This window comes from Ensifer adhaerens (assembly GCF_020035535.1).
In the GTDB taxonomy this organism is placed as follows: Bacteria; Pseudomonadota; Alphaproteobacteria; order Rhizobiales; family Rhizobiaceae; genus Ensifer.
Window position 1 is genome coordinate 396056 of record NZ_CP083349.1, and the last position, 447667, is coordinate 843722.

At 62.1% G+C, this 447667-nt stretch carries 444 protein-coding genes, 4 tRNA genes, 1 pseudogene and 1 riboswitch (2 of these 450 cut by a window edge); of the genes and pseudogenes, 249 read left to right on the forward strand and 200 right to left on the reverse strand.

The annotated features are described in order from the left end of the window. Window positions 1-153: the 5' portion of a hypothetical protein gene (locus LAC81_RS01860; protein WP_223726480.1), read on the reverse strand. 96 nt of this gene lie to the left of the window's left edge; 153 of the gene's 249 nt are visible here — the first part of the coding sequence; it begins with the start codon at window positions 151-153; the stop codon falls past the left edge of the window. A 250-nt stretch (window positions 154-403) separates the two neighbouring features. On the opposite strand from LAC81_RS01860, the gene LAC81_RS01865 reads away from it, so the two are divergent. Then, a complete protein-coding gene (locus LAC81_RS01865) occupies window positions 404-643 on the forward strand; it encodes a hypothetical protein (protein ID WP_223726481.1) in 240 nt (79 codons plus the stop codon). Window positions 644-666: 23 nt separating this feature from the next. Here LAC81_RS01865 and LAC81_RS01870 read toward each other — a convergent pair whose 3' ends face one another. Together LAC81_RS01870 and LAC81_RS01875 are read right to left on the reverse strand one after the other, a co-directional pair. Further along, window positions 667-933: a hypothetical protein gene (locus LAC81_RS01870; RefSeq protein WP_223726482.1), complete on the reverse strand. Its 267-nt coding sequence runs from the start codon at window positions 931-933 to the stop codon at window positions 667-669. Between the two features lie 710 nt (window positions 934-1643). Beyond that, window positions 1644-2837, reverse strand: coding sequence for a tyrosine-type recombinase/integrase (locus tag LAC81_RS01875; protein ID WP_223726483.1), 1194 nt, complete (start codon window positions 2835-2837; stop codon window positions 1644-1646). Between the two features lie 197 nt (window positions 2838-3034). On the opposite strand from LAC81_RS01875, the gene LAC81_RS01880 reads away from it, so the two are divergent. The 7 genes from LAC81_RS01880 (at window position 3035) to LAC81_RS01910 (ending at window position 8582) form a co-directional block, all read left to right on the forward strand. Further along, a complete protein-coding gene (locus LAC81_RS01880; RefSeq protein ID WP_223726484.1) occupies window positions 3035-3238 on the forward strand; it encodes a helix-turn-helix domain-containing protein in 204 nt (67 codons plus the stop codon). Further along, on the forward strand, window positions 3235-3453 hold the full coding sequence (locus LAC81_RS01885; protein ID WP_223726485.1) for a hypothetical protein: 219 nt from the start codon (window positions 3235-3237) through the stop codon (window positions 3451-3453). The genes LAC81_RS01880 and LAC81_RS01885 overlap by 4 nt, the downstream gene beginning before the upstream one ends. Before the next feature lie 118 nt (window positions 3454-3571). Further along, the gene (locus LAC81_RS01890; RefSeq protein WP_223726486.1) at window positions 3572-3994 is read left to right on the forward strand and encodes a hypothetical protein; all 423 of its coding nucleotides are present in this window, start codon (window positions 3572-3574) and stop codon (window positions 3992-3994) included. Window positions 3995-4240: 246 nt separating this feature from the next. Further along, a complete protein-coding gene (locus LAC81_RS01895; protein ID WP_223726487.1) occupies window positions 4241-6505 on the forward strand; it encodes a bifunctional DNA primase/polymerase in 2265 nt (754 codons plus the stop codon). A gap of 231 nt (window positions 6506-6736) precedes the next feature. Beyond that, window positions 6737-7144: a hypothetical protein gene (locus LAC81_RS01900; protein WP_223726488.1), complete on the forward strand. Its 408-nt coding sequence runs from the start codon at window positions 6737-6739 to the stop codon at window positions 7142-7144. Beyond that, window positions 7141-7374 carry a hypothetical protein gene (locus tag LAC81_RS01905; protein ID WP_223726489.1) on the forward strand — a complete coding sequence of 78 codons (234 nt, stop codon included), beginning with the start codon at window positions 7141-7143 and terminating at the stop codon, window positions 7372-7374. Before LAC81_RS01900 ends, LAC81_RS01905 begins: the two co-directional genes overlap by 4 nt. Then, on the forward strand, window positions 7371-8582 hold the full coding sequence (locus LAC81_RS01910) for a hypothetical protein (protein WP_223726490.1): 1212 nt from the start codon (window positions 7371-7373) through the stop codon (window positions 8580-8582). Before LAC81_RS01905 ends, LAC81_RS01910 begins: the two co-directional genes overlap by 4 nt. A gap of 289 nt (window positions 8583-8871) precedes the next feature. On the opposite strand, the gene LAC81_RS01915 is transcribed toward LAC81_RS01910, so the two are convergent. The 3 genes from LAC81_RS01915 to LAC81_RS01925 form a co-directional block, all read right to left on the reverse strand. Continuing rightward, on the reverse strand, window positions 8872-9057 hold the full coding sequence (locus tag LAC81_RS01915) for a hypothetical protein (RefSeq protein ID WP_419196084.1): 186 nt from the start codon (window positions 9055-9057) through the stop codon (window positions 8872-8874). Between the two features lie 170 nt (window positions 9058-9227). Continuing rightward, window positions 9228-9548 (reverse strand): hypothetical protein, encoded by a 321-nt coding sequence (locus LAC81_RS01920; protein ID WP_223726492.1) that lies wholly within the window; start codon window positions 9546-9548, stop codon window positions 9228-9230. 18 nt (window positions 9549-9566) lie between these two features. Further along, the gene (locus LAC81_RS01925) at window positions 9567-9854 is read right to left on the reverse strand and encodes a hypothetical protein (protein ID WP_223726493.1); all 288 of its coding nucleotides are present in this window, start codon (window positions 9852-9854) and stop codon (window positions 9567-9569) included. Window positions 9855-10031: 177 nt separating this feature from the next. On the opposite strand from LAC81_RS01925, the gene LAC81_RS01930 reads away from it, so the two are divergent. The 16 genes from LAC81_RS01930 (at window position 10032) to LAC81_RS02005 (ending at window position 26344) form a co-directional block, all read left to right on the forward strand. Continuing rightward, window positions 10032-10559, forward strand: coding sequence for a terminase small subunit protein (locus LAC81_RS01930; protein ID WP_223726494.1), 528 nt, complete (start codon window positions 10032-10034; stop codon window positions 10557-10559). Continuing rightward, entirely contained in the window at window positions 10450-11880 is a 1431-nt protein-coding gene (locus tag LAC81_RS01935; RefSeq protein WP_223726495.1) for a terminase large subunit domain-containing protein, read from the forward strand. Before LAC81_RS01930 ends, LAC81_RS01935 begins: the two co-directional genes overlap by 110 nt. Further along, a complete protein-coding gene (locus LAC81_RS01940) occupies window positions 11880-13937 on the forward strand; it encodes a portal protein (RefSeq protein ID WP_223726496.1) in 2058 nt (685 codons plus the stop codon). Before LAC81_RS01935 ends, LAC81_RS01940 begins: the two co-directional genes overlap by 1 nt. After that, entirely contained in the window at window positions 13934-14173 is a 240-nt protein-coding gene (locus LAC81_RS01945; protein ID WP_223726497.1) for a hypothetical protein, read from the forward strand. The genes LAC81_RS01940 and LAC81_RS01945 overlap by 4 nt, the downstream gene beginning before the upstream one ends. Before the next feature lie 32 nt (window positions 14174-14205). Beyond that, the gene (locus LAC81_RS01950) at window positions 14206-15177 is read left to right on the forward strand and encodes a hypothetical protein (protein ID WP_223726498.1); all 972 of its coding nucleotides are present in this window, start codon (window positions 14206-14208) and stop codon (window positions 15175-15177) included. 27 nt (window positions 15178-15204) lie between these two features. After that, window positions 15205-16200 carry a DUF5309 domain-containing protein gene (locus LAC81_RS01955; RefSeq protein WP_223726499.1) on the forward strand — a complete coding sequence of 332 codons (996 nt, stop codon included), beginning with the start codon at window positions 15205-15207 and terminating at the stop codon, window positions 16198-16200. 72 nt (window positions 16201-16272) lie between these two features. Further along, complete coding sequence (locus LAC81_RS01960) at window positions 16273-16464, forward strand: hypothetical protein (protein WP_223726500.1); 192 nt, start codon at window positions 16273-16275, stop codon at window positions 16462-16464. Then, window positions 16461-16784 (forward strand): hypothetical protein, encoded by a 324-nt coding sequence (locus LAC81_RS01965; protein WP_223726501.1) that lies wholly within the window; start codon window positions 16461-16463, stop codon window positions 16782-16784. Before LAC81_RS01960 ends, LAC81_RS01965 begins: the two co-directional genes overlap by 4 nt. Then, a complete protein-coding gene (locus tag LAC81_RS01970; protein ID WP_223726502.1) occupies window positions 16781-16954 on the forward strand; it encodes a hypothetical protein in 174 nt (57 codons plus the stop codon). Before LAC81_RS01965 ends, LAC81_RS01970 begins: the two co-directional genes overlap by 4 nt. Further along, on the forward strand, window positions 16951-17553 hold the full coding sequence (locus LAC81_RS01975; protein WP_223726503.1) for a phage adaptor protein: 603 nt from the start codon (window positions 16951-16953) through the stop codon (window positions 17551-17553). The genes LAC81_RS01970 and LAC81_RS01975 overlap by 4 nt, the downstream gene beginning before the upstream one ends. After that, window positions 17550-18149: a hypothetical protein gene (locus LAC81_RS01980; RefSeq protein ID WP_223726504.1), complete on the forward strand. Its 600-nt coding sequence runs from the start codon at window positions 17550-17552 to the stop codon at window positions 18147-18149. Before LAC81_RS01975 ends, LAC81_RS01980 begins: the two co-directional genes overlap by 4 nt. Before the next feature lie 5 nt (window positions 18150-18154). Beyond that, a complete protein-coding gene (locus tag LAC81_RS01985) occupies window positions 18155-19765 on the forward strand; it encodes a hypothetical protein (protein WP_419195837.1) in 1611 nt (536 codons plus the stop codon). After that, window positions 19762-20208, forward strand: a complete 447-nt coding sequence (locus LAC81_RS01990; protein ID WP_223726506.1) for a GNAT family N-acetyltransferase — start codon at window positions 19762-19764, stop codon at window positions 20206-20208. The genes LAC81_RS01985 and LAC81_RS01990 overlap by 4 nt, the downstream gene beginning before the upstream one ends. A gap of 3 nt (window positions 20209-20211) precedes the next feature. Beyond that, window positions 20212-21798 (forward strand): tail fiber domain-containing protein, encoded by a 1587-nt coding sequence (locus LAC81_RS01995; RefSeq protein ID WP_223726507.1) that lies wholly within the window; start codon window positions 20212-20214, stop codon window positions 21796-21798. After that, window positions 21798-24326: a hypothetical protein gene (locus LAC81_RS02000; protein WP_223726508.1), complete on the forward strand. Its 2529-nt coding sequence runs from the start codon at window positions 21798-21800 to the stop codon at window positions 24324-24326. The genes LAC81_RS01995 and LAC81_RS02000 overlap by 1 nt, the downstream gene beginning before the upstream one ends. A gap of 2 nt (window positions 24327-24328) precedes the next feature. Next, complete coding sequence (locus LAC81_RS02005; protein WP_223726509.1) at window positions 24329-26344, forward strand: hypothetical protein; 2016 nt, start codon at window positions 24329-24331, stop codon at window positions 26342-26344. Window positions 26345-26563: 219 nt separating this feature from the next. On the opposite strand, the gene LAC81_RS02010 is transcribed toward LAC81_RS02005, so the two are convergent. Both LAC81_RS02010 and LAC81_RS02015 read right to left on the reverse strand, forming a co-directional pair. Beyond that, window positions 26564-27256: a hypothetical protein gene (locus tag LAC81_RS02010; protein ID WP_223726510.1), complete on the reverse strand. Its 693-nt coding sequence runs from the start codon at window positions 27254-27256 to the stop codon at window positions 26564-26566. After that, a complete protein-coding gene (locus LAC81_RS02015; protein WP_223726511.1) occupies window positions 27249-27392 on the reverse strand; it encodes a hypothetical protein in 144 nt (47 codons plus the stop codon). Before LAC81_RS02015 ends, LAC81_RS02010 begins: the two co-directional genes overlap by 8 nt. 94 nt (window positions 27393-27486) lie before the next feature. Between LAC81_RS02015 and LAC81_RS02020 the strand changes: the two genes are divergently transcribed. From LAC81_RS02020 to LAC81_RS02035, 4 genes are all read left to right on the forward strand, one after another. Continuing rightward, window positions 27487-28977 carry a gp53-like domain-containing protein gene (locus LAC81_RS02020; protein ID WP_223726512.1) on the forward strand — a complete coding sequence of 497 codons (1491 nt, stop codon included), beginning with the start codon at window positions 27487-27489 and terminating at the stop codon, window positions 28975-28977. A gap of 2 nt (window positions 28978-28979) precedes the next feature. Then, the gene (locus LAC81_RS02025) at window positions 28980-29459 is read left to right on the forward strand and encodes a hypothetical protein (protein WP_223726513.1); all 480 of its coding nucleotides are present in this window, start codon (window positions 28980-28982) and stop codon (window positions 29457-29459) included. 496 nt (window positions 29460-29955) lie between these two features. Further along, complete coding sequence (locus tag LAC81_RS02030) at window positions 29956-30678, forward strand: hypothetical protein (RefSeq protein ID WP_223726514.1); 723 nt, start codon at window positions 29956-29958, stop codon at window positions 30676-30678. Then, entirely contained in the window at window positions 30675-30857 is a 183-nt protein-coding gene (locus LAC81_RS02035; protein WP_223726515.1) for a hypothetical protein, read from the forward strand. The genes LAC81_RS02030 and LAC81_RS02035 overlap by 4 nt, the downstream gene beginning before the upstream one ends. Here the strand turns inward: LAC81_RS02035 and LAC81_RS02040 are convergent. Then, window positions 30848-32067 (reverse strand): IS3 family transposase gene (locus LAC81_RS02040; RefSeq protein ID WP_223726516.1). Its coding sequence is split into 2 segments (ribosomal slippage): window positions 30848-31734 and window positions 31734-32067, totalling 1221 coding nucleotides; the frame shifts between segments, so codons are not numbered across the junction. The genes LAC81_RS02035 and LAC81_RS02040 overlap by 10 nt on opposite strands. Window positions 32068-32206: 139 nt before the next feature. Here LAC81_RS02040 and LAC81_RS02045 point away from each other — a divergent pair. Genes LAC81_RS02045 through LAC81_RS02050 form a run of 3 tightly spaced genes read left to right on the forward strand, consistent with a single transcriptional unit; the run spans window position 32207 to window position 32869 of the window. Next, entirely contained in the window at window positions 32207-32464 is a 258-nt protein-coding gene (locus tag LAC81_RS02045; protein WP_223726517.1) for a hypothetical protein, read from the forward strand. Beyond that, window positions 32451-32585, forward strand: a complete 135-nt coding sequence (locus tag LAC81_RS38275) for a hypothetical protein (RefSeq protein ID WP_268906756.1) — start codon at window positions 32451-32453, stop codon at window positions 32583-32585. Before LAC81_RS02045 ends, LAC81_RS38275 begins: the two co-directional genes overlap by 14 nt. Continuing rightward, the gene (locus tag LAC81_RS02050) at window positions 32582-32869 is read left to right on the forward strand and encodes a hypothetical protein (protein ID WP_223726518.1); all 288 of its coding nucleotides are present in this window, start codon (window positions 32582-32584) and stop codon (window positions 32867-32869) included. Before LAC81_RS38275 ends, LAC81_RS02050 begins: the two co-directional genes overlap by 4 nt. Window positions 32870-32950: 81 nt before the next feature. On the opposite strand, the gene LAC81_RS02055 is transcribed toward LAC81_RS02050, so the two are convergent. The 5 genes from LAC81_RS02055 to LAC81_RS02075 all read right to left on the reverse strand — a co-directional run bounded on the left by LAC81_RS02055 (window position 32951) and on the right by LAC81_RS02075 (window position 35297). Further along, entirely contained in the window at window positions 32951-33625 is a 675-nt protein-coding gene (locus tag LAC81_RS02055) for a hypothetical protein (RefSeq protein ID WP_223726519.1), read from the reverse strand. A 165-nt stretch (window positions 33626-33790) separates the two neighbouring features. Continuing rightward, complete coding sequence (locus LAC81_RS02060; RefSeq protein WP_223726520.1) at window positions 33791-34216, reverse strand: hypothetical protein; 426 nt, start codon at window positions 34214-34216, stop codon at window positions 33791-33793. Beyond that, complete coding sequence (locus tag LAC81_RS02065; protein WP_223726521.1) at window positions 34213-34719, reverse strand: hypothetical protein; 507 nt, start codon at window positions 34717-34719, stop codon at window positions 34213-34215. The genes LAC81_RS02060 and LAC81_RS02065 overlap by 4 nt, the downstream gene beginning before the upstream one ends. Window positions 34720-34744: 25 nt before the next feature. Beyond that, window positions 34745-35107: a hypothetical protein gene (locus LAC81_RS02070; RefSeq protein ID WP_223726522.1), complete on the reverse strand. Its 363-nt coding sequence runs from the start codon at window positions 35105-35107 to the stop codon at window positions 34745-34747. Beyond that, entirely contained in the window at window positions 35073-35297 is a 225-nt protein-coding gene (locus LAC81_RS02075; protein WP_223726523.1) for a hypothetical protein, read from the reverse strand. The genes LAC81_RS02070 and LAC81_RS02075 overlap by 35 nt, the downstream gene beginning before the upstream one ends. 212 nt (window positions 35298-35509) lie before the next feature. Between LAC81_RS02075 and LAC81_RS02080 the strand changes: the two genes are divergently transcribed. Then, a complete protein-coding gene (locus tag LAC81_RS02080; protein WP_223726524.1) occupies window positions 35510-37480 on the forward strand; it encodes an ATP-binding protein in 1971 nt (656 codons plus the stop codon). A 43-nt stretch (window positions 37481-37523) separates the two neighbouring features. On the opposite strand, the gene LAC81_RS02085 is transcribed toward LAC81_RS02080, so the two are convergent. From LAC81_RS02085 to LAC81_RS02100, 4 genes are all read right to left on the reverse strand, one after another. Next, a complete protein-coding gene (locus LAC81_RS02085) occupies window positions 37524-37754 on the reverse strand; it encodes an ECs_2282 family putative zinc-binding protein (RefSeq protein ID WP_223726525.1) in 231 nt (76 codons plus the stop codon). An 81-nt stretch (window positions 37755-37835) separates the two neighbouring features. Further along, window positions 37836-38045, reverse strand: a complete 210-nt coding sequence (locus LAC81_RS02090) for a helix-turn-helix transcriptional regulator (RefSeq protein WP_223727876.1) — start codon at window positions 38043-38045, stop codon at window positions 37836-37838. A gap of 2 nt (window positions 38046-38047) precedes the next feature. Further along, window positions 38048-40042 carry a hypothetical protein gene (locus LAC81_RS02095; RefSeq protein ID WP_223726526.1) on the reverse strand — a complete coding sequence of 665 codons (1995 nt, stop codon included), beginning with the start codon at window positions 40040-40042 and terminating at the stop codon, window positions 38048-38050. A gap of 159 nt (window positions 40043-40201) precedes the next feature. Then, entirely contained in the window at window positions 40202-40558 is a 357-nt protein-coding gene (locus LAC81_RS02100) for a hypothetical protein (RefSeq protein ID WP_223726527.1), read from the reverse strand. Between the two features lie 329 nt (window positions 40559-40887). Here LAC81_RS02100 and LAC81_RS02110 point away from each other — a divergent pair, with 329 nt between their 5' ends. Further along, a complete protein-coding gene (locus LAC81_RS02110; RefSeq protein WP_223726529.1) occupies window positions 40888-41220 on the forward strand; it encodes a hypothetical protein in 333 nt (110 codons plus the stop codon). Window positions 41221-41580: 360 nt separating this feature from the next. Here the strand turns inward: LAC81_RS02110 and LAC81_RS02115 are convergent. Beyond that, window positions 41581-41654 (reverse strand) — tRNA-Gln (locus tag LAC81_RS02115). A 76-nt stretch (window positions 41655-41730) separates the two neighbouring features. Between LAC81_RS02115 and LAC81_RS02120 the strand changes: the two genes are divergently transcribed. From LAC81_RS02120 to LAC81_RS02135, 4 genes are read left to right on the forward strand one after another with little or no spacing between them, the layout of a single operon-like run. Then, window positions 41731-42060: a hypothetical protein gene (locus tag LAC81_RS02120; protein WP_223726530.1), complete on the forward strand. Its 330-nt coding sequence runs from the start codon at window positions 41731-41733 to the stop codon at window positions 42058-42060. Beyond that, window positions 42026-43615, forward strand: a complete 1590-nt coding sequence (locus LAC81_RS02125; RefSeq protein ID WP_223726531.1) for a Ppx/GppA phosphatase family protein — start codon at window positions 42026-42028, stop codon at window positions 43613-43615. The genes LAC81_RS02120 and LAC81_RS02125 overlap by 35 nt, the downstream gene beginning before the upstream one ends. Continuing rightward, window positions 43612-44349 (forward strand): RlmE family RNA methyltransferase, encoded by a 738-nt coding sequence (locus LAC81_RS02130; RefSeq protein WP_223726532.1) that lies wholly within the window; start codon window positions 43612-43614, stop codon window positions 44347-44349. The genes LAC81_RS02125 and LAC81_RS02130 overlap by 4 nt, the downstream gene beginning before the upstream one ends. Window position 44350: 1 nt before the next feature. Then, entirely contained in the window at window positions 44351-44731 is a 381-nt protein-coding gene (locus LAC81_RS02135) for a VOC family protein (RefSeq protein WP_223726533.1), read from the forward strand. A 51-nt stretch (window positions 44732-44782) separates the two neighbouring features. Here LAC81_RS02135 and LAC81_RS02140 read toward each other — a convergent pair whose 3' ends face one another. Continuing rightward, window positions 44783-46192 carry a DHA2 family efflux MFS transporter permease subunit gene (locus LAC81_RS02140; protein ID WP_223726534.1) on the reverse strand — a complete coding sequence of 470 codons (1410 nt, stop codon included), beginning with the start codon at window positions 46190-46192 and terminating at the stop codon, window positions 44783-44785. Between the two features lie 193 nt (window positions 46193-46385). On the opposite strand from LAC81_RS02140, the gene LAC81_RS02145 reads away from it, so the two are divergent. From LAC81_RS02145 to LAC81_RS02165, 5 genes are all read left to right on the forward strand, one after another. Further along, complete coding sequence (locus LAC81_RS02145) at window positions 46386-47375, forward strand: MBL fold metallo-hydrolase (protein ID WP_419195796.1); 990 nt, start codon at window positions 46386-46388, stop codon at window positions 47373-47375. A 215-nt stretch (window positions 47376-47590) separates the two neighbouring features. Then, window positions 47591-49093: an IMP dehydrogenase gene (gene guaB, locus LAC81_RS02150; RefSeq protein WP_223726536.1), complete on the forward strand. Its 1503-nt coding sequence runs from the start codon at window positions 47591-47593 to the stop codon at window positions 49091-49093. 149 nt (window positions 49094-49242) lie between these two features. Continuing rightward, window positions 49243-49659, forward strand: a complete 417-nt coding sequence (locus LAC81_RS02155; protein WP_223726537.1) for an MAPEG family protein — start codon at window positions 49243-49245, stop codon at window positions 49657-49659. A gap of 202 nt (window positions 49660-49861) precedes the next feature. Continuing rightward, window positions 49862-50890 carry an alcohol dehydrogenase AdhP gene (adhP, locus tag LAC81_RS02160; RefSeq protein WP_223726538.1) on the forward strand — a complete coding sequence of 343 codons (1029 nt, stop codon included), beginning with the start codon at window positions 49862-49864 and terminating at the stop codon, window positions 50888-50890. Between the two features lie 114 nt (window positions 50891-51004). Further along, on the forward strand, window positions 51005-51877 hold the full coding sequence (locus LAC81_RS02165; protein ID WP_223726539.1) for a dienelactone hydrolase family protein: 873 nt from the start codon (window positions 51005-51007) through the stop codon (window positions 51875-51877). 12 nt (window positions 51878-51889) lie between these two features. Here LAC81_RS02165 and LAC81_RS02170 read toward each other — a convergent pair whose 3' ends face one another. Beyond that, window positions 51890-52801: a hydrogen peroxide-inducible genes activator gene (locus tag LAC81_RS02170; protein ID WP_223726540.1), complete on the reverse strand. Its 912-nt coding sequence runs from the start codon at window positions 52799-52801 to the stop codon at window positions 51890-51892. A 196-nt stretch (window positions 52802-52997) separates the two neighbouring features. Between LAC81_RS02170 and katA the strand changes: the two genes are divergently transcribed. Further along, window positions 52998-54482: a catalase KatA gene (katA, locus tag LAC81_RS02175; RefSeq protein WP_223726541.1), complete on the forward strand. Its 1485-nt coding sequence runs from the start codon at window positions 52998-53000 to the stop codon at window positions 54480-54482. 82 nt (window positions 54483-54564) lie between these two features. Here katA and LAC81_RS02180 read toward each other — a convergent pair whose 3' ends face one another. Further along, window positions 54565-55515: a LysR substrate-binding domain-containing protein gene (locus tag LAC81_RS02180; protein WP_043618309.1), complete on the reverse strand. Its 951-nt coding sequence runs from the start codon at window positions 55513-55515 to the stop codon at window positions 54565-54567. Between the two features lie 207 nt (window positions 55516-55722). On the opposite strand from LAC81_RS02180, the gene LAC81_RS02185 reads away from it, so the two are divergent. Further along, window positions 55723-56019 carry a DUF1127 domain-containing protein gene (locus LAC81_RS02185; protein ID WP_223726542.1) on the forward strand — a complete coding sequence of 99 codons (297 nt, stop codon included), beginning with the start codon at window positions 55723-55725 and terminating at the stop codon, window positions 56017-56019. Between the two features lie 310 nt (window positions 56020-56329). Here LAC81_RS02185 and LAC81_RS02190 read toward each other — a convergent pair whose 3' ends face one another. From LAC81_RS02190 to LAC81_RS02215, 6 genes are all read right to left on the reverse strand, one after another. After that, entirely contained in the window at window positions 56330-57160 is an 831-nt protein-coding gene (locus LAC81_RS02190) for a DUF937 domain-containing protein (RefSeq protein WP_223726543.1), read from the reverse strand. Window positions 57161-57272: 112 nt separating this feature from the next. Beyond that, window positions 57273-58646 carry a glutamate--cysteine ligase gene (locus tag LAC81_RS02195; RefSeq protein WP_223726544.1) on the reverse strand — a complete coding sequence of 458 codons (1374 nt, stop codon included), beginning with the start codon at window positions 58644-58646 and terminating at the stop codon, window positions 57273-57275. A 245-nt stretch (window positions 58647-58891) separates the two neighbouring features. Then, window positions 58892-59629, reverse strand: coding sequence for a 16S rRNA (uracil(1498)-N(3))-methyltransferase (locus tag LAC81_RS02200; RefSeq protein WP_223726545.1), 738 nt, complete (start codon window positions 59627-59629; stop codon window positions 58892-58894). A gap of 11 nt (window positions 59630-59640) precedes the next feature. Beyond that, window positions 59641-61146: an inorganic phosphate transporter gene (locus LAC81_RS02205; protein WP_223726546.1), complete on the reverse strand. Its 1506-nt coding sequence runs from the start codon at window positions 61144-61146 to the stop codon at window positions 59641-59643. Between the two features lie 136 nt (window positions 61147-61282). Next, window positions 61283-61789 (reverse strand): NUDIX hydrolase, encoded by a 507-nt coding sequence (locus LAC81_RS02210; protein ID WP_223726547.1) that lies wholly within the window; start codon window positions 61787-61789, stop codon window positions 61283-61285. Window positions 61790-61995: 206 nt separating this feature from the next. Then, window positions 61996-62784 (reverse strand): FadR/GntR family transcriptional regulator, encoded by a 789-nt coding sequence (locus LAC81_RS02215; protein WP_223726548.1) that lies wholly within the window; start codon window positions 62782-62784, stop codon window positions 61996-61998. Between the two features lie 271 nt (window positions 62785-63055). Here LAC81_RS02215 and LAC81_RS02220 point away from each other — a divergent pair, with 271 nt between their 5' ends. Then, window positions 63056-64330, forward strand: a complete 1275-nt coding sequence (locus tag LAC81_RS02220) for a DUF3422 family protein (RefSeq protein ID WP_223726549.1) — start codon at window positions 63056-63058, stop codon at window positions 64328-64330. Window positions 64331-64463: 133 nt separating this feature from the next. On the opposite strand, the gene LAC81_RS02225 is transcribed toward LAC81_RS02220, so the two are convergent. After that, window positions 64464-65360, reverse strand: a complete 897-nt coding sequence (locus tag LAC81_RS02225) for a LysR family transcriptional regulator (protein ID WP_223726550.1) — start codon at window positions 65358-65360, stop codon at window positions 64464-64466. Window positions 65361-65465: 105 nt separating this feature from the next. Here LAC81_RS02225 and LAC81_RS02230 point away from each other — a divergent pair, with 105 nt between their 5' ends. From LAC81_RS02230 to glcF, 4 genes are all read left to right on the forward strand, one after another. After that, window positions 65466-66905, forward strand: coding sequence for an FAD-linked oxidase C-terminal domain-containing protein (locus LAC81_RS02230; protein WP_223726551.1), 1440 nt, complete (start codon window positions 65466-65468; stop codon window positions 66903-66905). Beyond that, window positions 66902-68113: a glycolate oxidase subunit GlcE gene (gene glcE, locus LAC81_RS02235; protein WP_223726552.1), complete on the forward strand. Its 1212-nt coding sequence runs from the start codon at window positions 66902-66904 to the stop codon at window positions 68111-68113. Before LAC81_RS02230 ends, glcE begins: the two co-directional genes overlap by 4 nt. A gap of 30 nt (window positions 68114-68143) precedes the next feature. Further along, window positions 68144-68524, forward strand: a complete 381-nt coding sequence (locus LAC81_RS02240; RefSeq protein WP_113536319.1) for a DUF4870 family protein — start codon at window positions 68144-68146, stop codon at window positions 68522-68524. Window positions 68525-68641: 117 nt separating this feature from the next. Next, the gene (gene glcF / locus LAC81_RS02245) at window positions 68642-69937 is read left to right on the forward strand and encodes a glycolate oxidase subunit GlcF (RefSeq protein ID WP_223726553.1); all 1296 of its coding nucleotides are present in this window, start codon (window positions 68642-68644) and stop codon (window positions 69935-69937) included. Between the two features lie 64 nt (window positions 69938-70001). Here glcF and LAC81_RS02250 read toward each other — a convergent pair whose 3' ends face one another. Together LAC81_RS02250 and LAC81_RS02255 are read right to left on the reverse strand one after the other, a co-directional pair. Further along, window positions 70002-70697 carry a L,D-transpeptidase gene (locus LAC81_RS02250; protein ID WP_113536317.1) on the reverse strand — a complete coding sequence of 232 codons (696 nt, stop codon included), beginning with the start codon at window positions 70695-70697 and terminating at the stop codon, window positions 70002-70004. 181 nt (window positions 70698-70878) lie between these two features. Continuing rightward, on the reverse strand, window positions 70879-71649 hold the full coding sequence (locus LAC81_RS02255) for a L,D-transpeptidase (protein WP_223726554.1): 771 nt from the start codon (window positions 71647-71649) through the stop codon (window positions 70879-70881). A 252-nt stretch (window positions 71650-71901) separates the two neighbouring features. Here LAC81_RS02255 and LAC81_RS02260 point away from each other — a divergent pair, with 252 nt between their 5' ends. Then, a complete protein-coding gene (locus LAC81_RS02260; RefSeq protein ID WP_223726555.1) occupies window positions 71902-72546 on the forward strand; it encodes a DNA-3-methyladenine glycosylase I in 645 nt (214 codons plus the stop codon). A 57-nt stretch (window positions 72547-72603) separates the two neighbouring features. Here the strand turns inward: LAC81_RS02260 and LAC81_RS02265 are convergent, their stop codons facing one another. Beyond that, window positions 72604-72990, reverse strand: a complete 387-nt coding sequence (locus tag LAC81_RS02265; RefSeq protein ID WP_223726556.1) for a DUF305 domain-containing protein — start codon at window positions 72988-72990, stop codon at window positions 72604-72606. A 109-nt stretch (window positions 72991-73099) separates the two neighbouring features. Further along, window positions 73100-73528, reverse strand: a complete 429-nt coding sequence (locus LAC81_RS02270; protein ID WP_224393484.1) for a hypothetical protein — start codon at window positions 73526-73528, stop codon at window positions 73100-73102. Window positions 73529-73954: 426 nt separating this feature from the next. Between LAC81_RS02270 and hisS the strand changes: the two genes are divergently transcribed. The 6 genes from hisS (at window position 73955) to LAC81_RS02300 (ending at window position 82498) form a co-directional block, all read left to right on the forward strand. Next, the gene (hisS, locus tag LAC81_RS02275; protein ID WP_223726558.1) at window positions 73955-75466 is read left to right on the forward strand and encodes a histidine--tRNA ligase; all 1512 of its coding nucleotides are present in this window, start codon (window positions 73955-73957) and stop codon (window positions 75464-75466) included. Window positions 75467-75471: 5 nt separating this feature from the next. Continuing rightward, window positions 75472-76614, forward strand: coding sequence for an ATP phosphoribosyltransferase regulatory subunit (locus LAC81_RS02280; RefSeq protein WP_223726559.1), 1143 nt, complete (start codon window positions 75472-75474; stop codon window positions 76612-76614). Continuing rightward, on the forward strand, window positions 76611-77306 hold the full coding sequence (gene hisG, locus LAC81_RS02285; protein ID WP_223726560.1) for an ATP phosphoribosyltransferase: 696 nt from the start codon (window positions 76611-76613) through the stop codon (window positions 77304-77306). Before LAC81_RS02280 ends, hisG begins: the two co-directional genes overlap by 4 nt. A gap of 157 nt (window positions 77307-77463) precedes the next feature. After that, window positions 77464-78171: a glutathione binding-like protein gene (locus tag LAC81_RS02290; protein WP_223726561.1), complete on the forward strand. Its 708-nt coding sequence runs from the start codon at window positions 77464-77466 to the stop codon at window positions 78169-78171. A gap of 89 nt (window positions 78172-78260) precedes the next feature. Further along, window positions 78261-79484 (forward strand): NAD(P)/FAD-dependent oxidoreductase, encoded by a 1224-nt coding sequence (locus LAC81_RS02295; RefSeq protein ID WP_223726562.1) that lies wholly within the window; start codon window positions 78261-78263, stop codon window positions 79482-79484. A 215-nt stretch (window positions 79485-79699) separates the two neighbouring features. Continuing rightward, window positions 79700-82498, forward strand: a complete 2799-nt coding sequence (locus LAC81_RS02300; protein ID WP_223726563.1) for an EAL domain-containing protein — start codon at window positions 79700-79702, stop codon at window positions 82496-82498. A 115-nt stretch (window positions 82499-82613) separates the two neighbouring features. Here the strand turns inward: LAC81_RS02300 and LAC81_RS02305 are convergent, their stop codons facing one another. Beyond that, a complete protein-coding gene (locus LAC81_RS02305; RefSeq protein WP_223726564.1) occupies window positions 82614-83063 on the reverse strand; it encodes a hypothetical protein in 450 nt (149 codons plus the stop codon). 58 nt (window positions 83064-83121) lie between these two features. Here LAC81_RS02305 and LAC81_RS02310 point away from each other — a divergent pair, with 58 nt between their 5' ends. Next, entirely contained in the window at window positions 83122-83436 is a 315-nt protein-coding gene (locus tag LAC81_RS02310; RefSeq protein WP_223726565.1) for a hypothetical protein, read from the forward strand. Between the two features lie 152 nt (window positions 83437-83588). On the opposite strand, the gene groL is transcribed toward LAC81_RS02310, so the two are convergent. Together groL and groES are read right to left on the reverse strand one after the other, a co-directional pair. Next, window positions 83589-85226, reverse strand: coding sequence for a chaperonin GroEL (gene groL / locus LAC81_RS02315; protein ID WP_223726566.1), 1638 nt, complete (start codon window positions 85224-85226; stop codon window positions 83589-83591). 61 nt (window positions 85227-85287) lie between these two features. Next, window positions 85288-85584, reverse strand: coding sequence for a co-chaperone GroES (gene groES / locus LAC81_RS02320; protein WP_004675403.1), 297 nt, complete (start codon window positions 85582-85584; stop codon window positions 85288-85290). A 432-nt stretch (window positions 85585-86016) separates the two neighbouring features. On the opposite strand from groES, the gene LAC81_RS02325 reads away from it, so the two are divergent. The 5 genes from LAC81_RS02325 to LAC81_RS02345 all read left to right on the forward strand — a co-directional run bounded on the left by LAC81_RS02325 (window position 86017) and on the right by LAC81_RS02345 (window position 92261). Then, window positions 86017-86865, forward strand: coding sequence for a TIGR01459 family HAD-type hydrolase (locus LAC81_RS02325; RefSeq protein WP_034800971.1), 849 nt, complete (start codon window positions 86017-86019; stop codon window positions 86863-86865). Window positions 86866-86878: 13 nt separating this feature from the next. Next, complete coding sequence (locus LAC81_RS02330; protein WP_223726567.1) at window positions 86879-87865, forward strand: bifunctional riboflavin kinase/FAD synthetase; 987 nt, start codon at window positions 86879-86881, stop codon at window positions 87863-87865. A 244-nt stretch (window positions 87866-88109) separates the two neighbouring features. Continuing rightward, complete coding sequence (ileS, locus tag LAC81_RS02335) at window positions 88110-91019, forward strand: isoleucine--tRNA ligase (protein WP_223726568.1); 2910 nt, start codon at window positions 88110-88112, stop codon at window positions 91017-91019. 127 nt (window positions 91020-91146) lie between these two features. Beyond that, the gene (locus LAC81_RS02340) at window positions 91147-91767 is read left to right on the forward strand and encodes a hypothetical protein (protein ID WP_223726569.1); all 621 of its coding nucleotides are present in this window, start codon (window positions 91147-91149) and stop codon (window positions 91765-91767) included. Between the two features lie 14 nt (window positions 91768-91781). Beyond that, on the forward strand, window positions 91782-92261 hold the full coding sequence (locus tag LAC81_RS02345) for a GNAT family N-acetyltransferase (protein WP_223726570.1): 480 nt from the start codon (window positions 91782-91784) through the stop codon (window positions 92259-92261). Between the two features lie 51 nt (window positions 92262-92312). Here the strand turns inward: LAC81_RS02345 and LAC81_RS02350 are convergent, their stop codons facing one another. After that, on the reverse strand, window positions 92313-92762 hold the full coding sequence (locus LAC81_RS02350) for a nucleoside deaminase (RefSeq protein WP_223726571.1): 450 nt from the start codon (window positions 92760-92762) through the stop codon (window positions 92313-92315). Window positions 92763-92835: 73 nt separating this feature from the next. On the opposite strand from LAC81_RS02350, the gene LAC81_RS02355 reads away from it, so the two are divergent. The 3 genes from LAC81_RS02355 (at window position 92836) to LAC81_RS02365 (ending at window position 96499) form a co-directional block, all read left to right on the forward strand. Then, a complete protein-coding gene (locus tag LAC81_RS02355; RefSeq protein WP_223726572.1) occupies window positions 92836-94905 on the forward strand; it encodes a pseudouridine synthase in 2070 nt (689 codons plus the stop codon). 6 nt (window positions 94906-94911) lie between these two features. Then, window positions 94912-95472 (forward strand): 16S rRNA (guanine(966)-N(2))-methyltransferase RsmD, encoded by a 561-nt coding sequence (gene rsmD / locus LAC81_RS02360; RefSeq protein ID WP_223726573.1) that lies wholly within the window; start codon window positions 94912-94914, stop codon window positions 95470-95472. Between the two features lie 145 nt (window positions 95473-95617). Continuing rightward, the gene (locus LAC81_RS02365; RefSeq protein WP_223726574.1) at window positions 95618-96499 is read left to right on the forward strand and encodes a patatin-like phospholipase family protein; all 882 of its coding nucleotides are present in this window, start codon (window positions 95618-95620) and stop codon (window positions 96497-96499) included. A gap of 42 nt (window positions 96500-96541) precedes the next feature. Here the strand turns inward: LAC81_RS02365 and LAC81_RS02370 are convergent, their stop codons facing one another. Beyond that, window positions 96542-98377 (reverse strand): monovalent cation:proton antiporter-2 (CPA2) family protein, encoded by a 1836-nt coding sequence (locus LAC81_RS02370; RefSeq protein ID WP_223726575.1) that lies wholly within the window; start codon window positions 98375-98377, stop codon window positions 96542-96544. A 148-nt stretch (window positions 98378-98525) separates the two neighbouring features. Between LAC81_RS02370 and LAC81_RS02375 the strand changes: the two genes are divergently transcribed. The 6 genes from LAC81_RS02375 (at window position 98526) to lpxK (ending at window position 104511) form a co-directional block, all read left to right on the forward strand. Next, the gene (locus LAC81_RS02375) at window positions 98526-99872 is read left to right on the forward strand and encodes a TldD/PmbA family protein (RefSeq protein ID WP_223727877.1); all 1347 of its coding nucleotides are present in this window, start codon (window positions 98526-98528) and stop codon (window positions 99870-99872) included. 151 nt (window positions 99873-100023) lie between these two features. Continuing rightward, window positions 100024-100839, forward strand: a complete 816-nt coding sequence (locus tag LAC81_RS02380; protein WP_223726576.1) for a 3'(2'),5'-bisphosphate nucleotidase CysQ — start codon at window positions 100024-100026, stop codon at window positions 100837-100839. Window positions 100840-100898: 59 nt separating this feature from the next. Continuing rightward, on the forward strand, window positions 100899-101135 hold the full coding sequence (locus tag LAC81_RS02385) for a DUF4170 domain-containing protein (RefSeq protein ID WP_223726577.1): 237 nt from the start codon (window positions 100899-100901) through the stop codon (window positions 101133-101135). A gap of 91 nt (window positions 101136-101226) precedes the next feature. Next, complete coding sequence (gene waaA, locus LAC81_RS02390; RefSeq protein ID WP_113536294.1) at window positions 101227-102540, forward strand: lipid IV(A) 3-deoxy-D-manno-octulosonic acid transferase; 1314 nt, start codon at window positions 101227-101229, stop codon at window positions 102538-102540. Window positions 102541-102565: 25 nt separating this feature from the next. Further along, a complete protein-coding gene (locus LAC81_RS02395) occupies window positions 102566-103270 on the forward strand; it encodes an HAD family hydrolase (RefSeq protein WP_223726578.1) in 705 nt (234 codons plus the stop codon). 200 nt (window positions 103271-103470) lie between these two features. Further along, a complete protein-coding gene (lpxK, locus tag LAC81_RS02400) occupies window positions 103471-104511 on the forward strand; it encodes a tetraacyldisaccharide 4'-kinase (protein ID WP_223727878.1) in 1041 nt (346 codons plus the stop codon). Between the two features lie 39 nt (window positions 104512-104550). On the opposite strand, the gene LAC81_RS02405 is transcribed toward lpxK, so the two are convergent. Then, on the reverse strand, window positions 104551-104784 hold the full coding sequence (locus LAC81_RS02405; protein ID WP_113536291.1) for a DUF2093 domain-containing protein: 234 nt from the start codon (window positions 104782-104784) through the stop codon (window positions 104551-104553). An 89-nt stretch (window positions 104785-104873) separates the two neighbouring features. Continuing rightward, window positions 104874-106682 (reverse strand): DNA mismatch repair endonuclease MutL, encoded by a 1809-nt coding sequence (gene mutL, locus LAC81_RS02410; protein ID WP_223726579.1) that lies wholly within the window; start codon window positions 106680-106682, stop codon window positions 104874-104876. Between the two features lie 378 nt (window positions 106683-107060). Between mutL and LAC81_RS38390 the strand changes: the two genes are divergently transcribed. Both LAC81_RS38390 and LAC81_RS02420 read left to right on the forward strand, forming a co-directional pair. Continuing rightward, window positions 107061-108785: a response regulator gene (locus LAC81_RS38390; protein ID WP_223726580.1), complete on the forward strand. Its 1725-nt coding sequence runs from the start codon at window positions 107061-107063 to the stop codon at window positions 108783-108785. A gap of 308 nt (window positions 108786-109093) precedes the next feature. Beyond that, window positions 109094-110401, forward strand: coding sequence for a putative bifunctional diguanylate cyclase/phosphodiesterase (locus LAC81_RS02420; RefSeq protein ID WP_223727879.1), 1308 nt, complete (start codon window positions 109094-109096; stop codon window positions 110399-110401). A 6-nt stretch (window positions 110402-110407) separates the two neighbouring features. Here LAC81_RS02420 and LAC81_RS02425 read toward each other — a convergent pair whose 3' ends face one another. Continuing rightward, complete coding sequence (locus tag LAC81_RS02425; protein WP_223726581.1) at window positions 110408-111346, reverse strand: LysR substrate-binding domain-containing protein; 939 nt, start codon at window positions 111344-111346, stop codon at window positions 110408-110410. Window positions 111347-111438: 92 nt separating this feature from the next. Here LAC81_RS02425 and LAC81_RS02430 point away from each other — a divergent pair, with 92 nt between their 5' ends. After that, entirely contained in the window at window positions 111439-112989 is a 1551-nt protein-coding gene (locus tag LAC81_RS02430) for a trimethylamine methyltransferase family protein (protein ID WP_223726582.1), read from the forward strand. 173 nt (window positions 112990-113162) lie between these two features. On the opposite strand, the gene LAC81_RS02435 is transcribed toward LAC81_RS02430, so the two are convergent. Beyond that, window positions 113163-113780, reverse strand: a complete 618-nt coding sequence (locus tag LAC81_RS02435) for a PRC-barrel domain-containing protein (protein WP_223726583.1) — start codon at window positions 113778-113780, stop codon at window positions 113163-113165. Window positions 113781-114143: 363 nt separating this feature from the next. On the opposite strand from LAC81_RS02435, the gene LAC81_RS02440 reads away from it, so the two are divergent. Next, a complete protein-coding gene (locus LAC81_RS02440) occupies window positions 114144-115247 on the forward strand; it encodes a hypothetical protein (RefSeq protein WP_223726584.1) in 1104 nt (367 codons plus the stop codon). A 63-nt stretch (window positions 115248-115310) separates the two neighbouring features. Here the strand turns inward: LAC81_RS02440 and LAC81_RS02445 are convergent, their stop codons facing one another. The 5 genes from LAC81_RS02445 to LAC81_RS02465 form a co-directional block, all read right to left on the reverse strand. After that, window positions 115311-117035, reverse strand: coding sequence for an IlvD/Edd family dehydratase (locus tag LAC81_RS02445; RefSeq protein WP_223726585.1), 1725 nt, complete (start codon window positions 117033-117035; stop codon window positions 115311-115313). 82 nt (window positions 117036-117117) lie between these two features. Further along, entirely contained in the window at window positions 117118-118002 is an 885-nt protein-coding gene (locus LAC81_RS02450; RefSeq protein ID WP_223726586.1) for an SMP-30/gluconolactonase/LRE family protein, read from the reverse strand. After that, the gene (locus LAC81_RS02455) at window positions 118002-118637 is read right to left on the reverse strand and encodes a 2-dehydro-3-deoxy-6-phosphogalactonate aldolase (RefSeq protein WP_223726587.1); all 636 of its coding nucleotides are present in this window, start codon (window positions 118635-118637) and stop codon (window positions 118002-118004) included. The genes LAC81_RS02450 and LAC81_RS02455 overlap by 1 nt, the downstream gene beginning before the upstream one ends. A 15-nt stretch (window positions 118638-118652) precedes the next feature. Continuing rightward, on the reverse strand, window positions 118653-119573 hold the full coding sequence (locus tag LAC81_RS02460; protein ID WP_223726588.1) for a 2-dehydro-3-deoxygalactonokinase: 921 nt from the start codon (window positions 119571-119573) through the stop codon (window positions 118653-118655). Beyond that, complete coding sequence (locus LAC81_RS02465) at window positions 119570-120340, reverse strand: SDR family NAD(P)-dependent oxidoreductase (RefSeq protein WP_223726589.1); 771 nt, start codon at window positions 120338-120340, stop codon at window positions 119570-119572. The genes LAC81_RS02460 and LAC81_RS02465 overlap by 4 nt, the downstream gene beginning before the upstream one ends. A 151-nt stretch (window positions 120341-120491) precedes the next feature. Here LAC81_RS02465 and LAC81_RS02470 point away from each other — a divergent pair, with 151 nt between their 5' ends. The 12 genes from LAC81_RS02470 to LAC81_RS02525 all read left to right on the forward strand — a co-directional run bounded on the left by LAC81_RS02470 (window position 120492) and on the right by LAC81_RS02525 (window position 132666). Next, window positions 120492-121307, forward strand: coding sequence for an IclR family transcriptional regulator (locus LAC81_RS02470; RefSeq protein WP_223726590.1), 816 nt, complete (start codon window positions 120492-120494; stop codon window positions 121305-121307). Between the two features lie 195 nt (window positions 121308-121502). Beyond that, entirely contained in the window at window positions 121503-122243 is a 741-nt protein-coding gene (locus tag LAC81_RS02475) for a LuxR family transcriptional regulator (RefSeq protein ID WP_113538057.1), read from the forward strand. A gap of 143 nt (window positions 122244-122386) precedes the next feature. Then, window positions 122387-123160, forward strand: a complete 774-nt coding sequence (locus LAC81_RS02480; RefSeq protein WP_419195797.1) for a LuxR family transcriptional regulator — start codon at window positions 122387-122389, stop codon at window positions 123158-123160. A 472-nt stretch (window positions 123161-123632) separates the two neighbouring features. After that, window positions 123633-124796, forward strand: coding sequence for an Mrp/NBP35 family ATP-binding protein (locus LAC81_RS02485; RefSeq protein WP_223726591.1), 1164 nt, complete (start codon window positions 123633-123635; stop codon window positions 124794-124796). Between the two features lie 525 nt (window positions 124797-125321). Then, window positions 125322-126299 (forward strand): magnesium transporter CorA family protein, encoded by a 978-nt coding sequence (locus LAC81_RS02490; RefSeq protein ID WP_223726592.1) that lies wholly within the window; start codon window positions 125322-125324, stop codon window positions 126297-126299. 16 nt (window positions 126300-126315) lie between these two features. Beyond that, complete coding sequence (locus LAC81_RS02495) at window positions 126316-128217, forward strand: potassium transporter Kup (protein ID WP_223726593.1); 1902 nt, start codon at window positions 126316-126318, stop codon at window positions 128215-128217. Window positions 128218-128514: 297 nt separating this feature from the next. After that, complete coding sequence (locus tag LAC81_RS02500; RefSeq protein ID WP_223726594.1) at window positions 128515-129690, forward strand: cell wall hydrolase; 1176 nt, start codon at window positions 128515-128517, stop codon at window positions 129688-129690. A gap of 301 nt (window positions 129691-129991) precedes the next feature. Further along, on the forward strand, window positions 129992-130351 hold the full coding sequence (locus LAC81_RS02505) for an AtpZ/AtpI family protein (protein ID WP_113538051.1): 360 nt from the start codon (window positions 129992-129994) through the stop codon (window positions 130349-130351). 60 nt (window positions 130352-130411) lie between these two features. Further along, window positions 130412-131164 carry a F0F1 ATP synthase subunit A gene (locus LAC81_RS02510; protein ID WP_113538050.1) on the forward strand — a complete coding sequence of 251 codons (753 nt, stop codon included), beginning with the start codon at window positions 130412-130414 and terminating at the stop codon, window positions 131162-131164. An 81-nt stretch (window positions 131165-131245) separates the two neighbouring features. Next, complete coding sequence (locus tag LAC81_RS02515; RefSeq protein ID WP_025426100.1) at window positions 131246-131473, forward strand: F0F1 ATP synthase subunit C; 228 nt, start codon at window positions 131246-131248, stop codon at window positions 131471-131473. 76 nt (window positions 131474-131549) lie between these two features. Then, complete coding sequence (locus LAC81_RS02520) at window positions 131550-132167, forward strand: F0F1 ATP synthase subunit B (RefSeq protein ID WP_113538049.1); 618 nt, start codon at window positions 131550-131552, stop codon at window positions 132165-132167. Window positions 132168-132180: 13 nt separating this feature from the next. After that, complete coding sequence (locus LAC81_RS02525) at window positions 132181-132666, forward strand: F0F1 ATP synthase subunit B (protein WP_113538048.1); 486 nt, start codon at window positions 132181-132183, stop codon at window positions 132664-132666. A gap of 310 nt (window positions 132667-132976) precedes the next feature. Here the strand turns inward: LAC81_RS02525 and LAC81_RS02530 are convergent, their stop codons facing one another. Together LAC81_RS02530 and LAC81_RS02535 are read right to left on the reverse strand one after the other, a co-directional pair. Continuing rightward, window positions 132977-133627 carry a ribonuclease HII gene (locus LAC81_RS02530; protein WP_223726595.1) on the reverse strand — a complete coding sequence of 217 codons (651 nt, stop codon included), beginning with the start codon at window positions 133625-133627 and terminating at the stop codon, window positions 132977-132979. 234 nt (window positions 133628-133861) lie between these two features. Continuing rightward, window positions 133862-135019, reverse strand: a complete 1158-nt coding sequence (locus LAC81_RS02535) for a PA0069 family radical SAM protein (protein ID WP_223726596.1) — start codon at window positions 135017-135019, stop codon at window positions 133862-133864. Between the two features lie 185 nt (window positions 135020-135204). Here LAC81_RS02535 and LAC81_RS02540 point away from each other — a divergent pair, with 185 nt between their 5' ends. Continuing rightward, window positions 135205-135735, forward strand: a complete 531-nt coding sequence (locus LAC81_RS02540) for a glycosyl transferase (RefSeq protein ID WP_223726597.1) — start codon at window positions 135205-135207, stop codon at window positions 135733-135735. Between the two features lie 292 nt (window positions 135736-136027). Here LAC81_RS02540 and moaB read toward each other — a convergent pair whose 3' ends face one another. The 4 genes from moaB to LAC81_RS02560 form a co-directional block, all read right to left on the reverse strand. Then, complete coding sequence (gene moaB / locus LAC81_RS02545; protein ID WP_223726598.1) at window positions 136028-136570, reverse strand: molybdenum cofactor biosynthesis protein B; 543 nt, start codon at window positions 136568-136570, stop codon at window positions 136028-136030. Window position 136571: 1 nt separating this feature from the next. After that, window positions 136572-137486 (reverse strand): 4-(cytidine 5'-diphospho)-2-C-methyl-D-erythritol kinase, encoded by a 915-nt coding sequence (locus tag LAC81_RS02550; RefSeq protein ID WP_113538043.1) that lies wholly within the window; start codon window positions 137484-137486, stop codon window positions 136572-136574. Window positions 137487-137493: 7 nt separating this feature from the next. Then, complete coding sequence (locus tag LAC81_RS02555) at window positions 137494-139329, reverse strand: tetratricopeptide repeat protein (RefSeq protein WP_223726599.1); 1836 nt, start codon at window positions 139327-139329, stop codon at window positions 137494-137496. A gap of 161 nt (window positions 139330-139490) precedes the next feature. Then, entirely contained in the window at window positions 139491-140507 is a 1017-nt protein-coding gene (locus tag LAC81_RS02560) for a polyprenyl synthetase family protein (RefSeq protein WP_113538041.1), read from the reverse strand. Between the two features lie 107 nt (window positions 140508-140614). Between LAC81_RS02560 and LAC81_RS02565 the strand changes: the two genes are divergently transcribed. From LAC81_RS02565 to LAC81_RS02590, 6 genes are all read left to right on the forward strand, one after another. Continuing rightward, window positions 140615-140836, forward strand: a complete 222-nt coding sequence (locus tag LAC81_RS02565; RefSeq protein WP_113538040.1) for a DUF2007 domain-containing protein — start codon at window positions 140615-140617, stop codon at window positions 140834-140836. Between the two features lie 40 nt (window positions 140837-140876). Continuing rightward, window positions 140877-141650, forward strand: coding sequence for a tRNA1(Val) (adenine(37)-N6)-methyltransferase (locus LAC81_RS02570; protein ID WP_223726600.1), 774 nt, complete (start codon window positions 140877-140879; stop codon window positions 141648-141650). Window positions 141651-141801: 151 nt separating this feature from the next. Then, window positions 141802-142668 (forward strand): S49 family peptidase, encoded by an 867-nt coding sequence (locus tag LAC81_RS02575; RefSeq protein WP_223726601.1) that lies wholly within the window; start codon window positions 141802-141804, stop codon window positions 142666-142668. Window positions 142669-142702: 34 nt separating this feature from the next. Then, a complete protein-coding gene (locus LAC81_RS02580; protein WP_223726602.1) occupies window positions 142703-142894 on the forward strand; it encodes a hypothetical protein in 192 nt (63 codons plus the stop codon). 125 nt (window positions 142895-143019) lie between these two features. Next, on the forward strand, window positions 143020-143976 hold the full coding sequence (locus LAC81_RS02585; RefSeq protein ID WP_113538037.1) for a glycine--tRNA ligase subunit alpha: 957 nt from the start codon (window positions 143020-143022) through the stop codon (window positions 143974-143976). After that, on the forward strand, window positions 143973-144536 hold the full coding sequence (locus LAC81_RS02590; protein WP_223726603.1) for an AAA family ATPase: 564 nt from the start codon (window positions 143973-143975) through the stop codon (window positions 144534-144536). Before LAC81_RS02585 ends, LAC81_RS02590 begins: the two co-directional genes overlap by 4 nt. Here LAC81_RS02590 and LAC81_RS02595 read toward each other — a convergent pair. Continuing rightward, window positions 144529-144726 (reverse strand): hypothetical protein, encoded by a 198-nt coding sequence (locus LAC81_RS02595; protein WP_113538035.1) that lies wholly within the window; start codon window positions 144724-144726, stop codon window positions 144529-144531. The genes LAC81_RS02590 and LAC81_RS02595 overlap by 8 nt on opposite strands. Before the next feature lie 247 nt (window positions 144727-144973). On the opposite strand from LAC81_RS02595, the gene LAC81_RS02600 reads away from it, so the two are divergent. From LAC81_RS02600 to LAC81_RS02625, 6 genes are all read left to right on the forward strand, one after another. After that, window positions 144974-145522 carry a LemA family protein gene (locus LAC81_RS02600; protein WP_058320413.1) on the forward strand — a complete coding sequence of 183 codons (549 nt, stop codon included), beginning with the start codon at window positions 144974-144976 and terminating at the stop codon, window positions 145520-145522. 79 nt (window positions 145523-145601) lie between these two features. After that, the gene (locus LAC81_RS02605; protein ID WP_223726604.1) at window positions 145602-146873 is read left to right on the forward strand and encodes a 3-phosphoshikimate 1-carboxyvinyltransferase; all 1272 of its coding nucleotides are present in this window, start codon (window positions 145602-145604) and stop codon (window positions 146871-146873) included. A 109-nt stretch (window positions 146874-146982) separates the two neighbouring features. Then, window positions 146983-148923: a DUF2207 domain-containing protein gene (locus LAC81_RS02610; RefSeq protein ID WP_223727880.1), complete on the forward strand. Its 1941-nt coding sequence runs from the start codon at window positions 146983-146985 to the stop codon at window positions 148921-148923. Window positions 148924-149034: 111 nt separating this feature from the next. Then, window positions 149035-151200: a glycine--tRNA ligase subunit beta gene (gene glyS / locus LAC81_RS02615; protein WP_223726605.1), complete on the forward strand. Its 2166-nt coding sequence runs from the start codon at window positions 149035-149037 to the stop codon at window positions 151198-151200. Window positions 151201-151306: 106 nt separating this feature from the next. After that, entirely contained in the window at window positions 151307-151687 is a 381-nt protein-coding gene (locus LAC81_RS02620) for a cupin domain-containing protein (protein ID WP_223726606.1), read from the forward strand. Window positions 151688-151752: 65 nt separating this feature from the next. Then, the gene (locus LAC81_RS02625) at window positions 151753-152253 is read left to right on the forward strand and encodes a DUF523 domain-containing protein (protein ID WP_223726607.1); all 501 of its coding nucleotides are present in this window, start codon (window positions 151753-151755) and stop codon (window positions 152251-152253) included. Window positions 152254-152372: 119 nt separating this feature from the next. On the opposite strand, the gene LAC81_RS02630 is transcribed toward LAC81_RS02625, so the two are convergent. From LAC81_RS02630 to LAC81_RS02650, 5 genes are all read right to left on the reverse strand, one after another. Then, complete coding sequence (locus LAC81_RS02630; protein WP_223726608.1) at window positions 152373-152906, reverse strand: plant virulence effector HPE1-like domain-containing protein; 534 nt, start codon at window positions 152904-152906, stop codon at window positions 152373-152375. A 107-nt stretch (window positions 152907-153013) separates the two neighbouring features. Then, the gene (purD, locus tag LAC81_RS02635; RefSeq protein ID WP_223726609.1) at window positions 153014-154285 is read right to left on the reverse strand and encodes a phosphoribosylamine--glycine ligase; all 1272 of its coding nucleotides are present in this window, start codon (window positions 154283-154285) and stop codon (window positions 153014-153016) included. Between the two features lie 107 nt (window positions 154286-154392). Further along, on the reverse strand, window positions 154393-156762 hold the full coding sequence (locus LAC81_RS02640; protein ID WP_223726610.1) for a putative bifunctional diguanylate cyclase/phosphodiesterase: 2370 nt from the start codon (window positions 156760-156762) through the stop codon (window positions 154393-154395). Further along, window positions 156759-157799, reverse strand: coding sequence for an ABC transporter substrate-binding protein (locus LAC81_RS02645; protein ID WP_223726611.1), 1041 nt, complete (start codon window positions 157797-157799; stop codon window positions 156759-156761). The genes LAC81_RS02640 and LAC81_RS02645 overlap by 4 nt, the downstream gene beginning before the upstream one ends. Before the next feature lie 187 nt (window positions 157800-157986). Further along, the gene (locus tag LAC81_RS02650; RefSeq protein ID WP_113538025.1) at window positions 157987-159183 is read right to left on the reverse strand and encodes an MFS transporter; all 1197 of its coding nucleotides are present in this window, start codon (window positions 159181-159183) and stop codon (window positions 157987-157989) included. A gap of 109 nt (window positions 159184-159292) precedes the next feature. On the opposite strand from LAC81_RS02650, the gene LAC81_RS02655 reads away from it, so the two are divergent. The 3 genes from LAC81_RS02655 to ubiA all read left to right on the forward strand — a co-directional run bounded on the left by LAC81_RS02655 (window position 159293) and on the right by ubiA (window position 162119). Next, window positions 159293-160108 carry an AraC family transcriptional regulator gene (locus LAC81_RS02655; protein ID WP_223726612.1) on the forward strand — a complete coding sequence of 272 codons (816 nt, stop codon included), beginning with the start codon at window positions 159293-159295 and terminating at the stop codon, window positions 160106-160108. Window positions 160109-160279: 171 nt separating this feature from the next. Further along, the gene (locus LAC81_RS02660; RefSeq protein WP_113538023.1) at window positions 160280-161086 is read left to right on the forward strand and encodes a MipA/OmpV family protein; all 807 of its coding nucleotides are present in this window, start codon (window positions 160280-160282) and stop codon (window positions 161084-161086) included. Between the two features lie 73 nt (window positions 161087-161159). Beyond that, complete coding sequence (ubiA, locus tag LAC81_RS02665; RefSeq protein ID WP_223726613.1) at window positions 161160-162119, forward strand: 4-hydroxybenzoate octaprenyltransferase; 960 nt, start codon at window positions 161160-161162, stop codon at window positions 162117-162119. A gap of 499 nt (window positions 162120-162618) precedes the next feature. On the opposite strand, the gene LAC81_RS02670 is transcribed toward ubiA, so the two are convergent. Beyond that, window positions 162619-163185, reverse strand: a complete 567-nt coding sequence (locus LAC81_RS02670) for a DUF6101 family protein (protein ID WP_057250756.1) — start codon at window positions 163183-163185, stop codon at window positions 162619-162621. A 336-nt stretch (window positions 163186-163521) separates the two neighbouring features. On the opposite strand from LAC81_RS02670, the gene LAC81_RS02675 reads away from it, so the two are divergent. Continuing rightward, window positions 163522-165996 carry a DUF1217 domain-containing protein gene (locus tag LAC81_RS02675; RefSeq protein ID WP_223726614.1) on the forward strand — a complete coding sequence of 825 codons (2475 nt, stop codon included), beginning with the start codon at window positions 163522-163524 and terminating at the stop codon, window positions 165994-165996. A gap of 67 nt (window positions 165997-166063) precedes the next feature. Here the strand turns inward: LAC81_RS02675 and LAC81_RS02680 are convergent, their stop codons facing one another. The 3 genes from LAC81_RS02680 to LAC81_RS02690 all read right to left on the reverse strand — a co-directional run bounded on the left by LAC81_RS02680 (window position 166064) and on the right by LAC81_RS02690 (window position 169289). Next, window positions 166064-167497, reverse strand: coding sequence for an FAD-binding oxidoreductase (locus tag LAC81_RS02680; protein WP_223726615.1), 1434 nt, complete (start codon window positions 167495-167497; stop codon window positions 166064-166066). 137 nt (window positions 167498-167634) lie between these two features. Next, entirely contained in the window at window positions 167635-168609 is a 975-nt protein-coding gene (locus LAC81_RS02685; protein WP_223726616.1) for an L-threonylcarbamoyladenylate synthase, read from the reverse strand. An 80-nt stretch (window positions 168610-168689) separates the two neighbouring features. After that, window positions 168690-169289 (reverse strand): DUF6656 family protein, encoded by a 600-nt coding sequence (locus LAC81_RS02690; protein ID WP_223726617.1) that lies wholly within the window; start codon window positions 169287-169289, stop codon window positions 168690-168692. Window positions 169290-169602: 313 nt separating this feature from the next. Next, a riboswitch (cobalamin riboswitch) is annotated at window positions 169603-169808 on the forward strand. A 103-nt stretch (window positions 169809-169911) separates the two neighbouring features. Here LAC81_RS02690 and LAC81_RS02695 point away from each other — a divergent pair. Together LAC81_RS02695 and LAC81_RS02700 are read left to right on the forward strand one after the other, a co-directional pair. Next, window positions 169912-171156: an aromatic ring-hydroxylating oxygenase subunit alpha gene (locus tag LAC81_RS02695; RefSeq protein WP_223726618.1), complete on the forward strand. Its 1245-nt coding sequence runs from the start codon at window positions 169912-169914 to the stop codon at window positions 171154-171156. A gap of 1 nt (window position 171157) precedes the next feature. Continuing rightward, a complete protein-coding gene (locus LAC81_RS02700; RefSeq protein ID WP_223726619.1) occupies window positions 171158-172252 on the forward strand; it encodes a hybrid-cluster NAD(P)-dependent oxidoreductase in 1095 nt (364 codons plus the stop codon). A gap of 4 nt (window positions 172253-172256) precedes the next feature. On the opposite strand, the gene LAC81_RS02705 is transcribed toward LAC81_RS02700, so the two are convergent. Both LAC81_RS02705 and LAC81_RS02710 read right to left on the reverse strand, forming a co-directional pair. After that, window positions 172257-173408, reverse strand: coding sequence for a glycoside hydrolase family 25 protein (locus tag LAC81_RS02705; RefSeq protein ID WP_223726620.1), 1152 nt, complete (start codon window positions 173406-173408; stop codon window positions 172257-172259). A 276-nt stretch (window positions 173409-173684) separates the two neighbouring features. Further along, the gene (locus LAC81_RS02710; RefSeq protein WP_223727882.1) at window positions 173685-173867 is read right to left on the reverse strand and encodes a hypothetical protein; all 183 of its coding nucleotides are present in this window, start codon (window positions 173865-173867) and stop codon (window positions 173685-173687) included. Between LAC81_RS02710 and LAC81_RS02715 the strand changes: the two genes are divergently transcribed. Beyond that, the gene (locus tag LAC81_RS02715) at window positions 173818-174270 is read left to right on the forward strand and encodes a BA14K family protein (protein ID WP_113538089.1); all 453 of its coding nucleotides are present in this window, start codon (window positions 173818-173820) and stop codon (window positions 174268-174270) included. The two genes, LAC81_RS02710 and LAC81_RS02715, sit on opposite strands and share 50 nt — an antisense overlap. Window positions 174271-174309: 39 nt before the next feature. Here the strand turns inward: LAC81_RS02715 and LAC81_RS02720 are convergent, their stop codons facing one another. Next, window positions 174310-175299, reverse strand: a complete 990-nt coding sequence (locus LAC81_RS02720) for a transporter (RefSeq protein ID WP_223726621.1) — start codon at window positions 175297-175299, stop codon at window positions 174310-174312. A gap of 283 nt (window positions 175300-175582) precedes the next feature. Between LAC81_RS02720 and LAC81_RS02725 the strand changes: the two genes are divergently transcribed. The 4 genes from LAC81_RS02725 to LAC81_RS02740 all read left to right on the forward strand — a co-directional run bounded on the left by LAC81_RS02725 (window position 175583) and on the right by LAC81_RS02740 (window position 183106). Then, complete coding sequence (locus tag LAC81_RS02725; RefSeq protein WP_223726622.1) at window positions 175583-177364, forward strand: acyl-CoA dehydrogenase; 1782 nt, start codon at window positions 175583-175585, stop codon at window positions 177362-177364. A gap of 11 nt (window positions 177365-177375) precedes the next feature. Beyond that, window positions 177376-178128, forward strand: coding sequence for a crotonase/enoyl-CoA hydratase family protein (locus LAC81_RS02730; protein WP_223726623.1), 753 nt, complete (start codon window positions 177376-177378; stop codon window positions 178126-178128). A gap of 384 nt (window positions 178129-178512) precedes the next feature. After that, entirely contained in the window at window positions 178513-180591 is a 2079-nt protein-coding gene (gene mcpU, locus LAC81_RS02735; protein WP_223727745.1) for a methyl-accepting chemotaxis protein McpU, read from the forward strand. Window positions 180592-180901: 310 nt separating this feature from the next. After that, on the forward strand, window positions 180902-183106 hold the full coding sequence (locus LAC81_RS02740) for a methyl-accepting chemotaxis protein (protein WP_223726624.1): 2205 nt from the start codon (window positions 180902-180904) through the stop codon (window positions 183104-183106). A gap of 115 nt (window positions 183107-183221) precedes the next feature. Here LAC81_RS02740 and LAC81_RS02745 read toward each other — a convergent pair whose 3' ends face one another. The 7 genes from LAC81_RS02745 to LAC81_RS02775 form a co-directional block, all read right to left on the reverse strand. Beyond that, a complete protein-coding gene (locus LAC81_RS02745; protein ID WP_223726625.1) occupies window positions 183222-184472 on the reverse strand; it encodes a class I SAM-dependent RNA methyltransferase in 1251 nt (416 codons plus the stop codon). Next, the gene (locus tag LAC81_RS02750; protein WP_223726626.1) at window positions 184469-185251 is read right to left on the reverse strand and encodes a TlyA family RNA methyltransferase; all 783 of its coding nucleotides are present in this window, start codon (window positions 185249-185251) and stop codon (window positions 184469-184471) included. Before LAC81_RS02750 ends, LAC81_RS02745 begins: the two co-directional genes overlap by 4 nt. A 143-nt stretch (window positions 185252-185394) precedes the next feature. Beyond that, window positions 185395-187308 carry a 1-deoxy-D-xylulose-5-phosphate synthase gene (gene dxs / locus LAC81_RS02755; protein ID WP_223727746.1) on the reverse strand — a complete coding sequence of 638 codons (1914 nt, stop codon included), beginning with the start codon at window positions 187306-187308 and terminating at the stop codon, window positions 185395-185397. Between the two features lie 244 nt (window positions 187309-187552). Then, window positions 187553-188476 carry a pirin family protein gene (locus LAC81_RS02760; RefSeq protein ID WP_113538008.1) on the reverse strand — a complete coding sequence of 308 codons (924 nt, stop codon included), beginning with the start codon at window positions 188474-188476 and terminating at the stop codon, window positions 187553-187555. A gap of 163 nt (window positions 188477-188639) precedes the next feature. Further along, on the reverse strand, window positions 188640-188891 hold the full coding sequence (locus LAC81_RS02765) for an exodeoxyribonuclease VII small subunit (protein WP_043619815.1): 252 nt from the start codon (window positions 188889-188891) through the stop codon (window positions 188640-188642). Window positions 188892-188893: 2 nt separating this feature from the next. Continuing rightward, the gene (locus LAC81_RS02770) at window positions 188894-189823 is read right to left on the reverse strand and encodes a histone deacetylase family protein (RefSeq protein ID WP_223726627.1); all 930 of its coding nucleotides are present in this window, start codon (window positions 189821-189823) and stop codon (window positions 188894-188896) included. A gap of 62 nt (window positions 189824-189885) precedes the next feature. Next, window positions 189886-190857 carry a zinc-dependent alcohol dehydrogenase family protein gene (locus LAC81_RS02775; protein WP_223726628.1) on the reverse strand — a complete coding sequence of 324 codons (972 nt, stop codon included), beginning with the start codon at window positions 190855-190857 and terminating at the stop codon, window positions 189886-189888. Between the two features lie 16 nt (window positions 190858-190873). On the opposite strand from LAC81_RS02775, the gene LAC81_RS02780 reads away from it, so the two are divergent. After that, window positions 190874-191275 (forward strand): acyl-CoA thioesterase, encoded by a 402-nt coding sequence (locus LAC81_RS02780; RefSeq protein WP_223726629.1) that lies wholly within the window; start codon window positions 190874-190876, stop codon window positions 191273-191275. 100 nt (window positions 191276-191375) lie between these two features. Here LAC81_RS02780 and LAC81_RS02785 read toward each other — a convergent pair whose 3' ends face one another. From LAC81_RS02785 to LAC81_RS02805, 5 genes are read right to left on the reverse strand one after another with little or no spacing between them, the layout of a single operon-like run. Beyond that, on the reverse strand, window positions 191376-192557 hold the full coding sequence (locus LAC81_RS02785; RefSeq protein WP_223727747.1) for a thiolase family protein: 1182 nt from the start codon (window positions 192555-192557) through the stop codon (window positions 191376-191378). Then, window positions 192535-194037, reverse strand: coding sequence for a class I adenylate-forming enzyme family protein (locus LAC81_RS02790; protein WP_223726630.1), 1503 nt, complete (start codon window positions 194035-194037; stop codon window positions 192535-192537). Before LAC81_RS02790 ends, LAC81_RS02785 begins: the two co-directional genes overlap by 23 nt. Before the next feature lie 4 nt (window positions 194038-194041). Further along, window positions 194042-194605, reverse strand: coding sequence for a biotin transporter BioY (locus LAC81_RS02795; RefSeq protein ID WP_223726631.1), 564 nt, complete (start codon window positions 194603-194605; stop codon window positions 194042-194044). 37 nt (window positions 194606-194642) lie between these two features. Beyond that, window positions 194643-195248, reverse strand: coding sequence for an energy-coupling factor transporter transmembrane component T family protein (locus tag LAC81_RS02800; RefSeq protein ID WP_223726632.1), 606 nt, complete (start codon window positions 195246-195248; stop codon window positions 194643-194645). Beyond that, window positions 195242-195922 (reverse strand): energy-coupling factor ABC transporter ATP-binding protein, encoded by a 681-nt coding sequence (locus tag LAC81_RS02805; protein ID WP_223726633.1) that lies wholly within the window; start codon window positions 195920-195922, stop codon window positions 195242-195244. Before LAC81_RS02805 ends, LAC81_RS02800 begins: the two co-directional genes overlap by 7 nt. 133 nt (window positions 195923-196055) lie before the next feature. Between LAC81_RS02805 and LAC81_RS02810 the strand changes: the two genes are divergently transcribed. Together LAC81_RS02810 and tldD are read left to right on the forward strand one after the other, a co-directional pair. Further along, window positions 196056-197255, forward strand: coding sequence for a winged helix-turn-helix domain-containing protein (locus LAC81_RS02810; RefSeq protein WP_223726634.1), 1200 nt, complete (start codon window positions 196056-196058; stop codon window positions 197253-197255). Between the two features lie 72 nt (window positions 197256-197327). Beyond that, the gene (gene tldD, locus LAC81_RS02815) at window positions 197328-198743 is read left to right on the forward strand and encodes a metalloprotease TldD (RefSeq protein WP_223726635.1); all 1416 of its coding nucleotides are present in this window, start codon (window positions 197328-197330) and stop codon (window positions 198741-198743) included. A 78-nt stretch (window positions 198744-198821) separates the two neighbouring features. On the opposite strand, the gene LAC81_RS02820 is transcribed toward tldD, so the two are convergent. Further along, on the reverse strand, window positions 198822-200099 hold the full coding sequence (locus LAC81_RS02820; protein WP_223726636.1) for a D-alanyl-D-alanine carboxypeptidase family protein: 1278 nt from the start codon (window positions 200097-200099) through the stop codon (window positions 198822-198824). Window positions 200100-200420: 321 nt separating this feature from the next. Here LAC81_RS02820 and LAC81_RS02825 point away from each other — a divergent pair, with 321 nt between their 5' ends. After that, the gene (locus LAC81_RS02825) at window positions 200421-201374 is read left to right on the forward strand and encodes a polysaccharide deacetylase family protein (protein WP_419195798.1); all 954 of its coding nucleotides are present in this window, start codon (window positions 200421-200423) and stop codon (window positions 201372-201374) included. A 19-nt stretch (window positions 201375-201393) separates the two neighbouring features. Here LAC81_RS02825 and pdxH read toward each other — a convergent pair whose 3' ends face one another. Next, a complete protein-coding gene (gene pdxH, locus LAC81_RS02830) occupies window positions 201394-202014 on the reverse strand; it encodes a pyridoxamine 5'-phosphate oxidase (protein WP_113537994.1) in 621 nt (206 codons plus the stop codon). 140 nt (window positions 202015-202154) lie between these two features. On the opposite strand from pdxH, the gene LAC81_RS02835 reads away from it, so the two are divergent. The 4 genes from LAC81_RS02835 (at window position 202155) to LAC81_RS02850 (ending at window position 205582) form a co-directional block, all read left to right on the forward strand. Next, window positions 202155-202607, forward strand: coding sequence for an RT0821/Lpp0805 family surface protein (locus tag LAC81_RS02835; RefSeq protein ID WP_223726638.1), 453 nt, complete (start codon window positions 202155-202157; stop codon window positions 202605-202607). Window positions 202608-202815: 208 nt separating this feature from the next. Next, on the forward strand, window positions 202816-203922 hold the full coding sequence (locus LAC81_RS02840) for a DnaJ C-terminal domain-containing protein (protein ID WP_223726639.1): 1107 nt from the start codon (window positions 202816-202818) through the stop codon (window positions 203920-203922). A gap of 209 nt (window positions 203923-204131) precedes the next feature. Continuing rightward, window positions 204132-204950: an enoyl-ACP reductase FabI gene (fabI, locus tag LAC81_RS02845; RefSeq protein WP_223726640.1), complete on the forward strand. Its 819-nt coding sequence runs from the start codon at window positions 204132-204134 to the stop codon at window positions 204948-204950. Between the two features lie 47 nt (window positions 204951-204997). Beyond that, a complete protein-coding gene (locus LAC81_RS02850; protein WP_223726641.1) occupies window positions 204998-205582 on the forward strand; it encodes a histidine phosphatase family protein in 585 nt (194 codons plus the stop codon). A 95-nt stretch (window positions 205583-205677) separates the two neighbouring features. On the opposite strand, the gene LAC81_RS02855 is transcribed toward LAC81_RS02850, so the two are convergent. Next, a complete protein-coding gene (locus LAC81_RS02855; protein ID WP_113538088.1) occupies window positions 205678-205938 on the reverse strand; it encodes a DUF1344 domain-containing protein in 261 nt (86 codons plus the stop codon). A gap of 295 nt (window positions 205939-206233) precedes the next feature. Between LAC81_RS02855 and LAC81_RS02860 the strand changes: the two genes are divergently transcribed. The 3 genes from LAC81_RS02860 (at window position 206234) to ribB (ending at window position 211763) form a co-directional block, all read left to right on the forward strand. After that, window positions 206234-209407, forward strand: coding sequence for an EAL domain-containing protein (locus LAC81_RS02860; protein WP_223726642.1), 3174 nt, complete (start codon window positions 206234-206236; stop codon window positions 209405-209407). A gap of 112 nt (window positions 209408-209519) precedes the next feature. After that, window positions 209520-210617, forward strand: coding sequence for a chorismate synthase (gene aroC / locus LAC81_RS02865; RefSeq protein ID WP_113537988.1), 1098 nt, complete (start codon window positions 209520-209522; stop codon window positions 210615-210617). A gap of 45 nt (window positions 210618-210662) precedes the next feature. Further along, window positions 210663-211763, forward strand: coding sequence for a 3,4-dihydroxy-2-butanone-4-phosphate synthase (gene ribB / locus LAC81_RS02870; RefSeq protein ID WP_223726643.1), 1101 nt, complete (start codon window positions 210663-210665; stop codon window positions 211761-211763). Window positions 211764-211873: 110 nt separating this feature from the next. Here ribB and LAC81_RS02875 read toward each other — a convergent pair whose 3' ends face one another. Then, the gene (locus LAC81_RS02875) at window positions 211874-212404 is read right to left on the reverse strand and encodes an invasion associated locus B family protein (protein ID WP_223727748.1); all 531 of its coding nucleotides are present in this window, start codon (window positions 212402-212404) and stop codon (window positions 211874-211876) included. Window positions 212405-212770: 366 nt separating this feature from the next. Here LAC81_RS02875 and coxB point away from each other — a divergent pair, with 366 nt between their 5' ends. From coxB to rnhA, 13 genes and pseudogenes are all read left to right on the forward strand, one after another. Further along, the gene (gene coxB / locus LAC81_RS02880) at window positions 212771-213652 is read left to right on the forward strand and encodes a cytochrome c oxidase subunit II (RefSeq protein WP_223726644.1); all 882 of its coding nucleotides are present in this window, start codon (window positions 212771-212773) and stop codon (window positions 213650-213652) included. 21 nt (window positions 213653-213673) lie between these two features. Beyond that, window positions 213674-215362 carry a cytochrome c oxidase subunit I gene (gene ctaD, locus LAC81_RS02885; protein ID WP_223726645.1) on the forward strand — a complete coding sequence of 563 codons (1689 nt, stop codon included), beginning with the start codon at window positions 213674-213676 and terminating at the stop codon, window positions 215360-215362. Between the two features lie 98 nt (window positions 215363-215460). Next, entirely contained in the window at window positions 215461-216417 is a 957-nt protein-coding gene (locus tag LAC81_RS02890; RefSeq protein ID WP_223726646.1) for a heme o synthase, read from the forward strand. Further along, entirely contained in the window at window positions 216417-216557 is a 141-nt protein-coding gene (locus LAC81_RS02895) for a hypothetical protein (protein WP_223726647.1), read from the forward strand. The genes LAC81_RS02890 and LAC81_RS02895 overlap by 1 nt, the downstream gene beginning before the upstream one ends. An 11-nt stretch (window positions 216558-216568) precedes the next feature. Then, a complete protein-coding gene (locus LAC81_RS02900; RefSeq protein WP_223726648.1) occupies window positions 216569-217162 on the forward strand; it encodes a cytochrome c oxidase assembly protein in 594 nt (197 codons plus the stop codon). A 64-nt stretch (window positions 217163-217226) separates the two neighbouring features. Beyond that, window positions 217227-218105 (forward strand): cytochrome c oxidase subunit 3, encoded by an 879-nt coding sequence (locus tag LAC81_RS02905; protein WP_113537981.1) that lies wholly within the window; start codon window positions 217227-217229, stop codon window positions 218103-218105. A gap of 125 nt (window positions 218106-218230) precedes the next feature. Continuing rightward, window positions 218231-218695 carry a L,D-transpeptidase family protein gene (locus LAC81_RS02910; protein ID WP_223727749.1) on the forward strand — a complete coding sequence of 155 codons (465 nt, stop codon included), beginning with the start codon at window positions 218231-218233 and terminating at the stop codon, window positions 218693-218695. Then, window positions 218692-219075: a DUF983 domain-containing protein gene (locus LAC81_RS02915; protein ID WP_223726649.1), complete on the forward strand. Its 384-nt coding sequence runs from the start codon at window positions 218692-218694 to the stop codon at window positions 219073-219075. The genes LAC81_RS02910 and LAC81_RS02915 overlap by 4 nt, the downstream gene beginning before the upstream one ends. Further along, window positions 219044-219808: an SURF1 family protein gene (locus LAC81_RS02920; protein ID WP_223726650.1), complete on the forward strand. Its 765-nt coding sequence runs from the start codon at window positions 219044-219046 to the stop codon at window positions 219806-219808. Before LAC81_RS02915 ends, LAC81_RS02920 begins: the two co-directional genes overlap by 32 nt. Before the next feature lie 55 nt (window positions 219809-219863). After that, a pseudogene (locus LAC81_RS02925) lies at window positions 219864-220229 on the forward strand (DUF1304 domain-containing protein). Window positions 220230-220232: 3 nt separating this feature from the next. Then, window positions 220233-221243 carry a 4-hydroxy-3-methylbut-2-enyl diphosphate reductase gene (gene ispH, locus LAC81_RS02930; RefSeq protein WP_223726651.1) on the forward strand — a complete coding sequence of 337 codons (1011 nt, stop codon included), beginning with the start codon at window positions 220233-220235 and terminating at the stop codon, window positions 221241-221243. Between the two features lie 39 nt (window positions 221244-221282). Next, a complete protein-coding gene (locus tag LAC81_RS02935; protein WP_223726652.1) occupies window positions 221283-222263 on the forward strand; it encodes a homoserine kinase in 981 nt (326 codons plus the stop codon). Beyond that, window positions 222260-222727 (forward strand): ribonuclease HI, encoded by a 468-nt coding sequence (gene rnhA / locus LAC81_RS02940; RefSeq protein WP_113537975.1) that lies wholly within the window; start codon window positions 222260-222262, stop codon window positions 222725-222727. Before LAC81_RS02935 ends, rnhA begins: the two co-directional genes overlap by 4 nt. A gap of 49 nt (window positions 222728-222776) precedes the next feature. Here the strand turns inward: rnhA and LAC81_RS02945 are convergent, their stop codons facing one another. Continuing rightward, window positions 222777-223262, reverse strand: a complete 486-nt coding sequence (locus tag LAC81_RS02945) for a peroxiredoxin (RefSeq protein WP_223726653.1) — start codon at window positions 223260-223262, stop codon at window positions 222777-222779. Between the two features lie 74 nt (window positions 223263-223336). After that, the gene (locus tag LAC81_RS02950) at window positions 223337-224152 is read right to left on the reverse strand and encodes a protein-disulfide reductase DsbD domain-containing protein (protein ID WP_223726654.1); all 816 of its coding nucleotides are present in this window, start codon (window positions 224150-224152) and stop codon (window positions 223337-223339) included. A gap of 196 nt (window positions 224153-224348) precedes the next feature. Between LAC81_RS02950 and LAC81_RS02955 the strand changes: the two genes are divergently transcribed. Beyond that, window positions 224349-224954 (forward strand): YqgE/AlgH family protein, encoded by a 606-nt coding sequence (locus LAC81_RS02955; RefSeq protein WP_223727750.1) that lies wholly within the window; start codon window positions 224349-224351, stop codon window positions 224952-224954. Window positions 224955-225055: 101 nt separating this feature from the next. On the opposite strand, the gene LAC81_RS02960 is transcribed toward LAC81_RS02955, so the two are convergent. From LAC81_RS02960 to thrC, 4 genes are all read right to left on the reverse strand, one after another. After that, window positions 225056-227965 (reverse strand): EAL domain-containing protein, encoded by a 2910-nt coding sequence (locus tag LAC81_RS02960; protein WP_223726655.1) that lies wholly within the window; start codon window positions 227963-227965, stop codon window positions 225056-225058. Then, window positions 227965-228576, reverse strand: coding sequence for a GNAT family N-acetyltransferase (locus LAC81_RS02965; RefSeq protein ID WP_223726656.1), 612 nt, complete (start codon window positions 228574-228576; stop codon window positions 227965-227967). The genes LAC81_RS02960 and LAC81_RS02965 overlap by 1 nt, the downstream gene beginning before the upstream one ends. A 298-nt stretch (window positions 228577-228874) precedes the next feature. Continuing rightward, window positions 228875-230176 (reverse strand): M16 family metallopeptidase, encoded by a 1302-nt coding sequence (locus LAC81_RS02970; protein ID WP_113537971.1) that lies wholly within the window; start codon window positions 230174-230176, stop codon window positions 228875-228877. A gap of 16 nt (window positions 230177-230192) precedes the next feature. Continuing rightward, a complete protein-coding gene (gene thrC / locus LAC81_RS02975) occupies window positions 230193-231593 on the reverse strand; it encodes a threonine synthase (RefSeq protein ID WP_223726657.1) in 1401 nt (466 codons plus the stop codon). 281 nt (window positions 231594-231874) lie between these two features. Here thrC and LAC81_RS02980 point away from each other — a divergent pair, with 281 nt between their 5' ends. After that, window positions 231875-232426, forward strand: coding sequence for a hypothetical protein (locus LAC81_RS02980; RefSeq protein WP_223727751.1), 552 nt, complete (start codon window positions 231875-231877; stop codon window positions 232424-232426). Window positions 232427-232496: 70 nt separating this feature from the next. Here LAC81_RS02980 and LAC81_RS02985 read toward each other — a convergent pair whose 3' ends face one another. Continuing rightward, window positions 232497-233603, reverse strand: coding sequence for an ABC transporter substrate-binding protein (locus LAC81_RS02985; protein WP_113537969.1), 1107 nt, complete (start codon window positions 233601-233603; stop codon window positions 232497-232499). A 230-nt stretch (window positions 233604-233833) separates the two neighbouring features. Next, window positions 233834-234529: an HAD family hydrolase gene (locus LAC81_RS02990; RefSeq protein ID WP_113537968.1), complete on the reverse strand. Its 696-nt coding sequence runs from the start codon at window positions 234527-234529 to the stop codon at window positions 233834-233836. Between the two features lie 178 nt (window positions 234530-234707). On the opposite strand from LAC81_RS02990, the gene LAC81_RS02995 reads away from it, so the two are divergent. Continuing rightward, a complete protein-coding gene (locus LAC81_RS02995) occupies window positions 234708-235376 on the forward strand; it encodes a GntR family transcriptional regulator (RefSeq protein WP_223726658.1) in 669 nt (222 codons plus the stop codon). A 68-nt stretch (window positions 235377-235444) separates the two neighbouring features. Here the strand turns inward: LAC81_RS02995 and LAC81_RS03000 are convergent, their stop codons facing one another. Further along, window positions 235445-236125: an ArsR/SmtB family transcription factor gene (locus LAC81_RS03000; protein ID WP_223726659.1), complete on the reverse strand. Its 681-nt coding sequence runs from the start codon at window positions 236123-236125 to the stop codon at window positions 235445-235447. A gap of 93 nt (window positions 236126-236218) precedes the next feature. Here LAC81_RS03000 and LAC81_RS03005 point away from each other — a divergent pair, with 93 nt between their 5' ends. The 4 genes from LAC81_RS03005 (at window position 236219) to LAC81_RS03020 (ending at window position 238805) form a co-directional block, all read left to right on the forward strand. Next, window positions 236219-236539 carry an NIPSNAP family protein gene (locus LAC81_RS03005; RefSeq protein ID WP_223726660.1) on the forward strand — a complete coding sequence of 107 codons (321 nt, stop codon included), beginning with the start codon at window positions 236219-236221 and terminating at the stop codon, window positions 236537-236539. A gap of 3 nt (window positions 236540-236542) precedes the next feature. Then, window positions 236543-236890: an antibiotic biosynthesis monooxygenase family protein gene (locus LAC81_RS03010; RefSeq protein WP_223726661.1), complete on the forward strand. Its 348-nt coding sequence runs from the start codon at window positions 236543-236545 to the stop codon at window positions 236888-236890. A 136-nt stretch (window positions 236891-237026) separates the two neighbouring features. After that, on the forward strand, window positions 237027-238157 hold the full coding sequence (locus LAC81_RS03015) for a site-specific DNA-methyltransferase (RefSeq protein ID WP_223726662.1): 1131 nt from the start codon (window positions 237027-237029) through the stop codon (window positions 238155-238157). Between the two features lie 246 nt (window positions 238158-238403). Then, window positions 238404-238805 carry a YkvA family protein gene (locus LAC81_RS03020; protein WP_223726663.1) on the forward strand — a complete coding sequence of 134 codons (402 nt, stop codon included), beginning with the start codon at window positions 238404-238406 and terminating at the stop codon, window positions 238803-238805. A 49-nt stretch (window positions 238806-238854) separates the two neighbouring features. Here the strand turns inward: LAC81_RS03020 and LAC81_RS03025 are convergent, their stop codons facing one another. The 3 genes from LAC81_RS03025 to mutY form a co-directional block, all read right to left on the reverse strand. Next, on the reverse strand, window positions 238855-239724 hold the full coding sequence (locus LAC81_RS03025) for a hypothetical protein (RefSeq protein ID WP_223726664.1): 870 nt from the start codon (window positions 239722-239724) through the stop codon (window positions 238855-238857). Between the two features lie 142 nt (window positions 239725-239866). Further along, window positions 239867-240484 (reverse strand): HAD family hydrolase, encoded by a 618-nt coding sequence (locus tag LAC81_RS03030; protein ID WP_223726665.1) that lies wholly within the window; start codon window positions 240482-240484, stop codon window positions 239867-239869. Window positions 240485-240567: 83 nt separating this feature from the next. After that, entirely contained in the window at window positions 240568-241656 is a 1089-nt protein-coding gene (mutY, locus tag LAC81_RS03035; RefSeq protein WP_419195799.1) for an A/G-specific adenine glycosylase, read from the reverse strand. Window positions 241657-241749: 93 nt separating this feature from the next. Between mutY and LAC81_RS03040 the strand changes: the two genes are divergently transcribed. The 3 genes from LAC81_RS03040 to LAC81_RS03050 all read left to right on the forward strand — a co-directional run bounded on the left by LAC81_RS03040 (window position 241750) and on the right by LAC81_RS03050 (window position 246762). Beyond that, a complete protein-coding gene (locus LAC81_RS03040; RefSeq protein ID WP_113537958.1) occupies window positions 241750-242256 on the forward strand; it encodes a DUF721 domain-containing protein in 507 nt (168 codons plus the stop codon). Window positions 242257-242370: 114 nt separating this feature from the next. Then, window positions 242371-243198, forward strand: coding sequence for a DsbA family protein (locus LAC81_RS03045; RefSeq protein WP_223726666.1), 828 nt, complete (start codon window positions 242371-242373; stop codon window positions 243196-243198). A gap of 102 nt (window positions 243199-243300) precedes the next feature. Beyond that, window positions 243301-246762, forward strand: a complete 3462-nt coding sequence (locus LAC81_RS03050; RefSeq protein ID WP_223726667.1) for a chromosome segregation SMC family protein — start codon at window positions 243301-243303, stop codon at window positions 246760-246762. A gap of 111 nt (window positions 246763-246873) precedes the next feature. Here the strand turns inward: LAC81_RS03050 and LAC81_RS03055 are convergent, their stop codons facing one another. After that, window positions 246874-247017, reverse strand: coding sequence for a hypothetical protein (locus LAC81_RS03055; RefSeq protein WP_223726668.1), 144 nt, complete (start codon window positions 247015-247017; stop codon window positions 246874-246876). 88 nt (window positions 247018-247105) lie between these two features. Next, entirely contained in the window at window positions 247106-248956 is a 1851-nt protein-coding gene (locus LAC81_RS03060) for a caspase family protein (RefSeq protein ID WP_223726669.1), read from the reverse strand. A gap of 317 nt (window positions 248957-249273) precedes the next feature. Between LAC81_RS03060 and ppdK the strand changes: the two genes are divergently transcribed. The 3 genes from ppdK (at window position 249274) to prfH (ending at window position 253555) form a co-directional block, all read left to right on the forward strand. After that, the gene (gene ppdK / locus LAC81_RS03065) at window positions 249274-251940 is read left to right on the forward strand and encodes a pyruvate, phosphate dikinase (protein ID WP_223726670.1); all 2667 of its coding nucleotides are present in this window, start codon (window positions 249274-249276) and stop codon (window positions 251938-251940) included. Window positions 251941-252297: 357 nt separating this feature from the next. Further along, window positions 252298-252948 carry an RtcB family protein gene (locus tag LAC81_RS03070; RefSeq protein WP_223726671.1) on the forward strand — a complete coding sequence of 217 codons (651 nt, stop codon included), beginning with the start codon at window positions 252298-252300 and terminating at the stop codon, window positions 252946-252948. Continuing rightward, on the forward strand, window positions 252941-253555 hold the full coding sequence (prfH, locus tag LAC81_RS03075) for a peptide chain release factor H (RefSeq protein ID WP_223726672.1): 615 nt from the start codon (window positions 252941-252943) through the stop codon (window positions 253553-253555). Before LAC81_RS03070 ends, prfH begins: the two co-directional genes overlap by 8 nt. A gap of 93 nt (window positions 253556-253648) precedes the next feature. On the opposite strand, the gene LAC81_RS03080 is transcribed toward prfH, so the two are convergent. Then, window positions 253649-253900, reverse strand: coding sequence for a hypothetical protein (locus LAC81_RS03080; RefSeq protein ID WP_113537951.1), 252 nt, complete (start codon window positions 253898-253900; stop codon window positions 253649-253651). A 289-nt stretch (window positions 253901-254189) separates the two neighbouring features. Continuing rightward, window positions 254190-254597, reverse strand: a complete 408-nt coding sequence (locus tag LAC81_RS03085; RefSeq protein WP_223726673.1) for a hypothetical protein — start codon at window positions 254595-254597, stop codon at window positions 254190-254192. 267 nt (window positions 254598-254864) lie between these two features. Between LAC81_RS03085 and LAC81_RS03090 the strand changes: the two genes are divergently transcribed. Then, the gene (locus LAC81_RS03090) at window positions 254865-255773 is read left to right on the forward strand and encodes a DUF1499 domain-containing protein (protein WP_223726674.1); all 909 of its coding nucleotides are present in this window, start codon (window positions 254865-254867) and stop codon (window positions 255771-255773) included. A gap of 18 nt (window positions 255774-255791) precedes the next feature. On the opposite strand, the gene LAC81_RS03095 is transcribed toward LAC81_RS03090, so the two are convergent. Genes LAC81_RS03095 through LAC81_RS03110 form a run of 4 tightly spaced genes read right to left on the reverse strand, consistent with a single transcriptional unit; the run spans window position 255792 to window position 258125 of the window. After that, window positions 255792-256436, reverse strand: coding sequence for a DUF4166 domain-containing protein (locus LAC81_RS03095; protein WP_223726675.1), 645 nt, complete (start codon window positions 256434-256436; stop codon window positions 255792-255794). Beyond that, window positions 256433-256885 carry a thiol-disulfide oxidoreductase DCC family protein gene (locus LAC81_RS03100; protein WP_223726676.1) on the reverse strand — a complete coding sequence of 151 codons (453 nt, stop codon included), beginning with the start codon at window positions 256883-256885 and terminating at the stop codon, window positions 256433-256435. Before LAC81_RS03100 ends, LAC81_RS03095 begins: the two co-directional genes overlap by 4 nt. 2 nt (window positions 256886-256887) lie before the next feature. Continuing rightward, a complete protein-coding gene (locus LAC81_RS03105) occupies window positions 256888-257811 on the reverse strand; it encodes an MBL fold metallo-hydrolase (RefSeq protein ID WP_223726677.1) in 924 nt (307 codons plus the stop codon). A gap of 17 nt (window positions 257812-257828) precedes the next feature. Beyond that, the gene (locus LAC81_RS03110) at window positions 257829-258125 is read right to left on the reverse strand and encodes a cupin domain-containing protein (RefSeq protein ID WP_113537945.1); all 297 of its coding nucleotides are present in this window, start codon (window positions 258123-258125) and stop codon (window positions 257829-257831) included. 213 nt (window positions 258126-258338) lie between these two features. Here LAC81_RS03110 and LAC81_RS03115 point away from each other — a divergent pair. Beyond that, window positions 258339-258413 (forward strand) — tRNA-Gln (locus LAC81_RS03115). Between the two features lie 132 nt (window positions 258414-258545). On the opposite strand, the gene LAC81_RS03120 is transcribed toward LAC81_RS03115, so the two are convergent. Next, window positions 258546-258905, reverse strand: coding sequence for a hypothetical protein (locus LAC81_RS03120; protein WP_223726678.1), 360 nt, complete (start codon window positions 258903-258905; stop codon window positions 258546-258548). Window positions 258906-259375: 470 nt separating this feature from the next. Between LAC81_RS03120 and LAC81_RS03125 the strand changes: the two genes are divergently transcribed. Beyond that, complete coding sequence (locus LAC81_RS03125; protein ID WP_113537944.1) at window positions 259376-259558, forward strand: YegP family protein; 183 nt, start codon at window positions 259376-259378, stop codon at window positions 259556-259558. 64 nt (window positions 259559-259622) lie between these two features. On the opposite strand, the gene LAC81_RS03130 is transcribed toward LAC81_RS03125, so the two are convergent. After that, complete coding sequence (locus tag LAC81_RS03130) at window positions 259623-260060, reverse strand: hypothetical protein (RefSeq protein WP_223726679.1); 438 nt, start codon at window positions 260058-260060, stop codon at window positions 259623-259625. A 320-nt stretch (window positions 260061-260380) separates the two neighbouring features. Between LAC81_RS03130 and LAC81_RS03135 the strand changes: the two genes are divergently transcribed. The 3 genes from LAC81_RS03135 (at window position 260381) to LAC81_RS03145 (ending at window position 262276) form a co-directional block, all read left to right on the forward strand. Beyond that, window positions 260381-260457: transfer RNA gene (locus LAC81_RS03135), tRNA-Pro, on the forward strand. A gap of 236 nt (window positions 260458-260693) precedes the next feature. Further along, window positions 260694-261644 (forward strand): acyltransferase family protein, encoded by a 951-nt coding sequence (locus tag LAC81_RS03140; RefSeq protein ID WP_223726680.1) that lies wholly within the window; start codon window positions 260694-260696, stop codon window positions 261642-261644. A gap of 218 nt (window positions 261645-261862) precedes the next feature. After that, complete coding sequence (locus LAC81_RS03145) at window positions 261863-262276, forward strand: hypothetical protein (protein WP_223727753.1); 414 nt, start codon at window positions 261863-261865, stop codon at window positions 262274-262276. Between the two features lie 75 nt (window positions 262277-262351). Here the strand turns inward: LAC81_RS03145 and LAC81_RS03150 are convergent, their stop codons facing one another. Then, window positions 262352-262531 carry a hypothetical protein gene (locus LAC81_RS03150; RefSeq protein WP_223726681.1) on the reverse strand — a complete coding sequence of 60 codons (180 nt, stop codon included), beginning with the start codon at window positions 262529-262531 and terminating at the stop codon, window positions 262352-262354. Window positions 262532-263066: 535 nt separating this feature from the next. On the opposite strand from LAC81_RS03150, the gene LAC81_RS03155 reads away from it, so the two are divergent. After that, complete coding sequence (locus LAC81_RS03155) at window positions 263067-263210, forward strand: hypothetical protein (RefSeq protein ID WP_223726682.1); 144 nt, start codon at window positions 263067-263069, stop codon at window positions 263208-263210. A 20-nt stretch (window positions 263211-263230) separates the two neighbouring features. Here the strand turns inward: LAC81_RS03155 and LAC81_RS03160 are convergent, their stop codons facing one another. From LAC81_RS03160 to LAC81_RS03180, 5 genes are all read right to left on the reverse strand, one after another. After that, window positions 263231-263425 (reverse strand): hypothetical protein, encoded by a 195-nt coding sequence (locus LAC81_RS03160; RefSeq protein ID WP_223726683.1) that lies wholly within the window; start codon window positions 263423-263425, stop codon window positions 263231-263233. A gap of 129 nt (window positions 263426-263554) precedes the next feature. Continuing rightward, complete coding sequence (gene cysN, locus LAC81_RS03165) at window positions 263555-265060, reverse strand: sulfate adenylyltransferase subunit CysN (protein WP_223726684.1); 1506 nt, start codon at window positions 265058-265060, stop codon at window positions 263555-263557. Beyond that, window positions 265060-266013 (reverse strand): sulfate adenylyltransferase subunit CysD, encoded by a 954-nt coding sequence (gene cysD, locus LAC81_RS03170; protein WP_223726685.1) that lies wholly within the window; start codon window positions 266011-266013, stop codon window positions 265060-265062. Before cysD ends, cysN begins: the two co-directional genes overlap by 1 nt. A 44-nt stretch (window positions 266014-266057) precedes the next feature. After that, complete coding sequence (locus LAC81_RS03175) at window positions 266058-266816, reverse strand: phosphoadenylyl-sulfate reductase (RefSeq protein ID WP_223726686.1); 759 nt, start codon at window positions 266814-266816, stop codon at window positions 266058-266060. A gap of 246 nt (window positions 266817-267062) precedes the next feature. After that, window positions 267063-268976: a HAMP domain-containing methyl-accepting chemotaxis protein gene (locus LAC81_RS03180; RefSeq protein ID WP_273700164.1), complete on the reverse strand. Its 1914-nt coding sequence runs from the start codon at window positions 268974-268976 to the stop codon at window positions 267063-267065. A 378-nt stretch (window positions 268977-269354) separates the two neighbouring features. Between LAC81_RS03180 and LAC81_RS03190 the strand changes: the two genes are divergently transcribed. Then, the gene (locus tag LAC81_RS03190) at window positions 269355-269744 is read left to right on the forward strand and encodes a DUF6152 family protein (protein ID WP_223726687.1); all 390 of its coding nucleotides are present in this window, start codon (window positions 269355-269357) and stop codon (window positions 269742-269744) included. After that, window positions 269741-270223, forward strand: a complete 483-nt coding sequence (locus LAC81_RS03195; protein WP_223726688.1) for a DUF2214 domain-containing protein — start codon at window positions 269741-269743, stop codon at window positions 270221-270223. Before LAC81_RS03190 ends, LAC81_RS03195 begins: the two co-directional genes overlap by 4 nt. A gap of 6 nt (window positions 270224-270229) precedes the next feature. Here the strand turns inward: LAC81_RS03195 and betA are convergent, their stop codons facing one another. From betA to betI (LAC81_RS03215), 4 genes are all read right to left on the reverse strand, one after another. Continuing rightward, on the reverse strand, window positions 270230-271879 hold the full coding sequence (gene betA, locus LAC81_RS03200) for a choline dehydrogenase (protein WP_223726689.1): 1650 nt from the start codon (window positions 271877-271879) through the stop codon (window positions 270230-270232). Between the two features lie 144 nt (window positions 271880-272023). Further along, a complete protein-coding gene (gene betB / locus LAC81_RS03205; RefSeq protein ID WP_113537933.1) occupies window positions 272024-273487 on the reverse strand; it encodes a betaine-aldehyde dehydrogenase in 1464 nt (487 codons plus the stop codon). A gap of 1 nt (window position 273488) precedes the next feature. Next, the gene (gene betC / locus LAC81_RS03210) at window positions 273489-275024 is read right to left on the reverse strand and encodes a choline-sulfatase (protein ID WP_223726690.1); all 1536 of its coding nucleotides are present in this window, start codon (window positions 275022-275024) and stop codon (window positions 273489-273491) included. Continuing rightward, the gene (betI, locus tag LAC81_RS03215; RefSeq protein WP_223726691.1) at window positions 275021-275623 is read right to left on the reverse strand and encodes a transcriptional regulator BetI; all 603 of its coding nucleotides are present in this window, start codon (window positions 275621-275623) and stop codon (window positions 275021-275023) included. Before betI (LAC81_RS03215) ends, betC begins: the two co-directional genes overlap by 4 nt. A 145-nt stretch (window positions 275624-275768) precedes the next feature. Here betI (LAC81_RS03215) and LAC81_RS03220 point away from each other — a divergent pair, with 145 nt between their 5' ends. Beyond that, window positions 275769-276317: an HdeD family acid-resistance protein gene (locus LAC81_RS03220; RefSeq protein ID WP_223726692.1), complete on the forward strand. Its 549-nt coding sequence runs from the start codon at window positions 275769-275771 to the stop codon at window positions 276315-276317. Between the two features lie 250 nt (window positions 276318-276567). Then, on the forward strand, window positions 276568-278364 hold the full coding sequence (locus tag LAC81_RS03225; protein WP_223726693.1) for a GGDEF domain-containing protein: 1797 nt from the start codon (window positions 276568-276570) through the stop codon (window positions 278362-278364). A 1-nt stretch (window position 278365) separates the two neighbouring features. Here the strand turns inward: LAC81_RS03225 and betI (LAC81_RS03230) are convergent, their stop codons facing one another. Continuing rightward, entirely contained in the window at window positions 278366-278956 is a 591-nt protein-coding gene (betI, locus tag LAC81_RS03230; protein ID WP_223726694.1) for a choline-responsive transcriptional repressor BetI, read from the reverse strand. A gap of 102 nt (window positions 278957-279058) precedes the next feature. On the opposite strand from betI (LAC81_RS03230), the gene choX reads away from it, so the two are divergent. From choX to LAC81_RS03245, 3 genes are read left to right on the forward strand one after another with little or no spacing between them, the layout of a single operon-like run. Next, window positions 279059-279994: a choline ABC transporter substrate-binding protein gene (gene choX / locus LAC81_RS03235; protein WP_419195800.1), complete on the forward strand. Its 936-nt coding sequence runs from the start codon at window positions 279059-279061 to the stop codon at window positions 279992-279994. Continuing rightward, on the forward strand, window positions 279991-280851 hold the full coding sequence (locus LAC81_RS03240; RefSeq protein WP_223726695.1) for an alpha/beta fold hydrolase: 861 nt from the start codon (window positions 279991-279993) through the stop codon (window positions 280849-280851). The genes choX and LAC81_RS03240 overlap by 4 nt, the downstream gene beginning before the upstream one ends. 32 nt (window positions 280852-280883) lie before the next feature. Beyond that, complete coding sequence (locus tag LAC81_RS03245) at window positions 280884-281882, forward strand: NAD(P)H-quinone oxidoreductase (protein ID WP_223726696.1); 999 nt, start codon at window positions 280884-280886, stop codon at window positions 281880-281882. A gap of 345 nt (window positions 281883-282227) precedes the next feature. On the opposite strand, the gene LAC81_RS03250 is transcribed toward LAC81_RS03245, so the two are convergent. Beyond that, window positions 282228-282965, reverse strand: a complete 738-nt coding sequence (locus tag LAC81_RS03250; protein ID WP_223726697.1) for a DUF3750 domain-containing protein — start codon at window positions 282963-282965, stop codon at window positions 282228-282230. Window positions 282966-283036: 71 nt separating this feature from the next. Between LAC81_RS03250 and LAC81_RS03255 the strand changes: the two genes are divergently transcribed. Further along, the gene (locus tag LAC81_RS03255) at window positions 283037-284044 is read left to right on the forward strand and encodes an asparaginase (RefSeq protein ID WP_223726698.1); all 1008 of its coding nucleotides are present in this window, start codon (window positions 283037-283039) and stop codon (window positions 284042-284044) included. 59 nt (window positions 284045-284103) lie between these two features. On the opposite strand, the gene LAC81_RS03260 is transcribed toward LAC81_RS03255, so the two are convergent. Next, entirely contained in the window at window positions 284104-284856 is a 753-nt protein-coding gene (locus LAC81_RS03260) for a DeoR/GlpR family DNA-binding transcription regulator (protein ID WP_223726699.1), read from the reverse strand. Window positions 284857-284948: 92 nt separating this feature from the next. On the opposite strand from LAC81_RS03260, the gene LAC81_RS03265 reads away from it, so the two are divergent. Beyond that, the gene (locus LAC81_RS03265) at window positions 284949-285320 is read left to right on the forward strand and encodes a DUF4406 domain-containing protein (RefSeq protein ID WP_223726700.1); all 372 of its coding nucleotides are present in this window, start codon (window positions 284949-284951) and stop codon (window positions 285318-285320) included. 118 nt (window positions 285321-285438) lie between these two features. Here LAC81_RS03265 and LAC81_RS03270 read toward each other — a convergent pair whose 3' ends face one another. Further along, the gene (locus LAC81_RS03270) at window positions 285439-285783 is read right to left on the reverse strand and encodes a DUF4198 domain-containing protein (protein ID WP_235693167.1); all 345 of its coding nucleotides are present in this window, start codon (window positions 285781-285783) and stop codon (window positions 285439-285441) included. A 17-nt stretch (window positions 285784-285800) separates the two neighbouring features. Then, a complete protein-coding gene (locus LAC81_RS03275; RefSeq protein WP_223726701.1) occupies window positions 285801-286169 on the reverse strand; it encodes a hypothetical protein in 369 nt (122 codons plus the stop codon). Window positions 286170-286400: 231 nt separating this feature from the next. Here LAC81_RS03275 and LAC81_RS03280 point away from each other — a divergent pair, with 231 nt between their 5' ends. After that, window positions 286401-287021, forward strand: a complete 621-nt coding sequence (locus LAC81_RS03280) for a glutathione S-transferase family protein (RefSeq protein ID WP_223726702.1) — start codon at window positions 286401-286403, stop codon at window positions 287019-287021. A 16-nt stretch (window positions 287022-287037) separates the two neighbouring features. Here LAC81_RS03280 and LAC81_RS03285 read toward each other — a convergent pair whose 3' ends face one another. Continuing rightward, on the reverse strand, window positions 287038-287961 hold the full coding sequence (locus tag LAC81_RS03285; RefSeq protein WP_223726703.1) for a bestrophin family protein: 924 nt from the start codon (window positions 287959-287961) through the stop codon (window positions 287038-287040). 170 nt (window positions 287962-288131) lie between these two features. Here LAC81_RS03285 and LAC81_RS03290 point away from each other — a divergent pair, with 170 nt between their 5' ends. Further along, on the forward strand, window positions 288132-288716 hold the full coding sequence (locus LAC81_RS03290) for a dihydrofolate reductase family protein (protein WP_223726704.1): 585 nt from the start codon (window positions 288132-288134) through the stop codon (window positions 288714-288716). A gap of 5 nt (window positions 288717-288721) precedes the next feature. Here LAC81_RS03290 and LAC81_RS03295 read toward each other — a convergent pair whose 3' ends face one another. After that, window positions 288722-289075 (reverse strand): MmcQ/YjbR family DNA-binding protein, encoded by a 354-nt coding sequence (locus tag LAC81_RS03295; protein ID WP_223726705.1) that lies wholly within the window; start codon window positions 289073-289075, stop codon window positions 288722-288724. A 30-nt stretch (window positions 289076-289105) separates the two neighbouring features. Further along, complete coding sequence (locus tag LAC81_RS03300) at window positions 289106-289315, reverse strand: hypothetical protein (protein ID WP_223726706.1); 210 nt, start codon at window positions 289313-289315, stop codon at window positions 289106-289108. An 89-nt stretch (window positions 289316-289404) separates the two neighbouring features. Between LAC81_RS03300 and LAC81_RS03305 the strand changes: the two genes are divergently transcribed. Further along, window positions 289405-290343 carry a LysR substrate-binding domain-containing protein gene (locus LAC81_RS03305; protein ID WP_223726707.1) on the forward strand — a complete coding sequence of 313 codons (939 nt, stop codon included), beginning with the start codon at window positions 289405-289407 and terminating at the stop codon, window positions 290341-290343. 24 nt (window positions 290344-290367) lie between these two features. Here the strand turns inward: LAC81_RS03305 and LAC81_RS03310 are convergent, their stop codons facing one another. Beyond that, window positions 290368-291030 carry a glutathione S-transferase family protein gene (locus LAC81_RS03310; RefSeq protein ID WP_223726708.1) on the reverse strand — a complete coding sequence of 221 codons (663 nt, stop codon included), beginning with the start codon at window positions 291028-291030 and terminating at the stop codon, window positions 290368-290370. 201 nt (window positions 291031-291231) lie between these two features. Here LAC81_RS03310 and LAC81_RS03315 point away from each other — a divergent pair, with 201 nt between their 5' ends. The 4 genes from LAC81_RS03315 (at window position 291232) to LAC81_RS03330 (ending at window position 296541) form a co-directional block, all read left to right on the forward strand. Beyond that, window positions 291232-291600, forward strand: coding sequence for a hypothetical protein (locus tag LAC81_RS03315; protein WP_223726709.1), 369 nt, complete (start codon window positions 291232-291234; stop codon window positions 291598-291600). Between the two features lie 131 nt (window positions 291601-291731). Continuing rightward, window positions 291732-293102: a PepSY-associated TM helix domain-containing protein gene (locus tag LAC81_RS03320; protein ID WP_223726710.1), complete on the forward strand. Its 1371-nt coding sequence runs from the start codon at window positions 291732-291734 to the stop codon at window positions 293100-293102. A 171-nt stretch (window positions 293103-293273) separates the two neighbouring features. Beyond that, window positions 293274-295607 carry an EAL domain-containing protein gene (locus LAC81_RS03325; protein WP_223726711.1) on the forward strand — a complete coding sequence of 778 codons (2334 nt, stop codon included), beginning with the start codon at window positions 293274-293276 and terminating at the stop codon, window positions 295605-295607. 145 nt (window positions 295608-295752) lie between these two features. After that, window positions 295753-296541 (forward strand): L,D-transpeptidase family protein, encoded by a 789-nt coding sequence (locus LAC81_RS03330; protein WP_113537911.1) that lies wholly within the window; start codon window positions 295753-295755, stop codon window positions 296539-296541. A 76-nt stretch (window positions 296542-296617) separates the two neighbouring features. On the opposite strand, the gene LAC81_RS03335 is transcribed toward LAC81_RS03330, so the two are convergent. After that, window positions 296618-297094 (reverse strand): MarR family winged helix-turn-helix transcriptional regulator, encoded by a 477-nt coding sequence (locus tag LAC81_RS03335; protein ID WP_113537910.1) that lies wholly within the window; start codon window positions 297092-297094, stop codon window positions 296618-296620. Between the two features lie 115 nt (window positions 297095-297209). On the opposite strand from LAC81_RS03335, the gene LAC81_RS03340 reads away from it, so the two are divergent. Further along, the gene (locus LAC81_RS03340; RefSeq protein WP_192447518.1) at window positions 297210-297632 is read left to right on the forward strand and encodes an organic hydroperoxide resistance protein; all 423 of its coding nucleotides are present in this window, start codon (window positions 297210-297212) and stop codon (window positions 297630-297632) included. A gap of 116 nt (window positions 297633-297748) precedes the next feature. Here the strand turns inward: LAC81_RS03340 and LAC81_RS03345 are convergent, their stop codons facing one another. Together LAC81_RS03345 and LAC81_RS03350 are read right to left on the reverse strand one after the other, a co-directional pair. Next, on the reverse strand, window positions 297749-297961 hold the full coding sequence (locus tag LAC81_RS03345; RefSeq protein WP_223726712.1) for an alkylphosphonate utilization protein: 213 nt from the start codon (window positions 297959-297961) through the stop codon (window positions 297749-297751). A 96-nt stretch (window positions 297962-298057) separates the two neighbouring features. Further along, window positions 298058-299620 carry a helicase HerA-like C-terminal domain-containing protein gene (locus LAC81_RS03350; RefSeq protein WP_223726713.1) on the reverse strand — a complete coding sequence of 521 codons (1563 nt, stop codon included), beginning with the start codon at window positions 299618-299620 and terminating at the stop codon, window positions 298058-298060. Window positions 299621-299870: 250 nt separating this feature from the next. Between LAC81_RS03350 and LAC81_RS03355 the strand changes: the two genes are divergently transcribed. Beyond that, complete coding sequence (locus tag LAC81_RS03355; protein WP_223726714.1) at window positions 299871-300263, forward strand: hypothetical protein; 393 nt, start codon at window positions 299871-299873, stop codon at window positions 300261-300263. Between the two features lie 85 nt (window positions 300264-300348). Here the strand turns inward: LAC81_RS03355 and LAC81_RS03360 are convergent, their stop codons facing one another. Both LAC81_RS03360 and wrbA read right to left on the reverse strand, forming a co-directional pair. Further along, window positions 300349-301551, reverse strand: coding sequence for a CynX/NimT family MFS transporter (locus LAC81_RS03360; RefSeq protein ID WP_223726715.1), 1203 nt, complete (start codon window positions 301549-301551; stop codon window positions 300349-300351). Next, window positions 301551-302183: an NAD(P)H:quinone oxidoreductase gene (wrbA, locus tag LAC81_RS03365; protein WP_223726716.1), complete on the reverse strand. Its 633-nt coding sequence runs from the start codon at window positions 302181-302183 to the stop codon at window positions 301551-301553. The genes LAC81_RS03360 and wrbA overlap by 1 nt, the downstream gene beginning before the upstream one ends. A 101-nt stretch (window positions 302184-302284) precedes the next feature. On the opposite strand from wrbA, the gene LAC81_RS03370 reads away from it, so the two are divergent. Next, a complete protein-coding gene (locus tag LAC81_RS03370) occupies window positions 302285-303196 on the forward strand; it encodes a LysR family transcriptional regulator (RefSeq protein WP_223726717.1) in 912 nt (303 codons plus the stop codon). Here LAC81_RS03370 and LAC81_RS03375 read toward each other — a convergent pair. From LAC81_RS03375 to LAC81_RS03385, 3 genes are all read right to left on the reverse strand, one after another. Continuing rightward, entirely contained in the window at window positions 303193-304353 is a 1161-nt protein-coding gene (locus LAC81_RS03375; protein WP_223726718.1) for an MFS transporter, read from the reverse strand. The two genes, LAC81_RS03370 and LAC81_RS03375, sit on opposite strands and share 4 nt — an antisense overlap. Before the next feature lie 144 nt (window positions 304354-304497). Beyond that, the gene (locus LAC81_RS03380) at window positions 304498-305334 is read right to left on the reverse strand and encodes an aldo/keto reductase (RefSeq protein WP_223726719.1); all 837 of its coding nucleotides are present in this window, start codon (window positions 305332-305334) and stop codon (window positions 304498-304500) included. Between the two features lie 103 nt (window positions 305335-305437). After that, complete coding sequence (locus tag LAC81_RS03385; RefSeq protein ID WP_223726720.1) at window positions 305438-306619, reverse strand: MFS transporter; 1182 nt, start codon at window positions 306617-306619, stop codon at window positions 305438-305440. A gap of 136 nt (window positions 306620-306755) precedes the next feature. Here LAC81_RS03385 and LAC81_RS03390 point away from each other — a divergent pair, with 136 nt between their 5' ends. After that, window positions 306756-307649, forward strand: coding sequence for a LysR family transcriptional regulator (locus LAC81_RS03390; protein ID WP_223726721.1), 894 nt, complete (start codon window positions 306756-306758; stop codon window positions 307647-307649). A gap of 20 nt (window positions 307650-307669) precedes the next feature. Here LAC81_RS03390 and tam read toward each other — a convergent pair whose 3' ends face one another. The 6 genes from tam to LAC81_RS03420 form a co-directional block, all read right to left on the reverse strand. Next, complete coding sequence (tam, locus tag LAC81_RS03395; protein ID WP_223726722.1) at window positions 307670-308440, reverse strand: trans-aconitate 2-methyltransferase; 771 nt, start codon at window positions 308438-308440, stop codon at window positions 307670-307672. Window positions 308441-308451: 11 nt separating this feature from the next. Next, window positions 308452-309114 (reverse strand): haloacid dehalogenase type II, encoded by a 663-nt coding sequence (locus LAC81_RS03400; RefSeq protein ID WP_223726723.1) that lies wholly within the window; start codon window positions 309112-309114, stop codon window positions 308452-308454. Window positions 309115-309293: 179 nt separating this feature from the next. Further along, window positions 309294-309854, reverse strand: a complete 561-nt coding sequence (locus tag LAC81_RS03405) for a phosphatase (RefSeq protein WP_113537899.1) — start codon at window positions 309852-309854, stop codon at window positions 309294-309296. 106 nt (window positions 309855-309960) lie between these two features. Next, on the reverse strand, window positions 309961-310644 hold the full coding sequence (locus tag LAC81_RS03410) for a YoaK family protein (protein ID WP_113537898.1): 684 nt from the start codon (window positions 310642-310644) through the stop codon (window positions 309961-309963). 108 nt (window positions 310645-310752) lie between these two features. Next, window positions 310753-311793: a zinc-dependent alcohol dehydrogenase family protein gene (locus LAC81_RS03415; protein WP_223726724.1), complete on the reverse strand. Its 1041-nt coding sequence runs from the start codon at window positions 311791-311793 to the stop codon at window positions 310753-310755. Continuing rightward, complete coding sequence (locus LAC81_RS03420; RefSeq protein WP_223726725.1) at window positions 311790-312323, reverse strand: GNAT family N-acetyltransferase; 534 nt, start codon at window positions 312321-312323, stop codon at window positions 311790-311792. The genes LAC81_RS03415 and LAC81_RS03420 overlap by 4 nt, the downstream gene beginning before the upstream one ends. A gap of 152 nt (window positions 312324-312475) precedes the next feature. Between LAC81_RS03420 and LAC81_RS03425 the strand changes: the two genes are divergently transcribed. Then, on the forward strand, window positions 312476-313357 hold the full coding sequence (locus LAC81_RS03425) for a branched-chain amino acid aminotransferase (RefSeq protein ID WP_113537895.1): 882 nt from the start codon (window positions 312476-312478) through the stop codon (window positions 313355-313357). Window positions 313358-313443: 86 nt separating this feature from the next. On the opposite strand, the gene LAC81_RS03430 is transcribed toward LAC81_RS03425, so the two are convergent. From LAC81_RS03430 to LAC81_RS03440, 3 genes are all read right to left on the reverse strand, one after another. After that, window positions 313444-313959 carry a hypothetical protein gene (locus tag LAC81_RS03430; RefSeq protein ID WP_223726726.1) on the reverse strand — a complete coding sequence of 172 codons (516 nt, stop codon included), beginning with the start codon at window positions 313957-313959 and terminating at the stop codon, window positions 313444-313446. Between the two features lie 219 nt (window positions 313960-314178). Then, window positions 314179-314766 (reverse strand): TetR/AcrR family transcriptional regulator, encoded by a 588-nt coding sequence (locus LAC81_RS03435; RefSeq protein WP_223726727.1) that lies wholly within the window; start codon window positions 314764-314766, stop codon window positions 314179-314181. A 158-nt stretch (window positions 314767-314924) separates the two neighbouring features. Beyond that, a complete protein-coding gene (locus tag LAC81_RS03440) occupies window positions 314925-315263 on the reverse strand; it encodes a hypothetical protein (protein WP_223726728.1) in 339 nt (112 codons plus the stop codon). 219 nt (window positions 315264-315482) lie between these two features. Between LAC81_RS03440 and LAC81_RS03445 the strand changes: the two genes are divergently transcribed. Further along, entirely contained in the window at window positions 315483-316085 is a 603-nt protein-coding gene (locus LAC81_RS03445; protein WP_104667710.1) for a superoxide dismutase, read from the forward strand. An 84-nt stretch (window positions 316086-316169) separates the two neighbouring features. Here LAC81_RS03445 and LAC81_RS03450 read toward each other — a convergent pair whose 3' ends face one another. Further along, window positions 316170-316865, reverse strand: a complete 696-nt coding sequence (locus tag LAC81_RS03450) for a helix-turn-helix transcriptional regulator (protein WP_223726729.1) — start codon at window positions 316863-316865, stop codon at window positions 316170-316172. A 131-nt stretch (window positions 316866-316996) separates the two neighbouring features. Here LAC81_RS03450 and LAC81_RS03455 point away from each other — a divergent pair, with 131 nt between their 5' ends. From LAC81_RS03455 to LAC81_RS03470, 4 genes are all read left to right on the forward strand, one after another. Then, entirely contained in the window at window positions 316997-317629 is a 633-nt protein-coding gene (locus tag LAC81_RS03455) for a LysE family translocator (RefSeq protein WP_223726730.1), read from the forward strand. 236 nt (window positions 317630-317865) lie between these two features. Continuing rightward, complete coding sequence (locus LAC81_RS03460) at window positions 317866-318312, forward strand: c-type cytochrome (RefSeq protein ID WP_223726731.1); 447 nt, start codon at window positions 317866-317868, stop codon at window positions 318310-318312. Between the two features lie 110 nt (window positions 318313-318422). Next, entirely contained in the window at window positions 318423-319337 is a 915-nt protein-coding gene (locus LAC81_RS03465) for a c-type cytochrome (RefSeq protein WP_113537888.1), read from the forward strand. Between the two features lie 159 nt (window positions 319338-319496). Further along, entirely contained in the window at window positions 319497-320171 is a 675-nt protein-coding gene (locus tag LAC81_RS03470; protein ID WP_113537887.1) for a nitroreductase family protein, read from the forward strand. Window positions 320172-320266: 95 nt separating this feature from the next. On the opposite strand, the gene LAC81_RS03475 is transcribed toward LAC81_RS03470, so the two are convergent. From LAC81_RS03475 to LAC81_RS03510, 8 genes are all read right to left on the reverse strand, one after another. Next, the gene (locus LAC81_RS03475) at window positions 320267-320854 is read right to left on the reverse strand and encodes a DJ-1/PfpI family protein (protein WP_223726732.1); all 588 of its coding nucleotides are present in this window, start codon (window positions 320852-320854) and stop codon (window positions 320267-320269) included. A gap of 10 nt (window positions 320855-320864) precedes the next feature. After that, window positions 320865-321368 carry a GNAT family N-acetyltransferase gene (locus LAC81_RS03480; RefSeq protein WP_223726733.1) on the reverse strand — a complete coding sequence of 168 codons (504 nt, stop codon included), beginning with the start codon at window positions 321366-321368 and terminating at the stop codon, window positions 320865-320867. A 228-nt stretch (window positions 321369-321596) separates the two neighbouring features. Further along, entirely contained in the window at window positions 321597-322010 is a 414-nt protein-coding gene (locus tag LAC81_RS03485; RefSeq protein WP_113537884.1) for a MerR family transcriptional regulator, read from the reverse strand. Between the two features lie 120 nt (window positions 322011-322130). Then, entirely contained in the window at window positions 322131-323006 is an 876-nt protein-coding gene (locus LAC81_RS03490) for an alpha/beta fold hydrolase (protein ID WP_223726734.1), read from the reverse strand. Window positions 323007-323244: 238 nt separating this feature from the next. Then, the gene (locus LAC81_RS03495; RefSeq protein WP_223726735.1) at window positions 323245-323712 is read right to left on the reverse strand and encodes a hypothetical protein; all 468 of its coding nucleotides are present in this window, start codon (window positions 323710-323712) and stop codon (window positions 323245-323247) included. A 104-nt stretch (window positions 323713-323816) separates the two neighbouring features. Next, complete coding sequence (locus LAC81_RS03500) at window positions 323817-326150, reverse strand: glucose/quinate/shikimate family membrane-bound PQQ-dependent dehydrogenase (protein ID WP_419195801.1); 2334 nt, start codon at window positions 326148-326150, stop codon at window positions 323817-323819. 436 nt (window positions 326151-326586) lie between these two features. Then, window positions 326587-328092, reverse strand: coding sequence for a protein adenylyltransferase SelO (locus LAC81_RS03505; RefSeq protein WP_223726736.1), 1506 nt, complete (start codon window positions 328090-328092; stop codon window positions 326587-326589). Window positions 328093-328265: 173 nt separating this feature from the next. Next, window positions 328266-329222, reverse strand: a complete 957-nt coding sequence (locus LAC81_RS03510) for a homocysteine S-methyltransferase family protein (RefSeq protein WP_223726737.1) — start codon at window positions 329220-329222, stop codon at window positions 328266-328268. A gap of 239 nt (window positions 329223-329461) precedes the next feature. On the opposite strand from LAC81_RS03510, the gene LAC81_RS03515 reads away from it, so the two are divergent. Continuing rightward, a complete protein-coding gene (locus LAC81_RS03515) occupies window positions 329462-330076 on the forward strand; it encodes a TetR/AcrR family transcriptional regulator (protein WP_223726738.1) in 615 nt (204 codons plus the stop codon). A gap of 56 nt (window positions 330077-330132) precedes the next feature. On the opposite strand, the gene LAC81_RS03520 is transcribed toward LAC81_RS03515, so the two are convergent. From LAC81_RS03520 to gstA, 5 genes are all read right to left on the reverse strand, one after another. Next, complete coding sequence (locus LAC81_RS03520; RefSeq protein WP_223726739.1) at window positions 330133-330651, reverse strand: DUF1697 domain-containing protein; 519 nt, start codon at window positions 330649-330651, stop codon at window positions 330133-330135. A gap of 128 nt (window positions 330652-330779) precedes the next feature. Beyond that, window positions 330780-332888 carry a S9 family peptidase gene (locus LAC81_RS03525; protein WP_223726740.1) on the reverse strand — a complete coding sequence of 703 codons (2109 nt, stop codon included), beginning with the start codon at window positions 332886-332888 and terminating at the stop codon, window positions 330780-330782. 149 nt (window positions 332889-333037) lie between these two features. Next, on the reverse strand, window positions 333038-333250 hold the full coding sequence (locus LAC81_RS03530) for a tautomerase family protein (RefSeq protein ID WP_223726741.1): 213 nt from the start codon (window positions 333248-333250) through the stop codon (window positions 333038-333040). 10 nt (window positions 333251-333260) lie between these two features. Beyond that, window positions 333261-333656: a nuclear transport factor 2 family protein gene (locus LAC81_RS03535; protein ID WP_223726742.1), complete on the reverse strand. Its 396-nt coding sequence runs from the start codon at window positions 333654-333656 to the stop codon at window positions 333261-333263. After that, entirely contained in the window at window positions 333653-334267 is a 615-nt protein-coding gene (gene gstA, locus LAC81_RS03540) for a glutathione transferase GstA (RefSeq protein WP_223726743.1), read from the reverse strand. The genes LAC81_RS03535 and gstA overlap by 4 nt, the downstream gene beginning before the upstream one ends. A 136-nt stretch (window positions 334268-334403) precedes the next feature. On the opposite strand from gstA, the gene LAC81_RS03545 reads away from it, so the two are divergent. Next, window positions 334404-334814 (forward strand): winged helix-turn-helix transcriptional regulator, encoded by a 411-nt coding sequence (locus LAC81_RS03545; RefSeq protein WP_223726744.1) that lies wholly within the window; start codon window positions 334404-334406, stop codon window positions 334812-334814. 3 nt (window positions 334815-334817) lie between these two features. On the opposite strand, the gene LAC81_RS03550 is transcribed toward LAC81_RS03545, so the two are convergent. Further along, window positions 334818-335738 (reverse strand): LysR family transcriptional regulator, encoded by a 921-nt coding sequence (locus LAC81_RS03550; protein ID WP_223726745.1) that lies wholly within the window; start codon window positions 335736-335738, stop codon window positions 334818-334820. A 148-nt stretch (window positions 335739-335886) separates the two neighbouring features. Between LAC81_RS03550 and LAC81_RS03555 the strand changes: the two genes are divergently transcribed. Both LAC81_RS03555 and LAC81_RS03560 read left to right on the forward strand, forming a co-directional pair. Beyond that, complete coding sequence (locus LAC81_RS03555) at window positions 335887-336159, forward strand: DUF2798 domain-containing protein (RefSeq protein ID WP_223726746.1); 273 nt, start codon at window positions 335887-335889, stop codon at window positions 336157-336159. 170 nt (window positions 336160-336329) lie between these two features. After that, window positions 336330-337088 carry a class I SAM-dependent methyltransferase gene (locus LAC81_RS03560; protein ID WP_223726747.1) on the forward strand — a complete coding sequence of 253 codons (759 nt, stop codon included), beginning with the start codon at window positions 336330-336332 and terminating at the stop codon, window positions 337086-337088. A gap of 54 nt (window positions 337089-337142) precedes the next feature. Here LAC81_RS03560 and LAC81_RS03565 read toward each other — a convergent pair whose 3' ends face one another. Both LAC81_RS03565 and LAC81_RS03570 read right to left on the reverse strand, forming a co-directional pair. Further along, on the reverse strand, window positions 337143-339302 hold the full coding sequence (locus LAC81_RS03565; RefSeq protein ID WP_223726748.1) for an inverse autotransporter beta domain-containing protein: 2160 nt from the start codon (window positions 339300-339302) through the stop codon (window positions 337143-337145). Window positions 339303-339523: 221 nt separating this feature from the next. Then, a complete protein-coding gene (locus LAC81_RS03570; RefSeq protein ID WP_223726749.1) occupies window positions 339524-340363 on the reverse strand; it encodes an SDR family oxidoreductase in 840 nt (279 codons plus the stop codon). Between the two features lie 132 nt (window positions 340364-340495). Here LAC81_RS03570 and LAC81_RS03575 point away from each other — a divergent pair, with 132 nt between their 5' ends. Further along, window positions 340496-340852 (forward strand): winged helix-turn-helix transcriptional regulator, encoded by a 357-nt coding sequence (locus LAC81_RS03575; RefSeq protein ID WP_113538073.1) that lies wholly within the window; start codon window positions 340496-340498, stop codon window positions 340850-340852. 60 nt (window positions 340853-340912) lie between these two features. Here LAC81_RS03575 and LAC81_RS03580 read toward each other — a convergent pair whose 3' ends face one another. After that, window positions 340913-341776: a VOC family protein gene (locus tag LAC81_RS03580; RefSeq protein ID WP_223726750.1), complete on the reverse strand. Its 864-nt coding sequence runs from the start codon at window positions 341774-341776 to the stop codon at window positions 340913-340915. Between the two features lie 304 nt (window positions 341777-342080). On the opposite strand from LAC81_RS03580, the gene LAC81_RS03585 reads away from it, so the two are divergent. After that, complete coding sequence (locus LAC81_RS03585; protein ID WP_223726751.1) at window positions 342081-342503, forward strand: universal stress protein; 423 nt, start codon at window positions 342081-342083, stop codon at window positions 342501-342503. Between the two features lie 62 nt (window positions 342504-342565). Continuing rightward, window positions 342566-342910, forward strand: a complete 345-nt coding sequence (locus LAC81_RS03590; protein ID WP_113537867.1) for a TraR/DksA family transcriptional regulator — start codon at window positions 342566-342568, stop codon at window positions 342908-342910. A gap of 46 nt (window positions 342911-342956) precedes the next feature. Here the strand turns inward: LAC81_RS03590 and LAC81_RS03595 are convergent, their stop codons facing one another. Then, the gene (locus LAC81_RS03595) at window positions 342957-343412 is read right to left on the reverse strand and encodes a GNAT family N-acetyltransferase (RefSeq protein WP_223726752.1); all 456 of its coding nucleotides are present in this window, start codon (window positions 343410-343412) and stop codon (window positions 342957-342959) included. 238 nt (window positions 343413-343650) lie between these two features. Between LAC81_RS03595 and trhA the strand changes: the two genes are divergently transcribed. Continuing rightward, the gene (gene trhA / locus LAC81_RS03600) at window positions 343651-344307 is read left to right on the forward strand and encodes a PAQR family membrane homeostasis protein TrhA (RefSeq protein WP_223726753.1); all 657 of its coding nucleotides are present in this window, start codon (window positions 343651-343653) and stop codon (window positions 344305-344307) included. 7 nt (window positions 344308-344314) lie between these two features. On the opposite strand, the gene LAC81_RS03605 is transcribed toward trhA, so the two are convergent. The 3 genes from LAC81_RS03605 to LAC81_RS03615 all read right to left on the reverse strand — a co-directional run bounded on the left by LAC81_RS03605 (window position 344315) and on the right by LAC81_RS03615 (window position 347046). Then, window positions 344315-344839, reverse strand: coding sequence for a hypothetical protein (locus LAC81_RS03605; RefSeq protein WP_223726754.1), 525 nt, complete (start codon window positions 344837-344839; stop codon window positions 344315-344317). Window positions 344840-344949: 110 nt separating this feature from the next. Continuing rightward, window positions 344950-345357: a peptide-methionine (R)-S-oxide reductase MsrB gene (gene msrB / locus LAC81_RS03610; RefSeq protein WP_223726755.1), complete on the reverse strand. Its 408-nt coding sequence runs from the start codon at window positions 345355-345357 to the stop codon at window positions 344950-344952. Between the two features lie 96 nt (window positions 345358-345453). Further along, window positions 345454-347046 carry an EAL domain-containing protein gene (locus LAC81_RS03615; RefSeq protein ID WP_223726756.1) on the reverse strand — a complete coding sequence of 531 codons (1593 nt, stop codon included), beginning with the start codon at window positions 347044-347046 and terminating at the stop codon, window positions 345454-345456. 461 nt (window positions 347047-347507) lie between these two features. Here LAC81_RS03615 and LAC81_RS03620 point away from each other — a divergent pair, with 461 nt between their 5' ends. The 8 genes from LAC81_RS03620 to mucR all read left to right on the forward strand — a co-directional run bounded on the left by LAC81_RS03620 (window position 347508) and on the right by mucR (window position 354274). Continuing rightward, window positions 347508-349868: a putative monovalent cation/H+ antiporter subunit A gene (locus tag LAC81_RS03620; RefSeq protein WP_223726757.1), complete on the forward strand. Its 2361-nt coding sequence runs from the start codon at window positions 347508-347510 to the stop codon at window positions 349866-349868. Next, a complete protein-coding gene (locus LAC81_RS03625) occupies window positions 349865-350284 on the forward strand; it encodes a Na(+)/H(+) antiporter subunit B (protein WP_223726758.1) in 420 nt (139 codons plus the stop codon). The genes LAC81_RS03620 and LAC81_RS03625 overlap by 4 nt, the downstream gene beginning before the upstream one ends. Next, entirely contained in the window at window positions 350284-350661 is a 378-nt protein-coding gene (locus tag LAC81_RS03630) for a Na+/H+ antiporter subunit C (RefSeq protein ID WP_223726759.1), read from the forward strand. Before LAC81_RS03625 ends, LAC81_RS03630 begins: the two co-directional genes overlap by 1 nt. A gap of 7 nt (window positions 350662-350668) precedes the next feature. Next, window positions 350669-352231: a Na+/H+ antiporter subunit D gene (locus LAC81_RS03635; protein ID WP_223726760.1), complete on the forward strand. Its 1563-nt coding sequence runs from the start codon at window positions 350669-350671 to the stop codon at window positions 352229-352231. Next, a complete protein-coding gene (locus LAC81_RS03640; protein ID WP_223726761.1) occupies window positions 352228-352704 on the forward strand; it encodes a Na+/H+ antiporter subunit E in 477 nt (158 codons plus the stop codon). Before LAC81_RS03635 ends, LAC81_RS03640 begins: the two co-directional genes overlap by 4 nt. Next, window positions 352701-353084, forward strand: coding sequence for a cation:proton antiporter (locus LAC81_RS03645; RefSeq protein WP_223726762.1), 384 nt, complete (start codon window positions 352701-352703; stop codon window positions 353082-353084). Before LAC81_RS03640 ends, LAC81_RS03645 begins: the two co-directional genes overlap by 4 nt. Continuing rightward, the gene (mnhG, locus tag LAC81_RS03650) at window positions 353081-353440 is read left to right on the forward strand and encodes a monovalent cation/H(+) antiporter subunit G (protein ID WP_223726763.1); all 360 of its coding nucleotides are present in this window, start codon (window positions 353081-353083) and stop codon (window positions 353438-353440) included. Before LAC81_RS03645 ends, mnhG begins: the two co-directional genes overlap by 4 nt. Window positions 353441-353842: 402 nt before the next feature. Then, window positions 353843-354274: an exopolysaccharide biosynthesis transcriptional regulator MucR gene (gene mucR, locus LAC81_RS03655; RefSeq protein ID WP_043620098.1), complete on the forward strand. Its 432-nt coding sequence runs from the start codon at window positions 353843-353845 to the stop codon at window positions 354272-354274. A 142-nt stretch (window positions 354275-354416) separates the two neighbouring features. Here the strand turns inward: mucR and LAC81_RS03660 are convergent, their stop codons facing one another. The 3 genes from LAC81_RS03660 to LAC81_RS03670 all read right to left on the reverse strand — a co-directional run bounded on the left by LAC81_RS03660 (window position 354417) and on the right by LAC81_RS03670 (window position 356380). Continuing rightward, window positions 354417-354839: a SufE family protein gene (locus LAC81_RS03660; RefSeq protein WP_113537856.1), complete on the reverse strand. Its 423-nt coding sequence runs from the start codon at window positions 354837-354839 to the stop codon at window positions 354417-354419. 184 nt (window positions 354840-355023) lie between these two features. Next, a complete protein-coding gene (locus tag LAC81_RS03665) occupies window positions 355024-355704 on the reverse strand; it encodes a hypothetical protein (protein WP_223726764.1) in 681 nt (226 codons plus the stop codon). 208 nt (window positions 355705-355912) lie between these two features. Next, window positions 355913-356380, reverse strand: coding sequence for a DUF5330 domain-containing protein (locus LAC81_RS03670; RefSeq protein ID WP_223726765.1), 468 nt, complete (start codon window positions 356378-356380; stop codon window positions 355913-355915). 642 nt (window positions 356381-357022) lie between these two features. On the opposite strand from LAC81_RS03670, the gene LAC81_RS03675 reads away from it, so the two are divergent. From LAC81_RS03675 to LAC81_RS03695, 5 genes are all read left to right on the forward strand, one after another. Next, on the forward strand, window positions 357023-358591 hold the full coding sequence (locus LAC81_RS03675; RefSeq protein WP_223727757.1) for a sensor histidine kinase: 1569 nt from the start codon (window positions 357023-357025) through the stop codon (window positions 358589-358591). Continuing rightward, on the forward strand, window positions 358563-359528 hold the full coding sequence (locus LAC81_RS03680) for a peptidoglycan-binding protein (RefSeq protein ID WP_223726766.1): 966 nt from the start codon (window positions 358563-358565) through the stop codon (window positions 359526-359528). Before LAC81_RS03675 ends, LAC81_RS03680 begins: the two co-directional genes overlap by 29 nt. Window positions 359529-359593: 65 nt before the next feature. Next, window positions 359594-359953 (forward strand): DUF1491 family protein, encoded by a 360-nt coding sequence (locus LAC81_RS03685; RefSeq protein ID WP_223726767.1) that lies wholly within the window; start codon window positions 359594-359596, stop codon window positions 359951-359953. Between the two features lie 65 nt (window positions 359954-360018). Further along, window positions 360019-360393, forward strand: coding sequence for a MerR family transcriptional regulator (locus LAC81_RS03690; RefSeq protein ID WP_223726768.1), 375 nt, complete (start codon window positions 360019-360021; stop codon window positions 360391-360393). Then, entirely contained in the window at window positions 360390-360848 is a 459-nt protein-coding gene (locus tag LAC81_RS03695; protein ID WP_223726769.1) for a hypothetical protein, read from the forward strand. The genes LAC81_RS03690 and LAC81_RS03695 overlap by 4 nt, the downstream gene beginning before the upstream one ends. 107 nt (window positions 360849-360955) lie before the next feature. Here LAC81_RS03695 and LAC81_RS03700 read toward each other — a convergent pair whose 3' ends face one another. Further along, on the reverse strand, window positions 360956-362029 hold the full coding sequence (locus LAC81_RS03700; protein ID WP_223726770.1) for a DUF2336 domain-containing protein: 1074 nt from the start codon (window positions 362027-362029) through the stop codon (window positions 360956-360958). Window positions 362030-362326: 297 nt separating this feature from the next. On the opposite strand from LAC81_RS03700, the gene LAC81_RS03705 reads away from it, so the two are divergent. The 3 genes from LAC81_RS03705 to LAC81_RS03715 all read left to right on the forward strand — a co-directional run bounded on the left by LAC81_RS03705 (window position 362327) and on the right by LAC81_RS03715 (window position 363959). After that, on the forward strand, window positions 362327-363031 hold the full coding sequence (locus LAC81_RS03705; protein WP_223726771.1) for an SH3 domain-containing protein: 705 nt from the start codon (window positions 362327-362329) through the stop codon (window positions 363029-363031). Window positions 363032-363183: 152 nt separating this feature from the next. Beyond that, entirely contained in the window at window positions 363184-363465 is a 282-nt protein-coding gene (locus LAC81_RS03710; protein WP_223726772.1) for a hypothetical protein, read from the forward strand. Window positions 363466-363788: 323 nt separating this feature from the next. Beyond that, window positions 363789-363959, forward strand: coding sequence for a hypothetical protein (locus tag LAC81_RS03715; protein WP_223726773.1), 171 nt, complete (start codon window positions 363789-363791; stop codon window positions 363957-363959). 161 nt (window positions 363960-364120) lie between these two features. On the opposite strand, the gene LAC81_RS03720 is transcribed toward LAC81_RS03715, so the two are convergent. The 3 genes from LAC81_RS03720 to LAC81_RS03730 all read right to left on the reverse strand — a co-directional run bounded on the left by LAC81_RS03720 (window position 364121) and on the right by LAC81_RS03730 (window position 367583). Then, window positions 364121-364666 (reverse strand): DUF1254 domain-containing protein, encoded by a 546-nt coding sequence (locus tag LAC81_RS03720; RefSeq protein ID WP_223726774.1) that lies wholly within the window; start codon window positions 364664-364666, stop codon window positions 364121-364123. Beyond that, window positions 364659-365246: a DUF1214 domain-containing protein gene (locus LAC81_RS03725; protein ID WP_223726775.1), complete on the reverse strand. Its 588-nt coding sequence runs from the start codon at window positions 365244-365246 to the stop codon at window positions 364659-364661. Before LAC81_RS03725 ends, LAC81_RS03720 begins: the two co-directional genes overlap by 8 nt. 135 nt (window positions 365247-365381) lie before the next feature. Next, window positions 365382-367583, reverse strand: a complete 2202-nt coding sequence (locus LAC81_RS03730; RefSeq protein ID WP_223726776.1) for a transglycosylase domain-containing protein — start codon at window positions 367581-367583, stop codon at window positions 365382-365384. A gap of 163 nt (window positions 367584-367746) precedes the next feature. On the opposite strand from LAC81_RS03730, the gene LAC81_RS03735 reads away from it, so the two are divergent. Beyond that, on the forward strand, window positions 367747-368214 hold the full coding sequence (locus LAC81_RS03735; RefSeq protein WP_223727758.1) for a YcgN family cysteine cluster protein: 468 nt from the start codon (window positions 367747-367749) through the stop codon (window positions 368212-368214). A gap of 82 nt (window positions 368215-368296) precedes the next feature. Here the strand turns inward: LAC81_RS03735 and LAC81_RS03740 are convergent, their stop codons facing one another. Together LAC81_RS03740 and LAC81_RS03745 are read right to left on the reverse strand one after the other, a co-directional pair. Then, window positions 368297-368635 carry an MmcQ/YjbR family DNA-binding protein gene (locus tag LAC81_RS03740; RefSeq protein ID WP_223727759.1) on the reverse strand — a complete coding sequence of 113 codons (339 nt, stop codon included), beginning with the start codon at window positions 368633-368635 and terminating at the stop codon, window positions 368297-368299. 225 nt (window positions 368636-368860) lie between these two features. Beyond that, on the reverse strand, window positions 368861-369001 hold the full coding sequence (locus LAC81_RS03745; RefSeq protein ID WP_223726777.1) for a hypothetical protein: 141 nt from the start codon (window positions 368999-369001) through the stop codon (window positions 368861-368863). A gap of 838 nt (window positions 369002-369839) precedes the next feature. Between LAC81_RS03745 and LAC81_RS03750 the strand changes: the two genes are divergently transcribed. From LAC81_RS03750 to LAC81_RS03805, 12 genes are all read left to right on the forward strand, one after another. Next, entirely contained in the window at window positions 369840-370094 is a 255-nt protein-coding gene (locus tag LAC81_RS03750) for a hypothetical protein (RefSeq protein WP_113537842.1), read from the forward strand. A gap of 141 nt (window positions 370095-370235) precedes the next feature. After that, window positions 370236-370907, forward strand: coding sequence for a two-component system response regulator FeuP (gene feuP, locus LAC81_RS03755; RefSeq protein WP_034789361.1), 672 nt, complete (start codon window positions 370236-370238; stop codon window positions 370905-370907). Next, window positions 370897-372282, forward strand: coding sequence for an ATP-binding protein (locus LAC81_RS03760; protein ID WP_223726778.1), 1386 nt, complete (start codon window positions 370897-370899; stop codon window positions 372280-372282). Before feuP ends, LAC81_RS03760 begins: the two co-directional genes overlap by 11 nt. Window positions 372283-372498: 216 nt before the next feature. Then, complete coding sequence (locus LAC81_RS03765; RefSeq protein ID WP_223726779.1) at window positions 372499-372921, forward strand: hypothetical protein; 423 nt, start codon at window positions 372499-372501, stop codon at window positions 372919-372921. 131 nt (window positions 372922-373052) lie between these two features. Further along, window positions 373053-374195 (forward strand): c-type cytochrome biogenesis protein CcmI, encoded by a 1143-nt coding sequence (gene ccmI / locus LAC81_RS03770; protein WP_223726780.1) that lies wholly within the window; start codon window positions 373053-373055, stop codon window positions 374193-374195. Beyond that, window positions 374192-374644, forward strand: a complete 453-nt coding sequence (ccmE, locus tag LAC81_RS03775) for a cytochrome c maturation protein CcmE (protein ID WP_113537838.1) — start codon at window positions 374192-374194, stop codon at window positions 374642-374644. Before ccmI ends, ccmE begins: the two co-directional genes overlap by 4 nt. Then, complete coding sequence (locus LAC81_RS03780) at window positions 374641-376629, forward strand: heme lyase CcmF/NrfE family subunit (protein WP_223726781.1); 1989 nt, start codon at window positions 374641-374643, stop codon at window positions 376627-376629. The genes ccmE and LAC81_RS03780 overlap by 4 nt, the downstream gene beginning before the upstream one ends. After that, the gene (locus LAC81_RS03785) at window positions 376626-377081 is read left to right on the forward strand and encodes a cytochrome c-type biogenesis protein (protein ID WP_223726782.1); all 456 of its coding nucleotides are present in this window, start codon (window positions 376626-376628) and stop codon (window positions 377079-377081) included. Before LAC81_RS03780 ends, LAC81_RS03785 begins: the two co-directional genes overlap by 4 nt. A 330-nt stretch (window positions 377082-377411) precedes the next feature. Beyond that, window positions 377412-378971, forward strand: coding sequence for a Do family serine endopeptidase (locus LAC81_RS03790; RefSeq protein ID WP_223726783.1), 1560 nt, complete (start codon window positions 377412-377414; stop codon window positions 378969-378971). Between the two features lie 190 nt (window positions 378972-379161). Beyond that, complete coding sequence (locus LAC81_RS03795) at window positions 379162-379860, forward strand: response regulator transcription factor (protein WP_113537834.1); 699 nt, start codon at window positions 379162-379164, stop codon at window positions 379858-379860. Continuing rightward, entirely contained in the window at window positions 379857-381263 is a 1407-nt protein-coding gene (locus LAC81_RS03800; RefSeq protein ID WP_223726785.1) for a sensor histidine kinase, read from the forward strand. The genes LAC81_RS03795 and LAC81_RS03800 overlap by 4 nt, the downstream gene beginning before the upstream one ends. Window positions 381264-381345: 82 nt before the next feature. Further along, the gene (locus LAC81_RS03805) at window positions 381346-384300 is read left to right on the forward strand and encodes a bifunctional [glutamine synthetase] adenylyltransferase/[glutamine synthetase]-adenylyl-L-tyrosine phosphorylase (RefSeq protein WP_223726786.1); all 2955 of its coding nucleotides are present in this window, start codon (window positions 381346-381348) and stop codon (window positions 384298-384300) included. 66 nt (window positions 384301-384366) lie between these two features. Here LAC81_RS03805 and LAC81_RS03810 read toward each other — a convergent pair whose 3' ends face one another. Together LAC81_RS03810 and pepN are read right to left on the reverse strand one after the other, a co-directional pair. Then, window positions 384367-386697, reverse strand: a complete 2331-nt coding sequence (locus tag LAC81_RS03810; RefSeq protein ID WP_223726787.1) for an ATP-binding protein — start codon at window positions 386695-386697, stop codon at window positions 384367-384369. A 285-nt stretch (window positions 386698-386982) separates the two neighbouring features. Continuing rightward, window positions 386983-389631, reverse strand: coding sequence for an aminopeptidase N (pepN, locus tag LAC81_RS03815; RefSeq protein ID WP_223726788.1), 2649 nt, complete (start codon window positions 389629-389631; stop codon window positions 386983-386985). A gap of 428 nt (window positions 389632-390059) precedes the next feature. Here pepN and LAC81_RS03820 point away from each other — a divergent pair, with 428 nt between their 5' ends. Next, window positions 390060-390998, forward strand: coding sequence for a DMT family transporter (locus LAC81_RS03820; protein WP_223726789.1), 939 nt, complete (start codon window positions 390060-390062; stop codon window positions 390996-390998). 43 nt (window positions 390999-391041) lie between these two features. Here the strand turns inward: LAC81_RS03820 and LAC81_RS03825 are convergent, their stop codons facing one another. The 5 genes from LAC81_RS03825 to LAC81_RS03845 all read right to left on the reverse strand — a co-directional run bounded on the left by LAC81_RS03825 (window position 391042) and on the right by LAC81_RS03845 (window position 395393). Beyond that, on the reverse strand, window positions 391042-392334 hold the full coding sequence (locus tag LAC81_RS03825; protein WP_223726790.1) for an MFS transporter: 1293 nt from the start codon (window positions 392332-392334) through the stop codon (window positions 391042-391044). 199 nt (window positions 392335-392533) lie between these two features. Further along, entirely contained in the window at window positions 392534-392689 is a 156-nt protein-coding gene (locus LAC81_RS03830) for a hypothetical protein (RefSeq protein ID WP_113538070.1), read from the reverse strand. A gap of 78 nt (window positions 392690-392767) precedes the next feature. Further along, window positions 392768-392944 (reverse strand): hypothetical protein, encoded by a 177-nt coding sequence (locus LAC81_RS03835; protein ID WP_113537827.1) that lies wholly within the window; start codon window positions 392942-392944, stop codon window positions 392768-392770. A 177-nt stretch (window positions 392945-393121) separates the two neighbouring features. After that, the gene (locus LAC81_RS03840; protein WP_223727760.1) at window positions 393122-394006 is read right to left on the reverse strand and encodes a uracil-DNA glycosylase; all 885 of its coding nucleotides are present in this window, start codon (window positions 394004-394006) and stop codon (window positions 393122-393124) included. Window positions 394007-394094: 88 nt separating this feature from the next. After that, complete coding sequence (locus LAC81_RS03845; RefSeq protein WP_223726791.1) at window positions 394095-395393, reverse strand: Hsp70 family protein; 1299 nt, start codon at window positions 395391-395393, stop codon at window positions 394095-394097. Window positions 395394-395855: 462 nt separating this feature from the next. Between LAC81_RS03845 and LAC81_RS03850 the strand changes: the two genes are divergently transcribed. Continuing rightward, window positions 395856-397517: an electron transfer flavoprotein-ubiquinone oxidoreductase gene (locus LAC81_RS03850; RefSeq protein ID WP_223726792.1), complete on the forward strand. Its 1662-nt coding sequence runs from the start codon at window positions 395856-395858 to the stop codon at window positions 397515-397517. Between the two features lie 84 nt (window positions 397518-397601). Here the strand turns inward: LAC81_RS03850 and LAC81_RS03855 are convergent, their stop codons facing one another. Next, on the reverse strand, window positions 397602-398507 hold the full coding sequence (locus LAC81_RS03855; RefSeq protein ID WP_223726793.1) for an alpha/beta fold hydrolase: 906 nt from the start codon (window positions 398505-398507) through the stop codon (window positions 397602-397604). 91 nt (window positions 398508-398598) lie between these two features. On the opposite strand from LAC81_RS03855, the gene LAC81_RS03860 reads away from it, so the two are divergent. From LAC81_RS03860 to LAC81_RS03870, 3 genes are all read left to right on the forward strand, one after another. After that, entirely contained in the window at window positions 398599-399171 is a 573-nt protein-coding gene (locus LAC81_RS03860; RefSeq protein ID WP_223726794.1) for a CGNR zinc finger domain-containing protein, read from the forward strand. 232 nt (window positions 399172-399403) lie between these two features. Further along, window positions 399404-400402 (forward strand): ABC transporter substrate-binding protein, encoded by a 999-nt coding sequence (locus tag LAC81_RS03865; protein ID WP_113541536.1) that lies wholly within the window; start codon window positions 399404-399406, stop codon window positions 400400-400402. A 110-nt stretch (window positions 400403-400512) separates the two neighbouring features. Beyond that, the gene (locus tag LAC81_RS03870; protein ID WP_113541535.1) at window positions 400513-401400 is read left to right on the forward strand and encodes an ABC transporter permease; all 888 of its coding nucleotides are present in this window, start codon (window positions 400513-400515) and stop codon (window positions 401398-401400) included. A gap of 73 nt (window positions 401401-401473) precedes the next feature. On the opposite strand, the gene LAC81_RS03875 is transcribed toward LAC81_RS03870, so the two are convergent. Continuing rightward, on the reverse strand, window positions 401474-402382 hold the full coding sequence (locus tag LAC81_RS03875) for a DMT family transporter (protein WP_223726795.1): 909 nt from the start codon (window positions 402380-402382) through the stop codon (window positions 401474-401476). A 152-nt stretch (window positions 402383-402534) separates the two neighbouring features. Here LAC81_RS03875 and LAC81_RS03880 point away from each other — a divergent pair, with 152 nt between their 5' ends. Then, entirely contained in the window at window positions 402535-403008 is a 474-nt protein-coding gene (locus LAC81_RS03880) for an Lrp/AsnC family transcriptional regulator (protein ID WP_113541533.1), read from the forward strand. A gap of 146 nt (window positions 403009-403154) precedes the next feature. Further along, window positions 403155-404120: a diacylglycerol/lipid kinase family protein gene (locus LAC81_RS03885; RefSeq protein ID WP_223726796.1), complete on the forward strand. Its 966-nt coding sequence runs from the start codon at window positions 403155-403157 to the stop codon at window positions 404118-404120. On the opposite strand, the gene LAC81_RS03890 is transcribed toward LAC81_RS03885, so the two are convergent. Beyond that, entirely contained in the window at window positions 404090-405583 is a 1494-nt protein-coding gene (locus LAC81_RS03890; RefSeq protein ID WP_223726797.1) for a glycosyltransferase family 39 protein, read from the reverse strand. The genes LAC81_RS03885 and LAC81_RS03890 overlap by 31 nt on opposite strands. Further along, complete coding sequence (locus LAC81_RS03895; protein WP_223726798.1) at window positions 405576-406553, reverse strand: glycosyltransferase family 2 protein; 978 nt, start codon at window positions 406551-406553, stop codon at window positions 405576-405578. The genes LAC81_RS03890 and LAC81_RS03895 overlap by 8 nt, the downstream gene beginning before the upstream one ends. 134 nt (window positions 406554-406687) lie before the next feature. Here LAC81_RS03895 and LAC81_RS03900 point away from each other — a divergent pair, with 134 nt between their 5' ends. Beyond that, window positions 406688-407641, forward strand: a complete 954-nt coding sequence (locus tag LAC81_RS03900; RefSeq protein WP_223726799.1) for a lysylphosphatidylglycerol synthase domain-containing protein — start codon at window positions 406688-406690, stop codon at window positions 407639-407641. Window positions 407642-407644: 3 nt separating this feature from the next. Here LAC81_RS03900 and LAC81_RS03905 read toward each other — a convergent pair whose 3' ends face one another. From LAC81_RS03905 to LAC81_RS03925, 5 genes are all read right to left on the reverse strand, one after another. Beyond that, window positions 407645-409147, reverse strand: coding sequence for an AMP nucleosidase (locus tag LAC81_RS03905; RefSeq protein ID WP_223726800.1), 1503 nt, complete (start codon window positions 409145-409147; stop codon window positions 407645-407647). An 85-nt stretch (window positions 409148-409232) separates the two neighbouring features. Then, window positions 409233-409553, reverse strand: coding sequence for a YnfA family protein (locus LAC81_RS03910; RefSeq protein WP_223726801.1), 321 nt, complete (start codon window positions 409551-409553; stop codon window positions 409233-409235). A 218-nt stretch (window positions 409554-409771) separates the two neighbouring features. Next, window positions 409772-409948 (reverse strand): hypothetical protein, encoded by a 177-nt coding sequence (locus LAC81_RS03915; protein ID WP_223726802.1) that lies wholly within the window; start codon window positions 409946-409948, stop codon window positions 409772-409774. A 76-nt stretch (window positions 409949-410024) separates the two neighbouring features. Next, window positions 410025-410198, reverse strand: coding sequence for a hypothetical protein (locus LAC81_RS03920; protein WP_034804185.1), 174 nt, complete (start codon window positions 410196-410198; stop codon window positions 410025-410027). A gap of 307 nt (window positions 410199-410505) precedes the next feature. Beyond that, on the reverse strand, window positions 410506-410847 hold the full coding sequence (locus LAC81_RS03925; protein WP_113541526.1) for a DUF2147 domain-containing protein: 342 nt from the start codon (window positions 410845-410847) through the stop codon (window positions 410506-410508). 594 nt (window positions 410848-411441) lie between these two features. On the opposite strand from LAC81_RS03925, the gene LAC81_RS03930 reads away from it, so the two are divergent. Beyond that, complete coding sequence (locus LAC81_RS03930; RefSeq protein WP_057252835.1) at window positions 411442-411708, forward strand: sel1 repeat family protein; 267 nt, start codon at window positions 411442-411444, stop codon at window positions 411706-411708. Between the two features lie 58 nt (window positions 411709-411766). Here LAC81_RS03930 and LAC81_RS03935 read toward each other — a convergent pair whose 3' ends face one another. The 3 genes from LAC81_RS03935 to LAC81_RS03945 all read right to left on the reverse strand — a co-directional run bounded on the left by LAC81_RS03935 (window position 411767) and on the right by LAC81_RS03945 (window position 413939). Then, window positions 411767-412882 (reverse strand): pyridoxal phosphate-dependent aminotransferase, encoded by a 1116-nt coding sequence (locus LAC81_RS03935; protein WP_223726803.1) that lies wholly within the window; start codon window positions 412880-412882, stop codon window positions 411767-411769. Window positions 412883-413008: 126 nt separating this feature from the next. Then, entirely contained in the window at window positions 413009-413386 is a 378-nt protein-coding gene (locus tag LAC81_RS03940; RefSeq protein WP_113541524.1) for a PilZ domain-containing protein, read from the reverse strand. A gap of 196 nt (window positions 413387-413582) precedes the next feature. Then, window positions 413583-413939 (reverse strand): hypothetical protein, encoded by a 357-nt coding sequence (locus tag LAC81_RS03945; protein ID WP_223726804.1) that lies wholly within the window; start codon window positions 413937-413939, stop codon window positions 413583-413585. 366 nt (window positions 413940-414305) lie between these two features. On the opposite strand from LAC81_RS03945, the gene LAC81_RS03950 reads away from it, so the two are divergent. From LAC81_RS03950 to LAC81_RS03970, 5 genes are all read left to right on the forward strand, one after another. After that, a complete protein-coding gene (locus LAC81_RS03950) occupies window positions 414306-416462 on the forward strand; it encodes a caspase family protein (RefSeq protein WP_223726805.1) in 2157 nt (718 codons plus the stop codon). 232 nt (window positions 416463-416694) lie between these two features. After that, window positions 416695-416784 (forward strand) — tRNA-Ser (locus tag LAC81_RS03955). A 904-nt stretch (window positions 416785-417688) separates the two neighbouring features. Then, window positions 417689-418717, forward strand: coding sequence for a porin (locus LAC81_RS03960; protein WP_223726806.1), 1029 nt, complete (start codon window positions 417689-417691; stop codon window positions 418715-418717). 174 nt (window positions 418718-418891) lie between these two features. Then, on the forward strand, window positions 418892-419824 hold the full coding sequence (locus tag LAC81_RS03965; RefSeq protein ID WP_223726807.1) for a tyrosine-type recombinase/integrase: 933 nt from the start codon (window positions 418892-418894) through the stop codon (window positions 419822-419824). A 135-nt stretch (window positions 419825-419959) separates the two neighbouring features. Continuing rightward, a complete protein-coding gene (locus LAC81_RS03970; RefSeq protein ID WP_223726808.1) occupies window positions 419960-421018 on the forward strand; it encodes a porin in 1059 nt (352 codons plus the stop codon). 174 nt (window positions 421019-421192) lie between these two features. Here LAC81_RS03970 and LAC81_RS03975 read toward each other — a convergent pair whose 3' ends face one another. The 3 genes from LAC81_RS03975 to LAC81_RS03985 all read right to left on the reverse strand — a co-directional run bounded on the left by LAC81_RS03975 (window position 421193) and on the right by LAC81_RS03985 (window position 424946). Further along, on the reverse strand, window positions 421193-422086 hold the full coding sequence (locus LAC81_RS03975; protein WP_223726809.1) for an alpha/beta fold hydrolase: 894 nt from the start codon (window positions 422084-422086) through the stop codon (window positions 421193-421195). Between the two features lie 169 nt (window positions 422087-422255). Continuing rightward, entirely contained in the window at window positions 422256-422765 is a 510-nt protein-coding gene (locus tag LAC81_RS03980; RefSeq protein WP_223726810.1) for a BA14K family protein, read from the reverse strand. Window positions 422766-422879: 114 nt separating this feature from the next. After that, window positions 422880-424946: a lytic transglycosylase domain-containing protein gene (locus LAC81_RS03985; protein WP_223726811.1), complete on the reverse strand. Its 2067-nt coding sequence runs from the start codon at window positions 424944-424946 to the stop codon at window positions 422880-422882. A gap of 291 nt (window positions 424947-425237) precedes the next feature. Between LAC81_RS03985 and dapA the strand changes: the two genes are divergently transcribed. Then, window positions 425238-426122, forward strand: a complete 885-nt coding sequence (gene dapA, locus LAC81_RS03990; RefSeq protein ID WP_223726812.1) for a 4-hydroxy-tetrahydrodipicolinate synthase — start codon at window positions 425238-425240, stop codon at window positions 426120-426122. Next, window positions 426122-426601, forward strand: a complete 480-nt coding sequence (smpB, locus tag LAC81_RS03995; protein ID WP_113541517.1) for an SsrA-binding protein SmpB — start codon at window positions 426122-426124, stop codon at window positions 426599-426601. Before dapA ends, smpB begins: the two co-directional genes overlap by 1 nt. 180 nt (window positions 426602-426781) lie before the next feature. Here smpB and LAC81_RS04000 read toward each other — a convergent pair whose 3' ends face one another. Beyond that, window positions 426782-427363, reverse strand: coding sequence for an NYN domain-containing protein (locus LAC81_RS04000; protein WP_223726813.1), 582 nt, complete (start codon window positions 427361-427363; stop codon window positions 426782-426784). A gap of 467 nt (window positions 427364-427830) precedes the next feature. Here LAC81_RS04000 and rpoZ point away from each other — a divergent pair, with 467 nt between their 5' ends. The 8 genes from rpoZ (at window position 427831) to era (ending at window position 434714) form a co-directional block, all read left to right on the forward strand. After that, entirely contained in the window at window positions 427831-428238 is a 408-nt protein-coding gene (rpoZ, locus tag LAC81_RS04005) for a DNA-directed RNA polymerase subunit omega (RefSeq protein ID WP_113541515.1), read from the forward strand. Between the two features lie 178 nt (window positions 428239-428416). After that, on the forward strand, window positions 428417-430642 hold the full coding sequence (locus tag LAC81_RS04010) for a RelA/SpoT family protein (RefSeq protein WP_223726814.1): 2226 nt from the start codon (window positions 428417-428419) through the stop codon (window positions 430640-430642). A gap of 203 nt (window positions 430643-430845) precedes the next feature. Beyond that, on the forward strand, window positions 430846-430995 hold the full coding sequence (locus LAC81_RS04015) for a DUF3563 family protein (protein ID WP_065377015.1): 150 nt from the start codon (window positions 430846-430848) through the stop codon (window positions 430993-430995). 189 nt (window positions 430996-431184) lie between these two features. After that, the gene (locus tag LAC81_RS04020) at window positions 431185-431739 is read left to right on the forward strand and encodes a DUF2062 domain-containing protein (RefSeq protein ID WP_223726815.1); all 555 of its coding nucleotides are present in this window, start codon (window positions 431185-431187) and stop codon (window positions 431737-431739) included. After that, window positions 431736-432155: a holo-ACP synthase gene (acpS, locus tag LAC81_RS04025; RefSeq protein WP_113541511.1), complete on the forward strand. Its 420-nt coding sequence runs from the start codon at window positions 431736-431738 to the stop codon at window positions 432153-432155. Before LAC81_RS04020 ends, acpS begins: the two co-directional genes overlap by 4 nt. Before the next feature lie 161 nt (window positions 432156-432316). Next, on the forward strand, window positions 432317-433060 hold the full coding sequence (gene lepB / locus LAC81_RS04030) for a signal peptidase I (RefSeq protein ID WP_113541539.1): 744 nt from the start codon (window positions 432317-432319) through the stop codon (window positions 433058-433060). Next, window positions 433060-433776 carry a ribonuclease III gene (rnc, locus tag LAC81_RS04035; RefSeq protein ID WP_113541510.1) on the forward strand — a complete coding sequence of 239 codons (717 nt, stop codon included), beginning with the start codon at window positions 433060-433062 and terminating at the stop codon, window positions 433774-433776. The genes lepB and rnc overlap by 1 nt, the downstream gene beginning before the upstream one ends. An 8-nt stretch (window positions 433777-433784) precedes the next feature. Next, entirely contained in the window at window positions 433785-434714 is a 930-nt protein-coding gene (gene era / locus LAC81_RS04040) for a GTPase Era (protein ID WP_057252807.1), read from the forward strand. A 178-nt stretch (window positions 434715-434892) separates the two neighbouring features. Here era and arsC read toward each other — a convergent pair whose 3' ends face one another. Beyond that, the gene (gene arsC / locus LAC81_RS04045; RefSeq protein ID WP_223726816.1) at window positions 434893-435321 is read right to left on the reverse strand and encodes an arsenate reductase (glutaredoxin); all 429 of its coding nucleotides are present in this window, start codon (window positions 435319-435321) and stop codon (window positions 434893-434895) included. 101 nt (window positions 435322-435422) lie between these two features. Beyond that, on the reverse strand, window positions 435423-436412 hold the full coding sequence (locus LAC81_RS04050; protein WP_223726817.1) for a glycerophosphodiester phosphodiesterase family protein: 990 nt from the start codon (window positions 436410-436412) through the stop codon (window positions 435423-435425). Between the two features lie 174 nt (window positions 436413-436586). Here LAC81_RS04050 and LAC81_RS04055 point away from each other — a divergent pair, with 174 nt between their 5' ends. The 4 genes from LAC81_RS04055 to LAC81_RS04070 all read left to right on the forward strand — a co-directional run bounded on the left by LAC81_RS04055 (window position 436587) and on the right by LAC81_RS04070 (window position 442273). Continuing rightward, window positions 436587-437585 carry a glutathione S-transferase family protein gene (locus tag LAC81_RS04055; RefSeq protein ID WP_223726818.1) on the forward strand — a complete coding sequence of 333 codons (999 nt, stop codon included), beginning with the start codon at window positions 436587-436589 and terminating at the stop codon, window positions 437583-437585. A 331-nt stretch (window positions 437586-437916) separates the two neighbouring features. Then, entirely contained in the window at window positions 437917-439224 is a 1308-nt protein-coding gene (locus LAC81_RS04060) for an SAM-dependent methyltransferase (RefSeq protein WP_223726819.1), read from the forward strand. Window positions 439225-439440: 216 nt separating this feature from the next. Beyond that, complete coding sequence (locus tag LAC81_RS04065) at window positions 439441-441747, forward strand: Tex family protein (RefSeq protein ID WP_223726820.1); 2307 nt, start codon at window positions 439441-439443, stop codon at window positions 441745-441747. Window positions 441748-441955: 208 nt separating this feature from the next. Beyond that, window positions 441956-442273, forward strand: coding sequence for a hypothetical protein (locus tag LAC81_RS04070; protein WP_113541504.1), 318 nt, complete (start codon window positions 441956-441958; stop codon window positions 442271-442273). Between the two features lie 49 nt (window positions 442274-442322). Here LAC81_RS04070 and rkpK read toward each other — a convergent pair whose 3' ends face one another. The 3 genes from rkpK to LAC81_RS04085 all read right to left on the reverse strand — a co-directional run bounded on the left by rkpK (window position 442323) and on the right by LAC81_RS04085 (window position 445153). Beyond that, a complete protein-coding gene (gene rkpK, locus LAC81_RS04075) occupies window positions 442323-443636 on the reverse strand; it encodes a UDP-glucose 6-dehydrogenase (RefSeq protein ID WP_223726821.1) in 1314 nt (437 codons plus the stop codon). 69 nt (window positions 443637-443705) lie between these two features. Then, window positions 443706-444749, reverse strand: coding sequence for an NAD-dependent epimerase (locus LAC81_RS04080; protein WP_223726822.1), 1044 nt, complete (start codon window positions 444747-444749; stop codon window positions 443706-443708). 71 nt (window positions 444750-444820) lie between these two features. Continuing rightward, complete coding sequence (locus tag LAC81_RS04085; protein ID WP_223726823.1) at window positions 444821-445153, reverse strand: ArsR/SmtB family transcription factor; 333 nt, start codon at window positions 445151-445153, stop codon at window positions 444821-444823. Between the two features lie 50 nt (window positions 445154-445203). Between LAC81_RS04085 and LAC81_RS04090 the strand changes: the two genes are divergently transcribed. Both LAC81_RS04090 and LAC81_RS04095 read left to right on the forward strand, forming a co-directional pair. Beyond that, window positions 445204-445686, forward strand: coding sequence for an SRPBCC domain-containing protein (locus tag LAC81_RS04090; RefSeq protein ID WP_113536786.1), 483 nt, complete (start codon window positions 445204-445206; stop codon window positions 445684-445686). Window positions 445687-445795: 109 nt separating this feature from the next. After that, a complete protein-coding gene (locus LAC81_RS04095) occupies window positions 445796-446155 on the forward strand; it encodes a hypothetical protein (protein ID WP_223726824.1) in 360 nt (119 codons plus the stop codon). Window positions 446156-446183: 28 nt separating this feature from the next. Here LAC81_RS04095 and LAC81_RS04100 read toward each other — a convergent pair whose 3' ends face one another. Further along, a complete protein-coding gene (locus LAC81_RS04100) occupies window positions 446184-446927 on the reverse strand; it encodes a L,D-transpeptidase (RefSeq protein WP_223726825.1) in 744 nt (247 codons plus the stop codon). A gap of 210 nt (window positions 446928-447137) precedes the next feature. Here LAC81_RS04100 and recO point away from each other — a divergent pair, with 210 nt between their 5' ends. Further along, window positions 447138-447667: the 5' portion of a DNA repair protein RecO gene (gene recO / locus LAC81_RS04105; RefSeq protein ID WP_223726826.1), read on the forward strand. It continues 217 nt past the right edge of the window; the window shows 530 of its 747 coding nt (coding positions 1-530); the start codon lies at window positions 447138-447140; the stop codon falls past the right edge of the window.

Consider the following 447667-nt stretch of genomic DNA (forward strand, 5'->3'; position numbering starts at 1 on the left):
TGCGTCGTCGAGGAACAGGACCTGCTGATCGGTTTCGTTCGCATTCGGCGTAATCCACCAGTGCCGATCCTCACAACAAAGGCCGGCTTCCGGGTTTTCCTGGATGTACTCGATCGCATATTCGGCGTCCGTCTTTCTGCCAGAATCGAACATGAGCCGTCCTCCGCCTGATCGCTTGGATGGGGCGAGATTATGCGCCTGTTGCCGGACTTTGGGCAGCCAGGATCTGTTGTCCGTACATGCGTGGGGTCAACCGCGGCCTTTCAATCTGGCCGGCCGGCGCACAGGTTTGCGCGCCTGAGTTGTCTTCCTGTTGCTGGTCTGCTGTATCATACATCGCGGACGCGGCGATTTGGTTGCCAGCCGGTGGATTAGTTGAGGTCTTCTCCTACGAGACCCCGTGATGGAGCGCAGCTCCTTGTCGGCCAGATACAGATTGGCGATCATCCTGGCCGTTCTAGTGCTTGTACCGGCGGTGTGGTGGCACCTCGAAAACAATGATCCCTGCACGACGGAAGGCTGCGTGTGGATCGTCGGTTTTGGGTTTTTGGCTGTCAGTGGGGTACTCGGTCTTGTCGCGCTGTATCACGTCCTCACAATCCTCGAAGGGCTCTGGACGTCCTTTCTCTACCGCGATGAATAGGCCTCGTCGCCGCTCCTCGGCCACTAGTGCCGGCTGTTCTCTGACGCAAGCTCCAAAAAACGTCCAACCGACCAGAGGTAGTTCACAATCTCCAGCTTCAGGGGATCGGGGTTGCCGTACTTCTCTTGAATCCGGTCGAGCGTCTCGATCGCGCTGTCCTGCTCGTCTGCATCCCCAATCACGTAGCTGTCGTGCCCCACGGCGGTGATGTCGCACCCGGATTCAATCACCTCGTCTACGAAGGTGGGAATTTCACTGGGCTCCATATGGCGGTGGATGTTTTCAGGCATATTAGGTCCTCCTTTGAGGCCGCTGGGCGCATAGTGCTGGTGTGAATGCGCGGCAGGGCCCATCTCGGGTGGACCCCAGAGCGTATGGGGCGTGCGCTCTGGGATCACTGGCGCCAATGACGGAAGGCTGTCCGATTCGGGGTTGGCGCTAAGTGAGGATGGCCGGTGAATTGGGCACGAGCAACGCCGCTAGGACCTTTGCGTGAACGCGCCAGACCTAAGTCCGGGTTTTCCAGTTTTCTGGTCCACGCAAGGAAATGGCCCCGCCGTCACCAGGGCCATGAAAGACTGTGCCGCTCAAAGGGTGGACGTCGCGGGATCGTTCGCAAGACGTCGTCCGCCGCGTCGATCAGGGGTTCCGTGATATCTTCAGGTGATAAATTCTCTCGCGTGTGAAGATGCTATCATCCGTCACGAGGGCTCCGCGCTGGCGGCTGCCTGCAATACCGGCCTGCTCGCGCACATCGCGGATAGCGTCGACGGGCCGCCTGTCTCAGGAAATCGTTGAAAATCAAGGGGAGCCAGTCGCAATATCACGCCACACTGCAGGGCTGAGATTGTCTCAGCCTGATCTGTTCATTCTTCAATTCTGCGAGATAGAACCGTTGGCTGGGGAACCTGGATTCGAACCAGGACTAACGGAGTCAGAGTCCGTCACGTAGCGTTGATTTAATGTCGTAATTTGGCTTCATGTTGCAGTCATGTTGCAGTTAGCTCAAAAGCGCAGACGCGGCGGCGTCCATCTCGACCCCGGCGCCAGCCCGTTTGAACAGGTGCGAATACGTGTCGAGAGTGATCTGAATCGAGCTGTGCCCCATTCGTTCTTGGACGACCTTGGCAGTCAGGCCGAGGCCACCGTCTGCAGGCGAGTTGATGCACCAAGACGCATAGAAGTGACGCAACGCATGAAGCCCAGTGTACTTGGCTGCCCTAATCGGATTGCCATCCTTGTCCTGCGTGCCGGTATCGACTGAGACTTCGGCCGCGATCTGGGGAGGGTGGTACCACCGCTTAACAATGTTCGCATGCCATTCGATGTTGCCGGAGCCGTTTGGGAACACAAGATCCGCGTCGCCGGCGGGGCAGTCCTTTTTCCAGTCCCTAAGTGTCTTCACAAGGTCGGCGACCAGCGGAATGGATCGTCGACCCTTCTTTGACTTAGGGCTGCCGATTTCCTGATGAGCATCAGCGCGCTGCCTTACGGTGAGCTCGGCGCGGTTCAGATCGAGGTCAGACCAGCGGAGGCCGCGCAATTCGGACGCCCTCATGCCGGTAAAGATGGCCGTCATGACGAACACGCGGTCACGGCCTACTGCCTTGCGCATGATGGCCCTGATTTCATCTGGCGTCGGAATGTCTATGCCGACTTCTGGCGGTTTCTCGTGCCGTGCCTGCGTTCCGCCTTTCGCCTTCTTGCCGCGGCCCATGTCCTTCACGGCATTGCGAACGACCAATCCGCGTTCCTGCGCATCTGAGAGAATCGAGCCGAGGCTTACGCGCACGTTGCGAAGCATCGCGTCAGAGCGGCCTTCCTTCCGAAGTTCATCTAGCCAGGCGCGGACGAACGGCACTGTGGCCTCGTTGAGGCGGCGACCACCGATGTAGGGGGAGATGTGTAAGTTGAGGTGCTGGCGATACTGGGAAAGGGTGGTGCGCTCATGGCCTGCCACTTCGCAGGAGGTCAGCCACAGCTTGCCGGCCTCGGCGATAGTGATGGTGTCGCGGTCGGCCACGTGGACTCGGTCCATCACTTCAACATGAGTACTGGACTCAAATCTCTTGGCGTCTTTTTTGAGGGGGAAGGACTTCTGGTGGCGTTTGCCGTTCTGGTCGAAGTAGTCGACGACCCATGCGGACTTCTCAACGCCCTTGGCCGTTGTCCATTTCCGTTCGCGAATTGACATGCTTGCTCCTGGTCGGGAGCACAAAATGCACGACTAACGGACTATTTGCAACACGTCGAAATGCATGGCGGCATCTTGACATAGTTGTAAAGCTATAGTATCATCAGAAATTGTCGATAAACGTGTACGAAAATCATAAACGCATGTCAACAAACTACCAGTTTTACAAATCGTGTCAACCCCAATGAGGAGAAAAAATGAAAGCCGCCAACGATAATTTAGCGTCCGACATCCTGAAGGGCGCAGAAGAGATTGCGGAGTTCCTCGGCGAGGAGGTGCGCGCCGTGTTCTACGCCGTCAGGAAGGGACGCCTGCCGCACTTCCGCGTTGGCCAGAATATTCGGGCGCGGAAGTCCACGCTGCTAGCCTGGATTGCGGAGCAGGAAAGGACTGCAGCATGAGTAGGTTTAAGATCAGAAACTTCGATCTAGCCGACCCCGAAGACCGGGTCACAGTTAGGGCCACGTTTGATCTCGAGTTCAGCGACGGAACAATTGCTCATCGCGTTACCCTTTCGGATGACGGCACGTACATCCACCTGCCGGGCATTGAGCCGTCACTCCGCGAAGAAATAATAGCCGCCGCGATGGAAGAGGCCGCTCGCCGCCAGCGGTAGCTTACATGCTGACGGGCGTGCCTTGACGCTAGCGAGCGCTTCACGGTTACTAAGCAGTCGATCATTTCATCCTAATCAACCCACGGCCGACCGGCGCCATCGCCGGCGAGGAGGATTTTTGCGCATTTCTACCGAAGTTAAAGGGCCATCGCTGGCCGACGTTTTGGCTTTCACGATCCTTGAAAAAGAAGAAGACGTGGCTCGTGTGGAGCGTGCCGCCCGACGTCGCTTACGCGGCGTGTCCGAATGGGAAGGGTGGAGAATCTTTTCGACCGAAACGCACGATGAAGGTGACGAGATCATGCGCCTGAACGTGTTTGTCGAGCCGACCGACCGCTCGAGTCCATCCGCCTTGCGGGTGTTCGAGTTCTATCTAGGGAGCGAGGGGCGTCATTCGGCTCGGTTCGCTGCCTTCATTCGCGCGGTGGGTATTATCGAGAAGATTGAGGATGACCGCGAATTGGTTGGTCGATACTTCGCCACACTGAACGACGGACGAACGGGCGCCGATTTTGGTCCGCTCACCAGGGCGATTGTTTAGTGGAGCCGGTCATCCAATCCATCACGGCGGTCGAAAGGCCGCCGACTTCAGGTGGCGCGAGAACCGTCGCACGTTTCACTGTCCCACTCGGCGATGTGCGCCTTTATGGGCTCCTTCTTCGCGAGTTCCCTGACGGGACCAGAAGGACGATCGCTCCAAACGTAGCCGGCCAGCACTGCGCATCATTCCAGCCAGCGACGGCAGCAAAGATCACAGCCGCAGCGACATTAGCACTTGGGGGCCAGCTTGCCGACAACCGCATCCGCCATTCAGCCTGAGCCAGGCACCCCCTCCATCGGGGACAACCTTTCCGTTGCGCTGGAATACATCGCAGCAGGGATTCATGTTTTCCCCTGCCGTGTCGCCGAGGAAACAGATCCACACACAGGCCGAGTGTACGAGCCCAAAAGCCCTTTGACATCAAATGGGTTATACGGCGCGACCACGAGCGAACGGATCGTGCGAGAATGGTGGAGGCGCAATCCAGAGGCATTGGTCGGCATTCCGACCGGCGAAAAAACAGGCTTCTTCGCGCTCGACGTGGACGTGAAGCAGGGCAAGAAGGGTGACGCCAATCTGGCGGATCTTGAGGCCGAGTACGAGCCGCTGCCGCAAACGGTTGTCGTGCGGACTGCAACGGGAGGAATGCACTTCCTTTTCAAACATGTTGACGGCCTAACCACGTCAACAGGAAGCCTTCCCGCGGACATCGATATACGAGCGCAGGGCGGCTATGTAATCGCCGCCGGCAGCACGCTCGCAGATGGAACGTTCTATGAGTTCCTGGGAAGCCAGAGCCCCAGTGGTTTCATGGCAGAGGTTGCGGAAGCCCCTAAATGGCTAGTCGATCTCGTCCGAACGCCCAAGCACACGCCGCGGTACGACCACACCCCCGCGAATGACAATGCACCTGCATGCGCTGCCGAAGTCCAAGAGTTGCTGAGCTTTATCTCGCCAGACATTGTCTACCAAGACTGGGTCAGCGTGCTGATGGCAGTTCATGGCGCACTGGGGAGCGATGGGCTCGCGATCGCCGACGCTTGGAGTGCTCGTGGCGCCAAATATAGGAAAGGGGACGTGGCCACGCGGTGGAAAGGCTTCACGGCTGGCAAAGGCGTCACCTTGAGCACGGTAGCGCAATTGGCTCGCGACGGGGGCGCAGATCTGTCTGCGATCGCTACGAAGCACCGCGGCGGCAGCGACCGTGCGGACTGGATCTCGCCGGAAAAGTCATCAGACGCGGCAACCAGATTAGCAGCAACGGCCAGGGCAAAAGCTGCCGCGCAGCCGGAGTCATCGAACGACAACGCGCCCATTCCTGCTGAACCTCGCGAGCTTTCAATTTTCGAGTGGACAGTCGATCGCTTCGTCGGCGAGGCGCCAAAGGTCGAATATCTCGTGGACGGTGTCATTCCCTTGGGCGTTCCCGGCATGGTTTCCGCGGCGGGTGATACCGGGAAAAGCTTCGCCTTGCTCGAGCTTCACCGTCGTGTGGCGTTTGGAAGCAGCATCTATGCGCCGCCAATTTTCGGGGGGAAGGTGGTCGGCGAGGGCGTGTCGGTCATGATCACCTCCGAAGATGACGCGAACGAGGTGCATCGCCGCATCGCCGCCCTAGACGATAAGGGCGAGCGCTTCAGCAGCGCCGGTAAGCGGATGATCGTCGTACCGTTGCCATCAGCGGGTGGCGCTAGAGCCTTTTGGAAAGAAGACCGCAAGCTCGGGCTGCTTGAGACGGATGAGTTTAAGAGGATCTGCGATCAGCTCCGCCGAATTCCCGACTTACGGCTCGTCACGTTTGATCCTCTCGCGTCATTCGCTCATCTACCATTGAACGAGGATCCCACCGCTGGACAGTTCGTGTGTTCGTCTCTGGCGCGGTTGGCTTCGGAAAGCAATGCCACGGTGCTCGTTGCTCACCACATGAGGAAATCAAAAGCCCCAATCGAAACGCTTGCTGACGCTCGTGAGGCAATCCGTGGCAGTACAGCTTTGGTCGACGGGCTCCGGCTTGCTTACGCAATGTGGCCGGCGGATGAGGCGAGGGCGAAGCGCACCTGCAAATCCCTAGGCATCGACTACCAGCCTAATCGGATCGTTCTCGGCGGGGTTGTGAAGGCGAACGGGGCCGCTCGACGCATTCTCAGCACTTATGCGCGGAGCGAGTCCGGATTGCTGGTCGACAAGACGTCTGGCCTTGGGTCAGCGGCTCCGCCGCAAGCCGACTTATTGGCAGCTCTCGTCATCGCCGTCGAAGCTGCTGCGGCTGCCGGCGCACCGTTCACGAAGACCGGTGCAAGTGGCCTTTATGACATGCGGGAGCGATTGCCAGACGAGCTTCGCGGGCTGTCCAAAGGGAAGCTCGACGCACTGGCGTCACAAGCTCTGGAACGCGGCGAGATCGTGCGGGCGGCGGCGAGGGGCGAAAAGACAGCAAAATGGCTCGACGTTCCCACCGGCATGTTTGCCATCGGCCTTGGGAATTTCGCAGCGGGAACGCCCCGTTCCTAAGCACCAATCCCGTTCCCAGGAATGGTTGGGAACGGGGCGTTCCCATGGGAATGGGAACGCTAAGTAGTTGAAAATAATAGATTTCCCATTCCCATTCCCGGCGTTCCCAAGATTTTTGGGAATGGCTTAAGCCATTGAAAATAAACGCATTCCCAGGTTCCCAGCATTTGCCCCTCTTACAGAGGGGTAGGCGTCTGGGAACGCCATACCCCGAGAAGTGAAGGAGTAGCGATGAACCTATTCGAGCATCACCTGACCAACATCCCCATCGTGGTCGGAGAGAGAGACACCGACCGCTATCTCCGAGCGTTCGCCGCAACAATCGATCGGCTCGATGCCGACGCTGATGGTGTCTGCGACGTGGACGCCGCGCTGGCGGCAGCGCGAGGCGCCATCCGTTTTATTGCAGACGATGCCTTTCGCCGCGGTTTCGAAACCTGTCACGAAAACGTGGTCGAGCCGCTGAGGTGCGGCACGATCTCCCGTGAAGACGCCCTCAAAGCCATGGCGAAGTTTGGCGAGCGGGTGCGCCAGACGATCGTTTCAACCTTCGAGGAGGAGAAGGATGTGCCGAACCAACTTACGGCTGACATCGACAGCATTGAGTTGCCCAGACCAGTCCTCAGGAGTCAGCAATGAACTGGTCCAGCAAGGATCTCCGGCTCACTGCGGCGCAGGCAAATTTCCTCGGTAGCGGCCGCAACAGTGTCCATCAGCGGGTCGATGACCGAACCCAGCTCATCTTGGAAGCAAGAAAGATGTTCGGGCCGTGGAAGCGGAACCCCGACATGACCTACAGCATGCCGCTTTCGCCAAAAGGGGAGGCCGCATTGTCGCGCTACCGAAATCGGAAAACGAGGGGGAAATGATGACCAAACGCACTACCGCCGAACATCGCGCCGAAGTCGAAGCTTGGCGCGCTACCGCCCCTGAACACGATCATGATCTCTTTTTCGAACAGCCCCGGATACCGGGGAAGCCCCGGAAGTCTAAAAAGCCGCGCCATAAGGGCCTTGCCAACCTCGGTGCTCTTTGGGCCATGCGCAACAGACCGGTCGGCGTGCTCGAGGACGGTGCAGCGCAACCATTGCCGGTCGTTTCATCTAACTGGCGCTTAACGCCGGCGAACGACAACAAGCGGCCTGATCCCGATGATGGCTTCGGCGGTACGGATCGCGCCGTCGAGTACACTCCATCGCTGCAGGCCATCAAGAAGTCTCTGGCCGAAATCGTTGTGAGGTATCGTCCGGAACCGATGATGCTCCCCGATGAATGGAATGAGGATCAACGAGCAGATCGGGAAGTTCACGCCATCCCGGTCGAGGGTGACTTCGAATACGGCATCCACCTCGACGAAAACGATAACCCGCATGAAGTCATCGTTCGCATCGGCAAGCTGCGTTTCAGTGATGGATCCCAGGTAGAGCAAGGTCACAAGCTTATTGCAGGGAAAGTCGTTAGGTCGCGCATTAAGATGCCAGTTGGCGCGATGCTCGGCACCAGGGAGAAGTCTGTGCGGGACAAGGGCTCCGCTCCAGATCCGTTGGAGGAGGCTCTCACGTTTGATTACTTCGCAGGGGAAAACGATCCTCCCGGCCTCTTCAAGAACGTGCAGTCTGCCCGTCCTGTGAAGAAAGTCGAACATCGCCGCCCTAAGGAGCCAGAGACTACGAAAGCGCAAGATCGGGAAACGCTGGCAAATGCCTACGCGAATACACCAGTATTGCCACCCATCAAGAAGTGCCCCGATGGCTTTCCTGCCGGTCCACGCAACCTGGCTCAACTATTCCCAGGCCTTGTCAAGGTCGCCACTGGCGACAGCGGCTTTCACGCATGGCAGGACGTTGTGTCGGAGCGTGCCGAAGTCGAAGAATGGAATGCCACTCTTCAGGGAATGAAGGACGATGACCTCAAAATATTGACAGAGGCCACGTCAGCAAAAAGTCTCGGCCAATTGGGCGAGGCGCGCGGCTATAGCGGTAAATACGCTATCGAAGCAGGTCGACGACTCCTCGTGGCGGCCAACGATAATTTCGAGCGAGCAATGGAAATCGCAAAAGAAGCGCGCAGAACCTGACTTTTTGACGGGGTTATGCCCCTTTTTACTATGAAGGGATACAATCCCGCGCCCGCCTTGTGCGGGCGTTTTTGTTTCGGCTCACTTTGCTGATGCTAGAGCCGACCCGAGGCCGCGTGCGAGCCTTGGGTAACTATCTGCCTGCGACGGCAGGAACGGGAGGAGATGCATTCCCCGTATCGTTTTCGCCGAGCGTCAATCAGCGCGAATGAAAAGTGCACCGACGAGCGCAAAGACCACGATGCATTGCAAAACAAACATTGGCCACTCGTCCGACATAGCGGCATCCCTACCGCCACTTCGGCGAACGTTGCGCATTGTGCAGAAGTTCCCTGGCTGTTGCGAACTGACCGAATAGGTGTCGCAGCCGCTTTTCCTCTTCGTGGCAGAGGCGGTGCCGTTTGCAGAAATCATGGACCGACCAGACCTTCGTGGCGGCGTCAGTTTCGAGCTTTTCGGCCTCTACGCGTTCCATCATTTTCCTCCCTGCATTCTTTATTAGGACATCCTACTAAAGGCTGATGCAGCGGGGAATAAACTGAGACGTAGCCACTTCGGGCTATTCAACCATCCCCTGGCGCGCCTCCTCTCGCGACAGGTGATCGTGCGGCTGCTCCCTTAACTGGTCGAGCAGCCGCTTTGCTTTCATGGAGTGTTCAACGCGATGATTGCGGTGATGGCTGAAACGCCAGAGAAGAACGCCCCTCCAGCGCTCACATAAGCGGCAATCCGATTCCTGCGGCCGACTTCCTTGTTGTAGCTGTTGAGCTCCTCGAAGTTGGGGAGCTTGGTGCCACCGAAGGAAATCTCCCCTCGGGGACCATCACTCATGACGATGGCATTCGGTACCCCCTGCGCGCCTTTCACCAAAGGCGCCTTCACCTGGACCGCCCACAACCAAGCAAAACTGGAAGCAAACCAGAGCGCCGCGGATATCCCAGCCGTGATGGCTGCAACAATCTCCATTATTCATTCCTTGTAGGATTACTTTTTCAGCAATAGCGCTTTCGCGAACGCCTCAATCGCGCCGTCGCGATCTGCCTTCATCATTTCGGCGGCTAAAGCGCCAAAGGTGCTTGGAGGGAAGAAAACAGTAACGTCAGTTACGCCACCACCTTTGGATTTCAGACTGAGGTGTGCGGATATACCCGCCTCATCTTTTCGATCGAGCGTCGGGCCTACGGCCGAAACGTGGACGCTTCGCTTCTCCTTGGAGAGTTTGTTGGATGTTTCACCGCCGCGCCATATTTCGGCCTTGAATAGTGTAGGCATTCACTTCCCCCCTTGGTTGAACCGCCGCAGAATCTGCGCGTGTACATCTGGCAAGACGCTAGGTCGATTTTCAACACCAAAATTGGTGGATCGCGACCCGGTAGGCGCTACCAGATTGCGGAAGCGCGTGCATGCGGCTCGGAGCTATCCTCAAACGGAAGACATAGGGCACACGCCATGGCCACAAAGACACGCAAACCCCGCGCCTCCCAGTGGGGAGAGCCGACGCGCGAAGCCATTCTTGAAAAACTCTCCATCGGCAAGAGCCTCCGCGAGATCTGCTCGGCCAAAGGCATGCCTTCCGAGGGGACAGTCAGGGGCTGGGCGGTCCAGGACGTGGCCTTCGCCACGCAATACGCGCGTGCGCGCGAAGTTGGGATGGAAGCCCTCGGCGATGAAATCCTGCAGATCGCTGACAGCCAGGAAGGCGACATCATCAAGACGGAAGACGGTCGCGAGATCGTCAACCACGACGCCATTCAGCGCGCAAAGCTGCGGGTCGACACTCGCAAGTGGCTGATGAGCAAGATCGCCCCGAAGAAATACGGTGACCGACTTGATCTCAACCACTCGGGCAGCATCGAAACAATGCCAGATGCCGCCGTTGAATCTCGGCTCGCTTTCCTCCTCGGAAAAGCTGGAGCTGCTTCAGTTGCTGGAGGAGAAGGAGAGGCGGAGCCGTCAAAACCGACTGGCGACGTATAAGCCATATCGGAAGCAGGTAGAATTTCACAAATCGGGCGCGGCCTATCGCGAGCGCCTGTTTATGGCGGGTAACCAGCTCGGCAAGACACTGGCCGGTGCGGCCGAAGCGGCGATGCACCTCACAGGGGAATATCCGGAGTGGTGGCAAGGATATCGGTTCTCCGGACCGATCGTGATGCTCGCCGGTTCCGAATCGTACGAACTGACGCGCGACGGTGTGCAGCGGCTCATGATCGGGCCGCCGATGAACCCCAAGGACTGGGGAACCGGCTACGTTCCGAAAAAGGCCATTGTCTCCACCACCAAGCGCTCAGGCGTATCTGGTGCGCTCGATAGCGTCTCGGTTCGCCATGTCTCTGGTGGCATCTCGACGCTTCTGTTCAAGGCATATGAGCAAGGCCGGTCGAAGTGGCAGGCCAACACCGTCAACTTCGTTTGGTTCGACGAAGAGCCGCCGCCAGACGTCTATTTCGAGGGCATCACACGAACCAACGCGACGGGCGGCCTGATCACGGTCACGTTCACGCCGCTGAAGGGGATGAGCGAAGTGGTCCGACGCTACACCAAGCCTGGAGATGATCCCGGCGCCGTAGACCGCAACGTCACGACGATGACGATCGACGACGCCGAGCACTACACCCCTGAAGAGCGGGCAAAAATCATCGCCAGCTATCCGGCGCACGAGCGCGAGGCACGCACGAAGGGTATCCCGGCACTTGGCTCCGGCCGTATCTTCCCGGTGACGGAAGAGAGCATCAAGGTCGCGCCTTTCGAGATCCCGAAGCACTGGGTGCAGATTGGCGGCCTCGATTTCGGATGGGATCACCCGTTCGCCGCCGTCGGCTGCGCATGGGACCGCGACGCCGACGTCTTCTATGTCACGAAGGCCTATCGAGCGAGGGAATCAACGCCGGTCATTCATGCGGCCGCATTGAAGCCGTGGGGAGCCTGGCTGCCGTGGTCGTGGCCTCACGATGGGTTGCAGCACGACAAGGGCAGCGGCGAGCAACTGGCGGTGCAGTACCGTAGCCAAGGGCTCACGATGCTGCCGGAGCGAGCCACCTTCGACGACGGAACGAACGGCGTTGAGGCTGGCGTCATGGACATGCTCGACCGGATGATGACCGGTCGATGGAAAGTGTTCTCGACATGCCCGGAGTGGTTCGAGGAATTCCTCCTCTACCACCGCAAGGATGGGCAGATCGTCAAGGAGATGGACGACCTGATTTCGGCGTCCCGTTACGCGCTGATGATGAAGCGCTTTGCCAAGGTGAAACCCTCGAACACCGCTTGGGCGTTCACTGATCGGAAGGTTGTTTGATGCCAGCATTGACGAATGGACAGGTCGCCTCGCAGGTGACGCAACTGGTGAAGGATTGCGAGAGCTTTCGCGACCAGCTCTCCTCCGCCCGCATCAAGGCGATGGAGTACTACGACGGCGAGATGAAGGACGTCCCGGCCGACCCGAACCGGTCGAAAGTCGTCTCGCGCGACGTTCGCGCCGCGATCAAGAAGGTTCTGCCCTCGATCATCCGCACCATCCTCGGCAACGACAAGGTCGTTGAATACGAGCCGGTGAACCAGGGCGACGAAGCCGGCGCCGAGCAGGCCACCGACTACATCAACTACATCGTCTTCCCGGAAAGCGACGGTTACGACGCGGTGCAGGACGCCGCACACGACGCGCTGAAGCTGCGCAACGGCGTCATTCGCTGGTGGTATGACAAGAAGCGCATCGTCGAGGTCTCGCGGCACACCGGCCTTGATGAGGCCGCCATGGTGCAGCTCGTCGCCAGTGACGATGTCGACGTGCTCGAGCAGTCGCAGTCGGTCGCGACCATCGACACGCCTGAAGGCCCGAAGAAAATCACCGTCTACGATCTGAAGATCCGACGTACGGTTGAGAAGGGCTGCACCAGGCTCGCCGCGGTACCGCTTGAGGAGTTCCTCATCCATCCCGACGCGATGTCGATCGACGACAGCCTATGCACCGGCATCAGCATGAAGATGCGCCGGTCCGACCTGGTCGCGATGGGTTACGATCGGGCCGTGATCGACGAGCTGCCGGCGACGACCAAGGACAACGAGAAGGAAACCGAGGAGTTCACGCGCCGTCGCGATGTTGTTGACGCCGACGACCAGGTGGCCAAGGCTGCCCAGGAGATCGACTACTACGAGCTCTATGTGAAGCTCGACGTTGACGACGACGGAATCGCCGAGTTGCGCCGCATGGTATTTGCGGGCGGTACCGCCGAGAAAAATCTCCTCGAAAACGAGGAATGGGACGAGGCGCCGTTCGCCGACCTGATCACCGAGCGCCGGCCGCACCAGCGCGAGGGCAATTCGATCACCGACGATGTGGCCGAACTCCAACGCGTCAAGACGGTGTTGCTTCGCCAGACGCTGGATAACATCTACTGGCAGAACAACCTGCAGCCTATCGTCCAGGAAGGCACGATCGAGAACCCTGAGGCGGTCCTCAATCCGAAGTTCGGCCAGCCGATCCGCGTGAGTCAGGGCACCGCGGTAGCCAATGCTGTCGACTACACGAAGGTCCCCTTCGTTGCAGCGCAGTCATTCGGAATGCTCGGCTACCTCGACCAGGAGGCGGCCGACCGCACAGGCATTTCGGAAGCATCGAGCGGCATGGCCCCGGATGCATTGCAGAACATGACTGCCAAAGCCTCAGCGATGATCGAGGCGGCAGGCATCGGCCAGACCGAGCTGATGGTTCGCACCTTTGCCCAGGGCTTGAAACGGGTATTCAAGGGACTGTTGCGCCTGGTCACCAAACATCAGGATCAGCCGCGCACGGTCCGCCTCCGCGGTCAGTGGGTAACCTTCGACCCTAGGCACTGGAACGCCGGCATGGATGCGACGGTGAACACCGGCCTCGGCGCCGGCACGCGCGAACGTGACATGATGATGGTGCAGATGATCCAGCAGTTGCAGGAGAAGCTGCTCGCATCGCTCGGGCCAGTCAACAACCCGTATGTGACGCCCGACAACCTCTACAACTCGATCGCGAAAACGGTCGAAGCGGCCGGCCTGAAGTCACCGGACCTCTATTTCACCAAGCCAGACCAGGAAGAGCTTCAGAAGCGCATGGCTGCCGATGCTGCCAAGCCTGATCCGGAAATGCAGAAGGCCCTGATGCAGGCCCAGGCGGACACGCAAAAGGCGCAGCTACAAGCCGAAACCGACCGGTTGAAGCTTGAGGCACAGACCCGCGTTGACATGGCGAAGATCGAAGCCGAGACCGAGCTCAAGCGCTACCAGATCGATCAGGAAATCGAGCTGAAGCGCCAGCAGTCCGTAGCTCAAGTGATGGTCGGTCAGCGCATCCCGCAAACCCAGATCGGGGGGCTACCAGGATGAAGCAGGACGAGAAGCGAGCCTCAGCTCGCGCCATGCTCGACAATCCGCTGTTTCATCTCGTCATGGGCGATCTGGAAGAGGCAGCAATCAACGGGTGCATCAACGCACCGGTTACCGACGATGAGACTCGCGCCGCCTATGCGGCCGAAGTGCGGGCCATCAGGAAATTCCGCGGCAAGCTCAAGTTCCTCGCCGAGGAACAAGCCACTGCTGACGGTAAAGGCGCCCCGGCATAGAGCTCGGGCCAAACCTTAGAGGCACTATAGACATGACAGACGCAGCCACCAACTCCCCGTTCGTTGGGGAGAGTGATAGCGGTCGCCCCGCACTCACCATCGACGACGCGGCAACCCTCGACTTCGCCGAGCCCCACGAGGCCAACGAGCAGGAAGAGGAAGAAGAGGCGCAGTCGACGAATGCGACGGATGAGGCCACCGAAGATCAGGGCCAAGAGACCGACGATGCCGCTGACCAGGGCGACGAGACTGCCGAGACCGAAGAGGGCGAGGCGTCCAACGAGACCCAGGACACCCTAGTCACCCTGAGAGGTGGCGAGCAGGTTCCTCTCGAGGAATTGAAGCTGGGATACATGCGGGATCGCGACTATCGCCACAAAACTCAGGAACTCGGCAATAAAGGTCGATCTCTTGAGACCATGACAACCCGCGTGACTAACACGGTCAAGGGAATCGCCGCCTATCTGGCAGAACGTTTGCCGGCTGAGCCGCCTCGTTCATTGGCGTATCAGAATCCCACCGAATACACTCGCCAGAAGGCGATGTACGACGACGGTTTGGCCAACATCAACCAGATCATTGAACTGGCGAACGACTCCACGGCAGTCGCCGGCGAGCTTCAATCGTCGACAACCGAAGAGACGCTTCAAGCTGAAAGCGAAAAGCTGGCTCAGGCGTTCCCGCAGACTACGAAGGACGAGGGCCGGAAGGCCTTCTTCGATCACGCGTTTACGGCCGCCCGCGATCTCGGGTTTTCCGACGAGGAACTGAAGGCCGTCACCGATCACCGACTATTCGGGCTGGCGTACTACGCTGAGATTGGCATGAAAGCGGAACAGGCGAAGCGCAAGGCGTTGACGAAGGTCACGGCTGCCCCGCCAGTTACGCCTAATCCTCGTTCGAATGGCGCCGCCAACCAGCAGGTTCGCCAAAACAGGGAGGCGATGCATCGGTTGTCGAAAACCGGGTCGATGAAGGACGCGATGTCCATCGACTTCGATTAAACACAGCAGCTTCGAAGGAATACGAATATGGCCGCATTGGCTAACACCTTCCAGACCACGAGCGCCAAGGGCAATCGTGAACAGCTTTCCGACGTGGTGTCCCGCATCACGCCGGAAGATACCCCGATCTACTCGCTGATCGAGAAGGGCACCACAAAGGGTGTGCATCCCGAATGGGAAACGGATGAGCTCGCCGCTCCGTCCGCGAACATCAAGACCGAAGGCGACGAGTACACGTTCGGTGCCATCACGCCGCCGGCTCGCCTTGGCAATTACACCCAGATCCTGCGCAAGGATTGGATCATTTCGGCGACCCAGGAAGCCGTCGAAAACGCGGGGAATGCGGAAAAGCGCAAGTATCAGAAGCTGAAAAAAGGCGTCGAGATCCGCAAGGACGTCGAGTTCGCCATCGTCGACACCAACGCATCGGTTGGTGGCGCTACCCGTGAATTCGGCTCGCTTAACACCTGGATCACCTCGAACGTCTCCCGCGGCGCCACCGGTGCCAACGGCGGCTTCAACTCTGGTACTGGCCTCACCGTCGCGCCGACCGACGGCACCCAGCGTGCGTTCACCAAGCCCATCTTGGATAGCATCATGCAGCAGGGCTATCAGAACGGCGCCAACTTCCGCCACGTCTCGGTTTCGCCCTACGTGAAATCGGTGTTCGTTACCTTCATGTCGGACAGCAACGTCGCCCCGTTCAGATATGCCGTTTCCAAGGGCGGTGAGCGCAATACCATCGTTGCGACGGCCGACTATTACGAAGGTCCGTTCGGCACGGTCATGATCCACCCGAACCGGGTGCAGGCGACCGGTGCCCAGCAGGCACGCAATGCCTTCTTCATCGATCCGGACATGTTGTCGTTCCTCTGGCTCCGCAAGATCCAGGAAGACAAGGAAGTCGCGAAGACCGGTGATGCCGACAAGGGTGTCCTTATCGGCGAAGGCACCCTCAAGGTCCACAACGAGAAGGGTCTCGGCGTTGCCGCCGACATCTTCGGCCTTACCGCCGCGAGCTAATCGTGTCGGTTCCATCATCATCTGCGAAAGGGCGGGCTTCGGCTCGCCTTTTTCATATCAGGGAAAGCGGAAATGGCAGATCAAACGCAGAGCGCGGCAAAAACGAAGGTTGCTCCGGTAAAGTTAATCTATGACGTTTGGCTCGAAGAAGACCTTCGAACTCCGAGCGGCACTGTGCTCGAGCTTCCGCTAGAGCGGGCGAGGGAGCTCATCGACGCCGGCAAGGCCGAGCGCGCCGATCCGCTTCCGGGCGAGTCCAGGTGATCATTCGTGATGGAGCGTGGACGCTCTACGATCACGACAAGATGACGGGCCGCGCGGTCTGGCATTTGTTCGACGGGGAGAAAGACGTTTTTCGCGTCGACTACCCCGTCGACAACCTCATCAGCGAAAACCAGGAAGTTCGCAACAGCGCCGAAAAGGCCTGGCGCGGTGACTGGCATCGGGTCGCCTCGATCCCGCTGAACATCGCCCACAACAGCGGCCTCGTGCAGGCCCACAGCGAGGGCGACGACCGCTATGTGAAGCGGTTCCTCAACAGTTCCGACAACCGCGCCTGGCGGACAAAGGACGGCCATCTGTGAGCGTCGAATACGACCGCATCAGATCCAAGGTGAAGGCCATCGAGGCGATCCGGCCCAGCACCGAGGAAAGCCCCGAAGGCCACCGGGAAGCGAACGAGCAGATTTCTCGTCTCATTGACCGCTCCCGCATGTTTGCCGACGCCGAGCGCGCACGGAAGGTTCCCTTATGAGCACCATTGCCGATTATGCCTCGTTGCTCGTCGATGCCGGCGAATACAGTGGCCGCAACGACGTCGCGCACCTCTTCCCGCGGTTCGTCGGTCTCGCAGAGCTGAAGCTCAACCGCTTTCTGCGCGTGGCTGAAATGGAGGTTGTGGCTCCTGTCACCGTCACGAACGGCGCCGGGACGTTACCAACTGACTTCCTCGAGGCGAGAGAGGTCAAGAACACCAACGGACTGCCGATCCGTGCCGTTTCCCTGCAGCAGCTCACGGAAAGCTACCTGGGGCGAGCCGGTATCCCGACCGGTTACGCCATCGTCGGCAGCACGATCAACGTCCGTCCCGTCGGCGACGGTGACCTGACCATCACCTATTACGGCAAGATCCCACCGCTGACGCCCGCGAACCCGGCGAACTGGCTGCTGGAAAAGGCGCCTGACGCGTACCTCTTCGCCCTCGTCGAAGAAATCGCGATCTGGGAACGCGACGCCGGCAAGGTGGGCGCAGCCTTGGAACTGAAGATGCAGGCCCTCTCCGGCCTCAAGATCGGCGATGAGCGCTCGCGCTGGGGCAATGCCCAAGTCGTCGTTGGAGGCCCGACCCCATGACTTTGCTTTCCGCCATCAACGAGGTTTGCGACGTCGTTTCGCTCGATCGGTTCGAAAGCGTCTATGGCTCGAACGATCCGAACGCCCAGACGATGGTTGCGCTTGCCCAGGAAGCCGGAGACGAGATTGCACGGCGCGCCGATTGGCAGCACATGCTGTCGACGCATACGGCCGCCGGCTCGCCCGAGAACCTGCCCGACGATTACCAGCGCATGACGCCCGGTGGCGCCGTGCGAACCGCCGCGGGCGACTTCTTCCGACCGATCACCAACAGTTCGCAATGGGCCGTCATCGCCGGCATTCCGTCGGCGCAGCCGTACTTCTTCGTTCGCGGTCAGCAGATCCTGTTTTCGCCGGCCGCTTCCGCCGTCGGCGCAGTGATCGACTATCTGTCGAAGAACTGGGTTCTGCATGATCCGGATGGCCCCCAGGCCACGTTGACCGCCGACGACGACACGACGCTCTTCCCGGAGCGCCTGCTCGTCAAGGGCGTCATCTGGCGCTGGAAGCGACAGAAGGGCCTTCCCTATGAGGATAACCTCGCCGAGTTCGAGGCCGACCTCGTGCAGGAAATCAACGCCGATCGAGGTGCCTGATGAAGATGGCAGTCCGACCCGCTCGCATCGGGCAGAGCAACCGAGGCAATGTCTCGATCGGGAAACAGCAGACCTCGCAGCCCATCACGTATCCGGCGCCGAAGCTCGGGCTGGTCACGACGACGGACATGGCGAGCCAGTCACCGGGCTCCGCTCTAGTGCTGCGCAATTTCCTGCCGACGCTCGTCGGTGCGAAGATCCGCGGTGGGTCCGTCAAGAAGGCGCTGGCTGCCGATGGCGGCGACATCAAGAGCGCGTTCAAATACAAATATGGCTCGGTGGAAAAGCTGTTCATGGCAACGGACAGCGCCATCTACGACATGACGGCGCCGGCAGCACCGCCGACCACGACCGCAGCGGCCGTCAGCGGCTTCTCGGGTGGTGATTGGTGCGCTTTCCAGCATACCAACGCCGGAACGTCCTATCTCGTCTGCTTCAACGGTGCCAACAACCGGCAGTTATACAACGGCGTCTCTTGGACGACGGCGCCGGCAATCACGTTCGTGGACGGCACGACAATGCCCCAGCTCAACTATGGCTGGCTCTTCAAGAATCGTCAGTTCTTCCTGAAAAACGCGACCCTCGACGCCTACTATCTGCCTGTGAACGCGATCGGCGGAGCCGCCGTCGTGTTCCCGCTCGGCGGGGTCATGAAAAAGGGCGGCTCGCTGTTGACGGGTTTCTCCTGGTCGCTGGAAAGCGGCGACGGTCTGTCAGATATGTGCGTTTTCGTCTCGACCGAGGGCGAGGTCGCCGTTTATGCCGGATCGGACCCGAGCGACGCGAACAACTTCGCTCTGAAGGGCGTCTATCAGATCGGCAAGCCGCTCGGAAAGAACGCGTGGATCCGCGCAGGCGGCGATATCCTGGTTGCGACGAGCGACGGGCTCACTCCGATTTCGCAGGTGTTCCAGCGCGATCGGCAGGCCCTAAGCCTGGTCTCGATCTCGCGACCGATCGAAGACGATTGGAAGAAAGCGGCGAACGCAACGGGCGGCGGCTGGACACTGACACAGTGGCCCGAGCAAAACCTCGTCTTCGTCTCGTTCCCGGAAAACACGGTCGTCACCGATACGACCTTCGTGCTCAACGTTCTGACGGGCCGGTGGACGAGCATCAGCAACTGGAAAGCGCTTTGCTATGCCACCCTTCAAGGCGGCCTCTTCTTCGGGGCGCTCGACGGCTACGTCTGGCAAGGCGACATCGGCGGTACCGACGATGGGCTGACTTTCAGCGCCACCTATCTGTCGCAGTTCTCGCCGGCCGGTCAGTTCGGGCAGCGCGCAACGGCCTCCCTGGCGCACATGTATTTCCGAGGGAAGTCGAAGCCGAAGGTCAGGCTTTTCGCTCGGGCCGATTTCGATCGATCGACGCCGACTTTTGCCGGTGTCACCGTTGGCAACACCAATTCGTCCGAGTGGGATGTCGGCCTCTGGGATGTGGCCGTTTGGGACGGCGTTTCCGAACTCATGCGTTATGACGACCGGCAGAATGTCCGAGCGACCGGCGACATGATCGCGGTCGGATGCGTCATCACCTCAGGCGGCACGGTGAAGCTCGACCTCGAAATTGACCTCGCCACGGTGCAGGTCTCAGCAGGCGAGGCCAGCGCATGATGTTGATCTGGGGCGGCGAAAGCGCGCCAGAGGTCAACCAGGCCGTCGCGTCCTTTGTTGCCAGCCAAATCCCCGGCTGTGAACGTGGGTGGGAGAATTTCACGACCTTGGGGCTCGTCGACGCCGATCGGCTCGTTGCCGGCGTCGTCTTTCACAACTATGCGCCCGAGGCCGGTGTCATCGAACTGTCGTCGGCATCGACCAGCCGGCGCTGGCTCACCCGGCCGATGCTGAAAGGCATGTTCGGCTACCCGTTCGAGCAGCTCGGCTGCCAAATGGTCGTTTTGCGGGTGTCAGAGCGCAACGCGGTCATGATCGAAATCGCCCAGCGCTTCGGCTTCACAGCTCACCGGATTCCCCGGCTTCGCGGTCGGGATGAGGCGGAAATCCTGTTCACTTTAACTGATGACGAATGGCGGACTCACCCCGTCAATCGGAGGTAACATATGGGCAAGTCCAAAGCACCGAAGGCGCCGGATCCGAAGGAGACCGCAGCCGCGCAGACGTCGACCAACATCGGCACAGCGATTGCGAACCAGACGCTCGGCAACGTCAACCAGGTAACGCCCGACGGCGCGCTGACCTATTCGCAGACCGGTACCAAGCAGTGGAAAGACCCGACCAACGGCGCGATGTACGATCTGCCGCAATACACGGCGACACAGACGCTGTCCGCCGGTCAGCAGGCGATCAAGGATCAGAGCGACAAGGCCGAGCTGAACCTCGCGACCTTGGCGTCCGGACAGTCGGCAAAGCTGAACGAGCTTCTTGGCAAGCCGGTGGACACGTCAGGCGCTCCGGCCGCTGGTGACCCTTCTAAGATCGGGCTGCCGCAGTATGCCGGCTATGGTGCGGGGCCGACATTGACGACTTCGCTGCCGAACGCTGGCAATGTTCAGTCTTCCATCGCAGGCGCCGGCAACATCCAGAGGGACGTTGCAAACGCGGGCCCCATCAAGACGTCGCTGGGTGATACAGGCAACATCACGAACACTTACGACTACAGTGCCGACACCTCGCGTTATGAGAACGCGCTGATGGAGCGGATGAACCCGCAGCTCGCACAGAGCCGGTCAGCGCTCGAAACGCAATTGGCGAACCAGGGCCTGCAGCCTGGCTCCGAAGCCTATAACCGCGCGATCGACGCCGCATCCAGGCAGGAGAATGACGCCCGCCTCGGGGCCATCCTCAACGCTGGTCAGGAGCAATCTCGCCTTGCCGGCCTCGCTCGCGATCAGGCGACGTTCCAGAACTCCGCGCAGCAGCAGAACTTTAATCAGGCGCTTGCGGCGGCCGGCCTCAACAACCAGGCGCAGGCGCAGCAGTACGGCCAGAACGCCAACAACATGCAGCAAGCGAACGCCGCGCAGGCCCAGCAGTTTTCGCAGAACGCGGCTCAGTTGGAGGCGAACAACGCGGCGCAGAATCAGAATTTTCAGCAGGGACTGGCATCGGCAGGCTTCGGCAACGACGCGAAACAGCAGATGTACCAGAACCAAAACACCACGACCGCGGCAAACAATGCGCTGAAGGATCAGACCTTTAACGCGCAGCAGGCCCAGCTTGCGGCGCAGAACAATGCCCGGTCGCAGTATCTCAACGAGCTCTACGCCCAGCGCAATCAGCCGATCAACGAGATTTCGAGCCTGCTTTCTGGCGCTCAGGTCAACAACCCGAACTTCGTGCCGACACAAGGGGTGAACATCCCGAATGTCGACTATGCCGGCCTGGTGCAGCAGGACTATGCCAACAAGGTCAACGCCTACAATGCGAAACAAGCTGGCATCGGTTCGATCCTCGGTGGCGTCGCCGGCCTTGCGTCCCTGTCGGACGAACGGGCGAAGAAGGACATCAAACAAGTCGGCGGTCTCTATGAGTACCGCTACAAGGGCGAGGGCAAGAATGCTCCGAAGCGCATCGGCGTCATGGCGCAGGAGGTCGAGAAGATTCGGCCTGAGGTGGTCATCAAGGGCGACGATGGTCTTCGCCGCGTAGATTACGGCGCCCTCTTTGCTGCAGGAAGGCAGAAGTGATGGCAGGATTTCTTTTCGGTGGCGATACCGGCGAAACTGCGCAGTCGCTCGCTCGCAAGCGCGATATCCAGGACATGCTGGCGCGCCAGATCATGGGCTCTCAGCCGAAGACGGCCCAAGAGGGCATCGGCGCTCTGTTGAGCGGCATCGGCGTGGGCATCAGCCGCTATCGTACCGACAAGGCGCAGCAGGCGGGCACCGACGCGGCCTCGAAGCTCTACAACTCGATCCTGGGCGCACCCGCACGATCGACGGCGAGCGCACCCAGCGTCACACCCGGCGCCATGGGCGGCAACATGCCGAAGGTCGACAGCAAGGGAAACATGCCCGTTTCCACGGTCGGCAACGACGAGATCCGCAGTGGCATCATCTCTTCGGCCAACGCCCTCGGCATCGATCCGGTCGACCTTGCGACGGCTATTTCTTATGAGACCGCCGGCACCTTCGACCCGACGAAGAAGGGACCGAAAACCCAATGGGGTCAGCACCAGGGGTTCCTTCAGTTCGGTGAGCCTCAGGCGAAAGAGCACGGCGTCGATTGGAACAATCCCGTCGGCTCGCAGCTCGGCGAGAATGGTGCCGTCGTCAGCTACCTGCGCAACGCTGGTGTGAAGCCAGGCATGGGCATGATGGACATCTACAGCGCCATCAATGCCGGCAGCGTTGGTCGCTATGGCGCCTCGGATGCCAACAACGGCGGCGCACCTGGTACGGTCGCGGACAAGGTCAACAACCAGATGGCCGGCCACCGTCAGAAGGCGCTTGCGCTGATCGGGCAGGGCGGCGCCACTGTCGGCGAGCCGATGGCGTACTATGACGATAAGGGCATGTCTGTCGAAAGCCGTCAGCCGGCGTTCTCTCCGGATGCACAGACGCGCCCGGCTGGAAACGCTCGAGCTACCGTGGATGCCACCGCACCGCGGAATGCTGCCGAGGCGGTGACGGCTATGGCTGGTGGCAACATGCCGGCGACGAGCCCGTTCGTGTCGCCGTTCGTCGATCCTCACATGCAGTCGACCGCAGCCGCCGGCCAGGCCGGGGCGTCTCTCTCTGACGAGGTCGCCGCTTTCGAGCAGACGCCCGAGTACGCCGCGCGCTTCCCGGGCCGAAAGGTCAGCCCTTCTTTCCCGGGCAAGGAAACCGACGACATGGCCGTTGCCGCGCTTCCGCAGCCGGTGAACGTGGGCGCAAATCCGGTCCCACCGAACTCCCAGCCTGTCGCCGACGGCCAGATCCCGGCGCAGTTCGCGGGCTCACAGCAGCTTGCCAGAGCCGAAGGCGGCATCATGAATGCGCTGAACACTGGAACCCCTGCGACGCCGCAGCAGATCGCTCAGGCAGTGGGGCAGCAGCCGGCGCAGGTTGCGCAGTCGGCCGGTGGCGTTGACCCCCGTCTCTACGAGATCCCGTCCAACGGTTTCGCGACCCCGGAGATGAAGGCTGTCGCGCGGACGATGCTTCAACAGCAGATGGGTGAGCAGGAAGCAGCGCGCGAAGAGGCGACCTGGCGTAGCCGGCAGGAGTATGAGCGCCAGGCGGCGCAGAATGATCCGCTCTACCGCATCAAGCTGCAGCAGGCCCAGAACGAGCTTGAGGGTGGCAAGAAGCAGCCGCTCATCAACGCCGGCAACGGAAATGTCTATGACCCCAACGACAAGACGTGGATCACGCCTCCCGGTTCCTCGGGGTCCGGTGGCGCGTTCCGCTTCGGTGGCAACTCAGTCGAGGCCCAGGCACTCAACGGTCTGATGGATAGCGGCGCACTGACGCCTTCCCAGGCGCAGCAGCTCGGCGCCGGAAAAACGATCAGCGGTCCAAATGGCGAACTGATCTTCCTCACGCCGCAGGGTGTGTTCGGTACCTCGTCGCAGGCGGGTGGAGCTATCCAGCCGATCACGCCGAACCAGACTGCCCCGCAGGGGAGCAATTCGCCGCAGGCGGTGCCGCAAACGACCCCCGAAGCTGTGCCCCAGGCCGTTCCGCAGGCAGCCGATCAGCATTCTCAGAGCCAGCCGGCCACGCTCGCGCCTGGTCAGATTGTGCGCGATGGAAACATCCAACTCACCGAGCCGAAAGTTCCTGAGGCTCAGAAGAACCGCGCTGCTTCCGTGGATCAGGCATACAAGGCGCTGAACACGGAATTGGATCGGTATTCGGAGCTTGTCGAGAAAACGGGCATCGAGGCGATGCCTGGGCAGAGCAAGGATCAGCTCAACTCGGTCCGCCAGGGCGTGATGCTCCAACTGAAGGAGCTGTTCAATCTCGGCGTTCTCAACGGCCCCGACCTCAGCCTGATGGAACGCATGATCTACGATCCCGTCATTGACCCCTTCAAGGAAGGCGGGGTCATGAACCTCCCGGATCAGCTTTTCACGTCGATCGCGGGCAATCCCGGCGCACGGGCGAAAAGCTCGGTCGACGAACTGAAGCGCATGATCGGGAACATCCGAAATTCGGTGACCGCTCCAAAAAACAATACGGGCGGCGACCAGAGCATTGATGACCTCGTCAAGAAATATGGGGGCTGAACGTGGCCACACTCGAACAACTTGGTAACGCGCTGCGCAATGCCGACCAAGCCGGCGATGTACAGGCGGCGACGCGCCTTGCCGCCGAAATCAAGCGAATGCGTGCGGAGGAAACGCCCACTGCCGGCGGTCGTCACCTGTCCTTTGAGGAGGGAGCTGCTCTCCTCGATCGAGAGGAGAGCGCGGCCAACGGAAGCGGCACCTTCGGGGCGGCAACGACGAGCTACATCAACGGGATTCCCATTGCGGGCCCGATACTACTCGACGGCACCCAGCGCGGCGCAGCGGCTCTATCGTCCGCGATCAACGGCAAGGGCTACGACGAGAACCTGAAGGAAGCCCAAGCGCTCACCAAGGCGGCCCAGGAGGCACACCCGAGGGTTTCGACCGCTGCCGGTATCACTGGCGCCGTCGCCGGGACACTGCCAATGGTGGCGGCCGCTCCGGCTGCCTTCGGTGGCGGCAGTGCAGGGCTGCTCACGCGGTCTGGCATGTCTATGCTTAGCGGCGGTGCTGTTGGCGGTACCGACGCCGCCGTTCGATCGGGTGGTGACGCCGGAGAGATATGGAACGGCATCAAGTGGGGTGGTGGCCTTGGTTTGGCTGGTCCTGCCGTGGGCAAGGCCGTCGGCTCCGGTGCGCGCAAGCTTATGGACCTCTACCGAACAGCGCAGGCAGCGCAGGCGGCCGGCACCAAGCTCGGTACCGTCAACCAGATCGCGAAGGCTATTGCCGGCGACGGTCTCGACGAGGCCGGTGTTCGCTTGCGCCTCGACCGGCTGGGGCCGGAAGGCATGATCGCCGATCTGGGCCCGAATACGCAGGGAAAGGCGGCAGCGTTGGCCGCGATGCCTGGCCGGGGGCAGGACGTCATGCGCTCCGCGCTCGAAGCTCGCCAGGCCGGCGCGAACGCCCGTATCGCCGAAGTCGTCGACGAGACCATGGGGCGCAACGTCATCCCCTCGTTCGTCGACGAGGGCATTCAGGCAAACCAGCGCGTCCTGGGGCCGGAATATCAGCGGCTGTTCCGGAACGTTCGTCCGCACGACTTCCTGCCGATCGCCGACGACCTCGATCGACAGATCCACACGCTACGCGGCGACGCGCAGCGCGCTTTGCGGCAGGTTCGGGGCATGCTCAACACCACTGGCACCGACCGTGTTTCGAATGATCCTCGCGTGGCTTTCCAGACCCGACAAGCAATCGACGGCATGCTCGGTACCGAAACTGACACGAAGGTAGTTGCGGCGCTGACGGAAGCACGTCAGATGATCGATGATTCCTTGACGCGGGCGGTGCCTCAGTTGAAGGAAGTTGACTCGGCCTATGCCGAGCTCGCCCGCCAACGAGAAGCCCTGACGCGCGGCCAGTCGGTGCTCGATCATGGCAGGACGGCACCACGGCCGGCAGAGCTCGAACGCGAAATTGCCGAGGGCGGGCTTCCTCAGGGTGAGCAGATCGGGCCATCGGCGGTGCCGTTCCGGCTTTCCCAAGGCGCCCGCGCCGAAGTCGATCGAATCCTCGGCAGCAACGCCAACGATATCGCCCGCCTCAACAAGTTGGTGAAGTCTGAGGGGGACTGGAACCGCGCGCGTCTCGCTCAACTGTTCGGACAGGAAAAGGCGGACCGACTGTTCGGAGCGCTCGACAACGAACTGACCTTTGCCCGTACCCGCCAGGCGGTCACCAGCAATTCGGAGACGGCACGGCGCCTACAGCACATCGCTGATCTCGGCGGAACGGGTGATCCGAACCTCGCGCGGAACGCTTATGCGGCTGGCGGAGCGGCTGGTGCCGTGCGCGCCGCCGGCATCCGTACCGCCGACAAGATTGCCAATGCGATCATGGGCGGCCGACGCGAGGCGGCGAACGCTTCGCTGGCCGAGGCGATGGTCAGTAATCGAGACGCATTGGTGGATGCTTTGGCTCAGGCGCAACGCCGCGGACAAAACACGAAGCTGGTCGAGGATCTGGCGAAATCAATCCTGCTTGGACCCGGAGCCACGGGGGCGAGATGAGGGATCAATCCAGATGATCAGGAGATACGCTGATACGGCGAACAGCATGCCAAATACGAAGCCTGGGTCAAACCCATCGCCGAAATGACTGCCGAGCACGTCCGTCCCCTTTCCGATCGCGTAAAGGATGAGGGCGGTCACTGCGATGCAGGCTATCTGGATAATCCGGATCATCGGTACACGATATACTAGAATCAGGAAAACTAAAGCCTCGCCCAGTCACCTGTCATCATCGGGATGGTTTTCTTTACCCTGGAGCCAGCCTTCAGTCCAAAAATGCATGTCGATCACGCGCATCATCGGAGCGTCGAACTCGACTGACGACGAAAGTCTCGCTCGGGCGAGCTCCAATGAGTTGCGGTTCGCCTCAACATAGTCGAGGATCTGCGAAATGGAGCGTCGCGCAAATCGTCCGCTGACGTCGGCCGACCGCAACCCCGCAACCAAAAATCGATCGTACGCTGGAACGCATCCGAGGGCCGCAAGCATGATCTTGCTCGAAAGCGTGTCGGTTACGGAGACGTCTTCTTCTAAACCTTCACGAGTGTACTGCTCCTCGATGGCATTCTTCGCGGTCAGAATAGCCTCGATGTCTCCCGGCTGCGGGCATACTGAGCGAAGCATCTGGGCGCTCTTTGTGCGAAGAAACGCGACAACCCCCAAGTGCACTGTGTAGTCGCACCCTTTCAGGAATGCCGAGCCCCGCATCATCCCCCAGCTTGCCAGAAAATAACCGAGTTGGAGTGCAAGTTGATCATCAGTGCACGTTGAATCGCCAAACATTCGGTAGCAGCGAGCCCAGGACCCAAGATTGCTATGTGGCCGAGCAGCGTCGGCCAAGCGCTTGGAGACATTTAAGGAAATGCGGGCGGCGGGATCGCTTCCATCGAGCATGATTGTTCGATCATTCATGATCAGAGTCGAACGGGATGTAACCGCCGCCGATAAGCCAGTCGTGAATGATGCGCTTTATTGCGTCTTCACGGCTTAGCCCGTGCTCGGCCATGAACATTTGAATGCCCCGTTCGGTCTCGTGATCGAATTCCATTACCCACCCCTGCTTGCAGCGGGGGCATGAAACCGAAATCGCGCAGAACTTGCAAGGCTCCCGCTTCGGGGGCCTTTTTCTATGGAGAATGCTCATGCCCAGAACAGGTGGCGTTTACAGCCCTCCCGCTGGCACCAAAGGCACGCCGAACACGACCATTCAGAGTGTGCCCTACAACACTTGGGTCGATGATCTGACGGCGGACGCCAACGCCGCTCGCCCGATCACGGCAGGCGGTACCGGTGCGACGTCGGCGAGCGGTGCCCGCACGGCGCTTGGCCTCGCAATCGGGTCTGACGTGCAGGCCTACGACGCCGGCTTGCAGTCGATTGCCGGCCTGACGACGGTTGCCGATCGAATGATTTACGCGACCGGCGTCGACGCCTACGCGACGACGGCTCTCACCCCGTTTGCTCGCACGCTGTTGGACGATGCCGACGCCGGTACGGTCCTGACCACTCTGGGTGTCTCCCCATACATTCAATTCCTGCTGAATGACGCCGACTCTGCGACGGCGCGTGCAACGTTGGGGGTGACGATCGGAACAAACGTGCAAGCCTATGACGCGGACCTTGCCGCTATCGCCGCTCTGATCAGCGCGGCGAACAAACTTCCCTATGCAACGGGCACCGGGACTTGGGCTCTGACGGATTTCACCGCATTCGCGCGCACTCTGCTTGACGATGCCGATGCCTCTACAGCTCTCACCACCCTCGGTGTATCGACGTATGGAAAGTCGCTGATCGACGACGCGGACGCAGCAGCAGCCCGCGCCACCCTCGGACTGGGCACGGCGGCAACACAGAACACCGGAACCTCCGGGGCCAACGTCCCGCTATTGAACGGTAACAACACTCATTCCGGTACGAACATTTTCACCGGCAGCGTTTCCGTTGATGCCGCCGGAGACAGGGCTTTTTACTATCGCAGCGCCGCAGGGGTGAACCGTACAGTTACTTACCATGACAACGCCGCGGAAGCCTTTGTAATCAGCCTGCGCGACACGTCTGGGGTAGGGATTCGCAGCCTCACGCTGTTTCAAGGTGGAAACATCCAGTGGGGCGGCAACACTGTCTGGCACGCTGGCAACGACGGCGCCGGCTCAGACAACGACGCAGGGAAGTTCGCCGGTCAGCTTCCGACCTACTACACTGATATCCCCTCTCGGCTTGGTTACACCCCGGTCCAGCAGGGCGGTGGTGCGGGGCAAGGGACCAACAAAGTCTATGTCGGGTGGTCGGCCTCGGGTCTGAAGGCGCAAGTCGATGTCACAGACTTGGGGAAAATCTGGACTGATTCTCTGGCTGGCGGTGCACCGTCCAGCGGATGGGTAAAGTTCCCGAGTGGCCTGATCCTGCAATCAGGCTCCACCGTCGTATCGACAAACGCTTCTGCTGACGGAAGCATCAGCTTCCCAAGCGCGTTTCCGACGGCATGCACATCGGTCGTGGGCGTCGGCGGTGACACTACCGTTCCGTCGACCGATTTGAAGATCGGCGCTCTTACGACAACCGCATTCAACTTCCGCGCCCCGGGAGCCGCAAGCACGCCCGTCCGCGTCAACTGGATCGCCTGGGGATACTGACCATGAAAATCTATGCACTATTCGACACCGCCGGCCGCGTCGCAGGCTTCTGGACCGACGACCTCTATCCGCCGAACGAAGACGGCGGCATCAACCCGGCGATTCCGGCCGACGTTGTCGAGATCAGCGCCGAGGCTCACGCTCGCTTGGTCGAGTTCCCGGACGCCTGGCGCTGGCAGAACGGGGCGCTGGTCGCCTACGAGGCGCCGCCGTTGACGCCAGAAGAGGCGAGGGCAGCGATGCGGCCCCTCACCGCCAGACAGTTCCGTCTGGGGCTGCTCAACGCCGGTATCGCGCCATCGGTCGTTACAGCGACAATCGGCGGCATGCCGGCCGGCCCTGACAAGGACAAGGCTCAGATCGAATGGGAATACGCGACCACCTTCAATCGAGCACACCCGCTGATCGCGACCGTTGGCGCCGCGCTCGGCCTCACTAATGATCAAATCGACGTCATGTGGCTGGCAGCGGCCAATCTCTGACGCTGGCGAGCTTGAAACCAACGAATATCTGGCCGTAGATGGCGCGTCTGTGAATTCGAACGCTCAGACGGAAGGCTCCGGATCATCCTCGTGGGATTCTGGGGCCTTTTTATATCGGGCGGCGCGAGCGTGGCGAGTCTGTCCTTCGACTACTTGGCCGCGCTTCGGATCTCTCTGGCGACGTCACTGTCTTCTCCGCAGCATTCAGTGGCAATGTCCAAACAGCGTTGCCGTTCCAGGGCAATAGCCTCAGCAACCATCTTCGTCGGGTCGCGTTGCCCGCGCGCAAGGTGACGGGCCGAAAGGCTCCACGCTGTTTCAGCAATCTCTTCTGGAATCATAATTCGCCTCAGTTGACACTCAACCGAACGTAGGCGCCCTCGCTTTCGTGAAACGTGTGCGTGATTCCAGATCGGTCGGCGTGCAACCTGAGCCACGACACACCAGCAAGGCCGCGAGCCTTACGCTGCCAACCCACCCACCACAGGAGACCACAATGGACCGCGCGAAATTCTTCGCGGCGGTGCGCTCGCCCTTGTCCATCAGTAAGAAAGCACAAGTGCAGGGCATCGACGCTATCCTCGACGAGGCCGCGCGCCGCGGCACGAGCTTGCCGCGCCTGGCCGCAATCCTGGCTGAGGTGCACCACGAAACCGACGGCGCCATGCAGCCTGTTTCGGAAAACCTCAATTACTCGGCCAAGCGGCTGACGGAAGTTTGGCCCAGCCGATTCCCGACACTTGCTGCGGCGCAGCCCTTCGCGAACAACCCGCGCAAGCTCGCCAACAGGGTCTACGGCGGCAGGCTGGGCAACACCGGCCCTGACGACGGCTGGCTGTACCGTGGACGCGGGCTGGCGCAGATCACTGGCAAGACGAACTACGTCAAGTTCGGCCTCGCCGGCGCTCCCGACAAGGCGAGCGAGGTGGCCACCGCCGTCCGCATTCTCTTCGACGGGATGACCGGCGGCATTTTCACCGGCCGCAAGCTGAAGGACTACGACTCCGCCGATGGCTACCGCTACGCGGCCTCGCGCGCGATCATCAACGGCGACGTGAAGGCAAACGGCGCGCGTATTGAGAAGTACGGTCGCGCCTTTGAGGCTGCGCTGCGCTCTGGTGGCTATGACGGCACCGCGCCTGCAGCACCCACCGCCACTGGCTTCTGGGCCGCGCTCGGTCGCTTCCTGCTGACGCTTCTCAAGGGAGGCAAGAAATGACCGTCTGGATTCGCATCGCCCTCTACATGATTGCCGGCTGGCTCTACGGCTCCGGCTACATCGGCGAGGAAGCCAAGGCGCTGATCACCGACGATCCGGCCGTTGCCGCATCGATCGAGGCTGGCATTGCTGCAGCTATCTGGAGTTGCCCCCAAAAGACCGGACGTGCTCAGGTTTGAGATTGCGAGCTGATGAACTCGCGGGGTGATTGATATCCTAATGCCTTATGCGGGTGAAGATCGTTGTAATGATCGAACCAGAAGGGCAGTTGTGCGATGACGGTTTCGGCATCCGGAGTTGGGTTTACCGAGACGTAATCGCGCTTGAATGTTTTGACAAAGGCCTCCGCCATCCCGTTCGACTGCGGGCTGCGCACCGGCGTCGAGCACGGCTCCATGCCGATGTCGCGGAGCAAGGATTTGGTGTCCTTGGCGATGAAGCAGGAGCCGTTGTCCGTGAGCCATTCGATAGGCTGCGGCAACATGTTGATGCGGCCAAAGCGGTTCTCGACAGCCGTGATCACGAGGTCCTGCACATCTTGGCTCTTGATGCCTTCCGTGGTGGCGATATGGGCGATTGCTTCCCGGTCGCAGCAATCGAGAGCGAAGGCCACTCGGACCTTCTCCTTGTTGTCGCAGCCGATCTCGAAGCCATCGGAGCACCATCTGGTGTTCGAGCGGGCGACGGCGACCTGGCCGTCATGAAGACGATCATCGACGGCTCCGGTATGTCGCACGAGCAGTAGATGATGCAGCTTCATGACCCGGTAGACGCGCTTGGCATTGGGCCATGACTTGCCCTGTTTTCGGGCATTCCTGCGTAGGATGGCATGGACCCGGCGATAGCCGTAGGTGGGCATGTCGGCGATGACGGCCTTGATATCTTCCACCAGCTCCCGATCCGGGAGTGGCGGGCGCCCTCTGGCTCTGGAAGGGGAACCTGTGGCACGGGCAGCGATATTCGACCGGGCGACACCCAAAGTCTCGCAGACGGTCTTCATTTCAAAAAGTCCTTCGGAAGAGAGAGCGAACGCAACATCTGTTTTTTTGGGCCGGTGGCGATTTCGAGGGCTTCCTTGAGGATTTCGCCTTCCATCGTCTTCTTGCCCAACAGGCGCTGCAACTCCTTCACCTGGGCCTGAAGCGCCCGGTATTCGGAAGCCGGAACGACCTCCTCCTCGGCGGCCGTCGCCGTCAGCGCCCCTTGAGACGCCAGCTTGCGCCATGCGAACAACTGGTTCGGCTGAATGCCGTGCCGCCGGGCAACGACGCTCACCGTCGCATCCGCCTCGTAGGTCTCTTGAATGATGGCCAGCTTCTCCGCCGTGCTCCAGCGCCGTCGCCGTTCCGGACCCGAAAGGACTTCCATCTTAAAGTTGCTACTAGTCATATTACCAACATTACTCCTACCCACTTAGTTAAGTGGGGGAGCATGTCCGGACCTTTCGGGGGCTAATTCACATTGCTGCAGCTATCGGCGCCATTCCGGTGGCGTGGTGGCAGTGGGCGCGCAAGGTGGGGCATCCGACGTGATCTTCGGCGCATTGTTCGCGGCAATCTGGTCCCGCATCACTGGCTGGCTGGCTCCGGTCGGCATGGCGCTCGCGATCGTCGCGGGTGCCTTTTTCTATGGACGCTCCAGCGGCAAGGCCGATGCCAAGGCGGAGCAGGCTAAGGCAAACGCGAAAGCCATAAAACAGGCGAGGGCCGTTGAAGATGAGATCAATGAAATGGGCGGCGCTGACATTGACGCTCGCCTTTCTAAGTGGCTGCGTGACGGCCGGTAGCTACTGCGACGTTGCGCGCCCTGTGCGGCCGTCCGTCGAAGACAAGATGACGGAAGGCACCAAGCGCCAGATCCTGGCCGAGAATGAGAAGCTGGTGAAGCTTTGCGGGGTGAAGCCGTGACCGGCGCCGAGATCATGGCCGCCGTCTCGTTCTTCATCGGCTTGCTAGGCTTTGTCGCCGGCATCTGGTGGCGGATCGAGGGGAAGTACAACAAGGTCACGGATGACCTTTCAGCCCACAAACTTCACGTCGCCGAAACGTACATCACCAAGCAGGGCATGCGGGAAGCCACGGAAAGCATCATGGAGGCGATCAGCGGCGTGAAGACTGCCGTCGATCACATGACGCTGCGCGTTGACCGCATTGTCGAGAATCAGGCAAAATCCAGAACTACACGCACCTAATCAAGGCCCTCTCCTTAACTGGGGAGGGCCTTTTTTTGTTTGTGCCTCTGCTGCCCGCCCATCGTTTCGAGAGACCACATCTCAGAGGCCTGAACTTTTGAGCCGCCATAAGGGCCTCTGGTCCGCTATTTCCTTAATGTCGAACCGTTCCCCTGTTTTAAACCAACGGATCAACGCGTCCACCCCGTTGGCGCAGACGTTGATGGTCTGATCGTGTTTTCGGATCCAATCCTTTTCCGTTCCATCACGAGTTATCGCTTCTGAAGGCTTGGTGAAAAATACAAACTGCTGACTAATGGCCTGCGACGTATAGGAGAAGAACTCCTGGTCGGTGGCATCGACCCAAATTCGATAGAAACGAGCAGCTCGTCTGAATTCAGGCAGTTCTCTTGCTATACCAACCTCGAGCGTCGCAGCCTCAACTTGAACCCACTTTTTTTCTGACTCTAGCGCTCGGATCAGATCTGAATTCAGAGGACTGCTTAGAAGGCCTTCGGCGCATAGGTTCTCGAACGATACTACCAATTCGCCAAACGCTTTGTTGCGATCGGCCGCAGTAATCGTGAGCCGCGCTGCTTCCGCCTGCTGTCGCGCGTAGTAGGCACCATATGCGGTAGCAATCCCGGCAAGAACTGTGGCGACAACCATCAAGCTTTCCATAACGAAGCGATGGTGTTCAGCCGGCTGAAAAACGGCACGTTTCTTCCAAGGCCAGCGGAGGGTTTCCCGCCACTGCTTTAAAGTCATATTACTCATTTGTTTCCCCAGCAGATCGGCTCACACTGAATCACCCGGAGACAAAGTCAATAGATCCGCCGAGGCTGGCCGCGGATATGGCTTACTTCGACCTTTTGCCGCCCCGGGCGAGCTTGGAGATGAGGGCGGTGGCAGGCGATATGGCACTAGGTTGAGTGACGAACGCTAACGATGGCTGCGGTTCAGTAGGGGACGGTGCTTTGCGATCAGGGCCCGCTCAATGTCCAGATAGGGGCGGACGGGACCAGCAACTGTGTCAACTTCGTCCGGTAAGTGCACGTACGCTGTGAGGTGGCCAAACTGACCCAGCTTTTGCAACCAAGCCTCTGCTTCCCATGCCGGTGTGCTGCCCTTATCAAACTGGAGCCGCTTGTTGATATCCTTGGCATAAGCCGCCAGGCGACCGCCGATCGGCTGTTTGCTTGTGCCGATCCGAATGATATCGCCAAGCGGTGACAGCCATGCATAGTTGACCTCAGTCCAGCGAATGGCGGGGGAATCTAGCAGCTCGACGGTGATGGAGCGACTATCGGCGCCTAGAGTCATTGTCGCTATGCGTTCGGAAGCGGCGCCGAAAAAGGGGGCGGTCATTGTGGAGCTATCCGCCAGAATGCCAGCTCCGCAGGAACGAGCCAGGCTCCGCCAGGTGCACGGCCCTCGGAGGCACTTGCCCCAATCGCCATATCAACAGCAAGGTCGAGCGAAGAGAAGGCATTGAACACATCCATCAGGTTTGGAAGTTCATACTTTGAATCCTGCTGCATGTAGCGATACTCGTAGCTGGCATGTTTTTCATCAAAATGACTAACCACAAACGCCAATTCTGGGCAGACTAAGCTCCGGCCAACGCAAAGCTCCGATAGCGCCGAGAGGCTATGGCGAACTTCGGGGGATCTCAAGGTTTTTGCATCAGTACCTTTATGAATAAGATAGGATTTCAGGTATATTTCCGCAGCAAAGCCGAGCAGCATATGCAGGCTTAACAAAAACGTCGTGTCATCTGGAGCCTGAAAACGCAACGGAGACGTTACGATTACGTAAGATGACTGAACGTAACCCTTGGCAGTTCCATAGGCTTTAAATGCTGGGCTCAAGATTAACCTCTGAATATCATGTTGATCAAAGAACGTCGTCTTTCCAAACTGGCTTCCGTACCATCTTCACTTTGACCAGTTTGCGGACGCGGAGCTTCCCAATGTCGTGGCCCCAGGGCAACTCGAAAATTGCTCTGAGGTAGTCTTTGTTTCCGCATTTCTCGCAACGGAAGTTCGGCGCGATCTCGTCAATCGCAACATCGCCGCAGAGCTCCAACAGGTCCCGGCATCTATAGCGGTGTGCAATCCGGCAATACATGCAGTCGATCTTGACGATCTGTCCGGTTTCCTCGGCTTTGGCAAGCGTGTGCATGCGCCGCTGGCGGGTTAGTCCATTCTGCTCCGGCATGGCGTCACGCGGTGGGTTGAGCGCCTTCTTTATCAGCACAGGAAGGCCGCCAGCCGCGGGTGAAGCCGAGGCTCATCGAGATCTCAGCTAGAGCCAGTTGTTCGCGAAGCTGTCGGCAGTCATCGAGCAAGGTCCGGATCGTGGCGACCGCATCGCCATCATGCCAGGCGAGGGCGGCCGCGAGTTCATCGAGTTCGGTGGTCTCTGACTGTTGCTGGGCGGCGGGCATGGCTTCTCCTTCTCCGCTTCGCGGAGTTGATACGTGTTCTGTCAGGATGGCGGCCGCAACGCCGTGAATGTTCTTATTATGTTCTGGTTTGGCGGGGTGTCAACATCCAGAACCGTGGGTGGCCGATGTTTCCCTGAAGCGTTCCTGTATACATGGTGAATTGGGATGGCCACCTAACGAGGCTATCGTTAATCTACCCGAGGTAGAAAAGTTTGGGTGGGGAAAACGTGCGCTTATCGTTAGCTAAAAAGTACCTGTCGATCGGCAAATTCCCGCAAGTCAATCTTCCGGATTTTACGTTGATCACGGGCCTCAACGGAAGTGGGAAAACCCACCTTTTGAGGGCGCTTGAGTCGGGGCACGTAGAGATTGAGGATGAAGGCAGTCCATATCAGCCTGGCGAGGTCCGGTTCTTCGATTGGGCATCGATTGTACCGCAATCAGCATCCACCAATCCGACGGACAACATTGATCTGATTGTCAGCGATTATCGAGCAGCAATCAACAATATACAGAATTTGGCGATAAGGCAGCCGTTCGGTGAAGCGGTCGAACGGTTTCCCAAGCTCAGAGATCGGTACGGTCAAAGTGCGGCAGACTACTTCCTTGCCGGACATGATGAGTTGGCCGAGTTGTTGGGGAATGAGGAGAATGCCCTTGAGGCTAGAAGCCTCATCGACGCCGATGCGGAGCCGGTTCACTGGCAGCAGTTGGACTACCTACCGCAAGAAATACGCCGTGGAATTCACTCTATTGCTGAGCGGTGCGGCAAGCCGTTTTTCGCCCTATCTGACGATGAGTTGCGAACGCTCGTAGTTACCGGGCTTCCCAGCCAGAGCGCCTTTCAGCAGTCCTTCTCCCGTCTCTTTACTCTGTACCGGGATCGCAAGTTCGAAAACAAGATGGGACAACTATACACGAAGGAAGGGTTAGACAAAGATCACCTTACAGACGAGCAATTCGAAGAATTGCATGGAATGCCTCCATGGATATTTGTAAATCATGCCCTGGAGGTGGCGAAACTTCCATTCAGAATTAAAGAACCAGACCATCTGAGCAATAAACCGTACGTTCCGCTTCTTGTCAGAACAGACACGGGAGTAGAGCAGCAGATCGAGACATTGAGCTCTGGCGAAAAAGTAATACTGTCATTTGCATTTTGTATTTATTTCTCGAGTGACAATCGACAGATAACTAATTATCCGAAAGTAATTTTGCTGGATGAAGTTGATGCAACATTGCACCCTTCAATGGCGAAATTATTATTGGACATAATCCAGAAAACGTTGGTCGAATCTTGTGGTGTGAAGGTTATAGCAACAACACATTCTCCTTCGACTGTGGCACTTTCTCCTGAAAGCTCGATATTTGTAATGCAGGGCAACGGCGGAGGGCTCGTCAAGCGAACAAAATCGGAAGCGCTAAATGCACTGACAGATGGCGTCCCCACGCTGGCGCTTTCGTTTGAGGGGCGGAGGCAAGTCTTTGTTGAAAGCGACATCGACGCTGAGATCTATAGTGCTCTGTATGACATTATGAACATGCGCAGTTATGGGCGTTCACTTGAGTTCGTCGGGGTAGGCAAGGACAAAGACGGCGGCTGCGATCGGGTAAAATCCTTGGTCAGCAGTTTAGTTTCAAACGGAAACAAGTCCGTTTTCGGGCTGTTGGACTGGGATGGTCAACGAGTTGCAGATGAGCGCATCCACGTGATGGCTGAAGCTAAGTGGCATTCACTCGAGAACTTGGTGTTTGATCCCTTGATCGTAGCGGCCGCTGTCTGCAGAGAATTCCCGGATCAATATCAATCAATAGGGTTAGCCACGCGGACGAACTGGCGGCAGTTTGCGACGTCTCCTCCCGATGTCCTTCAGACATGTGTTCGCGCGGTTACCTCGGCTGTGTTTGGCGATCTGCCAAGTGCTGCTATTGGTTGCTCGTATGCGGGAGGGTTCGTCCTAAGCGTCGATGAGAGGGCGAGATCAACGCGGGGCCACGATTGGCAAGGATTGGTGCTGGGTAGATATCCGATGCTGCTGCGCATCGCCAATTCGAACCAGGACCTAAAGGGCGCAGCTCTTCTCAGGCGCATAGTGATGGCGGTCGTAAGCGACTGCCCTGAGTTCCTTCCGGCCGAACTCGGATCTTCATTTGAGAAGCTTCTGTTGGCGCCCGCCCACTGAGGTGCCCAAAGCAGGATTGCGGGGCACGTGCCCCGCAATCCTCTCACTTAACCTTCCAGCCTTTGAGACCCTTGAACGCGCCCTTAAGCATTTTATCCACTTCAGCCTTCGCGTGCTTCATAGCGCGCTTCTTGATGTCGCCATAAGGTCCGAAGTCTGCACCGCATGATTTGCATTTGGCATGGTCGTCGTCGGTGTAGTCATCTGGCAATTCGATCTTTGTGGGACCGCATTTCGAGCAGGTGAAGGTGACGTCTATAGTGTCTTCTGCCATGTGCCATCTCCTGATTCGGTACAGGTATGTTCACATAATGTTCTTTGGTTGTCGATGATGACAACCGCAACCGCTTGTGGATCAGGTGCGATTTTTGGCTCGCCCCGCAATCCGCTCGTCAATCCATGCCAGCACCTCTGAGCGCACGAATGCCACGCGGCGTTCGCCGAGTTCGACCGCATCTGGAAATCGGCCGGCCACGCGGAGGCGGTTGACCATCGTGCGCGAGAGACTGGTCAGCGCGCAGATCTCTTTCATCGGAATCAGGATGGGGGTTGGTTTCCGGGTCATCTTCACGCCGCCATCCAAACTTCGTTCAAGATCCGCGCTGCCAATGCTGCCTTATCCTCCGGCAGGAAACGACCGTAGTGGCTGCGGATCATTTCGGGCGTGTCTTGGATGGCGTAACTCGCTTGCTCGTAGGAGCCGGTCTTCTTCAAGATGTGTGTTGCCAGGACGTCGCGCACGTTATGTGGCCCATGGGGCAGGAGACCCTTGATTGCTCCACGGCCTGTGTATGGGTTGTAGATGCCGTAGCGCTGAATGGTGAGACGCCAGACTTCGTAAAAGGACGAGCTATCGTATGTCGCGTCTTTGGTGTTCGACTTCGTCGTCTTGACGAAGAAAGTGCCCGGATCATCGACCTCGCTCAGGAGCGCTCCTCGGTGCCGGCTCACGTAGGCATCGATGTAGTGGTAGAGATCCAAGAGGTCTGGCAGGACCAGGCGGAATGGCTTCTGACCGAAAAACGATGAGCTTGCGTTTTTGAATGCGTTGGCAGGAATCAATACTTCCCAGCCGTTCTCTCGATCGCTCCACCGTAGCTCACCGCATTTCAGATCCTCGAGACGGCGCTCCGATGTGGGGAGCCGACCGCGGGGACATACAAGCAACTGTCGCAGATTTTTCTGACGAAGCCCGAGATGCAGGCCTAGCCGCAGCAAGAGGAACGACCGTACTGCTTCTGCCGCGGCTCGCGGGTGCCGTTTCTCATCGGGCATCCGAGCGAGGATCTCGTCGGTGATTTTTCGGTACTCCGAGAGCGGGCTATCGGTCTCAAGCACGCACATGATTGGCTCGAACGGATCCCGGTGGACCCGCGCGACTCGTTGGATTTCCTTCAATCGATTGGTGAGGTGGCGATAGAAATTGTCGCAGTAGCCATGCCAGTCGCTGGACGCAGCCGTGATTTCGGATTCTGAGACAAGCCCTGGGATCGGCCGGACGCGCGTGAGCAACTCCGGGTGCTGACGAAGCCAGCCTGTTTCCTTGCGCGTTAGGGCAAGCGCGACGGACAGCATGTTCACTTCCCACGTGGTGTAAAAGCCCCGGCGATGCTCGCGCCAGCGCAGGTACCAATCCCAGACGCCAGGAAAGGCGAGCAGGCCGAATGTCAGGCGCTCAAAGGGAATTCCGTAGCCCCGCACACCTTCGTTCGGCGATGCAGACAGCGCGCCGAACATCAAGCCGAGGTGTTCGATCTTCTGAGCGGCAGTTTCCTCGCCCCAAACGCCGTTTCGCTGAAAGCCGAGATCTGTGAGCGTGGTCGTCTTGAATCGGATAAGACCTTCCATCTCAGCGGCCAGGCTCGCGGGTGCATCAAGGCCGCCGGACAAAAGGTCAGGGTCGACGGTGTTCGGATCCTCGTCTTCGATGTCCCAAACCGGTGAAACTGAACGGCCGGTCAGGGCAGGGAACCGAATTGCATAGCGCTGCTTAATCGCCGCCGCTTGGAATCGGCGGTATTCGGTCGTGCCGCTGATAATGACCCGCCGCACCCATTCGATAATCTCCTCTCGTTTTTTGAATGGAAGGGAGTTGAAGTCGTCGGGTAGATGCCAGGCGAGCCGCCGGCGTTCGGCCTCCCCAATCCCAGCCCCCACATTGTGGCCCTTAGTCGCGCGCATCGCGTTCGGCAGCTTGCTTTTGAAGTAGCCGGCTGGAAGTCGATAGCGGCTTTCGATCCGTCCAAGAATCTCGAGGCTTTGGACGCTCCTCGGCGGTTTTTCTCCATTGAACCAAACAACAATCGTCTTGCGATTGAATGCCTCTCCGGGGCGAGTGATGGCTTTGTGCAGGTGCCAGCAGGTGTCGCCGTGGCGCCGCATATGAAGCTGAAGTGCCTCGGTGAAAGTTGCGGGGTCGTCCCAGTCATCGAAAAGAGGTTCGGGGAACTCGACGATGGGTCTCGGCTTCTGACCGCGTTTTCGCCTGGCCTCTGGGGATTCGGTCAGAGCCGCGGCATGCAATTGCGCGGCGGTGCGTGTGATCTTGTTTGTCGGCATCATTGTGTGGCGCGCTGACCAAGATGGAGCGCACGTTTTCCTTCGCTACGAATTGAGCGGCGGAACATACATAAACGGCGACCAGGTGCAACGGGAATTATCTGCTAAATAGTTGTAAACATTTATGTTTTACAAATTTGTCAAGGCATCGCTGATTAGCGATTAGTCGCGCTGCTTCTTTGACGCCTTCAATTGCCTGCGCGCATCACGAGCGCGATCCTCGATGAGCTTTAATTCAATATCCGTTGCCCAGTCGCTATCGAGCGCCCATGTCACCGCGACGTTTGTATGGATCGCATCCGTCTCTTCGCTGCACATCAATGCCCAGCCGCGGTCGCGCTCCTTTGCAGGCAGGAAGTGGCGGCTCACAATTCGGAAATGTCGAGAATCTCTGAAGAAGCTGAAGACGTCCCCAATGTTGGGACAAAAGCCGCCAAAGTAATCGGTGTCAGCATCGAGCAGTAGCTGGAGCTCGCCGTCTGGCTGGATTACGTAGATGCGTACCGCGACGGCATTCATTGTTGACGGTCACGGAGCTTGATCACGCCTTCGCCGCGTTCATCTTCAACAAAGATGACGCCGGCAGCGGACAGGGCGGCTTTCATGTCCTCAACCGTACGCGGCTTAAGTTCTTCGCCAGCCTCAAAGCGTGAGACGGTCCCTGGGGCCACCTTGGCCAGCGCAGCTAGATCCCTAACGCCCAGGTTAAGTGCGACGCGGGCCATCCTGCATTGTACTGGATTCATTTTTGATACACTGCTTCAATTTCGTGTTGACGTACCGAAAATGTTTCGATATTAGTACGTTGTATCGAAATCGAAGCCAAAAATCAACGAGGAGCCCAACACATGACCGCCAAAGCGAGATTAAGAGTAGTGCCTCCCATCGCAGTCGAACCCGATGAAGGCAGAAGATTAAGACGCCAGGCCGGTGAGGCCGGCTTAAGAGAGCAGGTGCAGGGCGCTGATAACGGCCGCCCGCACCACCCTTGGCGAAGCGAAATTTACGACATCCAAATGATGACGAAGATTGCCGTGACGCTCGTCGACGAGGTCTTCCGGAACATTGTAGCGATGGAAGATCTCCATGAGATCGCGCTCCGTGAACAGCTTGGGTTTGACGAACTCTGCTTTCAGGTGCACGCACTGCGGAACGCCTCGGAAGCTTTGCAGCCCAATTAACTTCTGCCCGCTGCTCGGGCATATCGCCCCAGGCGCCTTCGTGGCTGCCAACGCCTTTTATTCCCACCCCCGCGGGGTACGGTCCAGAACGGGCCGGGGACCGTAGCGCGCTCGTTGCTTGGACACGGCGAAGAGCGGACGGCCCTTTACAAGACACCAATGGCCGGCGCGATCACCACCTGCGCCCACACAAGCAGCGCGCCGGCCGGTAATTAATTCCATGTTGCAAATCATGTCGCAGGGATTCAACCGAACCCCAATGACATGCGTTGAAATCATTGGAAATCTCTTGCAACACGTTGCAACATGATTTCCGCAGAAGCCTTACGGCTAGTTCTTTGATTTTGCTGAAGAAATGGTTGGCTGGGGAACCTGGATTCGAACCAGGACTAACGGAGTCAGAGTCCGCTGGTCTACCGTTAACCTATTCCCCAAGGTCGCTGTCGGGCGCTGCCCGTTGCGTCGGTGTGGCGGGCTTATAAACAAAAGCGCGGCCAATGCAAATACCTTTTGGCAAAAAAATGCGATCTCGATGTGGCGGCCGGATTTTTGCACCGGTTTGCCGGCGCAGATGGTGTGTTTGGTGCCAGGTATCAGCCGCTGAGCGGTCGCGTTGACGTGCAATTGCCGGGGGCGCTGATCGTGATCGATGTCGTTGAGTCGGTCTCATCCGGCCTTAACCCTTGGCAGCACAGTCAAAAACAGTTTGGCGAATGGGGCTTGCGCTGGTACAGTCCCGCCAACGAAAAATCGAGAGAGCGCCTTGAGCGGCCTAACGGCTTGCGCGGCGCCATGGTTGAGACAAGTGAAAGACCCCGATCACGGCGAAAAGCCGTCTGAATCCGGGGCGTCGGCAGCAGGCCGCAGTGATGGATCGAAGCTCGGTCCGCGCAACGGCAAGGGCAAGCGGAAACGACGCAAGTCGTCTGCTTCGCCGTCTGCAATTGCCAGCCAGTCCGGCGCTGCCGGTACGGCAGGGCGTCCCGCAGGAGACAACGAGGCGGAACCGGCGCGCAAGCGCAAGCGGCGTCGTCGTTCGAAATCAGCAAAACAACAGGCCGCAGTTGCGTCCGCTCGGCAGGACGACCGCGAGCAGTTCGTTGAGCCCTCGCTCGGCGAGCGCAAGGGCCACAAGCGCAGCAAGAAGGCACGGCATCGCCGTGGGCTTCAGGGCCGGCCGCTGACGAGCGGCGAGCGCCAGCCGACGCAGCAAAGGGCTGGCGATGGCAATGGTAGCACGCGATCGGGATCTTCCGCCTCCAATGCACAGGCGGGTGCGCAGCATCGGCCAGGCCAGCGCGCCGAGCAGCCGCGTGCGCCCTATGTTGCAGCCGGCGAGCCGCCGGCGCCGCTCTATGCGGCGCTCGACCTCGGCACCAACAATTGCCGACTGCTGATTGCGCAGCCGACGCGGCCCGGCCAGTTCCGGGTGGTCGACGCCTTTTCGCGCATCGTTCGCCTGGGCGAAGGGCTGGGCGCCAGCGGCCGGTTGTCGGACGAGGCGATGGAGCGCGCGGTCGAAGCGTTGAAGATCTGCGCGTCGAAGCTCGGCGCCCGTACGATCCGCCGCAGTCGCCTGATCGCGACTGAAGCCGCGCGCGCTGCTGAAAACGGGGAAACCTTCCTTGAGCGGGTGGCGCGGGAAACCGGCCTTGATCTCGAGATCATCAACCGCGAGACGGAGGCACGGCTTGCCGTTTCCGGCTGCTCGTCGCTGGTAGACCGCGAGACGCGCTCGGTCGTTCTGTTCGATATCGGTGGCGGCTCGTCCGAGATCGCTGTGATCCGGATTGGCGATTCCCGGTCGAACCGGCTTGCCAATCACATCACCCACTGGACCTCGCTGCCGGTCGGCGTCGTCACGCTTTCGGAGCGCCATGGCGGCCAGCATGTGACGCCGGCAAGCTTCGAGGCGATGGTGCAGGAAGTGGAGGGCATGCTCGCCCGCTTCGACAGCCCACCGGTCGAGGCGCTGGCAAATGGCGCGTCCGGCAGCGGCTTCCACCTGATCGGCACCTCCGGCACGGTGACGACGCTCGCCGGCGTGCATCTCGACCTGCCGCGCTATGATCGCCGCCGTGTCGATGGGCTGTGGCTCACCGACGACGAGGTTTCTGCCATGCAGGCGCGCCTGCTCTCCTGGGATTTCAATGCGCGCGCCGCCAATCCCTGCATCGGCCCGGATCGCGCCGACCTGGTGCTGGCGGGCTGCGCGATCCTCGAGGCAATCCGCCGCCGCTGGCCGTCGACGCGCATGCGCGTTGCCGATCGCGGCCTGCGCGAGGGCCTGCTCACCGATATGATGGCGGACGACGGCGCCTGGCGCCGGTCGCGGCCGCGCCGCCACCAGCGCGGTTCCAATGCCTCCGGCAGCCACGAAGGAAACAAGCCATGACGAAACCCCCTGTTGGCGGCAACCGCAGCGGCCGCAAGCTTGGCCAGAAGGTCAAGAAGGGCAAGCTCAAGGCATCCTCCCGCCGCTGGCTGGAGCGCCATATCAACGATCCCTACGTGCAGCGCGCCCAGCTCGAGGGTTATCGCGCCCGCGCAGCGTTCAAGCTGCTGGAGATCGACGAAAAGCACAAAATTCTGAGCGGCGCCCGGCGCATCATCGACCTCGGTGCCGCGCCTGGCAGCTGGTCGCAGATCGCCGCCAAGGTCACCAATTCGACCGATCCCGATCCGCGCGTTGCGGCGATCGATTTCCTCGAAATGGATCCAATCCCGGGCGTACGTTTTCTGCAGATGGACTTCCTCGACCCTGAAGCACCGGAGAAGCTGAAGGAAGCGATCGGCGGTACGCCGGATCTCGTGATCTCGGATATGGCGGCGCCGACGACAGGCCACCGCCAGACCGACCACCTGCGCACCATGCACCTCTGTGAGGTCGCCGCCTATTTCGCCGTCGACGTGCTGGCCGAGGGCGGGCATTTCCTCGCGAAGACCTTCCAGGGCGGCACGGAGCGCGAGCTGCTCAATATGCTCAAGCAGAATTTCCGCCAGGTCATTCACGTGAAGCCGGCCTCGTCGCGTGCCGAATCGGTCGAAATGTTCCTGCTCGCCAAGGGCTTCAAGGGACGTCAGAAGGCCGGCAGCGAGACTGAGACCGAAGACGAGGCGGCCGAATAACATGCTGCTCTACGTGACCGTCGGCACCAACGATCTCGAACGTGCCGGCGCGTTCTATGATGCGGTGCTGCCTGCGCTCGGCTTCCACCGCCAGCGGCAGGACGAGACAGAGATCGGCTATGGCGTTGCTGGCGACCGCATCCGCTTCTGGGTGGTAACGCCTTTCAACCGCGAACCCGCCACCTCCGGAAATGGCGTGAGTATCGCTTTCACGGCCGAGACGCGCGCGGCCGTCGATGCCTTTCACGCGGCAGCCCTTGCCAAGGGCGGCACGGACGAGGGCGCGCCGGGACTGCGTCCCTTCCACGCGAACTTCTATGGCACCTGGGTGCGCGATCTCGACGGCAACAAGATCGCTGCCGTCTGCGAGCGCCCGGAGTAAATTCGCGCCGGTCTCGCGGCCCGAGGCAGCCACGCCTTTCCCTGAATTTCCTTACTTCCCCGCGGCCGTTTCGATTTCGCGCGCCGGCAGCCGGTGCCCCGAGACCGAAGCGCCGGCGTTCTTCGCCATGGTGAGGAACGGGATCGCCGCGATCAGGTTGGCGGCGGCGATAATCATGAAGGCGGTGTGGAAATCGTCGAGCTGCAGCGGACCGCCGCTGAGCTTGGTCTCGATTTCGAGGATCGCACCGGCAACGGCAACACCGAGCGCCAGGCTGATCTGCTGCAGCACAGCGCTCATCGACGTCGCCTTGCTGGCGTCCGCATCGTCGATATCGGCGAAGGAAAGCGCATTGACGCTGGTGAAGAAGAACGAGCGGGCGAAGCCTGCAATCAGCAGGATGGTGATCAGGACGAGATAGGGCGTCTCCGGCGTGAAGAAACCGTTGGCGAAGGTGGTGATCGCGGCGAGGATTGCGGCGAGGATCAGTGTCGTGCGGAAGCCGGCAAAGGCGAGCACGCGACGCGCATAAAACTTGGTGGTGATGGCCCCGACCGCGCCGATGAAGGTGATGAGTCCGGACTGGAACGGATTGAGCCCGAAGCCGACCTGCAGCATCAGGGGCATCAGGAAGGGCACGGCGCCGACCGAGATGCGAAAGATCGTGCCGCCGATCGAGGCAGCGCGAAACGCGCTGTCCTTGAAAAGATGGAGATCGAGAACCGGTGCCGGGTGACGGCGGGCATGGCGGATATAGAGCAGGGCCGCGACCACGCCGATCGCCACCGAGGCGATGCCGACGGCAGGCGGCAGGGCCGGCAGGCTGATCACCGACAGGCCGAAGACAATGCCGGATGCAGCAACGCCGCCAAGCACGAAACCGAGAGCATCGACCGGCGGCGGATCGCGCGTTTCCATTTCCGGCAGATAGATGCCGGAGAGGATGTAGCCGGCGATGCCGACAGGCACGTTGATCAGGAAAATCCAGTGCCAGGAGAAATAGGTGGTGATGAAGCCGCCGAGCGGCGGTCCGGCGAGCGGCCCGACAAGCGCCGGGATGGTGAGAAGCGCCATCGCCGAGACGAGTTCGCTGCGCGGCGTGCCGCGCACCAGCACCAGGCGGGCGACCGGCGTCATCATCGCCCCGCCCATGCCCTGCAGGAAGCGCGAGAAGACGAAGGCGACAAGGCTGTTGGAGATGGCGCAGAAGATGGAGCCGGCGATGAAGACGAGGATCGCGGCGCGAAAGATCTTCTTGGCGCCGAAGCGGTCCGCCATCCAGCCGCTCAAGGGAATGAAGATCGCCAGTGCCACCATATAGGCCGTCAGCGCCAGCTTGAGGGTAATCGGGCCGACGCCGATGTCGCGCGCGATGGCCGGCAGCGACGTGGCGATTACGGTCGAATCCATCTGCTCCATGAAGAGAGCGACGGCGAGGATCATCGGGACGATACGGTTCATGAAACGGCGCTTCGGAGTCGGTCTGCGATAAGCAGAAGCTAATAATGCCGGTGATGGCTTTTGTCGGGGCGAAACCGGTGATTGCGGATCAAAAGCCTGTGATCCCGGCTGGCCTTTGCTGTCAAGACGCTACTTCTGGCCCAGTTGTCCATGGGGCAACGGGATTCAACAGGGAACAAGGTGGGAATGGATGATGAGCGAGATGTCGATGAAGCGCAGGACCTTGATGGGGGCGGGAGCATTTGGCGTGCTGGCGGCGCCAACATTGATGGCGGGCGTTGCGGTGGCTGAGGAAAAGGCGGAAAAGACCGACATGAACGCAAGCCATCCCCCGATCCGATCTCTCAAAGTTGGCGCTTTCAAGGTCGTTGTCGTCAATGACGGCACCCGCGTCACCGAGAAACCGCACGAGATCTACGGCACCGACCAGCCGCAGCAGGCGGTGGCGGAGCTGTTGCAACAGAACTTTCTGCCGACGGAGGCGCTGGTCAACAGTTTCTCGCCGGTGCTCGTGGATACCGGAACGGATGTCGTGCTCTTCGATACCGGCATGGGCGAGGGCGGCCGGCAAGCCGGCATGGGTCGCCTCGTCGAAGGCATGCGCGCCGCCGGTTATGCGCCGGAGCAGGTCTCGGTGGTCGTGGTGACCCATATGCATGGCGATCACATCGGCCGCCTCCTGGAGGCCGGAAAGCCGTCTTTCGCCAATGCCCGCTACGTGATGGGCGAAGCCGAATACGCCTTCTGGAAGGATCCGGCGCGGGCCGGCACACCGGCGGAAAACGGCCACAAGGCCGTGCTCGAAAAGGTGGTGCCGCTGGCGGAAAAGACGACCTTCATCGGCGATGGCGCCGAGGTCGTCTCCGGTATCTCGGCGGTTGCCGCCTTCGGTCATTCGCCGGGTCACATGGTGTTCCGCCTCGATTCCGGCGGCAAGGGCATGATGCTGACGGCCGATACCGCCAACCACTACGTGTTGTCGCTGCAGCGCCCCGATTGGGAAGTGCGCTTCGACATGGACAAGGCGAAGGCGGCCGAGACGCGCCGCAGGGTCTTCGACATGATCGCCAGCGAGCGGCTGCCCTTCATCGGCTACCACATGCCGTTCCCCGCCGTCGGTTTCGTCGAGAAACAGGGCGAAGGCTATCGGTTCGTGCCCGTCAGCTATCAACTCGATATCTGATCGGCAACCAGCCGGTTCAGGGGGCGTATTGCGCGAGAATGCTGCTCTGCAACAATTATCGGCCGAAGGCGGGACATTTCCCGGCTTTGGCTATTTTCATCCTGACATATCCGTGTTACGAGCCCTCGCCAACTTCCAAGACACGCTTTGAAGTCGCCCGGTGGACAAATCGCAGCCCGTCCCCGGGGATTTTCGCTATTTGAAGGGAATTGGCCATGGCGCGCATCATCGAAACGGCAACTGGTCTGGAGGCTTTGACCTTCGACGACGTTCTGCTCCTGCCCGGACATTCCGAAGTCATGCCGGGTCAGACCAACATCGCGACCACCATTGCGCAGGACATCGATCTCAACTTGCCGATCCTGTCTTCGGCCATGGACACGGTGACCGAAGGGCGTCTCGCGATCGCCATGGCTCAGGCTGGCGGCATCGGCGTCATCCACCGTAACCTGACGCCGGCCGAACAGGCCGAAGAGGTCCGTCAGGTCAAGAAGTTCGAAAGCGGCATGGTCGTCAATCCGGTGACGATCGGCCCCGAAGCCAAGCTCGCCGACGCGCTGGGCCTGATGAAGCAGCACGGCATCTCCGGTATCCCGGTCGTCGAAAACGGCGGCAGCGGCGGCCAGAAGCAGGGCCGTCTCGTCGGCATCCTCACCAACCGCGACGTTCGCTTCGCCTCGGATCCGAACCAGAAGATCCACGAGCTGATGACCCGCGAGAACCTGGTCACGGTCAAGGAAAGCGTCGACCAGCAGGAAGCCAAGCGCCTGCTGCACAAGCACCGCATCGAGAAGCTCCTGGTCGTCGATGCCGACGGCCGTTGCGTCGGTCTCATCACCGTCAAGGACATCGAGAAGGCGCAGCTCAACCCGAACGCCTCGAAGGATGCGCAAGGCCGCCTTCGCGCCGCCGCCGCCATCTCGGTCGGCGATGACGGCTTTGAGCGTGCCGAGCGTCTGATCGATGCCGGCGTAGACCTGATCGTCGTCGATACCGCCCACGGCCATTCGCAGCGCGTGCTCGATGCCGTTGGTCGCGTCAAGAAACTCTCGAACTCGGTCCGCATCATGGCCGGCAACGTCGCCACCGGCGCCGGTACCAAGGCGCTGATCGATGCCGGTGCGGATGCGGTCAAGGTCGGCATCGGCCCGGGCTCGATCTGCACCACGCGCATTGTCGCCGGCGTCGGCGTGCCGCAGCTCGCCGCGATCATGGGCGCCGTCGAAGCTGCTCAGGCGGCCGGCATTCCCGTCATCGCCGACGGCGGCATCAAGTTCTCCGGCGACCTTGCCAAGGCGATCGCTGCCGGCGCTTCCGCCGTCATGATCGGCTCGCTGCTCGCCGGTACCGATGAAAGCCCGGGCGAAGTGTTCCTCTACCAGGGCCGCTCGTTCAAGGCCTATCGCGGCATGGGTTCCGTCGGCGCCATGGCCCGCGGCTCGGCTGACCGCTACTTCCAGGCGGAAGTGCGCGACACGCTGAAGCTGGTTCCCGAGGGCATCGAAGGCCAGGTTCCCTACAAGGGCCCGGTTGCAGGCGTGCTGCACCAGCTCGCCGGTGGCCTCAAGGCCTCCATGGGCTATGTCGGCGGCCCGACGATCAAGGAATACCAGGAGCGCGCCCAGTTCGTACGCATCTCCGGCGCCGGCCTTCGCGAAAGCCACGCCCATGACGTGACGATCACCCGCGAAAGCCCGAACTATCCCGGCGCGCACTGATCGTGATTGCATTCCAAAGGCGCCGCGTCATCGCGCGGCGCCCTTCGCTTTTCAAAGCAGGTGATTTTCAGCAAGTCTTAGAGAGTTGCAGCGACCCCGAAGCGTCATATAGGACGCGGCGCTGCAAGCATGTTTCAGGGAGTAGGCGTATGACGGGTTTTGAGATTTTCTGGCCGATCGTGGCCCATGTCTTCCTCGTCTTTTGCCTCTACGCACTGCTCTCCTTCCGCCGTGTGAGCCTCGTGCGCGCCGGCAAGGTGCATGCCGCCCAATTTCGCGAGAACCGCGATGAGCCGGGTGAAAGCCTGGTGGTGAAAAACAGCATCGCCAACCAGTTCGAGCTGCCGGTCCTGTTCTACGTCTGCTGCGTACTGCTCTACATCACCGAGGCCGACAACATCGTCTCGCTGGCTCTTGCCTGGCTCTTCGTCGTGCTGCGGTATGTGCACGCCTTCGTGCACGTCACCAGCAACCGCATCCGTTATCGCCGCCCGCTGTTCATGGGGGGCGTCGCGACGCTGTTTGCCATGTGGGTGTGGCTTGCCGTCTGGATGGCGATGAGCTGACCGCTGTCGGAGCGACCTTCCGCAGTTCATCCGAGAGCATAGCGCCCTGGTGCGTCGCTGACGTGGCTCAGATCTGAGACAGTTTGCGTCTCTGTTTTCACGCCTTGATGTGTATCAAGTACGCGCTGCGGCTTCCGCGTGTAGTCTGCTTGCCGTTGGCGTGACATCGCCGACCTAGGACGACAACGCATCGGAGGACGAGATGACCGCAACGATGAAAGCCGCCGTGGTTCGCGAGTTCGGCAAGCCGCTGGTAATCGAGCATGTGCCGATACCGGAGCCGGGCCCCGGCCAGGTGCTGATCAAATACGAGGCGACCGGCGTCTGCCACACGGACTTGCATGCCGCCAACGGCGATTGGCCGGTGAAGCCGAAGCCGCCCTTTATTCCCGGACACGAAGGCGTCGGCTATGTCGCCAAACTCGGCAGCGGTGTGACGCGGCTGAAGGAAGGCGACCGCGTCGGCGTGCCTTGGCTGCACACGGCCTGCGGCGGCTGCACGCCGTGCCGCACCGGCTGGGAAACACTTTGTGGAAGCCAGCAGAACACGGGCTATTCGGTCAACGGCACCTTTGCCCAATACGGCCTTGCCGACCCGGATTTCGTCGGGCGCCTGCCGGCAAAGCTTGAGTTCGGAGCGGCCGCACCGATCCTTTGCGCCGGCGTTACCGTCTACAAGGGCCTGAAGGAAACAGAGGTACGTCCCGGAGAATGGGCGCTGATCTCTGGCATCGGCGGCCTTGGCCACATGGCGGTGCAATATGCCAAGGCCATGGGCATGCATGTCGCCGCTGTCGATATCTTCCCGGACAAGCTGGAGCTTGCGCGAAAGCTCGGCGCCGACGTCGTCGTCGACGCGCGTGACAGGGACGCGGTCGAACAGGTCCAGAAGGCGACTGGCGGTGTGCACGGCGCGCTGGTGACGGCAGTTGCGCCCAAGGCGATGGAGCAGGCCTTCAACATGCTGCGCTCCAAGGGCACGATGGCGCTGGTCGGCTTGCCGCCCGGCCAGATGTGCCTGCCGATCTTTGATACCGTGCTGAAGCGCATCACCATCCGTGGATCGATCGTTGGCACGCGCCAGGATCTTGAGGAGTCGCTGGAGTTCGCCGGTGAAGGCAAGGTTGCCTCGCACTTCACCTGGGACAAGATCGAGAACATCAACGCGATCTTCAAGCGCATGGAGGAAGGCAAGATCGACGGCCGCATCGTGCTCGATCTCAACGGCTGACCGTCGTTCACGGCCAGTAACATAAGTTTGTCTGTTCGAGACCGCCCGCCGACCTATTCTGTCGCGGGCGGTTCTGTCTGCCGCCGCGGGACAATGGAACCGAAGGAGGCTGACATGCAGGAAACTAAGATCACGCAGGCGATGATCGACGCCTACGACGAATACACGCATCTGACCCTCGATCGCCGTCGCTTCATGGAAAAGCTCACGGGCCTGGCGGGCTCCGCTGCCGCCGCCGCTGCGATCGCGCCGCTGCTTGCCGCCAACGGTGCCAAGGCCGAGATCATTGCTGCCACCGATTCCCGCGTGATGGGGGAGGAAATCTCCTTCCCCGGCGCGGGTGGCGACATGAAGGGCTATCTCGTTCGCCCGGCAGAGATCAGCGGCAAGCTGCCGGCCGTCATCGTCATCCACGAGAACCGCGGGCTCAATCCGCACATTCGCGACGTGGCGCGGCGGGTGGCGCTCGAAGGTTTCCTCGCGCTCGCACCGGATTTCTTGTCGCCTTCGGGCGGAACGCCGACGGACGAGGACAAGGCACGCGAGATGATCGGTGCGCTGGATGCGGCAGCAACGACGGCGAATGCTGCGGCAACGGTCACCTTCCTTGAAGGGCATCAGTCGAACGGCAAGGTCGGTGCCATCGGCTTCTGCTGGGGCGGGGGCCTTGTCAATCGGCTGGCCGTCGGTTCCCCGGATCTGAAGGCCGGCGTGGCCTATTATGGAGCGCAGCCGCCGGCGGCCGATGTGCCGAAAATCAAGGCCGCCCTGCTGTTGCATTATGCCGGGCTCGACGAACGCATCAATGCCGGCATCGACGCCTACCAGAAGGCCCTCAAGGACAATGGCAAGGACGCAACCATCTACGTCTATGACGGCGTCAACCACGCCTTCAACAACGATACCTCGGCCGCGCGCTACGACAAGCCCGCTGCTGATCTTGCCTGGAGCCGGACGGTCGAATTCCTGAAGGCCAAGCTCGCCTGAGCGTGGTTCCGGTCAGGCGGCAGCCGCCTGCAGGATGTCGTCGGCGCAGCCGCTGATCGCCGCTGCGAGCGCTTCCATGTCGCGCTCGCGCGGGCTGCTGCGGCGCCAGACGAGGCCGATCTCGCGCGCAGGCTCTGGTGCGGCGAAGGGCACGATCCGGATCGAGTTGCGCGCCGCCTCGGTCGCAATCGCGATTTCGGGGATCAGCGTCATGCCCATGCCGTTGGCGACCATCTGCAGGAGCGTCGTCATCGAAGTGGCGCCGAACGAGACGAGGCGGCGCTTGCCGGCCGTGCTGCAGACGGCAAGTGCCTGGTCGCGAAGGCAATGCCCCTCTTCGAGCAGCAGCAGCTGTTCGACATCCACCTGGTCTTCGGTCAGCGGCGACATCAGGATGTTTCGCTCGTCGTCCGCCATCGCCATGAAAAAGCGATCGGAAAAGAGCGGTTTCGTCGAAAGCCCGTCGGTTTCGATCGGCAGGGCGGCAACGACGGCGTCGAGCAGGCCCTCGCCGAGATCGGCGACCAGTCGCGACGTCACCGACTCCTTCAATTCGATCTCGATCGCCGGATACACTCGGCGCAAGTGCGGCACCAGTCGCGGCACGAGATAGGGGGCAAGCGTCGGGATAACGCCGATGCGGATACGTCCTTCGAGTGTGCCGGAGCTGGCGCGGGCGCTCTGCTCCAGCATGTCCACTTCCGCGAGAATGGCGCGGGTGCGGGTCAGCACCTCTTCGCCTTTGCGGGTGAGGAAAACGCCGCTGCGGCTGCGCTCCACCAGCTTCACACCCAGGTGGTTCTCCATTTCCATGATCTGGGCGGAGAGCGCCGGCTGGCTGACGTGGACGAGTTCGGCGGCCTTGCCGAAGTGGCGAGCGGAGGCAAGCGCCTCGAAATAGCGCATCTGTCTGAGTGTAAGCATGATAGGAAAATCCTATCGAGTTTTAATTTATATGCAATTGGAGATTATCGATCGCCTGTGGGAAAACCGCGTTGCCAAAGCGTCCGGGCTTTGAGCGTCGCCCAAGTGGCGGCTGGCAGCCGCCCTGGCTGTCGTCGGGCAGGCGGTGAAACCCTGCGCGATCTCCCGGGCGCGAACCCTTTGACAGGAGGACGCGATGTCAGATCGACCCATATTGACGACGAGCGCCGGAGCGCCGGTACCGGACAACCAGAATTCGCTGACGGCCGGTCCGCGCGGCGGCGTCATGATGCAGGACTACCAGCTTATAGAGAAGCTGTCGCATCAAAACCGCGAGCGCATTCCCGAGCGCGCCGTGCATGCCAAGGGCTGGGGCGCCTATGGCACCCTGAAGATCACAGGCGATATCTCGAAATACACCAAGGCCAAGGTTCTGCAGCCGGGCGCTGAAACGCCGATGCTGGCGCGCTTCTCTACGGTTGCGGGTGAACTGGGTGCGGCCGACGCCGAACGCGACGTGCGCGGCTTTGCGCTGAAATTCTATACGCCCGAGGGCAATTGGGACCTCGTCGGCAACAACACGCCGATCTTCTTCATCCGCGATGCCTACAAGTTCCCGGACTTCATCCACACCCAGAAGCGCCATCCGAAGACGAACCTGCGCTCGGCAACCGCCATGTGGGATTTCTGGTCGCTGTCGCCGGAAAGCCTGCACCAGGTCACGATCCTGATGTCCGACCGCGGATGTCCGGTGTCGCCGCTGCACATGAACGGCTATGGTTCACACACCTTCTCGTTCTGGAACGACGCCGGTGAGCGCTATTGGGTGAAGTTCCACTTCAAGACCCAGCACGGCCACAAGTTCTACACCAATGCGGAGGCCGCGGACGTGATCGGCCGGACACGCGAAAGCTACCAGGAAGCGCTCTACGGCGCCGTTGAAGAGGGCTACTATCCGCGCTGGACGCTTCAGGTGCAGATCATGCCGGAACTCGATGCGGATAAGACCCCCTACAATCCCTTCGACGTCACCAAGGTCTGGCCGCATGCGGACTACCCGCCGATTGAGGTGGGCGTTCTGGAACTCAATCGCAATCCGGAGAACTACTTCGCCGAGGTCGAGAACGCCGCCTTCTCGCCGTCCAACATCGTGCCCGGCATCGGCTTCTCGCCGGACAAGATGCTGCAGGCCAGGCTCTTCTCCTATGCCGATGCCCACCGCTATCGCCTCGGCACCCACTACGAGCACATCCCGGTCAATCGGCCGAAATGCCCGGTGCGTCACTATCACCGCGATGGCCAGATGAACACGTTCGGCGGCATCCAGACCGGCAATCCGGACGCCTATTACGAACCAAACTCGTTCAACGGCCCGGTCGAGCAGCCGTCCGCGATGGAACCGCCACTGCGCATCAGCGGCGACATGGCCCGCTACGACCACCGCGAAGGCAACGACGACTACAGTCAGCCGCGCGCGCTGTTCAATCTGTTCGATGCCGGCGAGAAGGCGCGGCTGTTTGCAAACATCGCCGCTGCCATGGGCGGCGTGCCTGGTCTGATCGTTGAACGTCAGCTTGCACATTTCAAGCGCGTTCATCCGGACTATGAAGCCGGTGTCCGCGCAGCACTTCAAGCGGCACATGGCTACGAAGCGGAGACTGTCAGCACCGCTGCCGAATAGGCAGGGCGAGCGCTCGACCGAGCTCGGAAAAAGAAAAGCCACGTACCCTGTCGGTACGTGGCTTTTTTGGTTTCTGCCGGCTCTACCAGCCCGGCAGCATATGGCTTTGCCTGAGACGCGGATAGCGCGGGAAGCCCTTGATGTCGGCCTCGAGGTCGTCATTGGCGCTGATCGGCGTGATGTTGTCGAGGCAGGCGGTGATGTGATTGCTGATCGCATTCGAAAGCGAGGGCGAGAGGCCCGGACGCTTCATGATGCCGATCTGCACCGGCGCCAGCGCCGGGAAGCCGTCGGCGAGCGTCAGCACCTTCATGCCCGGTCGCAACGCCGATTCCGGCAAGACCGATACCGCCATGCCCGCGAGTACCGCCGCGGCGACGACCGTCGACGACCAGCTGGTGAACAGGATCTGGTACTCCCGCCCGGTCGCATCGAGCGCTGCACAGGCGGCCTGGCGCCAGAGACAGTCACGCCGGCCGACCGCGAGCGGGATCGGTGCGTTCTCGGGCAACGGGTGGTTGATCGAGCTCACCCAGCAAAGCGGCTCGGTCCGCACCACGTCCGACGCGCGCGCGCGCGGATTGTGCGTGACCAGCGCGATGTCGAGGTCGCCCTTCGCCATCTTCTCGGCGAGATCCACGGACGGCTCGCAGACGATGTAGAGCTCGACATTCGGATGCGTCTTGGCAAAACGCATGATGATCTCGGGCATGTAGCGGTCGGCGTAATCGTCGGGCGTGCCGATCCTGAGCGTTCCTTCGAGGCGGTTGTCGTCGAAGGAGGCAATCGCTTCGTTGTTGAGGCGGATCATCCGGCGGGCGAAATTCAGCAGCCGGTCGCCCTCGACGGTCAGCCGGTTGCCGCGGCCGTCTTTCATGAAGAGTGCTTTGCCGATGCGCTCCTCCAGGCGGCGCATTTGCATCGATACGGCGGATTGAGTCTTGAAGACCCGGTCGGCCGCCTTGGTGAAACTGCCCGTGTCGGCGATCGCGACAAAGGTCTGGAGCTGATCGATATCGAGCGGTGCGGACATGGCCGTGATGCATCCATAAGATTGTTTGATGAATATCATTAAAAACATTCGTTGGACTGATCAATAAGGATTTGCGATCAATCGGGGGCAAATTCATCGATCCCCCGCCGGCAATTTTGCCGGTGATTCCCAAATCTTTTGGCCCGCCCCTGCGTTTGACCTCCCCCGCAGGGGATGGGTCTCTTCGTGCCGAAAAAGGAGACCGTCATGCGCACGACACAGCACGTCCTCGATCTCGACCTCGTTGCAGGGAAGCAGTCCTATGCCCCCCGCACAGTCGGCGTCGTAGCCATGCTGACGTCCGTATGGCGCCAACTCAGAAACCGATACGCGATCAGCCGTCTGAACGACATGGATGACCGTCAGCTCCTGGACATGGGGCTGAAGCGAGAAGATGTGCGCGAGGCGATCACCTCGCCCTTCTTCGATAATCCGGCCAGTTACCTGACGCGCGCTTCGCGAAACCGTGCGAGCCTCTTCTACAAGGGGACCCGCCACGACTGATTGTCCCCCATGGCGCATCCCGCCGCTTAGGGTGTGTGCCAGTCGAGCATGATCCGTGAAAGCCTGCCGCCGCCGCGGGTCATGCTCAGAATTCCAGAGTTTCGGTGCTGCTGGCCGCATTGTCCGCGCGCTCAAACGTTCCCCGCAGGGTAGAGCCAATAACCCTGCCGCTTGGCCCGGTGCATGACCAAGACATGTGCCGGGCCTTTTTCTTTTCAGATGTGTCTTCGGCAACGGGCCCGAGCACTCTCCGACGCAGCCGCTTGCTGCGTCCAGCGGAAGCATGGAGGGTGTCGACGGGAAGGGCGTTTCAGCTCTTTGTGCCGGGACCGGTCTTGTAGAGGTCGAACAGCGCCTCGACGTTCTTCTGGTATTCCTTTTGCATCTCCAGCCCGGTGTCGAACATGCTGTTCATCACCTGGGAGAACTGGGCAAGCGCGGGATTGTCGGCTGCCGGCTTCTGCGCGCCGGCGGCGCCCGCCTGCATCATGTCCTGAAACGCCTTGACGAACGGGTTGTCGGCAAAGACGTCGGCTGTTTTCGGCTTCTCCTCCTTCTTCGGGGCCATGCCGAAGAAACCCTGCATCGCCTGGGTGAAGGGATTGTCGAAGGGGTTGGGTTGCGGCTCCGGCTTCTTGGCAAAGCCCGCCGCCTCCATCCACTGCCGCATGGCTGCCGCCATCGGGTTGTTGGCAAAGGCATCGCCTGCGGCGGCGAATTGCCCGGTCGTTTGCTTGAACAGCCCGCCCATCAGCGTGTCGGCCATGACCGGCAGCATCTGCTTGTAGATCTCCTGGCTGATGCCGGTGACCTGGGCGGCCTGGGCGGCGATCGCCCGCGACATTTCCTTCGAGCCGAACAACTGTCCGAGAACACCGTTGCCGTCGACCATGCCCTGCGGTGTGAAGGCCTGGCTCATGTCTTCGAAGTATTTGGCATAGTTGCCGCTACCGAGTGCCGTAAGCAGCGCGCCGAAATCATAGGGGTTGGCTGTGTTGCGCTTGAAGGCGGCCGAAAACGCGGGCAGCAATGCCGCCGTCGCCTTCGTCATCTGCTCCTGGGCGATGCCAAATTGTTGAGCCATCAGTTCGATGGCTTTGCCATTTTGCGCCTGCGCGAACATGTCAAAAAGCGGTGCCATGCCAGTTCCCCTTCGGCATCTTGAATCGCGCCGCTGCAAACGGCGCATATCCTTGCACTATAACGGGAAATCGGGGTCTGGAAACCGCTTTTTGAAACGTGCTTTGTAAGCCCTAGTACTGGTATTCGGCAAAGACCGGCTCGACCGAGCCATTCCAGCGGCCGTTGTAGAGCGCCAGCAGATCTTCGGCGAGTGTCGCCTTCTTGGCGAGCACTTCGTCGAGCGGTGCCAGGAACTGGCTTTCGTCGATACCGTCGCCGTTCAGCCGGTTGCGGCGCTTCAGGCCGCCACGCGAAATGGCGATCACCTCGCGGGCAATGTCGTAGAGGTTGCCGTTGCGGAACTTGGTCGCGAGCGCCTGCACGGGCACCGCGTCGCGCATGGCGGTCACTTCCTCGAGGGTCCAGTCGCGCGTCAGGGTCTCGGCGGCATCGAGCGCTTCGCGGTCGTAGAGCAGGCCGACCCAGAAGGCCGGCAGCGCGCAGATCCGCCGCCATGGGCCGCCGTCGGCGCCACGCATCTCAAGGAAGCGCTTGAGCCGGACGTCGGGGAACAGCGTCGAAAGATGGTTCGTCCAGTCACCCATGTTCGGCTGCCAGTCGGCGATCTCGCCCTTTAGCGCTCCGCCCATGAACTGGCGGAACGTGACGTGGGTACAGTCGTGATAGTGGCCGTCGCGCACGACGAAATACATCGGTACGTCCAGTGCCCATTCGACATAGTCGGCAAAGCCGAAATTCGGGCCGAAGGCGGACGGCAGCAGGCCGGCGCGCTGGTTGTCGGTATCACGCCAGATGTCGCCGCGCCAGGAAAGCAGCCCGTTCGGCTTGCCGTCGGTGAACGGCGAGCTGGCGAAGAGGGCGGTTGAGAGCGGCTGCAGCTTCAGGGAAACCTGCATCTTGCGGCGCATGTCCTCTTCCGAGGAGAAGTCGAGATTCACCTGGATCGTGCAGGTGCGATACATCATGTCGAGGCCCCTGGTGCCGACCTTGGGCATATAGCGGCTCATGATGCCATAACGCGATTTCGGCATGCGCGGCGTCTCGGCGAAGGTCCATTTCGGGCTGCCCCCGATGCCGAGGAAACGGATGCCGAGCGGCTCGGCGACTTCGCGCAGGACCGCGAGGTGCTGGTTCGATTCCTTGCAGGTCTGGTGCAGGTTTTCGAGAGGCGCGCCGGAAAGCTCGAACTGGCCACCCGGCTCCAGTGAGATCGCGCCGTTGCCCGACTGCTCGGCGAGGCCGATGATGTTGCCTTCGTCGATGATCGGTTCCCAGCCGCTCTTGGCGGCCATGCCGTTCAGAAGCGCCTGGATGCTGGCCTCGCCAAAATAGGGGACGGGGCTGTTGTCCGCCTTAAAGAAGGCGAACTTTTCGTGCTCCGTGCCGATCCGGAACCGCTCCTCCGGTTTCGAACCTTCTGCCAGGTAGGCGGTCAGGTCAGCAACAGAGGTTACCGGCGTCTGGTCGGTGGTATCTCGGGCCATGAGCGTCTTCTTTTGTTTGGGCGGCTCCCACTGGATAGCGGGAGTTGATGAAGGCTGCTTGAACCGTAATCAGGTGCGGTGCAAGTCAATTTCTTTCAAGATCTCATCAAAAAAAGTAGGACGATTGCTTGCGCTGGAGCAAGCTCGTTGGAACTGGGTATCGTCGACCCAACCATGCCTTGTTGTCAGAGGTCCGCCCTGTTCTAGAGGAACGAGCGGCAACCGGATTTCCCGGGAGCGACCGGCTATCGCCAGTCGCCGACAGTGGCCTGGATGACCGCCATGGCGGCGACGGCCGCGGTATCAGCCCTTAGAATCCGCGGCCCGAGCGGAATGGCGCTCACGAAATCGAGGCTGTGGAGCAGCGTCCGTTCGCCTTCCGAGAACCCGCCCTCCGGGCCGATCAACAGGGCGAGTTTCTTTTCCTTGATGCCGGAAAGGATCGGCAGCGGGTTCTGGCTGTCGCTGCCTTCGTCGCAAAAGATGATGCGCCGGTCGCTGGACCAGGTGGAAAGCACATCCTCAAGCCGACGCGGCTCTTCCACATCGGGAATACCCAGCACGCCGCATTGTTCAGCGGCCTCGATGACGTTGGCGCGGACCCGTTCGATGCTGCCGAGCTTGCCCTGCACGTGCTGGGTCATCACCGGCTGCAGCAGGCCTGCACCCATCTCGACGGCCTTCTGCACGAGATAGTCGAGCCGCCCGACCTTGAGCGGTGCAAAGAGATAGACGAGATCGCAGGGTTCCGGCTGTGGGCGGGTCTGCTCGACCGATGTCAGCACCAGACGCTTTTTGCTGGCGAAGGAAAGTTCGGTGCGCCATTCGCCATCGCGTCCGTTGAAGGTAAGGATCGAGGAGCCTTCCTCATAGCGCAGCACATTGACCAGGTAGTTGAACTGTTCCTTCGTCGCCTCCTGGCTGGAGCCGGCGTTAAGAGCGTGCTCGACGAACAGTCGCTGCATGCGAAAATTGGCGCGCATATCGGGTGCTTTCACATGAAAATGCTGGAAAGGATAAAGTAAAGGACGGCCGATAGCGCGGCCGAGGCGGGAACGGTGATGACCCAGGCGGCGACGATCGTGAGGAAATGCGACCGGCGCACGAGGCGGCGGCGCCGGACTTCGGCAAAATTGGTCTCCGCCGAATCCATGAAATCGGTCTGCCCTGTCCGCTGACGGACATATTGCAGACGCCGCTTGGAGTTGCGGATATACCATTCACGGAAGAAGCCGACGCCGAAGACGGCACCAACAGCCGTGTGCGTCGAACTGATCGGCAGTCCGAGCGCCGATGCCAGGAGCACCGTGACGGCGGTGGCAAGCGCCACGCAGAAGGCGCGCATCGGGTTGAGCTTGGTGATTTCCTGGCCGACGACGCGGATGAGCTTCGGGCCATAGAGAAGCAGGCCGATCGAAATGCCGAGGGCGCCGATTGCAAGCTCCCACAAGGGCGCCGGCGATTTCTCCGTCGTGATGACGCCGTCGAGCGCCGAGACGATCGCCGATAGCGGGCCGATCGCGTTCGAGACGTCGTTGGCGCCGTGGGCGAAGGACAGCAGCGCAGCGGCCACGATCAGCGGCAAGCGGAAGAGCTTGCGAAGGGACTGATTCCGGTTGTCGAGGCCTTCCGATTGGCGGAAGATCCAGGGCCTGGCCTGCAGGTAGACTGCCACCCCCGCAACGACGCCGGCGGCGAGGCCCACGGGCACCGTGATCGCCGCCACCTGCACCAGCGCGATCAGAGCAAGATAGGCGGTAAAACTCCCGGCGGTAACGCCGAGGATAACCGGCATCCATCTCCTGGCCGCGGCGATCTTGTCCTCGCGGTAAATGATGAATTCCTTGAGGAAGGCGAGGAAGATGGCGGCGATGGCGCCGCCGAGCAGCGGCGAGACCGACCAGCTGAGCGTGATGCCGGCGAGCGACCACCACTGCACGCTGGAAAAGCCGGCGGCGGCGATGCCTGCGCCGACGATGCCGCCGATGATGGAGTGCGTGGTCGAAACTGGTGCTCCGGAATAGGTGGCGATGTTGATCCAGGCGGCCGATGACGCAAGCGCGGCCATCATGATCCAGACGATCGCCTGCGGACCGAGCACGTCTTCGCCGTAGACGATGCCCGCTTCGATCGTCAGCGCCACTTGCCGCCCGGCCAGCATTGCGCCGGCGATCTCGAACACGGCGGCAATCGCAAGCGCGGTCGCCATCGACATCGCCTTGGCGCCGACGGCAGCGCCGACGTTGTTGGTCACGTCGTTCGCGCCGATGTTCATGGCCATGTAGCCGGCGATGGCAGCGGCAGCGATGATGATAGGCGCAGTCGCGGAACTCGTCACGAAGCTCGCGGCAAAGGCCATGCTCAGAAGCAGAAAGAGACCGGCGAGCGCCGGCGCCGCCAGGCTGCGGCGGACATGTCGCGACGCCTCTTCGGCAAGGCTGAGCTTGTCGAGATCTTTGTCGATCGTCTGTTTTGCGAGGCGTACGCGCGGCTGTGCCACTGCCTGGAACTCCATTGTCACCATGGCCACTAAGGCCACTGCAACATGCATTCAAGTGGATTTGATGGACATCGGTGCCGCGCGCGTCGGGAACTCGCGTTCAGGGGCATCGGATGGCCGGGGATGGCCCGAAAGACTAGCCGTTCGCAGCTTTCGGCATCGGCACAGAGAGCGTCGCCATGCGTTCGCCGAAGGCGAGAATGAGATCCTTCAGCGACGGCTCTGCGACCCGAGAAGCCGCTTCCTTGTAGTCGACCCATTCGAGCTGCCTGCGACCTTCCTCGGGGAAGTGCTTGCAGAGATCGTCGACTTCCAGTGCGTGAACCTGCACCTTGACCGAGATCTTCAGGCCATGGTCCATGCGCTTCTGGTAAAGATAGTAGCCGGCCGTCGCCTTCTGCACCCGCCCCTTGACGCCGGCCTCTTCGTAGGCCTCGCGCTCTGCCACCTCGTGGGCGCGCTTGCCCTGCATTGGCCATCCCTTGGGAATGACCCAGCGACCGGTGTCGCGGCTGGTGATCATCAGGATTTCGAGAGCCTTGGTCTTCTTGCGGATCCGATAGCAGAGCGCGGCGTATTGCATGCGCGCCGGGCGGCGCAACATCAACTGGACATCGGATGCGAGTCTGTTCAAGAAGTTCAAGGTCGTCTGCGCTCCTCTCGGCGAATCAGTGTTTTTGTTTTCTGTCAAAGCCAGTATGGCAGCGTCCTGTTACGTGTAAACGTCGCCGCCGGCGGGCAGCCGGATATGCAGCCAGCTTTCCTCTGCACTGTGGTCCATATACGACAGCATATGGTGTTTCCACGGCAGTTTATAAAGCGCCGGCAACTCGGCGTTGGTCCGATCCGTCAGCTCGCGCGATCGCGTTGCTGCAGACGCAGGCGGGCGATGCGGTTCCATTCGCCGGTGCGCTCCACCTCGCGGGTTGCAGCAGCGACAAAGTCGATATGGGACTGCGACGCGGCCTTTGCCTTTGCCGGGTCCCGCGCCATGATCGCGTCGTAGATCGCCTCGTGCTGACCAAGCAGCCGGTCGCGCGCGCCGGGCGCATCGAAGACTGAGTTGCGATGGAAGAAGATGCCCTGTTGGAGCAGCCGATAACAGGCGCGCAGCGTGTGCATCAGGATGATGTTGTGGGCGCTTTCGCCGATTGCCTGGTGCAGCTCGATATCGGCTTCGAGCTCCGCGTCGAAGTCGCCGGCGGCGTGTGCCGTTCGCATGCGTTCGATGATCCTGGTCAGGATGTCCCGGTCGAAATCGGTGGCGCGGCTGGCGGCCAGTTCCGCGGTCAGCCCTTCGAGCTCGCGTCGGTATTCGAGATAATCCTGCGTCGCCTTGTGATGACGGGCGATGAGATCGATCAGCGGCTTGGAAAAAATCTGCCCGACGACATCGGCGACGAAGGTGCCGCCACCGTGTCGGCTTTCGACGAGGCCACGCCCTTCCAGTTCCTTGAGCGCCTCGCGCAGGATTGGCCTCGATACGTCGAAGCGCTTGGAAAGCTCCCGTTCCCCAGGCAGCCGGTCGCCGTCGCGCAGTACGCCTTCGAGGATCAGCAGCTCGATCTGTTGCACGACTTCGTCCGCCGTCCGGCTGTGGCTGATGCGGGCGAAGAGGTCGATCTGGTCGTCAGTCACGTCTTGGTCTCCCGGATCACGATGATTTCCGGTCGCTTAGGCCAAAAAGATATCGTGATTCTGATAGGTTGGGGCGAAAAGGGGCGGCCAGTCGCGAAGGTTCCCTTGTCCCGCTGTGCCGCAATCTAGGCAGCTGACGCCAAGTGGTCAATTTCCTTGTCCACTTTGTGCAGCTGACAAAAATCAAACTGCGTCAATGCGTCCTTTTTCTTTTGCTCGTTCGATTGATAAGAAAGTCGTGATGAACGCGTGAGGGGGACAAGAGCGCTTCATGGCAAAGGGTAGTTTTGCATTTCCGGTGGCGCCGATGCGCGCCTTGGCCTTGGGCGAGGTTCACTCTCGCCCCTATGCGCTGGTGACCACGCCGCGGGTGATTTTCCAGCTCGCCTTCCTGACGGATGGCGGCTCGATCGTCGATCACGCCGTACTGTCGGAACTGTCGCGCGCACGGGGGATTGCGCCGCCGGGGCGCGACGCGAACCATCATGCGATGTCCTGGGGGCAGGGGACGTTGCGCTGGGAGCGTCACACCGAATTTTCGACCTATTTCTGGGATGCGCCGCCGCCGGAGCAGTTTGGCGGAGAGGTGCCGATCCATCCCTTCGGCGACGGCTTTTCGCCACCGGGTTCGCTGATCTCGGGCATCCGCCTGGAAATCCGGCCGGACACGCCTGAAACCCGGGATGCGATCAAGCTCCTCGATCCGACGAGCCTCTGCTACAGCGAAACCAAGAACGGCCAGGCCGTGATCGTCACCGACTTCCGCCAGAACGGTGATGGGCTGACCCAGATCCTGGTGATCGACCGCGGCATGACCGAGGCGGGCACCGGCGCGCTGGTCCAGCGCCTGCTCGATATCGAGACCTACCGCACACTGGCGATGCTGGGCCTGCCGCTCGCCCAGTCGCTGTCGCCGGAAATCCGCCGAACCGAAGATGGTCTGACCGGAATTACCCAGCGCATGAAGGAAAATGTGCGCGAGGAGGCCGACGACATGTTGGCCGAGATCACCCGGCTCGCCGCCGATCTCGAGGCCGGTGCCGCGCTCAGTCTCTATCGCTTCGGCGCCAGCCGCGCCTATTACGGCATCGTGCAGGAGCGCATTCGCACGCTCTCCGAGACACCGCTGCCCGGCTACGAGACCATAGGCACCTTTCTCGAACGACGCCTGGCGCCGGCCATGCGCACCTGTCAGTCGGTCGAGGAGCGCCAGGCCAACCTGTCGCGCAAGCTCGCCCGTGCCACCGCTCTTTTGCGAAGCTGGGTCGATGTCGAACTCGAACGGCAGAACAGCGCGCTGCTCAACTCGATGGACCGCCGCGCGAAGCTGCAGCTACGCCTGCAGCAGACCGTTGAAGGACTGTCGGTCGCCGCCATCTCCTACTACGTCGTCGGGTTGTTCGGCTACCTCGCCAAGGCCGTCAGCCACGAACTCCCGATCGATCCAGGCCTGCTGACCGGCCTTGCCGTTCCCGTCGCCGTTGCCGGCGTCTGGCTGATCGTGCGCCGCATCCGCCGACATCACGAGGAAGGGGATCACAAGTAAGCAATTCCAGCAAAAGTGCACAGCGGTTTTGCGTCCGGAATTGCGGGAAACAGGCAATTCCAGCAAAAGTGCGCAGCCGAATTGTGGGCGGGGGAACAAAGAAGCGGAGGGCTGCCGTGTGTCGTGGCGCCCTCTATTGCTCCCAGTAGGGGATCGGCCCGTAAAGCCCGGCGAGATAGTCGATGAAGAGCCGCACCTTGGCCGGCAGGAACTGGCGGCTCGGATAGACGGCCGAGAGCGTCAGCTGTTTGGAGCCCTCCCACTGCGGCAGCACCTGCATCAACTGGCCGCTGCGTAATTCCGGGCCGATATCCCAGGTGGAGCGGAGCGCGATGCCGGCGCCGGCGATGACGGCGGCGCGTACGATTTCCGAGGAGTTGGTGACCAGCGGCCCCTCCGGGTGCCATACCAGGGCACCTTCCGGCCCTTCGAGCTTCCAGTTGTCGTTGTTGTGCGCCGGCAGGCAGAGGTGGTTGGCAAGATCGCCGATCTCCTTCGGCGCGCCGTTGCGAGCGATATAGTCCGGCGAGGCGCAGAGCAGCCGTCGCACGGGAGCGAGTTTCCGTGCGACGAGCGATGAGTCCACCAGTTCGCCGATCCTGACCGCCATGTCGAAGCCATCGGCGACGATATCCGTGAATTCGTCCGTCAGCACGATGTGCAGCTTGAGGTCCGGATGATCCTTCATGAATTTCGTCAGGTGCGGCGCGATGTGCATCCGGCCGAAGGAGGTCGGCGCCGAGATCCGAAGCACGCCGAGCGCATGCGACGAGCGACCGGAGGCATAGGCCTCGGCCTCCTCGATGCCCGAGAGGATGCCGAGCACTCGGTCGTAGAAACCCTGGCCGGCTTCGGTCAGCGAGATCTGCCGTGTCGTGCGCTGCAGCAGCCGTGTGCCCAGCCGATCTTCGAGCCTCTTGATCCGTTTCGAGATGACCGCTGGGGAAAAGCCGAGCACCCGTCCGGCAGCCGACATGCTGCCTGTGGAAACGACCCGTGCAAAAATCTCAAGATCGCCTAAATTTGTCATCAATCGTTGCCATTGTTTCCAAAACGGAAAAGCTCATAGCATTTGCGAGGGTTGTCTCCTAGTGGTAAAGAAAATGAACCAATTGACATGCGGCCGGAGGCATTGATGGCGGAGACGATCGGTTTTCTGCAACCGAAACAGGCTGTTATCGCCCGACGTCGCGAGATTGTCGCCGACCTCGCCGACCTGTTGCCCGAGAACTGTTTGATCAGCGACGAGCGCGGGTTGAAGCCCTTCGAGACCGATGCCTTCATCGCCTATCGTCGCGTGCCGCTTGCGGTTGCCTTGCCGGAAACGACCGAGCAGGTCGCCGGCCTTCTCAAATATTGTAGCCGCTATGGCATCCCGGTCGTACCGCGCGGTGCCGGAACCTCACTTTCGGGTGGCGCCATCCCGCAGGAGGATGCAGTTGTCATCGGCCTTTCGAAGATGTCGCGCATTCTCGATGTCGATCTCTTCAATCGCACGGCAACCGTCCAGGCGGGGGTTACCAACCTCAACATCTCCGAAGCCGTTTCCGCCGACGGTTTCTTCTATGCGCCCGACCCGAGCTCGCAGCTTGCCTGCACGATCGGCGGCAATATCGGCATGAATTCCGGCGGCGCCCATTGTCTGAAATATGGCGTCACCACCAACAATCTGCTCGGCGTGAAGATGGTGCTGTTCGATGGCACCGTGATCGAGCTCGGCGGCAAGGGGCTGGATGCGGCGGGTTATGATCTGCTCGGCCTCGTCTGCGGCTCCGAGGGACAGCTCGGCATCGTGACCGAGGCGACGGTGCGGCTGATCGCCAAGCCGGAGGGCGCCCGCCCCGTGCTCTTTGGCTTCGCCTCATCGGAAGCGGCCGGCGCCTGCGTCGCCGACGTCATCGGCTCCGGCATCATCCCCGTCGCGATCGAGTTCATGGACAAGCCGGCGATCGAAATCTGCGAAGCCTTTGCCCATGCCGGCTATCCGCTCGACGTCGAAGCGCTACTTATCGTCGAGGTCGAAGGCTCTGAGCCGGAAATGGACGCGATGCTCGCCAGCATCGTCGCGGTTGCGCGCCGTCATGGGGTCGCGACCATCAAGGAATGCCAGTCGGCGATGGAAGCGGCCGCAATCTGGAAGGGGCGGAAGTCCGCCTTCGGGGCCACCGGTCGTATCGCCGATTACATCTGCATGGACGGTACGGTGCCGCTCAGCCAGCTCTCGCATGTGCTCGCCCGCACCGGCGAGATCGTCGCTGGCTATGGTCTGCGCGTCGCCAATGTCTTCCACGCCGGCGACGGCAACATGCATCCGTTGATCCTCTATAATATCAACGACCCGGAAGACGCGGCGCGCGCCGAGTCTGCCGGCAACGATATCCTCAAGCTCTGTGTCGATGCCGGCGGCTGCCTGACGGGCGAACATGGCGTTGGCATCGAAAAACGAGATCTCATGCTGCACCAGTACAACCAGGTCGACCTCGACCAGCAGATGGCGGCGCGGGCCGCGTTCGATCCGCAATGGATCCTCAATCCGTCCAAGGTCTTCCCGCTCGAAGGGCGCCCCGCCGCATGATCGTGCATTTTGAACCGGCAAGCGAAGAGGGGATTGCGACCGTCGTTCGCGCGATGGCGGCCGACAAGGCCTCGCTTGCAGTGATTGGCGGCAACACGCGCTCGGGTCTCGGCAATCCCGTGCGCGCCGACCGTGTGCTGTCGACGCGCCGCCTCTCCGGCATCGTCAGCTACAAGCCGGCCGAGATGACGATCACCGCGCTGTCCGGAACGCCGCTACGCGAGATCGAAGACGCACTGGGTGAGAACCGGCAGATGCTTGCCTTCGAACCGATGGACCATCGGCCGATCTTCGCCTCGTCCGGAGAGCCGACGATCGGTGGTGTCTTCGCCGCCAACGTGTCCGGTCCAAGGCGCTACGTTTCGGGTGCTGCCCGCGACAGCCTGCTCGGCGTTCGCTTCGTCAATGGTGGGGGCGAGGCGATCAAGGCCGGGGGGCGGGTGATGAAGAACGTCACGGGCCTCGATCTGGTCAAGCTTCTGGCCGGCTCGCACGGCACGCTCGGCATCCTCACCGAAGTCACCTTCCGCATCCTGCCGTTGCCGCCGGCGTCCGAGACCATTGTGGTCTCCGGGCTCAACGATGCCGAAGCCGCGGCGGTCATGGCCGAGGCGATGGCGCAGACCGTGGAGGTTTGCGGTGCCGCGCATCTGCCGGAGAGCGTGCGTGGACGGTTCCTGGACGGCGGGCTTCCGGATGGTGCGGCCACCGTGCTGCGGCTCGAAGGGCTTGAGGCATCCGTTGCGATCAGGGCTGAAAAGCTGATGAAGGCGGTCGGTCGCTTTGGCGCGGTGACAAGGCTCGATGCGTCGCAGACATCGACGCTCTGGACTGAGATCCGCGACGTCAAACCCTATGCCGACGGCAGCAAGAAGCCGCTCTGGCGCGTGTCCGTCGCCCCATCGCTTGGCCATCAGCTGGTGGCCGCACTTCGGCTGCAAACCGGCGTCGATGCCTTTTATGATTGGCAGGGCGGTCTCGTCTGGCTGCGCATGGAGGCAGACCCGGAAGCGGAACTCGTGCGCCGCTACATCAAGGTTCTCGGCGGCGGTCACGCGAGCCTCGTCAGGGCGGAAGACGCCTATCGTGCCTCCATTCCGTCGTTTGAACCACAACCCGTAGCCGTGGCACAATTGAGCGAGCGCGTTCGCGCGAAGTTCGACCCGCACCGGATCTTCAATCCGGGCCGCATGGCCGCGGTCTCCTGAGGTGCCGGCGATGGAACATGGGAGGAGTTGATGAGCGATAATGGTCCGCAGACGCCGTTTTCCCGGGAGACCGATCGCTGGCTGGAGCCGGGCAAGATCAACGTCCAGGTGATCTATGTCCTTTATCTCGTGGGCTTTGCGGTAGGGATCACCCCGATCATTGGCGTGGTGATGGCCTATCTCAACCGCGGCAAGGGGGCACCCTGGGTCGAGACGCACTATGTCTGGGCGATCCGGACCTTCTGGATCTCGCTGTTGTTCCTTTTGATATCGCTGTTGCTGACGGTGGTGCTGGTCGGCATCCTCGGCTTTATCGCCACCGCTGTCTGGATCGTCGTGCGCTGCGTCGTCGGCCTGCAGCGTGCCGCGCGCCAAGAGCCGATCACCAACCCCGAAGCCTGGATGGTGTGAGCCACGGCGCAAACCCTGAAACCGGATCCGGTTGAAGGTTGCTGAAATCAGAATGCTGCGGTGACCGAGCACGTCGCAAGGGCGCGGTGCCGCAGAACCGGATAGTGGAGTTCGCGTTTGCAGACCAATTTTACCCCCGCGCAGCTTGCCGACCCGCATGTGGCCGAATCCGAGGCCATCCTGCGCAAATGCGTACATTGTGGCTTCTGCACCGCGACCTGTCCGACCTATGTGACGCTTGGCGACGAGCTCGATAGTCCGCGCGGGCGCATCTACCTCATCAAGGACATGCTGGAAAACGGCAGGGCGGCCGACAAGGAAACGGTCACCCATATCGACCGCTGTCTCTCCTGTCTCGCCTGCACCACCACCTGCCCATCCGGTGTCGACTACATGCACCTCGTCGACCACGCGCGCGTCCACATCGAGAACACCTATCGCCGTCCGTTCCGGGACCGGCTGGCGCGCTCCGTGCTGGCGACCGTGCTGCCCTATCCCCAGCGCTTCCGCCTGTCGTTGAAGGCGGCGGGCCTTGCCCGGCCGTTCGCCGGCATCATGAAGCGCATGCCGTTGCTGAGGACCTTTGGCATCATGCTCGACCTGGCGCCGAGCGCCGTGCCGCAGCCATCCCCATCGGCAATTCCCGGCACCAACTCGCCCAAGGGCAAGCGCGTCGGTCGGGTCGCGCTCTTGTCGGGCTGCGCGCAACCGGTGCTGAAGCCGGAGATCAACGAGGCGACGATCAGGCTGTTGACGCGCTTTGGCGTCGAGGTCGTTGTTTCGGCCGGTGAAGGCTGTTGTGGCGCCCTGGTGCACCATATGGGGCGCGAGAACCAGGCACTCGATGCGGCGCGCCGCAACGTCGACGCCTGGCTCAAGGTCGCAGACGAAGGAGGGCTCGACGCCATCGTCATCACCGCATCAGGCTGCGGGACGACGATCAAGGACTACGGCCACATGCTGCGGCTTGATCCTCTCTATGCGGAAAAGGCGGCACGGGTCTCGGCTCTGGCCAAGGACATTACCGAGTATCTGTCGACCCTCGACCTGCCTGAGCAGGATGCGCGCGGCATGACGCTCGCCTATCATTCTGCCTGCTCGATGCAGCACGGCCAGAAGATCACTTTTGTGCCGAAGCAGCTTTTGAAGCGCGCCGGTTTCGTCGTTCGCGATCCGGCCGAAGGGCACCTCTGCTGCGGCTCGGCCGGCACCTACAACATCCTGCAGCCGGAAATCTCGGCGAAGCTCAAGGCGCGCAAGGTTAGGAATATCGAGGCGACGAAGCCGGACGCGATCGCAACCGGCAATATCGGCTGCATCACCCAGATCGCCAGTGGCACCAAGATCCCCATCCTTCATACGGTCGAACTGCTCGACTGGGCCTATGGCGGGGCAAAACCCCAGGGGCTCTGAGGCAAAAGAAAAGGCCGGCTCCGTGAGGAGCCGGCCTTCTCGGATGGGTTGTCCCGGATTGCTATCAGCCGCCAAAGATCTGGCGGAAGATGTCGACGCCGCGATCGTCGAAATAGGTGTCGCCCGGCTTGCTGCCGGGACCGATGACGATGACCTTGGTGCCGACATCGGCGCGATCGTAGAGATGCTCCACGTCTTCGTTCATCATGCGGATGCAGCCCGACGACATGTTCTGGCCGATGGTCCAGGGCTGATTGGTGCCATGGATGCGGAAGATCGTGTCGCGGCCGCCCTTGTAGAGATACATGGCGCGGGCGCCGAGCGGGTTGTCGATGCCGCCTTCCTGGGTGACCGGCAGAATGCGGCCCTTGGCAGCTTCGCGGCGGCGCATTTCCGCCGGTGGCGTCCAGGTCGGCCATTCGGCCTTGCGGCCGACCTTCACCACGCCCGACCAGCCGAAGCCGTCGCGGCCGACACCGATGCCGTAGCGCGTCGCGCGGTTCGGGCCATCGATGTAGTAAAGGTACTTGTTGTTGGTATCGACGATGATCGTGCCGGGGACTTCGTCGGTGCGGAAGCGAACCTTGGTGCGCCAGAATTGTTTTGCCGGCTTCTTCGGGGTGGCCACGAGTACAATGTCAGTCGACTTGACCTTGGTCCCGGTCGTTGGCGCCGGCGTAAAAGCCGAGGCGCTTGCGGCGGCAAGAATAGTACTGGCCGCGATGGCGATCGCGACCATTTTGCTGGCATGACGGTTCATATACGATTCCCTCTAAACCCTCGTTGCAGGCAAGCTATGCAAAATGCCGCGAAGTTCAAGCCTGCGATACAGCCGGCGCACCGCTGGACTTGTATCTGTTCATGTTGCTGTTGCCTGAAAATCACGCATAGGCAACGGCAACACGTGCGAGGGGGAGGAAATATTCTATGCGATGCTCCAATTATATGACGATAACCTTCGTGCCCAACTTCACGCGCTCGTAGAGGTCGACGACGTCTTCATTGCGCATGCGGATGCAGCCGGAAGAAACGGCATAGCCGATCGTCCAGGGCGCATTGGTGCCGTGGATGCGGTAGAGCGTCGAGCCGAGATACATGGCGCGTGCGCCAAGCGGATTTTCAGGGCCGCCGTCCATGCGTGCCGGCAGATAGTGTCCCTTGGCCGCCTCGCGGGAGATCATTTCCTGTGGCGGTGTCCAGCTCGGCCATTCCGCCTTGCGGGTGACCTTGTGCGCGCCCGCCCATTCGAAGCCCGGCTTGCCGACGCCGACGCCATAGCGCCGCGCCTCACCGTTGCCGGTGACCAGATAGAGAAAGCGGTTGTTCGTATCGATGACGATCGTGCCCGGCTTTTCCTTGCTCTCATAGGCAACCGTCTGCGGAAGATATTGCGGGTCGAATTTCGACTTGACCGGGCGCTGCGCGCGTGTGGCGTTCGCCGGCTGGATCAGCGGATTGATGGCGCGGCGCTTGGCCTGCGGCTGGCCAACCTGTCCCTGATAATACTGTTTTCGGGTGGCGGCCGGAATCTGCTGCCGATACATGACCTGCCGCGTGCGGGTTTGCTGCCCGCCGAGCTGCATCACCCAGGGGGCGGTGAGGTCGGGGCTGACCACAACAGGGGGGCGGTTTTGATACCGGTCCTGCGCCTCGGCTTGGCCGGCGACGAGGGTCAGGACGGAGGCGGCTATAAGAAGGGATTTTTTCAACATCGGACGGACTCGCTACCTTTCGCCGAAATTCATCAAGGGGGCGCAGACAGCCGAAGAACCGGACGCTCGAGCGGGGGTATGCGCCTTGGCAATGGCGCGATCGTGTCATCGGGGGGCCACCGAATGGTAAACGGCGCTTCATTAAAAGGCGAAGGCGCCGATAAAGCTTTGGGTAGGGTTATCCGCCGCTTTAGGAATCTGGTTTGCAAATGGTAAAGGCATGGAAATGACGAGTTTGGAGCGAGGAAAACGATGACGGCCAAGGGCATAGTGATCGGCGAGGACGGACTTCAGCGCTGCGCCTGGCAGGGCAACCTCGACGACTATCGACGCTACCACGACGAGGAATGGGGGCGTCCGGTCACCGACGATCGCCGCCTGTTCGAAAAGATCTGCCTCGAGGGTTTCCAGTCCGGCCTGTCATGGCTGACGATCCTGCGCAAGCGCGAGGCGTTCCGCGCCGCTTTTGCCGGCTTCGATTTCGACGCGGTCTCGATGTTCGACGAAACGGATATCGAGCGCTGCCTTGCCGATACCGGCATCGTGCGCCATCGTGGCAAGATCGTCTCGACCATCAACAATGCGCGTCGCGCACAGGAGTTGAGGCAGGAATTCGGCTCGCTCGCAGGCTACTTCTGGTCATACGAGCCGCAGGCAGCCGAGCGCCCGCAAGTGGTGACCTACGAGGCGATCGCAGCCAATCCGACGACGCCGACTTCGACCCGGATCTCCAAGGATCTGAAGAAGCGCGGTTGGACCTTTGTCGGCCCGACGACGATCTACGCCTTCATGCAGGCGATGGGGCTCGTCAACGATCACATCGAAGGCTGCCATTGCCGTGTGGTTGTCGAAGAGATGCGTGGCAAGCTCGCAAGACCGAGCGCTCGGGTGGCTTGAACAAAGTGTCCATTGTCGGTCTGGCGATGGGCGTTTCCCGGCAGCGGAGATTGCGGATCAGCCGCCGTTCTTCGCTAGCCACTCCTTCATCATCCTGATCTCGCCTTCCTGCGCCTTCATGATCTCTTCCGCCAGTTTGCGGATCGTTTCATCCTTGCCGTATTCAAGCTCGACCTTGGCCATGTCGATGGCGCCCTGGTGGTGAGCGATCATGCCGCGCACGAAGTCGATGTCCGCCTTGCCGGTATAGGCGATGTCCATGTCCTTGTGCATGCGGGCATTGGCTTCGGCAAAGGCCTTGCTTGCGGGTGATGCGTCGCCCGCCGGGCCCGGAGCTTCCGCGGAGCCGTGATGCATGGTGCCGTGGCTCATCTCTTCGGCCATTGCCGGAAAGCCGAGACAGGCGGCGAGCGCGAGGGTTGTCGTCAACGGTTTCAGCGACATGGCGCTTCTTCCTTCTGCAATGGGCAGCCCCCGAGGAGCGTTACCAAGGCGTAATCCTTCCGACTATTTCAATCTAGGGAATGGGTGCCAGCGGTTTCAAGTCTTGCGCTCAAGCGCAGAGCATCACGCGTTCGCGCGGAAAGGCGAAAATACCCTGCAGAACATCCACCCCATCAGGCGCGTTGAGCACGGATTGACCGACGCAGAAGAGCTGGGCCGCTTGCGACGTCGGCGCGCGCACCATGGCGGTGAAGCAGAACGACGATGACGAGGCGGTTGCCTGCTCGAGGATGTTGAGTACGGTCGGGCGATCCTTGCGGTCATAGGCGCGTACCAGGTCGATGACGCCGCAGGAGGGGGGTGAGGTGCCGAGCAGGGCGGCGGTCTGCTCGCCGAGCTGGAAGATGCCCGTCGCGAGATCGCAGCGCCAGGCTTCCATGAGGTAGGTTCCCTCGTCGAGCGACCGTATCCAGTTGTCATGTGCGGCCAGATGGCCGGGCCGGATGGCTCCGCAGCCAGGTGTCATGAATCTCAGCATGATACCCATTCCCTCTCTTCGCGTCGCGCTCGACACCTCTCCGCACATGGCCATCGGACCCGGGAAGTGGATCGCCGCGACATCTTTGCCGTTGGGATGTTTGCCCGATGCTGTCATGGCATCCGGAAATCATCGGTGCGCACGCGGAGACTGGAAGATAGCCGATCACCACCGTGTTCGGAACGTCGCCGACGGATCGAGCGATAAACTTTTAGTGATTAATTCCGTGTTAATGCGTCTTAGGGTTGAGGCGGCGAGTGGCGGCCAGATGACGTCGGGCGACTCGAGCTTGGCCCGAAGTCGAACGGCCTGGCAAATCGCCTCGCGATCGGCCCGGAGCACGCTTTGCGCGGTCCAAACCCTTGCCGCCCCTGCCTTGATCCGATAGGGAAAGCTCCAAACCCGCTGACAGTCCGGAATGCTCCCATGACCGAGAAACAGAAGAAACCGCAGAAGCTCAAGGCGCGCCTTCCGCGCGGCTTCGTCGATCGCTCCGCCGCCGATATCCGCGCGACCGATGAAATGATCGGCAAGATCCGGGCCGTCTACGAGCATTATGGTTTCGATCCGGTCGAAACGCCGCTTTTCGAATATACCGACGCGCTCGGCAAGTTCCTGCCCGACAGCGATCGGCCGAACGAAGGCGTCTTCTCGCTGACGGATGATGACGACCAGTGGATGTCGCTGCGCTACGACCTGACGGCGCCGCTGGCCCGCCACGTCGCCGAGAACTTCAACGAAATCCAGCTGCCGTTCCGCACCTACCGTGCCGGCTACGTCTTCCGCAACGAGAAGCCGGGCCCGGGTCGCTTCCGCCAGTTCATGCAGTTCGACGCCGATACGGTCGGTGCCGCCGGCGTCCAGGCGGACGCCGAAATGTGCATGATGATGGCCGACACCATGGAAGCGCTCGGCATTGCGCGCGGCGACTACGTGATCCGCGTCAACAACCGCAAGGTGCTCGATGGCGTCATGGAGGCGATCGGCCTTGGTGGTGACGACAAGGCCAATGCCCGCCTGACGGTGCTGCGCGCCATCGACAAGCTCGACAAGTTCGGCACCGAAGGCGTGCGGCTGCTTCTCGGCGAAGGCCGCAAGGATGAAAGCGGCGACTTCACCAAGGGCGCGGGCCTGAGCAGCGAGCAGATCGACAAGGTGCTCTTCTTCGTCGGCATCACGGACTATGCGACAAGCGCTGCCGATCTCGCAGCCCTCGTCGCTGGAACGGCCAAGGGTAGCGAAGGCGTCGAGGAACTGAATACCATCCGCAGCCTGGTCATGAGCGCCGGCTACGAGGCCGACCGCATCAAGATTGATCCTTCGGTCGTGCGCGGTCTCGAATACTACACTGGCCCGGTCTTCGAGGCCGAGTTGCAGTTTGCCGTCACCAACGAGAAGGGCGAGAAGGTTGTCTTCGGTTCGGTCGGCGGCGGCGGTCGTTACGATGGGCTGGTGTCGCGCTTCATGGGTCAGCCCGTGCCGGCGACCGGCTTCTCGATCGGCGTTTCGCGTCTGATGACGGCGCTCAAGAACCTCGGCAAGCTCGGCGCGTCCGAGGTGCTTGCCCCGGTCGTCGTCTGCGTCATGGACCGCGACATCGAGAGCATGGGGCACTACCAGCGCTTCGTGCAGCAGCTCCGCCATGCCGGCATCCGCGCCGAAATGTACCAGGGCAACAAGAAGAATTTTGGCGACCAGCTGAAATATGCCGACCGCCGTGGCTCGCCGCTGGCCATCATCCAGGGTGGCGACGAACGCGCTGCCGGCGTCGTCCAGATCAAGGATCTGATCGAGGGCAAGCGCCTGTCGGGTGAGATCGAGGACAATGCAGCCTGGCGCGAGGCGCGCGTGGCCCAGGTTTCCGTTCCGGCGGCCGAACTGGTCGAAAAGGTACGCGAGATGCTGGCGGCCCAGGCCGAGGATCGGGCAAGGGGCTGACGGTCATGGCCCTCATCAATCTGCCTGCTTTCGCCGACGACCTGCTTGCCGATTTTGAAAGCCTCGGCACGCTGCGCGTCGACACACCGGTGATCCAGCCGGCCGAACCTTTCCTCGCCATGGCCGGCGAGGATCTGCGTCGTCGCATCTTCATGACCGAGAGCGAGACCGGCGAAAGCCTGTGCCTGCGTCCGGAATTCACCATTCCCGTCTGCCTTCGCCATATCGAGGCGGTGACCGGCACGCCGAAGCGCTACGCCTATCTCGGCGAAGTCTTCCGCCAGCGCCGTGAAGGCGGAAACGAATTCTACCAGGCCGGCATCGAGGATCTCGGCGATACGGATATCGCTACCGCCGATGCACGCATCGTCGGTGACGCGATGCGCGTCGTTGCCAACCGCTTGCCGGGGCGACGGCTCAACGTGACGCTCGGCGACCAGGCGGTGTTCGAAGCCGTCGTCGGTGCCTGCGGCCTGCCGGCCGGCTGGCAGAAGCGGTTGATTCATGCCTTTGGTGACCAGAAGCACCTGCAGAAACTGCTGACGGAACTCGCGCATCCGCGGACGGTCGGCGTTTTCGGTCCCGAAGTGGTGCGCCTGTCGATGGACGGTCTGCTCGAAGACGAAGCCGGTCTCGTCGCCCATATCGGCGAAACGATGGAAGCGACCGGTTACTCCACCAATGCCAGCCGCTCGCCGCAGGACATCGCCCGGCGGCTGAAGGAGAAGATGGAGCTGGCGAACACGCGGCTCGATCGCAAGACGCTGGACCAGGTTGGTGCATTCCTGGCGCTCGACGTGCCGCTCGCCGATGCGCCGGCAGCGCTCTTTGCCTTCGCACAAAAATCCGGCCTCAAGCTCGATGAGGCGCTCGTCCGCTTCGATGCCCGTGTTGCAGCACTTTCCAAGGCGGGCGCCGACATCGGCGCGATCCGTTACCGCGCGGCTTTCGGCCGTCCGCTCGACTACTATACCGGTCTCGTCTTCGAAGTGGAGGTCGCCGGCATCCAGGCCGTTCTGGCCGGCGGGGGTCGCTTCGACCGGCTGCTGACGTTGCTCGGCGCCCGCGAACACATTCCCGCCGTCGGTTTCTCGCTCTGGCTCGACCGCATCGAAAAGGCGATTACCTCCCAGGGAGGCGTTCAATGACGATCACCATCGCGCTGCCGTCCAAGGGGCGGATGAAGGATGACGCCTCGGCGATCTTCGAACGCGCCGGCATGAAGATCGTTGCCGTCGGCAACGACCGCTCCTATCGCGGCCGGGTCGAAGGTTCGGACGATGTGGAGATCGCGTTCCTGTCCGCTTCCGAGATTTCCCGCGAGCTTGGCAATGGCTCGATCGATTTCGGCGTCACCGGCGAGGATCTGGTGCGCGAGGGGCTTGCCAATGCCGACGCCCGCGTCGAGTTCTGCGCCCGTCTCGGCTTCGGCCACGCCGATGTCGTCGTCGCCGTGCCGGAGATCTGGTACGACGTCGATACCATGGCCGATCTCGGCGACGTTGCCGCGGACTTCCGTGCCCGCCACGGCCGCCGCCTGGCGATCGCCACCAAATACTGGCGGCTGACGCAGAACCACTTCTCCGGTAGCCACGGCATCCAGCTCTACCGCATCGTCGAAAGCCTTGGTGCGACCGAAGGTGCGCCTGCGTCCGGCTCCGCCGACATCATCGTCGATATCACCTCCACCGGCTCGACGCTGAAGGCGAACCATCTGAAGATCCTGACGGACGGCGTGATCCTGCGTTCGGAAGCGTGCCTGGTGCGAGCGCGCAAGCCTGTTCACGATGGCGACCCCGTGGTGGCGCGGGTTGTCGCGGCAGTCCGCAGCGTGCTTTGACGCTGCGGCGGGCAGGGGAAGACCCACGACAATCCTGGCGTTCTCAGAGACCTGCAAAAAATAAAGTAGGTCCCTCAAAAAGTGAACCCTCCGCTCCTATGTAAGTCGTGCGGACGGCACTGTGCCGTTCCTCGCCCTTCCGTTCCAGGAGACATTCATGGCCGATCTTTCCGCCTTTCCGATCACCAAGCGCTGGCCGGCGAAAAACCCCGATATCATTCAGTTATATTCGCTGCCGACGCCGAATGGCGTGAAGGTCTCGATCGCGCTCGAAGAGTTGGGCCTGCCCTACGAGCCTCACCGGGTCGCCTTCGATGCCAACGAGCAGAAATCGCCGGAATTTCTCTCGCTCAATCCGAATGGCCGCATCCCGGCAATCATCGATCCCAACGGTCCGGAGGGAAAGCCGATCGGTCTCTTCGAGTCCGGCGCGATCCTGATCTATCTGGCGGAAAAGACTGGAAAGCTGCTGCCGGTGGACGCGGCCGGCCGCTATGAGACGATCTCCTGGGTGATGTTCCAGATGGGTGGCATCGGTCCGATGCTTGGTCAGTTCGGCCATTTCTTCAAGTTTGCGGCCGACAAGGTCGCCAACAATTCCTATCCCGTCGAGCGTTATCGTGACGAATCGAAGCGTCTTCTCGGCGTGCTCGAAGCGCGCCTTGAGGGGCGGCAATGGCTGATGGGCGACGAATACACGATTGCCGACATCGCAACGTACCCTTGGGTCGAAGGCGCTCGCAGGTTCTATGGCGGCGCCGACGTCCTGGATTACAAGGCCTTTCCAAACGTGATGGCCTGGGTCGAGCGCGGCCTGTCGCGGCCTGCGGCTCTAAAGGGCATGGAAGTGCCGCGCAAGGAATAGCAATCATGATGGCCCTGTGCCTGAGTTGACGAAGCTCGGGCGCAAGGCTAGGCCTTGCTGTACAGACGAATAAGAAGCAGGTGGGAAGCGTGACGGGAAGGCTTGTAGTTGTCGGTGGCGGTCAGGCCGCCTTTGCCCTGGTTGCCAAGCTGCGTGCGGTTAAGGACGAGCGACCGATCACCATTGTCGCCTCCGAAGCGAGCCTGCCCTATCAGCGCCCGCCGCTTTCCAAGAAATACCTGTTACGCGAGATGAGCCTGGACCGGTTGCTCTATCGGCCGGAGGCCTGGTACGGCGAGCACGATGTTGACGTTCGCCTTGAGACGACGGTAACCGGCCTCGATCGCCCCGGCAAGCGCGTGATGCTCAGCGACGGGACGTCGCTCGACTATGAAGTGCTGGCCTTTGCCACCGGCGCCACGCCGCGCCGGCTGCCTGCCGCGGTCGGTGGGGACCTCGAAGGTGTCTTCGTCGTGCGCGACTTCAGGGACGCGGATCGCCTTGCCGAGGAAATGAAGGTCGGCCGGCGCGCCCTTGTCGTCGGTGGTGGCTACATCGGCCTTGAGGCGGCGGCGGTCGCCCGAACCTGCGGGCTCGAGGTCACGGTCATCGAGATGGCAGACCGCATCCTGCAGCGCGTCGCCTCGTCGGCAACCTCCGGTCTCGTGCGCGAGATTCACCGGTCCCGCGGCGTCGATATCCGCGAAGGCACGGGCCTCAACCGCCTCGTCGGCGAAAATGGCCGGGTGACCGGAGCGGAGTTGTCCGACGGATCGATCTTGCCGGTCGACGTCGTCATCGTCGGTATCGGCGTCACCGCCAATGACCGCCTGGCGCATGATGCGGGGCTGGAAACAGCCGGGGGCATCGTCGTTGATGCGTTCGGGCGAACCGCCGACCCCGCGATTTTCGCCATGGGCGATTGTGCCGTACTTCCCTGGGAAGACCTGCGCATCCGGTTGGAATCGGTGCAGAACGCCGTTGATCAGGCCGAGGCCGTCGCGGCAATCCTCGCCGGCGGCGAACATCCCTATGAGCCGAAGCCCTGGTTCTGGTCCGATCAGTACGACGTCAAGCTGCAGATCGCCGGCTTCGGCCTCGGTCATGACGAAACGATCGTCAGGCCAGGCCAGCGCGAGGGTAGCGTGTCCGTCTGGTATTTCCGGCAGGGACGGCTTGTCGCGGTCGATGCGATCAATGACGCCAAGGCCTATGTCACGGGCAAGAAGCTGCTCGAATCCGGCATCAATCCAGACCGGGCCGTCATTGGCGATCCGCAGTCGGACCTCAAGGCACTGCTCTCCCAGCCCTGAGCGGCAGAACTACGCCTGGCGGCGCTTTCTGCGAGCTGCAACTTGCAGGCGTCGCGGTTTCAATCTTCGTTAACGACGAAACTATTGTTTTGTCTGGCATTTGCGCGCCGAAACCACGGTTTATCATTTCCTTAAATCACGTCACGCCAACACAGGTCGCTTAACTGGAGGCGAGAGGTCTCGTTTCTCAGCGGTTGTTGATTTAGGCGATTGCGATGTTCAAGGTTCTTACATGCCTCGTGGTGGAGCATAATCCGAAGCTGGTCGCGTTGGCGGCGCTCATATGCTTCCTGTCCAGTTACGGCGCGGTGACGCTCTTGCAGCGCGCCCGGGGATCGTCCGGCAAGGCACGGACGATCTGGGCTGTCGCTGCAGGCATTGCCAGCGGCTTTGGCATCTGGGCCACCCACTTCATCGCGATGCTCGCCTACGACCCTGGAGTCGTGCTTGGCTACCAGATGGACCTGACGGCCCTGTCGTTGGCGATTGCCATTGTCCTGACCACGACTGCGCTGCTGATCGCGACCTATGTGCGGGATCGGCTGGCCTGGATCGCCGGTGGTCTGGTCCTCGGCGCCGGCGTTGCCTGCATGCACTTTCTCGGCATGGCGGCCCTCGATGTTCCCGGCGACCTGCGTTGGGATGCGACGCTGGTTGCCGCGTCGATCGTTCTCGGCTCGCTGTTCGACATCGGTGCCCTGAGGACGATTGCCCTTGTGGCCAAGCCGCTGAAGGCGAAGATCATCGCGACGCTGCTGATGACGCTCGGGATCGTCGCGCTGCATTTCACCGCCATGGGCGCCGTGACGATCGAGGTCGGCCTCGTCATGCCGGTGTATGAAGGCATGATCCAGCCCCATCTGCTCGCCTTCGTCATTGCTGGAACCGCCTTCTTCCTTCTGTCCCTGGTACTGGTTGCCGCCGGTTTTGCCCATCACGCCGAACTCTCGGCCGCTGCGACCGAACGGGAGTTCACCCGCTTCGTCCGCAGCGTGAAGGACTACGCCATCTACATGCTCGACATCGATGGCCGCGTTGCGAGCTGGAATGCCGGCGCGCAGGCCAACAAGGGCTACACAGCCGAGGAGATTATCGGCAAGAACTTCGCCTGCTTCTATTCCGAAGACGATCAGCGTGACGGTCTGCCGCGCCGCGCCCTCGAGGCCGCCGTGGCGGAGGGCAAATATGAGAACGAGGGCTGGCGCTATCGCAAGGACCGGTCGCGGTTCTGGGCCCATGTGGTGATCGATCCGTTCCTTGACGAGGACGGTAAGCACGCCGGGTACATCAAGATCGTCAAGGACATTACCAAGGCGAAGGCCGATGCCGATCGTATCGCCGAGGTCAGCAATAACCTCGACGTCGCGCTCGAAAACATGTCGCAGGGCATCTGCCTGTTTGACAGCGACGACCGGCTGCTGTTGTCGAATCGGCGCTGCCGCGAGATCTTCGGCTTCTCCGAAACGCTTGCCGGCAAGGGGCTGACCTTCCGCGAGATCCTCGATATCGTCTTTGCGCGCAACTACACGGACCCGGTCATCGCACGGGCCAAGGCCGAGGAGCTCTACCGGAAGCATCGGGTCGAAATGGTCGGAAAGGGCGGAGGAGACGTGGTGGAGAAGCTGCCGAACGGCCGCTCGATCCTGACCATACATCGCACCCTTCCGGACGGCGGCTGGGTCAGCACCTATGAAGACATCACCGAGCGCCTCGATACGGAAGAGCAAATCACGTTCCTCGCGCGCCACGACAGCCTGACGGGTCTGCCGAACCGGCTGCAGTTCAACAGCTACCTCGAAGAGGAGCTGGATGCGGCGGCCTGGTTCAACCGCAAGGTTGCCGTCATTGGCGTCGACCTCAACAAGTTCAAGGAAGTCAATGACCTGCACGGCCATGCCGCCGGCGACTTCGTGCTGGTGACGATTGCCCAGCGCGTGAAGGGCCTGCTGCTGGAGGGCGAATTCGTGGCACGTCTCGGCGGCGACGAGTTCGCAGCCGTCAAGCGCTTCGAGGAACTGGCCGAGCTCAACGACTTCCTGCGCCGCATCGAAAAGAGCCTGCACGAAGAAATGCGCTTCGGCGATTTCGAACTGAAGTCCGGCGGCAGCATGGGGGTCGCCATCTACCCGCAGGATGCGGAGACGGCAGATACGCTGATCAACAATGCCGACCTCGCCATGTACCGGGCAAAGGCCGCGCTCAACCAGACCGTCTGCTTCTACGAAGTTTCGATGGATGAGGCCGCGCGTCAGCGGCGTGCGCTTGCCAATGATCTCTGGGATGCCGTCGACAAGAAGCAGCTTGCTCTGCACTACCAGGTGCAGAAGTCGGTGATGACCGGCGTCGTCATCGGCTACGAGGTGCTCTTACGCTGGCATCACCCCGAGCGCGGAATGGTGCCGCCGAACGAATTCATTCCGCTTGCGGAGGAATGCGGCGCGATCCTGCCGATCGGTGAATGGGTGCTGCGCGAGGCCTGCCGCGAGGCTGCGGGCTGGGAGAACAATCACAAGATTGCCGTGAACCTGTCGCCGGTCCAGCTCGCCAATGGTGATATCGTCAGCCTGGTGCAGGATGTACTTGCCGAAACCGGGCTCGACCCGAACCGGCTCGAGCTTGAGATTACGGAATCGACGATTATCGACGACAAGGAGCGCGCGCTGCTGACCCTGCGTCAGATCAAGGAGCTCGGTGTCACGATCGCGATCGACGATTTCGGCACCGGATATTCGTCGCTCGAAACGCTGCGGTCGTTCCCCTTCGACAAGATCAAGCTCGACAAGAGCTTCATGTGGGAAGTGGAGGGCAGCCCGCAGGCCAAGGCGATCGTTCGCGCCATCCTGGCGCTCGGACAGAGTTTGTCCGTGCCGGTTCTCGCCGAGGGCGTCGAGACGCAGAAGCAGCTCGACATCCTGCAGGCGGAGGGCTGTGATGAGGCGCAGGGCTATCTGCTCGGCCGTCCGGCTCCATTGCCGCTCCAGTCTAGCGGCGACGACAAGGCCGCTGCCGCCTGATCCGGGCGGCGGTCTTGGTTGCCAGGGTGCATCAACAGCGACCGTGGGTCACGCGCCCACCTCGCGTCAGGATTTCGGCTTTTTTGTCGGCGATCGCCGGTAGGCCAGGCTTGCGCTATTGGCGCAACGGCGTCGGGCCGGCGCCTTCCACCAGGAAGCGCGGGAAGAAGAAGACGCCTGTTATCGTGCCGGAATAGCGCTGTTCGAGACCCGAGGATTCACCGATGCAGAACAGGGGTTGTTTCTGTCCGGCTTCTTCCAGTGCGATCGTCGTCGAAAAGCAGAAGGACGAACAGCTCGTCGCGGCCTGCTCGAACAGTTCCAGCACGTGGTTACGGTCGGCTGGGTCATAGCAGCGCACGAAGTTGAGCAGGCCACACTCGCCATCGCGCAGGCCATGGATGGCGGCCGCCTTCTCGCCAAGCCGGAACAACCCCGTGGACAGGTCGCCCGACCAGCCCTCAGACGCGCAGAATTGCTGCAGGTATTCATGATGCGGGAGGTCGAGGTGCGGCTGTCCCGGGGAGTCGAGAGGAACGGAATTTGCTCTCGTGATCTTAAACACGGTCTACCCCCGCAGAGCTCCTGAACGTCGCTGACGTCTCAGGAAAACACGTCCCAATGTGCAAATCACGCTCACCAACGACCAATACAAAAGCGCACGCCACGTGCCGTGGGCGTTCCACCATTCGAAAGGTCGCGAGATAGTAATGAAGCTCTCTGACGAAGTGATTTCGCTGGAGAGGGCGGCTAAATTTGCGATTAAATACTTATATGCTTATCGTGATTTTCTCGAAGAGATTCCGGATACACGGTTAATACAAAAAAGCTTAAGCGATTGGCCGCCCGCCTTCATCCGCTACCCAGTCTCCCGTGAATCTGCGCTCACTTGGGGCGCTGTTATAGTTCGTTTTTTTTCGACTTCAACGGTTTTTTGAAGTCCGACTACAACCGGAGGATCTTTTCTGCAGGCAGTGCGGTCGGCCGGTTCTCATTCGACCAATGGTATTGATAAAAAACAAGAAAGGCGACCCGAGGGCCGCCTTTCCGATCCGGATGGATCAATGCTGCGATAAGGCTATTGCCTTAATCACATCATGTCCATGCCACCCATTCCGCCCATGCCGCCCGGCATTGCCGGAGCGTCCTTCTTCGGCAGTTCGGCGATCATGGCTTCCGTCGTGACGAGGAGGCCAGCAACCGAGGCTGCGTCCTGAAGGGCGGTGCGAACGACCTTGACCGGGTCGACGATACCCATGGCGATCATGTCGCCATATTCGCCGGTCTGGGCGTTGTAGCCGTAGTTGTCTTCGTTCTTGTCGAGGATCTTGCCGACAACGATCGAAGCTTCATCGCCAGCGTTCTCGGCGATCTGGCGGGCCGGAGCCTGCAGAGCGCGACGAACGATGTTGATGCCGGCTTCCTGGTCTTCGTTGGCGCCCTTGACCGAGATCTTGGAGGCCGAACGCAGGAGTGCCGTGCCGCCGCCCGGTACGATGCCTTCCTGAACAGCAGCGCGCGTCGCGTTGAGAGCGTCGTCGATGCGGTCCTTCTTTTCCTTCACTTCGACTTCCGTCGAGCCGCCGACGCGGATCACGGCAACGCCGCCAGCGAGCTTGGCAAGGCGTTCCTGCAGCTTTTCGCGGTCGTAGTCGGAGGTGGTGTCTTCGATCTGGGCCTTGATCTGGGCGACGCGGCCTTCGATGTCGGCCTTCTGGCCGGCGCCGTCGACGATCGTCGTGTTTTCCTTGGAGATCGAAACCTTCTTCGCACGGCCGAGCATGTCGAGCGTGACGTTTTCGAGCTTGATGCCGAGGTCTTCGGAGATCACGGTGCCGCCCGTCAGGATGGCGATGTCTTCGAGCATGGCCTTGCGGCGATCGCCGAAGCCCGGAGCCTTGACGGCAGCGATCTTCAGGCCGCCACGCAGCTTGTTGACGACGAGCGTTGCGAGAGCTTCGCCTTCTACGTCTTCAGCGATGATGAGGAGCGGCTTGCCGGTCTGAACGACAGCTTCGAGAACCGGGAGCATGGCCTGGAGGTTCGAGAGCTTCTTCTCGTGGAGGAGAACGAAGACGTCGTCGAGGTCAGCGACCATCTTTTCCGGGTTGGTGACGAAGTAGGGGCTGAGGTAGCCGCGGTCGAACTGCATGCCTTCGACGACTTCGAGTTCGGTTTCGGCGGTCTTGGCTTCTTCAACCGTGATGACGCCTTCGTTGCCGACCTTCTGCATTGCTTCAGCAATGTCGAGGCCGATCTGACGCTCGCCGTTGGCCGAGATCGTGCCGACCTGTGCGACTTCTTCCGAAGTGTTGATCTTCTTGGCCTTGGCCTGGAGATCCTTGACGACTTCGCTGACAGCGAGGTCGATGCCGCGCTTCAGGTCCATCGGGTTCATGCCGGCAGCAACGGCCTTGGCGCCTTCGCGAACGATCGCCTGGGCCAGAACGGTTGCAGTCGTGGTGCCGTCGCCGGCGATGTCGTTGGTCTTCGAAGCAACTTCGCGGACCATCTGGGCGCCCATGTTTTCGAACTTGTCTTCGAGTTCGATTTCCTTGGCGACCGATACGCCGTCCTTGGTGATGCGCGGAGCGCCAAAGGACTTGTCGATGATGACGTTACGACCCTTCGGGCCGAGCGTGACCTTTACGGCATCAGCGAGGATGTCGACGCCACGCAGCATCTTTTCGCGCGCGGTGCGGCCGAACTTGATTTCTTTTGCAGCCATTAGAGAACTCCCGGGCTCATTGCCCATTGGTTGTCATGAAAAAGGGTGGACGACGGCTGGATCAGCCGATGATGCCCATGATGTCGGCTTCCTTCATGATCAGAAGGTCTTCGCCGTTGATCTTGACTTCGGTGCCCGACCACTTGCCGAACAGAACGCGGTCGCCAGCCTTGACGTCGAGAGCGACAACCTTGCCGCTTTCGTCACGGGCGCCCGAACCGACGGCGACGATTTCGCCTTCCTGCGGCTTTTCCTTGGCGGTGTCCGGAATGATGATCCCGCCCTTGGTCTTCTCTTCAGACTCGACGCGGCGAACGACGACGCGGTCGTGCAGCGGGCGGAAGTTGGTGCTTGCCATTAGTCTAATCCCTCGATCAAATGACACTACGGATCGCAGATGGACCCGATGGATGGGTGTTAGCACTCTCTTTTGTCGAGTGCTAGCGATGCCGAGATAAGCTTGGGTATGGGGTGAGTCAAGGATCGTGCCCAGTTTTTTTGCTGACGGCCGTTGCCCTGGACAGGCGCACCAGGCGTGGGCACAGGCAGCCTAGCCCCATTCTTGGCGAAATGTGGGCGATCGCGTCGATGAGTGGCATAGGCGGGATTTTGACGGTTGATAACCACGACAAAGTGCTGCTGCGCGGCGGGCCGCATCTGCAGTGCATTTTTCCTGGTTCTCGACACCGCCGGAATCCTTGGGAGGGTGCGCCTTTTTCGGGAGACGAGACTTGTAATCTCCTGCCTTCCTTGCCATGCAAGCCGGAAACCGTGTTTGCAGGAAGCCAGGATGGCCGCAAGGATCAACAGTTTTCGCGAAATCGCCAAGCGCTACGATGTCGTTCTGTGTGACGTCTGGGGCGTTCTTCACAACGGCGTGCAGGCTTTCGCCTCCGCCTGTGAAGCATTGGCCGAGGCGCGCGCCGCCGGACTGACCGTCGTGCTGATCACCAATTCGCCGCGCCCGAGCCCGATGGTGAAGGTGCAGATCCGCAGTCTCGGCGTGCCCGACGAAGCCTATGACCGGATCGTCACCTCGGGCGATGTGACCCGGGCGCTGATCGCTGCTGCCGACAAGAAGATCTTCTTCATCGGCGCCGAGCGTGACCTGCCGCTACTCGAGGGGCTGGGGACGCAGATCGTTTCCTCGGAAGATGCCGAGACGGTCGTCTGCGCCGGCTTCTATGACGACGAGACCGAAACGCCGGAGCACTACCGCGCGACCCTGACGGGCCTTGCCAAGCGCAAGATCCCGTTCATCTGCGCCAACCCGGACCTCGTCGTCGAGCGTGGCCACAGGCTGATCCCCTGCGCCGGCGCGATCGCCAAGCTTTATGAAGAGTTGGGCGGCGAGGCGCGCATCGCCGGCAAGCCTTACATCGCCATCTATCGCGCAGCCTTGGGCGAGGCGAAGGCCGCGCGCGGAGCGATTGACCTGACCCGTGTCATCGCTGTTGGCGACGGCATGCCGACGGACGTCAAGGGTGCGCAGGATGCGGGGCTCGATCTGCTCTATATTAGTGCTGGCATCCACGCCCAGGAATATATGAACGAAAGCCGGACCGACGAGGCGAAGCTTGCCGCTTTCCTGAAGAAGGAGGGCGCATCGCCGAAATACTGGATGCCACGGCTCGCCTGACGGGAAGACGGAGATGACGGTTTTTCATCGCAACGAGACCCGTGACCCGCTTCCGGAGCACTTACGCGGCGGCGTCGTCGCGATCGGTAACTTCGACGGCGTGCACCGCGGCCACCAGTCGGTGCTCAATCGGGCGCTGGAAGAGGCGAAGGCGCGCGGCGTGCCGGCGCTTGTCCTCACCTTCGAGCCGCATCCGCGCACCGTCTTTCGTCCCGACACGCCGGTCTTCCGGTTGACGCCGGCGCCATTGAAGGCGCGGATCCTCGAGGGCATGGGCTTCGGTGCCGTCATCGAGTATCCGTTCGATCGCACTTTCTCGCAGCTTTCCGCGAGCGACTTCATCCACCGCATCCTGCTCGAATGGTTGCATGCCTCGCATGTGGTGACCGGCTTCGATTTCCACTTCGGCAAAGGTCGCGAAGGTGGCCCGGCCTTCCTGATGGCCGCCGGTGGCGATAATGGCTTCGGTGTGACGCTCGTCGATGCGTTCCGCGACGAGAATGCGTCGGTTATCTCTTCGAGCTACGTCCGCTCGTTGCTCGGCGAAGGCGATGTCTCGCAGGCGGCGGGCATGCTCGGCTACCACTACCTCGTCGAAGCGGAAGTCATCGGCGGCAAGAAGCTTGGTCGCGAACTCGGCTTTCCCACCGCCAACATGAGGCTCGCACCCGAGGTGGAACTCAGGCCCGGCATCTACGCCGTGCGCTTCCGCCGGGCCGACGGCTCGCTCTACGACGGTGTAGCAAGCTTCGGACGCCGCCCGACGGTCGATAACGACGGCGAGCCCTTGCTCGAAACCTTCGTTTTCGACTTCTCCGGCGATCTCTATGGCGAGATCTGTACCGTCACCTTCTTCGGTCATCTGCGCGACGAGCTGAAGTTCGACGGGCTCGATCCGCTTGTGGCGCAGATCCGTCAGGATGAGGCCGAGGCGCGGGCGCTGATCTCCGGCGTGTCGCCGCTGGGTGATATCGACCGCAAGCTCAACTTCGACCGATAAAAGATTTCGGCGTTGCTGCGGCGGCGGACCTTTTCAAAAGGCCGAAAACGCCTTAAACAACCGGCCACCATGACCCGGCACCGTCGATTGATCATCGATCAGCGAATTATTGGCCCGGCCTTCCGCGCGCTTTAGTCAGCCGGAAGGTCCGGGATTTCGGCGTTTCCGACGCCCCAGTCATCTCTCGATACCGAGCCCATTTCGTATGCGCGAACCTTCGCGCGAAGAAGCGATTGCAAAAACCATGACCGACACCGCTGAAAAGATCGACTACTCCTCGACCCTCTATCTGCCGCAGACGGAGTTTCCGATGCGCGCTGGCCTGCCGCAGAAGGAGCCGGAAACGGTGGCCCGCTGGCAGAAGATGGGCCTCTACAAGAAGCTGCGTGCCTCGGCCGCCGGCCGCGACAAGTTCGTGCTGCATGACGGCCCGCCCTATGCCAACGGCAACATCCATATCGGCCATGCGCTGAACAAGATCCTCAAGGACGTCGTCAACCGCTCGTTCCAGATGCGCGGTTTCGACGCCAACTATGTGCCCGGCTGGGACTGCCACGGTCTTCCGATCGAATGGAAGATCGAGGAGAAGTACCGCGAGAAGGGGCAGAACAAGGACGAGGTTCCGGTCAACGAGTTCCGCAGGGAATGCCGTGACTTTGCCGCCGGCTGGATCCAGATCCAGGCGGAAGAATTCAAGCGTCTCGGCATCGAGGGTGACTTCGACAATCCCTACACGACGATGAATTTCCACGCCGAAGCGCGTATCGCCGGCGAACTGATGAAGATCGCCAAGCTCGGGCAGCTCTACCGCGGCTCGAAGCCGGTCATGTGGTCTGTCGTCGAGCGCACCGCGCTTGCCGAGGCCGAAGTCGAATATGCCGACGTCGAGAGCGACATGATCTGGGTGAAGTTCCCGGTCACCGAAGGTCCTGATGATCTCGCCGGCACCTTCGTCGTGATCTGGACGACCACGCCCTGGACCATCCCCGGCAACCGCGCCATCGCCTTCTCTTCGCGCTATGCCTACGGCCTCTACGAGGTTGCTACTGCCGAGAACGACTTCGGTCCGCAGCCGGGCGAGAAGCTGATCTTCGCCAAGCGTCTGGCGGACGAGTCTGCGGCCAAGGCCAAACTCACCTTCAATTTCGTCCGCGACATCGAAGGTTCCGAACTGGCGGCCGTTACCTGCGCCCATCCGCTGCACGGTCTCGGCGGCGGTTATGCCTTCAAGGTGCCGTTGCTCGACGGCGACCATGTCACCGACGATGCAGGCACAGGCTTTGTGCACACCGCACCCAGCCACGGCCGCGAGGACTTTGATGCCTGGATGGACAATGCGCGTGCGCTTGAGGCCCGTGGCATCTCGTCGGCAATTCCGTTCACCGTCGACGATGCCGGCTACTTCACCGCCGACGCCCACGGCTTCGGCCCGGACGCTGAAGGTGGCGCCGGCCGCGTCCTCGACGACAAGGGCAAGAAGGGCGACGCCAACGATCGCGTCATCAAGGCGCTGATCGCCCGTCATGCGCTGTTTGCCCGCGGCCGCCTGAAGCACTCCTACCCGCACTCCTGGCGCTCGAAGAAGCCGGTGATCTTCCGCAACACGCCGCAATGGTTCGTCTACATGGACAAGGCCTTCGGCGACGGCACGACGTTGCGTTCGCGCGCGCTCTCGGCAATCGACGACACCCGCTTCGTTCCCGGCGCCGGCCAGAACCGCCTGCGCGCGATGATCGAGGGCCGTCCGGACTGGGTTCTCTCGCGCCAGCGTGCCTGGGGCGTGCCGATCGCCATCTTCGCCGATGACCAGGGCGAGATCCTCATCGACGAGGCCGTCAACGAGCGCATCCTTGAAGCCTTCGAAAAGGAAGGCGCCGACGCCTGGTTCGCCGAAGGCGCCAAGGAGCGTTTCCTCGGCACCGGCCACGACCATGCCAAGTGGCACCAGGTCATGGACATTCTCGACGTGTGGTTCGATAGCGGTTCGACACACACCTTCACGCTTGAGGACCGTCCGGACCTGAAGTGGCCGGCCGACGTCTACCTCGAAGGCTCGGACCAGCATCGCGGCTGGTTCCATTCCTCGCTGCTCGAGGCTTGCGCCACGCGCGGCCGCGCGCCCTACAACGCCGTTGTCACCCATGGCTTCACCATGGATGAGAAGGGCGAGAAGATGTCGAAGTCCAAGGGCAACACCGTCACCCCGCAGGAGGTGATGAAGGATGCCGGCGCCGACATCCTGCGCCTGTGGGTGATGACGACGGACTATTGGGAAGATCAACGCCTCGGCAAGACGATCATCCAGACCAACATCGACGCCTATCGCAAGCTGCGCAACACCGTCCGCTGGATGCTCGGCACGCTCGCCCACGACAAGGGCGAGGAGATCGCCTACGCCGAGATGCCGGAACTCGAAAAGCTGATGCTGCATCGCCTTGCCGAGCTCGATCAGCTCGTACGCGAGGGTTACGATGCGTTCGACTTCAAGAAGATCGCCCGTGCGTTGATCGATTTCTCGAACGTCGAGCTCTCGGCCTTCTACTTCGACGTTCGCAAGGACGCGCTCTACTGCGACGCGCCGTCGAGCCTGCGCCGCCGTGCAGCACTCGCCGTCATCCGCAAGCTCTTCGATTGCCTCGTGCTGTGGCTGGCGCCGATGCTGCCCTTCACCGCTGAAGAAGCCTGGCTGTCGCGCAAGCCCGATGCGGTCTCGGTGCATCTCGAACAGTTCCCGGCGATCCCTGCGGAATGGAAGAACGATGCTCTCGAAGCCAAGTGGGACAAGATCCGTGCGGTCCGCACGGTCGTCACCGGCGCGCTCGAGATCGAACGCAAGGACAAGCGTATCGGCTCGTCGCTGGAAGCGGCACCGGTTGTCCATGTCGCCGATCCGGAGCTCCTGAAGGCGCTGGAAGGTCAGGACTTCGCCGAGATCTGCATCACCTCGGGCATCGTGATCGAAGCCACGGAAGGTCCTGCGGATGCGTTTCGCCTTGCCGACGTGGCCAAGGTGAGCGTCGTGCCGAAGCTCGCCGAAGGCCAGAAATGCGCCCGTTCCTGGCGGATCACGACGGATGTCGGTTCCGACTCTGTCTACCCCGACGTGTCGGCTCGTGATGCCGTTGCCTTGCGCGAACTTGGTTTCAAGGCTTAACGCATTGTTACCGGATGAATTGCACTCGTTGCGTTCATCCGGTAAAACCTGCCCGAAATTTGGCGGATTTCTCCGCCATGGGCGCTTGAGTGGCCGCGCTGACCGGTGGCCGGCTGGAAGGAATCTCATGGAAATGACGCGAGAGTTGCGAGTGTTTGCCAGCGTGGCCGCTATTCTGACGAGCGGCCTGGTGCTTTCGGGCTGCATCGGCGGCCCGACCTACGGCACGGACAAGACGGCCGGCGAACAGCTCATGGACGACCTCGGCAGCGTCGCAAGCTTCGGCCCGCCGAAGCGTGATCCGGTCAAGTATCAGCCGCGCCCAGGTCTCGTTCTGCCGCCGTCGGCGCAGCAGACGGCGCTCGTCGAACCACAGAAGTCGCTTGCCAACCGCGAGTCGAACCCGGAATGGGTCGAGTCTCCGGAAGAGGTTCGCAGCCGTCTGCGTGAAGAGGCCGACGCGAACAAGAACAACCCGAACTACGTTTCCCCGCTCGCCAAGGCCAGCGCCAACGGCCGCCGGCTCTCGGCCAAGGAGCAGCAGGAAGCCTATCGGGCGGCCCGCAAGATCGAGATGGGCGCCTATTCCGACAAGCGCCGCTTCCTGAGCGATCCGCCGCTCGACTACCGCCGTCTGCCGGAGGGGACCGAGACCGATTTCGGTGAACCGGAGAAGGACAAGGAGCGCCGCCGCAAGAAGGAGGCGCAGATCAAGAACACCGGCTCCAAGTGGTATTGGCCCTTCTAAGCTGCGCATAAGCCATGACAATCAACATTCGCAACGCTCGCCCGGAAGACGCGGAAACCATCCTGCGCTTCATTACAGAACTTGCCGTCTACGAGAAGGAGCCCGACGCCGTCGAGGCGACGGTCGAGATGTTGCAGGCCTCGCTCTTCGGTCCGGGCGCGATAACTCGCGCCGTGATCTGCGAGAAGGACGGCAAGCCCGCGGGCTTCGCCATGTGGTTCTACAACTATTCGACCTGGCAGGCGCGCAAGGGTCTCTACCTTGAAGACCTCTACGTCACGCCCGATTGCCGCGGCTCCGGTGCCGGCAAGATGCTGCTGAAGCATCTCGCGAAGATTGCCGTCGAGGAAGGCTGCGGTCGCTTCGAATGGAGCGTGCTCGACTGGAACGAGCCTGCGATCCGGGTCTACGAATCGGTCGGTGCAGAACCGATGTCCGAATGGACGCGCTACCGGCTCGCCGGTGTGGCCCTCGAAAACTTCGCTGCCGACTGAGGCAATCTCAAAAGCGTCTGAAACGGGATCTCGTTGACGCGAGGACTTGTATCACCGCTTCCCGGTGAAGAAGCCCCTGAGGATGTCGGCGGCCTCCCGCTCGGCGAGGCCCGAATAGACGTCCGGCACGTGATGGCAGGTTGGCGAACCGAAGAAGCGCACACCGCTGTCCACACCGCCGCCCTTCGGATCATCCGCACCATAGTAGAGGCGGCGGATGCGGGCGAATGAAATCGCCGCCGCGCACATGGTGCAGGGTTCGAGGGTGACGTAGAGATCGGCACCCGTCAGCCGTTCATCCCCAAGGACAGCGGACGCCTCGCGGATGGCGACGATCTCGGCATGTGCGGTCACGTCGTTGAGTTCGCGGGTGCGATTGCCGGCGCGGGCGATGATCTGGCCATCGAAAACGACCACGGCGCCGATCGGCACTTCGCCGCGTTCTGCCGCTCTCCTGGCCTCCTCGAGGGCCGCATCCATGAAGCGTGTCGTCTCAGCCATCGCTCAAACAATAATTTCTCTTAACCCACGGGCCGCGACCTGATAGGACAGCCGCAAAAGGCAGGCAACACAAATGACATCCAAAGACAAGCCCACACGGCCTGGCGGCAAGTTCGCCGGCCGGGACAAGAAACCGCATTTCGCCGAAAACAAGGCTGGCGCGCCGAAAAAGGCTGCCGGTTCAAAGGCTGGCGGCCCCAAATCCTTCGGATCGAAGGCTTCCGGCCCCAAGGCTGGCGCTTCGCGCCCGGCAAAGGAGCGCCCGAGCGCGGCTGCTCCAGGTGCCGACGAGCCGCAGCGCATCTCCAAGATCCTGGCGCGCGCCGGCGTCGCCTCGCGTCGCGATGTCGAGCGCATGATCATGGAAGGTCGCGTCAAGCTCAACGGCGTCATCCTCGACACCCCGGTGGTCAACGCCACGCTTGCCGATGCGATCGAGGTCGATGGCCAGCCGATCCGCGGTATCGAGCGCACGCGCCTCTGGCTCTATCACAAGCCGGCCGGCCTGGTGACCACCAATGCCGATCCCGAGGGCCGCGCGACCGTATTCGAGAACCTGCCTGACGAATTGCCGCGCGTTCTTTCCATCGGCCGCCTCGACATCAACACCGAGGGCCTGCTGCTTCTGACCAACGACGGTGGTCTTGCGCGCGTGCTCGAGTTGCCCTCCACTGGCTGGCTGCGCCGCTACCGCGTGCGCGCCCATGGCGAGATCGATCAGGAAGCGCTTGACAAGCTGAAGGACGGCATCGCCGTCGACGGCGTGCTCTATGGCGCGATCGAGGCGACGCTCGACCGCGTCCAGGGCTCGAACGTCTGGATCACGATGGGGCTTCGCGAAGGCAAGAACCGCGAAATCAAGAACGTGCTCGGCGCGCTTGGTCTGGACGTGAACCGTCTGATCCGCATTTCCTACGGACCGTTCCAGCTCGGCGAACTGCCGGAAGGACATGTCCAGGAAATCCGCGGCCGCACGCTGCGCGATCAGCTTGGGCCGCGCCTGATCGAGGACGCCAAGGCAAACTTCGACGCACCGCTTTACAATGATCAGGCGGCAACCGTTGCCGGCGATGGGGCGGACGATGATGCCGGCGAGACGCGCCGGCCTGAACGTGCCAACCGCTGGGAAAAGCCCGAGGACAAGCGCGAGCGTGCTCTGTCGCGGCTCGACACCCGCCGCGACGATCGTCGCGATGGCGGCCGCAAGGAAGGCCCTCGCGGCAAGGGTGGCCCGCGCGAAGACCGCGACGCCAAGTTTGAGGATCGGCCGAAGCGCGCGCCGGCACAGCGCGCCCGCACCGCCAATGTCTGGATGGCACCGGGCGCCCGCCCGCTGGCCGAAAAGAAGCCGAAATCCGCCGAGGGCGATGCCATCGAGAAGCCCGCCCGTCGCGAGCGTCCGGACGGCGCGCCGAAGACCAAGCGCTATGGCCGTAGCAAGGACGGCTTCGCAACCAAGACGACAGGCAAGTTCGACCCGGACCGCAAGGGCGGTTCGCCCAGGGACTTTGATCGCCCGGCTTCGGCCGCGCCGGTCAAGCGTCGGGACGAAGAGGGCGAATGGATCAGCGCCAGCGAGCCTGCCCGTCGCGGCAAGGACGAGGGCCGTGACGGCGGTTTCGGCCGGCGCAAGGCGGGCGATGCGGGCGACCGCAGGTCGCGCGATCACGGTGACCGTCCTGCGCGCCGCGAAGGCGGTGACCGTCCGGCCCGTTCTGAAGGCGGACAGCGCAGCTACTCGGACAAGCCACGGTTCCCGCGCGCCGACGGCGATCGTCCTCAGCGTCGCGAAGGTGGTGACCGCCCACGCGGCGATCGGCCTGCGCGCGCCGAAGGTGGCCCGCGCAGCTATTCCGACAAGCCGAGAGCACCACGCGCCGACGGTGATCGTCCGCAGCGTCGCGAAGGCGGCGAACGTCCGTTCGGCGATCGTCCGCCACGCCGTGAGGGCGGTGACCGTCCGTTTGGCGACAAGCCTCGCGGCAAGTCCTTCGGTGGCAAGCCATCCGGCGGAAAATCCTTTGGCGAACGGTCTGGTGGTCCGCGCGGTGGCAAGCCTGGCGGTGGTAAACCCGGCGGCGGACGCCCCGGTGGCGGCGGACGTCCGGCCGGCGGCGGTAAGCCGCGCGGCAGAGGACACTAAGCGGCGGTGCGTATCGTCGGTGGAGAGTTTCGGGGTCGCAGCCTGGCGACCCCCAAGTCCAGCGATATCCGTCCGACCACGGACCGGACGCGTGAAAGCCTGTTCAACATCCTGAGCCATTCCTATCCGGAGGCACTCGACGGCACCCGAGTGCTCGACCTTTTTGCAGGCACCGGCGCCGTCGGCTTCGAGGCCCTCTCACGCGGGTGCCGGCAGGCACTCTTCGTTGAGCAGAGCGTCGAGGGCAGGGGACTACTGCAGACGAACATCGAGACGCTCGGCCTGCAGGGACGGGCCAAGGTCTTCCGCCGTGACGCCACCAGCCTCGGCGGCGTCGGAACGATGGAGCCGTTCCATCTCGTCTTCGCCGATCCGCCCTATGCAAGGGGTCTCGGCGAGAAGGCATTGGAATCGGCTGCTGTCGGCAACTGGCTCGTTCCCGATGCACTGGTGATCCTCGAAGAGCGGGCGGACGTTCAGCCGGCCCCGACCGCCGTGTTCGAAAGTCTCGACGTCCGGGTCTTCGGTGACACGCGCATGCATTTCTATCGGTTCCGCGGTGCCTGACGTCATATTTTCGATTTCCTTGCGACGATAGGCTGTCGCCGACCATGCAGGTTTCCTTATCCCGCGCCTGAAGGCGATCTTCTGCAGAATTTGTCCTTAAACCGATGCCGATTTGAGGAACTATGCCGAAGCGGAGGACATGCCGATGAAGCAGGATCTTTCGATGACGAACGGGGCGGTGCAGGCCTCCAGCCAACCGACCGTGGCGCTGGCGCTCGGTGGCGGTGGCGCACGCGGGCTCGCGCACATTCACGTCATCGAGGCGTTGGACGAACTGGGCATTCGCCCGGTGGCGATCGCCGGTTCTTCCATCGGCGCGATCATGGGCGCCGGCATGGCGGCCGGCATGCGTGGCGAAGAGATCAAGGCGCACACGCTTTCGACCGTCGGCCATCGCCGAGAGGTCCTCAATCGGCTCTGGCAGCTGCGGCCGTCGAGCCTTTCCGAAGCCATGGCGAACGGCTTTCGCTTCGGGCAATTCAATGTCGAGCGTGTCCTCAGGGCCTTTCTGCCGGAGGCTATTCCGCCGAAGTTCTCGGATCTCGGCATTCCGCTCAAAGTGGTTGCCACGGACTACTATGGCCAAACCGAACACATCTGTGAAAAGGGTGACCTGTGGCAGGCGCTCGCGGCCTCGGCCGCCCTGCCTGCGATTTTCATCCCGGTGAAGATAAGCGGGCGGGTGATGATCGATGGCGGCATCTACAATCCGATCCCCTTCGATCACCTGCGCGGGCTCGCGGATATCGTCATCGCTGTCGATGTCGTTGGCGGTCCGGATGGCGATGGCAAGACGATCCCGAGCCGCATCGACAGTCTTTTCGGCGCGAGCCAGTTGATGATGCAGTCGATCATCGCGATGAAGCTGAAGGAAGGCGCTCCCGATATCCTGTTGCGTCCCGATGTCGGTCGCTACCGGGTGATGGATTTCCTGCGGGCCAAGGACGTGCTGAGCGGAACAGTGGCGATCAAGGACCAGCTGAAACGGGCACTCGACGAACGAATGCGGGCGCCGAGGCTCAAGTAAGCCTCGACGACTGACAGGCCCGCACGGTCGGTGCAAGCGAGGCTATGCGTTCTCGCGCTCGTCCACAGGAAGTCCCGGCAGGATCCTTTCGCCCGTTTCCTGGGAGTGATCGACCTCGCGCTTCGGCTTGACCAGCGGTTCCGGACGCACTGGCCTTGAATGCAGCATGTCGCGACCGGCGGTGATGCCTTCCGCCTCCTGCAGCACGAGGCGTGCCTCGTCGCGCTTGCGGATATCGTCCATGATCGCGATTGCGTCGTCGTCACCGACCCCCAACGCCTCCAGCGACTTGCGGCCGAAGAGCAGGCCGGACTCGAAGGTCTCGCGCAACTCGTAATCGACCCCCTTGGCGCGCAGCTCGAGCGTATGCAGGCGGTCGTAGGAACGGGCGAAAATACGGGCGTTCGGATATTCCGATTGCACGAGGTCGACGATGTGGTCGGTCGTTTCCTTCTTCTGCGTGCAGACGGCGACGATCTTTGCCCGCTCGATGCCGGCGGCGCGCAACACGTCGAGCCGGTTGCCGTCGCCGAAATAGATGCGGAAACCGAAGGTCGCGGCCTGGCGCACGCGGGCGGCGGAATGGTCGATTATGGTCACGTCGCGGCCCCCGGCGAGCAGGATCTGCGCGGCAATCTGGCCGAAGCGGGAAAAGCCGATCATCAACACGTCGGCGCCCGCGCCTTCGAAATCTTCGTCGATCTCCTCGTCCAGCTCGTCCTGTTCGCGCATCAGCTTAGGTGCCAGCATCGAGGCGAGCGGCGTCAGTGCCATCGACAGCGTCACGATTGCGACCAGCAGCGAGGCGTCTCCGTCGGAGAAGACGCCAGCGGCGGCTGCCGCCGTGAACAGGACGAACCCGAATTCGCCGCCCTGTGGCAGAAGCAGGCTGATGCGCACCGCGTCGTTGTGCTGCGATCCGGTGAGCCGGCAGATCCAGTAGAGCACCAGGCTCTTCAGCGCCATCAGGAGCGGCACGGCAACGATGATCAGCTGGTATCGCTCGACAATGACGCCGAGTTCCAGCGACAGGCCGACGGCCATGAAGAACAGCGCCTGCAGGATACCGCGGAACGGCTCGATGTCCGCTTCAAGCTCATGGCGATACGAGGATTCCGCCAGGAGCACGCCGGCGAGGAAGGCGCCCATGGCCATGGAGAGGCCCGCGAGCTGCATCATGGTCGCGGCGCCCATGACGACGAGCAGGGCTGCGGCGATCATGACGTCGCGGGCGCCCGTACGACCGATGATTTGGAACAGAGGGTTCACGAGGTAGCGCCCGGCCGCAAAGAGGACGACGATCGCCGTGGTGGCGACCGCGAAATCCTCGAGTGGCGTCGTCGTATCCTCGGGCTTCTGAGCCGCCAGGAGCGGGATCAGCGCCAGCAACGGCACGATCGCCAGATCCTGCAACAGGAGAATGGAGAAGGATCGTTGCCCGTAGCGCGTATTGCGATCGTTGCCTTCGTCGAGAATCTGCATGGCAAAGGCGGTCGACGAGAGGGCGAGGCCGAAGCCGGCGATGATGCTGCCGCCTTGTCCGATTAGCCCGAGGGCATAGATGAGAGAAGAGAGCACGATGCCGGTCAGTACCACCTGTGCGGTGCCGAGACCGAATATATCGCGCCGCATCTGCCAGAGGCGCGACGGTTTGAGTTCGAGGCCGATGATGAACAACAGGAACACGACGCCGAGTTCCGAGACGTGCAGGATTTGCTCGCCCTCGGTGATGCTTTGAGCGACCGGACCGATGAGCACGCCGGCGGAGAGATAGCCGAGAATCGTGCCGAGGCCGAGCCGCTTGAAGATTGGTGCGGCCACCACTGCGCCGCCAAGCAGCATCAGTGCTTGAGAATAGATGATCGGTGTCGTTGCCATGCCTGCGGCTTTCACTATTGGGCACCCAGCCCCCGACGAGGAAGCTTTGGAGAGTGTTCATTTGCGGTGTACGGGGCGGGAATCAGGCCGATGCCCTTGATGCCTGCGTCACTGCACAATAAATGGGGCAGGAATGAAAGGCTACATCATGTCCGACACGATCGATTCTGCCGACCTCGAAAAACGCGCCTCCGAACTCGTGGACCTCGCCCGAAAGGCTGGCGCCGATGCGGCCGATGCCGTGGTGGTGCGCGGGCGCTCCCGCTCCGTCTCCGTACGCCTCGGCAAGGTCGAAGCGACGGAGGCCTCTGAAAGTGACGATTTCTCGCTTCGCGTTTTCGTCGGGCGGCGCGTCGCCAGTGTTTCGGCCAATCCGGGCTTCGATCTGAAGCTGCTTGCCGAACGCGCCGTCGCCATGGCCAAGGCCTCGCCGGAAGATCCCTTTGCCTCGCTCGCAGATGCGGATCGGCTGGCAAAGTCCTATCCGGATCTCGATCTTTTCGATCCGACCGAGGTTTCCACGGAATCGCTGACGGAAGCCGCCCTTGCCGCCGAAGAGGCAGCCCTTGCCGTCGCCGGCGTGACCAATTCCAGCGGCGCCGGCGCCTCGGCCGGCATGGGCGGTCTGGTGCTCGTCACCTCGCATGGCTTCTCCGGCTCCCACATGGCGACACGCTTCGGCTGCTCCGTCAGCGCGATTGCCGGCGAGGGCACGAAGATGGAGCGTGACTACGACTACGACAGTCGCCTCTATGTCGGCGATCTCAGACCTGCCGAGGAGATTGGTCGCCTTGCCGGCGAGCGTGCTGTGGCGCGCCTCAATCCGCGCCAGGTGTCGACGGCCAAGAACGTTACCGTCGTCTTCGATCCGCGCATGGCCCGCGGTTTCGTCGGCCATCTGGCCGGTGCGATCAACGGTGCGGCCGTTGCCCGCAAGACGAGTTTCCTGCGTGACCGGATGGGCAAGCAGGTGATGAAGGCCGGCCTGTCCGTGACCGATGATCCGCTGATCGTGCGCGGTTCCTCCTCGCGTCCCTTCGACGGCGAAGGCGTCAGCGGTTCGAAGCTCGCGATGGTCGAGGATGGGGTGCTGAACCACTGGTTCCTGTCGACATCCGCGGCCGCCGAGCTCGGCCTTCAGACCAACGGCCGCGGCGTGCGCGGCGGCCCGACGGTCAATCCGGCCTCGACCAATCTGGCACTCGAGCCGGGTTCCATCTCGCGAGAGGATCTGATCCGCGGTGTTGGTAACGGCTTCTACGTCACCGAGCTGATCGGTCAGGGGGTCAACATGGTGACCGGCGAATACAGCCGCGGCGCCTCGGGATTCTGGATCGAGAACGGTGAACTCACCTTTGCCGTCTCCGAAGTCACGATTGCGTCCAATCTCAAGGACATGTTCATGGCGCTGACACCGGCCGACGACATCGATCGCAAGTTCGGTGTCGCGGCGCCGACGCTCGCCATCGAGGGCATGACGCTCGCTGGTCTCTAGAGCAATCCCCGTCTGGGGTTGAGTCATTTCAAATGGCTGGATCAGCTCACCGTTTCGGTGAACTGATCTGAAGGCCGAAGGAAGAGAGGCGCAGCGACCTGCGCCGATCCCGCCCACGTGTTATAGGAGAGGCGGGCTGACGGGGTTTTGAATGTCTGACACAGCACCAACGGGCGCAGACTGGAAGCCGGATCTCGCGCTGATCCGCGCCGCTGCGGTCATCGCCGGCGAAACGGCACTCGGCTATTTTCGCAAGGCTCCCGATGTGCGCTGGAAGAACGAGGGCCGCTCGCCGGTCAGCGAAGCGGACCTGGCGGCCAACGATGTGCTGAAGACGCGGCTGCTTGCCGCGAAGCCCGATTACGGCTGGCTGTCGGAAGAGACCGACGACGACTCCAGCCGCCTGACCCGAGAAACGGTCTTCGTCGTCGATCCGATCGACGGCACTCGTGCCTTCATCGCCGGCAAGGAGCTTTGGTGTGTCAGCGTTGCCGTCGTCCACCGGGGTCAGCCCGTCGCAGGCGTCCTCTACGCTCCAGCGCTCGACGAACTCTTTGAGGCGGTCGCCGGCGGTAGCGCATTGAAAAACGGCGCCGTGATCTCAGTGCGTGAAGCAAAGCCCGGGGAAACGCTGCATCTGGCCGCCGCCGAAGATACGGTCGGCAAGCTACCGGCCGTGTATCGCAACACCGTCACGCGCGTGCCGCATGTGCCCTCGCTTGCCTATAGGCTGGCCATGGTGGCCGATGGGCGGATCGACGGCACCTTGGTGAAGAAGAATTCCCATGATTGGGATCTGGCTGCGGCGGATCTCATTCTCGCCCGGGCCAATGGCGCACTTGTCGATCTCGACGATCGGCCCCTGTCCTACAACCGCCCGACTGTCGTTCACGGGGTTCTCTGCGCGGCGGCGAAGCCGCTCTTGCCAGGTCTGATCGCCGCATCGCGGTCGATGGAGCCCCATTGACCTTTGGGGCTGAATGCCTCAAATCAACGCCCATACCCAAAAAGAAAAATGGAATTCCGATGGCTCACGAATCTGAGAAGAAACAACTTCTGCACCTCGTCTTTGGCGGTGAACTCACCACGCTGACGGACGTCCATTTCCGCGACCTGGACAAGCTCGATATCGTCGGCATCTACCCGGACTACGAAAGCGCTCTTGTTGCCTGGAAATCCAAGGCGCAGATGACCGTCGATAACGCGCACATGCGCTATTTCATCGTCCACATGCACCGTCTGCTCGATCCGGAAAACGGCTGATGCCGATGAGGTCGGGATGCGCGGCGCGTACCCGCATGCCAGTCGCCCCTAAGTTTCTCGCCGCTGAGACGGCTGGGGAAGGTGTCTCGTCATGAGCAGCTTTCGCGCGCGCCTGGCGCTCTCCAGCTATCGCTGGATCGGCTCGGCCATTTATCCCCTGGTTTGGTCCTACCTTGCCATTCGCGCGGCGAAGGGCAAGGAGGATCCGGCGCGCCGTCGAGAGCGCTACGGCCATGCCAGCGCACCGCGGCCGCAGGGCCCGCTCGTCTGGTTTCACGCGGCGAGCGTCGGCGAGACCAATGCGGTCATCCCGTTGATCAAGGAAATCCGCCGGCGTGGCATCAACGTTGTGCTGACGACCGGAACGACCACCTCGGCCCGTGTCGTCGCCCAGCGCCTGGGCACGGGCGTCATCCACCAATACGTGCCGCTTGATTTCAAGCCGGCGGTCAGCCGCTTCCTGAACTATTGGGAGCCGGATCTCGCAATCATCGCCGAGTCCGAAATCTGGCCGATGACGATCCTGGAGCTCGGCCGGCGCCATATTCCCCAGGTTCTGGTAAATGGCCGCCTGTCGGATCGCACCTTCGCACGCTGGAAGCGACGGCCGGGACTGGCCGATGCGCTGTTCGAGAACCTGGCGCTCGTCATAGCCCAGTCCGATGTCGATGCGGAGCGCTTCCGCACGCTTGGCGCGCTGCCGGTCATGGTCTCCGGCAACCTGAAGGTCGATACGGATGCCCCTCCGCATGATCCGCAGGCGCTCCGCGAGTACGGCCAGCAGATCGGCACGCGCAAGACCTGGGCGGCGATCTCGACTTTTGACGGCGAGGAAAACGCCGCCGGCGTCGTGCATCGTGCATTGAAGGAACGAACCGGCCTGCTGACGATCATCGTCCCGCGCCATCCCGAGCGCAGCGATGCGATCGAGGCGGCGCTCACGGCCAAGGGCCTGAAGGTTGCGCGCCGCACCCGGCGCGATCCGTTGACGCCGGATGTCGATATCTTCCTCGGCGACACCATCGGCGAAATGGGCCTCTATCTTCGCCTGACCGAAGTCGCCTTTGTCGGCCGCTCGCTTTTTGCCGAAGGTGGACAGAACCCGCTGGAACCGGCGATGCTCGGTTGCGCGATCCTGTCGGGCGGCAATGTCCAGAATTTTCGTGAGACCTATCAGACGCTCGCGAAGAACGGCAGCGCCAAGATCGTGCGCGACGTCGAGATGCTGGCCAAGGGCGTCAACTATCTGCTCGCCAACGACGATATGCGTCGCTCGATGATCGATGCCGGCCTTGAAACCGTGCAAGAGATGCGTGGTGCTCTGTCGGCGACGATGAAGGGGCTAGAGCCCTACATCAATCCGCTCATCGTCAAGGCGCGTCTCAACCCGCCGACCGACAACTGACAGAAGCAGGAGACGATCCCTCATCATGACCGCATCCAAAGCCATCGCCGGTATCCTGTTCGACAAGGATGGAACCCTGCTCGACTACGCAAAGAGCTGGGTGCCGGTGAACTATGAGCTGGCACGGATTGCGGCAAGGGACGATGAGGCGTTGGCCCGCACGCTGCTGAAAGCGGGGGGCATGGATGCCGATACCGGGCATGTGCTGCCCGACAGCCTGCTTGCTGCCGGCAACACGGTCGAGATTGCGACCGGTTTCGTTGACGCGGGTGCGCCCTTCACCGTGGCCGAACTGACGGCCCTGCTGGACGGTCTGTTCGCACGCTCGGCGGAATATGCGGTGCCGGTCACCGATCTCGGCACCTTCTTCGCCGGCCTGCATGCCAAAGGCTATCTCCTCGGGGTCGCCTCCAGCGACAACGAAAAATCGATCCGCGAAACCGCGAAGCGCTTCGGCTTCGACGGTTATCTCCATTATGTGGCGGGCTATGACAGCGGCTACGGCGTCAAGCCGGAACCGGGCATGGTGCTCGGCTTTTGTGCGGCGACGGGCCTGGAACCGCATCAGGTGGTCGTCGTTGGCGACAACAATCACGACATGCACATGGGCCGCAGTGCCGGCGTCGGCATGACGGTCGCGGTGCTGACCGGGACCGGTTCGCGCCAGTCGCTCGCCGCGGCCTCGGATCATTGCCTCGCCGACATTACCGAACTTGAGGCCGTCCTCTAGCCGAAAGCCAAGCGAAAGCGTGACGCGGTTGTCCGTGGCAGATCATCCTGGGTTCGGCTCAGACCGCTGCGATCGTATCCATAGCTTGCGTTTTTTCACATTCTGACGTTTTTTGGGCGATCCGCCGGCTTTGACGGCAGGAAAGACACGTGTCCTTCCGGAACGGCAGGACGACACCGGCTGGGGACTACGGAACGAAGATGGTATCGGAAGCGCCGCCATTCTGGTGGACCAAGGCGGATTGGCGGGCTCGTGCACTGTGGCCGTTCTCATGGCTATATGGGCGGATTGCCGGCATGCGCATGGACCGCGCCCAACGCGCCTCGGTTCCCGTACCGGTCATCTGCATCGGCAACTTCACAGTCGGCGGTGCCGGCAAGACGCCGACCGCGATTGCGCTCGCCCGTGTCATTCGTCAGAAGGGCCTGAAGCCCGGGTTCCTGAGCCGCGGCTACGGCGGCTCGCTCGACGTAACGACTGTCGTCGATCCGGAACATCATCGCGCCCGCGACGTCGGCGACGAGCCGCTGCTTCTGGCGCGTGAGGCGCTCACCGTCGTCTGTCGCCGCCGTGTTGATGGCGCCCGCCGGCTGGTGAAGGAAGGCGTCGATATCATCATTATGGATGACGGCTTCCAGAGCGCGCGGCTCGCCTTCGACTTTGCGCTTCTGGTGATCGACTCGCGCCGCGGCATCGGCAACGGCTATCTGGTGCCCGCAGGTCCGGTGCGCGCGCCGCTGCCCAACCAGCTTCGCCACGCCACGGCGCTGCTGAAGATCGGCGGCGGCACAGAGGCCGATGCTCTGATCCGCCGCGCTGCCCGCGCCGGCAAGCAGATCTACGAGGCCGATGTCGTCAGACACGACGACGGATCGCTAGATGGCGTTAAGGTGCTGGCCTGGGCCGGGATCGCCGATCCCGAGAAGTTCTACCGTACGGTGCGTGAGACCGGTGCCGTGGTCGAGGAAACCCGCAGTTTTCCGGATCACCATCATTTCTCCGACGACGAAATCGCCGACCTGCTCGATCGTGCCACGGCTCTGGGTTGCACGCTGGTTACTACCGCCAAGGACATGGTTCGGCTCGAGCCTGGCCATGGTCGGGCCGCTGAGTTGGCCGCGGCGAGCCGGGTGATCGAGATCGACGTGCGGTTCGATGATCCGATGGCACCGTCAAAAATCATCGAGACTGCGCTTGCCGCAGCGCGCGCCCGCAAGCTGCGCGAAGGCGCAGGCAAGTAAGGGCTTGGCAGTTCTGGGGTGAGACCTGCGGGTGTCGCCTTAGCGGCGCTGGTTCGGCAGTGCGCCGGCGCGCTTTTCCGCCTCGAGCGAGGCTTCCGCATCGACATAGGCCTCCTGCCGGGCGACGCTCCAGTAGCGCAACTCGTCGACGGGAATGGTCTTGCCGGTCATCGCGCAGATCACATGCGAGCCGGCGAGAATGATCTGAAAGTCGCCATCCAGGTAGCGGATCTTCGCTTCGCGCGACGTGCTTCCTTCAAACCGGTTCATCATGTTCGTAGCCTGTAACATCCCTGTGGTCTGTTCTCTGGTCTAGCTCGCCATCAGGCAAATTGCCAGCCGCATTTCGCGGCCGCGCCAGATCAGCTTCGGCCGAACAGCCGCTCAATATCGGAAAGCTTGAGCTCGATATAGGTCGGCCGCCCGTGGTTGCATTGGCCCGAGCCGGGCGTTGCCTCCATCTGCCGCAAAAGCGCGTTCATTTCTTCGGTGCGCATGCGCCGGCCGGAGCGGACCGATCCATGGCAGGCCATCGTCGCTGCAAGATATTCGAGCCGGCTCGTGAGGCCGTTTGCCGTGTCCCATTCGGCAAGCTCGTCGGCCAGCTGGCGCACAAGGCCGACGGCATCCATCTCGCCGAGCATCGCCGGTGTCTCGCGCACGGCAATCGCACCCGGTCCGAAGCGCTCGATGGCAAGGCCGAGGCGGGTGAACTCCGCCGCATGCGCCATCAGCCGGTCGCAGTCGTCTTCCGGCAGGTCGACGATCTCCGGGATCAGCAGCGACTGCGCGGCGACGGGGCGAGAATGCAGCGCCGTTCGCATCGCCTCGAACACCAGCCGTTCATGGGCGGCATGCTGGTCCACGATGACGAGGCCGTCATTCGTCTGGGCGACGATGTAGTTTTCATGGAGCTGCGCCCGCACCGCGCCGAGCGGGAAGGATTGCGGCGCCGGTGCCTCCGGCTGCGATACCGCTGCCTCGCGCTCGATCGGGACGGCCGTGCGTGCCGACGGCGCCGCAAAGGCGGCGAAGCTTGCCTGTGGCGTTTCGTTGAGGCCGCGCAGGATGGCGTCGAATTGCGCCGGGCGGGAAGGGGACGTCTCGGGTGTCCAGGGCTGCGGGCGATAGGATCCGGAGCGGAAGGCCTGCATCATGCCGCGTGCCCCGGTGGTCGCCGCGCGATCGCCGTCGCGCGTCAGTGCCTCGCGGATCGCGCCGATGATCAGCCCGCGAATGAGGCCAGGATCGCGGAAACGCACATCGGATTTCGCCGGATGAACGTTGACGTCGACCAGCGCCGGGTCGAGCGTGATTGATAGCACGGCGACCGGATAGCGGCCACTCGGGATCGTTTCGGAATAGGCGGCCCGGATCGCCGACAACAACAGCTTGTCCTGTACCGGGCGGCCATTGACGAAGACGTACTGCTGCAGCGAGTTGCCGCGATTGTAGGTCGGCACGCCGGCAAAGCCGGTGAGCCCGACATCTTCGCGCTCGGCATCGATCTCGATCGCATTGTCGCGGAAATCCTTGCCGAGCACCTGGGCCATGCGCGCCAGGCGGTCGTCGCCGGTCGCGGGAAATTCGAGCGTAGAGCGGTCGCTACCGGACAGCACGAAACGGACCGCCGGAAAGGCGATCGCCATACGGCGCACGATCTCGGAGATCGCAGCCGCTTCGGCCTTCTCGGTCTTCATGAATTTCAGCCGCGCTGGTGTTGCGAAGAAGAGGTCGCGTACCTCGACGACCGTGCCGGTATTGGCGGGCGATGGGCGCACTGGATCGGTCTTGCCGCCAGTGACGGCTATGACGGCACCTTCGCTTGCGCCGGCCGTGCGCGTCGTGATCGAGAGGCGGGCGACCGAACCGATCGAAGGCAGCGCCTCGCCACGGAAGCCGAGCGTGCGGATGTCGAACAGGCTGTCGTCGAGCTTCGACGTGCAGTGTCTGCGGACGGCCAGTTCGAGATCGTTGGGCGTCATGCCCGAGCCGTTGTCGGTCACCCGCAGCAGCGTCTTACCGCCGCCGGCGGTTGCGATTTCGATGCGTGTGGCGCCGGCGTCGAGTGCGTTCTCGATCAGCTCCTTGGCGGCGCTGGCGGGGCGTTCGATGACTTCGCCGGCGGCGATCTGGTTGATGAGGGTTTCTGAAAGCTGCTTGATGGCCATGTCCCATTTTCCCGGATTCGCTCGGGAAACGAAAGGGGCAATGACGTCTCGTCCCCGGCCTCAAATCCAGGCGGTCGTCGATCCGGAAAAATGAGCGGGGGGTTTAATTGCCCCTTAACACTCTGCTGCGATTTTCCACAACAACCTGAATGATCACGGGTTTTGTCTTTTGAGCATTGCGGCGTTGCTGGACGTCGTACTCCCTCCGCTCGAAGAGACGCCTGCCAAGGCCTTCCCAGCATGTCCCGAAATGAAACCGCCGCTGCAGCATCGCGTGTCCGACTGGCGCGTGAACGTCGCTGCAGCACTGTGAATGGCTGCATGTTTCCCAAGATCTGAGACGACTGAAGCATGCGGTAGGCGAGTGAGGACAGCGCAATGAGCGATGTGGCGTCGAACGGCGCGGACATCAACCGGATCATTCTGGAGTCGAGCTGCGACGCGCTCGGCATCGCTGTGCTTGTCTGCGGCCGGGACGACACCATTCTCTTTGCCAGCCGCACGATGCTGCAGTTTTTCCCGGTGCCGTCGGAAATGCTGATGCCCGGCACGCGCCTCAGGGATTTTCTCGGTGCCGTCTATGATACCGGCGTTCGCCCGGGCACCGTTCCCGAAAGCAGCCGTCGCCGCACCAATCGCGAGGACTGGATCGCCGAACACATGGCGCTGCATTGGCGCGAGCGCTACGAGAGCGTCGAACGCGCCGGGCGTACGCGCTGGGTTTCGATGCGCAAGCGCCGGCTGTCGAGCGGTATCGGCATCCTCTCGCTTAGCGACGTTTCCGACCAGAAGAAACGCGACGAGCAGCTTCAGACGGATCTGGAGCGCGTCGAACTGACCGAACAGATCCTCGACGCCCAGCCCAATCCGGTCTGCGTCAAGGATCGCAACCTCAACTATATCGCCGTCAACAAGGCCTTCTGTCTGATCCATGATCTGCAGCAGGATGCGATCCTCGGCCGTTCCGCCTGGGATCTGGTCGAAAGCGAGCTTGCCGAACGTTTCGAGCAATCGGACCGGATGGTGCTCGAAACCGGCAAACCATACTCGCAGGCAGAACACATCGTGCGCGCCGACGGCAGCGACCTCTGGGTGCTCGCGCGCAAATACCGCGTCGGCATGCCCGGTCGTCATTTCGTCGTGACCTGCATGAACGATGTGACCGATATCGCCGTCTTGCATCAGAGCAGCGATGAACCTCAGGCCGAGGTCGGCCTGCAAATCCGCGACTACAGCATCTTCGCCGCGGCGCAGAATTTCTACGACCCGTTCCGGGCGCTGAACGTCCAGCAGCTCGTGGAAGCGGGATCGATGATCGAGACCTTGCCCGCCCGCGGTCTTCGCGTTCTGGTCGCCACGGCCGACCGGGCGATGGAAGATCGGCTGGTCACGCGTCTGCGCGGTTCCGGGCTCGACGCCTGTGCCGTTCGTGATGCCGGTGAACTGCGAGCCTTCGGTCAAGCGGTCGAAGATGCCGGCATCAAGCTCGATGTCCTGCTGCTCGACCTGGCATTTTCAGAGAGGCAGCAGGTCGCTTCGACCTGGCGCCATTGCCCGATCCTGCCGCTGTCTCAGCAGCAGGACGGCGCTGCGGTGCTCGCGGAAGTGTTCCGCGCCTGCTCCGAGCGGACAGCGGCTTCCCCGATTCAGCAGCCGGATTGGTCTCTGTCGTTTGAAGGCGAGGGGATTGCGGCCCCGCCGCCGACGCCGCAGGTCGACGTGCTTGTGGCCGAAGACAATCAGATCAACCAGTTCGTGTTTACGCAGATCCTGGAGGGGCTCGGCGTTTCGCATCGGATCGCCGCCAACGGCCGCGAGGCCGTCGAGCTCTGGCACGAGCTGCAGCCGGCGCTGGTACTGATGGACGTCTCGATGCCGATCATGAACGGCTTCGATGCCACGGTCGCCATCAGGACGGCGGAAAACGCCAGGGGACAGAAAACGCCGATCATCGGGGTCACCGCGCAGGCGCTCGATATCGACCTGCAGCAGTGCAAGGCATCGGGTATGGACGACCATATCATGAAGCCCGTGAGCCCGGACATGATCGAGGCGGTGCTCAGGAAATTCATGCCGGCAAAGGCAATGCGAACGGCAGGTTGAAAGAAAGACGTGTCAACTCGCTAGAATTGGGGAGGCTAATGGCAGATCTAGGAGCAGAGCGATATCGGATTGTTAACCGCCGATTGCGATCGTCTGCACCGAATTGCCGTTAAAGTGTAGAGCCCAACCCGAATGCATTGCGCCCATCCCGTTGCTCATGTCCGGACCGTGTCGGAACGACATTGCCGGTTCGCGCCATGGCGTTGGGTTTTGCCTGCAACGGAGCGGCGCCCGCATTGTCGCGATCATGCTGGGGAGGCGCGGTTGTGACGGCTGTTGAGACCCCCTATCACCGCATCGGCCTCGATATGCCCGCCGTGACGGGCAACATCGATCTGTTGACCGGGCTCGGCAATTCCCGCTGCCTGCGCCAGACCGTGCTTGATCTCGCCCGGGAGCGTGCCAGCGATCCCGCGCCCTTCACAATCGGCCTTGCCAACATCGATGGCTTCAAGCCGATCAACGACCTGTTCGGGCCGGCGGCCGGCGACGAGATCCTCTGCCAGGTGGCCTATCGGCTGAAAGCCTGTGCGCCCGAGGGGGCGACGATCACCCGTTCGGATAGCGACGAGTTCGCCTTCGTCCTGCCTCTCGTCTTCGAGCGCAAGGGGGCGGAGAAGGTCGGGCAGATGCTGAAGGAGGTGCTGTCTGCGCCCTTCGATCTCGGCGACCGCCATGTGCGTCTGTCCGCGTCCTTCGGTTTCGCTGTCTATCCCTTCGCCGGGGAAGTGTTTGAAGATCTGCTGAAGAGCGCCGATACGGCGCTCTATCGCTCGAAGCGTCGCGGCCGCGGTCAGATCACCGTCTATTCGCAGGAAATCGCCCAGGAGATGAAGCGCGCGACGCAGCTCGAGCAGGCGCTGCGCAATGCCATCATCGCCAACGAAGTCGATGTGCATTTCCAGCCGATCGTCGATCTGCGCAACGACGCGGTCGTCGGTTTCGAAGCCCTGGCGCGCTGGTGCGATGCCGATCTCGGTTATGTCTCGCCGGCCGTCTTCGTGCCGCTGGCCGAAGAGCGCGGTTTCATCGAATCTCTGGCGGAAGTGCTGTTGCGCAAGGCGGCACATGCGGCGCTCTCCTGGCCGAAGGAGCTTTTCCTCTCCTTCAATCTCTCCTCGGCGCAGCTCATGGATCCGGCTACCAGCCACCGGCTGCTGTCGATCATCCATCAGATCGGTCTCGATCCGCGCCGGTTGGAGCTGGAGATCACCGAGACGGCTGTCATGGCCGATGCCGATATCGCCCAGAAGATCGTGTCGGAACTGCGCGCCGCAGGTGTTCGCGTTTCACTCGACGACTTCGGCACCGGGCAGTCGAGCTTGGGGCGGCTGCGCGATTTTTCCTTCGACAAGGTCAAGATCGATCGCGCCTTCGTATCGCGCATTTCGGCCGACCGTGCTTCCGAGCACATCATCAAGGCGATCGTCTCGATGTGCGAGGGTCTCGAACTGGAGGTGGTCGCCGAAGGCATCGAGGATTTCTCCGAGGCCCTGAAGCTGAAGGCCCTCGGCTGCGGCCTCGGGCAGGGCTATTTCTACGGAAAGCCGGCCGATGCCGTAGCGACGATGCGCTACCTTTCCGATCGCTATCGCGACGTCTCGGCCCAGGCCTGAGCCGGTCTATTCACCGGTCGCCGACAGCGCCACGCGGTCCCGCCGCCCTTCTTCCAGCAGCCAGTCGCGAACCCTTTTTGCCTGCGCGTTGAGCTCGCGCGACCGCGGCCAGACGACATAGAAGGCAAGGCCGGTCTTGAGCACATGGCCGGCGACCGGCACCAGGGCGCCGGAGCGGATCTGCGGGTTGATCAGGTGTTCCCAGCCGAGCGCCACGCCTTCGCCCGCAAGCACCGCCTGGATCACCAGGACATAATCGTTGATGGTCAGGCGGCGGGCCTGCTTCGGATAGGTGAGGCCGGCGCTCGCAAACCACTCGGTCCAGTCGCAGGCGCGCCGCACCGGCTCCTCGAGATGGATGAGATTGTGGCGCTGCAGATCGGCCGCAGTCTTCGGCAGTGCGTGCTCCTCGATATAGGCGGGCGTCGCGACGGCATTGACCACCTCCTCGGCAAGCAGGGCAGCGTGATAGCGTGGCCAGTGGCTGGGGTCGCCGCCGCGAATGCCGAGCGGGATCGGCTCCTCTTCGAGATCGAGATCGCGCACGGCCGTCTGGATGCGCAGATCGATCTCCGGCAGATCCTCGCGCAGGCGGTTGAGCCGTGGCAGCATCCACATCGAGGCAAAGGCGGTCGAGGCCGCAAGCGTCACGTTGGTCTCGCGGCCCTTGGCGCGGATATCCTCGGCCGACTTCTGGATGCGCGACAGGCCGACCGACACGTCGGCATGAAACTTCTCGCCCGCCTCCGTCAGTTCGACCGCCCGATGCACGCGGTGGAAGAGCGGCACGCCCAACTGTTCTTCCAGGCCGCGGATGGCGTAGGAGACCGCAGCCTGGGTCATGCCGAGCTCGTTTGCGGCGCGAGTGAAGTTCTGGTGACGGCCGGCCGCCTCGAAAACGATGAGGCTTGCGGCGGAGGGGAGCAGGCGGCGTAGGTTTTCCATAAACGATGCTTATCGCATGGATCGAATTTTTCCAGCGTTACAAAGGAATTTTTCGCCAATAGCATCATCTCAGGTGATGGGAGGATGCGTGAATGGATACGGCACTGGCAGCAGGCGAGACGGCACCGAGACGGACGCGGGGTTCAAGGCCGCAACGGCGCGAAGGTGCAGGCCGGAGCCTCGGCGTTCCCTACATCATCAGAAACATCCCGACCTACGACATTCTCGGCGAAGAAAGCCTGCTGCGGATCGAGGCGGTCGCCGATCGTATTCTTGCGGAAGTCGGCATCGAGTTCCGCGACGATCCTGAGGCGGTCGCCCATTGGAAGCGGGCCGGTGCCAGCATCGACGGCGTGCGCGTGACCTTCGAGCCCGGCATGCTCAAGGAAATCGTCGGCTCGGCGCCAAAGCAGTTCACCCAGCACGCCCGCAATCCCGCCCGCAATGTCGAGATCGGCGGCAACAACGTCGTCTTCTCGCCGGCTTATGGATCCCCCTTTGTCATGGATCTCGACAAGGGCCGACGTTACGGGACGATCGAGGACTTCCGCAACCTGATCAAGCTGGCGCAGTCGAGCCCGTGGCTGCACCATTCCGGCGGAACGATTTGCGAGCCGGTCGACGTGCCGGTCAACAAGCGCCATCTCGACATGGTTTACAGCCATATCAAATATTCCGACCGTGCCTTCATGGGCTCGATCACGGCGGAAGATCGCGCCGAAGATTCGATCGAGATGGCGCGCATTCTTTTCGGTCGCGATTTCGTCGACAGCAACTGCGTCATCCTCGGTAACGTCAACGTCAACTCGCCGCTGGTCTGGGATGGAACGATGACGAAGTCGTTGCGCGCCTATGCGCGGGCAAACCAGGCGGCGGTCATCGTGCCCTTCATTCTGGGCGGCGCCATGGGGCCGGTCACCAATGCCGGCGCCATCGCTCAGTCGTTTGCCGAGACGCTTGCCGGCTGTGCGCTGACCCAGCTCGAGCGCAAGGGCGCGCCGGTCATTTTCGGCAATTTCCTGTCGTCCATGTCGCTGCGCTCGGGATCACCGACCTTCGGCACGCCGGAACCTGCGATCGGCAGCATGGTCGTCGGCCAGCTTGCGCGCCGGCTCGGCCTGCCGCTGCGCTGCGCCGGCAATTTCTCCAATTCGAAGCTGCCGGACGCGCAGGCTATGCAGGAAGGCGCCATGTCGATGCTTTCGGCGGTGCATTGCGGCGCCAATTTCATCCTGCACTCGGCCGGCTTCGTCGATGGACTGTTGGCCATGTCCTACGAGAAGTTCGTCATGGACACGGACTTCTGCGGCGCGCTGCATTCCTATCTCGCCGGCGTCGTCGTCGACGATAACACGCTGGCAATGGACGCCTTCCTGCAGGTCGGTCCTGGCAGCCACTTTCTCGGTTGCGATCACACCATGCGCAACTACCAGACCGCCTTCTGGGATTCAGCGCTCTCCGATAACGAGCCGTTCGAAAAGTGGGTCGAAGAGGGTGAGACGGATATGGCAACGCGCGCCAACCGCGCCTGGAAGAAGACGCTTGCCGAATATGAAGCGCCGCCGCTGGATGTGGCGCTCGACGAGGCGCTGATCGATTATGTCACGCGCTGCAAGGAGACCATGGCGGATGCCTGGTACTGACGAAGCCGGCATGTTCGGTCGCCTGCAACATCCATGCCGGCATCTATAATGCCCTTCGTTGTGGAGTGCTCGCCCGAGCAAGGCCCTTCTGAACAGGGCCCTTTTTGAACAGGGAAAGAGCGGCGGTGGATACCGCCGCCCTCTTTAGGCGCACTGAAACAGCCTGATACTGATTACTGCTGCGGCTGAACCGGTGCCGTGCTGGTCGAGGAGGTCGTCGAGGTGTCGACCGGCTGGTTGGCGTTCTGCTCGGCGATCTTTTGCGACTTGGTCTTGAATTCTGGAGCCGCCTTCAGCGTGTCGGCGGTTTCCGTCGTCGTCAGCTTCAGCTTGTCCGTGTTGGGCTGTTCGGCGATCGCAATGCGATCGAAGGGAACTGCGACGTCCTTTTCACCGAGGCCCAGGAAACCACCGACGCCGATCACGGCCGCTTCAACGCCGCCATCCTTCTTCATGATCAGGTCGTTGATCTCGCCTATGCTTTCGTCACCGGCATTGTAAACGGTCTGGCCGATATAGGTGCTGGCAGCGATCTGATCGCTTGTCTGCTCGGTCAGATAGGTGGCGTCCGACTGGGCGACATCAGCAGGGGCTTCGCCAGCCGCCGGTGGCGTCGTGGTCTGAGCCTCGTTCGTCGGAGCTGCGGTGCCCGGAGCCGGCTGTGCCGGCTGCATGGTCTGCGTCTGATCGGGCTGCGGCTTCGTCGCATCCTGCGAGTAAGCGACCGGGGCGACAGCAAGACTCGCGAAAAGCGCGCCAGCCGCGACGGTTGTTACGAATTTCTTAGTCATGTCAAACTGCCTTTCCTTGACGTTTCCGATCAAGGTACGGGCCTGGCTGCTGTCGCCAGATCCACCGCACCGGTGATATGACGTCAACGCCCAAGCGCCGAAACGGTTCCGGAAAAAACAGTCAAAATCTCATTGGGTAAGGCTGCGGTTGCGTTCTTCCCTCATGTTTCTTGGAACTTCGCGAGAGGTTACCTGCAATTTTTCAGGGGAATTATTTCTATATTCTGCGCCTCTGTATTTTAGAGGTTTATAATGAGCTTCTATTCGTTGACGGATTCTTGATTGTTCTTACAGATACTTGAAGTGACACAGGATATAGAGCCGCGAAGCTGCTTCGTCCTGTCATCCTGGACGAGACCCGCTATGTTTCTGCCGCGTCGCTTTCTCTTTGTTTCCCTTCTGTCTGTGCTGGCGATGGCCGCTCTCGTTTCGATCGAGCGCAACCTTTTCGGCGCGCGCTATTTCTCCGAACGTGTGCCTCAGGTCCAACCCTATAACCTCTGGCATGGCTGGGTCGCCCTCAGCTTGTCGCTCGCCGCAGTTCAAGGTTTCACCCGCGATGTCTCCAGGTTTGGAGGGCCGGTTCTTCGGCTTGCCTCTAATCCCGAGCTGTGGATCTGCGTGGTGACATGGGCGTTTGCGACGTTCGTGGCATTGGTCTTCGCTATCGACCCGAACACCTTCAGTGTCCTGGCGCGTGAGGACGGCCTGGTCGAGTGGTCGTCCGCCCTCCTGATCTTTGCCGCCTGCGGGTTCCTTGCGATGGCAGCCATCGGGCAGTTTCGTGCAGCCCTCGCCGGGGCAGAGCGCCTCGCGTGGGTCGCCGCCTGCAGTGCGGCGGTTCTTAGTGCCGGCTTCTTCGTGATTGGGATGGAGGAGATATCCTGGATGCAGCGCGTCTTCGGCATCGTTACGCCGGAAGGGCTGTTGGCCGTCAACAAGCAGCAGGAATTGAACCTGCACAACATCGCAACCGGCTTCTCGGAACTGCTTTATTATACCGGCAGCTTCATGCTTCTGACGCTTGCCCCCTTCATTTGGCTCTATCTTCGCAAGGGCGTAAGCCTTGGCCGCCTCGGTGCCTTCGCCCCGAGCGTTCTGGTGCTGGTGGCAAGCGCGCCCATGGCCGCGTTCAACAGCGACAACTGGAGCATGTTGCCGACGCAGATGATGGTGATGATGACCGTCATCGTGCTGCTTGTAATTGCGGACATCGCATTGAGGGCAGGACACTGGCGCGAGTTCATCGTGCTGACAGTTGGCGCCGTTCTGATCGTCGCTATCCAGGAACTGTTCATCCTGCAGGCTTCGCTGCTCGTGCGGCTCTGGGATCCGACCGAGTACAAGGAGTTCTTCATTGCCTTGGGGCTTGCGATCTACGGCTTTCAGGCCTGGTCGCGTCTGCGTTCGCCTGTCACCGCATCTGCTGGCGCACGTCTCTTCAACTCGCACCCGCTTGCCGGATAAAAATACCCCGCCGGAGTGGCGGGGTATCTGAACACTTCGACTTGCCGCTGTGACGAATGGTCGTCAGTGGCTTTCGCGCAGAACCTCGCTGCCGCTGCCGCCGACGAGGAAATCCAGGTCCGCGCCCTTGTCGGCCTGCAGCACCGTATCCTGATAGAGCTTGTAGTAGCCGCGTGTCCATTTCTGCGGCGGTGCCTGCCAGGCGGCCATGCGTGTCTGAAACTCTTCTTCTGTGATCATCAGGTTGAGTTCGCCCTTCATCGCATCGAGGCGGATGCGGTCGCCGGTCTTGACGATCGCGAGTGGCCCTCCGGCATTCGATTCCGGGCTGACATGCAGGACCACGGTGCCGAAGGCAGTGCCCGACATGCGGGCGTCGGAAACGCGCACCATGTCGCGCACGCCCTTTTCGACCAGCCGGCGCGGGATCGGCATGTTGCCGACCTCGGCCATGCCCGGATAGCCCTTCGGTCCGCAGCCCTTGAGCACCAGAATGGTGTCCTCGGTCACCGGCAGGTCCGGATCGTCGATTTTCGCCTTCAGTTCCTCGATGGTCTCGAAGACATAGGCCGGACCTTCGTGAACCAGGAGATGCTCGCTTGCGGCCGACGGCTTGATGACGGCGCCGTTCGGGGCAAGGTTGCCCTTGAGCACGCGAATGCCGGCGGCAGCCCGCAGAGGATTGTCGAGCGGGCGGATGACGTCGTCGTTATAAACTTCGGCATCTTCCCAGTATTTGCTGATCGGCACGCCGAAGACCGTCGGCGCGTCGGCATGCAGCAGGTGCTGGATGCGGTTCATCACCGCCGGCAGGCCGCCGGCATAGGCGAGATCTTCGATCAGATACTTGCCCGACGGCATGCAGTTGACGATGCACGGCACCTGGCTGCCGACGCGGTCGAAATCCTCGAGACAGAGGTCGACGCCGGCGCGGCCGGCGATCGCCAGCATGTGAACGACGGCATTGGTCGAGCCGCCGACGGCGGCGTTGGCGATGATGCCGTTTTCGAAGTTCTTCTTGGTCAGCACCTTCGACAGGCGCAGGTCTTCATGCACCATCTCGACGATGCGTTTGCCGGTCATGTGCGACAGCGCCATGCGGCGTGCGTCGACGGCGGGCAGTGCCGCATTGGTCGGCAGCGACAGGCCCATGGCCTCGACGATCGACGCCATGGTGGTGGCGGTGCCCATGGTCATGCAGACGCCCGGTGAGCGCGACATGCCGCTTTCGGCCGCCATGAATTCCTGCATACTCATATCACCGGCACGCACGGCTTCGGAGAACTTCCAGACATCCGTGCCGGAGCCGATGTCCTTGCCCTTCCACTTGCCGTTCAGCATCGGGCCGGAGGAGACGACGATCGTCGGCAGATCGACGGAAGCAGCGCCCATCAGCTGGCCGGGCGTGGTCTTGTCGCAGCCGCCGAGCAGCACCACGCCGTCGATGCCGTAGGCGCGGATCGCCTCTTCGACGTCCATGGCGAGCAGATTGCGGAACAGCATCGCGGTCGGACGCATCTGCGTCTCACCGAGCGAGGACACCGGGAACTCGACCGGAAAGCCGCCGGCCTCCCAGACGCCACGCTTCACTCCCTCTGCCAGAATGCGAAGGTGGCTGTTGCAGGGCGTCAGTTCGGACCAGGTGTTGCAGATACCGATGATCGGGCGGCCGTCGAAAACGTGGTCTGGAAATCCCTGGTTCTTCATCCAGGAGCGATGGATAAACCCATCCTTGTCGGTGCCGCCGTACCAGTGACGGCTGCGCAGTTCTTTCTTCTTGTCGCTCATGCGAGCTTCCTCCTCACCATGCGATGAAACGCCTGGCTGAATTGTATGACTTTTTATTGACGCTTCGCCAAGCCGTTTCCGCTCAGAGACGGAAAGACGGTTCAAACCGGCCCTTGACGCTGATCCCGAGATCGAAGGTCTTGCCGGCATGCGGATCGGCCGCACGCGTTGCTTCGTCCATGTCCTGCCAGGCCGATGTCACCAGCATGCGGTCGGCCTTCGGTCCGATGAATGCCGTGCAGCTCGGCTGGCCCGTCGGCACGGCGTAACGCGCGATGCGCGCACCGTCAGGCCGGTAGACATCGACCGTGCTGCTGCCCCAGCGGGCGTTCCAGATCAGGCCGTCGGCATCGCACACCGAGCCGTCGATGCCGCCGGCTTCGCCGCTGCCGTCGACGAGCAGAGTGGGTTCGCCCGTCGGCAGGCCCGTCTCGGCATCGATTTCGACGCGCATCAGGTGGTTGATGTCGGTATCGACGAAATAGGCGATGGTTCCATCCGGCGAGAAGCAGATGCTGTTCGGAATGGTGACGCTGTCATAGAGCTTCGTCACCTTGGTGCCGGCGACGTGGTAGATTGCGCCGGAGCCCTTTTCGGCGCTGCGGCCCATGGTGCCGATCCACAGCGAACCGGAGGCATGGACACGGCCGTCGTTCGAACGATTGACGGGCTTGTCCTCGAGCGCGGTGAGCAGGCTGAAGGCACCCGTCTTCGTATCCCTGACAAAGAGGCCCTGGTCGGAAGCGATCAGTTGCCGGGCCGGATCGATGACGGCGAGCACGCTGCCGAGGAAGGGCAGGGCGTGCACGGTCTTGCGGCCGGTCTCAAGATGCAGTTCGTGCAGTTCCTGGCCCTTGATATTGAACCACCAGGCAGTGCCGGTGGCCGGGTCGTAGGTCGGGCCTTCGCCGAGGATCGACGTCGCTTCGCAAAGGATGCTGCCGGAAAAAGGAGTGGTATCGCTCATCAGCGTGCTCCGTAGACGGCGTCATAGGCCTTGATGGTTGCGACGGCGCGTTCGCGGACTTCGGCGGCGCTCATGCCGGGCTTGTAGAGGCTCGAGCCGAGACCGAAGCTGCGGATGCCGGCCTGGGCGTAGTCGCCGAAGTTCGCGTCTGAAACGCCGCCGACCGCAGCGATCTCAAGCTCTGGCGGCAGGATCGCGCGGATCGCGGTGATGCCCGATGGCCCGAGCACGCTTGCCGGGAAGAACTTGAGGCCGGTGGCGCCGGCTGCCGCGGCCGAAAGCGCCTCGGTCGGCGTGAGCACTCCGGGCATGGTGACCATGCCCTTCTGTGCTGCGAGCGAGATGACCGCCGGTTCGACATTCGGGCTCACCATCAAGCGACCGCCGACATCGGCCAGTTGCTCCACCTGCGCCGTCGTCAGCACCGTGCCGGCGCCGATCAGGCATCCCTCGGGTGCCATCTTCACGGCGGTCTCGATCGAGCGGAACGGATCGGGAGAGTTCAGCGGGATCTCGATTGCAGTAAAGCCAGTCTCGATCAGCGCGCCGACGACGCCTTCGGTCTCCTCGGGCTTGAGGCCACGCAGGATCGCGACCAGCGGATATTTCATCGACGGAAAGGGAATGCGGGTCATGTGCTTGTCTTTCGTTCAGAGGGGCCAGATCGCCTGGGCGGCGGTCGAGAGGCCGGCGCGGACCGCCGTGTCGGCGTCGACGACCTGAAGCGGGCAATCGAGGCTTGCGAGCGCGGCTTGATAAAGCGTGCCGAGGGAACCGGAGGCGACGAGGCAGATGCTGTCGATCGTCTTGGCCGAAGCCAGCGCGCCGGCGATCTCAAGGCCGATCAAGGTGCCCGAGAGCAACGCCTTGGCGTCGGTCGCACTGGCGCCGTGCAGCAATTGCCCGGCGCGCGCGCCGAAGAGCAGGCTGGTTCCCAAGGCGGGATTGGTGCGTGCCTCGGCCACTGCCGCCGCAAAGGCGGGATGTTCGCCGGAAAACGCATGTGCGTCCGCGATCGAGTGGCTGAGGATCGAATGCTTCGAGATCACGTCGAACAGTTCGCCGGTCATGAAGGTGGAGAAGCCACTGACGGCGCCGTCTTCGAGGCGAACCCACTTGCTGTGCGTTCCCGGCATGCAGACGAGGTGCCGGCCGCGACCGAGTTCGCCTGCTGCGCCGAGCAGTTGTGTTTCTTCGCCGCGCATCACGTCCGGGTGCCGCCGGTCGCGCTGTGCGAGACCCGGCAGGATGCGAATGTCACGGTCGAGGTCCGGGACGGCCACGGCATGGGAGGCGATGGCCGCGAGTGCCGCCGGGGTATCGAGATAACCGGCCTCGACCCAGCCTTGCTTGGCGCCGGCCATGCCACAGATGATCGCCGGCAGATGGCTGGGCGCGTCGACGGCGTCGAGGTGCTTTTCCAGGATCGTATGAAAACCGGTTTTGCTGGCGGTCGTCATGCCTTCGCCGCTGCGGCGTTCGGCAAGCACGGAGCCGTCCTCGCCGATGATCCACAGCCGAAAGCTCGTCGTTCCCCAGTCCACTGCGGCATAATAGGCTGCCGTCATCAAAGTGCGCCTCCATCGATGATCATTGTTTGCGCGGTCATGCCTGCGGAGCAGTCCGACGCGAGGTAAAGGCAGGGCCCGACGAGATCGTCGGCAGTCAGGCTGCGTTTCAGGCACTGCCTTTCCTGCATCTTGGCGATTGCATCGTCGCTGAGCCAGAGCCGTTTCTGCCGTTCGGTGACGATCATGCCGGGCAGGATCGCGTTGACGCGGATATTGTCGGGACCGAGCCTACCGGCGAGCGACTTGGTCAGGCCGACGATGCCGGCCTTCGCCGTGGCATAGGCCGGTATCTCGCCCATATTCAGCAGGAAGGCGATCGAGGAGAAATTGATAATCGAGCCGCTGCCCGCTTGCCGCATGTGCGGCGCGACCGCCTGGCTCATGAAGAACAGGTGTCTGAGATTGACTGCCTGGCTCTCGTCCCAGGTTTCTTCGCTCACGACCTCCAATGCCTGGCGATCGTCGCGCGCCGCATTGTTGACAAGCACATGGATCGCACCGAGCGCTGCGGCCGCCGTTTCCGCAGCGTTCCGCACCACGTCGATGTCGCGCAGGTCGCCGGGAATGAAATGCGGCTTGTAGCCGGTTTGATCGTCAAGCCGCTCGCAGAGATCGGCGCCCGCCCGCTCGTCGATATCGACGAAGGCGACCCGCGCGCCCTGGCGCACGAAGCCTTCGACCAGGGCGGCGCCGATCCCCGAGCCGCCGCCTGTAATCAGCACGCCGCGGCCGGTGAGATCGTGAAATTGTACCTTGGGCGCCGGCATGTCCCGCATTCCCTCGTGAAAGCCGTTTCAGGATGTAATTTGTTCCATTATTTGGAACTTGATTTTAATATGTGGAATTATCGGGTCGAAGCGGCTATCTTGTCAAGATCAGGCGCGACGGCGAAAGCCACTTGAAGACAAGCGAACGGCGATGACGAGCGAGATGATAGCGACGGACGAGGGGCGCGGCGAGGCCGGCACGGGCACGCTCGGCAAGGCAATCGCCGTGTTGGAAGCCGTGGTCACCGCAGATGGACCGCAGCGCTTTACAGATATTCTTGCCCGGTCCGGTCAACCGCGGGGCACGTTGCATCGCCTGCTTAGCCACCTTGTCGAAGAGGGCTTGTTGATCCAGCGTCGCGATCTTTCCTACGAGCCCGGCCTTCGGCTGCTGACGCTTGCCTATCGCTCCTGGTCTGCCAATCGCTTTCGTGACGTTGCCGAACCGCACCTGCAGCGTCTGCACGAATTGACCGGTGAGACCGTGCATCTCGGTATCCTGCGCGAAACGGAGATCGTCTATGTCGACAAGGTCGAGAGCCGCCAGACGGTGCGCATGAGCTCGCAGATCGGCAAGGCGTCGCCGGCCTATTGCACCGGCATCGGCAAGGCGGCGTTATCGCTGCTTGCGCCGCCGGAGCTGGAGCATGTGCTGGCCAGAACCGCGTTTCACCCTTTCACCCGGCACACGCATCGTTCGGCGGCGACCCTGCGCGCGGAAGTCGAAGAGATCAGTCGCGATGGTCATGCCTTCGATCGCGAAGAGCATGAAGCGGAAATCCGTTGCGTGGCTGCACCCATTGCTATCCCCGGTAGCGAGCTTGCGGCCGGAATCTCGGTGACGGGGCCGGCCTACAGGGTCAGCATGGAGCAATTGGTGGCCTGGGCAGCGCCTGTGCGTGAGGCGGCTCGGGCGATCGCCGAGGAGGCCGCGATCCGGCTCGGCCCCGGGCGCGGTGGACCTTGAATTCACTTTACGGTAAATTAGAAACATCGACTGGACGTGACGCGTCAAGCTCGATAGTTTTTAATATATCAGACTCAGGTTCGTGGATGGTCTTAGTCTGGTTTGGTTTTGGTATTTGCAGAATTTTTGGCGTAATCTTCATGCGGCGTCAGCGGCCGGCCCTTCTGCGGTGCCGGATGTGGAGAAGGGCGGAAGATGATCGATTTCAGTGCGAATTTGTCGTCGTTGAAGCTTCCTGATGGGCGGAGCATCAGGGGGCCGATCTGTTGCGAAGAAGACTTTCGGCGAGTAATCGCCCAGGTGGCGGATGCTTACGGTTTCCGCGGCTTTCTGGTGCTTGCTGTTCCGGACACGGGTTGCAATAGCCTGTCGGCCAACGCGCTCGTGACCAATTACCCGACCGCGTTCCTGCAGGGGTATGACAGCGCCGGCCTGATCAATGGCAGTCCGGTGATCCAGCGCCTGCGCCGCAGCACCATTCCCTTCACCTATGACGCGCATCAGCTGGCGCGTCGCCGGTCGGATGGCAAGGGCGATGCGGCCATTTGCGTCTTTGAGCAGGCAAACATGCCGCGCGGCCTCTATCTGCCGGTGCATGATGCAAGCGGTCACCGCGCAGCCATCGCCTTTGGTGGCGATCGCCCGGTCGTCTCCAACGACGAGCTGCAGGAGCTCAATCTGTGGGCCGGGCTGCTTTATAGCAAGTACATGGAAGTCCGCGAGCGTGACCGGCGTGGGGCGGGCAGCCTTTCGCGCCGCGAGGTGGAGTGCCTGCGTTGGGCGGCTGCCGGTAAGACCACCAGCGAGATGGCGAAAATCCTCACGTTGTCCGAATATACGGTCAACCACTACCTCAACCGCGCGACACGCAAGCTGGACTCTGTCAATCGGGTTCAGACGGTCGCCAAGGCCGTGCGTGCCGGTCTCATCAATTGATGACCGGTGCCGGCCGCGCCTGAAGAGGGCAGCCCTGCCTGTGCTTCGCGATGGAAATACACAGACTTTTGGGCCGAGTGGGCCGGGAATCTCGATCATCTGTTGGCATTGGCAGGCCGCTCGGTCTATTTGATACTTAATGAATGCCATGGAACGCGCGAATGCAGGATACGATGACGGCCGGGATGACTGACGCAGATCTGCCCCGGGGCGGCGATTTCGCGTCCGAAATCGCAAAGCTTGAGACCCAGTTCGATATCATCCGCTATATGCGGCGGATTACGCAGGTCTTCGGTTTCAAGACCTTTCTGATCTGCTCGATCCCTTCGATCGACGTGGAGCGTCTGGCCGCGAGCACCGTCATCTCCAACATGCCGGCCGAACTGCTGAACAAGTATGACAGCCTTTCGATGCTGCGCTTCAGCACCGGTGTGCGCCGCCTGCGCGAGACGACGACACCGTTCCAGGTAACGCTCGAAGCCTGGGAAGATGAGGGCGGCAAGCCGGATACGGCCGCAGAATACATCGCGATGCTGCGCGAAAACGGCATCTTCCAGGCAAGCTACTTCCCCGTTCATGATGCCGAGGGCGGCCGCGGCGCGGTCATCCTCATGGGCCCGCTGGTCGAGTTGCCGATGACGGTGACCATGGAACTGCAGATGATTGCAATCCATGTCTACAATCGTCTCGCCGAAATCGGTTCGGTATGGAAGAGCAGTGGCGCAACGCTTTCGGAGCGCGAGATCCAGTGCCTGAGCTGGACGGCGGCCGGAAAGACCAGTGCCGAAATCGCCGGCATCCTCGGGCTCTCCGAACACACGGTCAATCACTACCTAAACCACGTGACCAAGAAGCTCGACGCCGTGAACCGCACGCAGGCGGTCGTAAAGGCGATGAAGAAGGGCTACATCAGTTAGCCCTCACGGCCTCGAAGGGCCGTAACCTCCTTCCTGCACGCGCCTCTGTCTGCGCTGTGATTGCGAAGCCTGTCGCGCTAGTCGCGCCCGCGCTCCCTCCGGACCGAAATCGCCACTGCCGAGCCGATTTGCTCCATGATTGGACGATTTGCAGACGGCTGCTCAGAAACTGGGCAGATGCTCCCGTGCAATTCTACACCCAGAAATCGACTATCAGGTTGAAAATAATTGATATTCTGACAGAACTTGAATCTGGCACGCATCCTGCATTTCAAGTGACATGTCCAGAGGGGACTAAAATAAGGACAGCGCCCACGAAGGTCGCGACCAAAAGGGCCACTGCCCGCTTCACGGTGATCCCGGATGTACGGACACCGAAGCGGGTGGTGGCCCTTCCTTTTTCCGATATGTCGCATTGGCGAAGCGCCCCGCCTCGACTATCTAAGGGATAACAAAAGAATGAGAGGGCGCGATGCCGGAAGTCACGAAAGAAGTGGTCCTTGAGAAGCTGCGTACGGTGCGTGGCCCGGGCATGGAAGGCAACATCGTCGATCTCGGGCTTGTGTCTGATGTCTTCATCTCCGATGGCAAGGCGTATTTCTCGATTACGGTGCCGGCGGACCGCGCCAAGGAGCTGGAACCGATGCGGGCCGCAGCCGAGCGCGTCGTGCGGGATATCCCGGGCATCACGGCCGCCATGGTTGCGCTGACCGCCGACCGCAAAGCGGCGCCTGCAGGCGCCCCGGTGCAACGTCCACAGCCGTCAGCAGCGCCGCATGCCGGCCATTCCCATGCGCCGCGTCCCGCCGGTGGACCGCCCGCCAAGGCCGGGATTCCGGGTGTCGGCGCCATCATCGCCGTCGCTTCCGGCAAGGGCGGCGTTGGCAAGTCAACGACCTCGGTCAATCTGGCGCTTGCGCTGAAGGCCAACGGCCTGAAGGTCGGCCTGCTCGATGCCGATATTTACGGCCCCTCGATGCCGCGCCTTCTGAAGATTTCCGGACGGCCGCAACAGATCGAAGGGCGCCTCATCCGCCCGATGGAAAATTACGGCCTCAAGGTCATGTCCATGGGCTTCCTCGTCGATGAGGAAGTGGCGATGATCTGGCGCGGACCGATGATCCAGTCGGCCCTGCTGCAGATGCTGCGCGAAGTCGCCTGGGGCGATCTCGATGTTCTGGTCGTCGATATGCCGCCCGGCACCGGCGACGCCCAGCTCACCATGGCCCAGCAAGTGCCGCTTGCCGGCGCCGTCATCGTCTCAACGCCGCAGGATCTGGCGCTGATCGATGCCCGCAAGGGCCTTGCCATGTTCCGCAAGGTGGAGGTCCCGGTTCTCGGTATTGTCGAGAACATGAGCTACTTCATCGCGCCCGACACCGGCAAACGCTACGATATCTTCGGCCACGGCGGTGCCCGCAAGGAGGCTGAGCGCATTGGTGTTCCGTTCCTCGGCGAAGTGCCGCTGACCATGGGCATTCGCGAGACGTCGGACGCCGGCACGCCGCTGGTTGCATCCGACCCGACCGGCGAGGTCGCGCGTGTCTATCGCGATATCGCGACAAAGGTCTGGGAGCAGGTATCGGCCACGCAGCAGGACAAGAGCCGCGCCGCGCCGACCATCGTCTTCGAATGATGGTCTCCGGGGCGTAATTCTCCCCGAGCGGGACGTGCGGCAAATCAAGGTGCTACGGCGAATTTGCGCGTCTGGCATGACGCGACGCGGGGGCACCGAATCGTTTTGCCCTTGATTCGATTTTGCTTTAAGCAAACATGCGGTAGGGTGGAGCCGGCATGGCGGCACTCGCCCGCGTGCCGGATTGCAAGGGGGCATTGATTTTGCGTTTGCGTTGCGCCATATGCCTTGCCGCACTTGCGAAGGCGCCCAACTTGACGCCCTCTCGCCGGAGATTTTGGCCTCCCGCGATGACTGAGTTGAAGACTTTGTCCTGACTGGCGGAACGTTCGATCCGATGGATCTCTATTGTGGGTATTTTGTGGCGCACGACCTTTCGCCTTCGCTGTTTGGCACACGGCATAGTTCCTTAAGTCGCGATCGATTTAGGGGCAAAATTGTGCAGCAACTTCACGTGTCACAGCGGCCATTGCGCGACTTGGCAGACGCACAGCGCTGCAAGCTTCGTTTGACGAGGACGGTCGCATGATCACCGGCTATTGCGCCGATGGGACTGCCGTCGTTCTGACGCCGGCCGAACCGCCCGAGAACCTGCGTCGCGACATCATCTGGCTGGATCTGGTCGAGCCCAGCAAGGCGGAAGACCTGATGATGGAGAAGCTTCTCGGCATTTCCATCCCGACACGCGACGATCTGAAGGACATTGAACCTTCGAGCCGCCTTTATGTCGAAGAGAATGCCGTGTTCATGACGGCGTCGTTGGTGTTTCGTTCGGATACGGAAATGCCTGGCCTTACGGATGTCGGCTTCATCCTCTCCGGTGGCCGGCTCGTGACCATTCGCTATGCCGAGCCTCGGTCCTTCACCCTTTTCAGGACATCCATGCATCGCTTCCCGGGCGGTTGCCGCGACGGTGCAGTCGTGCTCACCCGGCTGCTGGAAACGATCGCCGACCGGACTGCCGAAATTCTCGAGCAGGCGGTCACGAAGATCGACGATCTGTCGATCGACGTCTTCAGCGACAAGGCGGCAGGCAAGCGCCGGCCGCCGCACTATCTCGAAGCGCGACTGCGCGACGTCGCCGGTCACCACCGCCTGGTCGCCAAGACGCGTGACAGTCTTGCATCGCTGTCGCGCCTGCTGACCTTCGTCTATACCGTTCCCGTTGTGCAGGAAGACAAGGACACGCGCGAGCTCTGCCGCTCGATCTCGCGCGATATCCAGTCGCTGTCCGAACATGCAAGTTTCATTTCCGGCAACATCACCTTCCTGCTCGATGCGTCGCTGGGCCTCATCAATGTCGAACAGAACGCTATCATCAAGATTTTCTCGATCGCGTCGGTCGTCCTGTTGCCGCCGACCCTGATCGCCTCGGTCTATGGCATGAACTTCCGCGTCATGCCCGAACTGGAATGGTACTTCGGTTATCCCTGGGCGCTTGCGGCTATGGTGATTTCGGCTGTCATCCCCTTTTTCTTTTTCCGCTGGAAAGGCTGGCTTTGAACGCCAGTAGGTTTGCATGACCCAATCGCATGCCCCTTCCACCCATGAGCCGAAGGATCTGCGCCGTCTGCTGGTCCTCGGGCTCGGTTCGATCGGTGTCGTCTATGGCGATATCGGCACCAGCCCGCTCTATGCCTTTCGCGAAGCGTTGCGCCCGGTTTCCCATGACGGCGTGACCGACGCGGAAATCATCGGCCTGATCTCGCTGATGATCTGGACGCTGACGATCATCGTCACGATCAAGTACGTTTTGTTCCTGCTGCGTGCCGACAACCAGGGCGAGGGCGGAACACTGTCGCTGCTCGCCCTTCTGATGAAGTCGGCCAACGGGCACGCATCGATCCTCTTCTTCATGGGGATTGCCGGTGCTGCGCTCTTCATCGGCGACGCGATGATTACTCCGGCCCTTTCCGTTCTTTCGGCCGTCGAAGGTTTGAAGCTGGTGACGCCAGCGCTATCGGAATATGTGGTGCCGATCGCCGTGGTGATCCTGCTCATGCTCTTTGCGGTGCAGTCGAAGGGGACGGCGGCAGTCTCGAATTTCTTCGGTCCGATCACGCTTGTCTGGTTCCTGGTGATGGGCGGCATCGGTCTCGTCCACATCTCCGACGACCTCTCGATCTTCAAGGCGTTCAATCCGCTCTATGCCGTGAGCTTCATGCTCAGCGAAGGCTATGTCGGCATCATCGTGCTTGGCGCCGTGTTCCTGACGGTGACGGGGGCTGAAGCGCTCTACGCCGACCTCGGGCATTTCGGGCGCCGCCCGATCCAGTGGGCCTGGTTTCTGATCGTCTTCCCGGCGTTGACCCTCAACTATCTCGGCCAGGGCGCCTTCGTGTTGAAGAACCCGGAAGCCATGTCCGACCCATTCTTCCTGATGTTCCCGAAATGGGCACTGCTGCCCGTCGTCATCCTGGCGACTGCGGCTACCATCATTGCCAGCCAGGCGGTGATAACCGGGGCTTTCTCACTGACGCGACAGGCGATCCACCTCGGCTTCCTGCCGCGCATGGCGATCTTCCATACGTCTGAAACTCACACCGGCCAGATCTACCTGCCGAACGTCAATACGCTTCTGATGTTCGGCGTCATGGCGCTCGTCTTCGTCTTCGGGTCGTCGGAATCGCTTGCTACCGCCTACGGCATCTCTGTCACCGGTGCGATGGTGGTGACGACGGTGCTTTCCTTCGAGTTCCTGCGCACGCGTTGGAACTGGTCGGGAATCTGGGCGGCGGCCGTACTGCTGCCGCTGTTTGCGCTGGAATTCATCTTCCTCGGCGCCAACATGCTGAAGATCCACGACGGTGGCTACGTGCCGGTGCTGATCGCCGCCACCTTCATCATCATCATGTGGACCTGGCGGCGCGGAACTGAAATCCTGCACGCCAAGACGCGCCACATCGACATTCCGTTGGCGAGCTTCATCAAGTCGATCGAACGCAAGAGCGAGCATGCGCCCGTGGCTGTGCCCGGCACGGCCGTGTTTCTGACCAGCGATCCAGAGTCTACTCCGGCGGCGCTGCTCCACAACATCAAGCACAACCACGTGCTGCACAATCAGAACTTTATTCTGACGATCCGCACCGCCAACACGCCGAAGGTGCCGAAATCCGAGCGGGTAAGCATGCAGCCGCTCTCGGACCGCTTCACGCTGCTCGAGATGCGCTTTGGCTTCATGGAAACCCAGAACGTCTCGCAGGCGCTCGGTCTCTTCCGCAAGTCAGGGCTGAAGTTCGACATCATGTCGACCTCCTTCTATCTCGGTCGCCGCAAGCTGGTGCCCGACGCCGAATCCGGCATGCCGCACTGGCAGGACCGGCTCTTCATCGCGCTCGCCAATGCCGCGATCGACCCGTCCGATTACTTCCGCCTGCCGACCAACCGGGTCGTCGAGCTCGGTTCGCACGTCATTATCTGATCGTCTTGCCCCTCTGTCCGGTGTGCCGGGTAGGGTCCTCGCGTCCGCGAAGAGAAATACGGAGCCGTTCCCGGCCGGGAACGGCTCCGTTTGCTTGTAATGCCCCTGCCGTTCAGCGCCATCGCATTAACCAAACATCAAGGTTAATGCTTCATTTTCAAAGCTCGAACGAAGCGGCTCCGGCGGGGTGTCCGGCCGCCTCATTGTCTTAGCTTCCCGTGCGGAATCTCCGACGCTGGCCTCCGGCCGGCGCGGGCGAAGCCGTGCCGTTCGTCAAGCGTTGCGTGGAGTCGGTTGATGCGTAAGAGTCGGAACCTGCGTCAAAAGTCTCGCCTGAACGTGTCTGCGTGGATGGCGCCTGCAATCATCGGCCTCGCGCTCTATCTCGGCTTCCCCTCAGTTGCGGCCTATGCGGACCTGGCGACCTTTCTCTCCGGCATCAATCGCGGCGGCGAACGCTGGCGCATGTATATGACGCCGTCGCCGGCAGGCTCGATCCACGAAGTCGAGATGGTTTTTGCCGATCCGATCACGACGGGTGGGCTTGATGGCGGCGCCGGCATCAACATGCCCGACGGCAGCCGCGTCGCACTCACCTCGGAGACCAAGCACTCCGGTACGCCCGACGAAGAGCGTGTCAATCGCCGCGCCAAGAAGGGGCGCATCGTCGCTGTCACGCCGGTGACGCCGCCGAAGGATTTCACCGCCGGCTCCATCCTGCAGCGCACGAGCTCTTTGACGGAGCCGCGCTTCGAGGAGGGCGAGAAGATGGTCTTCGCCAAATCGCGCATCAAGGGCAAGGAGATCGAGATCGCCACGGCCTTCTATAGAAAGAAGCCGCCAAAGGTGGATCCAGGCGTTTCGCCGATGCTGGCCAAGCTCGTGACGAACAACAAGCCCGACATTCTTGCGACTGCTTACGTCCGGCCCGAGCCGGACTATGCGCGTGAATCGCCCTTCGATTCGATCCTGCGCGAAGACGAGAATGCCGGTCGCTTCATTCCCGAGATCGCACCGGACGATCATGCCTGGGCAGCAACCGTGTTGCCGCCGGCCGTTTTCAGCAAGGAAGAACAGACCTGCCTTGCCGAAGGCATCTACTTTGAAGCGCGCAGCGAGTCGCTCAAGGGCCAAGCGGCGGTGGCGCAGGTGATTCTCAATCGCGTCCGCAATCCGACCTATCCGAAAACCATTTGCGGCGTCGTCTATCAGAACAAGACCTGGCGCAATCGCTGCCAGTTTTCCTTTGCCTGCGACATGATCCGCGACCTGATCTATTCCCGCTCGCATTGGAAGACGGCCAAGGACGTGGCTATGGCGGTCACGGCGGGCAAGATCTGGCTGCCGGAAGTGGGGTCTGCCACCCATTACCATGCCACCTACGTCAATCCGCCGTGGGCGAAGACGATGAAGCGGGTCGGCAAGATCGGCATGCACATCTTCTACCGCACCTATGGTGGCGGCTGGAGCTGATCGGCATCTGACGCGATTTCGCCGTCTTTGGCTTTCGGGCGTGGGGCGGAGATTCCTGCAGGCCGAGCGCGCGATTCCCGCATCCAACCTTGCAGAGGATCGCGTGATATGCGCCTAACCAATTGAATTACCGTGATAATATTGTCCACGGCGAAGCGGCCTGCATGCCTTGACTATGCGGGTGCCTAAAACTATGTTGCGCGCGACTTCAAATGGGGCCGAAACGTGGCTTGAACGCTGGCCTATTGTATGACCGAAATCGCGGTCCAAGACCCGATGAGGACGGCAAGGGAGTAGCCACGTGGCGGAGAAACCTGAAGAAAGTCTGGAAGCGCGGCTGAAGCAGCTCGGCGAGAAGATTGAGGCCAAGAAGCCTCATGCGCCTGATGCAGTGGAGGCCCGTGCCGCCGAAAGCCGCAAGGGCTATGCGGCGGCGATGAAGCTCTCGAGCGAATTCATCGCCGCGATCGTTGTCGGGGCGTTTCTGGGCTATCTTTTGGACCACTTTGCGGGTACAGGGCCGTGGGGCATGATCGTCTTCCTGCTTCTTGGCTTCTGCGCTGGCGTGCTGAATGTGCTGCGCTCGGCCGGTATGGTGGCGACACCGGAAGCCGGAAGAGGCGGCCCTAGGAATGACAAGAAGGACGGAGACGCCCGCTGAGGCGTTGCCCCGAAGAAAACGGTTTCCGCTCTTGGGCGGGCAGAACGAAAGAGAAGCGCGGTGTCAAACGATCCGACCCACCAGTTCCTGGTCAACAAGATTGTCCCGATCGAGATTGGCGGACTTGACTTTTCCTTCACCAATGCGTCGCTGTTCATGGTTGCGACCGTCGGTGCCGCTGCAGGCTTCCTTTATCTGACGACGTCGCAGCGCGGTCTGATCCCGACCCGCATGCAGTCGGTTTCGGAAATGTCCTACGAATTCATCGCCTCGATGCTGCGCGAAGGCGCCGGCAGCGGCGGCATGAAGTTCTTCCCGATGGTGTTCTCGCTGTTCATGTTCATCCTGACGGCGAACCTGCTCGGCATGATGCCCTACTTCTTCACGGTGACCAGCCAGATCATCGTCACCTTCGCGCTGGCGCTCTTCGTTATCGGCACCGTTATTCTCTATGGTTTCTACAAGCACGGTTTCGGCTTCCTGAAGCTTTTCGTGCCGCATGGCGTACCCGGCGTGCTTCTACCGCTCGTCGTCGCGATCGAAATCATCTCGTTCCTTTCCCGCCCCATCAGCCTTTCGGTCCGCCTTTTCGCCAACATGCTGGCCGGCCACATCACGCTGAAGGTTTTCGCAGGCTTCGTCACCTCGCTCAGCGCCCTCGGCGCGCTCGGCATCGGTGGCGCCATCCTGCCGCTCATCATGACCGTTGCCATTACCGGTCTTGAATTCCTCGTCTGCTTCCTCCAGGCCTATGTCTTCGCGGTACTGACCTGCATGTACCTCAACGACGCTGTCCATCCCGGAAGCCACTAAGGAATACAGTCGCTTGCTTCCGGCCGGCCCTCCGTCGGAAGCGCAATCCTAAGCCGCAACACCATTCGAAGGAGTTCAATCATGGAAGCGGAAGCAGCAAAGTACATCGGCGCAGGTCTGGCTTGCCTCGGCATGGCCGGCACGGCTCTCGGCCTCGGCAACATCTTCGGCAGCTACCTCTCTGGCGCTCTGCGCAACCCGTCGGCTGCTGACGGCCAGTTCGGCCGCCTCGTATTCGGCTTCGCCGTTACGGAAGCTCTGGGCATCTTCTCGCTGCTCGTAGCCCTGCTCCTCCTCTTCGCCGTCTAATACCGGCTGGAGTTTCGGCCGCGGCCCGTCAAAAGGCCGCGGCCGCGCATATTCTTGAGTGCACCTGGAGGTGAGCATGTTTGTGACCGCGGCGTATGCCCAGCAGTCAACCACCACTGAAGGCGCCGAAGCACACGATGCCGCTGCGGCCGGTGAGGTGCACACCGAAACGGGTGTGGCCCACGAAGGCGAGGCTGGTTCCGGCGTGTTCCCGCCCTTCGATTCGACTCATTTCGCATCGCAGCTGCTCTGGCTCGCGATCACGTTCGGCCTCTTCTATCTTCTGATGTCGAAGGTCATCATTCCGCGGATCGGCGGAATTCTCGAAACCCGTCACGATCGGATCGCTCAGGATCTCGACGAAGCGTCCCGCCTCAAGGGCGAAGCAGACGCCGCCATCGCTTCCTACGAGCAGGACCTGGCAACGGCCAAGTCCAAGGGTCACAAGATTGCTGACGACGCTCGCGAATCGGCAAAGGCCAAGGCCAATGCAGACCGCACGGCCGTCGAAGCCGATCTCGCCAAGAAGATTTCGGCCGCGGAAGACCGCATCGCCGACATCAAGGCAAAGGCACTGGCCGACGTCGGCGCCATCGCCGAGGAAACCGCGACCGCTGTCGTTCAGCAGTTGATCGGTGGAACCGTCACCAAGGCCGAGATCACCGCTGCCGTCAAGGCATCGGCTGGCAACTGAGGAGCACTGAACCATGCATCTTGATGCAACTTTCTATGCCTTCGTTGGCCTGATCCTGTTCTTCGTCCTGATCGCCTATCTCAAGGTTCCGGGCATGATCGGCAAGGCGCTCGACGCCCGCGCCGAAAAGATCGGTAACGAGCTGACCGAAGCAAAGCGCCTGCGCGAAGAAGCGCAGAGCCTGGTCGCCGAGTACCAGCGCAAGCGTAAGGATGCCGAGGCGGAAGCTGCCGGTATCGTCGCTGCCGCTCAGCGCGAAGCCGAAATGCTGACGGCGGAAGCCAAGCAGAAGACCGAGGAATACGTTGCGCGTCGCACGGCTCTCTCGGAGCAGAAGATCAAGCAGGCTGAAAGCGACGCGATCAACGCCGTCCGTTCCGCTGCTGTCGATCTGGCGATTGCCGCTGCCGAGAAGGTCGTTGCCGCCAAGGCGGACGCCGGTGCACAGAGTGACCTGTTCAAGAAGGCGCTTGGCGAAGTCAAGGCACGCCTGAACTAAGCCGCCAGGACATTCCCGATTGAAAGAGCCCCGCCTTGTGCGGGGCTTTTTGTTTGTACCATGCGCCGAGTGACGCCTTTCCAAGCGTGTGGTGGTCGAGCCCGGGTGGGCCTATGCCGGCAGTCGCGCTGCTGCCTGCCCGAGACACAGCCGGACGGCCGGGATGTCGTCGGCGCTTCCAGCCCGGTATCGTGTCCGATGGCGCGACTGTTGGCCGCGTAGGCGCGGTGAAGGTGCGTCGAGGTCAGCCATCCGCGCGTTTCGGAACCGGGCGCGTCGGGTTGATCGTCTATTGAGGATGGGGCAGGCGCTAGTCGTCTTGCCGCAACGGCCGGAAGCTCATGCGGTGAAGAGCGCAGGGGCCTTGGGCTTCAATGGCGCGGCGATGGGTCACGGTCGCATAGCCGGCATGGAGCGCGAAGCCGTAACCGGGATGGGCGAGATCGGCGCGGGCCATCATGCGATCCCGGGTAACCTTGGCGACAATCGAAGCAGCGGCGATCGACAACGACCGCGCGTCACCTTTCACGACAGCTTTGGCGTGGCATGAAAGCCCGGGCGGCACGTCACGGCCGTCGACGAGCACGAAGCGGGCGGACGAGGTGAGGCCCGCCACCGCGCGCCGCATCGCTTCCAGACTTGCCTTGCGGATGTCGGTGGCATCTATCGTGCCGGCGGAAGCTGAGGCGATCGATACCTCCGATGTCGCGAGAATTGCTTCGAACAGCCTCTCGCGTGCCTGGGCGCTGAGCTTCTTGCTGTCATCGAGGCCTTCGGGAATGGCGTCGGGATCCAGGATGACTGCGGCTGCTACGACCGGCCCTGCGAGCGGGCCGCGGCCAGCTTCATCGGCGCCGGCGACAGGCCAGAAACCGTCCCCCTTCGCCGAGAGTTCAAAACTGAAATCGGGTGCTTCGATGATATCGGGAAAAAGGGGAGAATCGGACGACCTGCGAGACATAAGTCTAATTCGCATGATCGACCGATTCTCTTCAAGCCCCCAGGTCCGAGTGCGGCGGCGGACGGGGGGATGGCCGATGCCCCAGGCGGGGGCAGGGCATCGGAACTGTTTTGTGACCTCTGGGCGCCGGTTGCTTGAGGGAATGTGGTGGCGGTATCCCATCTCCCGGCATCGTCAGCGCGCAGCATCGGTCACGAACCCGGAATGGCCCTGCGCAGGCCACCCGGAAAATCGTCAAAGAAGCGAGAGTTGCACCCCCGTTCCCAGCGGCGGCACGAAGAGGTCGTCGCGAAGCTGCCGGCGTGTCGGGTTGAAGCCAAGGCGCTTGGTGGCGAGATCGAAGCGGCGGCCGATCTGCCACGCATAGGGACCGGCGCCTTTCATGCGCTTGCCGAATTCGGCGTCATAGTCCTTGCCGCCCCGCATGGAGCGGATGAGTGACATGACATGGCGATAACGGTCCGGATAGTTGCGCAGCAGCCAGTCGCGAAACAGCGGGCTAACTTCCAGCGGCAGCCGCAAGAGAACATAACTCGCTTCGGTCGCTCCAGCCGTCCTGGCCGCTTCGAGCACCCGCTCGATCTCATGGTCGTTGAGCGCGGGGATGATGGGCGAGACGAGAACGCCGGCGGGAATGCCCGCCTCGGCGAGGGCGCGAACCGCCTCCAGGCGCTTCGGAGGAGTCGCCGCGCGCGGCTCCATCGTTCGTGCCAGTTTGCGATCGAGCGTCGTGACCGAGATGCCGACCCGGACCAGTCCCTTCTCGGCCATCGGCGCAAGAATGTCGATGTCACGGGTCACCATCGCCGATTTCGTGACGATCATGACCGGATGGTTGGCCTCGCTGAGTACTTCCAGGATCTGGCGCATGATGCGCCATTCCTTTTCGATCGGCTGATAGGGATCCGTGTTGGTACCAATGGCGATTGGCCTGACCTTGTAATCCGGCCGCGCCAGTTCGCGCTCCAGGAGCCGAGCAGCATCCGGCTTGGCAAAGAGCTTGGCTTCGAAATCAAGGCCCGCCGAGAGGCCCATGAAGGCATGCGTCGGACGGGCGAAGCAATAGATGCAGCCGTGCTCGCATCCGCGATAGGGGTTGATCGAACGATCGAAGGAGATATCGGGAGAATCGTTCCGGGTGATCACCGACCGCGGCTTCTCGACCTGCACTTCGGTCTTGAACGGTGGCAGGTCCTCCAGGCTCTCCCAGCCGTCGTCGAAGCTTTCCCGCGCCTGTGGCTCGAAGCGGCCGGACATGTTGAGTCCGGCACCGCGCCCGCGGCGACGGTCAATGTCGATCCGCAATCCGGTTGCGCTCATCATCGCGTCGGCGACATCTGCCGTATTGGCGGGTGCGAGCGCACCCTGCCTGATCTGAGACAGCTCGGTCATTGGAATCTCCCCGGAATCAGATTTCTGATCCCGTTTTGTTCTGACTATTTTCCTATCGCGAAAACGAGAACAATTCAAGAACAAAAAGCAGGAGGTTTTCGTATGGATCCAAGATGCCTCCCAGCAGACCGCCGACGCCGGTCTGCGGATGTAGCAATTGTGACGGTGATGCGGTAGGACGGGCTATGCTGACGATCATAATGGAAACACAGGACAACGAAGCCGAACTGGTGCAGACGCTTTCGGTGCTCGTTGCCGGCGCCGTGGAGGGTCTCGTCAGCGATGTGATCATCCTAGACCATGGCTCCAGGGACGGTTCGTCGCGCGTGGCCGAGGCCGCCGGTTGCCGCTTTTGCCTCGATTGGGATCTCGGCGATGTCGTGCGCTCGGCACGCGGTGAATGGCTGATGTTGCTTGAGCCCGGCGCGCGCCCGATCGGTCGCTGGATTGACGAACTTGCCGAATACGTCTCGCTGAACAGGACGCCCGCGCGGTTCTCCGATTCCCGGATGCATCGCAAGCCGTTTTTCAGCCGTATGGTCCGGCGAAAGAAGCCGCTGGAAGCGGGTTTCCTGATGAACAAGAACGATGCCCTGGCGGCGGCGGCGGGCAACCGTTGCCTCGGCGACATGACGAACGTCCGGGCCGTTCGCAAGCTCCCTACCGAGCTCGTTCCGGCCTGGGTTGCCATCGAAGGCAGACCGGCGCGCCCTTGACCTCCACGCACTAAAAAGGTGCCAGTCCAGGGGACGGCACCTCAAGGTGTCTCTCAAATGACCTTGTCTGATAAAGTTCTTGCCGGGCAGCATTCTGGCTGCACGTCGTATCCCCTTGTTCTCCCCGCCCGGGGATATTGGCGGGGAGGCGTTTTTGCAGCCCGAAGAGAAACGTGCGGCGTCCGATCTTCGCTGGCTGGTAATCGGACGCTAACGAGGCAAAAAATGGCTGTCAGTTACAAAGGTAACAGACGCACCCGAAGAGCGATGGTTGCGCGTGGCGGGTTCCGGCTCAGCCGCGTTTCAGGTGCTCGTCGAGTCGGGGCATGATCTCGACGAAATTGCAGGGCATGTGCCGGTAGTCGAGCTGCTGCTTCAAGATGCCGTCCCAGGCGTCCCGGCAGGCCCCTGGCGATCCCGGCAGAACGAAGATGAAGGTGGCGTTGGCGACCCCGCCGGTCGCGCGCGACTGGATGGTCGAGGTGCCGATCTTTTCGTAGGAAATCCGGTGGAACACTTCGGAGAAGCCGTCCATGCGTTTTTCGAACAGCGGCTCCAGCGCCTCCGGCGTCACATCCCGGCCGGTGAAACCCGTGCCGCCGGTCGTGATCACCACGTCGATCGTCGGCTCCAGCGTCCAGGCCTTTACCTGGTCGTAAATCTTGGCCCGATCGTCCGGCACGATCGCGCGGGCTTCGAGGCGATGACCGGCGTCACGCACGCGCGCTTCCAGCGTGTCGCCCGATTTATCGTCAGCGAGTGTGCGCGTATCTGAAACGGTCAGAACAGCAATTCCGATGGGAATGAAGGGACGTTTTTGGTCGATGCCGGCCATTCTATTTGCCTCTTCCTGTCGTGTTGCAGGCGAGAACGTACCAGCCGGGTTGCGCCTCCGAAAGAGTGCGCGCTGTCGCAGCCGCATGCGCACCGTTGTCGAAAATGCCGAAGCAGGTTGCGCCTGAGCCTGACATCCGCACCAGCGTCGCGCCTGCTTCCGTCAGCACTTGGCAGACATCGCTTACCACCGGCTGCAACTGCTGCGCCGGCGGCTGCAGATCGTTGCGCATTGCCGCCATGGCCGCCAGCCATGCGTCGATCGTTCCAAGGTTCTGCGGCAGAACGAGCGGTGGATTGGTCTTGTTTGAAAGCGTCCGGAAGACCACAGGCGTCGAAACGGCAACGAGCGGATTGACGAGCACGAGGGACAGGGATGGAAGGTGGGCGAGCGGCGTGATCTCCTCGCCGATGCCCTTCGCCACGAGGGGCATGCCGGCAAGACACATCGGCACGTCGGCGCCCAGCGCCAATGCCATCTCGTCGAGGCGAGAAGGTTCGATCGTGGCGCCCCAAAGTTCGAGAAGCCCGAGCAGCGTGGCCGCCGCGTCCGCAGATCCGCCACCGATACCGGAGGCGAGGGGCAAGTTCTTTTCGAGATGCAGGTGAACAGTGCCGGCGGCGGCGGGATCGCGCGCGCGCAGTTCCGCACGCAGGAGGTCCCGCGCCTTTAGCACCAGATTGCCGCCCTCAGCGCTGGCATCCATGGGCAGTTCGGCAGCAAAAGGCCCCGAAACGGTGAAGAGATCGGCGTTTGCCGATGCAAGGCCGATGCGGTCGCCGCGATCGGCAAAGGTGACGAGGCTTTCGAGAAGATGATGGCCGTCGGCACGCTGGCCGACGACATGGAGCGCCAAGTTGATCTTTGCGGGCGCCGCGCGCGTCAGCGTGAAGCCAGCAATGCCGTCCTCGGTCATGGATCGATCAGGACTTCTTGTCCGGCGCCGGTGCTTCCGGGGTCACTTTCTTCGGCGCGGTTTCCTTGGCATCGGCAGAGGCCGGAACCTCCTCCTTCAGCGGCGGCAGGCCGTTTTCGATCTTCGCCTTGATCTTCGGGATCTCGGCCTCCTCGGGCTTCAGCTCAAGCGTCTGCGTCCACTGGAACACGGCTTCGAGCTTGCGGCCGACGCGCCAGTAGGCGTCGCCGAGGTGATCGTTGATGGTCGGGTCGCCAGCCATCAGTTCAGCCGCCTTTTCCAGTTCCACCACCGCATCGTCGAAGCGGTTCATGCGGAAATAGGCCCAGCCGAGCGAATCGACGATGTAGCCGTCGTCCGGCTTCAGTTCGACCGCCTTGCGGATCATCTCGAGGCCTTCGTCGAGATTGATGTTCATGTCGACCCAGGAATAGCCGAGATAGTTCAGAACCTGTGGCTGGTCCGGATTGAGCTCCAACGCCTTGCGGAAGTTCGGTTCGGCCTTGTCCCAGAGCTTCTGGCGCTCATAGGCGATACCGCGCTGGAAGAAGACGGTCCAGTCGGTACGCTTCGGCACCGACCCGATCTGTTCGACAGCCTTGTCGTAGAGCGTTCCCATCTCCTTGTAGTCCTTGGCATCGGAAAGCACGCTGCCATAGGCGAGATAGTTGCGGATGTTCTTCGGGTCGACGTCGATCAGCGCCTTCAGGTGCTGCTTCGCTTCGTCGACCTTGCCGATGCTGGCGAGGCTCAGGCCGAGCTGCAGCTCCGAAACGCGCCGCATCGGCGAGTTTTCCGGGATAGCCTTGTAGAGTTCGATTGCCTCGTTCGGCTTCTTCAGGTTCTCGGCGATCCCGCCGAGCATCACCAGGATGTCGGCGCTGTCGGGGTCGAGCCGGCGCGCGGTCTGCAGATAGAGCGAAACGATATCTTCGGCGCCGTCGCGGTTGAGGGCAGCGCCAATCGAGAAGAGCACGGCTGCAGCACCCTGGCTGGCGTTCTTGACCTGCTGTTCCTGCGGAACACCATTCTCGATATCGGTCCTCAGCGCCTGCAGCGGCGTGTAGTTGTTGACCATGTTCTCGCCGACGGCGACGGTGTCGAGCGCCTTCTGCTTGTTGCCTTCGCGTGCCTCGAACCGGGCGAGCGCTTCGACCGCACGCATGAAGGTATCGGGCGCAGCGCTTCCGCCTTCGCGATCGAGAATGGCGTCGTTGAGCCTGGTCCGGGCTGTCTGCTTGTCGCCGGCGGCAACTGCGATCGCGCCTGCATGATAATTCTTGAACACGCGGAACCAGTCGGGACCTTGGAGGCCGTTGATCTCTGCCAGCGCTTCCTTCGGCTTGCCCTGACCGAACTTCGACCAGGCGGAAAGCAGTCCGTTCATCAGCCGGTCGAGATCGTTCGGACCCTGGTAGTTCAGGAGCTTCTGCGCATTGCGATACTCGCGCTTGCGGATCGCTTCGATCGCGCGGATCACGGTGGTGATGCGCTCGACGGCCGGGTCGGACTTGAGCTGCTCGGCAACCTGCGCGCCCTCGTCGAACTGGCCAGCCATCAGCAGCGTGATCATCAGCCGCTGCTTGACGTCGTTGTTGTTCGGTTCGAACTGCAGTGCGATCCGGTAGAGCTGGGTGGCCGATGCGAAGTCGCGGTCCGTATCGGCGGTGCGAGCTGCAAGGAAGGCGCCGGCGAAGGTGTTCACCGACTTGATGTCGAAGGGTTCGCTTTCCTCGACGGGGGCGGCCTTGTCTTCCGCGAAGGCCTGGTGGCTGCCGCTGACTGCGGCGAGAGCCAACAGTGCTGCGCCGCTGAGGAGGCGGAGGATCGTCATTTGCCGCATGTCAAACCTTTCGTGCCGATTGCTCGGCCAATCGCACCACTGAGGGTTGTTTTCGGAGTCAGCCACGTATAGCCCAGCACAACTCTTGAGGAACAGAATGGCTTTTTTGGCGCAACGCGGCAAGAAATTCCTGTTGTTTGTCTCGGCTCTGCCGAAGTCCGTCAGCTTACCCGATCGATGCAGAAGTCGATGACTTCGGTGAGCGCCGATTTCCAGGGTGACGCCGGCAGCGGTGCCAGCGCATCGCGGGCAATCGTGCCGTAGTGCTGGGCGCGGGCGATGGTATCGCTGAGGCCCCCATAGCGCTTGATCAGCCCGAGCGCCTTGTCGAGATTCGCATCGCTGCTGTCGCCGCCTTCGATCGCCTCGCGCCAGAAGGCCCGATCTTCGGCCGTTCCGCGGCGGTAGGACAGGATGACCGGAAGCGTGATTTTTCCTTCGCGGAAGTCATCGCCGACGTTCTTGCCGAGGTCGCTCGACGAGCCACCATAGTCGAGCACATCGTCGACGAGCTGGAAGGCGAGGCCGAGGTTCATGCCATAGGATTTCAGCGCGTTGCGGTCGGACTTGCTGGTCTGGGCGACGATCGGTCCGACTTCGGCAGCTGCGGCAAACAGGGCGGCGGTCTTCGCACGGATGACCTGGAGATAATCGTCCTCGGTCGTTTCCATGTTCTTGGCGACGGAAAGCTGCAGAACTTCGCCTTCGGCAATGACGGAAGCGGCGGTCGACAGCACGTCGAGCGCGTCGAGCGAACCGACATCGACCATCATGCGGAAGGCCTGGCCGAGGAGGAAGTCGCCGACCAGAACGCTCGCCTGGTTGCCCCAGATCGTGCGTGCGGTGGACTTGCCGCGGCGAAGGTCGCTTTCGTCGACGACATCGTCGTGAAGCAGCGTCGCCGTGTGCATGAATTCGACGCTGGTTGCGAGCTTGACATGGGCGTCGCCCTCGTAGCCGAACATCGCTGCGGAAGCGAGCGTCAGCATTGGGCGCAGCCGCTTGCCGCCGGAAGAAATCAGGTGGTTGGCGACCTCGGGAATCATCTGAACGTCGGAGCCGGCCTTCGACAGGATGAGCTGGTTGACGCGCTCCATGTCCGGCGCTGTCAGGTCGACGAGCGGCTTAACGGACGCCTGTTTGTTTTTGCTGTCTTCCAGCGGTATCACTACGCCCACACCGGGACTCCTGTTTTCATTGTCGCTTTCGACAATAGGAAGGGGTGCCACGTGCGGCAAGAGGCGAATTGTCCCGCTTGCTGAAATAGGACAGGAAAAACCGCCGGATGAAGGAATTGATCCGTACCAACGATGCCGTCGTGCTCTCCTTTGCCGAGAGCCTGATGAAGGACGCCGGTATTGCAAGCCTCATCGCCGATCAGGGGATGAGCATTCTGGAGGGCTCGCTCGGCCTGCTGCCCCGCCGTTTTCTGGTCGCGGACGAGGACGCGGATGCCGCGCGGCGAATTCTGATCGACGCCGGGCTCGAGGCGGAGTTGCGGCCGTGAGGGTGCCATGCAATCCGGTGATGCCGCAGGTGCGCGTATAATGGCTTCTGCCGCAACTGAAACCGTCGATGCCTTCCATCGCGGCAAGTTCCATGTCGTCCAGCCGTTGGGGCAGGGGCACCGCTCCGGTATGGACGCAATGATCCTGGCATCGCTCGTTTCCTCGGATCGCCCCTGCCGGGTCGCCGATCTCGGCGCCGGGGCAGGCGCCGCCGGCATGGCCGTCGCGTCTCGGGTGGAGGGTGCGGAAGTGGTGCTGGTAGAGCGCTCGCCTGTCATGGCGGAATACGCCCGCCGCAGCCTGGAACTCGCCGAAAACGCACGCTTTGCGTCGCGGGTCTCGGTGCTGGAGGCGGACGTATCGCTTGCCGGCAAGGCGCGTGTCTCGGCCGGCCTGGCGGATGACAGTTTCGATCACGTGATCATGAACCCGCCCTTCAACGATGCATCCGACCGCAAGACGCCGGACAGCCTCAAGGCCGAGGCCCATGCGATGAGCGACGGGCTCTTCGAGGTCTGGGTGAAGACGGCGGGCGCAATCATGAAGCCGGGTGGACAGTTGTCGCTGATCGCCCGGCCGGAGTCGATCGCCGAGATCATCGCCGCCTGCGGCCGTCGTTTCGGCGGCATCGAGATCACCGCGCTTCATCCGCGCGTCGGCGAAAATGCCGTGCGCATTCTGGTGACGGCGATCAAGCAGAGCCGCAAGCGGCTGGTCTTCCGCGCGCCGCTCGTCATGCACGAGGAGGGGCATCGCTTCGCCGATCATGTCGACGATCTCAACAACGGTCGCGCCGCGTACCACCGCCGATGATTTACCGTATGCGGCATTGCGTTTGTCGCGGCAGTGCATACATGCCATGGATGGGCCAATACATTTGGCATCGGAGCGGCATTCAGGAAGAATGTTGCGCGGTTTTTCGCCCGCATCCCGCTCTAACGTGACCCAGTAGGCAGGAGTTGAAATGAAGGCGTTCCTGAGACGGTTGTTGCCGAGGCGATTTCGCAAGGAAGGCGTGACGATCCCCGTTGTCCGGCTTCACGGTGCGATCATGGCCGGCGGTGGGCAATTCCGACCCGCGCTCAACCTGGCAACGGCGGCACCGCTTCTGGAAAAGGCCTTCGCAATCAAGGAAGCGCCCGCTGTCGCAATCTCGGTCAATTCGCCCGGCGGCTCCCCGGTGCAGTCGCGCCTGATCTATCAGCGCATCCGCGACCTCGCCCAGGAGAAAAAGAAGCGTGTGCTGATCTTCGTCGAGGACGTTGCAGCGTCTGGCGGCTACATGATCGCGCTTGCCGGCGATGAGATCATCGCTGATCCGACGTCGATCGTCGGCTCAATCGGCGTCGTCTCCGGCGGCTTCGGCTTTCCAGAACTGCTGAAGAAGATCGGCGTCGAACGACGCGTCTATACGGCGGGTGAAAACAAGGTGATGCTCGATCCGTTCCAGCCGGAAAAGGAAAACGACATCGCCTTTCTGAAGAACCTCCAGCTCGATATCCACGATACCTTCATCCAGATGGTGAAGGCGCGTCGCGGACAGTTGCTCGCCGACGATCCGGATATCTTCTCCGGCCTTTTCTGGACCGGCCGGCGTGGGCTGGAGCTCGGCGTCATCGATGGTCTCGGCGATCTGCGCGGCGAGGTGAAGAAGCGCTATGGCGACAAGGCGCGGCTCGAACTCATCCAGCCGGTGCGCAGCCTTTTCGGCCGCCGGCAGACCGGCGCGGCCGTTGCGGGCGCCATTGTCGAGCCCCTGGCTGCGTCGGCCGCAGCAGGTCTTGCCGAAGCAATCGAGGAAAGGGCATTGTGGGCGCGGTTCGGGCTTTGAGCCCTGACCTGCGTGAGATGTCCTTGGAGGAACAATGCCGCAACTCATCCTGCTCCTGATTGCAGGTTTCGTCTTCTGGCTCGGCTATCGCAAGTTCGTGGCCGATGCGCAGAAACTGACACGCCAGCGCGAACAGAGCCGCCGCGAAGAGCGGACCGGGGCGCAGGGCACGCTGGTCCAGGATCCGGAAACCGGTGAGTACAGGCTGAAACGCGACGACGAGTAGCGGGATCAATGAGGGTGGAGGCTCCGGCGCGTCTAATTGGCAGGCCGGCGCTGTAGTTGCTTGACCCCTGTCATCAGGCGTGGCACCTGTCCGGCACATTTTTAGAAGAAATCCGGACGCGATCCATGACCACTCTGCCTGATCATATGAACCCGAAGCGCTCGTTTCAGGCTCTGATCCTGACACTGCACAACTACTGGGCCGACAAGGGTTGCGCCGTGCTGCAGCCCTACGACATGGAAGTGGGCGCCGGGACCTTCCATCCGGCAACGACCCTGCGCGCGCTCGGGCCCCGTCCGTGGCGCGCCGCCTATGTTCAGCCGTCGCGCCGCCCGACCGATGGCCGCTACGGCGAAAACCCGAACCGCCTGCAGCACTACTACCAGTACCAGGTGCTGCTTAAGCCGAACCCGTCCAACCTGCAGGAGCTCTATCTCGGCTCGCTGGAGGCGATCGGCCTCGACCCGCTGCTGCACGACATCCGTTTTGTCGAGGACGACTGGGAAAGCCCGACGCTCGGCGCCTGGGGTCTCGGCTGGGAGTGCTGGTGCGACGGCATGGAAGTGTCGCAGTTCACCTATTTCCAGCAGGTTTGCGGCATCGAGTGCTCGCCGGTTTCCGGTGAGCTGACCTACGGTCTCGAGCGTCTCGCCATGTATGTGCAGGGCGTCGACAACGTCTATGACCTGAACTTCAACGGCCGCGAAGGCGCCGAGAAGATCAGCTATGGCGACGTCTTCCTGCAGGCGGAACAGGAATATTCGCGCTACAATTTCGAATATGCCAACACCGCCATGCTGCATCAGCATTTCATTGATGCCGAAGCCGAGTGCCAGGCGCTGCTCGCCGCCGGCGCCCCGGGCGATCACAGCAACAACCACCTGCATAAATGTGTCTTTCCGGCCTATGACCAGTGCATCAAGGCGAGCCACGTGTTCAACCTGCTCGATGCCCGTGGCGTCATCTCCGTTACCGAGCGCCAGAGCTACATCCTGCGGGTGCGCACGCTGGCCAAGGCCTGCGGCGAAGCCTTCCTCTTGACCGACGCCGGCGGCGCGAACTTCAACCGGGACGCCGCTTGACCCAGGAGCCTGCCGGCCTCGTCGTTCACATCAACGGCTGGCCGGGAACCGGTAAGCTCACGATCGCGCGCCATCTGGCTGAAAGGCTGGGCGCGCGCCTCGCCGACAACCACACGCTGATCAATCCCGCCGAGGCGCTGTTTTCGCGTGGCACGCCCCTCTATCGTTCGCTGCGTGCGGCCATCCGCGAAAGTGTGTTCGAACACATCGCCAAGGCGCCGGCCGAGCAATCCTTCGTCTTTACCGATGCGCTGTCGGATGATGCCGCCGATAACCGCGCCTTCGAAGACTATGCTGCACTCGCGCAAAGACGGGGCGCGCGCTTCGTCGCGGTCGTCATCGATTGCGGTCTTGAGGAAAACTTGAAGCGGCTAACGCGGGCGGGCAGAGCCAAGCAGCACAAGTTGACCGATCCCGAGGTGCTCCTCGGATTGCGGCGTGCTCACAGGCTGCTGCGGGGCAAAGGCGACCAGTTGGTCGAGATCGACGTGACGGTGCTCGGCGCCGACGAAGCGGCGGAAGCGATCGCGGCTGCGATCGCCGGTCCCGTTGTCAGATGACCCGAGCTGCGTTGACGTCGTTCTTGCAGAACGGCTTCAAGGTGGGGTAGGCGCCGGTATAGACTTGGCCGGAATAGGTCTGCAAGGCGCGGCGAACACCGGTCGGCCGTTCGGCTGAGGCGACGCTCGCATAGGCAACGAAGAGCGCCGTAAAGGCGGTCACGTTGATGAGGGTTGCGAGCGTTTTCATGGACTTCACTTCGGTTTCGGGTTGTTCGTTGGGGGGACTATCGCCCATCGACCGCCCGGTCGCCGTTACCATTGGAACAGGAATCGAGATGTATCGGCGTGAGGACGCATTGCTGCGGTGAACAGTGTGTTCACACTGCGAATGGCAATTGGGGAGGAGTGCGTTTCTCGGCCCGAATGCTGCAGAAAGCGCTATGAAGCTGAGACGCGGATGTTAATCTCTGCGCGAATTCTTTGGAGGGTGCCCTATGATCGGTCTGGCAATTGCCGTCGTCGTGATCCTGTATCTGGTTTTCGTCTATAACGGTCTCGTCAAGGCGCGGCAGATCGCCGAGGAGGCGTGGTCGGGCATCGATGTGCAGTTGAAGCGCCGTGCCGATCTCATTCCCAACCTGATCGAGACGGTGAAGGGCTATGCCGCACACGAGAAATCGACGCTGGAAGAGGTGATTGCCATGCGCAACCGCGCCCAGGCGGTGCCATCCGGCGACGTCGAGGGGCGGGCCCAGGCCGAGGGTGCGCTTTCCCAGGCGCTCGGCAAGCTGTTCGCGCTGGCGGAAGCCTATCCGGACCTGAAGGCCAACGAAAACTTTGCCGAGCTGCAGCGTTCGCTGGAGACGATCGAGGGCGAGATCCAGATGTCGCGCCGTTACTACAACGGTGCGGCCCGCGACCTCAACGTCAAGGTCGAGAGCTTCCCGTCCAACCTGATCGCCAACGCCTTCCGCTTCGTCAAAGCCGGCTATTTCGAGATCACCAACGAAGCCGACCGCGCGGTGCCGCAGGTCAAGTTCTGACCATATTCAATCGATCGCCAAACACATTCCGGCCGCGGGCTCCCATCGCGGCTCAATTCGCATCAAGAGACCCCATTCGATGACCACCGACAGCATGAAGAAACTGACCATCCTGCCGACCGACCATCCGCTCCGCGGCCATGTGCGCCCGCCGGGTTCGAAGTCGATCACCAACCGCGCGCTTTTGCTTGCCGGCCTTGCGAAGGGCACGAGCCGGCTGACAGGCGCGCTGAAGAGCGACGACACGCGTTACATGGCGGATGCGCTGAGGGCGATGGGTGTCGAGGTGAGCGAGCCGGATGAAACCACCTTTGTCGTAACAAGCACGGGCGAACTTCTCCCGCCGGCCGCACCGCTGTTCCTCGGCAATGCCGGAACTGCTACGCGTTTCCTGACCGCCGCTGCGGCGCTCGTTGATGGCACCGTCGTCGTCGACGGTGACCAGCACATGCGCAAGCGCCCGATCAAGCCGCTGGTCGAAGCGCTCGGCGCTCTCGGCGTCGAGGTCACCTCCGAAACCGGCTGCCCGCCGGTGACCGTCAAGGGCACCGGTGGCTTTCCGGCCGGGCGCGTCGTCATCGATGCCGGCCTCTCCAGCCAGTACGTTTCTGCCCTGCTGATGGCGGCACCGGGCGCCAAGGGGCCGGTCAGCATCGAGCTTGCCGGCGACGAGATCGGCGCGCGCGGCTATATCGACCTGACGGTCGCCGCCATGCGCGCCTTCGGCGCCGAAGTTGAGCAGGTGAGCCCGTCCGTCTGGCAGGTCGCGCCGACCGGCTACAAGGCGGCCGACTACGTTATCGAGCCGGACGCTTCGGCCGCCACTTATCTCTGGGCGGCGGAAGTGTTGACCGGTGGCGCCATCGATCTCGGCGTCCCGGCGACGGCCTTTTCGCAACCGGATGCGCGCGCCCATGCGGTGATTTCAAGCTTCCCGAACCTGCCCGCCGTCATCGACGGTTCGCAGATGCAGGACGCGATCCCGACGATCGCGGTACTTGCCGCCTTCAACAACACGCCGGTGCGCTTCGTCGGCCTCGCAAACCTTCGCGTCAAGGAATGCGACCGTGTGCGCGCGCTGTCGCTCGGCCTGACGGCGATCCGGCCCGGCCTGGCGCACGAGGAGGGTGACGATCTGATTGTCTCCTCCGATCCCACGCTCACCGGCCAGACCTTGCCCGCCTCGATCGATACCTTCGCTGACCACCGTATCGCCATGAGCTTCGCGCTTGCCGGCCTGAAGATCCACGGCATCACGATCGAGGACCCCGGCTGCGTCGCGAAAACCTACCCGACCTATTGGGACGCGCTCGCTTCGCTGGGCGTCGATTTCACTGGCGACCGGCCTTGATACCGGGCGGGATGCGGGTCCGTGTCTGCGGTTTCTGCGCGCATCCCGTTCTCAGCCATAAGAACCGATCCCGTGTCTTGAACCTCAACCGGAAGAAAGCTTGATCCGCATGGTCCGTTTCGCTGCCGCATTTGCCGTTCTGGTGTTTTTGCTGGCATCGGCGGGCGTCGGTCGGGCGGAGGAGGTCTTCTCCGCCTATCGCTCCGTCATCGATGTCGCCAAGGACGGCACGATGACAGTGACCGAGACGATCACGGCGACGGTTGAGGGTAACAAGATCCGTCGCGGTATCTATCGCGACCTGCCGTTGACTTTCACCGATGCCAAGGGCAAGCGCAGCAAGGTCGATTTCAAGCTGCTCTCTGTCGAGCGCGACGGTGAGGAGGAGCCCTACCGCACCGAGACAATCAACGGCGGCATCCGTATCTACACCGGTTCGGCCGAGGTCTTTCTGGAGCGGGGCGAGCATACCTTCCAGTTCACCTATGAAACCGGCCGGCAGATCCGCTTCTTCGACGATCACGACGAACTCTACTGGAACGTCACCGGCACTGAGTGGGACTTCCCGATCGACGAGGCGAGCGCGACCGTGACGCTGCCGGAGGGTGTGCGGGCCGAAGCGCTCGACTACTTCACGGGCGGCTATGGCGCGACCGGCAAGGACGCGCGTGCATCCAGGGATGGTAGCGAGATCTTCTTTGCCACCACCCGCCGTCTCGAACCGCGCGAAGGGCTGACGATCGCGATCAAGATGCCGAAGCGCAGCATCGACAGGCCCACCTCCAGCCAGGAAAATGCCTGGTGGCTGCACGACCATCTGGCGCTCGTCATCGCCGGCGCCGGCCTGGCCGTCGTCCTTCTCTACTATAGCCAGGCCTGGCTCAGGGTCGGACGTGATCCGAACCGCGGCGTCATGGTGCCGCGCTGGGATCCGCCGGAAGGCATCTCGCCGGCGCTGGTCAACTATATCGACAACAGGGGCTTTTCCGGCGAGGGCTGGACGGCGCTGTCGGCGGCCGCACTCAATCTTGCGGTCAAGGGCCATGTCGTTCTCGAAGACCTGAAGAACGCCATCGTCATTGCCGCCACCGGCAAGAAAGCCGACGAAAAACTGCCGACCGGCGAGGCGGCCGTGATGAAGGCGGTCAATGCGGCGGGTGGCAAGCTCACCATCGACCGTGCCCATGGCACCCGGGTGCAGGCGACCGGAGCGGATTTTCGTAACGCCATGGAACGCGAGCATCGCGGCAAATATTATCTGTCGAACACCGGCTATGTGGTTGCCGGCGTCATCCTGTCGGTGTTGGCGGTCGCAGCCGTATTCTTCTTCGGCGACCTCAGCGAGGACAGCCTGCCGCTGGTGATCGTTCCCGTTTTCATCGCCTTCTTCGTATCGATCCTCGCCGTCTCCTTCGGCAAGTCGCTTCGGCGCGAAAAGAGCCTGATGAGCCGGATCATGTCGATCGTGGTGGTCGCCTTCATCGGCTTCGTCGCGTTCACGATCTTTTCGGCGATCCTGGCCGCCGTCTTCTATTCCGCGGCTGAGACCGACGAATTGCCGTTGCTGTTCGTCATTGGCGCCATTGTCCTCGTGAATGTGCTGTTCTTCTTCCTGATGGGCGCACCGACGCCACTTGGCACGCGGATGATGGACGGCATCGACGGGCTCAGGCAATACATGACGCTCGCCGAAAAGGACCGGATGAACATGCAAGGGGCGCCCGAGATGTCACCCCGGCATTTTGAGACGCTGCTCCCCTATGCCGTGGCGCTCGGCGTCGAAAAGCCCTGGACCGAGACTTTCGATCGCTGGTTGCTTGCCGCCGCGGCAGGCGCTGCTGCGGCCGCGGCCTATCAGCCGAGCTGGTATCACGGCGACAATTTCGGCTCGAGCACTTTCGGCGACCGCATCGGCGGCTTTGCTGGCTCGATGGCGGACACGATGACGTCGTCCCTGCCGCCTCCACCCAAGTCGTCATCGTCAGGCTTTTCGTCCGGTGGCGGCTTTTCCGGCGGCGGCGGCGGTGGTGGTGGTGGCGGCGGCTGGTAAGCGCCGGCGTATGCGCGCTGAGACAGCCAAATTCATCGACGGGCTTGGTGACATTCTTGCCAGAGATTGCTAAGTCCGCCGCAACCGTCCGGAACAGAAAAAGTCACGCCTATGCCCGATCTTCTTATCGAACTCCGCTCCGAGGAAATTCCTGCCCGCCTGCAGCGCAAGGCGGCCGGCGACCTCAAGAAGCTGCTGACCGATGCCCTGGTCGAAGCGGGCCTGACCTATGAGGGTGCGCGCGAATACTGGACGCCGCGCCGGTTGACGCTCGATATCCGTGGCCTCAACGCCCGCTCGGCCGATATCCGCGAAGAGCGCAAGGGCCCGCGCACCGACGCCAACGAAAAGGCGATCGAAGGCTTTCTGCGCGGCGCCGGCCTCTCCTCGATCAGCGAGGCGCATGTCCACAGCGACCCGAAGAAGGGCGATTTCTACGTCGCCCACATCGTCAAGCCGGGTCGTGCCGCCGAAGAGATCATCGCCGAGGCGATGCCGGGCATCATTCGCAATTTCCCCTGGCCGAAGCCGATGCGCTCCGGCGTCGCCTCGGCAAAGCCCGGTGCGCTTCGCTGGGTCCGCCCGCTGCAGTCGATCGTCTGCACCTTCGGTTCGGAAACCGAGGAAACCCACGTAATCGCGTTTGAGGTCGACGGTATCGTCGCCTCGAACGTCACCTATGGTCACCGCTTCCACGCGCCGGAAGCAATCACCGTTCGCCGCTTTGCCGACTACGCCGAGAAGCTGGAAAAGGCGAAGGTCGTTCTCGACGGCGAGCGCCGCAAGGAAATGATCCTTGCCGATGCGCGCAACGTGGCCTTCGCCAATGGCCTGGAGCTCGTCGAAGACGAAGGTCTGCTCGAAGAGGTCTCGGGCCTCGTCGAATGGCCGCAGGTGCTGATGGGCAGCTTCGAGGAGGCCTATCTCGAAATCCCCTCGGAAATCATCCGGCTGACCATCAAGACCAACCAGAAGTGCTTCGTCACCCGCGCGCCGGGTGCCGAAACGCTCTCCAACAAGTTTATCCTCGTTTCGAACATCGAGGCCAAGGACGGCGGCAAGGAGATCGTGCACGGCAACGGCAAGGTCGTGCGCGCTCGCCTTTCGGATGCGGCGCATTTCTGGCATCGCGACCAGGGCAACCTGCCGGATCTCGAAACGCTGGAAGCGTCCGCGAAGAAGTTCAGCCTGGATCTCAAGAAACCGCTCGACCAACGCATGGCCAAGCTCGACGCCCTGAACGTTACCTTCCACGCCAAGCTCGGCACCCAGGGCGAACGCGTCGCCCGCATCCGGGCGCTGGCCGCTGAACTCGCCAAGGTCACCGGCGCCGACCAGAGGCTCGTCGATCGCGCCGTTGTGCTCGCGAAGGCGGACCTGCGCACCGAAGCGGTTGGTGAATTCCCCGAGCTTCAGGGCATCATGGGCCACAAATACGCGCTGCTTCAGGGCGAAGAGCAGTCGGTCGCCGATGCGCTCGAGGATCACTACAAACCGCAAGGTCCGTCCGACCGCGTGCCGACCGAACCGGTCGCAGTGACGGTCGCGCTTGCCGACAAGCTCGACACGCTCGTCGGCTTCTGGGCGATCGACGAAAAGCCGACCGGCTCCAAGGATCCCTATGCGCTGCGCCGCGCGGCACTCGGCGTCATCCGTCTGATCCTGGAAGGCAAGGCGCGTCTGGCGTTGCTGCCGGCTTTTGAAACGGCACTCGTCGCGCTTCGTGCGCAGAAGCCGGCGCTTGCGGATGATGTTTCCGCCGATCTGCTCTCCTTCTTCCACGATCGCCTCAAGGTCTACCTGCGAGATCTCGGCGCCCGTCATGACCTGATCGACGCCGTGCTGACGTCGGATTCGGACGACCTGCTGATGATCGCCCGCCGCGTCGAGGCACTCACGGCCTTCATCACCGACGAAGAGGGCAGGAACCTGCTCGCCGGCACCAAGCGCGCGACGCAGATCCTGGCGGCCGAGGAAAAGAAGGGCACGACCGTCGCCGACGCCGTCGACGCCGGCCTCTTCCGTCTCGATGCCGAAAAGGCGCTGCACCAGGCCGTCGAAGCCGGCTCCGGCGAAGCGCGCGCGGCGATCGCCAAGGAGGATTTCCGCTCCGCAATGGAAGCGTTGGCAAAGCTGCGCCAGCCCGTCGACCAGTTCTTCAACGACGTACTGGTCAATGACGACGATGCGGCGATCCGCGGTAACCGCCTGGCACTGCTCGGCCTCATCCGCTCGGCCACCGGCACGGTCGCGGACTTCTCGAAGATCGCCGGCTAAAGCGGAGGGGCGGCCGCCCGTTCGCGGTCGTGGTCGCACAAACGTTCAAGCAGGTCGCCGCTGAGCGCCCTATATCCTGTCTCCATCAAGCAGATGGAGACAGCCGATGGATATTGCGCAGAAGACCTACAAGCCGATCAATTTCGCCGAAAAGCTCGCGCTCTTCAACGATCGGTGGCAACCGCGCGTCATTGCCGAACTCAATGACTACCAGTTCAAGATCGTGCGCATCGAGGGCGACTTCATCTGGCACGATCACAAGGATACCGACGAGGCCTTCATCGTCCTTGAGGGCACATTGCGCATCGACTTTCGCGATGGCGCGGTGACGCTTGGGCCGGGCGAGATGTACGTCGTGCCGAAGGGCGTAGAGCACAAGCCCTATGCCGAGCGCGAGGTGAAGATGCTGCTGATCGAGCCGCGCGGCACGCTCAACACCGGTCATGAGGGCGGGGAGCGTACAGCCGAGAGCGACCGCTGGATCTGACGCGTCCGCCTGCTGGTGCTTGGATCGCGCTTGATGGATGAGGGAACCTCGGAGTAGAGGAAGATATGTCCGAAAAGATCCTCGTCAGCGCCTGCCTCATGGGCCATGCCGTCCGCTATGACGGTCAGTCGAAGCCGCTCGTTCATCCAGCGATCGACCGCTGGCGGGCCGAAGGCCGCCTTGTGACCATCTGTCCGGAAATGTCGGCCGGCATGCCGGTGCCGCGCCCGCCGGCCGAAATCGCCGCCGGTGCCGTGGGCAAAGACGTTCTGGCAGGTAGCGCAAGGGTGGTGGAGATCAACGGTCGCGACGTCACCGAAAGTTTCGTGCGGGCCGCCGAAAATGCGCTTTCGCTGGCGAAGGAAACCGGCTGTCGCTTCGCGCTGCTGATTGATGGCAGCCCGTCCTGCGGATCCGGCTTCGTCTATGACGGCAGCTTTTCCGGCGCGCGCCATCCGGGCGAGGGCGTAACCGCAGCCTTGCTCGCCGGCAATGGCATCGAAGTCTATTCGGACAGGGAAATCGACGCGCTTGTCGCGCGGATCGAAGAATTGGAAGACCCCTAAAAGAAGATTGCGCCCCTGCTTCTCTCAGGGGCGCAATCTCTCGCTCTTGCAGCGATACGCCCGTCAGCCTTGCAAGCAGGGGACGGCTGAGCGGGGCAGGGAACTTTCCCGATAGAAGATCAGTCTAGCCGAAGTTCGAGGGAGGACGGATCAAAATGCCGTGAGGCGATGTCGGCGTCTGGTGTGGAGGCGGCCGGGCCTGCCATGGAAGCGCCGATCGGCGTGACGGCGGCGGTCTTTGCCGTCCGGTCGATAGCGATCAGCTTTGCGTCGTCGGCTACCGCGTTCTGGTCGTTCGCATTCGTCGAGACGATGACCGTCGGGGAGGCATCGCCCTCGGCGGCGGCAGCCTTGACGATCTCCTGCGAAGGCTTGCTGACGAAGACGACCGGCGAGCCACCGAGCCAGGCTTCGGTGCGCACCATCTTCATCTCGCCGTTGATCTTCTTGAGCTCGATCGTTTCGTCGCCCGTCGCAATCGTGGGTACGACATAGGTCACCTTCTTCTTCGACTGCAGCGGCGGGCATGCGGCGCAAGAGACCGTGGCGACACTGGCATTGTCGGTCGTGCCGGAAGCGATCGCCTCGATCGACGATGCCGCTGCGTTGCCGGCGGCAAGCCCGAGGACGGTGGTGATCAGCAACAGGCGCATACGCTTTCTCCCGCAATTGTTAGCGGTGAGAATATGCGCGCTCCCTTACTTTCCCGTCAGGAGAATTGGTAAAAATAGAATGATCCGGGGATGAGTTGCGCTCCGGATCACGCTTTCTCGCGGGCAACCGCGCGCCAGCCGATATCGTGGCGGTAGAAGCCGTTTTCCCAGGAAACCGCCGAGACCGCCGCATAGGCCCCGTCCTTCGCCGCGCCGGCGCTTTCACCCGTCGCGGTGATGTTGAGCACGCGGCCGCCGGTTGCGACCAGGGCGCCGTCCTTCATCGCTGTGCCGGCATGGAACACCTTGGTGGTAGCCGAGGCCGCAGGAAGGGCATCGATCGGGGTGTTCTTCGTGTAGCTGCCCGGATAACCCTTGGAGGCCATGACCACGGTGAGTGCCGTTTCGTCGCGCCATTCCGCAGTCATGCCGGCGAGCGTACCGGTCGCGGCGGCATAAAGCAGCGGCAGCAAGTCGCTCTTCATCCGCATCATCAGCACCTGGCATTCCGGGTCGCCGAAGCGGACATTGTATTCGATGAGTTCGGGTCCCTTGGCGGTGATCATCAGACCGGCAAAGAAGACGCCGGAGAAGGGGTGGCCGCTTTCCGCCATACCGCGCATCGTCGGCTCGATGATTTCCTTCATCGTCCGATCGATCATTTCGGTGGTCATGACCGGGGCTGGAGAGTAGGCGCCCATGCCGCCGGTGTTCGGTCCGGTATCGCCGTCGCCAACGCGCTTGTGATCTTGGGCAGAGGCGAGCGCCAGCGCCGTCTTGCCGTCGCAGAGACAGAAGAAGCTTGCTTCCTCGCCATCGAGATAGGCTTCCACCACCACTTCGGCGCCGGCGGAACCAAAGGCGCCGGCAAAACAATCGTCGACGGCAGCGAGCGCCTCGTCGAGCGCCATGGCGACGGTCACACCCTTGCCGGCAGCCAGACCATCGGCCTTGATGACGATCGGCGCACCCTGTTTGCGCACATAGGCCTTCGCCGTCTCGGCATCGGTGAAGCGGCCATAGGCGCCGGTCGGGATGTCGTAGCGGGCGCAGAGATCCTTGGTGAAGCCCTTGGAACCTTCAAGCTGGGCGGCGGCGGCAGACGGGCCGAAGACGGCGATGCCGGCTGCGCGCAGCACGTCGGCGAGACCGGCGACCAGCGGACCCTCAGGTCCGACGACGACGAAATCGATCGCTTCCTTACGGCAGAAGGCGGCGACGGCCGCATGGTCCTCGGTGTCGAGGGCGACGATGACAGCTTCTTCGGCGATCCCGGGATTGCCCGGTGCCGCATAGAGCTTCGTCAGTTTGGGAGACTGCGCAATCTTCCATGCAAGGGCATGCTCGCGCCCACCCGATCCGATCAGAAGAACCTTCATTGCAGCCCCCGATATCCTGAAATTGCTGCGCTGCGGTTAAGACGGCAGGGCGGCAAGGTCAAGGGAAAAGCGGGAGCGGGGCGGCGATTCCCGGCAGTTGCTGCCGTTCAGGCGATTGCCTGCCGGCTTTGGAGTTCGTCCCGCCCATCGTCGCGCGCGTATCGAGCGGTGCGCGTGAGCGCCCAGATTGCGAGGTCTTCGATCGGCAGCGGCTTGCTGATGAGATAGCCCTGGAACAGGTCGCAGCCGGCAGCAGTCAGCATGGAGAGCTTCTCCGGCGTGTCGATGCCTTCGCCGACGACCGCAACGTCCTTGGCGTGGCAAAGGGCGATCAGGGCCCTGAGCACGGGCAGCGACTGCGATGCGGTAAGGTTCGACACCAGCGCCCGGTCTAGTTTGATGGTGTCTGCCGTGTATTCGATGATCTGCTGCACGGAGGTGTAGCCTGCGCCGAAATCGTCGATCGAAAGGCGGAACCCCCTCTGCCGCAGGGCATCGATGTTGCGGCGAAGCTGATCGCTGAACTTCACGGCGAAGGTCTCGGTCAGTTCGATTTCGATTGAGCTCGCCTCGAGGCCATGCCGCTCCAGGCACTCGGCAAAATGGTCGGCGATCGCCTTGGAATGCAGTTCGGCCGAGGAGATGTTGATCGCCAGCACCGTTTCCGGACCGAAGAGCGCTTTGAGCTGCCCGCAATCGGACATCGCCTTGTTGATCACCCACCAGTCGATCTTGGTGAAAAGGCCGGAGCTTTCTGCGATCGGTACGAATTCGTCCGGGGTAACGTTGCCGAGGACCGGCGAGTACCAACGCAAGAGCGCCTCGCAGCCGGTGACGCGGCCTTCGGTGTCGACCATCGGCATGTAGACGAGGTGGAACTGCTCGTCCGGATCGAGCGAGCGCAGCTCGTCCTGGATCTGGCGCAGCCGCGTGCGCTTGTCGTGGAGCGCGCGCGAGAAACGGGCGGAACGGTTCTTGCCGCTGGTCTTTGCCTGATACATCGCGGCATCGGCGTTGGAAATCAGCTCGGCAAGGTTGGTGGCATCGTCAGGGCAGATCGCCGCGCCGATGCTTGCCGTCACCGGATAGCGCTTGTCGGACACCTCGAAACCGTCTTCGAACAGCCCCAGAATGGCGGCGGAGATTTCACGGACCGTTCCGTCGCCGGGTCGAGACCGCACGAACACAGCGAATTCGTCGCCGGAGAGGCGTGCCAGGATGGCCGGCTTCTGGCCGCGCCGCTCGGTGATCGCGTCGACACGCTCGCCAATGCGAACGGCCAGCGTCTTCAGCAGTTCGTCGCCGATCTCGTGTCCGTGCTTGTCGTTGACGAATTTGAAGTTGTCGATGTCGATGAACAGCAGGCTGCACTTCTCGCCGGCGGCGATCGCCTCGCGCACGGCGCCGGCGGCAAGCGCGTTGAAATGGCCGCGGTTGCTGATTCCGGTCAAGGTGTCGGTCCAGGAACTGCGTTGCACGAGTTTCAACGACTGCACCGATTGCCGATGCAGTTCGCGGATATTTTCCGTGAGGCGCCCGATCTCGCCCTTTTCCTCCATGTCGCGGATCTCGTCGCGCGCGCCAACCATCACCGCCATCACATTGGCGTCGAGCGCGGCGATCGGGTCGGTGATGAAGCGGCGGATCAGCACGATGATCAGCCAGATCGAGAACAGGCTCATGGCGACGGCGCCGAGCGCCAGCAGGAACTTCTGCCGGGCCATGAGTGCATCGAAATGCTCGCTCGAAACCGTGAGCGTCGCATAGAGCGAGGGCCCGAGATGGACACTCGCCGAAAGATCATCGGTGATCGCCAGCGGCCAGGGCTGCAACATGATGTCGGAGCCGTATTCCTTCTTCAGGGCCTGCTGCATGTCGAGGAAGCGGTCCGGCTGGATTGCGACCTGTACGAGCAGGGCGCTCGACTTCTTGCTCGGCAGCGGCCGGGTAAAGGCCACCGGATCGAGGAAGAAGGAATAGACGATGCGTGGTCTCTGCCCGGCTTCGTAGAGATAGGTCCAGTCGACGAGCTTGTCTTCGCGGATCAGGCGGCGCGCAAGGTTGAGCTGGGCCCCGTCGATCTGGGCGAAGGGGTCCCAGCTGTTCTCGAAATAATAGTCCGTCTTCAGATCGGAATTCAGCAGCGCCAGCGAGACGTAACCTGTCGGGTCATCGAGAAGCGATTTCAGGCTTTCCTGCAACCTGACACCGAGGGCATTGGCGCGGTAGTCCTCATCCGTTTCGGACACATACTGGCGCAGCGAATTGCCGTTCAGGAGCGCATTGAGGAAACCCTTGCTGCGGCCGATTTCGTTCTGGAAGACGGCGGCGGCATGTTCGAGACGTTGCGACAGCTTGGCGTGCTCGAGCGCGCGAATGGAGCGACTCTGTGTGACGTGGACCGAGACTGCTGCCAGCAAGTAGCCAGCGAGAACGACGGGAAAGATCAGGATGAGCGCGCGTTTGCCGAGGTTCACTGGAAGTTCGCCAATGTGCTGATGATGCGCCGGCGCAATTGCACCGACTCTGTGGACAGTTCCTGTTGATACTGGCTCTTGGCCAGGATGTCGGGTGAGGGGTAGATCGCGGGGTCGGTGCGGACGTCTTCCGGCAGGAGCTGATAGGCTGCCCGGCTTGCCGTCGGCATGTTGAGCGCCAGCGCGTTGGCGGCAGCACTGCCGGGCGAGCCGAGATAGTCGAGGAGCGCCAGCGCCCGGTCCTTGTTCGGGGAATTCGCGACGACGGACATGCAGTCGAGCCAGGAAAGGGTGCCTTCCTTGGGAACGGCGTAGCGCCAGGCGCCGGGTGTGCCGGCCTTGTCGTTCAGCACGTGCTGATCGCCGCTATAGCCGAGCGCCATGTAGATGTCCTTGCTGACCGTCGGGTTCTGGATCGCGCTGATGATGTATTCGTAGGTAAGCACCGAAGGCGCCTGCTCTTTCATCAGGCTAAAGGCGGCCTTCAGCGTCGCGCTGTCGTTGGTGTTGATCGACTGGCCGAGAAGCATCAGAGGTGCGACGAAGGCTTCGTTGTGGTCGTCGTACATGGCGACATGCTTGGCGAGCGCCGCGTCTGGACGCATGAGATCCTGCCAGGAGGTCGGCGTCGTCGATACGACGTCCGACCGGTAGAGAATGCCCATCGTGCCCCAGAGATAGGGCAAGCCTCGGTTTGAGCAGCGGTTGCGCCAGGTTTCGTCATAGTCCCGGAGCGAGGCGACGTTGGTCTCGTCGAGCTTTTCGAGCACGCCCTTTCGGCCGAAGAGGGCAGCGCTGTTTTCGCCGGTTACCACCAGGTCGACGCGGCTGTTCGGATCGGCCAGCACCTCATCGCGGGTGTCGCCGCTGTCGTAATAGACCTGGTGCACCGCGACGCCTGTTATTGACGTCCAGCGCTCGAGGATCTTCTGGTCGATGTAGGATTCCCAGATCAGCAGGTTCAGGGTTTCGGCCTTTACCGCCGTCGCAAGAAGCAACGTCGCCAGAAAGGCCGGAATCGCCGTTCGCCCCTGCATTGTATACCCCTGCCCAAGCCCGTCGGACGACCGTAGCGCGCAAAAATTGATGAATGATTACGTAGGGCTGCGACGAGTAGTAGGGGTCTCGCGTGCTGCTTGCGGCGCAAACGAAAACCGGGCGCCGCATGACGGCGCCCGGTGAAAAATAAAGTGATAACGGAAAGCGATTTCGGGGCGACGAGCCTTATCTCGCGGGGATCTTCGGTAGCAGGATCGTGAGGATGCCGAGCAGCGGAAGATAGGAGCAGATGGTGTAGACGAATTCGATGCCCTGCCGGTCGGCGAAGATGCCGAGCACGGCCGCGCCCATGCCGCCGAAGCCGAAGGCGAAGCCGAAGAAGACACCGGCGATCAGCCCCACGCGCCCAGGCACCAGCTCCTGGGCAAAGACGACGATCGCCGAGAAGGCAGAAGAGAAGATCAGGCCGATGATGACGGAGAGAACCCCAGTCCAGAACAGGTTCGCATAGGGCAGCAGCAAGGCGAAGGGGATGACGCCGAGGATCGAGAACCAGATGACGAAGCGGGCGCCGTAGCGATCGCCGATCGGGCCGCCGAGGAAGGTTCCGGCCGCCGCCGCGCCGAGGAACAGGAACAGCATCAGCTGAGCCTGCTGTACGTCGATACCGAACTTCTCGATGACGAAGAAGGTGAAGTAGCTGGAGATGCTCGCCATGTAGACGTTCTTCGTGGCTGTCAGCAGCACAAGCACGGCAACCGCCCACATCACCCGACCCTTCGGCAGGGGGAGGGCACGGCTCGGTGCCGCCCGGCTCATCGTCGTGCGGCGGTGGCGGACATACCAGGTGCTGACCCAGGAAAGCACGAAGAAGCCGATGATCGCGACGATCGAGAACCAGCTGAGGCTTCCCTGACCGAAAGGAATGACGATGAAGGCGGCAAGCAGCGGCCCCATGGCGCTGCCGGCATTGCCGCCCACCTGGAACAGCGACTGCGCCAGGCCGTGGCGACCGCCGGAGGCGAGGCGGGCGATGCGGGAGGATTCCGGATGGAAAATGGCCGAACCGACACCGATCAGGCTCGCTGCGACCAGGAGCACCCAGAAATCATGCGCATTCGCGAGCAGGATCAGGCCGCTGCAGGTGGAAAGCATGGCGAGCGGCAGGGAATAGGGCAGCGCCCAGCGGTCGGTGATGATGCCGACGGCCGGCTGCAGCATCGACGCCGTCAGCTGGAAGGTAAAGGTCAGGAGGCCGATCTGCACGAAGTCGAGCGAATAGTTCGCCTTGAGCAGCGGGTAGAGCGCCGTCAGCAGCGACTGCATGATGTCGTTCAGCATATGGCAGAAGCTGACGGCCAGGATGACGGAGAAAGCCGTCTTCTCCGGGGAGATCCCGGAAGTTGAAGTCACGGTAGACATGGGTGATTCCTTGCCGTCTCGAAGGTTGTATGCGGCGTGGGCTATCTGTACTGAGGTTGCGGTTGGCCTGCTTTTGTGATCTGGTCGATTTCTTTCGTGAGTGGGCCAAATGCCGATCCGCCGATTTCCCTTGCCGCAGCTTCCCGATGACGACCACTTCCGGAACCTCGACTGGGTCGAGACGGGAAATGCCCCGGTGTTGGCGCTTGGGCGAGACTACAGCGCCGGCCTCCTGGTTCCTTTTCACAGCCATACGCGCACGCAGCTCTGGTGGGCACGCGGCGGCGTGGTGCTGATGCGCACCGAACGCGGGCGGTGGATGGTTCCGCCCGGCCACGCCTTGTTGATCCCGGCCGGTATGGAGCACTCGGCCGAAATGATCAGCGACGTGCGCATGCATTCGATCTATTTCGCGCCGGACCTTTTGCGCGCCGAGCGGCCGATGGTCATGGAAATCAACCCGCTTGCCGGCAGCCTCGTCGATGCGCTCGTCAGCGTCGAGAACGAGGCGATGTCGGAGCGGCGCGAACAACTGGTCACGGATCTCTTGCTCGAGGAAATCGGACGGTTGCGGGAGCGCCCGCTCGGCCTGCCTTTCCCGCGCGACGAGAGGCTTGCGGCCCTCTGCCGGCAGTTCCTGCAGGCGCCGTCGGCAGCCTCAAGCATCGATCAGTGGGCAGATCGGATGGGCCTCAGCCGGCGATCGTTCACCCGGTTCTTTCGCAAGGAGACGGGCGTCAGCTTCGTCACCTGGCGGCAGCAGGCCTGCATTTTCGCGTCGCTGCCGCTCCTGGCCGATGGCGAGCCGATCACCAATGTCGCGCTCGACGCCGGCTATGAGAATGTGGCGGCCTTCACCACCATGTTTCGCCGCATGCTCGGCAGCCCGCCGAGCGTCTATCTCAAGACCTATCTCGGCCAGTGATCCACGTCGGCCGGACGGGTATGGCAAAAGAATGTTGAATTGACCTGGTTAACGGAATCGTAGGAACAAGCCGCAATAAGTCGCCCGGTGCCGTTCCAGTCCATCTCCCTCCCTCGGCCTGCCGGCACGGTCAAACTTCGCCCCGGCGAATGATTCTTCCGGAGTTGTTTCTTGCGTATCCGTTATCTCGCTTTCCTTTCTGGAACCCTTTTGTTGTCGGCGAATGCCGCCTCTGCCGGTGACGGCCAATATTTCTGGTCCGGTGACTGGTATCTGAAGGTCGGCGCCACCGGCTTTTATGGACCGAAATACGAAGGCGCCTCCAAGCGCATGTTCCAGGCAGCCCCCCTGATCTCCCTTGGAAAGGCCGGCAGCACCGTCCGCTTTTCCTCGCGTAACGACAACATGTCCTATGCGTTGGTCGACCAGGGAAGCTTCCGTGCCGGTCTCGTCGGCAAGCTGATCTTCGAGCGCGACTCCGGCACTTCCCGCGACCTCAAGGGTCTGGATCCGGTCAAGTTCGGCGGTGAAGTCGGCGGTTTCGCTGAAGTCTACCCGACGGACTGGCTGCGCGTTCGCGCCGAAGTGCGCCAGGGCATTCGCAGCCACCATGGTGTCGTTGCCGACGTCGCGGCTGACGCTTTCACCGATGTCAGCAGCAACGTCCGCATTTCCGGCGGCCCGCGTCTGAGCGCGGCCACGAGCGGCTACTATTCGGCCTATTATGGCGTCAATGATCGCGAATCGGCAGCATCCGGGCTCAACACCTACAGCCCCCATGGCGGCGTCGGTTCCGCCGGCGTCGGTGCTGCGATCACTTGGCAGGCAACCGAAAAGCTCGAGACGAGCGCCTATGCCGAGTACCGGCGCCTGCTTGGTCCTGCTGCCGATTCCAGCCTCGTTCAGGAGCGCGGCAGTCGCAATCAGGTCCTCGTCGGCCTGTCGGCAACCTACCGCTTCGACTTCACTCTTCCCTGATCGGGTGCTTGGTCCCAAGGTCTGCGGCGATCTCGCCGCTTGACCGGCCGGATGCGTGGCGTCAAACAGGGACATGAACACGATCTCTGCCGATTCCGGCCGCGTCCAGGACGCACCGTCGAACAACTGGGTCTATCGCGTGCTGCCGCGTGCGCTCTGGCCCTATGCGCAGCTTGCCCGTTGGGATCGCCCTATCGGCTGGCAATTGCTGCTGTTGCCCTGCCTCTGGTCCGTGGCCCTGGCCGCGGGCGCAGCCGCTGGCACCGATCAGTTCTCGTTCGGTCGCTTCCTGTTTCATTGCTTCCTGTTCACCGCCGGCGCGATCGCCATGCGCGGTGCCGGCTGCACCTACAACGACATCGTCGACCATGACATCGACATGGAAGTTGCCCGCACCCGCTCGCGGCCGCTGCCATCGGGACGCGTCTCGCGGCTCCAGGCCAAGGTGTTCATGGTGCTGCAGGCGCTCGTCGGTCTCCTTGTGCTGCTGCAGTTCAACACCTTCTCGATCGTGCTCGGCATCCTGTCGCTGGCGATCGTGGCGATCTATCCCTTCGCCAAGCGGTTTACCGACTGGCCGCAATTCTTCCTTGGCCTTGCCTTCTCCTGGGGTGCACTGATGGGCTGGGCGGCCGAGTTCGGCACGCTGTCGCTGGCCGCCGTGTTGCTCTACGGCGCGGCGATTGCCTGGACGATTGGTTATGACACGATCTACGCCTATCAGGACCGGGAAGACGACGAGTTGATCGGCGTGCGCTCGACGGCGCGTCGGTTCGGGGAAAACCCGCGGCCGTGGCTGATCGGCCTCTATGGCATCGCGACGCTGCTATTGCTTCTGTCCTTCGCGGCTGCCGGTGCCGGCGCCGTTGCCTATATCGGACTTTTGATCGCGGCAGCGATGCTGACCTACCAGATTCTGGTCCTGAATATCCACGACCCGGCGCAGTGCCTGGCGCTGTTCAAGTTCAATGGGGTGGTCGGCCTGATCATCTTTGTCGGCCTGGTGCTGGCGTTTCTCGTTCGCCTGATGTGAAAAATCCTCCGTCGCGGCGGAGGATCTCGTCTTCACGCATTCGGTCCGTCCCGCTCCGGCATGTTTCCTTAGATCCTAGCCGATTTAAGGGTAAAAACATGCGGCCATGAAGGTACTACAGCGACCTTTGCACGTCTGATAAGACGCGCGGCGCTGTAGTGGCGGGGCGGGAAAGTCTCAGGCCCAGCTGATGTCGCGGGCGGCCTTGCGCTTCTTCGCTTCGTGACGCGCACGGAAGCTGGACAGAATGACGGCAACGGCGGCGGCGATATGCTTGCGCATCGGGTTTCTCCTTCTTTCGTGTTCTGGGCTATGAACGCGATATGGCACGAAGAAGGCGGCCGAGCTGTTTCCGTGGGAACATCGCAAACGATCCCGGAAAATCTGTGCGGTGGCTTGTCGGCCGCAGCGCCCCCAAAGAGCCGGCGGACGGAGATCGAACGACAACAGCCGGCCGCAGGGAACGGCCGGCTGTTGCGCTGGAGGTACTGCTGCGGAATTAGCTGCGGGCGATGATCTCGCGCCCGTCGATCTTCATGTGAACGCCAAGCGTGCCGGTGGAGCGGCGCACGAGGAAGCGCGGCCGGCGCTCTGCGAAGAAGGAGTGGCGGCGCCGCGGCTTGACCGGCGCGGTGCGCACGTCGCCGAGATGCTCTTCGAGCGGCCGTGCGACACCGTCGGCTTCGACCATCAGCATCGGAATGCGATAGGCCTCCGCCCAGGCGCGCCAGTCGGCGGCGATGTCGGACAGGTCGTGTGCGACGAGCAGCGGAACGCAGAGGTCCGGGTCGTCGTGATGAAGTTCCAGCGTCACTGTAACGTCTCCGTCGCCGTGATCGATCGCGCGAGCCGCGACCCCTTTGAATGCCCGCGCCGGCAATGCGATCGAAAGCGGCAGGCCGCTCGATGGTAGCACCTTGCGCAGAACTGCGCCACGCTCGTCCAGGCTGATCGTGACATTACCCGTGTGACCGCGCAAAGCGTAGCTTGCCTGCTGTGGAAAGCGCTTCGGATCAAGACGGAGCGTGTTTTCGACCCATGCGGGTTGAGAGAGTGTGTTGCGCATTTCAATCGCCCTTGTTTTTCCTTGAGAGCCGGTTTCCGGTCTTCTCGTCGGGACTTTTTCGTCCTCTATGGGCTGGAGAATAGGCGCCCCCCTTTCCGAACGGCTTAAGAATCGCGGTTAAGAAAACTTTGCGTTTTTCGATGGTTAGCAAAAGCCGACCGCTCAGGGTTTCCGTTTCGTCAACGGCTTCGGCGGTGTTGTTCCGATCGGGCGCAACAGGCGGCGTGCCGGCCGCCGGCGAAAAGCCACACACAAGCCAGTGCTGCAATCATGACGCGTCAGAATTCTGTTTCGGGGTTGGATCGGCCGCCCCATGGGTAACCGACGGGGCCAGGCATGGTATCGACCTATCTCGACTACAGTCGCATCACACGTGATTTGCGCAGCAGCCTCAATCGCGTTGCCCAGCAGCCGCAGATCGCGCGCGAAGCCGAGTACTATCGGGAAAACATCGGCAGCGTGAAATCCGTCGACGAGTTCCTCGACGACTACCGGCTCTACTCCTACGCGATGAAGGCGCATGGCCTGGAGGACATGACCTATGCCAAGGCCTTCATGCGCAAGGTCCTGGAGAGCGACCTCAAGGACGACAACAGTTTTGCCAACCGTCTCACGGATGAACGCTACCGCAATTTCGCGCAGGCCTTCAATTTCAGTTCCGCCACTGCGGTGGCCCAAACCAACGCACAGCAGGACGCGCTGATCGGCCTCTACAACGACCGCATCACGAATCTCGATACAGTCATGCGGCAGGAGATGGCCTATTTTGGCGCGGCCATGGATCTGGTGACTGACGTCGACCAGTTTCTGGGCAACGAAAAGCTGCGCTCCTTTGCCTTCACCGTGTTTGGACTGGACCCGAAGACCTTTTCGTACACAGAAGTTCGCAATGCATTGACCAGCGATCCCGCGACCTTGACCGCCAACCAGACGGCAGCCAAGACGCGGTTGACCGAAGCGAGCAAGCAACTGACGGACCTCGGCGCACGCGACACGGCGCTGGCCCAGATCACCAGCCTGACAGCCCAACTGGCTGCCGCACCCGATGCCGACAAGCCTGCCATCCAGACGAAGATCGATGAGCAAAACGCGATCGTCAGCGACCTCGATGCGCGGCTGCCGCCGCGCGACCAGGCGCCGGCGCTAAAGGCGCAGTTGTCGCTGGAGGTGAACACGCTTGCCAGGCAGATCAGCGGTCTCGATGTCTATATCCAGCTCGCCTCGACGTTCAATTTCAATGCCGACGGCAGCGTGCCGGCCGGCGAGAAGGCGATCAGCGACGAAAAGAAGACGCTGCTCAACGAGGCCTATGTCTTCCAGCGGCCTGGCGCCACGCCTTCGGGCGGCACACGGCTGACCGGTGCTGGCGCGTTGCTCAACAAGGAATATTACGAGCAGAAGATCGGCAGCATTACCAAGGTGTCGGACCTGATTGCCGACAATCGCCTGCTCAACTACGTCATCACCGCTTTCGGCTTGCCGTCTGCGACGACGATGCCATCCACGGTCGAAAACATCCTCACCAGCGACATCAACGACCCGGAGAGCTACGTCAACAAATATGGCGGCGAATACAACGCCGCCTACAAGAGGATGCTCGCCGCCTTCAACTTCCAGACTGACGGTACGCTGCAAGCGGGCAAGACCGCGCAGGATGCGGCCCAGATGAAGACGACATCCGACGAGTACATGGTGCGCTATAACGACAAGAGCGATGCCGAGGACGAAGCTCTGGTCAAGCGCTTCAAGCTGCTGATCGGTACGTTGAAATCGGTCGACGATCTGCTTGCCAACAATGACATGAAGAAATTCATGCTGCGCGCTTTCGGCCTCGAAAATGAGGATCTGAGCACGCGAACGCTGAAGCGGATTCTGACCAGCGATCTCAATGACCCCAAGAGCTATGCCAATACCCTGCGCGATGAGCGCTACGTCAAGCTCGTAAAAGCGTTCAACTTCAATCCGGACGGCACGCTCGGCGCACCAAAGCTGGCGCAGAGCGAAGCCGACATCATGAACACGGCCAAGGCCTACGTGATTGCCAAGTCGCGTTTCGGCACGGATGAAGAAAAGAAGGTCGCCAAGGAGAAGGCGCAGGAGGAAGCCAAGTACTACACCGCCGAGATCGAAAAGGTGGAGACGCTCGACGCCTTCCTCGCCAACCGGCGTCTGGTCGATTTCGTTCTCGTCGGCGCCGGCATCGATCCGGAAACAGTCAAGACCGAATACCTCAAGGACATGTTCACGTCCAATCTCGACGATCCCAAGAGCTTCATCAATACCGATCCGAACGGGCTGAGGTATCGCGAAATCGTTGCCTCCTTCAATTTCGACCAGGAGGGGAAGATCATCAGGGGCGAGGCGGGCCAGATCCAGACCCGGCGCGGACTTGTCACCACAGTCGACCTCTATCTCAATCAGTCGCTTGAGGAGACGGAAGGCGCTGACAACGGCGGCGTCCGTCTTGCGCTCTATTTCAAGCGCAAGGCTCCTGAGATCAACACCGCTTACGACATCCTGGCCGAGACCGCCCTGTTCCAGGTTATCAAGACGGCCTACAGCATGCCGGAGGGTCTGCAGAACGCCAAGATCGAGGCGCAGGCCGCTTATATCGAGCGTGTCGTCGACATCAAGGATCTGCAGGACCCTGAAAAGCTCGAGAAGCTTCTGCAGCGGTTCACGGCGCTTTATGACGTCGAAAACAACACGGACGTATCACCGGGGTTGGCCATTCTCAGCGGTAGCGGTGGAGGCGGTGTCAGCGCCGAGACGCTCCTGTCCCTTTCACAGCTGCGCGCGGGCGGACGCTGACGCTACTCAACCCGAACGTATGAGTCGCTGCGGAAGGGCGCGGGCCTGCGGCTGAGGCGCGCCCGCTTCACCGGTCTGCGCGCAGCACCTTGTCCGGATTCATGACGCCTGCAGGATCAAACGCGTGTTTGATCCGTTGCATCAGTTCGATCTCGATCGGCGGACGGACCTCGGCAAGCTCGTCGCGCTTCAACTGGCCGATGCCGTGTTCGGCCGAGATCGAGCCGTTATATTTCAGAACGATGCCGTGGACGATGGCGTTGATCTCGCGCCAGCGGTCGAGGAAGGCCTGCTTGTCGGCGCCGACCGGCTGCGAGATGTTGTAGTGGATGTTTCCGTCGCCCATGTGGCCGAAGGAGCAGATGCGCGCTCCCGGGATCGCCTTCATGACAGCGGCGTCCGCTTCCTTCATGAAGGTGGGAATGCTGGAAACGGGCACCGAAACATCGTGCTTGATCGAGCCGCCCTCGGGCTTCTGCGCTGGTGACATGCTTTCGCGCATATGCCACAGCGCCTTCGCCTGCGCCTCATTTGCAGCAATCACGGCGTTTTCGACGAGACCGGCGGCAAGGCCCTGTTCTAGAAGATCGTTGACCATGCGCTCGGCGCTTTCGGCCGAATCCGCGGTCGAGATGTCGATCAGCACATACCAGGGATGGACGGTTTCCATCGGGTCGCGAACGCCGGGAATGTGTTTCGTGGTGAATTCCACGCCGAGGCGCGGCATCAGCTCGAAACCGGTCAGCGCCGGACCGCAAAGACTGGAGGCCTTTTCGAAGAGGGCGAGCGCGTGCTCGACGCTGCCCACGCCGGCGAAGGCGACCCGATGCCCGAGCGGCTTCGGGAACAGCTTGAGCACCGCGCCGGTGATGACGCCGAGCGTGCCCTCCGCGCCAATGAAGAGGTCGCGCAGGTCGTAGCCGGTATTGTCCTTCTTCAACCGGCGCAGACCATCCCAGATCTCGCCGGTTGGCAGCACGACTTCGAGGCCGAGGCAAAGCTGGCGCATGTTGCCGTAGGCGAGCACGGCGGTGCCGCCGGCATTGGTGGAGAGATTGCCGCCGATCCGGGCGGAGCCTTCCGATCCGAGCGACAGCGGGAACAGGCGATTGTGATCGTCCGCCGCCTTCTGGATATCTGCAAGAATGCAGCCGGCATCCGCAACGATCACGTTGCCGACCGGATCGATGTCGCGGATCCGGTTCAGCCGTTCGAGCGAAAGCACGATGTCCGCCTTGCCGTCCCGCGGGATCTGCCCGGCGACGTGGCCGGTATTGCCGCCCTGCGGCACGATCGCCGTGCGGGTCGCGCTGGCGAGTTTCATGATGCGTGAGACCTCGTCGATCGAGCCGGGACGCAGTACCATCGGCGTCGTGCCGCGATAAAGCCCCCGGGATTCGACGAGATAGCGCGCCTTGTCCGCTTCCGCGGTAAGGGCATTGGCGCTGCCGACGATCTCGACGAAGGAGGCGATGAGTTCGGGAGAGGGAAGCGTCGTCATGGGTCAGCCTTCGCATTGCGCTTGCGCGCGCTATCGGATCGGTCGATCTGAAGACGCGATCCTCGGTTCGTATCGCCTGCGATCATAACCGCAATCGCAGCCGCTCGCTGAGGGTGGGTGCGGAACCGCACGCGATCTTACCCTCGTGGTGCCGCCGCCCGCTGCAGCCGGTCGATGATGGCTTCTCCCAATCCTTCCGAAGGGATGGGGCCGAAGGCGATCGTTGCAGCGCCGCTGGCGTCGGCCCGCTTCATATAGTCGAAGAGATTGGCGGCCGCTTCGCGCAGGTTTCCGGTCGGGCTCAGATCGAGAACGACAGCCGCCTGTTCCTCGCCGAGGACCCGGCCGCCGCCGAAACGGATCAGGGCCTCGCCCGCCCGCACATCGGTGGCTTCGAGCCTGACGGCTGCACCCGGCGCATAATGCGAGGCCAGCATCCCCGGCGCCTCGATCGTCGCACCCGCGGTTTCCGCCCTGATCACCGGACGATCGAGCAGGCGTTCGATCTCGGCGGCATCGAGGCCACCCGGCCGGAGTAGCCGGATCTCGTCGCCATCGACCTTGATGATCGTCGACTCGAGCCCGATTTGCGCCGGACCGGCATCGAGGATCAGTTTCAGCTTTTGTCCGAGATCGGCATCGACATGGGCGGCACTGGTTGGGCTGATCTTGCCCGAGGTATTGGCGCTCGGTGCCGCCAGAGGTCGTCCGAAACGGGCGATCACCCGGCGCGAAAACCCGTCGGGCATGCGAATGCCAAGTGTGTCCAGGCCGGCCGAGGCGAGGGCATGCACTGTACTCTCGGGTCGCTGCGGCAGGATCAGCGTCAGGGGGCCGGGCCAGAACGCTTTCGCCAGGCGTCGGGACAGGGGATCGAAGCGCACATGGGTCTCGGCCATCGCCACGTCGGAAACATGCGAGATCAGCGGATTGAAGCGCGGCCGGCCCTTCATCTCGTAGATGCGGCTGATCGCATCGGGATTGGTGGCGTCGGCGGCAAGGCCGTAGACGGTTTCGGTCGGGATGGCGACCGGTTCGCCCTCGGCGAGAACGGCGCAGGCGCGATCGATCGCGCGGTCCGGTTCCTTATCCGTGTCGATGATCTCTGCCATGCCGGTTCCTTTCCGACGCTTCCTTAACGGACGCGCCGGGAAAACAGAACGATTTTCTTTGCAGGGAGCGGGCTGCTTGCTCAGAGGCTGCGGATGATACGGCGTAGCGCGTCGTCACGGGCACCCAGCATCAGCACGTTCTTGAGAGCGACCTTTGGGTCGTCGGTGCGGAAGAGAAGCCCGTTGTCGCGGACGTTGCGATTGATGACCATCTGTCCGTCTTCGGCGTTCGGCTCGATCGCGACCGCGAAGTACATGCGGGAATAGCCGGCCTGGATGCGGTCGAAGAAATGCGTCTCGTCACCAAGGTCGCTGAAAAAATTGGCGAAATAGAACGACCAGGTGATGTCCTTGGAAGGTGTGACCGCCGTCCGAGCGGCCGTCACATGGCAATAGCCGAGGTGCGGCTTGCCAACGAGCGTACGGTGGAAGATCAACTTCGGAAACTGGATCGAGGCATGAAAGCCGTTGATCCGCTTGTGCGTCGTGTCGCCGGCGGTCGAAAGCTTCTTGCCGGTTCGGTCAGCGACTTCCTCATAGCTCAGGTAGCGTCGCTCGGTCGGCATCCATTGCCGGCGGTTGATCCGGCCGGTGCGCAGAAACTCGGTGTGAACTGCCGTCTTCGACGTGACCGCCGGCGGCTTCTCTGCCGCTGCGTCGTAATATCTAAGCTTTGCCATGATCGTCAGCGCGCCATCTGCCTGCCGGACATCCTCGTCCGCCGGCAAGCCTAGTGGCTTATGGTTAACGAAGCATTTCCTTTCGCTAGCGGAACATGCCTGTGCCCAGTCACGGAAATGTCGCAAACGGGCGAAGCTTTTCCGTGCCTGCGCCATGCCGGCCGCAAAAGATGGCATATGCCCAATTTTTGATCTATCTATATGTTTATAAAGTGAAAAATTTGCGTATTTGGTTTCGGAAGGCAGTTTTGATGGTGTCGTCATTCTGGAATTGGATGTCGCTATCCGGCGTCTGCCGAGGCGCCTTCCGCGCTTACATATCCTCACTCAAGGTGTCGTCTTCCAAAAGGGAAGGCGGAGAATTGGGAAGCCGGTCAAATCCCGGCGCTGCCCCCGCAACGGTGGTGGAGCGAAAGTCTCGGCAAAAGGCCACTGGACGGTTCCGTCCGGGAAGGCGCCGGGCTGGTCCGCAAGGACGGCTCCTGAGCCCGGAAACCAGCCTTGACGCACATAACCGTAACGGGTTGCGGCGGGCAGCCGGATCGGAGCCGAGAACGTGTGGGCGTATGCCCGTGCGGGTTCCTGTCCTGCCTCTCCGAAACATGGCGCATGAGGACAGGACATGGATACCAAGACCGATATGCTTCGCAAGCTGAAGGGCCGGCGTGACGGCTACAGCCTCGATCGGGCCTTCTACACCGACCCCGACTACTACCGGCAGGACCTGGAAAACATCTGGTACAAGGACTGGCTGTTCATCGGCCATGACTGCGAAATTCCGCGGGCTGGCAACTATTTCACCGTCCAGGTCGGCGACTATCCGGTTGTTGTTACCCGCGATCGCCAGGGCACGATCCGCGCGCTGCACAATTCGTGCCGGCATCGCGGTTCCCGCGTCTGCACGCAAGCAAAGGGCTCTTCGGCAAAGCTCGTCTGTCCCTATCACCAGTGGACCTACGAACTCGACGGCTCGCTGCTCTTCGCACGCCAGATGGGCGAGGATTTCGACAAGGCGGCCCACAGCCTGAAGCCGATCCATTGCGAAACGGTCGGCGGCTACATCTTCATCAACCTGTCGGAGACGCCGGCAGATTTTGCGGCCTTCCGTGAGCTGGCCACGCCCTATCTCGCGCCGCACCGGCTGGGAGAGACCAAAGTCGCCTTCGAAAGCACGATCATCGAAAAGGGCAACTGGAAGCTCGTCTGGGAAAACAATCGCGAGTGCTATCATTGCGCCGCCAATCATCCGGAGCTCTGCCGCACCTATCCAGAGGCGCCGACTGCTACCGGGGTACAGGGCGCCAAGGATGATCCGGTGATTGCCGCCCATTGGGCGAAGTGCGAGGCCGAAGGCCTGCCGAGCGAATTCCGGATGTCTCCGACCGGCCAGTTCCGCGCCGCGCGCATGCCGCTGGTCGACAATGCCGAAAGCTACACCATGTCGGGTGCGGCTGCCGTCAAAAGGGCGCTGTCGGCCGATGTCAGGCAGAAGCAGATCGGCACGCTTCTGATGTTCCATTACCCCACGACCTGGAACCATGTGCTTTCCGACCATGCCATCACCTTCCGTGTTCTGCCACTCGGGCCGGAACTCACCCAGGTGACGACCAAGTGGCTGGTCAACAAGGACGCGGTCGAGGGCGTCGACTACACGCTCGATGACCTGACCCATGTCTGGACCGAGACCAACGACCAGGACCGCCAGATCGTCGAAGAAAACGCCTTCGGCATCCGCTCGCCGGCCTATGAGCCTGGCCCCTATTCGCCGGACCATGAAGGCGGCGTGATGCAGTTCGTCGAATGGTACTGCAAGTTCATGGAGCAGCGCCTTGCAGGCGATGCGGCTCCGCTTTCAAAGGTCGCCTGACATGCAGATGGCATCCTCCTTCCACCATTTCGACGAGCTGCATGTCTGGATCGACCGGCAGCAGATGCTCGAATGCACCTCGGCGGTCGTCGAAACCGCAGATGTCATGACCTTCACCTTCCGCGCCGAAAAGCCGGCCTGGTTTCGCTACCTGCCCGGCCAGTTCGTCACCCTCGAACTGCCGGTCGCCGACGAACCGGTCATGCGCACCTATACGCTGTCGTCGACGCCATCGAGGCCGCTGTCGATTGCCGTCACCGTCAAGGCGCAGGCCGACAGCATCGGCACGCGCTGGATGTTCGACCATCTGAAGCCCGGCATGAAACTGAGAGCCTTCGGCCCGCTCGGCGATTTCAGCTTCGTCCGCCACTCCGGTGACAAGTACCTGTTCATCTCGGCGGGGTCCGGCATCACGCCGATGATGTCGATGACGCGATGGATGGCGGACTGCGTGCCGGAGACGGACGTCACCTTCATCTCCTGCGCGCGCCGGCCGGACGACCTCCTGTTCCGTTCCGAGCTTGAGGTGCTGGCGACGCAGATGTCCGGGTTGAGCCTCGGCTTCATCGTCGAGGGCCACGAGGCGCGCCACGGCTGGCACGGCCTGCGCGGCCGCATCGACGGCGCCAAGCTGCCGCTGCTTGCCCCTGATTTCATGGAGCGCACTGTCTTCTGCTGCGGTCCGGAACCGTTCATGCGCGGTGTGCGCGAGATGCTGAAGGCGGCCGGCTTCGACATGGCCCGCTATCACGAGGAGAGCTTCCAGCCGGCGGCAGCGCCTGCTGCGGAGGAGATCGCCGTCCGCGCCGGCGTGGCGGGCGACAGCGAGGCCGCTGCCGCCAAGGTCGCCTTCACCATGAGCGGCAAGGAGGTCGAGGCGAAGCCAGGTCAGACGATCCTGCAGACGGCGCGTGCCAATGGTGTGCGGATCGGTGCTGCCTGCGAGGGCGGCATCTGCGGCACTTGCCGGGTGATGAAGGTCGCGGGTGACGTCGAGATGAACCACAATGGCGGTATTCTCGATGACGAGATCGACGAGGGTTACATCCTCGCCTGCTGCTCGCGGCCCTTGGGAGATGTCCAGATCGAAGCTTGAAGGATCAGGGCGTGTTGCAGGGCGGCGGCTGGACGGTCGTGGGCCCCGCGCCGCCGGTAACGGCCGATGGCTTGGAGCATCCGCCCTGTGCGGCGTCATCGGCAGCGACGGCTACCTGCATGGCGCGTTCGTGGCGAGCGAAGTCGATGGAGCCGGTCACCAGCATGTCGACGCCGCTGCCGGCCCCGCTTGTGGCACCGGCACGGCTAATGAGCAGCGGCTCGCTAAACGTTGCGGTCGCTCGTGCGACTACGTGCGTGCCCGCTCCTTGCTCGGCTCGGGCGATAAGGGTGAGCGGTAACGGCTTTTCAGCCAGCAATGCGCCCTGAGCCCAGATCGCCTTTAGCGCCAGCGGCGACATCGCCGCGACATTCACGTCGATGTCGTCGAGCGTTCCGGGCACGCGGTAGGGACAGCGCCGCTTGCCGCAGTTGATGCCGGACGAGAACTGCCACAGCGCGTAGCTGTCCCAATTGCCCATGGGGAAGACCTGGCGGATATCCGGCTTGTAGCGGGCGTACCAAAGCGGCAGGCGCGACAGCAGCCGGTATTTGGCACGGTGCGCGGCGATGTATTTGGCGGTGATGTGATTGGTGTAGAGGATCGGGTAGCGCCCCGTCCGGGTTTTGATATGGCCGGCGAAGATGGCGGCATCCTCGAGCGACATGTATTTTTCCGGATCGATGCCTTCGAGGTCGAGCACCATCAGTTCGTCGGCGCGCGGATCGGCGTAGTCGAGGAAATGGTTCGCCTGGTCCACGGGATTGCCGGGACGGGCGAGATGGTAGGCACCCCAAAGCAGCCCGTGCGTGCGGGCGATCATGCGCCGGGTCTGGTAGAGTTCGCGGCTGACGGCGTATTTGCGCCACATGGTCTTGCAGTGGTTGAAGGTGTCGCCGTTGTGATCGCCGGTGCAGGAGAAGCTTTCGGGCAGGCCATCGGAGGCCTTGGCGATGAAGCCGGAGATGCGCTTGTCGGCAAGCATCGTTTCCCAATCGATGCTGTTCATCTCATAGGCGTCGACGATGATGGCGTTGGACTTGGTCTTCCAGGGCTCCAGTTCACCGGCGCGTACGATCGTCGCCGCGAATGCCAGACCCAGGAAGGTCGCGAGGCGCAGAATCATCCCTGTGGTGGAGATATACCGCTTTGCCATTCTCTGAGATTGCCGACAGTATCGTTAATGCATCGTAAATCCCAGCCCCCGACCGGGACTGTGCTGGAGCGGCGCGTGAATGTATACCGACCTCCGGCTGCATATGAGCAATGTCTTTCATAATTTGGTATGTCGCCACGGTGCCGTGACTACCCACATGCGGATGAACGAATTCATGGAAGCGGGCACTTGCACGCGTCTGTCGCTATGCGGCCGCACCAGCCGCGATGCCTGAAGATGGAACAAAACCGGTGGCTTATGCGTTTCTGGTCGGTTTCAGGTTTCCCGGCTGAGGGTCATCCCCGGTTCTGCAGCGACCCGGGTGAAATCATGCAGAGGCTGAAGTTCCCGTGGTTGCGCGATTTTTTTTTCGCAGCCTGCGGAGCGTGGATAGGTTATGGAGGTTTTGATGAAGGCTTTGCTGAAGACCGGGAAGAGCCGGTGGTTTTCTTCGATCATTGCCGCGGCAGTCCTGATGACATCCGCGGCCCCGTCACAGGCGTTCATGCCGACGCCGCCGCGCGTCGAACAGCAGAATGACGCGACGAATGTTCAGTATCGCCGGCCGGGCTATGAACGCCGCGGCAATTATTATTATTACAACGGCTATCGCGGTTATCGCTACGAGCGCCCTGGATATCGTTACTACAATGGTTGGTGGTATCCGATGGCTGCCTTCGGTGCCGGTGTGATCATCGGTGGGGCGATCGCCCAGCCGCCCCGTTACACGCGTCCCGCGCCCGGTTACGGCAATCGCCATGTGCAGTGGTGCTATGACCGCTACCGCTCCTACAGGGCCTACGACAATACCTATCAGCCCTACGGCGGCCCGCGCCGCCAGTGCTACTCGCCCTATAGCTGAAGGTAGGGCAGGGCCGGGGCTTCCGGCCCAATCTTAAGCTCAGAGAATCCCGATCCGCCGCAGGATCCACCAGGCAAAGGCCATGGAAAGCGCGATGAACAGCGCCGCATAGAGCGTGCCGGTGCCATCGGAGAAGGGGAGCGCCCCGGTGTTCATGCCGAAGAACCCGGTAACGAGCGTTGGCGGCAGCAGGAAGGCGGTCATCAGCGACAGGATGTAGAGGTGGCGGTTGGTCTCCGAGGAGATCTTGCTGTCGATTTCTTCGTGCAGCAGTCGCGCCCGTTCCTGTAGCGCGAAGACGTCGCGGTCGACCGTCTCGAGCCGGTCGGAAAGCCGCTCCGCAACGTCGATGAATCCGGGCGGAACCTCGTCGTCATCCGAGGCGGCGGCCCGCCTCAGCAGCGCGAGGATCGTGCGCAGATGCCGGTGAAGCCGCACCACCGTGCGGCGGAGCGGCGCAAGCCCCGGCTGCTGGCGATGTCCGGCCTCGCCATAAACATGATCCTCGATGACGTTCAGTTCTTCGGTCAATTCCAGGACCAGCGAGATCAGCGTGCGCTGGAACTCGATCACGATCATCTCGAAGAGGTCGATCGGCCTTGCGCACTTGGTGCTCTTTTCCACCGCCGCCTTGACGCGGTCGATGCTGCGCAGCGGATGCAGGCGCGTGGTGATGATGATCCGGTCACTGACGGCGAAATGCAGCCAGCCGATCGTCTTGGTCACCGCGTCGAAGGTGCGCTCGAAGTCGACGAGCGTGCCGTGTACGATATCGTCCGAAACCGTGATCGCTGCCTGCGTGTCGTGGCTGGTCAGCGTGGTGACCGCGAGCGGCGGCAGGTTGCTGATCCGCTCGATCAGGGCAGGCGTGCGTGCGTCGGAGAGCGCCAGATGAACCCAGACCCATCCTTCGCCCCTAAGCAGGCTGTCGATAGAGGCGTCGGTGGCGATGCGCTGGCAGCGGCTCTCGCCCGGCAGGAAACGATAGGCCCAGACGATACCGGGTATTTCGGGGGAAATCAGGTTCATCGGTACGCCTTGGCAAGGGCCTGCCACATGGTTCCTCAAACTGCTGCCGGTGTGAGGGAAAGAACATGCGGCCGTTCAACGTGCTGCGGCGGCCTCAGGGCACTCCATAAGGACGCGCGGCGCCGTATGCCTTGGCTTCTATGCGCCGTTGATGACAGTTTTGTTACGCGGCGCGACGTCGCGACGGAGCGCGGCAATTGACGTTGACGTTTACGTAAAAATCAATAGTGTTCGGCGCAACGAGGATGCACCCTGCGCAACCTGGCTATCTGGGAGGATCACCATGTACAAGGCACCCGTCGACGAGATCGCGTTTACGCTGAAACACGTGGCAGGCATGGGCGAGGCACTGCAGTCCGGCGCGCTCGGCGACCTTGGCGAAGATCTGGTCGATGCCATCCTGTCGGAAGCGGGCCGGTTCGCGACGGAGGAGGTTGCTCCCCTCGGCGATATCGGCGACCGGCAAGGCTCGCGTCTGGTTGAAGGCAAGGTCGAAACGCCGGACGGCTGGCGTGATCTCTATCACAACTGGATCGCCGGCGGCTGGAACGGGCTGACCGCACCAGAAAATTTCGGCGGCCAGAATCTGCCGCACATGCTGCACGTCGCCGCCATGGAGATGTGGAACGCCGGCTCCATGGCCTTCGCGCTTGGGCCGACGCTCACCATGGGCGCGATCGAGGCGCTGGAGAAACACGGCTCCGATGAGCTCAAGGCCACCTACCTGCCGAAGATGGTCTCGGGCGAATGGACCGGCACCATGAACCTGACCGAGCCGCATGCCGGCTCCGATCTCGGCGTCTTGAAAACCCGCGCCGAGCGCAGGGACGACGGCACCTACCGCATCTTCGGCCAGAAGATCTTCATCACCTGGGGCGAGCACGACTTCACCGACAACATCGTCCACCTCGTGCTGGCGCGGCTTCCTGACGCGCCTGCAGGTACCAGGGGCATCTCGCTCTTCCTGGTGCCGAAATTCCTGGTCAACACGGATGGTTCGCTCGGCGAGCGCAACGATCTCTTCTGCCATTCGCTCGAACACAAGCTCGGCATTCATGGCTCGCCGACCTGCACGATGATTTACGGCGACGGCAAGTTCGGCGCCGAGAAGGGCGCGATCGGCTATTTGATCGGCGAGGAAAACCGTGGCCTTGCCTGCATGTTCACGATGATGAACAACGCTCGCCTTGCCGTCGGCATGCAGGGCGTTGCCATCGCCGACGCTGCCACGCAAAAGGCGATCGCCTTCGCCAAGGAACGCACCCAGGGCAAGGCACCCGGCTGGACCGGTCAGGGCATGAGCCCGATCATCGAGCACCCCGACGTCGCCCGCATGCTTCTGACGATGAAGGCGCTGACGCAAGGATCGCGCGCGATTTCCTACGCCTGCGCCCACGCCGTCGACATGGGGCACGCGGCCGAAGGCGAGAAGGCAAAGTTCTGGCAGGAACGTTCCAGCCTGCTGACCCCGATCGCCAAATCCTTCTCGACCGATGCCGGCGTCGATGTGGCCTCGCTGGGCATCCAGGTCCACGGCGGCATGGGCTTCATCGAGGAAACGGGTGCAGCCCGCTACCTGCGCGATGCCCGTATCGCCCCGATCTACGAGGGCACCAACGGCATCCAGGCGATCGACCTCGTCACCCGCAAGCTGCCGCTGTCTGACGGCCTCCACGTGCGCGGTTTCATCGGCGAACTGCGCGAAATCGCGTCGGCCGTGCGCGCCTCGAACCGCAACGGCTTCGGCGAGACGGCTGCGCGCCTCGATGCGGCGCTGGACGATCTCTCGGCCGCGACCGAGTGGCTGATCGCGGCAGTTGCCGGCGGCCAGCTAGCTGAAGCGCTGGCAGGTGCCACCGCCTATCAGCGCCTCTTCGGACTGGCGCTGACCGGCGCCTATCTGGCCAAGGGTGGTCTGGCTGAAGTGGCCGACGGCAAGGAAGACCAGCGCATCGCGCTTTCCCGCTTCACCGCGGAAAACCTGCTGGCGGAGACTGCGGCGCTTAAGGATCGTGTCGTCAACGGCGCCAATAGCCTCGCCCTCGCGCGCTCTGTTCTGGCTTGAGAGGAGCTATCATGACCGATCACGTGCTCGTCGAGCGGCCGGAAGCCCACCCCGGCGTCCAGGTAATCCGCTTCAACCGGCCGGAAAAGAAAAACGCCATCACCCGCGACATGTACGCGAAGATGACCAATGCACTGACGGTCGCTTCAAGCGACCCGGCCGTGCGCGCCACTGCCTTCCTCGGAACCGATGGCTGCTTTTCCGCCGGCAATGACATGGCCGATTTCCTTGCCTTCGCCATGGGCGGCGCCATGGGCATGGAAGTCATCGCGTTCCTGAAGGCGCTTGCGACCGCCACCAAGCCGGTCGTGTCGGGCGTCGATGGTCTGGCGATCGGCATCGGGACCACCATTCACCTCCATTGCGACCTGACGATCTCGTCCGATCGCTCGCTGTTCAAGACCCCCTTCGTCGATCTGGCATTGGTGCCGGAAGCGGCTTCGAGCCTGATCGCGCCGCGCATCATGGGCCACCAGCGAGCATTCGCGCTGCTTGCCGCCGGCGAACCGCTGACCGCCCGCGAGGCGCTGGATGCCGGGCTGATCTGGAAGATCGTGGCGCAGGATGCGGTGCAGGAAGAAACCCTGGCGCTTGCCGGTCGTCTCGCCAAGAAGCCGCCGGAGGCGCTTCGCATCGCCCGCGATCTCGTTCGCGGTGACCGCGGCGACGTGCTGGCGCGGATCGACGAGGAAGCGAAACACTTTGCCGCGCAGTTGAAGAGTGCCGAAGCGCGGGCTGCCTTCGAGGCTTTCATGCGCCGCTAGGCAGTCTGCAGGCCTTGTGAGCGAAAGATAAACGGGTGCCGCTGCGCACCCGTTCTTGCGTTCGGGGCGGCGTTCTACCCACCGCAACGTAAAGATCGCGTTGCCGCTGGCATCGCGAACTTGCATAGACCAATTTTAATTTGTTCTTAAATAGCGATCGCTAGCGTGCGGCGCGATAGGCCAATCCTCTTTTCGGATGGCCCCGGCCGCATGAAGCATGGCTGGCCTCGCCTTCTGGCATGTTCAACGTTTTCCCGTCAGCGTTATCGCTCCGTCCTTCCGGCGGACGAAGGATGCTGCGCGAAAATCATCGAGAGCTCATGTCCGGCGGTAGGTAGCGCCGGCATCCATTGGGAGCCCATCTTGTCCAAGCGATCGAACCTCATGACGCGGATTCTCGTTGCCGCGTCCTGTGTTGTCGTCGGCGCCTTTGCCGGCTTTTCCGTTTACATCGACACGCTGCAGCGTAGCACCACGACCAAGGCCGTCGAGGAGAACATTGCCTCCTCCGGCACGCAGGCAGCGCAGAGTGTCGCAAAGTGGCTGAACGGCCGCGTCACGCTGACGGCGATGGTGGCCGATGCCACCGGCAGCGTCGCGGACGACGGCGCCATCCAGCCGATCCTGAAGAACGACGTACTGACCAGCGAATTCATGTCGACCTATGTCGGCAACGAAAGCGGCAAGTTCATCACCTGGCCGGACAACCCGATGCCGGCCGGCTACGATCCGCGCCAGCGGCCCTGGTACCAGCAGGCCGTGAAGGCCGACGCACGCGTGCTGACCGAACCCTATGTCGACGCTTCCACGGGCGCGCTGATCATCAGCGCCGCTGTTCCGGTCAAGCGTGACGGCAAGCTCTATGGCGTTGCCGCCAGCGACTTCTCGCTCGACACGCTGGTCTCGATGATCAAGGGCGTCGATGTCGGCGGCGAAGGCTTTGCCTTCCTCGCCAGCAAGGACGGCCAGATCCTCGTCCATCCGGACGCCAAGCTCGTTACCAAGTCGCTCGCCGATGCCTTTCCGATCGACACGCCGTCGATCGGATCCGGTATCATGAACACCGAGCTCGACGGCAAGCCGATGCTGGTGAGCTTCGTTCCGGTCCAGGGCCTGCCGTCGGTCGAGTGGTATGTCGGCTTCGTCATCGACGCCGATGCCGCCTATTCCGCCATCGACCAGTTCCGCATTGCCGCCACCATTGCCACGATCCTTGCGGTCGGCGTCATGCTCGTCTTCCTCGCGACGTTCCTCAATCGCCTCGTCATCCGTCCGGTGACGGACATGACCGGCGCGATGGAAAAGCTCGCCGCCGGCAACCACAACGTAGAGATCCCCGGCGAAGAACGCCGCGACCAGATCGGCTCGATGGCTGCCGCCGTTGCCGTCTTCAAGGCGAATGCCGTCGAGCGCGCCCGCCTCGAAAGCGAAGCGGATGCGAACCGCTCGCTGTCGGAGCGCGAGCGTCTGGAGCGCCAGGCCCGCGATGCGCGGGATGCCGCCGAAGTGCAGCAGGCCGTCGATGGCCTGGCGACCGGCCTCGGTCGTCTGGCTGAAGGCGATCTCGCCTACCGCATCGACAATCCCTTCGCCGATCGCCTCGATCGTCTGCGCGCCGACTTCAACAATTCGGTCGCCAAGCTCCACGACACACTCTGCGCTGTCGGGGCCAACGCCCGCGGCATCGATGCCGGCGCGACCGAAATCCGCTCGGCGGCCGACGATCTCGCCCGCCGCACGGAGCAGCAGGCAGCCTCCGTCGAAGAAACCGCCGCAGCGCTCGAAGAGATCACCACGACGGTCAAGGACTCCGCTCGTCGGGCCGAGGAAGTCGGTGCGCTCGTCGCCCGTACCCGTGCGGGTGCGGAAAAGTCCGGCGAAGTGGTCGCCAACGCCGTCGAGGCGATGCATGCGATCGAAAAGTCCTCGGGCGAGATCTCCAACATCATCGGCGTCATCGACGACATCGCCTTCCAGACGAACCTGCTGGCGCTGAACGCTGGCGTCGAGGCGGCACGCGCCGGTGAGGCCGGCAAGGGCTTTGCCGTCGTCGCCCAGGAAGTGCGCGAGCTTGCGCAGCGCTCGGCGAATGCCGCCAAGGAGATCAAGGCGCTGATCACCACCTCGGGCAACCAGGTGCGTAACGGCGTGACCCTGGTCGGCGATACCGGCAAGGCGCTGCAGACGATCGTCGCCGAAGTGCAGGAGATCAACAAACACGTGAGCGCGATCGTGACGGCGACGCGCGAACAGTCGACCGGGCTTCAGGAGATCAACACGGCCGTCAACACCATGGATCAGGGCACGCAGCAGAATGCGGCGATGGTCGAGGAACAGACGGCGGCGAGCCATGGCCTCGCGTCCGAGGCCGCCTCGCTCAACGCGCTGCTCGCCCAGTTCAATCTTGGCGATACGCAGAGCGTATACGCGACGGCGACCAACCATCGCCGCCGGGCAGCATAGTCTTTGCCGCTATTCGACACGCAAAAGGCCCGGGAGACCGGGCCTTTTCTTTGCGCGTTGCATCGGGAATTTCGGTTTTCACTGCAGGATCGCTAACCATCACGTTGTTTCTTAAGCTTTGATAAAGCGGTCGCGCATACCGTTTCTTCGCCGCGAAATGACTTCGCCCCGCACGTCGCCCCCAGGCATTCATCATCGCGATGTGTTCCAGACACCTGTCCCAATGCTCAGCGTGACGGCGAACCCGCCACGCGATCGATGATTTGGCCGCGCACGACCGGAACGGCGGAGACGCGAGGGGAGACATACGGTGATCCTAAAGACTGCAACCGCAAGAAACATGTTCGCCATCGTGATGACCGGCCTGCTGACCTGCATGGTCACTGCCGCCGTCGTCTTCTGGCTGTCCTACCAGCAATTGCGGGAGCGCAGCATCGCCGAGATGACCAATGCCGCTTCCGCCAGCGCCCGCAGCGTCGAGACGAAATTCGCCGAAGGAAAGACACTCGCGAACAACATCCGCTCGGCGCTCTACGCGGTGATGGGCACCGGTGCGCCGTCGCGTGCCGAGATCGAAACCTTGATGAAACGTTGGATCGTCGATAATCCGCTTGCGGTCGGCATGAGCACCGGCTGGGAGCCGAACGCCTTCGACGGCAAGGATGCCGAGTTCGTCGGCAAACCCGGCCATGATGCGACCGGCCGCTTCGTTCCCTATATCGCCCGTTCCGGCGACAAGGTGATCCACGAGGCGCTCGCCGATTACGACAAGCCCGGCCCCGGCGACTACTACCAGATCCCGAAGAAGACCGGCCTCGACATGGTCACCGAGCCCTATGTCTATCCGATCAACGGCAAGGACGTGCTGATGACTTCGATCATGGTGCCGCTGAAGAAGGATGGTGCCTTCATCGGTGTCGTCGGTGTCGACATGGCGCTCGGTGAACTCTCCACCGAACTCGGCAAGCTGAAGCCCTTCGGCACCGGCTTCGTGTCGCTGCTCAGCAAGGATGGCAGCATCATCAGTCACCCCGATGCCGACGTGCTCGGCAAGGTGCTGAAGGACACGCCCCTGCAAGGGGAGGGCTGGGGACAGTTGCTCGCCAACACCGGACACGCTTTCGCCCTGAAACACACCGATGGCAGCGATCATCTCGCGGTCGCCGTGCCCGTCAACCTGCTGCCGGACACTGTCTGGTACGTCGTCGTCTCGGTTCCAGAAGCGACGGTGTTTGCCGGCCTCTCGCAGCTCGCAATGATTTCGATCGCCGTCATCGCGTTTGCCGCCGCGATCATGATCATTGTCGGCTGGACGCTTGCAAGCCGCTTCCGCAAGCGTGTTGCCAATGTCATCGGAGTTACCGGCCAGATCGCCGCCGGCGAGACCGATGTCGACCTGTCCGAGGCCGAACGCAAGGACGAGATCGGTGATCTCGCCCGGTCGCTGCGGGTTCTGCGCGACGCCACCATTGCCAAGATGCAGCTCGAAAGCGAAGCGGATGCGAACCGCTCGCTGTCGGAACGCGAGCGCCTGGAGCGCGAGGCGCAGAAGGCGCGTGACGCGGCCGAGATCCAGCAGGCCGTCGATGGCCTGGCGACCGGCCTCGGTCGTCTGGCTGAAGGCGATCTCGCCTACCGCATCGACAATCCCTTCGCCGATCGCCTCGATCGTCTGCGCGCCGACTTCAACAATTCGGTCACCAAGCTCCACGACACACTCTGCGCTGTCGGGGCCAACGCCCGCGGCATCGATGCCGGCGCGACCGAAATCCGCTCGGCGGCCGACGATCTCGCCCGCCGCACCGAGCAGCAGGCAGCCTCCGTCGAAGAAACCGCCGCAGCACTCGAAGAGATCACCACGACCGTCAAGGACTCCGCTCGTCGGGCCGAGGAAGTCGGTGCGCTCGTCGCCCGTACCCGTGCGGGTGCGGAAAAGTCCGGCGAAGTGGTCGCCAACGCTGTTGACGCGATGCATGCCATCGAGAAGTCCTCGGGCGAAATCTCCAACATCATCGGTGTCATCGACGACATCGCCTTCCAGACGAACCTGCTGGCGCTGAATGCCGGCGTCGAGGCGGCACGCGCCGGCGAGGCCGGCAAGGGCTTTGCCGTCGTCGCCCAGGAAGTGCGCGAGCTTGCGCAGCGCTCGGCGAATGCCGCCAAGGAAATCAAGGCGCTGATCACCACCTCGGGCAACCAGGTCCGCAACGGTGTGACGCTCGTTGGCGACACCGGCAAGGCGCTAGAGACGATCGTCGCCGAAGTGCAGGAGATCAACAAACACGTGAGCGCGATCGTGACGGCGACGCGCGAACAGTCGACCGGGCTTCAGGAGATCAACACGGCCGTCAACACCATGGATCAGGGCACGCAGCAGAACGCGGCGATGGTCGAGGAACAGACGGCGGCGAGCCATGGCCTCGCGTCCGAGGCCGCCTCGCTCAACGCGCTGCTCGCCCAGTTCAATCTTGGTGACGTTCGGATGGTCGGTGGTGGCCGTCGTCGTGCGGCTTGAGTGCGAGCGGGTCGAGAGAACGCTGTAACAACAAGGCGGTAAGCCGCTGTCGTGAATCAGTATGGCAAGTGCTTGAAACCTGAGATGATAAAGGCCCGGGAAACCGGGCCTTTTCTCATTTTTCCAGCGTCGCCACTGCCTCGACATGGGCGGACCAGAGGAACTGGTCGATCGGCGTCACCGAGGTGATGCGATAACCGGCGGCGGTCAGGATCGAAAGGTCGCGGGCCAGCGTCACCGGATTGCAGGAGACGGCGACGATCTTCTTGACGCCGGAGCGGGCGATCTCGTGACACTGCGCTTCTGCGCCGGCGCGCGGCGGATCGAAGACGATGGCGTCGAAGACTTTCAGTTCCTGCGCCATGACCGGGCGGCGGAAGAGGTCGCGCTTTTCGACCGTTACGGGCTTGAGGCCCTGCGTGTTGCGGGCGGCGAAATCGAGCGCCTTCAGCGCCTTGTCTTCGCCTTCGACCGCATGCACCCGTGCCTTGCGAGCAATACGCAGCGCGAAGGTGCCGTTACCGGCAAAGAGGTCCGCGACGCGCTTTGCCTTGCCGAGATGCTCGAGCACGAGATCGACCATGGCCTCTTCGGCCTCGGCGGTTGCCTGGGTGAAGCTGCCCGGCGGCGGCGAGACCGCAACGCCACCAAAATCGATGACGGGCTTTGCCGGCTCTACGATGATTTCGCCGTTGAGGCTGACGCGGGCAATGCCGCGTTCGCCAAGCACCGCTTCGACGGTGCGGCGGCGCTCGCGGTCGTCAAGTTTCTTGATGCCATCGACGGCGAGGTCGAGGCCGGCGAGAGTTTCGAGAACGCTGATACGAAACGGCTCGGCATTGACGGCTATGGCACTGGCGATCTTGGCGATGGTTGCGAGCTTCGAGACGATACCCGGGCTCGCGACCGGACATTCCGAAATCGCGACGATATGGTGGCTCTCCGCCTGGTTGAAGCCGAGAAGCAGTTCCTTCTCGGTTTTTCGCGCCGTGAAGACCGCGCGCCGGCGTTGGCCGGGCTCGGCTGTGACGAGCGGCGCCACCTCCGGCTTCAGCCCCTTCGACTTCAGGGCAGCGATCACCAGATCGCGCTTGAAGCCGTGATAGAGCGTGTCCGACGCGTGCTGCAGGGTACAGCCGCCGCAGGTGCCGTTGACACCGTCAGGGCCGAAATGACGACAGAGCGGCTCGACGCGCTCAGGGGAGGCTTCCCGCAAGGAGATCAGGGTGCCATGCGACTTGTTGACAGCCAGAGCCACGCTCTCGCCGGGCAGTGTAAACGGCGCATAGATCGGGCCTTCTTCGCCCTCGGCAATGCCGTCCCCCTGGGCGCCGAGGCGAGCGATCGTGACCGTCTCTGTGCTCATTGCTCTTCCTCGGGCTTCTTGCCCGCAAGCAGATATTCGACGTTGCCGTCGCCGCCGGCAATCGGCGAGGGGATGAGGCCAAGGCTCTGCCAGCCCATATCTTCGACGAGCCAGCGCTCGAGTTCGGCGGCGACATCAGGTGCGCTGTCGGGATCCTTGAGCAGTCCCGCCTTGCTGATCGCGTCGCGTCCGGCTTCGAACTGAGGCTTCACCAGCAGGATGCAGTGCGAGCCGGGAAGCGCCATGTCGAGCGCCGGCGGCAAAGCGAGTTTCAGCGAGATGAAGGAGACGTCGGAAACGATGAAGGTGATCTCGCGATCGTCGATGTCTTCTTCAGTCATCGCGCGAGCATTGAGGCCCTCGATGCTGGTGACGCGTTCGTCGCCCTCTATGCGCGGATGGATCTGGCCGTGGCCGACATCGATCGCGACCACGTGCTCGGCTCCGCGCTTCAACAGCACCTCGGTGAAGCCGCCGGTCGAGGCGCCGATATCGAGGCAGCTTTCGCCTGCGGGGTCGAGCCCGAAATGATCGAGCGCCGCGACCAGCTTCAGCGCCGCGCGCGACACATAGTCCTGCGCCGGGTCATCGATGGTGATCGTGACGCTCTCGGCAAACATCGACGCTGCCTTGGTGACGGTGCGGCCATCGACTTTGACGGTGCCGCGCTGGATGGCGTCACGCGCGCGCGCACGACTGGCGACCAGTCCGCTGTTCAGCAGCAGCTGATCGAGACGGACCCTGTTCTTGTGTTCTTCGTTCTGGCGTTCTTCTGACATGTGTTTCTCATGGCGACTCGCCGCCGTATTGGCAAGCCCCGGCGGCCGCAGCCATGGAGCCCTTTCTGCAAATCCATCTGGAAAAGCAAAAAACCCCGGTGATGGAGCCGGGGTTTCTTCTTTCGAGCAGTGCGCGTACAGCCTTAGCCTGCGGCGCCGATGCCGATATCCTGTTTCTGGCCGAGCGCCTTGAAAACGGTCGAGACGATGCCGGCGCGGTCGAGGCCGGCGGCGGCATACATCGCTTCGGGCTTGGCTTGTTCCATCCAGATATCCGGCATGACCATGGGGCGCACCTTGAGACCGCCATCGAGCAGGCCGTCTTCGGCGAGGAACTGCAGAACGTGGCTGGCAAAGCCGCCGACGGCGCCTTCCTCGATGGTGATCAGCACTTCGTGGTTGCGGGCGAGCTGGCGGATGAGATCATGGTCCAGCGGTTTGGCAAAGCGGGCATCGGCGACCGTGGTCGAAAGACCGGCGGCATCGAGATCTTCTGCAGCCAGCAGACAGTCGGCGAGGCGGGTGCCGAAGGAAAGCAGCGCCACCTTCGACCCCTGCTTGACGACGCGACCCTTGCCGATCTCGAGGATCTGACCGCGCTCGGGCATTTCGACGCCCACGCCTTCGCCGCGTGGATAGCGGAACGAGATCGGGCCGGCATCGTAGGCAGCGGCCGTGCGCACCATGTGCTTCAGTTCCGCCTCGTCGGCGGCGGCCATCACCACGAAGCCTGGAAGAGTCGCGAGATAGGTCGTGTCGAAGGAGCCCGCATGAGTCGGGCCGTCGGCACCGACGAAACCGGCGCGGTCGATCGGGAAGCGCACCGGCAGGCCCTGGATCGCCACGTCGTGCACGACCTGGTCGTAACCGCGCTGCAGGAAGGTGGAATAGAGCGCTGCGAACGGCTTGTAGCCTTCGGCGGCAAGGCCGGCGGCAAAGGTCACGGCGTGCTGTTCGGCAATGCCGACATCAAAGCAGCGCGACGGATGGACCTTGGCAAACTTGTCGAGCCCGGTGCCCGAGGGCATGGCGGCGGTGACAGCGACGATCTTGTCGTCGAAGCCGGCTTCCTGCGTCAGCGCATCGGCAAAGACCGAGGTATAGGCCGGCGCATTCGGCTTGGCTTTTGCCTGGGCGCCGGTGATGACGTCGAACTTGTTGACGCCGTGGTACTTGTCGGCGGCAGCTTCCGCCGGCGGATAGCCCTTGCCCTTCTGCGTGACCACATGGATCAGCACCGGCCCCTTGGCGTTGTCGCGCACGTTGCGTAGCACCGGGAGCAGATGGTCGAACGAATGCCCGTCGATCGGGCCGATATGGTAGAAGCCCATCTCCTCGAACAGTGTGCCGCCGGTGACGTAGCCGCGGGCATGCTCGACCGCACGGGTGATTGCCCGGTCCACGGTTTTGCCGAGATAGGCGGTCAGCTTCTTGCCGACTTCGCGGATACCCATATAGGTGCGGCCGGAGGCAAGGCGCGCGAGATAGGCGCTCATGGCGCCAGTCGGCGGCGCGATCGACATGTCGTTGTCGTTGAGGATGACGATCAGCCGCGCATCGAGCGCGCCGGCATTGTTCAGTGCCTCATAGGCCATGCCGGCCGAAAGCGCACCGTCGCCGATGACGGCAATGACGTTGCGGTTCTTGCCGTCGAGGTCGGCGGCGACCGCCATGCCGAGGCCGGCGGAAATCGATGTCGAGGAGTGCGCGGCACCGAAGGGATCGTATTCGCTCTCGGCGCGGCGGGTGAAGCCCGAGAGGCCGCCTTCCTGGCGCAGCGTCCGGATGCGATCGCGGCGGCCGGTCAGGATCTTGTGCGGATAGCACTGGTGGCCGACGTCGAAGATCAGCCGATCATGCGGTGTGTTGAAGACCTTGTGGATGGCGATCGTCAGCTCGACGACGCCAAGGCCCGCGCCAAGGTGCCCGCCGGTGCGCGATACCGCGTCGATCATTTCTGCCCGGACTTCTCCGGCAAGCTGCGGCAAATCCTTGTCGTCGACCTTCTTCAGATCGTCGGGAAAGGTCACCTTGTCGAGCAAGGGAGTAGCCGGCATCGGATTGGTTGGCAGTTGTGTCACGCTGCATGCCTCATGCGCGCCGTGGGATCAGGCGCGCGATAGTTGGTGGTACCGTCGAAGCGGCTCTTTAGACGCAATCGTTGCTGAATGCAAAATTAGGCGTTCCTGCGTCGTCAACCAAGAGACTAGCGCATGATTCTGTGAATCGAAATCGATTCAAGCGTCATGAGGCAATGTTGCGCGGTTTTCCGCACCCAGCCTGTGCCACTTCAGGTCGCAGTCAGCCCTCGGGCAGCGGAACAAATTCCTCTTCGTCTCCGGGCACGATGTCGAAGCGGCCGGTGCGCCACTCTTCCTTGGCTTTCTCGATACGCTCTTTCGAAGACGAAACGAAATTCCACCAGATGTGGCGGGAAGACCCGAGTGCGGCCCCGCCAAAGAGCATGACGTGACAGCCCTGAGGTCCTGCCGTCACCGTGATCTCGTCGCCCGGACGGAAGACAAGCAGCTGGTTGTCGGCAAAATGGTCGCCGGCGATGATCGCCTCACCGGAGAGGATGTAGAGCGCACGCTCTTCCCATTGCGCGGCGAAAGGCGCGCTCTTGCCCGGCGCAATGTTGAGGTCGACATAGATCGTGTCGGTGAAAACCGAGACCGGCGACTTAGCGCCTTCGAAACTGCCGATCACCACCCGCGCCTTGATGCCGTCGTCGCTCATATGCGGCAGCATCTGCTCTTCGGTATGGCTGAAGATCGGGTCGATTTCTTCCTTGTGGTCGGGCAACGCCAGCCACGTTTGCAGGCCCGAGATCGAGCGCGCATGTCCGCGCTGGTTCTCCGGCGAGCGCTCTGAATGCACGATGCCGCGTCCGGCGGTCATCAGGTTCACGTCGCCGGGGCGGATGACCATTTCCGTACCAAGGCTGTCGCGATGCTTGATCTCGCCGTCGAAGAGATAGGTGACGGTCGAAAGGCCGATATGCGGATGCGGACGCACGTCGATCGCCTCACCGGCCCGCAAGAGTGCCGGCCCCATCCGGTCGAAGAAGATAAAGGGGCCAACAAGGCGGCGTTTTGCGGAGGGCAGGGCACGGCGCACCTGCAGCCCGCCGATATCGCTGGTGCGCGGAACGATCAGATGTTCGATGGCGTCGCAGGCGGGCTTGTCGCCGGCAAGCGGATCGGGGCCTGGGAAGAAGGACATGCGCGTGCTCCCGTTTTTTGCTGTCGCATCAAGTACTAACGCCTATGACGTCAGGCGGGTAGGGGCGAAGCAAGGACGCAGTGTTTCCGCGCAGCGATCAATCCGATCTTGGCAATTCCGGGAGAAGCGTGAAGCGTTTTCGTCCGGAATTGCGATGAAACGATCAATCGGCGTCGAGCGGTTCCACGCCCTGCGGCTTGCCGGCGCGGTCAAGGCGGATCTTTTCGATGCGGTCCTCGGCGGCCTTCAGCAGTGCCTCGCAATGCTTCTTCAGAGCTTCGCCGCGCTCGTAGATCTCGATCGACTTGTCGAGGGCGACGTCACCGCGCTCCAGCGCCGAAACGATCCGCTCCAGTTCCTCTACGGCCTGCTCGAAGGAGAGGGCGGAAACGTCCGGTTGCGTGGTGGTGTTCATGGTTACCCTCTTATCAGTCTCAAGATGTGCAGACCGGCCGATTCGGCCAGGCCCTGAAGGTCATAGCCGCCTTCGAGCAGGCTGACCATGCGGTTGCCGGCGCTACGATCGGCGATCTCGTGCAGGCGTCCGGTCGCCCAGTCGAAATCCTCGGCGACGAGGTTGATCTGCGCCAGCGGGTCGCGGTGATGCGCATCGAAGCCGGCGGAGATCAGGATGAAGTCCGGCCGGAAATTGGTGAGCGCCGAAAGCACGCGGCTGCGGAACGCCTCGCGAAAATGCTCACTGCCCATGTTCGGCGACAGTGGCGCGTTGACGATGTTGCCCTTGATGCCCGTCTCGTCCTTGGCGCCGGTGCCGGGATAGAGCGGCATCTGGTGCGTCGAGCAGAAAAGCACCGATGGATCGTTCCAGAAGATGTCCTGCGTACCGTTGCCGTGGTGCACGTCCCAGTCGACGATCGCGACGCGCTCGGCCCCATGGACCTTCTGGGCATATCGGGCGGCGATCGCCACCGTGTTGAAAAGACAGAAGCCCATCGCCCTGTTCTTTTCGGCGTGGTGTCCCGGCGGCCGCGCAGCAACGAAGGCGTTGTCGGTCTCGCCGGTAAAGACTGCATCGACGGCCGCAACCGCGCCGCCTATGCCCGTCAACGCGGCTTCCAGGCTCAACGGGCTTGCATAGGTATCCGCCTCTAAATGATTGAGGCCTTCCTCCGGAATGGCGCGTTTGACCTCACGCAAGTGTTCTTCCGGGTGTGCGAGCATCACGAGATCTTCGCTCGCCTTCTTCGCCTCGATCCGCTTGAGATCGGCGAAGTTCGGATGTTCGAGCGCGAGGTTCAGCGCCTTCAGCCGGTCCGGCCGTTCAGGATGCCCCTCCGGAACCTCGTGTTCCAGAAAGACCGGATTTTCATAGAGGAACGTGGTCATGCCCGGAACCTAGTGCGCCCACCCCGCAAGGTCCATGGTGGCGCAGCCGAAAGACAGATTTTTCAACAGCGCGGATCGATGAGCAGCTTGCCGTCGCGGCCCGGATCCGCCTGATGCGCAAGCGCCGCGTCGAGCCGGCTCAGCGGATAGATCTCAGCGATGCGGCTGGAAAAAAGGCCGGTTCGCAGACCTTCGAAACTTTTCGCAAAGGCCGCTTCTATCGCTGGCCGCCCGGCCGAATGCACCCAGGTCCGCAGCCACAGGAAGGAAAAGCGGATATCCGGCCGCGCCTGGATCGCCGCCTGCGGCACCGGAACGCCGCTCAGCGCCCCATACTGGATGAAAGCGCCGCCCGGTTCGAGCGCGCGTCGGATGAGATCGCCGGCGAAGGCACCGCCAACTGCGTCGATGATTGCGTCGAGGCGAAGCTGCGGCACGTGGCTCTCGTCGCCAAGTATGATGTGGCCGGGAACCTCGGTTGCCAGCCGCTCGGCGCTGCGCTGGCTGCGGACGATGCCGGTGGCATCGGCTCCTTCGCCGGCGAGCAGCTTCATCAGCATGCCGCCGATCGCCGATCCGGCCGCCGTGACGCCGATGCGGCGACCATCGAGCGAACCGAAATGCGCACGCAGCGCCTCGGTCAGTTGCAGCGCGGTCAGCGGATTGACGTAGCAGGTCGCCGCATCGGTCTCGCTGATGTCCTCGGGCAGGGCGAAACACCATTCGGCCGGCCTGATCAGATACTCCTGCCACAGGCCGCTGGCGCCGATCGGGATCACCCGGTCGCCGACTTTTAGCGTCGTGACGCCGGTGCCTATGCGCGTCACCGTACCGAAGCCCTCGAAACCCGGCACGAAGGGCAAAGTTGTGCGGGCGCTATAGGCGCCGGTCACCGGGATCAGATCGGACGGGTTGATGGCGGCGAGCGACAGCGCCACTTCGACTTCGCCGGGTCCAGGCGCTGCGCGGTTCGCGTCGACAAGCGCAATCACTTGCCGGGGATCGCCGAACTGGCTAACGAGGGTGGAGCGCATCGTCAGGGAGCCTCGCATGGACGGCAGGGAGCTGGAGAACGTCACGGAAATCCGCATTCCGTTTCGCGATATAGACATGCACGGCCACATGCACAATGCCGCTTATTATGCCCATGCCGAGGCCGCGCTCTCCAGTCTGTGGCGCCATCGCCCCCATGTGGTCAACGAACCGAGTTATCTCGTTCGCCGCTCTGGCTGCGTCTATCACCGCGGCTTGCGCTATGACGAGCCCGCGCGTTTTACGGTCAACGTTGCGAAGGTCGGTGGCAGCTCGATCAGCTTTGCCGTGAAGGTCGAAGCGCGGGGGCAGTTGGCGGCAGAAGTCGAGGTCGTCTGGGTGGCGGTCGATCCTCAACGGCACACACCGCTACCGCTGCCGACGGCAACGCGCGAATGGCTGGCGGCCTACGCCGTTTAACCAAAGCAATTCCAGGAAAAGTGCGAAGCGGTTTTCCGTCCGGAATTGCGGACTGAGAGACCAATTCGAGGAAAAGTGCGAAGCGTTTTCGTGGGCGTTCTTAAGCCGCGCGAAACAAGGCGACGATGCCCATGCCGCCGCCGACGCCCATCATTGCCAACCCTTCCGCGCCCTTCGGCGATGTCTGCATCTGCGAGAAGAGCCGGACGGTGAGGATCGCCCCCGAGGCGCCATAGGGATGGCCGAGCGCGATAGCGCCACCGTCGAGATTGACCCTCTCCGCCGGGATATCGAGCTGTTCGAGGCTTCCGAGCACCTGGGAGGCGAAGGCCTCGTTGAATTCGATAAAATTGGTCTTTGCCGGATCGAGCGCGGGTTGTCGCGCTTTCAGCTTCTGCATCGCCGGAACAGGGCCGAGCCCGAGCAGGTTGGGATCGACGCCCGCCGTCGCCGCATCGACGAATTCGAGCGCGAAGGGAACGCCAAGTCGGCGCGCTTCGGCAAGGCTCGTGACCAGTACCATAGCCGCGCCGTCGTTGATCGGGCAGGCATTACCGGCGGTCACCGTCCCACCCTCGACGAAGACCGGCTTCAGCCGCTGCAGGGTTTCTATCGAAGCATTGGCGCGCGGGCACTCGTCGTTCGATACCGAGCCTGCCGCCGTTTCGATCGCCACGATTTCGCGGGTGAAACGGCCGGCAAGGGCCGCCTCGACCGCGCGTCGATGGCTTTGTAGCGCAAAGACGTCTTGCCGTTCGCGGGAGATCCCGCAGGCGGCCGCGACGTTTTCGGCGGCCACACCCATGTCCGGATCGCCGATCTCGTCCGGCGCCATGCGCGCCCGTTTGACCGGTGCCAGTTCGCCGCCGCGCTCCAGCGGCGGCCTCAGGCGGATATGCGCGCGGCTGGCGCTCTCGGTGCCGCCGGCCAGATAGAAGCGGCCGGCACCCGCCTGGATCATTCGCGCGGCAAGCGTGATCGCCTCCAGCCCGGATCCGCACTGGCGATCAACGGTGACGCCCGGTGTCGAGACCGGCAGGCCCGCCTCAAGGGCGGCGAGCCGCGCAAGATTTCCGGCGCTGTTGGCGGCATTTCCAAGGATGACATCGTCGATGTCGGTCGCTTTCAGACCGGTATCGCGGAGAATGCGGGCGATCAACGGTGCTGCCAGCCGCGACGGCTCGATATCGCGAAGCGCGCCGTTGACGCGGCCGATCGGCGTCCGGAGCGCGGCGATGATCACCGGTATGCGTGCGGGGTCAGTCGATGAGTTCGAGAGCATCGTTTCCATCCGCGATCCACTGTCTGAGCGTGCCCGCCGCCACCTTGCCCGACTGCGTCATCGGCATATTCCGGCAAAGCCAGAAGCGACGGGGATGCTTGTAGCGCGGCAGATGGGCGGCGAGATGACGGTCAAGCGCTTCTTTATCAAATATACGGCCCTCCGGCTCGATGACGGCGACGAGTTCGCTGCCGAGATCCGGGTGATCGAGCCCGAGGACAAGCGCTGCGTGAACGCCGGCATCAGCGACGAGCACTACTTCCACCTCCTGCGGGTAGATGTTGTTGCCGCCCGATAGCACCATGCCGCCGGCGCGGCCGAGAAGGTGCAATGTCCCGTCTTCATCGAGGAAGCCGAGATCACCGACGGTTGCAAGCGACCCAAGGCGGCGAAAGCCGGCTCCGTCGGCGTCGCCGACATAACCGTCGGAGATGAGGGCGCTGTCGACGAAGATCGTACCCGTCTCGCCCGTTGGCGTTGCGCTCCCTTTGTTGCTGCGGATGCTGAGCGTGACGCCGGGAAAGGCGCGGCCGACGGCGGTAGCCGAAGCGGTGTCGCTCTCGGTCGCAACGCTGATGAAGCCGAGCTCCGAGGCGCCGTAGTATTCGATGATATTTGCTTTCGGAAAAGCAAGCACGGCGCTGGCACGATCACTCGCCGTCAGCTTGGCACCGGCGACCGTGATCTGGGTGACCGATGCCTGTGACCTGTCCGTCGCTGCCACGCAGAGCCGCCGCAGCATTGTCGGCACCAGCACCAGACGCTGGACTTTTTCCGTCTCGATGATGGAAACCGCCCATGTCGCTTCGAAATGCGCGGCCCCGATGAACTGAGCACCGGCGACAAGGGTTTCGGCAAGCGCATAGAGTGTCAGCCCGTGCGCGAGCGGACCGGGGGCAAAGGTCAGGGTATTGCGGTCGATGCCGAAGAAGTGCTCGCCGATCGCCAGACTCCTTCGCCACGAGCCGCGATCGCGGACGATCGCTTTGGGCGTTCCTGTCGTGCCCGAGGTGAACACGATCAGAAAGGGCTCGCTGTCTTTGCCGACCGCGAGCGGCTCTCGTTCCTTGCCATTGGTCTCGCGGAAGGTTCGCGTCTTGCCGCTTGCCGGGGCAAGGAGCGACAAGGCGGCGCCATCGGCGACGATGATGAGATCGGGAGACAGGCGATCGCGCATGGCTTGGCGCGCCGCTTCCGGCAGATGCGGGTCGATCAGTGCGACGCAGTTGCCGCCGCTGGTGGCGGCGAGAAAGGCGGCTGCGAAGAGCGGGTGATTGCCGGCCTCCAGCACAATCAGGCGGGTGCGGTCGCCCAGCACGCTACGGCGTTCGGCAATCCCAACCAGATCGTCGAAAGCTTCGGCAAGTGCGCCGGCGATGCAAGCGAGTTCGCCGAAAGTGAAAACCCGGCCCTCGATTTGGAAGGCCGGGGCATGCGGACGGTCTTCCGCGTGGCGATTGATCGCGGCGGCAAACGGCATCGGCTCAGGTGCGAACCGGCAGCAGCGGATAGCCGGCGTAGACGGCACGCGCGGCGAGCGTCGCGATTGCAGCCTTCAAGAGGTCGCCCGGGATGAAAGCGAGCGAGCCGGTGGCAACCGCCAGCAGCGGCGTGCCGGTGACGACCGAGACCCAGGGCACGCCGATCGCATAGAGCACGGCGATGCCGCCGAGGACGGACGCCAGGAAGAAGCCGATGAACTGGCGCGTTTCGGCCTGGCCTTCGCGCACGGTGCGCTCGGCGATGAGACCGGTAACGAAAGCGGCGACAACCCAGCCGACGATGAAGCCGCCGGAAGGGCCGGCGATGACCGCAAGGCCGCCGCGGCCGCCCGAAAGTACCGGCAGGCCGATCGCGACCAGAAGCAGGAACAGCAGGAAGGCAAGCGCCCCACGCTTGGCGCCGAGAATGCAGCCGGCGAGCATCACGCCCATGGACTGCGCGGTGGTCGGTACCGGAATGAAGCCGAGCGTGATCGGCGGGATGAGGCCGAGCACGACAACGATCGCTGCGAAGAGGGCGATGAGGACGAGGTCTCTGGTGTTCATGCGGATCCGGTTCCCTTATTTATTAGTAGGCGCGAATTTATTGGCGGCGAAATCCGCGCGCGTCAATCGCTGCGGCAATCGTATCGGCGTCCTTGAGCGTCAGGATGATCAGCGGCCCGATGATCGTCAACGGTCTGACGGGCAGCCCGCGGGCGCGATGGGCCTCGCGAATCGCCTCGTAGCGCGCAAAGATATCCGGGACGAAGCGCAGCACGAGCCCGAGCGCCAGGCTGACGTCGGCCGCCCGCACCAGGCCGAGGCGCTCGAGCGGTGTCAGCAGGATGGTGACCTCATCCATGAAGGCGCTGATCGTCGTCGTCGCCGTCACTGCGGCTGCAAACAACACCAGCGCCATCAGCCGCAATGTCAAAGTCGCGACCTCGGCAAAGGAGAGATAAAAAAGATTGACCGCTGCCAAAAAGAAGATCGTCAGGAACACGAAGCCGACACGCTTGATCGCGTCCTTCGGCGACAGCCCGACGGACAGATAGAGGCCGGCGGCGATGATGAAGGCGATCGTCTGAAGGGCGAGCGACGAGCTGAGGAAGAGGCCGATGCTCAGCACCAGCAGCGCGACAAGTTTCGCCCGCACGGGCAGCCGGTGCAGCAGGCTGTTGCCCTCGATATGCAGGCTCGTCAGCATCCGGCGATCTCGTGATAGTGACGGATGGTCTCGCCTGGATCGCCGTCAGCGGCAAGTCGGCCTTCGTGGAAAAGCAGCAGCCGGTCGACATTTTCGACCAGCCCGAGATCATGGGTGATCACCACCGTATCTTCCGGCAGTCCATCGATCGCGGCGGCGACACGGCGGCGGTTCCTGAGGTCGAGCTGGTTCGTCGGCTCGTCTAGGATCAGGATCTTCGGATCGGTGACGACGACGCTCGCCATGGCGACGAGTTGCGTTTCGCCGCCCGAAAGCTCGTGCACGCGCCGACGCGCCAGGTGCTCGATGCCGAAGCGTGACAGTGCGCCTTGCATTCGGCGGTCGATCTCTTCGCGGGAGAGCCCGCGGTTCTTCAATCCGAAGGCGATGTCCTCGGCGACGATGGGCATGATCAGCTGGTGCTGTGGATTTTGGAAGATGAAGCCGGCTTCAGAAAGTACGGCACGATCATCCGCGACCGTATCGAGCCCATTGACCCTGACGTTGCCGGAGGAAGGCTTGACCAGGCCGTTGATCAGCCGGGCAAAAGTGGTCTTGCCGGAACCGTTGAGCCCGATGATGCCGATGCGCTTTTCGGTAAGTGTGAGCGTCAGGGGCTGCAATGCCACCCGCTCGCCGAAGCGGACCGCGCAATCGGTAAAGCGGATGTCCATCCCGTTCCTCGCTGTCTCCGGCTCGCGCCTTTTTCGGGTTGCTCTATAGGCCAAGTCCGCCAACAAGGGCAATGCGGGTGATCCTCCGGATCCCGCGTTTGAATTATGGGAATAAAAGCCTATTCTTGTTGCCATGACGATTCGCCTTTCCAACAGCGACGCCCGTCGCATCTTCCTCGCCAAGCAGGGCCTTTCCGGCGCGCCGAACCGTGCGCTCGGCAAGGAGGGCCTGTTGAAGCTCATCCACGGCATCGGCTTTGTGCAGGTGGACAGCATCGCCACCGTCGAACGCGCCCATCATCAAATCCTGTTTGCCCGCAACCAGACCTATCGTCGGGAGCATTTGACGGCGTTGCTGGAAGACGATCGCGATCTGTTCGAACATTGGACGCACGACGCTTCGATCATTCCGAGCAGTTTCTTCCGCTACTGGAAGCATCGCTTCAAATGGGAAGGCGAGACGATCGTCGAGCGCTGGCAGAAATGGCGCGGCGAAGGTTTTGAGAAGGGCTGCGACGACACCTATGCACGGATCGCCGAGGGTGGCCCGGTGCTGGCCCGCGATCTGAAGGAAGTCGAGCACGAATCCGGCGGCTGGTGGAACTGGCATCCCTCCAAGACCGCGCTCGAAGTGCTCTGGCGCACGGGAAAGCTTGCGATCGCGAGGCGCGAGAATTTCCAGAAGGTCTATGACCTGACTGAGCGGGTGATCCCGCCGCATCACCAGGACGGCGACGTCAGCCACCAGGAATTCATCGACTGGGCCTGCCGCAGCGCGCTTGAGCGCCTGGGTTTTGCCACCCACGGCGAGATCGCCGCCTTCTGGGATCTCGTCTCCCCGGATGAAGCGAAGACCTGGGTCGCCGAGCATCGCGATGAACTCGTTGAGGTGCAGATCGAGGCGATCGACGGCGGACGCCCGCGCGCCGCCTTCGCTTTCACCGGTTTTCCAGAAACGCTGGGCGATATTCCCGAACCCCCCGGTCGTGTTCGGGTGCTCAGCCCCTTCGACCCGCTGCTGCGCGATCGCAACCGCGCGGAAAGGCTCTTCGGCTTCTTCTATCGCATCGAGATCTTCGTGCCCGAAGCCAAACGCGAATATGGCTACTACGTTTTCCCGCTTATCGAGGGCGATCGGCTCATCGGCCGCATCGACATGAAGGCGGACCGCAAGCGGGGCAGCCTTGATGTCCGTAAGCTCTGGCTCGAAACGGGCGTCCGCGCCTCGGCGGGGCGCCTGGAGCGCATCGATGCGGAGCTTGAGCGGGTCGCCCGGTTCGCCGGCGTCGAGCGGGTCGAACGCCTCGAAGGCTGGAACACGTCATTCACATGATATTTTCCTTGGCTTGAACCCGCGGCCTTCCTAAATGGAGGCAATAGATATCTCGATGCGGGAGCGCAGCACATGAACACCGATCTGATGAGCCTCTTCGATGCCGATGAGGCAACGATCCGCAAGGTTCTCTCGGAAACGCTCGCCGGTGCCGACGACGGCGAACTGTTCCTCGAACATGCCCAGGCGGAGGTGCTGTCCTTCGACAATGGCCGTCTCAAGGGCGGCAGCTTCAACACCGACCAGGGCTTCGGTCTTCGCGCCGTTGCCGGCGAGGCGGTCGGCTATGCCCATTCCGGCGAGCTTTCGCTGTCTGCGCTGCGCCGGGCCTCCGACGCCGTGGCACAGGTGACGCGCGGCTATGCCGGCTCCTATGCCGCCGCGCCGCAGCGCACCAACAAGAAGCTCTACGGCGATGAGAACCCGATCGGCGAACCGAGCTTCGAGGCGAAGGTTGCCCTGTTGCAGGAGATCGACGCCTATCTGCGCGCCAAGGACCCGAAGGTCCGCCAGGTCACCGCGTCGATCGCCGCCAGCTGGCAGGTCGTCGATATCCTGCGCGCCGACGGCCATCGTGTGCACGACGTCAGGCCGATGACGCGCATCAACATCTCGGTCGTAACCGGCGATGGCGATCGCCAGGAAAGCGGCTCATTCGGCACCGGCGGGCGCCGTGGTTTCGGCGATTTCGTCACCGAGGAGAACTGGAAGATGGGCGCCGACGAGGCGCTGCGCCAGGCACTGGTCAATCTCGAAGCGATAGATGCGCCGGCCGGTACCATGGACGTGGTGCTCGCCTCCGGCTGGCCGGGCGTCATGCTGCATGAAGCGGTCGGCCATGGCCTCGAAGGTGACTTCAACCGCAAGAAGACTTCGGCCTTTGCCGGCCTTTTGGGCGAGCAGGTCGCTGCCAAGGGCGTCACCGTCGTCGACGACGGCACCATCGAGGCGCGCCGCGGTTCGATCTCGATCGACGACGAGGGCACGCCGTCGGGCTACAACGTGCTGATTGAGGACGGCAAGCTCGTCGGCTACATGCAGGACCGACAGAACGCCCGATTGATGGGCATGCAGCCCACCGGCAACGGCCGTCGCCAGGGCTACGCCCATGTGCCGATGCCGCGCATGACCAACACCTACATGCTCTCGGGCGACAGGACGCCGGACGAAATCATCGCCTCGGTGAAAAAGGGCATCTATGCCGTTTCCTTCGGCGGTGGCCAGGTGGACATCACCTCCGGCAAGTTCGTGTTCGGCTGCACCGAGGCCTATCTGATCGAAAACGGCAAGATCGGCGCGCCGGTCAAGGGCGCCATGCTGATCGGTAATGGCCCGGATGCGATGAAGCGGGTGACCATGGTCGGCAACGACACCAAGCTCGACACCGGCATCGGCAATTGCGGCAAGGCCGGCCAGTGGGTGCCGGTTGGCGTCGGCCAGCCGCACCTGCGTATGGACCAGGTCACGGTCGGCGGCACGCAGGCGTAGCTTCGAGCGGGCTTGGCTTCAGAAACAGCCGACAGTTCCGCCGCCTTGGGCGGAACTGTCTAAATCGCGCCGCCGCCGTCAGCCGCGCGACGGCAGCATCATGCAATCATAGGAACGCTGCTTGAGCGCATCGCAGGCGGCCGCTGCTGCGTCCCGGCTCGAAAAGCCGACGAAGCGGGCGCGGTACACCGCATTGGCGCCCTTGCCGACAGCTTCCGTGTAGGGTGTGGCCCCTGCGAGCGGCGCACCGGCTTCCGAACGTGCCTGGGCGAGCAGCATGCGCGCGGCCTCCGCTGACGGTGCCGCTGAAATCTGGATCTGCCAGCCGCCGGTCGTAGCCGGAACCGCGGCCGTCGTTTCGATCTCGGCAACCTCGGTCGGGCGTTCCGCAGGGATGGCGGTCGTGGCGGTGGCCGCAATCAGGGCAGCAACGGAATCCTGCTTCGCCCTCTGCGGCGCGGTGTAGGGCATCGGAACGTCCGATGTGCTGGCCGCTGCAACCTCGACCGGCGCTTCAACCACTTTGCCACCGCGCGCCGACGCCACGAGCTGCCTGCCGCCCTTGGCCGCCTTGCCGACATGGCGATCGAGAAGTGCGGCCATCTTGGCATCGCGGCTGCGCGCCGTCTTGCCGCCGAGCACGACGCCGACCACCCGGCGATTGCCATCCTTGACGGCGCTGACGAGATTGAAGCCGGAGGCGTTCGTATAGCCGGTCTTGATGCCGTCCATGCCCTCGTAGCGATACATCAGATTGTTGTGGCCACGGACCTTGCGGCCGCGGAAATTGAAGCTCTCGGTCGCAAAGAGCTGATACTCGCGCGGGAAGTCGCGCATCAGCGCGACAGCGAGCGTCGACATTTCGCGCGCCGTCGTCACCTGCTTGCTCGCCGGCAGGCCCGAGGCATTGATGAACATGGTCTTGCTCATGCCGAGTTGACGCGCCTTGGCTGTCATCATTCGGGCGAAATTCGCTTCCGAGCCTCCGAGCTTTTCTGCCATGGCTGCCGCCGCGTCGTTGCCCGAGCGCACGATCATCCCCATCACCGCTTCGCGGACCGTGATCGTCATGCCCGACTTGAGGCCGAGGCGCATTGGCGGTTTTGCTGCCGCCGCCTTCGACACCTTGATCTTGCTGTCCCAGGAGAGTTCGCCGCGCTTGAGTGCCTCGAAGGCCATATAGATGGTCATCATCTTGGTCAGTGAAGCCGGGTGATTGAGGACGTCAGGGTTTTCTGCCGAGAGAACCTTGCCGGTGCGTGCGTCGAGAACCAGGGAGGCGGTTCCGGCGATGGCGGTTGCAGACCCAAGGGCGAGAGCAAAGGTCGCCAGCAGGAGGCAGCGCAAGGTTTTCATGTTGGTCCCCGTCAAAGAGCGCCTTTGGACAGGCGCGATGCTGTTTCGTTTTGTGACAAGATCCGTGGCTTTGCTGCAACTTTACGGCGGAATGTAACATTTCTACGCTGTTTTCCGGGTTGTGGTAAATGGCTGATGAACATCCTTCCGTTCAACAAGGTTTAACGCCCTCGCCGTTAACCTTCCAGCCTCTACGCCCGGATGGGAGCGTACGAGGCAGCTTGGGGACCGAACATCAGGAACACGATCAGAACAGTTGTTCGCCGCGCCGCGATCGCCGGCGGTCTGGAGGTTGCCGGAGGGCTGAGTCGCGCCGGGCTGATGGCTGGCGCACGCGGGCAGGGTGCGATCTTCACGCTGCACCATGTCCGGCCGAAACTGGGCCGCGCCTTCGATCCGAATGCCCATCTGGAGATCACGCCGGAATTCCTCGATGCGGCCTTGGCCACACTGACGCATGATGGCTACCGCTTCGTCGCGCTCGACCAGTTGCCGGCGGCCCTGGAGGCGGGAGGCGCACCGATCGCCTGTTTCACTCTCGATGACGGCTATCGGAACAATCTGGAACACGCTCTGCCGGTGTTCGTACGCCATCACGCGCCCTTCACTGTCTTCGTCACCGGCGGGTTCGTTGATCGCACTCACACGCTCTGGTGGGAAACGCTCGCCGACATACTGGCGACGAACGAGGCGCTGCGCTTCGACTTCGGCCGCGGCGCCGAGACGCTGCCGACGCAGGCGGCTGCGGAAAAGCAGGTCGCCTTTAGTCGCGTCGCGGCCTTCATTCATGGCCGCGATGAAGCGGCGGCGATTGCTTCACTCAATGCTGCAGCGATCGCGCATGGTGTCGATCCGCTGGCGATCACCGAGCGATTGACTTTGGATCAGGCAGGGTTGCGGCAGTTGATCGAAAGCCCGCTGGCAGGCCTCGGCGCGCACACGATCAGCCATCGTTCTGTTGCGCGCCTCAGCGGCGAAGACGCAAGGAGAGAGATCTCCCAGTCGGCGGAGCGCGTTGAGGCGATTGCCGGCCGCCGGCCGACGACCTTCGCCTATCCCTATGGCGATGCACCCGCGGTGTCGGCGCGCGATCATCGCATCGTCGCCGATCTCGGTTTTGCCCTCGCGGTCACCACCCAGCCCGGCACGCTTGTGGAACGAGCACGCTCCCGCCTTCATGCGCTGCCACGCATCTCTCTGAACGGCCATTTCCAGCAGGCACGTTACGTGTCGGCACTGGCCTCGGGCGTCCCTTTCCGGCTGACGAAGGGATAGGGCGCCGAGGCCTAGCGCCTCAGGGGTACATGCGCACCTTTTCCCATCCGCCTTCAGGTGTCGCCCGACGGAACTCCATCCGGTCATGCAGCCGGAACGGACGGTCGTGCCAGAACTCGATCGAGGTCGGGAGGATACGGAAACCCGACCAGTGGCTCGGACGCGGGATCTCGCCGAGTGCGTGGCGGGCCGTGTACTCGGCGACGGCCTTTTCGAGAGCGAATCGGCCCTCGAGTGGGCGCGACTGCTTCGAGGCCCAGGCACCGATGCGGCTGCCGCGCGGGCGGCTCTTGAAATACTCGTCCGCCTCTTCGTCGGTTACGATCTCGACCGGTCCGCGCACACGCACCTGCCGCCGGAGCGATTTCCAGTGGAAGCACATCGCCGCCTTGCGGGCGCCAAGGATTTCCTGGCCCTTCTGGCTTTCGAAATTCGTGTAGAAAACGAAGCCGCGTTCGTCGAAGCCCTTGAGCAGCACCATGCGGACATTCGGCAGTCCGTCGCTGTCGACCGTGGCAAGTGCAACGGCATTAGGGTCGTTGATCTCGCTGCCTTCCGCGTCCTTCAGCCATGCGCCAAACAGGGAAAAGGGCTCATTTGATTCGGTGAAGTCACCGCTTGTTAACTCATTCGCCGCCATTATTGCGTTCCAATGCCGTGATGTCTGGCGCGGAAATACTTCGGGATGAACCCGACCGGTGTTTCCGCATCGAAAATGTCGGAGCCTGTATGTTGACCACTCGAGCAACGTGCGGCTCCAGCGAGTCTGACAGGATTGCCGTGCAAGACATAGCAAAGTGGATCGACGCCAAGAAGGGGTTTTCCTTCGCCTTGCTGCGTAGCGCGGCAATTTGCCTGCCGGTCCTGGCGCTTTCCGGCTGCATGGGCGCGAGTCTCGATCTCTTTGGCAGTGGTGTCGACCGCACCGTCTCGACCGGCACCGTTCCTCTCGCCAAAACCTCCGATGGTCTCTCCGATGCGGTCATGGTCCGCAATGCCGTAACTTCGGCCGAACTCGGCAGCGGCTCGATCAATCCGATCCCCTGGGCCAACGCGACTTCGGGCAGTGCCGGTGTCATCAGCAGCATTCAGGAAGACCGTGCGAGCGGCATGCTCTGCCGCCGGTTCACCACGACACGCCATTCCTACGAGGGCATTGCAAAGTTCGATGGCAACACCTGCCAGGGCGGAGATGGCGCCTGGTATCTGACCAGCTTCGGCCCGCGCGCCTGAAGCGGGGTTTGGAAATCGGCGATTAACCACAAATCCCTAAAAGTGCGCGTGATCGCCCGCAGATCTCATTCCGGCGCCGCGCGCACGGTCGCGGCTAACCACTATTTAGCAAGTTCTTTGGATCATCGGTGCTCAGTGGACGGGCGACAATGACGCCTTCAATCGGGGCATAAGGCGGGCGTCAGGGAGAGGCCGCCGATCAGAGAAGATGGTAGAAGCCATGCGTGATCCCTATGCGATCCTCGGTGTCCGGCGCAATGCCGGGCTGGACGAAATCAAGGCGGCCTGGCGTTCGCTGGCAAAGGCCGTGCATCCTGACCACAACCAGGACGACCCGACCGCCGCTGAGCGCTTTGCCGAGGCGGGCAAGGCCTACGAGCTTCTGCGCGATCCGAAGCTTAGAAGCCGCTACGACTATGCGCGCCGCGAGGCCGAGCTTCGTCGCATGGAGGCGATGAAGGCGAAGATGCGCGGCAATGCGCAAGAGGAGGCGCCTGTCGATGCGGAGACGGCCGAAGACGCCATCTCGCAGATATTTGGCGCCGAGGCGCGTGCCAGGTCGGCCCGGCCATCGCCGAAGCCGGCGTCGAACCCATCGCCCAAGCCCGCGCCGAAACCGGCAGCCGCAAAGGAACCGGAACGGCCGGCTCAAGCTGCCGACGCAAAGCCGGAACCTGTGGCCGAAGCACAGCAGGAAGCTACCGCCAGGACGGAAACGCCGCTGATGCAGCGCGCCGCGGCGCCCGCAGCCGAACTCGTGGCAGCCATCGTCCGGCGCATCCGGGGTCGCGCGGCAAAAACTGCAGAGAAGGTGCCTGATCTTGCCGTCGATCTCACTGTCAGCATCGAGGATCTGATCAATCGCCAGCGCTTGACGATCGAGCTTCCGGATGGCGAGAGTCTGAAGGTTCAAGTTCCACCGGGTGCCGTCGACGGACAGACCATTCGCCTTGCGGAACAGGGCTATCGCGTCACCGGCATGAGCCGCGGCGATGTCGTCGTCACGCTCCGGGTCGATCAGGGCGGCGCCTTCCGCACCCGCGGCCTCGATCTGTTGACGACCCTGCCGATTGATCTGCAGGGCGCTGTCCTCGGCTGCGAAGAGCGCCTCGAAACGCCGGTGGGCCCGGTCAACGTCGTCGTGCCGGCCTGGTCCGGATCCGACAAGGTCATCCGCCTCACCGGCCAGGGCCTGCCTGGAACCTACGGTACCCACGGCGATCTCCTGGTGGAGTTGCGGCTGGTCCTGAAAGACGCGCCGGATGAGAAAGTGACCGATCTGATGAAGTCGCAGCGCGACGGACTCTATCTGTGACGGTCTATTTGTGACAGTTCGCTGACACTTTGAACCAATATTACGGGGACTAACAGTTCCTGATCTCAGGCGCGCTTGAACCACCCCTGCCACTATGCCATAGGCAATTCTCGACAATCTGCCGCACCCGTTCCGGTGGGGTGTCTATGACATTTGTGAACTTTGGCACCGGCGCCGGCCGTTGCTGGAAATAGTATTGGGGACTTACCATGGCTCAGGCATCCGGTCTGATGAAGGGCAAGCGCGGCGTCATCATGGGCGTTGCAAACAACCGTTCCATCGCATGGGGCATTGCCAAGGCCATCCACGCGCAGGGTGGTGAAGTCGCGTTGACCTATCAGGGCGATGCGCTGAAGAAGCGCGTCGAGCCGCTGCTCGCCGAAATCGACGGCTTCATGGCCGGCCATTGCGACGTCAGCGACGAAGCCAGCATTGATGCCGTCTTCGATACGCTCGAAAAGCACTGGGGCAAGATCGACTTCGTCGTGCACGCCATCGGTTTCTCCGACAAGGACGAACTTACCGGCCGCTACGTCGATACTTCTCCCGACAACTTCGCCAAGACGATGCAGATCTCGGTCTACTCGTTCACCTCGGTTGCCCGTCGCGCTGAAAAGCTGATGACCGATGGTGGCTCGATGCTGACCCTGACCTACTACGGCGCCGAAAAGGTCATGCCGAACTACAACGTCATGGGTGTCGCCAAGGCTGCGCTCGAAGCCAGCGTGAAGTACCTCGCGGTCGACCTCGGCCCGAAGAACATCCGCGTCAATGCGATTTCCGCCGGCCCGATCAAGACGCTCGCTGCCTCCGGCATCGGCGACTTCCGCTATATCCTCAAGTGGAACGAGTACAACGCACCGCTGCGCCGTACCGTGACGATCGAGGAAGTCGGCGACGTCGGCCTCTACATGCTCTCGGACCTGTCGCGTTCGGTAACCGGTGAAGTCCACCACGCCGACAGCGGCTACCATGTCGTCGGCATGAAGGCTGTGGACGCGCCCGATATCTCCGTCATCAAGGACTGATCGAACCTCCGCTACCGGTTCGACGGCCTGCTGCCCGGAGGCATGTTGTGCTGATCTATGTGATCCGTCACGGACAGACCGACTGGAATGCCGAAAGCCGGCTCCAGGGGCAGAAGGACATCCCGCTCAATGATTTCGGTCGCCAGCAGGCGACCGGCAACGGTGTTGCGCTCGCCGGCATTCTCGGCGCCGACGCCGCACATTTCGATTTCGTCGCAAGCCCGCTTGGCCGCACGCGCGAGACCATGGAGCGCTTGCGGCTGGCGATGGGGCTCGAACCCACCGCCTACCGGACCGACGAACGGCTGAAGGAGGTTTCCTTCGGCGACTGGGAAGGACACACGCTTCCCGAGCTCAAACGCTCGGCGCCGCAAAGGATCGCCGAACGGCGCGCGGTGAAATGGGACTTTATCCCGCCGGGACCTGATGCCGAGAGTTACGAGATCCTGTCCTGGCGTGTTGCAGCCTGGCTGAAGGACGTAGCGAAGCCGACCGTCTGCGTCAGCCACGGCGGCGTCATCCGATCGCTATTCAAGCTGTTTGGAGAGATGGAGGCTGAGGAGGCGGCGTCTGCGGCGATCCCGCAGGATCGCCTTCTGCGCATTTCAGGCCGCACTATCGGCTGGATCTGACGGCCGAAAATAAAACCCGCCCCAAAGCAATGCCAGGAAAAGTTTGAAACGCCTTTCTGTTCGGCATTGCGCAATCCGAAGGGCGGACCGCTTATTTACTGTACGATTTCGAGGTCGTTGATGACCCGCTTGCCATCGACTTCGGTGTAGAAGACCAGAACCTTCACGCCCGCCTTCAAGCCTTCGAAGTTGAATTCTTCGGGTGCCTGGTAGCTCTTGCCGTCATCGAGCTGGAGGCTGAGGCGTTCGGTGTCGACACCCGTAATGGTAGCTTCCACGTCGGCGCTTTCCGCAAGAGCGGACAATGGCGAAAGCAAGCCGGCGGTGGCCATGAGCGCGGCAATGACAAAACGCATCTTTCTTGCCCTCTTCAACGATTCTGCGAACATTCTTGTCATCACCCTTGGCCCCCGATTGTGGCAAAAATTGCCTTGTAACTTGGCTTTTGGCCGTCAGGCCCCGGTTTTTTGGTGACCTGTCCGACGCCGAAAGACTGGACGGCGACATCGTTTTTTTCAAGCGGGGGTACGCCGAAGTGCGGGACGCGGAATGGCGATTTCCCCATGAATCATAGTGTTTTCCAAGGATTTGTGACGAAAGCCAATCTTAAGACTCGCTCGCTACCTTTGGTTGGGGATCGAGGGGAAAAGATTGAAGATCATCGACGTTCTGCGCCAGCGCATTCGGGCGGCAGCCAGATTTGCGAAACCGTCGCTCATACCAGCGGCGATCGCCGGCCTCGTCGTGTTTGCCGGCGGCTATATCTATGAGCGGCAGAATCTCGAAAACTTCCAGAACGACCTCCGGATCGACGTCGAGAACGAACTGAACCTCATCGCCAATCGGTTGCAATCGGAGGTCAATACCAACATTGCGGCGCTGAACGGATTCGCCAACAGTATCGGCGTGCACCCGGCGATGACGGCTGACGATTTTACCGTCATGGCAACGAAGCTTCTTCTGCAGAACCCACAGATGGTTCGCGCTTCGGCGGCGCCTGCCGGCGTGGTATGGATCGCCTTTCCGCGTGAAAGCCAGCAATGGTTCGTTGGCACCGATTTCAACAGGTTCGGCGCGACGAGGCACGCCATCGAGCGTGCATCGTCGACGGTGAGGCCGGTGATGATCGGCCCCATTCGCCTGCCGAGTGGCCGCAACGGCTTCGAGCTTTTCCTGCCGGTCTTCTCCAAGATCCAGGGGCGGATGGAGCGCTGGGGCTACGTCGAGGCCATCATTGACGAGAATGCGCTTTACCGCGCCGCGCGCCTTTTGGAGGCAGGCACTGAAGCGCCGGAACTGACGAAGGATCATCGCCACGTCGACGTCCACCTCGCGATCAGGGACATCTCCGAAGAGGAGCGGATCCAGGATGCGTTCTTCGGCGAGGACGCGCTCTTTCGCAAGGCGCCGGTGACACGCCGGCTGGATCTGGCGGGCGGCGCATGGGAACTCGCGGCCATGCCGGTTGGCGGCTGGGAACAGCTGCCCGCAAACATCGAGAGCATTCGCCTCGCGATCGCCGCCGCTGTCGCCATCGTGGTGATCCCGATCCTTTTGACCGGCGGGCTCTTCAACGAGCGACAGCGCAATATTGCCAAGCTGAAAGCGCGGGAAGGGGAGGTGATGACGCTGTCTCACCGGCTGAACCTCGCGCTCGACGCATCCAAGATCGGCATCTGGGAGATCGACGTCGAAACGCAGCAGCGCTCGTGGGACGATCGCATGTTCCACCTGCATGGGCTCGAGGCCCACCTGGAGGAACCGACCTACGAAGAGTGGCGTGCGACCGTTCATCCCGATGACATAGGCATCGCCGCCAACGCGCTGTTCCGCAGCCTGGACGATGGACTGGAGTACCGCTCGCAATATCGGGTCGTCCTGCCAGGCGGCGCCGTGCGCCACATCCGCAACGTAGGATCCAGCCATCGCGGCGCCGACGGTCGCGCAAAGGTGACCGGCATCAGCTGGGATGTCACCGACGATGTCATGAAGACCGAGCGACTGACAGCGGCCAAGGCACAAGTCGACCAGCAGAACCTCGAGCTTGAGCAGGCGCTGAAGGGTCTTTACGAGCGTGAGCAGGATCTGGAGTTGCTCTCGCGCCGCCTCGATCTGGCGCTCGATTCCTACCGCTGTGGCATGTGGGAGGCGAATCTCGACAGCGGACTGACCTATTGGGACGACCGCATGCACCAACTCTACGGCCTCATCTACACCGATGGGACCACCAACGAGGAGACGTGGCTCACAGCACTTCATCCCGATGATCGGACGCCGGCGCTGGACGCTGTCAACCGTGCCATTGCCGCGGACGAGACTTATGTTCACCAGGCGCGTGTGGTTCTGCCCGCCGGCGGCGTCCGCCACATCCGCTCTGTCGGCAAGCTGCACGTGGCGCCGGATGGTGCCCGCAAGTTCGTCGGCATGGCGCTCGATGTCACCGAAGACGTGCTCATGACCGAGCAGTTGCGGGCGGCCAAAGCCATGGCGGACGCGAAGAACGCCGAACTGGAACAGGCGCGGGTGCGAATCGAACACAACGCCCTGCACGATCCCCTCACCGGTCTCGGAAACCGCCGCATGCTTGACAAGGCGTTGGAGCGGCTGGCGAGGGCCGGCGATCACGAGGATATCGCCATCCTCCACATCGATCTCGACCGTTTCAAGCAGATCAATGACACGCTCGGCCACGCAGCCGGTGACGCCATGCTGATCCACGCCTCCGAAATCCTCCGGGCAAATACGTCGCCGGGCGATATCATCGCCCGCATCGGCGGCGACGAGTTCGTGGTCGCCGTCACCGGTGCACCGGGCGAGGGGGCGCTGGCGGCGCGCTGTGACCGGATCATCGCCGCTATGCGACAGCCGGTCGATTACAACGGCTTTCCCTGCCGCTTCGGGGTCAGCATCGGCGTTGCCGTCGGGCGTGGCGCAGAGATCGACGCGCGCAAGTTGCTTATCAATGCCGATATCGCGCTCTATCGCGCCAAGGAGGCAGGCCGTAATCGCTATCAGTTCTTCACCCAGGTGCTGCAGGCCGAAGTGGTGACCGCCAAACGGATCGCCGACGAGATTCTCGAGGGTATTGAGAGGGACGAGTTCGAGCCCTGGTATCAGCCGCAATTCGATGCCACGACGCTTGCGCTCTGCGGGGTGGAGGCGCTGGTGCGCTGGAACCACCCGCGTGAGGGCGTCCTCACGCCGGATCGCTTTCTCGGTATCGCAGAGGAGTTGAATGTTACGGCCGCACTCGATCGCCTCGTGCTCGAGAAGTCGCTGATCGACCACATGCGCTGGGCTGCCGCTGGCCTAAGGGTCCCCAAGATCTCGGTCAATGTTTCGGCGAAACGGCTTCAAGACGACGACCTGCTGTCCTCGCTCGAAGGCTTGAGCATCGCGCCCGGCCAGATCTGTTTCGAATTGGTGGAGTCGATCTTCCTCGACGAGAGCGACGATATCGTCGCCACCAACATCGAGGGCATCAAGAAGCTCGGCATCGATATAGAACTCGACGATTTCGGCACCGGCCATACCTCGATCGTCAGCCTGCTGAAGATCAAGCCGAAGCGGCTGAAGATCGACCGTCAGCTCGTCGTTCCGGTGCTGAGCGCCCGGCGCGAGCAGGCACTGGTGCGCTCGATCATCGAGATCGCCCGCTCGCTGAACATCGAGACCGTGGCCGAAGGCGTCGAGACGATGGCGCATGCGGAGATGCTCGGCATCCTTGGCTGCGACGTCCTGCAGGGCTATGCCTTCTCCCGGCCGTTGAGCGCGGAAAAGTTTCTCGCCTTTGCGACCGATCGCGGCCTGCGCCTGGCATCGTGACGAAGCGACGGCGGCAGGCGCAAAAGTCTTTCCCCGTCCCCGGCTTTCCACTAAGAGAGGGCATCCGCGTACGAAACGTACGACATTGCTTGCTTAAGGTTCGGTAGCCTTCATGTCGCATAACACTTTCGGTCATCTCTTCCGTGTCACCACCTGGGGCGAAAGCCACGGGCCGGCGCTTGGCTGCGTGGTGGACGGTTGCCCGCCCGGCCTTCGCTTCACTCTTGCCGAACTCCAGGCCTGGCTCGACAAGCGCAAGCCCGGACAGTCGCGTTTCGTGACGCAGCGCCGCGAGGACGATCTCGTCAAGGTCCTTTCGGGCGTGATGTTCGACGAGGATGGCGAGACGATGATCTCGACCGGCACGCCGATCTCCATGCTAATCGAGAACACCGACCAGCGCTCGAAGGACTATTCCGAGATCGCCAAGCGTTACCGCCCGGGCCACGCCGATTACACTTACGATCTGAAATACGGCATTCGCGACTATCGCGGCGGCGGACGTTCGTCGGCGCGCGAGACTGCCGCGCGCGTTGCCGCTGGCGGCATTGCCCGCAAGGTCGTTCCGGGCCTCGTGGTGCGCGGCGCGCTGGTCCAGATCGGCAAGCACAAGATCAACCGGGCCAACTGGGATTGGGCCGAGGTCAACAACAATCCCTTCTTCGCTCCGGATCCGGAGATCGTGCCGGTGTGGGAAGAATATCTCGACGGCATCCGCAAGGCAGGCTCTTCGGTCGGCGCGGTGGTCGAAGTGGTCGCCGAGGGCGTGCCCGCCGGCATCGGCGCGCCGATCTATGCCAAGCTCGATCAGGACATCGCCTCCAACCTGATGTCGATCAACGCCGTCAAGGGCGTCGAGATCGGCAACGGCTTCGGCGCGGCCGAGATCACCGGCGAGGAAAATGCCGACGAGATGCGCATCGGCGCCGACGGCAAGCCAGTCTTCCTCTCCAATCACGCTGGCGGTATTCTCGGTGGCATCGCCACCGGCGAGCCGGTGATCGCGCGTTTCGCCATCAAGCCGACCTCGTCGATCCTCACCGAGCGCCGCTCGGTCGACAGCGACGGAAACGAAGTCGATGTCCGCACCAAGGGCCGCCACGACCCCTGTGTCGGCATCCGCGCGGTGCCGATCGGCGAAGCGATGCTTGCCTGCACCATCGCCGATCACTACCTGCGTGACCGCGGCCAGACCGGCCGTCTCAAGTAATTTGGGCCCGAGCAATTCGGCCTAGCGCAAATCGGGAAGAGCACTATGTCCTATGATCAGAAGCGTGTCGTCGACGCCATCCGCGCCTTCGAAGCCGGCGAAATCGTCGTCGTAACCGATGACGACGGCCGCGAGAACGAAGGCGACCTGATCGTCGCCGCGGTGCATTGCACGCCGGAAAAGATGGCCTTCATCGTGCGCCATACCTCGGGCATCGTCTGTACGCCGATGCCGCGCGAGGAGGCAAAACGCCTCAACCTCAACGCCATGGTCGCGGAAAACGATTCCGCCCATACGACGGCCTTTACCGTCTCGGTCGATTTCAAGCACGGCACGACGACGGGCATCTCCGCCGACGACCGCACGCTGACGGTGCGCAACCTCGCCAATCCCAATGTCGGGCCGACGGACTTCGTCCGCCCGGGCCACATTTTCCCGCTGGTCGCGCGCGAAGGCGGCGTTCTCATGCGCTCCGGTCACACGGAAGCCGCCGTCGACCTCTGCAAGCTTGCAAGCCTGCCGCCGATCGGGGTGATCTGCGAACTCGTCAACGACGACGGCACTGTCATGCGTGGGCCCCAGGTGGCAAGCTTTGCCGAGATCCACGGCCTGAAGCAGGTTTCGGTCGCCGATCTCATCGCCTATCGCCAACGCAAGGAAACGCTGATCGAACACGGCGGCTCCTTCGATATCGAAACGCCCTATGGTCCGGCCAAGGGACATTCCTATTCGCTGCCCTGGGATCCGATGCAGCACCTCGCCGTCGTCTTCGGCGATATTCGCGACGGCGTCGATATTCCGGTTCGTTTGCATCTCGAGAACGTCGGTGCCGATGTGTTCGGCAAGGACTGCCAGATCGATCGCATCATGAAGCGCATCGCCGAAGAGGGCAGGGGGGTCATCGTCTACCTGCGCGAAGGATCAGTCGGTGTCGGCGTGTCGCAGACCGCCCGCAAGGGCAAGCACGAACGCGAAGCGCATGACGAGGCGCAGGCCCGCGAGAACGAGTGGCTGGAAATCGGCCTCGGCGCGCAGATCCTGAAAGACCTCGGGATCAGTTCGATTCGCCTGCTGGCTTCGCGCGAGCGGCACTATGTCGGCCTTGAAGGTTTCGGCATCAAGATCGCCGGAACCGATCTCATCTGAGAACACGAAGCCCGGAACGTCGATCCGGGCTTTCCTTTTCCGGGTTGGTACCGGGCCATTAAAAAAGCCGCGCTTTGGGCGCGGCTTTTTTAATGGAAATCGCAGTCCGGTCAGGGCAACGCGTCGTAGCCTTCGCCGAAGCCCTTGAGGTCGACGGGGATGCCGATGCCTTCTTCCGGCGACTGGAAGACGATGAAGGTCGCCGTCGCGCCGGAGCGGAAGGTCTTCAGCAGCTCGTCCTCGAGCACGACCTCGGCGTAGCAACCGTCGGAGAAGCAGCGCACGAAATAGGCGCGGCCGATATCCTTGCCGTCGACGTTGAGGCCGAGGCCGTTCGGCAGCAGAACGCCGAGCGGGGCGAGCACGCGCAGGATCTTCGCCTTGCGATCCGCCGTCTTCAGCACGACGACCGAGAGGCCGACTTCCGGCCGATCTTCGGCGATGACGTTCTGCATCAGCGCGCACTGGTCGCTGGATGCGCCCGCCGGCTGATCGCAAACGATCGACCATGCGCCGTGATTTGACTTGACCGTGCCGGGTGTTCCGGCGGGTTGCTGGGCCAGGCTCTGAACGGGGAGAGCGAGAACGGCAAGGCCGAAGGCGGCGTAGGCCGACAGTCGCGAAAAGAGGGGCAGGCCCATGTAAACCTCAAAACGTCGAATCATCAGGGCTATTCTTGAAGCGCGTGGGAATAAATGAAAAGCCCTGCGGGGCACATTCCAGCGTCATATGGCGGAAATTGGGCGCGTTAAACACCCTATCCTGTGTGTTGCCGGGCGAGCCGCATGCAATCACGCCGCTGGAGGCGAAGAAGACGTCATATAAGTCGATTCGCGACGGCTTCTAAGGGGTGCCTGTGTGAAAAGATGCGTTTGTGCAAAAATGCCGCATGGGGTTGATTGGTCAGATGTTGCGGCATCGGACAAACTGTGGTTTGAAGCGCAGCAGTATCGCAGGGATTCTGCGTTCCGGTTTGATCCTGATCAAGCGCATTGGGGAGACACATTGTGAAAAACAAGGCTTATGCAGTTCTGGCAGCGCTTGCCTGTCTGCTTTTTGCTTCGAGCGCCTTTGCTGACAAGCCTGTCGAATGGCAGACGAACTTTCAGCAGGCTGCTACGGGCATCATGGAAGAAATCACGTGGTTTGAACATTATACCCTGTGGTTCATCATTCCGATCACCCTCTTCGTTCTCCTCCTGCTGGTCATCGTCGTGGTCAAGTTCCGCGAGAGCGCCAACCCGGTTCCCTCCAAGACCAGCCACAACACCGCGATCGAAGTCGTCTGGACCGTCGGTCCGGTTGTCGTGCTTCTGTTCCTCGCTATTCCGTCCTTCCAGCTTCTGACCGCGCAGCTCACGCCGCCGGCCAATCCGGACCTGACGCTCAAGGCGACCGGCAACCAGTGGTACTGGTCCTATGAGTATGAAGTCGGCGAAAGCCCGCTCTCCTTCGACAGCCTGCTGATGAAGGAAGAAGATCGCGCCGCCCTCGGCAAGGAAGACAAGAAGGAATACCCGCGCCTGCTCGCCGTCGACAACGAAGTTGTCATTCCGGTCGGCAAGACGGTCCGTGTCCTCGTCACCGCCGCCGACGTGATCCATGCCTTCGCAATGCCTGCCTTCGGCGTGAAGATCGATGCCGTTCCCGGCCGCCTCAACGAAACCTGGTTCAAGGCTGACCGTGAGGGTCTCTACTACGGCCAGTGTTCCGAGCTCTGCGGCAAGGATCACGCCTACATGCCGATCGCCATCCGCGTGGTTTCGCAGGAAAAATACGACACCTGGCTCGCAGCCGCCGCTACCAACCTCGGCAATGCGAACAAGGCGCTCATGGCGTCCATCGATGCGGCCAAGACCGTCGATGTCGCCGCTAACGCCGCACAGTAATTCGGAAGGGGAGCTCGACCCATGGCTGGAACAGCCGTTCATCAAGATCAACGCCATGATCACTCCGATCATGGCCACGCAGACCACGCGCACAAGCCTCTGAGCTTCTTCCAGCGCTGGTTCCTGTCGACCAACCACAAGGACATCGGCACGCTGTACCTGATCTTCGCGATTTTCGCGGGCATCATCGGCGGCACGCTTTCGGTGTTCATGCGCGCCGAACTGCAGGAACCTGGCATCCAGATCTTCCACGGTCTGGCGCAGATGGTCTACGGTTTCGAAGGTGATGCTGCCATCGACGGCGGCAAGCACATGTTCAACGTGTTTACGACCGCTCACGCGCTCATCATGATCTTCTTCATGGTGATGCCGGCGCTGATCGGCGGCTTCGCCAACTGGATGGTGCCGATCATGATCGGCGCGCCGGACATGGCGTTCCCGCGCATGAACAACATCTCCTTCTGGCTGATCATTCCGGCATTCCTGCTGGTTCTGCTTTCGATGTTCGTGGAGGGACCGGCCGGCGCCTATGGTGCAGGCGGGGGGTGGACGATTTATCCGCCATTCTCGACAGCGGGCATGCCCGGGCCGGCCATGGACTTCGTGATCCTCGGCCTGCACATCGCCGGCGCATCCTCGATCCTCGGTGCGATCAACTTCATCACCACGATCCTGAACATGCGCGCTCCGGGCATGACGCTGCACAAGATGCCGCTCTTTGCCTGGTCGGTTCTGATCACCGCCTTCCTGCTCCTGCTCTCGCTGCCGGTTCTGGCAGGCGGCATCACCATGCTGCTCACCGACCGCAACTTCGGCACGGCCTTCTTTGCGCCTGAAGGCGGCGGCGACCCGATCCTGTTCCAGCACCTGTTCTGGTTCTTCGGTCACCCGGAAGTGTACATCCTGATTCTGCCGGGCTTCGGCATCGTCAGCCACATCGTTTCCACCTTCTCGCGCAAGCCGATCTTCGGCTACCTCGGCATGGCCTACGCCATGGTCGCGATCGGCGCCGTCGGCTTCATCGTGTGGGCACACCACATGTACACCGTCGGCATGTCGCTCGACACGCAGCGCTACTTCGTCTTCGCGACGATGGTCATCGCTGTTCCGACCGGCGTTAAGATCTTCTCGTGGATCGCGACGATGTGGGGTGGTTCGATCCGCTTCACGACCCCGATGGTCTGGGCGATCGGCTTCATCTTCCTGTTCACCGTCGGTGGCGTCACGGGCGTTCAGCTCGCAAACGCCGGCCTCGACCGCTCGCTGCACGACACCTACTACGTGGTTGCTCACTTCCACTACGTTCTGTCGCTCGGCGCCGTGTTCGCCATCTTCGCGGCCTGGTACTACTGGTTCCCGAAGATGACCGGCTACATGTACTCCGAGTTCGTCGGCAAGCTGCACTTCTGGGTCATGTTCATCGGCGTGAACTTGATCTTCTTCCCGCAGCACTTCCTCGGCCTCGCCGGCATGCCGCGCCGCTACATCGACTATCCGGATGCCTATGCCGGCTGGAACATGGTTTCGTCCTACGGCTCCTACATCGCAGCCGTCGGTGTGCTGATCTTCCTCTTCGGCGTCTTCGAAGCCTTCGCCAAGAAGCGCGTCGCTGGCGACAACCCGTGGGGCGAGGGCGCGAACACTCTGGAATGGCAGCTGTCTTCGCCGCCGCCGTTCCACCAGTGGGAACAGCTCCCGCGCATCAAGTGACGGGCAACGAACAGAAGCCGCCGGTTCCGGCGGCTTCACCCCGCCGGGAAACCGGCGACACACGGCCATCGCGGCCGGGACTAAAGCAGGGACAGGACATGACGGTCATCGACAATCACGAAGCAGTCGGCATGGAAGGCGTAGCACGCCTGTCCGAGGCCTCTGCGCGCGATTATTTCGAGCTTCTGAAGCCGCGTGTCATGTCACTCGTCGTCTTTACGGCGCTCGCCGGGCTGGTGCTTGCGCCGGGCCATATCAATCCCTTCATCGGTTTCATCGCCATTCTCTGCATTGCCGTCGGCGCAGGTGCGTCCGGCGCGCTGAACATGTGGTATGACGCCGATATCGATGCGGTCATGAGCCGTACCGCCAAGCGCCCGATCCCCGCCGGCAAGATCCTGCCGCAGGAAGCGCTGGCTTTCGGGCTGACGCTGTCGGCCTTTTCCGTGATCATCCTCGGGCTCGCCGTCAATTGGCTCGCAGCCGGGTTGCTCGCCTTCACCATCTTCTTCTACGTGGTCATCTACACGATGTGGCTGAAGCGCTCGACGCCGCAGAACATCGTCATCGGCGGTGCCGCCGGTGCTTTCCCGCCGATGATCGGCTGGGCCTGCGTCACCGGCGCCGTATCGATCGAGAGCATCGTTCTCTTCCTGATCACCTTCCTGTGGACACCGGCTCATTTCTGGGCGCTTGCCCTCTTCAAGATGGGCGATTACGGCGCCGTCGGCGTGCCGATGATGCCGAACGTCTGCGGCCAGGCGACCACCAAGAAGCAGATCGTCATCTATGCCGTGCTGACTGCGCTCATCGGTATCTGTCCCACCTTGCTCGGTTTCGCGAGCATCGGGTACGGCGCCGTCGCAACGGGTCTCGGTCTGGGCTTCATCTGGTACTCGATCGGCGTGCTGCGCATGCCGGAGGCAGATGAGCGCATGCTGCCGGCCAAGAAGCTGTTTGCCTTCTCGATCATGTATCTGTTCGTGATCTTTTCCGCCCTGATGGCGGATCACCTGATCGTCAATATCTGGCTGAATGCCGGGAGTATTGCCTGATGGAAACCATCAAGCTCACTGAAGCCCAGAAGAAGTCGCGCCGCGGTCGCAATATTGCGCTCGGCTTCGTCCTCGCAGGGCTCGTCGTCCTGTTCTACATCGTCACGCTGATCAAGTTCGGCAACGGCATGGTCAACTGAGGCGGGATGGCATGACGAATTCACCGGAAACCACGCCCAAACAGCGCTCGAACCGCGTCGTCGTCGGCACTTGCCTTGCCTTCGTCGCTGGCATGGTCGGCATGGCCTATGCGGCCGTACCGCTCTACGACATGTTTTGCCGCGTTACCGGCTACAACGGTACGACGCAGCGCGTCGAGCAGGCTTCGGACGTGATCCTGGACGAGAAGGTGAAGGTCACCTTTGACGCGAACACCTCGGGTGGCCTGCCCTGGGAGTTCAAGCCGGTCCAGCGCGATATCGATATCCGCATCGGCGAAACCGTGCAGGTGATGTACCGGGCGAAGAACCTGTCGTCGAAGCCGACGACGGGCCAGGCGACCTTCAACGTCACGCCGATGCAGGCCGGTGCCTACTTCAACAAGGTACAGTGCTTCTGCTTCACCGAGACGACGCTGCAGCCGGGAGAGGAGATGGAGATGCCGGTGGTATTCTTCGTCGATCCGGACATCGTCAAGGCGGTGGAGACCAAGGACATCAAGACGTTGACGCTTTCCTACACCTTCTACCCGCGCGAACCGTCGAAACCGGTGGCGCAGGTGAAGACGGAAGAGAACAAACTTTGACTGGAGGTCCTTTTCGGCTATGCCGGAAAGGCGACAAGAGAGAGACATATCGGGGATTACTGACATGGCCGGTGCGCATCAGAAGAATCACGACTACCACATCATCGACCCGAGCCCCTGGCCGTTGCTTGCCTCGATCGGCGCCTTCGTCATGGCGTTCGGCGGCATTTGCTACATGCGCTACCTCGCGGGCAGCTCGCTGAAGATCTTCGGCCTCGAGCTTGCCAACGTCTGGATTCTGCTCGCCGGTCTCATCATCGTTCTCTACACCATGTTCGGCTGGTGGTCGGACACGGTGAAGGAAGCGCACGAGGGGCACCATACCCGCGTCGTGTCGCTGCACCTGCGCTACGGCATGATCATGTTCATCGCTTCGGAAGTGATGTTCTTCGTGGCCTGGTTCTGGGCCTTCTTCGATGCGAGCCTGTTCCCGGGCGAAGCCATCCAGGCAACACGCGCCACCTTCACCGGCGGCGTCTGGCCGCCGAAGGGCATCGAAGTGCTCGATCCGTGGCACCTGCCGCTCTACAACACCGTCATTCTGCTGCTCTCGGGCACGACGGTCACCTGGGCACACCACGCGCTGCTGCACAACGACCGCAAGGGCCTGATCTCTGGCCTGTCGCTGACGGTCGCTCTCGGCGTGCTGTTCTCCTTCGTCCAGGGCTACGAATATGCCCACGCTCCGTTCGCCTTCAAGGACTCGATCTACGGCGCGACCTTCTTCATGGCGACCGGTTTCCACGGCTTCCACGTTCTGGTCGGCACGATCTTCCTTCTCGTCTGCCTCGTCCGTGCGCTCCGTGGCGACTTCACGCCGAAGCAGCACTTCGGTTTCGAAGCAGCGGCCTGGTACTGGCACTTCGTTGACGTCGTCTGGCTGTTCCTCTTCTTCTCCATCTACATCTGGGGTAGCTGGGGTGCGCCGATCGCTCACGGCTAATTTCGTGAGCCTGTAAGTCTTCGAACAAGGCGGTTGCAGCCATGCAGCCGCCTTGTTCTTTTGGTGGTCTGCACGAAGGAAACACGCCGGGGAGGCGCGCAGTGCGGGTTGCATCGATCGCAGGCATGGCGGTTCTGGTCGGATGCGTTTCGGCCGCGGCGGCCGATGTTGTCGACAGGGTCGTAGTTCACAAGGAAAGGCGGCTGTTGCAGCTCTTCCAAGGTGCGCAGATGATCCGTGAATACACGGTGGCGCTTGGCGGCAACCCCGTTGGCCACAAGCGGCAGGAGGGCGACGAGAGGACGCCGGAAGGGCTCTATTCCCTCGACTGGCGCAATCCCGGCAGCGGCTACTACAAGTCCATCCACGTCTCCTATCCGGCGCCGGTCGATGTCTCTGCCGCTGCTGCAAGCGGTGTCGATCCGGGCGGCATGATCATGATCCATGGCCAGCCCAATTATTTCGGTTGGCTGGCGTTTTTGACGCAGCGCTTCGATTGGACGAACGGTTGCATTGCCGTTACCAATGCCGAAATGGAAGAAATCTGGGCAATGGTTCCCAACAACACGCCAATCGAGATCAAACCGTGAGCGAAGACAAGGCACATTTCCCGCCGGTGGACCCGGTGATGACAGGGATCAAGGGACTTTGCCCGCGCTGCGGCCAGGGCAAGGTGTTCGACGGTTTCCTCAAGGTGAAGCCGACCTGCGCGAGCTGTGACCTGGACTATCGCTTTGCCGATTCCGGCGACGGCCCGGTGGTGTTCGTGATCCTGATCGTCGGCTTCGTCGTCGTCGGTGCGGCGCTGTGGGCGGAGGTCAATTTCAACCCACCGCTCTGGCTGCATTTCATCTTGTGGATCCCGCTTGCGGTCATCCTCAGCCTTGGGCTGACACGGATGCTCAAGGGCGTTCTGATCAATCTGCAGTACCGCAACAATGCGCGCCCGGGCGAGATCGACCGTGGCTGAGATCGAAGTCAAGAAGCGCAGCCTTCTCGGACGCCTCGGCGCTTTCCTTTTGCTCGCCGTTGTCTTCGCCATCCTTGTTTCGCTCGGCACCTGGCAGATGCAGCGGCTGCATTGGAAGGAAGGCCTGCTGACCGCAATTCAGGAGCATCGGTCGGCGCCACCGGTGCCACTTGCCGACATCGAGAAGATGCTCGCCGAGGGCGGTGACATCGACTACCGCACCGTCACGGTGACCGGCAGGTTCGACCACACCAAGGAGCGGCATTTCTTCGCGACGTTCAATGGCCGCACCGGCTATTACGTCTTCACGCCGCTCCGGTTGGAGGACGACCGCTTTCTCTTCGTCAATCGCGGTTTCGTGCCATTCGAGCAGAAGGATGCGTCGACCCGTCTTGCCGGTGAGCTTCCCGCCTTCGTCGGTGTCGTCGGCCTTGCACGGCCCAAGCTCACCGAAAAACCGTCGTCGCTCGTTCCGGATAATGATCTCGCCAAGAACATCTTCTACTGGAAGGACCTCGACACGATGGCATCATCTGTCGGCCTCCCCGCCGATAAGGTCGTGCCGCTGTTCGTCGATGCCGATGCCACGCCCAATCCCGGCGGCCTGCCGATTGGCGGTGTCACCCAGTTCGACCTGCCCAACAACCACCTGCAATATGCCCTGACCTGGTATGGTCTTGCGGCGGCACTGGTGCTGGTCAGCGGTCTTTACGCGCTGCGTCGCGGGCGATAGCCCAGGCGGGGGCACCGTGCTAACCCTGCTGGTAGCATGACAGCGGGGAACAGGGATGGCGATCTTCGCAAACGTTCTGATTGGCTTGACGGGGTTGCTGCATGTCGGCTTCCTCGTGCTCGAGATGTTCTTGTGGACCGGGCCCCAGGGGATGCCGTCTTCCGCATGACGCCGGAGCAGGCGGAGGCAACACGGGTGCTGGCGGCAAACCAGGGGGCTCTATAACGGCTTCCTTGCCGCTGGCCTGTTCTGGTCCCTGATCCAGTCGGAACCGTCCTTTGCCGTCGAGCTGAAGGTGTTCTTCCTTGTGTGCGTGGTCGTTGCCGCTATATATGGCGCGTGGTCGGTCAAGCTGCGCATCCTGTTCATCCAGGGCGGCCCGGCGATCGCAGCGCTTGTTTTCCTTCTAGTGGCATCCTGATCCATGACATCATCAGCGGCAGAAAAATCCCCGATCACCATTCGCCTCTGCGGTCCGCGCGGTTTCTGCGCCGGCGTCGACAGGGCCATCCAGATCGTCGTCCTGGCGTTGAAGGAGTTCGGCGCCCCGGTTTATGTCCGTCACGAGATCGTGCACAACCGCTATGTCGTCGAGGGCCTCGAGGCCAAGGGCGCGATCTTCGTCGAGGAACTCGACGAGATCCCGCCGGAGCACCGCAAGCAGCCGGTCGTCTTCTCGGCCCACGGCGTGCCGAAATCGGTGCCCGCGGATGCCGATGCCCGTAATCTCTTTTATCTCGACGCCACCTGCCCGCTGGTCTCCAAGGTCCACAAGCAGGCAATGCGCCACAACCGCCTCGGTCGGCACGTCGTGCTGATCGGCCATGCCGGCCACCCGGAAGTGATCGGCACCATGGGACAGTTGCCCGAAGGCGCCGTGTCGCTGGTCGAAACGGTCGAGGATGCCGATGTGTACCAGCCGCCGGATCCGGACAATCTCGGTTTCGTCACCCAGACGACGCTCTCTGTCGATGACACCGCCGGCGTCATCAAGCGGCTGCACGAGCGCTTCCCGAACCTGACGGCACCCGCTGCCGATTCGATCTGTTACGCCACCACAAACCGCCAGGAAGCGGTGAAGCAGGCAGCGCCCGGCTGTGACCTGTTCCTCGTCGTCGGTGCGCCCAACTCGTCCAATTCCAAGCGTTTGGTCGAAGTGGCGCTCCGAGCCGGCGCGAAGAAATCGGTGCTGGTACAGCGTGCGTCGGAAATCGACTGGGACGAGATGGGCGAAATCGCAACGGTGGGCCTGTCGGCCGGCGCCTCGGCGCCTGAGGTGATCGTCAACGAGATCATCGAGGCCTTCCGCGAGCGTTACGATGCAAAGGTCGAACTTGCCGATACCGTCGAGGAAAACGAAAACTTCCTCGTCAATCGCGAGATCCGCCATGTGCCGCTGACCGCCGCCGACATGGCCTTCGTCAACGGCGAATAACCATATTCCTTGCCCGCATATTCTTGAGAGTGGAAAACCTTGGCAGTTTACACCGATATCACGGAAGACGATCTCTCCCGTTTTCTCACCGCCTATGACGTCGGCCAGCTGACCTCCTACAAGGGGATCGCCGAGGGCGTGGAGAACTCCAACTTCCTGCTGCACACGACCAAGGGCGCCTACATTCTCACGCTTTACGAAAAGCGGGTGAACGCCGGCGACCTGCCGTTCTTCCTGGGCTTGATGCATCACCTTGCCGAGCGAGGGCTGTCCTGCCCGCTGCCGCTGCCGCGTGCTGATGGCGAACTGCTTGGCGAGCTTTCCGGCCGCCCGGCCGCCGTCATCTCCTTCCTTGAGGGCATGTGGCTGCGCAAGCCCGAGGCAAAACACTGCCATGAGGTTGGCAGGGCGCTTGCCGCCATGCATCTCGCCGGTGAAGGCTTCGCGCTGAAGCGCGCCAACGCGCTCTCGGTCGGTGGCTGGCGGCCCCTCTGGGTCAATTCCGAGGCGCGCGCGGACGAGGTGCAGTCGGGTCTCAAGGACGAGATCTCGGCGGAACTCGAGCATCTGGAGCGCCATTGGCCGAAATCCCTGCCTGACGGAGTGATCCACGCCGATCTTTTCCCGGACAACGTCTTCTTCCTCGGCGACAAGTTGTCCGGCCTGATCGACTTCTATTTCGCCTGCAACGACTATCTTGCCTATGACGTCGCCGTCTGCCTGAACTCCTGGTGCTTCGAAAAGAACGGCTCCTACAACATCACCAAGGGCATGGCGATGCTTTCGGGCTATGAGAGCGTGCGCCGGCTTACGCCGGCCGAGGTCGATGCGTTGCCGCTGCTCTGCCGCGGTTCGGCGCTGCGCTTCTTCCTGACGCGGCTCTACGATTGGCTGATGACGCCTGCCGGCGCGCTCGTGGTCAAGAAGGATCCGCTCGAATATCTGACGAAGATCCGCTTCCACCGCGCCATCGCTTCGAGCGCGGAATACGGCCTGAGACGCGAAGAGGGCCGGGCATGAAACATGTCGATATCTTTACCGACGGCGCCTGCTCCGGCAATCCGGGGCCGGGCGGCTGGGGCGCCGTGCTGCGTTACGGTGAGGTGGAAAAGGAACTCTCGGGCGGCGAGGCGGAAACGACCAACAACCGCATGGAGCTTCTGGCAGCGATCTCGGCGCTCGACGCCCTGAAGAGCGCCTGCGAGGTCGACCTGCATACCGACAGCAAATATGTTATGGACGGCATCTCCAAGTGGATCCATGGCTGGAAGAAGAACGGCTGGAAAACCGCGGACAAGAAGCCGGTGAAGAACGGCGAGCTCTGGCAGCGGCTGGACGAAGCCAACCGCCGCCACAAGGTGACGTGGCATTGGGTCAAGGGCCATGCCGGCCATCCGGAAAACGAGCGCGCCGACGAGCTCGCCCGCAAGGGTATGGAGCCCTACAAGAAGGGGCGCCGTTCGGACTCTCTTCTCGTGAAGTAAAAAAACGGGCCGGTTGAGGCCCGTTTTTCGTTTGCGGCTACTTCTGCGCTCAGATCTGCTCGAGCATGGCGGCAGCGCCCGAAACGGTCGCCTGTCCGGGGCTTTCTTCGAGATTGAGCGATTTCACGACGCCATCTTCCACCAGCATCGAATAGCGCTTCGAGCGGACGCCGAGCGTGCCGGCCGACAGGTCGATGTCCATACCGAGCGCCTTGGTGAAGGCGGCGTTCCAGTCCGACAGGAAATGGATCTTGCCCATGCCGCCGGACGCGGTCGCCCAGGCGCCCATCACATGCAGGTCGTTGACCGAGACGACGGCGATATCGTCGATGCCGCGGGCGAGGATCGCGTCGCGGTTTTCGAGGTAGCCGGGCAGATGGTTGAGCGAGCAGGTGGGCGTAAAGGCGCCGGGAACGGCAAAGAGCACGACGCGCTTGCCCGAAAAGAGCTGATCGGTCGTGACTTCCACCGGACCGTCGGCGGTTTTTTCCTTAAAGGTTGCGGCTGGCAGTTTGTCTCCGACGGCAATGGTCACGGCACTCTCCTTGCGTTGCTTGCGTCCTTGCTTCTCCGCACGCGTCGGAGAACTCGGCGGACTATAGATGTGGCCTAATCAAAGGCAAGGGTCGTCTCCATGCTGCGGCCCTTGGCGCGTATTGTGACAACGATCGGTTTGCCCTTGAGTTCCCTGTCCTTGCCGGAAAGGCGGACAGGAACGGCAGCGCTGAGGCTCGCCTCGCCCTCGACCGCGATCTCGGGCTTGCCGAAGGAAACCCCGGTGGGGCCGGCCAAAAACAGCTCCGGATGGTCCGCGCCACCCGGCAGATGCACAGAGAGGCGCAGCAGGGTTCTTTCGGCATCATAGTGGCTCGCCGTGACGGCAAAGTCCTTGGAAGGCGCTTCCGGCAATAGAGCGACGGCGTCTTCGATGCGCGCGCTGTCGAGCGGATTGTCGAAGTCGCCCTCTTTCAGCGCCAGCGTCAGTTCGCCCTGAACCGGGATGCAGATGTCCTCGCAGATGCCGAGAAACACGGAGGCGCGAAGCGTGACGTCGCCCGTGCCTTGGACCCGCTTCAGTGTCAGCGGGAAAGCGACCGGCTTGTCGTAGCCGACATAGCGCACCACGCCATCGTCGAACGTCTTGGGCACCGGGAACCCGACCTTTTCGAGCACCACGCCGCTTGCCGGGTCGATCGTCACTTGCGGGGGAATGCCGCTTGCGCCCGGTTCACGCCAGTAGGTCTTCCAGCCGGCATTGAGCTTGACTTCGAGCGTTGCGGGGATCGTGCCATCCTGCCTGGGCTGCGCCGCGACGAGGCGGATCATGCCGCCGGGGGAGGTGACCCACTCGCTGGTGGCGGCCTCTGCGGCGGGGCCAAGAAAAAATCCGGCGACGAGGCTTGCCGCGCCAATCAACTGGGCCATGTTGTGGTGTGTGGGGCACTGGGTCATGCCGGAAGCAATATCGCTTTTGCCGGTGAGGCTCCAGACGCTCCAAAGAGAGCAACGATCATAATCACTTGATCGGACACGGCGAAGTGAACGTCGTGCGTGCAATATTTCCAGGCCGCGACGCAGAGGCGCTTTTCATTTCGCGGCGAATTGATAGGCTGTTCCCATGATGTCGACTCCGATGGCGCAAAAGAGACGGGAGCGAGGTTTCCTTGACGGTCAGTTCCTGATCGCCATGCCGGGAATGTTTGATGCCAATTTCGCCCGCACGGTCATCTTCATCTGCGCCCACTCGGGCGATGGCGCGATGGGCTTCGTGCTCAACCGGCCTCAGCAACTGACCTTTCCCGACGTGCTGCTTCACCTTGATATTCTTGATGAGGACGAGGCGATCCGGCTCCCGCAGATGACGCGGGATTTCCAGATTCAGGCCGGCGGTCCGGTCGAGACGGGCCGCGGCTTCGTGCTGCATTCCGACGACTACCTGAGCGATTCCAGCATCCCTGTCAGCGACGACATCTGCCTGACGGCAACGCTCGACATCGTCCGCGCCATATCGCGCGGCGAGGGGCCGGTGAGGGCGACCATGATGCTCGGCTACGCCGGCTGGGGCCCAGGCCAGCTCGAAGCGGAAATCACCCAGAACGGCTGGCTCACATGCCCGGCACGTGAGGAACTGATCTTCGACAAGGCGCTGGACGATAAGTACGACCGGGCCTTGGCGCTGATGGGCGTATCGGCCGCGATGCTGTCCGTGGATGCGGGCCACGCCTGATTGCCGGATTAGCCACCGGCTCTCATTCATGCTGAAACAAAAAAGCCCGTCGAGCGGTCGCCGACGGGCTCTGGTCGCTGCGCGGCGGCGTTAAGCCGCGTTTACGCCCGCTTCATCAGGGGAAAGCGCTCCTTCAGCAGCCGCTGGATCGATTCCGAGCCAATCGGGGGGCCGAAGAGGAAGCTCTGGCCGTAGTCGCAGCCCATCTGCGAGAGCTGGATCGCGTCGTCCTCGGATTCGATACCTTCGGCCACCACCTGCATATCGAGTTCGCGCGCCATGGTGATGACCGAGCGCAGCAGGATGCCGCGCTTGTCGCTCGGGTCGCGCACCAGCGCCTTGTCGATCTTGATCGTGTCGAAGGGGAAGCGGGTGAGGTAAGACAGCGACGAATGGCCCGTGCCGAAGTCGTCGAGTGCCAGCTTCAGACCGGCTTCCTTCAGCTTTTCGAGAACGAGGCGTGCCTGCTCGGGATTTTCCATCACGAGCGATTCCGTCAGTTCCATCTTCACCTTGCCCGGATCGCAGCGGTTCTTGGTGAGGATCGCGCGAACGTCGTCATAGAGCTCGTTGTTGAGCAACTGCGCGCTCGACAAATTGATCGAGACGAAGATCGGCAGGTCGCCGGACTGCAGCTGCCATTCCGTCAGGTCGCTCGTCGCCTTGTCGAAGGCGAACATGCCGAGTTGGTTGATGAGGTCGGAATTCTCGGCGATCGGAATGAACTCGGTCGGCGAGATGTTGCCGCGTTTCGGATGGTCCCAGCGCATCAGCGCCTCGAAGCCGGCGATCTCCGCGTCGTTCAACCGCACGATCGGCTGATAGACCAGCGAAAGCTCCTTGCGCTCGATCGCCTTTTTGAGATCGGCTTCAAGCTGAAGCCTGTCCGATCCGGAGGTGCGGAAGGCAGGGCGGAACGGTTCGACACGGTTGCCGCCTTCCTTCTTCGCCCGGAACATGGCGAGTTCGGCGTCGTCGAGCAGGCCGGCGGCGCTTTGCTCCTGATCGAGCCAGGAGACGAGACCGATCGATGCCGTCAGGTTGATTTCGCGATTGCCATAGTTGAGTGGCACCATGATCGCCTTGCTCACCGCGTCGGCGAAATCCGCGACCTTGGCGGGGTCACGCTCGGACATCAGGATCAGGCCGAACTGGTCGCCGCCGAGGCGGGCAAGCGTGTCCTGTGGGCGCAGCAGTCGGCGCAGTCGCCGCGTGAGCGCGATGAGGATGTTGTCGCCGGCGGCAATGCCCAGGAGATCGTTAACCTGTTTGTAACGGTCGATGTCGATTGCGAGCACCGTCGGGCGCGCCGAATTGCTGCCGTCGGCCATCAGCAGGATTGCCTGCAACCGATCGAGAAACACCTGCCGATTGGGAAGGCCGGTCAGATTGTCGAGCAGTGCATTGTGCAACAGCCGCTCGACGGAATTGCGCTGCTCGGTGATGTCGATAATGGTGCCGACGCAGCGGATGATTTCGCCGTTGGCACCGAGCACCGGCCGGGCGCGAATGGAAAGCCAGTGATAATGGCCATCTTCGGCGCGTACGCGGAACTCATGGTTGAGTTTGCCGCGGCGGCGCTCCAGAAGCACGTCGAGCGTCGCCCGGAAGCGGTCGCGATCATCAGGATGCAGGCGCGGCAACCAGTTGCGCAAGGGTCCGTGCATGCTGCCGAGCGACAGGCCGAGCTGGGTCGATATATCCGGCATGGTCACCACCCGGTCGCGGGCGACGTCCCAGTCCCAGACGGTATCGCCGGAGCCGGTGAGCGCGAGCGACTGGCGCTCGAGATCCGAGAACAGGCCCTGCTGGTAACCGCTGCCGGCAACCGCATGCTGCATGACGGTGAAGCCGATCAAGAGCACGATGAGCACGAGACCGCCGCCGAGCGCCGGCTGCACGATGTCGTTGGCAAGCTGGCCGGTGACGGTCAACCATGCGCCGAAGAGCCAGACGAGGATGAGCAGCCAGGCAGGCACTAGCAGGATCGCCCGGTCGTATCGGTTGAAGCCGAGATAGGCGATCAGCACGATGCCGACCGTTCCTGTCAGCGCAAAGGAGAGTCGGGCGATACCGGACGCAATCGCGGGATCATAGACGGCGACGCCGAAGAGCAGGCCGAGTCCCAGGATCCAGGCGAGCGTTGCGTATCCGAGATGCTGATGCCAGCGGTTGAGATTGAGATAGGTGAACAGGAAGATCACCAGGCCCGCCGCCAGGAAGACCTCGGTGCCCGCTCGCCATATTCGCTCGTCTCCGGCCGTCACGCTGATGAGCTTCGACAGGAAGCCGAAATCGACGCAGATATAGGCGAGGACCGCCCAGGCGAGCGCCGCCGTCGCCGGCAGCATCGAGGTTCCCTTGACGACGAAGAGGATGGTCAGGAACACCGCAAGCAGACCGGCAATGCCGAGCACGATGCCGCGATAGAGCGTGAAGGCGTTGACCGTGTCCTTGTAGGAGTCCGGTTCCCACAGGTAGATCTGCGGCAGTTCGGGTGTCGCGAGTTCAGCGACAAAGGTGATGATGACGCCCGGCGCCAACGTGATGCGGAAGACGTCCGCTTCGTCGCTCGGCTCGCGGCTGAGCGCGAAACCTTCGCTGGGCGTGATCGAAAGGATGCGCTTGGAGCCGAGGTCCGGCCAGAACAGCTTGGAATTCACCAGCCGGAAATGCGGTGCGACGATCACGCGGTCGAGCGGTTCGGCCGAAACGTTGGCAAGCGCGAACACCGCCCAGTCGCCCTGGTGGTCCTCGCTGCTGGAGCGTACTTCGATGCGGCGCACGATGCCGTCGGTTCCGGGCGCGGTCGAGACCTGGAAGGCTTCGTTGCGGCCGCTGTAGATTTCGGTGGTTGCCGTCAGGTCGAGCGCGGTGTCCTCGCGCGAGATCTTCACCGGCTCCAGAGCCTGGGCCGCACCGCCGAGCGCGCAGAAAAACGTTGTGAGCGTAATCAGAAACGCTGCCAGCTTCGAGGCTGACCAGGCGAAGGGCGAGCGGGCTAGGGGCATCAAAGGGGCATATTCCTGTTCGGTAGGGCATCGTCGGACAGGAGAGAAAAGAGCACGTGGTCGCGCCACTGGCCATTAATTCTCAAGTACTGTCTTAAGTAGCCTTCACGCGCAAAACCGGCCTTTTCAAGGAGCCGGATGCTTCTTGAGTTGTCCGGAATACAGGCTGCTTCAATACGGTGCAACTCAAGGGTCGAAAAGATGTAGGGAATAGCGAGTCTCAGGGCCGCATGCATGTGGCCCTTGCCGGCGTGGCGCGCGCCCATCCAGTAGCCGATCATGCAGTTTTGCCCGGCGCCGCGGCGGATGTGGCCGATCGTAAGTCCCCCGAGCAGCATCTCGTCTGGCTTGTGGAAAAGAAAGAGCGGCACCGCTTGCCCTGAGGAGTATTCCTGCTCGTTGCGGATGACCCGGCTGCGATAGGCGCTCTCGGTCATCTCGTCAGTGCGCCAGGTTGGTTCCCACGGTTCCAGGAAGGCGCGGCTCTCGCTTCGGAGCTGATACCATTGGCGATAGTCGGCATAGCGGGGGAGCCGCAGCAGATAATTCTGGTCGGCGATTTCGATCGTCTCCGGCTGCCGCGACAGGAACCGAAAAACCGATCGTGTCATAGCTGCCTCCGAGGCCGTCCAGTTTGCGTGCGGGGACCTTTTATCATCCGCCCGGCAGCGCGCCTTTGCGCTGTCACAAACCGAAACCTTGCACAACTTTGCGCGCAAATCGAATCCGATTTTGCGAAAAGACGCAAAGACTTCACCATTCGAGCACGACGTTTGCGCCAGCGACGCGTTCGCCGGCCCAAGGCTAATCCAGGCTTGGGCTCGGATGGTCTCTGCCAGGAATTGCACAGTCCCCAAAAGGCACGATCATTTCACGGTTTCAATGAAACAATGAAATGATCGAAGCCGGTTAGCTGGCGACGGCGTGCTGAACGGCGGTCTTGCCGGTCAATGACGACAGGATATCGTTCATGGGAGCAAGCTGCTCCAGCGGGCCGATGGCCGAAAGGGTCGGCGTCGTATCGAAGAACAGCCGGCCGGCAAGGTCGGTCAATCGCTCGATGGTGATGCCGGAGAGGCGCTCCATCAGTTCTTCGTTCGGGATCGGACGCCCATAGAGCATCATCTGGCGGGCGATTTGACCTGCGCGGGCGGCCGGGCTTTCCTGCCCCATCAGCAACTGTGCACGAATCTGGGCGCGCGCCCGTTCGATTTCCTGCTGCTCGATGTTCATCGAGGACTTGCGCAGTTCGTCGACGATGACGGGCATCAGTTCCGGCAGGTTCTCGCCGCCGGTTGCCGCATGCACGCCGAAGATGCCGGTGTCGGAAAAGCCCCAATGGAAGGCATAGACCGAATAACAGAGGCCACGGTGTTCGCGCACTTCCTGGAAGAGGCGGGAAGACATGCCGCCGCCGAGGATGTTGGCGAGGATTTGCGAGCAGTAGAAGTCGCGGGCGTGATAGGCCTTGCCCTCGAAGCCGAGCAGCACCTGGGCGTCCATCAGGTCGCGCGTTTCGCGGCTCTCGCCGCCCGTATAGCGCGCTGCCTCGAGCACCGGGGTTGCGATCGGCGTACGCGGAAGCGACGAGAAGCGCTCCTCCACCTGGCGCACGAAGGCGTCGTGTTCGACGGCGCCGGCTGCGACCACGAACATGCGGTCGGTGGTGTAATTGCGGCCGAGATACTGGCGGATCTGGTCGGCAGAGAACGACATGACCGTATCCGGCGTACCGAGGATCGGCCGGCCGACGGTCTGGTTGCGATAGGCGGTCTCGGCGAAACGGTCGAAGACGACGTCATCCGGCGTGTCGTCGGCAGCGCCGATCTCCTGCAGGATCACGTGCTTCTCGCGCCGCAGTTCCTCATCGTCGAAGCTGGATTCGGTAAGAATGTCAGCGAGAATATCGACTGCCAGCGGCACGTGATCCTTGAGGACACGGGCATAGTAGGACGTCGTCTCGGTCGAGGTCGCAGCGTTGACTTCGCCGCCGACATTTTCGATTTCTTCGGCAATCTGGCGGGCGGTGCGCCGCGCGGTGCCCTTGAAAGCCATGTGCTCAAGCAGGTGGGCAATGCCATGTTCGCCCAGGGTTTCATTGCGCGAACCGGATTTGATCCACACCCCGAGCGCCACGCTTTCGAGATGCGGCATCTGCTCGGTTACCACCGTCAACCCGGAAGGGAGCCGGGTGCACTCAACTTTCATCATACGTTTCTTCTCGTTCTTACCCCCGGAGACGGGTGCGCTCGCCGATAAAGGTCTCGACGCTCTTCAGGTCCGGATCCAGGATATCGAAACGCTCCTCCCTGTTCATGAGGTCAGCAAGCCACGTCGGAAGCGCCGGGTCAATACCACTTGCCGATTTTACAGCGTCCGGGAATTTCGCCGGATGGGCGGTGGCGAGCGTCACCATGGGAGCAGACGGCTTCTCGTGCTTGGCGGCGACGAAGACGCCGACGGCGCTGTGCGGATCAAGCAGATAGCCGGTTTTTTCCAGCGTCTTGGCGATCGTCCTGGCAACGTCCTTCTCCGAGGCGCGACCGGAGCGGAACTCCTTGCGGATGGCCTTCAGAGCCTTTTCGCGGATGGTGAAGGAACCGGACTGCTTGAGGCCGTCCATCGCCGAGCGCACTTCGCCCGGATCACGGTCGTTCGCCTCGAACAGGAGCCGCTCGAAGTTCGACGAAATCTGGATGTCCATCGACGGTGCGGTCGTCGCCTTGACGTCTCGCATCTCGTAGCGACCCGTCTTCAGCGTGCGGGCGAGAATGTCGTTCTCGTTGGTAGCGATCACCAGCTTGTCGATCGGCAGGCCCATGCGCTTGGCGACGTAGCCGGCGAAGATGTCGCCGAAATTGCCGGTCGGGACCGTGAAGGAGATCTTGCGGTCCGGTCCGCCGAGCGCGACTGCCGTGGTGAAGTAGTAGACGATCTGGGCCATGATGCGCGCCCAGTTGATCGAGTTGACGCCCGAAAGCTTGACGCGGTCGCGGAAGGCTGCATCGTTGAACATGCCTTTGACCAGGTTCTGACAGTCGTCGAAGTTGCCCTTGACGGCGATGGCATGAACGTTGGATGCGTTCGATGTCGTCATCTGCCGCTGCTGCACCGGCGAAACCTTGCCGTGCGGGAAGAGGATGAAGATGTCGGTACGTTCACGGCCGGCAAAAGCGTCGATGGCCGCACCGCCGGTGTCGCCCGAAGTCGCGCCGACGATGGTGGCGCGCTCGCCACGCTCGGCCAGAACATAGTCCATCAACCGTGCAAGCAATTGCATCGCCACATCCTTGAAGGCGAGCGTCGAGCCATGGAAGAGTTCCATGACGAAGGCGTTCGGACCCGTCTGCACGAGCGGTGCGACGGCCGGGTGGCGGAAGGTGGCGTAGGCCTCATCGACCATTTCGCGGAACTTGGCCGCCGGAATCTCGCCATTGATGAAGGGCTCGAGCACCGTGAACGCGATTTCCTGGTAGGACTTGCCGCGCAAGCCCCGGATTTCCTTCTTGGAAAACTTCGGCCATTCCTTGGGGAGATAAAGACCGCCATCGCGCGCAAGACCGGCAAGCAGCGCGTCGCAGAAGCCGAGAGGAGCGGCTTCGCCGCGCGTCGAGATATACTTCACCATGGTTGTCCTTCGTCCCACCTCAAGGATGGCCGCGACCCTGGGAAACGCCGCCGCGGCATGCCCGTCTTATTGCGTCAGTCCTTGACAAAGTCTGCATCTATTCTTGTCACCAACGCAATTTCCGGCCGTAAATCAGGCTTCGGAAAATTCGGTAGGGACACGCCGACCCAATCGATTTTTCAGTTTGTCGCTGCTATAGACGATGCCCGAAGGCCATGAAAGGTCTTCCGGCCGAGATTTCGGTCAAGGAGTTTCAACCGGTCCAGCAGAGGTTGTTCAACGTGTTTGGCAAAGTATCCCGGCCTGTTCTCGCAATATCTTTTCTCGCGGTCCTCGCCGGCTGTAACAAGACGCAATCCGGCGGAGCGATCGAGGCGGGCGGCAGCGCCACCGCTCCGACGCCAGCCGTCGTCCAGGCCGCGTGCCCGCAGGTCGTCCTGCGTGATGGCACGTCGGTGTTCACCAGCTACGCTAAGGGTGCCAAGAACGACCCGACGAAGGTCGTTTACCAGGCCTCACTCGCCGACACCACGCGCCAGTGCGTGCAGAGCGAGGGCGCATTGTCGATAACCGTCGTGGTGCAGGGACGCGTGGTCAGCGGTCCGGCCGGCGGCCCCGGCAAGATCACCATGCCGATCCGTGTCGCTGCCACCGACGACGACAAGACGCTCTACTCCGAACTGACGCAGCAGGCGGTGGAAATCCCGTCCACCGGCTCGGCGCAATTCGTCTTCACCAAGGCGAACGTGGCGCTGCCGGCTGGCGCCGGGTCCAACGTCACCGTCTATGTCGGCTTCGACGAGGGCCCGCCGGCCAAGGGCAAGAAGAAGTAGGCTGCGGCGCATACCGCACAAAAAAACGCCGGGGCTTGCCCCGGCGTTTTCATTTCCATCCTGCGCTGGCTTACTCGGCCGGAACGCTCTTGCCGCCTTCCCACTTGTAGAGCGAGAACGCCTGCGAGGTCAGGTCGCCGGCTTCGCCGTAGGTCAGCTTGCCGAGCACGGTGTCGATTGCTTCGCCGGACTTGATCGCGGTGGCAACCGCAGTCGCGTCTTCGGCAGAACCGGCTTTCTCGATGCCGGCCTTCAGCACCTGCACGGCGGCATAGGCGTTGAGGGTGAAGGCTTCGGCCGGGATGTTCTTCGCCTTCAGCGCTTCGACGGCCGGAGCCGACGCCGGGTTGCGGGTCGCGTCGCTGGCGTTGGTGTAGATCGTGCCGGTAGCAGCTTCGCCGCCGATCGCCCAGAACTCGGTGTTCGACAGGCCGTCGCCGCCGAAGATCTGTGCCTTCACGCCCTGGTCGTGCATCTGGCGTGCGAGCAGGCCGCCTTCCGGATGGTAGCCGCCGAAGTAGACGACGTCGACGTTCTCGGACTTGAGGCGCGTAACGATGGCGCTGAAGTCCTTGTCGCCCGGGTTCAGACCTTCATAGACGACTTCCGTGATGCCGCCTGCATTGATCGCCTTCTTGAAGCCGTCAGCAAGTCCCTTGCCGTAGGGTGCCTTGTCGTGCAGGACGGCGACCTTCTTGTCCTTGAGGTTCTTGACCACGTAGGCAGCGGCGACTTCGGCCTGCTGGTCGTCGCGGCCGCATGTGCGCAGCACGTTCCAGAGGCCACGGGTCGTGAGGTCAGGCGTCGTTGCCGTCGGCGTTACCATCAGGATGCCGTTTTCGGCGAGAATGTCGGAAGCCGCCATCGAGGTGCCCGAAAGCACCGGGCCGACGACATAGCGGATGCCTTCGCCGGCTGCCTGGTTGGCAACCGAAACGGCCTGCTTCGGGTCGCCGGCGTCGTCGAGCAGCTTCAGAACGATCTTTTCGCCGTTGATGCCGCCAGCCTTGTTGATCTCTTCAGCGGCCGTTTCCGCGCCGTTTTTCACCTGCTCGCCATAGGCCGCGACCGGGCCGGTGAGCGGCGTGATGACGCCAACGGTGATATCGGCGAAGGCGAGCGGGCCGAAGGCGACGCTGGCGGCCAGGGTCAGGCCAGTCAACATTGAAAGACGCATAGTGTTTCCTCCTAGAAATAGCCCTGATGGGGCTTGCTTGATATGGCCCTCGTGCGCGGCTTTTTCGAAAACCGGGGAGATTTTCTAAGGGACACGGCGCCACTTCAATGTGTCATCGTGTCCCTCGGCGTCTAATCGGACGCCTGCCGTGGTGGCCGAAGGCTTTTTTCTCACTCCGGCCGGAAGGCAGGGGCGAAAGGGGTGGGGCCGGATGGGACCGTTGAGCGGCGTCAGGCCGTCAACGATTCCGACCATTCCGAAAGCGCTGAAATCACGCCCGGCAACGCCGTCATGCGCGAGATCACGGTTTCGGCGCCGGCTTCCGTCAGCTTGTCGGCATGCGACGGGAAGGTGTGGGAGCCGCCGGTGAAGCCGACGACGCGCATGCCCGCGGCGCGCGCGCCATGGATGCCATGCACCGAGTCTTCGATAACGAGTACCCGCGATGGGTCCACGCCCATCTGCTTGGCGCCATGCAGGAAGATGTCCGGCTTCGGCTTGACGCGATCGGGGCCGAGGTCGCGCGCCGAGTAGATGCGCGGGCCGAAATGGTCCTTGATGCCGACCTTGCCGAGCATCATCGCCAGGCGCGCCGAGGTGGAGTTGGAGCAGATGCAATGGGGCAGCGTCAGCTGCAGCAGCATCGGCTTGACGCCGTCGATGATCTTGACATCGCGTTCCAGGCGCTGGTCGAGGATGGTGTCGACCTTGCCGATCAGCGATGCGGAAAGCGGAATGCTCGCCTCCCTCTCGATCTCGAGCAGCGTGTTGTGCCAGGTCATGCCGGCAAAGCGCTCGGCCATTTCTTCGACGCTGATCGGGTAACCCGCTTCGGTCAGCAGTGCCGCTTCGACTTCCGAGGCGATGATTTCGGAATCGACGAGAACGCCGTCGCAATCAAAAATGATGAGATCGATACCGGTCATTTGGAACAGTTCCCTGGGAGGAGAAGGCGCCGCAGGCGGGGGAGAATGGCTCGCGCGGCGCGGGGCTTCGTACGGCAGAGCTTTATACGATGGCAGCCGAAAGCTCAACCTTTGGAAATCATCGAAACCGCTGCTGCGCTTGCTCGACAGTATTGTTTCGCGGCTCTATCTGTAGGCGATGGAAAAGCAACAGGACGACACACTTGCAAGTCGCATCAGCAGGGCACTCGCCGAGAGGATTATCTCCGGCATATTGATGCCCGGCGAGCGCTTGCGGCAGGATCACATCGCCGAGGAATTCGGTGCGAGCCACGTCCCCGTTCGCGAAGCCTTTCGGCGGCTGGAGGCCCAGGGGCTTGCCGTCAGCGAACCGCGCCGTGGCGTCCGTGTCGCGTCCTTCGATCTCAAGGAGGTGAGGGAGGTCGCGGAGATGCGCGCCGTTCTCGAGGTGCTGGCGCTTCGCCATGCGATCCCGCATCTGACGCCGGCGATCCTCGACCGGGCGGAGACCGCCACCATGGCGGCAGACACTTCGCGCGACGTGCGCTCCTGGGAAGCGGCAAACCGCACCTTCCACCGTCTGATCCTGCAGCCCTGCGGCATGCCGCGGCTGCTTGCCGCCATCGACGATCTGCATGCCGCAAGCGCCCGTTTTCTCTTCTCCGCCTGGCGCACGAGCTGGGAAGCGCGCACCGACCATGACCATCGCGCAATTCTTGCGGCTCTGCGCGAAGGCCGTGGCGACGAGGCTGCAAAGATCCTCGAGCGGCATGTGGGCTGGATCGGCAAGACGCCGGTGAGAACAGCCGCCGGCGAAACGCGCGAGGCGTTTTCGATCGTCGGCTAGAGCAAATGCGGGAAAGATGCGTCGCGGTTTTCCGTGCGGATTTGCGCCGATTGAGGCACATCGCTTGGCTATTGCGGAAACAGTTCGGAGAAGGCCTTCTCACCGCTGGAGGTAAAGCGGATGGCGCGGCTGTCGGCCTCCCGCTTCGCCCAACCCTTGTCGATGAAGAGCGTCAGCAGCGCCTCACCGAGCGAGCCGGCGAGGTGCGTCCGTCGCTCGCTCCAGTCGAGGCAGGTGCGGCAGATCGGGCGACGCGATTTCTTCAGTGCCGAATAGTCGATGCCCAGCGCCTCGATCCGAACTTGGCCGGCCGGGGTTAGTGCTAGGTCGTCGCCGTTGATCTCGATCTGCTTTTCGGCGATCAGGCTGTCATACATGCGCACGCCATAGTCGCCGGCAAGATGGTTGTAGCAGACGCGCGCCTTCCGGAGCGCCGGATCTTTAGGGCCCGGGCGGTGACGGTTCATGCCGCGGCTGGCGGCAAAGCCCATCAGGTTCTCGAGCATCAGGCCGACTTCGTCCTCTGCGAGTTGAAAATAGCGATGCCGACCCTGCTTGCGCTGTGTCAGCAGGCCGCCGGCCTCAAGCTTGGCAAGGTGGGAACTGGCGGTCTGAAGCGTTATCCCGGCATGGGTGGCAAGCTCGGTTGCCGTAAGCGCGCGACCGCCCATCAGCACCGTCAGCATGTTGGCACGGGCTGGATCGCCGATCAGCGATCCGATGAGGGCGATGTCGGGGCCTTCCTTCATACTTCGATCGTAGTCGAAGCATTCCCGTCGGACAAGCAGGCATAGTCATCCCATCAAAAGCCGGGCGCCGTGCCGGGCCACAAGGAGACGACGATGATCACCTGCTTCATCCGCTACGAAATCGATCCCTTCAAAAGAGAAGAGTTCGCCGCCTATTCTCGCAATTGGGGCGAGGCGATCCCGCGCTGCGGTGCCGATCTCATCGGCTATTTCGGACCGCACGAGGGTTCGGCGACGACGGCTTATGGAGTCTACAACATCGAGAATCTCACGGCCTACGAGGCCTATCGCGCCCGGCTTGCTGCCGATCCGCTCGGCCGCGAGAATTATGCCTTCGCCCGCCGCGAACGGTTTATCCTGAGGGAGGACCGGATTTTCCTGAAGAACGTGTCCGCCCCCGTTGGAGGTAAGTGAAACATGATTGCCGTCATCTTCGAAGTCCTACCCGCCGAGGGCCGGCGCGACACCTATCTCGGCATCGCCGCCGATCTGCGCCCGCTGCTCGACGACATCGATGGTTTCATCTCGATCGAGCGGTTCCAGAGTCTCTCCAATCCCGACAAGGTCCTGTCCCTATCCTTCTGGCGCGACGAGGCGGCAGTGAAGGCCTGGCGCAACGGTAGCGAACACCGTGCCGCCCAGGATGCGGGACGCCATGGCGTCTTTGCCGACTATCGGCTGCGCATCGCCTCCGTCATTCGTGATTACGGGCTGAACGAGCGCCACGAAGCGCCGGCCGACAGCCGCGCCTTTCACGACGCCTAGTGAATCTCTGAGATCAGATATCGCTAACATAGCGTGACTACGCACTTTTTCGGAACGGCCTTCAGGCTTTGGTAACCATCTTCGGTAACCATAAGCTCCATGATCCGTTCCGAGTAAGCGTATTTGCGAGTTGTCCATGTCTTCAGTTGTTTCGCTTGCCGAAGTCTCCCGTTCCTCCCGTCCGCTGGGCTGGCTCGACAGCATCATCAAGGGTGACTGCGTTGCGGCGCTCAATGCGCTTCCCGACAATTCGGTCGACGTCGTTTTCGCCGACCCGCCCTACAACCTCCAGCTCGGCGGAATGCTGACGCGTCCCGATCAGTCGGTGGTCGATGCCGTCGACGACGAATGGGACCAGTTCGCCTCCTTCGAGGCCTACGATGCCTTCACCCGCGCCTGGCTGCTCGCCTGCCGCCGTGTGCTGAAGCCGACCGGCACCCTCTGGGTCATCGGCTCCTACCACAACATCTTCCGCGTCGGCGCCATCCTGCAGGACCTGCATTTCTGGATCCTCAACGACATCATCTGGCGCAAGACCAACCCGATGCCGAACTTCAAGGGCCGCCGTTTCCAGAACGCCCATGAAACGCTGATCTGGGCGACGCCGAACGCCAATGCCAAGGGCTACACCTTCAACTACGATGCGATGAAGGCCGCCAACGACGACGTGCAGATGCGCTCCGACTGGCTGTTCCCGATCTGCTCCGGACACGAGCGCCTCAAGGGCGACGACGGTAAGAAGGTGCACCCGACGCAGAAGCCGGAAGCGCTTCTCGCCCGCATCATGATGGCATCGACCAAGCCGGGCGACGTCATCCTCGATCCGTTCTTCGGCTCCGGCACCACCGGTGCCGTTGCCAAGCGCCTCGGCCGGCACTTCGTCGGTATCGAGCGCGAACAGGACTATATCGACGCGGCATCGGCGCGCATCGACGCTGTCGAGCCGCTTGGCAAGGCGATGCTTTCCGTCATGACCGGAAAGAAGGCCGAGCCGCGCGTCGCCTTCAACACCTTGATCGAGAGCGGGCTGATCAAGCCCGGCACGGTTCTGACGGACGCCAAGCGCCGTTACAGCGCAATCGTCAGGGCCGACGGCACGGTCGCTTCCGGCGGCGAGGCCGGTTCAATTCATCGCCTGGGCGCCAAGGTCCAGGGGCTTGATGCATGCAACGGATGGACATTCTGGCATTTCGAAGAAGGGAACACCCTGAAGCCCATCGACGAACTCAGAACCGTCATTCGAAATGATCTGGCAAAACTGAACTGATCAACCAGTTCCGCCAGATCCTTCGAAAAGCGCTCTAACCGGTTTTTGTACCTTCAGTCCCGGAAGGAGAGCTCTAAATGCCCGGAATCCTCGACGTGAGGGTTCCGGGCATTTGTATGTTGTCGGTCTTCTTGCCGGAACGGCTGACAAGGAGAGGCAAAGAAGCGGCACCTGATTGCCAATTCTTGCGTCGGGAAATAGGGTTCGACGTAACCAGTCTTCACCCGAACAAGGGTTGCCATCCGCATGACCTCGCCCGGTCGACTCCAGCGCGCCAAGCAATGGGCACGTCAAATCAAACGCGACGTCGTCGCACTCTGGTTCGCCGCACGAGATCCTCGAACGCCGATTTCGGCGAAATTTGTTGCAGGCGCGGTGGCGGCCTACGCGCTGTCGCCGGTGGACTTGATCCCCGACTTCATTCCGATACTCGGCTACCTTGATGATCTGATCCTCGTTCCGCTCGGCATCCTTCTGGCGGTGCGTCTCGTGCCGCCGGCGCTCATGGATGAATTCCGGCAACGGGCGACGGCACAGGAGGGGCGCCCCTCCAGCCGAGGCGGCTTTGTTGCGATCCTGAGTATCTGGTTTGTGGTCGCAGCCGTTGCGGCCTGGGTGGCCTGGGGCTACCTCTCGGCCAAGCAATGAAGAGGCTTCGCGGCGATCGGTGCCGCCGCGAAGCGTTGGCACAGTGCCTTTAGAGGTCCGACGCTCCCTGTGGGCGCAAATGGTAGAGAACACGGGCACCCTTGTCTTCGAAGCCGCACGCTGCGAGCGCCGGCACAAGCGGTCCCAGTTCGTCGGGCTCCGCCTCGATCGTGACGATCCCGATCCGCGGATGCGTGACACGGATGCGCTCCAGCAATGCGGCAATGAGCGCGGTCAAGCCCTTCGTGGTTGCCTGATGCCGGGTAATCACGAGCATCATCTCATCGCCGCCGGCAAAGGCGAAGGCTTCGCCTGTAATGCATCCCTGTTCTTCCAGTACCTGAGTCAGCCCGTGACCTTCGCGTTGAGCAAGCTCCTCGGTAACCGTGGTCGTGTCCCAGGTCGTGGTGCAGCTCTCCTCGCTGCAACGCGTGACCTTGGCTTTGGTGAAGAAATCAGCGTATCGGCCTAGAACCTCGTCAGCCAGTGGTGTGCGGATGGCCGATGTTCCGGCGAGCGGAAAATCTGAGGTGACTGGCCAAGCTTCACGCGGCGCCTGCCATACCCTGAACAGTTCTCGATGCGCGACGGCTCCGGTTTCTCCGGCAAGCTGTTCATGGAATTCGCCTATGCGCGAAGGCCACACAACCCCGTCGGGGCGGACCTCCTTGGCAGCGGCGTGCAGCAGCCGGGAGAGCACATGGATGTCGTCTTGGTCGGCGTGGAACGTGACGGCCGCGCCTGGCAGTGAGGTCGTCTCGTCCGTGTCGCGTTCGCGATAAAAGCCAGCCCAGCCGACGATTCGTTCGTCCTTGCGAGCGACAACGGTCCGGCTCTCGGAAAGGTGTTCCCTGAACTCGTCCAGAGTCACCTCTTCGCGATATCCCGCATCGGTGGTCGCGTAGATTTCCGCGACCATGGCGTCCTTGGCCTCACCGTCCCGTATCACACACAATTCTAAACTATCCATACATCACTCCCTCGGATCACAATCTCAGGTAGTGATGATGAATCGTGGCGAAAATCGTGCTGTCGGGGGCGGCCAAGAGCGAAATTTCGGCCTACGGATGGACGCCGTAGGCGGCGAGGTCGGACTTCAATTTTTCCGGGTCGACGAAGTGCACCGCATGCCAGCCGGCCATCCGCGCAGCCTCGACATTGGGCATGCTGTCGTCGATGAAGAGCGTCGCCGACGGGGTCAGGCCGAAGTTACGCGTATGGGTTTGGTAGATGGCGATATCGGGCTTGATGAGCTTGACGTCGCCCGAAACGGTCACCCCGCGCGGCAGCGTCAGGAAGGGATAGAGCACCTGCGCTTCGCGGAAGGTGTCGGAGGCGAAGTTCGTCAGCATCGTCACGTCGCGCCCTTCGGCGATCAGCCGTTCCAGCAGCGCAACCGTTTCGACATAGGCGTGCGGCACCATCTCCTGCCAATGCTTGCGGAAGGCACGAATCTGCACCTCGCGCTCGGGAAAATCCTTGATCAGCAGCGCTTCGGCTTCTTCCCAGGAGCGGCCGCGGTCCTGCTCGATGTTCCAGTCATGGGTGCAGACATTGGCGAAGAACCATTCGCGCTCGGCCTCGTCCGGGATGATGCGGCTATAGGGCAGGTTGGGGTCATAGTGGATCAGCACCTTACCGATGTCGAAGACGATGTGGCGGATGTCGATGCTGCTCATGGACGTATTCCTTGCTTGGTCTTTTAGATCAGGAGTTGGGCCGGATGCGGGCGGAAAACCGCGCTTTCTTTTCTCATGCCGCTCTAGCGCTCGGTCTTGAAGGCATGCGGGATCGCCTGGGCGATTGCCTTCTTCATGACGGTTGGCAGCGCCTGGGCCTTCAGCGAGTGAACCGGTTCCCACCAGCCGTTGCCCTCCGTTCCGGCGCGCGCGACTTTGGCGCGATAGACCGAGAGACGCAACTCAAAATGCGTGAAGACGTGGCTGATGGTGCCGCAGTCTTCCCAGGAGGCGGCAAAGGGTTGGGAGGCGAGCGTGGTGTCGCCATCCTGTCGCGATGTCCAGTCGGTTCCGGGCACTTCTGTCATGCCGCCAAGCAGGCCGGTTTCGATCCTTTTTCGCAGATAGACGGCATTGTCGGCATCGATCGCGACGAAGGCGGCGCCGCGCCGAAGTGGCTTGTCTTTCTTCTGCGCCTTGCGCGGAAAGGTTTCGGGATCGGCAACGACCAGCGCGCGACAGTGCGCGCGGAAAGGACAGAGCGAGCAGGCAGGCCGCTTCGGCGTGCAGATCGTCGCGCCGAGGTCCATCATCGCCTGGGCGAAATCTCCTGGACGATCGTCAGGCGTGAGGATGGCGACACGCGCCCGCATCTCGGGCTTCGCTGCGGGCAGGGGCGTTTCGATCGCATAGAGGCGCGAGATCACCCGCTCGACATTGCCGTCAAGCACGGCACTATTGCGGTTGAAGGCGATCGCTGCGATCGCAGCCGCGGTGTAGTCGCCGATGCCGGGAAGGGATTTCAACCCGTCTTCCGTGTCGGGAAACCGACCCCCGTGATCCCTGGCGATAACCTCGGCACATTTCTTCAGGTTGCGGGCGCGGGCATAGTAGCCGAGCCCGGCCCAGGCCTTCATCACGTCCTCATTGTCCGCGCGCGCCAGGTCCTCGACGGTCGGCCACAGTGACAGGAACTTCACGAAATAGGCCTTGACCGCTTGCACCGTCGTCTGCTGCAGCATGACCTCAGACAGCCAGACGTGGTAGGGATCGGCAACGATACCTTGGCTGGCCATAGGTGGAGAGACACGCCAGGGCAGGTCGCGGTGGTGCCTGTCGTACCATTCCAAAAGCAGGGGAGCGGCGTCGGCCGCCGGGATTGTATCGTGCATGATTTGCCGGGAGTTCTGTTTCCGGCCTATACTTGGCGAAGCGGAGCCGCGGCATCAAGGCTCAATCGACGTTGCATACAGAAAGTCGCATTCGTGAGTGAGCAGAAGCCCCGCAAGGGTGTCGTCCAGATCAGTGAGGTCGCCAACGGCCTGATCGACCCGGTGCTCGCCAAGCGGGCTGGCATCAACACCATGTTGCTCGGCTCGTGGGACGAAATCGCCGGCGAAGACTTCTCCGATTGCACGCGGCCCGAGAAGATCGCCTGGCCGCGACGTGTCTCGGAAATCGCAGGGGAGGGTGGCTACCAGCCGGGCGTGCTGACCGTCGCGTGCGAAGGCGCGCGTGCGCTTTTCCTGACCCATGCTCAGGGAGAACTCATCCAGCGCATCAACGGCTTCTTCGGCTTCTATGCCATCGGGCAACTGCGTATCGTCCAGAAACCCGTCTCGGTACAGCCGAAACACCGCGGCAAGCCGAAGCAGCTTTCGGGCGAGCCCGCGCGTCGGCTGGAGGCGATGGTGGAGGGTATCGAGAGCGAAGAACTGAAGGCAGCTTTACGCCGCCTCGGGACGGCCGTTCTGGCGCCGCGTCGGCGATAGGGCCATCAGCCGGTCACAATTCTTTGAATTCTGTTGACGCCCGGCCACTTGCCGCCCTGCGCGCGGCAAGATATCGAATCCGCACCACAATTCCCTCCGAACACGGGTCAAATCATGTCCGCTTCCGCAATGAACCTTACGAAACGCCTGCTCAGCGGTGCCGCCATCGCAACCGTCGCCCTGGTGCTTGCTGCCTGCAGCGACGAAAAGAAGGAAACGGCATCGACCGCGCCGACCCAGGCGAGCGAGACGGCGGCAAAGCCCGCGACTGACGCCATCACTACGGCATCGACGTCCGCGACGCCGGCGAACACCGAGGCGAAGCCGGCCACAGGCACTGAAGTCGCTCAGGCGACGACCGCTCCCGTGAAGGTCGAGCTCCCGTCGTCGGAAGGTTCCGTCGATGCGGCCAAGCTCATGGAGCCGGGCGCCCTGCCGGAAATGGCGCTGGGCGAAGCCAATGCGCCGGTGACGATCGTCGAATACATGTCGATGACCTGCCCGCACTGCGCGGCCTTCCACAACAACACCTTCGAAGCGATCAAGACCAAGTACATCGACAGCGGCAAGGTTCGCTTCATCGTGCGCGAATTCCCGTTCGACCCGCGCGCGGCGGCCGCCTTCATGCTGGCGCGCTGCGCCCCGGAGGGCCAGTACTTCCCGATGATCTCCATGCTCTTCAAGCAGCAGCAGCAGTGGGCCGCAGCCCAAAACGGCCGCGACGCCTTGCTGCAGATGTCCAAACTCGCCGGTTTTACACAGGAGAGCTTCGAGGCCTGCTTGACGAACCAAAAACTTCTGGATGATGTGAACGCTGTGATGCAGCGGGGCGCAAAGGATTTCGGCGTACAGTCGACGCCGACCTTCTTCGTTAATGGTGAACACTATTCGGGGGACATGTCGGTTGACGTTATGTCGGCCCTCATCGACAGCAAGCTCTGATCCTTCGCTTTTCCTGAAAACGGGCGACGGCAGCAGCCGTGTGCCCGTTTTTTTCGTTCTGCCGTGCGGTAGAGGGGGGAATCTCACCCCAGTGTCCGCCGCATGAAGTTTAACAAGCTTCGCCTGCTGGGCTTCAAATCCTTCGTCGAACCGACCGAGTTCATCATCGAGCGCGGCCTGACCGGCGTCGTCGGGCCGAACGGCTGCGGCAAGTCGAACCTCGTCGAAGCGCTGCGCTGGGTGATGGGGGAGAACTCCTACAAGAACATGCGCGCTTCCGGCATGGACGACGTGATCTTTTCCGGATCCGGCAACCGTCCGGCGCGCAACACGGCCGAAGTCGGCCTCTATCTCGACAACAGCGATCGCACCGCACCGGCCGCCTTCAACGATAGCGACGAAATCCAGGTGACGCGCCGCATCGAGCGCGAGCAGGGCTCCGTCTATCGCATCAACGGCAAGGAGGCGCGCGCCAAGGATGTGCAGCTACTCTTTGCCGATGCCTCGACCGGCGCGCGTTCGCCGTCGATGGTCGGGCAGGGGCGCATCGGCGAACTGATTGCTGCTAAGCCACAGGCCCGCCGCCAACTCTTGGAAGAGGCGGCCGGCATCTCCGGCCTGCATTCGCGTCGGCATGAAGCCGAATTGCGCCTCAGGGCAGCCGAGACCAATCTCGAGCGGCTCGACGACGTAACCTCGCAGCTCGAAAGCCAGATCGAGAGCCTTAAGCGCCAGTCGCGTCAGGCCAACCGCTTCAAGATGCTTTCGGCCGATATCCGCAAGCACGAGGCGATCCTCTTCCATATCCGCTGGGTGCAGGCCAAGGAGGCGGAAGCCGAGGCGACCAGTCAGCTCAACCAGATCACAGTGCTTGTCGCCGAAAAGGCGCAGGTGCAGATGCAGGCGGCGAAGGATCAGGCGATTGCCAGCCTGAAGCTGCCGGAATTGCGCGAGAATGAAGCGCGGTTCGCTGCGGCACTTCAGCGCCTGCAGATTGCCCGTTCGCAGCTCGAAGAGGACGCCGGCCGTATCCTCAGGCGGCGCGATGAATTGCAACGCCGTCTGGCACAGCTTGCCGAAGATATCGCGCGCGAACAGCGCCTCGTCGTCGACAATGCCGGCATCCTGTCGCGGCTCGACGAAGAAGAAGCTGAACTCAGCGACATGCTGGCCGAGGCAGACGACCGTGCGACGGAAGCACGCGAGCGGCTGGAGGAGGCGAACGAAAAGCTTGCCGGCAACGAAGCGCTTCTGGCTCGATTGACCGCCGAACGCGCCGAGGCGCAGGCCGGGCGCAACCAGCTGGAGCGGACGCTGCGCGACCTTTCCGAGCGACAGGCGCGCCTCGCCCGGCAACTGGCCGATCAGTCGCGCGATCTCGATGAGCTCGACCGGCAGATGTCAGCACTTCCCGACCCGCATGAAAAGCAGGGCCAGGTCGAGGTCGCCGAGGCTGCGCTGGAAGAAGCCGAAGCCAACGTGCTGGCGATCGAGGAGGCACTGGCCGAGGCGCGGCGCGCGGAGGTCGAGGCGCGTCCACCCGTCGACCGGGCACGCGCCACCCTCAACGGCATCGAGACCGAGGCGCGCACGATCCGGCGTATGCTGGAAGCGGTGGCCGGCGGCGCCTATCCCGCCGTCGTAGAGGACATGAAGGTCGACCGCGGCTTCGAGACGGCACTCGGCGCAGCACTTGGCGACGATCTCGACTCGCCGCTCGAACCGGCGGCGCCTGCCCATTGGCGTGCGCCGGGAGACCACGTCGGCGACGCCGACCTGCCGGAAGGCGTGAGCCCGCTGATCGCTCATGTGAAGGCGCCGGATGCGCTGACCCGCGCGCTGAAGCAGATCGGCATCGTCGCAAGCGAGGCGGACGCGGAACGGCTGCTGCCGCTGCTAAAGCCCGGCCAGAGCCTCGTTACCAAGCAAGGTTCCGTCTGGCGCTGGGACGGCCACGTGACCGGCTCCGAGGCGCCGAGTGCTGCGGCCTTACGTCTGGCGCAGAAAAACCGGTTGGCGGAACTCGACGCCGAGGCTGATGGTGCCGCAGAGGCGCTGCGACGCGCTGAGGCTGAACTCGCTGTTGCCGGCACGCGCATCCGCGCCGAGGACGAGCGGCTGCGGCTATCGCGCGACGCGCAGCGCATGATCTCGCGGCAACTCGGCGAAGCCCGCGACGCGCTTGCGGCTGCCGAGCGTGCCTCCGGTGATCTTGCCCGCAGGCGCGCGGTACTTGCGGAAACCCGCAGCCAGATCGAGGCGCAGGTCGAGGACGTGGCCGAGCAGATCGAAACGGCCAATGGTGCGCTGGCGGATGCGCCCGATCTCTCGGAACTGGAGATGAAGTTGCGCACGCAGACGGCCGATGTCGCTGCCGATCGTGCCGCCGTTGCCGAAGCGCGCGCCGCTCATGACGGTCTGGCGCGCGAGAACGAGGTCCGCCAACGGCGCATCACCGCGATTGGCGCGGAAAGGCAGACCTGGAAGGCACGTGCGAACAGCGCCGAAGAACACATCGCGACGCTGCGAGATCGTGAGGCGGAAGCCCGCGACGAAGTGGAAGAACTGATCGATGCGCCTGATGAGTTCGAGGACAAGCGTCGCGCATTGATGAACGAGTTGCAGAAGGCGGAAGCAGCCCGGCGCGAGGCGGCCGACCTTCTCGCCGAGGCGGAAGATCACCAGCGCGAGGCGGACCGTCTGGCGGCAACCGCGCTCTCTGAGCTTGCCGAATCGCGCGAGAAGCGCGGCCGCGCCGAAGAGCGGCTGGTCTCTGCCCGCGAACGCCGCGTCGAGATCGAAGCGCGCATTCACGAAGCGCTCTCCTGTGCGCCGCACGAGGTGATGCGGCTGACCGGGCTTGCCGTCGACGAGGCGCTGCCGGACATGCGCAATATCGAGCGGGAGCTCGAACGGCTGAAGATCGAGCGCGAACGCCTCGGCGCCGTCAACCTGCGTGCAGAAGAGGAGCAGAAGGAGCTTTCCGATAAGCTCGCTCTCATTCTCCGCGAGCGCGACGACGTCATCGAGGCGATCCGCAAGCTCAGAAGTGCCATCCAGAACCTGAACCGCGAGGGCCGCGAGCGCCTGATCGCTGCCTTCGACGTCGTCAACGTGCAATTCCAGCGGCTGTTCACCCACCTCTTTGGCGGCGGCACGGCCGAACTGCAACTGATCGAGAGCGACGATCCGCTGGAAGCGGGTCTCGAAATTCTCGCCCGCCCGCCCGGCAAGAAGCCGCAGACGATGACGCTGCTTTCCGGCGGCGAGCAGGCGCTGACGGCGATGGCACTGATCTTCGCGGTGTTCCTCACCAATCCGGCCCCGATCTGCGTGCTCGACGAAGTGGACGCGCCGCTCGACGACCACAATGTCGAGCGCTACTGCAACCTGATGGACGAGATGGCGGCTTCGACCGAAACCCGCTTCATCATCATCACCCACAACCCGATCACCATGGCTCGCATGAACCGACTGTTCGGTGTGACCATGGCTGAACAGGGGGTATCACAGCTGGTGTCCGTCGACCTGCAGACGGCGGAGCGGCTGAGAGAAGTGGTCTGATCGTTCGCCGACCCGACCGCGGTCAGTGTCGGAGTGCTATTCGAACGCTGCGATGAAAACCTGTTGCACGCAGCATGCCTTCGCGTCGGCCGCAGCGATCGGCATGGGCCCTCAGCGGCACCTTGTTGGCGCGATAGGTGGCGAGAGGATCGCGGCATCGGCCTTCTTCGGCGCGTGGCCGAACCATTTGCTGTGGGTCATGAGCGTGCCGGTCGCCCAGCGCCAGCCATCGGCGCCGCCGCTCGGGTTGGACAATCCAAGCCAGTTACTCCGCGCCTCTGAGACTGAAGCGGAATGCCATGAGGGGACATTCTCAAATGCTGCGCGAGGCGGTGTGGCCCCGTCACTCGAATTCGAGAATGAGACCGCCCGTTCCGTCGGTTGATCCCATGTCGTCCCAGGTGTCGACATAGAGGGATTTGGTATCGGCCTTGCCGTTGCGATGGGCGTAATACATACCGATGTCGTCGCCCTTCTTGTTTTCGTTCGGCATGTCCTGGAACCATTTCGTGTAGGTCATGGGTGCGCCGTTGTCCCAGTGCCAGCCGCCTTTCGGCTCTTTGCCCTGCGGATCCTGGGTCAGGCCAATCCAGGGGCCCATCTTGTAGCTGACATTCCCGGAGGGATCGTACCCGGTTTCAAAGAAACTCGGATCGGCGTTGAAAAGCGATGCGACGAACGCATTCTCCTCCGGAGAGGAAATCGCGGCGAGGTGGGCGCCACAACCGCCGGCGATCCCGCGCGCATAGACGGCCAAAATCGTACCCGTGCGAACGGCGACATAGAGGTGCCCGCCGAACACGCCATAGACGGTATCGAAGTGGCGCAGACAGGTCAGCGCCCGCAGGACGGTTTGGTCGGTCTCCAGCCCTTCGAGGTTGGCAACGTCGTAGCGTCGCGCTTTCGTCGCGCTGTAGACGCCTTCAGCACGCGCGTTGACCTTTATGCCGAGGGCTGCTGCTGTGTTCTCGGTAATGAAGCCGCTCGCCGGCTGCTGGTTGGTGCTTTGGAAGCGCTTGATCGCGTCCCTGGTCTGTCCACCGAAGACGCCATCGGCAGCGCCCGCTTCAAATCCCCGCGAGGCAAGCGCCAGCTGGACATTTCGCCGCTTCTCTTTGTCCGGCAAGAGCTGCGCTTCGACGGATTGCGGCAGATGTGCCTCGTTGCGCACGGCAGCCGGCTCGATCTGGGCCAGCGCCTGCCGCCCAAGATCGGCATACTCGCCGGTGCGGTGCTTTTCGACGAAGAAGTGCCAGATGCGCGCCGTTCCGATCTTCAGAGCCTTCTTGAAGTCCTTTTCAGCTTCGAGCGCTTCGGGGTCGATAGCCGGTACCGCCAGTGCCGGTTGGACCGCCACGGCCTGCGGCATCGCCGCCTGCAACCCCGGGGTCTGTGGCGCTGCCGTTTCCGAACCGAAATAGAACTCCAGCGACAGCGACGACAGGATCTGCGGCTGCTGCTTGCCCTGCGTTTCCTTGCGCACGTCGCGAACGACCCGCTTGAAAGCGGTGCCGACCTCAAGGCCAGCGCCGGAAAGATTGGCGATCAGCGCGCGGGTAAACGGCGAATGTCCGTCGGTTCCGTCGGCTGCCACTTGGCCGGGTGCGGCCGCAAAGGCGACGAGCGTGCCGGCGCCTTGGGTCTCGATCGGTGCCAGGCCTCTGGTTGCGCCACCGCGGGTGGCACCTTCGACTTCGGTGTTCAGCCGATTGGCGAGAGGGTTGTTGCGGCAGGCATCCAGGAAGACCATCGATATCCGGGCGCGCTTCTCCAGCGCGTTGATGATCTCCGACAGGGCTATGGTTTCGGCGGGAACGTCGAACTCACTCTCGAGCTTCGCGTCCGTGCCGATGAGAAAGTTTTCTCCGTGCAGCTGCATGCCGTGTCCGGCATAGTAGAACAGGGCGACATCATCGGGCCCGATCTTGCGGGAAAAGTTTGAAAGCGCGCCAGCAAGTCCCCTGCGATCTGCGTCGAGCACAAGATCGGTTTCAAATCCTTGTCCCTTGAGGAAGATTCCGAATGCTTCAGCGTCGCGAGCGGCATTGGGAAGCGTTCCCGCCGCGACGTAGTTCGTCATGCCGACGACGAGCGCAAGTCGTTTGCCATTCTCCTCGGCGAAGCCATGCCCGACCACGAGCAGGAGCATAAGAACCGAGAGGATCCAGGATCTCAGTTTCGCAAGCCATTGCATGACCTACCCTCCAAGCCCTCGGGACTGAAACGGATGCCATGACGGGATATTCTTGGATGCGCCCCATCGCGTGCATTTATATTAGAATTTTATAATTGAACGGGCAATGTTGGCCGCGGGCTTCAGGCGGGCCTTTCTGGTGCGATAAAGGCCCGCGAAGCCCATATTGTCCGGGCTCAGGCTCCCAAACGTGCCAATATGTTGCAATGTTACAGAAAATGATGCGGTGCAGCATAAATCTTCGCCGGGTGCATTTTCAGCCCGATACATATACTGTAAATCGTCATAAAACACTGTTTCTGGGTGGAGAGCAGGGCATGACGAAATGGGTTTACACCTTCGGTGGGGGCAAGGCCGAGGGACGTGCAGGTGACCGTGAGCGGTTGGGAGGCAAGGGCGCCAATCTTGCCGAAATGTGCAACCTCGGCTTGCCGGTGCCGCCCGGCCTGACGATCGTCACCGATGCCTGTAATAGCTTCTTCGACAATGACAGGCAGATGCCGGACGGCCTGCGCGACCAGGTGCGCGAGGGGATCAGCCGGATGGAAGAGGTGACCGGGCGCGTCTTCGGCGATATGACCCATCCCTTGCTGCTCTCGGTTCGATCCGGCGCCCGCGCCTCGATGCCGGGCATGATGGATACGGTTCTGAACCTCGGCCTCAACGACCAGTCGGTGCATGCGCTCGGCCATGATGCCGGCGACGCGCGCTTTGCCTGGGACAGCTACCGCCGCTTCATCCAGATGTACGGCGATGTGGTCATGGGCGTTGACCACGATGTCTTCGAGGAAATTCTGGAAGACGAAAAGGCGCGGCTTGGCCACGAGCAGGACACGGAGCTTTCCGCGGTCGAGTGGCAGCATGTCATCACCCGTTATAAGGAAGCGATCGAGGAGGCGCTCGGCGAACCCTTCCCGCAGGATCCGGAAGTGCAGCTTTGGGGGGCGATCGGCGCTGTGTTCTCGAGCTGGATGAATCCCCGCGCGATTACCTACCGCCACCTGCATGCTATCCCTGCTGCCTGGGGCACGGCGGTCAACGTTCAGGCGATGGTCTTCGGCAATCTCGGCAATTCGTCGGCGACCGGCGTCGCCTTCACCCGCAATCCCTCGACCGGCGAGAACGAGCTTTACGGCGAGTTCCTGGTCAACGCCCAGGGCGAAGACGTCGTTGCCGGCATCCGCACGCCGCAGAACATCACTGAAGTGGCACGCATCGCCTCCGGCTCCGACAAGCCGTCGCTTGAAAAGCTGATGCCCGAGGCTTTCGCCGAGTTCCGCTCGATCTGCGATACGCTGGAGCGGCACTATCGCGATATGCAGGATCTGGAATTCACCATCGAGCGCGGCACGCTCTGGATGCTACAGACCCGCTCGGGCAAGCGCACCGCCAAGGCGGCACTGAAGATCGCCGTCGACATGGCGGAAGAGGGGCTGATCTCCGAGCAGGAGGCCGTCGCCCGTATCGATCCCGCCTCGCTCGATCAGTTGCTACACCCGACGATCGATCCGCATGCGCGCCGCGACATCATTGGCTCCGGCCTGCCGGCTTCGCCGGGTGCGGCCACCGGCGAAATCGTCTTCACCTCCGAAGAGGCGGTGCAAGCCGACAAGGAAGGCCGCAAGGTCATCCTGGTGCGCGTCGAGACCAGCCCGGAAGACATCCACGGCATGCATGCGGCCGAAGGTATCCTGACGACCCGCGGCGGCATGACCAGCCACGCGGCTGTCGTTGCCCGCGGCATGGGCACCCCTTGCGTTTCGGGTGCCGGCAGCATCCGCGTGGATCTGCGCAACGAACTGCTGACCGCCGGCGGCGTGACGCTGCGAAAGGGCGACATCATCACCATCGACGGGTCGTCCGGCCAGGTGCTGAAGGGCTCGATCGCCATGCTGCAGCCGGAGCTCTCCGGTGACTTCGGCAAGATTATGGCCTGGGCGGATGCAACCCGCCGCATGACGGTCAGGACGAACGCCGAGACCCCGGCGGACGCGCGTGCCGCGCGTTCCTTCGGCGCCGAGGGCATCGGCCTCTGCCGCACCGAGCACATGTTCTTCGAGGACGACCGCATCAACGTCATGCGCGAGATGATTCTTGCCGACGACGAGGCCGGCCGCCGTCTGGCGCTCGCCAAGCTGCTGCCGATGCAGCGCTCGGATTTCGCCGAATTGTTCTCGATTATGCACGGGCTGCCGGTGACGATCCGCCTGCTCGACCCGCCGCTGCACGAGTTCCTGCCGAAGACCGACGAGGAGATCGCCGATGTCGCCGGCGCGCTCTCGCTCGACCCGTCGGAACTGCGCCAGCGCGTCGACGAATTGCACGAGTTCAACCCGATGCTCGGTCATCGTGGCTGCCGTCTGGCGATTTCCTATCCCGAGATCGCCGAGATGCAGGCACGCGCCATCTTCGAAGCCGCCGTCGAGGCTGCCCGCGAAACCGGTGCGGCCGTCGTTCCCGAAATCATGGTGCCGCTCGTAGGCCTTCGGGCAGAGCTCGATTACGTCAAGGAGCGTATCGACATGGTGGCCAAGGACGTGATTGGCGAGGCCGGTATCGGCATCGACTATCTCGTCGGCACGATGATCGAGTTGCCGCGCGCGGCTCTGCGCGCCGGCGTGATCGCCGAAGCGGCCGACTTCTTCTCCTTCGGCACCAACGACCTGACGCAGACGACCTTCGGCATCTCGCGTGACGACGCCTCGCAGTTCCTGGCGACCTACCAGCAGAAGGGCATCATCGAGCAGGACCCCTTCGTCTCGCTCGATTTCGATGGCGTCGGCGAGCTGATCCAGATCGCCGCCGAGCGCGGAAGGCGGACAAAAAACGGTCTCAAGCTCGGCATATGCGGCGAGCATGGCGGCGACCCGGCCTCGATCCGCTTCTGCGAGGACGCCGGCCTCGATTACGTCTCCTGCTCGCCTTTCCGTGTGCCGATCGCCCGGCTTGCCGCGGCCCAGGCGGCGATAAACGGCAAGGGCTAAGGTCTCGCGCCCGCGTGTTGCAGTGATGCAACGCGTGGGCGATGATAGCTCGACGCACTGCATTCCTGGTTGCGAGCGGAGAGCGGATGGTGCATCAGCATCTCGTTCGCGCCGTATCGGCGCGGGCGATCGTTGGCCATGCATGCATGGCGGTTTGTTCAGAACGGGAGCGGAAAATGACGCAGTGCGTTTCCACACGCCCCTTGGGGCTTCGCGGCTGATCAGTGTTGATGCGCTGAGAGAGCCCGTCCTGCCGGCTACGCTGAAAATCTAAAGTGTTGCAGCGACCTGAGCGCGATTGAAAGACGCGCGGAGCTGTGGTGTGCCGGCTGTTTGACCCTGTTCTGGATTATTTTCATGGGCAATCATTCTTCCGGGGACGTCGTCCCAGAAGACGATGATGGTGCGCGCAAGGCGGCCGTCACGCATTACTTCACTGCCGGCAGCTGGATCGAAGGCGCGGCAGTTCAACAACTGGAGGAGATCGCTGGTCTCCCCGGTATGATCTCTGTTGCCGGCTTTCCGGATCTGCATCCGGGCAAGTATGGCCCCGTCGGCATGGTCGCGCTCTCGCAGCGGCTCTACCCGCAACTGATCGGCAGCGACATCGGCTGTGGCATGTCGTTCTTCGAACTCTCGTTGCCGCTGCGCAAGTTCGGGGTGGAGAAGGCGGCCGAGCAATTGCGCGGGTTGGAACAGATCGATCTCGGCGATATGACGGCCCGCCTTGCGGAGTACGATCTTTCGCCCGACATGCGCTCGCATACTCTCGGCACGATCGGTGGCGGCAATCATTTCTGCGAGCTGCAGGCCGTGGACGAAATGTTCGAGAGCGAGGCGGAGGGCGTCGCCGACAGGCAGAAGCTCTACCTGCTGGTACATTCCGGCTCGCGTTCGCTCGGCGCAGAGCTTTTCGGTCAGACGCTCGGCGGAGATGAACATCTGCGAGACGGCTTGGTTGCCGGCTCGGATGCAACCGTCGAATGGCTCGCCAGGAGCGGTGAATGAGGTAACGCTCTTTCTGACCTCCGGCAACGGCCCGGTGGAATGCCGCGTCGCCGTTGCCGCGCTGATCGACATTTTGCGCAAGGAGGCCAAGGCCAACGGTTGCGGCTTTGACCTGGTCCTTGGCGGGCAACCGGACGCGTTCGGTCCAAAATCCGCGATCGTCACGATGGCGGGCAATCGATCCGAAGAGGTGGCAAAAGCCCATTGCGGGACGATCCGGTTTGTCTTCAAGAGCCCGGTCAGACGGGGGCATCAGCGGCAAAACTGGTTTGTTGGTGTCCGGCAAGTGGACCTTTCCGGTTCAGGCGTCGTTCCGACGATTGCACCGGGGGACTTACGCTTCGAAACCCTCAGGGCCGGCGGTCCCGGTGGCCAACACCAGAACACAACCGACAGCGCGGTGCGGGCGACCCATATACCCACGGGCCACACGGTGGTCTGCCGGGAAGAGCGGTCGCAGCACCGCAACAAGGCAACTGCAATCCGCAGGCTTCAGGCCATCCTGGACCTCATTGCCGCCGGGCACGAGCAGCAGGAAAAGGCAGCCCTGTTCATGGCGAGCAAGGAGCTGGAGCGAGGGAACGCGGCAAAGACCTTCCGTCTTTAGCTTTCCTTGGCGACCCGGGTATTTGCGCCCGGGTCGCGTTGATACGCCGGTTGCCGAGTCGTGACACCACCGGCCGCCTCGGTTGGACGACCGTCAGCGCATGATGACGACGGGGCGGTCCCAGCCCCACATCATCATGTCGTTCTGGTAGCGGAAGGCGCGCGATTCAGCGCGCCGGTCGAGCTCGATGCGTTGCAGGCAGGTGGCAAAGGCGTCGGTGCCGCGGCGGAAGCCGTAGGAAGCGCAGGTGTTGCCATCGGCGACGCGCCGTTCCTCAGGCGTCATCGTCTGGCACGCCGTCAGCAGCAGCGCGGCTGCGACTAGGATGGTCAATCGGGTCGTCATGGTCTTCGTGCCTCCAGAGAGCCGGCGCGCGCCGTCTGCGGATTCATTTCTCGAATCGCAATTAATATAGGGAGTTGCGCCGGAAATCGAAGCGGACCGCGCCAATTCCGTGGCAGGCGCGTGGTCGCGCGCAGGCGATGCCAGACGATTATCTGAAGTCGTCCTGAAAACTGATTTTCGGGAGCGTTGCTAAGCAATCAGCGCGCCCGCACGGACGCGAAGCTGCGGAAGAACAGTCGCCGAACCGTCTCGGAGTGTCGACGGATAGGTCTTGTCGATGGAAGTCAGCTTACGCTGCGGCCGGCCTGTCGCGATCGATGCGCTCGAGCACGCCGACGAAGGACCCGGCGAAGCGCTCGAGATCCCGCGTGTCATCGCCCGGGTGCTCGATGCGGATGGTCGCGCCCTTCTCATCGAGACAGGCAAACAGGATTGATGGCTCGCTGTCCTGCTCGCCAAGCCTTAGCACAGCGATGCTCAGGCAATCCTCGATCAGTTCCGAGGCAGGCAAGGCAAAAAGAAACTCGCCGCCGGCGCTGTCGGCAACGGTGCGGACAAAGCCGGTGAAATCTTCCTTGTTTCCGGAAAAGCCATCGAGGGAGAGTTCGAGCTCGAGGAGCCCCATTGGAATGCCGCCGTCGCCCGGGGGAAGGGGGGTAGGGGTGGCATTGACCACGGCTGCCTGCGATGCGCCCATGTCGGTTCTCCGTCGATCGCCGTGCACCCTTGCATGAAGCCGTGCGCGGCCGTTGCCTCCGATTGAAACTCCGCGAGCCGGTCGATTCCTGGGCGCGCGGGCACATTCCCATGTGTTGATAGGTGGTTAACGAGAATGGCGATTTTGCGGCGAAGCCTCCGGCGTGGCCTGTGACCGGGCGGCAGACTGGCGCATTGCCTGTTTCCACGGCACGGGGCATGGTCTAAGAATGCGGTCTGTTTCGCGGCAGGGGATTGATTCAACTACATGATGGTCCGGTACGAGCGCCCATATTCCTATGCCGCCCACTGGGCGCGTCGCTTCGCCCGTATTTCCTTCTTGCTGTTCGCGCTCTCGCTGCTGGCGCACCGCTTCGGACCGCTGACGACACCGCACTTCCTGGCTCTTGTCGGTCTGTCGGGCATTTTCGCGCTGCTTGGCGTATTGCTTGCCGTCGTCGGGCTTGCGCGGCTCTGGCAGGTCGCTGCAATCGGTGGCCTCGCGTCCGCTGCGGCGCTTGTCTATGCGGCGCCGGCGCTCGGTTTCATTGGCTTCGGCGCCGTGCAGTATTTCACGCGCCCGGCGATCTACGATGTCAGCACCGATACGGTGACGCCGCCGCCCTGGCTCAAGGTGCCGCAGGCCGAGCAGAGCTGGCTGAAACGCAAGGATGCCGTGACGCCTGAGGACCGGGAAGCGCAGATCCTTGCCTATCCGGGGCTCACCGGCCGACGCTACGATGGCGCGCTCGACCGCGTTTACCAGGGTGTGCGCACCGTCATCGAACAGAATCGCGTCGGCATCACCGAAGAGCTTGGCGTCGAAAACGCCCGCGCCGATCTCGAAGATCTGGCCGTTCGGCCGAATGCCGGGGCAGACACGACCACCGAGCCGGAAAACGTGCCCGTGCCCGCGGCCCGGCCGGAACTGTCGCTCGAAGGGGCAATCGCGGGACGTCGCGCCAGCGACGTCGTTCTCCAGGGCGAGTGGCGCACGCTGATTGCCGGCTTCCGTTTCGATGTGTTGATCCGGCTGCGCGAAGAGGCCGAGACGACCTTCGTCGATTTGCGCGTCGCGTCCCGCTACGGGCCGCATGACCTCGGCATGGGCGCCGCCTTCGCCGACCAGTTCCTGCGGTCGCTCGATGCCGAGCTGCTCGGTATCGCCGGCGATTGATCGGTACGCCAGAAGGCGTCAGTCGTCTATGAGCGCACCGCGACCATCAAAATCATTGGCGGTTTCGGCTTCCGGCGCGGCGGTGTGCGACGACGTCGGCTCGTCCGCTGGTCGCAGCCAGCCGCGATAGCGCACGATCATGCCGGTCAACGGGCTTTCGACCTCCACATGGAAATGAAACAGACCATCTCGATCCTCCTCGAATGTGCGGCCGCCCGGCGCAAGCACCAGGGGAAGAGGAAGACCGAGGAAGGACCATGCGCGAACCGACAGATACAGCCGGTTTTCTGTGGGCTCCAAAGCGCACAAGATGCGAAACGGTCCGAACTCCTCCGCCAGCCACTGTTCGTTCGGTCTCTCTATCCTGTGCTGCGCGCTGCGCAGGACCTTCGCGCCGAAGCGCCGGGTCCAGACCTCCCGGCCATTCCGGCATGCGAAGTGGATTTCGACCGGCACATCTGGAGATGCGCCAGGAAAGCCGAGGACGGAGGCGACAAGGCGAGCCCATACCGATCCGCCCCGCTCGACGACTGCGCGCCCGCGAAAGATGGCATGCCCCTCTGACTTTTCATGCAGGACGCGGATCGAGCCGGGCAGGCGATCCCAGTCACGCCCGAGGATCTGCCGATAGAGGCTCTTCTGCTGGTTGCATTGCGCCTTCATGCGATGAAGCGCCCGCGCTCGTCCGGCGTCGGCACCATGCAGGTCTGGCGCCGTCCGGCGATGCGATAGCGGTTTCTCGCTACGAGATCATAAAGTGGGTCGCGAAGGATAGCAGGCAGGATACGGCAGAGGTTCACGAGCGACCATGGCAGGCCCAGCCGCGCCAGCGTCCGGATCGATCCGTCGGATTTGAAGCGGGCGACATCGTCCTCGATCAGCATATTGCTTTCGAAGCTGACGGCGTCGAGCCCGTAGTGCCGATAGAGCGCCTGGCCAATCGGCGACTGTGCCGTGAGATAGCGATATTGCGCCCGCCGGTCATGGCGAAGCAGGAAACGCACCCAGCCGGAACAGAAGATGCATTCGCCGTCGAAGACCACCACGGGCTTGTCGTCGGCAAAGGCGTGCACCGAGGCATCGTTGCGATAGCTGTAGGCGCCGCGCCGCATGGTCAGCCGGCTCCGCCGGGCGTCAGCCGGTAGGCGCCGAGCAGAGAGGGCGGCCCCTCGGTCTCGACGCGTCCCTGCTCGATCAGGTCTTCGAGATGGGCAAGCACCGAGAGCGCGGCCGCTCCATGCAGCCGGACGTCGGTGGTGGCATAGATGACCTTGACCATATCGGGGATCCGGCTGTCGCCGGCGCGGATGCGTTCAACCACGGCGCGCTCGCGCATCTTGCGGTGAGCGCGCAGTCCCCGAAGGAAGGACAACGGCTCGGTTACCGGCCCGCCGTGGCCCGGCAGATAGAGATGGTCGTCGCGGGTGAGCAGCTTTTCGAGCGAGGCCATGTAATCCGCCATGGCACCATCCGGCGGCGCGACGATCGTCGTCGCCCAGGCCATGACGTGATCGGCGGAAAAGAGGATGCCGGTGCCGTCGAGCGCGAAGGCCATGTGGTTGGCCGTATGGCCGGGCGTGGTCAGCCCCGTCAGGCTCCAGCCATCGCCCTCGATGCGCCCGCCGTCCGCAAGCACGAGATCGGGGGCGAACTCCATGTCCGAACTCTCGGCGAAGGGATTGGTCTCGCCCGCATGCAAGGGGCGGGCAGAGCGGTGTGGCCCTTCGCCAACGATCAGCGCCCCGGTCGCAGCCTTCAGCCGGCGCGCAAGCGGCGAGTGGTCGCGATGGGTATGGCTGACGGCGATGTGAGTGACCTGGCGACCGGCAAGGGCGCCCATCAGCGCCTGAAAATGCGCCTCGTCGTCCGGCCCCGGATCAATCACGACAACGGAACGCTTTCCGACGATATAGCTGTTGGTACCATGGAAGGTGAAGGGACCCGGATTGTTGACGGTGATGCGCTGCACATCGTCCGCGACCGTCACGGCCTCGCCATGGGCCGGCTTGAATTCGAGATCGAAGTCTGGCCCCTGCATACGTCTCTTCCTGGCCTTCACTTGTACTCGATCTCGATGAACGACATCGGCTCGCTGCCGGCATTGACGACGTTGTGTGCCACGCCGGCCTCGCGGCGATAGGCAGCACCCTTGGCGATATCGACCCGCCGGCTGCCGCCTTCCTCCTCGAGCAGGAACTGGCAATCCGTCATCGGCACGACGACATAGCCGAGACCATGCACATGGTGCCCGGTATCGGCGCCGGGCTCGAAATCCCAGCGGGTGACCCTGACGACGGCGTCATCGACGAGCACGCTCGGAACGGCAGGGGGACGGGCGCGAAACTGGCTCATGAGGTTCTCCATTTGCCGGGACAATAGGAGGTGCTGTCAGGGAAGGGAAGGGCGCATGCGCTGGCCCCCTTCGAGGAGCCGGAGCGCCTTTTACACAAGGCATCAACAAATCCGCCGAAATTTCAACTTGGTGCCAACTTAATCATTGTGACGGGCGGCGAGCTTTGGTAATCAGGCGCTCGATTTGGCGGACATCTTTTCCGTCAGTTCTGTTGGGGCGTCGCCAAGCGGTAAGGCACCGGTTTTTGGTACCGGCATTCCCAGGTTCGAATCCTGGCGCCCCAGCCATCTATTTCAAGTCGATAACTTCAATCACCTACATGAAGGCTCGCGCTTCATGTAGGTGCGCTCGGTCTTTTTTGCTCAATGGTTCGCCTCTGCGGCCACAAGACGGCAGAGATCGGAGACATCTACGAGTCCCTACCACCGGCTGTGCGATGACTTGCTATCGCTGTTTTCGCGAGAAAAGCGGTCTTCTCTTTGCATCCAAATCCGCGATTTGAAGGTGATCGGCGTGGAAGCGGGAGGTGAAATGCTCAAGCCACCGGGAATGCCGGGCTGATTGTTACTCTTGCCTCCCCCTACCTGGCCGTGCGTGCCTCCCCCGCCGGATTTGGCAATCGCGCGGGAACTGAGGCTTGTACCAAGCAGTAGGGTTATGGTGGGAGGCGTTACCGCGGCGAAACGCCCAGCCTTCATGAGAAAATTGCGGCGAGCTTCAGCTTCTGATGTCAGTCCTTCGGGAATTTGTTCTAATTCTTTTGTGTTATTTCTAGACATGATCCACCTAATAATAATTAAGTTAAAACAACATGGTTATGTTAACAGCATTTTTAAGGGATGCAATTGGTGGAACTATTTCTGTAATACTTAGATATTTCGCGAGGAGGGTTTTGTGGAAGGATATGATTGTGATGCGGCGCCGATATAGATCGGTTCACGTCGCGTCTGTTTGTGGATGATGCCGAGCTTCCTGGTATCCCACAGGGTGACCGCTGAGATCATTCCTTCCGCAGTCAACGGAGACCCTGCGTGCTGAGCGCCGAGCCGGCCGGTGGTTGGCCACGTGAGAACAGGCGGCATCCAATCGGAACAGGGGTGAAGCGTCGAGCCTGTCGAGGCCTGCTTTCAATCACTCGATCCGAAACGGCCGATCCCGGCCGTGGGCCGGGCTTCTACTTGCACTCTTGTCAAGTCACTCTGCAACTGACACGCTAACTGCGTTGATTCCTACTTGTATGAGGGAGAAGATGGCTCACAAATTCGAAATCTACAAAGACAAGGCTGGTGAATACCGGGTGCGCTTCAAGTACAACAGCGAAGTGATGTTCTCGACCGAGGGCTACAAGACCAAGGCCAGCGCGCAGAACGCCATCGACTCGATCAAGAAGAACGGTCCCGAAGCACCCGTCGAAGACAACAGCAGCAGCTGAGTTCGACACAATCTCCTAGAAAAAACCCGCCGATTTTCACCGGCGGGTTTTTGTTTCTTGAGGTTTAACCTGCGGTCACTGCCGGCTTGGTCTGGGCCGGGGCGCCCAGGAACTCTTCGCACCAGCTCGGGCCTTCCGCGCGTTTGTGGTCGCCGGCGATGCGGATCGAGCGGATGACATAGTCGGACGAGACGGTGAGCTGAACGGAGCAGCTCAGATATTCCGTGCGGGCCGAGGCGATGCGCTTGCCGCGCTTGCCGTCCTTGGTGGTTTCGTATTGGGCCGGGACCTTGCGGGTCTTGTAGCCGCCCTTCCAGCTATAGACAGTGGAGCTGCCGCTTTCGACGTCGGAGATCGGCGGACCGTATTGGGCGAAGAAGCCGCCGGCCGGTTGGCCGAGCCAACGCGCTTCGACCGCGTTTCTGGAGATCCCCGTTCCGGTCGTGGTGCAGCCGGCGAGCACGAGCGCGAGGCCCGCCACCGTCATCATGCGGAAGTTCATGTTTCTGTCCCTTTGGCTCTCGTTCTGAAATAGGCGTGGCGCGGAAGCCCGTATCCCCTGGTTTTCCGCGCTTTCCGTTGTGCCTCTAGCGCCAAACCAATAGAAAGGAAATCCACGCCGCACCCTCGATTTGAGGAAAATATGAAGCGTTGCAGAAAGTCCCTATCGGGCGCGCTTCCAGACGCCAGCGGCTCCCGCCAAACGGCAATCTCCGCACGAGTTTTCCACCGTCACAAATTTTTTGAAAAAAAGGCGCAAGGTTTTTCGAGATAGGCGCTTGTGAAATCAAAATGCCTGTTCTATAGAGGCGCCGCTGGTCACGGAGTGTAGCGCAGTCTGGTAGCGCACCACGTTCGGGACGTGGGGGTCGCAAGTTCGAATCTTGCCACTCCGACCAGCCGAAAAGCCCGGAAATCCGGGCTTTTTTCGTTTTGGCGGCATGTTCCGTTGTCGCCATGGCATCGACGGCGACGAAGATTTCCCACTGTTTTCGACCAGTTCGACATGCAACCTGCAAGATAAGATGCCGTTGCGCCGCGGTGAACTTTCGATGCGTGAACGCTGACGGCAGATGCTGGCAGCCACTTGCATTTTTCTATAGGGTTGTTGGGACAGCGCGTGGGGGCGTAATCCTTGCACTACAATCCAGCTCTTGATGGATTGCGGGCGGTGGCGGTTTTCACCGTTGTCGCGTTCCATTGCCGTTTTCCGTTTGCTCTAGGCGGGATGATCGGGGTCGATGTCTTTTTCGTTCTCAGCGGTTATCTGATCACCACGATCCTCCGCAGCGGCATCGGGTTGCCGGAATTCTACTGGCGCCGGGCGACCCGCCTGTATCCGCCGCTGTTGCTGATGCTGGCTGCCTATGCAGCTTTCGCACCCTTGGTGTTCCCGACGGTCAATCCAGTCTTCGACGTCCTGCTGGCAGGGCTTTATCTGTCCGATTACACGATGGCCTTCTGGTATCAGCCATTGAGTATCGGTCACACCTGGTCGCTTGCCGTCGAGGAACATTTCTATCTCGTTTGGCCTCTGGTCATTCTGGCAACTCGACGGCTTCCTGTGCGGCCGCTGATGTGGTTGCTGGCGGTTGGATTTGTCGTCGCGACGACCTGGCGAATCGTGGATGCCCATGTGTGGCAAGATTGGCATCGCACTTATTTTCGGTTCGATACGCGCATGAGCGGCCTGATCCTTGGCGCGCTGATCGCCGTCATGCCATGGCGGCTGCAAGGGGAGCGCGTTCTGCTGATAGGACGGATATCGATTTACATGCTGCTTGTGGCGCTGTTGTTCTTCCGGTTCCGCAACATCTGGTTCATCGGCTGGGGCGGCATCGCCGTCGATTTGGCGGCCGCGGGCTTGGCCTTATCGTTGGTCTCGGGCGAGACGGCGATTTCTCGCTTCCTCTCAAGAGAAGGGCCGCGCTATCTCGCCTGCTGTCCTATTCGATATATCTCTGGCACTACCCCATTGCCCTGGCGCTCCGGGACCAATTGGATCCCTTCACCACATCAATCGTGGTGGGTGGGCTGGCGACACTCATCGCCGCGGTCTCGTACAGGTACATCGAGAAGCCTCTGAAGGACCTACGAGACCGCAGGCGAGCCGCCTGATCCCCTCAAGAGGGGGCACTGGGGGGCAGCCGTGGTCCTCTTCACGTTCGATGCTCTGTCATTCGTCGCCTCCTATGAGCCGTTGGTCGAATAGCCGTGCATTCGCGCCCGGGTGGCCTGTCTGCGTGCACGCGAAGGTTCTAGGTTCCCGCCACAGTCCATCAACGATTGGGAACGGGAATGTCGATCAAGCACCTATCCATTGCCGCCGTTCTGCTAATGACCGGCCACTCCGTGGCGGCGGCGCAGAACTGCGAGAAGAACTTCAAGGCGTCGGGCGTTCCGCTGGTAACGCCGGTCTATTACAAGACCTGGCAGGAGTTTCCGAAGCTGAAGCCCGAGGCCGCCTTGCAGCGGATGGCGCGGGGGGTCGCGGCGGAAGGGTTTTCCGGAATCGAGATCAACAAGTCGCTCGGAACCATCGAGGCCTATCAGGATACCGCCGGCTCCGGACGGCTGCAGACGTTGCGCGTCGTTGCCCGCAAGCGTGGTTCAGGCACGCGGGTTGATGCGATGTTCGATATTCAGGTGGGGCAGGTGGCCACCAAACAGGTGGTGCAGGAGGGGCTCTGCAACATCATCCGTTCCGCAGTCGAGTAGGGACCGGGCGGGCGCGACGTCCAGGTAGAGGCAAGAGAGCGTTTCCATCATCGATGGCAACGCTCCATCCGCCTGTCAGCGCTGCCTCTCGAGCGTCGTGAGAGCCGACTGGGCAGCTGCCTGGGCCTGCAGCATCGATGTAAAGTTGCCCTGGGCGGGATAGGTGACACCGCGAAACTTGATGACGAAGCACCATTTGCCGTTGACGCGCTTCTCGACCTTCACGGTGGTTTCCGGTTGCTTGTCCGTGCTCACCTTCTCGTCTCCCTGATTCGGCGCATCGTTGCGCGAAAGTCGTCCAGATACGCCGGAGTGGTTGCTTCTGTCCATCGGTACCGCCGATGCGGGAGAGAAGGATCGCATTTGGGAGGAGGGCGACGGGGCCTGCCTTGCCGGGTGATGTTCCGTTGATGTCCACGGTCAGGCGGACTGTCCCACAGCGTCCAGAAACGGTGAAACAGCCCTATCGATCCTCATGATCGACGCGCCAACTTACGAATGCGGAGGCGGATGAAAAGGTGCGATCTGTGCGATTTCGGGTCAAGGTGAAGCGATTGCCAGTTCTGTCCCGTTTTGGAACGATGACGCGAGGTGAAGAGCTTTCCGAAGGGAAGCGGATTGGCCGCGGATGCACGGCGGTCCTCGCATCGCCGACGGCGACGCAGCATCATCAACGCGCCACGGCTTTATTGTTCACTTCGAAACGCCGTGTTCACCGAACGATGCCTTATCAAGGTGAACAATGGGGGCGATATTGCATTCAACACTTGTTCTTACCCGAGAGCCGAAGATGTTGAAGGAACCGATACTCACCTTTCGCGAGATTGCCATATGGACCTCCATACTCGGCAGCGTCGTCGGCTATCAGCTTTGGCAGCACGCCGAACCCGCTCCGCTGACGATGGTCCTTCCGGCAATCGAACAGCAGCTTTGACGATGAATGCCGGGAGGAGGTCACTCCTCCGGCATGCCGTTGCGCCGGGCCGCCTGCAGCAATTCGATTTCGCCGGCGACCGGGCCGAACTGGTTCTCCAATCGCTCGGCTTCCTCCGCATCGAGGCGATACTTCCTGGCAAATGCCTCGATCGATACGGTGCGTCCGTGAAAGCCGTGCTGTCTCGCGCCTTCTTCCTGATGTTCCGTTTTCATGACGCTTCTCCCTTGCGGCTGGGAGATAGGGCGACAGAATTCTTTGCAAAGGCCAAACTCCACCGCGTCGTTTCAACAACGAAAAAGGGGCCTGATCGGGCCCCTTCTTTTGTCTGCGGCGATTATCGTTCAGCCGTCGATATCGTCGATGATCTCGATCGCCCTGCCGGCGCTCACGCGTCGGACCTCGGCTTCCTCGCGACGGCCCGCAAAGAGTTCGGTCGCCATCAGCTGGTCGGCAAGGTCGGCCGGCAGTGAGAGGATAACGCGGGCGTCTTCCGTATGGATGCCGCCGAGTGCCGAACGCTTCGCCGTGATCATGCCGCCGGCCACCGTGTTGTTGGTGTCCGGATCGATCAGGATGAAAGCACCGGTGGTGCGGTTCTGCTCGTAGGTGTCGAAGATCGCCTGCTCATCGAATGCGAGATGCACCTTGCCGATCGCGTTCATCGGCAGCTGATCGGCATGGTTCCACTTACCGGTCTTGAGGTCCAGCTGGTTGGCCGGCTGCACCTGAACGCGTTGGCGGCGGCTGCCGCTCTTCAGCCAGTAGCGCTTGCCGGGCTGGATGCCTTCCGGCTGCAGTGCGACGAGTTGGGCGTCGAAGGAGAGGCCGGTCAACGGCTGGCTGTCGATCGCCACGATCATGTCGCCACGCGAGACGTCCACCTGGCGGTCGAGCACCAGCGTGATCGCGTCACCGGCAACGGCCGCATTGCGCACCAGGTCGAAGGTGACGATCTTGGTGACGTTGGCCACCATGCCGGAGGGCAGGATGACGACGCTGTCGCCCGGCTTCACCGAGCCGCCGGCAACCGTGCCCTGATAGCCGCGGAAGCTTTCGCCCGGACGCGAGACGCGCTGTACCGGCAGGCGGAAGCCGACGGTCTGGGCCGAACGGGTGGTTGCCAGTTCCAGCACCTCGATCAGCGTCGGGCCGTCATACCAGGGCATGGAGGCGCGGCCGTCATAGACGACATTCTCGCCCTTCAGAGCGGAGACGGGAATAGAGGTGACCTGGCGCACGCCGAGCGACAACGCCAGTTCCCGGAACTCGTGGTTGATCTCTTCGAAGCGGGCGCGATCGTAGTCGGTCAGGTCGATCTTGTTGACCGCCAGCACGAACTGCTTGATGCCCATCAGCGTTGCGATCGTCGCATGCCGGCGGGTCTGTTCGAGCAGGCCGACGCGGGCGTCGACGAGCAGCACGGCGAGGTCGGCGGTCGAGGCGCCCGTTGCCATGTTGCGGGTATATTGCTCGTGGCCGGGCGTGTCGGCGACTATGAAGGACCGCTTGTCGGTCGAGAAATAGCGATAGGCGACATCAATGGTGATGCCCTGTTCGCGCTCGGCCTGCAGGCCGTCGAGGAGCAGCGCGAAGTCGGGCAGGCCTAGATCGTTCTGCTTGCCGTTGGAATCGCGCTGCAGCGTCGCGGCCTGGTCTTCCTTGACCGCCTTGGTATCCCAGAGCAGGCGGCCGATCAGCGTCGACTTGCCGTCGTCGACCGAGCCGCAGGTGATCAGGCGAAGCGGGCGGCTGTCGCGCGTGGCGCGCGCCGGCTCCTGTGTCGGAAAGGCCAGAACCTCGCCGGCAGCAACGTGCTCAACGGCATTCGCGGTTGCGGGAGCAGTCATCAGAAATATCCTTCGCGCTTCTTCTTTTCCATCGAGCCGGATTGGTCACGGTCGATGGCGCGGCCCTGGCGTTCGGAAACGGTCGCGGTTTCGAGTTCGGAGATGATGTCGTCGAGCGTCGTGGCGTTCGAGCGGATGGCGCCCGTCAGCGGGAAGCAGCCGAGCGTGCGGAAGCGGATCACTTCCTCGCGCTTGGTCTCGCCCGGCAAGAGTTCGAGACGCGGATCTTCGGCGAGGATCATCATGCCGTCGCGTTCGACGATCGGGCGTTTCTCGGCGAAGTAGAGTGGCACGATCGGAATCTCTTCAGCCTGGATGTAGCGCCAGATGTCGACCTCGGTCCAGTTCGACAGCGGGAAGGCGCGCACGCTTTCGCCCTTGCGGATCATGCCGTTGTAGACGTTCCAGAGTTCCGGACGCTGGTTGCGCGGGTCCCAGCGGTGGTCGGGCGTACGGAAGGAATAAATGCGCTCCTTGGCGCGGCTCGCCTCTTCATCGCGCCGCGCGCCACCGAAGGCAGCATCGAACTGGCCGGCGTCGAGCGCCTGGCGCAACGCCTCAGTCTTCATGATGTCCGTATAGAGCGCCGAACCGTGGGTGAACGGCGTGACGTTTTCGGCAGCCCCACGCGGGTTGACGTGCTCGATCAGGTCGAGGTCGTAGCGCTCAACGATCTCGTTGCGGAACGTGATCATCTCGGCGAACTTCCAGCCGGTATTGACGTGCAGCAGCGGAAAGGGAACGCGGCCGGGATAGAAGGCCTTGCGCGCCAGGTGCAGCAGAACGGAGGAATCCTTGCCGATCGAATAGAGCATGACAGGGCGCTCGAACTCGGCGGCCACTTCGCGGAAGATGTGGATCGCCTCGTTTTCCAGCGCCTTCAGGTGCGGGTCGAGCGGCGGTTTGGCGCTCTGCGGGTTGTGCAGTTCCGTTTCCGGATGGATATGGGGCATTTCAGTCTCCGGGAGGATTTGTCTTAAAGACGAGCGCGCCAGCCTCAGGCGGCGCTGCTCGGATTCGGGATGGTGGAACTCGCAGCGGCTTCTGGCACGTGCAGGCCACATTCGCGCTTCTCGTCGTTTTCCCACCACCAGCGGCCGGCGCGTTCCGGCTCGCCGGGCTTGATCGCACGGGTGCAGGGCTCGCAGCCGATCGACGGATAGCCACGGGCATGCAGCGGGTTGACCGGAACGGCATGGGCGTCGACGTAAGCGCGGATGGTCTCGATGTCCCAATCCGCCAGCGGATTGACCTTGATGAGGCCACGTTCGGCATCGGCTTCCGCGAAGGGCGTCGATGCGCGATTGCCCGACTGGCCGCGACGCAGGCCGGTGACCCAGAAGGTTGCCCCTTCGAGTGCGCGCGCAAGCGGCTTCAGCTTGCGCACGTCACAACAGGCATGCCGGGCTTCGACGCTCTCATAGAAGCCATTGAGACCGTAGCGCGCCGCATAGGCGTCGATATCGGCCTGTTCCGGATGGTAGCGCTTGATCAGAATCCCGTAGGTTTCCTCGGTCTTGTCGATCAGGGCGACCGTCTCGTTGAACAGGCGCCCGGTTTCCAGTGTCGCGACTGCGATGGACAGCTTGTTCCCGCCGATCGCCGCGGTGATCACCTGATCCTCGATGCCGAGCGAGGTCGTGAAGACGGCCTGCCCTTCAAGGCTCGCGACAAGCGCCAGCCGGCCGGCGAGATCCAGGCCTTCGAGGGTCTCGTTCAGTGCCTTGGCGGTGGTTTCGAGGGATGACGTGGTCATGGCTGCGTCCTGTTCCAACTTGGTCGGAATATCGCAGCCCAATGCGACAATGGACAGAAATAGCGGTTTCTAATGCTCTTTGTTTGGAGCAAATCTGCCTCTCAGAATGAAAGGCAGCGAAAAACCGAATATAGACCAGTAAATTACTAGATTTTATACTTTAATTGCTGTCGGAAACATCGTTCAATAGGAAAAGGCGCGAACCAGGCGGTACGCGCCCTCGCTACGGGTGGGCCAAGCCGGCCGTCAGAATTCCGCCCAGCCGTCCTCCTGTGGCTGCGCCGCGCCGCGATAGGCGCTGGCGAGCTTGCGGCTCAAGGCGCGGGCGGGCGAAGGGGCGGCAGTCTCTTTGCTCGCGCTTGCCACGAGGTGGGCTGCGGCCGGGCGGCCGCCACCGGTCTTGAAGCGCATCAGGAGATCGTTGAGCGCGCCAGCCTCGCGAGCGAGGCTATGGCTTGCTGCGGTCGATTGCTCCACCATTGCCGCGTTCTGCTGCGTACCCTGGTCGATCGCGTTCACCGCGGTGTTGATCTGCTGGATGCCGACGGCCTGTTCGCGTGCGCTTTCGACGATCGCGGTCACGTGGCTGCTGATCTCCTGGACCTCGGTGATGATGCTTTCGAGTGCCGTGCCCGTTTCGCGCACCAGCGTGACGCCGGACTTCACCTGTTGCCCGGAGGTTGCGATCAGCACCTTGATTTCCTTGGCGGCCTGCGCCGAGCGCTGCGCGAGCTCACGCACCTCCTGGGCGACGACGGCGAAGCCCTTGCCGGCTTCGCCGGCCCGTGCCGCCTCGACGCCGGCGTTCAGCGCCAGGAGGTTTGTCTGGAAGGCGATATCGTCGATGACACCAATGATACTGGAGATCTCCCGCGATGAGGCTTCGATGCCGCTCATGGCGGTGACGGCATTGCCGACGATCTCGCCGGACTTCTCCGCAGCATCGCGGGTGCGGGTCACAAGCATGCCTGCTTCCGCCGCACGCCGGCTGGCATCCGCCACGGTGGTCGCGATCTGGTCGAGCGCCGCCGCCGTTTCCTCGACCGATGCGGCCTGCTGCTCCGTGCGCTTGGAAAGGTCGCCGGCGGCCGCGCGGATTTCGCTGGCGCCGGCATTGATGCTGCGGGCGTTGTCGCCGACCGAGCGCAGCGCATCTTCGAGATTGGCAACGGAGCTGTTGAAATTGGTGCGCAGCGCGTCGAGCCGTTCGGCAAGCGGCCTTTCGATCCGGAAGGTGAGGTCGCCTTCGGCCAGCCGGTCGAGGCCGTGGCCGAGTGCATTGACCGCCGTCCGAATCTCGGCTTCTTCCTTGGCCTTCTGTGCCTCGCGTTGCTCACGCTCACGTTCTGAAAGTGTACGGCCAGCCTCTGCCTCCTGCTCCAGCCGCTGGCGTTCCAGCCCATTGTCGCGGAAGACCGCGACGGCACCGGCCATCTGACCGATTTCATCCCGGCGGTTCTCTCCGAAGATCTCGGCCTTGAGATTGCCGATAGCGAGTTGCCGCATGGCCTCGCGCAGTTTCGCCAGTGGCCGAAGGAGGCCTGCGATGACAAACCACACAGTTGCCGCCAAGGTCGTCAGAGCGAAACCGGCTACGACGGTCTGCCAGAGCGTCAGGCTGTCCTTCTCTGCCTTGGCCGCTTCAAGCTCGCCGTTGGCTTCGGAAAGCTGCAGCTTGATCAGTTCGCTGATCGGCGCGGCGAGGGGGTCGACGGAGGCGTAGAGTTTGGTGTCGACGAAACGCTCAAGCTCCGGCCTGTCCTCGCGCTCCATGATCTGGACGAGGTTGCGAATGGAGGTATCGCTCGCCACGCGCGCCTTGTCGAAAACCTCGGTGAGTTTCTTTTCGTCAGGCGTGAGCCGCGTTGCCTCATAGGTGCGCCATCGCGTGTCGATGGTCGAAAGGGCGGCGTTGATCGCTTGGCGCCCTGCTGCCCAGCCAAGCGCGCCGCTTCGCACCTTGTGGGTCGTATCGACGATCTCGACCGCATACATGTCCGAGACGGTTTTCAGGTGATCGACCGGCAGCAGCCGGTCGGCGACGATCGATTCGGTGCGTTTGGAGATCGATGTCATCGCATTGAAGGCCATGACGATCGTGACCAGCATGGCGACGGCAAGCAGGGACAAACACACGAGCAGGCGTGCCTTGATTGTCATGAATAACGCTCCGCGGTTACCCGCAAGGCAAATCATCCTCGGGCGGCGACCGCGGGCGCACCGCAAGGACGTCGGGAAGCGAGCTCGCCTTGGCAGGGGAGTGATGACGATGTTGGGATGGAGCACGCGACATCTCGCGGCGAAACTGCCGTCATGGCGTTCGCCCAGCGTTCACTCCGTCTCATATAGACATAACAACCGGAGATTAAGAATGGCTAAATTTTAAGCTGTTGATTAGTGTTCGCGCAACCCTTGGTCATCGCAACTCTAAGCGGCGGTTGGTTGCATGCTCAAGAAGTCTTGAAGATCTTGTGCTTTCGCAAACCGTTCTTCCGGTTCAAGCTCCCGGTTCTCCGAAACAGGCGAAGGAGCAGGCACATGTTGAAGGCCATTTCGCGCCGTGGCATTGCAGCGGGTATCCTGACCGGACTTCTGGTCATTGGCGCCTATGCCCATCACGGCTGGTCCTGGGCCGAAGCCGACCAGATCGAGCTCAAGGGCACCATCCGCGAAATATCGATGGCACCGCCGCACCCGACCTTGCAGGTGGAATCGGTCGCGGATGGCATGTGGCATGTCGAGCTCGGCAATCCCCGGCAGACGGAGCGTTCAGGCTTTGTCGAGGGAACGGCCAAGGTCGGTGACGCCGTCGTCGTTCTCGGCAACCGCTCGCTCGACCCGGGCGAAAAGCGAATGAAGGCCGTGCGCATCACCCTCGCCGGCAAGACCTATGACATCTACCCGGAACGGATCCGGACTAGAGGATGAGCGCAGCCGATCTTGTCGAATGGATCGCCGGCTGGCCGGTGGGGGTGGCGCTCAGGCGCTCGGCGCTTCTCTATCTCGTCGTCAATGCAGCCCACATCCTGGCGATTGGCCTGCTGATCGGCGCCATCTTGCCGCTGGACCTCAGACTGATCGGCCTCGTTGGTCAAACGCCCATTGCGGTGCTCGGCCCGTTTCTCGCCCTCGCGGCGGTCATCGGTCTTGTGCTGGCTGTTCTGACCGGCATCTGCCTCTTCAGCGTCCGGCCGTCCGCCTATCTCGCCAATCCGGCGTTCCTGACCAAGCTCGCTTTGCTGGCGCTCGGCACTTTGAACGCACTTACTGTCCGCGTGAGTCCTGGCTGGTCAGCCGCTCTTGCCGGAGGCGCAATCGCCCCGCGCCTGCGCGTGCAGGCACTAGGCTCCCTGATCCTTTGGCCAAGTGCGTTGCTCGCCGGTCGTTGGGTCGGTTTCGTCGGATAGTCGCGCTTACCGGTCGCTGACCTGCCAGCGCGGGTTGATCCACGGTTCCTGGTTGGAACGCGCCAGCGGCTGCTTGCCGAGAATGTGGTCGGCCGCCTTTTCGCCAGTCATGATCGAGGGGCTGTTCAGGTTGCCGTAGGTCACGTGCGGGAAGATCGAGCTATCGGCGACACGAAGCCCGTCGACGCCGATGACGCGGGTCTCCGGATCGACGACCGCCATCGGATCGTCCTTGGCGCCCATCCGGCAAGTGCCACAGGGGTGGTAGGCGCTTTCCAGATGCTCGCGCAGGAAGGCGTCGATCTCGTCGTCCGACTGGACTTTCTCGCCCGGCTGGATCTCCGGACCACGATAGTGATCGAAGGCCTTCTGGCCGAAGATCTCGCGGGTGAGGCGCACGCAGTGGCGGAACTTCTCCCAGTCCTCCGGGTGGCTCATGTAGTTGAAGCGGATGACCGGGTCGGCCATCGGGTCGGAAGAGCGCAGCGTGACGTTGCCGCGCGACTTCGAGAGGTTGTAACCGACATGCACCTGGAAGCCATGCGTATTGGCGGCCGCCTTGCCGTCATAGCTGATCGCCACCGGCAGGAAGTGGTACTGGATATCCGGCTGCTTGACGCCGGGGGCCGAGCGCAGGAAGGCGCAGGCCTCGAACTGGTTGGAGATGCCGAGGCCCTTCTTGAAGAACAGCCACTGCGCCCCGGCGACGCCCTGCCAGAACCATGGCAGCCAGGAATAGAGCGACACGGGCTTGGTCGAAATCTGCTGGAAATAGAACTCCATATGGTCCTGCAGGTTCGCCCCGACGCCGGGTCGGTCGACCTTCACCTCGATGCCCATGTCCTTCAGGTGCTCGGCCGGGCCGATACCCGAGAGCATCAGCAGTTTCGGCGAATTGAACGAGGATGCCGAGACGACCACCTCGCGGTTCGCCTTGACGATCTCGATCTTGCCGCCGCGCTCGATTTCGACCCCTGTCGCCCGGCCGTTTTCGATGATGATCCGACGGGCGAAGCAACGCACGAGCGACACGTTCTGCCGCTTCATCGCCGGCTTCAGATAGGCGTTCGCCGCCGACCAGCGCCGGCCCTGCCAGACGGTCTGTTCCATCAGCCCGAAGCCTTCCTGCTTCGAGCCGTTATAGTCGTCGGTGAGTTCGAAACCGGCCTGCTGGCCGGCCTCGATGAAGGCATGGAACAACGGGTTGTGCACCGGGCCGCGCTTGACGTGCAGCGGCCCATCTGTGCCGCGCCAGCCGGCTTCGCCGCCGTGCGAATGTTCCATGCGCTTGAAATAGGGCAGCACGTCCGCATAGGCCCAGCCGCGCGCGCCGAGCTCTTCCCAGCGATTGAAATCCTCCGCATGGCCGCGCACATAGACGAGACCGTTGATCGAGGACGAGCCGCCGATCACTTTGCCGCGCGGCGCGGTGATGCGCCGGTTGTTGAGGTTCGGCTCGGGCTCGGAGAGATAGCCCCAGTTGTAGCGCTTCATGCTCATCGGCCAGGCAAGCGCTGCCGGCATCTGGATAAACGGACCGGCATCCGTTCCGCCATATTCCAGTACCAGGACGGTATTCTTGCCGTCTTCGGAGAGGCGGTAGGCGAGCGCCGAACCGGCAGAGCCGGAGCCGATGATGATGTAATCTGCCTGCATAAGCGTGGTCTTTCTTGTAATCGTTGCCCCTCGGCATGCCCCTCATCCGCGCGGTGAGGCGGGTGCGCCCCTCATCCGCCTGCCGGCACCTTGTCCCCGCTTGCGGGGAGAGGGTTAGGGTGAGGGGCGGCCTTAGCCTCAATCTCAATAGGGCGCCTGCACCGGCCCCATGCCGACATAGACGGTCTTCAGCTCGCTGTAGTGGTTGAGCGCCGCCACCGAATTCTCGCGGCCGAAGCCTGACTGTTTCGAACCGCCGAAGGGGATTTCCACCGGGCAGAGATTGTAGGTGTTGATCCAGAGCGTGCCGGCTTCGAGCTGGTCGACCACGCGGTGCGCGCGGGTGATGTCGGCGGTGAAGACGCCGGCCGAAAGGCCGAATTCGGTGGCATTGGCGCGGGCGACCACCTCGGCCTCGTCGTCGAAGTCGAGCACGCACATCACGGGCCCGAAGATTTCCTCGCGCGCGATCGTCATGCCGTCAGTGACGTCGGCAAAGACCGTCGGCTGGATGTAGGTGCCTTCGCTGTTGACCGCATTCGGGATGCCGCCGCCGGTCACGAGCCGTGCGCCTTCGGCCTTGCCCTTCTCGATATAGGAGAAGACCTTGTCGCGCTGCGGCGCCGAGACCATCGGGCCGAGCTGCGTCGCCTCGTCCATGGGATCACCGATGACGATCGCTTCAGTGCGGGTTTTCAGCCGTGTGAGGAACTGTTCCTTGATGCCCTTCTGCACGAAGACGCGGGTGCCGTTCGAGCAGACCTGGCCGGTCGAATAGAAATTGCCGAGCATGGCGCCGCCGATGGCGCTTTCAAGGTCGGCATCGTCAAAGACGATCAGCGGCGACTTGCCGCCGAGTTCCATGGTGACGTGCTTGAGTTCGGCGGCGGCCGCTCCCGCCACCTTCTTGCCGGTCGGCACCGAGCCGGTCAGCGACACCTTGGCGACGTCAGGATGGTTGACCAGCAGCGGGCCCGTCGACCGATCGCCCTGGATGACGTTGTAGAGGCCCTTCGGCAGGCCTGCCTCCACAAGGATCTCGGCGATCTTCAGGGCGCCGAGCGGCGTGTTTTCCGACGGCTTGAAAACCATGGCGTTGCCGGCGGCAAGGGCCGGCGCGCCTTTCCAGCAGGCGATCTGCTGAGGATAATTCCAGGCGCCGATGCCGACGCAGACGCCGAGCGGCACCCGCTTGGTATAGGCGAAGTCGCCGCCGAGCGGGATGTAGTCGCCGTTGAGCGCGGTGGCGATGACGCCGCCGAAGAACTCGAAACTGTCGGCGCCCGAGGTCGGGTCGGCAACGATCGTCTCCTGGATCGGCTTGCCGGTGTCGAGCGTTTCGAGTTCGGAGAGCTCGCGGTTGCGCTCGCGCATGATCTCGGCGGCGCGCTTCAGGATGCGGCCGCGGGCCGTCGGGCTCATCGCCGCCCATTCCGGCTGGGCGCGCTTGGCCGCGGCGATCGCCTTTTCGACGATCGCAGGGGTTGCCGCGTGCAGCCGCGCGATGACTTCGCCCGTTGCCGGATAGATGCTCTCGATGACGGTGCCGCCGATGTCCTCGACATATTCGCCGTCGATGAAGTGCGAGGCTTGTGGTTGGGCTTTCATCTCATTCTCCTCGCGGATAGCGTTTGGATTCCTCGAGATTGTCGAGGTTCATATGGTTGCGCATGTAGCGCTCGGATGCCTTTTGCAGCGGCTGGTGATCCCAGGGGTAGTAGGCGCCGTTTCGCAGCGCCTCGTAGACCACCCAGCGCCGGGCCTGGCTTTCGCGTACAGCCGCATCGAAGGCGTCCATGTCCCAGTGGGCGGCGCACATGTCGCGAAACGCCTGCAAGGTTGCCGCCTGCACCGGCGTTTCCGGATTGGCCGCGAGGTTTTTCAGTTCCAGCGGGTCGGCTTCGAGATCGTAGAGCTGATCCGGGTCGAGCGCGCAGTGGATGTATTTCCACTTGCCTTCGCGAATGGCGACGAGCGGCGCGTAGGAGGCTTCCGCCGCATATTCCATCAGCACCGGCTCTGAGCGCTCCTCGCCGTTGATCATGGGCACGAGGTTGATGCCGTCGGTCCAGGGCTTGACCTCGTCCATGGAAATGCCGGCGAGGTCTGCAAGCGTCGGCGTCACGTCGAGGTTTGAGGTCGGCGCCAGGTGCAGGCCGGGCGCGACGCCGGGTCCGGCGACCATCAGTGGCACCCGGGCTGAACCTTCGAAGAAGTTCATCTTGAACCACAGGCCGCGCTCGCCGAGCATGTCGCCATGATCCGAGCAGAAGAAGATCAGTGTGTCGTCGAGCATGCGGGTGCGGGTCAGCGTGTCCACGAGTTCGCCGACTTTTTCGTCGAGGTAGGAAATGTTGGCGAAATAGGCCCGGCGCGAGCGACGGATATTGTCTTCCGTCAGGTCGAAATTGCCGTAGTCGCAGGAATGCATGATGCGCTTCGAATGCGGATCCTGTTGATCCTCCGGCAGCATGCCGACCTCGGGCAGCAAGTGTTCGCAGTTCTCGTAGAGGTCCCAGAACTTCTTGCGCGCCACATAGGGGTCGTGCGGATGGGTGAACGAGACCGTCAGGCACCAGGGGCGGCGCTCGGCGTCATCGTTTTCACGCGACAGCTGGTAGAGCTTCTGGTTGGCGAGGAAGGCAACCTCGTCGTCATATTCCATCTGGTTGGTGATCTCGGCAACGCCGGCGCCGGTGACCGAACCGAGATTGTGATACCACCAGTCGATGCGCTCGCCGGGCTTGCGATAGTCCGGCGTCCAGCCGAAATCGGCCGGGTAGATATCGGTCGTCAGGCGATCCTCGAAGCCGTGCAGTTGGTCCGGGCCAACGAAGTGCATCTTGCCCGACAGCGCCGTGTAGTAGCCGGCGCGGCGCAGGTGATGCGCATAGGTCGGGATCGAGGACTGGTACTCGGCGGCATTGTCGTAGACGCGGGTGCGGCTCGGCAATTGCCCGGCCATGAACGAGGCGCGGGCAGGGGCGCAGAGCGGCGACGAGGTGTAATTGTTGCGGAACCGGGCCGAGCGGGCGGCGAGCGCCTTCAGGTTCGGTGCATGCAGGAACGCGGCCGGTCCGTCCGGAAAGAACTTTCCGTTCAACTGGTCGACCATGATGATCAGGATGTTCGGTCTTGCGGTCATGCGGCCGTTCCCCGGTATTTGAGCCGATCGATGTGCGAGGTGACGTAGTCTTCCGTGAGTGCGATCGAGGCTTCGATGCTGATGGGCGCGGAGCGCAGACTCTGGCGGATATAAAGCCCGTCGATCATCGCAGCAGCGCCTTCGGCAATGCGTTCCGCGTCATCGTCGGCACAAAGAGCCTTGAGGCTTGCCATGAGATTGGAGCGCAAGCGCCGGGCATAGACCACGAGCAGCCGCCGCACCTCTTCCGACCGCTGCGCCTCCGAATAGAAGGCGAGCCATGCGGCAATCGTATCGGGAGCGAACTGGCTTGCCTGGAAGGAGACGCGGATGAGTGCGCTCAGCCTTTCGTGCGGGCTGACGACTGCGCGAAGCGCTGTCACCGTGTCGTTGCGCAATTGCCTTAGAAGGCTGCGGATCGTCTCGATCAGCAATTGTTCCTTGCTGCCGAAATAGTGGTGGGCAAGGGCAGGGGAGACGCCGGCCTGGCGGGCGATCTCGGACATGGTGACGGTCAGCGTGCCCTGGTCGCCGATCACGCGCAACGCTGCGTCCACCAGCGCCTTGCGGCGCACCGGCTCCATCCCGACCTTCGGCATCCGTCTCTCCCTTGACGGTGGTCAGTTTATTTTTGATTGACTCATCAATCAATAAAAATCTTCGGTGTTTTTGCTTTCCTTTTTCGAAGAAATCCGGCTCAATCCTCCGGTAGCGATCCTGAGTCTCGAAAGACTGGAGGTTGAAATGACCCATGCATTCGATCATGGCGACAAGACTGCTATTGCCGGCAAATGGGGATGGTTCGTAGCACTCGGCGTGCTGTTGATCATGTGCGGTGGTCTTGCCTTCGGCAATCTGCTGATGGCGACCGTCGCCTCGGTCTACTATGTCGGGATCATCATGCTGGTCGGCGGGCTCTTCAACCTCGCCCATGCCTTCCAGGTCAAGGGCTGGGACAGCGTGCTCTACTGGGGGCTGAGCGGCGCCTGCTATACGATCGCCGGTCTCTTTGCCTTCATCAATCCCGTGCTCGCCTCGTCCTTCCTCACCTTCGTGATGGCGATCGCGCTAATCGTCGCCGGCTGCTTCCGCATCTGGGTGGGGCTGAAGCTCCGGCCCGTGCAGGGCTGGGGATGGGTGGCCCTCGGCGGACTGGTCACGCTTGTGGCCGGCCTCATTATCGCCGCCGGCTGGCCAGTCAACAGCCTCTGGATCCTCGGCCTGTTCCTCGCCGTCGACCTCGTGATGCAGGGCCTGTCGCTGATCGCCTTTGGCGTGCTGGCAAAGGGGTGATCTGCCCTCGATCCGTAGAGTTGCGAGCGCAGTGACGGTCGGTGCGCAAGTGCCGGCCTCAGCGCTGTGGCTCGTCTCAGCGATTGCTCATGAAACCACTGATTTCATTAGAGCGTTTGCAGCCGACTGGCACAGTTGCGGTTGTCACATAGCTTTCATCAAAGCTTCATAATGGGGAAAGACTTCCTTGACGGTTGGCGGCCATGTTGCGGGCGTCTGATCGTCCGTTCCCACATTTCTGGAGCCCGGCATGTCCGCCGCCCCCGCCGAAATTCTCTCGCTGCGCCGGTTCGGCGACGACCAGATCGTCACGCTTGCGAAGCTCGTGATCGAGAGCGCCTTCCAGCCGATCGCGGAAGCCGCGACCGGTACCGTCTTCGGTTACGAATCCTTGATGCGCGGCTTCCACAAGCTCGGCTTCGCCTCGCCGCTGGAATTGCTCGACAAGGCCGAAGAAGCCGGACAGCTGCTGGCACTGGAGCACATGATCAACAGCCGCGCCGTCGCCGGTTTCGCGACGCTGCCCGATCATTCCGCACGCACGCTGTTCCTCAATTTCGACTCGCGCCTCGTCGGTGGCGAGGGGGATATCGTTGAGCGCCTCGTCAACCACCTGAAGCGCGCCAACATCGCCCCGTCGTCGCTCTGCTTCGAGCTTTCCGAGCGCTTCGACGGCGGCAAGATGCCGGATTTCTCGGCGCTGGTGCGCGACCTCCGGCTCGCCGGCTTCAAGCTGGCAATCGATGATTTCGGCGCCGGTTTCAACGGGCTGAAGCTGCTTTGCGACCAACCGGTCGATTATGTGAAGATCGACAGGCACTTCATCTCGGGCATCGAGGCCGACGCCCGCAAGCGTCACCTCGTGCGCCACACGGTCAACACCGCCCATGTGCTTGGCACGCGTGTCATTGCCGAAGGCGTCGAGACGGAAGCGGAGTTTCTCACCTGCCGTGACCTCGGCTGTGATCTCGTGCAGGGATACTACGTCGCCCGGCCGACGACCCATCTCAGCGAGCTTCTTCCCGCCTATCCGCATCTCGATCAAAGTGTCAGCGGCAGACGCACCTCCTCTTCGCTTGACGGTATCCTGATCCGCAAGCAGATCGAGCAGCTGCCGACGGTGCGTGAGAGTGACGAGCTCGATTCCGTCTTCGATCTCTTCCGGCGAAATCCGCGCCAGGGCTTCTTTCCCGTCTTGAACGCCAATGGCGAACCGCGCGGCATCCTGCATGAGTATCACGTCAAGGAACTGATCTATCACCCCTTCGGCCGCGATCTCCTGAAGAACAGGATCTACCAGCGGCGGATCTCGCATTTTGCCAGCCCGGCACCGATCGCCGACCTCGACACGCCGGCGGACGAGATGCTGAAGATTTTCGCCGGCATGGACGGAAGCGATTGCCTGATCCTGACGGAGAACATGCGTTACGCCGGCACGCTTTCGGCTTCGTCGCTCCTCAAGATCATCAACGAAAAACAGTTGAAGATGGCACAGGAGCAGAACCCACTGACGGGTCTGCCCGGCAACCGCGCCATCCGCGACTATGTCCAGGACGCGATCCTCGATGGTGACCAGGCGCGCTACTTCTGCTATTGCGACTTCGACGATTTCAAACCCTTCAACGACACCTACGGCTTCCAGAAGGGCGATCTTGCGATCACGCTCTTTGCAGCACTCCTGCGCCGCCATTTCATCGGCGAGGAGAAATTCCTCGGCCATGTCGGCGGCGACGACTTCTTCGTCGGCGTCAGTGGCTGCTCGGTGGAGGAACTCGAGGCGGTTCTGAACCGTCTGCTCGACGATTTCCGCTCCGATGTCTGCCAACTCTATTCGCCGGAACACCAGGCGGACGGCCGCATCAGTGGCCATGGCCGCGACGGCGCGCCGAAGGAATTCCCGTTGATGCGCTGCTCGATTGCCGTCCTGGGTCTGCCCGAAGGCTTCGTCTTTTCCGACGCCCAGGCCGTCAGCGCCCGCATCGCCGAAATCAAATCCCGGGCCAAGGCGAGCGATACCGGGCTTGTGATGGATGCACTCGGCGGCTGAGCTACAGCGAATGTGGTTCAGGCAGGCGGTGAGCCAGATAGTCGTGCATCTGTGCGAGCGCCATGTCCCGCGTCAACCCGCCCGACTGCAATCCGAGCCGCAACCATAGCCCATCGATAAGCGACGTGATGCCCAGTGCCGCTGCCTCGCATTCACCGGCCGGCAGAAGGTGCGACAGAGCGGAGAGTAGGTTCGATCGCATCCGGGCGTGGATGACCTTCTGGATTCGGGCAAGCTGGGGCTCGCGCGGCACTTCGGCGCAAAGCGAAAGCCACGCGTGGCAGACCGAGGGCTGGAAGAAGCGTTCTTCGAAATTCGCCTCGATGATTGCATCCAGGCGCTCGCGCGGCGTGCGTGCCCGATTGAGCCGCTCGACCACGGCTTCTTTTAGCGCCGCATTTGCCTCGCGCATCGCATGCTCGAAAAGCTCCTGCTTGTTGGCGAAATAGTGCAGCACGATGCCTTTGGACGCGCCGGCATGGGTCGCCACCTTCTCGAGTGTCGCGCCGGCCATCCCCTCCCTTTGCAGCACTTCGAAGGCTGCCCGGCGCAACTCGCGCCGCCGGATTTCACTTATTCTCGTCAGTCGCATGGCCGCCTCCAAACGATTCCCACATTGACAATCTTTCCGGAAAGATCAAATGTTGACCCGTGGGACAATATTTAGTCTGCTTGGACAAGATGGGAGAAAGCGATGCCGAATATGAGACTGCTGATGTCCACCGCCGCGCTTGTCGCCGCCGCGAGCCCAGCCCTTGCTGGCGACCCGGACTCCTGTCGGCAGGTAAGGCTGGCTGAGCCCGGATGGAACGACCTGGCGTTCACGACGGGCGTAGGACTGACGGTGTTGAAGGCGCTCGGCTACGAGCCGGAGAGCAAGCTGCTCGGCATAGACGTGATCTACACCAGCCTTCGAAGCCAGGACCTCGACGTCTTCCTCGGCTATTGGGACCCGGCGATGGTCTCTTACTACAAGCCCTACAAGGACGATGGGTCGGTCGAAACGGTGCGAACCAACTTGACTGGCGCAAAGTATACATTCGCCGTGCCCGACTATGTCTGGGATGCCGGTGTGAAGGATTTCTCCGATCTCAAGACCTTTGCCGACAGGTTCGAAAAGAAGATGTACGGCATCGAGCCCGGTTCCAACCAGTTGATGCTTGATGCGGTCAAGGATCCAAGCCTCGGTCTCGATGGCTGGGAGGTGGTCGAATCGAGCGAGCAGGGGATGTTGGCGGAGGTGACTCGCCGGGCGCGGGACAAGTCCTTCATTGTGTTTCAGGGCTGGGCTCCGCATCCCATGAACACGGCGCTCTCGATAAAGTATCTGACCGGCGGCGACAAATTCTATGGGCCGGATTTCGGCGCGGCGACCGTCTCGACGCAGGTTCGCAAGGGCTATCTGCAGGAATGCACGAACGTCGCCAAGCTTCTCAACAATCTGACGTTCGATATCGACTTCGAGAACCGCGGCATGGGTTACTTGATGAATGATGGGCTGGCACCGGAGGAAGCCGGTGCTAAGGCGATCAAGGAAGAGCCGCAGCGTTTGGACGCCTGGCTCGCTGGTGTCACGACTTTTGATGGACAGCCGGGGTTGGCCGCGGTCAAGGCCGCGCTTGGACTGTGACCGCCATCGGCGAGCAGCAATGGACGACGTTGAAGCGGCGGATCGAGCTGCCCGGCGGACGCCAATTCGCCTATGTCGATCGCGGCGAGGGCCCGGCGCTGCTGCTCCTGCATGGATATTCCGATAGCAGTCGCAGCTTCTCGCTGATCGCTCCATTCCTTGCCGGTTACCGCCTGATCATTCCGGATCTTGCCGGGCACGGCGGCTCGAGAGCCGGCCCGGGATTGACGGTTGCTGATCTTGCCGGGGACATCGATTGTCTGGCCGCCAGACTCGGTCTGCGTGACATTGCGATCGTCGGCCACTCCATGGGAGCGATGATCGCCATAGCGCTCGCCGCCCGGCGCCCGGATCTGATCGGGGCGCTCGGTTTGCTATCCGGCAGCCTGCAGCCCAGTCTCGGGGAGGGTAACCCGACTGCGCGGGCGATCCGCGCGCTCAAGGACCCGCTACGTCCGGACCATCCGTTCTTCGATACCTGGCACGCCTGCAGCCGGCCGGTCGACGCCGCATTTCTCGCCCAGCTGCGCCGCGAGGCTGCGGAAATCCCAATCCGGGTCTGGCACGCCATCCTCGACGACCTTGCCGCCATCGACCTTAATTCCGATGCGCGACAACTGCGGGTACCGGTGCTGGCCATTTCAGGCAGTGAGGATCCGCTTTTCGATGCGGGACACCGCCAGCAGCTTGCCGCAATGTTGGCTTCCATCCGTTCGATCACGCTGGAAGGGCATGGCCACAATCCGCACTGGGAGAGCCCCGGGCTCGTGGCCGAACATGTTCTCTCCTTCCTGTCGGCCGCGTTCGGTCCTCCCGGTTCGACAGAAACCCTTTCCGCGGCGCATCACCAGCGCTAGATGTGGCGCATCAGCCAGCGCGAGGTAATGCCATGTCCCTTCCATCGGAAATGAATTTCGTCGACCTTCCGACCCCGGGCGGGCCGGAAAACATGATCCTGAAGAAAGGACCGTTGCCGGAGGTGAAGCCAGGCGACATCCTCGTTCGGGTAGAGGCGGCCGGTATCAATCGCCCTGACGTCCTGCAGCGCAAGGGCGATTATCCGCCGCCGCCGGGCGCAAGTCCGATCCTCGGCCTCGAAGTCGCGGGCGAGGTCGTGGCGCTGGGCGCGGGTGCCAAGGGCTTTCAGGTCGGCGACAAGGTCTGTGCGCTCGCCAATGGCGGCGGTTATGCGGAATATGCGGCAGTCCCCGCCACCCAAGCGCTCGCCTGGCCGAAGGGCTACGACGCGGTGAAGGCGGCGGCCTTGCCCGAAACCTTCTTCACCGTCTGGGCCAATGTCTTCGACATGGCGGGCCTCAAGGCGGGTGAGACAATCCTCATCCATGGCGGCTCGAGCGGTATCGGCACGACGGCGATCCAGCTTGCCAAGGCCTTGGGCGCCGAGGTCCTCGTCACGGCCGGCAGTGCCGAGAAATGTCGGGCTTGCGAGGCGCTCGGTGCAAGGCGCGCGATCAACTATCGCGACGAGGACTTCAAGACGGTCGTTCTCGAAGAGACCGGCGGGCGCGGCGTCGACGTCATTCTCGACATGGTCGGCGGGCGTTACTTCGATCGCAACATCGCATCGCTTGCCAAGGACGGCCGCTTGTCGATCATCGCCTTCCTCGGCGGCGCCAAGGTCGAGGCGGCGAACATCGCGCCGATCCTGACGAAACGGCTGCATGTCATGGGCTCGGCCCTTCGTCCGCGCACGGCGGCGGAAAAGCAGGCGATCCGTGATGGCCTTGTCGAAAAGGTCTGGCCGTTGCTGGAAACAGGCAAGGTCGCGCCGGTCATTCATTCCGTCCTTCCCTTCAGCGCAGTGGCCGACGGTCACCGGCTGATGGAAGAGGGCGACCATATCGGCAAGATCATCATGTCCATGTGATCGGCAAGATCATCATGCCTATGTGAACTGCGGCACGACGATGGAATGCGATCTTCGACCATCGTCGGTCTTGTAATCGGTGACGGATCGCTTACCTTGACGTCATCAGCAACGAATAGAAAGGAAGGTGGTCCAATGTCTAATGAGATTTCGGTCTTGGTGAAGGGCATGGAAGAGGTGAACGTGTCGAGGCAGCCCTCGGCGTGATTCCCGCCTTCCTTCGGGTCTGAAAGCCCGGGCCATTCACACGGCCAGAACTCATGGAAGGGTCGCCTCGGGCGGCCCTTTTCCATTTTCAGTGTTTCACGCCAGAACCTTCGTACTCAAATGTTGGAACTGTGCAGATCATACCCCGAAGCGCCCGAGTGCCGGGATCTTGATCCCGGGCCTGGCAAAATCGAAACCGGCGACGAGCCCGAAGAAATGCAGTTCGAGGCCGCTGCGCACGCCCGCCGAGATGCCGGCCAGGCCATAAAGCGTCGCGTGCATGTCGCGGCCGTCGGCGTCGATCTGGAACAGCCTGCCCTCTGCCAGATAGTCGCGGCCGACGGCGTCTGGCGGTAGCACTGCGCCGAGTTCCGGCACGGAGCGCAGCACATGGGCGACAAAGGTGTTGGAGTTCGGGCCCGGCCAGATCCGGTAGCCGCCGGGCGAAGCATAGGGATAGCTGGCGATCGCGGCTTCGATCCTCGGGATCAGCCGGCTGGCTTCGGCGCCCTTGACTGAGACGACCAGCCTCGGTTCGTTGGAGTACCAGCGGGCGTCGGCGGGATAGCCGTTCCGGCGGATCGGCTTGCCCCATCCAACCTTGTCGTAGCGATCGTAGGAGGGAGCGCCCTCATCCTTGGTTACGATCCAGGCGTGGCTGGCGACTGCGCCCTTCATGCCGCCGGTTGTCGCGGAGAACACGTAAATCGCTGCTTCCGCGCTTTCGCTCGCCTTTGGCAGGAGGCCGGCCGAAGACCAGTCCGCATCGCGCCAGCTCTGGGGCCGGTCCTGCATATACCACCAGCCGGCCGAGGCCAGCGCCGGCAACAGGTAAATGACAAGAAAGGCGGCGGCGAGCCTGCGGACGAATTTCATGAAAACTCCGTTTCCTGTTGCTGGAATCCTGCTAAATGCACGGAGCAATTTCGGAAATTTGAGGGCAAGGCATGTCGAATCCCGTTCTCGTCGAAGTCACCCGTGGAAACCTGGTCGAAAGCCGTCATCGCGGCTTCGTGATCGCCGTCGACGGCGACGGCAAAACCGTCTTCTCGCTGGGCGAAACGGACAGCGCCGTCTTCCCGCGTTCGGCCTGCAAGGCGATGCAGGCGCTGCCGCTGATGGAAAGCGGTGCGGCGGATGCCTACGGTTTCGGCAACAGGGAACTGGCGCTGGCCTGTTCGTCCCATTCCGGCGAGTCGGAGCATGTGGAGCTTGCCGCCAAGATGCTTGCCGCTGCCGGCCGCGATGTTTCGGCGCTGGAATGCGGCGCCCATTGGTCGTCCGACCAGAAGACGCTGATCGCCCAGGCTCGCAGCCTCGACGCTCCGACGGCGCTTCATAACAATTGCTCCGGCAAGCATTCCGGCTTCATCTGCGCCTGCTGCCACTCCGGCACCGAAGTGAAGGGCTATGTCGGCTACGATCATCCGCTGCAGCGGGAGATCCGCGGCACGATGGAAAGCCTGACGGGTGCGATCCTCGCCAAGGACAATTGCGGCGTCGACGGTTGCTCGATCCCGACCTATGCCGTGCCGCTGAAGGGCCTCGCACATGGTTTCGCGAAGATGGCGACCGGCGCCGGTCTTGAGCCCGAGCGCGCTCGCGCATCGAAGCGGCTGATCGAAGCCTGCATGGCCGAACCCTTCTTCGTCGCCGGCACCAAGCGCGCCTGCACACGGCTCATGAAGACGGCGCCCGGCCGCATCTTCGCCAAGACCGGTGCCGAGGGCGTCTTCTGTGCCGCCATTCCGGAAAAGGGCATCGCGATCGCGCTGAAGTGCGAGGACGGCGCGACGCGCGCCGCCGAAGCCATGGTCATCGCAACGCTTGCCCGCTTCTTCCGTGACGAGCCGGATCTGCACACCGCCCTGATGGCACAGGCAAACCACTCCATGCGCAATTGGAACGGCATCCACGTCGGCGACGTCAGAGTGACGGAAGCTTTCGCCGCCTGACTGGCCGAAGACCCGGCCGCGGTGTGCGAATGAAGCGGCCGACAGCGCCCGCACAGGCATCAGGCAGTGATGATTGTGATGTTTGTGTTTTGATACGGCGCGAGCATCTCGTCGCCGATCTCCTCCGGTACGATGAAGCCGCTGAGGTCGGAGATATCGGCCACGCGGTGCGGCGAGACCGCACCGAATTTCTCAGACGTAGCAAGCACATAGATGTCGGCCGCCTGTTTCAGGATCGCGCGCTTGACCGCCGCCTCCTCATAGTCTCCGGTCGATGCGCCGTGCGCCGGGTGAATGGCGGTGACGCCAAGGAAGAACAGATCGACGCGGATGCCGGCGATTGCGGCCAGGGCAGCAGCCCCCGTCGCAACCATCGAATGCTTGTAGAGACGGCCACCGATCAGGATCACCTCGGCCTCGTGCCGCTCGAGTTCGGCGGCAATCGTCGGGCTGTGGGTGACAACCGTCAGCCGCGTCTGGCGTGGCAGCGCCCGTGCGACTTCCGCGTTGCTCGTGCCCCCGTCGAGAAAGATCGTCTGGCCCGCCTCGATCATTGATGCGGCCTTTCGCCCAAGCCGGCGTTTGACATCGCCGGCGATCGCCTGCCGCGCGGCAAAGTCCGGTAGCGGCGGCACCAGCGGCAGCGCGCCGCCATGCACGCGCTTCAGCAAACCTTCCGCCGCCATTTCGCGCAGATCGCGTCGGATCGTGTCCTCAGACAGGTCCAGTTCGTCCGCCAGGCGCTTGGCGACGATCTCGCCGTCGCGCGACAGCCGTGCCGAAATCAAAGCCCGTCTCTGTGTTGTCAGCATCAATGCCTCCTTGACTCTTCACGATATTGCACGAATTATCATGAATATTCCAGAATGATCTGGATATTTCGTGTAAAAATGTGGAGAAAAACATGCTGATTTTGATCGCAGGACCCTATCGCTCGGGAACCGGAGACGATCCGGCGAAAATGGCTGCCAACCTCAAGCGACTGGAGGCGCCGTCTCATGCGCTGTTCCGGGCGGGCCATGTGCCCATGATCGGCGAATGGGTGGCGCTGCCGGTCTGGAATGCGGCGGGTGGCGAACGGGTCGGCGACGACCTCTATGAGGAAATCTTCCACCCGGTGGCCGGACGACTGCTGGCGCTCTGCGACGCGGTGCTGCGCCTGCCGGGCGACAGCAAGGGCGCCGACAACGACGTGCGCATCGCCCGCGAGCGCGGCATTCCCGTCTACTACAGTCTGGAAGACGTACCTGGTTGCGGTGAGGCGCTCGTTGCCTGATCGCGAACGGCCCGGCAGGGATACCTGCCGGGCCTCATCAATAGGTCGGGCGCCGCCGTTCGTGCCCAACGGTCGTCATCGCGGGATCCCGAGGGGCGCCACGCGATGACGAGTTGGGCTATTCGTGCACGTGCGGTTCGGCGATGAAGGTCAACGTCGCCGTCAGCCCCTTCTTGTCGGCGGCGACATTGCCTTCGAGCGGGATCGCGTGGCTTACGGCGAGAATGTTGACGCCGGCATTGCGCAGCATCACCTCGGCCTCGCCATTCGCGTTCGTCTTTTCGGAGACGAGTTCAGGCAATCCGGCATAGTCGAGGGTGATTTGCTTGCCTTCGAGCGGCTTGCCTTCAAGCAGGAGGCGGACGCGAAATTTTTCGCCCGGTTTCAGGCCGACAGGGTTGTCGAGCGGAACGATCTGCAAGGGCTGAGCTGGGAAGGCTGGTAGGTCACCATGCGCGTGCACCAGCGCAATGCTGTATTTTACCGAATGGCTCGCCTGCTTGGCGCCGGCACTTCATTCTTCGGTTTATTCACCCATTTGCCGTCAGCCCCTTCGCTCCAGAAGCCGTTGTCGAATTCGAGCGCGACGAGGGCCGGTTCGCCGTCGAGTTTCAGCGAGGCGTGGTTGTCCGCTGGCACGATCGTCACCGGCAGCATCTTGCCGTCCTCGCCAATCGCCGAGACGGATTTTACCTTGGCCGGGTCATAGGCTTCGTCCGCTGGACCATGACCGCAGATCACCGCAAGCGTTCCCCAGCGTTCGCCGATCCATGCGCCGTGGGAAAGGGCGGGTGTGGCGGCGGCAGAAAACAGGCCGGCGGCGATGAGGGTTGAAAAGAGCGTCTTCATAAGCAACTCCAATAATGTTATAACGTAACGACAGCGTTGTATTGAAATCCGTTCGGGCTTGTCAATCGGGGTCACATCCTTTCTTCTGCGGCCGATCTTCGTTAGTCACTAAAAGGCAGGACGTCCGCAGTTCGCCTTACGCAGTCCGCTTCAGTGCATCAGAGTTGAAGGCAGGGTCGGGTCTGCCGGCATCACGTCATCCGATCCGCATGACCGCAGAGGAGAGTTCAAGTGTTGAAATTGTTCTATGCACCGGGCACCTGCTCATTGGCCTCGCATATTGCGCTGGAGGAGGCGGGCGCGGACTACGAGGCGCGCCGCGTCGATTTCTCGACGGCCGAACAGACCACGCCGGATTATCTCGCGGTCAACCCGAAGGGCCGGGTTCCGGCACTCCTGACCGATCGGGGCGTCATCACCGAAACGCCGGCGATCCTCACCTATATTGCTGAGACGCATCCGGCGGCGAACCTGGCACCGAGGGGCGATGCCTTTGCCTTTGCGCAGGTGCAGTCGTTCATGAACTATCTCTGCTCGACGGTGCATGTCGCCCATGCCCATGCGCGTCGCGGTGCGCGCTGGGCCGACGATCCGGCAGCGCACGAGGCCATGAAGGCCAAGGTTGCCTCCAACATGGCAGCCTGCTTCGAACTGATCGAAGGCAAGATGTTCGAAGGCCCGTTCGTGCTGGGAGAGACCTATTCGGTCGCCGATCCCTATCTCTTCACCATCGCCGGCTGGCTCGAGCCAGATGGGGTTGACCCGGCTCGTTTCCCGAAGATCCTGGATCACCGTAACCGCATGACCGCGCGTCCGGCCGTCGCCCGGGTATTGGCGGTGCTCAAGGCCTGAGCCTCGCCATTCCGAGCTACATCAGGATGTAGTCCTTCGGCTGCGGCAGCGGCGGAAGGTCCGTTTCGCCGAGCGCTTCGCGCAGGTTGATCTCGATCGTTTCGGCAAGCGCCATGATCGGCAGGTCGTTCGGCAATACGCCGAACGGCTCCTCCAGCTCGTCTCCGAGTGCATCGAGGCCGAAGAAGGTGTAGGCGACCAGCGCGGTAACGAAGGGCGTCGCCCATCCGAGCGCATCGGCAAATCCGAAGGGCAGCAGGAAGCAAAAGAGATAGGCGGTGCGGTGCAGGAGCAGCGTGTAGCCGAAGGGTACCGGCGTGTTGCGGATGCGCTCGCAGGCCGCAAGCATCGCCGACATCCTGCCGACCGTGCCGTCCAGTTGTGCCCACTGAAAGTCGCTGATCGTGCCGGCAGCTCGCAAGCCCGCGAGGTCACGTCCCATCTCACGCAAAAGGTAGTCCGGCGCGTTGCGGCTCGCCTTGTAGCCCGGAACGAGATCGTCGGGCAGTCTTGCGAGCGCTTTGGCGGCGTGATTGCCCGGCCGCAAGTGACCAACCAGGGTGTGAGCGAAGCCGATCGCAATGTTGAGGAGCCGGTGTCGCGCCGCGTCCCCCGATGCTGTCGCGTCGACCAGGACCAGTGTCTGGCGTGCGAGATCGCGCGAGGTGAAGATCAGTTGCCCCCAATCTTTCCGCGCCTCCCACCAGCGGTCGTAGCAGGCGTTGTTTCGGAAGCCGAGAAACACAGAGAGCGCGATCCCGAGCAGGGCGAAGGGGCCGCTGTTGACACTCGGGACGATGCCGGGATCGGCGCGGTGCGCCCAGACGACAAAGGCGGAAAGGCCGAAGACGAACAGGACCTGCGGAAAGATCCGCTGGATGACCGATCCCCTGAGGATGAAGAACAGTTTCAGAAGGCTGGGGCGGTCGCGAACAATCATGGAAGAGCACCTGTGCGGCTATCGTTTCCACCGGTATAGGCGCCGGCTCTGAAATGGAAGGCCGCTCATCGGATGCTGCCAGCTGTCGGAGAGAGATTTTTGCCGCTGGTGTCGGCTCGGTTGCCGCGCGCACGTCCTTGTTGCGTCACGCCAACAGGGAGACAACGACGATGCGCAAGGTGGTTGCCGGCATGCAGATGTCCATCGATGGGATGATCGACGAACCGGATGGCTACACGGATTGGGTCGATTCCTGGTCGGACACCTTCGACCTCTTGCCAGAGATCGATGCCTGTGTCCTCGGAAGCGGCATGTATACGGGCTACGAACAATATTGGAGTGCGATCAAACGCGATCCTCATGCGCCGCTGGAGTTCACCGGCAAGGCACCGACGCAGGAGGAGATCGAATACGCGGATTTTGCCCTCCGCACGCCGCATTATGTTCTCACGAAGATCCGCGCCGATGTGCAATGGGCCAACGCCAGCATTGTTCGCGAAGTTGAAGGGATAGAGCGGTTAAGGCGCCAGCCGGGCCGATCCATCTATGTCGTCGGCGGCGCCAGGACGGTGTCGAGCTTGATGGACCACGGCCTGATCGACGAATTGCGTCTTACCATCCATCCCCTGGTGGTCGGCCAAGGCAAGGCGCTGTTCGATACCGTCAGCCAGCGCCACTACGTCCATCTTGAGGATGTGAAGAGGATGGATGACGGCAGGGTCTGCCTGATCTACAAGGTCGGCGATCGGAGCTGAAGCGTTCACCGGGCGAATTTCGCCGCAAGCCGCTTCGGCGCTTTCTGACGCCATGCGGCAACCAGCCGCCCGGTCAAGCTCCTGTCGTCGATCGTAGAAAGCCTGACCAGCATCGCCGGCCAGCCTTTGTAGTGATCCGTTTCGAAATAGAGCTGCGGATCGAGTTCCAGCAGCATTTCCTTTTCTTCGAGCGAGCACATGACGACGAGCGTCTCGCCATCCTTCATGCGCGCGAAGCTCTTGTCTTTCACCAGCAGCGCCGGCGCGCCGTAGGAGGTGCCGATCGAAACCTCCGGCAGGCCGGCGGCTTCCGCCAGCTTGACGACCCGTGTGAAGTTGCGGTGGAGGCCCTCGCTCATACCGTCAGCATATCACGCGGACATTGCGCGTCACCGGCCCCCGGCCTGCAGGCAATCTTGCGTGCAGTCGGCGGCGCGCGGCCAGGGCCAGCCGGGAAACGGCAGGTCTCCAAGTGCACGCTCGTCCATGCGCTCGAGATCCGGGTGCTGCAGTGGGTCGCGGGCCCAGGCCAGCGGCGCATCCTGCTTCCGGCGTTCAGAAGTGGCGTATGCGGTCAATGTCGAGAAAAGCTTCAACATGGCGGACCATCCTTTCGATGCTTGGATGCTCTGCCTCTCGGACGTCATTTTCAATTGAGAATGGCACCGAACGGGTTTAGGAAAACTATATGAGAGATCTGAACTCCGTCCATCTGAATGGGCTGCGCGCCGTCGAAGCGGCTGGCCGCCTGGGTTCCTTGGCGGCAGCCGCTGAGGAACTCGGCGTGACTTCCGGTGCGGTGAGCCAGCAGATTGCCAAGGCGGAATCCCAGCTTGGCCGTATCCTTTTCGAGCGCACGCCGCGCGGTCTCGTGCCGACCGACTTTGGCCAGCGCTTCCTGGCGCGCCTCAGCAACGCCTTTCAGGAACTGGCGGAGGCCGTGGCCTCGGCACGGCGACGCGACGAGTCGGTGCTGACGATCTCGGTCGCGCCGGTCTTTGCCGCCCGCTGGCTGGTCTACCGGCTGAACCGTTTCGCCGAGCGGCATCCCGACATTCGCCTGCGCATCGACGCCACGACCAAACTCGTCAATCTCGACACGTCCGATGTCGATGTCGGCATCCGTGTGGGCTCGGGTGAGTGGCCGGGCGCGAGGTCCGAACTGCTGTTGCAGCAGGAGATCTTTCCCGTCTGTTCACCGGCCATGGCGCAGAACTTGCGAGTGCCCGCAGATATTCTAAAGCTCCCTGCCGTCATCGACGGTCACTCGATGTTCAGCTGGGAAGTGTGGCTTCGCGAGGTCGGCCTCGCCGGCGCCGAAATGAACGTGCGCCACACCTTCAACGAGGCGTCGCTGGTGCTCGATGCGGCAATTTCGGGGCAGGGGGTCATGCTCGCCTGGCAGACGCTTGCGGGCTTTGCGCTCACCCAGGGCAGTCTGGTCGTGCCCTTCGGTATCCGGGTCGCCACCGGCTACGGCCACTACTTTGTCAGTTCGCCATCGCGGCGGGAAAGCAAGGCCGCAGCCGCCTTCAAGCGCTGGGTTCGTGACGAGGTGGAGGAGGGCATGCGTTTGCTTGATATCAGGGCGCCGCGCGTTCACTTCGACGCGGCGACCATGAGCTGATCTTCAGAAGCCCCTCCGGGCGGCTCAATCCGCCGACTCTTTCAGCCGCTCTTCCATCATCGCCCTGAAGGCCGGGCGGGCTTGGCAGCGGGCAAGCCAGGCCGAAACGCGCGGGTGTTTCTCGAAGATCTGCTTCTGGCTCATGGCGTAGCGGAAGACTTCCGCAAGGTTGAGGTCGGCGACGGTGAAGCGATCGCCGACGAGGTAGTCGTGTCCTTCGAGGTGCTTCTCCAGGCGGGCAAACACCTTGTCGAGGGACTTGGCGCAGGTGGCGATCGTCGCCCGGCCTTCGTCTGTTTCCTCGGCGCCGTAGTCGTAGGTCAGGATGATCTGCACCGCATGCGGCTCGACCTCGGTCGCCGCCCACATCGTCCAGTTGCCCATCAGCCCCTCTTCGGCGATGTTGGCGGGCGCGAGCGGGCCGCCGTACTTGCGGGCGAGATAGAGATTGTTGGCAAGCGATTCCGTCAGCACGACGCCGTCGTCTTCGATCGCCGGGATCAGCCCCATCGGGTTGACGGCGAGGAAGGCCGGCGACTTGGTGTTGATCGGTGCGTCTGCGGCAAGCGGATCGGCAACCCGGCGCGCCTGGATGACCGGAACGGCTGTGAAGGGGATGCCGAGCTCCCGCGCCATCCAGTAATTGCGCGATGCGCGCGAGCGATAGACCCCATAGATCGTCAGCATGTCGAACTCCTCCCGTCGTTGCCGTGGCCTGTCTTACGGCAAGCGCGCAGGAGGACGGAAGCTGGCGCGGCTGATATCACGCATGAAATCTTTTGATGCGCCATGCGGCTCATTGTCGGCTTGTCTTTCCAGCCGTTGGTCTTTAGCTGTCGCAGTCGATTTTTGGGGGCATTTTTGGCACGACGATATCTGGGAGATCGGTTGACGAACTTGGCGGCGCGTATGCTTTGTGCGCTCGTTCTCGTCATATCGGCTCTGGTCCAGCAGCCGGCGGTCGCCATGCCGGTCGCAACGGCCGCGGCCGCCTATGCGCTTCCCGATGGCACCTTTGCCGATCTCTGCCTCACCGGCCACGATGATGCCGACGGAAAGGGCAGCACGAAAGGACATGGATGCCAGTCCTGCTGCCTCGTCGCGCCCGCCGATCTGCCGGCGCCCTTTCCGATCGCGGCACCCGTGCGATCACTCGCCTGGGGCACGCCGATCCCTGCGAACGAACTTCTGCTTGTCCGCGTGGTCCTTCGCGGCGGCACGGGACCACGGGCGCCACCATCGGGTTTCTCCGCCTGACATCCGCTTGAGGAGCGGCTTACGGCCTCCCAGGCGTCGACGCAACTGTTCGACGTCGCCGGCCGTGAGCCGCGACCGACCCGCCCATCGTGAGGCAAAGCCGCGAAATGCGGTTTTCCCTGGAGAAACCCATGACAACCGCATCCTTTACCGGCGCCACAGCGCAGCCGGTGGCCGCCGAGCGCGGCATCTCCCTCTATCGCGCCATCTGGCGCTGGCACTTCTTTGCCGGTCTGCTCGTTATCCCTTTCATGATCAGCCTGGCTGTGACCGGCGGCCTCTATCTCTTCAATGACGAGATCGACGATACCGTTTTTGCCTATCGCAACATCGTGCCTGTCGGTCCCGATCGGATGCTGCCCTCGGCCATCGTCGCTACAGCCGTCGAGTCGGTGCCCGGCAGCGCCGCGGTCTCCTATCGCACGCCCGCAGGTGTCGATCGCTCGGCGCGCGTCACGGTCGGCATCGGCAAGGCCCGCATGCTGGTCTTCGTCGATCCCTATACCGGCGCAATCCTCGATCAGATTGCGCCGACCGAAGAGTTCAATCAGGTGGTCGAGGACCTGCACAGCCTCGACTATTTCGGCAAGTCGGTCGAAACGATCATCGAGATCGTTGCGGGTTTTGCGATCCTGCTGGTTTTCACCGGCATCTATCTCTGGTGGCCACGCCAGCAGACCGGCGGCGTGCTGACCGTACGCGGTACGCCTTCGCGCCGCGTGTTCTGGCGCGACCTCCATGCCGTGACCGGCATCGTCGCCGGTCTGCTCATCGTCTTCCTGGCCTTCTCCGGTTTGCTGTGGTCCGGCTACTGGGGCGCCACCGTCAACGCCAAGCTGACGTCCATGGGGCTCGGCTATCCGGCGGTGCTTTGGGACGATGTTCCGACTTCGACTAAGGTCTCGACCGGCGTCCTGCCCAAAGCCAACTGGCTGATGGAGAACGCGCCGGTCCCGACTTCGAGCAGCAGCGCCGCCGAGCCTGTCGGCATCGACCGCGCAGTGGCGATCGCCGATGACGCCGGCATGCTGCCCGGCTATGAGCTGGCGCTTCCGGCCGACGAGAGCGGTGTCTATACGGCCGCGATCTTTCCGGCCGAACTCGCACGTGAGCGCACGATCCACATCGACCAATATTCCGGCAAGCCGCTCGTCGATGTTGCCTTCGGCAACTATCCGGCACTCGGAAAGGCGATCGAATGGAGCATCAACGTGCACAAGGGGCAGGAGTGGGGACGCCCCAACCAACTGCTGATGCTCGCGGCTTGCCTGTCCATCGTGCTCGTCTCCCTTTCCGCCATCGTCATGTGGTGGAAGCGTCGCCCGGCGGGGCGCATTGGAGTGCCGCCGATGCCGCCAAGGCGCAGCGTCTATGCGGGATTGTGGATCATGGCCATTCTCTCTGGACTGGCCTTTCCGCTGACGGGCCTCGCCATCCTCGTCATGGTGGTGGCCGACCAATTGCTGATGCTCCTTCCGGCAGCACGCCGGCGCCTGTCCTGAACATGCCTGGGGGTGGCATTGTCCACCCTTCGTTCAACTCTGCTGACTTCGAGATTGCAACCTCTACACGATTTTTCTACAAGTTATTTAGGAAGAGCTAACTCTTGCTCGTCTAACGTGAAGTGGGGAAAGATCGACCAGCGACGTGACGATAAACGTCGGGAGGCCTCTTTGGCGAAGAACACGTCCCGCAATCCGCGATATGCTGCCCTGAATGCCGGCGGCAACGAGGATACACGTCGCCTGATCGATGCCAGCCACCGGCTAGCGGAAGAAGTTGCGCGCATCTTTCCCGCCGAGCCCGACATCGCCGACCGCCACTACTGGTTGGAAACGATGATCAACCACGTGCCCGACTACATCTATGCCAAAGATGTCGAGGGGCGGTTCCTCATTGCCAACCAGGTGACTGTTGCCGACAACGGGCTCGAGGCGCTGAAGGACATCGTCGGCAAGACCGATTTCGATCTCCATCCGCCGCAGATGGCACAGGTGATCGCCGAGATCGAACGTCGAGTCATCGAAACCGGGGAGCCGATTTTCGGCATCGAAGAGCGGGCAATCGTCAGCAAGGGCCGCGACCGCTGGCTGATGACCTCCAAGGTGCCGCTGCGCAACAAGCTCGGCAAGATCGTCGGCATCGTTGGCGTGTCGCGTGATATCTCCGACCGCAAGGCCGCCGAACGTCTGCTCGAAGGGCAGGCTCGCCTCTTGGAAATGATCGCAAACAGTCGGCCGCTCGACGAGTTCTTCCGCGACATGATCCTTTTGATCGAGGCCCTGATGCCCGGCATCAAGGGGTCGGTGCTGTTGCTGTCGGCCGATGGCCGCTACCTTTTCCACGGCGCGGCGCCGAGCCTCGACGAGAGCTATTGTGCGACGATCCATGGCGTCGAGATCGGCCCGCGCATGGGTTCCTGCGGCACGGCCGCCTGGCGCGGCGAGCAGGTAATTGTCTCGGATATTCTCGCCGATCCTCTCTGGGACGACTATCGCGAACTCGTTCGTCCCTATGGTTTCCGCTCCTGCTGGTCGACCCCGGTCCATTCGCGCGACCGCAAGGTGCTTGGCACCTTTGCGCTCTATTCCGGCTCGGTCAGCGTTCCCGACGATGGCCAGAAGGAACTGATTGCGATGGCAACGCATCTGGCCGGTATCGCCATCGAGCGCAAGCAGGCGGAGGACCGCATCAGCTTCATGGCGCATCACGATGCGCTGACGGGCCTGCCCAACCGCGCGCTGTTCGAGGAGCAGGTCGCCGAGGCACTCGAGGCCCTGCGCGGTACCGTTCAATGGGCGGTGCTCGCCTTCCTCGATCTCGACAATTTCAAGCTGGTCAACGACACGCTGGGTCATGCGGCCGGCGATGAACTGTTGAAGATCACCGCGTCGCGCATGCGCTCGTCGGTGCGCAAGTCGGATATGGTCGTGCGCGTCGGCGGCGACGAGTTCATCCTGCTTTTGAATGGCCTTCCCTGCGAGCGGGACGTCGTGCTGGCAAGACTTGAGGATATTCGCCGCGCCATCGCCGCGCCGATGCAGATCGAGGGCCGGAGCCTGCAGGTCACCTGCAGCATGGGGGTCGCCTGTTTTCCCAATCAGGGCAAGACCGTCGGCGAACTGCTCGCCAATGCCGACATGGCGATGTACCGGGCCAAGGAGCTCGGCCGCAACAATTTGCAGGTCTTCACCGAGGAGATGGCTGCCAAGGCGCACGAGAAGCTGCGGCAGCAGGAGGAGTTGCGTGAGGCGCTGGCGCATGAGGAGTTCTTCCTGCAGTTCCAGCCGCAGATGAACCTTGCGAACGGCCGCGTTTTTGCTGCAGAAGCGCTGCTGCGCTGGCGGCACCCGGAGCGGGGCACGGTCTCGCCGGCCGAGTTCATTCCGCTTGCCGAAGAAACCGGGCTGATCGTGCCGATCGGCGACTGGGTGTTGCGGGCGGCCTGCCGCCAGGCCAAGGGCTGGCAGGATGCCGGCCTGCCGCCGCTGATCGTCAGCGTCAACGTTTCGGCGCGTCAGTTCCGCGAACGCAACTGGGCCGGCCATGTGGCGGCAATCCTGGCTGAAACCGGGCTTGAGCCCTGTTGCCTCGAACTGGAGCTCACGGAAAGCCTGATCATGCAGGACGTGCCCGGCGCAATCGCCACCATGCACGAGCTGCAGGCGATCGGTGTGCATCTGGCAATCGACGATTTCGGTACCGGCTATTCGAGCCTCAGCGCCCTGAAGCGCTTTCCCGTGCGCCGCCTGAAGATCGACCGTTCCTTCGTCGCCGACATTCCTGTCGATCTCGACGACAACGCGATCACCGCGGCGATCATCTCGCTTGCCCAGAATCTAGGTCTGCGTGTCATCGCAGAAGGTGTGGAAAACCAGGCGCAGGTCGAGTTTCTTCGCCAGAGCGGTTGCGACGAGATTCAGGGCTACTTCTTCAGTCGGCCGCTCTCCGCGTCCGATTTCGAAACGCTGATGCGCCAGCCGCGCTTCAACGCCCACAGCGTTTGAGTTCTCTCCGATTCACGCCACGACGCAAGCTTCGGTCCAGCCGGAAATGCAAGCATCGCCCCATTCCGAGGGGCTGGCGCGTAGTATTTCGTTAAGCAATTTCATGCAGCACTCCTCAGGCCGCACTCAAGCCCTTCAGAGTTCGATGTCCTCTTCAGTCCTCTTTTCTCGCCGTCAGTTTCTGCGCTCGTCCGGATTGGCAGTTGCCTCCGCCGGCCTTGCGGGCTGCACCTCCTCGATGAACACGGATGTCTTCCGCTACGAGACTGCGCCGGTGTTCCGCAATCCCGCGATCGAAGGGCGCTTTACCGATCCGCGCGCCGGCGGCATCTATGAGGGGCAGGATGGCCCGGGACCGGTTCCGACCGGGCTTCCGCCGCAGGGCCTCTATGTCTCGGACATCTATGCCTCCATAAGCGATGGCGGCTATCAGGTGCCGGAAGTGCCTTTCCGACAGATCGACGCCCGGTTCTATCGCCAGGAGGTCAGCGATCCCTTTGGCGAGCAGCCGGGAACGATCGTCGTCGATACCGGCGACCGCTACCTCTACCTGATCCAGCCGGGCGGCCGGGCGTTGCGCTACGGCGTCGGCCTCGGCCGCGAGGGTTTCGCCTGGTCGGGCCGCGGTGTCATCCAGTGGAAGCAGAAGTGGCCGCGTTGGACCCCGCCGGACAGCATGGTCGCCCGCCAGCCGCATCTGAAGCCCTATTCGGCCAAGAACGGTGGCATGGCCCCGGGCCTCAACAACCCTTTGGGTTCACGTGCGCTCTACATCTTCCAGAATGGTCAGGACACGCTCTACCGCGTCCACGGAACGCCCGAATGGAAGTCGATCGGCAAGGCCGTCTCGTCCGGTTGCGTGCGCATGCTGAACCAGGATGTCATGGATCTCTATGATCGTGTACGCGGCAAAGCGCCGATCCTCGTCATCTGACATCCGCGGTGCGTCGTGTTGAGCGCACTCCGCCATCTCATGAGGTGGCCGCCTCCGCAATTTCGGGAGGCGGCAGTCAGTCCGCGCCGTGGCCGGCATTGAGCTGCCGCGTCAAGTGATGCAGCGTTTCCCGGATTTCACCGGCTTCTTCCAGGCTGCAGCCTGACGCCTTGCCGATATCCATCAGAATGCCGAAAGCCTCGCTCTTGAGGTCGCGGCCCTTCTCCGTGAGGCGAACGATCACCTGTCGTTCGTCGCTCGGATCGCGCTGCCGTGCGACAAAACCGGCTGCTTCCAGGCGTTTCAGAAGCGGCGACAGCGTTCCGGAATCGAGCCCGATCTCCTCGCCGATGCGCTTTACCGTCATCTCGTCCTGTTGCCAGAGTGCGAGCAGCACGAGATATTGGGGATAGGTAAGCCCGAAACGATCGAGCAGCGGCTTGTAGGCACGGTTGAAGGCATGTGCCGCCGAATAGACGGCAAAGCAGAGCTGCTTGCCGAGCGCTAGCGCCTCCTCCGGGATTGTCTCGCTATGTGTCGCCTTGTTTGCCATGGTCGCATTTTCGCAAAAACACGTCCAAAACGCAATTTGCAAAATTGATTTGCGCGCAATTGAATTTTGCGATATCTAATTCGCATCCACTCGGAACCGCAAAGGAGACCCGCCAATGCCCATTCTCTATCGCACCACTGCATCCGCAACCGGTGGCCGTGCCGGCCAGGCCAAGAGCGCAGATGGCGTTCTCGACATTACCCTCACCGTTCCGAAGGAACTCGGCGGCGACGGCGCCCGCGGCACCAATCCGGAGCAGCTGTTTGCCGCCGGCTACTCAGCCTGTTTCCTCGGCGCCCTGAAGTTCGTTGCCGGCAAGGAAAAGGTAAAGCTTCCGGAAGACACGACGGTGACGGGAACGGTCGGCATCGGCCCGCGTGAGGACGGTACCGGTTTCGGGATTGACGCCGCACTCGAGATTTCGTCGCCGGGCGTCGACAAGGCGGTGCTCGAAGACCTCGTCCAGAAGGCACACATCGTTTGCCCCTATAGCCACGCGACCAAGGGCAACATCGACGTCAAGCTGACGGTTGCCTGATATCTGGCCTGCAATCCAAAACAAAAACCCGGCGGGTTCTTCCGCCGGGTTTTTGCGTTCTCAGGGACTATAATGCTCGTCCAGCCACAGCGCAGCAGGCCGGCGGCAGGGGAGAGCTATGCCTTCTTCAAAAATTCAGTACGCAGCACCAGGCCTTTGATCTTCTCCACCCGGCACTCCACTTCGTCGGGATTGTCGGTGAGGCAAATGCCCTTTACCATCGTGCCACGCTTCAGCGTCGTCGAGGTGCCCTTGACCTTCAGGTCCTTGATCAGGGTTACGTTGTCGCCGTCCTGGAGGATGGCGCCGTTCGAATCTTTAACGTCCATGCGTATGTTCCTTTCAAAATAACGACGCGCCCCGATCGAGATCAGGGCGCGGGCAAGAATATCGGCCTCGAGCTATGCGCGCGGGCGCGGCCATGTTCAGCGCCGGCTGAGGCTGCCGAGGATGCCACGCACCAGTGCGCGGCCGACCTGGGTTGCGACGGTGCGGGCGACCGATTTCATCGCCGCTTCGACGACCGTCTCGCGCTGGTAGCCGGAGCTGCGCGGGCGAGCCTGTTTCCCTGCCGGCGCGGCATCATCGTCGTCGCCGAAGCCCGGAAGCGTCCAACGGCTGCCGCCGGCATTGGCTTCGGTTGTCTGCTGCTCGGCCTGGGCTTGCGCATCGGCGGTCTTCTTGGCGCGTGCGGCCAGGATCTCATAGGCCGACTCGCGGTCGAAATCCTCGTCGTAAAGGTCGCGAACGGGGCTGACGTCCATCACCTTCTGGCGCTCGGCCTCGGTCAGAGGGCCGACGCGTGACTGCGGTGGGCGCACCAGCGTGCGTTCGACCATCGACGGCGCACCCTTGCCTTCAAGCGTCGAGACCAGCGCTTCGCCGGTACCGAGATTGGTGATGACGGTGGCGCAGTCGAATTCCGGGTTCGGGCGGAAGGTGTCGGCGGCGGTCTTGACCGCCTTCTGGTCGCGCGGCGTATAGGCGCGCAGCGCATGCTGCACGCGATTGCCGAGCTGACCGAGAACCGTGTCCGGGACGTCGAGCGGGTTCTGCGTGACGAAATAGACACCGACGCCCTTGGAGCGGATCAGGCGCACGACCTGTTCCACGCGTTCGATCAGCGCCTTCGGCGCGTCGTTGAAGAGCAGGTGCGCCTCGTCGAAGAAGAAGACGAGCTTCGGCTTGTCCGGATCGCCCACTTCCGGCAGTTCCTCGAACAGCTCCGAAAGCAGCCAGAGCAGGAAGGTCGCGTAGAGCCGCGGGTTCATCATCAGCTTGTCGGCCGCCAGCACCGAGATCGCGCCGCGTCCGTCATTGGTGGTGCGCATGATATCGCTGATTTTCAGCGCCGGCTCGCCGAAGAAATGCTCGGCGCCCTGCTGTTCGAGGATCAGGAGTTCGCGCTGGATCGAGCCGACCGACGCCTTGGAAATGAAGCCGAACTGGTTGGAAAGCGCGCTGGCATTGTCGCCCATGTAGTTGAGCAGCGCCTGCAAGTCCTTGAGGTCGAGCAGCGGCAGGCCGCCCTGATCGGCGATCTTGAAGGCGATGTTGAGCACGCCTTCCTGCGCGTCGGTGGCGTTCATAAGCCGCGAGAGGAGCAGGGGGCCCATTTCCGACATGGTGGTGCGGACCCGATGGCCCTTCTCGCCGTAAAGATCCCAGAAGATGACCGGGAATTCCTGAAACTCGTAAGGGTTCGTCGGCAGGCCGATCTGTTCTGCACGCTTCAGGATGAAATCCTTGGCTTCGCCGATCGCGCCGATGCCGGAGAGATCGCCCTTCACGTCGGCGCAAAAGACCGGGACGCCGGCGTTGGAAAAGCCCTCGGCAAGGATCTGCAGCGTGATCGTCTTGCCGGTGCCGGTGGCGCCGGTGACCAGGCCGTGGCGGTTGCCGAATTTGAGCTCCAGATATTCGCCCTTGTTGATCGAATCATCAGGCTTGCGGCTGGTGCCGATAAAGAGCTTGCCTTCTTCCAACATGTGGGCTTCATCTCCGTTTTATCAATGAAAGCGGGCGGTTCGCGTCTTTCGGCAAAGGCCCGTCATCGAAATGTGGCTGGCTCTATGTTATAGGTGGTGCGGTTGCGCCCGGCAACAAGCCTGTGCCCGCCTGCAACCGGAATGCAGCCGGCTTCGCGGCCCCTGATCAGCATCGTGGATGGCTTGTCATTCCCGATCTGATCATTTACCTTGACGTCAACGTCAAAAATAGAATGAGGGAGTTTGGTCCATGAATGAATTGGTCACGCGCGTCGCGGAGAATATCGGCATCGATCCGGCAACGGCCGAAAAGGCTGTTGGCATGATTCTCGGCTTTCTGCAGCGCGAAGCCGCTGACGGCCCGGTTGCACAGATGATTGAAGCGATCCCGGGCGCGTCTGAGTTGATCGCTCAGTACAATGGCGAAGGCACGGGCGGCGGCGGTCTGCTCGGCGGCTTGATGTCGGCGATCGGCGGCGGCGGCGTCATGGCGCTCGGCCAGCAGCTGATGAGCCAGGGCCTCGGCATGGGTGAAATCACCGGGCTCGCCAAGGAAACGATTGCCTTTGCCAAGGAAAAGGCCGGCGACGACATCGTCGACGAAGTGGTCGCCTCGGTTCCGGGTCTCAGCCAGTTCGTCTGATCCGCACATAGGTTTTCCGTAGTGCCGAACCCACCGGTTTGCCGCCGGTGGGTTTTTCTTTGCGCTCCGCCTCTGCAGGCGGCCATCACCTCCGCTGCATTTTGGTTCGCAGCGCCCGTTCGAGCGTCGGCGCAAGCACGATGCAGAGGAGGGCGCTGCCGCCGATGAAGGCTGCCCCCGAAGTCCAGCCGTAGAGCTCGATCGCCGTTCCGACTGCGACCGGCCCGATGAGCTGCCCCAGATTGCTGCCCTGCATCAGCAGACCCATCGCCATCGGCGCAAGCGCCGGGCGCGGCGAAAGAATCGGCACCGATGAAATCAGCGTCGCCGGAATGAGGCCGCCGATCGCGGAAAACAGGATGCAAAGCCAAAGGACCAAATGTCCGCCAGACTGGCTCAGGAAGATCCACAGGCCGAACACGCCCGTCAGCAAGGCGGCGCTCGCGACCAGCCGGCCTCGGGCAAATCCTCGGGTGAGAAGATGACCGGCGGCCAGATTGCCGATGACGTTCACCAGCGTGATGACGGCGCTCAGGAGGCCAACGGTACCAAGCGAGACGTGCAGGCGCTCGATCAACAGGATCGGCAGAAAACTCGAAAGCGTAAAGCTCATCAGACTGTAGAGCGAAAACAGCACGAAAAGCAGCATCGGGCCGCGGCTCGTGAGCGTCTCGGCCGCATCGCTACGGAAAGTGGTGTCGCCGCCGGGTGTTGCCGGAGATGGTGACACCGCCAGGAAGACTAAAGCGAGGCTCGCCAGCGTGAGCAAGCCATTGCTCCACCAGATCGCTTGCCAATCGGCAAAGACCGGACCGGTCAGCATGGCGATTGCCATGCCCGCGGGCATGAAGCAGCTCCAGAGTGCAAAGACGAGGTCGCGTCGATCCGTTGTCACCAGGCGCATGAGAATAGCCGGGCCGGCAACGACGACCAGCAGGAAGCCGAAACCTTCGACGATGCGTGACAGAAGAAGCAGCGCGAACGCCGGGCTGGCTGCTCCCGCGAAGGAGGCGAGCGCCAGCAGGGCCATGCCGATTGCGAGCAGACGCCGGTCCCCGGCTGCCGCGACGAAGGCACCCGCCGCCATGCCGCCGATGACGCCGACGACGGCGAAGACTGAGGTGATCCAGCCGAGGGCGGAGAGATCGAGACCGAGGTCGGACTGCAGCATGGGTCCGGCAATCAGCCCCTTGCCGACCTGCATGGCTGCGACCACGCCGGCGGTGACAACCGTCATCACACCCGGCCAATCGGTTCTTTCTCGAAGGAAGGTTGCGGCCGTGGCCATCAGGCGATCTCCCCCACGCGCGCACGTCCGGCGACCAGCGCCGCTGCGAGTTCTGCGACGTGGCGTCCCTGGAAGCGCGCGCCTTCCAGCTCGTTGGCGCTCGGTCGTCGGTCACCACCATTGCCGTCGTCGGCGAGGGTCGAGGCGCCATAGGGCGATCCGCCGGTGATTTCGTCCATGCGCATCTGACCCTTGAAGCTGTAGGGCAGGCCAGCGATCACCATGCCGAGATGGAGAAGCACAGTATGGGTGGCAAGGATCGTCGATTCCTGGCCGCCATGCTGGCTTCCCGTCGAGGTGAAGACGCTGCCGATACGGCCGACCAAGGCGTCCCGCGCCCAGATACCGCCTGCCTGATCGAGGAAGTTTTTCATCTGCGCCGCCATGTTGCCGAAGCGTGTCGGCGTGCCGATGACGATCGCGTCATAGTCCGGCAGCTCCGCGACGGTCGCAATCGATGCATGCTGGTCGCGCTTGTACCCCGCCTTGATGGCTACGGCCTCCGGCACGATTTCGGGAACCCGCTTCAGCGCGACCGTGGCGCTGGCGGCGCGCGCGCCCTCGGCAACGGCCGTCGCCATCGTCTCGATATGACCATAGGATGAGTAGTAGAGGACGAGTATCTTGACCATCGGTTTGCCTCCTGCTGAGCACTTGCTGTTCGGAGGATGGGGGCTTTCCTTGATCTGGTGAAGTGAGATAAAATTCATCAAATTGATCTATGGAATCGATCATGCTGGATGCCCTGACGCTCGATCAGATGCGGACCTTCGTTACCGTCGCCGAAAGTGGGAGTTTCCGCGCGGGCGCTGCCCGCCTTTCTCGGGTGCAATCGGCGGTCAGTCATGCCATCGCCAATCTGGAGAGCGAACTTGGCGTTGCGCTCTTCGACCGCTCGGGCCATCGGCCGGTGCTGACGCCGGAAGGGCAAGCGCTGCTTGCCAATGCCCGCGACATCTTGCTCAGGGTAGACGCCATGCGGGCCCGAGCACGCGGACTTGGCGAGGGGATCGAGCTCGAGCTTTCATTGATCGTCGACACGCTTTTCCCGATCGAGACCATCGGGCTGGCCCTGAATGAGATGCGGACGATCTACCCCACTGTTTCGATCCGGCTTGCGGTTTCGCCGCTCGGCGGGCCGCTGGATGGTCTCGTCGAACGCCGCTTCACCCTTGGCATCATGGTCGGCGAAGACTTCCGCGATCCGGCGATCGCCCGTCAGGCACTCGCGACGGTTCAGCTCGTTGCGGTCGTCGCGGCGCAACATCCCCTGGGGCTGAGCGCCCGCGATGGCGTACTCGAAAACGCCGAGCTCGCCGACCACCTGCAGATCGTGCAGTCCGATCCATCGCAGCGAACGGCAGGACGGGATTTCGGCGTACTCTCGCCGCAGACCTGCCGCGTCAGCAGTCAGGACACCAAACATGCGATGATCCGGGCAGGCCTCGGCTGGGGCCGGTTGCCGCTCTGGCAGGTACAGCGGGATCTCGATGAAGGCCGCCTCGTGCGTATGCCGACGGCAGCCCTTGGCCGTAACAGCCAGATCGGCGCCGAGTGCTATCTCACTCACCGGATCGACGAGCCGCTCGGACCTGCTGCGCGGGTTTTCGGGGAGGCGCTTGCCCGGCTCTGTGCCGCGGGCTAGCGCCGACCGGCAATCACGAAGGTTAGGGTGAAGATCACGAGCACCGCGCCGACGCCGATCGGACCGGCGACCGGATCGACAAAGTTCATCAGTGCGCCGGTGGCGCCGGAACCGGCAGCACTGCCGGCCGCATAGGCGAGCGAGAAGGCGGCGCTGCCGGCAACCAGCATGCTGCCGCGATATTCTTCACCGAGCATGGTGAGCGCCGCCGTATAGAGCGCGAAGCTTGCCGCACCGATGAAGGCGAAGCTGAGTAGCAGGGCGATATCGGAGGACAGGAACGGCACGAGCAGATAGCCGGTGGCGGCGACGGCGGCGGCCGAAATCGCCACCCGGCGGCGCGGCAACCGGTCGAGCAGCACGCCGATAAAGGGCTGGGCAAGGGCTGTGGGTATTGCCAGCGCCGTAACGCTAAGGGCGGCAAAGGCCTGGCTGTGACCGGTCTTGACGAAGTAGACCGGCATGGCCGAGATCGCCGCGATATCGGCAAAGCCGAACATCAGCACCATGAGGATCAGCATCGGCGCCTTCGTGAAGAAGGCGAAGAGGTCACGCGTCGAGGAAGGCTCTGGTCGCGTGCGCGCGCCCATGGTCAAAAGGCCGGTGAGAAACGCGACGAGCGCGATGTAGATCGCAAGCAGCGCAAAGCCGAGACCGCCGCTGGTGCCGAGCAACGGGATCGCCAGCGGGCCGGCGGCAAAGCCGCCACACATGCCGGCGCCGTAAAGCCCGGAAACACGACCGCGCAGCCGGTCCGGACAGGCCGTATTCAGCCAGGCTTCGCCGAGCATGAAGACCATGCTGACGAAAAAGCCAAGGGCGAAGCGCGCAATAAACCAGATGGCGAGCTCTGAGGTATAGGCAAGCGTCGCAAGACAGATAGAGCAGCCGCAGAGACTGGCGATGATCAGCCTGTCGGCGGAGGCGAGCCGGGTCAGCCGGCCGAGAACCAGGGTCGCCACACCGAGACCGGCGGCAAAGCCCATGGCATTGAGGCCGATCATGCCGGCAGAAACACCGCGGCTTTCAAGCGAAAGTGAGATCAGTGGATAGGTGAGCCCCTGCGCCACCGAGAAGGCGGTGACGCCCAGAACGACGGCGATGATCGCCGGCCAGTCGGGCGCGAAATCGCTTGGCTGTGCCTCATGCAACGACATCTCCCCCTCCCTCTGATCGGTGTCCTTGAGGCGATGTCCATAGCCTATCCGCCGCCGGCGGGGAATTGGCCGGCGGCGAAATGACGGAGCGGGATTAGGAAAAGCGTGTGCGGTTTTCCGCCCGCATCGCGCCCCAACCTAAGATCAAGCGGCCTTGTCCCAGGCGGGAGCAAGGCCTTCCGGGTTGACGATGCGGCCATCCGCGCGGGCAAGGGCGTGGATCTCGGCCATTTCGCCGTCGCCGAGCGCGAAGTCGAAGATCGCGAAGTTTTCTTTCAGGCGATCGACCGTCGCGGTCTTCGAAAGCGTGATCACGTCCTTCTGCTGCACCAGCCAGCGAAGCGCAACTTGCGCGGCCGTCTTGCCGTGGCGGGCGCCGATCTCCTTCAAGAGCGGATCGTTCGGCACTTTGCCGTTCGCCATTGCGTAGTAGGCGGTGATCGACATGCCATGCTTGCGCGCCGTTCCAAGCACCTTTGTCTGGTCGAGATAGGGGTGGTACTCGACCTGATTGGTGGCGATTGGCGCATCGCTCAGCTTCACCGCCTCTTCCATCTGCGCCGTGTTGAAGTTGCTGACGCCGATATGGCGAACCTTGCCGGCCCTGTGCACTTCGTTGAGGGCGCCGATGCGCTCGGCCATCGGCACGTCGCTGCCGCCCGGCCAATGCAGGAGAAGCAGATCGACATGGTCTGTCTTCAGCTTTTTCAGGCTCTCGTCGACCGAGGCGAGGAAGTCGCGATGCGCATATTTGTCGACCCAGACCTTGGTGGTGAGGAAGATGTCGGCGCGCGAGACGCCGGAATTGTGGATCGCTTCGCCGACCTCGGCCTCGTTGCCGTAGATCTGTGCGGTATCGATATGGTGGAAGCCGAGTTTGAGCGCTTCCGGCAGCACCCGCAGCACGTCTGCGCCTGGCATGCGGAAGGTGCCGAAACCGAGCGCCGGAATGTTGGCGCCGTTGGAATTGACGGAATGCATGATGTGTAACTCCTTGTGCATGACCTGCTGAACGTGACGAGCGCCCGGCCATGGGGCCGGGCGAAAAAGGAACGATCTATAGGTGGTCCTCAGGGACAGCGGTTCAAGCCGGTTGGTAGGCCGCGCCGGCCCGCCGATCAAGTGCGCCGCTCAGAACTGTAAGCAGCAGGGCGGCAGCGACGAGCAGGGCGCCGATAACGGGCGTCATGCCGAGGCCGAGCGGCGAGGCGACGATCACGCCGCCGAGCCAGGCGCCGACGGCAATGCCGAGGTTGAAGGCCGCGATGTTGAGCGCCGAGGCGACATCGACGGCGCCCGGACGGTGCTGTTTGGCAAGCTGCACGACATAGAGTTGCAGGCCAGGGACATTGGCGAAAGACAGGAAGCCCAACGCCGCAAGTGTCGCCAGCGTCAGCACTGGCGAGGGAGCGGTGAAGGTGAAAAGGACCAGCACGGCTGCCTGCGCCAGGAACAGGCCGATCAGCGCCTTTACCGGGTCGCGGTTGGCGATCTTGCCGCCGGCAATGTTACCGATGGCAATGGCGATGCCATAGAGCACCAGGATCAGACTGACGGCGCCTTCCGAAAAGCCGGTGATGTCCTGCAGGATCGGCGCCAGGAAGGTGAAGGCGACGAAGGTGCCGCCGTAACCGAGCGCGGTCATGGCAAAGACGATCAGCAGGCGGCCGGAACCGAGCACGCGGACCTGATCGATGAGCTTGGCCGGCGGCGCCTTGGAGAGCGTGTTCGGCAGCAGGGCAACGATCGCGGCGAGCGCGACGACGCCGAGACCGGTCACGGCCCAGAAGGTGGCACGCCAGCCGAAGGTCTGGCCGATCCAGGTGCCGAGCGGCACGCCGGTAACGATCGCGACAGTGAGGCCCATGAACATCATGGCGATCGCGGAGGCGCGGCGGTCTTCCGGAACGAGGTCGGCGGCGATGGTAGAGCCGACCGAGAAGAACACGCCATGGGCAAAGGCGGAAATGACACGGGCGACGAGCAGCGGTTCATAGCTTGGCGAGAGTGCCGCGGCAGCATTGCCGACGATGAACAGCGCCATCAGGCCGATCAGGAGCGGCTTGCGCTCGATCCGGCCGGTGAGGGCAGTCAGCACCGGCGCGCCAAAGGTGACGCCGAGCGCATAGACGCTGACGATCAGGCCGGCGAGCGGCAGGGTAACGTTGAGGTCGGTAGCGACCGTCGGCAACAGGCCGACGATCACGAATTCCGTTGTTCCGATCGCATAGGCCGCGATCGTCAGGGCGAGGATGGCAATGGGCACGACGAGACCTTTCCCACCCGGCTGGGAGGGCCGGGCGTGGTTGTTGTTGAAGTCGGGCGGAATATGAGCCTTTGCACTCCGCGTGATAATACGCATAATCGGACAAGTGACTGTGAATTGGCTTCAAAGGTGAAAGATGGATAACCGGGCGGGTGAGATGGAGGTCTTCGTTGCGGTTTCGGAGACGCGCAGTTTCTCAGCGGCCGCGCGGCGGCTGACGCTTTCGCCTTCGGCCGTCAGCAAGCTGGTGACACGTATCGAGGATCGGCTCGGCACCCGTCTTCTCGTGCGCTCGACCCGGACCCTGCAACTGACGCCGGAGGGGGAGGTCTACCTCCAGCGGGCGCAACGGATATTGTCGGACATCGCCGAGACCGAACAACTGGTCGCCGCCGGTGGCCGCATGACGCCACGCGGGCTGTTGCGGGTGAATGCGGCGGTCGGCTTCGGTGAGCGCTACATCATGCCGCTCGCGCCGGAATTTCTGGCTCGCTATCCCGAGGTGCAGCTCGATCTGACGCTGACCGACAGCATGATCGACGTCGTTGGCGAGCGCGCAGACGTGGCGATCCGCACCGGACCGTTGCGTGATTCATCCTTGAAGGCGCGCAAGCTCATGGACAGCCGGCCGGTGGTGATCGCATCGCCCGACTATCTGGAAAAACATGGGATCCCGCAAACGCCTGACGATCTCGACGGCCACAATTGCATCCGCTTCAACTTCCGCCGCAGCGTCGACGAATGGGCGTTCCGCATGCCCGGGCAGCCGGCCGCGGAACTCCGCTCGGTCTTCGGCAACATGCAAGTATCGAGCGGTTCGATCGTCCGCCAGCTTTGTCTTGCCGGCATGGGCATTGGCCGCATCGGCCGTTTCCACGTTGAGCCGGATTTCGAAGCCGGCAAGCTCGTGCCGTTGCTGGAAGACTATCAATCGGGCGAGATCGAGACGGTTTATGCCGTCTACGCCGGCCATGAGCATCTCGCCGCCCGTATCCGTGCCTTCATCGATTTTCTGGTCGATCGCATGTAACGGCGACAGGCCCGGATGCGCTACGCCTTCACCGCGACGATGAAAATTCGGGGAAAATGCAACAGCACCTTGCCGTCGCTCATGGCAGGATAGGCAGCGCGGATCCGGTTCGTATAGGCGGCAACAAAGGCGTCGCGCCGGTCTTCCGGCACAGCGTCGAGATAGGGGCGCAGGCCCGTACCTTTCACCCATTCGACGATCGCTTCGGCATTGGCCAGCCGATGGTGGTAGATCGTGTGCCAGACCTCGATGCTCGCCGCCTGCGGCGCCAGACACTCGACATAGGTCGCCGGCCCCGGCATCGGATTGCGGCGGATGGTCTTGCCGGCAAAGACCTCGGCAAAGGCAAGGCTGCGGGCGGTTTCCTCCATCAGCAGATGGCTCGGCTCGGCGAGATTGTCCGGCATCTGCACCGCGAGCGTGCCGCCCGATGCAAGGGCGTCCATCAGCCTTTCGAAGATTGCGAGGTGGTTCGGAAGCCATTGGAAGACCGCGTTGCCGTAAAACAGCGATGCGCCGGAGGGTGGGATCCAGCTTGCAAGATCCGCCCGTTCGAAGGTGATGCCGGGCAGCCGCTTGGCCGCCGCAACGAGCATGTTCTCGTCGCTGTCGAGGCCGGACAGCGTCGCTTCGGGAAAACGGTCGCGGATGAGTTCGGTGGAATTGCCGGGCCCGCAGCCGAGGTCGAAGGCGAGTCCCTCGGGCAGCTCAGGCACTTGGGCGAGAAGATCTCTGGCTGGTCGGGTGCGTTCGTCTTCGAACTTCAGATATTGCGCAGGCGACCAGACCATGGGGAAATCCTTCAGATGCCGAATTGCAGGCTTTCGAGAGAGGGCAGGATCAGCGCCGGCCCGTGATCGCGATACTCGTCCGGCATGTCCGCCCGGTTGATCCAGACGGTGCGGAAGCCGAACTTCGTCGCCCCGGCAATGTCCCAGCGGTTCGACGACTGGAACGAGACTGCGTGCGGGTAGAGCCGGTAGCTGGTGGTGACGAGATCGTAGACGGCGGGCGCCGTCTTGAATGCCTTCACCGCGTCGACCGAAAAGACGTCGTCGATGACGATGTCGAGCGCGGCATTGCGCACCGCGGATGCGAGCATCGCCGGCGAGCCGTTGGAAAGGATGGCGATCCGCGCGCCGCGCTCCTTCAGCCCCTTCAGGACCGCCGGCACCTCCGGATAGCAGTCGAGCGTCCAGTAGGCGTCGAGCAGGCGCTTGCGAAGTTTCGGGTCGGCGGAGGGAAAACGCGCGAACGCATAGTCGAGCGACTGTTCAGTCAGTTGCCAGAAGTCCTGGTAGCTGCCCATCAGCGAGCGCACCCAGGAATATTCGAGCTGCTTGGCGCGCCAGAGTTCGGAGAAAGCTTGCCCGTCCGGACCGATCTCCTGCGCGTGGCGTCTGACGGCCGCATGCACGTCGAAGAGCGTGCCGTAGGCGTCAAACACATAGGCCGCGTGGGACATCTTTTCCTCCCGTCTTTTGTCTTCGGCGCTGGGATGACACGGCGATAGGGCCACGTCAAAGCCTATCCGAAAACAAAGGCTTACAGCATCATGCCCGATCGGGCAGCCAACTGTCACCGTTCTTTCGTGGGATCATGTCAAATATTTGTGCGATGCACAACGGCTGCGGATTTCTTGCTTCAACCTTTGGCCGGTTTCCAGACTTTTGCCGGAAAGCGCAGCGCCTGCTTGGCAAGCTTGCCTTTGAGGCCGAGCGCCGTGTCGCAGAGGTTGACCACGTGACGGTTCGGTTTGGCTTCCGGTCGCAGCGCATGCAGTGCGGCGGCGGCGTCTTCCGGCGGCATGTAGCGCGCGAGGATGCCGAGCGTCAGCGCCGTCGCGCGGCCGATGCCCCGAAGGCAATGGATGAGCAGATGGGCGTCTTCGGGCAGACCGTCGACAAAAGCGAAGGCAGCGTCGATCGCCTCCGGGCGCGCCGCATCCGGTTCGTCCGGATCGGTGGTGTCGCCGAAAAAGAGTTCCAGATGCCTTTCCGGCGGCAGTTCGATCATCGAAAGCAGCCGGCTGCCGGGCGCGCGGACGGAGATCAGATGCGTCGGCGCCCAGAGCGCGCGATTGTGCCGCGCTTCGGTCTGCGAGCTGACAATGGCCCGTATCGGCCAGCCGGCCGGGTGTGCCGGATTGGCGTTGAGAACGGGATGGTAGAGTTCATCCCCGGTAACGGCTGCCGCAAGCGCCATGGCAGGACCTCGCTCGTGATTCTTTCATGCGGATTTTGCCCTGAAACCGGCCGAGGCTTAAGAGCAAAATCATGGGATAGGCGAAAAGCGGCCATCGGGCGGGGCGTCAACCCGAATGGATATAGCGCCGCGACCAGCGGGACGGCACGAGAACGGTGGCAAGCGCGAGCCCGGTGCTGAGCGCAAAGGACGCCCAGAGCGCGACCGCGCCGAAGTGGCGCTGCAACAGTGCGCCGGCGACAGCGCCCGAGAACATGCCGAGCCAGGGCACGATCTGCACCAGCCACTGGCGGTTCCTGTTGCCGAGCAGAAAGCGGCCGAGGCCACGCCCGAAGCGGGAAAGCGCGCCGGTCACGTAGGTAAGCCCGATCGGCAGGCCCTCGATATGTTCGACTGCGGCATTCACCAGACCCATGGCAAGCACGACGCCGTAGAAATAGAAGGGCTTCGGCATCCAGCTGCCGAAGCCGGCGCAGAGCATCAGCACGAAGCTGACGGATGAGAGAACGCCGACGACGCCGATGCGTGCGGCCGCGATCACGCCGAGCGCGTTGCCGATGATGAAGGCACCGAGCGCGCCGACGAGCAGCAGGGCGCCGGTGACATCGCCATCGCCAAGCGCGATTGCCGCCCGCGTCGTGTTTCCGCTCATGAAGGAGACGAAGTCGCCGATGCTCAAGAGCCCGATCGCGTCGGTCATGCCGGCGAGAAACGAGATCGTTGCGGCAATGGCGAGCGCCGTGCCGGTCCGCTGCCGCTTGATCAATCTTCGCCGTCTCGCAATGGTCATCTGCCTTGCCCCCGATTGGGGACAAGGCTAGCGCATCCGGACGGTGAGTCGGAATGGGCGCTCGTCATATTGCCTGCCGGATGTGGCGTTTCCGGCTTGCCGTGGCCATCAGAAGCGCGTGATGACGCTGATGCCGAGATCGGTGGCGCGGTCCATGGTGGTCAGCGCAGGGATGGCCTCGGCAAGCGAGATTTCCCGGCCGATCAGCTGCTGCGGCTTCAGCTTGCCGTCGGCGATCATCGCCAGCATGGCGTCGTAGCGCCAGGCCTGCATGCCGTGGCTGCCGTAGATCTCGAGTTCGTGGCCGATCACCTGCGCCATCGGGATCTGCGGTGTCGCCTGGTCGCCGAGCATCAGCCCGACCTGGACGTGGCGACCGCGCCGGCGCAGGTTCTTGATCGAGTTGAAGCAGGTCACAGGATTGCCGAGCGCATCGATCGAGACATGTGCGCCGCCACCGGTGATATCCTTCACCGCCGCCGCCACGTCCTCAACCTCGCGGCTATTGATCGCCGCAACCGCGCCGATCTTCCTGGCGAAGGCGAGCTTGTCTTCGGCGATGTCGATCGCGATCGGCTGGGCGCCGAATGCCGCCGCGATCATGATCGCCGAAAGGCCGACACCGCCGCAGCCATGCACCGCCACCCATTCGCCGCCCTTGACCTTGGCCTGGTCGGCGACGGCGCGGAACGAGGTGGCGAAACGGCAGCCGAGGCTCGCAGCCGTGGTGAAGTCCATGCTTTCGGGCAGATGCACGAGGTTCTGGTCGGCGAAATCGAGCGCGACATATTCGGCAAACGAGCCCCAATGGGTAAAGCCCGGCTGGAACTGCGCCTCGCAGACCTGCTGGTTGCCCGAGCGGCACTCCCCACAGCGACCGCAGCCGGAAACGAAGGGCACGGTGACGCGGTCGCCGACCTTGTAGCGCATCACGCCGCGACCGGCCGCGGTGACCACGCCCGCCAGCTCATGACCGGGCACATGCGGCAGGCGGATGTCGGCGTCATGGCCCATCCATCCATGCCAGTCGGAACGGCAAAGCCCGGTCGCCTCGACCTTGACGACGACGCCGTTTTCGGTCGGGGTCGGGTCGGGAAGGGGCCGGATTTCCGGCGTCTTCTCGAACGCGTCGTAATACATGGCTTTCATCGCGGCGCTCCTTGCAATGTCTGAATGGGGGCGGCGCGACCATCGATGTGCCGCGCCATAAGAATTTCGTCGATTTCGTCCTCTCCGTCGAGGAGCCCGCCCGGAACACGTCCGATTTCATGGAACCCCTCGCGTTCGTAGAAGCGGATTGCGGTTCCGTTGTCGGCGCGGGCGACAAGCTCCAGCATCCGGATACCGTCCGAACGCGCATGTCCGGTAAGACGGGCGAGAAGCTGGCGCGCCACGCCGGACCCGCGTGCCTTGCGGCGAACGTAGACCATGATGATGGTGGCCCGGTGCGCCATCCGGCTGGCGCGCTGCCGCATCAAGCCCATGATGCCGACGGGCTCCTCGCCGTCGAGAGCGACGAAGACGGCGTTGGCAGCAAGCCGTGCCTGCCATTCGGCAACAGAAAGCCGCGCCCAGTCCGCTTCGGTCGAGGCGAAGGCCTGTGGCTCGCGATGGAGTGCCTCCAGCCGTATGCGGCGGAAGATTTCCACGTCGTCCTGATCGAGATGCCTGATCCGCACGGATGTCCCTTTCCTTTGCGCAAAAGACTAAGCGAGAGGCCGTTCCGGTGCCAGAATGGCCGCCATGACATTTTTTGATAGACCCATTCACCCCGATGCTGTTTTTTCGGGGTATGCGGAAAGACTGGAATAAAAACCTCAAGGAGACGCCGATGGCCGTCGATACATCCCCCCGCTCAGTGACCTGGACTTATGTCGATGGCGAATGGCTCTCGGGCAACCCGCCGCTGATCGGACCGACTTCGCACGCGATGTGGCTGGGCTCGACGGTATTCGACGGTGCCCGCGTCTTTGATGGCGTCGCCCCTGACCTCGATCTGCATTGCCAGCGCGTCAACCGTTCGGCGACGGCGCTTGGCCTGAAGCCGACCATGACAGCCGAAGAGATCGAAGCGCTGACGTGGGAAGGCGCAAAGAAGTTCGACGGCAAGACGGCACTTTATGTAAAGCCGATGTACTGGGCCGAGCACGGCGCCGCCGGTGTCGTCGCCATCGATCCGGAATCGACCCGTTTCGCGCTTTGCCTGTTCGAAGCACCCATGGGCAACGGCCATGGCGGTTCGTCGCTGACGCTCTCGCCGTTCCGCCGGCCGACGCTGGAATCGATGCCGACCGATGCGAAGGCCGGCTGCCTCTACCCGAACAATGCACGCATCCTGACGGAGGCGCGTTCGCGCGGATTCGACAATGCGCTCGTGCGCGACATGCTCGGCAACATCGCCGAGACAGGCTCTTCCAACGTCTTCCTGGTCAAGGACGGTGTCGTCTACACGCCGGCTGCCAACCGCACCTTCCTTGCCGGCATCACCCGCTTCCGCGTCATGACGTTGCTGAGGGAAGCAGGTTTCGAAGTGGTCGAGGCGACGTTGACCATGGCCGATTTCGAAGCGGCCGACGAGATTTTCACCTCCGGCAATTACTCCAAGGTGCTGCCGGTGACGCGTCTGGAGAGCCGTGACCTGCAGGCCGGTCCGGTCGCCGCCAAGGCGCGCGATCTTTACATGGATTGGGCGCACGCGGCGCGCGACGTCTGAGAAACAGAGCCACCGAGTGCGACGTTCCTGCGCTCGGATAGTGCGCCTTGAAGTACGACCACGGTCCGGTCGCTCCCCTCCCGCGATCAGCGGGAGAGGGATATGCGCGCCGTCGCTGCAGCGCGCCTGTGGATCAGATAGGCCTGGACTGAGATGCCCGACAGGAAGATCACCAGCCAGACGAGCAACGTTGTCTGCACGATCGGTGATTCCGGGCCATTTGCGAGCGGCTGCGAGACCGGCAGCCGTCTCAGCGTTTCATTGACCGCCGGCACGATCAGCAAGAAGTAAGTGAACGAGAGGCCGAGTGTCGTCAGGTAGGGTTTCAGGCGTCCGAGGAAATCGACGCGCGCAACGGCAAGGCTCCCGGCGATCACGAGGAGCGTGACGATGCCAAGCGCATGCCCTGCATTGAAGCCGCCGGTGCTCGACAGCCCCGCCGTCGTCAAAACGGTGAGGAGGAGAGTGGCGAGATAGATCTTGCCGGAGCGCGTCGCAGGATCGATCGCGCCATAGCGGGCGAAACCGTAGAGCCCCGCGGCGACGGGCGCTAGGCTGATTGCCGTATGTATGATGCCAAGGGTGGACAGCGGATTTGCCATGATCTTGCTCCTTCGAATATTGCCGACCGACTAGTTGGTCAGTGTTGGTTCAAAAAAAGAAATGCGCTTGCTGCTTCTGCCGGCGCATCGGGTACGTTCAAGTTGGACTTTACGGCTGCTACAGACTGGCCGCCGTTACCGTGGGAACAGTCCTTGCCGATTTTGTGTCGACATTCTTGCACCTTGATGACGCCACGCCAACGCCGGCGGGATCTTCGATCACGTCGGCATTCTGGCCAGAAGCTGATCCAGTGCGCGACGGGCGATAGCCGAAAACACGGCGGGATCTGAGTCGGCGACACGCGCCGCAAGCATGGCGCCGTGAACGGAGGCAATCAAGCAATCGGCCGCCACTGCCGATCCGTGTTCGGCCTTGAGCAAACCTTGGGCGACGCCGTCCTCGATCACCGCACGGAGCCAGCTGGCGAGATCGGCGAAATGGCCACGCACCTGCTGAACGACGGTTTCCGGCAATGAGGGGATCTCGGAAGCGAGCAAGGCGCCGATGCAGAACGGCATGTCCTGTCGGCGAATGCAGTCCTCCCAGAAGCCGATATAGGCTTCAAGCCGCGCAACCGGATCGGCGACGGCAGCCAGCAGCCCTTCGACGTGGCGGCGATTGTTCTTGCGATAACGCGCAAGCACCATTGCCGCCAAATCCGCCTTGCTCGGGAAGTGATGATGGATCGTTGCCTTGCCGACACCCACTTCAGGCGCAATGTCGGCATAGCTGAAGGCGTTATAACCCCTCGACACCATCAGGCGTTCCGCGACGGCCAGGATCTTTTCGTAGGTCTCGCTCACCATCATTATTGTTCTACCAACTAGTCGGTCGGTACTCAAGTGCCGAGCGCACCTAGCCGGAGAGGCGCTTTGGAAAGCGATCGACCTGCCGGTGGTTGATCCGGCAGGTCGGCAGTCACCTACGAAATGATTGGTGTGGTCGTCGGGTCAGGATTGGTTGCCTACCTGGCCTTTGCCGGTGCCTTGATGGTCACCGTCTCCGGCGTCAATTCGCCGCCGAGTTCGACGGTCTTCTTATGCTTGTCGTAGACGCAGATCTGCGTGACAGCGGTTTTGGAGCCTTTCGGCGTGCCGATCACCAGTGCCAGGCCGAAGCTTTTCGAACCGAAGGGATCGACCACGGCGCTTGCCTTCTCGAGTGACGTGGCGGCCGAAAGGCACTTCTTGGAAACCTCCGTCCGGAACGCCTCCCATGCATCGCCGGAGGAGGCAGCGGCGTTGGACGCAAACAGGGCCGCGGCAGCGGAAAGAGCGAGGGCGGGGATGAGGCGCTGGGGCATGGGCGGTCCTTCATGCAAGGTTGTAGCGCTGGCCACGCTGCAAGCAAACCGTGGCACGATTGTGCTCGAAAGTGTCATGCTTTCAAAATGATGTTGAAAGTATATTCCGTGGGTTGAGGAAAAATTGGCATTGCATCGGTTGCCTCCATGGGGACCGGTGCCTATGTTCCCGCTCACAGATTTCCCACGCGAAATCCCATGCCAAGAGGAGATGCCCACATGGCTTTCGAATTGCCGAACCTTCCCTACGACTACGATGCGCTGGCGCCCTACATGTCGCGCGAGACGCTCGAATATCACCACGACAAGCACCACCTTGCCTACGTGACCAACGGCAACAAGCTTGCTGAAGAAGCCGGCCTCTCCGACCTGTCGCTCGAGGAGGTCGTCAAGAAGTCCTATGGCACCAATCAGCCGCTGTTCAACAATGCCGGCCAGCACTACAACCACATCCACTTCTGGAAGTGGATGAAGAAGGGCGGCGGCGGCACCAGCCTGCCCGCCAAGCTCGAAGCGGCCATCAAGTCCGATCTCGGCGGCTACGACAAGTTCCGCGCTGACTTCATCGCCGCCGGCACCGGCCAGTTCGGCTCGGGCTGGGCGTGGCTCTCGGTCAAGAACGGCAAGCTCGAAATCTCCAAGACCCCGAACGGCGAAAACCCGCTCGTTCACGGTGCTTCGCCGATCCTCGGCGTCGATGTCTGGGAACACTCCTATTACATCGACTACCGCAATGCCCGCCCGAAATACCTCGAAGCCTTCGTCGACAGCCTGATCAACTGGGACTACGTGCTCGAAATGTACGAAGCGGCTTCCAAGTAAGTCGCCCGATTTCGACGCATGACCTTTGGACCCGGCGCTTGCGCCGGGTCTTTTCGTTTGGGCTGCGCGCGGATGAACGATGCCTTAGGCCGCTGTCGGTGGTGTCTTCCAGCCGCTGATCCAGAGCTCCCTCAGGCGATTGCCTTCGCCTGGGAAATAGGCGTCCGCGGCTTCGCAATGCTCCACGCGGTCGGCGCGGAAGTTGCGGATCGCCTGCCGTAACTCACACCAGGCAACGAGATTGGCGGTTTCCGAATAGTAGATCAGCGCCACCGGCCGGATCATCCGTTCCGTGGCACGACCGAGCTCGTCGCGATAGTAGAGCTCGAGCTTCTGCTCGTCGCGGATTGCCCGGCGGACCAAGGCGAGATCGATGCCTGCGGGCGAGGGAGCGATGGTGCCCCAGGCATGCAGGGCCTGGGAACGAAAGGCGCGCCTGAGCGGCTCGGGCACCGCGGCCGTGATCTTCTTGTTTACGCGGCCGGCGGCCGCCTTCAACTCCTCGTCGCCGGTTCGCGACAGCAGCGCCAGCGCCACGGCGATCGCTTCCGTTTCTTCGATCGAGAACATCAACGGCGGCAGGTCGAAGCCCGGCCGGAGGATATAGCCGATGCCGCGGCCGCCTTCGATCGGCACACGCATCGCCTGGAGCGCGGCGATGTCGCGGTAGATCGAGCGCACCGTCACCTCCAGCGTCTCGGCCATCGCCGCGCCAGTCACGGGCTTTCGCGCGAGCCGGAGGATCTGGATGATCTCGAAAAGCCGTGCCGCCTTGCGCATCGAAAACCGCTCCCGCCGTCAACGCTCCTGACAATACCTTGTCAGTTGCCAGGATTTATACCATCAGCCAACGAATTGAAAAAACAGCAATTCGTCTTGAGAATTGAAAAATCGGGCGATGGACAACTGACATGACCTATACGGAAAACCTCTGGCTCTTCTTCACCTTGCTGTTCGGCATCATCATCGTGCCGGGCATGGACATGGTCTTCGTTCTGGCGAACTCGCTGACCGGTGGGCGCGCCTCCGGCCTGTCGGCGACGGCCGGCATCATGGCGGGGGGCGTCCTGCACACGCTCTATGCGGCGCTCGGCGTCAGCGTCATCCTGCATCTGGTGCCCGGTCTCTTCAACGTGCTGCTCGTCGCCGGTGCGGGCTATATCGCCTGGATCGGCTTTTCGCTCATCAAGAGCTCGATCACCATCGGTGGGATAGAAGGTTCAGATCGGCTCTCCCGCTGGGCGAGTTTCCGCCAGGGCGCGCTGACGAGCCTGATGAACCCGAAGGCCTATCTCTTCATGCTGGCGGTCTACCCGCAGTTCCTCAAGCCGCAGTTCGGGCCGATCTGGTCGCAGGCCCTTGTCATGGCCGCGATGATCGCGACGACGCAGTTCGCAATCTACGGCGGGCTGGCGCTTGCTGCCGGCCGCGGTCGTGATTTCCTGGTCGGCAGCCCCGCCACAACGGTGTGGATCGGCCGCGCCGCCGGCGTCGTGCTCGTTCTGGTCGCGGCCTTCACCATCTGGCAGGGCTGGGCGCATTGATCGTAGTGAGGGTCGGAGATGAAGTATAAACATGATTATAAAATTCATGTTTATACTTCGGGCTCGTCGAAATCCCGGAATTACAAGCCGGCCGTTCGAAATTCCGTTGTCGTAACAAGCACATCAAAAAAATGTTACTTCCGCTGGATAATCAAGATGACATCATGCCGGCGCATTGGACATGAAGGCTAGCCAGGCAGATTCGCCAAACAGATTTGATTGACCGGGAGATCCTGATGAAAATACGCGCACTGATGTTGGCTGCCGCACTTGCGGGCCTGGGTGTTACTGCCGTGACCGCAGCCGACGAGCCGCAGGTGGTTCGCCAGCAGGCGATGAAGAAGGTCGGTGCAGCGACCGGCGCGCTTGCCGGCATTGCCAAGGGCGAGAAGCCCTACGATGCCGAAGTCGTGAAAACGTCGCTGACGACGATCAGCGAAACGATGAAGACCTTCCCCGACCATTTCCCGGTCGGCTCGGAGACGGGACACGAGACCGAGGCGAGCCCGAAGATCTGGGAAAACCTGGATGACTTCAAGGCCAAGGCCGTCAAGCTCGGCACCGATGCCGAAACCGTTCTCGCCCAGCTCCCCGCTGACCAGGCGGCCGTTGGCGCTGCCCTCGGTGGAATCGGCAAGGACTGCGGCAGCTGTCATGAGAGCTACCGCCTGAAGAAGAATTGACGGGCGTCGATTTCGCATCATGTTGAATATGGGAGGCACGCGACTTTGAGCCGCGTGCCTCTACCTGTATTTGGGGCCCGTCGGTTTGCGGCAGGGCACGAGGGGTGACAATGGGTCGTCGCACGAGAAAGCTGATATCAGGTCTTGTGGTGCTGGGCGTCGTCGGCGGAGCAGCCTTCTGGTGGCTGACGAAGCCGGCGCCATGGAGTGCCTCCCACTGGGAAGGGCTCGGTGAACCGGATCTCGCCAATGGCGAACAGGTCTTCTGGGCGGGCGGCTGCGCGAGCTGTCATGCCAAACAGGGCGCCGAAGGCGATGCGCGCCTGGTCCTTGCCGGCGGTGCGCCGCTGAAGAGCCCGTTCGGAACCTTCCATGCGCCGAACATCTCGCCGGACGAGACCGCCGGCATCGGCGCGTGGACACTTGCCGAGTTCGGCAACGCCATGACCCGCGGGGTAGGGCGCAATGGCGAACATCTCTACCCCTCGTTCCCCTATGGCTCCTACACGCGAATGACGGCGAAGGACGTCAACGACCTCTGGGGCTACATGAAAACCCTGCCAAAGAGCACCGACGTGGCGCCGCCGCACGACCTGCCTTTCCCCTACAACATGCGGATAGCGCTCGGTGGCTGGAAGCTGCTGTTCCTCACCGACAAGCCGCGCGCCGGCGTCGACGGCAATGATCCGAAGCTCACGCGCGGCCAGTATCTCGTCGAGGGACCGGGCCATTGCGGCGAATGCCACACGCCGCGAAATGCAATTGGCGGCTTTGAGCCCGAGCAGTGGCTTGCAGGAGCGCCAAACCCGGAAGGCCAGGGCCGCATCCCCAACATCACGCCCGGGTCCAAGAGCATCGGCGGCTGGAGTGCATCGGACATCGCCTCCTATCTGGAAACCGGCTTCACGCCGGAATTCGATTCCGTCGGCGGCTCCATGGTCGAGGTGCAGAAGAACATGGCGAAATTGACGCCGGCCGACCGGGAGGCGATCGCGAGCTATCTCAAGGCAATCCCGGCGCTCTGACCCTTGATCTTCGCTTGAAGGCGCGCTCAACTCGTCCTGAATGCTTCGCTTGATCGTCGCCGATCGAGAGGGGAAGCATGCAGGAATTCAAAGTGCTGCAGCGATCTTCGTGCGTCGAGAGGGACGCGTGACGCAGCAGGACAGGGAGGAGAAGACTGAATGCGCCCACACGAAACCGTGCCCTATGATCAGTGGATCGAGCGCACCCCCGAGGAGATGGCGACGCGCGCCGCCGATTTCTACGAAGAGATCAACCGCCGCCGGACCACGCGCTTTTTCAGCGATCGCGCCGTGCCGCGGGAGGTCATCGAAACCTGTCTGAAGTCGGCCGGCACGGCACCGAGCGGCGCCAATCATCAACCCTGGCACTTCACGGTCATCGAGAGTGCCGCGATCAAGGCCAAGGTCCGCAGCGCGGCGGAAGAGGAGGAGCGCATCTTCTATCGGGATAAGGCACCGCAGGAATGGCTCGACGCACTGGCCCCGCTCGGTACCGATGATGACAAGCCCTTCCTGGAGACCGCTCCCTATCTGATCGTCATCTTCTCGCAAAAGCGCGGCGGCCCCAGACCGGGCGACCTGAAGAAGAACTACTACATCAACGAGAGCGTCGGCATCGCCACCGGCATCCTGATCACGGCGCTGCACCATGCCGGGCTTGCGACGCTTACCCATACGCCGGCGCCGATGAATTTCCTCAACGAGATCTGCGGCAGACCCGAAAGCGAAAAGCCGTTCCTGATCCTGGTTGTCGGCTATCCCGCGCCGGATGCGACCGTCCCGGTCGCCGGCAAAGTAAAAAAACCGCTCGATCAAATCTCGAACTGGCTCTAACCCATTGATGGGAGTGCATCTTTCCGCCTCCCGTGGGTCCGCTTGAAATTGCGATTGTCAGGCGCCATTCTGAAACGCGTCCCGGGACGCGTTTCCTAGCCGACACTGGCGCGTTCGTTCACCTGATGCTCGTGTCCGTAGAGCGCGAGGAAGCCGTCGAGTTCCGCCGAGCCGAGGCCGAGGCCGTGCAGGATCTCGCCGGCAAAACTGATCGGCGCAGTTCCGGCAGCGGTGACGACATGGCCGCTGCGCAGCGCCTGTGGCTGACTGCGGTAGCGCTGCCTGCCGTGATAGCCGGGCAGCGCTGCAAGGCTTTCAGCGCTGTTGCCGGTATGGTCGATGCTATTGAGAAGTCCGCTTGTGGCGAGCGCGTTGACGCCGCCGCAAATGGCTGCGAGCACGCGCCTGTCGCGATCGAAAGCACGGATCGTTGCTGAGAGATCGGGAGCCTCACGCGTCTCCCAGATCGATCCGCCGCAGATCACCAACCCGTCGAAGCCTGCGGGATCGAGCGCGTCGACGGAGAGATGCGCCGAGACGTCGAGCCCGCCCATCGACGTCACCCGCGCACCGTCGGCGGTGGCGACGTCGATATCTATACCGAGGTGCGTACGCGCTGCCGCCATCAACAGCGCACATTCCCAATCGGCGAAGCCTTCACAGAGCACGATCGCAAGACGCATCGTTCGATCCTCATCCAAGCTTCTGCATATAGCGCATGCCCGTCACCGGACGAGGCACGAAGCGCTCGGATTCGTAGAAATGATGCGCCTGAAAATTGCCCGTGGCGGCGCTGACCGAAAGGAAGTCGCAGCCGGCCATCTTCGCCTGCTCGCGCGCCTTGGCAACCAGATGGCGGCCAATGCCGGTGCCGCGGCTTTCAGGGCGAACGAAGAGATGATGCAGTTCCATGCCACGCGCGCCTTCGGCGGCCCGGTAGATCGGCACCAGGATCGCGTAGCCGATCAGTCGGTTGCCGGCCTCGGCAACGAGCGCGGTGATCCAGGGCGTGCGGCCGAAGAGGTCGCGCTCAAGCTGTTCCGGTGTGATCGGCGCGGCGTCGCCGTGTTGGGCGGAAAGCTCGGCGATCATGTCGCGCAGTTCCGGCAGGTCACGCTGCTTGGCGCAACGGATCGTGACCATCGGCGGTCGTGTCGACGGGACAGGGTGAAGGGTAGGGATGGCGGTCTGTAGCATTTCTGGGCTCCTCGGTTTTTTTCGCCATCAGGAGCCGGAAAAACAAAAGCCGCCTGATGGCGGCCTTGTTGAATATGATCAGCAGGCCGCTCCTATCGGAACAGCCAAAAATACACGCGGCAAATGGGTGCGTTCTTGATCATGGGCGCTAGATTGTTCGTTTTCGCGATTTTGTCAACGGGGATTTTTCGACCATCGATCGCGCCCCGCATTTTTTGGAGCGCCGCCTCAGTGTTCGCTCTCGCACATGGAGTGGTCGGCCAGGGCCCGGATCACATAGCAGTCACCCACCGTGTGATTGCCGTCGCAGGCGACGATGCGCTCCAGTTCCTGCTCCAGCTTTCTCAGCCTGGCGATCTTTTCGCGAACGGTCGCCAGGTGCTCGCTGGCGATCCGGTCGGCCTCGCCGCAGGGACGCTCCGGATGCTGGCTGAGGGCGAGCAGGTCGCGGATCGAATCGATCGACAGGCCGAGGTCGCGCGCGTGACGGATGAATGCCAGCCGCTCGAGTTCGCTTTTCTCGTAGCGCCGCTGGTTGCCTTCGGAGCGTTCGGGCGCCGCGATCAGCCCCATCTGCTCGTAATAGCGGATCGTCGGAATCTTGACGCCGGTGCGCCGGGAGAGATCGCCAATGGAATACATGCTCGCCTCAAACCTATAGCTTCTGGAGCAATAGATAGTTGCGTGCTGCATTGTGTCAATGGCGGGGTGAGGGAAGGGCCCACACGGGCCCCTCCCGACGGCAAGTAATTCCGGCCCGGCCTAGCCGGGGTCCTTGCCGAGGAACGAGAGCAGCACCTCGTCGAAGTGATCGCTTTCTTCCAGTTGCGGCGTATGCCCGCTCTCCTCGAAGGTTCGCACCGTCAGGTCAGCGAAGTCCCCCCGGTACTCGTCCCAGGTGGAGGCTGGAGCAACGAGATAGTCCGATCGGCCAAGGGCCAACAGCACGGGCGCCGTCAGCGCGTTCAACCCCTTGCGGATATCGATATCGCGAAAGACCTCGCCCCAGAGATGGTCGAAGACAGCGTTGTTGACCGTGACATCAAGCCAAAGCGGCGCGGCATCGAAGTCCGGCTGATGCCAGCTCTTGGCGCCAAGCCGGATCAGCAGCGATTTGAAGCGCTCCTCCGGCCGGGCTGCTATGTCCGCGCCAAGCGCGGCCATCTCCCGCTCGAAGGTTGCCTTGCGCTCAGGCGATACGGTCTCCTCCCAGATCCGGTCGGCGACGGCCATATGGCGGGCAGAATGGCTCGGGCCGGTACCGACCATAACAAGATGGCTGATGTGCCCCGGATGCCGCTTGGCATATTCGAGCGCCATGTAGCCATGGCCGGAATGGCCGAGGATCGCAAAGCGCTCGAGACCGAGATGCGCGCGCAGCCGGTCGATGTCGGCAAGCACCGTCTCGAAGCCGATGTCGCCAGAGGCATATTCGCCCCGGGCCGGTGCGAAACCGCGATGGTCGACGAAGACCAGGCGCAGCTTTTCGCGAAGCGCCTTGGAGAAGGTGCGCGGATAGTAGATGGCGCTGCCGATGACGAGCAGCGGCATGCCGCTGCCTTCGATCGTATAGCCAAGGTCGAAGGGACCGGCGCGAAGGCTTCCGGTTTCGGAAACAAATCCGTTTTTCGTAGTCATGAAGATGATCCCAGCGGTGGCCGGTGAGCGGTCATATCGACGTCAGGCGTTCACGCGGCCAGAAAAAGCCATGCCAAAAGCCGCCGAAAAGCGGTCGTGGCGTCAGTAGTTTTCTGTCGGTGAGCGTCGCTAACGGATCAGGCGCACGGGTCTTGGTCCTCTTTTGGGGACCGCTGAATACCATCCTTGGTCAGGGCAGGACAAGTCGTGCGTCCTGCCCGAGGTCCACAAGGCTCTGTCAGGCGATGTCGCTGCCGCTGTCGGCAATGTCGGTGGCTGCGTTGTCACGCTGTTTCTCGACACCCATCGCACGTTCGACTCCCCGGCGAATTTCGTCCTCGACTGCCCTCCGCTGTTCGGTATCCATCGCCTTGAGATCCTCTTCGTTGAGGCCAAGCGATTCCAGGATTTGAGCGCGGATCTGCTCTGCCAGGCTCATCTTCGACCGCTTCAGGAACTCGTTGCTGACCGAGTTTCCTGACGGTGCCGCCCCTTTCTGGCCCGTGATCGAGGCGGTTCCGGTTTCCTCGCGGGTCGCGGTCGCCCACAGGGCGTTGGAGAGCGCGCTTGATGTCGAGGGCGGCGCAACCGTTGGGGCCTGGCGCGGGCGCGCGTCTGTCCCGGTCTCCTCGATCGGCGAAACCGTGCCCATCTGCTGGCGGCGCTGGGAGAAGTAGTAGTTCGAGATGCTGTTGTCGATCTTCATGGGAATCCCCCGGAATCTGTCGTCCGGGGGAAGCTGCTGTCGCGGGCTTGCGCGGAGCTTGCTTTTGCAACCCTCTAGCGAGATTTAGGGATGCCTCTCGCGCTTCACGGCAGGGTGTAGGCGATGATGTAATCGCCGGGCTTCGTGCCGACCGAGCCGTGGCCGCCGGCGACGATCAGCACATATTGCTTGTCGCCCACCGCATAGCTCATCGGCGTCGACTGGCCACCGGCGGGCAGGCGCGCTTCCCAGAGCTGTCGGCCGGTCGTCAGATCATAGGCGCGCAGATAGTCGTCGACCGCAGCGCCCAGGAAGGCAACGCCGCCCTTGGTGATCATAGGCCCGCCGATGCCGGGTACGCCCACCTTGAACGGCAGCGGTAATGGCGTCATGTCCTCGACGGTGCCGTTCTTGTGCTTGTAGGCGATCTTGCCGGCTCGAAGATCCGCGCCGGCGACATAGCCCCATGGCGGCGCCTGGCAGGGAATGCCGAGCGGTCCGAGGAAGGGGCCCATGAAGACGCCATAGGGCGCTCCATCGTTGCGGTTGAGGCCCTGTTCCGAACCTTTCTCGTCCTGGCCCTTCGGCGGGACCTGATCGCGGGGCACGAGACGCGAGGTGAAGGCGAGATAGGTCGGCATGCCGAACATCACCTGCCGTTCCGGATCGACCGCAACGGAACCCCAATTGAAGGTGCCGAAGTTGCCAGGATAGACCAGAGTGCCTTCGAGCGACGGCGGCGTGTAGCGCCCCTCATATTTCAGCGACCGGAACTCGATGCGGCACGCAAGCTGGTCGAAGAGCGTGACGCCCCACATATCCTTCTCCCGCAGCGGTGCGGGCATGAAGGTGAGGCCGGAGACCGGTTGGGTCGGCGCCGTGAAATCCTCGCGGATCGCCCCGCCCGGCGCCTGGACTTCCTCGACCGGGATGATCGGCTCGCCGCTTCTGCGGTCGAGCACGTAGATGTCGCCCTGTTTCGTCGGTCCGACCAGCGCCGGCACGACCGTGCCGTCTTCCTTGGTGATGTCGAGCAGGGCCGGTTGCGCTGGCACATCCATGTCCCAGAGATCGTGATGCACGGTCTGGCGCACCCAGCGCACTGCGCCCGAGTTGATGTCGAGCGCGACGATCGAGGAGGAATATTTCTCGACGTGCTCGCTCCGGCCCATGCCGAGTTGGTCCGGCACCTGGTTGCCCATCGGAATGTAGACGAGGCCGAGGGCTTCGTCATAGCTGAAGACCGACCAACTGTTCGGCGAGTTGGTGGTGTAGGTCTGACCCTCGGGAAGAGGCGTCGTCACATCCGGGTTGCCGCTGTCCCAGTTCCAGATCAGCGCGCCGGTGTTGATGTCGAAGGCGCGGATGACGCCGGATTGTTCCTGGGTCGAATAGTTGTCGTTGACTGCGCCGCCGATGATGAGCTTGCCGGCGACCGCCACCGGCGGGGACGTCGAATAATAGTAGCCGGCGGGGTTGTACTTCATGCCCGTTTCGAGCTTCAGCACGCCGTTGTCGGCAAAGCTGGTGCAGACGGAGCCGTTTGTCGCGTCGAGGGCGATCAGGCGCGCATCGGAGGTTGGCAGATAGACCCGCTCGGCGCAGGGGCTGCCGGGCGCTGCGGTGGGATCGGACCAATAGGTGACGCCGCGGCAGGTCTGGTGCTGCCGGTCGGGGTTCATGCCCGAGTTGGAATCATACTTCCATTTTTCCTCGCCGGTCGCCGCGTCGAGGGCGATCGCCCAATTGTGCGGCGTGCAGGCATAGAGCGTATCCTTCACCTTGAGCGGCGTGACCTGATAGGTCGTCTCGCCGACATCCTCCGGTCGTTTGACGTCGCCGGTCTGGTATTGCCAGGCGACCCTCAGATTGGCGACATTGTCAAGCGTGATCTGGTCGAGCGGCGAATAACGCTGGCCGAAGGGGGTTCGCCCGTATTGGTGCCATTCACCCGGGGGCACTGAGCCACCGAGCGGAGGGTCGGCGGCAACGACATTGCTTGGCAGATCTCCGCGGATATCGTGCGGATCCAGCGTCAGTGCATATCCGGCCACACCGATCGCGAGGAGTACGGCAATCGCCAAGGGCCAGGCGCTCACCGCATAGCGTTCGCCCGTTGGGCTCTCGAAGCCGAGCGGCCGACGGACGGAAGGCAGCAGCAGCCAGAGCCCCAGGAGCACGATGACGCCTCCGCGCGGACCGAGTTGCCACCAGTCGAAGCCGACCTCCGAGATTGCCCAGCCGAGCGAGCCAAGGATCATGAACGCATAGAGCCAGATCGCTGCCGATTTTCGCTTGAACAGGAGTACGGCCGTCAGCAGGAAACCGATGCCGATGACGAGATAAAAGGGGCTGCCGCCAAGCATCAGCAGTTTGACCCCGCCGCCGCCGAGCACGAGGCCGATGAGAGCGAACACGATGGCTGTCAGGATGAGCATGATGCAAACTCCCGCATTGAAGCACAGTGCCGCGACACCGTTTTTTCCATGACGCTGGTCCCCGTTCGGGGCCGCGTGAGACAGGTCGGTTTCGGAGTCGGCGGTCGCAATCGACGTCGCGGCAGCCAGGTTGGCAACGGCGCGTTTGGCGCGCCGTTACCGCTAGCACCTAACGCGCGGCACCTGCCTTTCAATAGCCACAATTCCGCAACGCGGAAATTTAGGGGTATGCGATGGGGTTGTGCTCAAGGTGCTGAGAGGTCGGACGGCGAAGCTGACACGCACGTCGCCGGCACCTGCTGGCAGCGAAAAGGGGCGCTTCCTTCGCAACGTGCAAAAACAAGAAGATAGAGCGTTTCGGTGAATCAGGATTGGAGGAGCCGCGCGGGATCGCTACAAGGCGATGCCGCTTCAGCAAGCGTGAATGCGGAGGCCGTCACGTGCCGCAGAAGGTTCGCTGCACTTCCTCTTCGGGTTTCGGTGGCTCCTGGTAGGCGGCAAAACGCGGCTGATCCTCGTAAGGCTTCGCGGTCACGTCAACCAGCGCCTCGAACAGCGAAAAGTCGGCCTCCTCGGTCGCTGCCGCGATCGCCTTTTCGATGCGGTGATTGCGGGGGATGTAGGCGGGGTTCACGGTCTTCATCGCCGCCGCGCGCTCTTTGGGCGTCATCGTTTCACGGCCAAGCCGTTGACGCCAGTCCTGAAGCCATGGCTCAATCGTCGCGGCGGAGGCGAACGAAGAGCCCAGCAGCGCGTCGGCTGCGGGATCGCGTGCGCTCTCGCAGAGCCGGCGGAAGGTCAGGGTAAAGTCGGCTTCGCTTTTGTGCATGGCGGTCAGTAGCGATTGCACAAGGTCGAGATCGCCTTCTTCGCTCGTGGCCAGCCCGATCTTGGCCCGCATGCCGTCCAGCCAATGGCGCTGGAAGATTGCGCCGTATTCGCCGAGCGCATCGTTGGCCAGTTCAACCGCCGTATCCGCGTTATCATCGAAGAGCGGCACCAGGGTCTCGGCCAGGCGGGCGAGGTTCCATTGGCCGATCGCGGGTTGGCTCGCATAGGCATAGCGGCCGATCTGGTCGATCGACGAGAACACCTTCTTGGGATCGTAGGCATCCATGAAGGCGCAGGGGCCGAAGTCGATCGTCTCGCCGGATATCGTCATGTTGTCGGTGTTCATCACCCCATGAATGAAGCCGACATGCAGCCAGCGGGCGATCAGTTCCGCCTGACGCGCGTTCACCGCCTTGAAGAAGGCGAGATAAGGCCGCTCCTCGTCCTTGATCTCGGGATAGTGCCGGTCGATCGCGTAGTCGGCGAGAATCTTCACCGAGGCCATGTCGCCGCGCGCGGCGAAGAACTGGAAGGTGCCGACGCGCATGTGGCTGGCGGCGACGCGCGTGACGATGGCGCCGGGCAGGATCTGCTCGCGATAGACCGGCTGGCCGGTGACGACGGCAGCAAGCGCCCGCGTCGTGGGGATGCCGAGCGCAAACATCGCTTCGCTGGCGATGTATTCACGCAGCACCGGACCGAGAGCCGCACGCCCGTCGCCGCGGCGCGAAAACGGTGTCTGTCCCGGCCCTTTCAGCTGAATGTCGCGCCGCTTTCCGTTGCGATCGATCACTTCGCCGATGAGGATCGCCCGGCCGTCGCCAAGTTGCGGCACGAAGGTTCCGAACTGGTGACCGGCATAGGCCATGGCGAGCGGTTCGGCGCCATCAGGCACGCGATTGCCCGAGAAGATCTGCGCACCGTCGCGCTCGAGTGCGGCCACATCGAGCCCGAGCTCCTCGGCGAGCGGCTTGTTGAGCTTGATCAGCCAGGGTTCGGCGACAGGGGTGGGCTCGACGCGCGCGAAGAACTGCTGCGGCAGGCGCGCATAGCTATTGTCGAAGGCGAAGGCTTCGGTGTTTCCGGTCGGTGAGGGGGGAACGTAGTTCATGATCAAGCGGTCAAACGGCGTCTGCCGGGATACCCCGGGGCCGTCCTTTCGGCCTAAGTCTACACGAGATCGCGAAGATTTTGGGTCGCATCGACCAAAAAACGTCAACGCCGAAAAAGCGGCGCCCTCCCGCGATTACTCGCGAGAGGGCCGGGAGGGCGAGGCCCCGTACCTCAGGCGCTCAGCGCCGTCGGAGGAAGGCAGGCCTCGCAGATTGCCGCGATATGGCGATGATCGGTGCCGCAGCAGCCACCGAGGATGCGCAATCGTGGCAAATGCGTCGTCAGTGTTCTGTACCGCCGCCCGAGGTCGGCGGGGTCGCCGGCATCGAGCGTTTCGCTATTGTCGAGTTCGGCGTGGCTCATCATCGAGGCGTTGGCCCGGATACCGGCAATGCGATCAGTCCATGGACTGCGGCCGTCCAGGCTCGTCTCGAAATGAGCGGGATGGGCGCAGTTGATCATGTAGTAATGCGGGTAGCCGCCGGTCTCCGCGTCGACGGTCTCGATCGCGGACTGGAGGCTGCGGCCATCCGGCAGCCGGCCATCTGTCTCCACCGTGAAGGAGATGGCGCAGGGCATGCCATGGCTCTGGGCCGCACGGACAATGCCGATCGCTTCGTCAACGCTGGTCAGCGTATAGGCGCTCACCATGTCCGCATCACTGGCGGCGAAGGCTGAGACCTGCGGCGAATGATAGTCCTCGGCCTCGTCGGGCACCATCCGGCCCAAGCGATAGCCGTCGCCACGCGGTCCGATCGCTCCGCTGAGCACGATCGGCGCCTGCGGCCGCTCATACTCGCCGCGCAGTTCCGTGAGCATGTAGATTGCGTTCTGGTTCGTGACGGTCAGTGCCTCGTCGTTGTAGCCGAGCTTTACGCCCCAATCCGAACTCGCACGCCATGTGGGCGTGTCGAGTACGAAGCCGGTGCCGTGTTGCTGAGCGATCGCGAGGTAGCGTGCATAGTAGCTCAGCAGCCGACGCCGTCCGTCGGCCGTGGAAAGCATTACGAAGGCTGCGAAATGCGGAAGCGTGACGCCCTCGTGGAAGATCAGCGTCGTCTCCATGCCGCCGTCGCTTAGGAAGAGTCCACCCTTCAAGAGCGGCAGGCTCCGTCGGTATTTGGCCATATCGGTCTCCACCGGTTCAGTCTTGCTGATGAGGCCCGGGGACACCTCCAATCCCGCAGAACCAGCTAAATTACTGCCTTTTTATCGTCTTCTAAACTAGACGACTTAAGGTATACTATTGCTAATATATCCGCATACTTTAGTGAAATCAGTCACTTACTGCGTTGGTTCCGTCACGGCGTCACCGGCTGGTGACCCCTTCGCTGTCGGAAACCGCACCAATGGTAGGGCAGCGGCTAATGCGAAAGGGTGAGGAAACGCGAGCGAGAATCCTCGACACCGCTGAGGCCGCGGTGCTGGCGAAGGGGTTCGGCGCGACCTCGATCGACGAACTGATCGCCGAGATCGGCATTACCAAGAGCGGCTTCTTCTACCATTTCCGGGACAAGAATGAACTCGCCCGGGCGCTGCTCGAACGCTACATCGAGAACGACGAGCGCATCTACGACGAAATCTTTGGTCGGGCTCATCAATTGGCCGATGATCCGCTGCAGGCTCTTCTGCTCGGCCTGAAGCTGCTGTCCGAAACTCTGTCTGATTTGCCGAACGGCCATCCAGGTTGCCTGGTCGCAGTCATGTGCACCCAGGAGCGGGCCTTCGATCGCGAGATCCAGGAAATCAACCGGCAGGCGGCGCTGATGTGGCGCCGGCGCTTCGGTGCGATGTTCGAGGAGATCATGCGCGTCTATCGGCCGCGCGAGCCGCTGGACGTCGACCAGCTCGCCGATATGGTTTCGACCGTGCTCGAAGGCGGCATCATCCTGTCGAAGGCGCTGAAGCAGCCCGAAAGCCTGCCGCAGCAGTTGCTCGTGCTTCGGTCCTTCGTCCGGCTGCTGTTCCAGCCGGCGGTGTGAGCAATTCCAGGAGAAGGTGAAGCGGTTTTCCGTCCGGAATGGGGCCTTGCGGAGCGTCAGCCTTCCATCTCAAGCGCCAGGGTGGCGAGCTTGCGCACCGTATTGAGGTTGCGCGCGGTGCCGGCTTTTGCGGCCGGCAGCTTGAACTTCGAGCGGCCGGAACCGTTCGGGAAGTGGATATAGATCTCGGCTCCGGCAACCTGGGCTTCTTCGCCATCGGGCGCCACGAGCTTGTCGAGCGCGTCGGCCGGCGCCGGCTCACGCAGGAAAACGACCAGCAGCAGATTGGGACGGGCGTTCGGGAAGGGGGCCTGATCGGCGATCACCTGCAATTGCGCGCCGGTCCTGATCATCACGCCCGGCGCCTTGCCGAGCTTTTCCTGAAGGGCGCTGTCCAGCATCGCGGCTACTGCCGCCGCCGGCAGATCGGAGCGGAACAGCACGTTTCCGCTCTGAATGTAGGTCTTGACGTCGGCAAAGCCGAGCCCCTCGCAGATCGCCTTGAGGTCGGCCATCGGAAGCGATCCTGTGCCGCCGACATTGACGGCACGCAGCAAGGCGACATGGACGGGCATGGCGGGACCTCCGGGACCACGATGATTTTTGGCGGCTGGACCCAAAACCATCACCGCGGTCGATTTTCACAATAGGAAGCGGGGGGTGTATGCGGAAAACCGCATACACGTCCCTCATCCAGCTCCAGTTACATCTTGCCGGCGACCTTGATCGCGAAGGCATATTCGAAGGCGATCTCTTCGAGCCGCTGGAAGCGGCCGGAGGCGCCGCCGTGGCCCGCATCCATGTTGGTCTTCATCAGGATCGGCGCGCTGCCCGTCGTCTTCTCACGCAGCCGCGCGACCCATTTTGCCGGCTCCCAATAGGTGACGCGCGGATCGGTAAGGCCGCCGAGTGCAAGGATCGCCGGATAGGATTTGGCGTCGACATTGTCGTAGGGCGAGTAGCCGGCGATGATGTCGTAGAATTCGCGGCTTTCGATCGGGTTGCCCCATTCCGGCCACTCCGGCGGGGTCAGCGGCAGCGTGTCGTCGAGCATGGTGTTGAGCACGTCGACGAAGGGCACGGCCGCGATGATGCCCGTGAATTTCTCCGGAGCCATGTTGGCGATCGCCCCCATCAGCATGCCGCCGGCCGAACCGCCCTCGGCGACGATCTTTGCGTAGGACGTGAACTTCTGTTGATTCAGATAGTCAGCGGCGGCGATGAAATCCTTGAAGGTGTTGGTCTTCTTGGCCATCTTGCCGTCTTCGTACCAGGCAAAGCCACGGTCCTTGCCGCCGCGGATATGGGCAATCGCATAGACGAAGCCGCGGTCGGCGAGCGACAGGCAATTGGTGTTGAAGCCGGCGGGAATGGTGATGCCATAGGCGCCATAGCCGTAGAGCAGGCAGGGAGCAGAACCATCGAGTGGCGTGTCCTTGCGATAGAGCAGTGTCACCGGCACTTCGGTACCGTCCCAGGATGGCGCGAAGACGCGGCGGGTCACGTAGTCGTCCGGGTTGTGGCCGGAGGGCACTTCCTGGGTCTTGAGCAGCGTGCGCTCGCGCGTTGCCATGTCGTAGTCGAAAAGCTGCGACGGCGTCGTCATCGATGAATAGGAAAACCGGATGACGTCGGTGTCGTATTCGGCAGCACCGGAAAGACCGAGCGAATAGGCTTCTTCCGCAAAGGCGATCGCATGTTCCTCGCCGGTCTTCCGGTCGCGAATGACGATCTCCGGCAGTCCTTCGCGCCGCTGCAGCCAGACGAGATGGCGGGCATAGGCCATGTGGCTGAGGATAAGCGTACCGGACTTGTGCGGCACGATCTCGCGCCAATTCTCCTTGCCCGGTGCATTGACCGGCGCTTCCACGATCTTGAAATCCTTGGCGCCGTCGGCGTTGGTCAGGATGTAGAAGACGTCGCCGCCTTCGGTCATAGAATATTCAAGCCCGACGACACGTTCGGCAACGAGCTTCGGCTCGGCCGTGAGGTCGCTGGTCGAAAGCAGCCGATACTCGCTGGTCTCGTGATCATGGATGTCGATGTAGATGAAGTCGTCGAGCAGCGAGCCGCCGACCGACATGAAGAAGCCCGGGTCCTCTTCCTCGTAGACCAGCCGGTCTTCGGCCTGGGCTGTGCCGAGCACGTGGTGGAAGATCTTCGAAGGGCGATGGTTGTCGTCGAGCACGGTATAGAAGAAGCTCTTGCCGTCGGGCGCCCAGGCGCCGCCACCGCCGGTGTTCTCGATCACATCGGCCATGTCCTCGCCGGTTGAGAGATCGCGAACCCGCAGCGTGAAATATTCCGAACCCTTGTCGTCATAGCCCCAGATGCCGATGCTGTGGTCGGTCGAATGGTCGAGGCCGGCAAGACGGAAATAGGCCTTGCCCTCGGCTTCCTTGTCGCCGTCGAGCAGGAGTTGGCGGATCGTCTCGTCCTTGTGGTCGCCGTCACGCGGAATGCGGAAGTAGCGCGGCTGTTCGCCGCCGGTAACATAGGCATGGCCATAGGCGAAGGGGCCATCCTTGACCGGGATCGAGCTGTCGTCTTCCTTGATCCGGCCGCGCATCTCGGCAAACAGCGTCTTCTGCAGCGCCTTGGTGTCGTCCATCGCCGCATTCATATAGGCGTTTTCGGCTTCGAGATGCTTGCGGATTTCCGGGTCGAGGATGGACGGATCGCGGAACATCGCCTGCCAGTTGTCCGCGCGCAGCCAGGCGTAGTCGTCGGTGCGGGCAATGCCGTGGCGCGTGTCGCTCACCGGCTTCTTTGCAGCGACGGGAGCTTGGGGGAGGTTGCTGAATACGGACAAGATGCGTCTCCGGGATCAATGCGGCGGGAGACAATGAGATAGAGAGCCTGCCGATGGGGATCAAGCGCAAAGGCGGTCGCCGGACGCGCGTTCGTCGTCCGGCGACCGGGTTGCCTCTTCCCTGTTTGCGGGGAGAGGGCTTGTCCTTCCTACGACTTGGTCCTGACCCGGCGTCGATATTCTGCGACCGGCAGTCCGCCGACGCCCCAGTCTTCCAGCGCCACTTCGTCGATCACCACGAAGGTGCTGGCCGGATCCTTGGCGAGCACCGTCGCAAGCAGGTCGGTCACACCCTTGATCAGGGCGGCCTTCTGTTCGGCGGTCGCTCCTTCGCGAGTGATCTTGATGTTCACGTAGGGCATTCAGTTCTCCTCATGTGGAAGGTTTGAGGTCGTAGTGGAAGACCTTTGCGATGATCTGCCAGCGGCCGTCGACGAAGACGAGCGACAGGAGATCGGTGAAGGCCCTCTCGCCGATGGCGCACTGGACCTTGGCGATTGCCGTCACCGGCCCGGCGAATTCGACGGAAAGGATCCGGTCTGCGCGTTCCTCGCCTCGGCTTTCGGGCGAAGGGCGCTTGTCGACGATCGGAAAGTACCTGTCCATATCGAGTTCGAGCAAGGTGCCATCCGTCGCTGTGGCGTAGAGTGCCTTCGGGTGGAAAACCTGCCTGAGGATGCTGGTGTCGCTTCGGTAGAGCCCGTCGAAGTATCGCTGCAGCACCTCGATGATGGCCGAGAATTGCGGATCATTCGGTGTGCTGCTCATGCCGCGATCAACCCCTCGGCCTGCATCGCGGCGCGTACCGCCGGCCGCTCGCCGATCCTCTTCATGTAGGCAGTGAGATGCGGCCAGGGCTCAAGCGAAACACCGGTGACGCTGCCCCAGTTGACGACGGTGAAGAGATAGGCGTCGGCAACCGAGAAGGTCTCGCCGAGCAGATGGGGGCGCCCGTCGCAAAGCAGGCTTTCGACATTGCCGAAGCGCTTCGCCACCTGGGCCGCGGCCGCATCCTTCGCCTCTGCGCTCGCCGTCTTGCTGAACAGTGGCGAGAATGCCTTGTGCAATTCGGACGAGATGAAGTTCAACTGTTCGTGCAGGCGGGTGCGCTCCAGCGTGCCGTTGGCCGGTGCGAGCTTTGCTGCCGGAAAGCGATCTGCGATGTATTGCACGACCGCTGCACCTTCGGTGACGACATCGCCGCTCTCCAGCACCAGCGCGGGCACGTAACCCTTTGGGTTGATGGCCTTGAAATCGGCGCCGGTTTCCGTGCGGTGTGTCGCGGTGTCGACCTTGACGATCTCGAAGTCGGCGCCCGCTTCGCGCAGGCTGATATGGGGAGAAAGCGAGCAGGCGCCGGGGGCGTAGTAAAGCTTCATGACCAAGTTCCTTGCTGAAATCATCGTCTCCTATCGAAGACGTGGGAACCTAAGCGCAAGCGATAACCTTTGTATATCAGATAACCTTATGTTACCTCCTTTTCCGGTTTCCCGACGGTAACTGGAAAATTTGCCCATGAGCTTGAAAGTCCGGAAAAATCGGGCTGCGGCCTTGCCGCCCACCTGCCCGGTCGGCGAATGCATGGTGTTGCTCGGCGGCGCCTGGACGCCGAACATCCTCTGGTCCTTGAGCGCCGGACCGCGCCGTTTCAGCGAACTCAGGATCGATGTTCCCGGCATTTCGGCAAAGGTCCTGAGCACGCGGCTGAAGGAGCTCGAGGAAAAGGGTGCGATCGACAGACGGATCGTCCCGACTTCGCCGCCCTCGGTGGAGTATAGCCTGAGCGAACTCGGTCTGGAGTTCATTCCGGCGATCCATGCCATCGTCGAAGTCGGCCATCGGCTGAAGCAGCGGCGCGAAGCTGAGCGGCTCCGTAGCGAAGTCGCGCACGGGAATGCGGTACCCGCGGCGGTCGCTGGCGTTTGACGCCTACCAGCGTCCCTTCAACGATTGCACGGCGTGCTCGATGAAGGCTCTGACTTTCGGAGTCTCGGCCTGGCGGTCGGCAAAGCAGGCGTAGAAGTCGAAAGGTTCGTGGTCGGTATTGGCCACGCCTTCGCGCGGCACGCCGCCGAAGAGCGGCACCACCAGTCCCTGCTCGATCAGCGGTGCTGCGATAAAGGCGCCAAGACGGGTGATGCCGGCGCCGGCGATCGCCATTTCCGCGAGCGTGTCGATGTCGTTGCTGACAATCGTCGCTTTCAGTTCCGGTTCGAAGCGCAGGCCGTCGCGGTTGAACGCCCAGCGAAAGATGCGACCGTGCCCGGCATAGCGATAGACAAGGCAATCGTGGTGGACGAGATCTTCGGGCCGTTGCGGCCGGCCGCGTCGCTCCAGATAGGATGGCGCGGCGCAGATGATCATCGGCACGGAAGCGAGCTTGCGGGCAATCAGGCCCTGTTCGAGTTGCAGGCCGAAGCGCACACTGATGTCGATGCCTTCGCCGATATGGTCGATTTCCCGGTCGGTGACGACGAGTTCGATCGAGACATCGGGATACCGCGCGGCGAAGGACGGCACGAGCGGAGCCACGACATGGCGGCCGAAGGCGACCGATGAGGCGATCTTGAGCTGTCCGCGCGGCTCAGTGCTGAGCGCGGAGACGGCTGCGGCCGCTAGTTCCAATTCGTGCACGATACCGCGCACCCGCTCGTAATAGATCCGGCCGCTCTCGGTCAGGCCAAGCTGGCGCGTGGTGCGGCTCAGCAGCCGGCTGCCAAGTGACCGCTCCAGCCGCGCGATGTTCTGGCTTGCTGATGCAGGCGTGATCCCCAGCTTGCGCGCGGCCGCGGCGATGCTGCCCTCTTCGACGCTTCTGACGAAACTCTCCACTCCGCGCAGCGTGTCCATAATGTCATCCATCGAATGTTTGTGAATATTCGATGGTTTTGCCTATCTCTGACGGAGGTTGCAACCGCCTACCTCGCCGACGCGTGATCCGTATAGTGCGGCCCGAAGCGAGGGGATGGTCCCCTCGGTCATTTCAGGAGAGTTTCTGATGGAAGATACACTGTCCGCTCCGCGGCTCGCGCGCAGCCGCAAGCTGCCGCCGCGCACGGCGCCCATCGCCTTCGCCTTCTTCATGTCGGCGATCATGGCGTTCTTGATGTGCTGCGTCATCGTCGGCGCCAACACCGGCATCGATGCCGGGTATCCGGCCCGCGTGATCGGCTCCTACCTGCTCGCCATGCCCGTCGCCTTCGTTTGCGTGTTGCTCGTCCGCCCGCTAGTCGCAAGGCTCGTTGGCGCCGTCTGCCGTCTGCCCGGTTGAGCAGAGCACCGTCCCGGAAAGCCGGGACGGGCTGCCCGATGCATCGCCTTGCGGATCAACGGACGGAGCCGCGATAATCCGTCGGCGTGGCTGGCAAACAACATCTCCCGTTCATGTGCTCCTGTATAAAGCGGCACGTTGCTTTGGTTTTGATCGGGAGCAGGGGTATCGTGAACAATACATATGGCAGACTTGCCTCTCATGTTTATAATTTAGACAAATATATTGGAAAGTCCTTCGGCGACGTAGAATACTATCGGGCGCGGCTCGAAGGCTGTGCCGGGCCGATCCTTGAGCCTGCGGTCGGCAACGGCCGGGCGCTGATCCCATTGCTGGAAGCCGGCTTCGATGTGTGCGGGTTCGACGCCTCAGAAGACATGCTCGATTACTGCCGGGCCCAATGTGCCGAGCGCGGGTTTGCCCCGGCATTGTCGCGCCAGACCTTCGAGAGCTTTACCTACCAGCAGCGCTTCGATGCGATCGTCGTTCCGGCCGGCTCCCTGCAATTGATCGGCCATCATGCGGTGGCGAGCGCGGTGCTGAGACGTTTCCACGATCATCTGGCGCCTGCCGGACGTTTGATCTTCGATCTCTATCCGAACGACATGGTCGCGGACCTGCAACCCAATATCCGAAGCTGGCAGACGGAGACGGGCGACCTGCTGACGTTGAACAGCCAGCGGGTAAAGACGGACATCATCGGCCAGACGACGGTATCGCACCTGCGCTACGACCTCTGGCAAGTGGGGAGGCTGGTATCGAGCGAGCTCGAGTTCTTCACCATGCGCTGGTGGGGTGTTCAGGAAATGGTGCTCACGCTGCAGGCCGCCGGCTTCGTCGATATCGTCGTTACCGGCGACTATGCATTTGGCCGCGCGCCGCAACACGGTGACCATGTCGTCACCTTCGAGTGCCAGCGATCGGGTTAATCCGAGTGAACGTCGGAGAAGTCACGCCCGGTTTCCCGGGCGTGACTTGCGTCCTTAGCGGCAACGCGTGGCGGCGTTGCCCTGGTCAAGCTTGGTGCCGTTGACGGTCAACACGGAGCCCGGCGGCTGGGTGATCGTTCCGGCCGACCAGCCGTTGTCGAGCAGGCAATCCTTCGGCGTGTTGGTGACGCTGACATTGCCCTTGATGTCCTCGGCCGGGCCCGAGAAGTAGAGGCCTGCCTTGCCGGCCTTGTCGACCGTCATGTTGTTCAGCACGATGTTGCTGACTGGCCCGCCCAGGAACGCGTAGTCGCTACCGTAGATATAGGCGCCGTAGGTGCCGGCATTGGTGATGGCGACGTCAGTAAGCGAGATCCCCGAGACCGGGTTGAAGAAGATGCTGGCATTGCGCGTGCCGTCGACCTTCAAGCCCTTCACGTTCACATTGGTGGTGGTGGCATCGAGGTTCGGGCTCGAAATCAGCATCAGGCCGTTGATGCCGCCCATGAGCCGCATGTCGTTGATCGCGACGTTGGAGGTGCCCTGCAGCACGACCAGATCCATGTCGCGGTCCTGCTTGGAATTGTCGATGGTCACGCGGTCGAGCTTGACGTCCTTGCCGGCGACCAGCAGCACGCCTTCGCGGCGGGAGTTGTTGATCGTGACATTGTCGAGCGTGACGTTTTCCGTACCGGTGACCAGTTCATATTCGGTACGGCTGATCTTCTCGAATTCGCCACCGGCAAAGACGCCATAGGTCACCTTGTCGATCGCGGTGTCGCGCACCGTCACGTCGCGGCTGCCGACGGAGCTGATGGCCGCAAAGGGCGCCTTGTTCGGATTGTAGACCGAGAATTCGCAACTCGTGTTGTTTTCACAAATAAAGAGGTCGTGGATGCGGCTGTCCTGAACAAGCGCGCCGTCGACCCGCGCGAAGCGAATGCCGTCATGGTTGGTGGCTGAAATGTCGACGTTGTCGACCGTCAGGTTCGCTGCATCGGTTGCCGAGATGCCGGCGAGGCCGCCGTGGACGGTAAGCGACGAGATGGTGCTGCCTGACGCCATGGCGATGACGTCCTGGGCCGGGTTGTAGCCGGTGATGGTGGTGGCAGCACCCTGGTTGACGAAGGTCGCCGTCGCGCCGCTTCTTGCACCGCGCACCGCAAGCGCGCCGCCTCCGCCGAGAAGCGTCTGGCCGTTCCGGAGGGCCAGTGTCCGGTCGAGGCCGAAGTCGCCGTCGGCAAGGATCAGCGCGTTCGTACCCGCCGAACCGATCAGCGCGTTGATGGCATCGGCATCGCCGGAGGCCGAGGAGACGGTGACCACGCGGCCGGCGTCACGACCGCTGTCGGCGAACTGCGCCGCTTCGATGTCACCGGTCGCGCCGGCATGAGTGCGGATCCCGACCGTGCGCTCGACGCGCTGCGTCATCGGGTCGAAGGCATCGTTGGCTGAGCCGGTCGCGCCGAACGGGATGCGCAGCCGCGCCATGACTGCGCCCTTCAGCTTGTCCTCGTTGTCATAGGTACCGGTGACACCGAGCGACACGGTCGAGCCCTCGGAGAGACCTGGCAGATCGGCAAAGGTCAATTCCGCGCGCAGCTTTGCGCCGAACATGTCGTCGAGGTTGCGGCCGCCATACCAGTAGCTGCCGCCGAAGACCTTGAGCTGAACCTTGGAGTCTCCCTCGAACACCGGCAGCCGGCCACCGATTTCAGCGTCGATGCCGCGCCGCGCCCTTTCCTTGCCTTCCTGGACGACAAGCACGTGGTCGCGCACATAGGCAGTGTTGAAGGCGTTCAGCGTCTTCGCGTCGGTCAGCGGCAGGTAGAAGTTGCTGCGCATTTCGAGGTCGCCGCTCAATGCCTCCATGCCGAAGGACAACTGGCTGAACGAATTGCCGTTGCTGCTTTTCAGGTAGTCGTAGTAGCCGTAGGCACCGATGATCCACTGGTCATTGGCACGGAAGCGATAGCCCGCGCCGATCGAGCCCTGGCGGACGGAATCATTGGCAATCGTTCCGCGTGTATCGATGAAGATCGCGTTGCCCGAATCGAGCACGAAGGGCAGGAAGAAGCCGCCGCTCGCACCCGAGCCGCCGCTGAAGAACCCACCTTCGATTTCCGCCTGCGGACGGAAGTCGACGGCCAGGGACGGGCTGGAAAGCAAGGTGCTGCTTGCCAGGGCAGCGATAAAAATATTATTATTTTTCATATCATTAACTCCGCATGTATGCGGCCCGGGCGAGGCCGCTTGGCCATGCGGTTAAAATATATGAATAGAAGACTCAAGTTTATTGATGGACGATCGCACAACTATCCAGCGGCGTGTTGACGCAGGCAGATGGGCGTGGGGTGTTCGCAACATTAAGGAATGTCTCATTCGCCATCGGAGCCGCCCGCCAGTCGGCGGGCGGCTCGATAGGAGAGGCCGGCTTAGGCCTTGAGTGCTGCTACGTTTTCCTTGGCATAGGTTTCCAGGCTGCGCGGCTCATGGCCGGTTAGCGTCTTCACGTCGCCGGTCGGCTGTGCCACCCAGCCCTCGCGCACCGGATGGAAGATAGAGGCAAGAAAGCGCGCATAGTCCGCCGGCACGCCTGCGCCCGTCAAAATGCCGACGAAGGTGTCGTCGTCAACGGGCGTATACGCAATCGGTTTGCCGATGACGCGCGACACGATGGCGGCGGCCTCGCCATAGCTCAACGCTTCCGGACCGGTGAGGTTGAAGGCGCGCCCGTTAAAGGCATCGCTGGTCAATGCGGCCACGGCGCTTGCGGCGATATCGCGGGTGTCGATGAAGCTCGTCTTGCCCTCGGCTGCCGGCACCGCAATCGCGCCATGGCGGATACCCTCGATCCAGTAGGTCTGGAAGTTGTCGGAGAACCAGTTGGGGCGAAGGATGACGTAGGGCGCGCCAGTTTTTTCGAGCTGTAGTTCAAGCTGGCGATAGGGGATCTTGTCATCCGCATCGACGCCGATGACGGTCATCAGCACGATCTTGATGCCGCGCGCCGCAACCGCTGTAACGATCGGGCCAAGAAGGCCCAGTGGGTCGAGGTAACCCCCGGGCGTCAGAACGAACAGGCGGTCGACGCCTTCGAGCGCCGGGCCAAAGCTCGCGGCATCCTCGTAGTCGAAGGCGACGGCTTCCGCACCGTCAACGGCTGTCGCCTTGCGGGACGCGGCCTTGACCGTCTCACCACGCACGACCAGCGCTTGCACCACCTTGCTGCCGATCGTTCCGTTTGCCCCGAGAACCAGAATCTTGCCTGCCATCATTATGCTCCTTAGTATCCAAGTGAAACCACATTGCGAATGGATACTAGATATAAACGGAGAAAAATGCTGTAAAGGAGGCAGTTTTTGGTGACATGGTTTCCGACCGGAAACTGCCGTGTGGAGCGCTTGATGGAATACGACGTCTATATCCAGACCTGTCCGACGCGTTTGGTGCTTGATCGGCTTGCCGACAAATGGGCGGTGCTGGTGCTCGGCAAGCTTGATGAACAGCCGGTCCGTTTCAACCAGCTGAAGCGTGAGATCGACGGCATTTCACAAAAGGTGCTGTCACAGGTCTTGAAGAAGCTGGAGCGCGATGGTCTCGTCAGCCGCAGCGTCTTTGCCACAGTGCCCGTAACCGTTGAATACGCGATCACGCCGCTTGGCCGCACGCTGACGTCGACGGTCGCCGCCCTGACGCGCTGGGCCGAAGACAACATCGAAGCGGTGCTGCAGGCACAGCAAAAATACGACCGCAGCGCCTGAGGCGGTTGCGGCCGATGAGTTGCCGCAAACATCATTCGTTAGCGGGCCGGGAGAGAGGGGTCAGGCGACCAGCTTGAGGCCGATGCCCCAGGGGTCGATGAGTCTGTAGCTATCGCCGGCGCGGTTCACAGCGATTTCCAGCGCATCGAGCTTGGCAAGGGCGGCCGCGCGTTCAGCCGGATCCTTGTACTGGATCGTGTAGTCCGAAAGCCCGGTCATATGGCCCTCACGCTTCGGTGCATTGCGCGAGTTCCAGATATTGGCGGCGACGTGATGATGGTATTTGCCCGAGCCGAAGAAGCTCGCGCCCGGATAACGTGCCATCAGCCCCAGACCCAGCACATCGCGGAAGAACGCGTCGGCCTGCGGAATATCGGAGACCTGCAGATGGATGTGGCCGATGGCGGTACCGTCAGCCATGCCGTCCCAATTGTCCTTGGGCGCTTCGTCATAGAGCGCCTGGAGATTGAGCGGCAACGTATCCATGCCGACGGTGCCGTCGGGCTTGAAGCTCCATTCCGAGCGCGGCCGGTCGCGATAGACTTCGATGCCGTTGCCTTCGGGATCGGCGAGATAGATTGCTTCGCTGACCAGATGGTCGGAAGCGCCCTGCAGCCTGATGTTGTTGTGCGCGGCATGGGCGAGCCAACGGCCAAGCTCCTCACGGTTCGGCACCAGAAAAGCGTTGTGGAAGAGACCCGGCGCATTGCGCGGTGCCCTTGCAGCGTTGCCTTCGGTTGTCAGGCTGAGGAGCGGGCGTCCGGCAACGCCGAGCGTCTCGCCGCTCTTGCTCGTTTCGATCGGCTTCAAGCCCATGATCTTCTGGTACCAGGCCGAGACGACTGGCAGGTCCTGGACGACCAGATGCGCGTGGTCGACATGCGCCGGCATGGCAAGGGCGTGGTCGGTCGGGATATCCGTCATGTCTGCCTCCTTGGCGTCGAAACCGCAGCCGGTCAGCCGGCTCAGTTTCGGTGAAACTGTTGCTCGGAATATGGGCCGGCTCGTCCGTTCACGGAAGCCCGTCAGTCGCTTGATGTTGTGTTCGATGAGCGTTGACAGTGGATGCCGTCGCCCTACCTCACCTTGAGTAGGGTCACGCGAGCGCGGCGCTTTCGATTTGATTTCAATCAAAGCCGGGAAAGCTGTCGAGGCGCAATCTCCAGACGAGGGATTGGCCCGCCACATCTGGCGCTGCGATCCGTGAGGGCAACAGAAGGAGTACAGCATGTACAAGAAGATCATCGTCCCGATTGCAATGGATCAGCTTGAGCACGGCGAATCCGTGCTGGGTATCGCTGAGAAGCTGATCGACGAAGGGGGCGAGATTGTCCTGCTCAATGTCGTCGAGGATCTGAATGCCTATGCGCAAGGCTACATGATCGTCGATTTCCCGTTGGAGATGGTCGAAGAATCCCGCAAGCAGGCAAAGAAGACGCTCGAGGATCTCAAGGCCAAGCATGGGATCAACGGCCGGGTCGAAATTCGCACCGGTGGTGCTGCCGGCACCATCAACGCCCTTGCGAGCGAAGAGAACGCCGATCTGGTGATCATCGCCTCTCATCGGCCAGGCCTCATCGACTATTTCATCGGATCGACCGCAAGCCGGGTGGTCAGCCATTGCCCTTGCGCCGTACTCGTCGACCGGTAACCTGCCAACAATAAGAGCGGCTGCGGCGCGATCATGTGCCGCCACCGCCGAGGAGTCTTCAGATGGACAAGTTTGCGCTTGACGACTTTCGCAACCGCCTCACCCACCGCAAGCAGGAACTGCAGGGGCGGCTGGTCAAGATCGAGCATGATCTCGATGAGCCCATGAACGCCGATGTGCCGGATCGTGTGACCGAACGCGAGGGCGATGAGGTTCTGGAAGGTCTCGGTCTGGCAGGCCAGGAGGAGATCCGCGCCATCGACGCAGCACTCGACCGGATTGCCGCTGGCACCTTCGGCACCTGTGTCCGCTGCGGCCTGCCGATTTCGTCAGCGCGTCTGCAGGCCGTTCCTCATGCACCGCTCTGTCAGGAATGTGCGGCCGAGGTGGCCCGCGGCGCAAGGTGAGCCTTCGAACGATCGCCGCTACTTCATCCGCGGCGACCTCGGGGCATTATCCGAGCTCCAGCTTCAGTCTCGGCAAGAAGCGGCCGGGGATTACCGTCGATGCGATCACGCCGTCGTCGACGGCCCCCATGCGGCGATAGAAGTCGGCCGCGCCCGGATCGGCGTCGATCGCCATGACCGTGGCGCCACGGTTGAGTGCCGCTTCGACACACCAGCCAAAAAGGCGACGGCCAACGCCCGCCGAACGGGCGTCCGGATCGATGAAGAGCTTGTCGAGTTCAGCGACGCGGCCATCGAAACGGACCTGGGCCAGGCCAAGGATCCGGTCACCGTCGACGGCGATCTGCAGATCCGAATCCTTCCAGTCTTCGGCCGTCAGCGTCAACGCCGGACGGCATGCCTCCAGGAAGGCGGCATCGTATCCCCACACGGCTTTCGATCGCAGACAAAGGTCGCTGAGTGCAGCGGCCTGTTCCGGCTGAGGGACGTGCAAGGCTGGCATGGTTTTCCTCCCGATGGCATCGCGTGCGGGTGCATGTGGTCATCGCGGAGCCTGCGAACAAGGCCCTTACGCACTTTGCCGACGTGTCATGGAATTGTTGTAATGCGTTGCAAAAGTTGATGCTTTCGCCACGGCACCACATCTTTGCGGCGGCTCGGCGCTGTGGCAGGATGACGGTGAGGGCGCGAAAGCTATGAGTGCGCCGCAGAAAAAGACAGAGACCCGGGAGAGGGATGGCGTGGAGTTTGCTGGCGTCAAATGGAACTATGATCGCTCGGAACTGATTGCCGACGGTATCGTGCATGGCATTGGTCTTGCTGCTGCACTCGTCGGCGTCACGGCGCTGATATTCTATGCGACGCTTTGGAGCACGAGCGGTCAGCTTGCAGCGGCGGCCGTCTACGGGGCAGGGCTGCTTGCGACGCTGTCGATCTCGTTTCTCTACAATCTCTATCCCATTTCGCGGACGAAATGGTTCCTGCGTCGCTTCGACCATTCCTCGATCTTCATCCTGATCGCGGCGACATACACGCCGTTCCTGCAGCGTGGCCTGGACGACCCGTTCCTTTTCGTGATGCTGATCGGCATCTGGGCGATCGCTGCCCTCGGCGTTGCGATCAAATGTCTTTTTCCCGGCCGGTTCGATCGGTTGGCGATTCTACTTTATCTCGCCATGGGGTGGAGCGGCATACTCGCCGTCGGACCACTCCTGTCGGCGTTGACGGCAACGACGCTGGTGCTGATCCTGATCGGCGGCATCATCTATTCCGCCGGTGTGATTTTCCATGTCTGGGAAAAGCTGCGCTTCCAGAATGCGATCTGGCACGGCTTCGTCGTGACCGGCGCGGCCGTACACTATTCGGCTGTGCTCACCTGCTTCAGCGCCGCATCCTGAGCCAGGATCAGTTTGGCGCTTCCCCTGCAACCGCGGCGATGGGTGGATGCTGGCAGCCCTCCGAGGGCCTGAGGGCTTCCGCCATGCGTGAGATCACGCCGTCGAAACTGGTGAGGCGGCTCTTGCGGTATTGCAGGCGGAAGTAGGCGGCGCTGCCGTCGCAGAGCGCAATGGCGCGCGTATAGAACACTTCCTCGCCACGCACGCCGGAAAAGCTTGCCCAGGCCGCGGTCACTCGCGAATAGGCGATCCGCCAACTGCCATCGCGTTCGACGCCGATACGTTCGTTGACGTCGGTCTCGAAGTCGCCATCCAGCAATGTGCTGCCGAAAACCGAGAGGGTGGCGCCATTGTCGTTGGCTTGGAAACTCGCGCCGTCGCCGTTGTCGCCTTGGCTTTGCAGCTCGAAGCCAGGCGGAATGTCGAGCACGTAGCCGAAACGCGCATTGGCATAGGATATCCAATCATCGGCGGCCGCAGCGCTCAGGGCCGACGAGAGCAGAAGCGTGAGTGCTGTCAGACTGCGCAGCATGCGGACCTCCTCTCGCTTGCTCGACCCAAAGTCTAGATAGCGCGGTTGCGGCGCGGGGCCTGTTCCTAGTGGAACAGCGGGCCCCATGCCACTCCTTCCGCGCGTCAGTGTCAATCCTCGGTAAACGTCATCGCGTGGCCATTGAGGCAGTAGCGAAGCCCAGTCGGTGGTGGGCCGTCCGGAAAGACGTGACCGAGATGCGCGTCGCAGTCGGCACAACGGATTTCCGTGCGCACCATGAAGTGCGAGCGATCCTCGATCTCGCGGATCGCCTGGTCGTCGATTGCCGCGAAATAGCTCGGCCAACCGCAGCCGGAATCGAACTTCGTATCCGAGCGGAAGAGGGCTCGGCCGCAGCAGACGCATTCATAGGTGCCGGTCTGCTTGTTGTTGAGGAAAGGACCGGTGAACGGACGCTCGGTACCCTGCTGCCGGGTGACGCGGTATTGTTCTGGCGAGAGCATGGCCCGCCATTCCGCGTCGGTCTTTACCACCCTGGGCGTCTTTACGTTCGTCATGGAGATCTCCTGTCGTTGCGGCGACTATATAGGAACGGCACAGGAAGGGTGCAATTCAAGTAGGCGTCTGCGCCTCAAGGTCGACGGGGCGTGACGTCAGGCGATCTCGCGGCGGATTACCGCTGGCCCGGCGCCGCGCTGGCGCTTGCTGTTGTTATAAAAGGCGATGAACTCGGCGGCCGGCAGCGCCTTGGAAAAAAGCCAGCCCTGGCCGTATTGCACGCCGCGCTCGATCAGATAGTCGGCCTGTTCCTGTCGTTCGATACCCTCGGCGACGATGTGGAGATCGAGCGATTTGGCGATGTCGATGATGTGCGGCGTGATCGAGCTGGTGGCGGAGTCCGTGCCGATCGTGTCGATGAAGGACTTGTCGATCTTCAGCGCATCGAGCGGCAGTTCCTGCAGATATTGCAGGCTCGAGTAGCCGGTGCCGAAGTCGTCGATCGCTACCGAGTGTCCGCGCCGGCGAGCCTCCTCGATCGTCGCGCGGGCCGATTTCACGTCCATGAAGCCGCGCTCGGTCGCTTCGAGCCAGATCTGCTGGGGCAGTATGCCGGTGCTTTTCAGTGCCGTGTCCATCATCGGCAGGATGCGCCCCGATTTGATGTCATCGGCGGCGAGATTGACGGCGATGTGCAACGAGCGGTCCGCAAGAAGGACGGTCCTGAGCTCCGCGATCATGGCGTAGATGACTTGGTCGGTGATTTCTTCAATCAGACCGTTCTCCTCCGCCAGCGGGATGAACAGGTCGGGGCGGACCATCTGCCCATCGGGACGCCGCCAGCGCACAAGCGCTTCCGCGCCGACGCAGATGCCGGATTTCAACTCGATAAGCGGCTGATAGTGGACGACGAATTCGCGCCGCTGCACGGCGATCGAAAGTTCGCCAAGCGGCGAAAGCCGGCGCCGCGACAGCCAGACGACGAGACCGACCATCAGCGCTGCGACCAGCGCGCCGGCCGGGAGCAGCAGCAGTCGTTCCCGGTCCATGTCGTTGAGGATGGCGATACTGGGGGCACTCGCAACCGCAATCCAGTTCGATCCCCTGGAGGTTGCAAACAGATCCTCCGCGTCCTTGCCCGTCTTCGGAAGGTCGGCGAGCCGCGCCGTGAGCGACGCATGCGGCTCGTTCAGCGTGCTGACGACGATGCCGGTCCTGGTGGCAACGGCAATTCGTGTGCCGGGCTCGGCGATAACGTCGACGAAGCGGACCGGATTCGTCAGCGCAGTGTAGGATCGGTCACGGAACGCCGTCATGGCGATGCCGGTGCTGATCGTCGGATAGGTCCGCGCGATCACTTCGATGCCGTTGTTGGTGGTAAAGTCGGCCGGCGGTGAGCGGACGAGATGACGAGGCGGGGCGCCCCAGGAGGTACATCTCAACAGTCCGTTCTCGAAGTAACCAATATCTTCGATGGCAGCCGTATTGACGACCAGGGAGCGCATGGCAGAGACATGTGCTTCCGCGCATGCCGGCATGCCGAACCGATTGGCCGTTTTCAGCGCGCGTGTGGCCTCCTTCAGCGCCGAATCGGCCCGCATGACTGCGGAATCGGCAAGACGGGCCAGTTGCGCCTGCTCGCTGCGCACCGCGATCGACCAGGAAAGATAATAGGCAGCCAGCATCGGCAGGATCGCGCCGAGTGCAGCCAGGATACCGGCGATGACGACTATGCGAGATCGTTCCAAGCAGGCCTCGCCCGTGATCGTTGTGGTCTTCAGTGCATGCTGCCTGCGCCAGAAAGACGGTCGATGAACCGGAGCCCGGCGGCGCGCAAATATCGTCGAAGGTAGGCGTTACGAGCAGTCGCTGGTGTCGCGGGATAAGGTGATCCGGGCTTCGCATTATTTTGAATTGAAGAAGCCTTTACCTACAACTACCACGTCTTATTGTCCCAATTCTAGGACGTTCGATCCTGCTGCGACGGCAACTGAATATTTTGCTAACAGCGCTTTAATTGTCGTCGGTCGACGCCGCATGAAATGAACGAATCTGATAGTGCATGGACTGTTGCTTGCGTTCTGTCGCGGCGACTTATCGGCACATAACGTCGATTTTATCTGGATAAGGCTTGAGGCGCCATAGCCCTTCTTTTATGTCGGGTGTTCGATTGATTGTACGGTGAAATATAAAGGAGCAGGCCTGGACGATGGATGTTGCGGCCCTCACATTTCTGGCTCTCGCACTCCCTTTCGTCGGGGCATTGGTCGCGCCGCTGCTCACGCGCCTCCTCGGCCATAACGCGGCCTGGGTGCTCGCACTCTTTCCAGCCGCCATTGTCCTGCATTTCACCCGCTTCTGGCCGGAAGTGGCCAAAGGCGAGGTGGTCACCGGCGGTTATGCCTGGATCCCGTCGTTCAATGTCAGCTTTTCCTGGCTGATCGACGGTCTGTCGTTGACCTTCGTCCTGTTGATCGCCGGTATCGGCATGCTGATCGTGCTCTATTCCGGCGGCTACCTGAAAGGCCATCCGCAGCAGGGGCGGTTCTTCTCGTTCATCCTGATGTTCATGGGGGCGATGCTCGGAGTTGTCGTCTCCGACAGCTTCCTGATGCTGTTCGTCTTCTGGGAACTGACCTCGATTACCTCGTCCCTGCTGATCGGCTTCGACCATTCGCGCGAAGCGGCAAGGCGCGCAGCCCTTCAGGCACTGGTCGTGACAGGAGGAGGGGGGCTGTTCCTGCTCGCCGGTCTGCTGATCATCTGGAACGTCAGCGGTGTCACCCAGCTTTCGCTGCTCGCGGCCTTTGGCGCAGAGATGCGCGAGAGCCCGTTCTATCTGGCCGCGCTCCTGCTTGTCCTCGGTGGCGCCTTCACCAAGTCGGCGCAGTTCCCCTTCCACTTCTGGCTGCCGAACGCGATGGAAGCGCCGACGCCCGTTTCGGCCTACCTGCATTCGGCGACGATGGTGAAGGCCGGCGTCTATCTGTTGATGCGGCTCAATCCCGTGCTCGGCGGCACGCCCGAATGGCAGATCCTTCTGCCGCTCTTCGGTGGCGCCACGCTCGTCATAGGTGCTGCTCTTGCCTGCCGCCAGAGCGACCTGAAGCTGATGCTCGCCTATACGACCATGGCCTCGCTCGGCCTGTTGATCATGCTGACCGGCCTCGGCGTTCCGCATGCGATTGAAGCGGGGGTGCTCTATCTGGTGGCGCATTCTCTGTTCAAGGGCGCCCTTTTCATGGTCGCCGGCATCATTGATCATGAGACAGGCACGCGCGACGTGACCAGACTTGGGGGCTTGCGCTCCGCCATGCCGCTTACTTTCGTCATTGCGCTTGCAGCCGCATTTTCGATGGGCGGGCTTTTCCCTTTCTTCGGCTTCATCGCCAAGGAGGAAATCTACTATGCGCTCTCGGGCTTCGACCGCCGCTCCATGGTCTTTGCGGCAATCGCGATCCTTGGCAATGCGTTGATGTTTGCGGTGGCATTTGCCGTTGCCCTGAAGCCCTTCATCGGTGCGAAGGTCGAGACGCCGAAAGCGCCGCACGAGGCTCCCTTGCTGCTCTGGCTCGGGCCGGCGCTGCTTGCCGCCATGGGGCTTTCCGCCGCCCTGCTTTCGGGGCTGACCCACGAACTCGTCTCGACGCCGATGGCATCGGCGATATCAGGCGAACCGCGGACGGTCACGATATCCGTCGTTCCGCATGTCGGGGTGCCCCTGGCCATGTCGATCGCGACCGTGTTGATCGGCATCGTTTTCTACCTGAAGCTCGATCGCCTGCGGGCCTTCATGGCGACGATCCTTGCCGATATCGGCTGGGGGCCGGATCGCGGCTTTGACCAGTTCATCCGCGGGCTCGTTCGTTTCTCCGTCGCGCTGACGCGCCGGCTGCAGTCCGGCCGCCTCGACGTCTACATGACCGCGACCTTCATCCTCGTCGCCTTCGTGCTGCTGGTCGTGCCGCTATCCTATGGCGAACTGCCGCGCGCGCCGTTCTTCGCGCCCGACGTGCCGCTGCACGAGCTTGCGATCATGGCAATTGCCGTCATCGGTCTCGTTGCCGTCGTTCTCGCGCCCGACCGGCTGACGGCAATCGTCTCGCTCGGTATCCAGGGCTTTGCCGTTGCCGTCATCTTCCTGCTCTACGGCGCGCCGGACCTTGCCTTCACCCAATTCATGATCGAGACGCTGTCAGTCGTCGTTCTGGCGCTGGTGATGACGCGGCTCAGGCTTTCGCCCTCCGACCACCGACCCTTCGCCCAGAAGGTTCCGGATTTCGCCATCGCACTTGCCTGCGGCCTCGGTTTCGGCCTGATGCTGCTGAAGGCGACGGGGGTTCCCTTTGACGTCACGCTGACGGAATTCTTCAATCTCTATTCGAAATCGATCGCGCATGGCGCAAATGTGGTGAATGTCATCATCGTCGATTTCCGTGGCACGGACACGCTGGGTGAAATCGCCGTGGTGATGGTCACCGGCCTCGCGATCCTCTCGCTCGTTCGCCTGCGGGCCGGTTCGCTCCGCCGTATCGCCGACAACGATCCGGATGCGGAGGATCGTGCATGAGATCGGTGATCTTCCGGGCCGTCGCGCCGTTTCTGACCAGCCTGATGGTGCTGTTTTCGATCTTCGTGCTGCTGCGCGGTCACAATGAGCCCGGCGGCGGCTTCATCGGCGGCCTGATCGCAGTCTCCGCGCTAGCGATCTACGGCATTGCCTGCGGCGTCGAGACCGTGCGCCGCGCCATCTATTTCCACCCGATGGCGATTGCCGGCGCGGGGCTCTTCGCAGCGACAGCCGCTGGCCTGATCTCGATTGCCGCCCGGGTTCCCTTCATGACCGGTCTCTGGATCTATCCCGCGGTTCTCGGCCTGGAAGTCCCGCTCTCGACAGTGATGCTGTTTGATTGCGGCGTCTATCTCGTCGTCGTCGGGGCGATCAGCTCGATAGCGCTGTCGCTCGAAGAGCGGGGAGGCGAGTGATGGAAGCCTGGTTCGCCCTGCTCGTCGGCATCTTCTTCACGGTCGCCGTCTATCTGCTGTTGTCGAAATCCATCATCCGGGTGCTGCTTGGTGTTGCCATTCTCGGCAATGCGGTCAACCTGTTGATCTTCACCGGGGGGCGGCTGACACGCGGCGTGCCGCCCGTCATTCCGGGCCATCAGGATGCGCTCACGGGACCGGCAGCAAACGCTCTGCCGCAAGCCCTGATCCTGACGGCGATCGTCATCTCCTTCTCCTTCTTCGCTTTCCTGCTGGTTCTGGCCTGGCGCGCCTACGAGGAGCTGCAAACCGACAATACCGACGAGATGCGCGTCGCCGAGCCGAAGGACGAGCCGGCTCCGCCGCTTGGATACTGACCGACCCATGGCCGCTTCTACCGCTTCCCCCGCAGATCTTTCCGCAGCACTCGTTCTCGAGCCCGTCGCCTCTGCCGATTGGCTGGCGATCCTGCCGGTTGCCTGGTGTCTTGCAATCGGAGCGCTGCTCGTGATGCTGCGTCGGAAGATCGACTGGCACCCTTACATCGCCGTCCTTGGCCTCGCCGGGCTCGTTGTCGTCGACGTTCTCCTGCTGCGGCACGTGATCGCGAGCGGTCCGGTAACAATGGTGATGGGACGCTGGCTGCCTCCGTTCGGCATCGCGTTTACGGTCGATCTGACGGGCGCTCTCTTTGCGCTCACCGCCTCGGTGGTGGCGCTTGCCGGCGGGGTCTATTCGCTCGCCGACATCAATGACAGCGGCCGGCGCTACGGCTTCTACCCGTTCCTGATGTTGCTGATGGCGGGTGTCTCCGGCGCCTTCCTGACGGGTGACATCTTCAATCTCTATGTCTGGTTCGAGGTACTGCTGATCTCGTCCTTCGGCCTGATCGTGCTCGGCTCCGAGCGCGAGCAGATCGACGGCGCGGTGAAATACGGCTTCCTCAATCTGGTCGCGACCACGCTGTTCCTGATCACCACCGGCTATCTCTACGCGAGCTTCGGCACGCTCAACATGGCCGATATCGCGCGCAAGGCGGAGGGCCTCCGCGGCACGGCGCCTTTGATGACATTGACGGCGCTGTTCGTACTTGCCTTCGGCATGAAGGCGGCGGCCTTCCCGGTCAATTTCTGGCTGCCGGCCTCCTATCACACGCCGCGCGTGGTGGTGTCGGCGCTCTTCGCCGGCCTGCTCACCAAAGTCGGCATCTATGCCCTGATCCGCGTGACCGTCATGCTCTTGCCGCTCCAGCGCGAGGAACTGAGCTTCGTTATTGCCCTTGCCGGCGCTTTGACCATGCTCGTTGGCGTATTCGGAGCGCTGGCACAGTCGGATTTCCGCCGCATGCTCGGTTATCTCGTGATCTCGGGCATCGGTTCGATCCTTGCCGGCATCGCCGTCGGTGGACCGGGCGGCATCGGCGGCGCGATCTTCTACGCGCTGCACTCGATGCTCGTGATGACGGCGCTCTACTTCGCGTCGGGCGTCGCGGCCAGGCTCGGCGGCAGCTTCTCGCTTTCGTCGCTTGCAGGCCTTTATCGCCGCCACGCCGGTTTTGCGGCGCTGACGCTCATGCTTGCCTTTGCCGTTTCCGGCCTGCCGCCATTCTCCGGCTTCTGGCCGAAGGTGATGCTGGTTAAAGCGGCACTCGATATCGGCGCCTGGTGGCTGGCGGCAGCCCTGCTTCTTACCGGCTTCCTGACGACCGTCGTTACAGGACGTTTCTTCCTGCTGGCCTATGGGCGCAATGCGGCGGCCGGGGACGGCGCAACGGCATCTGGGAGGATCTCGCCCGCCGCGCTCCTGCCGCTCGCCGCATTGACCGTGCTGGCCCTGGCGATTGGTCTCTACCCGGAGCCGCTTCTTGCGACCATTCAAAGTGCTGCGTCCGGGCTTGCCGAGCCCTCGGCATACCTGAACTCGGTTTTCCCGGGAGGTGGCCCGTGACCAAGTTCCTGACCATCAACCTGGTATTCACGGCGATTTGGGGGGCGATCAGCGCCAGCTTCTCGCCGGCCAATCTGATCCTCGGTTTTGCCGTCGGAGCGCTGTCTCTATGGCTGATCCGGCGCGAGCTCCAGCCCGTCGCCTATCCGGTGCGCCCGCTCAAGCTTTTCTTGCTGACGGCCTTGTTCTTCAAGGAGCTGGCTATTTCGGCCACCAAGGTCGCGCTCATGGTCATCCAGCCGAAGATGAAGCTGAAGCCCGGCATCTTTGCCTATCCCCTGACGGTCAAGAGCGATTTCGAAATCGCGTTGCTCGCCAATCTCATCACGTTGACGCCTGGGACCTTGTCGGTCGACGTTTCCGACGACCGCCGCACGCTCTACGTCCATGCGCTCGATTGCGCCGATCCGGGCAGCCTCAGGCGCGACATCGCCAATGGCTTTGAACGGCGGATAAAGGAGGCTTTCGAATGAGCCTGCCAGACCAGATCGAAGCCCTCGCTACGGGCTTTGCACTTATCGCGCTGTCTGTTGCACTACTGATTACTGTCTGGCGCATCATTCGCGGTCCGACCTTGCCGGATCGCGTGCTCGGTCTCGACATGCTGGTGGCGATCGCCATCGGTCTGATTGCCGTCGTCGCGATCCGCACCGGCTTCAACCTCTACATCGATATTGCCATCGCCCTCGGCCTCGTCGGTTTCCTTGCGACGGTCGCCTTTGCCCGCTTCATTCTGGCTCGTGGTCTTTCGCCGGAGACAGCAAACGCCGAGCGCGGCCTGGCGGAGGCAAAGCGCGGGCCCGCGCCGCGGTCCGATGCGATGCGCCGCAAGCGCAAGGGAGGGCGCCGGTGAACCCTGTCCTGGATGTCGTCATTGCTGTGCTGGTTGCAGCTCTGTTGATCGTCGGCGCAATCTTTTCGCTGCTTGCGGCGATCGGTATCGTTCGTTTTCCCGACCTCTACACACGCATGCATGCGGCTTCGAAGGCCGGAACTATAGGTTCGGGCCTGTTGCTGCTGGCCGCGGGCGTGCATTCTTTGGATCCGGCAATATTGATTCGCGCGCTCGCGGGCTTCTTTTTCTTTGTTCTGACTGCCCCAATTTCGGCTCATCTCTTGGCAAAGGCGGCACATCAGGCCGGCTACAAACTTACGAAACTGTCAGTCGTAGATCAGCTTTCACAAAAGGAAGAGCCACATCGCCGCTGATCGATGACATTTCTGAATCTGTATTTCAGAACTTTGCGATGCAGTGTGGCCATTTTAGCAATTTGGAGATAAACTTGCTAAGTATCGGCAAATTTATGTTTGGACATTTCACGCATCGATGTTAATCGAGTAAATGTAAAGTGTCGTCGTGGAAAATACTTTGATCTGAAATTCCAGCTTGAGTTGTGAATGTTGGTTGTTGCTTTGAGAGTTCGGTCGTCCCGGTGACTCGGCAGCAGGTTTCGTAATCAGAATTCCTACTCTTGATATCGCGGACGGCGTTTGTCCTTGCCGCGTTTGATGGTCCATCCCAAGGCAGCGAAGGCTTCCTGGCGGCTCTTGCAAGCGTTCCTCCCCCGAGACGCCGTCTCGGGTTGTGCTGAAGTCCGATAGGAGAAAGAAATGACTGAAACAGCGCTTGGCGCGAGCCATGAACTTCTGGTTGAACTGACGGCGGAAATTGTTGCCGCATACGTCAGCAATCATGTGGTTCCCGTCGCCGAGCTTCCCACGCTGATCGCAGATGTGCACTCGGCGCTCAACAACACCGCGGCGCCGGCGCCGGTCGTCATCCCGGTTGAAAAGCCGAAGCCGGCTGTCTCCGTCCGCAAGTCCGTTCAGGATGACCAGATCACCTGCCTTGAGTGTGGCGGTACCTTCAAGTCGCTTAAGCGCCACCTGATGACCCACCACAATCTGTCGCCGGAAGAATATCGCGAAAAGTGGGACCTGCCGACCGACTACCCGATGGTCGCGCCCGCTTATGCGGAAGCACGCTCGCGTCTTGCCAAGGAAATGGGCCTCGGCCAGCGTCGCAAGCGTCGCGGCAAGTAAGACTTCAACCGTCCGGTGAAGCGGCTGTTGCTGCGATTTGCCTGACGGTATCTGGTTTGATCACAAAGGGCCGGGCCTGAGCGTCCGGCTCTTGTGTTTTTGCCGTCAGCAGCGCTGTCGCTGCGGCGGCGCTGGCAATGGCTCAAGCGGCCAGCCGAAGCTCCGCTTCGTTCTTGATGCGGCGGATCATCGAGCGCAGGCCGTTGGCGCGCTGCGTCGACAGGTGCTCGATCAGGCCGATCTTGCCGAAGGTATCGATAGCGTCGATCTTGGCGATCTCCGAGGCATGCTTGTCGGAATAGATGGCGAGCACGATCGCGACCAGGCCGCGCACAATGTGCGCATCCGATTCACCTTCGAAGGTCAGGACTGGATCCTCCGGATTGCCTGCCGTCTGGGTGACGAGCCAGACTTGGCTGGCGCAACCCTGGACCTTGTTTTCCTGGGTGCGCTTGGCCTCCGGCATTTCCGGCAGAGCCTTGCCGAGTTCGATCACATAGCGATAACGATCCTCCCACTCGTCGAGGAAGGCAAAATCGTCGATGATCTGGTCAAGCGTCGTCATGGTCCGGGTCCAGTTATCGGGAAATTATACGCCCGCCGGTCCTTACCGTGAACGAGCTTCGTCCCTGTTCATGCCCATTGCCATCAGGCATGCAGGCGTTCAGCCCTCATATAGGGGATGGCGAGCCGGTTGAGAACCGTCATTCGCGATTGCCTTGGGCGTCGGTAGCCTTTCGCCGGTGCGGTCAGATCGAAACGCTTGTCGGGAAGGCGAGCGCATTGCCGGCGCTGGCGTCGAACCCGCCGAGCTTGCCGACAGCTGCCGACAAGGCATGGCCGGCCGCGCGGGCATCGTCAGCGTCACGGGCAGCCCCCTCGCTGCGCAGTTCCTGCTCTGCCTTTCGCAGGAGCCGTTTTATCTGTTCGGCAGCCGACTTGAGTTCGGCGGCCACCTTCGCCGTGGTACCGGGTCCACGGTCGTCGTCGCTGAATTCGCGATAGGCGCGCTCGGCAAAGCTCGTCGGCTCGGGGGAAGTGGGGGTATCGTCTCCGGCCATCGCGTCTTGCATTGGCGCACTGCCCGCATCCGCCAAGGCCGTAGCGGCCGCAGCGGCGGCAGCACCATTTGCCGCTCCGGCACCATCTGCGCCGGCCAATTGCTGGGCAGCCGTGCCGAGTTGCTGAGCGAGTTGCTTGGCAAGCCTTGCGAGCGTTTCCGGATCGGATGCAAAGAACCGGAGCATCCGAAGCTGTTCCTTGATGTCATCGATCTTCTTCTTGGCCGCAGCCGCGCGATCGGCAGTGTCTTCGTCAGAGCCAAGAAGCAAGGCAGCGGAGGCCGGGCTCTTGCCTTCGACGGCGGTCGTGGTGCCGGGTTTCGCCGGTCGTGTCACGCCCGCATTCGAAAAAAGCCCGTAGATCTGCATTGGGGTGCCTCCGCTTGTCGTGTGGCGGACCTAAGCAGCCACGGCTTGTGCGTGGCTGGCTGTGAACAGATCAGCGGTTGCGCCCAAAAAAGAAAACGCCGCGAGGGGATGGGATCCTCGCGGCGGCCACGACAGGGCGCGGCAAGTCAGGCAGTTAAGTTGCGAATGGGGTGGGGCGGCCCACTAGGCGCGACCGGGAACGTGTGGGTTACTGGATGAACGCGGCCTTGGGGTCGAGGCGCTTTTCCGGAACGGGCGTGCGTTTGAACACAGGCTCTGCGTCGATCGTGCTGCCCTCGGCCGCAGCAGCCACATCGGCTGCCGGCTTGGCCGTGCCGGTCATCATCGGTGTGACCGTACCGGTCATCACCTTGGCATCGGGTTGAGCCGCATCGGTTTCGGCAAACTGGGCATCCAGGAATTCATAGGCGATCCGAGCGCCTTCGCGAGCCCGGTGACCGAGGGCGACAAAGGTTTCCGCGCCCTTCTCGCAAACCTCGGGCTTCTGGATGCAGATGGCGCTGATGTATTGGAAAGCCTCATTGGCGGCGGAGAAGGTGTCGCCGAGCTCTACCTTGGGACCATGCTCCAGCTTCTGAGAGCTCGACGGATCGAGGAATGGCAGCAGCACCAGCACCAGCGAAAACCAGAATGTCGCCTTGATGAGAAACCACATGTTCTGCCCATCCTTCGTTCAGCTGCCTGAGCTCGCCAGTCTTTTAGCCGGCTTTTGTGCCTTCGGCATCCCGCAGCGCCGTCGTATCCCCTGATACACGTTCACGCTGCCGTCGTTTCCTCGGGGAACCTGCTGCTTTCGATGCAGCGTCCGGCCCTTCGTTGACACCGACATTAGGATGGGAATCACAAGACGGCTTTTCAAAATCGAGCCGCATTTGCTTCAAATTTTAATGAAATGCCGCCGTCGCGTGCTTTGCCGCGCATTTGTGTCGCATTTTAGCTTTCGCCGTTAAGGTTCGTGGCAGAGCCTCAAGCCGGAAGCCCGGAAGCATCGGCGATGGCGTGTCGAAGGAGGCGCCACAATCGTTAACGGTGTGCAGAAAATGCACAGAAATCCGTTGCTTACGCCCCGTTAACCACAAGAAATGAAGGTCGCTGGTTTTGCTCCAAAACGGGATTTTTCGGCGGTTTCGCACCGTTCCGGCACGGCCGCGTTTATTCTTTCATTAAGCCGGGGATGCGAGATTCCGACATGTCACGAGGCGGTCTGAATCGCGGTCCGCAAGTCGCGGAAATCGGTCGCGCCAGCCTCGCAAGAACAACAAATGTAGCAGGGTAAAGCGTGAGCGTATTGCGTAACATGGCTGGCAGATGGGCGTCCCGCGTGGACGAGATCGCGGCCCTGTGGCTGCCCCGTCATGAAGCCTCCTCACTCGCTGGACGTCGCGATACGAAACGTCTGCGGGCTGTCGCGGCCGTCTCGCTGACGACGCTGCCCGTGGCGCCGCTCGCCCTGTCGCTCGCCATGCCGGTTTCCTCGGCCCTGCCGCTTGGCACGGCGCTTTGGGCTTCCGCCTCGCTCTTGGCAGCAGCCGTCGCGATCGCTCGTGGCCGGGTGCCGGAAGCCGGTGCGCCAGCCCCGACCGATCCGGTTCTCCCGGACCTTTCGGCGGCCTATGATCTTTTTGCCGGTCTCGTGACCGTGCATGACCTGCGCGGCAATGTTCTTTCCGTGCACGGGCGAGATGCAGCCGAGCACCTGACGCTGATGCGCGATCCGGCGGGCCGCGGTTTCATCGAACAGATTCACGTCTCCGACCGCATCACTTTCCTGAGTGCGATCGACATCCTTCGCCAGGGCGGTGATCGGGCGACGGTCGATATCCGTATCGAACGGCGGACCCTGCCGATCGAAGGCGAGCAATTCGTCTATATGGCTTGCGAATTGGCGCCGTTGCGCGATCGCGACGGCAACCTGACGGCGATCCTTGCGCAGTCGCGCGATGTCTCCCAGGAGGCAGGCTTGCGCGCGGAGGCGGCGGCCCGGACGGCCGAAGCCGAGTCTGCGAACGACGCCAAGACCCGTTTTCTCGCCGCCGTCAGCCACGAGTTGCGCACGCCGCTCAACGCCATCCTCGGCTTTTCCGACGTGCTGGCCGGCGAGTATTTCGGCAAGCTCGAGAACGATCGCCAGCGCGAATATGTGGGCCTCATCCACAAATCGGGCGAACATCTACTCTCCGTCGTCAACACCATGCTCGACATGAGCAAGATCGAGGCGGGACGCTACGAGCTCATGCCTGAGCCTTTCCGCGTCGCCGAGGCGGTTGCCGCCTGCGAGGCGATGCTGTCGCACCAGGCGGCGGAAAAGGGCGTCAAGCTCGTGAGCCGCGTCACCCGCGGCATCGGCGAAATCAATGCCGATCAGCGCGCATTCCAGCAGGTTCTCATCAACCTGGTCGGCAATGCCGTGAAGTTCACCGATCATGGCGGTGTCGTGACGATCGACGCCGAGGTGGACGGTGAGACGCTGAAGGTTTCGGTCAGCGACACTGGTATCGGTATCGCGGCCGACAAGCTGGAACTGCTCGGCCAACCTTTTGTCCAGATCCAGAACGACTATACACGCCGCTACGAAGGCACGGGTCTCGGCCTTTCGCTGGTCAAGGGCCTCGTTGCGCTTCATGGTGGCGATCTCACGATTCGCAGCCGCGAGGGCGAGGGGACTGTCATCGTCGTGACGATACCGCGCGACGGCTCTGGCATTGCCCTTGCCCAGCAAGACGAGCAGCGCTCGCCGGTGACGGTGGAATTCCCGCCGCGCCTGCGCGACGGAGAAACGAGGCCGGCCGCCGAAGGAGGGCGGTCCGAGGACGTTGGTTTGAACGAGGAACGGGGATATGGCTCCGCGCAAGCGAAAACAGCCTGAACGGAAAAAGGCCGCGCAGCGTGCGCCCGGCCTGGCCGTGCGCGGGCTGGCACTTGCCGGACAGGGTGTTGGACTTGCCGGCCGCCTGATGGCGCGCCATCCGCTGGTCTCTGGCGGCACCGCGGCCTTCGTTGTCGTGTTCTCCTTCGTTGCCGCCAACGCCATGTGGTACCAGCACGGCGTGCACCCGTCGCCGCTCATGCGCACCCGCGTGCCGCTCGTCAGCGCCGAAACGGCGCAGCGGATCGCCATCGCCAAGGGCGAAGAGATCGAGCAGCGCAACGTGACCACCTTCGTCATCGAGCGCGAGGGAGAGGCCAAGGCGGACAATGTCGAGGACGTGATTGCTGGGGCCTCCGCGGATCTGCCGGCGGATAAGCCATCACCTGAGCGCGTGGCAAGTGTGCCCGACAGCGCGCAATCGAAGCTCGTCGCCGATATCCAGAAGGAACTGAACCGGGTCGGCCTTTATGACGGCGCACCGGACGGGCGTAGCGGCCCACGGACCACGGCGGCGATCCTGCGTTTTGAAGCGCAGGCCGGTCGCGCCGAGACCGGCTCGGCCAGCACCGAGCTGCTGCAGGCGCTAAGGGCGGCGCCAAGCGACAAGGTTGCGCAGGTCATGCCGGCGGGAAGGCCCCTTGCAGAGGCAAAGGGCAACGGCGTGGAGATAGATCCGGTCGCGGCGGCCATTCGCTCGTCCGAGAAGGAAAGCAATTTCATTCCGCGTGCGGAGATACCGGTTTCGAGCGACCTGGTGCTGAACATCCAGAAGGGGCTCAGCAATCTCGCCTATGCGGATGTAGCGGTCGATGGTGTCGCCGGAGAGCAGACGCGAGCGGCAATCCGCCATTTCGAGAAACATTACCGCCTGCCGCAGACCGGGGAGCCCAACGCCCAGGTCCTGAAGAAGCTCAAGGAAATCGGCGCGCTCTGATTGCCGGCGGGTTTTGAACGTACCGCCGATTTGCCTGCGCCGGCTGGCGCGTGTATCAGCCTTTCATGCGCTTGAAGTCTCACATCTTCGTCTCGTCCCTCCTGCGCCGTGCGTTTTCGCTCGGCGGCTACGCGGCCGTGCTGCGCAAGGGTGCGGAGGACGCCGGTGCAATCTTCATCCGCCAGCGGACACGGCTCGGCACCGAGACGCTCTTTGCCCCGGCGCCACAGAATTTCTTCGATGACGAAGTCGAACTCGGCCGCAAGTTCGAGGCGAGGCTTCGGGACAGCGAGGCTGAGGGGGTCGATGCGGCGCTTGCAAGCGAGGTCCGGTTCGATCCGGACTGCTGGATCGTGGAGATCGAACTGGACGACCATGGCGACCTGTTCGAGGTGGTTCCTGAGGACGGGACAAGCCGGTCCTGACACCGTCTTGCCGATCGCGCGAACCTGCTTGACTCTCCACTTGGTGGAGGCCGTAGGACGCACGCATGGACGATCAAATCTTTTCGATAGGCGAACTCTCGAAGCTGAGCGGCATCCCGGTCAGGCGGCTTCGGTTTTATTCGGACAAGGGGCTGTTACCGCCGTCCACGCGGAGCGAGAGCGGTTACCGCATGTATTCCGGAGCGGATCTCTCCCGGCTGGACCTCGTGCTTGCTCTGCGTGAAGCGGGTGTCAGCGTTTCAGAAATCCGGAAGATCCTGACCAGCAGAACCTCGTTTGCCGACGTTCTGGCGTTGAGGCTTCGTACGCTCGAAACCGAAATCCGATCGAAAAGACGGAATTCCGCGCCGCGCTGGAACGTTTCTACGACGACGTTGCCGGCGGCGCGCCGGTGGACGCAGAGTGGAAGAAGAAAATGATGGATGCAGGTACGCCGGATCTGCCAGATGATCCGACACCGGAGCAGATCGATGCATGGGTGGAACTGATGGGCATGTTGTCCGACAAGACCTATGCGGCCGAGATGCGATCCCATATGTCCACGCTTTGGACCGAGGAATTCGACCCCACCGCCTATGCCCAGGCGGCCGACGCGACCTTCGTACGGGTGCGGGCTGCTATCGAAAACGGCTTGGGCCCGGAATCAGCCGTCGGCAGGGAGATTGCCGTCGCCTGGTTGGCAGATTCGGCAAAGGCGATGAAGCGGGCTCCGGACAAGGAATTCCTGGACTGGCAACTCGAGCAGTATCGCAAACACCACGCCCGTTCCGCTCGGTACCAGGAACTGATGGCCGTATTGCAGGGGCAGGGACCGCAGGCCCCGACAGGCTGCGAGTGGAGCTGGATCATCGACGCGATGAAGCAACTCTTCTAGACGCGCGGCCGCAGACCCATCCGCACATCAGCGATTGTCCGGGTATGCTCTCGATGGGGGAGCATGCCTGGCATCAAGATGAGGTCGATGATGAGAGATTACGACGCCTAGCCGCGCCGGCGGCCGAAAAGCCGTTGTGGCTGCACATTGCTGACGGCCGCCGCGACCCTGCGAGGGCTAACCTGGCGCGCATCATTGGCGGAATTTTCGGCGAAATAGGCTTCGTGCCTTACAGCCGGAGCTGCGTCCTCTGCCTCCGCCTCGAACCAGGCATCGAGTTGCTCGCGGCAGTCAGAGCGGCTCATGGCGCCGATCAAGGCTTCCGCGTGGCTCGTCTCGCCGAAGGGTTCGCGAAGGTGCGGATAGAGCGCCTGAAGCACGAAACCGGCATCGGTCGGCCCGACATCCAGCGCGACGAGGCTCGTCGCAAGCCGCTGTCCGGAAATATCGAGCAGGATGCGCTCGACCTGCGCATCCTTGGTGCCGAGCGCCTGACCGAGGACACGTGAGAACAGGATGATCTCGCCGCTACGGGCAAAGCGCACAAGCAGCGCTGCATGAACGTCGTTGATCGCCTCAGACGAAGCTGCGGGCGCAGTAGCGGGCGACCCCGTCCGCGCCAGCGTCTTGATCTCGTGCCGAAGCGCTTCTTCGCGGGCAGCCCGCAAGGACGCGGCTTCGGGCTCCAGGTTTGGTTGGTCCGCCGCCGCCTGCTTCGCGGCGTTGCTGCGTGCTGCGAGCCCGGGCGGATTGTGGTGCTCGACCAGGGCATCGACGACGAGCGGAGAGAGATTCGGACGCCGCGCGATCGCTGCGGCATGTTCCGGGCCGCGCTCGCGGATGACCGAGATGAGGGTGCGGTCTGCAATCGCTTTCGAGCGCGTCAGGAAAATCGCGGCAATCGAAATCGGCATGCTGCCGATCAAAGTTGCGACCGGTTCCGGGATTTGCAGGCATTGGGAAAGGGCTGCCGCCGCCTGGCGGCGCGCTTCGTTACTGGAACCGAGGAAGAGGGGCTCGAACAGTTCGGCAAACTGCTTCATGTCGGACTTGCGGGGGATGCGCAGGCTTTCGAAACCAGTGACCGTCGCCATCAGGACCACGTCCTTCAAGCGGCCGGTCTGTGGCCTTTCCAACTCACGAAAGCGATCCGTCACGGTAATTCCCTGCACGCAAAACATGATCGCCGTTTCCGGTGATCCGGAAAGGCACACGTCGCAAAAATTAGAAGAAAAGCGTTAGCGCACTGTTAACTATGGATGTTGGAGCTTTATTCAGGCTTACGGCACGGGCGTGGCGCCCGAGAGGGTCGCCCAGTCGCCTCGCCAGCCCCGCATTTCTCGGGGACATCCGCGGCATCAGCCATAAAAAATCCACATGCGCTGACGAGTTATCGCGGCGACGGTCAAGGGCTCCGGACGCCCGCCGACGCTTGGAGGCCAAGTGAAGAGGGGCCTCTCCATGGGAGATATGGAACTGTGAAGAAATTTATCCTGCGCGCGGCGGCGGTCTGCGCGCTCCTCGCGGCCCCGGCGATCGCCGAGGCTGCAGAAGGCTTTGCCACTGCCAATGTCAACATGCGCTCCGGTCCGAGCACCCGCTATCCGGCGGTATCGATGATCCCGGTCGGCGAATCGGTGGAGATCCACGGATGCCTTGCGGACCTGCCGTGGTGCGACGTCTCGTTCTATGGTGGTCGCGGCTGGGTTGCCGGGCGCTATGTTCAGGCCGACTATCGTCGCAATCGCGTTTATGTCGAGCCCCGCTACTATCGGCCGCTCGGAATTCCAACGGTCGTCTTCCAGTTCGACAACTATTGGGACCGCAACTACCGCGGTCGTGACTTCTATCGCGAACGCGACCGCTGGCGCCGGGGACCGGATTGGGTCGACGACGGCCGGAATCGTCGCGACTGGGAACGCCAGCGCGAGCGCGACCGCCGTGACTGGGAAGGTGATCGGCGCCGCGAGCGGCGAGACTGGGAAACCGGCCAGCGTGACGAGGAATGGCGCCGCCGCGAGGGTGAATGGAACAGCGAGCGGACGGTACGCGAAGAACGCCGTGAGTGGGAACGTCGCAGCGATGGCGTGCGCGTTCGCCAGGACGATGGGGTCATTTACGAAGGCGCCCGCCCTGCGCCGTTCGTTCGGTGCCAGTTCGACGATCCGAATTGCGAAAACTGAACTGGAGCGCCTGGAGCGGCGCTCTTCCTGTGGACTGGAAAACGGGCGGCTCTGGCCGCCCGTTTGCTTTTGGCGCTCAGGCTTTCTGCGGTTTCAGGCGGAACCAAACGCTGTCCGGAGCGTTGAGACGGCGCAGACAAGGGAGCGTTGTAATGGTGGAAAAGAAACTGGAGGCCGTGCAGAAAGTCAGCGAAAGCGTTTCGCAGGTGCAGGCGCGTGCTGAGGTTGACGTACAAATCGCCGAACTGCGGGCGGAAATCGCCCGGCTCACCGAAGCGGTCTCTGCCATTGGCAGCGGTACGAAGGCAGTCGTGCAAGGCGAGGCCGAATTGATGGTGGAACGCGTTCGCGAACGCGTGCGCGAAGAACCGCTGTCGACGCTGGTGACGGTTGCCGGGGTGTCGTTCCTGTTCGGTCTGATATCGCGACGCTAGTGGACGCGACGGCTTAAAAAAGCGCTCCGGGTTGTTACCTCGGATACATCTCAGGGTCTCGTCTGGCGGGATAATGAGGTTTGGTTGGTGTTGCAGCGGTGTATTAGCATTCTGTTAACCAGCCTATGGCTCAATCGGGGTAGACCCGTTATCATCGGGCTGCGTCGTGTGAACCAGAAGAGCAACATCCGGGCGACCGGAAGAAGGAGCAAACGAGAAAAGCGCGCCTGTCCGGGCAAGGCCTGGAAAAATGCGCTGGCCCGAGAGGGCAGGGTGAAATCTGTACGGTAGTTCATCCGTCTCAAGACTTTGTGGAGACGAGCATGGCAGACGTGATCAGAATCCAGGACCGAAAGGTCCGCGTACCGCCGCGTAGGCCTCCGGCCATTTCGGGCAGAGCCAAAGTGCTTCTGTTCACCGGCATCCGTTACGAACGCCTCGACCGCGATCCGCAGCCGACGGCACCGGATGGACGCCGGATCAAGAAGCAGTAGCGTCCGATTTCCTGCGTCGGCGGCCGGCTATAACCGGGCGCGCCTCCTTGACCCCAAGCATCAGGGTCCCTCCACCAAAATTCCTGCATTGAACGTTGTTTTGCGTCGGCTCCCTGTCGAGCGCGTGACTGCATGGTCAGCCGCCTTCACGCCCGAGGGCTCTAGCGACGAAATGGCTCGCAGCTTGATTCGGCAAGGAAGTTGCGGACCTGCTCCTCGAAGCTGTCTACCGGCGCCATCGCCCTCAAGACCGCATAGCCGTCCTGTTCCTTCATCTCCACCATGATCGATTGCGCCAGGGCCTCCGGCGGCGACTTGCGCAGTTCCACCAGCTGGATCGGCGTCGCGACCACAAGATCGAGCTTTCCGTTGACCGCCGTGTGGTCGTTCATGCTGAAAACTTCGTTCGAATTGCTGTCGAAGACCGCGAGAGACCAGAACGGCACGCTGCCGCTGGCGAGGAAGCGCGCCGGCCCGTCGGAGATCGAGAAGCTGCAAACGGCCGTCCGGAGATAGGGGTCGTCATTGGCAAGCCCGGTCGGCCCCGGCGTGCTCGTCAGCGCGAAGAAACTGTCCATTTCGAGCAGCCCGAGGACACGGGTATAGGCGTCGCGGCCAGTGAACTGCGGCAACGACAGAATGATGATGATGTGCAGCAGGGCGGCGCCGACAAGGCCGAGGACCGTGGCGAAGAGAACCTTACGCATCGCCGCACCCGGTCTTGGTGATGACAGGCATGGCGAGGTCGATCAGGCCCGAGGAACCGGCCGTCGGTGTGTCGAGCAGCGTCAGGACCAAGCGGAAGTTGCCCGCATGGCGTATGGCCAGCCAATTGTCCGGTTGGGCATTCGGCGACACATGGATGGTGAAGTTGCTGTTTTCGCTGCGCAGCACGGTCCAGGAATTAAGCGCCGAGGGCAGGTCGGTGCCGGGACGCAGCGGCAGGCCGTCGGCGTTCGCCGCATAGAGCGTCCAGAAACGAGCCTGCGGCGTCAGCCCCGTCACGTCATACGAGCAGGTCGCCTGCAGCTTCTGGCCCTTGTCGTCGATCTGAGCGCTGAACATCAATCCTTCGGCGCCGCCGTAGAGGAGTTCTCCAGCGCGCGCCCGGTGCGCCTTGGCATAGGGGTCGGCATTGATCGTCTGCGCTTCCGGAAAGGCAACCCATGGGCCGATTGCGATCGAGCCGAAGCCGACGGTCGCCTTCAGCGCCCACACGGCCGAGGCAATGCCGCCGCCGAAGGCGATGGCAAGAGCGAGGGCGACGAGGAAGGGAATTCGGAACAAGGGCGGCTCTATCGGAAATCGGTCAGCGACGGGGCAACATGGGGTTGCCCCCATATCTCGCCGAAATTGGCGCCCGGCGCAACGGCGACCGACGGATCACGCGCGGCCGCACGATGAGATGGCTGCCGGGGGGCTTCAGTTGCTGGCGGCATCGGGATCCGTCTGTCCGGAGCGTTTTTCTTCGGCAGCGCCGAGGGCAGCGAGCTTGCCGCCGGCTTTTTCCGGCGCTTTCAGCGTGGGCGCCTTTTCGAAGGTCTCGCCGATCGTGCGCAGCAGGCGGGTGACCTCGGCCGACAACGAGCGCGGACGGATAAGGGGCGGCAGGGCGTTTTCATCTGGCTTCGCCGCTGCGACCTGCGGCTGCTTCACTGGCGCCGTCGGGGCGGTAACTCCGGGGATGGCGCGGTGCTCGATGCCTTGCTCCGCATAGTCCATCAGCCGCTTGAAAGTCATCGCCGGCAGCGAGCCGCCGGTCATGTTGTTGGTGGACGTGTAGTCGTCGTTGCCGAACCAGACGGCGGTCGTATAGTCGCCGGTGAAGCCGATGAACCAGGCGTCGCGATAGGCCTGCGTCGTCCCGGTCTTACCGCCGACGAGGATGCCATTGTCGAGAGCGGCCTTGCGCGCGGTGCCGATGATCGGGATCTGCGTCAGCATCGAATTCATCGACGTATTTGCGTTTTCCGAAAGCACGCGCCGCGCCGGCGGTTCGTCACGCCCGAAGTCGTAGAGGATGTCGCCGTCATAGTTGAGAATCTGGCTAATGCCGTGACGGCGTGACTGCACGCCGCCGGCCGGGAACACCGCGTAAGCCGTCGCCTGATCGAGCACGGTGACCTCCGATGTGCCGAGCGGCATGGTCTTGTCGGTACGGATAGGGGTCTCGACGCCCATCGCCTTGGCGGTCTGAGCGATCAGGTCGGTGCCGAGCTTGTCCTTGGCGAGGCGCACGGGGATGGTGTTGATCGACTTGGCGATGGCGGTCAGGATGGTGATGCGCCCGGCATAGCTTCGGCCGTAGTTCTGCGGCGACCAGCCGCGCCAGGTGATCGGCGCGTCGACGACGACCGTTTCCGGCGTCATGCCCTTCTCCATCGCGGCAGCGTAGGTATAAACCTTGAAGGAGGAGCCCGGTTGCCGCAGCGCACGGGTCGCGCGGTTGAACTGGCTCTCGCCATAGTCGCGACCGCCGACCATGGCGCGCACGGCGCCGCCATTCTCGAGCATGACAAGCGCGCCCTGCTTCACGCGGAAGCTCTCGCCGTATTGGCGCAGGCTCGATTCCACCGAGTCCTCTGCGGCGTTCTGCAGGCCCATGTCGATCGTGGTGCGCACGATCAGCGAATGCTGCGCGAAGGGACGGGCAATGCGCTGGACCTCATCGAAAGCCCAGTCGAGGAAGAAATCGGGCGCCTTTACCTGGGCGCGGTCGATAACGCTGGCGGGATTGAGGCGCGCGGCGATTACCTGGCCCTCGGTCATCAGGCCGCCCTGGACGAGATTGGTCAGAACCTCGTTGGCACGACCGCGCGCCGCCGGAAGGTTGACATGCGGTGCATAACGCGCCGGCGCCTTGAAGAGGCCGGCAAGCATCGCCGACTCCGCCAGGCTCACATCGGTGATCGATTTGCCGAAATAGAATTGCGCTGCCGCAGCTGCGCCAAATGTGCCGCCGCCCATATAGGCGCGGTCGAGATAAAGCCTGAGGATTTCCTTCTTCGACAGGTTGCTCTCCAGCCAAATGGCAAGGAAGGCCTCCTTGATCTTGCGTTCGATCGTTCGCTCGTTCGAAAGGAAAAGGTTCTTGGCGAGCTGCTGGGTCAGCGTCGAGCCGCCCTGGACGACGCCGCCGGCGCGGGCGTTTTCGGTCATAGCGCGGGCTAGACCCAGGAAGTCGATACCCCAATGGTCGAAGAAGCGGCGGTCTTCCGTCGCCAACACCGCCTTGATCAAGTGATCGGGCAGCTCGTCGATCGGCACGGAATCTTCGTGGATGATGCCGCGGTGGCCGATTTCATTGCCGTAGCGGTCGAGGAAGGTGACGGCGAAGTCGCTCTGGGCGCGCCAGTTGCCCTTGGTTTCCTCAAAGGCGGGAAGCGCCAACGCCAGCATCAGCACCGAGCCGACGGTGCCCCAGGTCATGCCTTCGCCGAGGACCTCGAAGACCACCTTTTTCCAGCCAGTGACGCGGAAACGGCGAAAGAATATGGTGGTATCTTCCCACCACTGCGCGAGCTTGAACCCGGTATTCCAGACCGTCGAATCGATCCAGGAGTCGATCCTGAGAAAGATGTGCCGTTTCTTCGGCCGATTATCGTCTTTCCTCGGTTCCCGCACGTCTCAACGTCCTGAAGGCTTTGTGGCATCATGCCGGCGCCGCGCAATATTTGCACGGCGTCAAATTCCAATCTACTTGCATATCGCGCTGCCGGCCTTAAAAAACCGGCAATTTTCTGCGAAATTTCTGTATCGCGGGCTATTTGACGAAAGTGTGATGACGATGGGCGAAATGCCTTTCTGGAAGGCGAAAAGCCTTGAGGACATGACCAATACAGAGTGGGAAAGCCTGTGCGACGGCTGCGGACTCTGTTGCCTGAACAAGCTGGAGGACTGGGATACCGGCGAGATTGCCTGGACCTCGATCCGCTGCACTTTGCTTGATGGCGAGAGCTGTCGTTGCAAGGACTATGAAAACCGACAGGCGACAGTGCCCGACTGCATCCAGCTTACGCCCAAAGCCGTGCGCGAAATCACCTGGCTGCCGCCAACCTGCGGCTACCGCCTCGTGGCGGAGGGGCGCGATCTTTATTGGTGGCACCCGCTGGTCTCAGGCGACCCGGACGCTGTCCATGCTGCCGGCATCTCCGTGCGTGGCCGCACCGTTGCCGAGGACGGCATCGATATCGAGGACTATGAAGACTATCTCGTCACCTGGCCGCTGGAAGTGGGGCAGGAAAGCGTGGATTGAAAAGGGATTGGCCCGCGCTTCGCTATCGACTTCCGTGCGGAGCGCTCCCACTTCGGCGAACCGGCTATCCGCCTGATGCAGCCTAGTGGCTGCCGCCGTTCTTCTTGACGAGGTTTTTCGGCGCGACGTTGCGCCATGCCGTTTCCATAGACTGGCGCACGAGCCCTTCGTCGGCCTCGACGAAGTAGAATGAGGTCCAGCCACGGTCGCCCCAGCCGCCGGGGACGGCGGCGCAGACGCCGGGTTCCATTTCCAGGAGCATGCGCTGCTGATCAGGGGTGAATTTGAAGACCGCGCGACCGGCTTCCGGCAGGGTCATGAAAATGCGCTTGCCCACCCGGAAGTCCCGTGTGCCGAAATGCGCGTTTTCCTCCGTTCCCGGCAAGCTTAGCGCGAGTCTTTCAATCTCTTCGGTCAGCATTCGGAAAGAGTAACATGGATTTTCCGAATGGCCAAAAGGCTGAAAATAGCCACAAAAATTCAAGGGCCGCAGCAATTGCCACGGTGCCAATCCAATCGGCCAAGACGGGCCATTCGGCGTTGCAGGATGTGCTTCATCCTGAACCCTAGGGTTCAACTGCGTGTTGCGTCTTGCGTATGTCAGGATTGTCTTGGCACAGGAAAACCGGTGCGCCGTTGGCGGGCGTTACTCAGCCGGCTGGATCGGCTTCGGGGTGCTTTCGCCGGCATCGCGCATGGCGCGCCATTCGTTTTCGAAACGGTCGAGCAGCGATTGCGGTACTTTGGACTGCTGAGATGCGGGCTGGTTGTTGGCTAGCGTCTGCATCCGATCCTCCCGGGCCTATGACGGTTTCATGACGTTTGATGTAGTGGACAATTTCATATCGTAAAGGCTTTGTAAATCAGTGGCTTAAATCATTTAAACGATTGAAAAATATTTAAATCGATTAATTTTTCGTTGATCCACAGCCGTCTGTCAATCCAAAGATCTGCCGGTGCAGATGCGACTAAATTGGCTGTTCTTTTGAAGTATTTTTGCGGGCGTCCTGTCTTGCGCGCGAACGCCAAACTTCACGTATTGAGGCACCCATAGAATATGCTGAACGCCGGCACGCTCGCTCGCATGGCGGCGAAAACCATCGCAATGAAATCGAAAAGTGTCAGGGGCTTAGTGCGAATACCGGATTCGGCGCGCGATCAGCGTGACTCAACCTCGCATGGTGTTGACTCAACTTTCAAACGATCGTCGACAAGGGATTCAAAGGAATCGGAAATCACTGCCTGCTCGATGTGCTGTCCCTGCGTTCGGGCTTACGGTGGATGCATCCGCCGTCGCGGCATGCGCACCGATGCCGACTTCGGAATGCTAGCGAAACATGCTTAACGAAAGGCTGATCTCATGGCCTGCCGTGAAGTATGCCCGTGATCTTGAGGCCCTATTCTGTCAGCGGCATCGAGATGAAACTGTCGCATGAAATGGCTATCGCTTGCTGGCGGAAGTCTCGGTCCGGGTTTCGTCAGGAACGGAATCGCTGCAATCTAGGGTCGGGTCCGTCGGCTCTCCAATGGATACCTGACGGCTCTGAAAGCCGACATTCATTTGCCATTCAGCCTCATTCGGTTATTGCTTCTGCCATGATGCTTCCCAAGTCGAAAGTGCGTTCATGTCTTCACCAGTGATCATAGCCGCGCTTGCCGCAGGCCTCGCGGGCTTCAGCCCGCCTGCGATCAACGTGCCGTCGGATAATGTCGTCCGTGTGTCCGGCGATTGCAGCGCGGCTGCTGCGCAGGTGGTTGCCGACACCGGCGGCGAGCTGCTGTCGGCACAGCCGACGTCCGATGGCCAGTGCGTGATCACGGTACTCGTTCCCGGTAATGGTGGACGGCCGAAGAAGGTGACCGTCAAGGTGCCGATGTAAGCGGTCCCTGCAGCGCTGCGCGTCTTGGCAGACGCGCAAAGGTCGCTGTAGCGCTTTGAATGCCTGCATGTTTCTGTCCTTAAATCGGCTAGGTTTGGCGAAACAAGCAGCGGAAATGGCCGCGAGAGGAAGTAGAGACGAATGCGCATTCTGATTGTCGAGGACGACGCCAACCTGAACCGGCAGCTCGCCGAGGTGCTGAAGGAGGCCGGCTATGTCGTCGACCAGGCCTATGACGGCGAGGAGGGGCACTATCTCGGCGACGCCGAGCCCTATGATGCCGTGATCCTCGACATCGGCCTGCCGGAGATGGATGGCATCACCGTTCTCGAGAAGTGGCGCGGGGACGGCAAGACCATGCCTGTGCTGATCCTGACGGCGCGCGATCGCTGGAGCGACAAGGTTGCCGGTATCGATGCCGGCGCCGACGATTATGTCGCCAAGCCTTTCCATGTCGAAGAGGTTCTCGCCCGCATCCGCGCTCTGATCCGCCGTGCCGCCGGCCATGCAAGCTCGGAGATCGTCTGCGGTCCGGTGCGCCTCGATACCAAGGGTTCCAAGGCAACCGTCGATGGCGTAGCTCTCAAGCTGACGTCGCACGAGTTCCGGCTGCTCTCCTATCTCATGCATCACATGGGCCAGGTCGTTTCGCGCACGGAACTGGTCGAGCATATGTACGATCAGGATTTCGACCGCGATTCCAATACGATCGAGGTGTTCATCGGCCGGCTGCGCAAGAAGATCGGCAACGATCTGATCGAAACGGTGCGCGGCCTCGGATACCGAATGCAAGCGCCGGGCAATGGCAATTAGGTCCCTCACAGCCCGCGTATTGGCGGTTTCCACCGTCTGGGCGGTCGTCGCCCTGGTCGTGATCGGCGTGGTCATTTCCGAACTCTATCGCCAGGGCTCCGAACGCGGCTTCAAGGACCTGCTGCGGGCGCAGCTTTTCAACGTCGTCAATTCAATTTCCGTCAACGAGAAGACGGTACTTTCGGGCAGTCCGCAGCTTGGCGATCTGCGCTTTTCACAGCCGCAGACCGGGTGGTACTGGATCGTCGACCCGATCGGCGAATTCGACACGCCGCCTTTGATCTCGACGTCGCTCGGCAACGGAAAGCTGCCGATCGCCAGCGTCGACGAGGTTCCCTTCGACACCGGCTACGTCCGGTTCTACACGACCAAGGATCCGTTCGGTAACGCGGTAGAAGTCTCCGAGACCGAGGTCGTGTTGGACATCCAGGGCCACACCGCGCGCTTTCGCGTGGCCGGCAACCGCGATGTGCTCGAAGCCGACATCAATCGCTTCACCCGCAATCTGACCATCGCGCTTTCCATCTTCGGTCTCGGCGGCCTCGGTGTGAATGCGCTGACCATTCTCTTCGGCCTGCGCCCGCTCGATCAGGTCCGCCGCTCGCTGGAGAAGATTCGCGCCGGCGAAAGCGAGAGGCTTGATGGAGCCTTCCCCCGCGAAATCCAGCCGCTTGCCAACGAAGTGAACGCCCTGATCGACAGCAACCGCCGCATCGTCGAGCGTGCCCGCATGCAGGTCGGCAACCTTGCGCATTCCCTGAAGACGCCGATCGCCGTGCTCCTCAACGAGGCCCGGGTGCTCGACGCGTCGCACGGCGAACTGGTGCGCAGCCAGGTCGATGCGATGCAGATGCAGGTTCAATCCTATCTCAGCCGCGCGCGGATCGCCGCACAACGCGAATCCGTCCTGGCGCGAACCGAAGCGCAGCCGGCGCTCGAACGTCTGGTTCGGGTGATGCGCAAGCTCAACCCGGAAAAGCAGGTGCACCTGTCGATCAATCCACCGGCGTTGGTGCTCGCGATGGAATTGCAGGATGTCGAGGAAACCGTCGGCAACCTGCTAGAAAACGCTGCCCGCCACGCCCGTGGCGAGGTGTGGCTGAATGTCCGACCGGCGCCGAGCGAGCTGCATGCGAAGGAGCCGGGAAGGCAGTGGATCGTGCTCGACATCGATGACGACGGTCCGGGGCTCAATCCTGATCAGATCGCGCTGGCGATGAAACGCGGCAAACGACTTGACGAAAGCAAGCCCGGAACGGGGCTCGGGCTGTCGATCGTCAGCGAGATCGTGCGGGAGTATCAAGGCACCATTACGCTGTCGCGCCGGGATGAGGGGGGGCTACGTGCCCAGCTCCTGTTGCCGGCCGCGGCTTAGAGCGGAGTGAAGAAGGGTGTGAGGTTTCGTGATTTAGGTGTCACACCCGTGCTCGAAAATGTCACAGTGGCAGGGCGCGCCGTTGCCTCGGCAGGCGGGGAATGCCAAAAGAAAATCAAGGACAAGTCGTCATTTGACCCGAATGTACCGGGTTTCGCGAATGCGGCTTCGGATAGGAATGGTTGAGTGTCGCGGATCATGAGGAACCAGGCAGAAATGGCACGGACATTTGTCGTTGGCGGTCGGATCGCGGTGATCGCGTCGGCCGTGGCTCTTGCCGGCTGCAGCACGACCGCGGGCGGCAAGTCAACCGCGACCCGCAGTGTCTCCTCCACGACCTATATTGCCGCGCTTCAGGGCGGCGTGATCGGTCGCCTTTCCGATCTCGATATTGGTACGTCCGACCGTCAACGCGCGCTCGAGGCAGAGTATCGTGCGCTCGAGGCAGCGCCCGGCGGTCAGCCTGTTACCTGGGCTGGACGTGGCGTCAGCGGCTCCGTCGTTGCTGCCGCCCCCTATCAGGTCGGGTCGCAGAATTGCCGCCAGTACAGCCATACTGTCACGATCAAGACGGAGGCGAAGACGGCCCGGGGCGCTGCCTGCCGCAATCCTGACGGCAGCTGGACGCCGCTCAGCTGAGCGCAATCCCTTCTGAGGCCGTTCGAGAGCGTCGGGGCGGTATCGTCCACCATTGCGGCGAAACGCCTCAAATCTCCGTCATAACCGGTTTTCGAGTTGGAAAGGCATGGGCCGCATAGTATTGAGCGTCCATGTTGTTCTGGATCCTCGTCGCCACTTTGACGGCGGCCGTCGCCGCCGTGCTGATCCTCCCGCTGATGCGGGCAGGGGAAGCCCCATCGTCTCCCCACAGCCACGACATCGAGGTCTATCGCGACCAGCTCGATGAACTGAAGCGCGATCAGGACAGCGGCCTGATCGGTAGCGCCGATGCCGAGCTTGCGCGCGCCGAAGTGGCGCGCCGGTTGCTGGCGGCCGGCGAGAGCGACCGCAATGTGGCGCCGGCCGTTTCGCCGCGGCGCGGGGCCAATCGTCTGGCCCAGGCTTTCGTGCTGCTCTGTCTTCCGGTCGTCGGGCTCTGTCTTTACTTGCTGACGGGTAGCCCGGGCGTGCCGGCACAGCCGCTTGCCGCGCGCTTGGCCGACCCCAATGGCGATATCAATGTCCTGATCGCCAAGGCTGAAAACCACCTTGCGGTGAACCCGAATGACGGTGCCGGCTGGGATCTGCTCGCGCCGATCTACATGCGCAACGGCCGCATAGAGGAAGCGGTCGACGCCTATGACAGGGCGATCCGCCTGCTCGGGCCGACGCCGGCGCGCCTGGGTGGATATGCTGAAGCCCTGGTCGTGCAATCCGATGGTCTCGTGACGACCAAGGCGCAGGAGGCATTTCAGCAGGCATTGACGATCGACCCCAATGATCCGCGCTCGGAGTTCTACCTTGCCCTCGGCCTCAAGCAGGAGGGCAAGAAGGAAGAAGCGCTGACCGCCTTCAACAGGCTGGTCGCGACGTCCCCTGCGGATGCGCCCTGGCTGCCGCTCGTCAAGCAGCATGTGTCGGAACTGGGGGGCCCTAGCGCCACCAGCGCTGCCGCGCCCGGCAATCCCAGCGCCGAGGATGTCGCCGCGGCCGAGAGCATGACCTCCGGCGACCGTCAGGAAATGATCCGCAGCATGGTCGAAAGCCTCGAAAGCCGCCTCAAGGAAAATCCGGATAACCTCGAGGGCTGGGCGCGGCTGATCCGCTCCCATGTTGTCCTTGATCAACGAGACAAGGCCGCGGCCGCGCTAAAGGAGGGCCTCAAAACCTTCCCGGCCGATGGCGACGGGGGCAAGCAGCTCCTGGCGCTTGCTCGCGAACTCGGGATTGCGACCGATGGAGTGACGCAATGACGCGCAAACAAAAAAGACTGGCGATCATCGGCGGCGGTGTCGGCTTTCTGGTTCTCGCAGCCTTTCTGGTAATGTTCGCCTTCAGCCAGGCGATCGCCTATTTTTACGTGCCGAGCGATCTCGCCAAGGCGAACGTTGCTCCGGGCACGCGCATCCGCCTCGGCGGTGTGGTCGAAGCGGGTTCGGTGAAGCGCGGCGATGGCAAGACGGTCACCTTCACTGTGACCGACACACTTGCCGGCGTGCCGGTAACCTACACGGGCATCCTGCCCGACCTGTTCCGCGAGGGGCAGGGCGTGGTGACGGAGGGAGCCTTCGTTCAAGGGAACTCCGTCTTCGTGGCGGATACGGTTCTCGCCAAGCATGACGAGACCTATATGCCGAAGGATGTCGCCGACCGCTTGAAGGCGCAGGGCGTCGAGCTCAGCGGGAAGGAAACCATTAAATGATCATCGAGCTCGGACATTACGCGCTGGTCCTGGCATTGGCGACCGCGGTCATCCAGGCCGCCTTGCCGATCCTCGGGGCCCGGCTGAACGACCGCGGCTTGATGGAATTGGCGTCGAGCGCGGCGGTCGCCTGTTTCCTGCTGGTCGCCTTCGCGTTCATCGTGCTCACCTTCGCCTACGTGACTTCGGACTTCTCGGTCCGCAATGTCTGGGAAAACTCCCACTCGTTGAAGCCGCTGATCTACAAGATCTCGGGTGTGTGGGGGAACCACGAGGGATCGATGCTGCTGTGGCTGCTGATTCTGACATTCTTCTCGGCGCTGGTCGCCTCTTTCGGGCGCAACCTGCCGGAAACGCTGAAGGCGAACGTGCTTGCGGTCCAGGCCTGGATCGCCATGGCCTTTGCGCTCTTCATTCTGCTGACGTCCAACCCGTTCGCGCGGCTGATCCCGGCGCCGGGGGAGGGCAAGGACCTGAACCCGATCCTGCAGGATGTCGGCCTCGCCATTCATCCGCCGCTGCTCTACCTCGGCTATGTCGGCTTCTCCGTCTGCTTCTCCTTTGCGATCGCTGCACTGATCGAGGGCCGCATCGATGCGGCCTGGGCGCGCTGGGTCCGTCCCTGGACGCTCGCCGCCTGGACGTTCCTGACCGCTGGCATCTCCATGGGCTCTTACTGGGCCTATTACGAACTCGGCTGGGGCGGCTGGTGGTTCTGGGACCCGGTCGAGAATGCTTCCTTCATGCCCTGGCTCGCGGGCACGGCTTTGCTGCATTCGGCATTGGTCATGGAGAAGCGCGAGGCGCTGAAGATCTGGACCGTGCTGCTCGCGATCATGACCTTCTCGCTGTCGCTGCTCGGCACCTTCCTCGTACGTTCTGGCGTGCTGACTTCCGTTCACGCCTTCGCCACCGACCCGACGCGCGGCATCTTCATTCTCGCCATCCTCGTCTTCTTCATCGGCGGCGCGTTCACGCTCTTTGCTTTGCGTGCCTCGCACCTGAAAGCCGGCGGCATCTTCGCGCCGATTTCGCGTGAGGGTGCGCTGGTCTTCAACAACCTGATCCTGACGACGGCGACAGCGACGGTCCTCACCGGCACGCTCTATCCGCTGGTGCTTGAGGCGCTCACCGGCGACAAGATCTCGGTGGGCCCGCCCTTCTTCAACATGACCTTCGGTCTCCTGATGCTGCCACTGCTCTTTGCGGTGCCGTTCGGCCCATTGCTTGCCTGGAAGCGAGGGGACCTCGCCGGTGTCGCCCAGCGGCTCTTCGCGTCCGTCGCGATCGGTCTCGCCGCCGGCACGATCTATTATTACGTGATGAATGGCGGCCCGGTTCTGGCGCTCCTCGGCATTGCCCTTGGCGTCTACCTGATCGCCGGTTCGCTCACCGATCTGGCGCTACGCTCCGGCCTCGGCAAGGTTGCGGGCAACGTCGCCTGGCGGCGCCTTGCCGGCCTGCCACGCTCTGCCTTCGGTACCGCTCTTGCCCATATCGGTCTTGGCGTCACCCTGATCGGCATCGTCGCGGTCACGGCATTCGAGACCGAGACGGTCGTCGAGTTGAAGCCGGGCATGACCGTTGACGCCGGCGGCTACACGCTGCGCTTCGACGGCATGCGCAACGGCAGCGGCCCGAACTACACGGAAGAATCCGGTCACTTCACCATCAGCCGCGGCGGTGTCGCCGTTTCCGAGGTCTGGTCGTCGAAGCGTCTCTACCAGGCGCGCCGCATGCCGACGACGGAAGCAGGCATCCGCACCTTCGGTCTCAACCAGCTCTATGTTTCGCTCGGCGACCAGATCAGCGAAGGCGGCATCGTCGTGCGCATCTGGTGGAAGCCGATGATCCTGTGCATCTGGGGTGGAACCCTGTTCATGATGGCGGGTGGCTTCGTGTCCTTGGGCGATCGCCGCTTGCGTGTCGGCGCGCCGACGCGGGCCAAGCGGCCGAAGACAGTGCCGGTGGGGGCCGCCGAATGATCCGTCTGCTGCTGGCGCTTCTGCTGTTCATCCTGCCGACCGGGTCAGCCTTTGCGGTCAATCCGGATGAGGTGCTGGCCGACCCTGCGCTTGAAGCCCGCGCTCGGGCGATCTCGGCCGAATTGCGCTGCATGGTCTGCCAGAACCAGTCGATCGACGATTCCAACGCCGAGCTTGCCAAGGACCTGCGCGTGCTGGTGCGCGAGCGGCTCGCCAACGGCGATAGCGACGAAGCGGTGATCGACTATGTCGTGTCGCGCTATGGCGAATTCGTGCTGCTGAAGCCACGCTTCGAAACGAAGACGCTGATCCTGTGGGGCATGCCCGCAACCCTGCTGCTCGTCGGGGCGATCACCCTTGTCATTGCGTCGCGCCGGCGCGGGGCCCAAGCCAAGGGAACGCCGCTTTCCGAGAATGAAAAGGAAAAGCTGAAGAAACTGCTTCAGCCCTGACGGGACGTTTGGACCGGCGCTCGCGCGTTCCACGATCTCCAACGCCAATCGCCTGATATCGCTGGCGAATATTCTCGGCGATAACGGCCGCCGTTCGCGGCGACATGCGGTCGGCAAGGGGCTATCGGTCCATCCCTGGTGGTCTCCCGCAACATTACCAAATATTCATCTTCCGGACAGAACTCAGTAAGGTCCCATCCGTTACATCTTTCGTCATCGGCTGTTCCTCCAGTCAGCCAAACGAGCCCGCCTCTTCCCAGCGAGGTGGGTATCGCAACCAGGTTTCGGTGCCGTCTTCGACGGCATCAAGGAAGAGAAAAGGCAAAACGGATGATTACGACCAAATCCCTGCGTCCCTCCCTCAAGACCGTTCTGAAGACCTCGACCGTTGCCGGTCTTGCTGCCGTCATGCTGACCTCGGGTTTGCCGGCCAGCATCTCCCAGTCCTTCGCGGAAGCGGTGAAGGTGGAAGCGCCGTCGGTGCCGAGCTTTGCCAACGTCGTCGACGCAGTTTCGCCCGCCGTCGTTTCGGTTCGTGTCCAGTCGCGCGTCAACCCGGTTTCCGAAGACGGCAGCGACTTCAGCTTCGGCTTCAATGGCCGTGGCTTCGATGAATTGCCGGATGATCACCCGCTGAAGCGCTTCTTCAAGGAATTCGGCCCGCGCGGTGATGACCGTGCCGAGCGCGGTGGTCCGGGTCGCCGTGGTCCGCATGGCGAAGGTCGCCTGCGCCCGACGTCCCAGGGGTCGGGCTTCTTCATCTCTGAAGACGGCTACCTCGTCACCAACAACCACGTCGTTTCCGACGGTTCGGCCTTCACGGTTATCCTCAACGACGGCACCGAACTCGATGCCAAGCTGATCGGCAAGGACAGTCGCACCGATCTCGCCGTGCTCAAGGTCGATGACAAGCGCAAGTTCACCTATGTCGGCTGGGCTGACGACAGCAAGGTCCGCGTCGGTGACTGGGTGGTTGCTGTCGGCAATCCGTTCGGCCTCGGCGGCACCGTGACCTCGGGCATCATCTCGGCCCGTGGCCGCGACATCGGCTCCGGTCCCTATGACGACTACCTGCAGGTCGACGCCGCCGTGAACCGCGGCAACTCGGGTGGTCCGACCTTCAACCTCTCGGGCGAAGTGGTCGGCATCAACACTGCGATCTTCTCGCCGTCGGGTGGTAACGTCGGTATCGCCTTTGCGATCCCCGCGGCCGTCGCCAAGGATGTCGTCGCCGACCTGATCAAGGACGGCTCGGTTTCCCGTGGCTGGCTCGGCGTACAGATCCAGCCCGTCACCAAGGACATCGCTGAATCGCTTGGTCTTTCGGAAGCAAGCGGCGCGCTGGTCGTCGAGCCGCAATCCGGCTCGCCGGGTGAAAAGGCCGGCATCAAGAAGGGCGACGTCGTAACCGCGCTGAACGGTGACACCGTCAAGGACCCGCGTGATCTTGCTCGCAAGGTTGCTGCCATCCGTCCGGGCACCACCGTTGATCTGAGCCTGTGGCGTAATGGCAAGTCCGAAAGCGTCAAGCTGGAAATCGGCACCCTGCCGAAGGATGACAAGGACGCCGCCAAGACTCAGGACAGCCAGACCGAGGAAACGCAACCCTCGAGCGAACAGGCACTGGCTGACCTCGGCGTTACCGTCGTGCCGTCCGATGACGGCAAGGGCGTCACCATCGCCTCGGTCGACGAAGACTCTGATGCCAGTGACCGTGGCCTGAAGACGGGCGAAAAGATCGTCTCTGTCAACAATCAGGAAGTGAAGTCCGCCGACGACATCCTCAAGGTCATCAACGCTGCCAAGAAGGACGGCCGTAGCAAGGCGCTCTTCCAGATAGAGGCCGAGAACGGTAGCCGCTTCGTGGCCCTCCCGATCGATCAGGGCTGATCGCGGCAGTCAAATGATTGACCGGAGCGCCGCGATTTCCAAGTGATTTCGCGGCGCTTTCCGTTTCGGGCGGGATGAGGAAAAATCTCTGCGGTTTTCCGCCTTCATTCCGCTCTTGTCTACGAGAAGCGCTCGCCAATCCGGTTGTCGCAAAGCCGAAACCGGTTGAGACAGATAGGGGTCCGGGACTATGGTCGCGCGTATGAAGATTCTCATTATTGAAGACGATCTCGAGGCGGCAGCCTATCTGGCGAAAGCCTTCCGTGAGGCAGGCATCGTGTCCGATCACGCCAGCGATGGCGAGAGCGGTCTCTTCATGGCCAGCGAGAACAGTTACGACGTTCTGGTGGTCGATCGCATGTTGCCGCGTCGTGACGGCCTGTCGGTCATCACCGAGCTCAGGCGCAAGGACGTTCACACGCCGGTGCTCATCCTTTCCGCACTCGGCCAGGTCGACGACCGTGTTACCGGCCTGCGCGCCGGTGGTGACGACTACCTTCCGAAGCCCTACGCCTTCAACGAGCTGCTCGCGCGTGTCGAGGTGCTTGGCCGGCGCAAGGGCACACCCGAGCAGGACATGGTCTACCGCGTCGGTGATCTCGAACTCGATCGCCTGTCGCATTCCGTCCGCCGACAGGGCAAGGAGATCCCGTTGCAGCCGCGCGAATTCCGCCTGCTCGAATATCTCATGAAGAATGCCGGCCAGGTCGTGACCCGCACCATGCTTCTGGAAAATGTGTGGGATTACCACTTCGACCCGCAGACCAACGTCATCGACGTCCATGTCTCGCGGCTGCGCTCGAAGATTGAGAAGGACTTTGATGTGCCGCTGCTGCGCACCGTGCGCGGTGCCGGCTACATGATCAAGGATGACCGGGCTCCCGCATGAGCAAGCTTCGCGTTCTCTTCAGAACGACCGCGGTTCGGCTTTCCGCCCTCTATCTCATCCTCTTTTCGCTCTGCGCCGCCTTCCTCGTTTTCTACGTTACCGGCATGTCGGAGCGGTTGCTGCAGCAGCAGACCCGGGATTCCATCACCGCCGAGGTGACGCAGATCGAGCAGGTCTACACGCGGGCCGGCATGAACGGCCTGTTGCGCTCGCTCGAGCGCCGCGCACGCCAGCCGGGGGCCAATCTCTATGTCATCGCCGGGCCGAACGGCGAGATCCTCGCGGGCAACGTTGCGAGCCTCGAGCCCGGACTGCTCGACAGCGAAGGTTGGACCGAGCGCCCCTTTGCCTATCAGCGCTATACGGACGAGACGAAGACGGACAGCCATGTGGCGCTCGCCCATGTGCTGGTGCTCGACAACGGCCTGCGCATTCTCGTCGGTCGCGACTTGCAGGAACCGCAGAAATTTCGCGCGCTGGTGCGTCAGGCGCTGATGGTGGCGCTTGGCGTCATGGGGCTTGGTGCACTCGTCATCTGGTTCGGCATTGGCCGCAACGCGCTCAAGCGCATCGACCGCATGTCGGAGGCAAGCACCAAGATCATGGCGGGCGATCTTTCGCAGCGCCTGCCGATGAGCGGCTCTGGCGACGAGTTCGACCGCCTGTCGGAATCGCTGAACGCGATGCTCGGCCGTATCGAGAAGCTGAACGAAGGTCTGCGCCAGGTCTCCGATAACATCGCCCATGACCTCAAGACCCCGCTGACGCGGCTGCGAAACAAAGCGGAAGCGGCACTTGCCCGCAAGGGCACCAGCCAGCGCGGCGCGCTCGAGGAGATCATCGGCGAGTCCGACCAGCTGATCCGGACCTTCAATGCGCTGCTGATGATTTCGCGCGTAGAGGCCGGTTCGTCCGCCGCCGAGATGAGCGAGATCGATCTTTCGCAGATCGTTTCCGATAGCGTCGAACTCTATGAGCCCGTGGCCGAAGACGTAGGTTTGAAACTCGAAGCCGACGTCGCCCAGAATCTGGTAATTTCAGGCAACCGGGAACTGGTCGGCCAGGCCCTCGGCAACCTCATCGACAACGCGATCAAGTATGCCGACGGTGCGGACAATCCGCTGATCAAGGTCTCGCTGGAAAAGCGCGATGGCCATGTGCTCTTGTCCGTAGCAGATCACGGCCCCGGAATCCCCACCGCGATGCATGACGAGGTGGTGAAGCGCTTCGTTCGCCTGGACGAGAGCCGGTCGAAGCCGGGCACGGGCCTCGGCCTTTCGCTGGTCGAGGCGGTCATGGAAATGCATCACGGCTCGCTGCGTCTTGCCCATACCGAGCCCGCGGCCGGTGACGGCGCCAAGGGGCTGACGGTGCGGATGGTTTTCCCGGTGGCTGCAACCTGATAGACCGGTTCCCGGAGAGTGAGAATGGAATGGGCAAGTGCGGTTTTCTTGCCGCGTCCCGTTCCAGGTGAGGGGAGACGGCATGCAGGAACAGGTGCAGCAGTGCTGGGAGATCGAGACGGCGCCAATCCGTCCGGCGACACAGGCCGACGCCAAAACGGCGCTCTCCGTGCTGAAAGACATGGCCAAGGGGCACGAGAGGATCGCAAGCCTGCTTGCCTCCGAGAGCCCGTTCAAGACTTTCGTCGTCTCGGCCTTTGCACTTTCGCCCTTCCTGCGCGACACCGGCGACAGCCGGCCGGCCATTCTCGAAGAGCTCCTGTCCACTGATCTCTCGACCTTTCTGACCGAGCGGGTGCGTCGTGCCCGGGATGCCTGGAAACCGAACGAGGGCGGTGCGGCCCTGCCGGATACGGAGATCATGGCGCGGCTGCGAAGGTCCAAACGTGAGCTGGCCTTCGCCGTGGCGCTCGCCGATCTCTCCAGGCATTTCTACGGCCGCGAAACCACACGCTGGCTTAGCGAATTTGCCGGCGCTGCCGTGTCGGCGACAATCGATCACTTGCTGCTCAGCGCACACGAAGGCGGCAAGCTGATCGTCAAGGATGTCGCCAACCCCAGCATCGGTTCCGGCGTCGTCGTGCTCGGCATGGGCAAGCTGGGTGCCTTCGAGCTCAATTACTCCTCCGATATCGACCTCGTTGTCTTCTACGATCCGCAATCCGGCATCATCGTCGATCGCGATGATGCCTCGGAAACCTTCGGTCGCCTGCTGCGCCGCCTGATTCGCATCCTGCAGGAGCGCAGCGGCGACGGCTATGTCTTCCGCACCGACCTGCGCCTGAGGCCGGATCCGGGCTCGACGCCGCTGGCGATCCCGGTCGAAGCGGCGATGCTCTACTACGAGGGCAGGGGGCAGAACTGGGAACGGGCCGCGTTCATCAAGGCGCGGCCGGTGGCCGGAGATATCGAGGCCGGCGAACGCTTCCTGCGCGAACTGGTCCCCTTCGTCTTCCGCAAATATCTCGACTATGCGGCGATTGCCGACATTCATTCGATCAAGCGCCAGATCCACGCCCACAAGGGGCATGGCGAGATCGCGGTCAAGGGTCACAACATCAAGCTTGGCCGCGGCGGCATCCGCGAGATCGAGTTCTTCGTGCAGACGCAGCAGTTGATCGCCGGCGGCCGCATGCCCGATCTTCGCCAGCGCGCGACGGAGCCGATGCTGCGCGCCCTCGTCAAGGCTGGCTGGATCGATGAGGAGACGGCCGATGAACTTGTGGAGGCCTATTGGTTCCTGCGTGATGTCGAGCACCGGATCCAGATGGTGCGCGACGAGCAGACCCACGTTCTGCCCGAGACCGAAGCGGAGCTGAAGCGCATCGCCTATATGCTCGGCTTCGAGGATACGGCCGCCTTCTCCAAGGCGCTTTCGCGCGTGCTGAAGACGGTTGAGCGCCGCTATGCCCAGCTTTTCGAGCAGGAGGCCAAGCTCTCGACCGAGACCGGCAACCTCGTCTTCACCGGCCAGCGCGACGATCCCGATACGCTGGAAACGCTGAAGAAGCTCGGCTTCCAGCGCCCCTCGGACATCTCCCATACGATCCGCACCTGGCACTATGGCCGTTACCGGGCCACGCAATCGGTAGAGGCGCGTGAGCGGCTGACCGAGCTGACGCCGGAACTCCTGCGCGTCTTCGGCGAAAGCCGCCGGGCCGATGATGCACTGCTGCGCTTCGACAATTTCATTTCCGGTCTGCCTGCCGGCATTCAGCTGTTTTCGCTGCTCGGCAACAATCCGGGGCTCCTGTCGCTGATCGTCAATGTGATGTCATCGGCTCCAAGACTTGCCGAAATCATCGCCGCCCGCCCGCATGTCTTCGACGGCATGCTCGATCCGGGCCTGCTCGCCGAGCTGCCGACCAGGGACTACCTCGCGCCGCGCATCGCCAATTTCGTCGGTGGTGCTCGGCACTATGAGGAGGTGCTCGACCGCCTGCGCATCATTGCTGCCGAACAGCGCTTCCTGATCGGCATCCGGCTCTTGACCGGCGCCATCTCCGGCGCCCAGGCGGGCCGTGCCTTCACCGATCTCGCCGACCTGATCATCGCGGCCGCCGTGAAAGCGGTGCAGGACGAAGTCCGCTCGGCGCACGGCGATTTCCCCGGCGGCCGTATCGCCGTCGTCGGCATGGGCAAGCTCGGCAGCCACGAACTGACCGCCGGCTCGGACGTCGACCTGATCCTGCTCTATGACTACGACGAGACGGCAACCGAGTCCGACGGCGCCAAGTCGCTCGACCCGACGCGCTATTTCACCAGGGTGACGCAGCGCCTGATTGCGGCACTCTCCGCGCCGACGGCCGAGGGCATTCTCTACGAGGTCGACATGCGGCTTCGTCCCTCCGGCAACAAGGGGCCGGTCGCCACAAGGATCAACGCTTTCGCCAAGTATCAGCGCGAAGAGGCCTGGACCTGGGAGCATCTGGCGCTGACCCGGGCGCGCTGCATCTGTGGCGACGACAGGCTGATGGCCGAGGCCAATGCGATCTTTGCAGAAATTCTCGGCCGCAAGCGAGACGTTGCCAAGGTCAGCGCCGACGTGATCTCCATGCGCGAGATGATCGACAGCGAGAAGCCACCGAGCGACATCTGGGATTTCAAGCTGATCCCCGGCGGTCTCGTCGACATCGAGTTCATCAGCCAGTACCTGGCGCTCGTCGCCCCGGCTAAGGGCGTTCAGCCGCTGACTGCCGGCACCGATACCGGTGATGCGCTGAAGCTTCTCGGCGAAGCCCTCATGAACCCCAACGATCTCGACGTTGCCCTGGAGGCCCTGCACCTCTTTACCGAGTTGTCGCAGATCGTGCGCCTGTGCATCGAGGGAGAGTTCGAGCCGAAGGAGGCGCCGGCCGGGCTGATTGATCTCGTCTGCCGGGCAGGGGACTATCCGGACCTGAAGACGCTTGAGGGAGATATCCGCCGGCTGTCGAAGGCCGTCCGGCGTGTCTTCCAATCGGTGGTTTCTGGCTAAGTGTGGTGCAAGGGCGCTTGAGCGGGATGCGAGGGGAAAACCGCACGCGCGCCTCCTCGTCCCGCTTCAGGTTTGGTCGGGGATTCTGACCGAGATGATGGTACCGACGTTTTCCGTCGAGTGAATTTTCATGCTGCCACCGTGCAGGCGGGTGAGCGAGCGCGAGATCGCGAGCCCAAGCCCCGATCCGCCCTTGCTCTTGGCGTACTGGCTCTGCACCTGCTCGAAGGGTTGGCCGATCTTCTGAAGCGCGTCCCGGGGTATGCCGATGCCGGAATCGGCGATCGTCAACGTCACGGCACCCGTCACCTTGCGCGCTCGAAGTGAAATGCGTCCGCCCTCATTGGTGAACTTCACCGCGTTCGAAAGCAGATTGAGCAACACCTGTTTCATGGCGCGGCGATCCGCGACCATGGTGAGGCCCGAGGAGATCTGCTGCACGACGTGGATGCTCTTCTGCTCCGCCGGAATGGTGGTGAAGCGCAAGGTCTCTTCGATCAGCGGCGCCAGATCGATCCTCTCGCGGCTGATGCGCATGTGCCCGGCCTCGATCTTCGACATGTCGAGGATGTCGTTGATGACGTTCAAGAGGTGCTTGCCGCTCTCGTGGATGTCGCGCGAATACTCGTTGTACTTCTCCGAGCCGAGCGGCCCGAACATCTGGTTCTGCAGGATTTCCGAGAAGCCGAGGATGGCGTTGAGCGGCGTACGCAGCTCATGCGACATGTTCGCGAGGAATTCCGACTTGGCGCGGTTCGCGGCCTCGGCGCGGTCCTTTTCCGCCTGATAATTGGAATTTGCGACCGAAAGCTCGGTCTTCTGCCGCTCGAGCGTCATGCGCGATGCCGAGAGGTCGCCGATCGTTGCCATCAGCCGCCGCTCGGATTCGCGCAGGCGCACCTGGTGCCGCTTCAGCAGCGTGATGTCGGTGCCGACCGAAACGAGGCCGCCATCGCGCGTGCGCCGTTCGTTGATCTGCAGCCAGCGCTCGTCGGCAAGCTGGACCTCGCTCGTCTGCGACTGGTTGCTGCGATCGGGGTCGGCGATGCGTCGTTCGACCACCGGCCGGGCCGCGGCCGTGTGCACGGCGATGCGCTCCGTCCCCGGAACGAGCACGTGATCGGGCAGCTTGTATGCTTCCTGGAAGTGGGTGTTGCACATGACCAGGCGGTCATGCTTGTCCCAGAGGACAAAGGCCTCCGAGGTACATTCGATCGCGTCGGCAAGCCGTTGGTCTGCCTCTGCATAGCGCTGGGCAAGCCGGTGCTGCTCGGTCACGTCCATGGCGATGCCGATCAGATGCGCCCGCCCGGAAACGGTACGGATGATTTCCGCGCGGGCGCGCAGCCACACATAGTGGCCGTCCGCATGTCGCATGCGGAATACCTGGTCGATCTGGCGCGCATCGCCGCGTGCGATGGTGCGTGCCACGCCATAGATTCCGCGATCATCGGGATGCATCAGCCGCGCAGCGTCGCCGAAGGAGAGCACGCTGCTCTCTTCGGGCATGCCGAGCATCTCGTACATCGACCGCGACCAGAACAGGCGACGGTTGGCGAGGTCGAAATCCCACAGGCCACAGCGGCCGCGCGACAGCGCCGTCTCGACACGCAGGTTGGATTCGGCAAAAACCGAATCCGCGTCGCGGGCCCGCTTGGCCTGGATGTAGTAGGCATAGAGCACCATCAGCAGGATGGCCGAAATGCCGGCAAAGAGCGTCACGTTGAGTGAAACCTCATCGCGCCATGTCGTTTCGAGCTGGGTGATCGGCGTCGCGACCAGTACGACCCCGGCCGCCTCGGGCAGCTGCGCGAGTGCTACGATATGGTCGACGCCGACAATCGGCGTCTTCATGACGCTCGAATGCTCGCCGAAATACTGAAGCGTCGCGATATCGGGCGCGACTGCCGCGAGTGTTCGGCCGACGAGTGGTCCGCCCTCCTGGGTGCTGGCAAAGATCCGGCCGTCCTTGCGCACCGCAAGGATGAACGTGCCGGGATCGAGCATGCCGGTTGGCAGATACTGGCTAAAGCGTTGCTCCGCGTCCGTCCGTCGGCCCTCGTCGAAAAGCGCTGCACCGTCCGTCTGGAAGGCCGCAACCGCGATGGCGGCCGCGAGGCCGACCGTCTGGCGCGAGCTTTCCTCCATGCGGGCATGCTCGCCCATGATGCTGGACATGCGCGAAACCGCGACGATGATCAGGAATGCGATGATGAGGATCGGGATGGAACGCTTGAGAATAGGCTCCGCGCTCGCCAGACGCCGTGAGGTCGGTCCGGTAAAGATCTTCGCCTGCGAGATAAACTCCTGCTCCAGGCGGCCTGCTAGCCCCGGAAGCTTGAGTCGCAACCGCCCGTCGGCTGCGCTCGCCTGTCGCGCGTCCGCCATCTTTCCCAATTCTCTAAACCCTCTGATGATTCGGCGCGCCGCTCGCCCGAATCTGACTCAATGAATCACAGGGCGATTCGCCTTGTCCAGAGGCGCTGGTAAAGATTTGTTAACCATTTCTTATCGTTGGGAATTAATAGGCCGGGTCGCACGGGCGATCCGGCTCTACTGCAAAGTTCCTCAAATCGGCACCGACCAAGGGCAGAATTATACAGCAGATTCAGAGCACTACAGCGCCGCGCGTCTGGCAAGACACGCGGCGCTGTAAACCAAATCAATAATGAGCTCCAGGCTTCAGGCCTTGAGCATCCGTTCGACGATGTCGCCGACATCGGCCGAAAGCTTCGGTGCTCCGGCAATCTCCTTCAAGGCCTTGCGGGCATGCCCAGCGCGCTTGTCCTCAAGCGAGCGCCAGGAGCGCATGGAGGTCAGGATACGGGCTGCAAGCTGCGGGTTGCGCGGGTCGATGTCGAGGATCTGGTGGGCGAGGAAGCGGTAGCCCTCACCGTCGGCACGGTTGAAGCCGGTCGGGTTGGCAAAGGCATAGGTGCCCACCAGCGAGCGCACGCGGTTCGGATTGTTGCCATTGAACAGCGGTTCGGCCATCAGTGCCTTGACCCGATCGAGCGTGGCTGCGCCAGGGATTGTCGCCTGGACGGCGAACCACTTGTCGATGACCAGCGCGTTGTCGGCAAAACGCTTGCGGAAGGTTGCAAGCGCTTCTGCGGTCTCGGCGGCCTCCGGGAAGCGGTGGGCGAGCAGCGCCAGCGCATGACTGAGATCGGTCATGTTGTTGGCGGCGGCAAAGGCCTTGGCGGCGCGCTCCGGACCTTGATCGCCCTGGACGAGGTAGGTGAGGGCGCTGTTGCGCAGGGCCCGCCGGCCTGCACTCGCGGCATCCGGGCTGAACGCGCCCGTGGAGACGAGGTCGTCGGCCAATTTGAGGAAGGTGTCGCGTCCGGCCGCGGCAACGGCTGTCAGGATCTGCTGACGGGCGGCGTGGATCGCGTCCGGATCATTGTTCGTGCCGATCTCGCGGGCGATGTCGGATTCGCTCGGCAGTGCCAGGGCTTGCGAGCGGAAAGCGGGCTCGAGCGTTTCATCCGAGGCCGCGCGGATCAGGCCGTCGATAAGCGCCTTGTCGCAAACGGCCGGCTTTCGGGCGCGGACATTCGCCGTGGCTTCGACCAGATTGGCGAGTGCAATCGCGTTGAGCGCCTGCCAGCGGGCGAAGAGGTCGCTTTCGTGATGCGCGATCAGCGCGAGATCGTCGGCGCTCTGCTCGATATGCAGATTGATCGGCGCGGAGAAGCCGCGGTTGAAAGACGGTACCGGGCGCGACGGAATGCCGGAGAAGACGACCGTCTGCTTGCGCTCCGTGAGATGCAGGACGTCGCCGGTCATGTCGGCGCCGGAGACCGCGGAAAGGTCGGCTTCGTTGCCGTCTTCGAGCAACAGGCCCATGCGCAGCGGAATGTGCATCGCTTCCTTGGCGCCCTGTCCGGGTGTGGCCGGAACGGTCTGCTCGAGCGAAAGCGTAAAGGTTTGCTTGGCGGCGTCATAGGCGCCCGACGCGGTGACCAGCGGTGTTCCAGCCTGGTGGTACCAGAGCGCGAACTGGCCGAGGTTGCGACCGCTTGCTTCTTCGAAACAGGCGACGAAATCCTCGATTGTCACCGCCTGGCCGTCGTGCCGGTCGAAATAGAGATCCATGCCCTTCTTGAACAGATCGCGGCCGAGGATCGTCGCGATCATGCGGGTGACTTCCGATCCCTTCTCGTAGACGGTTGTCGTATAGAAGTTATTGATTTCGCGGTATTTCGTCGGCCGGACCGGATGGGCGAGCGGGCCGGCGTCCTCGGGGAACTGCTCCGATTTCAGGTGCCGTACCTCCGCAATTCTCTTGACCGCGCGCGAGCGCATGTCGGCGGAGAATTCGTGGTCGCGATAGACCGTCAGGCCTTCTTTCAAGCAGAGCTGGAACCAGTCGCGGCAGGTGATGCGGTTGCCGGTCCAGTTGTGGAAGTATTCGTGCGCGATGATCGCCTCGATGTTGGCGTAGTCCGCATCGGTCGCCGTTTCCGGATCGGCAAGCACGTACTTGTCGTTGAAGATGTTGAGCCCCTTGTTCTCCATCGCCCCCATGTTGAAGTCGGAGACGGCGACGATCATGAAGATGTCGAGGTCGTATTCACGGCCGAAGGCGTCTTCGTCCCACTTCATCGAGCGCTTGAGCGCGTCCATGGCGTAGGCAGCGCGTGGCTCCTTGCCGTGCTCGACATAGATCTTCAGCGCGACTTCGCGGCCGGACATGGTCGTGAAGGTGTCCTCGATGACGCCGAGATCGCCGGCGACGAGGGCGAAGAGGTAGCTGGGCTTCGGATGCGGATCGAACCAGGCGGCGAAGTGACGGCCGTCGCCCATGTCGGCGCCGCCGAGATAGTTGCCGTTCGACAGCAGCAGCGGAGCGGACGCCTTGTCGGCAATGATGTTGACCGTGTAGACGGCAAGCACATCCGGACGGTCGGGGAAATAGGTTATGCGGCGGAAGCCTTCGGCCTCGCACTGGGTGCTGTAGATGCCGTTGGTGCGGTAAAGCCCCATCAGTTGCGTGTTCGTATCGGGCGAAAGCAGCGTGGTGATGGTGACTTCGAAGGGAGCGGTTTCCGGCAGACCGCGGATCGTCAACGTATCGTCGGTTGCGTCGTAGAGGGAGGTCGCGAGCTCTTCCTGGTCCAGAAGCAGGCCGGTCATCTTCAGTTCGTCACCGTCGAGCAGCAGCGGCGCCGACGCGTCGACGCCTTCGCGACGATGGAAGATCAGTCGGGCTTCGACCTTGGTTTCCTTCGGATCGAGTTCGAAGGTCAGATCCACTCTCTCCAGAACGAAGTCGGTCGGCCGATAGTCTTCCAGATGAATGATCTGGCCAGTATTTGTCCGCATGGTCAGTCCCGCTTGCGCCGTTCTACTGGAGAATTTGTAGTGGGCGCCTGTGATGGTGAAAAGGCCAAGGGGCGAAAAGTCGGATAATGCCACACGATTGTGATGCCGGCGACCGCACTTTCGACAGAAAAGACATGGCGTCCGATGTTCTTCCCGCTCCCTTATCGGATTGACGTGTATCGAAGTGGGACTAACAAGACATGAATTGGAAAGGTTTTTTTCGCGCAAGCTAAAGAAAAGCCGACGTCATTTTGCCGAGCGTCAATCGATCAAGAAAAAACGTCATTCATCACGAAGTTTGATCCGACTTTCTTGCCGAGCGTCGCTAAGGTGACGAAGTTCTGTGGCGGTTTCTCCGCTTAAAAAATCTCCAAACCAGCCCTCGTGTCTGCTGATCGCCGGCGGAGGCTGTTCGAAAAGTGCCCTCAATGGATGCGGAAGTCGAAAGCCCGATGAAGGGGATCCTGCTCAAGGTCCTTTCCGTCGTCATTTTCGTTTGCATGTCGACTCTGATCAAGGCGGCCGGAAACGAGATCGCCACCGGCCAGATCACCTTCTACCGGTCGGCCTTCGCCATGGTGCCGATCCTCGGCTATCTCGCCTTCCGCGGACAGCTGCGCGATGCCTTCAAGACCGAGGATTTTACTGGCCATATCGCGCGCGGCTTCGTCGGCATTCTGGCGATGAGCTTCGGCTTCTACGGCCTTGTGCATCTGCCACTGCCTGAAGCCATCGCGATCGGCTACGCCATGCCGCTGATCGCCGTCGTTTTCGCAGCACTTTTCCTTGGCGAGACGGTGCGGCTCTATCGCTGGTCGGCGGTGTTCATCGGGTTGGTCGGAGTGATGATCATCACCTGGCCGCGGCTGACCCTGTTCCGCGACGGCGGGTTCGGCTCTCTGGAGGCGTTGGGCGCCGCAGCGGTACTGGTTTCGGCTGCGCTTGGAGCGGTTGCCATGGTGCTGGTACGAAAGCTCGTCAAGAACGAGCGAACCCATACGATCGTGCTCTACTTCTCGCTGTCGGCCTCGGTCTTTTCGCTGGCGACGTTGCCCTTCGGCTGGCCGTCGATCTCGCGCGATGCCTTTCTACTGCTGATGGTCGCCGGCTTTTGCGGCGGTGTCGCGCAGATCCTTTTGACCGAGAGCTATCGCCATGCCGACATGTCGACGATCGCGCCTTTCGAATATACATCGATCGTACTGGGCCTGATCATCGGCTATTTCCTGTTCGACGATATTCCGACGGCGGCCATGCTCGTTGGCACCGCGATCGTCGTCGGCGCCGGCATCTTCATCATCTTCCGGGAACACCGGCTCGGCCTTGAACGCCGGGGCGCCCGCAAGCATATGACGCCGCAGGGCTAGGGAATTCCCTGGAGTAGGTGCGAGTTTGCCTCGCGCCGTCGCCCTATGGGCGCGGCTTCTCCCAGGCCGGAACGGTGTCGTCGTCGATCAGCGGCTCCTGCGCCATCTGCTGGGCGACCGGGCTCGTCACGTCGGGGCCAGGTGTCGGCATCACGCTCGTTGCCTGGAAATCGGTCTTGGTGACCAGGCCCTTGTGCTGCTCGCGCTGGAGAATGCGCAAGGCGGCATAGCCGCCGTAGAGGGCGAAGTAGACGGCGAGAACGAGAAACAGCGACGCCGGGCCGAAACGATCCATGACCGGGCCGACCATCAGCGGGCCCGAGATCGTGCCGAGCCCATAGGTGATCATCAGGCCGGAAGACGTCTCGACATATTCGTTTGGCCTGGCGAGGTCGTTCGCATGCGCGACGTTCAGGGCGTAGATCGGAAACAGCACCGAACCGATGCAGGCGGCGATGATGTAGAGCACCGTCGGCTGGCTGCCGATCGATGCCGACATCACCAGGCAGGAGACGACGCCGATCACGCCGCAGCCGACCATGACGATGCGCCGGTCGATCTTGTCGGAGAGGCGGCCGATCGGGATTTGCGAAATCGCGCTGCCGGTCAACAGCGAGGCGAGCAGCGTCGCACCTTCGGCGGTGGAAAGGCCGATCTGTTGGGTGAACACGCCGCCGAGATTGAGCCAGGCGCCGGAGAGCGCGCCGGCCAGAAAGCCGCCAACGACGGCAACCGGAGAGCGGCGGAAGAGCGCTGGGATATCGAACTTCGCCTGCGCCGGGGGAGCCGGCATGGGCGAGGAGGAAAGCGCCGTCGGCAGCAGTGCCAGGGAGAACAGAACGCTGCAGAGCATAAATAGCGACGTATTGGTGGGGTCCCCGAGCGGCACCATGTATTGCCCGCCGATGGTGCCGACCATCGTCGTGATCAGGTAGAGCGAAAAGAGGAGGCCGCGGTTTTCGTTGGTGACGCGTTCGTTGAGCCAGCTCTCAATGACCAGATAGCTGCCCGAGATGGCGAAACCGGCGATCGCGCGAAAGGCGATCCAGGCGCGCCAGTCGACGACGAGGCCGCAGAGCAGGATCGCGATCGACAGAAGCGTGATCAGCGCCGTGAACACACGCACGTGACCGACCCGCAGCACGAATTTGGGTGTGACGATGCAGGAAAGCGTGAAGCCGACCGTATAGCCGGTGGCGATCACCGAGACCGTCAGCGTTGACCAGCTTTCGGCGACGGAGCGTACCGGGATGACATAGCTCTGCAGGCCGAAGGCGACCATCATGAGCAGGGTCGATACCATCAGGCTGAAGACGGAAGCGAGGCTGGCCAGCATCGGCGCTCCTGAAAACGTAACGCGCCCGCATCAAGGCCGATGGCGGGCAAGCGCAGCTGGAGCGAGCTCGGTCTGGCGGATGCCGGATGAGCCTGACACTCCAAGGTCATAGGGAGTGTGGCTCTATCCAGTTTTTTGGGCCCTGTCGATTGCGACAGGCGATGGCAAAAAGGCGGTAAAGCCTCTTTGCCGGCAGCGATCAGTTCGGCAGGAGCGGGCTCACGACCACGCGATGGGCGCGGCGAGCATCCTTCTTGGTGCTGAGAGCCGTGTATTCGCGCGAGGCACGAACGGCTGTGCCGATGTCGGAGATCGAATCGAACAGAACCTTGAGGCTTGCGATGGGCTTGGTCATGGTTTCGTTCCTTTCATCGTCGTCACCGATTGTGGCGACACGGGCACGCGACACGCAGTGACGCATGTCGCGTGGGGATCAGCGCTGAATGAAGTCGGCGAAAATCTGCGCCGGACGGGTCGTCCGGGCGAGGCCTATCGCGGTCATCTGCTCGTTGGCTGCCGTGCCGAAGCGGTTGAACGGCGTCCGCTGAGCAGCACCGGCGTACCGGAGCGTCTCAAAGCTGCTGTGGATCGGACGAAAGCGGGCAGTCATGGTTCAATTCCTTAATCCCATTCCTCCCGTATACACATATTGCGCTGCAACATCGCATTTTGCAATGCGTCATAATGCGCCGCTGATATGCGCAGACCGCATGGCTTTCTTCATTCTTTGTTCATAAAGCCGGCATGCGGACGAATGCCGCGTTTGCGCCTAGCGCTTCGGTGCGGATCAGCCTTGGATCCGGGCCTTGAAGGCAAGCAGGTCCTGCCAGGCGAAGCGCTTGTTGACTGGCGCTGTCACCAGATCTTGAGGGTGCAGGGTCGCAAGCGTCGGCACCGTGATGCCGCCGATTGCAAGCTCCCGCCATTCGCCGCGAAGTTGATGGATCGTATCGCTGCCGCCGAGGAAGAAGCGGGCCGTGAAATTGCCGAGCAGAAGCAGGTGCTTGGGCTCGGCGAGCGCGATCTGCCTCTCGATGAAGGGGCGGCAGATATCGGCCTCGCGCGCCGTCGGCACACGGTTGCCTGGCGGGCGCCAGGGCACGACGTTGCTGAGCAGCACGGTTTCGCGCGCCAGGCCGATGCCGGAGAGCATTCGGGTCAGCATCTCGCCGAGGCGGCCGGCAAAAGGCTGGCCGTCGCGATCGTCGTCGGCATAGGGCATGGGGCCGACGATCATGATACCGCTCGCCGGGTCCCCTTCGGCAAAGACGAGATTGCGGGCGCTGTTCCTGAGATTGCAGCCGGCAAAGCCTTCCATCGCAACCCTGAGCTCGGCCAGCGATCGGGCTGATTCGGCGGCAAAGCGCGCCTCCTCGATTGCCTGTGCATCGGGAATGGCGACAGCGGGAGCATTCGCGGCCGGAGCGGGCGCACGGGATGGAGCGGGGGCAGCGGCCGTCGCTGGTTGGCGCGCTGCCGGTTGCGCGGCGGGCGCCTCTGCACGGCTGCTGACTGCCGCTGCGCGTGCGTTACCGCGCGCCGCCTTCATCGCCTCGAATTCGGCGAAGCGGTCGACAGGCTCCTCCTCCAGCAGCCATTCTACGCCCGCATCCGCATGGAAGGCGAGGAGGGCGGCAAGCTGTGCCGGAGAGAGATCGTGGGCGGAAATCATGGGCATCAACCTAACCCATAAGCCGCCGGACCGGAAACGCTTTTCCGGCCCCCGACATGCCTATCCAAGGTCATTGGGGACGTCAGCCTCAGGCCGCGTTCGCCGTCCAGTGGGCAATGTCTTCGTGCTCGCCGATCAGCGCCAGTCCATGGGCGATCGACAGCAGTTCACCGCCACTTTCGATGCGGTCGGCTTCGAAGCGTCGCTCGAAAATACCGCGGACGGCCGGAACGAACGATGTACCGCCGGTCAGAAACACCTTGTCGATCGCTTCTGGTGCCGTCGCAGTCGACTGCAGCACTTCATCGAGCGCACCCTCGATGCGGGCCAGTTCCGGCGCGATCCAGCCTTCGAAGTCGCTACGGCGAACCGTGCGGCGCGACATTTCGCCGAGCGGCGTAAAGTAGAACTCGGTTTCGTCCTCCTGCGACAGTCGCATCTTCGTCGCCGAGATCGCGTTGTAGAGCGGATAGCCCTCGTCATGTTCGATCAGATCGACGAAGGCTTCGAGCTTCTCGGGCTCCAGGCTCTGTCGCACGAGCTTTTTCAGATCGGTGAAATCTTTCAATGTCTTGAAGATCGAAAGCTGATTCCAGCGGCCGAAGTTTGCGTAGTAGTTGGACGGCACTTCAAGCAGCTTGTCGAAGCTCTTGAAGAGACTCCCCTTTCCGATCAGCGGCGAGACGACATTGTCGATGATGCGGAAGTCGAAATGGTCGCCGGCGATGCCGACACCAGAATGCCCGATCGGGCGCGCGGTCAGGCGGCCCGCCTTGGTCTCGAAGCGGATCAGCGAATAGTCGGTGGTGCCGCCGCCAAAATCGGCAACGAGGACTGTGGCGTCCTGCTTCAGATTCTGGGCGAAGTAAAATGCGGCCGCCACGGGTTCATAGACATAATGCACCTCGGGAAAGCCGAATTCGGAGAGCGCTGCGCCGTAGCGTTCGAGAGCGAGCGCCGGATCGGGGCTGGAGCCGGCGAAGTGCACCGGTCGACCGACAACGATCCGGCTATACTCATCCGCCCAGCCGTCGCCGGCATAGTCGCGCAGCTTCGTCAGGAACACCCGCATCAGGTCCTCGAAGCTGTGGCGCTTGGCAAACACCTGCGTGCCCTGGAAGAGGGGGCTTGCGGCAAAGGTCTTGATCGACTGCAGAAAACGGCAGTCGCCCGGATTGTCGATGAAGGCGCGGATTGCCGCCTGGCCGGCTTCGACCTTCAGCGCCTGGGCGCCGAGGTTGGCGTCCTTCATGAAGGAGAGCGCCGTGCGCATGGCGTCTGTCGTGCCCGCAAGACTGTCGAACTGCACCGAATGAGTGGTGTCGCCGGCCGCAACCGCCAAAACGGAATTGGTGGTGCCGAAGTCAAAGCCCAATGCCTTGGCCATATGATGGTCTCCTTGCGTCTGGCGTCGCTCCGCCGCCCGGGGCAAGCCGGCGGCGCACGACGCAACGTGAAATTTTGTGGGACCGTCTCCGCATGTCAGGCGGTCGGCCCCGAAGCCGACAAAAGACACGTCGTCCGCGCGCCAGGGGGGGGCGTCTTGCCGAGTGCCGTTTGCGAATGGGATATGCCGGCGCGGACCGCCGGAAGGATCTGGCGGCCTCGTCGCACGGCTCTTCGGCAAAAGCAAGGCCGGATGGCTCGTACCTTCGGCACGCGACAATTTGATATATTTACGTTTACGTACACGTCATATAGAAATTCGCTCTAAAGTCATGACCTCATGCGCAAAAGCGGGCATCGTCTGTCGCATCCCGGCTCGACAAGCCAAACGGCATTTGCCATGACGGAATGATATGCCCTGGGAACTGAACCGGCAGAAGACCGGTGAGACTGGAGAGACGGTATGACCGAGCAAGACCTGCCCGAACGCGAGAGCATGGAGTTCGACGTTGTGATCGTGGGTGCGGGACCGGCGGGTCTTGCAGCGGCGATCCGGCTGAAACAGGTCAATCCGGAGCTTTCGGTTGTCGTGCTTGAAAAGGGCGCCGAGGTCGGCGCGCACATTCTTTCGGGTGCTGTCGTCGATCCGATCGGCATCGACCGGCTGCTGCCGGATTGGCGCGCGGACGCCGACCATCCGTTCAAGACCGAAGTCACGGACGACCACTTCCTGTTCCTGGGCCCCGCCGGCTCGATTCGCCTGCCGAATTTCCTGATGCCGCCGCTGATGAACAATCACGGCAACTACATCGTCTCGCTCGGAAACGTCTGTCGCTGGCTGGCGACAAAGGCGGAAGCGCTCGGCGTCGAGATCTATCCGGGCTTTGCCGCAACCGAAGTGCTCTACAACGACGAGGGTGCGGTCATCGGTGTTGCCACCGGCGACATGGGCATCGAGCGCAATGGCGAGCCGGGACCGAACTTTGCCCGCGGCATGGCACTCTTGGGCAAATACACGCTGATTGGCGAGGGCGTGCGCGGTTCGCTCGCCAAGCAGCTGATTTCGAAATTCAACCTCTCGAAGGATAGCGACGTCCAGAAATTCGGCATCGGGCTGAAAGAACTCTGGCAGGTCAAGCCCGAGAACCATCGTCCGGGCCTGGTGCAGCACTCGTTCGGCTGGCCGCTCGGCATGAAGACCGGTGGCGGTTCGTTCCTCTATCACCTCGAAGACAACATGGTGGCCGTCGGCTTCGTCGTGCACCTCAACTACAAGAACCCCTATCTCTTCCCGTTCGAGGAGTTCCAGCGCTTCAAGACGCACCCGGCGATCCGCGGCACCTTCGAGGGCGGCAAGCGTCTCTCCTATGGCGCCCGTGCGATCACCGAGGGCGGCTACCAGTCGGTGCCGAAGCTGTCCTTCCCCGGCGGCGCGCTGATCGGCTGTTCCGCCGGCCTCGTCAACGTGCCGCGCATCAAGGGCAGCCACAACGCGGTTCTGTCGGGCATTCTCGCCGCCGAGAAGCTGGCGGCGGCGATCGCCTCCGGTCGCGCCAATGACGAGCCGATCGAGATCGAGCGCGGCTGGCGCGACAGCGCCATCGGCCAGGACCTGAAGCGGGTGAGAAACGTCAAGCCGCTGTGGTCGAAGTTCGGCACGGCGATCGGCGTGGCGCTCGGCGGTCTCGACATGTGGACCAACCAGCTGTTCGGCTTCTCGTTCTTCGGCACGCTGAAGCACGGCAAGACCGATGCGCAGTCGCTCGAGCCGGCAGCCCAGCACAAGAAGATCGACTATCCGAAGCCGGATGGGGTTTTGACCTTCGACCGGCTGTCCTCGGTGTTCCTGTCGAACACCAACCATGAGGAGGACCAGCCGGTCCACCTGCAGGTCAAGGACATGGAGCTGCAGAAGCGCTCCGAGCACGACGTCTATGCCGGCCCGTCGACCCGCTACTGTCCGGCCGGGGTCTACGAGTGGGTGGAGAAAGACGGCAGGCAAGTCTTCGTCATCAACGCGCAGAACTGCGTGCACTGCAAGACCTGCGACATCAAGGACCCCAACCAGAACATCAACTGGGTGCCGCCCCAAGGCGGAGAGGGCCCGGTCTATCCGAACATGTAAGGTCGGGAGGCGGACCGCAATTCGCGGCCCGGCCGAAGATCAGGAAAGGCGTCGATGGTTATGGCCACGGCGCCTTTTTTCATTTCATGCCTTCGTCCAGATGCGGTCGACGAAGTCGGCAATCAGCGGTGCGATTTCCGACAGGCTCTCTTCCAGCGCGAAGTGACCGGTGTCGAACAGGTGCAGATCGGCCTCAGGGAGATCGGCAAGAAACGCGCGGGCGCCTTTTTCGGTGAAGAACGGATCATTGCGGCCCCAGGTGATCAAGGTCGGGGGCTTCTTGCCTCGCAGCCATTGCTGCCATTCCCCATAGCGGCTGAGGTTGCTCTTGTAGTCGAAGGCAAGGTCGATTTGCGGCTGGCGGCGGTCGGGGCGGTCGAGGAAATGCTGATCCATGGTCCAGCCGTCCGGTGCCACCAGTTCTGGATCCCCAGTGCCCCCGACATACTGCCCACGGGTCATCTCCAGGGTCAGCAGTTGCCGGACCTGTTCCACTGCGCCCTCGTCCTCGGGTTCAAGCGCGATGAAATCGCGGGCGATGTCGGAAAGCCCCTCCAGATAGGAGTTGCCGTTCTGGACGATCAGTCCCGCAATCCGCTCGGGACGCCGGCTTGCGAGGCGAAAGCCGACAGGCGCACCGAAATCGAAGGCGTAGAGAACAAAGCGCTTGAGCCCCAATGCGTCGACGAAACCTTCGATCACTTCAGCGAGCCGATCGAAGCTGTAGACGAAGCTGCCGCCCTCATTTGTCGATGTCGGAGCGTCGCTGTGGCCAAAACCCGGATAGTCCGGCGCGATCAGCCGGTATTGGCTGCCGAGCGCATCCATCAGGCGACGGTATTGGTGCGAGGACGAGGGGAAGCCATGCAGCAGCAATATCGTGGGCACGTCGTCGCCGGCCTCGACCGGCTCGCTTTCCCGATAGAAGACGCGCACGCCGCTGGCTTCGATGAAGCGGTGGCGGATCGATGGAATGCGATGTCTATTCATTTAACACCCCTATCTTGAAAGTTTATGCATTAGAATTGCGTTGGAAATGCTAATGTGTCAACATCGAAATCATGCATTAAATGAGGACCGCATGGACTTGGTTCCTTTTGTCGGAGAGCCGCTTGCTCTCGATCTCGTCAACACGCATCCGCTGACAGCGAGTGGACGCGTCGATCTGATCGCGAATGGGGAAGGGCTGGCGGCTTGGCTTAAGTTGGAACAGGCCCGTTTTCCGGACGCGGCGTTTGACGGGATCGGTGCGACAAGTGCGGCCGACGTTGAGCCTGTGCTTGCCGTCAGGGCGCACATGACCTCGGCAATTGCGCATGTCATGAGCGGGCAACCCGTTCCCGCGGCCGATATCGAGGGCCTCAATGTGGCAATGCGCGCCGCGCCGCTCGTACGACATCTCGACTGGAGTGACCCGCCGCGTCTTGTCAGTGAGCGGCTGGCTGCGCCCGTGATCCAGCTGGCGGGATTCCTGGCCGAGGATGCCGCGGCGCTGCTGGCCCATCCGGACGCCGGCCTGATCCGCAAATGCGAGGCGGAGGATTGCGTCATGCTCTTCGTCGGCAACAACGCCCGCCGGCGCTGGTGTTCTGCCGCGCGCTGCGGCAATCGGGTTCGGGTGTCACGCTATTATCAGCGCAGCAAGTCGTCCTGATCTGCACCTCAGCTGTCTTCAAACATTAGGAAAGGCACCCGTTGACGCAAATGGGAAAGTCCTTGCCGGAAAACCCCGTTAGCTTTCATGATGTCATCGGCTCGAAGCCGACGGACCTGCAGGCCTTTCGGTCCCTGTTGTTTCGAGTTGGACCGAGCTCTGTAACGCTGTCGATCCCCGCGGTGAGATCGGCAGTGCGATGAGATGCACCGCCAAAACAAAGGGAACGGAAATGAAGAAGCTTCTTGCAACGACCTGTCTGGCCGCTGGCCTCCTCGGCCTCGCCGGCGCCGCTTCGGCCGCCGAATGCGGTGACGTGACGATCGCCAACATGAACTGGCAGAGCGCCGAGGTGCTGGCGAGCGTCGACAAGATCATCCTGACGGAAGGCTACGGCTGCAATGCCGACCTGGTCGTTGGTGACACTGTGCCGACGATCACCTCGATGATCGAAAAGGGACAGCCGGATGTTGCGCCGGAAGGCTGGGTCGACCTGCTGCCGGATGTCGTCAATCGCGGTCTCGAGGAAGGCAAGCTCGTCGGTGCTGCCGTTGCGCTTTCCGATGGCGCCGTCCAGGGCTGGTGGGTCCCGAAGTACATCGTCGACGCCAATCCTGACATCAAGACGATCGACGACGCGCTGAAGCACAAGGAGTTGTTCCCGGATCCGGAAGATGCCAGCAAGGGCGCCGTCTTCAATGGCCCGCAGGGTTGGGGCGGTACCGTCGTGACCACGCAGCTCTACAAGGCCTATGGCGGCGAAGCTGCAGGCTTTACGCTTGTCGACACCGGCTCGGCCGCCGGCCTCGATGGCTCGATTGCCAAGGCCTATGAGCGCAAGCAGGGCTGGGTCGGGTACTACTGGGCGCCGACCGCACTTCTCGGCAAGTACGAGATGGTGAAGCTCGAGCATGGCGTGCCGGCCGATGCGGCCGAATGGAAGCGTTGCAACACCGTCGCCGATTGCCCGGACCCGAAGAAGAACGACTGGCCGAAGGACAAGGTCCAGACGCTTGTGACCAAGTCCTTCGCTGATCGCGCCGGCCCTGCCATGGACTACCTCAACAAGCGCGCCTGGACCAATGACACGGTCAACAAGCTGATGGCTTGGATGACCGACAACCAGGCGAGCGGAGAGGAAGGCGCCAAGCACTTCCTCCAGGAGAATCCCGACCTCTGGACCAAGTGGGTTTCGCCCGAGGTTGCCGAAAAGGTCAAGGCGGCACTCTGAATGCACTGATTGAAACCATGGGCGGCGCGATCACTTGCGCCGCTTCTTGTTCGACGTCCGGCAACAGCAAAACAACAATCGCGGCCGGCGAAATGTGAAGGGGAAATGGAATGGACTGGTTTACCCAGTTTCCGCATATGGACGACGAGAGCCTGCGGGCGTTGAAGAAGGCCATCGACGAGGGTTTCCGGTCGTTCACGCGCGCCTACGGCGATGCAATCGAAGGCTTCTTCGAGCCACTGCAGTTCTTCCTCATCCAGTCGGAACGCTTCATGACGAAGACGCCCTGGCCGATCATCCTGGTGCTGATTGCGCTGATCGCCTGGGTGGCGAGCCGGAATTGGAAGATCGTCGCCGGTTGTATCGGTACGCTCCTGCTCATCGGCTATTTCGATATGTGGGACGATACGATGAAGACGGTCTCGATGATCTTCGTCTGCACCGTGCTGTCGATCGCCATCGGCATTCCGATCGGCATCGTCATGTCGCGTTCGGATCGTTTCCAGAATATCGTCAATCCGATCCTCGACGTCATGCAGACCATGCCGAGTTTCGTCTACCTGATCCCGGTCGTCATGCTGCTTGGCATCGGCAAGGTGCCGGGGCTGATCGCCGTGGTCATCTACGCGATACCGCCGATGATCCGACTGACCAATCTCGGCATTCGCCTCGTCGACAAGGATGTGCTCGAAGCGGCCGACGCCTTCGGTTCGTCGGGCTGGCAGAAGCTCAAGAACGTGCAGATGCCGTTGGCATTGCCGACGATCATGGCGGGAATCAACCAGACGATCATGATGGCACTCGCCATGGTGGTCATTGCCTCGATGATCGGTGTTCAAGGTCTCGGTCAGCCGGTGCTGAAGGCGATCGCCAACCAGTACTTTACCCTCGGCATCTTCAACGGCCTCGCCATCGTAGGCATTGCGATCATCTTCGATCGTGTCAGCCAGGCCTATGGCCACCGCCTGCAGAAGCATCGCGAGATTATCCACGGCTGAGCCTTGGCGCTCTCGAGAAAATAGAAGGCCCCGGAGCGGAAAGCGCCGGGGCCTTTGTTCTTTCGGGAAAGGCTCACGTGCGGACAGAGAGGATGCCGGTTGAAAGTGCTACGCCTGCAGCCGTGACGATCGCGGCCAGCATTTCGAACGGGCCAATCTGCTCGCCGAGCAGGACCGCGCCGCCGATCATCGCGAGCACCGGGGTCAGTGCGGTGAAGGCTGCGGCCTGGGTGCCGCCGAGGCCCTTCACCGCAAAGCCATAGGCAACCATGGCAACGAGACCGGACAGGATGCCCTGGCTGGTGATCTGCAAGGCGATCTCCTGGGTCGGGACGCTGGCAAGCGTGCTTCCGAAACAGGCTGCAAGCGCCAGATGGATCAGGAACGACCAGACGGCAATCAAGGCGCTTCCTTGCAGCGGGCTCAGCCCGGAGCGGCGGAATGCGTGGGTGTAGATCGCCCAAAGCGTCGCCGCCGCTGGCAACAGGGCATATCCGATCCAGCCGGCGGACGCCGAAGCCGCGAGATTGCGCGTCATCAGGATGGCGACGCCGGCGACGATCGCGGCAAAACCCGCCATCCGCATCCGGTCCGGACGTTCACCAAAGATGGTAATGCTGATCAGGGCGGTGGCAAGCGGCATCGAGCCACCGAGAAGAATGCCGACGGAGGAGGCGGGAACGGAATGGATCGCAAATGCCGAGACCTGAAAGAAGACCGCACCCGAGCCCGCGACCATGAGGGCGAGAAGCAGGACCGGCAGCTTGCGCGGCAGTAGGCCGGTCTTCAGCCAGACCGGCGCAAGCAGGAGGGTCGGCACGCCATAGCGGATCAGGCCGAGGTCGATCGTGCCGAGTGTAGTGCCCGCCGAATGGCGGGTCGCGAGAATCCAACCCGCCCATATGAGGACGGTCACGAAGGCACCGGCATAGCCGGCGGCGACAGGCGTCGTATTGCCGCGATCGAAGGCGAGCGCAACCATTTGAATTTCCTTCCCGATTTGAGTATCTCAGGGGCTTTTGGGTCCGGAAGGAAGATTACGCCCTGAAGGCAGGGCATGTCCTTGCGATTTATGCCCAAAGCAGGCTATGGTTAGCAATAATGTGCCAACAGATACCTCTGAAGTTTGTGATCATGCCAAATCTCGATAAATTTGACTTCGCCATCCTCAGGATACTCCAGGAGGATGCGCGCGCGACGAACGTCGAGATCGCCGAAAAGGTCAATCTTTCGCCGTCGCCTTGCTTGCGGCGCATCCGCAATCTGGAAAAATCCGGCATCCTGCGTGGCTATCGCGCCGACATCGACCGCAAGGAAGCCGGCCTCGGGCTCACGGTCTTCGTGGAGATCAAGGTGGGACGGCACAGCCGCGAGAATGCACAGTTGCAGCAGGAGGCGCTGCTCGCCATTCCCGAGGTGGTGTCCTGTTTCCTGATCTCGGGCAATGCCGATTTTCTCGCAGAGGTCGTCGTGGAGGACCTCCCGGCTTACGAGAAGCTCCTGACCGATACGCTGCTTGCCCTGCCGGGTGTGACCGATATCCGCTCGAACTTCGCGATCCGGTCGATCAAGACGGGTGGGCCTCTGAAATTGCCCGAGCCGCGCTGAACGCCAGGCCATTGCCGGTCTCGGAGCGTCGCCGGCACGCGATTGATTCCCGTTAAGTTTCAGTAAGGTTCTGGAATTGGCCGCAATCGCGATTATCTGATCGCGGTGAACAGCTTTGCCGCGGCAACGGAGCCAGTGACCCATTCATGAAAATCAAGGCGATCTTCAATCGTGACGGCGGAACCTTCCGCACGACGGATATGGCGGCCTATGGCCAGAAGGTCGAGGAGGTCTTCCACGCCGCCGGCCATCGGATCGAGATTGCCGCCGTTTCCGGAAACGAAATGCGCGAGACACTGGAGCGCACATGCCGCCGCGACGATCTCGATGCGATCCTTGCGGGCGGTGGCGACGGTACGATTTCCGCGGCTGCCGGGGTCGCGTGGAAGAACCGTATGCCGCTCGGCGTCGTTCCGGCCGGGACGATGAACCTTTTCGCCCGCACGCTGAAGCTGCCGCTCGATATCTGGAAGGTACCGGAGGTGCTGGCGAACGGGGTGATCATCGACGGCGACATAGGCAGCGCCGATGGCCGGGCCTTCGTGCACCAGTTTTCGATGGGCTTGCATGCCCGCATGGTACGCTACCGCGAGTCCTTCAGCTTCCGTTCGAGGGCGGGCAAGATCGCCGCCAGCACGCGTGCCGCCGTCGGCGTGATTCTCAATCCGCCTGATTTCGAGATCGAGTTCGACGTCGACGGCCACAAGGAAAGCCGCCATGTTTCAGCGGTTTCCGTCTCCAACAACCCGTTCGGGCGCGACACGCTTATGTATGCCGACGATGTTACGGCCGGGCATCTCGGCTTCTATACCGCTCCGCCCCTGAGTCCGCCGGGCGTCGCCAAGCTCGCCTTCGATGTCATGCGCGGAAAATTTCGCGACAGCCCGCTGATTACCACCATGAGCGGTCATGCGCTCGATCTGCATTTTCCCAAGGTGGAGCGCAAGATCAACTGCGTCATCGACGGAGAGCTCCTGCCGATGGGCCGTGACGTCGCGCTTCGTATTCACCCAGGTGAACTCAAGTTGCTCGTCGGCGCCGACCGCGACGGCGCGCCCATCCATCGCGGCGAGTCGCCCATTCATCGGGACGGGTCGGCGATCCAGAAGTAGCCGAAGCCGTAGCGATCCGGCAGATTGCCGTTGAGATAGGGCAGGGCGAGTTGCTGCGGCTTCATAGTCTCCTCGGCCACGCCGAGCGACTTCAAGATGTCGAGAAGCCCTTCAGGTGGTTGAGAATCGAGCTTGCCATTGTCGCTCCAGACCACGAGGAGCGGGCCAGTCAGGTGCTCGATCGGAGAACTGCTGTTTCCAGCCACAAAAACCTTGGCGCCGTGCAGACGCGTGCGCACATTGCCTCCAAGTAGCTTGTCCGAGGCGATGACCATCGCCGGCTCGGCTCCCTCCTGTTTCACGACGGTGTCGACAAGGGTGCTATAGGGGATACTCAGCCGCGACAGCTTGCCGAACCAGGGGCGAACGACGGCGCGGGCCGACACGACCACCAAGGTGGTAACGACGATGAAGGCGACGAGCAGCAGGAAGGGGCGAACGCTTCGCGCGGTGTCGACGCCGGATGCCTCGACCTTGAGGGCGAGATAAAGCGGCAGCAGGACGAGAAAGAGAACCAGCCACTTCTCCCGCATGTGCGTGGCGCCGACGGCTAGCATGATCAGCAGCACGGCACCGAGGCACAAAAGCAGCATGCGCCCGATGACGCGTGTCCAGGGGCTTTCGGCGCGCCAGATCGCCGCCAGGTCCTTGCGGAATACCAGAGCAAAGACGACCAGCGGTATGGCGGCGCCGCGAAGTGAGGCGGCGACCAGTGCGATGACCCCTTTGAGCGCCTTCGTCAGGTAGCTCGTCTGTTGCGCCGTTCCCATTTCATGGAGGGTATTGCGCGAGGCAGCACCGAGGTTTTCGAGAATCCAGTAGCCGTGCGGCAGCGCAATCAGTGTGCAGACGGCGATGGCAACCAGGATGCGCCAGTCGAAGATCCGTGCGCGCAGCCTGGGCTCGGGCAGGATCGCAAGAATCGCGGCGGTTGGGACGAGTGCGAAGTTGTACTTCGAGATGACGCCGATGCCGACCGCCGCGCCCGTCAGTATATAGGCGAACAGACTTGGCCGCGTCATCGTCCGGATGAAGGCGTAAAGGAACAGCGACACGGCAAACAGCGCGGCGACCGTATGCGAAAGGTCGCGCTGCGCGAGCAGGAAGATCGGCGGAAAAGTCAGGACGCCGACCGTTGCGATGGCTGTCAGGCGCCGATCGTTCAGGACCTCGCGTGCCGCGAGGCCGTAGAAGAGACAACAGAGAAACAGGAGCCCGTTCTTGAGCACCGTCATCGTCGCGAGCGACGGCCCGAAGAGCGAGGTGAGCCCGTATTGCAGCCAGTTGTAGAACGGGGGCTGCGAGCCATAGCCAAGCATCAGGAACTGCGAGACGAAGGCTTGTTCCGACTCATCGATCTCGAGCGATGTGGAAACGGCGAGGCGCAAGCCGATGCAGAGCAGGAAATAACCGGCAATCAGCGCAACGGTGATGTTTGGCCGACGATTGACGACGTCAAGCATCGCTCGGGTCCCGGGCGAAGATCTGCCGGACGATGTAGTTGGTGGTATCGTCGTCGCGGAAATAGGTTCGCGCCATCATTTCCGCCAGGATGCCCGTCGTGATGAGCTGGACGGACGAGAGGAAAAGCATGACGCCGACGATCAGCAGCGGTCGCGTGCCGATATCGTTTCCGAGGATAAACTTGTCGAAGCCGAGATAGACCAGGATCAACGCGCTGAGCGCGCCGGTCGCAAGCCCGATCGAGCCGAAGAAGTGCCCCGGGCGCGCCTTGTACCGCATGAAGAACAGCACCGACAGCAGATCGAGAATCACGCGGAAGGTTCTGGAGATCCCATACTTGGACTGCCCATGCTGGCGCGCATGATGGGTAACGGGCATCTCGCCGATGCGGCTGCTCGGCACCACGCCAGCGACCCAGGCGGGGATGAAGCGGTGCATTTCCCCCATCAGCTTCACCTGCTTGATGACGGAGGTCCGGTAGACCTTCAGGCTGCAGCCATAGTCGTGCAGCCTGACGCCGGTGATCTTTCCGATCAGGCGGTTGGCGCACCAGGATGGAATCTTCCGGAGCAGGAGGCCGTCCTGCCGGTTCTTTCGCCAGCCGACGAGCAGGTCGAGTTGTCGCTCCTCGATCGCCTTGACCATTTCGGGGATGTCAGCCGGATCGTTCTGCAGGTCGCCGTCGAGCGTGGCGATCAGGCGCCCGGCAGCAGTGTCGATGCCGGCCTGCATCGCCGCCGTTTGCCCGAAGTTCTTCTGCAATTCGACGATCTTGAGGTCGAGGCCGGGATCGGAAAGTGCCTTCCTCGCGTTTACAAGAGTTCGGTCGGTACTGCCGTCGTCAACGAGGATCAGTTCCCAAGGAGAGGGAAAGTTCGCCAGCGAATCGCGGACCCGCGTGATCAGAGGCTGGATGCTGTCCTCCTCGTTGAACACGGGAATGACGACGGATAGTTCGATGGAGTACATGGAAACAGCTCGTTCATGCGGCGGCGCTTACGGTGCCGCAAGATTTGGATTGGGCTACATAATCGTTTTCTTGCACAGTTATCGGTGATAACCAACGTTCAATCTTGCGTGTCAACACGGGAAATCGAGACCTGATGATTTCGGATTGCGAGTCCGATCGGCGATCCTGGCTCGCCCGCAACCGGATGACATTGCTTTCGGCTGCTGCCATTGCGGCCTACGCGGCCTTTGTCGAATGGTTCTGGGGATGGCCGGCGCTCTTGAAGCAATGGTCGGAGATTGGCTTCGGTTCGGCAGTCTCGGCGCTGGTGTTGCTCGTCGCGACCTATTTTATTCGTTGCTACCGCATCTATGACTACTTCCCGAAAGAAACCGCGGGCCGTTTTCTGCCGCTGTTTCGCGTGACCCAGGTTCACAATCTCCTGAACATCATGCTGCCATTTCGCGCCGGAGAGACGAGCTTTCCGCTTCTCATGCGCTCAGAGTTTTCCGTGCCGCTTGCGCGTGGAACGTCCGCTCTCCTGGTGATGCGTCTGCTCGACCTGCACGCCCTTCTCGTTGTCGCCGCCGTCGGCCTCGTCATCGGGCGTGGGTCAGCCGTCCTTTGGGCCGCGTGGCTTGCCGCGTTCGTCTCGCCGCTCCTCCTCTTTCTTTTGAAGAATCAAGTGATCGCGCTGGCGCGCCGGCTGTTGCCGACAAAGCTCGATGCCATCGTCGACGAGTTGGAGGCGGGCGTCCCGGCCAACATCGTTGCGTTCCTGCGTGCCTGGGGCATGACCATCCTCAATTGGGCGGTCAAGGTGATCGTTCTTGCCTGGGTGCTGGCCTTCATGGGCGTTGCGCCGCTGGCCGCCTGTTTCGGCGGCGCCCTCGGTGGCGAGCTTTCATCGGTGCTGCCGATGCATGCGCCCGCCGGCGTCGGCACCTATCCCGCCGCGATCGCGGCCGGGGCCGTATCCTTCGGCGCTCATGCCGATCGCGCCGGGCTGGAGCAACTCGCGGCCGCCGGCGTCAACGCGCACCTTCTGATCATCGTGTCCGCGGTGGCGGGCACGATGTTGTCGATGGCGCTCGGGAGACGGCGCTAGCTCTTACTGGAACGAAGTCTCGTAGAAGCTTCTGAGCTTGCGGGAATGCAGCTTCTCCGGTGGCATCGCCGCAAGTTTCTGCAATGCCAGGATGCCGATCTTCAAATGCTGGCTGACCTGCGTCTTGTAGAAAGCGGTCGCCATGCCCGGCAATTTCAATTCGCCATGCAGCGGCTTGTCCGATACGCAGAGCAAGGTTCCATAGGGCACGCGGAAGCGGAAGCCGTTGGCGGCGATCGTCGCCGATTCCATGTCGAGTGCTATGGCACGCGCCTGCGACAGGCGTTTGACCGGGCCGCGCTGGTCGCGAAGTTCCCAATTGCGGTTGTCGATCGTCGCGACGGTGCCGGTGCGCATGATCTGCTTGAGATCGTAATCGCGGTAGCCGGTAACCTCGGCAACGGCATCCTGGAGCGCCACCTGCACTTCGGCGAGCGCCGGCAAGGGAATCCAGACCGGGAGGTCGTCGTCGAGAACATGATCCTCGCGCATATAGGCATGCGCGAGCACGTAATCGCCAAGACGCTGGCTGTTGCGAAGACCGGCGCAGTGACCGAGCATCAGCCAGACATGCGGGCGCAAAACGGCGATATGGTCGGTGATCGTCTTGGCATTGGACGGGCCGACGCCGATATTGACCATGGTGATGCCGCCGTGCCCCTTCTTCTTCAGGTGATAAGCGGGCATCTGCGGCAGCCGTGCGAGCGTAAAGTCGGTCTCAGGCTTGTCGGCGCCGGCGGGCGTGATGATGTTGCCGGGCTCGACGAAGGCCGTGTAGCCGTTGCCGCCTTCGGCCATCTGCTGGCGGGCCCAGGCGCAGAACTCGTCGATATAGAACTGGTAGTTCGTAAAGAGCACGAAGTTCTGGAAGTGCGTGGCGCTGGTTGCCGTGTAGTGGCTGAGCCGCGCCAGGGAATAGTCGATGCGCTGGGCCGTGAAGGGCGCAAGCGGCGAGGGCTCGCCGGGACCCGGCTCATAGGAACCGTTGGCGATCTCGTCGTCGGTCGTCGTCAGGTCAGGTGCATCGAACAGATCGCGCAGCGGAATGTCGATGGTGTTTGCTGCCGATGCCTCGACATAGGCGCCCTCGCCAAAGGCAAAATGCAAGGGGATCGGGGTCGCCGATTCCGAGACGGTAACGCCGAGGCCGTGGTTCCGGATCAGATGCCCGAGCTGTTCCTTTAGATAGTGCCTGAAAAGCTTCGGCCGGGTGATCGTGGTCGTATAGACGCCGGGCGCGCTGACATAGCCGAAGGACAGTCGGGAATCGACATGTCCGAAGCTGCTCGTCTCGATGCTGACCTGCGGATAGCAGGCGCGATAGCGTGTCAGGGGATCGTCGGTTTTTCCAAGCCCCTCGAAAGCTTCGCAGAGGAACCGGGTGTTGCGCTCATAAAGCGCTTCGAGGCAATCGACAGCAGCCGCAGGATCGTCGAAGTACTGCGGCTCGAAAGGCTCAGGCGTTGCGACGGAAAGGACGGAGTGTGAAGAGATTCGCTTGTTCATGTCGCATTATAGGCTGCAGCTTCTGACAAGCAAACGACAAGATATCTGCGTGCACAACCGCGTCGCGATCAGCCTTTCGATGGGTTCAACGGGGGCTGGCAAGGATGATGGCGCTGCCAAGGAGCGCGATAGTCATGCCAGCGAGATCCCATCGGTCGGGTCTGACACCCTCTGCCAGCCAGAGCCAAAGCAGCGAGGCGGCGATATAGACGCCGCCATAGGCAGCATAGGCTCGGCCCGCAGCCGGACTGTCGATCAGGGTAAGGAGCCAGGCAAAAAGCGCGAGCGATACCATGCCGGGGACGAGCCAGAGGATGGACTTGCCGAGCTTCAGCCAGGCCCAGAAGGCAAAGCAGCCGGCAATTTCGGCAAGGGCGGCAAGTGTATAGACGAGATAGGTGGGCATCGGTCTGACAGGGCTTGTTGTGGCAAATCCTGCTGCAGGTGTCCTTTGATCGGGAAAACGTGCAACAACTCAAAGTGCGGCAGCAACCGTAGCGCATCTTAAAAGACGCGTGGCGCTGCAGGTGCGAGAGGACAGGAAAGCGGCATCAAGTGCAAGCCGGAAAGACAAAAGGGGCGCGATCGCCCCTTTTCATGAAATCCGCTCGGGCGACACCTGCATCACGTCATGGACTGGCGCTGCAGGGTGACGAAGAGGACAAGCCCGGCGCCCTGCTTGCCGATGCCGGAGCCGTTGGCCTTCGAGTAGGCAAGCGCCCCAACCGGTGCCATCAGCAGGCCGGCCAGTGCAAGCACACGCAGCGAGAGAAACGCGGATGTCGAAAGAGCGGCCAGCATGTTCGTTTCTCCATCAGATCACGAGGTGATCGGTTTCACTTGGCGGTGCAGCAGGGCGAGCCCGGTCCGTTCAGCGTTAGAGCTTGGCCTGGCAGTATTGCGCCGTATGTGCGGTGCAATCCGTCAGCGAGCCGAGATAGGTGTTGCTGCGGCGACGTTCGGTGTCCGCGCTGACAGCAGCGGCGAGAGTTACAGCGAAAACGACCATCAGAAGGCTGATGATGGTGAGGCGCCGTGCAAGGATATCCATGGTTCTGTCCGTTGTTTGGAGGCAGGTTCAAATCGATTGAGTGTGTTTTCGCATACCCAAACTGAATTGATGCTGAGATGTCCGTTCATCTGGCGTTCATCTTCGGTTGCATTTGAGCGCGCTGCCGCGCGAGCCGGGTGATGCCGAACGCCGCGATGGAGTGCGATCGCCGTAAGTGCCGCAACGCGCGAAGGGGCAAGAACGTCCGACATAGCGGTGGAACGCAGTGACCAAGCCCGCGCATGAAAAAGGGCGGCCGATGGCCACCCTTTCGATAAGTCAATGCGTCCAGTACCGCGCGCCGCGCCTAGAGGCGCGTCCAGGTCTGCGACTTGCAGAGCACTTTCAGGACGCAGCCCTTCATCTTCAGCGAATTGCCGTCGACGGAGCCCGAACCGCTATAGGTCTTGTCGGTATCGGGATCGGTAATTTCGCCCGAATAGCTGCCATCGGTGCCGGAAAGATTGCCGATGCGCTTGCCGGCATGCTTGCCGGTCTTCAGCGTCACGCAGAAGGCGCCGCCACAAGGGGCAATCTCCGCGGTCGCTCCGCTTGCTGTCTTCCAGTTGCCGACGATCGATTCTGCCGCTGCCGCCGTCCCGGCAATGCCAAGGGCGAGTGTCGCGGTCATGAGCAAGGTACGTAACATTCCAGTCCTCCAGATCGAGACCGCCGACGTGGTCCGCTCCGTCGGCTGTTCTTGAGATGTCCCTGTGGGCAAAGGCAGCTCCTCACCGCCGCGCGCAAGATAGCTTACGCGCACGTAAAGGTAAACAAGCCCTGCGGCGGCTTCCGATGCTTTTCTGGCTCGTTTCAAGCCGGTCGAAATCTAGGAAATCTTGGCGCCTCCGCCACCGTCGATCTTTTCGTGGTTAGCGTTTGGTTGAAATCGGCAGTTGAATTTTTCGTAAATTTTGAAGCGAATGCGCCGGATTCCCGGACTTCTGATGTTTAACAAAAACTCAAGTTTACCAAGCGTTTGAACTTTGTTTGTCGCAAATTAAGCATGCATTTTAAGCGCGCATTGAAAGCCCTGCTGCATATTGGAGCCATAAGACGAGCGGACAAAAACGCTCCGACAAACCACCGAAGACGACGCCGCAAAAAGATGGTGCGCTTCGGAAAGGCCCGCAAAGAGGCAAGGTCGAACAGGGACCAAAACAAGTGCTGATCTGGAGCATGGCTCGCCCGAAACGGGCGGGCCGCTTCGGAAAAACCAACCAGGCAAAACAGGGACAAGACAATGGCACGCTTTGATATGCAGATTGCTTCGGATGCCGCGATGGGTGGTGACAACCAGGCGGAAATCTTCTGTGAAATGGGCCTCGCCTATGCAACGGGCCACGGCCGTCCGGTCGATCTCGTCGCCGCCCACAAGTGGCTGAACATCGCTGCGATCAAGGGCTGCGACCGCGCCGTCGACCTGCGTGCCGATCTGGCAATGACGATGAGCAAGGCAGACCTTGCAGCAGCGCTGCGCGCCGCTCGCGAATGGATGACCGTTCACTGAACGAATGAGGCGGCCGCCGATCGGCCGCCGGCCGAACGACCGGAATCTGAAAGCTGGATCAGGCCAGCTTTTTCAGAACCTCGGGAAGGGCGGCCTCAAGCAGGTCCATCTCCACTTCCGGTCCCGTGCTGATGCGGATGCAGCGGTTCAGGGGCGCCACGCCCGGCATCCGGATGAATATGCCATGGTCGCTCATCAGGGTATCGACGATCGCACGGGCATGGACCGCATCCCGGCCGCAGTCGACCGCTAGGAAATTGGTGGCGGAGGCGAGCGGCGTCAGGCCGTTTTCCACTGCAATTGCCGCGATGCGCTGGCGGGATGCCGCGATCTTTGCGGTCACTTCCTTTAAGTAATTCTGGTCCGCAAGCGCGGCGATCGCTGCGGCGACACCGATCCGGTTCATGCCGAAATGGTTGCGGATCTTGTCGAAGGCCTGCGCCGTCCCCGGCGTGCTCACGACATAACCGACGCGCGAACCGGCGAGACCATAAGCCTTCGAGAAGGTGCGCGTACGCACGACGTTCGGCTTGTCGATCAAGGCATCGATGGCCGGTAGCGCGTCGGCCGGTGCCGTCTCGCAATAGGCTTCATCGAGGATAAAGAGGGTCGTCTCGGGCAAAGCCTGGGCGAATTCGACGATGCGCTCGGCCGGCCACCAGCTTCCCATCGGATTATCGGGATTGGCGAAATAGACGAGTGGTGCATTTTCCCGCCTCACGGCTGCAAGCAACCCGTCGAGATCCTCCCGGTCGCCGGCATAGGGCACCGTCACCAGCCGACCACCGTGACCGACGACGTGGTAGTTGAAGGTAGGATAGGCGCCGAGTGACGTGACGACCGGCATGCCAGGCTCGATCACCATGCGGACGATCTGGCCGAGCAATCCATCGATGCCTTCGCCGATCGCGATATTGGTTGGCGTGGTGCCGAGATGAGCAGATATAGCCTGCTTCAGGTCGTGGTTTTCCGGGTCTGCATATTTCCACGTTCCGCCTGCCGCTTCATTGATGGCCGCCAGGACGCTTGCGGCTGGACCGAACCCGCTTTCGTTGGCGCCGATACGCGCTGCGATGGCTCGCCCCCGCTGCCGTTCGATAGCCTCGGGGCCGACAAACGGAATGGTGGAGGGAAGGGATTGAATGAGCGGCGTGAAGCGAGAGAAAGCGGACATGCTGAAGAATGAGCCCCGTTCGAACAAAGTCCGGGGAACTTAGCGCATGCCGCCGCAATTCGGAATCATTCCCGCGAGAAAACTGCTGGAATTCTGTGGCCGTCCGTTTCGCCCGGATCGGTGACCTTACCGCCGCGGCTTTGCATTCTTCACCTGGCCGGTGAAGAATTCTTGCCGGATGATCTCGCGCAGCAAGGTCTGCTCGATCGGCTTGATGAACTGGACGCCGATGCGTTCGCCGTTGCGATAGACCTCGGCGCAGCCGATTCTCAGCGAAGTGCCGACGATGTGCAGGTAATAGTGTTGTGGCAGGCCGATATTGGTATCGACCGCAAAGCTGGCACCGCCGCGCGATATGTCGATCATGCGGCAGGGGCGCACGGAAACATTTGCGAGACCCGGCTGCACCGCTGTCAACGTGCCCGCGTGCCCGATGGAGAATCGCTCATAGCGTCGCTCGTAGAAAGGCGAGGGGACGCAGGAATACATTGTCTGGTTCTGCATGCGTCGTTCTCCGCCAGTGCCGGATCAGATGGCGCGCCAAGTTTCTGAGCGCATCCTTCGACCCCGGACAATTCATTTGTCCCACATCGCTTCGGTGGGCAATTTCCACCGTTGCTAGAATCAGCTTGGCAGCAGAAACTTGCAATCCCCTGAAATCGATCACTAAAAATCTAATGTCGCTCGTCTTGCGCTGAAATCAGAGCCCGCCACTGGAAAACTGGATCCGAATGAGGCGCCGCAAGAAATCGGGCGAGAGCAGCATGTTGAAACGCACCCCGAGTTCGGTGCCTTCCCGGTGAACCTGCGAACAGCCGATTTCCTCCTTGAAACCTTCGATCTCCAGAAAGAAGTGTTTCGGCAGCAGGATCGCAGCATTGAAATCGAGCATCGCGCCGGCAACCGAGATGTGGCGCAGCAGGCATTGATATTTGGTCTTCGCTTTCAACTGCTGGCCGATGACCAGGATGCGACAGGGCCGCTCGATGAAATAGTGCTGATGGGTCGTCGCAAGCTGGCCCGGCTTTCCTTCCGCGACATGCATCTTCATGGACATGGCAAGCTCCGAGACCGATAGCCTTTCGTAACTCCCGCGGCGCTGTCATCGATAGAATCGACGACGGTGCCGCTATCGTGTTTGAGCTAAGCGCATCGACTTGCTTCGACCTTGCGCCGTCCAGGCGCGTGGCGGGCAAATTATGACGCGTGCGTACATTGAAAGCCCACATCTCATACGCAATACTTTCGTCAGGCATGACCGGGGCGCCCGATGTGGTGATTCCGAGACAGATGGGCGAGGGCGTCGTCCGTCGTTGCAAGCCGGGCAAGGCGAAGAACGATGGTCGGTGCCGGAGGGAATGGCATGTTTACGGGGCATTCGCGGCATTGGCTGCCGCTCTCTATTCTTTGTATGGCGTTGTTTGTGTCGGTATCTGATGGATGGGCTGCCAAGCGTGTCGCACTGTTGATCGGCAACGAGAAATACGAAGCGACGTCGCCCCTGAACAATCCGGCCAATGACGTGGAACTGATGAAGGTCTCTTTCGAGGAGGCAGGCTTCGATTCTGTCACGACCGTGCACGATGTCAGCCGCCAGGACATGGTCAAGGCGCTGCGCGACTTCGAAGATGTCGCGACCGGCGCCGAAGTCGCGATCGTCTATTATTCCGGCCATGGCATGGAGATGAATGGCGAGAATTTTTTGCTTCCCGTCGACGTACAACTGAAGACGGACAAGGATGTGGAAGACGAGGCGATCGGGCTCGACCGCGTCCAGCGTTCGCTCGAGGGCGCGACCAAGCTCAAGCTCGTCATCCTCGACGCCTGCCGCAACAATCCCTTCGAACAGAGCATGACCCGCTCGATCTCGACCAGGGCGGTCTCACGCGGGCTGGCGCGTGTCGAGCCTGAATCGGCCGACCTGCTTGTCGCCTTTGCTTCCAAGGCCGGCACGGTTGCGCTCGACGGCGAGGGCAAGAACAGTCCATTCGCCATGGCGCTTGCCAAGTATCTGACCGAACCGGGCGTCGATGTCCGCATCGCGCTCGGCAAGGTGCGCGACGAGGTGGTGTCGGTGACCAATCGCGGCCAGGAGCCTTTCGTCTACGGCTCGCTCGGCGGCGCCCAGATCTTTCTTAACATCAAAGAAGTGAACATCACCGTCACCAACAATGGCGGACAGTTGTCGCCTAACAGCCAGTCGGAGGCTGCTGCCGACTGGCAGAACATCCGCGATCTCGCGGACAAGGACCTGTTGACCGCCTTCCTGGCCAAGCATGGCTCCGACCCGGTCTATAAGATGCTCGCCGAAAAGAAGCTGAAGCTTTTGAGTGAAGCCGAGCAGACATCGAGCGTGACGCCGGACGAGATTGCCTGGGAAGCCTTGAAGCAGTCGACCGATGCCGCGGCGCTGACGCGCTTCATCGAGCGCTACCCTGATAGCAGGCACAAGGCGGAGGCCGAGCAGCAGATTGCGGCCCTCGAGCCGCAGAAGGGCCTCAATGTCTCGCCGACCGGAAAGGACACGCAGGCCTCGCGGGACTGCTATCTGCTCGCGGGCGAGCCGCAATCGATGCCGGGTTTCCTCGGGGTCAATTTCCTGAAGCTTGATTCCGAGCGGGCGTTGACTGCCTGTGCCCAGGCCGTCAACGAGAACCCGGACGACATGATGCTCGTCAACATGCTGGGACGGGCCCAGGATGCCGGCCGCAACTACGTCGACGCGCGGCGCAACTACCGCAAGGCTGCCGACGGCGGCAATATGTATGCGCTGACGAATCTCGCCTGGTTCTCGATCTATGGAACCGATGGGCCGGTGGACGTCGACCAGGGCAAGCGCATGTTCGAGCAGGCGGCCAAGGGCGGCAACGCTTACGGCCAGGCGTCGCTCGGTTGGCTCTATCGTGAGGGCTATGGCGGCATCGCCCAGGATTATGCCGAGGCCGCCCGGTGGTACGAGCTGGCGGCCAACCAGGGCTATGCCAATGCCATGGCGACGATGGGCTGGTTCTACCGGGAGGGGCTCGGACTGCCCAAGGATCTGGCGCAATCGCTCTCCTGGTACAAGAAGGCGGCCGAAAGCGGCGACACCAATGCCATGTCTTCGCTCGGCTGGGCCTATCAGAACGGCTTGGGGGCCGAGCAGAACTACGGCGAGGCCAAGGTCTGGTACGAGAAGGCGGCCAATATGGGCGATTCCTACTCCATGGCCTTGCTCGGTTGGTTCTATGACATCGGCAATGGTGTCTCGCAGGACTATGTGCAGGCCCGCACCTGGTATGAGATGGCCGCGAATGCCGGCAGCGCCTACGCGATGGGCAATCTGAGCCGCATTTATGATTTTGGCCTCGGCACAAAAGCGGATGCGAAGGAGGCGGTTCGCTGGGCGGCAGCGAGCATTGAGGGCGGCGACCCGGCCAAGCTGGAAGAGGTGAGGACGCAGCCCAACAATTTCACGCCGGCGTTCCGCAAGGAAATGCAGGTCCTGCTTAGGGATCGCGGCTACTATGGCGGACCGATTGATGGTGACTTCGGCGCCGCCACGCAGCAGGCGATCGAGCGTCTCGCGCGCAAATCCTAGCGTTCGAGATAAAGACGCGCGGACTTGGGTTCGTTCTCACCAGGTGTGGGAATCGGTCGACGCAAATCTCGAAAGGGTGCCCATGTCCCCCGCTTTTCTGCGGGAATAGCTTGTTGCTTCGCCCACACCTTCGCTTCCTGCCGGCAGGACCCACATGAAAATGAGAGGAATTCCCGGAAACCGACAAAAAAATCTTGCATTGGCCGCTGAGTGACACTAGTCAGGCGCTAACGGAGAGGTGGCCGAGTGGTCGAAGGCGCTCCCCTGCTAAGGGAGTATACCGGAAACGGTATCGAGGGTTCGAATCCCTTCTTCTCCGCCATTCCCTTGCGAGATCCGAAAACACGAATATCTTCTTGATCCCAAGGGTTGGGTGGCCGGCATAGCGCCGGGCCGGTTGTTGGTGGCACGCGGGACCTCTTCTTCTGGGCAGCGTCGTGACCTCGCCAACTTGGTAGCGGACTGAAGCAGCGCGCTGAGCGTTGGAGCCAGTCGGTTAGAGGCTCCTGAAAATCTCGCAAATGGTGTTTGCAAAATCCTGAGCGTTCGGCAGGCGTCTATTGCCTTGGCTCATCGCCGACGGGTTCGCAGTCGGATCGTTGACGTCCGCGCCATCGCACCCACCTCACTCTCTCGCTCGCTAAGGCATCGATCGTTGCTCAGGCTCTCTGTAGGTTTGGTTCGTTAATGGACGCTCTGTTCTCGCCGCGGTGGCCGCGATTCTCGCTGCGCTAGAATCACCGATGCGTCTTGTTTGCGAATCTCGACGTTGATTCTGATGAATCTTTCGGAGTCGGGTGGTCCATCCCGTTCTCATTTCTTGGAGCGAATGCTGTTTTAGCCGCTTGCTGTCGAGGCGAACTTGCCGTTTGTGGCCGCGCTTTCCCCCATTTTGGGCAGCTTTCTGCCTCTTTCTGGAACAGCCGATGGGTAGTCCCCCTAGGCTAAACCCCTGCCGTCAAAGGGTTTTCTTAATGCTTTGTTAATTTTCTTCTGGGGTCTGCGGCGATTTTGTGTCGTTTCAGCAACAGGGTTCGGCGAAGGGCGACGCAAAGCACGCGATCTCGTTAGTTGGACGTTGCGCCGATGATCCGGTCTTGTATTTTCAACTCCGGAAGCAAGGGCGGTTGATCGTCCGACTTCTTGAACGTTGGGGATGGGGCAGGGAAAGCTGTCCTTCAGCAAAATACCCAGACCCGTTTGAAACTTTTGACTGGAGGTCAGAAATGAACATCAAGAGCCTTCTTCTCGGCTCCGCTGCAGCTCTCGCAGCAGTTTCCGGCGCACAGGCAGCCGACGCCATCGTCGCAGCCGAGCCGGAGCCCATGGAATACGTTCGCGTTTGCGACGCTTTCGGCACTGGCTACTTCTACATCCCGGGCACCGAAACCTGCCTCAAGATCGGCGGCTTCATCCGTTTCCAGACCTCGTTTGGTGAAAACGAAGTCAACGGTCGTCAGGGCTGGGGCCCGGCTGGCACGTCTGACTGGGATGCCTTCTCGCGCGCTTACATCTCGTTCGACGCCAAGAGCGACACCGAGTACGGCACGCTCACCGGCTTCTTCGCTGCTGAGTTCAACGCCGACAACGACACCGACGCTGGCGACAGCCGCATCGACGTCGACGAAGCCTACATCCAGCTGGGCGGCCTGAAGGCCGGCTTCTTCTACAGCTGGTGGGATGAGGGCCTGAACGGCGAAACCGACTCGATCGGCAACAACACCGAATTCAACTCGATCGCCTACCTCTATGACGGCGGCTCGTTCCAGGCTGGTATCGCCATCGACGAACTCGAAGGCCTCTCCACCAAGCCGAACGGCATTGGCGTCCAGGGTATCGTTTCGGCTTCGCTCGGCGGCGTTTCCTTCGACCTGCTCGGCGGCTACGACTCTGAATTCGAAGAAGGCGCAATCCGCGCTCTGCTCTCGGCTGACCTCGGCCCGGGCGTCTTCCAGGTTGCTGGCATCTGGGCTTCCGACCCGAACGCTTACTGGGCTGCTTCCGAGTGGTCGGTTGCTGCTTCGTACCGTTGGAACGCCACCGACAAGCTCGCTATCACCCCCGGCGTTCAGTACTGGGGTAGCCTGCAGGACTCGCTCACCAGCTTCGGCAACGACGACATGTGGCGCGCTGGTCTGACGGTCGACTACAAGATCACCGAAGGCCTCGCGACCCGCGTTTCGGTTCAGTATGAAGATGCTGACAACGCTGACGACCAGGTTCTCGGCTTCGTCCGCCTGCAGCGCGACTTCTAAGATCGTCTGACCTCGGTCAGAAGCGAAGCCCGCAACTCGGAAGAGTTGCGGGCTGTTGCTGTTTCGCAACGTTTACCTGCTTCGAGTCGCTGAAATCGCCCAAAGGTGAAAGCGCTGGCTTGAACGCAGCCGGTTTCTCGGCCTCATTCGCGAGAATGAGGGGGAACTGCGAGCGTGGGACGGGACGCTGAAAAACAGGCGGACGGCTTCAACTTTCCGGATATGCGTTCGGGATATGAGGTCAGCTATAGTTTCAGCCCGCAACGCCCAGTCGGCGTGGTGAAAGAAACCACACTGGGTGAACTGCTTCAGCGCTATGCCGATATATTGTGGGAAGAGGGCAGCCACAAATATAACGTAAAAGCCTTCGTCGGCGAACTGGACGAGATTTTGATCGGCGTCAGGTTCACCACCTTCTCACAAGACATGCTCGACAGCCTCATCGGCGCGCTACGCAAACGTGGCAACAGCAACGCAACCATCAACAGGAAGATGGCGGCGCTGAGTAAGTTGCTGCGGAAAGCGTACAAGATGGGAGACATCCACAGCTTACCAGAGTTCAGGCGGCAAAAAGAGAGAGCCGGTCGCCTGCGATTCCTGGAGGCAGCCGAAGAAGAAGCGTTGTTTCGACAGATCGGCAGTCGTTCAGATCTCTATTTGCAGCTTTCCATTTTCCTGGTGGACACCGGCGCCCGCCTCGGCGAATCCATCGCTCTGAAATGGAATGACATTTATGAGGGCAGAGTGACCTTCTGGGTCACCAAATCTGGTCGCAGCCGCACGGTACCGCTGACTTCCAGGGCAAAAGACGCAATGGACGCACTTGCTGATAGATCTCCCGGACCGTTCTCATCGGTCGACCCTCAAAAATATCGCGCGGTCTGGAATGCAGCCAAGCTAGACGCCGGGCTGGGCGATGAAGAGGATATCGTTCCACACGTCCTGCGGCATACGTGCGCGTCTCGTCTCGTGCGTGGCGGCATCGACCTTCGGCGAGTTCAAATGTGGCTCGGTCACCAGACTCTTGAAATGACCATGCGTTACGCACACCTCGCCTCACACGATCTCGACATGTGCGTGCCGGTGCTTGAACGCCATTTGAAATAACCCGCACACCTCTCTCCAAACCCCGCTCGAGCTCGTCCAATGAGGCCGGATTCGTTCTCACCCGGCGCTGAGATCGAGATGAGAACAGACCCAGTCAGATGCGGAAAACCTTCCGATTCTGACTGGAGGTCAGAAATGAACATCAAGAGCCTTCTTCTCGGCTCCGCTGCTGCTCTCGCAGCAGTTTCCGGCGCACAGGCAGCAGACGCAATCGTCGCAGCCGAGCCGGAGCCCATGGAATACGTTCGCGTTTGCGACGCTTTCGGCACTGGCTACTTCTACATCCCGGGCACTGAAACCTGCCTCAAGATCGGCGGCTTCATCCGTTTCCAGACCTCGTTCGGTGACAACGCCTCGCAGAGCCGTTACAACCAGGCAAACCATCGTTTCGGTGGCCTCGCTGGTCCGAACTACTCCACGTCTGACTGGGATGCCTTCTCGCGCGCTTACATCTCGTTCGACGCCAAGAGCGACACCGAGTACGGCACGCTCACCGGCTTCTTCGCTGCTGAGTTCAACGCCGACAACGACACCGACGAAGGCGATAGCTTCATCGACGTCGACGAAGCCTACATCCAGCTCGGTGGCCTCAAGGCCGGCTTCTTCTACAACTGGTGGGATAAGGGCATCAACGGCGAAACCGACTCGCTCGGCAACGTCACCGAGTTCAACTCGATCGCTTACCTCTATGACGGCGGTTCGTTCCAGGCTGGTATCTCGGTTGATGAGCTCGAGGGCTGGTCCACCAAGGCTAACGGCGTAGGCATCTCGGGTATCGTTTCGGCTTCGGTCGGCGGCGTTTCCTTCGACCTGCTCGGCGGCTACGACACCGAATGGGAAGAAGGCGCGATCCGCGCTCTGCTCTCGGCTGACCTCGGTCCGGGCGTCTTCCAGATCGCTGGTGTATGGGCTTCTGACCCGAACACCTACTGGAATGCTTCCGAGTGGTCCGTTGCAGCTTCGTACCGCTTCAACGCCACCGACAAGCTCGCCATCACCCCCGGCGTTCAGTACTTCGGTAGCCTGCAGGACTCGGTCACCAGCTTCGGCAACGACGACGCATGGCGCGCTGGCGTAACGCTCGACTACAAGATCACCGAAGGTCTCGCGACCCGCGTTTCGGTTCAGTATGAAGATGCTGACAACGCTGACGATCAGGTATTCGGCTTCGTCCGTCTGCAGCGCGACTTCTAAGATCGTCTGACCTCGGTCAGAAGAGAGAAACCCGGCTTTCGAGCCGGGTTTTTCGTTTGGAAGTATCCTGCCGTGCGGTGGCAGCCTGCGGCCGACTATTTGCCGGGGCCTGTGCTTGCTGAAGCCAATGGTCCGTTGATCCGCTTGCCGTGGCGGTGATCGCCGGGCTCGGCACTAACGCCCTAGTGCGTAGCCCGAGAGGAAGGAAGCAATTGCCTGTCGAGAGCCGTCGAGATGCAAAAGCGGTGCGTGGCCCTGACCGAGCGCGGTGAACTCCGCCATGTCAGGATGTCGACTGCTCATTTCCTGCAATGTTGCTTCCGACAGAACCCGGGAATACTGGCCTCGGATGCCTAAAAGCGGCATTTGAGAGAGGGCATCGAATTGCAGCCAAAGAGCAGGTAACGGTGTTTCAGCGGTGAGACCCAGCAGTTGGTGCGCTATGGCGGGATCAAAGTCGGGCACGGGAACGTCGTCCTGATCGCGATAGATCGCCCTTGCCATCTGCAGCCATTCGCGGTCGCTGAGAAACGGGAAATCGGCCCCGTGCAGGTTCTTCAGATACCCAGGCGCTGTCACCCAGCTTATCGCCTCACTCGGCTCCTTGTTGAGATAGTCGCGGATAGCCAGCAGGCCGTGGATTTCGATCACTGGTCCAATGTCATTCAGCACCGTGCCTGCGATAAGGCCAGGCGCGACACCGACGAGGTGGTGCAGGATCAGCCCTCCGCGGGATGTGCCGATGAAAACTGCGCGATCGATGTCCAGATGGGCGCAAGCCGTGATGATGTCGTTTGTTTCGACCGCAATCGAGTAGTGGCTCTTGTCGGCGTCTCGTGCCGAGCCGCCGCGACCGCGATAGTCGAACGAAAAGACGGTGTGTCCGCCCCCGGACGGCGAAGCGAGAAAGTTCGCGAGCTCGTGAAAATCACGGCTGTTGCGTGTGAGGCCCGGCAAGCATATGACAGGGAGTGCCGCTGTGGGGCGAGCAGGGGGATAGCTCCGGGCATAGAGTTGTAAGCCATCCGTTGCGGGGAAGCGGTGTTCCCGAAACCCGTCTTCATCCATCGTCACACTCCACCCTGATGTTGGCAGGATGGTAGCTGCTCAAGGGGAAAGGGCAAGGCATAGCCTTAGTGCTGACACACTGAGCACGCGTTCGCCCGCGATTGACGCGCTCGCGAACGCAGGGCTGAAAGCCGCGAAATGGCTTCACCGCGAAAGCGGTCACTTGCAATCAATAAGGTGAACCGCACTGACGCCGCGGACCGCCATAAGGCTGATACGAGTTGTCCCAGGCGCGATAAGAACGATAGCGGGCGTAGCACCAACGCGTATGCGCGTCACCGCTGACTGCTCGCGGCCCGTTGTAGTACCGCGGCTGGCTAATCAAGCCGCCTACGATCGCGCCGGCCGCAAGTCCGCCGATGAAAGCGCCAGCGTCATTGTTGTGATGGTGGCGGTATCGGTCGCGATAGTAGCCATCCCGGTAATAGCCATCCCGATAGTATCCGTGCCGATCGCGATAATCGCGATCACGATAGCTGCCACGTCGGCCTTGAAGTTCGCAATAGGGGACGGCGCAACTGGAGCGGTTCTTGCGTTCCTCGCCGCGCTCGTATTGGAACTGAGCCTTCTGGACGTCGCTCGTTCGCGACACCTGCGGAGCGATCGGGAACGCACCGGCAGGCGTAATGCTGCTCATTGCCGTCGCCAAAGACAGCGCGAGGATGGATAAGGTCTTCATTGTGTTCACCATTTCCTTCAGGAAAGATCGAACCTTCAGAAGGGTAATGGCTTAGGCCGCACTTTGTGCCGCCCGCAGTCATCACGATTATTTGAACGGCCTAGGTCGCGCCGGCTATTGGCGCCCCATCCTCAGGTCCTCGACGATGTCGGCCTTCTGCCCGAGCCTCGACTTGTAAACCTGATAGTTTTCCATGACCCGCTGCACATAATTGCGGGTCTCCTGGAATGGAATGCGCTCGATCCAGTCGACGACTTCGTCGATCGGCTTGCCGCGTGGGTCGCCATAGCGGCCAAGCCACTCCGGTACACGGCGCGGCCCGGCGTTATAAGCAATGAAGGTTAGGATATAGGAGCCGCCGAAGCTGCTGATCTGTTCGCCGAGGTAATGAGCGCCGAGCGTGGCGTTGTAGCCCGCATCGCTGGTCAGCCGATCCTGCGAATACGCGAGGCCATAGCGACTGGCGACGCCCTTGGCTGTACCCGGCATCAGTTGCAGCAGGCCGCGGGCATTGGCGGTTGAGATGGCTGCGGGATTGAAGGCGCTTTCCTGCCGCGCGATCGCATAGGCAAGCGCCTTGCCGGAACCGTCGATATTGGCGCTCGAAGGAATCACGCCGACGGGAAAGGCGAGGGCCGCGACATCGATGCCGCGTCCGAATGCGATCTTGCCGACCTGGAGCGAGAGCTGGTGGTTTCCGGCCTTCTCTGCGCGCGCCGAAAGCAGAGCGAGCTCGCCGGGACTGGTCAGTTCTTCGGCAAGCGCACGGTAGAGGCTGTCGGCGCGCCAGGCGTGGCCGGCGCTTTCAAGGCGGGAGATCGCGCGCACTGCCTCACGGTTCTCGAACTGTGCCCGGTCGTTCGCCGATGGGGCAGGGTAGGCGACGTTCAACGTCTTGCGGCCAAGCCGGGCGGCTGCAAGTTGCCCATAGAAGGTTCCGGGGTAGCGAGCCGCATTGGCGAAATATTCGCTGGCATTGCCCGGTCCGCCGGCCTCGGCCGAACGGCCCAGCCAATACCAGGCGCGAGAGGCGGAAAGCGGACGGTTTGAAAAGTCGAGGATGCGGCGGAAGTGGCGCGCTGCGATCGCCGGATCTTCCATGCCGCGCAATGCGTACCAGCCGGCGTGGAATTCGGCGTCGACGACATCGGTCGCCTCCGTTGCCAGATGGCTGGCCGCGATCCGGTAGGCGCCCTTGAAGTCGCCCGCGTCGAGCAGGCCTCGGCTAACGACGCGCTGCTCGACCCACCATTCGCCAGGATTGACGAGCACCCCTCTGTCCTTCGGCATACGGGCAAGAAGCTTGGCCGCCTCCTCGTATTTTTTCTGCTTTCGCAAGGATTCGATCTGAATGAAGAGGTAAGCCGGATCCTTGCGCCAGGAGGGATCGACCGCCGCGATCAGCGCATCGGCCTTGTCGTTGCCGCGATTGACCGCTGCCCAGGCACGATAGAGTGACTGTGCCTTGCCGAGATCGCCAAAGCGCTCGGCCTGTTCGACGCGGTTGCGGTAAAGGAGCATGGCCATGCGCCGCTGATGATCGGCTGGCGTCAGCAGACCGGAGAACTCAGCCAGGATCAGGCCCTCCATATCCTTGTCGAGCCCATCCCGTTGCCAGATACCGCGCAAGCGTTTCGCGGCAGCTTCTGTTTGTCCCTGGGCGACAAGCGCGCGCGCCAAAATGAGGGTTCCTTCGGTCGTCTCAGGCTGGGTGTTGCCAAAGGCGGCAAGGACATCGGCCGCCGGCGGATTTTCGCGAAAAAGGGCGCGCTCCGAATTGGCACGCAGGGATTTCAAGCCGGGCCATCCCTGAAGTTCGCGCTGGGCGTCGGCGATCTCAAAGGAAGGAATGCCGCGCTGGCCGGAAACGGCAATCGCCCAGGTCAGGATATGCCGGTCGAGCGCATCGCGGCTCATGGCATTGCGAACGGCAATCGCGGCCGCCGGCTGCCGGTTGGACAGAGCGTCGAGACCCGTCTTCAGATCGCTGTTTATTGGAGCAACGATCGCCGGAATGGCATTGGTGGTCTCGTCGGTGGCAATTTGCGCAGCTTTCCCCGACATGACGGGTTTGCGAGCCGGAACCGGTATTCGCTCCAGCGTTTCGGAACTGAACGCCGGCGACGTGAGCAACGCAGCGCCGATGATGGCGGCGACAGGCAGAAAGTTTGATCCGCGCATCAAGAGGCCGTGTTCCCCGTGTCTCACATTCATCTGCCGCCGGATTGTCTGAGGCAAGACTAGCGGCCAATATTGATCATGGCAATCGCACCTTGCCGCCCCACGCCCAAGGCGGAGCGGGACCATTATGCGGGCTGAACGTCAAGCTTTTGCACGAAAACCGGCGTGAAATGCCGTGTCACGACGCTTGCCGCAGCCTCCTCACATGATTATGGTGCGGCAGTTTTTTAACCGTCGATTACGGCCAAAGCATGAGTGCATTTTGCGTCTTTGCGCCGTCAGGAGTTGTGCATGTTCAAGGGTTCCATTCCCGCTCTCGTAACACCGTTCACCGCGACCGGCGCGGTGGATGCGGATGGTTTCGTCGCGCATGTGGAATGGCAGATAAAAGAGGGCAGCCATGGTCTCGTGCCGGTCGGAACCACCGGCGAGTCTCCGACCCTTTCCCATGACGAGCACAAGAAAGTCGTCGAACTCTGCATCGAGGCAGCCGCCAAGCGGGTGCCGGTGATCGCCGGCGCCGGCTCCAACAACACGACGGAAGCGATCGAGCTCGCGCAGCATGCCGAACAGGCTGGTGCCGACGCGATCCTCGTAGTCACGCCTTACTACAACAAGCCAACGCAGAAGGGCCTCTTCGCGCATTTTGCCGCGATCGCCGAAAGCGTGAAGCTGCCGATCGTTATCTACAACATTCCCGGCCGTTCGGTCGTGGATATGAGCGTCGAGACCATGGCCGCGCTTGCCAAGGCCTATTCGAACATCATCGGTGTCAAGGATGCCACCGGCAAGATCGAGCGCGTATCCGAACAGCGCATGGCCTGCGGCCCCGATTTCGTGCAGCTTTCCGGCGAGGACGCGACCGCCCTCGGCTTCAATGCCCATGGTGGTGTTGGCTGCATTTCCGTCACGGCTAATGTGGCTCCGCGGCTTTGCGCCGAGTTCCAGGAGGCAACGCTTGCCGGTGAGTTCGCCAAGGCGCTCGACTATCAGGACAAGCTGATGCCGCTGCACAAGGCGATCTTCATGGAGCCCGGCCTTTGCGGCGCGAAGTATGCGCTGAACCGCCTCGGCCGGATGAGCCGCGCCGTGCGCTCGCCGCTGCTGTCGACGCTCGAGCCGGCAACCGAAGCGGCGATCGACGCGGCCCTCAGGCATGCAGGATTGATGAACTGATGGCACCCAAAGGAAGCCAGCGCACGGTCAACAAGGTTGTGGCGGAAAACCGGAAGGCCCGCTTCAACTATGAGATCGTCGACACCTACGAGGCCGGTCTGGTTTTGACCGGCACCGAGGTCAAGTCGCTGCGCGAAGGCAAGGCCAACATTGCTGAATCCTATGCGACGGACGAAGGCGGAGAGATCTGGCTGATCAACTCCTATCTGCCGGAATATCTGCAGGCGAACCGCTTCAACCACGAAACGCGGCGTCGGCGGAAGCTGCTTCTGTCGAAGCGCGAAGTCAATCGCCTTCAGGGCGCGGTCAACCGCGAAGGCATGTCGCTGATCCCGCTGCGCATCTATTTCAACGAGCGGGGCCGGGCCAAGCTCGAGTTGGCGCTCGGCAAGGGCAAGAAACTGCACGACAAGCGCGAGAGCGCGAAAGAGCGCGATTGGAATCGGCAGAAAAGCCGTCTGCTGAAGGATCGCGGCTAGCGATCCTTGGGCGCCAAGTCGGCTTGCATTAATTCCCACGAAAACGGCGGGCGATCTAGGAAGATGTGCGGCCGGCTGCGCGTCATACGCTGCCACCGCATGCCCAGAGCCTTCACTTGTTCTTTTGATTTACGATACGCACTGACGCCTTGAAACGGCAGTTCCTGCGATCGTCGCGCATCAGATCTCGACGGGGTCCGCCACCGGCTCGGGGGCATGGCGCGGCGTGCGTTCGGAAGGCTCGCGACCGATCTCTGCCCGCAGGGTGGCGAGATCGATGAAATGATCCGCCTGACGGCGCAGGTCGTCAGCGATCATTGGCGGCTGGGTCGACATCGTCGAGACAACGGAAACCTTGCGGCCGCGGCGCTGCAGGGCTTCGACGAGCGTTGTGAAATCGCCATCACCGGAAAAGATGACGAGGTGATCGACCGTTTCAGACTGTTCCATGGCATCGATTGCAAGTTCGATGTCCATATTGCCCTTGATCTTGCGGCGACCAAGTGAGTCGGTGAATTCCTTGGCCGGCTTCGTCACGACCTTGTAACCGTTGTAGTCTAGCCAATCGATCAGTGGGCGGATCGAAGAATATTCCTGATCTTCGATGAGTGCGGTGTAGTAGTAGGCGCGCAGCAGATAGCCGCGTTTCTGAAATGCTTTCAGGAGTTTGCGATAGTCGATGTCGAAGCCGAGACTCTTCGATGCCGCGTAGAGATTTGCGCCGTCGATAAAAAGTGCGATCTTTTCGCGGGGATCAAACATCGTCTTTCCTTTTCAATGCCGGCGCATCCAGTGCCCGCTGCCGGCCGATACGCAAAAATAAGTCGTTTACATTAATAATTGCTGATATTGCAAATAATGTAGGCTAGGCATTGCATTATTCCAGCAGAGCGCTCGCGAATATAGCTAGTTTTAGCAGTTGCTATAGATAGTCCACATCCGTGGAATGCCTTTTCTACCAAGCGTTTTGGCGTCGCGGTCTGCGATGCAACCAGGTGTTTGTGAGTAAGGTTTTCCAGCCCATTAGGATCGCATTTTATCACGAAGTGTGACGTTACGTGAGCGTCCCTCGAAGGAAAAACTTGAACTTGTCTTGTTTTGATTGTATCCGGGCGGCTAATTCCAGAAATCGGAGCCGACGAGGCCGTCGCTAGACGGCTGTTCCGGTTTCGTGTCGTCAATCCGTGCAGCGGCAATGCCGCCGCGCTTCGAGCCCAAAAGGACAGGCAATGGCCCGCGTCACCGTCGAAGATTGCATCGACAAGGTCGATAACCGTTTCGAACTCGTTCTGCTTGCCAGCCACCGCGCGCGCCTGATCTCCCAGGGTGCCGCCATCACCATCGACCGCGACAACGACAAGAACCCGGTCGTAGCGCTTCGCGAGATCGCCGATGAGACCCTTTCTCCCGGCGACCTCAAGGAAGATCTGATCCACTCGCTGCAGAAGCACGTCGAGGTGGACGAGCCCGAGCCGGATCCGGCTTCGCTGCTGCAGTCGGAAACGGAAACCACGTTTACCGAAGTTGCCGAGGACGAAGACCAGCCGGAAGCGATCACTTTCGACCGCATGTCGGAAGAGGAGCTGCTGGCCGGCATCGAAGGTCTTGTGCCGCCGGAAAAGAGCGACGACTACTGAGATCTTTCGCGGAACGCCCGTTCCTGCGTGTTTTCAAAGCAGTGCGCCACTCGTATGATTGGCGCACTTTTTTATTGATTTCTTCTAGAGTGGGATGAGGAAATGTGTATGCGGTCGTCCGCCCGCATCCCGCTCTAACTTATAAGAAAATCATCCTGATCTAGAGGACCGCCAGCGAATGATGCGCCAATACGAGCTCGTTGAGCGCGTGCAAAAATACAAGCCCGACGTCAATGAAGCCTTGCTGAACAAGGCTTACGTCTATGCGATGCAAAAGCATGGCCAGCAGAAGCGGGCAAGCGGCGATCCCTATATCTCTCATCCCCTTGAAGTGGCGGCGATCCTGACGGAAATGCGGCTCGACGAGTCGACGATTGCGGTCGCACTTCTTCACGACACCATCGAAGACACGACGGCGACCCGTCAGGAGATTGATGACCTCTTCGGCGAGGACATCGGTGCGCTTGTCGAGGGACTGACGAAGATCAAGAAGCTCGATCTCGTCACCAAGAAGGCCAAGCAGGCCGAAAACCTGCGCAAACTGCTGCTGGCGATCTCGGACGATGTGCGCGTGTTGCTGGTCAAGCTTGCTGACCGGCTGCACAATATGCGCACGCTCGATCACATGTCGGCGGAAAAACGCGCCCGCATCTCTGAGGAAACGATGGATATCTATGCGCCGCTCGCCGGCCGCATGGGTATGCAGGATATGCGCGAGGAGCTCGAAAACCTCTCGTTCCGCCATATCAATCCGGAAGCTTTCGAGACCGTCACCCGGCGGCTGGAAGAGCTTTCGCAGCGCAACGAAGGTTTGATCAAGAAGATCGAAGACGAATTGCGGGAGTTGCTTCAGGCGGAAGGCCTGAAGGCTGCACAGGTCAAAGGCCGGCAAAAGAAACCCTATTCCGTCTTCCGCAAGATGCAGTCGAAGTCGCTGTCCTTCGAACAGCTCTCGGACGTCTGGGGTTTCCGTATCATCGTCGACGACATCCCGTCCTGCTACCGGGCGCTCGGTATCGTCCACACCCGCTGGCGGGTCGTTCCCGGTCGCTTCAAGGACTACATCTCGACGCCGAAGCAGAATGACTATCAGTCGATCCACACGACGATCGTCGGCCCCTCGCGCCAGCGCATCGAGCTGCAGATCCGCACACGGCGCATGAACGACATCGCCGAATACGGTATCGCGGCCCATTCGCTCTACAAGGACGGGGAGGGGAACTCGACGGATCCGGCCTTGTCGCCGACCTCGAACGCCTATTCCTGGCTGCGGCGTACGATCGAATCCCTTGCCGAGGGGGATAACCCCGAAGAATTCCTCGAGCACACCAAGCTCGAGCTGTTCCAGGATCAGGTGTTCTGCTTCACGCCCAAGGGACAGCTGATCGCGCTACCGCGCGGCGCGACGCCGATCGACTTTGCCTATGCGGTGCACACCAACATTGGCGACACCTGCGTCGGTGCGAAGATCAATGGCCGCATCATGCCGCTGGTCACGCGTCTCAACAACGGCGACGAGGTGGAGATCATCCGCTCCGGCATCCAGGTGCCGCCGCCGGCTTGGGAAGAGATTGTCGTCACCGGCAAGGCGCGCTCGGCCATCCGCCGCGCGACGCGTGCCGCCATTCGCAAGCAATATGCCGGTCTCGGCTATCGCATTCTGGAGCGCACTTTCGAGCGCGCCGGCAAGTCGTTTTCGCGCGAAGCGCTGAAACCGGCCCTGCATCGTCTAGGTCAGAAGGAAGTCGAGGACGCCATCGCTGCGGTCGGTCGCGGCGAGCTCTCGTCGCTCGACGTGCTGCGCGCCGTCTTCCCGGACCATCAGGATGAGCGCGTGACGGTGAAGCCCAGCGCCGACGATGGCTGGTTCAACATGCGCAGCGCCGCCGGCATGGTGTTCAAATTGCCGGGTCGTGGTAAGGACGCGAACGGCGCAGCACAGGTCGAAGGGCCGGAAGCGCTTCCGATTCGTGGCCTCTCCGGCAATGCCGAGGTTCACTTCAGTCCTGCCGGCGCCATACCCGGCGATCGTATCGTCGGCATCATGGAGAAGGACAAGGGCATCACGATCTATCCGATCCAGTCGCCGATCCTGCAGAAGTTCGACGACGAGCCGGAGCGCTGGATCGACGTGCGCTGGGATCTGGACGAAGCCAACAGCAGCCGCTTCATCGCTCGGATTGCAATCAGCGCTCTGAACGAGCCCGGAACCCTGGCGGAAGTGGCCCAGGCGATCGCGACCAGCGACGTCAACATTCGTTCATTGTCGATGGGGCGCGTGGCTGCCGACTTCAGCGAACTCCAGTTCGATCTGGAGGTCTGGGATCTGCGTCAGCTCAACCACCTGATCACGCAGCTCAAGGAGCTTCCGAGCGTGTCCATGGTGAAGCGTCTCTTCGAATAGGCCGAACGGCGCGGCGGCCTGCAAGGCTGTCGTGCCCATCGGTGGGGCTGTTCTGAATGCGGCTGCCTCAAAAACAGGCAGCGGGTGCATGGCAAAGCGGCAAGGCATGCTGTGGCTGCATGGCTGCCGCCATTTCCTGGAACTGGTGGAAAAGAGACCTCTAAACTATCTTCTGTTTCGGGAGGTAAACAAAGAGGTTTGCCATGTTCAATCAGTTGAAGAAGATCACCCGCGCATTGCGCGTCCCCACTCAGGAAGAGCGCGAGCTCGCCTATCTCAATAGCTCGGTCGATCGTATCGATCTCGAATACCGTCAGCGCCAGATCGATCGCGGCCTGTTCCGCAACTACTAAGTCGATCGCGTCCCGTCTCAGGGCGGGATGCTGAAGCCATGCGTTCGGTGAATGGCTCGCCTGCGACATATGCGCGGCGCGCCAGCGGGTTGCAAGCAGAGGGCATGACGCCTATCTTGCGGCCAGCAAACAGGCGGACGCGCCGTCTTGTGCCGATTGACGGCTCCAAGATGCGGTCATGACGGCAGAATGTTATTCAGACGTAGAAAACCGGTCACGATTTCCGAAAGGCTCCGCGCACTCCTTTGGCCGCGCAAGGGCTTTCGGCGTGGCCCGCGCTACATCGCCTTGAGGATTTTGCGCCTCTCATCGACACCGCATTCGATTGCTATCGGGGTGGCTGCGGGTGCGGCATCGTCGTTCACGCCGTTTTTCGGCCTGCACATCATCATAGCCGTTGCCCTGGCCTTCGTCTTCTCAGGTAATCTGGTTGCCGCGGCGATCACCACCGCGCTTGCCAACCCGGTGACGATCCCGATGATCTTGACTGCGTCCTATGAGCTGGGGACCGCCATTCTGGGGGTCGAAAGTGCGCACGCCGCCAGCAGCAGCGACGTCATGCGCATGGTCGAGCACCTGGACCTCTCCGCTCTCTGGGGACCGGTCTTCAAGCCGATGCTTGTCGGCTCCCTGCCGCTGGCCGCGGCCGGCGCGGTGATTTCCTATCTTGCGTCTTACCACGCGGCTCGCATCTTTCAGAAGCGACGCCGGGCACGCACAAAAGACCTCGGACCTTCCTCATGATCATAGGCATAGGCAGCGACCTGATCGATATCAGGCGGATCGAAAACTCGCTTTCCCGCTTCGGCGAGCGCTTCGTGCAGCGCTGTTTCACAGACATCGAAATTGCCAAGTCCGAGGGCCGGAAAAACAGGGCTGCGTCCTATGCCAAGCGGTTCGCCGCCAAGGAAGCCTGTTCGAAGGCGCTCGGCACCGGTCTCGCGCAGGGCGTCTTCTGGAAAGACATGGGCGTCATCAATTTGCCCGGCGGCAAGCCGACAATGAACCTCACCGGTGGTGCGGCCGAGCGTCTGGCGCAGATGCTGCCGCCCCATCACCGGGCAGCCATTCACCTGACGATTACCGATGATTTTCCTCTGGCGCAGGCCTTCGTGATTATCGAAGCACTGCCCGTTGCTCCGGTTGAGGGAACGGTTTAGAGCATTCCGCTGGAAAACCCGGTCTGCGGCGATTGAAGGGCAGGCAGTCTGCAGCATATGAGACCGGGTTCAACGCAGTTTGAATGTGGGATCAAAACTGCGGAAGAAAGTTGAGAGCAAGCCCCGGTGAGGGCGTTGCCATGATAAAGGAAGACAAAAGCGTGGCAGAAAAGACAGAAGCGAAGCAGAGCGGTCTCTGGGAAAACGTGAAGGTCGTTATCCAGGCGCTGCTCCTGGCCGTGGTCATCCGTACGGTTCTCTTTCAGCCCTTCACCATTCCCTCGGGCTCGATGATGCCGACTCTGCTCGTTGGCGACTACATCTTCGTCAACAAGTTCGCCTACGGCTTCTCCAAGTATTCGCTTCCGCTTTCTCCCGACCTGTTCTCCGGCCGCATTTTCGCAAGCGAGCCGAAGCGTGGAGACATCGTCGTCTTCCGCTTCCCGCCGAACCCCGACATCGATTACATCAAGCGCCTGGTCGGCCTGCCGGGTGATCGTGTCCAGGTGCGCAACAGCATCCTCTACATCAACGACAAGCCGGTCGACCGCGCGCCGGACGGTGCGTTCCGTGCCGACGACCAGTACGATACCGGCGGCGACGTCCCGGTCTATCGCGAAACGATGGACAACGGTGTGTCCTACGACACGCTCGACCAGTTCCCGGATTCGCGCGGCGACAACACCCGCGAATTCATCGTGCCGGCCGGCCATTACTTCATGATGGGCGACAACCGCGACAATTCGGCTGACAGCCGCTTCGACGTCGGCTTCGTTCCGGCCGAAAACTTGGTCGGCCGCGCCAGCATGATCTTCTTCTCGCTTGGCAACGACACCTCGTTCCGCGAAATCTGGAAGTGGCCGGCGAACCTGCGTTACGATCGTCTGTTCAAGGCGGTCGAATAATGAAGTCGCGGTCGCTAAGCGCGGAGGATCGGGCAAAGCTCGAGACCGTGATTGGCTATCAGTTTGCTGAGAAGGAGCGCCTGGATCGGGCGCTCACCCATTCCAGCGCCCGTAGTGCCAAGGGCTCCAACTATCAGCGGCTGGAGTTCCTGGGCGACCGGGTTCTGGGGCTGTGCGTTGCCGAACTTCTGTTCCAGACCTTTCGCGACGCAAATGAAGGCGAACTGTCGGTAAGGCTGAACCAACTCGTCAGCGCCGAAAGCTGCGCCAAGGTCGCCGACGATATGGAGCTGCACCAGTTCATCCGGACCGGTTCCGACGTCAAGAAGATTACCGGCAAGGCGATGATGAATGTGCGCGCCGATGTGGTAGAGTCGCTCATCGCCGCCATCTATCTCGATGGGGGCCTTGAGGCTGCGCGCGGCTTCGTGCTGCGCCACTGGAAGGATCGGGCAGTACGCGCCGACGGTGCGCGCCGCGATGCGAAGACCGAATTGCAGGAATGGGCGCATGCCAAGTTCGGCATTGCGCCGTCATACAGGACGGACGACCGTTCCGGCCCGGACCATGATCCTCGCTTCACGGTAACCGTGGAGATCTCGGGGGTCGCGCCGGAGACCGGGATCGACAGGTCCAAGCGTGGCGCCGAGCAGATCGCCGCGATGAAATTGCTGGAACGCGAAGGCGTGTGGCGGAAAAATTCCGCCGGAAATTGACGGAAAAAATGACGGATATGGAAAAAGATACGGCCGCCGAAGGCGCGCCGACCCACTCGGGCTTCGTGGCGCTGATCGGCGCGACCAACGCAGGCAAGTCGACCCTGGTCAACCGCCTCGTCGGCGCCAAGGTGTCGATCGTCAGCCACAAGGTGCAGACCACGCGCGCGATCGTGCGCGGCATCGCCATCCACGACAACGCCCAGATCGTCTTCATGGACACTCCCGGCATCTTCAAGCCGCGCCGCCGGCTCGACCGCGCCATGGTTACGACCGCCTGGGGTGGAGCCAAGGACGCCGACGTGATCATGCTCCTGATCGATAGCGAGCGTGGCCTGAAGGGTGATGCGGAAGCGATCCTCGAGGGGCTGAAGGAAGTGCACCAGCCGAAGATCCTGGTGTTGAACAAGATCGATCAGGTGCGTCCAGAAGATCTCTTGAAGCTCGCGGCTGCGGCCAACGAGACGATCAAGTTCGAACGTACCTTCATGATCTCGGCGCTGAACGGGTCGGGTTGCAAGGATCTGATGGACTACCTCGCCGAAACCTTGCCGGAAGGCCCCTGGTACTACCCGGAGGATCAGATTTCCGATCTGCCGATGCGCCAGCTCGCGGCTGAAATCACTCGCGAGAAGCTGTTCCTGCGCCTGCATCAGGAACTTCCCTATGCCTCGCATGTCGAAACCGAGAAGTGGGAAGAGCGCAAGGACGGATCGGTTCGCATCGAACAGGTGATCTACGTCGAGCGCGAGAGCCAGAAGAAGATCGCGCTTGGCAAGAATGGCGATGCGATCAAGGCGATTTCGACGGCATCGCGCAAGGAGATCTCCGAGATCCTCGAGCAGCCGGTGCACCTGTTCCTCTTCGTCAAGGTGCGCGAGAACTGGGGCGACGATCCCGAGCGCTTCCGCGAAATGGGCCTCGAATTCCCGCGATAAGCCGGGGCACACGGCCTTTGCAATACGATCACGGCACCCGTCGCAATCGGGTGTCGTACTCCGGCCGCGCACCGCTTATGAGACCGGCACAAATCACCGCAGCACTTTAGATCTGTAGCAAACTCCTTCAGTCGATTCCGGTTTAGGCGCTGCGCAAGTGCCGCCGCCGGCGGCGATATCACGCGCCCGCTACGCGTTTTCCGTTGTCATCGAGAACCGGCTCCCCGTCCTCCTTCGAGAACGGGCCCTTGTGCGTGTCGGGCAGGATCCCGAGCACCAGTTCGGACGGGCGGCAAAGCCACGTGCCGATCGGCGTCACCACGAAGGGGCGGTTGATGAGAATAGGATGTTCCATCATCGCGTCGAGCAGGCGTTCGTCGCTGAGTGTGGGGTCCGCGAGCCCGAGTTCCGCATAGGGCGTGCCTTTTTCGCGGATCACGTCACGAACCGTCAGGCCGGCGTCAGTGATCATCTTCTGGAGTTCCTGCCGCGATGGCGGCGCCTGCAGATACTCGACCACAGTCGGTTCGATACCGGCGTTGCGGATCATCGCAAGCGTGTTGCGTGAAGTGCCGCAGGCGGGGTTGTGGTAGATCGTGACGTTCATGCGTTGGCCTCCTGCTAAGTCGAGATGGTCAGCAGCCGGTCTCGACGACTGTTCTCGAAGCCATAGGCTCGATGCGGGCAAGGGGCAAGCCGTACGCTGCCTCAGTCCGCCATGGCCTCAGCGACCTGCCGTTTTCCCAGTGCCGGACCGATCATCTCGATACGGTTGGTCCAGATGTAGCCGGAAAACCCCGGCGGGACCAATTCCAGGTCCTGCATCGTATCGATCCCGGTGGTGAAATCGCCACCGTGATAGGGGCCGAGCAGGATGATCTCGCTGCCCGCCGCTTCCATCCGTTCGGCGAAACGATCCGGCCAGCCCCAGAGGAATTGCGCATAATTGCCGGGCACAACGATGAGGGTGTTGCGGCAGGCCTCCGGCATCAGGCCCGTCCAGCCAAAGCCGAGATAGCGCGTCAGGCACGCCATCGTCGATGTCCGGTCATAGCCGCGCATCCCTTCCAGGCGCTTGAGCGTCTCGTGGGTCGGCTCCTCGCCGCCATAGGCCCCGAACACCGCCTGTCGCCATTGCGGCTGCGCTTCGATCAGTGTTGCGAGTGCTGTGCCTTCCTCTGCGCGCCGGCTCTTGAAGTTGACCAGGAACTTGCGGTCGGGGAAGGCCGCCAGCACTTCATCCAGCGTCGGCATCTGGCCGACACCCTTGCCGCGGAACGGGAAAGACGTGCCGCCATCGGCGGTGTAACCGTAGCCGATGTCGAGAGATTTCAGCATCGCCATCGGCGTTTCCTCGGTCACGCCCTTGCCCTCGGTGCGGCAGTCGAGTGTCCAGTCGTGGAAGACGGCGAACTGTTTGTCCGGGGTGAGATGCACGTCGAGTTCGACGACGTCGGCCCCGGCATCGAAGGCAGCCTGCATCGAGGCGATGGTGTTTTCGAGATAGGGATGCTGCGGCGTGTCGATGATCGTTGCCGTACAGGTGTCTTTGCCGACATTTGCCTTCGAATAGGTCTGGTGAACGCCGCGATGTGCAAGCAGTTTCGCCGTGCCTGCCGGCGGCGTGACAAACATCGACGTGTTCATCGCCCAGACGACGGCAGCAAACAGCACGATAGCGGCAAGGGCTTTCTTCATCCCGATTCTCCTCTTGCAATCGGGATTGCCCGACAATGTGGCGCGACGATGATCGTGCACGTTTCGCGTGCGTGTCGCGGATTGCGAACAATGTGTCACCCGCGCGCGCGATTGACCCTTAGCTGAGCCCTGTGAGACGTAGCGGTCGCTGATTTTGCGATCCGGAGAAGAGAGATGCCGCAGCTGGTCGAGGGAAAATGGGTCAAGGGCGACGTTGCGGCCAGCGAGATGAAGGGCGGCGCGTTCCACCGGGAGCCGACGCGCTTTCATCGATGGATCACGCCGGATGGCAGCCCAGGACCGGATGGCCAGCCGGCCGTGCCGGCCGAGGCCGGGCGCTACCGCCTGTTCGTTTCTTACCTCTGCCCCTGGGCCTCGCGCACGACCGCCTTCCGCAATCTCAAAGGGCTGCAGAACATTGTCGGTCTGACGGTTTCAAATCCGGTGCTCGGAGAGGACGGCTGGGTTTATGACGAGCCGGTCGATGCCGGGGAGCGTGTCGGCAAGATCCGCTTCCATCACGAACTCTACGTGGCGAGCGACCCGACCTATACCGGCAAGGTGTCGGTACCGGTTCTCTGGGACATGCGCGAGGGGCGGATCGTCAACAACGAGTCGGCCGATATCATCCGCATCCTGAACACGGGCTTCGATCACCTGACAGGTAACCGGCTCGATTTCTATCCGCAGGCGCTCCGGAGCGACATCGATCGCTGGAATGGGCCGATCTATGAACGCGTCAACAACGGTGTCTATCGATCCGGCTTTGCCAAGACGCAGGAGGCCTATGATGAGGCGGTGGCAAGCCTTTTCGGCATGCTCGACGACCTCGAGGCGCACCTGGCGGTTAACCGTTATCTCGCGGGCGAGTACCTGACCGAAGCCGACATCCGCTTGTTTGTCACCCTGGTTCGCTTCGATGCGGCCTATCATGGTGCCTTCAAATGCAATATTCGCCGGATCGAGGATTATCCGGCGCTGTCGAACTATTTGCGTGAAATCTACCAGTGGATGGGTATCCGCGAGAGCGTGCGCATCGATCACATCAAGCGCGGCTACTACGGGATTGCCCACATCAATCCGACCCGCATCGTTCCCGCCGGCCCGACGCTGGATTTCGATCGCCCGCATGATCGCGCCCGCCTGACGGGGCGAGGGGTCGTCGGCGCATAGGGCCACCTCAGCATTTGCTAAGGAAACAAATTTATGAGGGGCCACAAAGAGCCCATTGCCAATCGGTCGAACGTTCCTAAATTAATGGAAGTTCTGATGGATAGGAGCCCGATGGCGGCTGGCCTGACGAATTTCCGGCAGCGCAAGCACGAGTTGCGAGACGCGCCCGCTGGATGCCCGTGAGGCCACGCCCGAGCCGGTTCTCGCCGCTTCCGGACGGGCGCATCTGTTCCCCATGCGCGCTCGCGCAACCCCCGGAAGCCCCGAAAGAGCCGACCCTTCGCATCTCTCGTGCGCCAGAACACGTATGTAGGTCTGGTAGGGGTGGGAAATGAATGCAGCATTGTTGACTTTGCTTCGCCGTCTTGTGCGCATCGGCAATCTGACGGTGTTTTTTTCTTCCGGCAAACAGGTCATCTTGGGTGACGGCACCGGAAAACCGGCAACGATCCGCATAGTCGATGCGGAGGCGGAAAAGGCGATCGTCCAGGACCCTGGCCTTCGCTTTGGTGAAATGTATATGGATGGGCGCGTCGTCATTGAAAAAGGTGACATCTTCGACGTGCTGTCGATCGTAAAAACCAATGGCCTGGAGAATGCGGCAACGCTTTCCAACTCGCTGATGACCTTGCAGCATGTCTTGCGTCAGCAGGTGCGAAGCCGGCTGCCTGTCAATCGCAACCGGCACAACGTTGCGCATCACTACGATCTCGATCGCAAGCTCTTCAATCTGTTCCTCGATGAGGACTGGCAATACTCCTGCGCCTATTTCCAACCGCGCGGTATCTCGCTCGATGCGGCCCAGCTTGCAAAGAAGCGACACATCGCTGCAAAGCTACTGCTGGAGCCGGGACAGAAAGTGCTTGAAGTCGGTTCAGGCTGGGGTGGAATGGCCATGTATCTGGCCGAATCCTCCGGTGTCGAAGTCACCGGCATCACCCTCAGTGAAGAGCAGCTCAAGGTTTCGCGTGATCGTGCCGCCAGGCGCGGGCTTTCCGATCGAGTCCGCTTCGAACTGCAGGACTACCGAACCCTGCAGGGCCGGCAATTCGATCGCATCGTCTCGGTCGGCATGTTCGAGCATGTCGGCATCGGCAACTACGGCAATTTCTTCAACAAGATGAAGGAGCTTTTGAAGCCGGAAGGCGTCATGCTGCTGCATTCTATCGGCCAGGTCTACAAGCCCTGGGCGACCAATCCATGGATCGAAAAATACATCTTCCCCGGTGGTTACATTCCGGCTCTCTCCGAGGTTTTGCCTTCGGTCGAGCGGATGCGCCTGCTCGTGAAGGATATCGAGATCCTGCCGATGCACTATGCGTGGACCTTGCGGGCCTGGCGGGAGCGTTTCGTCGCACGGCGCGAAGAGGCGGCGCGGCTCTATGACGAGCGCTTCTTCCGCATGTGGGAGTTCTATCTGGCGGCCTCCGAAACGGCCTTCCTCTACGACAAGCACTTCATCTTCCAGCTTCAGCTCTCGCCGTCACTCGAAGCCGTACCCGTGTCGCGCGGCTACATCGAGGAGCGCGAGCGGCAGTTAATCGAGTTCGAGAAGCGCCGGCCGCCGCTCGAGCCCGTCAACAATTGGGATGAGGCGGAGCCGGAAGAACATATCGAACCGGCTGCAATCGCAGTCTGATCCACAAGCCATCCCCTGTCGCCCCAGCCCGGCACGGGATGGCCACCTCCCATCTTCTGTGGAGTTCGGAATTTCCTCCGAAGGCCTTCACTTGGCCTCGAAGCTCTGCGCCTTTATGGTCGCCGACCAAACGACTGCCAGTTTCCTTAGATCAGCTCCGATCCAAGGACAAAACGTGCAGCGCTTCGAAGCGCTGCAGGAAAGACGGAATTGCCCATGGCCAGCCCCGCTAAATTCATCGCCGCCATCATCGCCAGTGAAATCAAGGCGGCACCTTCGCAGGTCACAGCCGCTGTCGAGCTGCTGGACGAGGGGGCAACGGTGCCGTTCATCGCGCGCTACCGCAAGGAAGTGACCGGCGGGCTCGATGATACGCAACTGCGTGTGCTGTCGGAGCGGTTGACCTATCTGCGCGAACTCGAGGCGCGTCGCGCATCCATCCTCGAGTCGATCCGCGGACAGGACAAGCTGACCGCCGAACTCGAAGCCAAGATTGCCGCCGTCGAGACCAAGGCGGAGCTCGAAGACATCTATCTGCCCTACAAGCCGAAGCGTCGCACCAAGGCGGAGATCGCCCGAGAGCGCGGTCTCGCACCGCTGGCCGAAGCCATCCTTGCCGATCGCGCCGTCGCGCCCGCCGATCGTGCAACGGCGTTTCTCACGGCCGAGGTGGTCGATGTGAAGGCGGCGCTCGATGGTGCGCGCGACATCATCGCCGAAGGCATGACTGAAAACGCCGATCTGCTCGGTCGCCTGCGCAATCACATGAAGGGCGCCGCGTTCCTGCGCGCCAAGGTCGTCGACGGCAAGCAGGAGGCCGGCGCCAAGTTTTCGGATTACTTCGACCATTCCGAGCGTTGGGCGACCACGCCCGGCCATCGCGCCCTGGCGATGCTGCGCGGCTGGAACGAAGAGGTGCTCTCCGTCGATATCATCGTCGACCAGGACGATACCTCGCCGGTAAAGCCCGTCGAGCGGATGATCGCCGCCGCCTACAATGTCGGCGCCCATCTGCCAGGTGACAAGTGGCTCTCGGAGATGATCGGTTGGACCTGGCGGGTGAAGCTCTCCATGTCCTTGTCGCTCGACCTGATGCGCGAACTGCGCGAGCGCGCCGAGGAAGAGGCGATCCACGTCTTTGCCCGTAATCTCAAGGATCTCTTGCTTGCCGCTCCCGCGGGATCGCGATCAACGATGGGGCTCGATCCGGGCATCCGCACCGGTGTCAAGGTCGCGGTGGTCGATGGCACCGGAAAGCTGCTCGAAACGACGACCGTCTATCCGTTCCCGCCGAAAAACGACATCCGCGGAACGCAGGCCGAACTCGCTTCGTTGGTCCGCAAGCATAACGTGGAACTGATCGCGATTGGCAACGGTACCGGCAGCCGCGAGACCGAAAAGCTCGTCGCCGACATGCTCCAGCAGCTGCCGGCGCCGAAGCCGACCAAGGTCATCGTTTCCGAAGCCGGCGCCTCGGTTTACTCGGCCTCCGAAACGGCTGCCCTGGAATTCCCGGGCCTTGACGTTTCGTTGCGCGGCGCGGTCTCGATCGCCCGCCGCCTGCAGGACCCGCTGGCCGAGCTTGTGAAGATCGAGCCGAAGTCGATCGGCGTTGGCCAGTACCAGCACGATGTCGACCAGTCGAAGCTCAGCCGGTCGCTCGATGCGGTGGTGGAAGACGCGGTGAATGCCGTCGGCGTCGACGTCAACACGGCTTCAGCCCCGCTGCTCGCCCGTGTGTCCGGTCTTGGCAAATCTTCCGCCGAAGCGATCGTCGCACATCGTGACGCGACCGGGCCGTTTGGCAGCCGCAAGGAACTCTTGAATGTGCCGCGGCTCGGCGCACGCACCTTCGAACAGTGCGCAGGCTTCCTGCGCATCCCCAACGGCAAGGAGCCGCTCGACGCCTCGTCCGTCCATCCGGAAGCCTATGGCGTCGCCAAGAAGATCGTCGCCGCCTGCGGCCGCGATGTCCGTGCGCTGATGGGCGATAGTGTCGCGCTGAAGCAGCTCGATCCGCGAACCTTCGTCGACGAACGGTTCGGACTGCCGACCGTGAAGGACATTCTCGCCGAACTCGAAAAACCGGGCCGCGACCCGCGCCCGAGCTTCAAGACCGCGACCTTTGCCGAGGGCGTAGACGACATCAAGGACCTGAAGGTCGGCATGCAGCTCGAAGGCACCGTCACCAACGTCGCGGCCTTCGGCGCTTTCGTCGATATCGGCGTACACCAGGATGGTCTCGTTCACGTGTCCCAGCTCGCCGATCGTTTCGTCAAGGACCCGCACGAAGTAGTGAAGGCCGGGGACGTCGTGACCGTGCGCGTCACCGAGGTGGACGTCCCCCGCAAGCGCATCGGCCTGACGATGCGGAAGGATGGTGGCGCAGAGTCAGGCCGCGAGGCCCGGGGTAGCGCACCCAACGCAGGCAACCGCGGCGCGCCCATGCGCCAGCAGAAGCCGCAGGCGCCGTCACAAGGCGCCTTTGGTGCGGCGCTGATGGAGGCGATGAAGCGCAAATAGCAACATTTGCGCAAGGGGCGCTCCGGCGCCCCTGATCACCGGTCTATAATTTAGATAATTGTAATAATCACGGCTTTCCGCCATACTTCTTCGATCGTGGCACCTGCGCAGTTTGTGGGCAGTGTGCCGATGGAGCAGCCGGATCTACGGCGGAAAAGGTCAGCGGAAACTCCTCCTCCGCCGGGCGTCCGGTGAAAGGAGTTGCGTGATGGTACGCAAGGCGATCCGCGGCTTGGCGCTGGCCGCCCTCTTGGCGGCCGGGGTGACGGCGCGTCCGGTCCCCGCAGTTTCGCAGGCCCCGATAAACTGCGCCAATCGATCCGAGGTGATCGAGTTTCTGGCTCGTCAATACCGGGAAAAGCCGGCTGCAACAGCGCAGATCAATCCCCAGGCGATCATGGAAGTCTATGCGGCCGACAACGGCAGCTGGACGTTGATCGTCACCGACGTCAATGGCCGAAGCTGCGTCATCCTTGCCGGCAAGAGTTGGGAAGCTCTGCCGCCGCTACCCATTCCAAAAGCATAATCGGCGCGCGGTCCCGTTCGCTTCTTTCCGTCGCGTCGGCCAAAGCCCCTCAGAGGGGCCGGCCGATGCTGGAATAGGCAAAGCCGTGCTTGGCAACTTCGTCCTGGCGGTAGATGTTGCGGAGGTCGACGAGCACAGGCGTCTTCATCGCCGACTTCAGCCGGCGGAAGTCGAGCGCGCGGAATTCGTTCCATTCCGTCACGATCACCAATGCATCGGCTTCGTTGGCCGCCTCATAGGGGTCGCTCGCATAGTCGATACCGTCGATGATCTTCCGGGCGTTGTCCATGCCTTCCGGGTCGTAGCCGACAATGTGGGCGCCGGCGTCCTGCAGCGTCTGCACGATGGCAATCGCCGGGCTGTCGCGCATGTCGTCGGTGTTCGGCTTGAATGTGAGGCCGAGGATCGCGATCTTGTGGCCGCGCACGTCGCCGCCGGCCGCCGCAATCACCTTGCGGCCCATTGCCCGCTTGCGGTTGTCGTTGATCGCAACCGTGGTCTCCACGAGACGGACGGGCGCATCATGGTCCTGTGCGGTCTTGACCAGGGCCAGCGTGTCCTTCGGGAAGCACGAGCCGCCGTATCCCGGTCCCGCATGCAGGAACTTCGAGCCTATGCGGCCGTCGAGGCCGATGCCGCGGGCGACGTCCTGCACATTGGCGCCGACCTTTTCGCAAAGATCCGCCATCTCGTTGATGAAGGTGATCTTCATCGCCAGGAAGGCGTTGCCGGCATACTTGATCAGCTCGGAGGTGCGGCGCGACGTGAAGACCAGCGGCGACTGGTTGAGATAGAGCGGCCGGTAAACTTCGGTCATGACGTCACGAGTCCGCGCGTCATCATCGGCAACACCGATGACGATGCGGTCGGGCCGCTTGAAGTCCTCGATCGCCGCGCCTTCGCGCAGGAATTCCGGATTGGAGACGACGGCGAAATCAGCATCCGGATTGGTTTCGCGGATGATGCGCTCGACCTCGTCGCCGGTGCCGACCGGAACGGTGGATTTGGTGACGATGACGGTGAAGCCCTGGAGGTTCACGGCGATCTCGCGCGCCGCCGCATGCACGTAGGAGAGGTCGGCGTGGCCATCGCCACGGCGGGAAGGGGTGCCGACGGCGATGAAGATGACGTCGCTGTCGGCGACGGCCGAAACGAGATCGGTGGTGAACGACAGACGGCCCGAGGCGACGTTGCTGGCCACCAATTGATCGAGGCCGGGTTCGAAGATCGGAATACGCCCCTGCATCAAGGCGTCGATCTTGCTCTCATCCTTGTCGAGGCAGACAACATCGTGACCGAAATCCGCAAAACACACACCGGAAACGAGGCCTACATAGCCTGCGCCGATCATCGTGATTTTCATTGGCTCTTTCCTTTGTTGTCTGGCGAGCTCTTGTTCGTGAACGTGGAAACCATGCTGGTTGGCACGCCCTTATGCTTGCGGGGCCGAGGGTCCGGCTTTTCCGCCGACATTGTAATATTCCTCATACCAGGCGGCAAAGCGTGCCACGCCTTCTTCCACCGGTATCGAGGGTTTGAAGTCGGTCAGGGCCTCCAGGAGGTCCGGGGAGGCGTAGGTGCGCGGCACATCGCCCTGCTGCATGGGCAGCATGTTGCGCAGCGCCGGCTTGCCGACGGCCTTCTCGACCGTTTCGACGAATGTCATCAGTTCGACCGGCTGGCCGCCGCCGATGTTGACCACCCGGAAAGGCCCCTGGCGCGACAGCGTGTCTTCGGCCTTTTCGGCAGGCACGCGGTTCTCTTCGGCCGGGGCCACATACGAGAGCCGGAGGATGCCTTCGACGAGGTCGTCGATATAGGTGAAGTCGCGGCTCATGCGGCCTTCGCCATAGATGTCGATCGGCTGCCCCTTGTGGATGGCGTCGACGAACTTGAACAGCGCCATGTCAGGCCGCCCCCAAGGCCCGTAGACGGTGAAAAAGCGAAAGGCAGTGGTCGGAACCTTGTAGAGATGCGCATAGCTGTGCGCCATCAGTTCCGCTGATTTCTTGGTGGCCGCATAGAGTGTCATCGGCTCGTCGGCGCGATCGGTTTCCGCAAACGGGATCTTCTCGTTGGCGCCATAGATCGAGGACGTCGAAGCCAGCATCAGGTGCTTGGGGCCGAGCTCCCGCGCCAATTCCAGGACGTTCCAGGAGCCGACCAGGTTGGAATCCACATAGGCCTTCGGATTTTCGAGGCTGTAGCGAACGCCGGCCTGGGCCGCGAGGTGGATGATGACCTCCGGCTCGGCAATCTCTGCCGCATGGTTGAGCGCTGCGCGGTCTTCGAGCATGCCGACGACAGCCTTGAAGCCGTTCGAACGCGCCAGGATTTCATGCCGCCGCTGCTTCAGCGTCACGTCGTAATAGGGCGTCATGCCGTCGAAGCCGACCACGAAATGCCCTTCGTCGATCAATCGCTTGGCGAGATGAAAGCCGATGAAGCCCGCGGTGCCGGTGATGAGGTAACGCACGACGAATGTCCCCAAATTGTGTTGTCAGGGCGTTCTTACGAAGAAAGCCGGGCGATGGAAAGTCGAAACCGTCACTCCGACGGTCGGGTCAACCCCTGTTGCAGGGCGGAAAGTACCGACATCGCGTGTCCCGCATATTGGCTGATCCAGCGGTCGTGAATGGATTGGATCGGCAAAGCGTTCAAATGGTTCCAGCGCTCGCGACCCTCGCGCCGGACAAGCACGAGTTCCGCCTCTTCCAGCACCTTCAGATGCTGCATGACGGTGCAGCGGTCAAGGTTGCCGAATTGCTCGCAGAGCATGCCGGTGGTCTGCGGCGCGTGCTTCATGGCGTCGAGCATCTGTCGCCGCAGGCTGTTGGCCAAGGCCTTGAAAACGAGATCGTCTTTCGAATCGGTTGACATGTTATTTTTTTATAACATATTCTGTTTTGGCTCAATAGGAGGAACGTCAGATGCCCTTCGAATTCCGTGTGAATGGACGGATCGATCGCCCGGTCGCCCAGGTCTTCGATGCCGTCGTCAATCCGGATCAGCTCAGCCGCTATTTCGTCACCCTTGGAGGCATCAGCGGCCCCCTGGTCGCAGGGGCAACGGTCAAGTGGTGGGGGGAGGTGCCGGTCCAGGTCGAGGCGGTCGAGCAGAACGAGCGTATCGTCTTTCGTTGGGGCGCCACGGTCGCCAAGGGCGAGGAGCCCTACCAGACCAGCGTCGAAATGCGCTTCCAGTCGCTGGATGACGGCGCCACCATGGTGACGATCGCCGAAAAGGGATGGCGCGAGAACGAGCAGGGGCAAAAGGGATCTTATATCAACTGCGAAGGTTGGTCGCAGATGCTGGCCTGCATGAAGGCCTGGCTCGAATACGGAATCAACCTGCGCCAGGGCTATTACCTCAGCGAACTCTCAGGCAAGCCGGCGCTCGAACCGCAAGCCTGAGCCCACGCACCTGGCTTTCCGCTCCGGATCCAGGCGCGAAATCATCGACAACTAAACATAAACAGTAAGCCGCGTCGGCAGGCGTCGAGCGGCAATAGGAGATTGCGCCATGACGAAAATCACAGGTGGCATCAACATCGCCGTGAAGGTCCCCTCGCATCAATACGAGGCGGTCATCGCCTTCTATCGCGACACGGTCGGTCTCGAGCCCATCGAGGAAAAGCTGCCGGCCATCGGCTTCAAGCTAGGTCCCAACCAGCTCTGGATCGACGAGGCGTCGAATTTCAGCCAGGCCGAGGTCTGGCTCGAACTCTTTACCGATGACCATGTGGGCGCGCTGGATCATCTCGCCACGAGCGGCGTTGTGCGCTGTGATGCGGTAGAAGATCTTGGCGAAGGCTTTCGCGGCGGCTGGATCATGAACCCGGCCAACATCGTCCACATGGTGCGGACGCCGGACGCCTGGTAGGCGCGCCCGGCATTCCGCCGAGCAGGTATCAGTAGACCGGCGGCAGGCCGCCATTGGCAGCGCTTGCCATCGGGATGCCGCCGGCCGGCTCGGTCATCGGCGGTTCCGTCTGCAGCACGACGACGCGTGAGTCGAGCGGCACGCGGCTGTAGAGGTCAATGATGTCGGGATTGAAGAGGCGGATGCAGCCGCTCGACACCGCCTTGCCGATCGACCAGGCCTCGGTGGTGCCGTGGATGCGGAACAGCGTGTCGCGGTTGCCCTGGAAAAGGTAGAGCGCGCGCGGCCCGAGAGGATTGCGCACGCCCGGTTCCATGCCGCCAGCAAGCGGGCCGTAGCGTTCAGGCTCGCGTTCGACCATGCTTTGCGTCGGCGTCCAGCGCGGCCATTCGGATTTGCGCGCGATGCGCGCTTCGCCTTCGAACTCCAGGCCGGCCTTGCCGACGCCGATGCCGTAGCGCATCGCCATGCCGCCATCCTGCACGAGATAGAGGAACCGGTTCTGGGTGTCGATGATGATCGTGCCCGGCGGCTCGTGCGTCTGGTAGGCGACCTGCTGGCGCAGATAGCGCTTGTCGACCTTGCTGATGTCGATCGCATCCAGCGGGAATTTTTCATTCGGCAGCGGCCCGTACATCGCCACATAGTATGGATCCGGCCCCTTCGGCTTGGCCGGCCCCGAGGTGGTGACGCAACTAGCGAGCGTCGAGGTGGCGAGAAGAAGGGCGAAGAGCTGCGCCAGGCGGCCGGCGCTGTTCCGGGACACACACATAATGAAATTTTTATCCTGCTGATTGTCTTTTGGGCGGGAGGCACGGCTTTTGCCGCCCTTCCGTTCTAATGTCAAAGACGGCGTCGGGGCGGCGACAGCATGTCGCAAATGAGGCAACCAGCGAGTGTGGCCGAAAGGCGACAGTCACCCGGATGCCCACCCCTGCAAGATCGCTTGATCCGCTTTCTATCGCGGGTGTATGCCATAGCCATGCAATGGAGCGATCAGGCCATCATTCTCGGGATCCGGCGGCACGGCGAAAGCTCGGCCATCGTGGAGGTTATGAGCGCTACCCACGGCCGACATCTCGGCATGGTGCGCTCGGGTCGCTCGCGCATGATGCAGCCGGTTCTGCAGCCGGGCAATTCGGTGGAAGTCACCTGGCGCGCCCGGCTTGACGAGCATATGGGCGAATTCCGCATCGAACCTGTGGAACTGCGCGCCGCCCGTCTGATGGAGACGGCGACTTCGGTCTACGGTATCCAGGCGCTCGGAGCGCTCCTGCGGCTGCTTCCCGAGCGTGACCCGCATCCGCATCTCTATGAGGCGCTGACGGTCATTGTCGATCATCTCGCCGATCCCGCCGATGCCGGCGAATTGTTCGTGCGCTTCGAACTTGCGGTGCTCAACGACCTCGGCTTCGGGCTCGATCTCACGGAATGCGTGGCAACCGGCACCCGCACCGAACTCGTCTACGTCTCGCCGAAATCGGGCAGGGCGGTCTGCCGGGAGGCGGGAGA

Excerpts from the sequence above, each read along its gene's own strand:
- LAC81_RS02370 (WP_223726575.1), bottom strand. The coding sequence starts at position 98,377 with ATGGCAACGACACCGATCATCTATTCTCAAGCACTGATGCTGCTTGGC.
- LAC81_RS03475 (WP_223726732.1), bottom strand. The coding sequence starts at position 320,854 with ATGCGTCTTGCGATCGTGCTCTGTGAAGGCTTCGCCGATTGGGAATGT.
- mutL (WP_223726579.1), bottom strand. The coding sequence starts at position 106,682 with ATGGCCATCAAGCAGCTTTCAGAAACCCTCATCAACCAGATCGCCGCC.
- LAC81_RS02895 (WP_223726647.1), top strand. The coding sequence starts at position 216,417 with ATGGAAACCATCAAGCTCACTGAAGCCCAGAAGAAGTCGCGCCGCGGT.
- LAC81_RS02730 (WP_223726623.1), top strand. The coding sequence starts at position 177,376 with ATGACCGATCACGTGCTCGTCGAGCGGCCGGAAGCCCACCCCGGCGTC.
- betI (WP_223726691.1), bottom strand. The coding sequence starts at position 275,623 with ATGCCGAAGGTCGGGATGGAGCCGGTGCGCCGCAAGGCGCTGGTGGAC.
- LAC81_RS03180 (WP_273700164.1), bottom strand. The coding sequence starts at position 268,976 with ATGACAATCAAGGCACGCCTGCTCGTGTGTTTGTCCCTGCTTGCCGTC.
- LAC81_RS02100 (WP_223726527.1), bottom strand. The coding sequence starts at position 40,558 with ATGAATGCCGTCGCGGTACGCATCTACGTAATCCAGCCAGACGGCGAG.
- LAC81_RS03305 (WP_223726707.1), top strand. The coding sequence starts at position 289,405 with ATGAGAGATCTGAACTCCGTCCATCTGAATGGGCTGCGCGCCGTCGAA.
- mcpU (WP_223727745.1), top strand. The coding sequence starts at position 178,513 with ATGACGCGGATTCTCGTTGCCGCGTCCTGTGTTGTCGTCGGCGCCTTT.
- LAC81_RS01950 (WP_223726498.1), top strand. The coding sequence starts at position 14,206 with ATGACAGACGCAGCCACCAACTCCCCGTTCGTTGGGGAGAGTGATAGC.
- LAC81_RS02995 (WP_223726658.1), top strand. The coding sequence starts at position 234,708 with ATGGAAAAGCAACAGGACGACACACTTGCAAGTCGCATCAGCAGGGCA.
- LAC81_RS03700 (WP_223726770.1), bottom strand. The coding sequence starts at position 362,029 with ATGTTTTGCGTGCAGGGAATTACCGTGACGGATCGCTTTCGTGAGTTG.
- LAC81_RS03045 (WP_223726666.1), top strand. The coding sequence starts at position 242,371 with ATGTCCGCTTCCGCAATGAACCTTACGAAACGCCTGCTCAGCGGTGCC.
- LAC81_RS02890 (WP_223726646.1), top strand. The coding sequence starts at position 215,461 with ATGACGGTCATCGACAATCACGAAGCAGTCGGCATGGAAGGCGTAGCA.
- LAC81_RS03225 (WP_223726693.1), top strand. The coding sequence starts at position 276,568 with ATGTCCGCCGCCCCCGCCGAAATTCTCTCGCTGCGCCGGTTCGGCGAC.
- LAC81_RS02085 (WP_223726525.1), bottom strand. The coding sequence starts at position 37,754 with ATGGCAGAAGACACTATAGACGTCACCTTCACCTGCTCGAAATGCGGT.
- LAC81_RS03495 (WP_223726735.1), bottom strand. The coding sequence starts at position 323,712 with ATGAAGATCGACAACAGCATCTCGAACTACTACTTCTCCCAGCGCCGC.
- LAC81_RS02185 (WP_223726542.1), top strand. The coding sequence starts at position 55,723 with ATGCGCACGACACAGCACGTCCTCGATCTCGACCTCGTTGCAGGGAAG.
- LAC81_RS02470 (WP_223726590.1), top strand. The coding sequence starts at position 120,492 with ATGACGAGCGAGATGATAGCGACGGACGAGGGGCGCGGCGAGGCCGGC.
- LAC81_RS02475 (WP_113538057.1), top strand. The coding sequence starts at position 121,503 with ATGATCGATTTCAGTGCGAATTTGTCGTCGTTGAAGCTTCCTGATGGG.
- LAC81_RS03585 (WP_223726751.1), top strand. The coding sequence starts at position 342,081 with ATGTACAAGAAGATCATCGTCCCGATTGCAATGGATCAGCTTGAGCAC.
- LAC81_RS02990 (WP_113537968.1), bottom strand. The coding sequence starts at position 234,529 with ATGACCGGTATCGATCTCATCATTTTTGATTGCGACGGCGTTCTCGTC.
- LAC81_RS03620 (WP_223726757.1), top strand. The coding sequence starts at position 347,508 with ATGGATGTTGCGGCCCTCACATTTCTGGCTCTCGCACTCCCTTTCGTC.
- ccmE (WP_113537838.1), top strand. The coding sequence starts at position 374,192 with ATGACGCGCAAACAAAAAAGACTGGCGATCATCGGCGGCGGTGTCGGC.
- LAC81_RS02325 (WP_034800971.1), top strand. The coding sequence starts at position 86,017 with ATGGCCGCAAGGATCAACAGTTTTCGCGAAATCGCCAAGCGCTACGAT.
- LAC81_RS03080 (WP_113537951.1), bottom strand. The coding sequence starts at position 253,900 with ATGACGACCCGATTGACCATCCTAGTCGCAGCCGCGCTGCTGCTGACG.
- LAC81_RS02350 (WP_223726571.1), bottom strand. The coding sequence starts at position 92,762 with ATGGCTGAGACGACACGCTTCATGGATGCGGCCCTCGAGGAGGCCAGG.
- LAC81_RS02000 (WP_223726508.1), top strand. The coding sequence starts at position 21,798 with ATGGCAGGATTTCTTTTCGGTGGCGATACCGGCGAAACTGCGCAGTCG.
- LAC81_RS02025 (WP_223726513.1), top strand. The coding sequence starts at position 28,980 with ATGAAAATCTATGCACTATTCGACACCGCCGGCCGCGTCGCAGGCTTC.
- moaB (WP_223726598.1), bottom strand. The coding sequence starts at position 136,570 with ATGGCCGGCATCGACCAAAAACGTCCCTTCATTCCCATCGGAATTGCT.
- LAC81_RS03830 (WP_113538070.1), bottom strand. The coding sequence starts at position 392,689 with ATGACCAAGCCCATCGCAAGCCTCAAGGTTCTGTTCGATTCGATCTCC.
- LAC81_RS03430 (WP_223726726.1), bottom strand. The coding sequence starts at position 313,959 with ATGGCAAATCCGCTGTCCACCCTTGGCATCATACATACGGCAATCAGC.
- LAC81_RS03720 (WP_223726774.1), bottom strand. The coding sequence starts at position 364,666 with ATGCGTAAGGTTCTCTTCGCCACGGTCCTCGGCCTTGTCGGCGCCGCC.
- LAC81_RS02965 (WP_223726656.1), bottom strand. The coding sequence starts at position 228,576 with ATGACACGATCGGTTTTTCGGTTCCTGTCGCGGCAGCCGGAGACGATC.
- acpS (WP_113541511.1), top strand. The coding sequence starts at position 431,736 with ATGATCATAGGCATAGGCAGCGACCTGATCGATATCAGGCGGATCGAA.
- LAC81_RS03515 (WP_223726738.1), top strand. The coding sequence starts at position 329,462 with ATGCGAAAGGGTGAGGAAACGCGAGCGAGAATCCTCGACACCGCTGAG.
- betB (WP_113537933.1), bottom strand. The coding sequence starts at position 273,487 with ATGAAAGCCCAACCACAAGCCTCGCACTTCATCGACGGCGAATATGTC.
- LAC81_RS01980 (WP_223726504.1), top strand. The coding sequence starts at position 17,550 with ATGACTTTGCTTTCCGCCATCAACGAGGTTTGCGACGTCGTTTCGCTC.
- LAC81_RS03335 (WP_113537910.1), bottom strand. The coding sequence starts at position 297,094 with ATGGCAAACAAGGCGACACATAGCGAGACAATCCCGGAGGAGGCGCTA.
- choX (WP_419195800.1), top strand. The coding sequence starts at position 279,059 with ATGCCGAATATGAGACTGCTGATGTCCACCGCCGCGCTTGTCGCCGCC.
- LAC81_RS01995 (WP_223726507.1), top strand. The coding sequence starts at position 20,212 with ATGGGCAAGTCCAAAGCACCGAAGGCGCCGGATCCGAAGGAGACCGCA.
- ppdK (WP_223726670.1), top strand. The coding sequence starts at position 249,274 with ATGACGAAATGGGTTTACACCTTCGGTGGGGGCAAGGCCGAGGGACGT.
- LAC81_RS03260 (WP_223726699.1), bottom strand. The coding sequence starts at position 284,856 with ATGCTGACAACACAGAGACGGGCTTTGATTTCGGCACGGCTGTCGCGC.
- lpxK (WP_223727878.1), top strand. The coding sequence starts at position 103,471 with ATGGTATCGGAAGCGCCGCCATTCTGGTGGACCAAGGCGGATTGGCGG.
- LAC81_RS03375 (WP_223726718.1), bottom strand. The coding sequence starts at position 304,353 with ATGTCGTTGCATGAGGCACAGCCAAGCGATTTCGCGCCCGACTGGCCG.
- LAC81_RS02705 (WP_223726620.1), bottom strand. The coding sequence starts at position 173,408 with ATGGCAAAGCGGTATATCTCCACCACAGGGATGATTCTGCGCCTCGCG.
- LAC81_RS03405 (WP_113537899.1), bottom strand. The coding sequence starts at position 309,854 with ATGGCGCTTGCGGCAGCCGTTACCGGGGATGAACTCTACCATCCCGTT.
- LAC81_RS02550 (WP_113538043.1), bottom strand. The coding sequence starts at position 137,486 with ATGACCGAGGACGGCATTGCTGGCTTCACGCTGACGCGCGCGGCGCCC.
- LAC81_RS04010 (WP_223726814.1), top strand. The coding sequence starts at position 428,417 with ATGATGCGCCAATACGAGCTCGTTGAGCGCGTGCAAAAATACAAGCCC.
- LAC81_RS03440 (WP_223726728.1), bottom strand. The coding sequence starts at position 315,263 with ATGCCCCAGCGCCTCATCCCCGCCCTCGCTCTTTCCGCTGCCGCGGCC.
- LAC81_RS02795 (WP_223726631.1), bottom strand. The coding sequence starts at position 194,605 with ATGAACACCAGAGACCTCGTCCTCATCGCCCTCTTCGCAGCGATCGTT.
- ispH (WP_223726651.1), top strand. The coding sequence starts at position 220,233 with ATGACATCATCAGCGGCAGAAAAATCCCCGATCACCATTCGCCTCTGC.
- ctaD (WP_223726645.1), top strand. The coding sequence starts at position 213,674 with ATGGCTGGAACAGCCGTTCATCAAGATCAACGCCATGATCACTCCGAT.
- LAC81_RS04060 (WP_223726819.1), top strand. The coding sequence starts at position 437,917 with ATGAATGCAGCATTGTTGACTTTGCTTCGCCGTCTTGTGCGCATCGGC.
- LAC81_RS02580 (WP_223726602.1), top strand. The coding sequence starts at position 142,703 with ATGCCGCAACTCATCCTGCTCCTGATTGCAGGTTTCGTCTTCTGGCTC.
- LAC81_RS03870 (WP_113541535.1), top strand. The coding sequence starts at position 400,513 with ATGGACTGGTTTACCCAGTTTCCGCATATGGACGACGAGAGCCTGCGG.
- betI (WP_223726694.1), bottom strand. The coding sequence starts at position 278,956 with ATGCGACTGACGAGAATAAGTGAAATCCGGCGGCGCGAGTTGCGCCGG.
- LAC81_RS03760 (WP_223726778.1), top strand. The coding sequence starts at position 370,897 with ATGGCAATTAGGTCCCTCACAGCCCGCGTATTGGCGGTTTCCACCGTC.
- ileS (WP_223726568.1), top strand. The coding sequence starts at position 88,110 with ATGACCGACACCGCTGAAAAGATCGACTACTCCTCGACCCTCTATCTG.
- LAC81_RS01915 (WP_419196084.1), bottom strand. The coding sequence starts at position 9,057 with ATGGAACGCGTAGAGGCCGAAAAGCTCGAAACTGACGCCGCCACGAAG.
- LAC81_RS04055 (WP_223726818.1), top strand. The coding sequence starts at position 436,587 with ATGCCGCAGCTGGTCGAGGGAAAATGGGTCAAGGGCGACGTTGCGGCC.
- LAC81_RS01925 (WP_223726493.1), bottom strand. The coding sequence starts at position 9,854 with ATGCCTACACTATTCAAGGCCGAAATATGGCGCGGCGGTGAAACATCC.
- LAC81_RS03820 (WP_223726789.1), top strand. The coding sequence starts at position 390,060 with ATGGATGCGGAAGTCGAAAGCCCGATGAAGGGGATCCTGCTCAAGGTC.
- LAC81_RS03840 (WP_223727760.1), bottom strand. The coding sequence starts at position 394,006 with ATGATTTCCGCCCACGATCTCTCTCCGGCACAGCTTGCCGCCCTCCTC.
- LAC81_RS03345 (WP_223726712.1), bottom strand. The coding sequence starts at position 297,961 with ATGGACGTTAAAGATTCGAACGGCGCCATCCTCCAGGACGGCGACAAC.
- LAC81_RS02380 (WP_223726576.1), top strand. The coding sequence starts at position 100,024 with ATGTCTGACACAGCACCAACGGGCGCAGACTGGAAGCCGGATCTCGCG.
- LAC81_RS02700 (WP_223726619.1), top strand. The coding sequence starts at position 171,158 with ATGCAGATGGCATCCTCCTTCCACCATTTCGACGAGCTGCATGTCTGG.
- LAC81_RS02680 (WP_223726615.1), bottom strand. The coding sequence starts at position 167,497 with ATGACGACGCTTCCCTCTCCCGAACTCATCGCCTCCTTCGTCGAGATC.
- LAC81_RS02675 (WP_223726614.1), top strand. The coding sequence starts at position 163,522 with ATGGTATCGACCTATCTCGACTACAGTCGCATCACACGTGATTTGCGC.
- LAC81_RS02805 (WP_223726633.1), bottom strand. The coding sequence starts at position 195,922 with ATGGACATCCGCTTTACCGATTGCGCGGTCCGCTTCGGCGAGCGGGTG.
- LAC81_RS03985 (WP_223726811.1), bottom strand. The coding sequence starts at position 424,946 with ATGCGCGGATCAAACTTTCTGCCTGTCGCCGCCATCATCGGCGCTGCG.
- LAC81_RS02600 (WP_058320413.1), top strand. The coding sequence starts at position 144,974 with ATGATCGGTCTGGCAATTGCCGTCGTCGTGATCCTGTATCTGGTTTTC.
- LAC81_RS03805 (WP_223726786.1), top strand. The coding sequence starts at position 381,346 with ATGCAGGAACAGGTGCAGCAGTGCTGGGAGATCGAGACGGCGCCAATC.
- LAC81_RS03645 (WP_223726762.1), top strand. The coding sequence starts at position 352,701 with ATGAGCCTGCCAGACCAGATCGAAGCCCTCGCTACGGGCTTTGCACTT.
- LAC81_RS02300 (WP_223726563.1), top strand. The coding sequence starts at position 79,700 with ATGTTCAAGGTTCTTACATGCCTCGTGGTGGAGCATAATCCGAAGCTG.
- LAC81_RS03855 (WP_223726793.1), bottom strand. The coding sequence starts at position 398,507 with ATGAATAGACATCGCATTCCATCGATCCGCCACCGCTTCATCGAAGCC.
- groL (WP_223726566.1), bottom strand. The coding sequence starts at position 85,226 with ATGGCTGCAAAAGAAATCAAGTTCGGCCGCACCGCGCGCGAAAAGATG.
- LAC81_RS03085 (WP_223726673.1), bottom strand. The coding sequence starts at position 254,597 with ATGGGCGCATCGCAGGCAGCCGTGGTCAATGCCACCCCTACCCCCCTT.
- LAC81_RS03625 (WP_223726758.1), top strand. The coding sequence starts at position 349,865 with ATGAGATCGGTGATCTTCCGGGCCGTCGCGCCGTTTCTGACCAGCCTG.
- ubiA (WP_223726613.1), top strand. The coding sequence starts at position 161,160 with ATGAACACGATCTCTGCCGATTCCGGCCGCGTCCAGGACGCACCGTCG.
- smpB (WP_113541517.1), top strand. The coding sequence starts at position 426,122 with ATGGCACCCAAAGGAAGCCAGCGCACGGTCAACAAGGTTGTGGCGGAA.
- LAC81_RS02715 (WP_113538089.1), top strand. The coding sequence starts at position 173,818 with ATGAAGGCTTTGCTGAAGACCGGGAAGAGCCGGTGGTTTTCTTCGATC.
- LAC81_RS02450 (WP_223726586.1), bottom strand. The coding sequence starts at position 118,002 with ATGAGCGATACCACTCCTTTTTCCGGCAGCATCCTTTGCGAAGCGACG.
- LAC81_RS02425 (WP_223726581.1), bottom strand. The coding sequence starts at position 111,346 with ATGGAAAACCTACGCCGCCTGCTCCCCTCCGCCGCAAGCCTCATCGTT.
- LAC81_RS03355 (WP_223726714.1), top strand. The coding sequence starts at position 299,871 with ATGAATGAATTGGTCACGCGCGTCGCGGAGAATATCGGCATCGATCCG.
- msrB (WP_223726755.1), bottom strand. The coding sequence starts at position 345,357 with ATGACGAACGTAAAGACGCCCAGGGTGGTAAAGACCGACGCGGAATGG.
- LAC81_RS02790 (WP_223726630.1), bottom strand. The coding sequence starts at position 194,037 with ATGCCGTTTGCCGCCGCGATCAATCGCCACGCGGAAGACCGTCCGCAT.
- LAC81_RS02725 (WP_223726622.1), top strand. The coding sequence starts at position 175,583 with ATGTACAAGGCACCCGTCGACGAGATCGCGTTTACGCTGAAACACGTG.
- LAC81_RS03905 (WP_223726800.1), bottom strand. The coding sequence starts at position 409,147 with ATGAACAAGCGAATCTCTTCACACTCCGTCCTTTCCGTCGCAACGCCT.
- mucR (WP_043620098.1), top strand. The coding sequence starts at position 353,843 with ATGACTGAAACAGCGCTTGGCGCGAGCCATGAACTTCTGGTTGAACTG.
- LAC81_RS03425 (WP_113537895.1), top strand. The coding sequence starts at position 312,476 with ATGGCCGTCGATACATCCCCCCGCTCAGTGACCTGGACTTATGTCGAT.
- LAC81_RS02345 (WP_223726570.1), top strand. The coding sequence starts at position 91,782 with ATGACAATCAACATTCGCAACGCTCGCCCGGAAGACGCGGAAACCATC.
- LAC81_RS02810 (WP_223726634.1), top strand. The coding sequence starts at position 196,056 with ATGACGATTCGCCTTTCCAACAGCGACGCCCGTCGCATCTTCCTCGCC.
- LAC81_RS03765 (WP_223726779.1), top strand. The coding sequence starts at position 372,499 with ATGGCACGGACATTTGTCGTTGGCGGTCGGATCGCGGTGATCGCGTCG.
- LAC81_RS03915 (WP_223726802.1), bottom strand. The coding sequence starts at position 409,948 with ATGCTGGCCGCTCTTTCGACATCCGCGTTTCTCTCGCTGCGTGTGCTT.
- LAC81_RS02960 (WP_223726655.1), bottom strand. The coding sequence starts at position 227,965 with ATGCCCCTAGCCCGCTCGCCCTTCGCCTGGTCAGCCTCGAAGCTGGCA.
- LAC81_RS03900 (WP_223726799.1), top strand. The coding sequence starts at position 406,688 with ATGATTTCGGATTGCGAGTCCGATCGGCGATCCTGGCTCGCCCGCAAC.
- tam (WP_223726722.1), bottom strand. The coding sequence starts at position 308,440 with ATGGTCTGGTCGCCTGCGCAATATCTGAAGTTCGAAGACGAACGCACC.
- feuP (WP_034789361.1), top strand. The coding sequence starts at position 370,236 with ATGCGCATTCTGATTGTCGAGGACGACGCCAACCTGAACCGGCAGCTC.
- LAC81_RS03520 (WP_223726739.1), bottom strand. The coding sequence starts at position 330,651 with ATGCCCGTCCATGTCGCCTTGCTGCGTGCCGTCAATGTCGGCGGCACA.
- LAC81_RS02255 (WP_223726554.1), bottom strand. The coding sequence starts at position 71,649 with ATGTTGAAAAAATCCCTTCTTATAGCCGCCTCCGTCCTGACCCTCGTC.
- LAC81_RS02900 (WP_223726648.1), top strand. The coding sequence starts at position 216,569 with ATGACGAATTCACCGGAAACCACGCCCAAACAGCGCTCGAACCGCGTC.
- LAC81_RS02840 (WP_223726639.1), top strand. The coding sequence starts at position 202,816 with ATGGTAGAAGCCATGCGTGATCCCTATGCGATCCTCGGTGTCCGGCGC.
- LAC81_RS02760 (WP_113538008.1), bottom strand. The coding sequence starts at position 188,476 with ATGTCCTTCTTCCCAGGCCCCGATCCGCTTGCCGGCGACAAGCCCGCC.
- glcE (WP_223726552.1), top strand. The coding sequence starts at position 66,902 with ATGATCGTGCATTTTGAACCGGCAAGCGAAGAGGGGATTGCGACCGTC.
- LAC81_RS03980 (WP_223726810.1), bottom strand. The coding sequence starts at position 422,765 with ATGAAGACCTTATCCATCCTCGCGCTGTCTTTGGCGACGGCAATGAGC.
- LAC81_RS03220 (WP_223726692.1), top strand. The coding sequence starts at position 275,769 with ATGACCCATGCATTCGATCATGGCGACAAGACTGCTATTGCCGGCAAA.
- LAC81_RS03890 (WP_223726797.1), bottom strand. The coding sequence starts at position 405,583 with ATGCTTGACGTCGTCAATCGTCGGCCAAACATCACCGTTGCGCTGATT.
- guaB (WP_223726536.1), top strand. The coding sequence starts at position 47,591 with ATGGCGCGCATCATCGAAACGGCAACTGGTCTGGAGGCTTTGACCTTC.
- LAC81_RS01870 (WP_223726482.1), bottom strand. The coding sequence starts at position 933 with ATGCCTGAAAACATCCACCGCCATATGGAGCCCAGTGAAATTCCCACC.
- LAC81_RS03550 (WP_223726745.1), bottom strand. The coding sequence starts at position 335,738 with ATGGACACGCTGCGCGGAGTGGAGAGTTTCGTCAGAAGCGTCGAAGAG.
- LAC81_RS02395 (WP_223726578.1), top strand. The coding sequence starts at position 102,566 with ATGACCGCATCCAAAGCCATCGCCGGTATCCTGTTCGACAAGGATGGA.
- LAC81_RS03095 (WP_223726675.1), bottom strand. The coding sequence starts at position 256,436 with ATGAAGGCGCAATGCAACCAGCAGAAGAGCCTCTATCGGCAGATCCTC.
- LAC81_RS02670 (WP_057250756.1), bottom strand. The coding sequence starts at position 163,185 with ATGCGCAACACACTCTCTCAACCCGCATGGGTCGAAAACACGCTCCGT.
- LAC81_RS03715 (WP_223726773.1), top strand. The coding sequence starts at position 363,789 with ATGGCAGACGTGATCAGAATCCAGGACCGAAAGGTCCGCGTACCGCCG.
- LAC81_RS03895 (WP_223726798.1), bottom strand. The coding sequence starts at position 406,553 with ATGTACTCCATCGAACTATCCGTCGTCATTCCCGTGTTCAACGAGGAG.
- LAC81_RS02155 (WP_223726537.1), top strand. The coding sequence starts at position 49,243 with ATGACGGGTTTTGAGATTTTCTGGCCGATCGTGGCCCATGTCTTCCTC.
- LAC81_RS03190 (WP_223726687.1), top strand. The coding sequence starts at position 269,355 with ATGTTGAAGGCCATTTCGCGCCGTGGCATTGCAGCGGGTATCCTGACC.
- waaA (WP_113536294.1), top strand. The coding sequence starts at position 101,227 with ATGAGCAGCTTTCGCGCGCGCCTGGCGCTCTCCAGCTATCGCTGGATC.
- LAC81_RS03970 (WP_223726808.1), top strand. The coding sequence starts at position 419,960 with ATGAACATCAAGAGCCTTCTTCTCGGCTCCGCTGCTGCTCTCGCAGCA.
- rnc (WP_113541510.1), top strand. The coding sequence starts at position 433,060 with ATGAAGTCGCGGTCGCTAAGCGCGGAGGATCGGGCAAAGCTCGAGACC.
- LAC81_RS01905 (WP_223726489.1), top strand. The coding sequence starts at position 7,141 with ATGAACTGGTCCAGCAAGGATCTCCGGCTCACTGCGGCGCAGGCAAAT.
- tldD (WP_223726635.1), top strand. The coding sequence starts at position 197,328 with ATGAACACCGATCTGATGAGCCTCTTCGATGCCGATGAGGCAACGATC.
- LAC81_RS02180 (WP_043618309.1), bottom strand. The coding sequence starts at position 55,515 with ATGTCCGCACCGCTCGATATCGATCAGCTCCAGACCTTTGTCGCGATC.
- LAC81_RS01960 (WP_223726500.1), top strand. The coding sequence starts at position 16,273 with ATGGCAGATCAAACGCAGAGCGCGGCAAAAACGAAGGTTGCTCCGGTA.
- LAC81_RS02250 (WP_113536317.1), bottom strand. The coding sequence starts at position 70,697 with ATGAACCGTCATGCCAGCAAAATGGTCGCGATCGCCATCGCGGCCAGT.
- LAC81_RS02055 (WP_223726519.1), bottom strand. The coding sequence starts at position 33,625 with ATGAGTAATATGACTTTAAAGCAGTGGCGGGAAACCCTCCGCTGGCCT.
- LAC81_RS03780 (WP_223726781.1), top strand. The coding sequence starts at position 374,641 with ATGATCATCGAGCTCGGACATTACGCGCTGGTCCTGGCATTGGCGACC.
- LAC81_RS02435 (WP_223726583.1), bottom strand. The coding sequence starts at position 113,780 with ATGACTAAGAAATTCGTAACAACCGTCGCGGCTGGCGCGCTTTTCGCG.
- LAC81_RS02420 (WP_223727879.1), top strand. The coding sequence starts at position 109,094 with ATGCCCGCCGTGACGGGCAACATCGATCTGTTGACCGGGCTCGGCAAT.
- LAC81_RS02030 (WP_223726514.1), top strand. The coding sequence starts at position 29,956 with ATGGACCGCGCGAAATTCTTCGCGGCGGTGCGCTCGCCCTTGTCCATC.
- wrbA (WP_223726716.1), bottom strand. The coding sequence starts at position 302,183 with ATGGTCAAGATACTCGTCCTCTACTACTCATCCTATGGTCATATCGAG.
- LAC81_RS02490 (WP_223726592.1), top strand. The coding sequence starts at position 125,322 with ATGATCACCGGCTATTGCGCCGATGGGACTGCCGTCGTTCTGACGCCG.
- LAC81_RS03250 (WP_223726697.1), bottom strand. The coding sequence starts at position 282,965 with ATGAAATTCGTCCGCAGGCTCGCCGCCGCCTTTCTTGTCATTTACCTG.
- LAC81_RS03015 (WP_223726662.1), top strand. The coding sequence starts at position 237,027 with ATGTCTTCAGTTGTTTCGCTTGCCGAAGTCTCCCGTTCCTCCCGTCCG.
- LAC81_RS02775 (WP_223726628.1), bottom strand. The coding sequence starts at position 190,857 with ATGCGCTCCACCCTCGTTAGCCAGTTCGGCGATCCCCGGCAAGTGATT.
- LAC81_RS01985 (WP_419195837.1), top strand. The coding sequence starts at position 18,155 with ATGGCAGTCCGACCCGCTCGCATCGGGCAGAGCAACCGAGGCAATGTC.
- LAC81_RS03670 (WP_223726765.1), bottom strand. The coding sequence starts at position 356,380 with ATGTGGTTTCTCATCAAGGCGACATTCTGGTTTTCGCTGGTGCTGGTG.
- LAC81_RS02280 (WP_223726559.1), top strand. The coding sequence starts at position 75,472 with ATGGCCCTCATCAATCTGCCTGCTTTCGCCGACGACCTGCTTGCCGAT.
- LAC81_RS02355 (WP_223726572.1), top strand. The coding sequence starts at position 92,836 with ATGACATCCAAAGACAAGCCCACACGGCCTGGCGGCAAGTTCGCCGGC.
- LAC81_RS03660 (WP_113537856.1), bottom strand. The coding sequence starts at position 354,839 with ATGACGACGCTTGACCAGATCATCGACGATTTTGCCTTCCTCGACGAG.
- LAC81_RS02655 (WP_223726612.1), top strand. The coding sequence starts at position 159,293 with ATGCCGATCCGCCGATTTCCCTTGCCGCAGCTTCCCGATGACGACCAC.
- LAC81_RS02110 (WP_223726529.1), top strand. The coding sequence starts at position 40,888 with ATGACCGCCAAAGCGAGATTAAGAGTAGTGCCTCCCATCGCAGTCGAA.
- LAC81_RS03490 (WP_223726734.1), bottom strand. The coding sequence starts at position 323,006 with ATGACTACGAAAAACGGATTTGTTTCCGAAACCGGAAGCCTTCGCGCC.
- LAC81_RS03320 (WP_223726710.1), top strand. The coding sequence starts at position 291,732 with ATGACAACCGCATCCTTTACCGGCGCCACAGCGCAGCCGGTGGCCGCC.
- LAC81_RS03360 (WP_223726715.1), bottom strand. The coding sequence starts at position 301,551 with ATGGCCACGGCCGCAACCTTCCTTCGAGAAAGAACCGATTGGCCGGGT.
- LAC81_RS03110 (WP_113537945.1), bottom strand. The coding sequence starts at position 258,125 with ATGAGCCAGTTTCGCGCCCGTCCCCCTGCCGTTCCGAGCGTGCTCGTC.
- LAC81_RS03310 (WP_223726708.1), bottom strand. The coding sequence starts at position 291,030 with ATGCTGACGATCTATGGGGTCTATCGCTCGCGCGCATCGCGCAATTAC.
- LAC81_RS03960 (WP_223726806.1), top strand. The coding sequence starts at position 417,689 with ATGAACATCAAGAGCCTTCTTCTCGGCTCCGCTGCAGCTCTCGCAGCA.
- betC (WP_223726690.1), bottom strand. The coding sequence starts at position 275,024 with ATGACCGCAAGACCGAACATCCTGATCATCATGGTCGACCAGTTGAAC.
- LAC81_RS02710 (WP_223727882.1), bottom strand. The coding sequence starts at position 173,867 with ATGATCGAAGAAAACCACCGGCTCTTCCCGGTCTTCAGCAAAGCCTTC.
- pepN (WP_223726788.1), bottom strand. The coding sequence starts at position 389,631 with ATGCGGACAAATACTGGCCAGATCATTCATCTGGAAGACTATCGGCCG.
- groES (WP_004675403.1), bottom strand. The coding sequence starts at position 85,584 with ATGGCAAGCACCAACTTCCGCCCGCTGCACGACCGCGTCGTCGTTCGC.
- LAC81_RS03120 (WP_223726678.1), bottom strand. The coding sequence starts at position 258,905 with ATGTCTAGAAATAACACAAAAGAATTAGAACAAATTCCCGAAGGACTG.
- LAC81_RS02135 (WP_223726533.1), top strand. The coding sequence starts at position 44,351 with ATGCTGCTCTACGTGACCGTCGGCACCAACGATCTCGAACGTGCCGGC.
- LAC81_RS04070 (WP_113541504.1), top strand. The coding sequence starts at position 441,956 with ATGGTACGCAAGGCGATCCGCGGCTTGGCGCTGGCCGCCCTCTTGGCG.
- LAC81_RS03580 (WP_223726750.1), bottom strand. The coding sequence starts at position 341,776 with ATGACGGATATCCCGACCGACCACGCCCTTGCCATGCCGGCGCATGTC.
- LAC81_RS03340 (WP_192447518.1), top strand. The coding sequence starts at position 297,210 with ATGCCCATTCTCTATCGCACCACTGCATCCGCAACCGGTGGCCGTGCC.
- LAC81_RS03570 (WP_223726749.1), bottom strand. The coding sequence starts at position 340,363 with ATGGCAGGCAAGATTCTGGTTCTCGGGGCAAACGGAACGATCGGCAGC.
- LAC81_RS02455 (WP_223726587.1), bottom strand. The coding sequence starts at position 118,637 with ATGACCCGCATTCCCTTTCCGTCGATGAAATATCCGCTGGTCGCGATC.
- LAC81_RS03680 (WP_223726766.1), top strand. The coding sequence starts at position 358,563 with ATGGCTCCGCGCAAGCGAAAACAGCCTGAACGGAAAAAGGCCGCGCAG.
- LAC81_RS03125 (WP_113537944.1), top strand. The coding sequence starts at position 259,376 with ATGGCTCACAAATTCGAAATCTACAAAGACAAGGCTGGTGAATACCGG.
- LAC81_RS01875 (WP_223726483.1), bottom strand. The coding sequence starts at position 2,837 with ATGTCAATTCGCGAACGGAAATGGACAACGGCCAAGGGCGTTGAGAAG.
- LAC81_RS03470 (WP_113537887.1), top strand. The coding sequence starts at position 319,497 with ATGCGCCCACACGAAACCGTGCCCTATGATCAGTGGATCGAGCGCACC.
- LAC81_RS02955 (WP_223727750.1), top strand. The coding sequence starts at position 224,349 with ATGTCGACTCCGATGGCGCAAAAGAGACGGGAGCGAGGTTTCCTTGAC.
- LAC81_RS02170 (WP_223726540.1), bottom strand. The coding sequence starts at position 52,801 with ATGCTTACACTCAGACAGATGCGCTATTTCGAGGCGCTTGCCTCCGCT.
- LAC81_RS02785 (WP_223727747.1), bottom strand. The coding sequence starts at position 192,557 with ATGCTCTCGAACTCATCGACTGACCCCGCACGCATACCGGTGATCATC.
- LAC81_RS03435 (WP_223726727.1), bottom strand. The coding sequence starts at position 314,766 with ATGGTGAGCGAGACCTACGAAAAGATCCTGGCCGTCGCGGAACGCCTG.
- ccmI (WP_223726780.1), top strand. The coding sequence starts at position 373,053 with ATGTTGTTCTGGATCCTCGTCGCCACTTTGACGGCGGCCGTCGCCGCC.
- LAC81_RS02695 (WP_223726618.1), top strand. The coding sequence starts at position 169,912 with ATGGATACCAAGACCGATATGCTTCGCAAGCTGAAGGGCCGGCGTGAC.
- LAC81_RS03745 (WP_223726777.1), bottom strand. The coding sequence starts at position 369,001 with ATGCAGACGCTAGCCAACAACCAGCCCGCATCTCAGCAGTCCAAAGTA.
- LAC81_RS03825 (WP_223726790.1), bottom strand. The coding sequence starts at position 392,334 with ATGCTGGCCAGCCTCGCTTCCGTCTTCAGCCTGATGGTATCGACCCTG.
- LAC81_RS03050 (WP_223726667.1), top strand. The coding sequence starts at position 243,301 with ATGAAGTTTAACAAGCTTCGCCTGCTGGGCTTCAAATCCTTCGTCGAA.
- LAC81_RS03030 (WP_223726665.1), bottom strand. The coding sequence starts at position 240,484 with ATGAGCAGCATCGACATCCGCCACATCGTCTTCGACATCGGTAAGGTG.
- LAC81_RS02875 (WP_223727748.1), bottom strand. The coding sequence starts at position 212,404 with ATGGGCCTGCCCCTCTTTTCGCGACTGTCGGCCTACGCCGCCTTCGGC.
- LAC81_RS03460 (WP_223726731.1), top strand. The coding sequence starts at position 317,866 with ATGAAAATACGCGCACTGATGTTGGCTGCCGCACTTGCGGGCCTGGGT.
- LAC81_RS03090 (WP_223726674.1), top strand. The coding sequence starts at position 254,865 with ATGATGGTCCGGTACGAGCGCCCATATTCCTATGCCGCCCACTGGGCG.
- LAC81_RS03285 (WP_223726703.1), bottom strand. The coding sequence starts at position 287,961 with ATGATTGTTCGCGACCGCCCCAGCCTTCTGAAACTGTTCTTCATCCTC.
- LAC81_RS02610 (WP_223727880.1), top strand. The coding sequence starts at position 146,983 with ATGGTCCGTTTCGCTGCCGCATTTGCCGTTCTGGTGTTTTTGCTGGCA.
- LAC81_RS03485 (WP_113537884.1), bottom strand. The coding sequence starts at position 322,010 with ATGTATTCCATTGGCGATCTCTCCCGGCGCACCGGCGTCAAGATTCCG.
- LAC81_RS01935 (WP_223726495.1), top strand. The coding sequence starts at position 10,450 with ATGCCGCCGTTGAATCTCGGCTCGCTTTCCTCCTCGGAAAAGCTGGAG.
- LAC81_RS02365 (WP_223726574.1), top strand. The coding sequence starts at position 95,618 with ATGAAGCAGGATCTTTCGATGACGAACGGGGCGGTGCAGGCCTCCAGC.
- LAC81_RS02465 (WP_223726589.1), bottom strand. The coding sequence starts at position 120,340 with ATGCCGGCGCCCAAGGTACAATTTCACGATCTCACCGGCCGCGGCGTG.
- LAC81_RS03100 (WP_223726676.1), bottom strand. The coding sequence starts at position 256,885 with ATGCGGCGCGGCGCCTACAGCTATCGCAACGATGCCTCGGTGCACGCC.
- LAC81_RS03945 (WP_223726804.1), bottom strand. The coding sequence starts at position 413,939 with ATGTCCATGAAGATGCATGTCGCGGAAGGAAAGCCGGGCCAGCTTGCG.
- LAC81_RS03750 (WP_113537842.1), top strand. The coding sequence starts at position 369,840 with ATGTCTTCACCAGTGATCATAGCCGCGCTTGCCGCAGGCCTCGCGGGC.
- LAC81_RS02690 (WP_223726617.1), bottom strand. The coding sequence starts at position 169,289 with ATGGCAAAGCTTAGATATTACGACGCAGCGGCAGAGAAGCCGCCGGCG.
- LAC81_RS04090 (WP_113536786.1), top strand. The coding sequence starts at position 445,204 with ATGCCCTTCGAATTCCGTGTGAATGGACGGATCGATCGCCCGGTCGCC.
- LAC81_RS02565 (WP_113538040.1), top strand. The coding sequence starts at position 140,615 with ATGAAGGAATTGATCCGTACCAACGATGCCGTCGTGCTCTCCTTTGCC.
- LAC81_RS02200 (WP_223726545.1), bottom strand. The coding sequence starts at position 59,629 with ATGCGCGCCAATTTTCGCATGCAGCGACTGTTCGTCGAGCACGCTCTT.
- arsC (WP_223726816.1), bottom strand. The coding sequence starts at position 435,321 with ATGAACGTCACGATCTACCACAACCCCGCCTGCGGCACTTCACGCAAC.
- LAC81_RS03690 (WP_223726768.1), top strand. The coding sequence starts at position 360,019 with ATGGACGATCAAATCTTTTCGATAGGCGAACTCTCGAAGCTGAGCGGC.
- LAC81_RS01930 (WP_223726494.1), top strand. The coding sequence starts at position 10,032 with ATGGCCACAAAGACACGCAAACCCCGCGCCTCCCAGTGGGGAGAGCCG.
- LAC81_RS03800 (WP_223726785.1), top strand. The coding sequence starts at position 379,857 with ATGAGCAAGCTTCGCGTTCTCTTCAGAACGACCGCGGTTCGGCTTTCC.
- purD (WP_223726609.1), bottom strand. The coding sequence starts at position 154,285 with ATGAAGGTTCTTCTGATCGGATCGGGTGGGCGCGAGCATGCCCTTGCA.
- LAC81_RS02190 (WP_223726543.1), bottom strand. The coding sequence starts at position 57,160 with ATGGCACCGCTTTTTGACATGTTCGCGCAGGCGCAAAATGGCAAAGCC.
- LAC81_RS03630 (WP_223726759.1), top strand. The coding sequence starts at position 350,284 with ATGGAAGCCTGGTTCGCCCTGCTCGTCGGCATCTTCTTCACGGTCGCC.
- LAC81_RS02985 (WP_113537969.1), bottom strand. The coding sequence starts at position 233,603 with ATGCGTCTTTCAATGTTGACTGGCCTGACCCTGGCCGCCAGCGTCGCC.
- LAC81_RS02555 (WP_223726599.1), bottom strand. The coding sequence starts at position 139,329 with ATGCGGCAAATGACGATCCTCCGCCTCCTCAGCGGCGCAGCACTGTTG.
- LAC81_RS02605 (WP_223726604.1), top strand. The coding sequence starts at position 145,602 with ATGACCACCGACAGCATGAAGAAACTGACCATCCTGCCGACCGACCAT.
- LAC81_RS03935 (WP_223726803.1), bottom strand. The coding sequence starts at position 412,882 with ATGTCCGCTTTCTCTCGCTTCACGCCGCTCATTCAATCCCTTCCCTCC.
- LAC81_RS03500 (WP_419195801.1), bottom strand. The coding sequence starts at position 326,150 with ATGCTCATCCTGACAGCCATCGTGTTCGCTCTCATCGGCCTCGTGCTC.
- LAC81_RS03295 (WP_223726705.1), bottom strand. The coding sequence starts at position 289,075 with ATGAGCGAGGGCCTCCACCGCAACTTCACACGGGTCGTCAAGCTGGCG.
- LAC81_RS01940 (WP_223726496.1), top strand. The coding sequence starts at position 11,880 with ATGCCAGCATTGACGAATGGACAGGTCGCCTCGCAGGTGACGCAACTG.
- LAC81_RS02780 (WP_223726629.1), top strand. The coding sequence starts at position 190,874 with ATGGACGGCAGGGAGCTGGAGAACGTCACGGAAATCCGCATTCCGTTT.
- LAC81_RS38390 (WP_223726580.1), top strand. The coding sequence starts at position 107,061 with ATGAGCGATGTGGCGTCGAACGGCGCGGACATCAACCGGATCATTCTG.
- LAC81_RS03940 (WP_113541524.1), bottom strand. The coding sequence starts at position 413,386 with ATGCAGAACCAGACAATGTATTCCTGCGTCCCCTCGCCTTTCTACGAG.
- LAC81_RS03020 (WP_223726663.1), top strand. The coding sequence starts at position 238,404 with ATGACCTCGCCCGGTCGACTCCAGCGCGCCAAGCAATGGGCACGTCAA.
- adhP (WP_223726538.1), top strand. The coding sequence starts at position 49,862 with ATGACCGCAACGATGAAAGCCGCCGTGGTTCGCGAGTTCGGCAAGCCG.
- LAC81_RS02595 (WP_113538035.1), bottom strand. The coding sequence starts at position 144,726 with ATGAAAACGCTCGCAACCCTCATCAACGTGACCGCCTTTACGGCGCTC.
- LAC81_RS02685 (WP_223726616.1), bottom strand. The coding sequence starts at position 168,609 with ATGGCAGAGATCATCGACACGGATAAGGAACCGGACCGCGCGATCGAT.
- LAC81_RS03975 (WP_223726809.1), bottom strand. The coding sequence starts at position 422,086 with ATGGATGAAGACGGGTTTCGGGAACACCGCTTCCCCGCAACGGATGGC.
- LAC81_RS01990 (WP_223726506.1), top strand. The coding sequence starts at position 19,762 with ATGATGTTGATCTGGGGCGGCGAAAGCGCGCCAGAGGTCAACCAGGCC.
- LAC81_RS03910 (WP_223726801.1), bottom strand. The coding sequence starts at position 409,553 with ATGCCCACCTATCTCGTCTATACACTTGCCGCCCTTGCCGAAATTGCC.
- thrC (WP_223726657.1), bottom strand. The coding sequence starts at position 231,593 with ATGGTGAAGTATATCTCGACGCGCGGCGAAGCCGCTCCTCTCGGCTTC.
- LAC81_RS03875 (WP_223726795.1), bottom strand. The coding sequence starts at position 402,382 with ATGGTTGCGCTCGCCTTCGATCGCGGCAATACGACGCCTGTCGCCGCC.
- LAC81_RS02290 (WP_223726561.1), top strand. The coding sequence starts at position 77,464 with ATGGCCGATCTTTCCGCCTTTCCGATCACCAAGCGCTGGCCGGCGAAA.
- LAC81_RS03565 (WP_223726748.1), bottom strand. The coding sequence starts at position 339,302 with ATGAAAAATAATAATATTTTTATCGCTGCCCTGGCAAGCAGCACCTTG.
- LAC81_RS02620 (WP_223726606.1), top strand. The coding sequence starts at position 151,307 with ATGGATATTGCGCAGAAGACCTACAAGCCGATCAATTTCGCCGAAAAG.
- LAC81_RS03160 (WP_223726683.1), bottom strand. The coding sequence starts at position 263,425 with ATGAAAACGGAACATCAGGAAGAAGGCGCGAGACAGCACGGCTTTCAC.
- LAC81_RS02225 (WP_223726550.1), bottom strand. The coding sequence starts at position 65,360 with ATGACAAATTTAGGCGATCTTGAGATTTTTGCACGGGTCGTTTCCACA.
- LAC81_RS02230 (WP_223726551.1), top strand. The coding sequence starts at position 65,466 with ATGGCGGAGACGATCGGTTTTCTGCAACCGAAACAGGCTGTTATCGCC.
- LAC81_RS03695 (WP_223726769.1), top strand. The coding sequence starts at position 360,390 with ATGATGGATGCAGGTACGCCGGATCTGCCAGATGATCCGACACCGGAG.
- aroC (WP_113537988.1), top strand. The coding sequence starts at position 209,520 with ATGTCGCATAACACTTTCGGTCATCTCTTCCGTGTCACCACCTGGGGC.
- pdxH (WP_113537994.1), bottom strand. The coding sequence starts at position 202,014 with ATGGCGGCGAATGAGTTAACAAGCGGTGACTTCACCGAATCAAATGAG.
- LAC81_RS03380 (WP_223726719.1), bottom strand. The coding sequence starts at position 305,334 with ATGCATTCCGTCAATTCCAACGGCGCCAACATTCCGGCGCTCGGTTTC.
- dxs (WP_223727746.1), bottom strand. The coding sequence starts at position 187,308 with ATGCCGGCTACTCCCTTGCTCGACAAGGTGACCTTTCCCGACGATCTG.
- LAC81_RS02445 (WP_223726585.1), bottom strand. The coding sequence starts at position 117,035 with ATGAGCGACAAGAAGAAAGAACTGCGCAGCCGTCACTGGTACGGCGGC.
- LAC81_RS02330 (WP_223726567.1), top strand. The coding sequence starts at position 86,879 with ATGACGGTTTTTCATCGCAACGAGACCCGTGACCCGCTTCCGGAGCAC.
- LAC81_RS03925 (WP_113541526.1), bottom strand. The coding sequence starts at position 410,847 with ATGTTACGTACCTTGCTCATGACCGCGACACTCGCCCTTGGCATTGCC.
- LAC81_RS02270 (WP_224393484.1), bottom strand. The coding sequence starts at position 73,528 with ATGCTGAGATTCATGACACCTGGCTGCGGAGCCATCCGGCCCGGCCAT.
- LAC81_RS02645 (WP_223726611.1), bottom strand. The coding sequence starts at position 157,799 with ATGCAGGGGCGAACGGCGATTCCGGCCTTTCTGGCGACGTTGCTTCTT.
- LAC81_RS02750 (WP_223726626.1), bottom strand. The coding sequence starts at position 185,251 with ATGTCAGAAGAACGCCAGAACGAAGAACACAAGAACAGGGTCCGTCTC.
- LAC81_RS02195 (WP_223726544.1), bottom strand. The coding sequence starts at position 58,646 with ATGGCCCGAGATACCACCGACCAGACGCCGGTAACCTCTGTTGCTGAC.
- LAC81_RS03530 (WP_223726741.1), bottom strand. The coding sequence starts at position 333,250 with ATGCCCTACGTGAACATCAAGATCACTCGCGAAGGAGCGACCGCCGAA.
- LAC81_RS03330 (WP_113537911.1), top strand. The coding sequence starts at position 295,753 with ATGTCCTCTTCAGTCCTCTTTTCTCGCCGTCAGTTTCTGCGCTCGTCC.
- LAC81_RS02770 (WP_223726627.1), bottom strand. The coding sequence starts at position 189,823 with ATGACCACGTTCCTCTATGAAAATCCGGTCTTTCTGGAACACGAGGTT.
- hisG (WP_223726560.1), top strand. The coding sequence starts at position 76,611 with ATGACGATCACCATCGCGCTGCCGTCCAAGGGGCGGATGAAGGATGAC.
- LAC81_RS03290 (WP_223726704.1), top strand. The coding sequence starts at position 288,132 with ATGCGCAAGGTGGTTGCCGGCATGCAGATGTCCATCGATGGGATGATC.
- LAC81_RS03785 (WP_223726782.1), top strand. The coding sequence starts at position 376,626 with ATGATCCGTCTGCTGCTGGCGCTTCTGCTGTTCATCCTGCCGACCGGG.
- LAC81_RS02240 (WP_113536319.1), top strand. The coding sequence starts at position 68,144 with ATGAGCGATAATGGTCCGCAGACGCCGTTTTCCCGGGAGACCGATCGC.
- era (WP_057252807.1), top strand. The coding sequence starts at position 433,785 with ATGACGGATATGGAAAAAGATACGGCCGCCGAAGGCGCGCCGACCCAC.
- LAC81_RS02825 (WP_419195798.1), top strand. The coding sequence starts at position 200,421 with ATGGCTGGCGCACGCGGGCAGGGTGCGATCTTCACGCTGCACCATGTC.
- rnhA (WP_113537975.1), top strand. The coding sequence starts at position 222,260 with ATGAAACATGTCGATATCTTTACCGACGGCGCCTGCTCCGGCAATCCG.
- LAC81_RS03005 (WP_223726660.1), top strand. The coding sequence starts at position 236,219 with ATGATCACCTGCTTCATCCGCTACGAAATCGATCCCTTCAAAAGAGAA.
- LAC81_RS02970 (WP_113537971.1), bottom strand. The coding sequence starts at position 230,176 with ATGATGAAAGTTGAGTGCACCCGGCTCCCTTCCGGGTTGACGGTGGTA.
- LAC81_RS04050 (WP_223726817.1), bottom strand. The coding sequence starts at position 436,412 with ATGAAGAAAGCCCTTGCCGCTATCGTGCTGTTTGCTGCCGTCGTCTGG.
- LAC81_RS03195 (WP_223726688.1), top strand. The coding sequence starts at position 269,741 with ATGAGCGCAGCCGATCTTGTCGAATGGATCGCCGGCTGGCCGGTGGGG.
- LAC81_RS03685 (WP_223726767.1), top strand. The coding sequence starts at position 359,594 with ATGCGCTTGAAGTCTCACATCTTCGTCTCGTCCCTCCTGCGCCGTGCG.
- LAC81_RS01880 (WP_223726484.1), top strand. The coding sequence starts at position 3,035 with ATGAAAGCCGCCAACGATAATTTAGCGTCCGACATCCTGAAGGGCGCA.
- LAC81_RS01900 (WP_223726488.1), top strand. The coding sequence starts at position 6,737 with ATGAACCTATTCGAGCATCACCTGACCAACATCCCCATCGTGGTCGGA.
- LAC81_RS03790 (WP_223726783.1), top strand. The coding sequence starts at position 377,412 with ATGATTACGACCAAATCCCTGCGTCCCTCCCTCAAGACCGTTCTGAAG.
- LAC81_RS03415 (WP_223726724.1), bottom strand. The coding sequence starts at position 311,793 with ATGAAAGCCATGTATTACGACGCGTTCGAGAAGACGCCGGAAATCCGG.
- LAC81_RS02130 (WP_223726532.1), top strand. The coding sequence starts at position 43,612 with ATGACGAAACCCCCTGTTGGCGGCAACCGCAGCGGCCGCAAGCTTGGC.
- betA (WP_223726689.1), bottom strand. The coding sequence starts at position 271,879 with ATGCAGGCAGATTACATCATCATCGGCTCCGGCTCTGCCGGTTCGGCG.
- LAC81_RS03445 (WP_104667710.1), top strand. The coding sequence starts at position 315,483 with ATGGCTTTCGAATTGCCGAACCTTCCCTACGACTACGATGCGCTGGCG.
- LAC81_RS02340 (WP_223726569.1), top strand. The coding sequence starts at position 91,147 with ATGGAAATGACGCGAGAGTTGCGAGTGTTTGCCAGCGTGGCCGCTATT.
- LAC81_RS02385 (WP_223726577.1), top strand. The coding sequence starts at position 100,899 with ATGGCTCACGAATCTGAGAAGAAACAACTTCTGCACCTCGTCTTTGGC.
- LAC81_RS02540 (WP_223726597.1), top strand. The coding sequence starts at position 135,205 with ATGCTGACGATCATAATGGAAACACAGGACAACGAAGCCGAACTGGTG.
- LAC81_RS04095 (WP_223726824.1), top strand. The coding sequence starts at position 445,796 with ATGACGAAAATCACAGGTGGCATCAACATCGCCGTGAAGGTCCCCTCG.
- LAC81_RS04020 (WP_223726815.1), top strand. The coding sequence starts at position 431,185 with ATGTTATTCAGACGTAGAAAACCGGTCACGATTTCCGAAAGGCTCCGC.
- LAC81_RS02140 (WP_223726534.1), bottom strand. The coding sequence starts at position 46,192 with ATGAACCGTATCGTCCCGATGATCCTCGCCGTCGCTCTCTTCATGGAG.
- LAC81_RS03510 (WP_223726737.1), bottom strand. The coding sequence starts at position 329,222 with ATGGCCAAATACCGACGGAGCCTGCCGCTCTTGAAGGGTGGACTCTTC.
- LAC81_RS01945 (WP_223726497.1), top strand. The coding sequence starts at position 13,934 with ATGAAGCAGGACGAGAAGCGAGCCTCAGCTCGCGCCATGCTCGACAAT.
- LAC81_RS02500 (WP_223726594.1), top strand. The coding sequence starts at position 128,515 with ATGCGTAAGAGTCGGAACCTGCGTCAAAAGTCTCGCCTGAACGTGTCT.
- LAC81_RS03850 (WP_223726792.1), top strand. The coding sequence starts at position 395,856 with ATGACCGAGCAAGACCTGCCCGAACGCGAGAGCATGGAGTTCGACGTT.
- LAC81_RS03070 (WP_223726671.1), top strand. The coding sequence starts at position 252,298 with ATGGGCAATCATTCTTCCGGGGACGTCGTCCCAGAAGACGATGATGGT.
- LAC81_RS02820 (WP_223726636.1), bottom strand. The coding sequence starts at position 200,099 with ATGAAAACCTTGCGCTGCCTCCTGCTGGCGACCTTTGCTCTCGCCCTT.
- LAC81_RS03535 (WP_223726742.1), bottom strand. The coding sequence starts at position 333,656 with ATGAGCAGCACACCGAATGATCCGCAATTCTCGGCCATCATCGAGGTG.
- LAC81_RS03245 (WP_223726696.1), top strand. The coding sequence starts at position 280,884 with ATGTCCCTTCCATCGGAAATGAATTTCGTCGACCTTCCGACCCCGGGC.
- LAC81_RS03710 (WP_223726772.1), top strand. The coding sequence starts at position 363,184 with ATGGTGGAAAAGAAACTGGAGGCCGTGCAGAAAGTCAGCGAAAGCGTT.
- LAC81_RS02625 (WP_223726607.1), top strand. The coding sequence starts at position 151,753 with ATGTCCGAAAAGATCCTCGTCAGCGCCTGCCTCATGGGCCATGCCGTC.
- LAC81_RS02220 (WP_223726549.1), top strand. The coding sequence starts at position 63,056 with ATGGCAAAGGGTAGTTTTGCATTTCCGGTGGCGCCGATGCGCGCCTTG.
- LAC81_RS02525 (WP_113538048.1), top strand. The coding sequence starts at position 132,181 with ATGCATCTTGATGCAACTTTCTATGCCTTCGTTGGCCTGATCCTGTTC.
- LAC81_RS02265 (WP_223726556.1), bottom strand. The coding sequence starts at position 72,990 with ATGTCGCTGAAACCGTTGACGACAACCCTCGCGCTCGCCGCCTGTCTC.
- LAC81_RS03060 (WP_223726669.1), bottom strand. The coding sequence starts at position 248,956 with ATGCAATGGCTTGCGAAACTGAGATCCTGGATCCTCTCGGTTCTTATG.
- LAC81_RS03370 (WP_223726717.1), top strand. The coding sequence starts at position 302,285 with ATGCTGGATGCCCTGACGCTCGATCAGATGCGGACCTTCGTTACCGTC.
- LAC81_RS02950 (WP_223726654.1), bottom strand. The coding sequence starts at position 224,152 with ATGGCCCAGTTGATTGGCGCGGCAAGCCTCGTCGCCGGATTTTTTCTT.
- LAC81_RS03000 (WP_223726659.1), bottom strand. The coding sequence starts at position 236,125 with ATGAAGGAAGGCCCCGACATCGCCCTCATCGGATCGCTGATCGGCGAT.
- LAC81_RS01910 (WP_223726490.1), top strand. The coding sequence starts at position 7,371 with ATGATGACCAAACGCACTACCGCCGAACATCGCGCCGAAGTCGAAGCT.
- LAC81_RS03880 (WP_113541533.1), top strand. The coding sequence starts at position 402,535 with ATGCCAAATCTCGATAAATTTGACTTCGCCATCCTCAGGATACTCCAG.
- rpoZ (WP_113541515.1), top strand. The coding sequence starts at position 427,831 with ATGGCCCGCGTCACCGTCGAAGATTGCATCGACAAGGTCGATAACCGT.
- LAC81_RS03605 (WP_223726754.1), bottom strand. The coding sequence starts at position 344,839 with ATGCTGCGCAGTCTGACAGCACTCACGCTTCTGCTCTCGTCGGCCCTG.
- LAC81_RS02020 (WP_223726512.1), top strand. The coding sequence starts at position 27,487 with ATGCCCAGAACAGGTGGCGTTTACAGCCCTCCCGCTGGCACCAAAGGC.
- LAC81_RS03505 (WP_223726736.1), bottom strand. The coding sequence starts at position 328,092 with ATGAACTACGTTCCCCCCTCACCGACCGGAAACACCGAAGCCTTCGCC.
- LAC81_RS03675 (WP_223727757.1), top strand. The coding sequence starts at position 357,023 with ATGGCTGGCAGATGGGCGTCCCGCGTGGACGAGATCGCGGCCCTGTGG.
- LAC81_RS02910 (WP_223727749.1), top strand. The coding sequence starts at position 218,231 with ATGGCGGTTCTGGTCGGATGCGTTTCGGCCGCGGCGGCCGATGTTGTC.
- ribB (WP_223726643.1), top strand. The coding sequence starts at position 210,663 with ATGTCCTATGATCAGAAGCGTGTCGTCGACGCCATCCGCGCCTTCGAA.
- LAC81_RS04000 (WP_223726813.1), bottom strand. The coding sequence starts at position 427,363 with ATGTTTGATCCCCGCGAAAAGATCGCACTTTTTATCGACGGCGCAAAT.
- LAC81_RS03105 (WP_223726677.1), bottom strand. The coding sequence starts at position 257,811 with ATGCAGGGGCCAGACTTCGATCTCGAATTCAAGCCGGCCCATGGCGAG.
- LAC81_RS02375 (WP_223727877.1), top strand. The coding sequence starts at position 98,526 with ATGTCCGACACGATCGATTCTGCCGACCTCGAAAAACGCGCCTCCGAA.
- LAC81_RS03155 (WP_223726682.1), top strand. The coding sequence starts at position 263,067 with ATGTTGAAGGAACCGATACTCACCTTTCGCGAGATTGCCATATGGACC.
- LAC81_RS02095 (WP_223726526.1), bottom strand. The coding sequence starts at position 40,042 with ATGATGCCGACAAACAAGATCACACGCACCGCCGCGCAATTGCATGCC.
- hisS (WP_223726558.1), top strand. The coding sequence starts at position 73,955 with ATGACCGAGAAACAGAAGAAACCGCAGAAGCTCAAGGCGCGCCTTCCG.
- LAC81_RS03555 (WP_223726746.1), top strand. The coding sequence starts at position 335,887 with ATGGAAGATACACTGTCCGCTCCGCGGCTCGCGCGCAGCCGCAAGCTG.
- LAC81_RS02800 (WP_223726632.1), bottom strand. The coding sequence starts at position 195,248 with ATGCTGACGAGCCTGCATATCGAGGGCAACAGCCTGCTGCACCGGCTG.
- LAC81_RS02905 (WP_113537981.1), top strand. The coding sequence starts at position 217,227 with ATGGCCGGTGCGCATCAGAAGAATCACGACTACCACATCATCGACCCG.
- LAC81_RS02650 (WP_113538025.1), bottom strand. The coding sequence starts at position 159,183 with ATGTCTACCGTGACTTCAACTTCCGGGATCTCCCCGGAGAAGACGGCT.
- katA (WP_223726541.1), top strand. The coding sequence starts at position 52,998 with ATGTCAGATCGACCCATATTGACGACGAGCGCCGGAGCGCCGGTACCG.
- LAC81_RS02585 (WP_113538037.1), top strand. The coding sequence starts at position 143,020 with ATGACCACTCTGCCTGATCATATGAACCCGAAGCGCTCGTTTCAGGCT.
- LAC81_RS02440 (WP_223726584.1), top strand. The coding sequence starts at position 114,144 with ATGTTTCTGCCGCGTCGCTTTCTCTTTGTTTCCCTTCTGTCTGTGCTG.
- LAC81_RS02485 (WP_223726591.1), top strand. The coding sequence starts at position 123,633 with ATGCCGGAAGTCACGAAAGAAGTGGTCCTTGAGAAGCTGCGTACGGTG.
- LAC81_RS02530 (WP_223726595.1), bottom strand. The coding sequence starts at position 133,627 with ATGTCTCGCAGGTCGTCCGATTCTCCCCTTTTTCCCGATATCATCGAA.
- LAC81_RS03590 (WP_113537867.1), top strand. The coding sequence starts at position 342,566 with ATGGACAAGTTTGCGCTTGACGACTTTCGCAACCGCCTCACCCACCGC.
- LAC81_RS02075 (WP_223726523.1), bottom strand. The coding sequence starts at position 35,297 with ATGCCCGCCGCCCAGCAACAGTCAGAGACCACCGAACTCGATGAACTC.
- LAC81_RS03025 (WP_223726664.1), bottom strand. The coding sequence starts at position 239,724 with ATGGTCGCGGAAATCTACGCGACCACCGATGCGGGATATCGCGAAGAG.
- glyS (WP_223726605.1), top strand. The coding sequence starts at position 149,035 with ATGCCCGATCTTCTTATCGAACTCCGCTCCGAGGAAATTCCTGCCCGC.
- rkpK (WP_223726821.1), bottom strand. The coding sequence starts at position 443,636 with ATGAAAATCACGATGATCGGCGCAGGCTATGTAGGCCTCGTTTCCGGT.
- LAC81_RS04015 (WP_065377015.1), top strand. The coding sequence starts at position 430,846 with ATGTTCAATCAGTTGAAGAAGATCACCCGCGCATTGCGCGTCCCCACT.
- LAC81_RS03455 (WP_223726730.1), top strand. The coding sequence starts at position 316,997 with ATGACCTATACGGAAAACCTCTGGCTCTTCTTCACCTTGCTGTTCGGC.
- LAC81_RS03665 (WP_223726764.1), bottom strand. The coding sequence starts at position 355,704 with ATGCAGATCTACGGGCTTTTTTCGAATGCGGGCGTGACACGACCGGCG.
- LAC81_RS02630 (WP_223726608.1), bottom strand. The coding sequence starts at position 152,906 with ATGCGCCTGTTGCTGATCACCACCGTCCTCGGGCTTGCCGCCGGCAAC.
- LAC81_RS03350 (WP_223726713.1), bottom strand. The coding sequence starts at position 299,620 with ATGTTGGAAGAAGGCAAGCTCTTTATCGGCACCAGCCGCAAGCCTGAT.
- dapA (WP_223726812.1), top strand. The coding sequence starts at position 425,238 with ATGTTCAAGGGTTCCATTCCCGCTCTCGTAACACCGTTCACCGCGACC.
- LAC81_RS03635 (WP_223726760.1), top strand. The coding sequence starts at position 350,669 with ATGGCCGCTTCTACCGCTTCCCCCGCAGATCTTTCCGCAGCACTCGTT.
- LAC81_RS02745 (WP_223726625.1), bottom strand. The coding sequence starts at position 184,472 with ATGAGCACAGAGACGGTCACGATCGCTCGCCTCGGCGCCCAGGGGGAC.
- LAC81_RS02520 (WP_113538049.1), top strand. The coding sequence starts at position 131,550 with ATGTTTGTGACCGCGGCGTATGCCCAGCAGTCAACCACCACTGAAGGC.
- LAC81_RS03735 (WP_223727758.1), top strand. The coding sequence starts at position 367,747 with ATGGGCGAAATGCCTTTCTGGAAGGCGAAAAGCCTTGAGGACATGACC.
- LAC81_RS02920 (WP_223726650.1), top strand. The coding sequence starts at position 219,044 with ATGCGCGCCCGGGCGAGATCGACCGTGGCTGAGATCGAAGTCAAGAAG.
- LAC81_RS02575 (WP_223726601.1), top strand. The coding sequence starts at position 141,802 with ATGAAGGCGTTCCTGAGACGGTTGTTGCCGAGGCGATTTCGCAAGGAA.
- LAC81_RS03740 (WP_223727759.1), bottom strand. The coding sequence starts at position 368,635 with ATGCTGACCGAAGAGATTGAAAGACTCGCGCTAAGCTTGCCGGGAACG.
- LAC81_RS03575 (WP_113538073.1), top strand. The coding sequence starts at position 340,496 with ATGGAATACGACGTCTATATCCAGACCTGTCCGACGCGTTTGGTGCTT.
- LAC81_RS02145 (WP_419195796.1), top strand. The coding sequence starts at position 46,386 with ATGAGCGAGATGTCGATGAAGCGCAGGACCTTGATGGGGGCGGGAGCA.
- LAC81_RS03835 (WP_113537827.1), bottom strand. The coding sequence starts at position 392,944 with ATGACTGCCCGCTTTCGTCCGATCCACAGCAGCTTTGAGACGCTCCGG.
- LAC81_RS03930 (WP_057252835.1), top strand. The coding sequence starts at position 411,442 with ATGGCACGCTTTGATATGCAGATTGCTTCGGATGCCGCGATGGGTGGT.
- cysD (WP_223726685.1), bottom strand. The coding sequence starts at position 266,013 with ATGCCCCATATCCATCCGGAAACGGAACTGCACAACCCGCAGAGCGCC.
- LAC81_RS02855 (WP_113538088.1), bottom strand. The coding sequence starts at position 205,938 with ATGCGTTTTGTCATTGCCGCGCTCATGGCCACCGCCGGCTTGCTTTCG.
- LAC81_RS03130 (WP_223726679.1), bottom strand. The coding sequence starts at position 260,060 with ATGAACTTCCGCATGATGACGGTGGCGGGCCTCGCGCTCGTGCTCGCC.
- LAC81_RS02015 (WP_223726511.1), bottom strand. The coding sequence starts at position 27,392 with ATGGAATTCGATCACGAGACCGAACGGGGCATTCAAATGTTCATGGCC.
- LAC81_RS03795 (WP_113537834.1), top strand. The coding sequence starts at position 379,162 with ATGGTCGCGCGTATGAAGATTCTCATTATTGAAGACGATCTCGAGGCG.
- LAC81_RS03480 (WP_223726733.1), bottom strand. The coding sequence starts at position 321,368 with ATGCTACAGACCGCCATCCCTACCCTTCACCCTGTCCCGTCGACACGA.
- LAC81_RS01865 (WP_223726481.1), top strand. The coding sequence starts at position 404 with ATGGAGCGCAGCTCCTTGTCGGCCAGATACAGATTGGCGATCATCCTG.
- LAC81_RS03300 (WP_223726706.1), bottom strand. The coding sequence starts at position 289,315 with ATGTTGAAGCTTTTCTCGACATTGACCGCATACGCCACTTCTGAACGC.
- LAC81_RS02010 (WP_223726510.1), bottom strand. The coding sequence starts at position 27,256 with ATGAATGATCGAACAATCATGCTCGATGGAAGCGATCCCGCCGCCCGC.
- LAC81_RS02430 (WP_223726582.1), top strand. The coding sequence starts at position 111,439 with ATGGATACGGCACTGGCAGCAGGCGAGACGGCACCGAGACGGACGCGG.
- LAC81_RS02515 (WP_025426100.1), top strand. The coding sequence starts at position 131,246 with ATGGAAGCGGAAGCAGCAAAGTACATCGGCGCAGGTCTGGCTTGCCTC.
- LAC81_RS03845 (WP_223726791.1), bottom strand. The coding sequence starts at position 395,393 with ATGGCCAAGGCATTGGGCTTTGACTTCGGCACCACCAATTCCGTTTTG.
- LAC81_RS02405 (WP_113536291.1), bottom strand. The coding sequence starts at position 104,784 with ATGATGAACCGGTTTGAAGGAAGCACGTCGCGCGAAGCGAAGATCCGC.
- LAC81_RS04065 (WP_223726820.1), top strand. The coding sequence starts at position 439,441 with ATGGCCAGCCCCGCTAAATTCATCGCCGCCATCATCGCCAGTGAAATC.
- LAC81_RS01955 (WP_223726499.1), top strand. The coding sequence starts at position 15,205 with ATGGCCGCATTGGCTAACACCTTCCAGACCACGAGCGCCAAGGGCAAT.
- LAC81_RS04085 (WP_223726823.1), bottom strand. The coding sequence starts at position 445,153 with ATGTCAACCGATTCGAAAGACGATCTCGTTTTCAAGGCCTTGGCCAAC.
- LAC81_RS02720 (WP_223726621.1), bottom strand. The coding sequence starts at position 175,299 with ATGAACCTGATTTCCCCCGAAATACCCGGTATCGTCTGGGCCTATCGT.
- LAC81_RS02165 (WP_223726539.1), top strand. The coding sequence starts at position 51,005 with ATGCAGGAAACTAAGATCACGCAGGCGATGATCGACGCCTACGACGAA.
- mutY (WP_419195799.1), bottom strand. The coding sequence starts at position 241,656 with ATGCACGATACAATCCCGGCGGCCGACGCCGCTCCCCTGCTTTTGGAA.
- LAC81_RS01975 (WP_223726503.1), top strand. The coding sequence starts at position 16,951 with ATGAGCACCATTGCCGATTATGCCTCGTTGCTCGTCGATGCCGGCGAA.
- cysN (WP_223726684.1), bottom strand. The coding sequence starts at position 265,060 with ATGACTGCTCCCGCAACCGCGAATGCCGTTGAGCACGTTGCTGCCGGC.
- LAC81_RS03885 (WP_223726796.1), top strand. The coding sequence starts at position 403,155 with ATGAAAATCAAGGCGATCTTCAATCGTGACGGCGGAACCTTCCGCACG.
- LAC81_RS03175 (WP_223726686.1), bottom strand. The coding sequence starts at position 266,816 with ATGACCACGTCATCCCTCGAAACCACCGCCAAGGCACTGAACGAGACC.
- LAC81_RS01920 (WP_223726492.1), bottom strand. The coding sequence starts at position 9,548 with ATGGAGATTGTTGCAGCCATCACGGCTGGGATATCCGCGGCGCTCTGG.
- fabI (WP_223726640.1), top strand. The coding sequence starts at position 204,132 with ATGGCTCAGGCATCCGGTCTGATGAAGGGCAAGCGCGGCGTCATCATG.
- LAC81_RS01885 (WP_223726485.1), top strand. The coding sequence starts at position 3,235 with ATGAGTAGGTTTAAGATCAGAAACTTCGATCTAGCCGACCCCGAAGAC.
- LAC81_RS03400 (WP_223726723.1), bottom strand. The coding sequence starts at position 309,114 with ATGTCCCACGCGGCCTATGTGTTTGACGCCTACGGCACGCTCTTCGAC.
- LAC81_RS03410 (WP_113537898.1), bottom strand. The coding sequence starts at position 310,644 with ATGACCATTGCGAGACGGCGAAGATTGATCAAGCGGCAGCGGACCGGC.
- LAC81_RS03595 (WP_223726752.1), bottom strand. The coding sequence starts at position 343,412 with ATGCCAGCCTTGCACGTCCCTCAGCCGGAACAGGCCGCTGCACTCAGC.
- LAC81_RS03265 (WP_223726700.1), top strand. The coding sequence starts at position 284,949 with ATGCTGATTTTGATCGCAGGACCCTATCGCTCGGGAACCGGAGACGAT.
- LAC81_RS03010 (WP_223726661.1), top strand. The coding sequence starts at position 236,543 with ATGATTGCCGTCATCTTCGAAGTCCTACCCGCCGAGGGCCGGCGCGAC.
- LAC81_RS03920 (WP_034804185.1), bottom strand. The coding sequence starts at position 410,198 with ATGGATATCCTTGCACGGCGCCTCACCATCATCAGCCTTCTGATGGTC.
- LAC81_RS02495 (WP_223726593.1), top strand. The coding sequence starts at position 126,316 with ATGACCCAATCGCATGCCCCTTCCACCCATGAGCCGAAGGATCTGCGC.
- LAC81_RS02480 (WP_419195797.1), top strand. The coding sequence starts at position 122,387 with ATGCCATGGAACGCGCGAATGCAGGATACGATGACGGCCGGGATGACT.
- LAC81_RS03865 (WP_113541536.1), top strand. The coding sequence starts at position 399,404 with ATGAAGAAGCTTCTTGCAACGACCTGTCTGGCCGCTGGCCTCCTCGGC.
- gstA (WP_223726743.1), bottom strand. The coding sequence starts at position 334,267 with ATGAAGCTTTACTACGCCCCCGGCGCCTGCTCGCTTTCTCCCCATATC.
- LAC81_RS02535 (WP_223726596.1), bottom strand. The coding sequence starts at position 135,019 with ATGACCGAGCTGTCTCAGATCAGGCAGGGTGCGCTCGCACCCGCCAAT.
- LAC81_RS03450 (WP_223726729.1), bottom strand. The coding sequence starts at position 316,865 with ATGCGCAAGGCGGCACGGCTTTTCGAGATCATCCAGATCCTCCGGCTC.
- LAC81_RS02570 (WP_223726600.1), top strand. The coding sequence starts at position 140,877 with ATGGCTTCTGCCGCAACTGAAACCGTCGATGCCTTCCATCGCGGCAAG.
- LAC81_RS03390 (WP_223726721.1), top strand. The coding sequence starts at position 306,756 with ATGGATAACCGGGCGGGTGAGATGGAGGTCTTCGTTGCGGTTTCGGAG.
- LAC81_RS03545 (WP_223726744.1), top strand. The coding sequence starts at position 334,404 with ATGAGCTTGAAAGTCCGGAAAAATCGGGCTGCGGCCTTGCCGCCCACC.
- LAC81_RS02765 (WP_043619815.1), bottom strand. The coding sequence starts at position 188,891 with ATGAACACCACCACGCAACCGGACGTTTCCGCCCTCTCCTTCGAGCAG.
- LAC81_RS02035 (WP_223726515.1), top strand. The coding sequence starts at position 30,675 with ATGACCGTCTGGATTCGCATCGCCCTCTACATGATTGCCGGCTGGCTC.
- LAC81_RS03275 (WP_223726701.1), bottom strand. The coding sequence starts at position 286,169 with ATGAAGACGCTCTTTTCAACCCTCATCGCCGCCGGCCTGTTTTCTGCC.
- LAC81_RS02090 (WP_223727876.1), bottom strand. The coding sequence starts at position 38,045 with ATGACCCGGAAACCAACCCCCATCCTGATTCCGATGAAAGAGATCTGC.
- LAC81_RS03465 (WP_113537888.1), top strand. The coding sequence starts at position 318,423 with ATGGGTCGTCGCACGAGAAAGCTGATATCAGGTCTTGTGGTGCTGGGC.
- LAC81_RS04100 (WP_223726825.1), bottom strand. The coding sequence starts at position 446,927 with ATGTGTGTGTCCCGGAACAGCGCCGGCCGCCTGGCGCAGCTCTTCGCC.
- LAC81_RS02260 (WP_223726555.1), top strand. The coding sequence starts at position 71,902 with ATGACGGCCAAGGGCATAGTGATCGGCGAGGACGGACTTCAGCGCTGC.
- LAC81_RS02060 (WP_223726520.1), bottom strand. The coding sequence starts at position 34,216 with ATGACCGCCCCCTTTTTCGGCGCCGCTTCCGAACGCATAGCGACAATG.
- LAC81_RS03860 (WP_223726794.1), top strand. The coding sequence starts at position 398,599 with ATGGACTTGGTTCCTTTTGTCGGAGAGCCGCTTGCTCTCGATCTCGTC.
- LAC81_RS03255 (WP_223726698.1), top strand. The coding sequence starts at position 283,037 with ATGTCGAATCCCGTTCTCGTCGAAGTCACCCGTGGAAACCTGGTCGAA.